Genomic DNA, 417080 nt, shown 5'->3' with positions numbered 1-417080 from the left:
GTGTTCCTGTGATTTCCACAGTAGTACCTCCTACCAAACGTGCTTCTACACCTGAGGGTAGATTTTCTGGTGTTCCCAACCCTGTTACTCCCGAAACCGAATGTTCGATAGTTGTTAACAGGGTTCCCACACATAAACGTTGTGATTTATCCACATTATCAACAGTGCTTTGCGGCACTACGGTGATGCTTCCTTCAGCAAATAAATCGCCACATTGAGCCGTTAAAGGAATACGATAATTAAAAACTCCTGATTCAGAAGGTGTTCCTGTAATTTCCACAGTAGTACCTCCTACCAAACGCGCTTCTACTCCTGAGGGTAGATTTTCTGGTGTTCCTAATCCTGTTACTCCCGAAACCGAATGTTCGATAGTTGTTAACAGGGTTCCCACGCATACAGTTTGTGATTTGTCTAGGTTATCAACAGTACTTTCTGGTAACACCGTGATGCTTCCTTCAGCAAATAAATCGCCACATTGCGTCGTTAAAGGAATACGATAATTAAAAACTCCTGATTCAGAAGGTGTTCCTGTGATTTCCACAGTAGTCCCCCCAACCAAGTGTGCTTCTACTCCGGAGGGTATATTTTCTGGAGTTCCCAATCCTGTTACTCCCGAAACCGAATGTTCGATACTTGTTAACAGGGTTCCCACGCATACAGTTTGTGATTTATCCAGGTTATCAACAGTACTTTCTGGTAACACCGTGATGCTTCCTTCAGCAAATAAATCGCCACATTGCGTCGTTAAGGGAATCCGATAATTAAAAACTCCTGATTCCAAAGGACTTCCAGTGATTTCCACAGTAGTACCTCCTACCAAGTGTGCTTCTACTCCGGAGGGTAGATTTTCTGGAGTTCCCAATCCTGTTACTCCTGAAACTGCATGTTTAATAGTTGTTAACAGAGTGCCCACACATAAGCTTTGAGACTTATCAAGATTATCAACAAAGTTAGGTAGGACCACCAACAATGCCTGAGGACTACTTACACTAAAACAATCTTCGCTTTGACCATCAGAAACTACCACCCGATAGATGTTCGACGATAAGGATCGTCTGACATCTGTTAACCTTAAAGTATCCGTTGCTACTCCTGAATAAGTCTCAGATTTTGAAAGATTCTCCCAAAGCCCGCTGTCTACATTCTTTATTTGCCACTGGTAATTAAAACCATTGAAAAAGAAATCCGTATCCTCATCAAAAATTGGAACTCCATCCAAAAAAGTCGAGGTAATATTCTTGGTGACATCCACCCACAAGATGCCAGATTCTCCTTCACAAAGCGTCAACTTTGAAAAAAACTTATCAATGGACAAACGCTCAAAAACGGTTTCACTCCCAACTGTTCTCTGCCCTTGATTCCCATCAATATCACCTAAACCTCCTACATTAACAAGATTCGGGACACCTTCACTATCCACACCTCCTGTAGTGGCGATGTCAATACGTCCCGTACTCGTCAACTGCTCGCTTGTGACATTTCCTCCAGCTTCCAAAGCATCAAAACAGCCATCATTATCGGAATCTAAATCAAGAGAATTGATAATTCCATCGTCATCCGTATCACAAGATAACAAGCTAATATTGATTTCGTCAATTAATAGGGTGTTTCCAACGCTGGTAGTATTCCTATTATAAATTTCTATACTCACCTTTGGAGTTGTGGATGTAAACTGCATTTCCACATAAGTCCACTCCAAATTCAAAACCCCGGAATCTTCTTCACTCAACTCTACCCCATTGCTATCAAAAACTTTCATAAGAACGTCTGGAAACTGGCTTGCAGGTCTACCAGCTTCTTCCAAAGGAGCTGCAGCGTACAAACTGTACAGATAATTTTCGTTAACTGTTACTTCTACCTCCTTTTTATATAATAACACTGGACTAGTCCCAATTGGGTTGTCCATGGCCAAATACCGCCCTTCTGCATCCCCTTTCGCATCCTTACCTGACTGGGTTTCATACCACGGAAGACCATTAAAATCTGTGTTGGTCCCCACCCGAACGTTTCTGACATTTGCACTCGGAACATTTGAATGACTCGTCAACATTTGGCCCGATCCTACACCGAAACTCTCATAATAGGAAAAACACACTCTCTCCTCATCATCTAGTATTCCGTCATTATCATCATCCAAATCATCAACATCCGCGATACCATCGCCATCAGAATCCACTTGGTATGTAAATTTGGCAGCGCGTTCTTCTACCAAGCATTTATTTCCTGGGTGTCTCATTACAACTGTATAGACATTCCCACTCAATCCAGTGGTATTGGAAAGGTATAAACTTGATGTTTTAGTTCCTCTATAAACTCCTCCATCCTTTAAATCTACTCCATTCTCTTGCCATTGAAATAGAGGGTTCAATTTCTCAGCTTTTGCGTAATTGGGAACCCCATCCACATACTTTTCAGTAGCAAGTACCTTTGAATCGATACTAAAAGTAACCTCTCCTCCTACTACGGTTGTTGTTTGATCTGTAAATGTAGCCTCATCAATCGCAAATTTGGATGCTTTATAGCAATCAACACTCAACGATTGACCTTGCTTATGGTCCGTGTCTGAAGTCCCGCCGGCATTGACTAAATTAGGTACGCCATCTGCGTCGACACCTCCCGTATTACTCGTATCGATACTGCCATTGCTATTCAGTTCGGTTAAACTGACATTCCCTTTGGCTTCTATAGCATCAAAACAACCATCATTATCGGAATCAATATCAAGGTGATTTACAATACCGTCACCATCCGTATCAAGATCCCGATAACCAAGATCCCATTCCAATACCGTATCCACATAAATTCTACTCAACCAAACTTGTGGACTCGCCGAAGTGTTAGATCTGCCAAAAAGATATATTCGTAATTGATAATCAGAATTCGGCTGTAATTCAAAAGCGGTTTCCATATCAATTTTTCTGTATATACGATCTGAAAAATTTCGATTCGATCCCTCAACATAAATTAAATGCTCTCTACTCGAAGCCACATCAAATACCGCAACCGCAATTTTTACGCCCAAATTTTGAAGGTATGGCGGTACCACTTTTTTATTATCTATCCGAATTCCCGAAATAAACACCGCTGAATCTCCCGTAGTTATATCCGACTCGATATAACGTCTGTCAAAATGCGAAACTGTAAACGAAGGATCCCTTTTTACACCCCCAATGGCATAAGCCTTTTGTCCATTTGACAGCGTACCATCATATACATTTAAACGTCCTCCTCCTCTACCTCCATTATAAAAATCGGAAGCACTTATAAATCTATTTCCTATCACTGTCGCTCCATTGTAATAAAACACCGTAGACACCCAATTTTCATTAGGGATTCCTTCCCTCATTTCATGGATATCGAGAATCCCATCATTATCATCGTCCAAATCGATTTCATCCTGCACACCGTCCTGATCCGAATCTTCCGAAACCTGCGCTTGCCCTTGTTTAGTACTTAAATCGTACCTATAAGGATTCTTAAGTTCCATAACAGGATTCACAACGTCATCTACGCAAAAATCCGTAGAAGCTATAGCGCTACTAGGCTTATAAAACCAATTAAACTCTGAGGTGGAAAACTTGAATACTTCTTTACACAATACATTTTGAAGAGTTGCATAGAGCAACATCGGCATTAGTAAAACGAGATAGTTTTTTTTCATATTTTCATCTTTTTTCGTGAAACAATGGAATCAAACTCTTAGAACACCTCTACTAGCACTACATCATATACACCTTTACTATACAGAGGTCCTTGTAATAAGGCAAAAACCCATATCTATTGAACTCCTTTACTACGATAGTAAAACAGTACTTAACTTGCTGCCTCAAGGAGGCGTCCATCAAAAAAATCCCAAAGTTTATTGCTATATTGATCTAGTTATTTAGGCGTTCATGCAGTCTCGTTACGACAAACGCCCTCTGTAGTTGCGAACGACCACTTCATTATTGAATTACTCCTGATGTCAAAAACACAGTTCACTAACACTACTAAAAGCCTTCTTTTAATAAGTTATTTTAAACTAATTGCACCAGATTATAATCTATTAGGTCACGATACTTTCCTCTCTCTAACACAAAGGTAACCTGTCGAAGTAGCGATAAAACTAAGAACTCTTAGAGACGATATTTTTTGTAATAAGCGGGAAATTTAGACGGTTTTTTGAAAAGCTAAACAAGCTGATCTTCCAGGAACGGATGTTGGATTGCCTAGGCAGTAGGTTTTAGGATTTTAAGAAAATTTAACACAATCCACTTACATATTAACATAAAAAATCAGACTCGGTGCCTTATTTTTTTTATAATTTTACTTCTTTTACTTTAAATTATGACAAAGAAGCTTAAAATTGACGGTATTGATAAGATCATTATCAAGCGACTCGTTAAAGATGCTCGAACTCCGGTTTTAAGCATCGCAAGGGAGGTAGGAATTTCAGGAGCTGCCATTCATCAGCGCCTTCGTAAATTAGATGAGTCTGATTTAATTGATGGCTATAAGATGGTACTGAATCCGAAATCCTTGGGCTATACTACTACCGCCTTTGTCGGAATCTTTCTCGATTCGTCCAGCTTGTACTCTTCTGCCATTAAGCGGTTAAAAGAAATTCCAGAAATTGTAGAGAGCCATTACACGACCGGAAACTATGCTGTCTTCATTAAAATCATGTGTAAAAACAATGAAGATTTAATGCATTTACTCAATAAAGACATTCAAACTATTAAAGGGGTTTCGCGAACAGAAACCTTTATTTCATTAGACCAACAAATTAACCGCCAAATCAAAATTTAATGGACGAATTTTTTACTTATTTCCGAATAGGACTTACACATGTACTCGATTTTAAAGCCTATGATCACATCCTGTTTTTAATTGTACTCGCCGTAGTATATCAGTTTAAACAGTGGACAAAAGTACTGTGGTTGATTACCTTATTTACCTTAGGACACTCCTTAACCTTAGCACTTTCGGCGTACGGAATATTAAACGTCAATGAAAAATTAGTAGAGTTTCTGATTCCCTTTACCATTTTCGTCACAGGATTGATGAATGTGTTTACCGCTAAAAAAGCTTCTGTAGGGAAGGAAAATCAGAATTTGTTTTTCGCCTTGTTTTTCGGGTTGATCCACGGTTTAGGTTTTTCAAACTATTTTAAAGTAATCATCGGTCGTACCTCTGACAAACTACTGCCTTTATTAGAATTTGCTTTAGGTGTTGAAGTAGCTCAAGTACTTATCGTTTTAGCCATTTTACTTATCGGAACCTTAGCCCAATCCATATTGGGAGTCAATAGGAGAGACTGGATTTTAGTTGCTTCGGCCATCGTGGTAGGAGTTGCCTTTGAGATGATGATGAATCGCATTTTTTGGTAAGCATTTTAATTGGGAAACTCAGTAATTCAACTTAAATTAGTTTTTTTCTTAACAGTTAGTAGTAGTGGAATCAAAACAAACTAAATACGATTTAGCTTATTTAAAAATGGCGAAGGAATGGGGACAGTTATCCCATTGTATTAGAAAAAAAGTAGGCGCCCTTATTGTCAAAGATCGCATGATCATTTCAGACGGATACAACGGTACTCCCTCTGGCTTTGAAAATTACTGCGAAGACGAAGAAGGCTATACCAAATGGTATGTTTTACATGCGGAGGCCAACGCCATTTTAAAAGTGGCCGCCTCAACACAGTCGTGTAAAGGAGCCACGCTGTACATCACGCTTTCTCCTTGTCAGCAGTGCAGTAAGCTCATTCACCAAGCAGGAATTAAACGCGTCGTATATTCAGAAGCTTACAAAGACGCTTCTGGATTGGATTTTTTAGAAAAAGCCGGCGTAGAAATCACTTATTTACCTTATGAATAAAAATAATTTACCTATCTATTTTGCTTTCGCCGTATTCTTCGGAATACTCATAGGCGTGTTGTTTGATGGTCCCCAGAGCCCCATGCTGGCAAAAAGTTCAGCAAAAGAGCGAAAAATCAAACGATTGATAGAATACATCCAACAAGATTATGTGGACACCGTTAATACGGACCAACTTTTGGACGATGCTATTAAAAATATGCTAGGTAAGTTAGACCCACATTCCGTGTACATTCCGCGTGAAAATTTACAGTTAGTAACCGAGAACATGCAGGGGAATTTTGTAGGAATCGGTGTTCAGTTCCGTGTAATTAACGATACCATTACGGTCATTGCTCCTATTAAAGGTGGCCCGAGTATCAAAATGGGGATCAAGGCAGGTGACCGTATTTTAATGGCTGACGAAGATACCCTTTACAATAAGGACCTACGCACACAAGACATCTTTAAAAAGCTCAAAGGAAAACCGGGAACAGAGGTAAAACTTCAGATTTACAGAAAAATGAACGACAGTATTTTTAACGTATCTGTAAACCGAGGTAAAGTCAATATCAAAAGTGTTGATATTTCTTATATGCTCAACGATAGTGTTGGATATATCAAATTGAATCGCTTTGCGAGAAATAGCTACCGAGAGTTTAAAGAAGGACTCGATACCCTGCTCGACAAAGGAATGCGCACCCTCGTTTTGGATTTACGAGGTAATGGAGGTGGTTACATCGATATCGCAAATAAAATCGTCGATGAATTTTTGGAGGACGACAAACTCATCGTTTACACCAAGAATAACAAGGGAGCAGTTAATAAATCTTTCGCCACTGAAAAAGGTGATTTTGAAGATGGGAAACTCTATGTTTTAATCGATGAAAATTCGGCTTCCGCATCAGAAATTGTTGCCGGAGCCCTGCAAGACAACGACAAAGGAACGATTATCGGACGTCGTTCTTTCGGAAAGGGATTGGTACAGCAAGAAATGGATTTAGGTGACGGCTCGGCAGTTCGCTTAACCACTGCCAGGTATTATACTCCAACCGGTAGATCGATTCAAAAACCCTATACCAAAGGAGCTGAAACCAGTGAGTATCGCAACGATATCGAAGAGCGTTTTTCAAGTGGTGAACTCTTTGAAAAAGACAGCATCAAAACAGTTGATAGCTTGCAGTATACCACACCTAAAGGAAAAATTGTATACGGCGGAGGTGGAATTATTCCCGATGTGTTTGTCGCCGTAGATACCTCAGCGTATTTACCAACACTCTTTTTTAGTCCTTTGAGTAAATTCTCTTTTGACTATGTAGACAACCATCGAAAAGAGCTATCAGCAATGAGTTTGGAATCATTTATCAAAGATTTTGATAGCGACCAAAAAGTATCGGATAGCTTTCTGAAAAAATTTAAAGATGCTCCTATTAGTAAAGAGACCAAAAAACAATTGCGCAAAAATTTAAAAACGTTAATTGCACGCGATTTATTTAGCGATGAAGGACTGTATCGCATGAACCACCGCGATGATAAAATGCTGCTTAAAGTTCTAGACCTGAATAAAAATTAAACAGATACCAAGCTCACTTTTTTAGTGAGCTTTTTTTATGGAAATCGCTCAGATTTTTTTCTTTTTAAAAAAAATACTCACTGCGATGTAACCTTTTCAAAATTTTGAGGTTATCAATATAACAACTATCAAAAACGACATTTTGAAGCACCTAACTGATGAACAGCTTATGTTATGCGTACGTCAGGGCGATTTAAAAAAATTAGCCCTGTTGTTTGAACGCCACCACAAGCACCTGTACAATTTTTACAGGAAAATGACATTGGACAGTGCGTTGAGTGAAGATTTAACACAGGAAGTTTTTGAGAAAATTTTAAAATATCGGACATCGTATCAAGAAGGAAATTTTCAGTCCTGGATGTTTACCATTGCCCGTAATATTTTTTCTAGCCATTATCAGAAAAGTAAGAAAATGGGCCTGCAATCGGTCCATTCCGATGAATTGGCAAAAATCCCCTTGGTCACTCCCTTAGATCGAGACGAGGAGATTGCTCATTTGCTATTGTGCTTGCAGCACTTAACCCCTGCTGACCGAGAACTGATTATCCTGCATCGTTTACAAGAAATCGGTTACGAACAATTGGCTCATATTACAGGAAGTAGTGCGGGTGCACTCAAAGTAAAAATGCACCGTGCTCTAAAAAAGCTGAGAAGCGCCTTTTTTAATCATCAACCTAAAGGAACCCATTATGAAGTGTAAGGAAATAGAACAAGCCTGTGAATTATACCTAGCAGGGGCGCTAAACTCAGAAGAGCTGGCACAATTGCGCTTGCATGTAGCTACTTGTCAGACGTGTAAAAAACAGTACGACGAGGTTGTTATGTTAGAACGCGTTCTCAACACAGTTCCTGAAGAGGCTCCTAGCGAACAATTGCAACAGAGGTTTGAGCATTTCTTAGCAGCGGAACTGGCAACAAGTACCTCAACACCGACTTCCAAAATCATTGCTATCAGCAAACCGACGTGGAATTTCAAAAATATCGCTGCGAGTATTACCCTTGTAATAGGTTCTTTCTTGTTGGGTAAATACCAACACACCGTAAGTACTTCCTCGGTAAAAACCAGTGCTATTGCTTCTGCAGAACAACGCTTTTTTGCAGATATCAACAGTGCATCACCGAGCAAGCGCCTTTCGGCAGCTCAGGCAGCTATACAGTTCAATCAAGAGCACCCAAAAATTATCGATGCCATCATTGCGAAACTCTTTCACGAAGAAAACGTCAATGTCCGTTTGGCAGCTGCAGAATCACTGCGTAAGTTCAGCGCGCTAGAACGCGTCAAAACAGCCTTGTTAAAAGCCTTAACCACCGAAGAAACAGCCATCATTCAAATTGAATTGATACAGATATTGACGGATATCAAAGAAACTAGGGCATTGCCTTCGATGAAAAAACTCTTTGAAAATCAACAAACACCCAATTTAGTTAAACAAGAATTACAATACGGAATGGCCAACCTCATGTAATTTAAATCAACACCTTATGAAACAAATTACCAGCATATTATTTATACTACTAAGTTCGAGCCTCTTTGCTCAAAACACCGCTTTTACACGCTCTTTAAAAGGGGTTCAGCAAGTGACCATCCAAGTAAACTCAGATATCACCATCGTAGCCAAGTCTTCGGGGAATTCACTGAGTATCCGCAATGCTACGAAGGCGGATTGTGAAACGCAGGTAGAGGATTGTACCTATCCAACTCGAACCTTTTTTAGCCATCACACTAAAAAACACGATTCTTTAAAAGTTGTTAAAGCCAAAGGACTTGTACCTATATATCCCGATGGCAAGGATGAAACCAACGGTTTTGGCTTTAAAATTGAGCAAAAGGGTACAGGACTCTTAGTCAAAGACCTCAAATCGAGACTTCAAGGAAAACCGGTCGTTATCGAATTACCGCAAAACATGATGATTTCAGTAAAATCAAGATCAAATAGCGCTGTGTCCCTCCGTGGATTTAGTTCAGAAATCTCCGTACAATGTCCGCATGGTAATATTAAGCTCTCAGCCATCACAGGACCTGTTACTGCCTATACCAGTATCGGAAACATCACCGTAGATTTTTCCATGCTCAACCAGGCTTCTCCTACCTCTTTGAGCACTGTTGGTGGAGAAATAGATGTTACCCTACCCAAAAACAGCAATGCCGACCTCTCAGTAGAAACGCGAGGAATGGTTTACAGTGACCTGAATTTAAAAGAAAAAAAGAACTCGAAGACTCCAAAGAATACGCATTCACGTAAAATACTGCGCGCCATGAATAATGGGGGTGTTGCCATCAATATCAAATCGTCATTAGGCAACGTATACCTGCGAAAGAAATAACTAAAAACCCCGAACGCTCGTGTTCGGGGTTTTAGTTTATTTTTTATTGCGCTTTCTCGCATAGACATCGACGATGGTTTCATTTTCAGGACAGGACTTGAGGCACTCAAAAACATCACCGGCTTTCACTTGCCCAGTTTGTAATACTTTAAAGTACACCCCAGGGAAATTCTCTTTCCAAAAGTGCTTTACAATTCTCATGTTATTAAAACGAACTCCTAATTTCATACACGGCTCTCTCGGCTTGGTAACCTCTAGCACGGTTTCCCCTACTCGGTACTGATTTCCGACGTGTAGTTCGGCTTCATCTAAACCTTCAACCGTAAGGTTTTCACCAAACATACCGTGACTCCATTCTAAGTCAGGGTAAGCCTCTTGCCAGTAGGCATAATGATCAAGGGAATAGGCATACACAGCCTGATCTACCCCACCGTGGTACTTCCTGTTACAAATGGCATCGTTTTTAACCTCTTCGGTATCTAAATAAATGGGTTCCGTTACTGGGTACTTGAATATTCCGGTTACGACAGTCTTTCCTTTCCAGTCTACTTCTTTTCGTTCTCCTATGTTCGTTGCGATTATTTTCATATTGTTCTGGCTTGTTCCTGAGTAAAAATACTAAATAAAGACGATTGAACCCATAGAATTTATCACTGTCTCAACACCACCTTACCTACTTGTACGGTTTCTTCTTTTCCGCTTAAACGAATTACGTTAATCTCTTTCGTTTCTTCTGGACTCCCGTATTTCGTATAGACAGTTACTTTGACAAAAGTAGGTCCTGAAATGCGATTTTTTATATCATCATAGTAATCCACCTCGATGGTGTAGGTTCCGGAAGGCGCGTTTTTAACCTTATAAGTTTCGGGTCCGAAGCCTTCTAAAAAATCATAAGACATACGCTCACCAACTTCAGAAGTTTTGTTTTGATAATTCAATTTTTCTCGCCTCGGATTTTCTACCCATAAATCCAAATCTGTATCATTGTGATTCCAGTCAATTACAATACGAACATCCATGGGCATCGGTTTGAAAACTTCACTGAGATCCTCAGGAATTTGTAGTTTGTTTCGCTTGGTGGCCACTAGGTGATTCAATTCTAAAAAAGCGGCTTCAATAATTCCTTCAAAACGTCCTCCCCTGTCTAATTTGAGGTGCTTTCCACGGTAAAAATCGCATAGCATATCAAAGCTCTTTTGATAAGCTCCTATTCCTTGATATGCCAAAGCCAAGTCTCTATACGACTGTGGATCTTCGGGTCGCAGTTCCAGTACTTTTTTATAGACATCCACAGCCAATTGTGTTGCTCCCCAGGCCTCTGATAAATACCCAACCAATTTTAGCAATTCGTAGTTATTTAAATCCATATCTAGCAGATTAGTAAGTATTCTAAGAGCGTACTGTTCAGCACCACGCTGTTTAAAAAGTTGAGCGACATCGACAAAAAACATGGGAATATTTTCATAACGACCGCGCACTTTTAAATAGGCAGTATAACATGCGTCATTATCGGCTATCGCCTTTAGTTCTTTTAAATATACTTCCTGCGCATTCCAGCCCTTAAGCTGGACCTGCTTTTTTAGTTTTTCTTTAAATGCTGAAATTTCTTGTTCTTTATTTTCAACACCTGTAGTAGTAAATACCACAATAGCTCCATTGCGTCCCTTTACACCGTAGATTTTCATTGCCTCTTTCGGTTTCAATACCAGCACCTCTTCAATAGCGTCTTTCGATAGCTTTTGAAGTTGCTGTATCGATCTTACCTTCAAGTCTAATACCAACAATGGAGACGATTCAGTAATTGAATTCTCTATTATGACTCCTGAAGTTGTTTCTTTAACAGCAGTCTGAACACCACTGACTACACCAGCAAGACTGGCATTCATCACGGTATTCTTTAAACTAACCCCATATGCCACAACTACTACTTCATCTAAATTGTTAGCCGCTGCTAACACAACATTTAATGGTACTGAATTCGTTACGCGATGCTCTTCCGTATTCATCCCCACAAAACTATACACCAATACGCCTCCTTTAGGAATTTCTATACTGTAATTACCGTCAAAATCAGTTTCCGTCCCGTAGGTCGTATTTTTCAAAACAATGCTTGCTCCTGGTAGTGGGCCACTTTCGTCTGAAATTACCCCGGTCACTTTAATTCGATTTTCTGGTTGGATATCGTCTATACGAAAACCTCCTATTTGCTGAGGCGTTGCAGGGTTCGTCTCTGTTGCTGTCTGTTGCTCTTCCTGTTCTGGAACCTTCGTCGTTGTACCAAGGACTGCAGTTTGAGGCACTACAGTAGGCTCTTCAACATTATTATCTTGAAGCGATGTAGTTTTAGCCTTTTCACTGCTGAAAGGAAATTCATACCACAATTTCACCTTTGCTAGTTCTTTTTGAATCTGATTCGCGTCTTCGAGCTCCGAAATTGTAGCCCTCTTCAATCGCTCAGCCAGCAATCGCTTGTATGCACTCCTTAATTCTGATGGAGGCACAATTTCATAGCGCACATAGTCTTCTATTCTATCTAAAACAATTAAGGAAGTATAAGCACTTACCAATTGCTGTTCTTTTGCAAAGGCCGCAAGTTGTTCGCGTTTCACCCGTTGTTGTTCCATAGCCTGTAACTTACGATACGCCCATCGTTTGGTCACAAAGCTTGAAGGTACATACGATTGTGATTCAATTTCTTTAGTATACAATGTTTTACCAGCTACTCGTAATTCAAAACTAGGTTGCCTTCCTTTTCTCAATTTTCCGACCACGGGTTGCTTTATATCTACGAATGCCCCTGCAGGTGGAAATACAGTAGCGGTATCAACGCCAGAGACTGCTAAGCTCACCGGAGCATTCCAGAGTGCCTTTTCCGCTGCTTCCAGGGTCATTCGATTCAAATTGATATAGCTACCTCCTTTCTCCAAGGCTTGTGCCTCCATCACTTCATGGTCGGCCTGAACAGAAGCATTGATTAGGTACAGCCCTGTAGTTTTCGGCAATTGTAAACTCCCCACATTCACCAAGCCATCGGTGAATACTAAAAGTTCCTCCGTATCCATCAAGTGTGTAGGGTGAATTTTTATACGGGTTCCACCATCGTAAACACGTGCTACCAACGCCTTTCGAAGGGCCGTCCAATCACCTTTTTTAACGCTAAACACACGTGAATATCGAAGTTCGTTGGCCGCGCAAATCAAATTTACCTCGAGGTTTTTTATACGCTTAAAGTACCGGTCAAGGAGTGCTAGTTCTTTGGCTAAATTTCGCTGTTCCATAGAATACGAAACATCCCAAAAGATACTGAGTGATTTGGGTGCTGGTTTCTGTGGTACTGCTAGCCCTGCAGGAGGTAACCACAAAAAGGTGTCATTTTGAATATACAGCTGTGCAGTGCTATCTGTATATTCAATGTCCAGTACTAAGGGGGTATTGAGTTTCGCATTACTGATTTCTCGTACTACCTTAGTTGAACCTTTCTGCTGTTGCTGTTTTAATCGCCCTATAGGACTTTCTACGATGTGCAACGCACTATTTCCAGCTATTTCCAACTCGTAACGCATTTTTGGAATCGGATTGGGAAACTGAAACGGGAGTATGTAGCGTAACTTCGCCGCGCTTGGCGGAAGTACCTCTTCGTAACTGATGATTATTCTTTTCTTTTCCTTAGGAAAAATAGGGTATACACGCGCCTTATAATTATTTCCCGCCGTTTTCTCCAATAATGCGGGATCTATATTCCCACGCACAGTAGTTTCATAGGCTACTCTGGCCTTGGTACTTTCAACTACGACGGCCTTTCTGAGTTTTCCTCGGAGTTCCATAGCCAACTCAGTCACTGTTTGACCTTGCCCAAGGGGAAATAAAAACTCCCCCTCCAGTTCTCGATCAGTATGATTAAAAAACTGCAAGTCGTAGGTAGTTTTCGCATAGCCGCCAACAATAGTCGTATACACCTTAACATCGATTAATCGCAACGGGTCCGCTCCTGAAATCGCAATTGACGGACCTCCTTGAGCTACCGTAGTTAGGGCACTCAACACACACAAGAATAGTACTAATTTTTTCATAGAATACAGGTTATCTATTCCAAAGTACCACTGTGCATGCAGTTATCAAAACGACAATGAGTAAAGTAGTCACTACTCATCGTCAGTTCTTCTTTTTACTGAGTTTAAGAACCTGCCTTAAAATTGGATAATACGTCGGCTATTTTTCGATTGTCTGAAAGTTGTGGAATTTTGTTTTGCCCTCCTAGCTTTCCAATAGAACGCATATATTCGTGAAAACCTCCTTTTTGCACTCTCGTAATCTTAAGAGGTTGTAATACTTTCCCCTCAATAAGGTCACGGTAATAAATATTCTGTTCTTGCATGGAAGCATCGATACGTTCAGCCATGGCTTCAAGGTTATCAGGTGCTGTTTCAAATTCGATAAACCACTCGTGATACGGCAAGCCCACTTCAGGATTCACCTGTGGAGCCACAGTAAATTCACTGATATTGATAGGAGTTCCTTTAATGGCTTCATTTAAGGCCAGTTCCACTTCTTTTCCAATAACGTGCTCACCAAAAGCCGAAATAAAATGCTTAATCCTTCCTGTTACCTTGATTCGATAGGGTTGTAAAGAGGTAAACTCAACGGTATCGCCAATATTATACCCCCACAAACCAGCAGTAGTATTCAAGATTATTACATAATTTACACCAAGCACTACGTCTTTTAGTGAAACTCGCGTTGGATTCTCATCAAAAAATTCCGTAGCCGGAATAAACTCGTAAAACATACCGGAGTTTAGCTGTAACAGCATTCCTTTCTCCGTTTGGGTATCTTGATATGCGATAAATCCTTCAGAGGCAGGATACAGTTCTATATAGTCGACCTTTTTCCCTATTAGGCTCTCAAACTTGTTTTTATAGGGCTCAAAGTTTACGCCTCCGTAGATAAAGAAATTAAAATTAGGGAAGAGCTCACTGATATTTTTGCCTGTCTTTTCGATGAGTTTTTCGAAGTACATTTGTACCCATGACGGAATTCCGCTAATAACGGTCATGTTTTCAGGTAAGGTTTCCTCTACAATTTTATCTACTTTGGTCTCCCAGTCTTCAATACAATTGGTTTCCCAACTCGGCAAGCGATTTTTTAGTAGGTAGTTCGGAACGTAGTGTGCAGCAATTCCGCTCAAGCGACCTAATTTCACTCCATTTTTATCTTCCAGTACAGGGCTTCCTTGGAGGAAAATCATTTTACCATCCACAAATCGGGCATCTTTGGTTTCTGCAATATACAGCAACAGTGCATTTCTTGCGGCGGTAATATGTGTCGGCATCGACTCTTTGGTAATCGGTATGTACTTGGCTCCTGAAGTGGTCCCTGAGGTTTTTGCAAAATACAATGGACGTCCTTTCCAGAGTACGTCTGACTCCCCAGCTACCACGCGATCTACATAAGGACGTAATCCTTCGTAATCATTGATAGGAACGCGTTTTTTAAAGTCTTCGTAATTGTTAATAGAAACGAAATCATGATCTTTTCCAAAAGCGGTTTTACACCCCTCTGAAACGAGATATTGAAACACTTTTTCTTGTGTTTTTAACGGGTTATTGGCCCATTTTAACACGCTTTTTTTAACTCGTTTGGCAAAGGGGATCGCCAATCGTGACTTTATACTCATCTATTGAAAATCTATATAATTAGTTGGATTTACAGGGTGGGCGTCGTGCCATAACTCAAAGTGAAGGTGTGGTCCGGTAGTCAATTCACCTGTAGACCCTACGGTTGCTATCACTTCTCCTGACTTTACAAAGGCTCCCTGCTCTTTTAAGAGTGTACCGTTGTGTTTGTACACTGAAATATACTGTCCTGGATGCTGAATAATTATCACATAACCTGTTTCGGCCGTCCATTCTGACATCACTACACGACCGTCGGCAACGGCTTTTACGGGAGTTCCTGTTTGAGCCACTATGTCAACGGCAAAATGTTTGTCATCGATGTTGTAGTTTTGGGAAATGGTTCCGGTTAACGGTGAAAAGAACACCGTTTTTGCACGTTCTAAGGCGCCATCACTTAAACCAAACCTACTTTCACGTTCAATTTCTTCTCTAAACAATGAATCTTCCTTCGACGCTAACAGGCGAGAATCATTGAAAGCCGTATCTCGGCTGAGCTCTAAGATAGAATCAATTTTCTCGGCCTTGATATCTCCTGTGAGTACTGGTCGAATGGCTAGGGCATAATTTTCTAATCGATTCAATTTTCGCTGTAAAGTATCGACCTTAAACAGTAAATTTTTAGCATCTGTTTTTAACTTGGTCGATGAATAGCCTGGAATGTATTCACGCAGTGAAGTAAAGGCAATTAAAAAAGTTGTCAATACAATCAATACTATCGAAAACAATCCTCCAAAAACAAATACATTCAATCGCGACAACTTCAACGAAAATCGTTCTTGAAAGGTGTCTTCGTTCAAAATTACCAACCTGTATTTATCGGTAAGCTTTTGCTTGAGCTTTCGGTTTTTATCTAATTTAGCCACAGTAGTAAGAATTGGAATCCAAATATACAACGAAAAATTAGCAATTCATTTCTTAAAAAAGTATTAAACTAGACTTAAAAATCAAAGAGATACGACAGTGATAGCGTCCATGTACCCGTAGTCTTTAAATTTGTTTCGCCCTCTAGGGCCGAAGGAAAGTTTAGTTGGTATCCCAATTCGAACTCAAAATCTCCAAGGGAATATTGCAATGGCAGTAACAGCTGCGTATTTAAAAAGCCAAAATCGTCTTGCTGTCGGTATACGGTAATTCGCCTCCCTCGAAAGAAGAAGGTTCGCGAGAGCTGCACGCTTTGTCGGCCAATAACAAATCGCAATTCTGGACGAAATGCCAGCTGGCTCGACCCCGAAGTCAACAAATTAAGTTCCGCGTAAGTCGACGATACCAATTGCAAGGTTTCGTCCGTACCAAACAGCAATCCTGCCGCTAGTTCAGTACCCAATGTTCGTTTGTTATTCGAAACTTCTATACTCGCGTTGATCGCATTGCTAAAAGGATTGTCGGAAGCATTCGAAAAAAAATAACGTTCGTAATTGGCAGCCCAACGAAAGTTTTTGCGTTTCCCGAAGCGCTTTCCATAGCCGATACTCAGCGCTCCGTTATCCCACTTAGGGGTAAATTCGTCAAAATACATCACCGAAGCACTCACAAAAAATCCTTTGGCATGTATATACGACAATTGCGGACTCAAGGAGTACTGATCTACTCCGATATCACGTCCGGCAAAAAAAGTGTTGTTTGCGTACTCTAAGGAGAAGTGAAGAAAGTTCGTCGTGGTACTTTTACTGAGTAAATCACTGAGTTCATCTTGACCGAGGAGGTCGTCGATAATCTCATTAATTTCCTCTACATCGTCTTCAGAAATGCCTGAATCTACTTCTTGTGCATAGGCGGGGCTACCTAACAGGAGTGCGACAAGTACTAAAAAAACGTTCTTCATATTTTTAATTAAGGTAGAAAAATACAAAAAGTGGTTGAATAATTCAACCACTCAGATCAACCAAATATTGCGTTACCTTGGTTAGTTACGCATTCTTTTTCTCTTTTCTCTACGTAAATTCTTACGGACGTTTTTGCGTACGTCGGTTTTATTTTTTGCCATCCGCTTACGGAGGCGCTGTTTTTGTTGCGGCGTCAGCGTTGCTCTAAACTGAGCTTTCGCTTTTTTGACGCTGCTATTATTTTGCCTTATGATTTGTTTTTGAGAAACGGTCAACGTTTTTCTCAGGGCTATTTGACGGGCCTTTTTTGTCATCGACTTATCGCGTAAAATTGCGAGTTGGTCGGGAGTTAGTGACGCCTTAAATTCTTCCCTATTCTTTTTAATCAGTGCCTTTTGGTTTTTGAGCATGGCCTTTTGTTCCGACGACAAATTCAAATCGGCTTGCTGCTCTTGAGCCACCAAAGGTAGTGCCCATAAAAACGCACAAATTACTACTATGTTTCTTATCTGTTTCATGTTACTCTTAATCTACATCTACTTAGACCTCAAAAAGTTAAAAAAGTTTTATTATTCCGTAAAAACTTCTTCCGTCAATAATTCGTCGTTGACAAAATCCGTTAACAAGGCATCCACATCCGATTCTTCAGTTACCATAGAAGCCAGTAAAATATCGTCTTCTACGGGGAGTTCTGTCTTGCTAAATGGGTTGGTAATGGTAAGGGTCAATAACAATGCCACAACTGCAGCAGCAGACCACATCACTACCTTTTTACGAAAAAAAACGACACGTCCTTTAGATTCTTCTGCCATGGCTTGCGCCAAAATTGCTTTCTTAGAATTGGCAAAATAATTTTCAGGGACGCTGAGCCCTAAATCTGACTTATGTATTTTTTCTGAATTCACATCTAATGTATTTCGATTGTTAAAGGTATCACTTTGAAGTTTCATAACAAACTAGGCTTTAATTTTTTCTATATAGGCTACCGCATTAATATTTTTTTCGATGTGCTTTACCACGGCGTAATAATGCGTTTTTACAGTATTCTCACTAATTTCTAAAATTTCTCCTACTTCTCGAAACTTCAAATTATCGTAATACTTCATCATAAACACTCTTCGTTGGTGTTCTTTCACTCCTTTTAACACTTCGTGCAGCTTCATCTGTGCTTCTTCACCGTCAAAATAGCTATCTCCTTGCAAACTTCCCAAAAAGTGCTCATTGACCTCCGTTAAGGATGAAAAGTGTTTTTTCTTCTCCCTGTCCAAAAAACGAATCGACTCGTTGTACGCTATTTTATACATCCAAGTGTGCAGGGAACTATCCTGTTTAAAATTTGCCAAACTCCTGTAAACGCGAATAAATGTATTTTGCAATACATCGTCAGCATTTTCGTGAGTTCCCACAATTTTACGTATGTGCCAATACAAACGCTCTTGATACAGATCGAGCAATTTGGCGAATGCCTTTTCTCTTGTCTTTTTGCTGGTTAGTTCTTTTATAAAGAGCGCTTCATTCATATGGCGTGGATTTATCCTTTAGACCCTGGAAAGTCAAAAAAGTTTTAACTCGTATTAATTTAATGATTTTAAGAGTAAAAAGCCAGCACTCGGTACTGGCTCTTTAAAAAAACTGAGACTTAGTGTCTTTTTCTGTACTTAAGAGTGATTTCTTTTACGTTACCAGCCGAATCGGTTAACGTTGCTTTATTATCACAAGAACCATCTCCGAAGTCTAAGGTATAGTCATTTCCTCCTTTAGAAATTTCCACTACTCCACTCACGATGTACTTACATGCGTACTCTCTTCTCAAGTCTGTTGTAATTGTTGCTTTTACTTCAGATCCATCTTTCTTTACTGACTCCCAAAATCCAGAGATCATTACGACATCGTCACCTCTATCATCCGTATCAGCACCTGCGATCTTTTCTTTTGTTTTCTCTCCTTTTTTAACAATCACCTCTCCAGAATCAAAGGTTACCGTAATGTCCACCGTATGCGTACGTTCTGGGTTTCCATTGGCATTTTCGCGTACTTTTGATACTGACTTTCCTCCTTCTACGGCATTTCCATTCACTGAAAAATTATCAAAACGCACGGTTTTAGAGAACGATCCTGTATCTTTTACATAGGTAATAATTATTTTTCCTGCGTACACGCGTCCTTTTCGGCCTTCACATCCTGTTCCGAAATCTAAGGTTACAATTTTTCCTGTGGCAGTATCCTCTACTGTTCTGGTTAAACATTGCGGGTGGTTTCCTTGTGAAGAAGTTCCTCTTGCTGATCCTTCACTCAGGGGAGCGTCGTCTTCAATAACATCGTCCACATCCGAAGCAATATCATCGGCCAGGACAACATTCAACGCTTCTTCAGTAGTTAATACATCACTTACTAAATCATCTGTATCGTTGGTGTTACAAGAAGCAAAAGCTAATAAACCTACACTCAAAAGGAATAAAACGTTTCTTTTAACAAATCTTAAGGTCATAATTTCTAATTTTTAAAAGTTAATCAGTTCTTTGACCTCAGCAGTTGTAAAAAGTTTTAAAAAAGTGCTATTTTTTTTTATTTTTTATAGAACCCCATGTCGTCTATATACTTCCAAACCCCAGAAGAAATAAGGGGTCGAACGTTTTTATTTTCTTTGATTCCCTTTCGTACTGAAGTAGAAGAAATTTGTACTATTGGGGCATCAACACGGTGAATTTTAGGGTGTTTATGAAACTGATGTTCTACCCTACCTTCAGAAATTCGCGGATACACATACACGTTGTAGTCTTGCAATATGGTTTCGTAATTTTTCCATTTATGGAAGCCTTTCAAGTTATCTTCTCCCATAATTATACTAAACTCATACTTGGGATATTTCTCTGAAATATGCGCTAAGGTATTGATGGTATAATTAGGTTGCGGCAATCGGAATTCGATATCAGAAGGTTGAATTTTATCGAAATGTTGCGTTGCTAGATACACCATTTCCAAACGATGGTGATTATCTAGCAAGCTACTTTTTTTCTTAAAAGGGTTGTGCGGTGTAACCACCATCCAAATTTCATCGAGGTCAGAATACTCTGCCATGTGGTTGGCAATAATTAAATGTCCTACGTGAATTGGGTTAAACGTCCCGAAATACAGCCCTATTTTTTTCATGTGTTCTTAGTTCGATTTTTTAATACCGAGGTAATTATCAACGAGGTCTTCCGCATCTTGTAAGGCTACCTCTAAATCGTAATTTTTTATAATTTGATCAAACTGCGGTGCTGTTGCTAACTCCACAGAGGCTTTCGCTACGCGCATGTTGATTTTGTCTTCACTTTCTTCTCCTCGGTCTTTTAGGCGACGGAGTAGCTCATTAATATCTGGTGGTTTTACAAATACCGCCAGGGTTTGTTCAGGGAATTTTTCTTTGATTCGCAATCCTCCTACCACATCGATATCGAAAATCACGTGCTTCCCTTTTGCCCAAATACGCTCAACCTCGGTTTTTAATGTTCCGTAGAAGTTGTCTCGGTACACTTCTTCCCACTCTAAAAACTCTTCGCTTTTGATTTTGTTTTTAAAGTCTTCCAAACTGATGAAGTAATAGTCAACTCCATCTTTTTCATTGCTTCGTGGGCTGCGAGAAGTCGCTGAAATAGAAAATTCTAAATTAAACCGTTCTTGTGCCAATAAATGGCGTACAATAGTAGTTTTACCCGACCCAGAAGGTGCAGAAAATACGAATAACTTCCCTTGAAAATCTTTCGCCATTCTTATAATACGTTTAAAATTTGTTCCTTAATTTTCTCTAGTTCATCTTTCATTTGGATCACTAACTTTTGCATGGGTGCGTAATTAGCTTTGGATCCGGTTGTATTGATTTCTCTTCCTATCTCTTGCACGATAAACCCGAGTTTTTTTCCATTGGATTCCGGAGTTGCCAACTGCTGTAAAAAGTACTCTAGGTGATTTGCCAAACGCACTTTTTCTTCGTTGATATCCAACTTTTCCAAATAGTAAATCAATTCTTGTTCAAAGCGATTTTCATCGACCTCCACCTTTAAATCAGTCAAGGCTTTTCGCAAGCGTTCTTTGACGTGCTGGATACGATCGCCATCCAAGCTATCAATAACTTTTAACGCTTCACGGATATTAAATATTCTGGTTTTAAAGTCTTCCTCCAACGAGGCTGCTTCATCTTTTCTGTACTGTACAATTTCTTCGAGGGCTTTTTCGATACCCGTTTCAATTTCTGCCCACTCTTTTGGATCTAGCTCTTCGCGTTCCGTTTTTAACGCATCTGGCATTTTAATTGCCATGTGCAACAAATCGACATCCTGGCTCGATCCCGTTTGTACGATGTTGCGCAGCTGTTCCATATACTCGTTTACAACTCCTTTGTTAACGGTAGTACTAGTTTCGTCGGCCGTCATTTCAACAAAAATGGAAAAATCAACCTTACCTCTTACCAATTTGGTGGCCAACCTTTTACGAACACTGAGTTCCTTCTCTTTGTAATACGAAGGTATTCTGGTGTTTAGGTCTAAGTTTTTGCTATTCAACGATTTTATTTCAATCGTTACCTTTTTGGTTGCCAGCTGCAAAACGGCTTTACCGTACCCGGTCATAGAGTGTATCATACTTCCAATTTTATTAGCTGCAAAGATACATTTATTTATGAGTTGATTCAGCTCCTTGTTTCGTTACCAAAAACACTCCAAAAAATATGAGTAAGGTCGCTATAATTTTCACCCAGTTTAAGGAGTCACTCCCTACAAAAAGGGCATAAATAGCGGCGATAACGGGCTGCAAATAGATAAATACACTCACCGTAGTAGGTTTGAGTTTTGACAGCGCAAACAGGTTAAACAAATACGTAATGCAGGTAGTAAAAAGGACTACAAAACCTACTCGTAGGTAAATTCCTGTTGGCATGGTTTGCCAGTTGACTTCTAAAAACTCTTGGATACCAAAGGGCAGTACAAACAAGAAACCGAAGGTATACAGCCATTTTACGAATACCAACGGATGGTATTTTTGCAAGAGGCTTTTAACGACTACCAAATACACTGCATAAGAGGCCGCATTTACGAGCACCAAAAAGTTCCCCAGCATTCTATTTTCGCCATCGCCACCTCCGTGACTACCGTAAGCAATGAGAATTACAGCTCCAATTAACCCGATGATCACTCCGGCTATTTTTCTCGGAATCATACGTTCTTTAAGTAAGATACTCGAAAAAATCAATACCAATATTGGGGTGGTCACCATCATTACAGAGGCACTAATTGGCGTTGTATAGCTCAATCCTTTAAAAAAGCACAGCATATTTAAAGCTACCCCAAAAAAAGCTGCCATGGCTATTTTTTTATAGTCTGCGCGTTCTATTTTTTGCTTGACAGCAAAAGCACTCAAAAGCCAAAACACCGTGCAAGCCCCTCCTACCCTAAGAAAGATAAACCCGTACGGTTTTACAAAAGTGGGCATTACTTCTTTGGCTACCGTAAAGGTAATACCATAAATCAACGTTGCTATTGAAGTTGCTAGCAACGCTAATACTCTACCATTCATCCTACCTAAAATTTAAAGCTGCAAATATCCGTATATTTTTTACAATCAGCGTTACAATTCACCGTAAAATAAGGGCTATCAAACTAAAAAAGCACTGCTGTTGCAGTGCTTTTTCCTTTGGTTGATTAACTTTTGATTAGTCCACTAAAGGTGGTATTCTTAAAACCTGTCCCGGATAAATTTTGTCTGGGTGACTAAGCATAGGTTTGTTTGCTTCAAAAATAACAGGGTATTTCATTGCGTCTCCGTAAAAGGCTTTTGCAATTTTACTCAATGAATCACCGCTTACTACCGTGTGAAACTGCGCCATTGCTTCTTCTGCAATTTCTTCTACTTCAGCAACGGTCATCGCATCTTCAACAGTTGCAATTCCTTCGGTATTCCCAACAACTAAAACTACTTTTTCTTTGGTTGCTAGGTCTGCAGCTTCTCCGCTTACAGTTGCCTTATCATCATCTACAGTAACTGCTAAATCTGCGACCTCCAATTCAAGGGCCTGTACTGCCGCTACCAATTTGTTCGCTTTTTCAGCAGCTTCTTCTTCCGTTGTTTTTCCGATACCAAAAACTTTGGCACCTGCATTTTTAATAAATGAAAAAATTCCCATTCGATATAATTTTTTGTAGATTAATACTTTACTGATTGACAAGATACAATTTTTAGTTCAAAAATAACAGGGCAATCAATCTCTTCTCGGAGCTTGTCTCCTCAATTTTTTAGACACCAAAATCTTAAAAAAGTCACAGGTATTGACAGTAAAACTGGAAGTCTCTCTACACCTCGTTTTAGGTACCACCAAAAAAAGATCAGGTCAGTAGTCCCTCCCATTCTAAAAACATTCAACCCTACCGCAATACTGATGGAGGGAAGCACAGTAGCTTTAAAAAAAGAACCTATGTTATTATTGTTGACCACCTACCAATGAATATATTGAAAAGAGTATAAATAACGGTGGCTTTCTAATTGCTAACAGTACCTAAATCTGGGAGGAGATCAAATTTTGAGAAAGTTCTACAAGTAAGCAGTTCTAACTTGGGGAAGCTTACATTGGGATATTGAGGCCATTTTTGGAAATATAAAGCATAATATGAACTTTAAACGCTTTATATTACTACACAGAGCCAGTTTATTTATTCTAGGAGTGCTCACAGAGCTGTATCTAAAAGATAGTAGGTACATGATAGGAGATATAGGATTGCTCTTTTGTTTGGCACAAGAACGTAACAAGGAACTAAGCAAAAAACTGGAACTACTAAGAACCAAAAGCAAACAAAGAGCCACCACACGAATGATACAACTACGCCATATTTTAAAAAGGAAACAAAAAAGCCTTAAACCCATTAGACCCCATACCAACACTCGCAAGAAAAAAGAGTAACAACTACACCAGCAAACACAAACATAAAAACAAAAAGCCCTGCATTTCGCAAGGCTTTTGTGTTTTTTAATCAAAAAACCACCACTAAAAATGGTTTAATGATTTATAGAATCTAATCTTCTAAAATTAAAATTCAGTCATTTTATCTATGGTTAATTGGTAGTCAAAATTCTGTTTATATTTACCAATCTTTATATAATCAACTGTATCATTTTTAATTTTAAACAGCCCTGTTAATTTTTTACCCTCAAAAATTAGTACATCATTGATAATCTTATACTTATTTCCAAAGATTTTAATCAAATCACTTTTATGACTTCCTATTTCAATTGAGTTATTAAATAGAGATATCCCTTTTTTCCATAAGTTAATTTCAAGAAACTTATCTGTTTTATTTTCATAAATCCATGGGTTTATTGAATTATAAACTATCATTTTTCCGCAAATTACATCTGCTATTTTTTGATTACTATTTATTATTAAATAATACAACCCAATAAAATCTTTATCTGTTAATTCGCTTTCATTTAAAAACTTACTTCCTTTTGAAGATAAACTAGATGTAAAACCATTCATTTGCTTTTTGATAAGATTTACATCAATATCGTCATCTAGTAGTAAATAATCATTTAAAGTCTTAATTTCTTTGGTTTTAATCAACTCGGATTTATCTTGTTTTCTACTTTTTTTAAAATCATTCGTATCCTTTTTCCTCTGACAGTTTACAAACATTGACAGTACTAATACTATAGCTACTACCAAAAAGAAATTTATTTTTTTCATTTTCAATTATTTAGTAAAATCTACCATCGTTTGGTGTTGTATTATAAATAGGTTTTGGCTTATCTCCGCTATAATCCAAACCAATAGGGTTGGCATTAGCTCTTAATGTTGGTGTAGGAGATTGTACATTTAGAGGAGCTATACCAGCAGGGGTTAATGTACTAGCTGGACTTAGTGGATTCATAACTCTGTTCATAATACTAATGACATCAAGCTTTCCTCCTAAGTTATCTACTTCTAAACCATTTTTAAATTGTATAAAATCATCTGTCCTCTGATTGTACATCCAAAATATCATACTTGTTGAGTTTTCAACAGGTTTCTGACCCATTCCAACTTGAGCATTTCCCCCTATGACAGATGCTCCTGTTATTTTGGACAGTTCTGCTGCAAAAGACCTTACATCACCAGTTCCACAAGTAGCAGAGTTACAATTTCCAATAAAAATAACTGCTTGATCTGCAAATTTGATGTCTCCATTTTTTATAGCATTATTCAATTGGCTTAAATCAGAAGTATTTACTGAAAACCTAGAGTTTTCGCCCCAAATTCTACCAGGAACACCATGCCCCCATATAGCTACAAACCCAATTCCTTTAGGGTCTGATGCTGTAGCATCTTTAAAAGCTGATACTAAATTATCAATTCCACCACTATTAAAATGTTTTGTTATTGCATCTCCGCCTCTAGCTTCCTTAATGTATTGTCCTCTAGCACTTAAATTCTTACCCGTTATATGATGCTTACCACTTGTAATAGCAAGAACAGCTTCTAGTCCTTCTAATTCAAAATGACTAATCACCTTATTCTCGCTAAACGCATAAGGAGAATTATAAAAGAATTTTTCAGCTAAAGGGTCAAGGTTGAAAAATCTACCAATAGAAGCATCGTAATTACGCCACTTAAATGCGTGCCAATTCAAACCTAGTTCATCATCTATTTTTTGTCCTTGGAACGTTTTATCCTTTTGTCCAAGCGCATTCCCATTGGAACTTACCACGTTATTATACCCTTTGTGAAGAAGTCCAAAGGGATAGTAATTAGATTCCTCTATAATTTCCGTACTGGGAGTAATAACACCATCATTGTTATTATCAATATATGATAAACGAATATTCCCCAGATGATCCTTATATTGGTATACATAGTTTAAACTTCCGCTATCATTACTTACATAACCCTCTGGGTGGTTAAAGAAGGCTAAGCTTACCGAAACTCCACGACCCGAAACCTTGTTGTAAATATAGTTCCCGGCGTATTCCGTGGTTACCGGACTCGACAAACTGCCAGTTACTGTCTTGGCTAACTTTACCCCAGTAGCATCGTAAACATAATCAATGGTACCTAAAGCCGATTTTCCACTTCCAAAGTGTACTCGGATCGGTAGATTTAGGTGATTGTACTCGATGTTGGTAATTCCTTTGTTTTTATCCAAAATCATATTTCCATTGGCATCGTATCCAAAATCATCATTTGAATTAGAACCATCCTTAAACCCATAATGAGTATTTCCGCTATCCGACGCTTTTTTGAGCTTATTTCCGCTATCGTAGGTATAAACTAGGTTGTCCATTACACCAAAGCTCGTAGCATTGGTATTTAAATGTCCTTGTCTGATGAGATTTAAAATATTACCATTTTTATCATACTGAATACCTGATAGGTTGTAATTCGAGGTGTTGCCCCCGGTAGCGCTTAACAGTCTGTTCAAGGCGTCATAACTGTATGTATAAGAACGTGTTTGGCCATCGTTAGCTGTTTGCCAGCTCGTTTGTGCTATGTTTCCGTTGTACAAACGCTTGCTCGCATCACTGTGCTCGTTATAGACTATTCCAAAGTTAAATAAATCATTGTCAACAGCTGCATCTTGATTGATATTTTTTAACCATCCGCGAATGTTGTAGTTATAGTCTACCTTTTGTAGTCCTTTGCTATTATCTACAATCTTAAAATCTTTGATTTTTGAATCTTTATAATACAAACAAATATCTCCTATTAACTTTCCTGATGAAGGTACTTTAGAAATATAAAAAACTTCATCATTCATTTTATAATGAATCTCACTTCCAATTCTTTCCACTCTGTATCTATTTCCTATTTTATGTTTGTTTCCAAAGTATCTTACATTATTCCCTTTTTCAAAAACATATAATCTGTTTGCTTCTGTATATAAAGCATAATTTATAGATTGATAATGACTTTCAGTATTTTCTTCTGCCAAACCAACCATAATACTATAATTATCTTGAACAGATATGTAAGACACATAACCATCTCCACTAATACTTCCCATAGTGGTTAATCCGGTATTCCAACCATTGTTACCAACTTTAATAATTTCATCATTTTGAATGGTAATTCCATTGGTAATATTTCCATATCCTTTTTTAGTTCCGTTTCCTGTTAATTTACTTGCTAATTGTCCTAATTCATCATAATTGTTCTTGAAAATTCGTTCTGAAATTTGATCATTAATTTGTTGAGTTTGACTCACAAGTCTATCCATATGATCATACTCAAATCGATCGATTATAACAATAGCATTTTGTCCCGTTTTTTGATGCGTGGTTTTGGTTTCCAATACCTTTCCCGTAAAGTCATCCAACTTGCTTTCCACCACATCGGTAGTTCCTAAATAGTCATTCTTGCTGTATACGTATATAGGACGTGCCTTGTAATCGTAGTACGTTACCGTTGTGATCCAATGATTAGTACCCAGCACGCGTACCTTACTTACGGTTGCTAAACCACGTGTTGTGCTAGTAGATACTACCCCATAGCTCGTAGTAATGCTCGTGCTCAAACCTACTGGTAAATCTACATAGGTATCGTAATAATTTATCGTTAACAAGCCACTTAAATCATTGGTAGGAAGCCCATTTTTTGTATAATAAATTTTTGTTCCTCCAAAAGTAAAATACGAAGTGGTTCTTTGCTCTGTATCAGCATATGCTGCACTACTTGCATAACCTTGCATGGCTTCACGACTTTGAAAATTTTCACCAAGTCCGGTATATACTACTCTTCCTAAATCATCGTATTTGGTATATAGCCACGTATCATTCTTTCCTCCTGCATGTTCCTTACGACTGTTAGCATCCAGGGTCATTACAGGTAAATCTCTTTTGTTGTATACGATGTACTCCCATCCTTTTCCCGGTATTTTCTTTTCTACCAGTCGGTTTCTTTGATCATACTTGTATTGATAGCCCAAAGCATCTAGTTTACTAATAATCGTTGCTATCGTAGCTGTGCTAGCCTCCATTTTTGGAGCCAAAACATAGGTCAAATTTCCAAAATCATCGTATACGTAATAAGTGTCGTGAGCTAGTTGGTTGTTATAGGTTCTTTTTAATAGTACTTGCCCCTGCTTGTTTTTAAACTCCTCAGTAGTATGATTTACCCCATCTGACGGTTTCCAGTTTTCATCTTTGGTTAGCGTTTTGTACAACTGCTTTGCCAAATAGTTTCCGTTGTTCGCCGTAGCTCGGTGCAGGGTCGGCGTATAGGTGTTGTTTACCATACTCAAACTCACGTAATACTGAGCCACTTCACTGCCATGATTGGTATTGTATTCAAACTTGATAGTATGACTGTTGTTCGTATAACCTTTTGCTGAGTAGCTAGTCCCCTTTTTCCAGTCTTTTCCAGGTGCTGCCTGTTCGTATACACGTCCTAAAGGTGAGGCTTCTACCACTTTTTCACTGTAGGCATTGACCTCTGGTAATGCTACTCCTGAAAAATCAGTAGGGTATTTTGCTTGGTAATAGCTATTGATCTCCGTGGCCATAGCTCCCGTTTGAAGCTGCCCAGCAGTTTCCTTGGCCAGGGGTAAGTACTCTTTTAATTGTCGTCCATAAACATCGTATTCACTGTGGGTTACAATATCTTTAGGAGTTACTTTTCCTTTTATCAAGGTTTTCTGACGTACCAACTCGTCCAAACGTAATTCGCTACCGTCAACTACCTGAAACATCGGGTTCCAAAAGTATTGGCGCGTATTGATATCCGTGCAGTAGTACAGGTAACTGCGAACCCTTGTTTGACTCGCTGTTCCCCATTTGTATTCCACACCATTGGCCACCTTTTTGCCTTCCATATCGTAGAGTCCACTTATTCCGGTGTCGCTTCCGGTATAACCTTCAGGATGCACCAAACCTACTATCAAATACCAGGTATCTATTTTAGGAAGTTTAGAAGCCCAGAAATACGGATTTACATTGGCCGTACCGTCCAAATTGTTCACATTTTGGATGCCGTGATACGAAGATCCATTGTTTAATTGCCCCGTTTTTTTTATCCAAATCGTATAACGGTAACTTTTGCTTCGGTCAATTTCAAAATATCGACTGTTCCACCCTCCATCGGCTCCCGAAGTAGCGTCGGGCTTACACTGCCAGAGTAAATCTGATCCTCCAAAAGGGGTGGTTCCGTATACGATACTATTTTCTGAAGACTCTCCATTTTGATAGTAAAATTCAGTAGAACCAACATTGTTCACTTTCCAGTCCATAGGCAAGGCGTTGTACACGCGTTCTTCTCCCCCAGCAAACATGGCTATTTGCTGTGTTGGTCGTCCTAATCCATCAATGTATTGTACCGTTGTACTTACGCGTTCTCGGTCAGTTCCTGAAACAGCACTAGTTGTCGGTTTTTTATAGGTTTTACTCAGAATGTAATTCTCTGAGGTGGTCTGTGCCTGTGCAGTACTGCTACACAAAGCTAATAGCGCAGCACCAGCACTCGCTAGTTTTGTTAAAATACGTTTCATAGCGACTTAGTTATTTTTATAGTGATAGCTGTTTTCTTTTAAGATGTTTCCATGCATGTCCTTGACAAACTTTAAGCGATTAAAGGCATCATAATCATAGTACACGGTTTGACCGCGGTTGTCACTAATACTAGTTACCCCCACAGAAGGATCATAGGTATAAAATGTCATCGTAGCCTTTTGAAGTGCTGGCAGGTTGCGCAAATTTTGTAAACTTTGACGTAACAATCCTTCTTTTCCATTGAATGCTGTGACTACTCCTTGCGCATTGCGAGTATCCATGGTGCGATCAAAATCGGCATCCGAAGCCTGCTGTATGGCCGTGATATAATTCGCTGGAATAGCACTTAAACGCACATTTTCTATTTTCGCAACCGGAAATTTTTGCTGGTATCCCCAAATATATACTACGTGAGTTCCGTTGGTTTTACTCACTTCTGTAGGATTACCTTTGCTGTCATAATGATGGTATTCAATGCGGTTTTCAAACGGACTTGCTCCTTTTGATATCTTTACCACTTTGGGAGCAACCAAATTTCCTTGTATTATTTCAAAATCAGTTCGTTTCTTTGATCTTAATACTAGTACTCCATTTTGATTTTTGTCAAATTGTTCCACTTGTATAGGTGTGCCTATTCTATGCAATGCTACTAACTTATTTAGAGCGGTAGACTCCGGCTGTCCAACCCCTACCAAACGCGCCTTATCTTGAGGATAATAGGTTACTTGCACTTGTTTTGTTCCATCACTCTTATCGACAGATATCGTCGTTGGAAACAAATGATGCGTACTATCATAAGCATAACTTTCTATTGTAGTTAATTCACTTTCTGGCTCTTTAAAAAAATTCGTAGTTCTTTTACGTAACAACTTTTGAAATCTACTTTGCACAAAATAATGACTCATATGCATGGTAAGCGTATTCACTTTTAATTCCGTAAGAGACAAACCATCAGGCACATGCCTTATTTGAAACTCAGGATTCCAATTCCTCCCAACATATCCATTGGTTATGTATTTTCTACTCGTATCCAATTCATAATCATAAACTACTTCATTCACCTTTTCCATCCCCCCTGTTTTCTTTGCAAAACCCCTCTCTTCGAGTAAGGTTCCATTAAACAAATCATCATTTGAATAAGGTGCATTAGGTACTCCTGTCTTTCCAAAAGAATACCTACTCCTAGGAATTACACGAGAAAATTTCTTTTCTAATGCTCCATTTTCAAAAGAATCACCACCAATACTAATTGTAACGTATTCATATTTATTTTGAAGATTACTTAAATTATAAATACTATTCCAGCCTCCAGATGCCACTTTGTAATTCAAATACATAATACTTCCAACATTATGTGGATTAAATTCACATTTTAAGCGTTTATTCAGCTGTTCGTATAAGATTTGCTGATTTGTTTTTAAAACAGTCTCTTCTTTATACTTACTCAATTGATTGTAGTAATAACGTTTTATCATTGGTTCTTGCCCTTCAGTCGGTTTCGATAGCACTCTTTTTATTCGCAGACCAGATTGATTCCTTTTTTCAACCTGAACGGGAGGCTCAAAATAATTAAACGAAATAGTACCTGATATTTCATCAAATTTTACTGACATCAAATCTATAGCAAACTCATACTCGTGATTTTTTTGATATACCAAAGTCCCTGAATAATGCACCCCTTGGCCTATCGTCTTTGTATAAATTACTGTGTTGCTAGTTTTATCCGTTATCACCACATTCATTTTATTATGAACTACATCAGTCCCGTTTAATATTCGGACTTCAAATCGAGCATCAACACCTTGGGTCTCTTTAAATGTAACGCTAGATTTTGCTAGTTTCCTCGTTGATGAGTTAACCCCCAATCCAAAATTTTTGTTTTCGAAGTTTAAGGTCGTTTCAATGATGGTGTTAGGTTCAAATTCAAAATCCGTTACTCCTTTTGTCGGATAAATTACGCGTTTTAAAATCCCCTTTTCAACCTTTGAAAAGTCAGAGTTTCTCTTTCCGTAAATATAATTCAATGTTTGACCTGTAGGATCACTTTGTTTGGGCAACAGACTTCTATTAGCATCTTGACCATTATAAAACCCGAGTAAATCCTGAGAAAAACTATATCTTGGTGGTAAATCTTGAGGAGCTTCATATACAAATTGATGCACCTGACCTTCAGCTTGACCATCTGTCGCCAATTCTTTGATCCGTTTCAAATACAACCTTTTCTTAAAAGCATCGTTTAGGACTCTTTGATTAAAACTCACTTTATTACTTACAACATATTCATGCTCCAGCTTGTATGCTTTAATCAACTGACTTCCGTAAAACATGGATACTTTATCGAGTTTATAGGCATTGTCCGATAAATCTGCACGTCCTTTTGAACTTGTAAAAACAATTTTATGAGCATTCCTATTATTAGTAATCGATGTTAACTTTTTGGTTGTCAAATTACTTACCATATGGCATTCGCGTACCCCAGGTGAAGCAGGAGTAAATACATTACCGCAAAAAGAAGACCCAATATTTTTTTCAAAACTACTACTATAACCACTAACATAGCTATAAGATGTTTTCTTGTAATTAAAAATAACCTCATCACCATTCGGAGCTATTATTTTACTCAAAAAAATAGCTGAAATAGGATTATTCGTATTCTGCCCCCCTGTAGTACATATGGTTCTAACATCATTTCTTTCTAACTCCCCAAAAACATACCTAAGACCTCGAACATCTGTAATCTCAAACCCTGTGGTAATTGTCCCTGTAATTTTGTATTGCCCTCCTTTCTTTAATAGAATCGGTTTCTTATTTTCACCTAAAATAAAGGTTCCTGATACACCTCCTACATTAAAACTATATAGGTCTGGCTGAAAGTCTGCATTGTTAGCTTCGGTATACGCTGTTTTATATAAAAACTTGTAATAGGCTTCACTATCATTTACTTGCAATGCTTTTAAATCTTCAAAGTTATTTGTGTATTCTTGATTAAATAATTCATCAGGATTACCTCGAATGGTCCGTGTAATAACACCTCCTGCGTTAAGATTCCACCCCATTCCACTCCAAGACGCAATTTGATCTACTTTCACTCCTGTGGCTTGATAGCTCATTCCAACATCCAAAGAAATTTCTCCCAGTGAATACTTAAAAAAAGGAATAGAGACAGAAGCTATCCCTGTCGATTCATTAACCGGAATATCTCCGTACTTTGTCAATTCAAAAGCTGTTGGCGACGCGGGGACTATCGTTGGAAGATCGGTATTTCCATTCGGTTTTTGCCCGTACCCTACCAATGCATATCCCAGCATTAATGCCATGCTTAGCATTTTTGTTTTCATAAATAGTATGTAATTTTAGCAATTATTATTTTTTCTTCTACGCGAACATAAAAGTACTCATTTTCAATTCATATCAAAGTTCATTTTACTCGAGAGCAATATGATTATCTTATTGTTCAAGTAATTAGTAGTTTTCTCCTTAAAAAATGCAATGCTTGTTAAAAAATTGCTTTTACTTTTTAAGCGAAAGAAAGATCTTTATTTATTTTACACCAAGGTTTAATTTTAGCGCTCTTACCTGTCAACTCATCCGATATTCTAATCACTATAAACAGCCCATTTTGAGCTATTCTAACCACTATAAAACACCATCCCAAACTCAATCAGGACGGTATTTACAATAATTAATCAAAGATTATCAGCTATAACTTGAAGGATTAGGCTAGTATAAACCATCAGACTTTGAATTCAGAAATTTAGCAATTCCCTCCAGCTCACTTTCTGGGTAACTATCCAATACAATTCTACTCAACCAATAAATACTAACTTTGACCTCCATGGCTAATTCATCTTCCAATTCTGTTAGTAATTTTATAGCCTTTATCAGGGCTTGTTGCATATAACTTAGCTCAAATACATCTACTATCGGTAATTTTATAAACTGCTGTTGTGTAATCGGGTCCTTATGCATTATACTCGCATATCGATGGGTGAATTCTTCTATTTTCATTTTTTTACGTTTCAAGGGTATAGAGCCCGTTGTAGCTCCTCTTCTTACAGACCTAACGGGCCTATGAATGATACTTTTAATTTTTTACGTTATACGGTTATAAGGAAAAATATCATTTACATATCCGGTTATGGTCCTCTTATAGTTCTTAGTTTTTTCATAGCTATTTTACTTAGCATTTGTTGCACCCCCTTACCTCCTAACCAAGTGCCAAATACCTATTGATAGGGACTCCTGTGGAACGGCTTTGTAAAACTAGCTAGTATAGCTACCACGGACAACAGCGATGTAATCAAGGCACGTATCTATGTAGTACCGGTAAATTAAAACAAAGAACTCCGATCCATTTTCTCCTCCTTTCAATTACACAGGTATGGTAGTGTATTAAACTGCTCTTAACAACAAAACACGTCGAAAGGAAGGTAGTTTGTTAAGTACCTCACCATCGGAAGGCTTTTTCAATGAATCGTAACTAAAAACAAAAAGACCGCAAATTTGCGGTCTTTTTTATGTGCTATTTTTTCAAAATATTATTCTTCAAAAGAATTCCATCCCTGTGCTTTTAATGCAATTTCCTGATTGGCTCTGGTCACTAAATTCATTCCAGCTGCCGCTTCCGTAATGTGCCCTATCACACTTAAATTCGGATTCCCTTTAATCTTATCAAAGTCATTAATACTTACCGTAAACAACAATTCGTAGTCTTCACCTCCACTCAAAGCGACCATAGTAGAATCGATATTGAACTCTTCACAAGTTCCAATCACCTGAGGGTCTAAGGGTAATTTTTCTTCGTAAATTTTACATCCAGTATTGCTCTGCTTACAAATATGCATGATTTCTGACGACAATCCGTCTGAAATATCAATCATTGCGGTCGGTTGCACTTCCAAATCGCGTAATAATTTCGGAATATCTTTTCTGGCTTCCGGTTTTAATTGACGCTCTATCAAATATGAATATTGATCCAAGTCTGGTTGGTTGGTCGGATTTACCTGGAATACTTGCTTTTCTCTTTCTAGTACTTGCAATCCTAAATAAGCTCCTCCTAAATCACCAGAAACCACGATTAAGTCTGTTGCTTTGGCTCCATCTCTGTATACGAGCTCCTCCTTCTTAGCCTTTCCTATCGCCGTTATTGACAAGAGCATCCCTTTAGTCGATGAAGTTGTATCTCCACCAATCAAATCAACTTTATAAGTAGCACAAGCCAACTGAATTCCAGCGTACAACTCTTCCAATGCTTCCAATGGAAATCTGTTAGACACAGCTAAAGATACCGTAATTTGTTCCGCCTCCGCATTCATCGCATACACATCCGATAGGTTCACCATGACAGCCTTGTACCCCAAGTGCTTTAACGGCATATAACTCAAATCGAAATGCACTCCTTCTACTAACAAATCTGTAGTGATAACCGTTTGTTTTTCACTGGCATCAATCACCGCAGCATCATCACCAACAGCCTTTACGGTTGTGCTGTGTGTTACCTCAAAATGCTTGGTTAAATGTTCAATTAATCCAAACTCTCCCAACTGTGACAACGATGTCTTTTCTTGATTTTTATCTTCTAACATGTTGCAAAGATACTGTGACTGATTGACATAGCACAAACTATCCTTACGAAGTTTTTAGATACCAATTTTATCATATTTTAGGGTTTTTACTCTTATAACTGTTAAATTATCAAAGACTAACCGCTAATTTTTATAAATTAGCACGATTCCCTAATTTATAGTATATGATTAAAAAATTACACTATTCTCTCGCCATCACATTTTTCACCGTCAGTTTGGGCTGGGCTCAAACGGCATGTTCTGGAGGAAAAGCAGGGGCTTACCCTTGTAAAGATTACGATTTAATGTCGAACCTTCCCGTTGCTACCTTAGCCAATAGTAATTTGAGTGCCAACGGTAGTGCCCCAGAAGGAAGTGATGTTTGGGGTTGGACAGACCCAACCACCAATAAAGAATACGCCATTGCTGCAATGACTAACAGTACGGCATTTGTAGATATTTCTGACCCTGTCAAACCCGTGTTTCTAGGTCGATTGGATTCCAATGCGGGAAATAATTTTTGGCGAGATGTCAAAGTTTATAATAACCACGCCTTTATCGTTGCCGACAATACCGGAAATCACGGAATGCAAGTTTTCGATTTAACGCGCCTTCGCGGTGTGAGCACCCCGCAAACATTTACCGCCGACCAGGTATTTACCGATGTAAGCAGCTGCCATAACATCGTTATCAATGAGGCGAAAGGAATTGCCTATTTAGTAGGTTGTAGGGCTACCAATGGAGGTGGACCTATTTTTGTAGACATCTCTGACCCAAAAAATCCTAAGAATTTGGGTGATTACAAAGGAGCAGGGTACTCACACGATGCCCAAGTGGTGACCTACAAAGGACCTGATGCTGCGTATACCAACAAAGAAATTTACATCGGAAGTAACGAAAATGAAATTGTAGTTCTCGATGTTACAGACAAAACAAACGTCAAAAAAATATCGGCCATTAACTACTCGCAAATTGGCTATACCCACCAAGGGTGGTTTACTGATGACCACCGCTATTTTATTTTGGGTGATGAAACCGATGAACGAAATTTTGGTATGAACACAAGAACCTTGGTATTTGACTTAGCCGACCTTGACAATCCTAAACTTTCTTCAACTTACTTTGGGCCTACCAAAGCCATTGATCACAATGGGTATGTTAAAGGCAAGGATTTTTTTATGGCAAGTTACCGTGCAGGAATGCGCGTTTTGGATTTAACAAACATCAGTGCGAGCACCAATGCCATGACGGAGAAAGCTTATTTTGACACCTTCCCTGCCGATGACAACGCCGGTTTTGCGGGAGCTTGGAGTGTTTATCCATATTTTCCTAGCGGAAATATTATTATCAACGATATCCAACGCGGATTGTTTGTGGTGAGAAAAAGTGGTACACTTTCGACGGACAGCGTAACTAAAAATACAGTAAGTTACCAGTTAAGTCCTAACCCAACTCAAAGCAATCCAACCATCACCACGGTTAACGGCACTATTAAATCGGTAGTCGTTTATACTATTTTAGGAAAAAAAGTGTTTTCAAGTAACGGCCTGTCTACTACCCGCTTTGAAATTCCAATGGCAGCTTATGCTAAGGGAATTTACCTCGTGCGTATCAACGGGAGTATCTCGAAAAAGTTAATCGTACAATAATTACACTTTTGATAAAAAAAATACTTCTTTATACGAGTCTGATTTGCCTGTTTGCCTGCGGTAAAGAAGGCATTACGTTACCACCTAGTTTCAAAGGTGAAACAGCCTTTGTCAAAACTTTTGGCGGAAGCCTTAACGACGTAGCGCATTCAGTAGTCGCCACCGCTGACGGAGGCTATGCCATTGCCGGCTACACCCAAAGTAACGATTTTGATTTACAAGGAAAAAGCAACACGAGTTTTGATTTCCTAGTTTTAAAATACGATGCTAACGATGCACTCGTTTGGAAAAAAACCTATGGTGGCTCTAATGACGACCGAGCACAACAACTCATCAATACCAGTGATGGCGGCCTCGCCGTTATTGGTTATACGAAAAGCAATGACGGAGATGTAACCCGAAATGCAGGAGATCGCGATTATTGGATCGTCAAACTGGACAGCAACGGCAATCTGAGTTGGCAACAATCTTTTGGCTATTTAGGCCGAGACTTTGGTACCTGTGTGACCGAGACCAAAGACGGTGGTTTTTTGATTGCCGGAGAGTTGGACGTCACCTCCTCAGGAGGGCAAGGAAATTCTAAATCGAGCAGAACACTTCATGCTGGCGGTGATTTTTGGGCCATAAAACTCAATAAATCGGGCACCAAGGAATGGAGTAAATACTACGGTGGGAGTTTTAGCGATACCCCCTACGGCGTGGTAGAAATGCCCAATGGGAACTTTATTATTACCGGAACTTCTGACAGCAGTGATGTCGACATTACGGATAACAAAGGAACCTATGATGTATGGGCCGTGCAAATTACCAGCAAAGGAGCACTCGTATGGCGAAAAAACTTCGGTGGAAGTGAAATTGACGAAGCCAAAGGAATTATCGCCACTCCCGATCAACACTACATGCTCATCGGAAACACTCGAAGTAGTGACAAAGACATACAAGCCAACAAAGGAGGTGCCGATTTGTGGTTGCTAAAAATAGACTCCCAAGGAACTAAGGCTTGGGAACAAACACTTGGCGGCAGTAGTTTTGATGTTGGCAATGCAATTCGTACATTCGACACAGCTAATTTTTTACTAGCCGGAAGCTCCCGTAGCGCTGACAACGGACTCACCAACCGAGGACAAAACGACGCTTGGATCGTTCAAATCGATGCTACCGGAAAAATCCAATGGCAAAAAACAATTGGCGGCAGTGATATCGACTTTTGCTACGACGCCACAGTCCTAAACAACGGGCGTGTCATTGCCGTCGGTGAAAGCACCAGCAAAAATGGAGACATCCCTGGCAACAAAGGATTCTCTGACGTACTTATAATTAAATTACAATAATATCAATGAAACAATTAACGCTTTTACTACTTGGACTCATCTTATTTTCGTGTACTTCTGACAGTGATGAACCTGTGAAAGAAGTCAGTTTAAGTTTGGCTTTTGCTCATAACTGGGATGGAACCAGCGTTACAAAAGATGAATTTAACAAACTGGACTATACCAATAAAAAAGGAACCAAAATGAGTATTACGAAACTCAGGTATCTTATTTCCAGAATAAAATTGACCGACAGCGCCAACAATGTTATCGAATTTGACGGCTATAAACTGGTGGATCTAAGCGATAATGTAACCCTAAGTCACCGACTCACCAAATTGGTAAAGGAAGGCGCCTACAAGCTTAGCTGTACGTTTGGTTTTAGCAATGCCGACAACAAAGACGGGGTATATCAAGATTTGAATTCAGCAAACTGGAATGTTCCATCACAGCTCACCGGTGGATATCACTATATGCAATTAGAAGGAAAATTCAAAAATGCCAGTTTAGTAGAGCAAGGTTATTCGTACCACGCTATCAAAGCCTATAATCCTACTACCAAAGTATCAAAGGATACCTCTTTTGAAATTGATTTAGGAACCATTACGCTAAAGGGAGATGCCACAGCAACGATCAACATGAACATTGCTGAGTGGTTTAAAAACCCGAACGAATGGGATTTAGAAACGAAAAACAGTGGTTTAATGATGAACTACGACGCACAAATCCAAATGTCAGACAACGGAAAAGCCGGAGTTTTTAGCCTTGGAGGTGTACAACAATAAAAATTTATGATACGAAAACTGAGTGTACTTTTTATACTACTTTTTATTGGCTGTTCCTCAAAAAATGAAGAACAGCCGTACACTCCAGTACCCGTAAACTTAGCCATTCCTACACTTTTTAAGCAGAAGCTCGTAGCTCCTGTAATTCCCAGCTCAAACCCGTTGACAGAAGAAGGCATCGCCTTGGGAAAAAAATTGTTTTTTGATCCTATACTATCCAAAAATGAACAGCAGTCTTGTGCCAGCTGTCATGCGCCTAAACAAAGTTTTACCGACGGAAAACAATTTAGTCTTGGAGTAGACGGTTTGTCAGGAACTAGAAATGGCATGCCTTTATTTAACCTCGCTTGGAATTACAACGAACGTTTTGCTTGGGACGGTAAAGAGTTAAGTCTCGAGCGCCAGGCACTTGAACCGGTACAAAACCCCAAAGAAATGCACAGTAATTGGGACGAGGTACTTAAAAAGTTACAAAATCACGGACAGTATCCCAACTTATTTAAACGGGCTTTCGGCACCGACAATATTACCAGAGAACAAGTTACCAAAGCTTTAGCGCAGTTTGAGCGCACGCTTATTTCTGCCAACTCAAAATTTGACAAGTACCTCCTTGGAAAAGCGCAACTAACACCACAGGAGCGCCACGGGTTTAACGTATTTATGGACGAAAACCGAGGTGATTGCTTTCACTGTCACGGCAGTAATAACAATCCTCTTTGGACCGATAACGAGTTTCATAACAACGGGCTCGACGCCAACTTTACCGACCTCGGTTTGGGCGCAGTGACGGGTGACCCCAACGACAACGGTAAATTCAGAACTCCTTCATTGCGAAACCTTGCCTTTACAGCACCTTATATGCACGACGGACGCTTTGCCACTCTTGAGGCCGTTATTAATCACTACTCAGAAGGACTACAACACTCTGCTACTATCGATCCACTCATGAAACAGGTGGCCAAAGGAGGGGTACAACTCAACGCCCAAGACAAGGCCGACCTCAAAGCATTCTTATTGAGCTTGACCGATAATGACTTCGTAAACAACCCTGATTTCCAACCCTAAATACCACATGTATTGAAAATATTTATCTATAGAATTGATTAAACTTATAAGGCTATAAATGATATTCATTCCAAAAAATGATAAAAATCATATTTTGTCACTATCTTTGCAGTTGATTGAGAAATAATCTATAGATATGATAAAAGTTTCAGACACAGCAAAAAAGAAAGTTGTTGAATTAATGACCGATGACGGTTTTGACGCTACCAACGATTACGTTCGAGTAGGTGTTAAAAGCGGCGGTTGTTCAGGTTTATCATACGACTTAAACTTTGACAAGAATCAGCAAGAAAACGACAAGATTTTTGAGGACAATGGAATCAAAATCGTCGTTGACAAAAAGAGCTTCTTATACCTTGTAGGTACTACTTTAGAGTATTCAGGTGGGTTGAACGGAAAAGGGTTTGTATTCAACAACCCGAACGCCAACAGAACTTGTGGATGCGGAGAAAGCTTTTCTTTATAATTAAACACAGCAAACAGAAGACTTAGAACGGATGAGTAAATACACTGAAGACGATTTACGCGAGGAACTGAAAACCAAAGAATACGAATACGGTTTTTACACGGACATTGAGAGTGAAAAGTTTCCTAATGGGCTCAACGAAGACATCGTTCGTGCCATTTCTAAAAAGAAGAACGAACCAGAGTGGATGACTGAATGGCGTTTGGAAGCATTTAGAATCTGGGAACAAATGGAGGAGCCAGAATGGGCCAATGTACAGTACGAAAAACCAGATTTCCAAAACATTTCTTATTATTCAGCTCCTAAGAAAAAACCAAAACTCAACAGTTTAGACGAGGTAGATCCGGAGTTATTAGCGACATTTGAAAAACTCGGAATTTCATTAGACGAGCAAAAACGCTTGGCCAATGTAGCTGTTGATGTTGTAATGGATTCTGTTTCTGTTGCAACGACTTTTAAAGAGACCCTAGCTGAAAAAGGTATTATTTTTATGCCGATTTCAGAGGCTATACAAGAACACCCTGAATTGGTTAAGAAATACATCGGTTCTGTAGTTCCTACTACTGATAACTTTTACGCAGCCTTAAATTCTGCGGTATTCTCTGACGGTTCTTTCTGTTATATCCCGAAAGGAGTTCGTTGTCCTATGGAATTGTCTACGTACTTCCGTATCAATGAAGGAGGAACAGGACAATTCGAGCGTACATTGGTTATCGCCGATGAGAGCAGTTATGTATCGTACCTTGAAGGATGTACGGCTCCACAGCGTGACGAAAACCAATTGCACGCCGCAGTGGTTGAATTGATCGCCTTGGACAATGCGGAAATTAAATACTCAACAGTACAAAACTGGTTCCCTGGAGATGCTTCAGGAAAAGGAGGAGTTTTCAACTTCGTAACCAAAAGAGGACTGTGTGAAAACAATGCCAAGATTTCTTGGACACAGGTAGAAACGGGATCAGCCGTTACTTGGAAATACCCGAGTTGTGTGCTAAAAGGAAACAACTCTGTAGGAGAGTTCTATTCTATCGCCGTTACCAACAACTACCAACAAGCAGATACAGGTACTAAAATGATTCACTTAGGTAAAAACACGAAGTCAACAATCATTTCAAAAGGAATCTCTGCTGGTAAATCACAAAACAGCTATCGCGGATTGGTACAAATTGGACCACGTGCAGAAAATGCGCGTAACTTTTCGCAATGTGATAGTTTGTTGATGGGGAATGAGTGTGGTGCTCATACCTTCCCGTACATTGAATCGAAAAACAAATCGGCTCAAATTGAGCACGAAGCGACGACGAGTAAAATTGGGGAAGATCAGTTATTTTACTGTAACCAACGTGGAATTGATACCGAAAAAGCCATTGCACTTATCGTGAATGGATTTAGTAAAGAGGTACTCAACAAACTCCCAATGGAATTCGCAGTAGAAGCTCAGAAATTATTAGAAATCTCATTAGAAGGTAGCGTTGGATAAACTTCGCTTATAGATAAACAAAGTATAACAAAATCAATGCTGAAGGAACATACCGGAAGCACATAGCATAGAGATAAGATGTTAAAAATTGAAAACTTACACGCACAAGTAGAAGACAAGGCCATTTTAAAAGGAATTAACCTTGAAGTAAAAGCCGGAGAGGTTCACGCTATAATGGGACCAAATGGAGCAGGAAAAAGTACGTTATCATCAGTAATTGCAGGTAAAGAAGAGTACGAGGTAACTGCTGGAAATATCGAATTAAGCGGAGAAGACATCAGTGAATTAGCTCCTGAGGAGCGCGCACACGCTGGAGTATTTTTATCATTCCAATACCCTGTTGAAATTCCAGGTGTAACGGTTACCAACTTTATAAAAACTGCCATTAACGAATCACGCAAAGCTAAAGGAATGGACGAAATGCCAGCCAAAGACATGCTTAAGATGATTCGTGAAAAATCAGAATTGTTAGAAATCGATCGCAAGTTCTTATCGCGCTCTTTGAACGAAGGATTTTCAGGAGGTGAAAAGAAGCGTAATGAGATTTTCCAAATGGCAATGTTAGAGCCAAAATTGGCTATTTTAGATGAAACAGACTCTGGATTAGACATCGATGCCTTGCGCATTGTAGCTAACGGAGTAAACAAATTAAAATCAGAAGACAACGCTGTTGTGGTTATTACGCACTACCAACGTTTGTTAGACTATATCGTACCTGATTATGTACACGTTTTACACGATGGTAAGATTGTAAAAACAGGAGACGCTTCTTTAGCCTTAGAGCTCGAAGAAAAAGGATATGATTGGATTAAAGATGAAGTAAAGGCCTAAGCCCGATTCGTATTTATTGACATCACCTTTTACAATTACAAGACTACCATGGAGTTAAAAGAAAAATTATTATCATCATATGTTGCCTTCGAAAATCGAGTAAACATCAATTCGGATGTGCACGCTATTCGCAGCAACGCATTACAAAACTTTGAAAACCTAGGCTTTCCAACGAAAAAAATGGAAGCTTGGAAATACACTTCGTTAAATTCAGTATTAAAAGAAGATTACAGCTTGTTTCCAGAGCACGATATCGCTATTGAATTAAACGATGTTAAGAAGTACTTTATCCACGATATCGACAGTTATAAAATCGTTTTTATCGACGGAAAATACAGTTCTTTCTTATCGGAAACTACGCATGACGGTATGGACGTATGTTTGATGTCTGCGGCTTTGACCAAAGCGAAGTACAAGCCAATTATTGAAAACTACTTCAACAAAGCGGCGAAACAAGACAATATGACTTCGTTGAACACCGCCTTCGCCAGCGAAGGAGCCTTTATTCACATTCCTAGAGGTGTAGAGGTGGAAAAACCGATACAAATTATCAGTTTTACTACTGGAAACGAGAACGCTACCCTATTACAACCACGTAATTTAATCGTCGTTGAGAACAATGCGCACGTACAAATTATTGAGCGTCACCAAAGTTTAACTGAAAATCCAGTATTGACCAATTCCGTTACGGAAATCTATACAGACGTACACGCAACAGTTGACTATTACAAAATTCAAAACGACCATAGCAATGCTTCTTTGGTTGACAATACGTATATAGAACAACAACGAGAAAGCGTTTGCTCGGTACATACCTTCTCTTTTGGAGGTAATATTACCCGTAACAACCTCAATTTCTACCAAAAAGGAGAACGTATCGATTCTATCCTAAAGGGAATTACGATCATTGAAGGAAAGCAGCACGTAGATCACCATACCTTAGTACACCATATTGAGCCAAATTGTGAAAGCCACCAAGATTATAAAGGTATTTACAACGAGCGCTCAACAGGAGTATTTAACGGAAAGGTTGTTGTTGAAAAGGAAGCTCAAAAAACCAACGCTTACCAACAAAACAACAATGTTTTAATCAGTGACAAAGCAACGATCAATGCAAAACCTCAGTTGGAAATTTTTGCTGATGACGTAAAGTGTTCTCACGGTTGTACTATTGGTCAATTAGACGATCAGGCGTTATTTTACATGCAACAACGCGGAATTCCTAAAAAAGAAGCACAAGCGCTATTAATGTACGCTTTTGCCAATACCGTATTGGAAAGTGTAAAAATTCCAGAAGTTAAAAAACGTATCAATAAGTTGATTGCTCAAAAACTCGGTGTAAATATCGGATTTGATTTATAAGCATTCACTTACAAAATATACAAGGCCTTGAGAGTATTCTCAAGGCTTTTTTTAGTACGCTATTTTACGTACAAATCTGGCTGGATTCCCAACCCACAACTCCCCTGCCGGAACGCTTTTGGTAACCACACTCCCAGCACCTATCATTGCCCCAGCGCCTATAACCACACCTCCGAGTATGGTCGCATTTGCACCAATAGAAGCTCCTGCCGCTACCACTACTTTTTGATACTCCTCTAAATAGTGTTTAGACCTCGGGTACTTATCGTTGGTAAACGTTACATTAGGACCGATAAAAACGCGATCTTCCAAGCGACAACCCTCCCATAAAAACACGCCATTCTTTATCGTTACATCATCGCCAACAACCACATTAGCTTCTATAAAAGTATGCGCACCTATATTACAATTACGCCCAATGTGCACTGCCTCCATAATCACACTAAACTGCCATATGCGCGTGCCTTTTCCTATAGTCCGCGTCATAACTTCTGCTGTTGGATGGATTTGACATCCTAAATTTTTTCGTTCTTCCATGTTTTATTTTCACCTAATACCCATTAAAATACATAAAAAAACTGCCCGTAAACACGGGCAGTTCTATATTATTTAGGTTTACGACTATTTTCCAGCCAATTTCACAAAACTTTGTGAGTATACAGCCTTATCAGTTTTCACCTCCATTAAATACACACCACTTTCCATATCTGTTATAGAAATTGATTTTGTCAATGCACCTTGCTGAACTACAGCACCCGTAACATTCACAATACGATAGGTACCTGTTAACTCACGTTCTGGTATTCTGATCTTAATCAATGAAGTAGCAGGACTAGGATATACCATTAAATCAGTAATCACTTCGGTAGTAGGCTTAAATTCTGCAACTTCCTGTACCAATTCGTTCCCTACACAGAAATTCTTAGTATCTGTACTTGTAAACTGTCCTCCAGATGCTAATACAGTACCTGAACTATTGGTTAACTTGTACGAACCATTTCCGTAACTACAGCAAATACCATCACCGTACGAATCTTTAAATACCAAGCTATAACACCCAGTTGCTAAAGTTTTGTTTACAGTTACCTTTGAACCGCTTGCCTGACCACTGTAATTACCTCCTGATGCAACTACAGAACCCGCACTGTTTTTAATTTCCCAGCTCGTTTCCGATGCGTAATTGTCAAAAGTAATTTCTAATGATACGGTGTCGTTTCCGCCACCACCACCAGAACCAGAGGTAGAAAGTGCAAACTTATCGATTGCCATATCTCCTTGCCAAGTAGTTCCCGTAGTTCCGTTAAAACGAAGTTTTACGTCCTTCCCTACATAACTCGTAAGGTTTACGCTCGCATTTTGCCAAGAGTTTCCTTGATTTCCTGACTTACTCCACACGCTCGTCCAAGTACTTCCTTTGTCGGTGCTCGCTTCTAACTTTAAGTTCCCCATACTTGCACTACCGTACATGTGGTATGCAAAAGTTACTGTGGCATTGCTCGCATTTTTTAAATTAAAACACGGAGAAGTTAATACCGCTGACTTATTTGAATAGTTTGGTGATGACGACTCCATATATACGTAATAGGTTCCTGCATTGGCTCCTGAAGGTCCAGTGTTATTAGAAGGAGTACCTCCTGAACGCACCGTCCAGTTAAAGTCATCACTCGTACTTTGTTGCCAATTACCAATGGTATTTTCAAACCCTTGGCTATACGGGAATGAACTCACAGTATTAGCACAAGTTCCTCCTGGTGGGTTACCACCACCGCCACCGCTACCGGTACCGTTGGTTGGCATATCACTACCAATGGAAGAAATTAAGTTATCACAACGACCATACGATCCGTTTGGACAACCTCCTGTATTGTGAATTGCTATTACCAAGTTAGAATTGTAATCAAGTACTGGCGATCCTGAACTTCCTCCTTCGGTATCGGCGTAATAACGCACTTGTTGTCCTGAACCTGTTTTACTTTCAAAAACCTGTGAAAATCCACCTGCATTTGCGTCGGTATCCGTTTTTACAGATATTTCTTTTCTTCTCCCTCCTGGATGTTGAGGAATGTAAATACGATCACCTTTCGCTGGTACTGCCGTACTCAAACTCAAGTACCCGTAAGTAGCTGTCGGATTGGTCGGTAATTTCACTAAGGTATAATCTAATGACGAATTCGTTTTGATAAACGTCGCTGAAGAAGCTACGACATCACGTGTTGCCTCACCTGAACCTGTACATCCTGAATATTGATAGTTAAAAATATAATCAGTGTTTTGCGCATTTGAAGCCGAACCAATACAGTGATTGTTGGTCATTAAGTGACCTTCGCTTCCCAATAGCCACCCCGTACACAACGAGCTACCACCAATTAATAAGCGACATACAGACTTGGCCTTTTCGTACATGGTAGTACCTTGGTAACAAGCGATTCTCTCTTTGTTATCGCTAGAACAGATAGAACGTATCTTTGCAGCCATCAATTTCTTCATGATTTTGTCTTCACTGTAACCATAGGCCACTTTGGTGATTTCAAATCCACGGTGCTTCCCCGCTTTTCCAGAAGAATACAAGCTAACTACTACCTTATCGTCGAAAAGTACTCTCGACCAAAAGTCAGGAATCATCGTCATATTGTTATCGATAATTTTACCTTGACCACCGTAGATTAACGTTTCTTTAGAGTTCGCTCCTTGAACTTCTAGATAATCACCTGGTGCCAAATCAAAATTCTGAAAGTACAATTTGATATACGATGAATTTCTTGAAAAGAACTCCTTGCGATACACGAGTTCTTTATCGGTTTTACTCGATTTTTTTGAAAATCGTTGATAGGTTTTCGTGACTTTGATATCAGCCTCGAGTTCATCTCCAATTTTAAAAACTTCTTGAGCATTTAAGTTTCCCGCACAGAGAAACAGTGTGGTAAGAAGTACCACATTGAAAAAGTAATTTTTCATTATTAGAAGGGTATTTTGGTTAATTATTGCAACTAAGTTACTAATTACCAGAACAAAAACACAAAAAAAAATCAATTTTATCACAATAAAATTGACAAAGTCACGTTGGCTCTGGTCTCGTCTATTTTTAACACTAGGGTAAAAGTAGCCACTTCATTCTTTACATAAGCCTAAACCTCTATGTTGCTCAGTGGCCTAACTTCAAAATCCGATAAATCAACCCATTACCTTTATGAAACTAACCTTTCTAATTCCGTGCTTCACCGCAATTCTTTTACTTGTGAGTTGCCAACCTTCAAATGTACAACCGTCAGTATCACAGCTCGCATTCAGCCACAAACCTCCTACCCAACAAGACATCGCCCAGCATCACGCGCCACTATTTTTTCAGGATGTAGATGTAACCGACCTCTTTGTTTGTCCAAATTCGTCGAAAACGGGAACGGCCGATTGGATAGCGCCTGTCAATTACGATGGAGATTGGGATGCCACTAACAATTGGGAACACCTCATTAACAAAGGTCGAGACCTCGGCAGCCTCAAAGGAACTGCATATATCAATTATGCCAGTACAGCCAGTCATTATTACTTCTTGTACGCCGTATATCACCCAAGAGATTGGGCTGACAGCCTGTGGTGCAGCTTAGACTCTCATGAAAACGATTTGGAAGGCGTGCTATTGTGTATTGAGAAACAAGACTCCCATCCTATGGGGATACTCCGCTACGCCGCTACTATTTATCATTCTGAGCGCAAATTATACCGTGCTCAAGACCTCCATTACCGAGCTTCTCACCCTAAATTCTTTATTCAAGCAAAAGGTCACGGTATTCGAAAGTACGAAGGTTTAGCTGATGAAGACGGCACTCATATCGTTTACCAAATTACGGAAGATGAACAAAAAGTACATCAGCCACTTGCAGGTAAAAATCAGCTTCCACAAACCGTGTATTACCATTTAGTCCCCACCAAAACTACCTTATGGGCACGACGCGACCAACCGCTGCTCTTTACCGGAAACAGTTTTAACGGAGATACCTATCGCGATAACGCTGCCCACGCTCCTTGGGGCTGGGGAAGTATCGGAACCGATCCCGCAGGATTTATCAAAGATAAATTTTCATTAAAAAGCTGGGATACCACCTATTTGACAAAAGACTTTTAGTAGGCACTTTCATTTTTGAAAATAAGTTCTTAACTTTAAGTAGGCTATACAATGAAAGACCTTGTTCTGATCAATTTAACAAAACTTTAAAAAATGAAGAAATTCTACGTGTTTAGCCACTAAAGCGGAGTGTTTTAACCAAAAATGACAAAATTTTACGACAGTTTTTCAACTTAATTGTAATGTGTAAAACTTTTCTTCGTCCAAAGCACTATAGAATGTATTTATTACTAAACTGAAAAATTATGCGAAAAATTATTATTATCACCTGTCTACTTTTTATAAGTGTACAAGCGCAAGCTCAAACGGACGTTTTTGATGCTTTGCTAAAAACCTATGTCGACAAAAAAGGGAATGTCGATTACAGAGGATTGAGAAAAAACAGAGCTCTATTAGACATCTACCTCAAACACTTAGAAAAAACTATACCGGGTAAACGATGGTCATCTAACAAGGCAAAAGCCTTTTGGATAAACGCATACAACGCCTATACTATCAAGTTAATTTTAGATAGCTATCCATTGAAAAAAATTACAGATATCAAACGCAAAGGACGTAATGCCTGGAAGATTGAAATGGCTGTCATTGGTAAAAAAGCGTATTCACTTGACTATATCGAACACAAAATTTTAAGAAGATGGCATGACGATCCAAGAATTCACGTAGGAATCAATGCCGCATCAATATCAGGGCCACAGTTTGTAAACTTCGCGTTCACTGAGAAAAATATCAATAGCAAACTCGAAGAATTGATGAAGCGCTTTATCAATGACCCTACTAAAAATGTTATTGAACTGGATAAGGTAGCCGTTTCAAAAATATTTGAGTGGTATCAAGAAGATTTTACTATAAAATCCACTTTAATTGATTATATTAACAAATATTCCAAAGTAAAGGCAAATGACAACGCAGAAGTTGTATATTTAGACTATGATTGGAATTTGAACGAAAAATTAAAATAAATTGCGACTTATTAATTAATTCAATATAGAAAACAAAGTACCTAGTACTTTGTTTTTTTTATCTGTGTTGATCGATGAGAATTCTATTGCCATCCGGATCTTCTAAGGTACCACTAGCAGGCCCGGTCGTAGAGCTAGCTATAGGCTTGTGAAACTGCAGTCCGGAAGCGCCTAGCTGCTCTTGAATTTCACGGATGTCGTCAAAAGTTGCTAACTCCGCGGCTTCCTGATCCCAACCAGGGTTAAAGGTCAGGATGTTTTTTTCAAACATTCCTTCAAACAAACCAATTAAAGTTTGCTCATTCTTCATAATCAAATACTTCATTTCCGAGGATCCTGCAAAAACAGTAAATCCCAATTTTTCATAAAACTCCTGAGAGACTCTTAAATCTTTTACAGCCAAGCTCACAGAAAAAGCTCCTAATTTCATATCTAACGGTTTTTGGTTACTCCTTTTGAATACGGTATTGCATTAACTCCTCATCGTCTCCGGGTATACGCGTCCATCCTACAAATTTCAAGCCCAGTTTTTCAAGCAAGCGTTGTGATCCGGTATTTTCAGCGGTGGTAATCGCTTGCAATTCACTTACCTTAAACGCAGTAAACGATTGTTTCAATAATTCTTTTGAGGCTTCAAAGGCATAGCCTTTCCCCTCGTACTCAGGTAAAAAAGCAAAACCGATGTCCAGGCCCTTCAAGCCCTCTCTGTCATATACTCCACAACTTCCGATGGCTACTCCGTCGTCTTTGCGCACGACCACGTAATTACCAAAGCCTAAACGCTCGTGCTGAGGGAGCATTCTATCAATAATGTATTGGGTAGCCTGAGCTAAATCGTACACCTTTCTATCTCCAATATGTGCCAACCATTTCGGGGTATTCATCAAGGCTAAAAAAAAAGCAGCATCTGCAGTCGTTGCTAACTTCAAATACAATCGTTCCGTTTCGAATTCACTGAATTTTTTCATAAAGTTTTTCCTATAAAAATAAAAAAAATCCCGTTCTTTTTGAAGAACGGGATTCTATATAACTAGCTATGAGGCTAGGTTTACATTTCTAAAGCTTTCAACGGATTGTTATCCATTAATAATTCTACTGGATTTTCTAGCGCTTCTTTTACAGCTACTAAGAATCCAACAGACTCACGACCGTCAATAATACGGTGATCGTATGACAAGGCTACGTACATGATAGGCTGAATTACCACCTCTCCGTTTACGGCCATCGGACGGTTTACGATATTGTGCATTCCTAAAATACCACTCTGTGGAGGGTTGATGATAGGCGTTGACAACATAGACCCGAATACACCTCCATTGGTAATGGTAAAGGTACCTCCAGTCATTTCATCAACAGTAATTTGCCCATCGCGTGCGCGCAACGCCAAACGCTTTACTTCGCTTTCCACTCCTCTAAAAGTTAAGTTTTCAGCATTTCTAATAACAGGAACCATCAATCCTTTAGGACCTGACACTGCTATAGAGATATCTTGGAAATCGTGCATTACTTTGTAATCTCCATCGATCATAGAGTTTACATCTGGGTACATTTTTAATGCGCGAACCACTGCTAACGTAAAGAAAGACATGAACCCTAAGCCCACACCGTGCTTTTCTTTAAACGCTTCTTTATATTGTTTTCTCAAGTCAAAAATTGGCTGCATATTCACCTCATTGAACGTGGTCAACATGGCAGTTTCATTTTTAACAGACACCAAACGCTGCGCAACTTTTCTACGCAACATTGATAATTTTTTACGTTCTGTAGTACGTGCTCCAGTTCCTGGAGTTCCCATAGAAGGCACTGCTTTTATTGCGTCTTCTTTGGTTACACGACCGTCTTTTCCAGTTCCTTTCACCTCTGAAGCGGCGATTCCTTTTTCAGCTAATACTTTTTTAGCTGCTGGTGAAGCCGTACCTGTTGCATAAGTATCCTTTACAGGAGCTGCTTGAGGTGCTTCTTTCTTTTCTTCCTTAGCTGGTTCTGCTTTTGGAGCAGCTCCACCTTCTGGCTTTGCAGCATCCATATCAATTAAACACACAACAGCTCCTACCGCTACTGCATCTCCTTCTTCAGCTTTTAAGGTGATTATTCCACTTTCTTCCGCAGGTAACTCTAACGTTGCTTTATCAGAATCTACTTCGGCAATCGGTTGATCTTTTTCAACATAATCACCATCTTCAACCAACCACGTTGCGATTTCTACTTCGGTAATTGATTCCCCCGGAGAAGGAACTTTCATTTCTAAAACCATCAGTTCTAAATTTTTATATCTGAATTATTTTATTTCTTTTAATTGTTGCCTTAAGGCACCTTTTTGATTAATCAAAAACCTGTGCTAATACTGCTTCGTGACGACGCTTGTATCTCGCACTTGATCCTGCTGCTGGAGCCGAGTGATATCCTCTAGAAGCACATTCTAACTTCACTAAGTCAAAACGCTCTAGCATATACCCCCATGATCCCATGTTCTTAGGCTCTTCTTGTGCCCATACATAGCGCTCAACATTTGGATATTTATTGATTACTTCTTGTATTTTATCGTTGTGTAATGGGAACAATTGCTCCAATCGTACTAAGGCTACATCTTCTCTACCGAGTTCTTCGCGTCTCGTCAATAAATCGTAGTAGAATTTACCTGTACAGAATACTAATTTCTTCACCTTTGTAGGCTCAATAGTATCGTCAATTACTTCTTGGAAACCTCCCGTTGCCAATTCCTCCATAGTACTTACCGCCTTAGGTAAACGCAACAAACTCTTCGGAGTAAACACAATCAATGGCTTTCTGAACTCACGTTTCATCTGACGGCGTAAAATGTGGTACATATTCGCCGGAGTTGAACAGTTAGCAATGGTCATGTTATCAACTGCACACGATTGTAAAAAGCGCTCAATTCTCGCTGAAGAGTGCTCTGGACCTTGTCCTTCATAACCGTGTGGTAATAATACTACCAATCCGTTTTGCAGCTTCCATTTATCTTCTGCAGAAGTGATGTACTGGTCAAACATAATTTGTGCACCATTGGCAAAATCACCAAACTGAGCTTCCCAGATTGTCAAAGTGTTCGGAGCCGCCATCGCGTATCCGTAGTCAAAACCTAACACCCCGTACTCTGATAAGTGCGAGTTGTAAATGGTCATATTTCCTTTGTTATTAGGATTCGTGTTTAACAAGTTAATACGTTCTTCAGACACCTCATCTCTCAAAATAGCATGACGGTGTGAAAAAGTTCCACGTTCAACATCTTCTCCCGAAATACGAACATCGTAGCCCTCTTCTAACAAGGTACCATAGGCCAACGTTTCTGCCGTTCCCCAATCCAATTCGTTGGTTTCGAAAGCTCTCTTTTCTCTGTCCTTTAAAATACGTTCAGCTTTTCTTACAAACTTTACACCTTCAGGAACCGATGAAATCACTTTGGCAATACCGCGCAAACGCTCGAGGTCAAAAGTAGTATCAACAGGTTGCAGCATGTGCTCCAACTGCTTACGGATAAATCCATTCCATACTTCTGGCATAAATTCGCTTACACGAGACACCTCTTGCTTTTTCGACTCTTCAAACTCTACTTCAAGCATGTTTTTGAATTCAGCCGTTTCTGCTTTGATGTATTCATCGTCAACAATTCCTTCAGCAATTAGTTTTTCACCGTAAATCAACTTCGGGTTCTTGTGCTTAGAAATTGCTTTGTATAAGGTAGGTTGTGTAAAACGAGGCTCATCACCTTCATTATGACCGTACTTTCTGTATCCTAACAAGTCGATAAACACATCGCGCTTGAACTTCATTCTAAACTCTACCGCCAATTGCATTGCGTGACAAACAGCTTCTGCATCGTCAGCATTTACGTGCAATACCGGTGATAAGGTTACTTTGGCAACGTCCGTACAATAGGTACTAGAACGCGCGTCTAAGTAATTGGTGGTAAATCCGATTTGGTTATTCACGACCACGTGAATAGTACCTCCGGTTTTGTACCCGTTTAACTGAGCCATTTGCACTACCTCATACACGATACCCTGTCCTGCAATTGCAGCGTCACCATGTACTAATACCGGTAAAATTTTACCATCGTCTCCTTGATAATCTTGATCTACCTTAGCGCGAACAATTCCTTCCACAACAGCATCTACTGTTTCTAAGTGAGAAGGGTTCGGTACTAAGTTCATTTTTATTTCTTGTCCTTCCTTGTAGGTTTTACTCAAGGTAAGACCGAGGTGATACTTTACATCTCCATCGATATCTTTGTCTTCAAAATCCTTCCCTTCGAACTCGCTAAATAAGTCGCGAACAGGCTTTTTAAAGATATTCACCAAGGTATTTAAACGCCCTCTGTGCGCCATTCCGAGCACGCATTCTTTGACACCGTATTTTTCAGCAGCGTCGCGCAATGCCATACTCAACCCTGGGATTAAGGTTTCACCACCTTCTACAGAAAAACGTTTTTGCCCAACGTATTTCGTTTGTAAAAAGCTCTCAAAACCAACCGCCTGGTTCAATTTCGAATAGATATACTTTTTAGTATCCGCAGAATAGTCAGGGTGATTATCGTTCTTATTCAAACGATTTTGCCACCACTTTAATTCTTCAGGATTTCGCAAGTACATGTATTCCACTCCAATACTATCACAATAGATAGCCTTTAAGTGGTTTATGATATCCGCTAGCGTTTTAGGACCAATACCTAAAATTTCACCAGCGTTAAATACTGTTGCTAAATCATCAGAGTTAAGACCGAAGTTTTCAATATCCAGTGTTGGTGAATACTTTCTTCTATCTCTTACGGGATTGGTTTTAGTAAATAAGTGACCTCGGGTACGGTACCCATTAATCAAATCGATCACTAAAAATTCTTTACGTACTTCTTCGGGGATTTGTACCGAAACTTCTTCATCGGTTAGCGAGTAGTTTTCATTTGCTAAATCATAACCTTGAAAAAAGCTCCTCCAACTTGGTTCTATCGCATCAGGATTTTTTTGATATTGTTCATACAAATCACCTACAAACCCTGCGTGTACTGCGTTTAAGAACGAAAACTTGTCCATATTTTTGTTATACTTTTCTTTATAATAAGAATAATGGATACAAAAGTACAACTTTTAACTGTATCCCACTTTTATTTTGATTTTATTTTGTCCTAACTTTTTACCCGCTTTGTATTGGGATTTTAAATTTAGCAAAAAAATCTTCACCTCTAACCATTTGATTTACAATAAACGCCAAAATATCTTTGTTTTTTTTCGTATTTTTGTTTGGTGATATCAAAAAAACGCCTAAATTTGCACTCGCATTTGAAACGAACACCGTTTTAAATTCCTCCTTAGCTCAGTTGGTTAGAGCATCTGACTGTTAATCAGAGGGTCCTTGGTTCGAGCCCAAGAGGAGGAGCAAAGGCAACATGGAAGCCGATAATTTCCATACTTACATATATATTCTTGAGAAATCGAGAAATTCCTCTTTAGCTCAGTTGGTTAGAGCATCTGACTGTTAATCAGAGGGTCCTTGGTTCGAGCCCAAGAAGAGGAGCAAAAAAAGACTAACATTTACGTTAGTCTTTTTTGTTTTAAGTTGGTACAGTTCCGTTTTGTATTATACCCCTACGCTGTACTTTTGTTGAAAATACTGAACCAAATCGGTCGATTCAGATACTTCTCCATCCATAAAGAACTGCATAATCTCAAGTTGATCATCCTCTGGGTGCGCTGCTATGTGTTTGGTCATGCGCTCTAATTGCGTCTCATGAACAAAATTCCAAGTAATTGAAACACTATCCGACAAACAGGTCACATCGTGAAACCAACCTGAAGGGAAAAAGATAATCTCTCCTGGTGCCAGTACATCTTTATAATCAGGTGTTGTATTTTTAAAATTTGGGAATTTGGCATGATCCGGATTTTTTACGTCTACGAAGTCGGTACCATTCATTACTGAGGCCTCCTTTTGAGGACTGTACAAGTATATTTCTTTTTGTCCATAAAACTGACACAGTACTGCATTGCTCATAAAAGGATCTTTGTGCAAACGAGTTCTCGACCCTCTTCCCGATATAAACAGACCTTTATAGGGGTAACTGTATTCGTTAATTGGGCGCTTTGCTGCTTTGTGATTACTTGGAATCACTAAATTGGTATCCGGAATAAAATACGGTTGTGACCACGCGGGCTTCAGAGCCTCAAAAACCTTGTCAGACCAATAAAATTCCACTTCCTTTAGTTTGGTATACCAACGCATATAATTTTTAGCGGGTCCGTCTTCAGGAGCTCTATCAAAGTTTGTATCGATGTATTCTGACAGTGTTTGGATGGTTTGCAAGTCGAATAAGTCGTTGTACACCTGTACTATTTGATCACCAAAAGTAGCTTTTAGGTATTGGGGGGTAAACTTCTCCCTATCCCAATGCTCCATACCATCCGTGACAATGATGGGTTGATTAGCCTTGATGCACTTTTCTATAAATAATTCTGGGGTAATATTTTTAACTCTCGTTACTTCCATAATGTTTGGTTTTAAATAATTAATTAGTTGTGTAGCTCTTTAACTCACGTAGTTCAAATACGATTTGTACAGTGAAAAAATCAATTTTTCAGGCATGCGCAATCGCAGACCGCTGTACAATAAAGCGTTGTAATACACATTTTTTAACGGTGCTCCTTGCCAAAGCGTGTTCACTCCTTTCCAGGCTCCTTTAGCCGTATGCCAGTCTATGTTGAAAGAAATAGATTGACTGAGTCCATGCACTTGATGCAACATCCCTCCCGGCATGAATAAAATATCTCCTGGCCCCAACAACGCTTCGCGAATTTTTAGAGAGCCCGACTTAGGAAACTTTGAATAGTCGGGATTTTGAGGATCAAACTGAGCCCAACGCCACCCCTCGATGTAACACTTGTTGCGATCTTCAGCATCGATGAGTATAAATTTCTTTTCTCCTACTACCTGAAAAAACAAGTTATTCGTAAGTAGGGTGTCGAAGTGCAAGGGCGTAAGACTTCCGGTCGACCCCATAAAGAACTGAATATAATTTTGCCAGGTATTCGCATACCAGTCCGGCAATAAATCCTTAGGAAACGGATTAATGTCTTGAAGGTATTCTGGGAACAAGTAAAAAAATGGGATGTCGTGTAGGTATCCTGGCTTTTCTGCCGGCAACCCTAAACGCAGCTGTTGTTCGTAGTCCTCCAAACGGGCTACGTAATCACTGAGCAGCATTTGTTCTCGTTTTCCTTCACTGACATTCCCGACTTTGATCGCTACTTTTTTCCCTGTTTCTCTACTTTTAAAATAAGCCGTATCCCAATGGAGCGCTTTCCATTCCGCTGTCATTCCTTTGATGAGAACAGGTTTATTTTGAGAAACGTATTTCTCGTAGAACGTCTTTTTGTCTATGGTCTGTTCCACAGGAATATGTTCGAAGGTTTTTAACACATCTCTATCTAACACATTCATAATCGTAGTTTTATTTAAGTTCTTAAATTTTGAAGTTTATATTAGACCACCACATCAGTAGTAAGGTCAGTAGTTAACAGGCAATTGTGCAGTAGTTCAAGTACCTCTTTAAAGTTCCCTTTGTCAAAGATTAAGGAGATAGAATTGAAAAACATTCGGAAACCTACTACAGGAATTCCTTCTTGCGACAAGACTTCATTGATACGAATGAGCTCTTGTTTCTTATCCATACTCTGGCTCGTAATCGTTATCAAGGCTATGTTTCTCTTTTCGATGACCACTTTTCGAATCATTTCAGAAAACTGGGCTCCACTAACACCAGTTCCTGTACCAGGTGTAAAAAAATGTATGCACTCATCGGCCACCACGTAATACGATCGGCCATCATTTGACGAAGTTTTAATTCTGAAAAACAAGTAATCCTTATCGATGATCTCCTTGGTAAAATTTTTAGGCAAATTCCATTCTTTCTCAAAACTTATAATACTACATGCTTGATGTAAAGAGAGTGCTTTTTGAGCCGAACGATCTCCATTAATTACCTGTGTCCCTCTAAAATTTCTATTAAAGGTATTTCTAATGACAAAAGGGATGTTGTTTTTGGACAGCTGCCCAATAGATTCGGGATGAACCAATACATTAGACCCGAATTTAGACAAGTTTTTCAATTCGTCGAAAGAGATGTTCGTCAGTGAATGCGCTTTCGGAACCTTGTTGGGATCGGCTGTCATAATACCATTGACATCGGTCCATTTTGTCACACTATTTGCCCCTAATACAGTACCGAGTATGGTTGCGGTATAGTCAGAGCCGCCTCTACCCAACGTTGTCGTACTCCCCGTTTCAGTAGCTCCTATAAATCCGGTGATGACAAAATTCCCTGGATTGGCAACAAAAAAAGTACGAATTGCCTTCGCTGTTTGCTCCCAATTTACACGGGCATTCTTGTGATTATCATCTGTGATGATCAACCCACGGGCATCTTTAAATCGGAAATCTAGTCCGTAGCTCTGTAAGTAGCAGGTAATAATATTGGCCGAAAACAATTCGCCAAAACTTAAAATCTCATCGTAGTCCGCATCCGTTACCTTTCCTTTTTCAGCGAGTGCAGCTACCTTTACTCTAAAAGCCTTTTCAATTTCTTTGACAATCGCTTTACTATTTTCCAATTCGGTTTCAAAAAGGAAGTTTACAAAGTCGTCATGCCTATTCACTATTCGTTCCAAGACCTCTTTATAGGTTGGACCTCCTGTTTCAAGGGCATCTAATAAACTCAAGAGTTCGTTAGTGATTCCTTTTAAGGCCGAAACTACAACGAGTACCGGCTCTTGCTCCAAATCGTAACTCCTCAAGATATGTCGCATATTCTGAAGAGAAATTTTTGAACTGACCGAAGTGCCTCCAAATTTCAATACGTTCATAATAGTTATTTTGTAAGGTTAGTCTATAAGTATTCGTGAATGCACCATGTGCATGTAAATGACTTCTTAGGAAGTCTGTTTGTATAAATTTTGTACCAGCAGCAGGTGATATACCAACTCAGCGCTATCTAGTGTATGAATCTCTACCTCATAAATGGGTTTACTCGCCACCAAATGACAGGGATGAGATTTATCGATTTCTAGTTTATTAATAAACCACTGCTTGTTTTCCACTGTAACTCCAGCGGCATTGAGTCGAATTTTATCGAGAGGAATGTTCAGACCTCTCCCATCGGCTTTGCTCACGGCTTCCTTGATGGTCCAGTAATCAAAAAACCGGGTGTATTTACACGGAGCCTCCATGACATCTTCCCATTCTTGGTCACTTAAGATATTGGTAAACAATTCCAAGTCTATTCCTTCTGAAATCTGTTCGATATCGATGCCTATAGCCTCTTCGTTAGTACTGAAAGCACAAAGTACAAAGCTCCCTGCATGACTGATATTAAACGCCATTTGAGTTCCTATCGTCGGCTTCCCAAATTCGTCGTAATACACGTCCTTTAAACTTTTGTCTGTATGGCGTCTCAGCACCAACAACAACAAACAGCGTCCTAATAAAAAGGCCTGACGATCTTTCCAGAAACGAAATGTATTTGCTTTCTTTTGCAAAGGCTCTGGAACAAACTCCAACAGGGTTTCCCAAAGCTCTTTAGGAAACTCTTCTCTATTCTCTATACTGAGAACTGTGATGACATTTGACCACATTTCTTTTTAGTTTATGAGGTTAGTAATTTTCGCTTGTAAAGCAGTCTTATCCATCACGCCAACAATAGTATCGTTTCGGATTTCAAGGACTACCGGTACCGTTTTGGTAATCGATTTCAATAGCGTTCTCGGCACTTTATTGACTTCAAAAGCTATGGCTAGTTCACGGGCAAATACTTCGTACGCTTCAGCGGCCTCACTATACGTGATTCCGGCTACGACCTTGCCTCTTTGCTGTAGTGCATGCATCATAGGAATCGCTTCCTCACAATGTTTACAGGTAGGAGAGAACAACAATACATAACTGTTCTCTTTTTGTATTTTACTGATAGGTAATTGGTAACTGCTTACTGTTTTTCCGATAGCCTGCTTTACAAAATCGGCGTTATCAACACTGCCAAATTGCATTACTTGATAACTTATCAAGGCCACGGTACACAGCGATATCAACTGTAGCACTCCTATAGTGCCTTTGTTTTTCCACGATCCTTGTAGTAGTATCCATGCCATGAATACTAGTACTGCATTTTTTCCGAGGACCACAGCAATATTTTCGGAATTCAAAAAACTAAACGATCCGAAACAATCGCACTCTGTAATTCCCAACACCCAATATCCATAGCTGTATACTAGGCTCAACAGAATCAAAAACACCATCGAAAATTTAGCGGTGAATTTCTTGAATACAAACAGGGTAAAAGCGGCTGACAATGCCAACTCAACCCCCAGAATAAGCTGAGATACGCCTGAAAAATAAAGAGGGTATGCCGCAAGCTTTTCATTAAAACTCGGAAAATCGATCAACTTCCCAATGGCCGACAATCCAAATACGACTCCTAGAACCAAGCTCATCCCAAATTTTAGGTAGCCTTGCCCCTTTACATCAGACAAACGTTGGGCATTTCGCTGCCATAAACCTCGCACAAAACGTATAAAAAGCACGTAAAAGATTGTTGGAAAAATCAATGGTTTCCATAGCTCCCAACGCATGCCTGAGGTCCAGCTCTCTGTAATAGCAAGGCGTACATTTTGTGGAAATTGTAAGATTCCACTAGGATCATTTATTAATAGTAAGCTCAAAAAGAGTACAATCAAGCTCATGCTCACCACCGCGTAGAGTACCAACAAAACGTTTTGTCTGGTATAGGAAAAGGTCGCTACTCCTTGTACACTCTGTGCAAACTGACGCAATACTTGATTCGACGTAGCCCTTAGGTTGCTCACCCCCGAGATATCTGTCAATACCCAATAGCCATCGGTTCTAAAAAACGGATTGAGATTAAATGCTACACTGAGTACTCCTAAGGCGTACATCAATACGAGAAATTCAAGTTGACCTGTCCATTGGAAAAGCAGGGCAAAAATAGCTGCCAACAAAATTTGCATAAACAAGCCACCTAAATTTACGATGATTCTGTCCGATCTTTTCAACCGCCATATATCTGAAACATCGGCAAACATCACTGGTGTTAGCAGGTAAAAGCCCACACCGATGTCCCCGTGTTTTCCTCCCAACTTTTTACATGCCGCGGCATGACCAAACTCGTGAAAAAATATAGCTCCTGATAGCACTGCCCCCACAAAAACTGGTGATATGGCACGCCAATACGCATAAACATTACTCAAGAAATAAGGCAAATAGTAAATGGCAAATCCACCTACGACCAACAGCCCTATAATGAGCAAGCTATAAAACACGCTCGGTGAAAACAACGGTGCAAAAAACGAAGCTATCGGCCCCACGATACGCTTGGGAATGAGGGTAAAACTCAATTTTAAATAATCGGGTTTCTCCGCAACTCGGTATTCGTGTTCATCATTCTTAACAATGTGATATTTCCCCAAGGTATGATACAGAATATCATGAATTTGCTCCGGGCTCATTTGCTTCCCGTGTTTTGCATTAAAAACTCTGGTCAACTCATCAATGGTTTGTTCTCCATCAATGAGCTTTAACAAATTCACTACCGAATCATTTACCTTGATGTGATGGTTTAATTCCTTTTGCACTATTAAGTGCCCAGGACCATCGTACGGAAGGATTTCTATATGCTCAGAAACAACGGGTATTCTCGTTAAAATATTCATAGTATTATACGCTATTAACTCCTAATTTTTCATTTTTCCATAGGCTGTAAGTCCAGCCACACAGCTCACTGTCGTAAATACTCTGTGAAAATCTTGAAGTACACAATTGGTTCCACGATCAGCGAGTATCCATTTAATTTCAGGGTGATCAGCTCGCAACACTGCAGGATGCGGTATGCGCATGGCTGCACTGGCTGGCCAAGATCCGTCGATAAATTGTCCGGATGTAAGAGCAGTTACCAAGGCCTTTTTCGCTGCCTGATACTTTGCAAAATCCTCGTGTAAACAGAGTAATTCAAGCAATTGTCCTTGATACCAATAATTTTGTTTTTCGATTAACTTCTCTACGATACCTCCATCCATCAACTGCCAAACCTGCGGTAATAACCAAGAAATCATTTCGTAGTCGTCTCGTCGCACTGCAGCCTTTAGTAGCTGATTGAATGCGTAAATAGTAGAGGTCCACCAATAAGAATGCAGTGTCTCAGGCTCTTGAAGTGCCGCTATTAAATAGGTTCTCAACTGAACTAGTGCAGTTCCTTGATAATCCACTAAGGACAGTAAATCATATGCTGCCGCACTGACACAAAAATGCGATTGAGTCCATCCTTGGACTTCTTGAATACGATCTGAATTCAACGAAATCCTGACCATATCGTCATTTAGGTAGGTGCTAAACCCTCCGTCAGACTTTTGGTAGTCCAACCAGGCTGTCAAATAAGGGCTAATATCTATACCTTGGTTGTATAGAGCTTTCAAAACAAAGGTAGACGAGTCTGCATCTGAAATCCAACGGGTATTATAGCCCCATAAACCATCCGCATTCCTTGCCGCTTTCAATTTTTGGGGTAGGTTTAGCTCTTCAAATCGCAATCGAGCTTCCGAAGTCCAAAAGGATTGCGACATCACAAACCCGGTTGTCCAAAGGTCGCTATTTCCGGCATCGTTAAAATAATCTAACCACAATCCCGACTGTTCTTTGCGGGCCTCACTAATAAACTCAAGGCCTTTTCCCCTTTGTTCTTCCAGCGACATATGCTCCGAAACAGGACTCATAGCCAAGGAATTTTTGACTTCAAACACCGTGATAAACCCAGCTACATTCAACTGATTGCGCACGATGGCATTGTGGAGTTTTTGAATTTCAAACTCCCAATCTTTTAATCCAAATCCTTCACTGCATTGCTTGGCTTTTTGGAGATACTCCAACGCCTTATCGTATAAATCTTCAATAATTCCTTCTAAATAGAGGCTCTTCTTTAGCGTTCCGGGAGCTTGGTTTTGCAAAGCCTCAGTTCCAAGCCTCTTTTCGAGTTCGAAAAACGCTATATTAAACTGTCCGTTTTCCAAATCTTCTTGAAAATCGGTAATATCATCCGTAATCTGGAAGGCAGCATAATAAAACTTATGGGCCTCTAACAGACTGCCAAAGGTTCTCTGATCAGCATCCTGGGCTAAGGAAAAAAGTGCATCGATAGCTACTTTCCCAAAAGCGCATTTGTAATCTGCTAATTTTTCAAAATCTTCATAACTCTGAATAAGTGCGGCATTTTTATCCATTTCATAGGCTTTAGCATATTGAAACTTGCGCCCATTCCAGAGGGTCCAAAAGTTGTGATTGTTAGGAAACAGGCTCGCGAGTAACTTTATCGCTTCTTCCTTACAAATATCTGAGACTAGGAAGCCCATAAAATTGGCTCCAGTATCTTTTTTATCGACCATTTCATCGATCAACATCACCGCTTTATAATATAAAAAACCAGCCAAATTCAACGTCTCTAAATCCGAAGTACTAGGACCGTTAAAAGCCTCGCTAAACAAATAAGGATAGTAGGTATAATACGAGGGGTTATCACTGATAAATTTTTCATCCAAAATGATGGCAGCGATAGATTCAGGCAAATTCTTAGAGGCAAAATAGGCCTCTAATTGCCCTAAAAATTTTTTCTGTAATTCAGGGGCGTATAACGGTTGGGCATCGGTATAGATCATAATACTAGACTTTAATGGTATAAAAAGGTGTCGTTGGGGGATAAACAATAGAAGAGGAGAATTATCACCCTGGTTCCCCAGGGCAATAATTCTTATACTCAAAAGCTGCTTAGAAGTTACAGTTTACGTTGTTAGGCATGTATTGACATTCCCACGCTTGCATTTCTAAACGTTGCTCTAATTGTTCTACTTGAAATTCATTTGAAGTTTGATTGAAATTTTTCATGATTAAATTATTTAAAAATTGTGCTTACTCTTTTAAGGATTTTCAGCGTGCTCCTATTCATTTTTGGCATGAAACTCCCTAGCCTACACAATTATGTAAGCCTACCTAGTGCATTACGAAGCTCTGTGGCGATGTAAATTTTTGGCGGAGTATTGCCGTTAAACCGGGGTACTAATTAAAAGTTACAGTTTACGTTGTTAGGCATGTACTGGCATTCCCATGCTTGCATTTCTAAACGTTGCTCTAATTGTTCTACTTGAAATTCGTTTGAAGTTTGTTCGTATTTTTTCATACTAGATTGATTTTAAAAAAAGAGGGAAATTCCTCATGGAACCTCTTTTTATAGTTGGTTATTAATTAAAAGTTACAGTTTACGTTGTTAGGCATGTATTGGCATTCCCATGCTTGCATTTCTAAACGTTGCTCTAATTGCTCCACTTGAAATTCGTTTGAAGTTTGGTTTACATTTTTCATAATAAATTGATTTTAATAAAATTTCGCCTACTCTGAATAGGATTTTCGGCTTCCTCCTGTGATGGTGTTGTAATTAGAAGTTACAGTTTACATTGTTAGGCATGTACTGACATTCCCACGCTTGCATTTCTAAACGTTGCTCTAATTGCTCCACTTGAAATTCGTTTGAAGTTTGATTTGCATTTTTCATAATTAAATTGTTTAAATAATGGTGCCTACTCTAGCTAGGATTTTCGGCTTCCTCCTATATTTTAGACATGATGTTCCCAGGCCTACAAAACACTGTAGGCTTCACAGAATATCAGATGATACGGTGCTAACTCGGGTTACAAACGGTAGTAATTATTGATTCACAATCAGTTACCTAAAAAAACCAAACACTTATAACTATTTCGTTTACAAAATGTTAACCCTATATTAGTTCTTAATTTATTGCTTATACGGTTCTAAACGATCTGACTCTTTTTCAATTGCCGATTTACGTTCTTTGCGATCCTTTTTAAAGCCTCCGCCAAACTTGTAGGTAAAGGCCAATTTGATACTTTGCGTTTGCCAAGTGTTGTCTATGCGAACATCGGTATTAGGAAATGCACTTTTCCCGACGAAGTTGGTCCATGCAAAAACATCGTTTCCACTCAAGCGTAATTTTCCTTTACCTCCCCATAAACTCTTACCAATAGCCAAGGCTAGTTTTCCATAGGGTTCCTGAATAAATGTGTCAGTAAGACTGCGTGAAGTATACCAAGCTCCCAATTCAAATTTCCAGGTCGGAGCAAATCGGTACTGATGCAACATAAATCCAGTAAAGGTTCCTGTTGAAATCGAAAAATTAGTCCCTTGAACCATACCGTCCAATTGATTGCGACTGTAGTTCAAATCGATTGAAGTTACCCAGTTGTCCATCAAAGGTAAGCCAGCATTTAGCCCAATTCCATAAGAGGTTAAATCGTTCAAGTTATCCTTGCGAATAAAGGTTTCATTCTGGGCTGCATTTTGGAAAATAACATCGGTAATGATATCTTCGGTTTTGTTGTAAAAAGCCGTCGTAGTAATAGCGCCGCCCATCATCGCATAGCTCAGCTCAAAGTTGTTGCTAAACTGCGGATTCAACGCAGGATTTCCCTCTTCAAAAGTGTATTTATCGTAAAAATATCTAAACGGATTTAAATCTCTGTAATCCGGACGTTGAATTCTCCTTCCGTACGACAGTCCCAGCTGTGACTCTTCATCCAAATCATAGGTAAAGAATACCGAAGGTAGCCATCGGGTATAGGAATTTGTAAATTCCGTTTTTTGTGTTAACTGTTTCCCCGTAATCCTCGTCTGTTCCATTCGCACTCCTGCCTGCATGGTCAATTGCCCGAAATTTTGCGTGTAATTGACATAGGCCGCATTCACGTTTTCATCGTATTGAAAGTGATTTGACAATGCGGTATTTTCAACGAGTTGCCCGCTTGTTTTGTCGTAGAATTTAGCATTGTTGTCCGTAGCAACAAAACTCGTTTTTACTCCCATTTCAACCTTGCTTAATTCTGATAAAGGAAGTGCATAATCTGCCTTGGCTGTATAGATATCGATGGTTTGCGGCAAGTCGTTAAAAAGTACTTCTCGCGACGTTAGGTTGCCCGCATTGTTAAAGAAACTATTGTTAAACGTCTGATCTACTTCCGATTTGTATCGTAAATAATCTCCGTCAATAGACAGTTCCTGACCATCTGTATCGAACTTATGCGTCAAATGAATGTTTGCCTGTAAGTTGGTAAATTCGACATTTGACAAGGCCGGTCCTTCTAAACGCTGGGTCAATACATTGGCACTGTTACGCAAATAGGTGTCGTTTGCCGTATTTGTGGTTCCTTTGGTAAACTGAGTTCCTACAAGAAATCCGATCGTCGTTTTAGGCGTCACAAAATAATCCAATCCCAACCTGCTAGTCAGGAAGTTGTTTTCTCTTTTAATAAAGGTATTTTGTTTAAAAATTGCCGTTAAGTTATTCGATGCATCTCTAAAGTTCCTATCAATTTTGTAATCGTCAAAGTTATTTTTATCCGTATAGCTTACATTTCCAAAAATATTCACATGTCGGGTATTCGCATTCCAGGTAAGGCTGTTCGCAATTTCCGCATAGCGTCCTTGACGATACGAGCTGGCAACATCCATTTCCCAACCTTTTTGGTAATTTCTCTTGGTAATAATGTTGATTACCCCTGCATTACCGTCGGCATCGTACTTTGCCGGTGGATTGGTCATGACTTCTATTTTTGAAAATTGACCTGCAGGCATGCTATTGATATAATTGTCCAAATCAGCCCCCTGTAAATAGGAGCGTCTTCCATCGATCAAGACAATAACTCCCGACTTACCTCTCAAGGTTACTTTACCTCCATTACCTACATTTACTCCTGGTGAAATTTTCAATACATCTGACAAATTCCCACCATCAGCAGCCATGGTAGCTCCTACATCCAATACAACGCGGTCAATTTTTTTCTGTACTAACTTGCGTCGGCTGTTTACAACCACCTCATCCAACACGAGGTCGGGTTGTAATTTTACAGTGGGTAAAGTAATGGCCACCTTATCGACCAATATAGGCGTACGTACCTCTTTATAACCTACATAACTCGTGTGCATGATATAGTTTCCAAATCGGATTCCTTCAAATACAAAGGTTCCATTCTCTTCGGACAAGGCAATTTTGGCTATGCTAGAATCTTTAGCTCTGTACAACACATTGGTTGCAAACCCAATTGGACTGCCTGTTTCATCGACTAGTTTCGAATTAATGGTCGCAATTTTTCTCTGCTGCGCTTGCCCTTCGCTGATTGCTCCCAATAGCAAAGCCAGGGTAAATACCAAGGCCTTTGCCATTGAAAATTGTCTTGTTGTTTGTTGAATATTACTTACAATACGTTGCTGCTGTAATCGGAAATAAGCCATAGAATGCAACTCTTTCACAGTAGTAAATTTCATTTTCTTAGATATTTTATCTGCGAGTATCACAGAATATTAATAATAATTTGGTTCGTTTTACTTTATAGAACTACTGGTTTTTCTACCGAGTAGTTGTTAATAATTTCAGTAATTTTTTCGAGATGATTGAGGATAAAAAAATGATCTCCTTCCAAAAACTCAAAACTAAATTCCTTAGAGGTTTCTAACTGCCATCCTGTTAAATCCGCTTCTTTTGTAGTTTCTTCTGTACCACAAAAAGCTTTTATCGGAACGGGATAAGGCGTATTTTGCTCGTATATTTTTGTTTCGATGGCTTTGATATCTGAGCGCAGCACTGGCAACACAAAATCGAGTAGTTCCTGATTTTGAATCACCTCATCAGGCATGCCTCCTAATTTGATAATTTCCTGTTGGAAAGCGGCATTGCTCAATTGCGCTATTTTTGTTTTCAATCCTCTTTTTTCAGGTGATGGGCACCCCGTAGCTATAAACAACTGAGGCAACCTCTGTTGTTCATCACGAAGTTTGTGTAGCAATAAATTTCCGAGCATGGCTCCCATAGAATGACCGAATAAGACGTAGTCTTTATCGAGATACGCTTGCATTTGACGGAACAAATCGTCTGTTAACACATCCAAATCAGCTATCAGATCTTCTAGCATTCTCGTGCCTCTTCCGGGTAACTCTAAGGTTATCATTTCAATATGCTCAGAAAGGTAGGGCATAAAATTTCGGTAGGAATATTTATTACCTCCTGCATAAGTTAAACAGATTAATCGCATGGTGTTCATATTAAAAGTTCCAGAAGTAATTTTTTCTATTTTTTTGACTGATCGACTTTAAGGTCCACTGTCCACGTTCTCTTCGCAGCTTTAATTTGACCTTCATTTCTCCACAGAAAAATATAAACTCCGCTTTACCAGCACGTTCTCTAAAAGAGGCCTTCCCCATTTCAATAAACGGGTGACCTTTTTTGATGAGCCTTGACATTTCCTTATTATCCACGATGATTACTTTTTCGCCGAACATGTTTACGGACACCTCGGGAATTCTGTTTCCAGTAACCAATACAACAGGTAGGTATTCCTTGCCTTCGGCTTCCGTTTTTAAGAGCTCTTTCATTTCTTTGAGATCTAAAGCATATTGAAGCGGTGTTCTAATTTCTTGCGCGAGCATTGCTGTTGTATTCATCATTACAAATAGTATTAAGGTATTTAAAGTCGTTTGCATATCGTTTTCGTTTTTTTTAGTTGGTTAGTAGTTCTACAGGTTGTTCCTGAGCTAGCAACACCTGGTCTTGAACAATTTTTCCGTAGTTAAATTTCACCAAGCGCTGTGCTTGATCGAAATAAGCGTCGTCATGGGTTACCGCAATTACGGTTTTTCCGCGTTCCTTTAAATTCGGGATGATATTTTGATAGAAAAAGGCCCTAAATTCTGGATCTTGTTCTGCTGCCCATTCATCCAAAATGATGAGGTCTTTATTTTCAAACAAACTGTTGATAAAAGCCACCCTCTTCTGCTGCCCTTTTGACAAGGTCGTTTTCATTTTTCCTGTCTCTTCATTCAATTCAAAAACCTTTTCTAATTGCATGGTTTTTACCAGTTCTTTAAGTTCACTGGTTCGTTGAACATAGTCAAAAGCGTTGTAATTTTCGGCAAACAAGTAGTTATCAGTAAAGATACACGAGATTTGATTTCTGTAATACGCGTAGTTGTGAAGGTCTATCTCTTTTTCGTTCAGATAAATTTTTCCAGATGCCGGTTTATACAAACCTGCCAACAACATGATAAAGGTACTTTTTCCACTTCCGTTACCTCCGGTGATGAAAATACTGTCGCCCTTATTAATAGTAATGTTTAATGGCTGAAGGGTAAATACTTTTTCCTTTTGCTCGTTAAAGTACTCAAAGGTTACATTTTCAAAGCGAATTGATTTAAACTCCGTGTTGAAGTCGGTCAAATCTCCATGTGATAGTTCTTCTCCTTCTACCACTCCCAACACTTTGTTGAAATGGTTTAAACGCTGCACTGCTACTTTCATTTTTGTAAATTCCTGAATTGCTCCAACGACGGCCGTTACCGGACCCAGTAAAAACAAGATAGTCACGACAAAATTTGTACGAACATCAGGTGAAATAACGATGGTCGCAGGCAGTCCAAAAAGAATCACTCCCACCAAAAAGTACCCTGCGTAATTTCCCATTAGGTCGTTTACCAAATACTTGGTCACGGTACGAATGGTCAAATCTTTCACACGATTTCTATTCTTTTTCAAATAATCGTTGTACACCACATCGCTACGGTGTGAGTTCATCTTTATTTCTCGAAATCCTCTTAGAAAATCGTTGACATTATCTTGATACACATTGGCCAAATCACGAGCCTTATTGATGTCTTTTTCGATACTGATATTCCTCACCGAATACACCACAGCCAAAGCTACCAGCGTCAAGGTTACGATGAGTGCTCCTACCGGATGGGTTACAAATAAGTACACAACTCCAATAGCCACCATAATTCCTGCATTAAAGGCTTCAATAAAACTCTGAGGGAACTTTTGTAGCGTAGTAACATCGGTCATCGCTGTTCTAACCTTTTCTTCTCCTAACTCCTGAAACTCTTTATAGTCGGTAAACCTGAGCTTGTTAAATATGGAAAGATTGAGTTCATTTCCTAACTCATAAGTCAGTTTTATCATATAAGCCTGGAAAAAACGAGCAACGATAAACGAAACCACGATAAGGCCTCCGAAAATCATCCAATCGTATTTTTCTTCTACGAAAGGAAGTTGCTTCCCAGTAATTTTATTATTGATAAACAGCAGTAATGCCGAAGCCCAGACTGCATTGATAAGTCCTAATAGTCCCAAATTCACATAAAAAAACTTGGATTTTTTCTGTAATAATTTAAATAGTCCCATTGTTATAGTTTTTGATTAGAGTTATGGTTTGTAAAATTTATGACGGCATTGTACAGCGTTCTCTTATTCGCTTCCTGCCAAATACTAAAGTGATTTCCTGGTATTATTTGTGTTGAAAATTTATCCGAACTAAATGCTTTCCAAGCATTCATCTTATTTGGTTGACTGCTGTCTTCAGCTCCGATAGCCAAAACATTGGTCACTACCGCCTCCATTGTCAAGCAATACGATTGTAATATTTTTACGTTGTTTGCTACCACACGCTCTACGCGAGCTTTCGAATGTTCTGGAAGTGCATTTCCTTGTAATTGCTCGGTAATCAGTTCTTCGATTAAGGCATCATCAATCTGATGTTCTCCATCGTGCGCTAGTTCTGAAAACGCTATTTGCGGATCTTTATCGATGAGTATCAATGCGACATCAATCCCTTCTTGCTTTGCGCATTTTGTCAGTTCTGCGGCTAGCAAAGCTCCCATAGAATAACCTAACAGGTACTTTCTTTTGGCGCTGCGCATTAGCGGAGCAATTTCGCACCACATGCGCTCTACCATGTCCGACATACTCACAGGCAATGGAGTGTCAAAATCAATCCCTGGATATTGCAGTCCATAGCAAGCTACCCCTGCATTCCCCAGTGCTTCGGCGAGTTCTTTATACATTACAGAAGACCCTAGTACCGGAGGAATCATAAACATCTGACTTGCTGAGTCTGTTTGGTTCAACGGAACCAACAGGGTTTCAGCAGTGGATTGCTTATCTAGGATATCCGCTATACCTTGAATGGTTGGATTCATAAAAAAGTCTCGCACACGCAGTTCTTTATGAAATTCTTCCCATACTTGACTAATCATCGCCATCAAGGCTATTGAATGCCCTCCTAACTCAAAAAAGCTCACATCTGTACTTACAGAAATACTGTTTCTCTTGAGAAGCTTACTCCAAATACTCAGTAATTTTTCTTCAGTCTCCGAACTCGGTGCCACGCGACTGCTAAGTCCACTGAGGTCTTGTGTAGCCAGTTCTTTTCTCAATTCAGCATAGGCCACTTTTCCATTTGTAGTGAGTGGAATTTGCTCCATAAATACAATTACTCCTGGAATCATGTACTCTGGTAATTGCTTTCTTAAGTCTCGCTTCAAATCACTTTGATCCAACGGAGTTTCTGTGACCATAAAGGCCGTTAACAACTGTAATTCCGGATTAAAATCAAGCGCTACCTCTACAACTCCGGGTTGCTGTAAGCAAGCGGCACTCACTTCTCCTTTATCAACGCGATATCCACGGATTTTTATCGTCGTACCGACACGTGCTTTAAACTCGATGTTCCCGTCGGCATTCCACCTCCCAATATCTCCAGTTTTATACCAGCGTTCTTGATTGATTTCTGGTAATTGCACAAAACTCTCTGCATTTTTTTGCGGTCGATTTATATAGCCTCTAGCCATCCCAGCTCCGGACAGATACAATTCTCCCCAAACACCGATTGGCACTTGACGTTGTTGCGCATCTAAAATTTGGATCTGAGTATTCTCGAGGGGTTTTCCAATCGGAATTTCTGTTTCCGACCCGTCAATTTTATAAAGCGTCGCACAAACACTGTATTCGGTAGGTCCGTATGCATTAAAATAATTGAGTTTTTTTGCATAAAATGCGGCATCGCTCTTGTTGGGAGCCTCCCCCGCAGTTACTAACACGCGAATTCCTGCCACGGTTCCTCTGTCGAGGTTTGACAAATACGCTGGAGGCAATGTCGCAAAACTGATATTTGCCTCTCGTAAAAACGATGAAAATTTCACTGGGTTTGCAATCGTTTCATCACTTACAAGTACCAATGTACTCCCTGCGTAGAGTGCGATGCATATTTCGTATACTGAGGCATCAAAAGAACAGCTCGCAAATTGTAAACAAGTATCTGTTGCCTCTATTCCTAGTTGCTCAATCTGATCGGTAACCATATTGATATTTCCACGATGCTCAATCATTACCCCCTTCGGTACACCTGTTGAGCCAGAAGTATAAATAACATAGGCCAAATCATCTGGTTGTACTTGGGTCGTCGGCACGCAACCTTTGTATTCTTCACAATAGTTCGCCAAACGCTCGACTCCAACAATCTCGCTGTTTTCCAAGGTCAAATCCAAGCTGTCATCTGCAATGACAAACAAGGGGTTGGCATCTTTAAAAATCAACTCTTTACGCTGTAACGGCTGCTTGGCATCGACCGGTAAGAAGGCCGCTCCTGATTTTAAAATCGCCAACATGCACACCACTTGCCATTCCGAACGCCTCATAGAAATCCCGATAATGCGATCACGTCGGTGCTCAAAATTGTCTTCAATCCAGCACGCCAAGGCATTGGCTTTTAAATTAAGCTCGTAATAGCTATAGCTTCTATTTTCAAAAATCAGCCCTGTTGCATCTGGTGTTTCAGTAACCTTCTCTTCAATTCTCTGATGAATTGATGTATATATTTTTTCCTGCGTTGTTTCATTAAAACTATTCAGTAACGCTTTTTCATCAGGGGTTAACAACTGTAAGTCTTGAACCGCAATACTCATATTCGAGACCACCTGTTGCAGCACCTTTTCGTAGTGCTTTACAAATTGCTCTATAAAGCCAGCATCGTAACACTGTTTGTCATATTCTACAAATACGCGCAGTCCCTCTGGAGTTTCTCTCGTTACAAACGAAGCATCAAACTTACTCTCTTGCAACTCTTCCGTAACTCCTTCAACTACGATATCTGTTAACTGCAAATCATCGTCTTGAATTTCACGTTCGTTTTGATGTATAAACATCACATCAAAAAATGGTGTTGTTCCTTGTATTCCTTCTTCAAAATCACGAGCTAACAAATCAAATGGATAGTCTTGATACTCGGCAATTTGCAATACATTTTCTCTCACACTTCGCAGCAGGGCTTCAAAACTTTGCTGCGGTGCTACTTGAGTTCTATGCACCACCGTATTTACAAAAAATCCTAATTGGTCTTCGTATTCCTGCCTGTTCCTACCCGCCACCACGGACCCTACTATTAAATCACGCTGTTCTGTATAGCGGTACGCTGTAGCTTTAAAGGCTGCCAATAAAACCATAAATACACTGCTCGCTGTCGTTTTTGCTAACTCATTGAGTTCTGAGGTCAATGAGGCTTCCAGTACATAACTAAAAGTCGCTCCTTCTGACTTCGACGTCTTCGTTTTGGATGTACTCCTCGGCAAACTAAATCGCGAGCGTTCTCCTGATAGATAAGAATTCCAAAAGGCCTGATGTGCCTGAAAATTCCCCTCATGAAACTGATTCAGCTCCCAGCTTGCAATATCTTTAAACTGCAATTGCAAAGGGGTTTCTGTATATTTTATTCCCGTAGTTAGGGCATTGTAGCGTTCGCATAATTCATTTAACAGTATGGTTGCCGACCATCCGTCTGAAATACTGTGGTGTAAATTCATCACGAGTAAGGTTTTTTCAGGAGTTGTATACAGCCCAAAATCAAACAATGGTCCCTTCGCTAAATCAAAAACGCGATTTACTTTCTCACTAACAAAGCTAGCTACCTGATCTAGTTTTACAGGTAACGGTGCTACTTCAATAAACTGCTTAAAACGTTCTGCTTCTAAAATTACTTGTCGCGGACTTCCTTGTGCCACTCTAAAAACAGTTCTCAATATTTCGTACTTCTCAATAATCCCTTCAAATGCTTGTCTTAAAGCGAGTACATCTACCTTTCCTTGAAGCCAAAATACCTTTGGCACATTATAGGCTGACTTTGAATTGCTCAATTCGTGAAGCATCCACAATCTCTTCTGTGCATGTGATAACGGGTAGCTTTCCTGCTGAGGTGCTGGCGCAATCACCGTTTTTAATTCAGTAGTACACGCTTCCAATTCTCTAGCCAACAATTGCACCGTAGGTTTTATAAATACCGTTTTCAATGCGAGTTTTTTCCCGAAAGTACTTTCGATCAGGTTAATTAGCTTTAGGGCCTTTATCGAATGACCGCCTAAGTGGAAAAAGTTGGTATTTACAGCGATTTCTTCTGTGTTTAACGCCTGATTCCACAAGGCCAATAAGCGTCGTTCTGTTTCATTTTTAGCGAACACATCCTCTGATGCATCGGCCTGACTCAAACTTGCTAGTAATTTCTTCTTATTCAACTTGCCATTGGCGGTAACTGGAATCTCCTTTACCTCAACAAGTCGTTTTGGAATCATATAATGCGGTACTTGTTCACTTAATTCTCGTGCTACCTCCGGGATACTCTTAGCATTTGTAAGCTCTAAAAACGCCACTAACTCTGGAGTTCCGTTTGTGTCTGTCATCAAAACAGCGCATTGATGCACACCATCTAAGGCTATCAGCGCTCTTTTCACCTCATCCAACTCTATGCGGTATCCATTTAATTTTACCTGATCATCAATTCTTCCTTTAAACAATAACTCAGACTTTTCCGACCAGCAAACAACATCACCAGTAGCATACATTTTTGTACCTGGCTGCCAAGGATTGTCAATAAACTTTTCATCCGTACTATCTGGCAATCCGTGATATCCTTGTGAAAGCCCTGCTCCTGCTAAATACAATTGCCCTTTCACTCCAGGGGCCACTGGCTGTAAGTTTGTATCTAATACATAGGCCTTCATATTATCTATTGGAGTTCCTATGATTACCTGTTCTTCCAATTCTCGGTACGTAGCCGCTGTAAATTCCTTGACTATACAACCAATAGTAGTCTCCGTAGGCCCGTAGTGATTGATCAATTTCTTTGTCGGAAACTTCTCAAAAAACGAGGTCAAATCACGCGCTACAATCGCTTCGCCTCCTAACATTAAGTACCTGAGCGTAGCCAAGCTTTCCAATTCAAATTCCGCATCATTTATACACAATGCATAAAACGACGGAGTAGTTTTTATAAAGGTGATTGCATTCGCAGCTAAATACCTTGACAAATACGATGTGTTCAAATACTGCTCTCTCGGTAGTACGTGTAAGGTTCCTCCATTTGCCAAGGTTGGAAACACAGCGCTGTGCCCCAAATCAAAAGCAAAGGACGATAACAATACCGCCTTATCGTCAGATCCGTACTCATAGTTATGACTAAACCAATTCACGTAATTCAACAGTTGTTTTTGTTGAATTCGAACTCCTTTAGGGGTACCTGTTGATCCCGAAGTATATATCATATAGGCCAGTGAATCTGGTGTATTCAATGATACTGAAACAGGATTCTCTGTTTGCCATGAAGTGTCATCTAAGCACACGACAGTACCGGAAAATGAAAGTTCTCCTCGTCTATCACTTTGGGTGAGTACCACCTCTGCACCACTATTTTCTAGAGTGTATTCAATACGAGCTTTGGGGGTATCAACATCCAAGGGTAAATAAGCTCCACGAACTTTAAACGCCGCTAATACCGCGATAAATACTTCAGCACATGGCTCCAAATAAATTCCTATAAGACTCCCTCCTGCACCGCAGGCCAACAAATGACCCGCCAAGGCATTGGCTTTTGTTTCTATCTCTGCCAAAGTCCAACTGCGCTTCGGATCTACCAAACCGATATTACTAGGATAGCGGGCTGCGCTTTTAGAAAATAATTGATCTAAGGTAGCTCCTTTATCTCTGTGCAAGACCGACGTTTGATTAACTTCTGTAAGCAATTCCTTTCTTTCATGAGGAAGCAAGACATCTATGTCACTTATCAAAGTATTCGGTGTCGATTGCAATACCGTTAGTAATTGGTAAAAGCGCTGTACTATATTTTTTGCTGTTCGTTCCGTAAACAATGCTGATTTAAACTCAAGGTCAGCGACAATTTCATCCTCTAGGAGCAAAAACTTGACATTCAAATCAAATTTCACTCCTGTATCTTTAGGAGTCACCACTAAGGTTTCTACTGCTGCTGATGGAGACAGCTCCTCTATTTCCGTTGAAAAATCTTCTGCAGTAATCCAACTAAAAAGGGTTTTATACAGGGTATTTTCGCTTAAAATTTGCTGCTCGTGAAGACTGTCGAGCAATTGCTGTACCGGATACTCCTGCTGCTCGATATCGGCCACTACCTGTTTTTGAGTTCTCGTCAAAAAAGTTCCAAAATCTTCCTCAACCTCCCATTGCAATCGAATGGGCAAGGTATTCACAAACATTCCCACCGTCTTCTTTATCTGGGCGTGTTTCCTTCCCGCCATCGGAACTCCGATCACGAGGTCGTTGGTGGCTCCTAATTTTGTCAATAGCAATGACCAACAAGCCAATACACTCGTAAACAAACTACCATGGTGCGCTGCACTCAGATCTTTTAAAAACTGTGTTTGTTCGGCTCCAATTTTAAAGGCTATAGATTTTCCTTCAAAAGTTTGGCCTGTCTGCTTACGTCCTTTATAAGGTAATTGCAATTCTGGTACCTCTTGAGCAAACCGCTCAGTCCAGTAGTTTTTCAGTTTTTTACCGTAGTCGCCTGCCAATTGTAGAGCAAACCAGCTACTGTAATCTTTGTATTGTAATGCTACAGGTGCCAAACTAGCTCCTGCTAAAAGTTCTTGTAATTCTTCTTGTATAATTCTTTGCGATACTCCATCAATAATACTGTGATGGAAATCTACCCACAATTCCGCAGCTCGTTCATCGCGATGTACAAAACTCATTCTCCACAGTGGTCCATGAACCAAATCAAACGGTGTAACAAAGCCCTTCCAGTCCTCTTCTGACGGATTAGCAATCACGGCTACTTCTACCTGTTGTTCTTCATTAATACGTTGATATACCTCTTCATTTTCACTATAAAAAGTAGTGCGTAAACTTTCGTGACGCGCTATTAAAGCACCCACGGCTGCCTTTACTTGTTCATACGTAACAGAATTAGGCAACTGCACTGCTCCCGGCATGTTATACACGGTACTTTCCGGCATTAACTCATACAATGCAAAGAGTTGTTTTTGCAATGCACTCGCTGTATAGGGCCCCTGTTCAGGAGCAATTGGAATGGTAATTCCCGTTCCTTTTTCTGCCGAGTCTATACGGCTTGCTAAACTTCTTAAATGTTCTGAAGTAAACACCTCGGCATAACGCAATGTCACACCACAGCGTTCCTCCACGCGATTGGCCAAGGCTATGGCCTTTAAACTATGTCCTCCTAAATCGAAAAAGTTTGCCAGTACTGAAATGTTTTCAGAATTGAGTTGCAGCACTTCGGCTACAATTTGTACTAGGGCTATTTCCGTAGCTGTATTGGGGCTTGTATAGTTTTCCGATATAAGTGTAACGTTTGGTTTTGGAAGTTCTCGATGATTTATCTTTCCATTTTTATTTAAGGGCATATGCTCCAACTGCACATAGTAACTAGGTACCATATACGCTGCCAACTCGTTCGCTAAAAACGATTTGAGTGCCTCCTCACTAATGCTACTATCCGCTGTGTAATACGCAACTAACACTTTATCTGCCCCTTGCAAATCCAAGGCAACAACTTCCACTTCTTTGGTGGCTGGATGTTTCTGTAATACCGCTACAATTCCGTCGAGTTCAATACGATGTCCTCGAATTTTCACTTGATGGTCTTTTCGTCCGAAAAAACTGATATTTCCATCCGCTCGCCAGCGCCCTAAGTCACCTGAACGATATAGAGATCCTTCCGCTACTTTTGGTAGTTGCACAAAGCGTTTCTCTGTTTCTTCCGGGTTGTTTAAATACCCCTGGCTCACTCCTAAACCTCCCAAATAAATTTCACCGGTTACTCCTACTGGAACAGGTTGTTGATTGGCATCTAAAATATGTACCGTCGAATTATCGATTGGAATACCGATAGGTATGTTCTTCATATCGGTAAGGAAGATTTCTCCACAGGTAGAAAATGTCGTATTTTCTGTAGGTCCGTAAAAATTGATAATCGGCACCGTTGGATGTGCTGTTTTCACGCGTTCAAAATGCTCTGGTGACAAGCGTTCTCCTCCTACCCAAATTTCATTCAAACCTTTAAAAATAGAGACATCAATATCTGCTAACTGATGAAACCAGGCCGTCGTGATCCACATTTTTGTAATCCCACGACTCTCTTTTTCTCGGTGTAAATTTTTTACATCTAGTAAATCTTGTTGTGCAATGATATGCAACTGACCTCCGTTTAAAAAAGCTCCCCAGATTTCAAAGGTAGCTGCATCAAAAGACAGCGATCCTGTTTGTAAAAAACGATCTTCTGCTGTTAAGGACGAATAGTTGATTCCCTTTACGAGTCGCAGTATATTTTGATGGTTTACCATCACCCCTTTAGGCTTACCTGTAGTTCCAGAGGTAAACATGACATAGGCCAAATCTTCCAATTGATCTGCTGGCAAGCTCGGCGGTAAGCTACTCGTCTTTTGAAAAAGTTGAGGCGTACTAATATTCACTTGCACTAGCGCTTCTTTCGCCAATAAAGGCTCTGCATCCACATCGGTCAAGACCACTCTAGCGGATGAAATGTTTAAAACGTTTGAAATATGTGCTGCCGTAAACTTTCGCTCCATCGGTAAATAGGCCGCACCAGCTTTAACAATTGCCAACATCGCAATGATATAATCGGCATTTCGATCACATAAAATTCCCACGATTTCTCCTGGAGTCACTCCTTGAGCATCTCTCAGGTAATTTGCTATCCTATTCGAACTAGCGGCGAGTTCTTTATACGTATAAGAAGTACTATCATCTCTCAAAGCCAAGGCATTGGGCTGTTGTTGAACCTGCTTCTCAAACTCGACAACTAGTGACTTCCATGGGAAATGGGTCGTTACACTTCCTGAAAAACGCTGCAATAATGCGGTCTCATCAGCGTTCATATAACTCATCTTCCCAACGGTAAGTGCCTCCTTTTCAATTCCATTTCGCAACAACTCTACAAGATGCCTTACCAAATTTTGCATTTTCCCAGCTTCAAACAACTGTGCTTGGTAATCCAATTCCACCGTCAGTGCATCTTCGCTTTCATTAAAGTTAATCAGTAGCTCAAACTTGCTATGTTCAAAATCACGCTCGTAATTTGCATAAGTAAACCCTAAAGCTTCTGGAGTTTCTGAATCTTGTGCTGTGGTATTCTGTACTGAAGCAAACACATTGAACAACGGTGTTTTACCTGGCTCCGTGACTAACTGCAAATCCTGAACTAACAGATCAAAAGGATAAGCTTGATGCTCGTGAGCTTCCCATACGGTTTGCTTCACCTCCTCAACAATTGCCGCAAATGAGCTCGTATGAGCTATTCGTGATCGCAGTGCTAAAGTATTGACATAAAAACCTATCTGCTGTGTTAGGTCACTGTGTTCTCTACCAGCTGTAGGAGTTCCGATCACCACATCTTCCTGACCGGTATACCTCGACAATAGTACTTTCAAACCAGTTAACAAGATGACAAAAACGGAGGTTTCTTTCTCCTTTGCATATTCCTTTAACTGTTGGTATAAGGCAGGCGAAACTTCGTATTTTTCCGTTTTATTTCCGCTGCACTCACTCGCAGAAACGTCGTAAGGCAATTCCAAACGAGTTAGCTCCCCTGCAAATTTTTGTTGCCAATAGGCTTTTAATTTTGTCGATTTACTTTCCGCCAATTCTGCATTTTGCCAGTGCGCAAAATCTTTGTACTGAATAGCCAACGGCGGTAAGTTTGGTACTTGGTTATTGTTGAGTGCCGCATAACAGCGGAACAACTCATTACCAAACACCTCTGTTGACCATCCATCGGAAATAATGTGATGTAGCGTCAATAAAAACAAATACGTTCCCTCATTAATCTTTAGTAATAATACCTCAAAAGGTGGGCGCTCTGAAAGGTCAAAAACAAGGTTTGCCTGGCGCTGCACTACAGCGTCAACAGCCTCTTGATTATCAGAAAGTTCCTCTAAAGATTCGTACTGTAATTCAAAACGATAAGTATCTAATACCTGCTGTACTGGCTCGTTATTTTGAGTTACAAAAACCGTTCTCAATATTTCATGTCTGTCTACCAAGGTCTGTATTGATTGCTCGATTAATTTTCTATCTACAGTTCCTCGTAGTTGAAGCACATGTGGTATGTTATAATCCGCGGCAGCTTCCGTTACCTTATTTAAAATCCACATGCGTTTTTGAGCGTGAGACAGCTCGTAATAAGGTCTGGGGCTCACGGTCGGAATCTCATCAAACCCCGTAGCTTTTTTGCTTGCAACTAGCAGCGCTAAGTCTGCCAATACTGGGTGTTGAAATATGTCTTTTAGCGATATGATTACTTGCAGTTCTCTGCGGATACTGGCCATGAGTTGCGTCGCTTTTAAAGAATGGCCTCCAATTTCAAAGAAATTATCAGTCGTACTCACGCGCTTCACCTTTAGCAATGCTTCCCATAAAGCAACCAATCGCTTTTCTTCGTCCGAAGTAGGTAATACAACCGCGTTCTCAGTGACTAACTGTGCCTCTGCAGGATCTGACAATCCTCGCTTATCAACCTTACCATTAGGTGTTAGAGGCATCGTCTTTTCTTTGACATAAAAATGCGGTCTCATATATTCGGGAAGGCGTTCTGTAAAATAAGCCTGCATATCGGTCTTCGTCAAGGCCACCTCACTCACAAACCATAAGCTCAGGTAACGCTCCTCTCCTTTGTTGTACAACAAGCAAATAGCATCGCTTATTTGAGGGTGTTCTTTCGCTACCGCTGCAATCTCATCGAGCTCAACGCGGTACCCTCTTATTTTTACCTGATTGTCCAAGCGACCCACGAACTCGAGCGTCCCGTTTGGCAACCATCTTCCCTGATCACCGGTACAATAGATGCGTTCCTGATTTTTAACAGGGTGTTCAATAAACTTTTCAGCTGTTAGATCAGGCTGTTTATAGTATCCCTTGCTCACTCCAGCTCCTCCGATGCAAATTTCTCCCAAAACTCCTACAGGTTGAATTTCTCTTTTCTCATTCAGAATGTAGATTTCCTGATTGTCATACAACCTTCCTAAAACGGGTTGCTTTTTAAATTCAGGAAAGGTTGCTTTGGTCATCCAATACGCTACGGAACCAATAGTACATTCAGTAGGTCCGTAGTGATTTCCTAAGGTCACTGTTGGATAGTATTCAAAATACTTTTCTAAATTCTTTACATTAATGGCCTCTCCTCCTTGTTTTAACAAACGCAATGACTTGCAGGCCGTCGGATTTGCCGTAAAGGCAGGTGAATTCACCAATACCCCAAAAGTAGAGGGTACTATTTTTATATGTGTAATCCCTTCTTGTTCTATATAACGCAAGGTTTGTTCAGGATCAAAGATGGTTTCTTTAGGAATGTGTAAAACACCTCCTGTCACGAGCGTTGCCCAAACATATCCATAACAACCATCAAAATTGTACGAGTTGATCAGCATAGTACTATCGGCCGGTGTCAACTCATATTGGCGTTTAAACCAATTTACATTATTGGTTAACGATCGGTTGTAAATAAGGGTTCCTTTGGGTTTCCCTGTAGTTCCCGAAGTATAAATCATGTAAATCACCTCATCAATAGCGCGTTGACGAGCAGGATTTTGACTTCCATCGCCCGAAATATCGTCCATTGACAAATACGTTTTCCCGTTCACTGACCCTTCTGATTTAAGGTACCAGGCTTCTGTAAGCACAATACTACAATCACTATCGGCTAAGCAATACTGCACGCGTTCTTTGGGAGCTGCTATATCAATAGGTACAAAAACACCTCCAGCTTTTAACACTGCCAAGGCCCCAATCATTATATGTTCTGAGCGATCTACCATAAGCGCAACATGTGCTCCTATCGCAAAATCATTACACTTCATAAGCTGCATGGCCAATTGATTGGCTTTGTAATTCAACTCCTCATAAGTCAAGGAGGTAGTGCCACTTTTTACTGCAATCGCCTCTGGGGTTTGTAGTACTTGATTCTCGAACTGTGTGATAACCGGAATTTCCTCAAAACTGACTTTTGCGCGCGTAATCGCGTCATTTATAATCTGCGTATCTGTCGCAGTCGTAAAATTCAGTTCATCAATGGCGACGTCCAAGTCCTTCACGACTAGCTCGAGCGCTGCTATTAAATGCTTTGCGAACACATCCATTTCGCTAGCCGAAAAAACTGCTGGTTGATAATTCAACTCGAGAAAACAATCTTCTGCCGCTCTTGAAAATTTCACCAAGCAATCAACAGTCTCTAATTCACTTGTCCATATATTGGCTCCAGGGACGTAGCAAGCAATGCTTTTTAACTTTTTAGCCTGCTCTTCCACTGCGAACACTTCTTCGGTTACCTCAGCTATATCGTAATTTTGCTGTTCCATAGTTGTGAGCAGTTCCTTGTGAATTCCTCCCAACAACTGACGAACCGTCCCTTCGGTATCCAACGAAATTGCCAATGCCAACAAGCGCGATATTCCGTCATTAGTAGTACTTGCAAACGTACTAGTTGTTATTAATAATTCTCGGTATACTGTATACTTTGATAACACGATACTCATGGTAGCGATCAATAGCTTAAATAAGTTGATCTCTTTTCCCTTAGTCATGTTCAAGAGCTCATTCATGAGTTCTTGCGGTACCAAACGAGCTGCAGTCATTCTTTCCTGAAGAGCCACCTCCTTGAGGTTTTTCTCAAAAGGCGTTGTTTTGTTCGCCTCTTTTAACTTCGTATTCCAATATGCCGTTTTGGAAAGTGTATGTATTACATTTTGTTCCATCTGTTTTCTATTTCAATTAACTACTGGGAATAGGGATTATGAAAAGTCATCTACTAGATCAACTTCCGCTACAGGTTTTGTCACTAGGCTTGCCATACTCGCATCTGGTTGTGCTAACAATGCCCCGAAAAACTGCTGTATTCCCGTTGCGATTTCAGCTATACTACTCTTGTAAAACAAGCTACTCAAATACTTAATCTGCAAGGTAAATTCACCTTGTGCATCAGATTGAAATTCAAACATTAAATCGTATTTATTATGTTCTTCGTCAGTCAAGTCTGTCGCGATTTCCTGAAAGCTCAATCGGTGCGTCAAAGCTTCTTCTTCCAATCCATCATTGTAGGCAAACATGATATCGAACAGGGCATTTTTCTGCGTTTGTCCGGCCAATCCAAGTTGTTGCACTAACAAATCGTAGGGATGTGACTGTCTTATAAATGCCGCTTTTGTCTCTTCGGCTACTTGCGTTAATAGACTCGAGAAACTCTGTGCTACTTCCCACACAGAACGCAAGACAATGATATTTACATAGAATCCTATTTGATCCTCTAACTGCGGATGATTTCTCCCCGCTACTAAGGTTCCAAGAGGAACATCAGTCGTATTTAAAAAGGTTCCTAAATACGCTTTGAGTAATGTTTGAAGAACGAGGTAAGGACGGTGTCCGGTAGATGTACTATACGCAGTAATAGCCCTACTCAATTCCGTTCCGAATGCTACTGTTTTTACCACGGAATGAGTATCGCGATAGGCTCCTCTAGGCTTATCGAGTGGTAACTCTTTTCTATTGACAACCCCAGTGAGTACTCGTCCCCAATACTGGGCCTCTTCATTAGAGGCATCCGCTAATCGTTTGTTATGCCAGCTCGCGAAGTCTTTGTATTGAATGGTGAGTTGGCGTGCGGGAATACTCCCTTGAATAAGCAGGCTCTCATAAGCTGTTTCGATTTCTTTTTGCAATACCTGCAATGACCATCCGTCCCCTATGATGTGGTGCATATTCACAATCAAAGCCTGTTGAGATCCCGAAGTTATCACCGTTACCCGCAAGAGCGCATCGGAGCTCACATCAAATTCATAGGCACGTTCTGACACTAATTTTTGTTGCGCCATCTCCAATACCTCTTTTTCTGTATGCAACACCTCAAAAAAGTCCGTACTATTTATTTGATTTTTGATTTTTTGATAGGGAATTCCTTCTTTGTCAATAAAATTTGTGCGCAAAATCTCGTGTTTGTTCAGCACATAGCTGAGGGTTTTCTCAAACTTCGCCAAGTCAAAATCTCCCTGGATTTCAAAACCAACGACGATATTGTACACTGCCTTATTTTCTGCTATTTGTTGTGCTAACCAAAGGCGTTTTTGCGCTTGAGAACACGGGTATAATTCAGCTTCTTCGACCTTTGAAATGGCTACTTTGGTACTACCATCCATTGCCTGTCCTTTTTCAATAGCCTCTGCAAGCCCTTGAATAGTTGCATTTTTAAACACCGTGGCTAAGTCGACAATGCTTCCTAACTGCTTTTGAATTTTAGCTATCATTCGCATGGCTAAAATGGAATGTCCTCCGATCTCAAAAAAGTTTTCGTGTATTCCTATCACAGGTCGGTTCAATAACTCACTCCAAATAGTTAGTAATTTTTTCTCTAGAACGGTACTTGCCGTTTGCGTTGTTGTATCTTCTTCAACTGCCTTCCACTTTGCTAACTCATTTCTATCTATTTTCCCATTTCTATTCAAAGGGAACTCCTCGAGAACGACCAACTGCTTAGGCACCATATATTCTGGCAATTTCTCACCGAGTTCGGCACTAATTTGGCCTAACTGTACCTCCCTAGTTTCTCCTTGTACAAAAGCCTGTAATTGCTTACCGCCACCGGGTAATTCTTTTGCAATTACGACTCCTAATTTTACTTGTTGACACTGATTTAACACCGTTTCAATTTCTCCTAATTCAATACGGTATCCGTTGACTTTTACCTGTGAGTCTTTTCGGCCTATATAGCTCACATTTCCGTCCGGGAGCCATTTTGCTAGGTCACCAGTTTTGTACAAACGCTGACCTGTAACAAAAGGATTTGCTACAAACTTTGCTGCTGTTAAATCGGGGCGGTTTAAATAGCCCTTACCCAAACCTGTACCACCTATGCACAACTCACCTACTACTCCAACCGGTAGCAAATTCAAATGGTCGTCTAAAATGTAAATGGCTGCATTTGGAGTCGGTTTCCCGATAGGTACCGTTACAGCATTTGCAGGCAACTCACTCGCTCGGTAATAGTTACAGAATACGGTTGTTTCGGTAGGACCATAAATATTATCTAAACTGGCCGTCAACTTCGATTTTTGATAATTTCTGACCGTTCTCACCGGAAGAACTTCTCCTCCAATTAAAAAATACTCAATACTAGGCATCTCGATATCGTTGGCTAATACGTATTCCATAAATGCCGTTAAATGCGAGGGCACTAAATTTAACTGGGTTACTTGCTGGCGATTGAGTTCGTTAATAAACTGCCCTAAATCTCTTACTGTAGCATCTGGAACAATTACCATGCTTGCGCCTCCTTTGATCCAACCGAAAAGTTCAGGAATTGCCATATCAAATCCGAAATTGGTTTTAAATGTCATACGATCCCCTTCTTTTAACGGATGTGTTTGATCAGAAAAACAGACAAAACTATAGAGTGCTCGGTGAGAAATCACAGCGCCTTTTGGTCTTCCTGTGGTTCCAGACGTATAAATACTATAAGCCGTATCAGACTGAGAAATGATTTCCGGAGCTTGAAATACGGAGGCTTCCTTTGAATTGTTCAATAGAGCCAATGTGTCGACCCACCTTACCTCCGAGGTACCTTGAACAGTTGCCAGAACATCAGGTTGCGTCAGAACTGTTTTTGCATTACAATCATCCACGATAAACAGAATTCTATCTTTAGGATTGGAAGGATCTATGGGCACATACGCAGCTCCCAATTTTAAAATGGCAAAAATTCCTACCACAGTAGGTATTCCGCGTTCCATACAAATTGGAACAAAATCACCTCGACGCACTCCTAACACCTGTAAATCAGCAGCAAGAGATTCCGCCTTACTATTGAGCTCTCCATAGCTCATGGTGTTGTTTGGAGCAATCAAAGCGAGAGCTTCTGGTTTTCGTTGCACTTGTTGATTAAAAAGATCGAGAATGGTTTCCTCAGAATCGAGTTCCAAATTCGCAGCATTAAACGATAACAACTGCGCTTCTTCGGCAGGACTCAGCATTGCTAAGCTCGCCAATTTTTTTTCTGGATACGTTACTACAGCCTTTACTAAATTGCTAAAATGGGTTGCCAAACGTTCTATTGTCGCCGTTTCAAACAGGTCTTTTCTATATTCAATTTCTACCTGTAGTTCCGATCCTGACTCTTCTACTATCATGTGCAAATCACTGTGTACCTGCAACTCAGATGGCTCTAGTAACTCAGAGGTTAACCCGTCTAACTGTAAATCAGCAACTTCCGGCGTATTTTGGTAGGTAAACATCACTTGGTATAAGGGATTTCTATTGATATCACGTTTACCTGTGGTGCGTTCTACTACTTTTTCAAAGGGAGTATCTTGATATTTAAAGGCTTCTAAGGCAGTTGCTCTCACTTGTGCTAACAGCTCTTGAAAGCTCATATCAGCACGCAATTCCGTCCTAATAGCCAAGGTATTAACAAAAAACCCAATTAATCCCTCAAATTCTTGATGGGTTCTACCAGCAATCGGTGTTCCTACACAAATATCTCCCTGTCCTGCATACCTGTACAACAGCAGGTTAAACGCACTTAGTAAACTCATAAAAAGGGTTCCTTTCTGCGCCTGAGCCAAGGCTCTCATTGCATTGGTTTCCTCCTCTGCAATCGTAAAAGAGACGGTAGCTCCTCGAGTACTTAGGGTTTCAGGTCGTTTAAAGTCGGTTGGAAACTCTAAAATTTCAACTCCCGCAAGTTTCTTTTCCCAATACGACAACTGCTCTTCGAGAGAATTGTTCTTTTTACGTTGCCACAAAATATAGTCTACGTACTGAACTGGTAGTTCGGGTAAAACAGCCTCTTTTCCTTGCTGTTTTGCTTGGTATGCACTCAAGAATTCCTCTACGAGTATACTCTCAGACCACCCGTCGGCTGCTATGTGATGCATCACTAACACCAGTACGTGTTCTTCCGAACTGTAGCGGAACAACTCTGCTCTGAGTTTAAAATCTTTTGTAAGTACTATAGGGCGCTTACTCGCCGCATAAATATCTTCTTCAACAGTCGTCGTTGCTTGGGTTTTATCTGTTAACACTAATTCCCAATTTTGTGCATCTAAAAACTGTAAATGAGGTTCTTCTTCTGAGGTATCGATTACCGAACGTAAAATTTCATGACGGTCTACTACTTCTTTTAACGCAGCTTCCAAGACAGTCACATCCAATTTTCCGGTCAACCTAACCGCAGCAGGAATGTGATATTCTGCACTCCCTCCGTGAAGTTGATCGAGAAACCAAACGCTCTCTTGAGCATAGGATAATGGAATTTTTGTCGGGCGCACCTGCTTAAGCTGTTCGGTAATTTTTGCTCCTTGGAAGGTAGCATCAATATGCGCTGCCAAGGCTTGTAATTGGGTATAAACAAAGAGGTCTCTAACATCCAAGTTTACTTTCAACTGCTTTAATACTGCAGCTTTTACACGCATGGCTAGCAATGAATGTCCTCCTTTTTCAAAAAAGTCATCTGCTGCTCCAATACCTGACTTTTGCAAAACGTGTTCCCATATCGCTTTTACGACCAATTCTGTTGGCGTACTACAAGGAACCCCTGCTTCCGCTCCTTCCTTTTGCCCTTTGTGAACTTCCAAATAGTGAGCTAAAAGTTTCTTTTCATCTACTTTATCACTGAGATTCTGTGGCAATTTCACTACTTGACAGTAGTGGTTAGGTCGCATATAACTCGGTAATGCCTCCTTACACAACGCCGACAACTGCAACTCTATATCCGAGAATTTTGTAGTCACAGCATTCTCTAGCACTATAAATGCGATTAAATCGATATCATTGGGCGATTTTTTATGGGCTATGACCGCTGCATTGGCAATGTGCTTATGGCTGCGTAACAAGGCTTCTATTTCTCCTAACTCTACTCTATTTCCTCTAATTTTGACCTGTCTGTCTTTTCTTCCGAGAAATTCAATATTTCCATCAGGTAACCAGCGTCCTAAATCGCCTGTTTTGTACATACTGTTTCCGAGAGTACCTAGAAATGGATTCTCTTTAAAACTCTCAGCCGTTTTTTCAGGTTCTTTATAGTACCCTGCTCCGACACCAATTCCTGAAACACATATTTCTCCGCTCACTCCTATAGGAACTAGCTTTTCATTGTTATCGAGGATAAAAATATTCATATTCGCTATCGGCTTTCCGATAGGAACTTTGAACTCGTTACTCGGAATTGCTTCCGTAATTTCGTATTGCGTAATATCATCCGAAGCTTCACAAGGTCCATAGCCGTTAAGCACTCTACAATTTGGTACCAATCGTCTCCAATCGTTCACCAAATGAGCTGGAATTTCTTCACCAACCATCATCATCCATTCCAAGGCTGGCAATAGCGAGTTTGTCGTTGCTTTTTCTTTTAAAAACTCGACAAAACCAATGAGGTAAGAGGGTACAAACTCAGCGATACCCACCGCTTCATCTCGTAAAATCTGAAATGTTTTTTCGTAATCCAACACCCAGGCTTTATCGGCAATCACCACCGTCCCCTTTTTTAATAGGGGCGCAAGCATTTGCCAGACAGAGATATCGGAAGCAATACTCGCACTTTGCAAAAAACTAAATCCGTCTTTTAAATCGAGTGCAGCGTATTCTGCATAAATATGGTTTAAAGCTCCATCATGGCGGGTAATAGCTCCTTTTGGCTTTCCTGTCGATCCGGAAGTATAGAGCATATAAGCCCAATCTGACACCTCAGTATTTCCTTTGACATCAACTAACGCTGCTTCTTTGATTGCTACACCATCGCTCAACAAAACACCTTGTTTGCCCAGAGATACGCCGAGCTCGGTATCCGCTTTATCAATGACTATACATTGACCTAAGGTTTTTGGAAGTGCCTCTGAGCACAGCGCTCCTGCCAAGGTATTGTCCGTAATTACTGCTGAGATATCACCATCTGTCAGTAACTCCAAAGTTCTAGATACCGGATTTTGGATATCTAATGGTACGTATACTCCCCCTGCTTTGAACACTGCTAACAACGCGGCGATTAACTCAGGGGTTCTTTCGAGGTGAACTCCCACAAAACTCCCTTTTGACAATCCGTTTAAGCGCAAACTATTCGCCAACTGATTAGCGTATTCATTTAACGATTTGTAGGTCCACTCTCGCGATCCGTGTTTGATAGCCACCACCTCAGGAGCAGTCTTCACAACAGCTTCAAAAACTTCGTGTATGGGTTGTGTATTCGTAAAATCTACTGCTGTTGCATTGAAATCGAACAACAACTGCTTTTCTTCTTTGGCAGCTAGCCATTGTATTTCGTTAACACGGCGATCAGGACAGTGAGCAAACTGATGTACGAGTTCTTCAAAACTCGCCAGTAAACTATCCATAAATGCCGGGTGGTATTTTTCCGGATGGTAATAAAAAGTAACCGTAATTTCTTTAGCCAGCTCCACGTCAATATCAAAATCATAGTTGGTACGATCAAAAACAGCGACGTTTGAGATTTTGAACAAATCGTCTCCTGCCTCCTCTTCATTCATCTCTGATAGCGGATAGTTTTCAAAGGCAATAACGTGATTCACAAGATCTGCCTTTAAAGCTGTTTCACTTTGGATATCTGCCAAAGAGCTGTAATGGTGTGGTAGCCCGTCAATAAAATCGGTATGGGTCTTTTGTACGATGGTCCTCAAACTATCTCCGTCAGAAAATTGTACGCGTACTGGAATGGTATTGATAAATAATCCTAAACAGCGATCCATCCCTTCTAAAGTGGCAGGACGCCCCGATACTACATTTCCATATACGACATCATTGCTCCCGGAATACTTAGCTAACAGCAAACCCCAAGCGGCCTGAAAAAGATCGTTCAACGTCACCCCCATTTCCTTAACTACCTCGTTCAATATTGCTGTTTTTTCTGTATCAAACACCAATTTCTTCAAGGGGTTTCTATCATTTAACTCCTCTGTACTCGGTACTGAAGGAATTTCGGCCAAATGCTGGTAACCATCCAAATAATTTTTCCAATAGGCTTTCGACGCCTGTTGGTCTTGTTTTTCTAACCACTTCACATAGGTCCCGAATGAGACGGCAGGAGCAAGTTGGAGCGGTCTGTTTTCTTTAAGACTATTGTAAATTTCATTTAACTCCTCAACCAAAATAGCATGGCACCAACCATCCAGTAGAATATGGTGGTAACTCCATAAGAAATCAAAGGCAGCTGTTTCCTTTTGAATAACTGTAATTCGCAACAAGGGTTCTTTAATCAAATCGAATCCTTTGTCTAAATCTGCCTCCTTGTAGGCCGTTAAAAAACGTTCATACGTCTCTTCCGACTCGTTTCTTTTGTCCAAAATTGTACAGGGAATACTTCTGTTTCTCAGTACTACTTGGATTGGGCGTTCGGTTTTATCATACACAAAGGCAGACCTCAAAATATCGTGTCGTTCTCCTAAAATTCGGATGCTTTCCGCAAAAATATCGCTATCAAAAGATCCGTTAACCGTGTAATACAACTGGTTAAAATACGCTTCTGAATCGTCCTTGATCTCATGAAAAAGCATTCCTTCTTGCATGGGAGTCAAAGGATAAATCTTTTCTATATTGTTGGCTTCTTGCTTCATGGTTGGTTAGTGAGTTAGTAGGTAATTAGTTTGATCGTTTTACTAGAGTGTCGCCTCAGAAAGTAGCGCTTCAGCGGTTACTTCATTTCCGGGCATCACACTCATCAAGGCGTCTTTCATTATTTCCAAAGCGCGATCGATGAGTTTTGGCGTAATAGTCAATGGTGGAACAATACGCAATACGTTGTTGTAATGTCCTCCAACTTCAAACAGCAGCCCTCTTTGTAAACAGGCTTGTCGAAACTCTTTTACGAGCTGACTCGCTGGAGTTTTTGTATGGGTATCGAGTACGAATTCTACTCCGATCATCAATCCCTTTCCACGGATATCCCCAATGCAATCAAACTGATTTGCTAATTCTTGCAATCCTGCTTTTAGATAAGCACCCATTTCTTTGGTATGAGCTCCTACTTGGTATTTTTCGATAAAATCGAACGCTCCGTTGGCAGCTGCCAAACTCACCTGGTTTCCTCTAAATGTACCGATGTGGTCTCCAGGTCCCCAAGCCTCTACTTCTTTTCTGTACACCAAGGCCGCTACAGGGAATCCTACTCCTCCTAAACCTTTAGACATGGTAATAATATCGGGCATGGCATCGTAATTCATACAGGCCAAAAATTCCCCTGTGCGGAAAAATCCGCTTTGGATTTCATCAAAAATCACCAAAACATCATTGCGATGTGCAACTTCGATGACTTCCTTTAAAAAGCCTGCTGCTGGAGGGATGTTTCCACCTTCTCCTTGAATAGATTCGACAATGATGGCAGCAGGCTTTGTGATCCCCGAGTGTTTATTTTCTAGTAAGAATGTCAATTGATCAATACAGAAGTTCTTACTCGCCTGACCTGTGCTATTTGACGGACAGCGATACTCATAGGTAAATGGTGTAAAATGCACATTCGGTACCAAGGCACACAACTTTGATTTAAAAGCCGTATCCGCAGTAACTGCCAAAGCCCCTGAAGTCATCCCGTGATAACTTCCCGAAAAGGCGATAATACCCTCTCTACCCGTTTTAATTTTGGCTAACTTGATCGCTGCCTCAACGGCGTCAGATCCCGTAGGCCCTCCAAAACTCACTTTGTAATTCGTGCGTTCTGCTTCTGGCAAATTGCCTAAAATATGCTGAATGGCTCTTAATTTATTTTCTGTTGGAAAATCCAAAGCGTGAATTAACTTTTCTTGCTGTTCCTTTACATAGGCCAACACCTCATCGTTACAATGCCCTACGTTTACGACCCCACAACCTGCAAAAAAATCGATAAACTGGTTTCCGTCAACATCTTCTACTACAGCTCCCTTGGCTCTATCAATAGCAAAAGGCATACTCTTAGGATACGAAACTACCGCTCCTTCGATTTCCTTTTGTAAGTTTAAAAGCTCCTGTGATTTTTTCCCTGGAATTTGTGTCACTACTTTAGGTGTTTCTGTCAAATGAAACTGTGAAAATTTATGTGTTGTATTTTCCATCTTTTTATAAGTTTTTTTGTTCGGTTTAAACACTATGCCCCCTAGCCAGCGTGTTTTCACGAGGCTCACACAGTATAGAAACCACTGTTTGTTAGTTAATTTCTATTAAAATAAATCGTTTAATTCTACCAGATCATCGAGTGATAAGTCTTTGTAATCATAATCACTTGGAGTCGCTTCACTATGGCTACGACTCGCACAAAATGCTATCAGTTTTTCCAAGCAATTTTTATAGGTTTCGAGCCAAGATTCCATCGTTTCTCGTTTAAATTGACTACTGTGATATTGCAAGGTAAATTGCAATTGTCCATTTCGCATAGTTCCTAGTAATTCGATATCAAAATCGCTTTTATTTTCAAGGGCTTCTTCATGGCCGTAGGTCGTATCTAACACTACAAACTCTTCTTCGCTTCCATCGTCTTCAATTTTCCCTAAATAGTTAAACGCTATTTGAGGTAAAACGGCCTCTTTAATTTCTTCTGGAGCTGCATCGTCGAGGTACTTCATAATACCAAACCCAATACCGTTGTTAGGCACTTGGTGCAAGTGTTCCTTGACTTCTTTGATGAGCACTGCCAAATCTGCAGAAGCTGTTGGTAAGTATACCGGATATTCACTGGTAAACCATCCTACAGTTCTATTTGTTGACAAGCCAGGATTGATATCTGCACGACCGTGGCTTTCCAGCATTACTGGTGTGTTTTGCAAGCCAAACGATTGGGATGTAGCCCAGCTCAATGCTGCCAATAAAATATCATTAATCCCTGTGTTAAAAGCCTGATGAACCTCAGTTTCTAATACTTTTACCTGGTCGATTCCAATGCTCATACCGAGTTCTTCACGCTCCTTAACACGTGCTTTATACAGTTGATTTTCCGTAGCTGTATAAGCAATTCTCGATACCTTATTTTCAACTCTCTGCATCCAAAAAGCACGTTCGGTTTCAAATTTTTCCGATACCATATACGCTCTTAACTCATCCGACCATTCGAGGAATGAATGTGTTTTTGCGGGTAATTCAATAGGATTTCCTTGATTCAATTGCTCGTACACCGCAGCAAAATCTTCCAATACAATGCGCCATGATACACCGTCTATCACCAAGTGATGAATTGCAATCATCAAGTAATCAGCTGTATCAGTCCTTACTAGAGCGGCCTTTGTCAATGGGCCTTCTTCTAATTGTATGCTCGCCTGTAAGGTAGTCCCAATAGTATTCAAGGCAGTCTCAAACTGCTCTCCAAGTACTTCGTGTACCGTTACTGAAACCGGCATAGCTACATCTAATATCTGCTGTTTTACCACACCGTTGTCCGCTGTAAACACCGAACGCAAAGCGTCGTGCCAACATTGAACTTGATACAGTGCTTCCTTTACCAAATTGAGATCTAAACGCTGCTTTGATCGCAGTACCATAGACTGATTGTAGTGATTTGGATGCGTTTTTTCATAAGTAAAGAACTGTTTTTGAATCGGTGTCAATGAACAGGATCCCGTAATCACTCCTTGATCGGCCATCATTTCTAAAGGCACCACTTTTGTGGCTACTTCCTTGATGGTTGGATACCTCATAATATCCTTTACATCTACTTTTAATGCATTTTTATACAGGAACGACGCGACTTGAATGGCACTGATAGAATCACCTCCGATATGATAAAAATTATCAGTAGTACTCACCTCAGTCAGATTCAGTACTTTTTTCCACGCAGTGACCAAAATAGTTTCTACTGCTCCTTCAGCAACGGCGATGTCTGGGGTCGACACCTCTCTAGACTCCGCAATGGAATCCAGGTATTTTCTGTCTACCTTCCCACTCATTGTCAATGGCAGTTGCGCCAATTCTTGAAAATCTGAAGGAATCATATAGGGTGGTAATTCTTCCGTCAAGATATTCTTAAGCTTTTCTATAGATAGATCATTTTCTTCTTCGAAAACGACAAAAGCATGTAAGTATTTACGATCGTTATGCTCGTGCGATCTGTGAATAACGGTAATTGCTTTGACGCCTTCAACTTGCTCTAATTTCGATTCAATTTCACCGAGTTCTATGCGCTGTCCATTTACTTTAACTTGGTAGTCTTTTCTTCCTCTGAACTCTATCATTCCGTTCGGAAGTACACGTCCTAAGTCCCCAGTTTTGTACAAGCGTTCTGTTCGATCCGTTTTAAACGGGTTGTCAACAAAGGCTTGGGCCGTTTTTTCGGGCTCATTAATATATCCGCGTCCAACCCCAACTCCAGCTACACAAATTTCTCCTACAACGCCTACTGGACACAAGTTCATATAATCGTCAACAATGTAGTTCGCCATGTTATAAATAGGCTTACCAACCGGAATACTCAATGCATTGTCATCGACAGCATTAAACACGTTCCAAGTGGTCCCATCAGAGGCTTCTGCAGGTCCATAATCGTTTATCATGATGGTGTTCGGATATAAATTCAACCAACGCTGAACTGCTTTTGGATTGACCGCCTCTCCACAACAAATCAGGTGCGATATGGTTAAAGGAATTGGGCTTGCTTCCTCTTCAATTAACTCAAGTAACATGCCTAAATACGACGGAACAACCTGAAAAACGCTCACCTTATCGGCTACGAATTTTTGCAACAATTCTGTAGGTGAGTTTACCAAAGCATCTCCGTAAATTGCCGTAGTTCCTCCGGTTATCAAGGCCGTAAAAAATTGCCAAACAGCAATATCAAAACTCAAGGATGCATTTTGAACTAAAACTGAATCTGCATCCATATTCAAGTAATCAACGGTTGCCAGCGCGTGATTCATCATTCCGATGTGCTCATTCATGGCTCCTTTTGGCAATCCGGTAGATCCGGAAGTAAACATGGTTACCGATAAACTATTCGGATTAATTTCTCTATTCAAATTCCCTGCCTGCTGCTGGGTTGCCTCAGTAATCAAATCTTGTATAAACAAGAGTGTACATCGCGAAGCTATGCGTTGTTGTAATTCTACACTTACCAAATCACGATCGACAATTACAGCCTTGAGTTCGGCAATTTCTATCATTGACAATACGCGGTTGGCAGGTACTTTTTTGTCGATAGGAATATAAGCTCCTCCCAATTTCCAAACACCTAACACCATAGCCATAAGCGTATCTGAACGCTCTAACAAAATTCCGACTTGATCATCCTCAACTAGGGGTTCTACCATTGCTAAGGCGCGTGCCAATTGATTCGCTTGGGCATTTAATGCCGCGTAACTCGTTTCTTTATCTTCAAAAATCACTGCTGTCTTCTCAGGAGTTTTTTCTGCAAACTCTTCTAAGTAATGATGATACGTACGCTCTAGAGGAAGTGTTTTTTCGGTAGCATTAAAGTCAGCTATCATTGCTTGTTCAGCTGCAGTTGTGATGCCGATTGCAGCAGTTTTTTCATCTGGATTCGCCACGATAGTATGCATCAGCAACTCGAGGTGTTCGAGTAATTGCTGCATTTGTGCCCCTTCGTACACCGAATCATTATAAGTCAACAACAGTTTTAAAGTGTCTTTTTCCTCAGCGAAATCAAAGTCCATATCAAAAGGGCTTCCTTGATTTTCTACTTCTAATTGCGCAATGCGCACATTATCGAATCCATTGATAAGCAATTCATCCTCATCCTCGTCATAACTCTGCAATTGCAACATGATATCGAATATTGGATTCCTACTAATGTCACGTTCGATATCAAGCTCGTTCACGAGCATGTCAAACGGATAATCCTGATGTTCAAAAGCTTCAATAGTATTAGCACTTACTTCTTTTAAAAATGCCTTAAAACTCTTTGTTGGATCCAATTGATTTCTCAAGGCTACCGTACTGATATAATAACCGAGCTGATTTTCTAAATCAGGATGTGTCCTACCCGCCGTTCCGGTTCCGATAATGATATCTGTTTGTCCTGTATATTTGAACAATAATACATTCAGAAAACTCGTCAACACCATGAACAAACTCGTCTCTTCCTGAGCGGCTAAAGCCTTGATTTGGCGCAATAAGCTCGTGTCGAAATATTTGACCATCGCTTTCCCACTAAAATCCTGTACGGCCGGACGCAATTTATAGGTCGGAAAATCCAATACTGGTAGCGGGCTTTGTAATTTCTGATGCCAATACTCCTTGTGCTTATCGTACCCACCTGAGGCTAACTGCTGTACTTGCCAAGCAGCGTAATCCTTGTACTGAATTGCCAAACTCGGTAAATTCAGTTCCTGTTGTTTTGACCTCGCTTGGTAGGTTTTTAATATTTCTTTTACGAGAATCGTATTCGACCAGCCATCGCAAATGATATGATGCATGGCGCAGAAGAAAATAAACTCGGTTTCACTCAACTGATAAATTCTCGACTTAAATAAATACGGTGCTGACAAATCAAATGGCGTATTTGCAACCACCTCGAGTTCTTGTAGAATTTCTGCTTCTGTAATTCCCTTTTCCTTACAATCGATTAAATCGACTACCTGATCTACTCTTACCTCTTTGTGAATCACTTGAACAGGTTCTCCTTGACGTTCTGTAAAAGTCGTACGCAGTACTTCGTGTCGATTTACGATATGCGTTACTGCCTCACTAAAAGCTTCAACATTGAGTGCTCCCTCAATTTTATAAGTATTGTACGAATTGTAACCAGACACCTCTTCTACAAACCTGTCTAAAATCCACAGTCGCTTTTGGGCATTAGAAACAGGGTAATAAGGGGCTTCTGCCACTTTTGGGATAGCTTCAAAAATAATTTCTTCGGCAGTATCGATTAATGCGGATAAACCGGCAATTGTCGGGTTCGAGAAAATATCACTAATGGCAATGTCGGCCTCCAGCTCTTTTTGTATTTGTGAAACCATACTCACCACTTTCAGCGAGTGTCCACCGAGCTCGAAAAAATTATCGTGTATACTCAGCTCATCAAGCCCCAACAACTGTATCCATATTTCCTTTATTTTTTGTTGAACAGGTGTGAGCTTTTCAGTAATATCACTCTTTTTCTCTTGAACATCTGCAGGGTCTGGCAAGTCTCTTTTTGCTATTTTACCATTAGGAGTAAGAGGCATTTCGTTTAAAAATACCCAGATTTTAGGTATCATATACTCCGGGATTCTCGCAGCTAGGAAGTTTTCTAAATCTTCCTTAGTTCCCTGTGCATTCAGGACTACATAGCCAACTAAATTCTTTACGCCAGCCCCGTCATCTTTTGCCAGTACACAGGCACTTTTTACTAAAGAAGCCTGTGTTAGGGTATTCTCTATTTCTCCGAGTTCGATGCGATATCCGCGAATTTTCACTTGGTCATCAGCTCTTCCTACAAACTCCAAAGTTCCATCTGACAACCAACGCCCGAGGTCTCCTGTCTTGTACATCCTTCCTCTTCCTGAAAAGGGATTGGGTCCAAATTTTTCACGTGTTAAGGCATCTAAATTTAAATATCCTCGGCCTACACCGACACCTCCCACACAAATTTCTCCAATCACTCCTACTGGGCACAAGTTTTCTTGTGCATCCACCACGTAGATTTGCATGTTTGCCACAGGTTTCCCAATAGGGACTAAACCATCAGCTGGTGCTGTCCTCATGATATGTAAAGTCACGTCATCGGCTGCTTCTGCCGGACCGTAAGCATTCACTACTGGTATGTCTGGATATACAGAAAACCAGGTATCTAATATATCTTTTGTCACTGCTTCTCCAGTGACCAAAAAGTACTCTAGTTGATCTAAGCGGTGTTCGGCCGCTGCGGCTAACAAGCTAGCGGTATAAGAAGGCACTAATTGCAGAACAGAAACGCCGTCATGGTGCAACGAGGCTCCAAAAGCATTCACATCCAACAGCTCTTTTTCATCGTAGATCGCCGTTCTACCTCCAGTAAGCAATGCACATAGCAATTGCCATACAGAAATATCAAAAGTAAACGGTGCTGTAAAGGCTATAACGCTGTGCTCGTCTAATTCCAAGGTATCGATCATCACTAATAGGTGATTCACCAATCCCTTTTGTTCTATCAAAGCTCCTTTCGGAGTTCCCGTACTCCCTGAGGTAAAAATAACATAGCCCAAACTGTCAGGATTGCTATCGGTAAACACAGGCAGTTTACTCGCCGTCTCAATAGCTTCGTGCTTTGCTACGTCAATCACTGTAGCCTGCAACGTGTTTTTGGTAGCCAAAAGTGCTGTAGTTGCAGTATCGGAAAGTACCCATTTCGCTTCGGTATCTGTCAATATATGCTGCATTCTACTTTCGGGAAAGTCAGGCTTCATAGGAACGTAGGCCGCGCCTGCTTTCATAATCCCCACAACGGCGATAAGCAGGTCAAACGTACGTTCAGAACATACGGCCACAATTTCATCTTTCCCCACACCTTTTTGCTTCAGAAAATGAGCTACTTGATTTGAGCGCTCATCCAAATCTTTATAAGTCAAACTCGCTCCTTGGCAAAGTGCTGCAATGCTATACGGGCTTTTTGCAGCTTGTTCCGCAAATAAATCGACAAACGTCTTATCGAGCGGATAGTCAACCTCGGTAGCATTAAAATCGTATATTAATTCGATGCGTTCTTCTGGAGTCAATACCGAGACCCCTGCAATTTTCTGTTGCTGATTCTCGAGCAAGGTGTGCAGAAGAACTTCAAAATGACGTAACATCTTATTTACCGTAGCTTCGGTAAACAAATCTGTACTGTACTCCATATCTAAAAAGATCCCGTTCACCGTTTCCTTGGCGACCAAAATCAGATCAAACTGCGCTGTATCTTCTTCAAATTCGAAGGGTGTCAGCGTCGTGTTTTCCAGTGCTAGTTTTTTGTTTTCTGGGATATTATGTAGGTCAAACATTACTTGGAATACCTGAGTAATACTCAAATCACGAGCATCTCCTACTTTTTCTACCACCTTATCAAAAGGAGCTAGCTGATTCTCATAACTATCCAAGGTAGTTTCCTTAACTGTTTGTAAGAATTCTTTAAAGGTCTGTTCCGTAGCAACCTCACTGCGCAAGGCCAACGTATTTACGAAAAAGCCTATCAGGTGTTCCATTTCTGCCTGTAAACGATTGGCAATCGGCGTTCCTACACAAATATCTCCTTGACCACTGTACTTGTGCAACAATACTTTGAATGCTGCGAGCAGTGTCATAAACAAGGTAGTGCCTTCGGCTTGGCTAAACTCTGTGAGCTTTGCCGACAATTGTTGATCTAATTGATAATGACAATTAGCTCCACGTCTACTTCTCACCGTTGGACGTACAAAATCTGTCGGTAAATTCAACGGTGTTACTCCTTGCAGCTTATTTTCCCAATAGTTCAATTGCTCCGCTAATAACGAACCTGCTAACTCTTGGTGTTGCCAAACGGCATAATCGGCATATTGAATGGGTAATGCTGGTAAATTCAGCTGCTCACCACGAATCAACGTTGCGTAAATTTCTTGGAATTCATCAATAAACACAGGAATTGACCACCCGTCACTAGCTATGTGATGAAATACTAAGGCGATAATCGTTTCACCCTCACTGACAGGGAAAGCACAGGCTCTAAACATATAATCTTTTGCCAGATCAAAAGGTCGGTCCAAAAATGCGTCTATCGCTTCCTTTCGTTTCGACTCAGCGAATTGCTCAGAGAATTCTAATTTCCAATTTTCGGGACTAATACATTTTTGGTACCCCGTTCCTGCTTCCTCGTAAATTACCGTTCGCAACACCTCATGGCGGGCTACTATCTGTTTAAAAGCCTGCTCAGCGATACTTAGATCGAGTATTCCCGTGATACGTAACCCCCCAGAAATATGATACTCTCTAGTTCCCTGCATTTGGTCTAAAAACCACATTCGTTGTTGACTAAACGACAGTGGAATATGACGCTGAGGATCTCTTTTTACTATAGCTGCGACTCCTGAAAATGCCTTATCCTCATCCAGTGCCTGAGCCAGTGAAGCAATGGTTGGGTTTACAAACAACTCTTTGATAGCAAGTTCTTTCTCCAATTCTTTTCTAATACGTGAAACGACTCTCGTTGCCAATAAAGAATGACCTCCCAATTCAAAGAAATTGTCGTGGACCCCGATGCTTTCCACTTCCAATAATTCTGACCAAATACTGGCTAATTGTTTTTCTAACTCCGTTACTGGTGCTACGAATTCACTTTGAGAAAGTGCTTCCGTTACCGGAGCTGGTAATTTCTTTTTATCTATTTTTCCGTTGACAGACAAAGGCATTGACTCCAAGGTCACCCATATCTTCGGAACCATATATTCTGGTAGTTTTGCAGCTAAAAACTCTTGTAACTCTTCTTTTGATACTGCTTCCGCTAACGTTGTATATCCTATTAAATAATGTGATCCGTGTTGATCTTTAGCTGTGGTAACAGCTCCTTGTTGTACCGCTGGGTGTTTGCCTAGTACATTTTCTATTTCTCCCAATTCAACGCGGTATCCACGAATTTTAACCTGTGAGTCCTTACGACCTACATAACCTACAGAACCATCGGGTAACCACCTGGCCAAATCACCTGACTTGTATAAGCGCTCTCCTTTTCTAAATGGATTGGTCACAAACTTCTCCTCAGTTAAATCGGTTCTGTTTAGGTAACCTTTTGACAATACGAGTCCCCCCACACACAATTCTCCAACGACTCCCTTGGGCACCAATTCCATTTCTTCTGATACTATGTATACTTCCGTATTTGGCATCGGTTTCCCAATTGGGATTTCAGGTGCTTCTTCAGACAGTGCATTCAACCTCTCGAACAACACAAAAACAGTGGTTTCAGTAGGACCGTATATATTATCGAGTTTTGCTTGGAGTTTCGACGCTTTAAACAAGGCCAATGCCTTTTCAGGGAACGTTTCTCCTCCGACTAATAAGTATCGAAGATCTGGTAATTGAATATCATTGGCCACCACGTATTCAATAAATACTGAAAAGTGAGATGGCACCATTAAAAGTTGTGTTACGCGGTGTTTTTGCAAGGCTGAAACAAATTGCCCAACTTCTTTTACCTGCTCATCAGCAATAAGCACACAAGTAGCTCCGCGTTTAATCCAACCAAATATTTCAGGAATTGTCATGTCAAAACCATAATTGGTTTTAAAGGCCATGGCATCTCCCTCAGATAACGGATGAGATAGGTCCATCGACTCTAAGAAACTCCAGAGTGATCCGTAGCGCATCATTGCTCCTTTAGGCTTTCCTGTTGTCCCTGAAGTGTATATTACATAAGCAATATCATCACTGTGTACCTCCATTTCAACCTTTGCCGAAGACTGTTCTTGTATTTCCTCATCAAGCTCGTTGATGACCATACAAGGAACCGTTGAACACGCTTGCAGTTTCGAATGTACTTCCGAATGCGTAACCACCAACTTTGCCGCAACATCGCTGATGATAAACGAAATTCTATCAACTGGATTTGTCGGGTCTATTGGCACATAGGCTGCACCGCTTTTCATGATCCCAAAAATTGCGACCATGGTCATTAGGGATCTCTCCATACAAATAGGCACTAAATCGCCTTTTTGTACGCCGTTTGCTTTTAAATATCTCGCTACTTGATTTGACTTTTGTTCTAAGCTAGCATAAGACATTTTACTCGTACCAAACACCAGTGCGATAGCCTCAGGTGTTTGTTGAGCTCTTTTACTGAGCAGGTCGAATACGGTTTGAGAACCCGGAACCGTAATTCTATCCGTATTAAAATCGAGGACCAATTCTCGCTTTTCATCCTTCGAAAGCATGGCTAAATGTCCGATAGATTCCGCAGGATTTTCAATTACGGATGCTAATAGTCTTCTGTAGTGCTCCGCGAACTGCTCAATGGTCGTTGCATGGAACAAGTTTTTGCGGTACTGAATTTCCAGTACCCATCCTTCCTCAGCATCTTCTTCTATAATTACATGTACATCTGACTGTACATGAGGTTGTTTCGGACGCAGTACTGACATGGTAAAATGCTCGTTAGTGCTGTTGGCCAAAACAGGCATATTTTCTACTGAAAACAAGACTTTCAAAAACGGATTTCGATCCGAGTCAGCGACATCTCCCAAGCGTTCAATCACCTGTTCAAAGGGCGCCTCCTGATTTTTGTAGGCCGCCAGTGCTGTTTCTTTGACTTCTTCTAAAAAGGTCTCAAAAGAGAGGTTTCCTGTTAGTTGGTTTCTAATAGCAATAGTATTGACAAAGAAACCAATAAGGTTTTCAAATTCTTGATGTGTTCTTCCTGACATTGGAATCCCCACACAAATATCTTTTTGTGAAGTATAGCGATATAACAATACTTTAAATACCGCTAAGTAACTCATAAAAGGAGTACAACCAAATTCTGTTGATAACAGTGCTATGCTGGTTGTCAAATCACTGGAAAGAGGCATTCTCAATACCGCTCCTTCCGAACTGTACTCTTTAGGTCTTTTTTTATCTGTTGGCAGCAACAAGGGAGTTACTCCCTGCAATTGCTCTTCCCAATAGTTTAACTGATTTGCTAAATACGCTCCATTTAAATGAGCCTTTTGCCAAAGTGCATAATCCGTGTACTGTATAGGAAGGGACGTTGCTGCGGTCTCTCCTTTGCTCAATGCCTCATACTCTTTTGTCAATTCCTCTACAAATACCGGAATTGACCAACCATCGCAGGCAATATGATGAAAAACCAAAGCCAAGATGTATTCGTTTTCCTCTAGTTGCTGTATTCCTGCTCTAAACATATAATCTTTAGTCAGGTCAAATGGTCTATCAGCTAAGCTTGCTATGACCGTATCAACATCTCCCTCGGATGAAAGCGTAGTTAATTCCCAAGCATCTGCTGCAATCACAGATTGGTAACCTACACCGTCCTTGTCTTGCATAACAGTGCGCAAAACTTGATGCTTTTCTACGATGTTCTTGAGAGCTTTTGCAAGCAATTCAGTTTGTACTGCTCCTTTTAACAGCAATCCTCCTGAAATGTGAAACGCTCTTGTTCCTTGTAATTGATCGATGAACCATACTCTTTGCTGACCGAATGACAAGGGTACTTCCGATGTTTTTCCGTGAGCTACAATCGCTTGTCCCGATCCTTCATTTGCACTCATGGCGAGTACACCAGCTAACAGCTGAATTGTTGGATTGGTAAACACCGTTCTAATAGATAATTCCGTATTGAATTGCTTCCTCAAAACTCCGACCAATTTGGTAGCTGCCAAAGAATGTCCTCCGAGTTCAAAGAAGTTATCGTTCTGTGTAATTCCTTCGACACCCAATACCTCTTCCCAAATACCAATCAAGGCTTGCTCCACAGGAGAAGCTGCCAACTGCTCAGTTACAGACACGGCATACTCTTGTAACGTTTGATACGCTATTGCCTTTGAAGTCGTCAAGGGCAACGCTGCCATCCACTCAAACTGAGTAGGCACCAAATTTTTAGCGATACTTTTTTTCAACCACGCCTTTAAGCCTGCTTTAGAGACACGCTTTTCGGGTTTTACGACTACGAAAGCAGTCAATTGCTGTGAATTGTGATGGAAAAGAACCGCTGCAGACTCGATAAAGGGATGTAAGGTCAAGTACGATTCTGTAATATCTGGTGTAATAACCGCTGTTTCCGTTATAATTTCACGGGTTGAACGATGCAATATTTCCACACCTCCAGAAGCCAAAAACCTCGCCTTATATCCAATAGCTCGGTACGCTGCGGAGTTGGCCTCGTGCAACGGTAAACTCAAGCAACTTGCTCCTATCCATAATTCACCAGGTACTCCAATTGGACTTGGACTTCCCTGCGCGTCTACTATTTTTAATCCTGATTTTCCAAAAGGTTTATTAAATACAACATCGCCAAATACCTCCTCTCTTCTCAACCAATCTGCTTCCATTACTGACAACCCTGTCGTTTCCAATTGGAACGTACACTTAATACGGCTAACAGTTGAGAATTGGTCAAACAACCAAGTAATATGTGCCTTGTGTAAAGGAGTTGTTGATGAAACTACCAATGAATCTACTTGCAATGCCGTAGCTTTTGCAAATTCTGCGATTTCAGTACTTCCCAACATTGCGGTATGCATCTTTAAGGTAGTCCATGCCGCAGTCGTTACTTCCGCTGTATTCCCAATGCTTATATTTGCATTCGTTGCCATGGCAGGCAACACAAACTCTAAAATATCATCAAAAGCCTCTTGTTCAAAAATTGCAATGGTATCTCCTTGCTTCCAATCATATGCCTGCACAACATGAGCGATGTGCTCTTCAGCAGTTGCGATATTGACTGAATAAAAAGTATCTCCTTCTTGTAAAGACAACAATACTCCCCCTCGAACATTCGCGTTTCGTTTTACTGCTAGCAAGTCATTTTCAAGCGTATCCTCGGTTTTGTCTGATAACAACAAATACGATTCACAGTATTCCGTTAATTTTGCTCCTTCTCCCTGCTCGATAAACTCTCTACGAGAAAGTACAGAGCCATTCGCAGCAATTACGGCTAAAACATTGGTTAATTGCGTGAGAAAACTCTCGTAGGCAACCACCACTTGCACTCCATTTAGATCCCCCAATTCTCGGCTTCTCTCTTCGATAGATTGCAACAGTGCTGCGTAACTTGTAAATGTGCTTTTATAGTAAATACCGATGGTTTCCGTTTCGAGATTTTTAAGAAATGGAAAGTTGTAGTTGGTTAATTTTTGGTCCATTGCGTTAAATTTGATGCGGCTAAATTTTTAATTAAAAGTTGTTCCAAGCTGATAAAACAGCCGATTTTTGTGGATTTTGTAAGCTTATCTCTTTAACAATTTGAGTGCTATTGGTTGCAGCCTCTTCCATGAGATTTTTAAAGTAGGCTGCCCATTCTTCAATAGTTTCTACATCAAACAAATCCGATTGATAATAGAAATCAATTGATAAGGTGTCTTTTATTTCTATGATACTTATACTCAGTTCATACTTCGCAAACGCTATTGGTGGAAAGTAAAACGCTGAGGTTGTTCCTGTAAAGTCCATACTACTCTTAACACTATTCATGTCTACTTCGGTAGTAATTTTTGGAAGTTTTACCTCCGAAAACTCAGAAACAAGAGTTTCAAATGAGCAATTCTGGAAGTTGACGGCTTTGGTTATCAAGTCTTTTAACTCGGCCATCACAGTTCTCAACGAAGCCTCAGTTGTAATTTGTATCCCGATAGGTAGCATTTTCACACACTGTCCCACCAGCTTTTTCTCTCCTTTTGCCAGTTGTCCAGAGGCAGGAATTCCGAGGACAAAAGTTGCTTGCCCCGACAGTTTGTGTAACAGTACGGCATATAGTGAAAAGACTACGTTAAACAATGTAGTACGTTCTGCCTTTGCCAATGCTTGCAACTGCTCAAGCAGCTCTTTTTCTATCGGTAAACTATACTTCCCTCCTTTTAAGGATTTGGAGATGGAAGCTCCTGTCTTCACTGGTAACTGCAGTGCTGAATAGCCTTTTTTCAGCTCTGTTTTCCAGAACTCTAATGCAGCATTATTCGTTGTACTTTCTCGTTGTAACCAACTGTTAAACGATCTTATTTTTGCCGCTGGAAGCCAACCTGGAATCTTTCCGTCAAGCAGAGCGGAATAGGCAGCTGCCAACTCGTTCCAGATAACCTCAATTGAGAATCCGTCTCCAACTAGGTGATGCGTGGTTAACAGGAGGTAATTGCTCCCTTCATTTTCTCGCCAAACGCGGAGTCTTATAAAGGGTCCTTTTTCCAAATTAAAGACCGCGCTCCCTTTCTTTCCTAAATGGGTAAACACTGCTTCATCTGAAGTTTGTTCTGTTGTTTTATGGGTATCTTCTACTGTAAACTCAGCATGTACCTCTCCTGCAATATGGTAGCCTGCTTCATCAATTTTTACGGTGCGCAGTGCTTCGTGTCTGTTTACTACCCATTGAAAAGCACTTTCCAAGGTTTCTAAAACTAGCGTTCCTTGGAGATGTACTATCTGATTTTCGTTAAATGAGCTCGAAGCTGCATCACTACTAGCAGAAAGCGCGTAGAGTTGCTGTTGCTCTTCCGTAAATGGGAGTACCGTAGTTTTTGCTGTGAGTTTTTTGTTCGTTAAACTTCCCCAACCTGCGGCTAACAAATCGTCAGTAGCTTTGACAATTCCGTTGTATAACCACATTAGGTCAGCCTCGGTATGTGCGGTTGATAAGAAACAGTTTCGTCCTTCCCAAACATAAATTTTATTCGCTAATAAATGTTGGTAAAACAGCTCCCATCCACTTTTCAGTACAAAGCGGAACAACGATCCAAAACGCACGACTTTAATCGCCGCATTTTTCGTTTCAAAAAAGCGATTCAAGCGATCTACAAATTCTTGAGTTTTCGCATTCAGTTGTTCTTGTAACTGAGGGCCTTCGTTCTTTAAATGCGTCAATATAGCCAGTGATGCGCACATCGTTAAAGGATGCTGATTAAACGTTCCGGCAACGAAAGTGGTTGTTTTTTGCGGATACGATTGATCGCCGAATTCCCAATGGCCTCCGTCAACAGTATCCATAAACTCACTAGTTCCTGCTACCACACCGATAGGCATTCCTCCACCTACAACTTTTCCGTAGGTACACAAATCTGCTTTTACATCGAACCAAGCTTGTGCCCCACCAGGGTGTATTCTGAACCCTGTAATAACCTCATCTAGGATCATTGCTGTTCCTGAGTTTTTAGTCAAACGTCTTACTTCGTGTAAGAACTCGCTTGGCTGTATGTCTGGTCGTCGGCTCTGAACTGGCTCTATGAGCACAGCGGCCAATTCCGTTCCGTGTTTTTCAATAAACTGCAACGCCTCTTTACTTCCGTATTCGAGTACGATGGCATTGCTAATAAAATTATCCGTAATTCCAGGAGCTAAAGGAATCGGATTTTCGGTATCTAGCGGATTGTGCAATGCTAAAATACCGTCAAAAGTTCCGTGATACGACTCTTTGAACAATACGTATTTTGCACGTCCAGTTTTCGCTCTCGCCAATCGAAGTGCTACCATGACGGCTTCAGTTCCTGAGTTGTAAAATGCTGCGCGTTCATTCGCAGTCAGTTCACAAATCAAGGCAGCTACTTTTCCTGCGGTTTCGTTCATCGGTCCAACGGGGTATCCAAAACGCAATTCTTCTGTCAAAGCCTCTTGAATAAAACTCGGATTGTACCCTAGTAGGTTTACTCCAAATCCCATTGTTAAATCGACATATTCGTTGTCGTCCAAGTCTACAATTTTTGCTCCTTGTGCACTCTTGGCAATAATTTGATAGGTAATTTCTTTTGTCTCAGGCTTAAAACCAGCAACATTTCTATTATTTGCAAGTTCTTTTCTATAAGCCTGTGTGCTAGCTTTAGACGTTTTTGTTTGGGTAGCAATCGCAGTTACCAAACTGTTTAAATGCGCCTCTTGTTCAGGAGTCATACTTTTAGAAGACTCCTTTTGTATTTCTTTGAAAGGAACGAAGTAATCTATTTCCTTCAGTTGTTTGTTTACCTGCTTATCAGCAATTGTTGTTTTGGTTACGGATACTTTTGCTCGTCCGTGTTCTACAGTAAATTTGGTTAATTTATCTAGGTTGTTTACTACCTCGTAAAACATTCCCATTTCCAATTTTACACCGTATTGCTTTTGTATGGTTTGAATGAATTGTAAAATGACGATCGAGTCAATTCCTAAATCGAAGAAATCTTCTTCCGCCATTGCAGCATCAAATACAATCCCAGTATCCACCTCTATCATTTTCCCCAATTGGGCAAACACCTGGTCATAAGTCAATTCCTTTGCTACTTCCTCAATTTCTTCCTTTGGCTCATTTGCGATTACATCAGTAGTCACCGTGCTAAACACCGGCCAACAGGTAGTTTTTTTAAGGGGATATTTCGGTAAATCCACCGCTTCAAATACCTGATCCTTGTAATGGTCATTCCAAGAAATTACCGCTCCTTTTCTAAACTCTTCGGCCAATTCACCCAAAGAGCACGTTGTTGCTTCTCCTTTAAGTTTATAACTATAACTCGCTTTTTGAATTCCTTCCGAAGCTTTTAAGGCAGCTACCAGCTCCTCCGTAGTTGCTACAACTGCTGCAAAGCGCCAAGCATACATTCCTCGCTTCGTATTCGATGCATAACAATACGCAGACAAATTCAAACTATCATCAGTGGTTAACTGCTCTATACTTGCAGCTATTAACGCGCGTAAAGCCTCTTCACTGTGGGCACTCAAAGTAAAAACAGCCTCCGTTGTACCTTGTTTTTCGGTCACTTCGGGACTTGAATATTCTTCTAAAATAACATGTGCATTGGTTCCGCTTATACCAAACGAACTCACTCCACATCGTCTAGGGTGGGTCGTTTTATTCCATGCTAGTTTTTCTGTATTCACAAAAAATGGCGACTTTTCAAAGTCGATGCTTTCATTAGCCTCCTCATGGTGCAAACTCCCAGGTATTTCTTTGTATTGTAGGGCCAATACACATTTGATAAATCCTGCCACTCCTGCTGCTTCAAACAGATGACCTATATTACTTTTCACTGCACCGAGGGCAATTGACTTTTGCGTATACGTTTCACCTATTGCTTCACAAAGCGCTTGAAATTCGATAGGATCACCTAGGGCGGTTCCGGTTCCATGGGTTTCAACAAACCCTAAACTATTCAAGGCTACCCCCGCTCTTTGTGCTGCCTCTTTAATTACGGCTGTCTGCGCTTTCGGGTTGGGTGCTACCACTCCAGAAGAGGTCCCGTCTTGGTTTACTGCCGAGCCCTTTACAACCGCATAAATTCGATCGTTATCGGCAATGGCTCGGTCCAATTTCTTCAATACAACGGCCGCTACACCTTCTCCAATTCCTGCCCCATCAGAATCTTTTGCAAAGGGCTTGGTTTTTCCAGTTGGCGACTCAAATCCTACTTTGTATTTCTCTAATTCTGGTGAAATATACACTTTAGCTCCCCCTGCTATAGCTACTTCACAATCACCGTTAAACAGGGCATTTGCCGCCTGATGTATGGCTACTAATGACGAAGAACAAGCGGTATCTAAAGTAATGGCAGGTCCTTTTAAATCCATAAAATAAGACACTCTACTCGAAGCTATCGAACTGGTATTTCCCATTAATGACGCTGGGTTAATTGAACTGTCCGATTTTTCAACTATGTTTAAATATTGTGAATAGGCCAAATCACCTGAAGCTCCAAAAAACACCCCTACCTTGTCGTTATCCGGATGCAGACATCCAGCGTCTTCAAGAGCCCTCCACGAAGTTTGTAAATACAAACGTTGCAACGGGTTCATAGTCGTTGCTATCGACTTTGAAAACTTGAAAAACTCATGGTCAAAATGGTCAATACGCTCTAAAAAAGCGCCTTCACCAAAATCTTTATCAGAAGGACGAACACCGGCATTCTTATAAAATGGCGCCAGTTGTTCCTTACGACTTTCGGGAAACGCTGCTATCAAATCTTCTCCGTTTTTTAACAGTTCCCAATAGCCTTCCAACGTATCGGTTTTAGGAAGGTCTACCGCCATTCCAACAACGGCAATGTCACCAGTATTTTTAACTGACTTTAAAGCATTTAACTCCGACTTATATTTTTCAATTTTGAACAAGGCTTTCTTCAACGGGCTTAAATTATTAAACCGTTCTTCGGGTGAATTCATCATGTCAATAGGTATTTTAAATGGTTAGTTATGGAAAAACCGACCTAAGAAATTTTCGTAACGTATCCTTAATCGTTTAGTAATTTTAAAACTTCTTCATCGGTCATGGCCTCTACACTGGCCAGTAAATCGGCATCGGTCATCGGTTTAGATTCAACCGTTTGAGTTACCGTAATGGAAGGGTACAATTGCTCCTCTACATAAGATGCCAATTGTGTAATTGTCGGGTGTTTGTATACTACTGTCGGTACTGAAGGCACCCCTAATCTTTTCGTTAGTAATTGATTTAATTGAATGGCGTGCATAGATTTAAAGCCCTGATCGCTCAACGGAGTTTCCAAAGCCAAATCGTCTGGTGCCAACTGCAATAAACTCGCGCATTTCTCTTGCAACCAGTTCATAATTTTCGCCCAGCGTTCTCTGGAGTTTGCTATGGATTTCCACGCTTCAGTAGTGCTTGTGATCAATGCTTGTTGCACGTCGCTTAGCACAGTATCAAATTCGCGATTCACATATTTTTTCAACAAAAAACTGTGCTGCACTTTTCCGCTGGTCGTTTTGGGAATTTCCCTTACTGGAATTACTTCATCCGGAATCATTCCAATGGCTTCTGAGAGTCTGTTTTGCACAGCTACTAGGAGTGGTATAAAGTGCTCTGGCTTCTTTTTAAACAAAACAAAGACCAATAGCTTTTCGCGTTCTTCAGCATTTCCTGGTATCCCACAAACCGCAACTTTTCCTAAGCTTATATCTGCAGTTCCCAATAAATACGATTCTATATCGTGCGCGTAGTAGTTTTGTCCTTGTAAGATCATCATGTTCTTTACACGACCTGTAATGACCACCGTATTGTTTTTCAGTAAAAAACCGAGATCTCCTGTCCTCAACCAACCGTCTTTTACAAAAGCATTGGCTGTAGCGGTTGGATTTTGATAATATCCTTGAGTCACGTTCATTCCTTTGATATCAATATACCCCAGGGTTTCGCGCGGAAGCTCATTCCCAGCCTCATCGTGAATCGCTACTTCGCAACTTAACAAAGAAGGTCCAATCCCCACAAAACTCAGTGTTTTTCCTTCTTCACTTTCTTCTTTAAATACCACCTGGTCACCAACATCTGTACTGGCTCTGTCTATGATATATTCGCGTACTGAAGTACGATTGTCTCCCATACTTACTCCTACTGAAGCTTCTGCAAGTCCGTAAGACGGAACGATACAGGTCTTTAGCAATTGATGTTTCCCCAAGGTTGTTGTAAACTCGTCACAGAGACTTGCGGATATGGGCTCTGCTCCATTAAAAATAGACTTGACACTGGAGAGGTCCCAGTCGATCTCTTTGTTAGCACGATAATATGCCTGTAAAAAATACTGGTATCCAAAATTGGGAGCGCACAATTTGCTGGCGCGATGTTCATGGGTTTTTTCCATCCACAACAAAGGACGGCGGATAAATAGGTACGTAGGCATCATCACATGCGTGCAGCCTGCCACGACACTGGTTAAATGAAAGGCGATCATTCCCATATCGTGAGTCAAGGGAATCCAACAGAAATAAACATCATCGCGGTCGATGTCCATACTTACTGTCAAATCGTATCCGTTGTAAATTAAATTTTCATGGGTGAGCATCACGCCTTTAGGGTCGCCGGTTGACCCTGAAGAAAACTGGATAAATGCGAGGTCTTGAGGTGCGGCTTCTACAATGTCTCCATCGAATTCGCTCTCAAATAAAGCGCCTGAATCGATCCACATATCCTGCATGGTGGCTACCGAAGTAAGTTCTGTCTGTTCTCCAAATTCGATAAGGCGATCTAAATTCGTAGTATCGCAAAACACAAAAGGTTTTACCAAGGTATCTACCACCTTAAAAAATTTGTGTTTGTGCTCATTTTTACCTCCAATAGCCAGAGGAACAGGCACAAACCCACCGAGCAAACAGGCCCAAAAACAACGGAGGAATTTAAAATTATCATCTTCGTAAATGATTACTTCACTTCCTTTTTTTAGTTCGTATTTAGACTGTAAGACGTATAAAAACTTTTTACACTGATCAAAGAAATCAGCGTATGAGACAAACATCTCTTCGGTACTTCCTTTTATAAATCGAATTCCATTGGTTGAATCCGAGGCGCGCGCGCCCATTAGTTCGTTTAAACTTCGGTAGTTATAAAGTGTATTCATAACTGTTCAATTGTTAAAAAATTAAAAGAAAAAAAAGAGGAAAAATACGCTGAGAGCGCTAGGCCATATTGGCTAAATCTGCAATATAAGCTGCAGGTACAGTGGCGATAATATTTTGCTGAAGAGAATCGATGCGAACAACAACTTTACTCACGTTATTCACCTTGATAACTTCACATTCCAACCCTTGCAGTGGTCCGTAAGTCAATCGTTTAAAATCCCCCACACATGGCAAACCGGTATCGGTTTCAATGTCCATAATATTCTGATCTTCCACCAAAAACTTGATATTGTTAATCTCCCTATCAGTGACTCTTGCATACTGCCTTCCAAAACGTATAAAAGAGCAAGCTCCATCAACCGCTAAGGCTTTGTGAAACTCGGTAGGCGAGTTTAAATTTACAAACACATATGAAGGCAATAAAGGCTTCATAATCATTTTTTTCCTATCACTCCATTGTCGAAGAGTTCTAGTCAATGGAACAAACGATTCAAGACTACTCTCTTTAAGAGATTCATCGACTCGTTTCTCCCAACGGGACTTGACATACATAACATGCCATCCGCTAGCGTAATTCATAGTCTAGTAAGTTTTAAGGTTTGATTAAGAATGGATACGGCTTCGCCTCTCCCAATTACATGGGCTGAATTTCTTATCTTAATTTGATGGAATGCAATATCCCTTATAAGAATAGTTATTTTTTGTAGTAGGTGGTAAGGGTAAAATAACTATCATTTATTCACAGGTACAAGTATAGTAATTTTTTAGCTTATAAACCTACTTTAAGATTAAAAAACTGTAAATCTCCAATCACTAAGTTGTTAATTTACAGTTACTAAAACTTAACCAAACCAAACAAACAACTGAAAAACAACCACTTAACCCCCCAATGATTTATCCTTAAAAAAAGAAGTTTTTTTTCCAAATCTTCATTTATTTTACCCCAAACTGACAATTTCACAATCCACTTCCAAAGCCTTTATTTAAAAAAGAACACAAAAAAACCTCGATTAAAAAACCGAGGCTGTATATAATTCTGTTTTAATTTAAACTCAAAACGTTATTCTTTTTCTAATTTCTTTACACGTTGCTCTAATTTACTTAGCAAGAGTAGTAACTTTTTGTTAGTTTCTTCAGCAACCTTTAACGTAGTCTGTTGTTCTTTTAATTGTCGCTCCTGTTGCAAGGTATACAAGGTTAATTCTTCTATTTTCTGGAGGAGTTTCTTATTCATTTCTCCCAATTCAATCCCTTGAGCTATCTCAACTTCTTTTGCGCTTGGTATATTGATTAAGTGGCCTTTTTCACGGATATGTGCTTCAACTTCCGCAAGTGTAGGTAAGTCGTAATTTTCCTCAAAAACAAAATCGGGCCATTTACCATACAATGCTACCTTTACTTCCTCTGCAGCTATTTTACCCTTAACTCCTAATTTATATCCATGAGTATCTTTCGTTCCAATTCCTACGTTTCCGTTAGCATCAATTAGCATACGTTCTGCTCCGTTCGTTGAAAGTCCCAAAAACCCACCATTTGAACTCCCTCCTCTATAAAAGGAAATAAATCCATTGCGTTCATCCGCATCGTACTTCATTCCAAATCTAAAAGCTTCATCATTAGTGTTTGTAGTTCCTAAAGTTTTAGCATACAAATTAAACTTAAACTCATTGGCTGTAGCTAAAATAGCACCGTAACTATTATTCCCATTAACCACGTGTAATTTTGCACCTGGTGTAGTACTTCCTATACCTACATTACCCGTAGCATCCATAAAAAATTTCGCGTACTTCTTTTGACCAACTGCATCTGTTTGTTCCGATGCCGGTGCTACTCCAATCATAAAAGCATTCGCGTGATCAGTATAAGCATTTCCCATAAACCATTTATTGGTTTGACCAATGCTAAAAATACCTGTCCCACGATAATTATTATGCGAATTCAAGTAGATTTTTGAGGCCATAAAATCCGTTCCGTTATTCGCTCCAACTTCGAGCAAACTATTTCCGTTGATAAAGAATTCTCTCCAGGTTTCCCAACTGGCATGATTCTCAGCAGATCGGCGAATATAATACCCACCTCCATTGAAGTTCATTTGAAAAACGCGCCCACCCGTAGTATCTCCCCAAGGCGCAAAAGTTAACAAACTACTATAGTATCCATTCCCTGGGGATTCAATAGAAATTCTTCTTTTAAATTCAAAACGCATCTCTCCTTTATAAAAAGAAGGTAATGAATTCGTTTCTCTCGCATTTTGTTGGGCATTCAACTTATCTGCTGATTGCGCATGAACTGCCATTCCAAGGCCCAAGACAGCCAACGCAGTTGTCCCTAATTTTCTTTTCATCATTTTTTTGTTCTCAGTTTTCATATATAGTTTAATTCAAAGTCACCAAAAAGGTGGAACTCTTATCACTTTTGTTACCCGCCTTATCGTAGGCTTGAACGTACCAGTAATAAGTTCCTTTGGTTAGGTTTTCTTTTTTATAGCTTTTGTTTATCCCAATATCTTTGAATTTGAGTTGTGTTAAATTGACATCTCCGTATACAAAGACACTGTCGAGTTCTTGAGTCCCGGGCACGTCGGTTCTCGTCCAAGTAAAATCAATCGTCGTTTGCGTTTGCACCGCATTGTTTGCTGGTAAGGTATTTTGAGGATTTGATGGCTTTTTCGTATCCACCTCAAGCTTTCTCTGAGCGTATTTTCCATTTTGACTAGCGCTTTGCGGACGCACCTGCCAAGAGAATTTACCTTCGTTAAAACTATGCGTGTAGTTTAACACTTTCAACACTTTATCAAAAACGATAGTCCCGTTCATATCCGGTTGGCCAATTTGTAAGCGGTATTCTGAAGCACCGCTAACTGCAGTCCATTGCATTTTCTGCGCTGCCGTGTTTACAACTGCATTCTCTAGCGGCGAAATCAACGTAGTTTCAGCATTAGAAAGATCTGTACTCGTCAAGGTAAATTTTCGGGTGGCGTAATTAGTAGCATACTCACTATTTAGTCCTCGTACTCGCCATTCATAAGCTCCTGTTGCCAATTTTGTACTAAACGTACTTTTAGTAATAGTGGTATCTAGCACCACCTGTTGTGCGTTTGCAAATCCAGGGCGTGCCACTTGCAGTTGGTATCGTTCAGCTCCTTCTACCGATTCCCATAAAAAATTTACAGTAGTTTCTTGCACCGCGGCATTGTTTGCTGGTGCTGTCAAATTGATAACTTTGGTCGAAATATCATCGACAAAAATGGCTTCGCAGCCCATTAACAATCCTACCAATAACAGTATTATTAATCGTTTCATATCGTAAAAAAATCGTGTTCGTTAATTCGTAGTATTCTTAAAAACTCAAGTACTCTTGAATTCTTCGCTCTTCCAGTTTTTTAGGATCTCTCAACATTTTCTGAGAGCAACGCTCCCCATCACCTACCAAAGCACCTAATCGCACTTGTTTTTCTTCAGAAATATCCCAGCAAAAGGAAGCCATTTTGTACCCAAAAGCGAAACTATTGTCCAAAGAGAGCGTTCCTATTTGTCGCTCCTTCTTATACAACAAAACTACGTTCTTATTTCGCTTATTAGAAGTCAAATACAAGGCATCGGCAGCTTTTAACTGCGTTTTCATTTCAGCAGTTAACACCATGCGAACTCCTGTAATAATCTTAGTATTAGGACGGTTTTTTATATAAGTTCTCGACGTCCTATTAACATCTTTATTGAGTTGCGAAAGCAATAGTACCTTATCCATAATCTCCAAGACGACAAACTTCGGTTTACTTTCCAAGCTATCGACGTACTTTACTACAGGGGCTGGCTGCCCTGAACTCATGTTAGTATATTCCTTAAATAACTCCTCAGTAAAGTTGTGTACGCTATAGTTTAAGGCTACGGGCTTTTTTAATACCGGTATGCCTACAGTCTCAAAATCCGTCTTTCGAAACGATCTTTCTTTTGTACCCAACACAGCCAGTGAAACCTTTGTACTCGTCGCTTCAAAGGCATCTTTTTTAGGCAATACACTACAAGAAGTTATGAGTGCGATCAATGGCAGAAAGCACAGCAATTTTCTATAATTCATTATCAATTTATTAGCAATATAGTAGGGACAAAAGTACACTTTTTCGCATAGTTTTGAAAATCAGGTTCGTTAATCTTTACCCAGCGCTATTAACAACTTGCCACAGCCAGCCAGTAGTAGTAAAAACCAAGGAGTTCCGTGCAATACTAAATCGAACCAATCCATGAGCTTCATCCCCGATTCCGAGGAAAAGGCATTGCCTCCTAACAACCAACGTATTTTACCAACTATATGCGGTGATTGAAACGGTGCTAGTCCTAGGGTCAAACAAGCCCCTAAAATATACAACCAGTAGTTACTGAGCTTTTTCATAAAACTAAATAAACCAATTCCACACTACTCCAAAACGAATGACAAAATCGCGATAAGGATGATTTGGAGCCGACAAATAATTTTTCTTCAAAAAGAAAGAGCTGATATTATCCGCCTTAAAATAAATACGCGTTCTCCTAACCCTACCATTAAAGAATAAATCTACGGTCGGATACCCTATATCCGTAGTATTTTGCAGTGTAAATTCACCTAATAAAGGATTGTAGGCATTGGCTTTATAGGCTGAAAAATATTTCAGTGTGGCACCTATTTGTACATATAAAGGCTTTCCTTTAAACCAATGGTCGCTGTAATAGAGAGTATTTCTAGTGACAAACTCAGGAACTCTCAAAACACTAGCTCCACTTGCCACCTTTTGATACATTACGGTATTATCGAGTCCGAGCTTCCACCATTTAAATTCTTTGGAAGCTTTTAATTTCAAGTAATTGACATTCCCTGAAAATTGTTGTGGTAGTCCGTTCTCATCAAAATAAGTATACTTATCAATATTGGTCAAATCCAATGAGACATTTCCCCATTTACTAGTAAAATCTCCTCCGAGTACGCGGGTACCCACCGAGGTAAAGTTTTTCTCCCAGTTGTATTTTTGATAACTACTTTGATGAAACAAAAAGTTGAAGTTTGGCTGACGGTCACTAATTTTTAATCGGGCTTTAACGGTAAAAACGCTATCTTTTTTATAGTAGGCCTCTGCCTCTAGAGAATTCCCTGCCAAGCGACCACTTCCCGGACTTAATAAACCACTCGCATTGACGTAAAAATTACCTACTTTACCTCTCCAGTCGGCCCCAAAAGACAGTGCCTTTCCTTTGATTCTATTGTTCTGCATAGGCACCGTATTATTCTGTAAATTCTCATACCCGTAATCATAGGTAGTATACATGGTCTTGACACGGAACCTACCGAGTACATACCTCGAATTAAAATCGACAAACAATGCATTGTTATACATCAAAAACGTCGTTTTATTGGCGATGGTTCCCAGCATTCTATTGGTATCAAAAATATCAGATGCTGTGGTTTGTTTAAATTCAAAATACTTAGAATCACGCGTAAACTCGTGTCCTACTTTCAAATTTGAAAAATTACTAGTATTGGTCGTATCCTTGGTTTGTAAAAGTCGATAGCTTTGTTCAAAATACAAGCGTTTTCCTTCCAATATACTTTCTGCGTCGTTAAAATTAACGTCCAATCGCCCTCGATTCCCACTAAAATTTGGATTGTCTGTAAGGAAATTAGTAAGCGATTCAGCGGTTAACCCACCGTTTTCTTGATTTGTAAAATCCTGATTCACCGCATGCCCACGTACAGCGTATTGCCCTTTCGGGCTTTCGTAATGAAAGGTCAATCTAAAATTACCGGTGCTCGCCAAGGAACGCCTGTATGCTCCCAAGGAACGCAATCCTCTATAAGCTATTCCGATATTAAATCGCTTTGAAAAATTGGTCGTAAACAAGGCGTCCAACACCTGCCCCTGTTCCAATCCCGTTCGATACATAATTTCTGTGGTCGGGGTGGGTACCTGGTAGTACTTTACATCTTCTACCTCAAAGTAATTGAACTGTTTGGCTCGAAATCCGATATCTGGAAACAAGCTTTGACGAGAAAAATCGTATCCTAAATTATTAAATGTCTGCCCTTGGTTATGAAAGGCCAACAATTCAAAATTGTCTTTGCGTAAAAAATTGAACTTATAATACTTTTGAATGGTCAAAGTGGTATCGACGATCGTGGTATCGTTGCGGTGCGAAATTATTTTATAATCGGTGTACTTCGTTTTCCCGGTAAGTTTCACCTTAATTTCTCCATTATTCAATGAATCGATACGCTGATCTGTTCCAAGTGTTCTATCTGTTCTAGGGGAACCTCCTCCTCCATCAATGGTTCTCAACTGCGCAAAGGACTGCCATCCAAACAAACAGCACGCAAGTAACAATAGGTAATTCTTCATAGAAGCAAAAGTAAAATAATAAAACGAAAAAAAATGGTAATATTATCTTTGAAAACTGTTAATTTGTAGCATGTTGAAACTTCGTTATACAGATTATATTCACGAGGCAGGAACCGATGAAGCCGGCAGAGGATGCTTGGCAGGCCCCGTGGTAGCTGCCGCAGTTATTTTACCTCCTGATTTCAAGCATGAATTCCTCACAGACTCCAAGCAATTATCAGAAAAGAAAAGGGCCGCACTACGTCCGTATATCGAAGAGCAGGCCGTAGCCTATGGAGTGGCCTTTATCCACGAGAAAGAAGTTGATGAGCTGAATGTACTTCAGGCGTCAATAACGGGTATGCACAGGGCACTTGCTAAACTTCAAACCCCACCTGAATTTATTGCCGTCGACGGAAACAAATTCAAGCCCTATCACGATGTTCCTTATGAAACCTTAATCAAAGGGGACGGTCGTTTTTTAAACATCGCAGCCGCCTCTATACTCGCAAAAACGTATAGGGATGAATTTATGGAAAAAATTCACGAAGAATTTCCGGCGTACAATTGGCAAAAAAACAAAGGGTATCCAACCAAAGAACACCGCAATGCTATACGGGAATTTGGTCCGACCCCTTATCATAGAAAATCTTTTAAATTACTCCCTGACCAGTTAAAATTATCCTTGTAGGCATTTATTTTGTCTTGGTCCCAGCACCCACAAAATGATCGGACTTACGCTTAAACAACACATTAAAGGTGGTTAAACTACCGTAAATACGGGTGATGTATTGCTGTAGATCTATTTTGTCCTGATCGGCAAGAGTTTTGCTTGCATTGATTTTTTGTTCCATGACACGAATTCTATCGCGAACCATCACTATTTTGTGAAAGAAAGTATCAATGGGTAATTCCTTCGCTGCCAATCCGGGGTCGGCAGGTTCTAAAATTAACTTCCCGCCTTTGTATTTATCTGCTATCGGAACAATCTCACTAATATCACTCCACTGTTTTAAAAGGGATTTCAAGGTCGTTTCTACTTCGTAAAAACTCACGGTATCTACTTCTTGATTCACTGCTTCGATAACTTCAAAGTCTTCATTTAAAGCAATGGTTTCAATTCCTTTTTTTTGAAAAGTTACCCAATAGTGCTTACTATCCACATTGGTCACTACTCCAAAGCCCATTTCAGGGTGATTAATTCTCGATCCTATTCCTAATAATTTCATAATTCATTATTTTTAACGATACTAAAATACTTATTTTTGTCTTCCAATTTTTTACAAAATGATTAAAAGAACACGAGTTGAAATAAGTAAGTGTATCATCCATAAGGTCGCAAATAAATACAATAGCGGACAAAATGCCTTATCGGAAAGCTTGGTGCGCTTTGATGAGGAGAGTTACGAATTACTAGTACCATTTTTATTAAAGCCTTTTGGCTCTGTTACTCAAAGTTACCGCTTTAGTCACCACGCAGATGTGCGTTTAAATGAGCTCAACAAATACAGCTCAGATATATTTGAAGACGAAGAAACATTTATTGAGCATTCAAAAAATATCGTAAACCACCTCTACGAACAGTCTAATTCGGCCAATATCAAAACGGGGGATGTCATTGTAGCCTATTTTGAAGGAATTGAATACAAAGATGTACTAACCGAAGCCGTTGGTGTTTTCAAAATTGAAAGTAAAGTGGACTTTTTCCAAACCTATTTGGATGAAGATAGCTTTGACGTGGTAGTTCAGAAGGGAATCTCCACAAAGAAGCTCGACAAGGGCTGTTTGATTTTAAACTCGTCAGATACGGAAGGAACGGTAGTACTATCTGTTGATAACAACAACTACGATGCCCAGTATTGGATTAAGAACTTTTTAAGTGTTAAATACGCTGACGACAGAAACTTACACACTCAAAATTACCTAGAACTTTGTAAAGAATTTTCCGAAGAGGTTATCAAACCTGAATTTGGAAAGCAAGAACAAAGTACTTTTTTAGCCAATACTGTCGATTACTTTAAAGAACATGAAAGTGTGGATTACCACGATTTTAAAGACGATGTTTTTGAAGAAGACAAACACAAAGACCTTTTTGAAGACTACAAAAAACACTTTGAAAAACTCAACGACGTCTTGATCCGTAATAACTTCGACGTATCGGACGCTGTATTAAAAAAAGAGAAAAGTAAACTAAAAACAGAGATCAAGCTCGATACCAATATCCAAATAAAAATTGATGTCGATGCTCCAGATGCTCCATCGGAATACCTAGAACAAGGGTATGACGAAGAAAAGAAGATGAAATACTACAAAGTATTTTACAATACAGAAAAATAATAAAAAAAGCGCTGAAGTTACCTTCAGCGCTTTTTTTATTGTCGTTTATTCTTTGTCAGACATTTTCTTGACGTATTCCGTAACGATTACAATTTGGGTTCCTCCTACTTTACCTTCAATATAACGGGGATTCTCAGGATCCAGGCTAATGCGTCGCACGGCTGTCCCTTGCTTGGCTACCATACTAGAACCTTTTACCTTCAAGTCTTTAATCAGCACAACGTTATCACCCGCTGACAACACAACTCCGTTAACATCTCTATGGATTACCTTCTCGCTTTCGTCCAAATGATCACCCGATGCCTTGGCAAACTGTAACTCTTCATCATCCAAATACATCATAGCTAGCAAATCTTGCGGCCAACCTTGATCTCTGAGACGTTGTAACATTCTCCACACCAACACTTTTACAGCTCGGAATTCACTCCACATACTATCGTTTAAACAACGCCAGTGATTTGCATCCAAAAGAGCTTCCTCAGTGATTTGCGATTTACAATTTGCACATATCAATACGGTTCCGTCAACCCCACCTGTGGAAACAGGAGGCACTTCATAGGTTGTTAAGTCCTCTATTGCACTGCATAATTCGCACTGATTTCCACTGCGTTCTCGTAATTCTTCTACTAAGCTCATTTATGATTATTTTAAGAGACAAAAGTACATTATTAATTGATTTTCCCTATCTTTATTGTATGATATTACAAACAGAAAGACTCCTTATTAAAGAAGTTTCTCTAAATCACGCCCCTTTTTATTTTGAGCTTTTTTCAGACCCCGATTTTATCAAAAACATCAACGATAAAAACTTAAAATCCGTCGAGGAAACCGAAGTGTTTTTAGAGAACACCATGATTCCCAACCTCTGTAAAAACGGTTTGGGATTTTTCACCGTATTCGAAAAATCGACCCATACCCCTATTGGTGTCGCCAGTTTACTAAAACGCGATCAGTTAGATGCACTGGATGTAGGCTATGCTTTTTTACCAAAGGGAAGAGGTAAAGGCTATGCCACAGAAGCCACCAGAGCAGTGATGGATTACGCGCATACAAGCTTGCAACAATCCAAAATCATCGCTTTTACCATGCCTAAAAATGAAGCTTCGAAAAAAGTTTTACGAAATCTGGGCTTTACCTATGTCGGTGTAAAACGCGTGTATGAAAATACCGAAGATTGTTTGTTTGAGTACGAATTTTAATAATTTTCGCCCTATTTAGCCCGTTAAATGAGCTGAATACTTGTTTTTTTGTAAAATCCGATTTTTAGAGTTCGTGCTTTTTTGTTAAATTTGTCGTAGAAAGATTATACTTTAACAAAAAAATTAAGTCCGACCAAATGAAAATTAATTTAAGTAAGCAGAGAACTACTCGCTATAGTAAAAAAAAGCGTGAGAAGTTCTTGATCCTTCCTTTAGTACACAAAGGATCGATTTATTGGCTAGAAAACGTGCTAATCAAAAAGAACTTTAATGGAATCAATTACCAGATAACTGATGTAATTCGATTGTAGTAACCGATTCCAAAATTTTTCCCCTTTCGTTACGTAGTCCAAGAGAAGTCACTTCACTTTTATCTACATAAAGTCTCCCTTTTCCCCTTATTTTATTCTTCCAAATACAAAGAAATCAATCCTTCAGGAGTGGTTACTTCAATGGTTTTATCCTCTCTATTCACTGACTCAATAAAATCGTCAATCATTGGAATAAAAATTTCTTTACCATCTCGATCAATTTCGAAAAGAGGTTGAGCCGAAGTATCATTGATGTTTACAATAGTACCAACCGCACCGTAAGCACTGTCAATAACTGTAAAACCAATAACCTCGTGATAATAAAACTGTTTCCCAGTTAGTTTGGGTAACAAATCAATTGGCAAATAAATTCCAGCACGTAAAATGGCCTCTGCATCAGCTTCGGTATCTACATCCTCGAATTTCACGCGTAACATAGTTCCTTTACTCAGTGAAGATTTTTCAATAAAAAACGGAACCAAATTATTGCCTAAATCGACAAAAACTGATTCCATTTTTCCGTAAAGATGGGGTTCATCAGTATCTAATTTGATAATGACTTCCCCCTTAAAACTATGTTTTTTCACGATTTTGCCAAGATAAAAGCAATCTTCTTTCTGCATCATCGTACACTAGTTTTTATTCTTCGCTATCCGCACCGTTTTCAGTTGCAACTTCCTCGCTGTCTTCAACAACAGGAGCCTTTGCAGCAATACGAGCTTCGTTTACAGCTTTTTCAGCTTCTAAAGCTTTCGCTTTAGCTTCTTCTTTAGCTTTTGCTAAACCTTCAGCTTTACCAGTAACCTTTCCAGCTTTTTCTTCTAACCAAGCGTTGAATTTAGCTTCTGCTTGCTCTTCAGTTAAAGCTCCTTTTCTTACTCCTCCAGCTAAGTGATTCTTCAACAAAGCTCCTTTGTAAGATAAGATTGCTCTAGCAGTGTCTGTTGGCTGAGCTCCATTTTGTAACCACTGTACAGCGCTATCAATGTTTAAGTCGATCGTTGCAGGGTTCGTGTTTGGATTGTACGTTCCGATTTTCTCTAAGAAACGTCCATCTCTTTTAGCTCTTGAGTCAGCAGCTACTACCCAATAAAAAGGTTTTCCTTTTTTACCGTGTCTTTGTAATCTAATTTTTACAGGCATAATTTTAATTTTTAAGGTACGCGTACCTTGATTATTAATTTTGAGTTTGCAAATTTAGTGCTTTTTTATGAAAGCACCACCTATTTAGCAATTATTTAAAAATAAAAATCACCTCAAAATGAGGTGATTACCAAATCAAAGATCGCATTTTATTAAATTATCCGAACACTCACTGCGTTTAGGCCCTTCTTTCCTTCTTTTAAATCAAATGCGACCGTGTCGCCTTCCTTAATATCGTCGAGTAAGCCCGTAACGTGTACAAAGTACTCTGTGTTCGACTCTGATTCGATAATAAATCCAAATCCTTTAGATTCATTGAAGAATTTTACCCTTCCTTGTTTCATTGTAAATGTGTTAATGTTGCGCTCCTAAGTTACTACATTCTATCCAGATACACACAGCAAATCCGCATTTAAGTACCTCCCCGCTATTCACCAACTTTTAACCTGATTCAAGTGTTCTTACCACCTCCGGAAACGTTGATAACTTATTAGCGATATCCTAGAAAATCTTCGTATTTTTACCTCCTCATAATTTAGTAGGCTTCAATAAAAAAACACATCCATGTATTTAGTTTTTGATACGGAAACAACCGGTCTTCCCAAAAGTTGGAACGCGCCCATTACCGATACAGACAACTGGCCAAGAGCCATTCAAATCGCTTGGCAGTTACACGACGAAATGGGAGTGCTTGTGGAGCACAATGATTTTCTAATCCAACCCGAAGGTTTTAACATTCCGTACGATGCCGAACGAATTCACGGAATCTCTACAGACCTGGCCTTACAACAAGGAATCAGCCTGCAAGAAGGTGCCGAACTTTTTAAAGAAGCGCTGCTGAAAACAAAATTTATCGTTGGGCAAAACGTCGGATTCGACGTGAATATTATGGGCTGTGAATTTCACCGATTAGGGATGGAAACCAACCTCACCACATTGCCTGTGTTAGATACCTGTACCGAACACACCGCTCAGCTGTGTCAAATTCCTGGAGGTCGTGGAGGTAAATTTAAACTCCCTACCTTAACGGAACTGCACAATCACCTCTTCGGTGTTGGATTTGGAGAGGCACACAACGCTACAGCCGATGTAGAAGCAACCACTCGTTGTTTCCTCGAGCTCATCCGTTTACGTCAGTACACTGAAGAGCAATTGGATGTTCCGGAAGACTATTTTAGTCGATTTTCAGAGGCCAATCCAATGCCTATTAAAGTCATTGGTCTCAAGCATCTCAACCTCAAAAAGGAAAGCGAAAAAATACGCAAACAGCAAACGAGTGCCGCCGATAGCGAATCGACACATACCTCAAGTGAGGGACTCGCAGCGCTTGAAGATGTGACTTTCGCTCATTTGCACAACCACACGCAATTTTCAGTGCTCCAGTCGACCATACAAATTGGAAATCTCGTCAAAGCCGCGGCTAAAGATGGTATGCCCGCAGTAGCCCTAACGGACACCGGAAATATGATGGCAGCCTTCCATTTTGTAAAAGAAGTACTCGGCTATAACAAATCTGCAGAGACTCCTATCAAACCAATTGTCGGCTGTGAATTCTTTATTTGCGAAAACCATCTCGATAAATCTAAAAAAGACAACGGATATCAAGTTGTTTTCTTGGCTAAAAATAAACGAGGTTATCACAACCTCGCCAAACTTTCATCAAAAGCCTTTGTTGACGGGTTCTACTACGTTCCTCGAATCGACAAAGAGCTGGTAAAACAATACAAAGAAGACATTATTGTTTTAACGGGTAACCTCTATGGAGAAGTACCGAGTAAAATCCTTAATGTCGGAGAAAAACAGGCTGAAGAAGCCCTGCTGTGGTGGAAAGAAGAATTTGGAGAAGACCTCTACATCGAAGTTATGCGCCACGGGCAAGAAGATGAAAATGTCGTTAATAAAACACTCCTAGAATTCTCCCGAAAACACGACATCAAAGCCATTGCCACCAATAATACCTTTTATTTAGAGAAGGAAAGTGCCAATGCACACGATATTCTCCTCTGTGTTAAAGACGGAGAAAAACAAGCTACTCCGAAAGGAAGAGGTCGCGGTTACCGCTACGGTCTTCCTAATGAAGAATACTATTTCAAGAGTACCGAAGAGATGAAAAAACTCTTCGCCGATATTCCGGACACCATTAGTAACATTCAGGAAATTGTCGATAAGATAGAAGTATTTACGCTCGCTCGTGACGTACTACTTCCAGCCTTTGACATCCCTGAAGAGTACCAAGACGCAAAAGATCAGGAAGACGGAGGTAAACGCGGTGAAAACAACTACCTAAAAGCACTCACCTATGAAGGTGCTGCCGAACGCTACGAAGAAATTACCGAAGATATTCGAGAACGACTTGATTTCGAACTCGAAGTAATTGCCAATACCGGATACCCTGGGTATTTCTTGATTGTACAAGACTTTATCAAAGCCGCCCGAGAAATGGGCGTTTCTGTAGGGCCCGGACGTGGATCGGCCGCAGGATCGGCCGTTGCCTACTGTTTAACGATTACCAATATAGATCCCATTAAGTACGATTTACTTTTTGAGCGTTTCTTGAACCCTGAGCGTGTATCCATGCCCGATATCGATATCGATTTTGATGACGAAGGACGTGGGCGCGTAATGGACTACGTGATCGACAAATACGGTGCCAATCAGGTAGCTCAGATCATCACCTACGGAACCATGGCGGCAAAATCGTCCATTCGAGACACCGCAAGAGTTTTGGATTTGCCTTTATTCGAGGCCGATAGGATTGCCAAGCTAATTCCTGGAATCAAGCTACAAAACATCTTTGGAGATGACGAAAAGAGCAAAGGAAAGGTAGCTGGACTTCGATCGGAAGAAAAGGAAATGGTCCAAGAACTCCAGCGCATAGCCGACAGTGGTGGTTTAGAAGGGGAAACGATTAGTCAAGCACGCATTTTAGAAGGCTCCGTTCGAAATACGGGAATTCACGCCTGTGGGGTTATTATTACCCCAGACGACATTACCAATTTCGTACCAGTATCCGTTGCGAAAGATTCTGACATGTACGTCACTCAGTTTGACAACTCCGTCGTAGAAAGTGCCGGATTGTTAAAAATGGATTTCTTAGGGTTAAAAACACTTACCCTTATCAAAGACACCGTTAAAATTGTCAAAGCGCGTCACGATGTAGACCTCGATCCAGAAAACTTCCCTATTGACGACGTAAAAACCTACGAGCTTTTCCAGCGTGGAGAAACAGTAGGGATATTCCAATACGAATCTCCGGGGATGCAAAAGTACATGCGAGAGCTAAAGCCTACAGTATTTGCCGATCTTATCGCCATGAATGCCTTGTACAGACCTGGACCTCTTGAATACATTCCTTCTTTTATTAGAAGAAAACACGGAGATGAGCCCATCGAGTACGATTTACCCGCCATGGAAGAATACCTTGCCGAAACCTACGGAATTACCGTATACCAGGAGCAAGTAATGTTACTTTCGCAAAAATTGGCCGACTTTACCAAAGGTGAAGCCGATGTCCTTCGTAAGGCTATGGGTAAAAAACAGATTGCCGTACTCGAAAAAATGAAGCCTAAATTCGTAGACCAAGCAGCGGCGAATGGTCACGACCCAGAAAAACTTGAGAAGATATGGAAAGACTGGGAAGCCTTTGCTTCGTATGCCTTTAACAAATCGCACTCTACCTGTTATGCATGGGTTGCCTATCAAACCGCTTACTTGAAGGCACATTACCCTGCCGAATACATGGCTGCTGTACTCTCAAACAACATGAACGATATTAAAACGGTTTCCTTCTTTATGGAAGAATGTAAACGCATGGGCTTGGAAGTACTCGGACCTGACGTCAACGAATCGTTTTCTAAATTCTCCGTAAACAAAGAAGGAGCTGTGCGTTTTGGAATGGCTGCCATCAAAGGAGTAGGAAGTAGCGCCGTAAACGCAATTATCAGAGAACGCAAAGAAAACGGAAACTTTACTTCGATTTTTGACATGTCGAAAAGAGTAGATCTTCGAGTTGCCAACAAGAAAGCCTTTGAAGGACTTATATTAGCAGGTGGATTCGACTCTTTTAACAAAGCTCATCGCGCTCAATACTTTGAATTGGACGAAAAAGGACAGAGTTTCTTAGAAAAAGCGCTTCGTTTTGGAAACAAGTTTCAGGAAAATAAAAACTCTTCACAGGTCTCGCTCTTTGGAGAAGCCTCGGCGGTAGAATTACCAGAACCCATCATTCCAGAATGTGAAACCTGGGGAACTATGGAACTGCTCGCCAAAGAAAAAGAGGTTGTTGGAATGTACATTTCCGCTCACCCACTCGACGACTTTAAAAACGAATTAAAATTTTGTAATGCCACCCTTAGCCACTATAAAAACTTAGCCAAATACGAAGGGATGGCCATGACGTTTGCAGGTATTGTAACCGATGTACAACACCGCGTATCCAAAGCGGGGAAAGGCTGGGCTTCTTTTATTGTAGAAGACTACAACGACAGTTTTGAATTCCGAATTTTTGGTGAAGAATACCTCAAATTCAAACACTTTTTGGTTCCCAACTCGTTTATTTTTGTCAAAACTATGGTAAAGCCAGGTTGGATTAACAAAGAGGGAATTAAGGGAGATCCGAGAGTATCGTTTACCGAATTCAGCCTACTCCATGATATCATGGACAAAATGTGTAAAAAAATCACCATTTCTCTTCCTTTAAACGAACTGAAAGAGTCACTTATCAAAGACCTACAACACCTGTTTGTCATGAATAAAGGATCTCAGAGTTTACATTTTACCGTGTGGGACGCAGAAGAGAAAATTGAGCTGACCATGCCGAGTAGAACCACCAAAGTAAAGATATCTAACGAGCTACTCAAAACACTCGAAGAACAGTTTATAAAATACAAACTCAACTAATAAAAAATTGGCTTTGGTTTCACGGATTTCTTTCCGAACGACAACCAAAGCCAATCATTTTTAATAAACGAACTGTACTATCGCATTTTACTGCTTAGTGACTTCTTTAAAAATAGTTTCTAGATTTTTATTTTCAGCATTTAATCCGAGAATTTTTAGCCCATTCTCTTGAGCGAAATCAAATATTGCAGGTCGCATATCCTCTTCACTATCGAACACCAAAATCCAATTGTTTTCAAGTGTATTTTTAAACGATACCAAATTCGGTAAACGCTTTACAAACTGCTCTTCTAATTTATAATCAAAGGTGACTCTTATTACCTGTTCAGTATCTGTTTTTAATGCTTTTAAGTCTTTATCAACTACAATTTCACCGCGGTTCAAAATGACCACTCGATCACACACAGCCTCTACTTCTTGCATGATATGTGTTGATAATAATACTGTTTTATCTTTCCCTAAGTTACGGATCAACTCACGGACCTCTACCAACTGATTGGGATCTAAGCCTGTGGTGGGTTCATCCAAGATCAGCACTGTTGGATTGTGCAGTATGGCCGCGGCCAAGCCTACGCGCTGACGATATCCTTTTGACAGTTCTTTAATGCGTTTGTGAGCCGCCTCTTGAAGCCCAACCTGGGCAATCACCTCTGTTATCCTCTCCTTGTTTACCTTGTGGATTCCAGCTCTAAACGCTAAGTACTCTTTTACGTACATATCTACATACAGCGGATTGTGTTCAGGTAAATACCCTATTTCTTGTTGCACGGCAATTGGATTTTCTGCAACGTTTATTCCGCTGACATACAAAACCCCTGCACTGGGCTCTACATAGCCCGTTAACATCTTCATCGTCGTTGATTTCCCCGCTCCATTCGGACCTAAAAACCCGACAATTTCTCCCGCTTTCGCCTCAAATGATATGGCTTGAACTGCCACCTGCTCTCCATAGGTTTTCGAGACTGATTCTAACTTTATCGACATATTACTTTTTTCTTAAATAGGAAACGAAGCTATAGTTGTATTTATTTTTTTCATCGGCACTGTAATCTTCTCTACTCACCTCTTCCCAAACTTCAGCATCGATTTCCGGAAAAAATACATCGGCTTCAAATTCTTCGTGTACCTCGGTAATATCGAGTTGTGTTACCGCCTCCATTGTCAGTGCTTGTCGGTACACTTGTGCACCGCCAATGATAAAAACTTCGGACTCTTTATGAACTGCTGCCAAGGCCTCTTCCATACTGTGAACCACAATACAACCTTCTTTTTTATAAGAGTTGTCAGTGGTGATGATCACACTAGTTCTATTCGGAAGTGGTTTCCCGATACTTTCAAAGGTTTTCCGCCCCATGATAATACTGTGCCCTGAAGTAACTCTTTTAAATCTCTTCAAATCTTCTGGAAGGTGCCAAATCAAATCGTTTCCTTTCCCTAACTCATTCGCCTTTCCTTTCGCTGCAATTACAGTAACTTTCGGCATGTTTATTTGCTCTAAATGCGATTCCATATGCTGTATATAATCTTCTATCAATTCTGAAAGTTGCATTAAAACAACCTCCGTACTCCCTACATTCACTTCTTTTGTATAGCTGGCTCTTGGCAATTGCCCCCAAACGTGGGCGAGTTGTTTGTTAACCACTATCCAAAGCTCCAAAATATCTTCTACGGGGCGGTCTTGCCAATACTGGCTCTGCACCCAATTGTTTTGATCGTAACGTATTTGTGGTGCGGATTGAAACTGCGCACGTACAAATCGCTGCAAATTGGCCAAGGCCGAATCTACGAGATGCCCTAAAATTTCCTTGGCACTCCACGAATATGCATCGCGTTTGTACTGCCATGAATACGCACTTACTCGGGCCGCCTTCTCAGGGAATTCGACCAAGAGTTGTTTTAATTTTTCAATGGCTGGTGTTACTACATATTCTTCACCCATTCTTTAATATAACTTGTAAAATCTTCTTTTGAAGTACTCTTGTCATCTCGATTTTCTTCGATATTATCAATAAGTGTTTTGATGGCTATTAACACATTTTCATCGTTAATATCCGCAATACGTTCGTAAATTCCTTCTTTTATTAGATCTATTTCTGTAGTCATGATAACTCATTTAGTAGCACGTACTAAAATACTAACTTAGATCGTAGTTTCTATGAGAAAGACAATAAAAGTTCGTTAAAATTACACGGCCACCTTCCCTTTGATATGAGGGTGCGGATCGTAATTCACCAATTCAAAATCTTCAAAGGTAAAAGCTTCGATATCCTTCACAGCTGGGTTGATCTTGATAGACGGTAAAGACTTCGGTGTTCTCGACAATTGCAACGCCAATTGTTCTTTGTGGTTATTGTAGATATGGGCATCTCCAAAAGTGTGAATAAACTCTCCAGGTTCATAGCCACAAACTTGTGCCATCATCATGGTCAGTAACGCATAAGACGCAATATTAAACGGCACTCCTAAAAAGATATCCGCACTGCGCTGGTACAATTGGCAAGAGAGCTTACCATCAGCCACATAAAACTGAAAAAAAGCATGGCAGGGAGGCAAGGCTGCTTTGCCGTTTGCTACGTTGTCTGCAAAAGATTGCGAAGTATCTGGCAGGACAGAAGGATTCCATGCAGACACCAACATTCTCCTGCTGTTAGGATTTGTTTTTAGGGTCTCAATTACCTCTTTTAACTGGTCAATTTCATCGCCGTTCCAATCGCGCCATTGCTTTCCGTACACCGGTCCTAAATCTCCGTTATCATCAGCCCATTCATTCCAGATTCTCACCCCGTTTTCTTGTAGGTACTTGATATTGGTATCTCCTTTAATAAACCACAATAGCTCGTAAATAATCGACTTTAAATGCAACTTCTTCGTCGTCACCATTGGAAACCCTTTACTCAAATCAAATCGCATCTGATATCCGAAAACACTGAGCGTTCCGGTTCCTGTTCTATCTCCCTTCTCATTCCCGTGATCGAGAACGTGTTGTACTAAATCTAAATATTGTTTCATACTACTACTGCTTCGCGTTGACTATTTACCGTGTAAAAATAAAAAAGCTTCAATAGAACCTATTGAAGCTTTTAAAAATATATTCAAAAGTTATTAACCAATGATCATCCCTGCAATTGCAGCAGACATCAACGATGCCAAGGTACCACCAATTAACGCTTTCATTCCAAATTCAGACAGGACTTTTCGCTGTCCTGGTGCCAGTGATCCAATTCCTCCAATTTGTATTCCAATGGAAGCAAAATTGGCAAATCCACACAGCATATACGTCGCCATAATCACTGACTTATTATAAGTCAAATGCGTAGCACTTGCGGCATTCTTCAACTCTGCCAACTGCGTATATCCAACAAATTCACTTGCTGCTAACTTAATTCCTAACAACTGACCCATCAAGGCCATGTCTTCACTAGCCACACCGATTAACCACATCAATGGTGCAAACAAATACCCAAGTATAAACTGCAATGACAGCTCTTTGTACACCGTATTTGCTGCAATCAATTCATTTAACGAGGTAAAGTGCCAATTGAATCGCTCAATTCCATCAAAACCACCAATTCCTCCTAAAATACCATTGATCATGGCAATAAAGGCAATAAACACCAATAACATGGCTCCAACATTCATCGCTAACTGCAATCCTTCAGTCGTTCCGTTTGCAATTGCGTCTAATACATTTGATCCAATTTTATCTTGCGATACCTGAACATCGGTATTTACTTCTTCCGTTTGAGGGTGGAGTATTTTAGAAATCACAATGGCTCCTGGTGCAGCCATTACTGAAGCGGCTAATAAATGCTTTGCATAAAACAAGCGCAACGCTTCATCATCACCTCCTAAAAATCCGATATACGCTGCCAATACAGCTCCTGCAACTGTTGCCATACCACCGATCATTACCAACAGCATCTCAGAGCGATTCATCTTTTCTAAATACGCCTTAATCAATAAAGGGGCTTCGGTTTGACCCAAGAAAATATTTCCTGCTACCGACAAGCTCTCTGCTCCTGAAATCTTTAAGGTTTTACTGAGCAACCAAGCCATTACTTTTACCACTTTTTGAATAATCCCTAAGTAGAATAACAGGGACGTTAAGGCAGAAAAGAAAATAATGGTAGGCAGTACTTGAAAAGCGAAAATAAACCCAAAAGTATTCATATCAGAAATCAAGCCTTTAAACAAGAACTCACTACCTGCTTGGGTAAACTCTAAGATCTGAACAAATCCTTTTCCAACGAAATCAAAGATGTCGGAAACAAACCCTAGGTCCAATCGGTAATCACCGATATTAAAACCGATGTCTTTACCCTTTAAAATCGTCACTGCGATAACGAGTTGGATTCCCAATCCGAGTCCTACAGTTTTCCAGTCAATTCCTTTGCGATTTGAACTAAACAAAAAAGCGAACAACAACAGTGAAGCCATTCCTAGTACTCCTCGTAAAAAGCCCGTCATGGTAAACCCTTGACTCGCTATAATTTCAGCCTTTGTAGGCGTTGTTTTTGGAGTAGCTTCCTGGGTAGTATCTTTATCTTTGGTCACCACAGGAGTTGTCACTGTTTTTGTACTATCTTTAACAGCGAATGCATACAATACATTTCTCTCAGACAACACCAAGCTATCTTGGGTACATTTGGTAATATTGTAATACCTCACTGTATCTTTTGGCTGCGAGTAGTTAAATATTAATAAATTGTTTTGGCGGATATAAGTTCCGGTAGCCTTTAAATTGTCTTTTGCCTTTAACTCATAGTTAAAAACTCCGTTTGACAACTCAAAGAAATCGTTTTCGTTGACATCAACTAATTGATTACCTTCTAGGTTGGTAATTGATAAAAAATCCCACTTCTTCTCAATACTTTGCCCAAAAGTGAGCACACTCATACAAAGCATTAAAAACACTAATACCTTCTTCATTATTCTAGGTTAAAATTAAGGTTACGATCGTTTACTAATTTCGTCTCTAATTTTGGCTGCTAGCTCGTAATCCTCATTCACAACAGCCTCATTTAATTGGTTTTGAAGTTCTGATAGCGACAATTTCGCAAAAGAACTTTCTTCTGCTTCGTCTTCGAACGTCAATTCGAATTCATCTTCATCATCACTAGCCTCATCTAGGTCATCTTCAATCTTTAAATAGATTCCTGCCTTGTCCAAAATATTCTCATACGTGAATATAGGTGCCTGAAAACGCACGGCCAACGCAATAGCATCAGAAGTACGTGTATCAATTACCTCCTCTTCTCCATCGCGTTCACAAATTAAACTCGAGAAAAACACTCCATCCACTAACTTGTGAATGATGACTTGTTTTACTTGAATAAAAAAGCGGTCTGCAAAAGTTTTGAAAAGGTCATGGGTCAAAGGTCTCGGGGGTCTGATTTCCTTCTCTAGGGCTATAGCAATTGACTGAGCCTCAAAAGCTCCGATGATAATAGGTAAAGTTCTGGTACCTTCAAGTTCACTCAAAACGAGCGCATAGGCTCCACTCTGAGTTTGACTATAAGATATCCCTTTAATGGTTAGTTTAATTAGACTCATGTATCTTCATAAAAATAACAAAAAGGCTGTCTAACTTAGGCTTTTTGATAAGTTTTAGACAGCCTTTTTTAAGTGGGCACAATTTACTAAAAAATTATGGCTTGTTTTTCATTTTCTTAAAAAAAGAAAATGTAAGTTGTTATTTACAGTGAAATTACCCTTGTTTGAAGGCTTTCAATTTCTCTACTAATTGCGGAACAACCTCAAAAGCATCTCCTACGATTCCGTAGTCAGCAGCTTTAAAGAAAGGCGCTTCCGGATCGTTGTTGATTACTACTTTTACTTTTGAAGCATTGACTCCTGCTAAGTGCTGAATCGCTCCTGAAATACCAACAGCAATATACAAGTTAGACGCTACTGGTTTACCCGTTTGTCCTACGTGTTCACTGTGAGGTCTCCATCCTAAATCCGATACTGGCTTTGAACAAGCAGTCGCTGCACCTAAAACATCAGCTAACTCCTCGAGCATGCCCCAGTTTTCTGGTCCTTTCAATCCACGTCCTCCTGAAACCACTACATCTGCATCTGCAATAGTTACTGTTCCAGTCGCTTTACTGATTTCTTGTGAACTCACTCCTAATTCAGGTAAGCTTGCATCAAAAGACTCCACTGCACCTGAAACTGCTGCTTCGTGTGCTCCGTACGAGTTTTTAGCAACACCTACTACCTTTACCTCTGTAGAGATCTCAGTATTGTTAAATCCTTTGTTAGAAAATGCTTTACGCTTCACCACAAACGGTGCCGTTGACGAAGGCAATGCCACTACATTTGATGCGTATCCTGCCTCTAAACCTACCGCTACGAGTGGTGCCACAGTTAACCCGTCAACACTAGAATCGATCACGACTACTTTTGCTCCTTTAGCTTCCGCTACTTGCTTGATGATCGCTGCATATCCTTTTGCATTGAAAGATGCTAAATCATTTTTAACCTCTACTACTGTTTCTGCTCCGTATGCGTATAACTCTGAAGCATCTCCTCCATTAATAGTTAAAACTACTGATGAAGTACCTAGTTGCTCTGCAACCTTTTTTCCGTATGAAACAACTTCAAAAGCTGTTTTTTTAAATTTTCCTTCCGATGAATCGGCAAAAACTAATACAGACATATTTTATATTTTTTTGCTAATCGACCAATAGCCAATCAGTAATGTTATTAAATTAATTAAATGGCTTTGGCCTCGTTGTGTAATAAATCGATTAACTCGTCTACTGAGTCTACTAACTTAACCGCTCCTTTCTCTGCTGGCTTCTCAAAAGTTTTCGTCAAAGAAGCTGCTGCAGCTCCAGTAGGCTCCACAACTGCTAATGGCTTTTTACGCGCCATCATAATCCCTCTCATGTTAGGAATACGTAAATCTTTCTCTTCAACGATCCCTTTCTGACCTGCTACTACCATCGGCAATGAAGAAGATACTTTTTCTTCACCTCCGTCAATCTCGCGCTCTAAAGTTACATTAGATCCTTCTACTTCAACACCAACACATCCATTCACAAAGTTAAAATCGACCATTGACGCCAACATTCCAGGTACCATTTGACCATTGTAGTCTGCTGATTCCTTTCCTGCCAATACTAAATCATACCCTCCTTCTTTTACAACAGCTGCCAATTCCTTAGCTACCATCATTCCATCAGTAGGTACAGCGTTTACGCGAATAGCATCATCCGCTCCAATTGCCAAAGCTTTACGCAACGTTGGCTCTGTAGAAGCATCTCCTACGTTTACAACAGTTACCTTAGCTCCTTGCTTTTCCTTGAACCACATAGCACGTGTTAAACTAAACTCGTCATATGGGTTGATTACAAATTGTACCCCATTTGTATCAAACTTAGTATCGTTCTCCGTGAAGTTAATTTTCGAAGTGGTATCAGGTACATGACTGATACATACTAATATTTTCATATATTGTTATTTTTAAGAAATCTTATTTTTGTCCGACGAAGTTACGGATTTTTTTTAAATTTACTATGCGTGCATAATAAATTATTTTCTCTTTTTTCCCGATATCCATACATTTACGCAATAAAACCCCTTTACGATTACATTAAATTGAAAAAAAGCCTCAAAAAACTTATAAAATATCTACACCTACTTCCACTGATGGAAGTCGTACATTTTAGATATCTGCTCCTTAAAATGAGGAAAAAGAATCGCGCTTTTACCACGGCACACCCCACAGTGAGTTTACCGCCCCCATTTTATATTTATGAAACTTATGGTTTGGACTATCACAATTACTATTATGGAGGACAAAAAACTGCAGAATGGATAGCGGCTAAGATACGCGAATTCAGTACGACCACCACGCCAAAGATTTTAGATTGGGGCTGTGGTTCAGGAAGAGTCCTTCGTCACCTACCTACGGCGTATCCTTCGGGCAATGTGTTTGGTGCTGATTACAATGCGAACTACGTAGCATGGTGTCAACAACACTTAACGAATTGCGAGGTCGTCAAAAATGACCTAGTACCGCCAATCCGCTTCGAAGATTCCTTTTTTGATGCTGTTTATAGCATTTCTATTTTCACCCACCTCTCTGAAACCAATCACGAACGTTGGATGGGAGAACTGAGCAGACTCACCAAGTCATCAGGAGTCGTCATTATCAGTACGCACGGCAAGTCATTCTTATCCAAACTTTCCACCGAAGAACAGCAACGCTACCTCAATGGACAGCTCGTTGTTCACTCTTATAAAGTAGAAGGGAATCGTTTATACGCCGCCTATCAGCCTCCAAAATACTTTCAAAAACTCGCTGTAAAACACCACTTCCAAGTACTAGAACACCTTGAAAATCCAAGTATTAAGGGAAGACCACAGCAAGATATATGGATTTTAAGAAAAATCTAACCTTTACTTTACAGGTATTTTTATTACTTTTGCAATCTTGATAAACAACTACTTATAAAACGTATGAAAACAGTACAATTTAGAGAGGCCGTTTGCGAAGCAATGAGTGAAGAAATGCGCAAAGATGAAAGCATTTACTTGATCGGTGAAGAGGTTGCTGAGTACAATGGTGCTTACAAAGCTAGTAAAGGTATGCTAGACGAGTTTGGACCAAAGCGTGTAATTGATGCTCCTATTGCTGAATTAGGTTTTGGAGGAATTGCTGTTGGTTCGGCAATGAACGGAAACCGTCCTATTGTTGAATATATGACCTTCAACTTCTCTCTTGTAGGGATTGATCAAATCATCAACAATGCGGCAAAAATAAGACAAATGAGTGGCGGTCAATTTAACTGTCCAATCGTATTCAGAGGTCCTACTGCATCAGCAGGGCAATTAGCAGCAACCCACTCTCAAGCTTTTGAAAGCTGGTATGCAAACTGTCCAGGATTAAAAGTAATTGTACCTTCAAATCCTTACGATGCGAAAGGATTATTAAAGGCTGCTATCCGTGATGACGATCCAGTAATCTTTATGGAGTCAGAGCAGATGTACGGAGATAAAATGGAAATTCCAGAAGGAGAATACATCATCCCAATCGGTGTTGCTGACATCAAAAGAGAAGGAAGTGATGTGACTGTAGTATCTTTCGGAAAAATCATAAAAGAAGCTTATAAAGCTGCTGACGAACTTGCTAAAGAAGGTATTTCAATTGAAATTATCGATTTGCGTACAGTACGTCCTATGGATCACAAAACAATTTTAGAATCTGTTAAGAAAACCAACAGATTAGTTGTTTTAGAAGAAGCATGGCCTTTTGGTAGTGTTGCTTCTGAGATTACTTTTAGAGTACAAGACGAAGCATTTGATTACTTAGATGCTCCGATTAAAAGAATTACTACTGCTGATACACCAGCACCGTATTCTCCAGTACTTCTAGAGAAATGGTTACCTAATTACAACGATGTTATTACAGCTGTAAAAGAGGTAATGTACCTAAAATAAGAAATTTGAAATTGAAAAGATAACTACGAAATCCTTTTAACCTGAATTGGTTAAAAGGATTTTCAAGTGATAAGGAATTAATGATGCACCGGATATTATACTTGTTATTACTGATTGCTAGCTCAGTACACGCCCAGTTAACACTCAAAGGGAAAGTGGTCGATGAATTTGACAATCCTTTACCTTATGTTAATGTATCATTGCAAAACACTAACTTCGGGACAACCACAGATGACGATGGTCGTTTTTTTCTCAAAACAAAAAAATACAGAGGAACTCTAGAGGTATCTTTTGTTGGATTTGAGACTCAAACCATCCGCGTCAATCAAAAAACAAAATACCTCAATATTGTTTTAAAGGAAGAGTCTGATCAGTTAGATGAAGTAGTGGTAATATCCAAACCCAAAAAACGCTTAAAGAAAAAGGAAAACCCAGCGTATAAGATTTTAAAGGAAGTTTGGAAGCGCAAGCGAAAATTAGGTTTAAACAAAGTTTCTCACTACCAGTACAAAAAACACACTGCTATTGAAATTGGTTTAAACAACTTAGATACCTTGTTTTTAAAAAGTATCTTTAAAAAGAATTACGACCGAGAAATTAAACAGGTTCGTTATGACAATGACGGGATAAATTACTACATCCCCGTTTACCTCAATGAAAACGTTACTAAAGTCTACGGAGACAATACGAGAGCTATCGTCCGTGAAGACATTGAGGCTGAAAAAGAAGAAGGACTCGGAGCCCAAGGTTTCGTTTTTGACCGTATGTCAAATACCTTCCAAAATGTTGATATCTTTAGAAACAACATCACCCTACTGCAAAAGTCGTTTGTAAGTCCGATTTCATCAAATGGATTTGCTACGTATGATTACGTACTTTACGACAGTATCGTAGAAAACAAAAAGAAGCTCTACAATATCTACTTTTTCCCGAGACGTGACGGTGATTTGGCTTTCCAAGGGAACATGTGGATTGCCGATGGGAACTACTCCATAAAGAAAATAAAAATGCGCGTGCATCCAAGTATCAACTTAAACTTCGTACGTGCCTTGAGTTTTGAAAAAGAATTTGAGGTAAAAAACGACAGTATTTACTTGCCAACGCGCAATGCCTACGATGGTGATTTTACCTTAGTAGACAAAAATGAGAGCAACAAAGGGTTGACCATCAAAAAAACGGTAACTTTTGAAAATTACCTGTTAGATCATCCTAAACCCGCTGCCTTTTACAGTCAGAAAATAGAGAAAATACGTCCTGATCAATTTCAACGCGACAGTACCTATTGGACCGAAAAAGGAACCATTGCTCCTAAAGAAACCTACAACTTGATTCAAACGGTAAAGAAGAAGAAAAAAATCAAGAATATTACCGGGTTTATCAATACCATTGCCAATGGGTATTTCAATACCGGACTCGGCATTCAGTTTGGACCATTCTGGACTGTTTTTGCAAATAACCAAGTAGAAGGATTCCGAACTAAATTAGGCTTTAGAACTTTTAAGACCAAAGACGATCGCTTCCGTATGAACGGACACGTAGCCTACGGTTTTAAGGACAAAAAGTTCAAATACGGCTTGGAAGGACGTTATTTACTTTCGTATCAGCCGAGAATTGCCGTTGGTTTAGGATATCAGAACGATATAGAGCAACTCGGAAGTACCCTGCTAAACACTACACAACTTCTTGGAAACAGCTTTGGTACCACTGCACTTTTCAATCGTGGTGACAACTTTTTCCTTTCAAAAGTTCACAAGATAGCAGCTAATTTTGATTACCAGATAAAGTTAAATTTACACGTTGGATTTAATTTGACGCATTCGAGAATACGATCGGCATCTCCGGCGCATTTCTCGACGAGTTACTTGGATAACCAAGGAAAGCTACAGTCGAACATCGTCGATGTAAGCTCTGATGTGTACCTATCGTATACACCGGGACGATTTGTATACGGATTGGGTGTTGAACGAAGATTTGGACGAAACATCTTCCCTACTTTTGTATTGAATTATCGAAGAGGATACAAAGGACCGTTCAACGGAACCCACAGCTATCACAAAATTCAATTCAAATACGCCCAGCCTATTTTATTAGGAGAATTAGGACTATTAGACGCTACCATTGAAGGAGGAAAAACCTTTGGAGAAGTACCCGTAGCCCTGTTAAATCCGGTGCCAGCCAACCAATCGTTTTCGTTAGTAAAAAACACGTTTGCCTTACTCAACTACTATGATTTTGTAACAGACACCTATGCCGCTACGCATTTAGAGCATCATTTTAATGGATTTATTTTTAACAGAATTCCGTTGTTAAAAAAGCTAAAGTTACGAAGCTTGCTAACCTTTAGAGCTGCTTACGGAAGTATCTCTGATGCGAACAGAGCCATCAACGACGGGGTCGTAAACCGCGCAGGAACTGCCAATATTTTGTACAATACCCCGAGTAAAATGTACTACGAATACGGAGTGGGTATCGAGAATATCGGTTACGGAAACTTGCGTTTTTTACGAATTGACGCCATCTGGAGAAGTAATTACACCCCTCCAAACGGATCGTTTATCAACCCTACACCGAAGTTTGCCATCCGCATCGGAATCAGACCGGGCTTGTAACCATACATTTAACCCTAAAATAACGAGCAATAATAGGACATAACTATGAAAAAATGCCTACTTTTGCCTTCCGATTTTAGAATAGATATAGTACGTTAATAATATGACTGCAAAAGAAAGAAAAACAGTAGACGTTTTAATAGAAATACCAAAAGGTAGTAGAAATAAATATGAATACGATTTTGATTTAGGAAAGATTCGTTTTGACAGAATGCTTTTCTCTTCAATGATGTATCCTGGTGATTACGGTTTTATTCCTCAAACTTTAGCGTTAGATGGTGATCCATTAGACGTATTGGTATTAGGAGCTGAGCCTACATTCCCAATGTGTGTAATGGAAGTGAAGCCGATTGGAGTATTCCACATGGCTGACGAAAAAGGACCAGACGAAAAGATCGTTTGTGTACCTGTATCAGATCCTATCTGGAATAAATACAACGATTTAAGCGATTTAAACCCACACCGTAAAGACGAAATCACACACTTCTTCCAAGTGTACAAAGACCTTGAAAAGAAGAAAGTTGATGTAGGAGATTGGGGTGATGCTAATGAAGCTTACGACATTTTACAAAAATGTTTAGATCGTTACGAAGCGAGTGAACACAAAGCAAACGCTGACTTTACTATTTAATTTTTAGCGTTCACAATACAAAAAAACTCTTAGGGCTCCCTAAGAGTTTTTTTATTACCCACTGATTTAGTTATATTTACCTAACTATAACTAATCAAAAAATTTAAACATGAAACAAAACATGATGTTCGTGCCAATCATTTTGGCATTACTAGGACTCGTTTTTATGTATGTAAAAATGATATGGGTAAAAAAGCAAAACGCAGGAAGTGACAAAATGCAATCCATATCCAAAAGCATCAAGGAAGGAGCTCTCGCATTTTTGGCAGCAGAATACCGCTTACTACTCATCTTTGTCGCCATTGCCTCAGTTGCTTTATTCGGAATTTCTCAAATTGTAAGTACTACCAGCGTAATGATTGTACCGGCTTTTGTGATTGGAGCGATTTTTTCGGCCCTTGCAGGAAACATCGGTATGCGCATCGCCACCGATGCTAACGCCCGCACCGCTGAAGCTGCAAAAACCAGCCTACCCCAAGCACTGCAAGTATCTTTTGGCGGTGGAACCGTTATGGGGCTCGGTGTTGCCGGTTTGGCCGTACTCGGATTGAGCTTGTTCTTCTTAGTTTTTGTCCAACAGTTTATCACCGAGGGAGGTAATTTCTACCAAGAAATGACCGTTGTGCTAGAAGCTCTTGCCGGTTTCTCACTAGGTGCTGAATCCATTGCGCTCTTCGCCAGAGTTGGTGGAGGTATCTATACCAAAGCAGCTGATGTAGGAGCCGATTTAGTGGGTAAAGTAGAAGCCGGAATTCCAGAGGACGACCCTCGAAATCCCGCGACTATTGCCGATAATGTAGGTGATAATGTAGGTGATGTTGCAGGAATGGGAGCCGATTTATTTGGCTCATACGTAGCTACAGTACTCGCGGCCATGGTTTTAGGAAACTACCTCATCAGAGACATGTCTGCTACGACACCTTTTACGGACGATTTTAATGGAATGGGACCTATTTTACTGCCCTTGGTTATTGCAGGAGTAGGAATTGTCGCTTCAATAATCGGTACTTTCCTCGTAAAAATTAAAAATAACGACGCCAAAGAGGCACAGGTTCAGAAAGCACTGGACACCGGTAACTGGGTAGCTATTATTATTACCTTAATTGCCAGCTTCTTTTTAATCGATTGGATGCTCCCCGAAACACTCTATATGAACTTTTTTGGAGTTGGAATCCAAGAAGTAGCCGCTATCAATGTGTTTTGGGCTGCCTGTATCGGATTGGCCGTCGGAGCACTTATTTCAATGGTTACCGCTTACTATACTAGTCTCGGAAAAAAACCCGTGCTACAGATAGTACAAAACAGTGCTACTGGAGCCGGAACCAATATCATCGCCGGATTAGCAGTCGGGATGAAATCTACGTTCCTCTCTGTGCTATTGTTCGCAGCAGCCATTTATGGCTCGTACTACTTTGCCGGTTTTTACGGTGTAGCACTCGCTGCTTCGGCCATGATGGCCACCACCGCAATGCAATTGGCTATTGACGCCTTCGGACCTATTGCCGATAACGCAGGAGGAGTTGCCGAAATGAGTGAGCTCGAAGACCACGTTCGAGAACGAACGGATATCCTTGACTCTGTTGGAAACACCACCGCAGCTGTAGGGAAAGGTTTTGCCATCGCTTCTGCCGCACTAACTGCCTTGGCACTATTCGCAGCCTATGTTACTTTTACTGGAATTGACGGTATCAACATATTTAAAGCCGATGTACTCGCCGCATTGTTTGTAGGAGGTATGATTCCGGTCATTTTCTCAGCACTCGCGATGCAATCAGTAGGTAAAGCCGCCATGGAAATGGTCCACGAAGTACGAAGACAATTCCGTGAAATTCCAGGAATTATGGAAGGAACCGGTGAACCTGAATACGCGAAATGTGTTGATATTTCAACCAAGGCTGCCCTCAAAGAAATGCTGTTACCCGGACTTATTACCATCATTACTCCTATTGTGATCGGCCTCTTATTTGGTGCGGAGCCACTAGGAGGATATATGGCAGGAGTTTGTGTTTCTGGAGTGATGTGGGCTATTTTCCAAAACAATGCCGGAGGAGCCTGGGATAATGCCAAAAAATCATTTGAAGCTGGAGTAGAAATCAACGGAGAAATGACTTATAAAGGTTCTGACGCACACAAAGCGGCAGTTACTGGAGATACCGTTGGAGACCCTTTTAAAGACACCTCTGGTCCCTCTATGAACATTTTAATAAAACTCACCTGTTTGGTCGGATTGGTGATTGCTCCAATCCTTGGAAATCACGGTGAACACACACAACACGCTCAGAAAGCCAATACCATCCACTGCAAGCCTAAAAAGCACGCTAAATGTAAGCACCATCACGCAGTAAAACATCGATCAACAAAGAAAATAGCGCAACAATAAAAACCTAAAACCTCGACCTAAGTCGGGGTTTTATTTTTGAATTACAAAGCGAATCGCTGTTCCGATAGGCCGTTGTGCTAATCGATTAATTGCCGAATCCGACAACTGTAAAACGCGTGGATAACCTCCGGTCACCTGGGCATCACGCATTAAAACTATCAAGCCTCCTCCAGGTGTCAATTGTACCGTTCCTGGAAGTACTCCCGAGGTTTGAATAGCCGGTAAATTGTTCACTATCAGCTCGCGTAAACGATACCCCATCCGGTTACTTTCTGAGGTAATGGTAAACCAGGTGCTCTGTAACTGCTCTTGCTGTGACCTACTCAACAGATCGTATTCAACCCCTTTAAAAGCCCTTATAAAGTGGCTATCATCTGCTTCACCGTACTTTATTCTTGACCTTAGAGGTACAAAAACTTCCTCCTTTGTCCGCTTGCACTTCAAATCAAATCGCATTCCCTTACTAAGCCTATCATGTGCAGTAATCCCTCGATACCAGCTGGCACTTCCCATAATTTTTGGTAGTTTTAAGCCTCCTTCAAAAGCGATATAGGCCCGAAAACCACTTTTGAGCTTCCCCAGTCGCAACTGTTGTCCGGCTGTGGCCATCGTATAGCTATGCATTCGTACTGCTTCTGTATCCAGCTTCGCCGTGTAATCAGCTCCCGTAATACAAAAACCAATATCGCTGTTAAATTGCATCGCAAAGCCCCCCATACAGATTTCAAAAACTGGTTCATTGGGATGATTCCCCACCAATAAATTTGCCCATTGCATGGCTTCCAAATCCATGGCTCCGGATACGGGAACTCCAAAATTACGATAGCCTGACCTTCCTTGGTCTTGTACCGAACTAGCAATTCCTCCCGCTAATACTTCAATCATAACGCATCGAATTTAAACAGTCTAAAGGAGTCTCCAGCCACCGTTTCTCGAGTTGACCATACTCCGCTAAGGTCACTGGTTTCATACGAATCGTATCACCAGGACTGCAAAAACATGGAGGATCTACTTTTGGATTAAACAGGCTTACAGGCGTTCTACCTATCAATTGCCAGCCTCCAGGGCTCTCAGAAGGATACATCCCCGTTTGGTTCCCTCCAATTCCTACAGCTCCTTTTGGTACCTTTGTTCTCGGAGTGGCTCTTCGCGGCATGGCTAGCTGCTCATCCAATCCTTCCAAATAGAGAAAACCCGGTAAAAAACCGATAAAACGCACCTGATACGTCACCTCACTGTGCAGCTGAACAATGGTATCGATACTGAGACCGAGCAAATTACTTGCTTCTCGTAAATCAACACCAAAAATAGGATCGTAGCAGACGGGAATATCCCAATGTCTTTTGCTGAGTACCACAGAAGTTTCACAGGCCTCACAGCATTTCTTTACACTATCCATCAATTCACGTTCGACCACTATTGACTTTTCGAACACTACTAGCAAACTCTGGTAAGACAATACTACTTCATCGATCTTCCACAGAAATACGGTTTCGAGTTGTTGCTTTATCGCAACCATAGTCGCCAACAGATCGTCTTGCGCTGTAGGCCATTCGATCAAAACTGCCCGATCACCAAATAATTTATACCTCATCATTCTTCGCTAAATATACATTGCGATTCGCTAAAGCAGCAACCGTATAATGCAATACCTCTACTACTTCTTTTGTATCACTGTGGAAACAGTACGTATCTGCGTGTAAGCTTTTAAATTCTCCAGAGATGACTTGCACCAATTGCCGCTCATAAATACTCAAAACCTGAGCAAATACTGCTTCTGGACTTGTCAAAAGCGCTTGATGCTGACTTCTTGACACCAATTGAACGTCGGCATCATACCTCCTATCTGCAAATGCCTCTTTCACGACTGCCACTCCCGCCTCTTCAGCACTTTTAGCGAGTTCCGACTGCATAGGCGCGTACAATTTCACATCGTTGCCTAACTCCAAAACCGCATCAACTACTACCACAGCAGTTTTCTTATCCACTGCTGCCAAGTTGTACAAGGCACCATGAGGTTTTACGTGGTATAAAGGAACTCCGGCAACTGCACAACGATTGCACAAGGCTTCCAGTTGTCTTTGTAAACTGGACAACAGGGCCTCTGGCTTCATCGGAAGTACTTTTCGACCAAAGTTTTCCACATCTGGAAAAGAGGGGTGCCCTCCTACCTTCACCCGATGTTCTTTTGCTAATTGAAGTACGGCATCCATACTTTCCTGATTTCCTGCATGGCCACCACAAGCAATATTACAAGAAGAAAGTAACGGAAACAACGAGGGCTCATTACCAACACCTTCTCCCACATCACAATTGATATCAATTTGTTTTCTTACCATAGTCCTAGCACGCTTACAATACTCTTAACTCCCAAAAATACCGATGTTAGTAAAATCAGTCCTCCCATAAAATTCTGCCATCTAGAATTTCGATGTTCTCCTAATAGTTGTCGTTGATTCACCATCCACAACAACACGGCCACAATTACTGGTAGGAGTATTCCATTGGCAATTTGTGCAAACCGAATAATCAAAATGGGTTCAAATCCAATCGTAGAAAACACGACTCCTAGCAGGACAATAACCAGCCATACCCATCGAAATTTCCGAGACTGCAAACCAGCATTCCATCCTAAGCAACCGTTGACTACGTACGCAGCGGCCAAGGGGGCTGTAATTGCCGAAGTCACTCCAGCCGCTACCAAACCTATTGCCAACAAATAGGTGGCAAAATCGCCAAAGACCGGACGAAGGCTCTCTGCCAAATCCATAACCGTTTCAACACCTGAACTTTCTACAGCTGAGGCCGCTATTACGATCGCCATGGAAACAATTCCTCCCAATGAAATGGCAATAACCGTATCCCAACGAGCTGCTTTCAAAAAGGAAGCACCTTTCCACTTCTCGCTAACCAAGGAGGCGTGTAAAAACAAATTATACGGCACAATGGTAGTTCCGATCAATCCGACGAGGGTCCACAGTGCTCCATCGGGCAATGAAGGGAGGGCTATTCCAGACAACAAAGCGGTAATCGAAGGACGGATAACTATCGCTGTCAAGATAAAAGCTACGCTCATAATTCCTACGGCAACCATGAGAATTCGCTCTAATATTTTATAGTTCCCTACCCATAAAACAAGGACCACCAAACCTCCTACAACCACACTCCAAACATTCAACAAGCTAGTTCCTAGCTGCAACTTTTGCACACCAAAAAGCACTTCCAAACCAACGATTGCTCCACTGATATTACCAGCCTCATACGCTGCGTTTCCTATTACAATGGCCACCAAAATCAAGACGACCAAAAACCGTTGTAATCCTTTAGATTGCAACTCAGTGGTTACCAAGCTCGCAATACCTTTTCCGGTGATTATACCCAATCTAGCGGCCATTTCCTGTAAAACTATAGTCGCGAGCATGGCGAGTACCAATACCCAAAGCAGTTCTAATCCGAACTCAACTCCGGCCGTAGAACAAAGCGTTACGGTTCCAGGCCCTATAAAAGCTGCCGCAATCAACGTGGCAGGTCCTGTTTTTTTTATCCATTGCATCATAGTGATCGTATTTGCATTAAAAATAGCAAAAAAGAACGGGCTACTTTACCTGAGTTCAAATCGAAATAAAAGGAAAGCGCTTCCATTTAAATCTCGTTTCTTATTTTTGCCCAGTAATGAGGGTAGTTCGGAATTTTTCAATTGATCAAATAGAAGTTTTTAAACACAAACTTTTCCAGTGGTCACAGCAATTTGAAACGGTAGTGTGGTTGGATTCTAATCAACATCAGCAACAGTACGGATCGTTTGACTGTGCGTTGGCTATAGAAGAATTTACCTCAATTAAAACAGATTATTTTAACGGCTTTGAGAAACTCAAAGAGTACCAATCGCATACAAAAGATTACCTCTTTGGCTATATCTCCTACGATGTTAAAAACGATATTGAAAAATTGCATTCCAAAAACTTCGATGGGCTGCAATTTCCCGATTTATTTTTTTTCCAACCGCAAAAACTCATTTTCATCAAAGGTGACCAAGTGACCTTTCACTACTTACAGCACGTTGACGACGAGTTGGAAGAGGACTTTGAAGAGATTATCGAATATCATCCTGTGGTTACTCCTGAACCAGCAACTAGCGATCCTGTAAAAATTAAACTCAGGATGCACAAAGATGAATACCATCAAAAGGTTCGCACGGTATTAGACCACATCCATAGAGGAGATATTTACGAAGCCAATTTTTGCCAGGAATTTTACGCAGAAAATCAAACGATAAATCCTTACAGGTTGTATCATGAGCTCAATAAAATATCGGAAGCTCCCTTTGCTACATTTTTTAAGCGAGATGATCTCTTTTTGCTCTCGGCAACACCAGAACGCTATTTGAGAAAAGAAGGTATTAAAGTTATTTCGCAACCGATTAAAGGGACTGCAAAACGCCTAATTAACCCTGTTGAAGACGAAAAATTAGCTTTTGACTTAGCAAGGGATACAAAAGAACGAGCAGAGAACATCATGATTGTCGACCTTGTTCGCAATGATTTATCGCGAACGGCTATCAAAGGTAGTGTCCATGTCGAGGAACTCTGTAAGGTATATACCTTTAAACAAGTACATCAAATGATTTCGACTATCTGTTCTGAAATCAACCCATTAACAACACACCCCGTTGATATTATTAAAGATACCTTTCCAATGGGAAGCATGACTGGAGCCCCTAAAATTTCTGCTATGGAAATTATAGAAAACCTCGAAGAAACCAAACGAGGACTCTATTCTGGTACCGTTGGCTATTTTACTCCTGAGGGCGATTTTGACTTTAACGTAGTGATCAGAAGTATCCTATACAATGAAACACTGCGCTATATTTCGTATTCTGTAGGGAGTGCTATCACGGCAAAGTCTACTCCAGAACGCGAATACGAAGAATGCCTTTTAAAAGCTAAGGCTATGAAATACGTTTTACAAAACTCTTAGTTTTTAAGTATATTTACTTCAACTAAAATCCAACACTGTCTTTTGGTTTGCCCCAAAAGCACCCAAAGACACTCAAAGAACGAAAAACGCGATGACACATCAAGAAGGAAGCTTCACTTATCAGCAGACTGAATTTTACACACAATATTGGACTCCTACTACGGCCCGAGCAGTTGTACTCCTCATTCACGGAATGGGTGAACATTCTGGTCGCTACGCACACGTAGCTCATAAGTTGGTCGACAGCGGATATGCCGTGATGGCCTTTGACCACTTTGGTCATGGAAAAACCAAAGGAAAAAGAGGACATAATCCAGGGTATACCTATGTTTTAGGAAGTATTGCCATGCTCATCGAACAGGCCAAGGAGACCTTTGGGGCTCTTCCTATGTTTCTGTACGGACATTCTATGGGAGGAAATGCAGTAATTAACTTTGTGCTCAGAAATCAGCCTGACTTGCAGGGAGCTATTGCAACCAGTCCATTTTTAAAACTCGCTTTTCAACCACCAGCATGGAAATTAACCCTCGGAAAAGTCATGCAAAAAATCGCTCCATCGATTACCCTTGGTAATGAATTGGATGCCAATGACATTTCTCGTATCCCAGAGGAAGTGGCTAACTATCAAAACGATCCTTTAGTACACGACAAAATTAGTCCAAACTTCTCCCTATCATTTATCGACAGTGGTGCCTGGGCTATTGAAAATGGGCAACAACTTCAACTCCCTATGTTAGTTTTGCACGGAACAGATGACAAAATTATTGACTGTAAGGGAAGTGAGGCCTTTGCTAGTAAAACAGCCTTAGCCAGTTTTAAATCGTACCCAGGTGGATATCACGAACTCCACAATGATTTGTGTCAGGACGAACTGATTCAGGACATTATTACATGGTTAGACAAACAGGTTTAGGTTGATGCTTTTAGAATTTTCAAAAATTTTAAACGACAAATTTCCTTTTCTCAAAGGAAGCAAACTGCTACTCGCTGTTTCTGGTGGCTTAGACAGTGTCGTACTTACGCAGCTATTCAAAAAACTGGAATACGACATCAGCATTGCACACTGTAACTTTCAATTACGCGGTATTGAAAGTGATTTAGACGATCACTTTGTCAACCAGCTCGGCATTTCCTTAGAAATACCAGTATACACCAAACGTTTTGATACCGAAAAATATGCAAGTGAACACAAGACTTCCATACAGTTGGCGGCAAGAGAACAGCGCTATCGGTGGTTTCAAAAAGTTTTAACGCTGCACAACTTAGACTATATTATTACGGCTCATCACGCAGATGACAACCTCGAAACCGTACTTATTAACCTGACAAGGGGCACGGGTTTGGACGGTTTACTCGGCATTCCAGCCGTTAATGACAACATCGTCAGACCGATGCTCGATTTCTCGAGAGAAACTATTTTTGACTATGCCAGCACAGCTCAAATTGTATGGCGAGAAGACAAAAGCAATGCGGAAATCAAATACCAGAGAAATAAAATCCGCCATCGTGTAATTCCCATTTTAAAAGAATTAAACCCAAAGGTCTTAAACAACGTTATCAATACCCAAAATCACCTAAAAGAAGCGCGTCAAATCATCCGTGATCGCATGGCTACTGTCGCTGAAAAAGCCCTGATTACTGAGGGGGACCTCATCAAGATAAACATACTAGAAATCAAAAAACTACAGCATCCAAAAGCCTACCTCTACCCCTTACTAAAGGACTATGGATTTACGGAATGGAACGATGTAATTCAATTATTAAACGCACAAAGTGGTAAGCTAATTACAACAAAATCACACACATTGCTAAAAGACAGAGATTTTTTATTACTTTTACCGTCTGATAAATTCGCAGCAACTGAAAACCAAGAAATTAAGATAGACAGTTCACTATCAGAGATTAAGGCACCTGTGAATTTATTATTTAAAAACGTTCAAAAAACAACATCTTTAGACAAAAATTCTATTTATGTTGACAAAAATTTACTAAATTACCCCCTAACTTTGCGTAAGTGGAGGCAAGGCGATCTTTTTTATCCTGTTGGGATTAAGGGTAAAAAGAAGCTCAGTAAATATTTTAAAGACGAGAAATTATCAATAATTGAAAAACAACAAGTTTGGTTGCTTTGTTCAGGCAATAACGAAATAATTTGGGTACTTGGAAAACGACAAGACAGGCGTTTTAAAGCCTCAAATGAAACAACCGACATAATGCAAATAAGTATATATCAACCCCTGTAAACTATTATAGAATGAAAAAACTCTTTACTCTAATTTTATTTTTTATAGGTTTCGTTACTTTCTCCCAGACGGATGACAATCCGCTCTTGGTGACTCCTATAGTTGAAAAAGTATCTGATACTGAATATGATTTAATATTTGAGATCGTAATTGCTGAAGATTGGCATTTGTATTCTCAGTACAACCCAGAAGACGCTTCATTACCGATGACCATCACTCCTGCAGAAGGACAAGCTGGTTATACTTTAAGTGGTAAAGCAAAAGAAAGCGAAACTGAAACGGAATTCAGTGAAATTTGGGGAAAAGATGAAATTTTCTTCGTCGAAGAAGCGCGTTTAGTACAGCGTATTACCGTGAGTGATCCTTCACTTACTCAAATTACCCTTAACTTAGATGCACAGGTTTGTAAAGAATACTGTTTGCCTTTTGACGAAGACTTTACCTTCTCTTTAACTGGAGAAGAAGTAGCACAAACAGTTGCTCAAGTAGATGAACACAGTGAAAAATTATCGGAAGATCTCAAATTAGATTTGAAGAACACGATCATGTTACAATCTACAACCAACAAAGAAACTGACAAAGAAGACAGTAGCTTACTCAATATATTCTTATTAGGATTTGTAGGAGGATTGTTAGCCTTTTTAACACCTTGTGTATTTCCAATGGTACCATTAACTGTATCGTTCTTTACGAAGAGAACTGAGCAGAAAGGAAAAGGAATTGGTAGTGCTGTATTGTACGGATTTTTTATCGTATTAATCTACGGTTTATTAAGTGTACCTTTCCATTATTTAGATACTTTAGATCCTGAAATTTTAAATAATATCTCTACGAACATCTGGTTGAATTTATTCTTCTTCGTAGTCTTGATTTTCTTTGCAGGATCGTTCTTTGGATTGTACGAGATTGCCTTACCGAGCTCTTGGAGTAGCAAAGCAGATAGCGCTTCAGGTATTGGAGGGGTTTTAGGAATTTTCTTTATGGCATTGACTTTAGCCATTGTTTCATTCTCATGTACAGGACCTATTTTAGGTTCGTTATTAGCAGGTTCGTTATCATCTAATGGAGGTGCTATGCAGTTAACTGCTGGGATGACAGGATTTGGAGCGGCATTAGCCTTACCTTTTGCATTGTTTGCATTATTCCCAAAATGGTTAAAAACTTTACCAAAATCAGGAAGCTGGTTGAATACAGTAAAAGTAGTTTTAGGATTCTTAGAATTAGCTTTCGCTTTCAAATTCTTATCAAATGCTGATTTAGTAGGTCACTGGAACTTATTAAAGAGAGAAGTATTTATCGGTATCTGGGCCTTGTTAGCCTTCTTAATGGCCTTGTACTTATTCGGGTTCATCGGTAAGAAATACGGTAAAATCTCGATGTTTAGAATCCTTTTAGGAGTACTAGCCTTAGGTGTTGCTGTGTACTTAGCTCCTGGAGTTTTAGAAAAACCATCGTGGAATCAAAGTAAATTGTTAAGTGGATTTGCTCCACCACAGTTCCACAGTATCTATAAAAAAGGAGATAGCCAGTGTCCACTCAACCTGAACTGTTTTAAAGATTGGGATGAAGGAGTTGCCTATGCAAAATCAGTAAACAAGCCAATTTTATTAGACTTTACTGGATGGGCATGTGTAAACTGTAGAAAGATGGAAGAAAACATCTGGAGTCAACCAGAAGTATACGAGGTATTAAATAACGACTACGTATTGATTTCACTTTACGTTGACGATCACCAGAGAATGTTACCTGAGGACGAGCAATTCGATTATATCAAACCAAATGGTAAGATCAAGAGAATTAGAACTTATGGTGATAAGTGGGCAACCTTACAGATTGCGAACTTTAAAACTGCTTCTCAGCCATTTTACGTGTCTCTTAGCCCTGATTTAGAGGTATTAAATAGACCAGAGCAGTACACAGATAAAGACAGCTATTACAAGTGGTTAAAAGACGGATTAGACAGGTATAAAGCCAGTAGTAAATAAACCGCACTAACCGTAAATAATATAGAAAGCCTCTCCAATGGAGAGGCTTTTTTGTATGGATATGTTTGCAGTCACTATTGTAAACGCAATGCGCACTCTCTTTCGGCACACTGGCGTCCAAACTCTACACACACAGGACTCCCTGGTGGCTTACATTGCTTTCTTCCACCATTGATCGTGCGTTGTTCTTCTCTCTTTAGTTGTTTTCCTAAATTTAAAATTTGATGTTTCATGTTATTGTAGTTTAACGTTATTATTGTAAAATCGGAGTCCTTGCCCAGTATCAGTATTAGTCTTCTATACCCAATACAAAAGCACACTCCCACTCAGAACAATGACGTCCAAAATCAATACATACTTCACTCCAGCGAGGTTTGCATTGTTTTCTTCCTCCATTGATTTGCAATTGCTCCTTTTTTTGGAGCGCTTTCCCTAGATTTAAAACTTGTTTTTTCATTTTTATATAAATTAATGGTTAGCATTTTGTAGAGTAGCCTACCCACACGTACGTGTATAGACCGAGTTGTTTACCATGGGTTGATAATTCCTCCTAAACAAACATGCGTTTCATAGGTTCCTAAACAGCAGCCGTTGCTCAAAGGTGCTCCACCACACATTCTACACCTACTTGCTGGGTAGGTAGGGCAGCTCGCTCCTCCGTTAATTGACTGTTGACTCTTTTTATCGAGTAATTTTCCTAAGTTTTTGATGTTATTTTTCATGGTATTAAAGATTTTTCCGAACATCAAAATGCGATGTACGGATACAGTGATAGTAGCAGTAAAAACCACCACTAAAAAAAAATTAATTAAACGGTACTCTTAGTTAAAGTCCACAAACCGGATGAGTTGGAAGTACACACATGCCCTTACAGCACACATGATTGGGTACACCACAGGTTAATGAAAAAGGATCTAAGCAAACGCCGTAATTATCGTCATAAGCTCCTGTAATGTTCTTTTGCTCTTTAAGAGAGAGCACTGTTCCTAATTTTGAAATGTTTGATTTCATGATTATAAAAAATTTACTTTTAATAATCCTTGACCTATTTTAAGACACTCAAGGGTTTATGTCTATTCTTCGCGAGTTATATTATTTAATGACCTTTTTAAGCTGATAAAAAAATCGCTCAATCAGTCGTAAATCTTCCGTAATGATATCGGCAGTTCCTTGCATTTCTTGGCGAAACTCAATGTGCTTACCATAGGTAGTTACTAAGTCTTGCGCCAGAGATACATCGACCCTATAATTACCTTCGTTATCGGGTATCATAGAAATTGCCTGAACTTTACCGTTGAGTTTTCCAAACTCATCGGCGGGGTAATTCAAGAGTTTTATCTGGACCGATTGCCCCGTTTTAATTTTTCCAGAATTGGTTACAGGAGCTTTAATCTTTCCTATAAACATCTCGTAACGATCGGGAATAATGGTAAAAATCAATTCTCCAGCTTTCACCGTTTGATTTTCACTCCAAAATGATAAAAACGATACTTCTCCACTAATACTAGCTTTTAAGGCGTACTGCTTTTCCCAATCCATAATGGCCTTTTTGAGGTACAAAAATGATTGTATGGCCTTTTTTTTCAATCTCGTATCATTCTGCGTTTTCTTAATGGTAGTACCTTGTAGGTTTTTAGCAGAATTGCTGATTACTTCTCTCATTTGCGCGATCGAACTCTCTAATGATTTTGACGTTCGCTTTGCCTGTAGGTAATCGATCTCTCCTTGATCCATTTCTCGTTTAGAAATAACACCTTGACCGTACATTTTCCTACTCCTATCCACAGCTGCCTTTTTATAAACCAACTCTTTTTGATTAATCTCCTTTTGTGTAATCAATATCCTCAATCGTTCTTGCGCTTGTAATACGGACATTTGATTGGCCAATGATTCTGAATTAAACGGCGTCAATTGATTATTTAAATCGTATTCCGAATAATCGTTCTCAAACTGCGCATAACTACTGGTAATATCACCCAGCATCAGCGGAGGCAATTCATCAAAGGGAAAAGAAAAGTCATCTGTTTGTGTTTGTACAGTATCCACGATGCTTTTCAATAAGAGTACATCTTTATAAGCTGCGCTGTTCTCAATGACGGCCAGTACCTGATTTTTGACTACTTTATCACCTTCTTTAGTCAAAAACACATCAAACTGCCCACCGGACTTTGCATAGATTTTCTCTGGAGGAAAAGAGGTAGTCACCATTACTTGTGTAGTGATCACATCCGGGTACTTTACAAACCAAGAAATAAACAACAACACCAGTACCAAAATAAGTACCAGGGTGTTTCCCCAACGAATCATCCAATTGGGGACTTTGGTCAATATTTCTTGAACTTCTTCACTTCTTAATTCAATATCGTCTGTAGATATCGGCATCTGCTTTTATTTAAAAATAGTCAGCGGTATTAAGGATACCGCTAACTCAGTTAGTATTAATTGATTCTAATAATCTCCATTAGGTCCATCACCTGGGCGTGACAAACACACATAACCACAGCCAGGAACGTACTGCCAAGGCAATACACAATCTACGTCAGCTACGGGTTCTGGGTAACATCCTCTCGGAGGTACTCCTCCCCCTCCGTGGATCGTTTTTTGTACAGATTTACTCAGGGGTAAACCCAATTTTTTTAAGGTATTCATAAGCTTTTATATTACAGTACCGAAGGCTCGGTACTCGTTAACTAAATTTTTAATAACCAAGGAAGCAAGCACCTCCTTGGCTTGTTAATAATAATTATCGACGCTAGGTCGTACTGGGTTTACCTTGGATCTAAATCACCACCAGCTGCGATTTTACAAATAAATCCACAGCCTGAAATATATACCCAAGGGCTCGCACAATTCACTTCGGCGGTTGGGTATTCATAACAACCAGGACCAGGATATCCTGAACCTCCGTTAATTCCTTGTTGCTCATTTACAGAGAGCTTTTTTCCTAATGATTTTATATTTTTCATATTCTTATTTTTTGATCTAGTAGTGCTAAAAATGACTACTATTTTGATTCATACTAGGAATTTTCAAGTAGCAAAGACTAAGAACGTCCGCCACCTTCGTCGTAACGTACCTTACAGGTCATTCCACAACCTTCTATATATACCCAAGGGCTAATACAATCAACAGATGCATCAGGATATTCATAACATCCCGGCTTAAATCCGCCGTTACCTCCATTAATATTTCGTTGCTGACTAGTTGTTAGGGCACTCCCTAGATTTTCAATTTTTTTCATACTCTTTTTTATTTTATAAACAACACTGACCATTAACTATGGTACCCATATTCGCTCCTCCTGAACCATTTGGCACAGCACAACGATCACCATCTGCACAATCAAATGCACAGAAAAACAAACCGAAGCAGAATCCTCTTCTACCTCCGTTAACCTCTTTTTGTTCTTGCTTGTTAAGAACCTTTCCTAAGTTTTGTAATACAGACTTTTTCATAATTCTTAACAAAATTTATTATACATCCAAGGAGCCATACATAAATTGTGGGTAGCACAGCAACCTGTTGAGGGTGGGCAATCCGTGTGTTGTTCACAATAACGGAGTCCTCCATTAATCTTTTGTTGTTCCGCTCTACTCAGAGAGGTTCCCAACGTTTCTATAGTTTTAGTCATCACTATTAAAATAAGATTTGAAATTCCCCTGAACACTTAAAGACACTCAGGGACTGTGTCTATTCCTCGCGAAAAAAATATGTTTAGTATGGTACTTACTTTCCTAAATTCAATTGATTCTTTACCAGGTGGTAATACGCACCTTGTAAGGCAATCAATTCACTGTGGTTTCCTTGCTCTATAATCTTTCCCTTATCCAACACCACAATCTGATGAGCATTTTTAACCGTACTCAAACGGTGGGCAATGACAACAGCCGTTTTATCCTTAAAAAAGGTATTGAGATTCTCCATAATCACCTTTTCATTATTAGCATCTAAGGCACTAGTTGCTTCATCAAAAAACAGGTATTTTGGGTTCTTATACACCGATCTTGCAATGAGTAATCGCTGTTTTTGACCGGTACTCAAACCGTTTCCTTCACTCCCTATTTTGGTGTTTAAGCCCAGGGGTAATCCTTCTATATAATCTCCGATATTCGCCACATCAATGGCGTGTAACAATTTTTCTTTATCTACAAAATCTTCCCCAACGGCAATATTTTTAGCAATAGTATCATTAAATATATACCCTTCTTGCATCACCACTCCACAATTTCTCCTCCATTCCTTCTGCGAAATATTTCTCAAATTAAATTGGCCCACTGAAATTTCACCGGCATCAATTTGATAAAAACCTAGCAATAGCTTCATCAAGGTCGACTTCCCACTTCCGCTCACTCCTACAATAGCCGTAGTTTTGTTGGCAGGAATCTCTAAACTGAGATCTTTTAATACAGGCTCTAACCCTCCTGTATATCTAAAGGTCACCTTTGACAAACGTATAGCACTGTCGGGGATCTGCATTACCTTTTCATCTCCCGGTTTTTCTTCCTCCTCCATGTGATGAATTTCTCCCAAACGATCTAAGGAAATCTGTGCGTCCTGTAGGTCTCTCATAAAGTTTATGAGTTGAACGATGGGACCGTTTAACTGACCTACGATATAACTGATCGCCATCATCATACCGAGTGTAATATTACCGTCAATAACTAACTTCGCAGATAAGATAGTCACTAACATATTCTTTAGCTCATTGATCAGGTTTGACCCTACACTCTGAGTTTGTTCTAGTGCTAAACTCTTGGTTGCTACTTTAAAAAGTCGTGCTTGCACGTACTCCCAGTTCCAACGCATTCTCCTTTCAGCGTTGTGCAACTTAATTTCTTGCATTCCGTTAATCAATTCAATCACCTTACTCTGTTCTTGACTGACCTGACTAAACTTTTTGTAATCTAACTCTCTACGTTTTTTAAAAAAGAACAAAACCCAGGTAAAATACAAGATGCTTCCCAACACAAAAACGCCAAAAATTTGCATACTGTAATAGCCCAGTACTAAACTGAATACGATCAAATTGAAAAAGGAAAAGAGCACCGTTAAAGACGAGGTCGTCAGTATGCGTTCAATACGCTGATGGTCATTAATTCGCTGCAACAAATCACCGGTCATCCGCACGTCGAAATACGAAATCGGTAATTTCATTAACTTAATAAAGAAATCCGAAATTAGCGAAATGTTAATCCTGGTACTCAGGTGCAGCAAAATCCAACTGCGAATAATCTCTAACGATGCCTTTCCTAAAAATAAAAACAATTGTGCTACTAATATCAAGTACACAAAGTTGATATCCTGATTTTCTATACCTACATCGACCACACTTTGCGTTAAAAAAGGCAATATTAGCTGTAATAAACTCCCAGCTAACAACCCTATAATTAACTGAATAATAAAGCGTTTGTACTTAATGAGGTATTTAAAAATAAATGAAAAACCAAATTCTTCGTCTTCCTCAAACTCTTCTTGGTAAAAATTAGGAGTGGGCTCTACGATCAAGGCAATTCCTTCTTCCGTGAATTCATCGGCGTTATTTCCTATCCAATTTTCTATGAACTCTTCTTTGGTATACACCAGTAGACCATGAGCTGGATCAGAAATATACACCTTATCACGTTTAATTTTGTACAGTACTACATAGTGGTTTTTATTCCAATGTAAAATACAAGGTAAGGGTGCCTCTTTTAATTTATCATAGGCCAATTTTAAACCCAAAGATTTAAAACCTATCGACTCTACTGCCTCACTCAAACCTAACAAGCTACTCCCTTCACGAGTCGTTTCACTCAGTTGTCGAAGTTGCTGTGTGTTAATGGTTTTTCCATAGTGTTTGGCAATAATCTTAATACAAGTAGGGCCACAATCTTTAGCCTCAGTTTGTTGGTAATTCGGAAACTTTTTCAAAGAAATTTGATCTTTTTTTATTTTTTTTAACTTCTACAACACACTACTGCTCCGTAAACTGGATGTGGGTAGTACCCTCTACGGCAGGTATCCGTATCATTGATGTACCCAGCTCTACAAACAAAGCGGTTGTTACCACCATTAATAGCTTTACAGGTGTCTTTACTTAGTTCAGTTCCTAAAGATATAAGATGTTTTTTCATTTTTAAAAGTTTTTTTGGTTAACAGTTAGCTTATAAACACGGAGAATCTATTGGTAAGGCACATAAACCTCCCCATTCACCTCCACAGGCCAAACAATCTTGCTCATTTGTTGGCCAAGGACCAAATCCGGCCATTACAGCACGTTGTGCTTGCTTAGACAATTCAGTCCCTAAATTTTTTAAATTCGTTTTCATAATTAGTTTTAGTTTTTAGTTTAGCGCTTCGCGCAGGGTTATTTTAGGGCGTGTTACTTATTGACACACCGGACTCAACCTGCATGCTTCCATACAGTTCGCAAAATCCTCTTTGGTCGAATTATTGAAACGACACTGATTGATACATTCAAAACACAATACCGGATTTCCTCCGAGTATTTGTTGTTGCTGCTCTTTAGCCAAGGCTACACCGAGATTTTTGATACTAGTTTTCATTAACTTCTCTTTTTTTTAGAAAAATTTATATTTGACAATACGACATTGCTCTGCAATTGTCCATACAATTTCCTAATTCTATACGATCTCTGCTCGTCATTCTACAGTTGTCCATACAGGCAATACACTGTAAAAAATTTCCACCTTGAATTTCCCGCAACTGCCCTGTTTCTAATTCTTTTCCTAAAGTTTTAATGATGTTTTTCATTATTGAAATATTAAGATTACATTTGCGGTGAACATTTAAAGACACTCACCGAGTGTGTCTATTCTTCGCGAGAGAATATTGTTCGAAACCAAAGCTTTTGTGCTTTGGTTTTTTTTATAATGTTTTGGCAGCTTGAGCGCTGCTTTCTTCCAGTTCTTCTATAAAGAAAATAAGGTCAGACCTATCGTACTCTTTAGGATACGACATTCCGTTAATTAATATTTCTGGAGTAAAATTAATGGCGTTATCAGCACACCAGTTGTTTTGACGTTCCAATTCACTTAACTGATGTTCAGGAAATGCGCAACTTCCCCATTTCTGCAACCAGCGTTCAGCATTCCCCTTTTCATAAATCTCATTCATGGCTTTTAAACATTCGTGTTGCCCTTTATCCTTGTAGATTTCCAAAAGTCTCGATGTAATTTTCACCACATCCGCATCAGGAGTCCCTGTAGGAACGTTGAAGCGAATTTTGATTTTTACAAAATTCTTAAACCTCGCTAGCAGAGCATCTACTTGCTTGTGTACCGGCTTACAATGACCACAAAACGGGTTCGTTACGATCACTAATTCTAAGCTAGACATCGGATTACCAAAAACAATTTCTTCACTCCCTGGGATTTCCGTCTGCAATACAGGTGACTTTCTCAACAGTGTCTCAAATATTCCGTAGTTACGTTTAAACTTAACATTCTCAATTTTACTTTTACGCAATGAAGTTACCTCAACCAACAATGGTTTTACCGACTTCCATACCCCAATACTTCCTACACCTATCAAAGCAAAAACAAGTCCGTCAATTAAATTCCACGAGAACTCATTAATAAAGGGTTGCCAAGACAATGCTGCCTGAACCCAGAGCACTGCTACTAAACTCAAACAAAGCATACACCACTTTTTTACAACGGCATACTGGTAATATATAGAATAGACTGTCATCGGAATTGCGAGTAGACTCACTGCATAAACCAGTGATAAATTATGCATCAACACCACTCCAGCGATACTCAATACACCGAAGTACAACATACTTAAATCACTTAACTTAACTCCTTTAAAAATCTCAGCTCCTTTAGACGTCAATACGGCATCACAATCCTTTTTATCGTCCACTCCTGAACAGAAGGCATTTCCAATAGTAGATTGCAGTCCTAATTCCTGTTTAAAAATTGCCAAGCTCACCACCAAGCCCACAACTGAAAGTCCCCAGTGAGCTGTTTCCAATAATTCGGCTGAATTTACAAACAACACTGCAGCTACTAAGGTCATAAAACCAGCCAACAAAAGGTAACTCAGCGTGTTTTTTGTTTTGGGTTTTTCAACGGTATCCGTTTTTTCAACGGCTACAATAATTCCTGTAAATCGCTGTAAAAACATCTCGTCATGCATGCTCTCCTTTTTACCCTCTGCAGGATACAAGGTATAATTGGTGCCTTTTCGTTCTACGATTACTAACTCCGACCCTTCGCGCTCAGATTTCACTTGAGCCATGTAGGACGGTGGTAATTGTACCAATGTTTCTTTATTTACAGGAATATCCGCTGCGATATTCTCGATAGAAAAATGGTCCAATACTCCTGTAATTGCATGTAAACTGGGATAAGAAGGGTGACTTTGGATTTGAAAATCCAACTCTTCTTTATCAAATGGGATTTTATTTTTACGTAGTAATTGAGCAACTAAGCTGCTGATAGAATTTTTCAATGTTGTTTTAGTTTTAGCTATTTATTACAGTATTTCCAAATTTATACTTAAAAAAATATAAATTTTATATTTTTTCAATAAAAAAAGTAAGGATATACACCACTTACTTTTACCGTCTTAAATGAAGCCACTTTCTTTGGCCTTCATTATCAATTCTCTATGTCCACGTTCTTTAACGTTGAACATTTTTTTTAAGTGTCGTTTTCTTTTTTCAATAGCGGCAACGGAAAGGGGAATATATCCCAACATGTCTTTTACTTTTGCTCCGTTAGACAATTCGTACAAAATTTTGCGGTCTACATCGTCCAAAAAGAACTCCACAGAGACTTTTTTCCTCAACAATTTTAAGACGGTTTTACTGTAGTAAGGCGGGTCGTGTATGACTTCCTGAATGGCTTGGGTCAATTCATTAAAAGAGATATCACTTTTAATGAGAAGTCCATCTGGGTTCGTTGATCTAAATACGCTGTGAATAATGTATTTGTTGTCATTGGTTGTCGAAATGACCACGCGGCAGTTTGGCAATTTATCTCGAATGTAGATTCCTAAATCTTCTCCTGAAATCATTTTGCTATTTTCAGCAGAGGGCAATTTAAGATCCAAGAAGGCCAAATCAATTTTAGCATTGGTTTGTACATAATGCTGAACAATGTGTACTCCTTGGTCATAACTATGCGCTTCCACAAAATTGAAAATCCCACAATTACAGCAATCTTGTACTTGCAGAAAAGCTTTCTTATAAGCTTCACATACCAAGGGGTAATCATTCACAATGAGCACTGTGAATTTTTCTTTTTCCATCATAAGTTATTTTTTAGTGTGTAGCAGTGCAGCAGTATTCACTGAAGACTCAGTAATTTACTGCGCAGTATATGTTCGACGACGAAAACTCGCGGAAAACAATCAAAAAAAGTATATAGCCTGCTCCTTTCTAAATTGAAAAATTCGCAATGGGAGCTCCGTAAATTTAGAGATAATTGTTATTAAAACAAAAAACTAATGTTAAGAATACAATTATTTTAACGTTTTTTTACTAAAAATAGTATGATACTCAGTAATTTTCGCGTATTTTATAGTAAGCAATTATTTTATCGTTACCGCTAAATGCTAAGCAATAACTCCCCCTTTACGCTAGACTAACCTTCTCTTTTTTTTCATTTTTTTTTCGTCGATAACGTGCTAAAAATCAACAAAACTCACATCTGTGTAACCATGTGCAAAAAATGTAACCTCTTGCCCAGCAGACATTTTAACACTTACTTTGCCTCAAAACAGCACTACCTCCTTTGCGCAATGGAATACCAACGGCTGAACATAAACTGTATTACAACCACAAAAACATGAAAACTACCCCCGAAAAAACAACGAGCTATCCGCGAGCCTTTTCCCATATCGGTATCACTGTCCCCGATTTGGAAGCTGCGGTACGCTTTTATACAGAAATACTCGGTTTTTACTGTATCATGCCTCCAACAATGATCAATGAAGAAAACGAAACCCCTATCGGTATTATGTGTAGCGACGTATTTGGTACTGGGTGGAAATCATTTAAAATTGCACACTTAGCTACAAGCGATGGCATCGGAATCGAATTATTTGAGTTTAATTCCAGTAGAAAAACCACAGCCCAATTTCAACCTTTTCATTCAGGACTCTTTCATTTTTCTGTTCAAGATCCCGATATCGAAGGCCTCGTTGCGAAAATCGTTGCAGCAGGAGGAAAACAACGCATGCCTATACGGGCCTATTACCCCGGTGAAAAACCTTATCGCATGTGTTATGTAGAGGATCCGTTCGGAACCGTATTCGAAATTTACTCGCATGCCTATGAATTGCATTACGCTTCTGGCGCCTATAATTAACTTGGTTCAGAAGTAACAAACAGCCCCCTCAGCAAAGAAATCAATTTGTTTCCCCTTTTTCACGGTAGCATTTAACTACCCCAAGTAATTGCTTTTCCCTTTGGAAAAGTAATTGCTTTTTATAGCTGGTAGTAATCACTCTTACCGTTCTGATACTAATAAATGCTGTTGCTCAGCAAAATCTTTTCCCCATTGATCCATCGCCATGATCACGGGCAATAAGGACCTACCTTCTTCCGTCAATGCATAAGCTACTTTTGGAGGAACTTCAGGATATACCGTTCGGGTTACTAAACCGTCCTTCTCCAGGGCTCTAATGGAATAACTAAACATTCTGTTCGATATCCCCGCAATGGATTTTTGTAAAACTCCAGAGCGTTGAGGACCGTCTTTGAGGTGATACAGGATAAGTGTTTTGTATTTGTCACCAATTAAATGCAATACAAATGCTAAAGAACACACAAACTCTTTGCCTTTATAAACTATTTTCTGGCTTTGCATAGAAGTCTTATTTTGGGTAGGTACCATGGGGACTAACAAATATACCGAAATTTAAAAAAAATCGTATAAATCGAATTTCATAGGGATTCAAACCTTGAATAATACAAATTCCTATAACCAAGATAGCCTAAAGCGATACTACCGTTTGAGTCCCCCATCTTGATATATGTGACAATAAACTAAAGAAACATCAATCCTCTTAAACCAAACTTGAATATTATTATATCCTTGAATACAAACCTATATATTTGTCTACATAGAACTAGTTATTTTAAAGTTAAAAAGAATATCAAGAAATGAAAGAAGAAGTATCATTCAAACTTGACCTAATTGCTGATATTTGGAACTCATTTATTTGGAAATATGAGTTTTGCCAAAAAAGAATCAATTCACATTAGAAGTGCAAACCAATTATTCCGGAGATATGTTCGATTACTTTCAAGATACTTTTAAACTAATTTTCAGCAATAGAAATTCTAACTCTCATACTGATAAATTTTCGAATCAAATAAGCTTATTACAAAGTATATACGTTCAACAAGATTTCATAGAGGAGTTATTACTAATCTTCAAATGTGGAATAAACAAAGGAGACTTAAAGAGAGACTCAAACTATTATATTAATAGGAAAATTAGCAATGAACTTGTTGGACATCCAATAAGAAAACATAAGAGACAATTCATTTCATCCTGCATTTTCGAACACGATGATAGTTTTGATAATAAGAGACTTTCCCGTTCAAAATATGAAGCTATAGCATGGGCTAGTTTGGGTGAAATAGAAAATAACCAAAGTACTATTGCTTGGCAAAATTTGATTTCTAGCGAACAACAAGCCATTACTAATATACTAAATAAACATTTTTTTAATGGAACTTCAAATTGTAATTAATTATGGATAAAATATTTTTGTTTTTATTTTTACTAATAGGGGGTAATATTCTGTCACATTCTCAAGAAAAGAAAGATGATTATTTTGTATTTCATAAAGGAGGAGAAAAACATTTAAAACCAATTAAGTATATACTTTTCAATTCAAAAATTCATAAAAAAAATAAGTCTAATGAAAAAGTATATTTTTACATAGAAGGTGAAGTATTTAAATTTTCTAAAAGAAAAAATAAAATAGATACTTGTAATATTAAGAATCTAAAAAAAATCAAAATTTCAAAAACTAATCAATTATCTAGCAATGAATTTAAATTTATTAAACAAAAATTGAAAGAAGATAAGTATTGGAAAGATAAAAAAGATCAGTATCTAATACCGATAACAAATAACCACAATTATTTTAAAGTTATAATTATAGAAAAATATGAAGATAAGCTTTTGAAATATGATGTTGATTGGACTTATATAGGAACAAGAGGGTTTAAGGTTAAATAATTCATAATTTATAAAAACAAAAAAGCATAAATTATTATGATTATCCTCTAAGTTTAGGTCAGAAAAACAGTTAAATAAATTATTTAGCAACTGATTTATTATCCTATTTTTTTTAGGAATTAGACACTTTTAATGATATTTGATTTTGGATTCCTCACGCCTTCCTTGAGCTATTGGCACAGATCTATATTCAGGTAGGTATTTTCATATTCTACCGCTCTCCATAGTTGTTCAACATATACAGTATCAATAGCACTTCCTTTTCCAGGGCTCTAATGGCATAACTAAACATTCTGTTCGATATCCCCGCAATGGATTTTTGTAAAACTCCAGAGCGTTGAGGACCGTCTTTGAGGTGATACAGGATAAGTGTTTTGTATTTGTCACCAATTAAATGCAATACAAATGCTAAAGAACACACAAACTCTTTGTCTTTAAAAACTATTTTCTGGCTTTGCATAGAAGTCTTATTTTGGGTAGGTACCATGGGGACCAACAAATATATCGTAATTTAAAAAAATCGTATCTTCATCGCGATAACTGGCCGTTATTCAAAAAATTGCTAGCCATGAAAAGAATTACAAAAATTAGCCTTAACCTACTAGTATTGACTTTTTTCACCCTGGGATGCCGTGAAGAAAAAAAGAAAAAAACAGTCCTATTGGTTGGGTCTTGGAGTAAAGTACAAAAAGACAATAATGAACATTTTGGCCTTAGCTTTTCGGATACACAAATTGAATTATTTAATGGATTTATTCGGTATGAAAGAGACTCCACATCTGGGGTGTATAGAAAAAACTACAAAGGCCTTTCTACTCGCTATGAAGTGAGAAAAGACAGCATTTTTATAAAAGATCCTTTCAGTCAAAATTGGAAATTTAGTTGGCGTATAAAAAAGCTACTAAAAAACACTTTGGTGCTAGAACGAAACAATTCTACTTTTATCGAGTTAAAGAGAATAACCTCCATTCCGAGCTTCGATTTTGACCAAATTGTCTTTTCTCGTTCTGGTTGTTACGGCTCTTGCCCCGTACTCGATATTTCATTACATAAAAATGGAGAAGTATATTATCAAGGCGAAGGTTATATACATCCCTTAGGTTTTTATAGATCAAAAACCAACAGTGCTCAAAAAACTCAGATTTTCTCAAAATTTCGTAATATAGCCATTGACAGTCTATCAGATGTGTATTCAGCAAGCCACACAGATGATGAAACCATAACAACTACCTTTATAAAAAATGGGCGCATAATAAAAACCATTTACGACTATGGAAAATCTGGTCCCAAAGAATTGGTATGGGCTTACGTTCCTATCGAGAATCTTTACACTCAACTAAAGTTTGATAGTATACCTAACGATGACGCCATTTATCCTAAGCTTCACTACCACTACTTTCAAAAAGACTCCAAGATTGTAACCTTAGAGAAGTCAGAAAGTTTCTATTTATCGACTGAAATTCAAAAATCTAAGATTGTCCAAACAAATTTTCAACCTGAATATCAAATAAGATTTACAGTAAGCTCCCCCGGTTGGATGAATGCCCCAACCGAAAAGAAAACACCTAAAATCGAGTTAGTTAAAATTGTAACAGACGGAAGATTGTTTAAATTTTCTTTCAAAAATCACAAATCGATTACCCGTGATTTAGGCTATAATTTTATTTCGAGGAATTTTACGCAAGCGGATTTCAAATTGAAAACAGCCTACCATTAATACGGACGAAAACAATCGTAATTACTTTTTCAAAGAGGAAAAATATTTTTACATTAACCCACATAAAATTGCATCACATACCTTTCGGTACCAAAATGAAATCCTATGCCTAAACATTTAATTTGTCTTTTAGTAATGGGTAGTATTTTACTTATAAATTGTTCTGGAAATACTACTAAAAATTCATCATCCAACTTCCGTAACAAAAAAACATTACTAGACAGTCTAGCAAAGTTAAAACAGCACTCTCTAGATGCATTTATTATCAACACAACAAAAGCACAAAAAGCTAGTGATTTTAAATTGAATAAAAATTGGGCTTATAGTAAAGAAACGGTACAATCGATACCGAAGAGGGTAATAGAAAAGTGGCCTGATAAAGGGAAAATATTTATAAACGAATTTAAAAATCTAAAAATCAAAAAGACTAAACTCGACACTACAATTATATTAACACGAAATAATTGCATGGTAGTTAGCGATTTGTATTATGATCGTTACGAGGATAAAAAAGGCGTATATGGAATTAAATATTATGACAAATCTAACCTAGTTTACAGTCCAGAAGATAGACACTTAACCGATTTTGTACTCTACAAAAAGGAAACAACTCTTAAAAAACATTTTAATTTCGATACGGATGTAGCTTATGACGAACTTCTAAAAAGTTATAATCAAACCATAAAAAACCTAGATTCTGTAAACTATATTTTGGTACTTGATAATGTGTTATACCAAAAAACTAATCGTCTTTTTGACAAATTTAGATCTGGTCATTTAGCAACAAAAGTAAGCTTGTTTGATTGCACGAAAAGTAAACTAGTACTAAGCGATTTAATTTTAGCTTCTAATAGTGAAACCTTATTTACCAGACATTTAACAAACGATGATAACAGTACAAGGCAAGCTAATAAAATATATTTTGACAACGAAAGCTTTAAAGACCTCATACGAAATCGAAACAAGAAAATATTGAATTTGATAAATAGGTCTTCTGATTCAATTGCGAAGAAACAAATATCGCTTAACTAACTCACAAACAAAACAATAAACAAAACACTTCAATCCAAGCACTTATTACATATAAAACTAGAGGTTTTGATGAGTTTCGTACTTTTAAACAAAAATGCTTATCAAAACCTACGGTGCAGCTCTGTTTGGCATTGATGCAACTACCGTAACCATCGAAGTCAATATTGATATGGGCATAGGCTATCACCTTGTTGGACTTCCCGACAATGCCGTCAAAGAGAGTTCTTATCGCATTATGGCCGCTCTCAAAAACACCGGTTACAAACTTCCAGGAAAAAAGATCATTATCAACATGGCTCCCGCGGATCTCCGAAAAGAAGGTACTGCCTATGACCTTCCTATTACCCTCGGCATACTAGCCGCTTCTGGCCAGATACACTGTTCTAACCTACACGAATACATTATTATGGGCGAACTCTCCTTAGACGGAGGTTTACACCCCATAAAAGGAGCCCTCCCCATTGCTATTCAAATGCAGAAAGAAGGTTTTAAACACTTCATTCTCCCCCAACCCAATGCCTTAGAAGCCTCCGTAGTCAGTGGTATAGAAGTCCTCGCCGCACAACACCTCAGCGAGGTCATCGAACATTTTACTGGAGCTACACCGCTCACCACCGTAGTCACAGACCCCGCTATTTTTTGTCAATATTCCAACGCCTACACTATGGATTTCTCCGATGTTAAAGGCCAAGAAGGCATCAAACGCTGTATGGAAATTGCCGCCGCAGGAGGGCATAACCTATTGCTTATTGGTCCGCCCGGAGCCGGAAAAACTATGTTGGCAAAAAGACTACCTACCATACTTCCTCCCATGACACTTGAAGAAGCTTTGGAAACTACGAAAATCCATTCCGTTACCGGCGTACGATCGCATGCCGGACTGGTACAAGTTCGTCCGTTTAGAGCTCCTCACCACACCATCTCAGACGTCGCCCTCGTCGGTGGTGGTCAATATCCCCAGCCCGGCGAGATATCACTGGCCCACAACGGCGTGCTCTTCCTAGATGAACTCCCCGAGTTTAAACGCAGTGTACTCGAAGTCATGCGACAACCTCTGGAAGATAGAAATGTCACCATTTCTAGAGCAAAATTTACCGTAAATTACCCCAGTAGCTTTATGCTGATCGCCAGCATGAATCCCAGTCCTAGTGGGTACTTCCCCGGCTCCAACCAATTTCCAGCTCCTTCCTCGTACGAAATGCAGCGCTACCTGCAAAAGTTATCGGGACCTTTACTCGATCGCATTGACATGCATGTTGAAGTTCTCCCGGTGCCATTTGACAAACTAACGACCAAAAATCATTCAGAAAACTCAGAGACTATTAGAAAACGCGTTTGTCAAGCTCGCGAATTGCAAACAATCCGCTTTCAGTCATCCCCCAACATCCACTACAACGCACAAATGAGCAGTGCTCAATTACATCACCACTGCGCATTGAGTCCAGCTTGCTTAGCACTCATCAAAACTGCCATGAAACAACTCGCTCTGTCCGCTAGAGCCTATGATAAAATACTAAAGGTATCGCGTACCATTGCCGATCTGGATCAGTCCCCCACACTCAGAGAACAACACCTCTCCGAAGCTATTTTGTACCGAAGTCTCGACAGAACCCACTGGTTTTGAACAACAAAAAATAAAAAAACGTCCTCCAAACAATGCAAAACGAGGTACTCTCAACCTGTAAAACGACCCAAAACACGAATTTTAACCACTCCCCAGCAGTGAATACAATTTTAACAGGACCAGTTTATCTAATTATTACTAACTTAGTCACCCATTAAACACTATAATTAAATCTCAGATGAAAAAATTTTTCTATTTAGCATTAGCGTCCCTGGCTATTGTTTCCTGCAAAAAAGAGGCTAAAGACTACCTTACCTTCAGCGGTAAGATCACCAATAAAAACTCAGACTCTTTGGTAATTGCCAACCCTAGATTAGGATTTAAAAGAGTTATTAAAGTACAAGAAGACGGTACTTTTAAAGATACAATGAAGATTCCTACGGGAGTATATCGTTTATTTGACGGTCGTGAAGTGACTACTGCCTACTTAAAAAATGGGGCTGATATCAACATGACTTTAGATACCAAAGAATTTGACGAAACAGTAAACTATACTGGAGCAGGTTCAGAGGAGAGTAACTACTTGGCAAAAGCAGCGTTAAAAGAAATCAAGTTCATGCAAGACGAAACCTTAATGGATTTAGAGCAAGACGCATTTGACGCAAAGGTAACTGCTTATGAAAAAGAATTCAACGACCTTATTGATAGCAAAACTTTTGATTCTACTTTTACTGCTAACCAAAAACAAAACTTAGGGTATCTTAAGCAGTATTTAAAAAGAGCCTATGATGAAAAGGCATATATCAAAAAGAACCTAGCAAAAGGAATGGCCTCTCCTAAATTCGTTGCCTACGAAAACCACAAAGGAGGAGAAGTTTCTTTAGACGATTTAAAAGGTAAATACGTATATATCGACATGTGGGCTACTTGGTGTCAACCATGTAAAAATGAAATTCCTTTCTTAAAGAAAGTAGAAAAGGAATTCCACGATAAAAACATTGAATTCGTAAGTATCTCTGTTGACAGAGCCAACGATTACGAAGTTTGGAAGAAAATGGTTGCTGAAAAAGAATTGACTGGTTTACAGTTATACGCTAAGCAAGATAAGTCATTTGCAGACGCTTACCGCGTTTCTGGAATTCCAAGATTTATCTTATTAGATCCAGAAGGAAATATCGTTGATGCAAATGCACCAAGACCTTCTAACCCTAAATTAGTAGAGTTATTCAAATCTTTAAAGATTTAATTCTAGATAAATAGTTAAGAAAAAACTCACCGATTGGTGAGTTTTTTTTGTTAGGACCGTTTGATGTTCACAGGATATTAACACATTTTACTTCTTTAGATTAATTAAAAATAATATCTTTGCAGCATGGACATCTGCCTTTCAAATACATCGATACAAGTACGCTATAGCCGAAGAAATTCTTATGAGTTGGTTTTAGAACACAAAACCATCGCGCTTAGATTTTGCCAGTTGTTAGCACTCAGAGCAAAAGTACTTGAACTTACAGAAATAGGTGCCCTAGAAGAACTCATCAACGGAGACAACTTCGTATTGCTATTTGTCGCTGATAAACAGCACGTACTCTACCTCGACGTAGCGCAATTATTAGCTGTTAAAGAAGCTTTGGCCTACACTTTTCAGGATACTACCTACAGCTACTAAGACTTACTAAGACTTTGTATAAATTACTATTTCGCGTTTTTGACGCGCTTATAATCTGTACCTTTATACTATCTAAAACATAGTATCATGGAAACAGCAATCAGAAGAGATATGATCTTACATGTTGAGGTCGTTGATTTATTAAATAAACAAATTATGATGGAGCAAAAAGCTTCGTCAAAATACTTAGCGATGGCTTCTTGGTGTGATCAACGTGAGTTGAGAAATAGCGCGACCTATTTTTACGCGCAGGCAGAAGAGGAAAGAGCTCATATGATGAAAATCTTCAAATTTGTTAACGATAACGGTGGAAGCGCTTTGTCACCTACCGTTGCCGATGTCCCTCACGAATTTGAAAGTTTACGCGCCGTTTTCGAAGCTTCTTTAGACGCTGAAATCGAAGTAACGAAAGCCATACACCACGTTTTTAAAACCTCTAGACAGTTAGGTGATTTCACCTCTGAAATCTTCTTACAATGGTTCGTTACAGAACAAGCAGAAGAGGAGGAAAAAGTACGTGATATCTTAGACATGATCGATTTAATGGGCGATATGCCTTTAAAAATGATCGACGAACGCATACCTACAGCCTAAGCTGTATCATTTATTCGTAACAAAAACTAAAAAAGCCTCAACACTCGTTGAGGCTTTTGTTTTTACAGCATTTGTTATTTGATATTAAAAACAGTTTTCATCATCGTCGCTGTTTTTTCAATGGCCGTTCCATGTCCGCCGTTAGGTACGAGAACCACCTTTGCTTTTTTCGATTTTAAAAAGGCAATTTCAGCGCTAGACAACGGTCCTACTTGTGCGTCTCGATCTCCGTATACATAGGTTACTTTTGAGAGGTCCTTAAGAGCGGCCCATTCTTTAGTATACCTGTGATACCCTAATCCAGCCGCTAATTTTGACATATTTTTTTGCTTAACACCAGGTATATTGTGCGCTTCGATCGTATAATTTCCCGACGCGTCAAATACATAACGCGTTACCATCCCTTTGCTAAATGGCTCCCAAGTTTCCTTGTCGATATCGAGGCGTCCTACGGAAATTAAATAACCATCTGCCACGTCCTTTCCGTAATTAGCTATTAGCTCTTGGGTCATAAAAGCACCGAAAGAAATCCCGAGTACATACACCTTTTTCTTCGGCTGCGCCTTGTAAAAGTCTACCACCTTCTTTAGGTTAGCTACACTCTCCTGATCGTATTTTTTTGCCTGATCAAAACTAATTTCTCGGCTGGTAAACAAGGATGGTTTTGCGGTTTGCACTTGATGAACATTCACCACCAAGGCTTGATCTTTAATACCTGCTTTTGTTAGTATATCTCCTAAGGTTCGTTCATCTAAAGCCGTTTCCGGGCCTCCTTGTGTATTGATGATAACTGTATTGGAATTCCTATTGCCGTGAAAGGTCACCAGTTTTGCTATCTGTTTAACATCGGTTGTCGGGTTGTCTAATGTGTCTTTTTCATTACAAGCTGTCAAACAGCAAACTGCTACAACGAGTAGCAGCGTTTTTTGCATCATAGTTTTCATTTGTTTTGGGTTTTAATTATTGTAGGTAAAACAGCTCAACCTCCACTTCCCCAACTGAATTTTAAAGGTTTAACAGCGGATTAACAACAGCTCTTAAAAAAGGGCTTCCTTTCTTAAAAAACTCCCAAACTATGTTAACAAAAAAAAACCTCCAAATAACGTATTTGGAGGTTTTGAATATCAACTACGAAGTAGTCTTTATGCTATTAGTATCTGTAGTGCTCAGGCTTAAATGGTCCTGCTACGGTTACACCGATGTACTCAGCCTGATCTTGACGTAACTCTGTCAACTCAACACCGATTTTCTTTAAGTGTAATTTTGCTACTTTCTCATCTAAGTGTTTTGGCAACATGTAAACTTCGTTCTTATACGCTTCTGAATTGTTCCACAATTCGATTTGCGCCAATGTTTGATTGGTAAACGAATTCGACATTACGAAACTCGGGTGTCCTGTAGCACAACCTAAGTTTACCAAACGTCCTTCTGCCAAAATAATGATATCATTACCATGTACGTTGTACTTGTCAACCTGAGGCTTGATTTCTACCTTGCTCGCTCCGTGCTCTCCGTTTAACCAAGCCATATCGATTTCGTTATCGAAGTGACCGATGTTACAAACGATGGTTTTATCTTTCATTGCTTCGAAGTGCTCTCCGCGAACGATATCTTTGTTTCCAGTCGTTGTAATTACGATATCAGCATTACCAACTACGGTTTCTAACTTTTTTACTTCAAATCCGTCCATTGCCGCTTGTAAGGCACAAATTGGATCGATCTCAGTCACGGTTACAATACTTCCTGCCCCTCTAAATGAAGCAGCAGTTCCTTTACCTACATCTCCGTATCCACATACTACAACGCGTTTTCCAGCTAACATTACATCTGTAGCTCGGCGAATAGCATCTACTGCTGATTCTTTACATCCGTATTTGTTATCGAATTTAGACTTCGTTACAGAATCGTTTACGTTAATTGCTGGCATTGGCAATGTTCCGTTTTTCATACGCTCGTATAAACGGTGTACTCCTGTGGTTGTTTCTTCTGACAATCCTTTGATTCCGTCAACTAAGTGTGGGTACTTATCCAATACCATATTGGTTAAATCTCCACCGTCATCTAAAATCATATTCAAAGGTTGCTTATCCTCACCGAAGAATAACGTTTGCTCGATACACCAGTCAAACTCCTCTTCGTTCATTCCTTTCCATGCATATACTGAAGTTCCAGCAGCAGCAATCGCAGCAGCAGCTTGATCTTGAGTAGAGAAAATATTACAAGAACTCCAAGTAACCTCAGCTCCTAATGCTTGTAAAGTCTCGATTAATACAGCCGTTTGAATCGTCATGTGTAAACAACCTGCAATGCGTGCTCCTTTTAACGGTTGCTCCTCTTTATACTCTTCGCGTAAGCTCATTAATCCAGGCATTTCTGCCTCTGCCAACTCAATTTCTTTTCTTCCCCAATCAGCTAAAGAAATATCTTTAACTTTGTAAGGAACGTATGTAGCTGTATTTGTGCTCATATTTTTTGTATATTTATTATCAATCTTTCGAGCTGCAAAGTTACGGAATAACTTTTTAATTTATGCCTATTTACAAAACTGTAACACTTGTTAACAATATTAAAGTATTGATTTGGAAGATAGAAGAGTCTATCGAAGAATTAACGACTGGAATCACGTTGACAACAACGAGTCAAAACCGCGTGGATGCCATGAAGTCAGAACTCCACCAAAAAGGTTTTCTCAGTATCCGGCATTTACTCAAAGAAGAAGGCTATACCGATAGCGATTTGCGCTATGACGAATTCGGAAAACCACACCTGAACAACGGTCATCACATTTCCATTACGCACTCATTTACCTTTACGGCCATTATTATTTCACCTGAACATCCGGTAGGAATCGATATCGAAAAACGCCGCGATAAAATTGTGAAAATTGCCCATAAATTCACCCCTATAGACGCCTATAAGTCCATCGCCAACCACGATGCCCTGGTGAGTAAACTCACGGTAGTTTGGGGAGCTAAAGAGAGTTTATACAAAATATACGGAAAGAAAAAACTGTTGTTTCTAGACCATATCTACATTGAAGACTTTGCCTTTGAAGATCAAAAAACTTCTGGTACAATCTTGTACGAAAGTAAATCGGACGACTACGATGTGCACTTTGAAGAAATTGAGGATTTTACCTGCGTATACGCCTTTTAGAGGGGCGATTATGTGCTGAGAACTTCGTACCTTAGCCCCCCTTGAATGAATCAATTATGCAAATATCTGTCGAGCTTACCTTGAGTCCGCTACAAAACGAATTCGAAGCACCAATTATCGCGTTTATTAAAAAATTACGCGCTTCCGGTTTAACGGTTATTGAAAATCCACTGAGTACCCAAGTGTACGGCGACTACGATGTCGTGATGCCTTTGCTACACTCCGAGATAAAAAATGCCTTTGAATTGATGGAAAACGGACTTATCTTCCTGAAAATTGTAAAATCTAACCGAAGCGATTATGAGCCAAATTTTTGATTTTCTCTTCGGGCAATACAGTAGCTACGCCCCATTGGATGTAGCCTTAGAATTTATCGCTGTAATTTTTGGAGGACTCTCCGTTTGGTTCTCGAAAAAAAATAATATTTGGGTATTCCCTACAGGTATGTTAAGTACCGCTATTTTCGTGTACCTGCTGTTGAAATGGGAACTGCTTGGAGACATGATGATCAATGCCTACTATTTTATCATGAGTGTATACGGGTGGTATGTTTGGACCCAAAAAGTAAACGGCGCCGAAGTGACTCCCATCTCTAGAACTACGAACAAAGAAAAACGCATTAGTGTACTCATTTTTATAGCGACTCTATTATTTGTATTTGCCGTATACCAAACCTTTGACAAATGGAATTCTTGGACCGCCTATGTAGACACCGTAACGACCGCTGTTTTCTTTGTAGGAATGTGGTTAATGGCCCGCAGAAAAATAGAAAACTGGATCTATTGGATTTTAGGCGATTTAATTTCCATACCTTTGTATTTCTATAAAGGATTCACCTTTACCAGCATACAATATTTAGTTTTCACCTTCATCGCTATATTCGGATATATTTCATGGAAAAAGCACTTAAGCAACGCGACATTAACCTAGTCAAAGTAGTTTTATTCGGTCCTGAAAGTACAGGAAAAACGACGCTCTCTGAGCAACTTGCTCGTCATTACAATACTGTTTGGGCTCCGGAATACGCCAGAGAATACCTACAAGACAAATGGAACAACGAGCGAAAAACCTGTGAAGAAAGCGATTTAATTCCCATAGCTGAAGGGCAGATGAAATTGGAAAATGACCTCGCTTTAAAAGCAGATAAAGTACTTATTTGTGATACCGATTTACTAGAAACTAAGGTGTACTCTGAGCAATATTACGGAGGTTTTGTTGACCCAAAACTCGATGCGGCCGCTCAAGAGAACACCTACGATGTGTATTTCTTGACCTATATTGATACGCCATGGGTAGCCGACGACTTGCGAGACAGACCTGAACAACGTGAAGAAATGTTCAACGCTTTTGAAGATGCTCTTAAAAAATATGAAAAGCCCTACGTTTTACTCAAAGGAGACAAAACGACCCGCTTGCAAAAGGCAGTGGCACATATCGATAAAATTTTGACAGAAAAAAGCAATTTATACACCTTTTCACAAAACTTATAAGCCCCCAACAGCACACACATACCCAATACTAGCTGAGTTAAGCACTAAATACGAACTCTTACAACCATCACAGTCAGTACCATAACGAGAAGACAGTAATTTTAATCCTGTAGGCTTCCCTCGAAAGCCGCTGATTAATCTAACTAAACAATTGTTCGTTATGCAACCAACCTATTCTAAACAACAAATTATCCACAGCCTATCGCTCGCCAGTAACAGCGCTTATGGCTTGAGCTTTCCCAATAATCAAGACTGCGGAAAATCATTTGAACAACTCCAGGGCTTTGTAAGTGGTCTCGCAACCGCACTACTCGCTCAAAAAGAAATTAAAAAACTCATCGGTGACGACTGGAAAGAAGTGTGGGGACCTGTCGTCTACGCTACCGACGAAAATTCTTCCGCCGCAATTGCCGACAATACGATGGGCGTATACTACAGCCCGCAGTTAAACCTCTTTGTGATTGCCATTGCCGGAACCAATCCTATTTCCTACTTCGGTTGGATGCACGAAGATTTTGATGTCAACAAAACTGTATCTTGGAAGTCTATTACAGGAAAGGGAAAAGGAGCTATTGCACAAGGTACCGCCAGAGGCCTTGAGATACTCACTAAAAAAATGAAATTCCAAGGAAGAGGTCTGTTAGAAGGACTACAGCACTTCATTTATGAAAACGGTATCAAAGCTGCCGAAGTAGCCGTTGCCGGACATAGCCTAGGAGGAGCCCTTTCACCTGCTTTGGCACTGTATTTACTACACACACAAGCTACCTGGGACACCACCAACTCCATGAAAATAGCCACCTATCCTTCGGCAGGTCCGACCATAGGAACTCATCCAAAACTCGGAGAGAGTTTTGTCAGTTACTACGAAAGTTTGCTTGCCAAAGACGGTGCACTTACCTTCGGAAAAATTGCCTACCACGCCGTTAAAAATGACCTCGACATCGTACCCATGGCATGGCAAGCCAGTACACTTGCAGCCATTCCAACGCTGTATCAAGATTTCGGAATTACACCAGACATGATTGGTCCGATAACTCAGATCGCCGCCATCAATAAAATCAGCACGCGTCCTTTACCACATGTAAAAAACTACCGACAAATACAACCACTTACTGCACTCAAAGGTAGCTTTGACAAAGCCTCTGATCAGGTTTTGCGTACGAAATTTAGCTTTGTACGTTATTTTACACCCAAGCAGTTACACGCATTTACCCCAGCCCTGGAAAATCTGGTTCGTTTTTTAATGCAGGCGGGATATCAGCATACAACAGCCTATTCTAGTTTGCTTCAAATTACCCAATTTATGGATCGTTACGATGCATTGAGAACAGCGCTTATTCCTGACAATTGTACCCAAAAAGACTGTGTTCAAGATCAGGTAAGTACCTTGACGGGTATTGACATGACTCAGCTATTAGCCTTGCAACCAGAGCCTAGTACCGAAGAAGTATAAGAATGTTCGCTACAGATAAAAACAAGGGGTTTCTTTTCTACATGAAGGAAACCCCTTACCTTTGCGCCGTTCTCATAAAGGGGTGCCATATTCGATACGCTATCGAATTGAAAAAGGCTGAGATCATACCCATAGAACCTAGAACAGGTAATGCTGTTTAGGAATAAGCTGATAAAATTATCAGCCCCAATAATTACAAATCATAACTGAAGAATAATTACCCCTTTTATTCTGAATTGACTATCATGAAGTTGACATTCGTATGTAAAAAAGTGAAGACAGTAGCTTTTTTATTCGTCATGTTACTCGGACTTACAGCTCATGCACAAAGCTATGTGTTGAGTGGTAAGGTAACTGACAAAAATCAAAACGGTTTAGAGGGAGCCACCATTAGTATTCCTTCACTACAAAAGGGAACCATTACTGACGTTGAGGGGAACTTTATGCTCAAGGTACCGGCCGGTAAACAAACAGTTCGCATTGCCCATATCGGTTTTACTAGCTTACAACAAGAGATTGACCTCAAAGAAAATACGTCGATCACCTTTGTTTTAAACAGTGATCACGTTTTAGACGAAGTACTCGTGCAAGCGGTACGTGTAAAAGCCGATGCTCCTGTAACACACAGTAACTTGAGCAAAAAGGAAATCGCCAAACGCAACCTAGGTCAAGACATTCCTGTTTTATTAAACTATTTACCTTCGGTAACCTCATCATCTGATGCTGGTGCAGGAGTTGGATATACCTACATTCGCGTTCGTGGTTCGGATGCGAGTAGAGTAAATGTTACGATCAACGGAATTCCTTACAACGATGCGGAGAGCCAAGGGACGTTTTGGGTAAATATGGGAGATTTTGCTTCTTCGACTCAAAGTTTACAATTACAACGTGGTGTAGGAACCTCTACCAATGGAGCTGGAGCTTTTGGTGCGAGTTTAAATATCTTAACAGATGCCATGGCTGAAGAAGCTGGTGGAGAAATTGCCAATTCATTTGGATCTTTCGGAACTAGAAAACACACGGTTAAATTTACTACAGGACGTATCAACGAGCACTTTGAATTAGCCGGTAGACTTTCAAACATCTACTCTGATGGGTATGTAGATCGTGCATTTACGGATTTAAAATCGTACTTCTTACAAGGAGGTTATAAAAACGGAAACACCTTTATCAAGGCACTCGTTTTTGGAGGAAAAGAGAAAACCTACCAAGCTTGGGCCGGATTAACCCCAAAGCAATTGGCACAAGACAGACGCCAAAACCCGTATACCTACGAAAACGAAACCGACAACTACTGGCAAGACCACTACCAATTGCACTGGAATGAAAAACTAAATGCACAATGGTCAACCACTGTTGGTTTAAATTATACGCGTGGTAAAGGATATTTCGAACAATTCAAATCAGGAGTATCGGCCGCAGCTTACAACAATTTGGTACAAGACAAAAGTAACGCCATCGTTCGCCGTTGGTTAGACAACCACTTTTATGTGGCTAACGGAACCTTAACCTATACCAACGACAACTTGGAAGTGATCTCAGGAGTGTCGTACAGTAAGTACAAAAACGAACATTACGGAGAATTAATTTGGGGAAATGCACTCGCTACCAATACGCAATGGGGAGATCGTTACTACCAAAGTAACTCAACGAAACAGGACTGGAGTGTTTTTTCAAAGGTAAATTTCAATGTTACTGATGAATTAAAGGCTTTTGTAGATCTTCAAGGACGCTTTATCAATTATAGCACCGCAGGTCTTACAGATAAACGCGCAGCGATTGCTGTTGATGAAAACTATCGTTTTTTCAATCCAAAACTAGGATTCACCTATACCTTTAACAACGAACACAGCTTATACGCTTCTTATGCTCGTGCTAATAGAGAACCTAACAGAGCGGATTTTGAAGGAGGGAACAGCCAACACGAAAGCCTAAACGATTACGAATTAGGATGGCGTTTTGCTACGGATCGCGTAAAGTTAAATACCAATGTTTACTTTATGGATTACCAAAATCAGCTCATCTTAACTGGTGCCATTGACCCGAATTCAGGAGAGCCTTTACGCGCTTCAAGCGGAAAGAGTTATCGTTTAGGAATCGAAATTGACGCGGACATCACCCTAGCAAAAACACTGGCACTGCGTCCGAACATTGCGTTTAGTAAAAACGTAAACCAAGATTTCTACGCAAAAATTGACGGGCAATTACAGAATTTAGGAGATACTCCCATCACCTTTTCACCGGACATCATTTTCGGTAATGCCTTGGTGTACCAACCAGTACAATCGGTACAAATCGCCTTCTTATCAAAATACGTAGGAAAACAGTTCATGAGTAACTTCAACAGTAAAGTAACTGATTTAGATGTCTTAAAAGGATTCTTTACCAGTGATTTAAATGTAGTTGTTGAAATTCCAACTCAAAAGGTTTTCAAATCTATCGTATTAAGCGGAACGGTCAACAATATCTTTAACAAAGAATACGTCGATAGAGGGTACTACTATACCTATGACGATACTTGGTCGCAACCAGGTACTACCAAAACAGTAGACGGAGCTGGATACTATCCGCAAGCCACTAGAAACGTTTTATTAGGACTGACACTTAAGTTCTAACAATAAAAAAATCCGAGAATATTCTCGGATTTTTTTTTATTCTGGTTTGCTCAAATCTAAGAGCAAATGTACCAATTCTTTAATCTTTGTAGGTGGATTCCCTTCGTCAAAGGTAGGAGATGTATACCGAACTCCTCGTTGTTCTATCTCTAGGCGTGCCTGTAAGGCGGCATCTGATGAACGCTTGTTTGACGGGACTTCTAAAGTCTTCAGCGCATTCAAAGATACTTCTGATAACAACTTCTGAATTTTTGCTTTTCTCACATAAGAAACCTGATATTTCTTTTGCTGACCGTTGCGATTAAAAACGACTTCATCACCCTCTAAGGTAATTTGGACCTGTGTCCCTCTGGTTTCGGCTTTGTATGTAATTTTATCAAATCCACTGGATTTTTGAGCGCTAACAGCTGTAAAACACATAGCTAAAACGACTAACAAAAAATAAGTTGTTTTCTTCATTTCTAATAATTTGAGCTCAATATATGAAAAAAGACGTATATCTTACAAAGCATTCCTCTAATCCACTTCAATCATTCATAATTATTAGACAGTGTAAGAACAAAGCCTTTCCTACTCCATCTGCATAAATGATACCAAAAGTAATTCAACCCTTTTCCACATATAGGCTATTCATTATACTAGAATCAAAAATTACAAAGAGCCATTCAACAACTCATTATGACATGGATGAGAAACGTTGTGCTACAGTGGGATCACTATTTCCGCAATCAACTACACAATTGCATAGCAATTATTAGCGCTAAAAAAAGGATACCGAAGTATCCTTTTAAAATTGTATTAGTTAAGCATTGAGGCCCTTGCTCCTCCAGACTGGAAAATCGCTCTCATTCTCGATTTTTGACCTTCGGTAAACAAGCTCATACAAGCATCGTTCGTATAATCCATATAATTCATGGTCATATCATTGGAACGACAGTTAACGGTTGGATACGAAGGGCATCCATAATTAGGACCGTCTGATGATGGTGTATCCGCTACAAAATCGTCCTGACGACATCTACCATCACCCCAAATATGACGTAAATTCAAATAATGACCAACCTCGTGAGTCATAGTTCTACCTCCATCAAACGGTGAAGATACGTAACCTGTAGTACCAAAGTACTGAGGTGCACATACCACGCCATCGGTTGCTGAATTTCCTCCTGGGAATTGTGCATATCCGAGAATTCCTCCACCGATATTACACACCCAAATATTTAAATGGGTTGCTGGAGTAATAGGCGGATACTCAGCTTTAACGGCATCATTAGTTCCCCATGAAGTTCTTGAATTCGCATAACGATACGTTCCTGCCAAGGTAAATTCTATTTCACTATCTGCAGCAACCCCAGCAAATTCACTTGGTGTATTCGAAGCATCTGAGTTCGCCTTTCTAAAATCGTCATTGAGTACTCTCATTTGAGAAGTGATCTGTGCATCGCTAATATTCTCATTAGAATTGCTGTATACTACGTGAATGTATACCGGAATGGTAATCACTCCTAAATTATCTGGAGTAGATCCTCCGCCACCGCCACCGGTGCCACCGCCGCCGTTGCCGTTACCATTTCCATTTCCTCCCTTTTTAGCTGCAATAAACTGACGCGTTGCGTACTCGATATCATACATTTTCTTGTAAAGACCAGGATTCTCCTTAACCTGTCTGTTTAATACCTTCATCGAATGACAAAGATCATTTCCTCCCCTTGCGTGGTTGTCCTCCGTTTCAACATAGAAATCACTCATGTCGATACTTTGTTGTGGTACGATTTCGTCATTTTTTGCTGAGTCTTGACATCCTACCAGGGTAGCAGCCACAACTGCTACAGTTAAAAACATTTTTTTCATGTCTAAAATTTAAAAAATTAATTAATCTAGTTTGTTAAGTTCCCCAATAAACAAACTTTAAAAAAATTACCAATATTTTGGATTATCGATAATTTTAGAAGGGCTTTTTTAACGATTCACAATATATACAATAATTTTAACAATAATTTAGTTTTTTTTTAACACAAAATAAAGGTAACAAGCCCAGCAGTCATCACTAGCGAGCCAACTATTAATAACGATTCTAAATATTTAAAAATTAAACAATTAACCAAAAAACGTCAAATTTTAAACAATAAACCGTTCAAAATGGTTATTCATAGAATTTTCAATCGATAATAAAAACACCTTTCTCAAACATCAGAGTATCCTATCAATATTCCTATCTTTACTCCAAAAAAACTACCACATGGAAAATTCATTTGACAACAACAAGGTTGCCGTTGCCCAACTTTCTGCTGCGGAACGCGTTGCCTTTTACAAAAAGACCTATGCACACGTTGCTGGAGGTGTATTGCTATTCTTTTTATTTGAGTTTATGTTCTTGCAAAGCGCGAGTATCGTAAACTTTGCGGTTTCAATGACGCAAGGCTATAAATGGTTACTCTTGCTAGGAGGATTTATGCTCATCACGAATTACGCAGAAAGTACCGCACTGAAAACCACCGACAAAAACATGCAATACCTGGCCTATGCCACTTATATTTTCGCAGAAGCCTTTATTTTTATTCCGTTGATTTACATCGCTATTGAAACTACAAATAGCACAGCATTAATTCAACAAGCAGCGATCGTAACGTTAGGACTGTTCGCAGGAATCTCTTCAATTGTGTTTATCACCAAAAAAGACTTTTCTTTTTTAAGGTCTATCTTATCAATTGGTTTTTTTATTGTGATCGCCCTCATTATTGCAGGAACCCTTTTCGGATTTAATTTGGGGCTTTGGTTCTCTGTTGGTATGTGTGTATTAGCGGCAGGAAGCATCCTTTACCAAACGTCTAATTTGGTACATGAATACACCAACGAAGAATATATTCCAGCAGCATTAGGCTTGTTTGCCTCGTTAATGCTTTTATTCTGGTACGTGCTTCAAATTTTAATGTCGCGCGACTAATAACGAAGCCACTTTTAACAGTATAAAAAAAGCATCGTCCACTTCGGCGATGCTTTTTTAGTATAAGTCCCAATTACCATCTCGGTAATAGGTGTATAATTTAGGTTCAAAAATGGTATTCACCTCCACCCCAGTTGTATCTACCAAAGGTTTTCCAAAACTGATTAACTGTGGTATGGCCTCTGCTGTTAACCATTTTAGTTTCATCCGCTCAAAACCTCGGGTATCCATGATTCTTCCTTTTACTGGTTGCTTCATTCCTAACACCCAGCCCCACTCTCCTAAAGTGAGCACTTGATTGTGCATTGGGAGGGTTTTAAAGCCCGCAGCTCGAAAGGTTTTATCGATACAATAAAAAGCTTTGGTAGCGTAGTATGGGCTTCCTGCCTGAGTTATTAACACCCCTTCTTCACGTAGCTTTTGATAACACAATTGGTAAAACTGCTTCGTATACAACTTGTTCAAATCAACTGAATTAGGATCGGGCAAATCCACAAATATGGCATCAAATTGCGCAGGAGCCTTTTCTAAAAAGTTAAACGCATCTTCAGAAACACAAGTTACCTTGGGGTTGTTCATGGCATTCTCATTCAATTCTTTCAACACCGGGTAGGATTTTCCCAATGCAATCATGCGCGGATCGAGGTCAACCAAGGTCATTGACTTGACTTCTGGATACCGCAGTAATTCGCGAGCCAAACAGCCATCACCTCCACCCAAAATTAAAATATTACTTCGTTGTTTTAATAAACTCATTGGGATATGAGCCATGGGTTCGTGATACATAAACTCGTCGAATGACGACAATTGCTGATTGCCATTAATATAGAGAGAATGCCAATTTTTCCACTGAGTAATCACGATCTTTTGATACCGAGTTTGCTCACTAAACACAATTTTATCTTTGTATTTTACCTGTTCTCCGTACTTCACGATGGGTTTTGCAAAATAGACTCCAACAACAATAGCAAGCGTTACCAAGGCATAGGCTATTTTCAGTCCTCGTTTTGCAGCAGGCGCAATGTATTCTTGCAATATCTTAAACAGGAAAAACGAAACGGTTAAATTCAATATCCCCAGTACAAAAGGCGTATAGGTCAACCCTAAATACGGTAAGCCGACAAAGGCAAAAAATAACCCACCCAACAAACTTCCAAAATAATCTTTCTCCAAGATACTGGAAATGTTTAATCGGAGTTCTTCAAACTCATCATTGATTCGGGTGGCAAAGGGAATTTCCAAACCAATCAGCAGTCCGATAGCGATGGAAAGACAGTAAATTACCAACCAAGAAATGTCCGTAACACCGTACACCCAGTAGGCTACCAACGCTGAAAACGATACGAGTATAGACAGCAGTAATTCGGTGAGTATAAACCAGACGATTACTTGAGAGGTAAAGCGCTTGCTAAACCTACTCCCCAAGCCCATTGCAAACAGCATTATCGAAACAATTAAGGTAAACTGTAAGATGGCATTCCCGATAAAATAAGACGCCAAAGTCGATAAAATATACTCTGCTACGATGCCACTCACCCCCGTTGCAAACAAGGCTATTTTTAATGCGAGTGATTTTTGTTTTTTACTGTATCCCACCTTGCTTATTTTCCAAATCCTCCTGATCGCGAACGCGTTGAAGACCCGTTTGAGAATCTCGATGAACTACTCGACGTTCTGCTTTTTCTTCTAACAGAACCATTCCACCTATTCATATCCTGCATTTTTCTCGTAAAGAAATTAGAACGGTTTTTTCGTTCATAACTACTACGCGTACCATAGGCATAGGTACCGCTCGAAGCATTTGGTCCGTAATAACTTCTTCCTTCACTTGCATTTCTTTGGTAAGCGTTGAAACCATTACTATATACAGGACCTCTGTTACGCGAACCTAACCAATACCAAAAAAACGGACTCATCGAATGCGATCGCCATACGCGGTTACTTGAATGAGAACCAGCAGCGGTCTTAGTTGAATCTTTCTGTGTTACCCACTCTCCGTGTTTTTCGTTTCCAATGGCCCATCCGAACCCAACAGGCTTCGCTATTCGCGACACCTTTCCGTCGTGTTTCGAGTAGATTTCCATTCCCAAGTCATTCTCGTGTTTTTTAAAGAATTCTTTGTTCACCACACGCCAAGGTTGCTTGTATACATGGAGTGAATCTTTCTCCATACTCAACACCTTATACTTGTGCTGATACAAGAGGTATTCCGGATTTTCTCCAATTTTCATATCGTCTAAAACGACAGAAAAATCGTTCCATTTAAACTTTCGGATCAGCTGTTCAATAGGCTCTTCAGAAACCTTTTTAGCCGTTTTTAAGTTATCACCACAACTCACCAATGCCACTGCTATTCCTAGCAGGAGTAAACGATACTTATTCATAACGTAAATTTTTAATTTTTTTTGCTTTAATTTCCTCCCCTAAAAACGTTTCAAAACTTCCATCACTCCACAATTCAACCGTCACAAATTCATCGCCTTTATAAAACTGAAAACACTTTAAATTTTCCCGAGCCGAGCGGGCTGTTAAATTTCTAAAATCCCCTTCGTATACCTCGTCCAATTCGTAGGTTTTACCGTTGAAGTACAGTTCTTCTCGTTCCAGACCTTCTTCTATATCACCCTGATCCATGCTAATTGCCTTACTGAAATACACTTCGTACGCCCCTTTGTAAATTTCTACCTCTAAATAGGCCTCTTTACCTTTTGAGCTCAAGGTATACTCTACAGACGAACCGTCCATTTTCCAATCGTATTCTCCAATAGCTACGATTTCCCAGTCAGTTCCATAAACTTCAAATTTACACCCTACACGCAAGCGCTCTAAGGGTTCTGTTGTCGATTTTCCAAACATAATTTTTTACTTTTATAATTCTTTTCCACAATGAGGACAACTACAGCTGGTAGTTTTCCCTTTCAATTCTCTAAATTCTTCCATATAAGCAGAGCTAATAATCCCTGTCGGAAGGGCCACTATACCAATTCCTAAGAGCGCGATAAAGGCACTCAGTAATTTACCTAAGCCCGTTATGGGATACACGTCACCATACCCTACAGTTGTCAGTGTTGCCACGGCCCACCACATCGACTCACCAATGTTTTTAAAGGCCTCGGGTTGTGCTTGTTTTTCGATGTTATACATCAAGGTAGAAGCCAATACCAATAAGATAAAGACTAAAAATACGGTAACGGCAATCTCATTTTTTGTTTTTAAAATTACGTTTCTAATGAGCCTCAGAGAGGTAAAATAACGATTTAATTTTAATAAGCGTATCAACCTAAACAGGCGTAAACTCCTTAAAATTCTCAAATCCATGAGCAGCAAATAAGGCAAATAGAAGGGTAGTATTGCCAACAAGTCGACCAATCCTAAAAAGGAAGTCATGTACTTCCAGCGCGCTTTCCAGGCGGGAAGTTCTGGATGTCGCTCGTCGGAAACCCAAATTCTAATGAGGTATTCCACTGTAAATACTCCTATCGAAAAAAGCTCAAAATTCATGAGCCAATCTCCGTAAACGGGCATAATTTCCTCGTATGACTCCAGTACGATGGCAACCATATTGGCGACGATCAGTGCTGAAATAAAATACTCGAAAAATGCAGTTCCCCGCATGGTTCCCTGTTCGTCATCAACCAACAAGGCTAATTTGTTTTTAAGCACTTTCATCCTCGTTTATTTCGTCTAAAAATCCGCGTTGACTGGATTGTGTTCTATATTTTTTTGCTTTAAACTTTTCTTGGATCCACTTGATGCCCTCTGTCAAATCATAGCGCTCATTACAGGTAAAGAAATCCAAGGCCACGTAGTTGTGTTCTGGCCAAGTATGGATGGCAATATGACTTTCCTCAATCACCAAAACCCCACTAATACCGATGGGGGAAAATTCGTGGATGGTAGTATTGACGACAGATAATTTCATAATTTCTGCCGCCTTTACTAATATTGCTCTGACAGTGTCTACCGAGTTGATTACTCCGGCATCACAGTCGTAATAATCGATGGTTGTTTGATAGCCTAAACTCTTTTTCATGCCTCAAAAGTACATAAAAACGAGGTAATTATGACAACATCATCTTTGCCTTTTTAACCGCGGCTACCAACACGTCTATTTCTTCTGTGGTATTGTAAAATGAAAAAGATGCCCTTACCGTTCCTGGAATGCCAAAGAAATCCATAATAGGTTGAGCACAGTGATGTCCTGTTCTTACAGCCACTCCAAGCTTGTCTAAGATCGCCCCAATATCATAGGGGTGTATCCCTTCAATATTAAAGGAAATCACAGAAGTTTTATGGCTAGTTCCGTAGATTGTTAATCCATCGATCTCTTCCAATGCTTTGGTTCCGTAGTCGAGCAGTGCTGTTTCTTGGGCTGCAATTCCCTCAAAACCTACCTCATTCATATAATCAATAGCAGCACCAAAAGCGATTCCTCCACAAATATTAGGAGTTCCTGCTTCAAATTTATGAGGCAATCCAGCATAGGTCGTCTTTTCAAAAGTAACCGTCTCAATCATCTCTCCTCCACCTTGATACGGAGGTAGCATATTGAGTAACTCCTCTTTACCATACAACATTCCCACGCCCGTAGGACCACACATTTTATGGGCAGAAGCCACGTAAAAATCAACATCCAACGCCTGTACATCGGGCTTGATATGCGGACAAGCCTGTGCTCCGTCAATGAGGACATAAGCCCCAAATTTATGAGCCGCATGGATGAGTTCTTCGATAGGATTGATAGTTCCTAAAGCATTTGATACGTGATTACAAAAAACTAGTTTTGTTTTAGGGTTCAACAGTTCGTGGAATACATCCATTCGCAAAGCTCCCTGCTCATCCATAGGAATGACCTTTAAAACAGCACCTGTTTTCTCACAGAGCATTTGCCAAGGAACAATATTCGAATGATGCTCCAAAGCCGAAACGATCACTTCATCGCCCTCTTTTAAAAGCGCTGCAAATCCTGAAGCCACAATATTGATACTGTGGGTTGTTCCTGCCGTTAAAATAATCTCGTAGGCCTTTTTAGCATTAAAGTGCTTTTGTACTTTGAGTCTGGCTTCTTCGTATTTGTCCGTTGCTTCTTGACTCAAGGTATGCACCCCTCGGTGAATATTGGCGTTGTAAGTAGTATAGTAATCCACAATGGTATCGATAACCACCTGTGGTGTTTGTGACGTCGCTCCGTTATCAAAATATACTAAAGGTTTTCCGTGAACTTCTCTGTTAAGTATTGGAAAATCAGCTCTAATTTTAGTGATATCTAACATAAATCCTCTAATTTATACAAAGGTACGGCATGCAATTTTAAATAGCCAACAATCGATTAAATTATTACATTTGTTAAAAACACTGATAATGAAAATTTTAAAAAGAGCTTTATGGGTAGTGCTAGCCCTCATCATCGTCGTTGTATACCTCAACTACCCCAAGTTAAACATTCTGGCAGGCTATTCTGCTAAGAATACGGCATCTTCCGTTTTTGTAGGAGAACGCAGCTTGGCTTTTACCGATAGTACGGACAATAATTTTTCACCGATTAATTTAACCACCGATAAAATCAATCGCGATGAGCAATGGGCCAAAGGCTCTGTATATGGGCTTCTCACCAGAAAAGCAGTATACCGCCCCGGATTAGGTGCTGTATTGGTAAACGACGACTTTGACCCAGCCACTCCGTATGCGGTTCCGAACAGATACCCCAACGCAAACCTCGCTCCGTATCCTTTTGGTAAAGGTGCCGCTGTTGATACTACCTTTAGCCATGTGGACTACGCAAAATTGCAGGTTGCGGTTGACAGTTTGTTTGCCCCCAAAAATAAAACCAGGGCTTTGGTAATTCTTCACAAAGACCAATTGCTCTATGAAAAGTACAGCGCTCCAATTACAAAAGATTCCAAACTGCTAGGTTGGTCAATGACCAAGAGTATTACCTCAACCATGTTTGGGATACTTCAAACACAAGGAGGTATAGATGTACACGCACCGGCTCCTATCGAAGCTTGGAAAAATGATGAACGAAAAAAGATCACCATTCACAACCTACTCCAAATGAACTCTGGACTCGAATGGGTAGAGGACTACAATACGATTTCTGACGTTACTAAAATGCTTTTTTTGGAAGAAGACATGACCCAGACTCAAATTACAAAACCTTTAGTAGGCACTCCTAATGCCACCTGGAATTACTCATCGGGGACAACCAATCTACTCTCTGGAATTCTACGACAACAGTTTGCCTCTCACCAAGAATACTTAGATTTTTGGTATCGTGAGCTCATCGATAAAATTGGTATGAACTCCATGCTCATTGAAACGGACATGAGCGGAAACTACGTCGGGTCGTCTTATGCTTGGGCAACGCCGAGAGATTGGGCGAAATTAGGACTGCTATACCTACACAACGGTTGTTGGAATAACGAAGAATTATTTACCGAAGACTGGGTAAAGTACGCGACTACACCCACTCCTACTTCTGATGGTTGGTACGGAGCTCAAATATGGCTCAACGCGGGAAAACGCTATCCTGACGTTCCGAAATCCATGTATTCTTTTAATGGGTACCAAGGACAAAACGTATTTATTTTACCAGAACAAGATTTGGTAATTGTTCGTATGGGATTGACAAAAAACGCGGATATTAATGTATTTTTGAGCGCTGTTATAGCATCAATAAAAAACTAATATATGAACTCGTATTACTACGTAGCCTCAATTAACGGGCTTTTATTTATCTTAAGTGTTATTTTCTACTACTATCCACCTAAGAAAGTAAATACCTTTTACGGTTACCGAACTCCAAAAACTACCAAAAACGAAAAAATTTGGCATTTTGCCAATGCTGTTTTCGGACAACAATTTGTTCGCTACGCGAGTATCACACTTGTTGCGGCCTTAATTTTGGCGGCCTTACAATTTGAAATTTCATGGCAACCTATGGGATTAATGCTACTCACCTTAGGCGCTTCTGTTGTAAAAACAGAACAAGAACTCAGTAAAAATTTTGATGAAGAGGGGAATAAAAAGTAGTCGACTACTTTTTATACTCTTCTTTTAACAAACTGATATCGTCAATAATTTTCTGCATATTCTCCACCTTTGTTCCATCGTAAATACCTCGTATTCTACGTTCTTTATCGATCAAAACAAAGTTTTCTGTGTGGATAAAATCATTTTCATCTCCGGTTCCTTCATCTAAAACAGCAAAGTAACTTTTACGCGCCAGGTTGTAAATGTGCTTTTTATCACCTGTCGTAACATTCCACTTACCGTCGATAACTCCTTTTCTGGCCGCATAGGCCTTCAAAACGGGAATACTGTCCATGGTTGGAGTTACGGAATGCGACAAAAACATCACTTCGTCATCATCCTTGTAATGGTCTTGTAAGACCGTCATGTTCGACGCCATAATGATACAAATGGTTTGACAGCTCGTAAAGAAAAAGTCAGCCACGTAAATTTTATCCTTATAATCTTCTTGGGTAATGCGCTCTCCGTTTTGATTGCGCAATTCAAAATCCGCTACGCGGTGGTTCTTGGTTTTATAACGAACCGATTCATCTACCAATTTAGGGTTGATATCTGCTGGATTGTAAACTTTTAACTTAGGATCTACCTTTACCAAATGATAGAATACAGGCAATCCGATTACTGAAAAAAGAATCAAGAAGATAAATGTGCGCTTTGACTTCTTAAAAAACTTTAAATCCATATCTTTATTTTTATACAAAAATACGACTAAAATCACGGTACTAATCGCAGAGACGTAAAAAGTTTGTTAAATCAAAAAACTGAGTTTCTCTCAAACTTTTAGAACTCTTTTTAAAAACGTACATTTGTCAGATTTAAAAGAAGAAAAAACCATTTATGGAAATTTTAATAAGAGCATCACAATTTATTTTAAGCTTGTCGTTCCTTATCGTATTGCATGAATTAGGACACTTTATCCCAGCGAAATTATTTAAAACCAAAGTTGAAAAATTCTATTTATTTTTTGATTACAAATTCTCATTATTCAAAAAGAAAATAGGAGAAACTACTTATGGTATCGGATGGATTCCTTTGGGAGGCTATGTTAAAATTGCCGGTATGATCGACGAGAGTATGGATAAAGAGCAAATGAAAGAAGAGCCAAAGCCTTGGGAATTCCGCTCAAAGCCTGCTTGGCAACGTTTGATTATCATGCTCGGAGGTGTTACCGTAAACTTTATTTTAGGTATCGTCATCTATATTTTCTTGATGTATGGGTACGGTGAAAAGTTTTTACCTAATGACAGCGTCAAAGACGGAGTGTGGGTTACAGATTCACTTGCCATGGACTTAGGCTTGAAAACAGGTGATAAAATTATAACCATCGATGGAAAAAAGATCGACCGCTTTGGTCAAATCCCATTAGAACTCATCAACGGAAATCAATACAGTATTGAGCGCAACGGACAAGTAGTTACGAGTGAAATCCCTACAGATTTCATTTCTAAACTCGTAGACCGCGGAAAAAATGCAGGTCCATTTATCACTCCTCGTTATCCGTTTGTGATTAAGGCCCTAGCAAAAGATTCTATCAATGGTTCGGCAGATATTAAACCAAAAGATCAAATTACTGCAATCAACAATACGCCAATTCGCTATTACGACCAGGCAAAACCATTATTGCAGACCTTAAAGGGACAAGACATCACCTTGACTATCAAACGCGGTGAAGAGACAAAAAGCATCCCTGCAAAAGTTTCTAACAGCGGAAATATCGGAGTTGTATGGACTCCAGTAAGCATGGAGACCTTAGAAAAGTTAGGATACTACAGCTTAGCGAGCAAGACCTATACCTTTGCTGAGGCAATTCCGGCAGGTACCAACAAAGCTTGGACAACCTTGACGAACTACATCAAGCAGATGAAAAAAATAGTAAATCCTAGTACTGGTGCCTACAAAGGACTCGGAGGATTCAAGTCGATTATGGACATCTTCCCTGTGAGTTGGAGCTGGCAGAGTTTCTGGGGAATTACGGCTTTCCTTTCAATCATGCTCGGGTTTATGAACTTACTTCCTATTCCTGCTCTTGATGGAGGACATGTAGTATTCACGCTTTGGGAAATGATTACCGGTAAAAAACCGAGTGATAAATTCTTAGAATACGCACAAATCGTAGGATTTGTATTGTTGTTATCGCTCCTACTTTTTGCCAATGGTAACGATATTTTTAGAGCCTTTAAATAAAATAACACATAGAAATACTTACAAACACCTGAGTTTTCACTCAGGTGTTTTTTTATGCCTTCTACTCGTAATCCAAGGCTATTTCTTTATTTTTACCTTATGGAATTACAAGGGCCGTTTAAGAAAATTATTCACGTTGATATGGATGCGTTTTACGCTTCTGTTGAGCAATTAGACTTCCCTGAACTACGCGGCAAACCACTCGCTGTTGGAGGCAGTGAAAAACGCGGTGTCGTTTCCGCAGCGAGCTATGAAGCCCGAAAGTTTGGTGTAAAGTCGGCGATGAGTGGAGTGCTAGCCAAACAAAAGTGCCCCACCCTTATCTTTGTAAAACCGCGCTTTGATCGCTATAAAGAAATCTCTACCAAAATTCGAGAAATCTTTTACGATTATACCGACCTCGTTGAACCCTTGTCACTTGATGAAGCGTATTTAGACGTGACAGAAAACAAGAAAGGAAATCCTTCTGCCAGTTTGCTAGCACAGGAAATTCGAGATCGTATTTGGGAGGAACTTGAGCTTCGTGCTTCTGCTGGAATTTCAATCAATAAATTTCTTGCTAAAGTCGCTTCTGACATCAACAAGCCCAACGGACAAAAAACCATTCATCCTAGTGAAGTACTCCCTTTTTTAGAATCACTTCCCGTTAACAAGTTCTATGGTATTGGTAAAGTCACCGCCGCAAAAATGCACAACTTAGGTATCTTTACCGGGCTAGATTTAAAGAAAAAAACCTTGTCGGAGCTCACTCGGCTGTTCGGGAAATCGGGCAATCACTATTACCACATTGTTCGCGGTATCCAACACAGTGAAGTAAAGCCTGATCGCATTCGAAAATCCATAGCTGCAGAGCGCACCTTTAGTGAAAACATCTCTTCCGAAATATACATGCTCGAACGCCTCGAAATCATTGCCGTGGAATTGGAGAAACGCATGAAAAAATCAAAGACCAAAGGAAAAACCGTCACTTTGAAAATAAAGTACGGTGACTTCTCGCAGCAAACGCGAAGCAAAACCCTCAGTCAATTTATAGATGCCAAGGCTGACTTTATGCCAATTATCAAAGAATTACTCTACCAGGACGCCTTAAAAGACTCTGTTCGTCTCTTGGGAATTTCTTTTAGCAACCTCGATACCGAAAAGAGAAGTCCGGTATGGGTGCAACTTCGGTTTGACTTCTAAATCAACGGAATTGTCAAGGACACCCTCGTACCACAAGGACTACCTTCTTGATTAATTAAATCTGTATACACCAACGAAAAACTATTTTGAAATTCGTCTGTAAAATTACGGAGTCGTTGTTTCGTTAGCTCAATCCCTATCGATTTTCGCTGTAGCGATTTGCTTTTTTTAATACGCATTGCCTCATCTCTACCGATACCGTTGTCTTCGATATCAATTTGAATAAAGTGTTCCGAGAGTTTGGTTACGGACAAACTCACTTTTTTCGCTCCTTTTTTAGACGATAACCCATGCCAGATAGCATTCTCCAAAAAGGGCTGTAAAATCAGTGGTGGTACCTTAACTTTCTCTAAGTTTAGAGAGGTATCTACTTCTTCTAAATAATGAATTTCATTGGAAAAGCGAATATTCTCTATACTCATATACAAATTCATCGTCTTCAACTCATCTGCCAAAGTAACTTCCTTGGTTTTCGATGACTCTAAAATGCTCCGTATTAACTTAGAAAACTTGTTCAAGTAATACACCGCATTCTTCTGCTCGTTGTTGATGATATACAATTTAATAGAGTTCAACGCATTGAATACGAAATGCGGATTCATTTGGCTTTGCAACGCCTCTTGCTCCAACATCAGTATTTTTTTGTCGTTACTCAACAAACGCTGTCCGTAAATCGCGTACAACAGTACTCCAAACAGCGCTATGGACACCAAGGCTATGATAAGTACATTTCTGTTTCTGGTCAATTTTAACTTCGTAATCTCGTTCTCTTTAGCCAGACTTTTAATCTTATTGTTCTTTACCTCATTGTCGTACTTATTAATGAGGTTATTCACATACAATATGTTCCTGTCGTTAAAAATTTTCTTATTCCCCTCTATCGATTTGCGATAGTATTCATAAGCCTGCTTATAGTCGTTTTTAATCTTGTACATCTCCGACAAGTATTCGTAGGACTTATTAACATTGTTAGGTACTCCGTATTTGATGGCGGTATCCAGGGCGCGTTTGATATTTTTCTCCGCAGCTTCCAAGTCATTTTTCTTTACCTGGCAATACCCCAAGGTATTGTATACCTCTGACACGTAATAATTATTTCCGATATGCTTGACCAAGTCTTCCACTTCTCGTATATACTGCAAGGCTTTGTCGTATTCTCCTTTTGAAATAAGCACATTAGAAATACTGTTGTGACAAATAACCTTCCCAATTTTCGATCGATTGCGATTGTTGTAGGCCAGTGATGCGTAATAGTTTTTAAGGGCATTGTCCAAATCGCCCAATTGCTGAAAGGCGAATCCCATATTTTGATGGTTGATGGCCATACCGCGATTGTCTTTTAGCTCTTCTTGGGTTTTTAAGTTTTTCTCAAACTTGTCCAAGGCTAATTTGTACTGCTTGAGCGCCAGATAAATATTCCCGATGCTATTTTCAGAAATACTGCGGCACTTTTTCACTTCCAAGGTTTGCTTTTCAAAACGGTTGGTCAATTCCAAGGCGTACTGATGGTAGTTAAGGGCGCTGCGAATTTTGTCCTGTCTTCGATACACCACTCCTATTTGATTCAAGGTAACGACCTCCCCTTCCAAGCTCTTGTACTGACGGCACAGGTCTAAGGCTTTGATGTGATTGGTCAGTGATTCTTTGTACAGTGTTTTATTGCGGAAGTCGCGTCCGAAGAGGTTTAGCGCATAAATTTCGCCGAGCACATTATTCTCTCGTTTGCTGCGTTCGTACAATTCTTGAATTTGCTCGTTGGTAAATCGATAATTCCTAAAATAGCGCTGTATCTCAAAATAATCCCAATCCCGTCGTTCAAAGAAATCGTTAAAAACTTTCGCATTGTCAATAGTCAAGCGCTGGGCTTGTACCGTCATCACAACAGCAAACACAGCATAAAAAAAGAGAAAAAAACGCTTCATTAACTTTAAAATTTATCCAGAAAATCAGATTTTTTCTGTCTAGAAACAGGAATTTTATGACCGTTTTCCAGAACCACATAACCTTCCGACTTCAAAAACTCTTTGATTTTATTTAGGTTTATGATATAGGAATTGTGAATTCTAAAAAAGTGATCATCGGGCAATAGGGTATTCACTTCTTTTAGCTTTTTAGTAATGACAATTTTTTTGGTATTGGTGGTGTGAATCGTACAGTAATTTCCGTCCGACTCGACAAATAATATTTCTGACTCTTCCAAAAACACCAACTTACCATCGGTGCTGATAGTAATTTTTCGACGGTTAAACTTTTGATTAAAACTCGATAGAATTTGATCAAATTTATCCGTATTGTTCTGCTGGCGATCGTGTTTTTTGATGCGGCTAATGGTTTCTTCAAGGTCATCGCTATCGATGGGCTTCAACAAATAGTCAATAGCCTGATTTTTGAGCGCCTTAATTGCGTACTCGTTATAGGCAGTAGTAATAACAATAGCAAAGTCTTTCTTTTCCAACCGCTCCAACAACTGAAAACCATCCATGGTAGGCATTTCAATATCCAAAAACAAACAATCGAAAGCATTGGTATTGATATAATCAATCGCCTTCTCCGCTTCTGTAAAAGTTTCAATGACTTCTAAATCATGATTAAAATTAGACAGTTCCCAAGTGAGGCCTTGTATCGCCTTAGGCTCATCATCAACAATTACAGCTTTTAACATAAATCACGTATTTGTATCAAATGTAACTTATAAAAAGCGCAAAAAAAAATCCAAATGTTCTAATATTCATACAAATACCCTCATACTAAAACCTACTATACCACTATAGTTACCAATTATACATACAGATATGCAAATTATACATTAAGGTTTTATTAAATTATATTTTCGCCCCATATTTGCAGTGTAATATACAAGGGGAATCATTTTGATAATTGGGGGATTAATCAATAATGATAATTAAACGAAAAAGCACTGTTCTACAGTGCTTTTTCTTTTTGTATCGATTTTCATCGCTTTAAATCGAGGACAAAAAAAAGCCGTACGCAGAACGTACGACTTTATTTCTTCATCAAATAGTTTCTTAAGCCTCAAATGGGATGATAGAAACGTATGATTTGTTATCTCTTTTCTTTTGGAATTGAACAACTCCATCAACTCTTGCGTGTAATGTATGGTCTTTCCCCATATATACATTTTCACCTGGGTTGTGTTGTGTTCCTCTTTGGCGAACGATGATGTTACCAGCAATAGCTGCTTGTCCTCCAAAAATCTTTACTCCTAATCGTTTCGATTCCGATTCACGACCGTTCTTCGAACTACCGACACCTTTCTTATGAGCCATCTTTGTAAGTTTTTTAAGTTAATTATTTACTTAACGCTTCAATTAATTCAGCTTTCTTTAAAGAAGTGTATCCAGTAATACCTCTTTCTTTAGCTAAAGCCTTTAATTCAGCAACAGTCATAGCGCTCAAGTCGTTAGACTCAGCCTTTACTTCTGTTTTAGGAGCTTCTTTTTTAGCTTCTGCTTTTTTTACTCCAGATGCAGCAATACCCTCGATTTGAATCTCAGTTAAGTATTGTCTATGTCCGTTTTTCTTTTTGTAACCTTTTCTTCTTTTCTTCTTGAAAACGATTACTTTATCACCTTTTAAGTGACCTAAAACTTTTGCAGTTACTCCTGCACCTTCTATAGCTGGGGCGCCAATAGTTACATTTCCATTGTCCTCGATAAGCATTACTTTATCAAAAGTTACTTTTGATCCTTCTGCTTCAGGTAAACGGTGAACGTAAACTTTTTGGTCTTGTGCTACTTTAAATTGCTGCCCTGCTATCTCTACGATTGCGTACATACTTTTTAATTTGCGTTTATACTTTCATTTACAACTTCTTAGAGAAATTGCGGGTGCAAATATACAAATTTCAAGTCATTTTACAAGCTAGATATCACAAAATTAACCATTTATCCGTTTATTTCTCCTAGTCACTAATTTATTTCTCTTTTTTTGTAACAGACACGGTGTTCGTGCGTCCTATTCTAGGACTAAAAATTCAAACTAAATAGTAATCAATGAAAAAACAAGTTTTGACTCTAGCCTCTGCGGTAGCACTTACGTTTTCAGTAAATGCTCAAAAAGTAGAGTTTGAGGAGTACGATTTAGATAACGGAATGCATGTTATCTTACACCAAGATAATACGGCACCCGTAGTGACTACATCAGTAATGTATCACGTTGGAGCAAAAGATGAGCAACCTAACAGAACCGGAATGGCTCACTTTTTTGAACACTTGCTTTTTGAAGGAACAAAAAATATCAAAAAAGGAGAATGGTTTAAAATCGTTTCTTCTAACGGAGGAACCAACAATGCCAATACTACCGATGACCGTACCTATTATTACGAAGTATTCCCTTCGAATAACTTAGAATTAGGGTTGTGGATGGAATCTGAGCGTTTGTTACACCCTATTATCAAACAAGAAGGTGTGGATACGCAAAACGAGGTGGTAAAAGAAGAAAAGCGTTTACGTGTTGACAACCAACCCTACTCTCGCTTTTTGGAGAACGTGAAAAAACACATGTTTAAAAAGCACCCGTACAAAGGAACTACCATCGGAAAAATGGAGCACTTAGACGCGGCTACTTTAGAAGAGTTTTTAGCGTTTAACAAAAAGTTCTACGTTCCTAACAACGCTACCTTAGTCGTTGCAGGAGACATTAATATCAAAGAGACTAAAAAATTAATCAAGGCCTATTTCGGACCAATTCCAAAAGGAGAAAACATCGTTCGTAACTTCCCTAAAGAAGCTCCGATCACGGCCGAATTCACGGCTAAAGCCTACGATCCAAACATTCAAATCCCAGCCATCGTACAAGCGTACAGAACGCCTTCTATGAAAACGAGAGATGCGCGTGTTCTCGATATGATTTCTACGTATTTAAGCAGTGGTAAGAGTTCAGTACTCTACAAAAAACTCGTAGATACTAAAAAGATGGCTTTACAAGCAGGGGCCTTTAACTTAAGTCAAGAAGATTACGGTACGTATATCATTTATGCCTTGCCATTAGGTAAAACTGCCTTAAGTGATTTGACCAAAGAAATCGACGAGGAAATCGCAAAACTTCAGAAAGACTTAATTTCAGAAAAAGATTTCCAAAAACTTCAAAACAACTTTGAGAACGACTTTGTAAATTCAAACTCAAGTGTTGAAGGAATTGCAAATTCACTTGCTCGTTTTAACGTATTATACGGTGATACTAACTTGATCAACACGGAAATAGACATCTATCGTTCTATTACTCGTGAAGAAATTAGAAAAGTAGCCCAAAAGTATTTAAACAAGAACCAACGTTTGGTGATGGAGTATTTACCAGAATCAAAGAAATAATTCAGTAGTAAGACGTTAGTATGAAAAAATTAATATTATCAGCATTAGCAGTAGTAACCTTGTCTTTTACTGTTAACGCACAACAAATAGATCGAAGCGTTCAACCTAAACCAGGTCCCGCTCCAAAAGTAAAATTAGGAAAAGCTCAAAAATTCAGCCTTCCTAACGGTTTAAAGGTAATCATGGTTGAAAACCACAAGTTACCGCGTGTATCTGCCTCTTTAACCATCGATAACGATCCGTCATTAGAAGGATCAAAAGCCGGTGTTTCTGACATCATGGGTGGTTTGTTAGGAAATGGTACTTCTGACATTTCTAAAGATGCTTTTAACGAGCGCGTTGATTACCTAGGAGCTTCCGTTTCGTTTAGAAGTTCTGGTGCCTATGCCCGTTCTTTGACGAAGTACTTCCCAGAAGTTTTAGAGTTGATGGCAAAGGGAGTTAAAGATCCTGTGTTTACTCAAACTGAGTTTGACAAATCGATCGAGCGTACCTTAGAAGGACTTAAAAACGAAGAGAAAAACGTCAAGGCAATTGCGCGTCGTGTAGAAAATGCTTTGTTGTACGGTAAAAATCACCCTTACGGTGAATTTGTTACCAAAGAAACAATTAAGAACATCACTTTACAGGATGTAAAAAACAACTATTCGACATTTTACCGTCCGAACAACGCGTACTTAGTAGTAGTAGGAGATGTAAATCCTAAAGCGACTAAAAAGTTAATTAAAAAGTTATTTGGAGATTGGGCGAAAGGAACTATTCCTGCCTCAAACATTCCTACACCTAAAAATGTAGCAACTACAGAGATTGACTTTATTAACATGCCAAATGCAGTACAGTCAGAAATCGCTGTTGTAAACACGAGTGACTTAACACTTGGTGACAAAGATTACTACGCAGCATTACTTGCTAATAACATCTTAGGAGGTGGTGGTACTGCTCGTTTGTTTATGAATTTACGTGAGGATAAAGGATACACCTATGGATCGTATTCAAGCATTTCACAAGACAAACTAAACGGTGCTGCAAAATTTAGAGCAGGTGCCGCTGTTCGTAACATGGTAACTGACAGTGCTGTTGTTGAAATCCAAAAAGAAATCAACAAAATCAGATTCCAAAAAGTAAGTGCTGAAGAGTTGAAAAACTCAAAAGCTGAATACATCGGAAGCTTTGTAAGAAATGTACAAAAGCCAGCAACAGCTGCTCGTTTTGCATTGAACATTGCACGTTACGATTTACCAGCTAACTTCTACGAAAAGTACTTAGAGAACATCAATGCAGTAACTTTAGAAGACGTTCAAAACGCAGCTATCAAGTATTTCTTAGGTGACAAAGCTCGTATTGTAGTAACTGGTAAAGGAATGGATGTTTTAAAGAACTTAGAAAAAACGTCTGAGTACAAGATCAACTATTACGATCAGTTCGCGAACGCGACGAAGAAACCTAAAATGAGTTTACCTATTCCTGCCGGAATGAACGCAGGTACAGTAATTGACAACTATATCAAAGCTATTGGTGGAAAAGCTAAAGTTGCAGGAGTAAAAACTTTACTTACTACTTCAAACGCTTCTATTCAAGGAACTCCAGTAGTTTTAGTGATCAAATCAGCTGCGCCAAACAAGCAGAGTACTATCGTTTCTGTTATGGGGAACGTAATGCAAAAAATGGTATTCAACGGTACTACCGGATACCAAGAAGGAAGAGGGCAACGCAAAGCACTAGAAGGAGACGATTTAAAAGAAGCTCAGACTACCAGCGCCCCTTTTGCTGACAATGCATACCGCAGTGGAAAACTCGTGCGTATTGAGCCAGTTGACGGTAGCAATGCTTACGTAATTACCGCTGGAAAATCAGAAATCTTTTACGACGTAAAAACTGGTTTAAAGGTGAAAGAAGTAAAAACTTCAAAAGGACCACAAGGAGAAATCAAAGTACCAGTAATATACGGAGATTACAAAGAGGTTAATGGAATTAAATTCCCACATAAAATGGTTCAAACTATGGGACCAATGAAGATGGAGTTTATCACAAAAGAAATTAAAATCAATGAAGGTGTTACCGACGCCGATTTTAAATAGTTAATTAACATCATGTATAAAAAGAGCCTTAGTACTAAGGCTCTTTTTTTTGTATTACTTTTTCTTGTTTACTAGGTACACTCCAATAAAAATGACCACGGCCGCGAGGGCTTGTAGCCAACTTAGGTGCTCGCCGTCCCACACGCCCCATCCTACCGCAACCAAAGGAATAAGATAGGTTACTGAAGAAGAAAATATAGGCGATGAAATTTGGATTAACCTATTAAAAAGAATTTTCGCCACTCCCGTCCCTATCACCGATAAAATGGTAATGTAGAGCAAGGCTGACTGCCCCTCTGGAGTCCATTGAAACTCTTGAACAAATCCCGATTGCCACAATACCACAACAGCAGGTACCATAATCACGGCAAAGTTCCCTGCCGTAATAGAAAGTGCATCTAACTCTTGCAAATGCTTCTTAATAATATTCACATTAAAGGCGTACCCTATGGAAGCACACACCGGCAATAAGGCGTAGAGATAATTTTGACTCGGATGAATTTGAGCTCCCTCAACGATGAGCACGACAGTTCCGAACAAACCGATCAGAATACCGAGCACTTGTGCTTTTTTAAAGTGAAAGCCAAAAACTACTGCCCCTATCCAAAGCGCATTGAAAGGCGTAATAGCATTTAGGATAGATGCTATGGAACTATCGATATGCCGTATGGCAAATGCGTATAAAAATGCAGGGAAAAAAGTCCCCAGAAAAGCACTGAGAGCTACCCATTTCCACTGTATTCGATTAATTTTCCGAATCTTCGCATAGCCTATTACGAGCAGACATATCCCCGTGATAAGCACGCGTAACGCTCCTAATTGAATGGCTGACACCCCCAATAATGCCTTTTTCATTAAAATAAACGAGCTCCCCCAAATTAGCGATAACACTAATAAAAACACCCATTTTTGCTGTTGTTGCCTCATAATCACATCTTATTAGCGCAAAAATCGGTTATTTCTGCTAGAATACACAAGCGAATTACTAAATTTGCAATAACCCAAAAAAACTTATTTGATGAATTTAAAAAAATTCCTTCTCGTAGCTGGTATCATCGGAATGATGAGCATAGGCTGTAAAAACGAAACGAAGAGCGAGGCTAAAACACCTGCTCAAAAAGAACAAGTAGCTGCCAAAGTTGAAGAGGCTAATTTTGCGATCTCTGGTATGACTTGTGAAATCGGATGTGCAAAAACCATCGCTTCAAAACTTTCTAAAAAAGAAGGTGTTCTCGAAGCAAAAGTTGTTTTTGAAGACAGCACAGCTATCGTGAAATACGATGCAAATAAATTGGATAAAAAAGAAATCATCGCGTTTATCGACGGGATTGCAGATGGAAAAACATATAAATCATCAGCCTTAGCTAAATCAGCTTGCCAAAGTGACTGTGAAAAGGCTTGTTGTGAAAAAGGAGCATCAAAAGAAGCGTGCAAGGAAGCTTGTAAAAAGGCCTGCCAAGACAAATCTAAAGAGCACAAAGCCACTGCTTGTGTAGACAGCTGTAAAGAAGCGTGTTGCAAAGACGGTGACAAAACTGCGCAAGCTTGTAAAGAAGCGTGTAAAAAAGATTGTCAAGACAAAACTGAAGAACACAGAGCTACTGCTTGTGTAGACAGTTGTGAAGAAGTATGCTGTACTAAAGACGCCTAATAGCATCATCCTATAAACTTAAAAAGCTCCATGAAAATCATGGAGCTTTTTTTATACAAACGAATGTTTGTTATTGTTCTATATTTTCTTGCTTTGCATTTTCTGCAGCTCGGCGTTCTAACTCTGCTTGAAACTCTTCCATTACCGGTTTTACCGTGCTTTCTGGAAGGTCAACAATTTTGATATACATCAATCCATCTACCGCATTGTTAAACTTCGGGTCGACATTGAATGCCACCAATCGCGCATTTTGCTTTACGTATTTTTTAATCAATACCGGAATACGCAACGCTCCTGGCTCAATTTCATCGATGATCTTGTCAAATTTTTGTAAATCGGCAGCAGTTTCGTCAAATACGAAGTCCTTATCACTGTCCTTGAGTTTTACCTTAAACTCCTTTTTAGGATGAATGTACTGCGCCAAATACGGATCGTAGTAGTGCGACTTCATAAATTCAATCATCAACGACTTTGAAAACTCGGAGAACTGATTACTAATACTCACCCCACCAATCAAATACTTATGCTCAGGGTAACGCAACGTCACGTGTACGATTCCCTTCCACAACAGGAATAAAGGCATAGGTTTTTGTTGGTACTCTTTGATAATAAAAGCACGTCCCATTTCAACAGAGGCTTCCATCATCGGATGAAGTTCCGGTTCAATTCTAAACAAGGTTTGGATGTAGAAACCGTTGATCCCGTACTTCTTGTAAATTTCTTTACCCAGTCCCATACGATAAGCTCCAGCTAAACACTGTTTATCACTGTCCCACAAAAACATGTGGTAATAATACTTGTCGTATTTATCCAAATCCAAGGGTTGGTTGGTACCTTCGCCTACCTCACGGAAAGTAATCTCTCGCAAGCGTCCAATCTCGTGTAGGATGTTAGGTATCTGCTTTGCGTTGGCAAAAAACACCTCGTAATTTTTACTCTGTAATAAACGAGCATCAGACTTGCGCAATTTATCTACTTCTTTGATAAACAAATCGGGAGATTTTTGCGAACTGATTTTCTTGGCTTTTTTAGGAATTTTCAAATTTTGAGAAGAAAGAATCTTCTGTGGCGTTTTCTCATAAGGATTTGCCAACATATAGGTTTTCGTTCTCAAGAACTGGTAAAAATCAGGAATTTCCTTATAACTGTCTTGGTCTTTTACCGAAATCGGTTTCCCGATACGTACTTTAATCACGCGGTTCTTTTGTGATAAGAGCTCCGATGGTAGCTTTGCTGTACGCATGGTATCACTGATTCGTGACAACCAATAAAATAGTTTACTGTTTTTGGCGTGGAAATAGATAGGTATCACGGGTACTTTTGCCTTTTTGATAAGACGTACCGCTCCTTCTTCCCATTCTTTGTCAACCATTAATTTACCATCGCGATAGGTTGAAACCTCTCCAGCGGGAAAAATCCCTAAAGGTTTACCTTCGCGTAAATGCAACAAGGCATTTTTAATACCGGCAACGCTCGATTTGGCATCCTTGTGATTTTCAAAAGGATTTACCGGCATTACATACGGCTTTAGCGGTTCTATTCTATGCAATAAAAAATTAGCAATAATTTTATAATCCGCACGGTGCTCCACTAGGAGTTTTAACAACAAAATACCGTCAATTCCTCCCAAAGGGTGGTTTGATATTGTGATAAAAGGTCCGTCTTTCGGAATCCGTTTTAAATCTTCTTCCGGAATTTCAAACTCAATTTGAAATTCGTTTAATAAACCGTTTAAAAACTCTAAATCTTTTTTGTGCTTGTGCTTGTTATAAACCTCATTTGCTTTAGAAATGCGCAAAATCTTCATCAACAACCAGCCCGAAAACATTCCAAAAACGCCGAATTTATCAGCGCCTATTGCTTTTGCAATTTCCTTAGGTGTTACTAATCCCATATTAGATAGCAGTTAGACATAACTGCAAATATAGCGTAAATTTATGAGCTTTGCACCTTTTCTTGGATGACTAGTTGTGCAGTTTCAGTATTTATTTGCCTGATAATCGCTCTACCCCTAGCTTTGATGTCGTTTATTGCGGTATCATTAAAATGTCGGATGGTATACAGGGTTACTTCCTTGTACGATTTTATAGCATACGAGGCTTCCAATTCTTTTGAAAAGTCCTCAAAAGTATTAAATTTATCCTCTACACAAACGGAAAAACTCAGTGCGGAATTCTGAATGAGGTTGACCTTTAATTTGTAGTCGTGAAGTTTTTTAAACACGTGACTAATATTGTCTTCCACCATAAAAGAAAAGTCCTTCGCAGCAATGGAAATCAGCGTTTGATTTTTCTTGACGATAAAACAAGCCACCAACGGATCTAGTTCTACTCCCTTACTCACTTTGGTTCCCATTTTGGTCAAATCGTCAAATGAGCGTACATAGAGCGGAATATCTTTCTTTTCTAGGGGTTGAATTGTTTTTGGATGTATTACTGATGCTCCGTAAAAAGCCATTTCAACAGCTTCTGCATAGGAAATATTTTTCAACAGCTGCGTTTCTGTAAAGACGCGAGGATCCGCATTTAACACTCCTTCAACATCCTTCCAGATGGTTACACTTTTAGCGTTTAGGCAATAGGCAAAAATTCCTGCAGTATAATCAGAACCTTCCCTACCCAATGAGGTGGTCGTTTCAACATCTGAACTACCAATAAAACCTTGAGTGATATATAATTGATCGGATTTTACAGTTTCTTGAATAGCCCTTTCCGTAGCCTTCCAATCCACTTTAGCATCCCTAAAATTAGCATTGGTTTGGATACACGTACGAACATCCAACCACTGGTTATGGATCCCTATATCTGCCAGGTATGCGCTGACGATAGTTGTTGACAGCAACTCACCATAGCCCACCATCTGATCGTATACATAATTGTAATTACTTTCCGTATTGGTCGACATAAATCCGTTCAATCTGCCTAACAATTGATTTACTGCAGCGTACACTTCATGGGTATCCGTTGCAAACAATTCCTCCAACATCTGCAAGTGAAACTGTTCTATATGTCCATAGGCAGCATCAAAATCATCCGATTTTTCCAAATACGCTGCGATCAAACGTTCAAAAGCGTTGGTCATTTTCCCCATTGCGGAAATCACCACCAATGTATTATCGATTCCTTCGTGTTGCAATACGCGTGCAACATTTCTTACAGCTTCGGCATCTTTAACAGAAGCTCCTCCAAATTTAAAAACTCTCATTAGTTCTCTGTACCTACAAATTCTACCAAATTCTTTTCATTCATTTGTACTACTTGCCAGCCGTCTAAGACATTGGCACCTGTACTTTTATAAAAATTAATAGCACTCGTATTCCAATCTAACACCTCCCAAGAAACGCGTTTACAACCCTGTTCATAAGCGTACTTAAGTACAGCGGTATACAGCGCTTTTCCGGCTCCTACCCCTCTTTTCTGTTGGGTCACCATCAAATCTTCAAGGTGAATAATTTTCCCTTTCCAAGTAGAATAGCGTTCGTAAAACAAGGTCATTCCGATAATGGTTCCGTCGGCTTCCTCGGCTACGAAGGTCTTAAACTTGGGCTGGTCAGAAAATCCGTCGCGAAGCAAATCGGCCTCTGTTAGCTCTACTTCATTCGGCAACTTCTCAAAGACTGCCAACTCAATAATTAAGTCGAGTATTGCTCGAGCATCGCTTGCTTTTCCTGGTCTAATCTGAAAACTCATGTCTGTAATTTTTGGTAAAGATACTTTGAAAACGTACCGCTAAAAATAAACCTAAAAATTAAAACACATCGAGATATTTTGTTGAAAATTTTAAACAACGAAATCGTTGTAGATATGGAAAAAAGTGGGCATCTTTGTGTACAACACAAAAATTTATCATGAATAACAAGCACATGACGCTGGGTGAATTCATCATCAGCAATCAAAAATCCTTTAAATATTCTTCTGGTGAGTTATCTCGATTAATAAATTCCATCCGCTTAGCAGCAAAAGTAGTAAACCACGAAATTAGAAAAGCTGGATTGGTAGATATTACTGGAGCCGCTGGTGACATCAACGTCCAGGGAGAAGCCCAACAAAAACTCGATGTTTTGGCCAATGATTTGTTTAAGCAAACATTGATAAACAGAGAAATTGTATGTGGGATTGCCAGTGAAGAAGAGGACGATTATGTAGTAGTTGAAGGTCGCAATAAAACCAACGAAAATAAATATGTGTTATTGATGGATCCTTTAGACGGGTCATCAAATATCGATGTAAACGTCTCTGTAGGAACCATTTTTTCTATTTATCGCAGAGTTTCTCCGGTAGGAACTCCTGTTACACAAGAAGATTTTTTACAAAAGGGGAGTGAACAAGTTGCTGCGGGTTACGTAGCTTATGGTACCTCAACCATGTTGGTATTTACCACTGGAAACGGAGTTAACGGATTTACCTTAAACCCTGCCATCGGTACCTTTTACCTATCACATCCGAACATGCAGTTTCCAGAAATTGGAAAAATCTATTCGGTGAGTGAAGGGTATTTTACCCACTTTCAAGAAGGAATGAAACGCTTCTTAATCCACTGTAAAGAATTGAACAAAGAAGACAACAGACCCTATACAGCGCGCTACATCGGATCTTTGGTATCGGACTTTCACAGAAATATGATTAAAGGGGGAGTTTATATTTACCCTGCCACTGCCATCGCGCCAAACGGAAAATTGCGTTTGTTGTACGAATGTAACCCAATGGCCTTTATTTGCGAGCAAGCTGGCGGAAAAGCTTCGGATGGTTTTACTCGTATTTTAGATATCAAACCAACTGAGCTACACCAACGCGTTCCTTTCTATTGTGGTAGCAAGCAGCTCGTAGAAAAAGCGGAACAATTTATGGCCGACTTTTCAGCAGAAGAAAAACCAAAATACTAAGCGATAATATCTATTTATAGCGAAATAAATATTCCCTAAGGCAAACGGTTGTTTGCCTTATTTTTTTAGAGTAACTTTACCCTAGAAAAAACAAAAAATTAACCATTTAAAATTTAAATACTTATGGCTTTTGAATTACCAAAATTAGGTTATGCTTACGACGCTTTGGAACCACATATAGATGCTAAAACTATGGAAATCCACCATAGCAAGCACCACAACGGATATACTACTAAGTTGAACGGAGCTATCGACGGAACTGATTTAGCTGATAAATCAATCGAAGATATCTTAACTAACTTAGACATGAACAACATGGCTGTTCGTAATAACGGAGGTGGATTTTACAACCACTCTTTATTCTGGACTGTGATGAACCCAGAAGACAAAGGTCGTTTATCAGGAGAGTTAAAAGACGCTATCGAAGCGGAATTCGGTTCTTTTGAGGCGTTTAAAGATGCTTTCTCTAAAGCCGCTGCTACGCAGTTTGGTTCAGGATGGGCATGGTTGTGTGTTCACAAAGGAGGTAAAGTTGAAGTTTGCTCAACGCCAAACCAAGACAATCCTTTAATGCCAGGTGTTTCTTGTGAAGGAACTCCAATTTTAGGATTAGACGTTTGGGAGCACGCATACTACTTAAACTACCAAAACCGTCGTCCAGATTACATCGAGGCTTTCTTTAGTGTAATCAACTGGAACGAAGTTGAAAGAAGATATGAAGAAGCTAAGTAATTAGTAAGCACACCATAAAAAAAAGGACTTCGTTTGAAGTCCTTTTTTTATGGTTGTATTTGATTGATTTTATTCGTTCTGACAATGGCTTGTTCGTTTTTCCAATCAATCCATTTCTGACCGCGAATTCTCCTCATGATATTATCTACAGTTCTCATGACAAATACATTGTATACTGCTTTACTCAAATTTTTCGGCTTTCGTGCTATAGCGCGTAAACTCATAGAAAAACCAGGAGTAATATATCGCATGTAGTGCCACCATCCTTCGGGCATATACAATACATTACCGTGTTCTAATTCTGCTACAAATCCCTTGGCATTTTTAAGCGCGGGCCACTTTTCAAAATCAGGATTGTTAAAATCGATATCTTCTCTGGTAATCAGCGAATGTGGGATTTTATACAAAAACTTATTCTGTTTTTGATCGAATAAAATACACTTCTTTTTTCCTTCAAAATGAAAGTGAAAAATATTAGCTAAGTCTATGTCGTAATGCATAAAGGTATACGAATCTCTACCTCCAAAAAACAACATGGGCAGTCCTTTCATCAACTTCAATCCAAAATCTGGGAATTTAAAATCCTTTTGAAGTTGTGGCACTTCTTTTAAAACATTCCATAGGAAAATTCTAAATTTCGTGGGCTCTTTCTTTAACAAATCTACATACTCACTCATCTTCATAGTGGCGTGTGGCTCGTTAAAACCGTCTTTATAATCTACTGGCCTATCATCGTATAAGGGAACCGTCTTGTCTCCAGCAACTTCTTTCATATAGTCTAAAGACCATTTCTCATATGCTGGCCAGTCTTCAATAAAACGCTCAATAACCACAGGTTTCTGCGGTCTGAAATAATTCTTGATAAAGTCTTCCTTAGTAATGGTTTTAACTCTATCTACTTGCTGTAATTGTAGTCCCATACTTCCAATTTTTTCAAGAAGCAAAGTTAAGAAAATGTTACGAAGTTTCTTAACCTTCACTCTGTTAAAAAAAGGCATTCATAGTACTATGAATGCCTTTTTTAATACGTATTATGCGAATTACTTTCTGCGAATTGCAATCGCTTCTTTTTTCTTTTGTTCGTTTCTTTCAATCTTATGGTCCGGACGTGTCCATTTCGGCTTTTCTCCCAATGCCTCAAGTTTCGATTCTTCAGCAGCTACAGACTCGCGTTGTTCGTGTTTGTAGAATGCTTTTTGTGGATTCAACCCTAATTCTTCGAACATTTTCATGTCCTCGTTAATATCTGGGTTTGGCGTGGTCAATAACTTATCTCCTGCAAAGATAGAGTTGGCCCCTGCATAGAAACACATCGCTTGTCCTTCTCTACTCATCTGAGTTCTACCTGCCGATAAGCGCACCTGTGACTCAGGTAGTACGATACGGGCAGTAGCAACCATGCGTACCATTTCAAAAATGTTCACCGGTGGTTGATCTTCTAACGGAGTTCCTTCCACTGCTACCAAGGCATTGATTGGCACCGATTCTGGATGTGGTGAAAAACGCGTCAAGGTCTCTAACATACCCGCGCGGTCTTCTAAGCTCTCTCCCATTCCAATAATACCTCCTGAACAAACAGTAACGTTTGTTTTTCTTACATTTTCAATGGTATCTATACGATCTTTAAACGCTCTTGTTGAGATCACGTCATCGTAGTAATCTTCCGAAGTATCAATATTGTGATTATACGCGTACAATCCTGCTTCTGCTAATCGCTTTGCTTGATTCTCAGTAACCATACCTAAGGTACAGCATACCTCCATATCTAATTTATTAATGGTACGAACCATTTCAAGAACCTGATCAAATTCAGGACCATCTTTAACATTTCTCCATGAAGCTCCCATACACACTCTTGACGAACCACTCTCTCTGGCACGCAATGCCTGAGCTTTTACCATGTTCACCGTCATCAAATCATTTCCGTCAATATCCGTGTGGTAACGTGCTGCTTGCGGACAATAACCACAATCTTCCGAGCATCCTCCCGTTTTTATCGATATCAAGGTACTTACCTGAACCGTATTCGGGTCGTGGTACTTTCTGTGCATTGTTGAAGCCTCGTGTAACAGCTCCATCAACGGCTTATTATATATCGCTAAAATTTCTTCTTTTGTCCAATCGTTTCTTACATCGCTCATAAACTCAAGTTTATTAGTTAGTTGTTTGAAGATTCAAAAGTACTAATAATATATTATATGTTTTTTACTTTTTACGCAATAATACCGACACGGCATTCCCTCCAAAACCTACGGCATTCACCAATACTCTATTCAACTCTTTTACAGGCTGCTGCTCTGCTGCGAATGGCACAGAAATAACCTGTTGCTGCTGTAACATCATCACTGCCAACTCCATACTCAACAATCCCGAAGTGGCAAAAGTATGCCCGAGCTTCCATTTGTTGGTTGTTAAAAAAGGACAGTGTTCTCCAAATATTTTTTGAATAGCATTGATTTCTGAACTGTCTCCTTTCAGGGTTCCAGGTGCATGCATCACAATAGCATCTACCGCTGTCTCCGGCAAGCTTCCCAGTGCCATTTTCATCGATCTTTGGAAGCAATCGGCATTCGCAGAAATAGAAATATTGTGTTTTAAGACCTCCGTAGCATACCCCACACCTTCTATTACAGCAAGGGCGTTCGAAGTTTCTCCTGCCTCCAAACACCAAACAGAAGCTCCTTCACCTAAAACCATCGTATTTCTAGATTTGTCCATATCAAAAGCCTTACATGGATAGCGATCGCTATTTCGTGCATATACCTTTAAGGCCTGCATTTGCGCTACAGTAAACCCTGTTAACGAAGCTTCACTCGCCCCGATCATGAACTTTGAACTCATGCCCGAACGCAGCCAAGCGACACCGTTAAGCAAGGAATGTAATCCTGTGGAACAGGTAATAGAATGTGATATTTCAGGTCCTTTGGTTTGTAAATCGTGTGCCAACCAAGAAGAGATATTCCCTAAAGTTGTCGTTGGTGAACTCAACGTCGACGAAGTGTTGGTTGCTAAGTATTCTCGGTGGTACTTTTCAAACAATGCTGTGGCTCCTCTCGAAGACCCCATGTTTACACCAAAATCATCTCCTGCCTTCCAACCTGCATTTCGCATGGCCTTACGTGCCACATACAACGCATACAATACGGTTTTATCCAGATCTTTATATTTCGCATCTGATTGCGCAATCGCCTCAATACGCTGTAAGTCAGCTGCTGGCAATGCCGCTACCCAAGCGCTAAAATGTTCAAAATCCTTTACACGTAAATAGTGTTCTCCATCTGTATATCGCTGCCAAATCTCCTCAAAATCACTTCCTAATGCCGAAACTGAAGCCATTGAGGTTATGGATATATGTTTCATCAAACCTTCAAAAAATTTCGACAAAAATAAAACTTATTCTCCCTACTCACAGTATTTATAAGTTTAGATTTTGTTATTTGTAACATATTAAACAAATTATCGTCTTATAAATAAAAAATGATATGTCAGAACATCAGAGAAAAAGTTGGTTTGGCCGTAATTGGCTTTGGTTTGTTCCTTTAACAGGTTGTATGAGCATCATTGTCTTGTTCGTACTCGGTATAGGAGCTGCCTTTTTTGGAGTGTCTAAAATGCTCACCGAATCTGAACCGGTCGAATACGCCATAGCATTGGCGAACAAAAACGAAGCTGTTGCCCAATATTTGGGAACACCTGTCACCAAAGACGGACTCCCTCAAGGGAATATCAGCTACAGCAATGACGATGGAAAAATCGATGTTAAAATTCCTGTAAACGGAAGTAAGGACGAAGGGTATTTAATAGTCAAAGGAATAAAAAATGACGGAATCTGGATTTATGAAGAAATCTACATTCTGATTAAAGAAAATCAACAAGTGATTAACTTACTTGAAAAAGAGAAGGTTTTAGAGCAACTCTAAAACGTAATTTGTGTTATAAAAAAGCTGCCCTGAAGGCAGCTTTTTTTATAGTATTTCTAAGGCGTTTTCGATAACCTGGTACACTTTGCTCAACTCCTCCGCTGTAATGACAAAAGGGGCCAAAATATAAATGGTATTTCCAAGAGGTCGTAAGCACACTCCTCGCTCCATAAAATAATTGAAAAGCTGATAGCGCGCTGCTCCATAACGCTCCATATCCAATTCCAAATCCAAAGCGTAAATCACTCCTAACTGACGTGTTTGCCTTACCTTGGGATGTTGCTTAATTCTCGTATCAAATGTAGCATGTGATTGAATGATGCGTTGGATGTTTTGTTGAATTTCTTCGGATTGCAATAGTTCTATCCCTGCCAATGCCGCGGCACAGGCCGTTGGATTTGCTGAATAGGTATGACCGTGAAAAAACCCCTTTCCCATATCATCGCTTAAAAACGCGTTGTAAACCGCTAAGGAACAACTCGTAATTGCCATCGGGACTAATCCTGCTGTCAATGATTTAGACAGACACATAATATCGGGTTGAACGGTCAAATACTCAGAAGCGAAATTCTTCCCTGTTTTTCCAAAACCAGTCATTACCTCATCTGCAATCGTCAATGCTCCGTGGCTCTTTGCCAACAACAGCAGTCTTTCTAAAAGCGCAGCATCGTGCATCTTCATCGCCGCGGCTCCTTGAACCAAAGGTTCATAGACAAAAGCAGCTACTTCATTGTCAGTCAACAACTGCTCCATCAAAGCAACAACTTCCTCTATATTCTCTGCGGTAGGAACTGGAACACGAGCTACATCAATAAAAAAATCTTCAAACGGACCGTTGTATACCGACAATCCTGATACAGACATCGCTCCAAAAGTATCTCCGTGAAATCCACCTTCTAAGGCCAGAATCTTGGGTCTTTTCTGCCCTTGATTAAAATGGTATTGCAAGGCCATTTTTATAGCCACATCTACCGAGGTCGACCCATTATCCGAAAAAAAGATCTTTTCTTGATTTTCAGGTAAAATAGCCACAAGTGCTTCGGATAAACGAACTGCAGGTTCGTGCGTAAAACCAGCGAACACCACGTGATCAAGCGTTTGCATTTGCTCCGCCACCTTTTCCGTAATATACGGGTTGCAATGACCGTACATACAGGTATACCACGATGCAATTCCATCGATATACGAATTCCCTTCTTCATCGTACAAAACAGCACCCTTAGCTCTGGTGATGGCTATGTGGTTAGGGTGTAACTTATGCTGCGTTAAGGGATGCCACAAATGTTTTTTATCTCGTTCTTTTAAAGTCATAAGCGCTCTTTAAACAATTCTGCGTATTCACGAATTACATTGCTGTCTATATACGGTTCTTCCGCTATACGTCCGATTACCGAAACTCCGGTCATCTTTTCTATGATAGCCTCCGTTGTTGGGTGCTCGTCGCCTGAATACAATAAGGCCACATCAAAGCCTTTAGCCTTTAATAAGTTTACCGTTAGTAAAGTATGATTAATACTCCCTAAATAGTGTCGTGAAACTACGATAACCTTATACTCCGGTTGAATCAAATCGAGGATAGTATCGGTATCATTTAAAGGTACTAACAATCCACCTGCCCCTTCTATCACCAAGTGATTTTCGGTATTTGGCGCTACAATTTTATCCAATTCTATACGAACTCCATCAATCGCCGCAGCTGCATGTGGGCTCATCGGAGTTTGTAGCGCATACGAATTATCGTGAAAAACAGACGTCTCGTTTGACACCAATCGCCTCACCTTATCCGTGTCTGAATTTTCCAAATCACCTGACTGTATTGGCTTCCAATAATCGGCCTGTAACGCTTCAGTTACGATTGCCGAAGCCACCGTTTTCCCTACTTCTGTAGAAATTCCAGTGATAAAATATTTTTTTTGCATAAGTTTCAAATTTAAGAGTTTACAACAGAATCCTTCACGAGGAATCTCATGCTAATGACTAAACTCACCCTGCAAAGGTAATGAGCTTCTCTAAAACATCCGATATTTCTCTGGGCGTATTATAACTGTGTAAACAAAAACGCAAGCGCTCTTTTCCTACAGCTACAGTCGGTGAAAGTATCGGCTTTACATCGTATCCTGAATCTTGTAAAAACTTAGCAACTCCTTTCGTCTTCTCATTTCCTCCTATTACGGTACATTGAATGGCACTCGTACTCGGTATAAAGTCGATCCCCAATCGGCTGCTTTCCTTCAAAAAGTGTTTGATATTTTCTTGTAGGCGCAATCTTGCTTCGGCACCTGTAGTTACTAAATGTTCGTATCCTGCGGAAATAACCGCCAAAGCGTGAGGAGGCATTCCGGTAGTATAAATAAAGCTTCTGGCGAAATTCACCAAGTACGATTTCAGTGCTTCAGTCCCCAACACCACTGCTCCGTGACATCCCATAGCCTTACCAAAAGTCATTACTCGGGCAAATACCTTATTTTCCAGTCCTAATTGTTGTACCAGTCCTAATCCTCGATCGCCGACAACTCCCAAAGCATGAGCTTCGTCAACGATTAGGTAGGCACCATAGTCACTACATAGTTTTGCCATCATCTCCAAATCGGGCTGATCACCATCCATAGAAAACACCGACTCCGTAACCACGTATACATGCGCACTCTGAAGCTCGCTAAACTGCTGTAATTTTTGCTCCAAACTCACGTGATCGTTGTGTTTGAACTTATAGGTCTTAGCGTTGCTCAATTGAACACCATCGCGAATAGAGGCATGGATAAACTCGTCGTACAAGACCACATCTCCTCGTTGAGGAACACTGGCAAACAGCCCAGTATTAGCGGCATACCCAGCGTTGAACAAAAGTCCTGCTTCTGCGTTGTGCAGCGTAGCTAACGCCAATTCCAGCTCATTGTACAGGCTGTAATTTCCGGAGAGTAAGCGTGACCCCGTAGCGCCATTACTGTGTAAATCTTTCTCAGACAACAGGGAATTTGCACGGGTGAAAAGCATTTTTGACCGCGAAAAGCCCAAATAATCATTCGATGAAAAATCGACACCACGCTGTGCTTTCCCCAAGCTTCTCAAAGCTGCCTCTTCGGCTCTACGATCCAGTTTTTGCTGTAGTTTTTTAGGAAATTCCATACTGCTAAAGTACGAGAGTTTTTGAAAATTCAAGTATTAATTTTGTTTAGTTAGGATTCCTTACTATATTTGTTCCCACAAAACATACACATTATGAACAAATCAATTTTTTACCACGCAGGATGCCCAGTGTGCGTCACAGCAGAAGCGGAACTCGTTGAACTCATCGGAAAAGATGCTGTTGAAATTATTCATTTAGGTGAGCAGCCCGAAAAAATTCAAGAAGCAGAAGCTGCGGCCATCACCTCGGTTCCCGCCTTAGTAACTCCTACGGGAAATGTACTCCACATTAACTTTGGAGCCGCTATTGCCGACTTAAAGGCATAACTTTTTTTGCTTCACATAGTTAGGATTACTAATTTTGTGAAGCAAAACTTTCGTTTATGTCGGCTTTTAATCCAAAAACACAAGATCACAAACTCGCTAGTAAGATGATTGTCGCCTTAGAGCGCATCTCTGAAACATTTCGCGTACTCCTTTGGGAGGAAGCCAAAAAACACCAGCTCAGCCCTATTCAAATTCAACTTATGATCTTTCTGTTGTATCATCCAAAAGAGCAACGCAAGGTCAGTTATTTAGCCAAAGAGTTTAACATGACGAAAGCTACCGTAAGCGACAGTATTCGCGTACTCTTTAAAAAAGAACTGATTACCAAAGAAAAAGACCCGAACGACACTCGAAGTTATACGATTGATTTAAGTCCTAGCGGCACTGCTATTGCTCAACAGTGTTCGGTGTTTACCAATCCCATAGAAAAAAGCATTCAGCAATTATCAAACGACCAGCAAGACCTAATTCTCGACGGTTTAATGCACCTCATCAATGGGCTGAACTCCGATGGCGTGATCACCGTACAACGCATGTGTCGCAATTGTGCACAATACCGCTATACCGAAGGAAAGCACTACTGTTCTTTATTAGAATTGTATTTAAAAACTACTGAATTACGTGTTGACTGTCCTGAACACAGTCCTAAAACCGCCTCTTAGCCATGTACCACCTTACTACTCGCCCCGAGCAAGTCGTTTTAAGCTTAGACGACCTGTCTCTTTCGAAATCGAATCGAGTGCAACTCGATGACTTTTTAGACGAAATTAGCTTTCAAGAAACCTTGCGCAACTACCAATTACCCGTCAGCCATAAACTGCTGTTTTACGGTGCCAGTGGTTGTGGAAAAACTGCAACTGCCAAAGCATTGGGAAAAGCACTTGAAAAGAAAATATTTAGCATCGATTTAAGTGAGGTCGTTTCGTCCAAACTCGGAGAAACGGCTAAAAACATCGGTAGTATTTTTAAAAAAGCCAGCCGTGAATCGTGTATTTTGTTTATCGATGAGTTTGATGGACTCGGCAAACTTCGAAACTACGATCAAAAGGATTCAGGCGAAATGAAGCGACTTGTTACGAGTTTGTTGCAGCTTATCGATAATTTAAGTGAGGACGTCATTTTAATTTGTGCCACGAACTATTCGGAAGTCATTGATACCGCTATTTTAAGGCGTTTTCAGCTCCGTTTGCATTTCGAAGCTCCAAATCGAGCCACTTTAGACACCTATTACGACCAACTGCTCAGTAGGTTTCCAGAACAGCTCAAAAAATTTCCAAGACGCTACGACATTTCATTTGCTGAGGCAAAAGATTACGGATACCGTCAAGTAAAGAAAGCAGTCATACTGCAAGAAAAAAATCGTTAAAATTCATAAAAAAAGGCTGGTGAAGTACACCAGCCTTTTTTATTTATTTTGTTGTCAATTGACGAATTTTAATTCTAAACGCTGCAAAGAGCAAGGTCATAAATGGACTCAACCAGTTAAAAATTGCATAAAAGGCATAGTCTACAACCGGTACCCCCAATACTCCTGAGTGGTAAGCACCACAAGTATTCCACGGTACAAGCACGGATGTCACTGTTCCTGAATCTTCGAGAGTTCTACTCAAATTTTCAGGAGCCAACCCTTTGTCTTCATAAGCTTTGGCATACATTTTACCCGGTACAACAATTGCCAAATACTGATCTGATGCCGTAATGTTTAATCCGATACAAGTAGCTACGGTACTCGCAAACAATCCGAAAACAGAATCGAACAAATTAAGCATAAAACTACTGATACGTGCTAATGCTCCAATAGCATCCATAACACCACCAAACACCATGGCTAATAAGATCAACCAAACAGTATTGAGCATTTTCTTCATTCCTCCAGCCGTAAACAAGTCTTTTAAGACCTCATTATCGGTAGGAACTGCAGTTTCTACAGTGATGGCTTTCATCACTCCTTTATAAGCCGTTTTTACATCTAATACCTCCACACCAGCTATTTGTGCTACCACACCTGGTTGAAAAATCAAAGCAAAAACTCCACCTAACAAGGTACCCGCTAATAAGGCTATTAACGGTGGGGTCTTTTTTATGATGAGCACGATTACCAATACAGGAACGATAAACAACCAAGGCGTCACGTTAAAGGCTTTCTGAATATCTGTTAACATAGCAGCGGTATCGGCCTCTCCAGTAGAAGTTTGGGTAAATCCAAGAATTAAGAAAAACACTAGTGAAACGACAAAAGTAGGAATGGTTGTGTATCCCATGTACTTGATATGGGTAAACAAGTCGGTTCCCGCCATCGCTGGCGCTAAATTCGTAGTATCAGACATCGGTGACATTTTATCACCAAAATAGGCTCCTGACAATACGGCTCCGGCCGTCATTCCCATCGAAATTCCTAAAGCTTCACCAATTCCCATTAAAGCAATCCCCACGGTCGCAGCAGTCGTCCATGAGCTTCCTGTAGCAATTGAAATTACCGCACAAATAATTAAACAGGCCACTAAAAATATGGTCGGATTTAGAATTTGCAGTCCGTAATAGATCATCGATGGTATTATTCCACTTATCAACCAAGTTCCTGCCAAGGAACCTACCATTAGTAAAATTAAAATAGCTCCGGCCGTCGATTTGATATTCTCAGCTACTTCATCGATCATGGTCTTATACGAAACACCATTTTTAAATCCTACAATCGCTGCAACGGCACCTCCCAATAACAAGACAAACTGATTACTACCACTTAAAGCATCGTCTCCAAAGACAAAAACATTGAATGCGAGCATTAAAATTAAGGCAATTACAGGAAAAAGTGCTTCAAAAATATTTAACTGATTGTTGTCTACGATCTGTTGATCTTCGATCGTAATTTTCGATAAATTTTTATCGTCTTGCATGGGTGTTGTTTTTTGATGTGTAATGTTACAACTTTGTAAAGAATTACACAAATAGAATCAGTTCACTACATTTGTTTACTATGGATTCATTAACACAAATTGTTTTAGGTGCTGCTTGTGGCGAAGTCGCACTCGGAAAAAAGATAGGAAACAAAGCCATGCTCTTCGGCGCAATAGGAGGTACCATCCCAGATTTAGACGTCATTCTCGGTAAACTTTTGTTCGGAAATGAAATTGATGCTCTCGCCTTCCACAGAGGTATTATGCACTCTGTCGTATTTGCTGTTCTCGGAGCCTTTGTTATTGGAATGCTCACGTTTAGAGCCTACAACCGCAAGGAACGAATTGGAACAACCACTCAAAAAGATTGGATTTGGCTCTTCTTCTTATCCATCTTTACCCATCCAATTTTAGACAGTTTTACCCCATACGGAACACAACTCTTTTTACCTTTTAGTGATTATCGCGTCGCTTTCAATACTATTTCCGTCGTGGACCCCTTATACACCTTGCCTTTTTTAATCTGTTTACTAGTTGCTATGTTTTACAAAAGGCAGCGTAAGGGACGACTGTGGTGGACCCAGACCGGTATTTACCTCAGCACGGGGTACCTAGTACTCACCTTAGTTAACAAGAACTACATCGATTCCATTTTTCAAAAATCATTTGACAAAGAAGAAGTTTCTTATAAACGTTTTACGGCGCAGCCTACGCTCTTAAACAATCTTCTCTGGTACGGAATTGCCGAAACCGACAGTAGCTACGTCGTTGGATTTTACTCCTTACTCGACACTAAAAAGGAAGTAGACACCCTGCTAAGGCTACCCAAGGCTAGGGCCATAGTCGATTTAGACAGCCCGGAAATACAAACACTACGCTGGTTTAGTAATGATTATTACGCTATTCATGCCAAACCTTCGAAAGATACGCTTACCTATACAGATTTGCGATACCCTTTACTCAATCCAGAAGACCCCAATAGTTCTATATTCCAATTTAAACTTTTTAAAACTGACGGACGCTGGGATATCGAATCGGACTACAAAGATCCATCACAATTAGATGGTAAGAAATTTGTCCAACGCATCTTTGGTAAATAACACAAAAAATCCCACTGATAGCGGGATTTTCACTTCTATAAAATAATCAATTCTTACATGGTGGTGCTTTCCTGAAGTACCCCTACTTCGATCATGCAATCCTTCATCATTTGATAGGTTCGTTCAATATCGTTGTCGAGACCTATAGAAAAGCGAATAAGGCCATCTGTCAATCCCATTTCCTTTTGTTCTTCTTCAGGTATTTCAGAAGAAGTCGAGGTTCCCGGTGCTGAAAAGAGCGTTTTGTAAAACCCTAAACTCACTGCCAAATACCCGAGGTTTCGCTCTTGCATTAACTCCATCAATTCATTTGCCTTTTCTAGTGACCCAGCATCTATGGTCAGCATACCTCCATAGCCGTACTCTTCATTCATCATCTCACTAAAAATTTCATGTGAAGGATGTGAAGCCAAACCTGGGTACACTGTTTTAATCCCATCGTTTTCAAACTGGCTGGCCAAATACATCGCATTCTTACTGTGCTGTTTTACTCGAATATGCAGCGTTCTCATATTTTTCATTATCGATGCAGAACGCAAGGAATCCATAGAAGCCCCCAACAACATGCTCGCTCCATCAATAACACTTTTCTGAGCCGTAATAAAATCAGCAGTTCCACAAACAACACCTCCCATGGTATCAGAACTACCGTTAATAAACTTAGTTAAACTATGAATCACCACATCGGCTCCTAATTGAGCGGGCGAAATAGACAAGGGTGAAAACGTATTGTCAACCACCAAAGTCAGTTTGTACTTCCTTGCCAGGGAGGCCAAGCCTTTTATATCGGCAACCTCCAATAGCGGGTTGCTTACCGATTCACAATAAATAATTTTAGTACATTCATTGATTGCCGCTTCTACCTGCTCCAATTTAGTGATATCAACAAAAGAAGTCTGAATATTCATTCGCGGTGTAAAATTCTTTAAAAATGCATAGGTTCCACCGTAAATAGTTCTGCTTGAGACCACGTGATCACCAGCACCACACAACTGTAAAATAGTTGGTGTAATGGCGCCCATACCCGAAGCAGTAACATGAGCCGTTTCCGTTCCTTCCATGGCGGCTAAAGCCTCTCCTAAATACAAATTAGAAGGTGACGTATGACGTGAATACAAATAACATCCATCCGTATTTCCTTCGAAAGTATCGAACATGGTTTTTGCTTCTAAAAAAGTATAGGTAGACGAATCTGAAATTGAAGGGTTGACACCTCCAAATTCTCCAAAATATTGCAAGTCTTGAATGCGATTTGCTGGTTGAAACTTCATGGTTGAATTCTTTAGTTGTTAAAATTACACACAAATAGCAATTTTATTGATAAAAAATCAACCACAACAAATAAATATAGATAATTTTTCTATTTTTAACCTAAAAAAGCGAATTAAACCAAAAAAAACTCTATAAACATTAGCTCCATTGCGAATTTACCATGACACTAGACACGACCGACAAAAAACTGATCACTCTACTGCAACAAGACAGTAAGCAAACCACCAAAAGCCTTTCACTTCAACTCAACTTATCGGTAACAGCCATTTACGAACGGGTAAAAAAACTGGAAAAAGAAGGAGTTATCAAACAATATACAGCTTTAATAAACAAAAATAAAGTTGCCAAATCACTCATGGTTTTTTGTCATATTAAACTCGAAAAACACACGAAAGAATGCATTGCTGAATTCGAAAAAGAAATCAACGAACTGTCGGAGGTCACTGAGTGTTTTCACGTGAGCGGAGAGTATGATTACGTATTAAAAATATACGTTGCTGACATGGATGCCTATCGAGAATTTATGGTCAATGTAGTTACTGGACTCAAACACATCGGTAGTACCCACAGCGTTTTTACCATTGGGGAGGTCAAAAACTCCAGTGAAATTCCGGTCCTGAGTTAGAACGGTAATTTTTTCAGTTTTTTCCTTTTGACTTTTTTTAGGTAGAGGCATTTTTCTCCGTAATCGATAAATGCCTTGCCGCTTTCCAATAAATCAGCACCAATAATTCCGTGAACCTCTTTGGCCTCACTTTGCTTGAGTACCGTATTGATATGACCGAGATCCAACAGTACCAAATCGCAGGAATCTATTTTCCACTTCCCTAGTTGAATTTCGTTAGAAGAAGAGCGTTTGGTAAGCATATCAATAGCTCCAGCACCCGCTGCTTTTAGATCACTGTCTTCAGTAATGAGATTAAAATATGAAATTTGATCGATCCCCACACAAGAAATGGACGCACCAGTATCGAGAATAAAGCGCCCCTTCACTCCGTTAATTTTAGCTTTTAACTCGAGGTGATTCGTGGCTATTTTCTTTAATTTAACCTTTAGGTATTTCTTTTTCTTTAATACTTTTTTCAAACTTGCCATTTCTCGTACTTTTGCGCTGCAAAGATACGACACAAAAACTTATGATAACGGATACCCATACACACTTATACTCGGAACAGTTTGACGACGACAGAGCTAGCATGATACATCGCGCTAAAGAAGCAGGAGTTTCTAGGTTCTTTATTCCTGCCATTGACAGCAGTTATACCGACCGTATGCTCAGCTTGGAGCAAGAATTTCCGGAAGACGTATATTTAATGATGGGTTTGCACCCCACTTCGGTCAAGGAAAACTACTTAGAAGAATTGGAGCACGTTAAAACCTGGTTATCGCAACGCAACTTCTATGCGATTGGTGAAATCGGTATCGACTTGTACTGGGACCAACAGTACCTAAAACAACAACAAGAGGCTTTCAGAACGCAAATTCGCTGGGCAAAAGAAATGAAATTACCTATCGTTATTCATTGTAGAGAAGCCTTTGATGAGATTTTCGAGATTCTCGAAGAAGAAAAAGGTCCGGATTTACACGGAATCTTCCACTGTTTTACTGGAACACTTACCCAGGCGAAACAAGCTATTTCTTACAATATGAAATTAGGAATTGGCGGAGTTGCTACTTTTAAAAATGGAAAAATTGACAAGTTTCTAAACGAAATCCCTCTCGAACATATCGTATTGGAAACCGATGCTCCTTACCTAGCCCCGACTCCGTTCAGAGGCAAGCGCAATGAAAGCAGTTATATTACCAATGTCATCGATAAGCTGGTAGGTATTTACAACAAAAGCTTCGAGGAAATTGCTACGATTACCACTGAAAACTCAAAATCAGTTTTCGGTGTCTAATATTATAGACATATACGTAGACACTCCGATTGGAGCCGCTCAAATTACAGGAAATATTGACGGTATTCAGGCGGTAAGCGTTTTGGACACGGAAGTTGTGTTCACCGACTTGAGTGATTTGTTTATCCCTCAGCCACTGGTGGATTGTGCACGACAATTACAAGAGTATTTTTCAGGACAACGAACGGATTTTGACCTCCTACTTCGTCCGCAAGGCACAGCGTTTCAACAACGGGTATGGCAATCGCTCACTCAGATACCACACGGTAAAACTACTACCTATTTAAACCAAGCAAAAGAGCTGGGTGATGTCAAGGCTATACGGGCAGTTGCGAGTGCTAACGGAAAAAATCCTTTGTGGATACTTGTTCCCTGTCATCGCGTGGTAGGTAGTGACGGATCACTAACGGGCTACGCAGGCGGTGTATGGCGTAAAAAGTGGTTGTTAGAGCACGAGAGTGGCTGTAAACAACAGACCTTATTTTAGTTTAAATTGCGTTTTTCTATAAAGAACTTCTTCAATAAAAAACCGCATTCCTCTTCTAGTATTCCAGCCACAACTTTCGTTTTTGGATGAATTTTGGTCTGCAACTTGCTAAATCCCAATTTGGGTTCACTGGCACCGTATACTATTTTCCCAATCTGAGTCCAATAACTAGCACCAGCACACATCTGGCAAGGCTCTAAAGTTACGTATAGGGTGCAATCTCGAAGGTATTTCCCTCCTATAAAATCAGCTGCTGCGGTATAGGCTTGCATTTCAGCATGTGCAGTTACATCATTTAGGGTTTCGGTTAAATTATGTGCTCTAGCAATAATTTGTTGTTTGTGCACAATGACCGCTCCTACAGGTACCTCTCCTTTATCAAAGGCCATTTGTGCCTCTTGGAGTGCTTTTTTCATAAAATAGGTATCATCATAGGGAGTCATACGCATTGTTTTTAAATAAATCTCTTACAAAAGTAACTAAAATTAAACTGCCTCCCCTCTGAGCAAATTACTTATTTTTGTAAAAAAAAGACATTGATTTCAATAGCAGTACCCGACGATAAAAAAGTATACTTCGCCTCAGACCAGCACTTGGGAGCTCCTACAGCAGCCGCTAGCTTCCCTCGTGAGAAAAAATTTGTTCAATGGCTCGACGAAGTAAAACACGATGCAGCAGCCATCTTTTTACTCGGTGATTTATTCGATTTTTGGTTTGAATACAAAACCGTAGTTCCCAAAGGATTTGTGCGCGTTTTAGGGAAGCTTGCCGAAATCAAAGACAGCGGGATACCTATCTACTTTTTTGTGGGCAATCACGATTTGTGGATGAATGATTATTTTGAAAAGGAGTTGCAGATTCCGGTATATCACCAAACCCAGGTTTTTAAACTCAATGAAAAGTTACTTTTTATAGGTCATGGCGACGGGCTAGGACCTCATGACAAAGGATATAAACGCATGAAAAAAGTTTTTACTTTTCCGTTATTTCAATGGATGTTCCGATGGCTACATCCTGATGTAGGAGTGCGATTAGGACAGTATATGTCGGTAAAGAACAAACTGATTTCCGGTGATGACGACGCTACTTTTTTAGGAGAAGACAACGAATGGTTAGTCCAGTATTGTAAGCGTAAATTAGAAACCCAACATTACGATTACTTTATTTTTGGCCACCGCCATCTTCCTTTAGACATCGACCTTCCTAACCGTAGTAAGTACATAAACATCGGTGATTGGGTAAAGTACTACACCTATGGAGTTTTTGAAAAAGACACGCTGCACCTACGCAATTACTAAAAACAAAAGGGACCCCATTTAGAGATCCCTTCCACGCTTTTAGTAACTTAAAGACTATTTAATGTTTAAAATTTAAACGTAAGTCCTGCTTTAAATGATGTTCCGTTAAAACCGAATTGGTTTACTTCCCAAGGATATCTAAATCGCCCTCCGAGATTCGTTACCGGATCTCCTTTAGGATCAATTTCATCTGGGAACACATCGAACAAATTATTTATTTGTGCTCTAAAAGAGATCGCATTGGTAATGTCGTAACCAAACGACAAGTCTGTAACAATTTTCCCTTGGAATGTTTGATCTCTAAACGAGTCAGCAGCGTGCTGCCAAGTAACCTCTCCGAAATAGGTATTGTTTACATTGGCAGAAAACTTCCCTACCTTGTAATTCGCTCCAAACAAAAACTTCATGTTTGGACGAGCACTTACAATTCTCGATTGTTCTTTTCTATTAAAAATCTTGTTTTTATAGCCACTTAACTTTTCAGGTGTCTTTACGTCTCCTTCTAAAGTTGTTCTATTCACGTTTAATGCTCCGTTGATCCCGAGTTTCCCGGCACCTACTTTTAAGTCCTTTAGACGCATAGTCAAGTCAAAACCTCTGGTTACCGTATTCACAGCATTGATAAAAAACTTGATACTAGTTACATTGTTTGCTGTTAAGATCTGTTGAACTGCTGCATTGGGTACGCCGTTATCATCTACTCCGGTAATTTCACCTGTAAACAATACGCGGTCATCTACACGCACTTGGTAGTAATCTAACGAAACTGAAAAATTACGGCTTCCTTTCACTGTGATTCCAGCAGAAATATTCTTTGAAGTCTCCGCAAAGAGTGGAGCAACTCCTAAATCTTGAATTACTGGACTCACATTATTAAAGGTTCCTTGATTAGAGATTGTTCCTCCTGAAACCAAGGTTTGCACATTACTCAAGTATACCTGATGTAATGAAGGGGCTCTAAATCCAGTACTATACGAGGCACGCAATACTCCAGCTTCACCAATTTTATACCTCGAATTCACTTTCCAAGAGGTATTCCCTCCGAAATCTGAATAATTTTCATAACGCACAGCTCCCCCTAACAAGAAATCTTTGGTAATATCCCAATCTGCAGTTGCATACACCCCCACATTGGTTCGGGTTTCATTGAGTGCATTAGAAGGTTGTAATCCAGGGAACGATTGTGCTCCACCATTTACATACGACTCTTCTTGTCCTGCAGTAACTTCAAAACGCTCCTGACGTGCTTCTACTCCCATTCCGAGCGTAAGATCACCGAAGGATCTGTTAACATCAAAATTCCCGATGAAATTACTAAACGCATAGGCTCCCGCATCAAAACTCGTTGGGCTACTCGCACCTAAACTCGGGTTAATCGTATTTCCAATGGTATAATCAACAGAGTTCCCACCGTAATTTGCAGATAGGTCGGCATTAAATTCTCCTAACTTAAACTTCGCACCTGCTGTAAACAACAAGTCCTTGATATCTGTTTCAAAAGTAGGTTGAAATCCATTATAGGTAGCTCCTTGAGGCGTCAACAACCCAAAATCGGTGGTTATCCAATACGGTGGACGGTACAAGGCGAAACTCTTTCCTTTGCGCAGGTTAAATCCTCCAAAAGCGTAGAGCGTCGTATTTTCATTCAGGGGATACTCTGCATTGAGATACACATCTCCTTTTTTCATTTCTGGCTGACCAACAATCATTCCCAAGCTTGGGTTGATTTTAGTCCACTGATTGTTTACCCCGAACAGATCATCTCTTCCAGGAGACCCTGCTCTGTTGGTATATCCTTGATAGCTCAATCCAACAGTTGCATTTAAAAAACCTCCATTGCCGAAGCTCAAGGTATGGTTTACGTCCGCATCTGCATTAAACCCATCACCACGAGAGGTAATTCCAGAATTCACATTCACTTGGGTAAAATCGATATTCTTCTTCAAAATAATATTCACCACACCAGCTACGGCATCCGAACCGTATTGTGCAGAAGCTCCATCACGCAAAATTTCGACGCGTTCAATAGCTGCGGTTGGAATACTTTTCATATCTGTTCCTACCTCACCTTTACCTGGAGTATCATTCACGTACACAAGTGCACTTTGATTTTTTCGTTTCCCGTTAATCAGCACCAGGGTTCTACTCGGTCCAAGACCTCTTAAATCGGCTGGATCAAAATGGGCTGTTGCATCAGAAATTGTTTGATTGGTAGAATTGTACGACGGTACCGTATAGGTCAACATTTGATCAATATTTGTTTGTCCTGTTGCCTGAAGTTCACGAACTCCGATATTATCAATAGGCACTGCCGAATCTAAAATGGTTCTCGGCTTTGCGCGGTTTCCGGTAAGTACTACCTCTTCCAAGACACTAGTGTCTTCTTGTAATACGACATTTACAGTACCTGCAGCGGTCACTTCTTTTTCAATGGTTGCAAACCCCAAAGAAGAAAACACGAGTACACTCGGCATTTTTTTCAACGTTATCCGGAATTCCCCATTGCTATCTGTGTTTACACCATTGGTCGTTCCTTTTTCGATAACATCAATCAATGCTAATGCATTTCCTTGGGCATCGGTGACCTTACCTTGGATGGTTTGTCCTACGGCAAACGCAAAACACCAAAGTGCCAAGAAGGTCAGTAATTTGGTCATTTGTCTCATAATCAAGAGTTATTAATAAAAAGTTTGTTCTATAAATATCGTATTCTACAATTAACGAATCAATAATAAAAGACATAAAATTTCATTATATACTCTTAAAATTTCATAATTTTTTATTTTTTCTTTACTCAAATTCAGTTTTTAGGTTTAACCATACTTTAACAAATGTTAAAGTGTTATTATTGTAGCTTTGTTTCACTAAAAAGCGACACTTAAATTACCACTTATTATGGATGTAGATGTAAGAGCTATTAATGAAAAGATCGAGCGTGAGAGCGCTTTCGTCGACTTATTAACTTCTGAAATGAACAAAGTAATTGTAGGTCAGAAATACATGATTGAACGATTGCTTATCGGTTTATTAGGAAATGGGCATATCTTGTTAGAAGGGGTTCCAGGGTTAGCAAAAACCCTCGCAATCAACACCTTATCAAAAGCAGTTCAAGGAAGTTTTAGCCGAGTTCAATTTACGCCGGATTTATTACCGGCAGACGTTGTTGGAACGATGATCTACAATGTAAAAGAGAACGACTTTTCTATTAAGAAAGGACCCATTTTCGCAAATTTCGTCCTTGCAGATGAGATTAACCGTGCTCCTGCCAAGGTACAATCGGCCTTGTTAGAAGCCATGCAAGAGCGTCAAATCACTATTGGTGATGAAACTTTTAAGCTAGACGAACCTTTCTTAGTAATGGCAACGCAAAACCCTGTTGAGCAGGAAGGAACCTATCCTTTACCAGAAGCACAGGTTGACCGTTTTATGTTGAAAACCGTAATTGATTATCCTAAATTGGAAGATGAGCAACTCATCTTACGTCAAAATTTAAACGGAGGATTTGCCAAAGTGAACCCAGTAGTTTCAATAGAGCAAATTATCAAAGCGCGTCAGGCAGTAGGTGAAGTTTATATGGATGAAAAAATTGAGAAGTACATTCTCGACATCATCTTCGCAACGCGTTATCCTGAAAATTACAATTTAGCGAAGATTCAACCGTTTATTAGTTTTGGTTCTTCTCCACGTGGAAGTATTGCCTTAGCTAAAGCGGCCAAATGTTATGCATTTATTAAGCGACGCGGCTATGTAATTCCAGAAGATGTTCGAGCAGTTGTATACGATGTGCTCCGACACCGTATTGGAATTACCTATGAAGCAGAAGCAGAAAACATCACGTCTATCGATGTGATTAATACGATCATAAACGAAGTGCAAGTCCCCTAGCCTTTTGAAATATTGAAATATTACAGCTAACCGCACTCTACTAAAGAACTAATTTTTAACCCCCTTAAATTAATCTTAATAGAGATGACATTCAAATTAACAACGTACAAAACATTAACAGGAACAAAAGAAATTTTAGAATTAACCCAGAAAACGAGAACAGAGGCTATTGTTTACCACAACAATCAACCGGCGTATCACGTAGACTGCTTTGATTTACAAACCGAATCAAACGTCATCATGAACAGCCTAGTACTCGCTCAGAAGCGAAGTATCAGTGAGGTAATCAAAGACATAGCCAAAAAGAACAATGTAGATTTAGCAATCAAAGAGGCTCCTATTTTTTCTATTGAGAAATCATCAGAAATGCGCGAAGTCGAGTTGCCTCCATTGCCTGAAAATTGGTTGAACTAATTAATGGACACAAAAGAATTACTCAAAAAAGTTCGTAAAATAGAAATTAAGACAAGAAGATTGTCTAATCACATATTTGGAGGAGAATACCACTCGACCTTTAAAGGTCGTGGTATGACCTTCTCCGAAGTACGTCAGTATCAATACGGTGATGACATCAGAGCCATTGACTGGAATGTGACCGCTCGCTATAACGAACCCTATGTCAAAGTCTTTGAAGAGGAACGCGAACTGACCATGATGCTCGTGGTTGATATTTCTGGATCTGAATTTTTTGGTACCCAGGGACAGTTCAAAAAAGATACTATTACAGAAATTGCCGCGACCTTAGCCTTTTCGGCCATACAAAACAATGACAAAGTAGGATTAATTCTTTTTTCTGATCAAATTGAACTCTTTATCCCTCCTAAAAAAGGGAAGAGTCACGTACTCAGAATTATTCGTGAGCTCATTGAGTTTGAACCCAAAAGCAGAAGCACTAGTATTGAGGAAGCTCTAAAATTCCTCTCCAACGTTTTAAAGAAAAAAGCGATTGTTTTTGTACTTTCTGACTTTATGGATTCCGGCTATGAACACACCTTAAAAATAGCGGGTAACAAACACGACTTGACAGGAATTCGCGTGTACGACAAACACGACCAAGAGATTCCTAATTTAGGAATGGTTCCGATGAAAGATGCGGAAACCGGTGAAGTGCAGCTAGTGAATACCAGTTCGGCAAAAGTTCGAAAACAATACCAAGCCCACGCACGTGAACTCGAAGGATATTTTACCTCGAGCTTCAGAAAAAGTGGTGCTGGAACCATCAATATGAGTGTTGATGAAAGCTATGTTAAAAAACTACTCGGGTATTTTAAACAAAAAGGTTAATCGCTAAAAACTACAGCAATATTACGATGAGACAAACGCTATTATACATATTATGGATAGTAAGCATCGCAGTTGGCTATGGTCAAACCAATCCAGTAAAAGCGACTATCGATAGCACATCCATTCGCATAGGTGAACAATTTGAATACAAAATTACCATCGACGAAACGGAGAATGTAATTATCCCGAAACTTCAAAATTTGAAGGGTTTAGAGGTAATTGATTCTTTAAAAATGGATACCCTAAACAACCAACTCATTCAAAAATACATCCTAACAGGATTTGACAGTGGTGCTTTTTACATTCCAAAACAGCAGCTCTTTATCAAAAACCAAGCGTACTATACCGATAGTCTTTTGGTGAAGGTTGCTACGGTCCCTATCGATACTACCAAAGTAAAAAAATACGAAATCAAAGGCATCAAAGGAGAACCTTATCGTTTCGATGACTATGCAAGGTATGTGTATTGGGCACTTGCCGTGTTACTCATCGTAATCGTTACCCTGTACTTTGCTCTTAAAAGAACAGATGAAGACGATAGCACAACGTTTGTTCCGAAACTAGCTCCTTTCCAAGAAGCCATGAGAAACTTACAATTGCTGGACGAAAAACTCCTCTGGCAAAACAATAAAATTAAAGAGTACTACAGTGAGCTCACTGACATTATACGTATGTATATCGAACGCGAACTACACGTACCAGCCTTAGAGCAAACGACTAACGAAGTTGTGCGTCAATTAGAATTGCTAAGAGATGCCAACAACATAGAAACTGAAAAAGAAACGATCAAAAAGCTTTCGAAACTATTCCAACAGGCTGATCTCGTAAAATTCGCGAAATCAAAACCTTTGGCTCACGACATTGAAGCAGACCGTAATATTGCTGAATTGCTTATCAATAATATCAAGCCTGCCCTTTCAGAGGAAGCTACTGAAACAGATTATAGTACTCCGGTTACTATCGTTGAAAAACCGCCGGTAAAAAAGACAAGTCCTCTGCAAAAAATCTTCCTGATACTAGGAATTATTGTAGTGGTAGGAATTTTGAGTTTTGGAATTGTCAAATTAATAGAATACACCAACGCCAATAATACCGCAGTAACCCATGTTAAGTAATTTTGAATTTCACTCTCCAGCGTTCTTGTGGTTGCTCATCAGCATTCCATTACTCGCTGTTTGGTTCTTCTTAACGAGAAAAAAAGATCGTTCAGAACTCACCATTGGCTCTGTAAGAGGCTTTGCGGTACAACCTTCTATATGGGCGAAGCTGAAGCCTGTACTCTACTTATTGCGCTTGTTGGCCTTTACTTGCTTAATCATCGCTCTAGCCAGACCGAGAAATGTAGCCATTAGTAAAAAAACAAAATCGAATAGAGGTATAGACATCGTGATGGCCATAGACGTCTCTGCGAGTATGTTAGCCAAAGACCTCAAACCCAACAGACTTCAAGCACTAAAACGCGTAGCAACCGATTTTATTAACAGGCGTCCTAACGATCGCATCGGTATCGTAGTTTACGCCGGAGAAAGTTTTACTCAAACTCCGATTACAAGTGATAAATCTATTGTAAAAAGAACCATCTCAGAAATCAAATGGGGACAACTTGAAGGAGGTACTGCTATAGGTATGGGACTTGGATCTGCCGTAAACAGACTTAAAGAAAGCAAGGCAAAAAGCAAAGTTATCATCTTATTAACAGACGGTGTTAACAACGCCGGTTTTATAGACCCTAAAACAGCTACAGAGCTTGCCAAAGGGAACAACATCAAGGTGTATACTATTGGGATAGGAACCAATGGGATGGCAGATTTCCCATGGACGCGCAATCCAAACACAGGACAAATTACCTTCCGCAAACAACAAGTTGAAATAGATGAAGCGCTGTTACAACACATTGCACAAGAAACAGAAGGAAAATACTTTAGAGCTACAGACAACAACAAGCTCAAGGCTATTTACGACGAGATTGACAAGTTAGAAAAAACGAAAATCGAAGAATTTAAATACTATAATTACACCGAACAATTTCGCTTTTGGGTATTGTTAGCCGGAGTCTTTTTACTCTTGGAGTTCCTATTAAAAAACACGCTGTTTAAAAGTTTTATTTAACCTGCTTAGCTTATGTTGTACAAGATTGAAGAACCAATATATTTTTATGCCTTTGCAGTGATTCCTGTAATCATTGTCGTATTCTTATTGGTGTTGTGGTGGAAAAAGAGAACGCAAAAGAACTTTGCTTCAGCAAAGCTACTCGCCGTGCTGGCACCAACACATTCGGTATTTAAAGCCACCTTAAAACTCATCGTCTTTTTAATTGGCTTGAGCTTATTAATTATTTCACTGAGCAACCCCAAAATGGGTACCAAATTAAAAACAGTGAAGCGCGAAGGAGTAGATGTGGTGTTTGCACTGGATGTTTCGAGAAGTATGCTCGCAGAAGACATCGCCCCGAACCGATTGGAAAAGGCGAAACAAATAATTTCAAAAATCATAGATAAGTTAGGAAGCGACCGTGTTGGAATCATCATTTATGCCGGAAACGCATATCCACTTCTACCGATCACTACGGATCATGCCGCCGGTAAAATGTTTTTACAAAACGCGAGTCCCGACATGGTTTCTAGTCAAGGTACTGCTATCAACGAAGCCTTAAATTTGGCTAAAACCTACTACAATAACGACGAGCAAACCAACCGTTATTTGATCGTTATTTCCGACGGAGAAGACCATCAAGAAGATACTAAACAGATTGCCCAAAACTTGTCGAACGAAGGTGTTAAAGTATACACCATAGGTGTCGGAACCGCTGCAGGAGGAAAAATACCTCTGAAACTAAACGGTTCGCTTATCGGTCATAAAAAAGACCGCAAAGGAGAAACCGTCATCACCCAACGCAAAGAAGACATCTTACAAGATATTGCCGAAATAGGCAATGGTGAATACATCGATGGGAATAAAACAGAGGTTCCTGTAAATAAAATAGCGACCATCATTGGCAATGCCCAAAAGAGTGAATTCGAAACCAAACAATTTTCAGACTACAAAGATCAATTTCAGTGGTTTTTAGGCTTTGGTCTTTTCTTTCTACTCTTAGACGTGTTTTTATTTGAGAAAAAGACCAAATGGGTACAGCAAATTGATTTATTCAACGAACGAAAAAAATAAAACCATGAAACAACAGCTTAGCATTATCCTGTGTCTTTTAGGGTTTTTCACGAGTACTGCCCTAGTTGCGCAAAAAGATTCCATAGCACTTCAGCGTGAGGCGAGAGCCTTACTCCGAGAAGGGAATAAATTATACAACAAAGAAAAGTTTGACGACGCTTCTATTGCTTATCGCAAAGCTCTAGGAAAAAATGCCAATTACGAAAAGGCAAATTACAATTACGGAAATACCTTGTACCAAAACAAAAACTACAAGGATGCCATTGCCCAATATCAAATCACAGCAAAAACGGTAAAAGACAAGATTGCAAAAGCTGAGGCGTACCACAACATCGGGAATGCCATGATGGAGCAAAAGCAATATCAAGGAGCTGTCGACGCCTTCAAAAATGCCCTTCGCAACAATCCTGGTGATGATGAAACGCGTTACAACCTCGCGGTGGCGCAAAAAAAGCTAAAAGAGCAACAGCAACAACAAAAGCAGAAAAATAAGGACAAGAACAAGGATAAAAATAAAAAGGACCAAAACAAAGACAAGCAGGACCAGAACAAAAAAGATCAAAATAAAAAGGATCAGAACAAAGATCAAAACAAAAAAGATCAAGACAAGGACCAGCAAAAAAACAAAGACAACGAACAAAACAAGGATCCTAAAAACCAACAAAACAAAGACAAACAAAAGCCGAAGCCACAACCTGGAAAAATGACTCCAGAGCAAATGAAACAACTTTTGGAAAGCTTAAATAACGAGGAAAAAAAGACCCAAAAGAAGATGAATGTTCGCAAAGCGAAAGGAAGAAAGGTTAAACAAGAAAAAGATTGGTAATACTTGTATATTTGCCCCCCTGCAATATCATTTCGATAAGGTACTTGTATAACTAATGGATCAATATTACAGTTAAAATAGTTTTTTGCACATGTTACAAATGAGCACTTATACAAAGATATTCATACTATTCGCACTAAGTTTTTTTAGTTTAGGAGCTGCTGCCCAGGATGTAGAACTGAAAGCCTCTGTGAGTAAAAATAAGCTCGGGTTAAATCAGCGATTGAGAATTCAATACGCTATCAACAAACAGGGTGCAGACAATTTTACACCGCCCAATTTCAAGAACTTTAAAGTTGTGGGAGGGCCGAGCCAATCGGTTAGTCAATCGTGGATCAACGGTAAAGAATCTTTTTCACAATCGTATACTTATTTTCTACAACCCAAGCGCAAAGGAGAGTTTAACCTTCCACCTGCAACCATTGAATTCAACGGAAAAACTCTAAAATCAAACGTTCTTAAAATTATTGTGGTCGATGCCGTGGAGCTTCCTAAAAACCCTAACGACCCAGGGTACATCGCTTCACAAAATATTCACTTAGTTGCCGAAATCTCAAAGGCCTCACCATATGTAGGAGAAGGCGTGTACTTAGAATACCGATTGTACTTTAGTCAAAACGTCGGTATTTACGACAATGCCATCACCGAATCACCACAGTACAACGGTTTTTGGAACCAAGAAATAAAACGAAACGGAACAACCGTAAAACAAGGTACTTACAACGGAAAAAACTATCGTTATGCCGTATTGCACAAAGCCCTGTTAATTCCTACAAAGTCAGGTAAACTCACCATAGACCCAATGAAAATGGACATCGTCGTGGCCGTTCCTACTGGGCGTACCGATTTTTTTGGAAACGTGATGACCCGACAGGTACGAAAAGAATTTGCCTCGGCAAAAAAGACGGTTCGCGTTAAAGAACTTCCGACCACTAACAAACCTGCAGACTTTAATGGTGCTGTTGGAACCTTTGCCTTTGACGTCAATTTAAACAAGCAGCTACTCAAAGCCAACGAAACGGCTGAAATTGCTGTAAAAGTAACAGGAAAAGGAAACTTAAAACTCTTTGAACTTCCTAAAATAACGACTCCTAAGGAGCTGGAAACTTACGAGCCTAAGCGACAAGAAAAGATCAACATTGCGACTTCTGGTTTAAAAGGAAGTATCACTGATGTGTACACCGTTGTCCCTCAATACAAAGGAAAATACAAGATTCCTGCCGTTACATTTTCATATTTCGATCCCAAAGAAAAAGTGTATCAAACCATCACTACAGAAGATATGTACGTCGATGTATTACAGGGGAAAGAGCTCAGCGATAGCACGAGCCCTAGCGTAACTAAAAAACAGGTGACCCTAACAGGAAATGCTTTTGAATACATTCAAAAAACACCGAATTGGCAAGAACGCACTCGTCGTCCTTTCTTTAAATCCACTGGGTATTATGTGTTATTATTACTTCCACTTATTGGAATTCCGATAGCCATTTTCTACAAAAAGAAACGCGACGAAAAAGCGGGGGACATCGAGGGTAATAAAATGCGTAAGGCAGACAGATTGGCTAAGAAGTACCTTTCTGAAGCTTCGAAACAACTCGGAAACAAAGAGGCTTTCTACGAATCGTTAGAACGTGCTCTACACAACTACCTCAAGGCGAAGTTAAAAATAGAAACCACCGATATTAGCAAGGAAAAAATTGCCAATATCTTACAAAATAAAAATGTTGATTCGGAAAGTATTCGCTCGTTTATAGCAGTACTCGACGACTGTGATTTTGCTCGATATACCCCTATCGACAACGTTCAGATGCAACAAGAATACGAGAAAGCAAAATTAGTGATTACTCAATTAGACAAACAGTTATGATCAAACAACTATTAACAGTATTACTAGTAGTCTTGACAACTGTACTAGCTGCGCAAGACAATAACGAAAACTTCGCTAAGGCAAATGACCTTTATAAAAAAGGCGACTACCAACAGGCAGCTGCCCTGTATGAAAATATTTTAAAAGGCGATCAAGTGGTTGCCTCAGAATTGTATTTTAATCTCGGGAACTGCTATTACAAACTAAACGAGGTTGCTCCAAGCATCTTTAATTACGAAATGGCGCTATTAGTGGACCCGTTGAACCAAGCTGCTGCGAACAACTTAAAAATAGCTCAAAAACTCACTTTAGACCGTATTGAGCCACTTCCTAAAAGCTTAGGGGATCGTTTAGATGCATCGCTACTTGGAAAATTACATTTCGAACATTGGGGAATCTTGAGCATTGTCTTTTCAATTCTTGCCAGTTTGCTCTTTATCCTGTTCTATTTTGCAGATATCAGTACGCGAAAACGGCTGTATTTTATTGGAGCTTGCCTCAGTACGTTACTTTTAGGTACAAGCCTGCTTATCAGCTTTCAGCAATACAACAAAACAACGCAAACTAAAACTGCCATTGTATACACTCAAGAGGTTTCCGTAAAAAATGGACCGACTGCTGATTCAGAGGTTATATTCACCCTACACGAAGGCACAAAAGTTCAACTTTTAGATACGGTGGACGATTGGAAGAAAATCAAACTAGTAGATGGAAAAACAGGCTGGTTAAAGTCAAAAACCATCAAAATTCTCGAGAATTTGTAATTTTTTAACATGCAATCGTGGGCTAAAAAATGTATATTTAGGGCTACGATTATGAAAAAACGCGTTTTTACATACTTCTTGCTTACCGTTATGGTGTGCGCAGTTGCGCTCCCCACCTATATCGTATTGTCGCAAGAAAATTGTGAAAACACTCATATTGTTGAAGATTACGACCGTGACACGGATGAGAATGTCGGAGAATTCGAATTAAACTTCTATTTCGAAGATGCCCTAACCATTTCACACCCCGTAAGTCAACGCCGCAAAGAAACAACCTACCTATCAAAAACCTATGCGACGGTTAATCGACGCCTAGAAAATCCACCGCCAGAAACTGTACCTTCTTACCTTTTATAGAGTTACTGAATTTCATTCAGCACAGCTAAGGCTAGCTATACACAGTGCTCTCTTTCCTAATTTGCATTAGGAAACCACATCCAATAAAAACAACATTAATTCGCCAATAAAAAATTGAATTGGCTAAAAGAAATCGTACATGTTCAAAACAATTAAAAATGACTTACCTGCTAGTATTGTCGTATTTTTCGTCGCACTCCCCCTCTGTTTAGGGATTGCCCTTGCCAGTGGTGCCCCCTTGTTTTCGGGTCTAATTGCCGGAATCGTAGGTGGAATCGTTGTCGGTGCCATCAGTGGCTCAAAAATAGGTGTTAGTGGACCCGCTGCTGGGCTTGCCGCTATCGTACTTACCGCAATTACAGATTTAGGATCGTTTGAAAACTTTTTAGTGGCCGTAGTACTCGGAGGTGTTTTCCAGCTCATCTTAGGAGCACTGCGTGCCGGTGTCATCGGTTATTACTTTCCTTCTTCAGTGATCAAAGGAATGCTCACCGGAATCGGGATCATTATTATTATCAAGCAAATACCGTTTTTCTTCGGTTATGACAAGAGTGCCGGAAGCTTCTCTCTCGACAATATCAATATGGGGTCAACCCTCGTCGGAATTATAGGGATTGCCATCCTCTTACTCTGGTCACAAGTTCTCACTAAAAAAGCAAAAATCTTCCAACTCATTCAGGGGCCTTTAGTGGCCGTGGTTGTCGGAATCATATTTTACGTAGTTACCCGAGGTAATGAACTACTCGGTATCGAAGCCAAGCAATTGGTAAGCGTACCAGTACCTGAAGACTTGGATTCCTTTTTAGGGCAGTTCACCTTCCCTAATTTCGAAGTAATCACTCAGGGTTCAGTGTGGCTTACGGCCTTTACAATTGCCATAGTAGCTAGTTTAGAAACCCTCTTATGTGTGGAAGCTACCGACAAGTTAGACCCACATAAAAACGTAACACCGACCAACAGAGAGCTCTTTGCCCAAGGAGCCGGAAACATCCTTTCAGGATTGGTAGGAGGACTTCCTGTAACTCAGGTTATCGTTCGAAGCTCAGCGAATATTCAATCGGGAGGACGCAGTAAGATGTCAGCAGTAATGCACGGATTCTTCCTGTTAATTTCTATTATCCTCATACCGAAATTATTAAATAAAATTCCTCTTTCAGTTTTAGCTGCTGTCCTGTTTATTGTCGGGTTTAAACTTGCCAATCCCAAAACATTTATCAGCATGTACAAACTGGGGAACAAACAATTTATTCCTTTTATGGCCACAGTGCTTCCCATGGTAATCACAGGTGATTTACTCTTAGGAATTGGACTAGGACTAGCCGTTGGTATTGCTGTAATCTTATACAAAAGCTATCAAAACTCTCACTTCTTACACATTGAGGACAAGAGCAACGGTCAGAATACCATTAAGATGACCTTGGCAGAAGAAGTTACTTTCTTTAATAAAGGAGCTATTTTAAAAGAGTTAGACAGCTTACCTGAAAACTCTTACTTAGAATTAGACGTGCGTAAAACGCGCTATCTCGACAATGATATTATTGAAATTTTAGAGGACTTTGCCCTAAAAGCCAAAGAACGCAATATCAATATTAAATTGTATTCTGAGCGTGGTGCTGTCGAAAACCCAGCGAGTTTTATCGAGTTTTTTAAACTGGACTATAAAACTGCCTAGTCAGAACGTCGCATGAAACCCAGCAATGATAGATTTTAACTTTACCCCGCAAAGTTTGATTTTTTTTAAGAACTTTAACCGGTTCTTACTATAAGACATAACAATATTAAAAAGAAAATTAAAACATTTATAATGAGAAACACTGCTATTACCAAAGACGTTCAAAGCACTTTGACTCCTGCTGGAGTATTGGAAGATTTACTGGCTGGTAACGAACGATATACCTCAAATAACCTTACCGCATCTAATGTGAACGACCTCGTTAGTCAAACTACAGGAGGGCAATTCCCTAAAGCGGTAATCCTTTCTTGCATCGATTCACGTGTGCCTGTAGAAATGGTTTTTGATCAAACTATTGGCGATGTTTTTGTGGCTCGTGTAGCTGGTAATTTCGAAAATACAGACATTTTAGGAAGTATGGAGTACTCTTGTGCTGTTGCCGGTAGTAAACTCGTTTTAGTACTCGGTCACGAAAGTTGTGGAGCTGTAAAAGCTGCTTGTGACGGTGTCGAATTAGGAAACATTACCGCTATGCTCGACAATATTGTTCCTGCCGCTAAATTAGCAGCCGAACAAGTAGAGGGTGCAGCAGACTCTAGTAACAAAGCATTCGTGGCTAAAACAGTTGAAAACAACGTTAAACTGACCATGGATCGCATTCGTGAAAAAAGTCAGATTTTGCAAGAAATGGAAGATAACGGTGAAATTAAAATCGTAGGGGGCGTGTATTCCTTAACTACAGGAAAAGTTACTATGTTATAATACAACGCAACTTCAAACCCAAAGAAAAGGATAATGCTCAGGCATTATCCTTTTTGTTTAGGGACTATTTTTAATAGCACATCCTGTTTCTTTATCAATTTGTTAAAAAAGGCTTTCAAGGCAAAATACTCGGTACTACTATAGGCGCTTCTCTCAATGCTCCATTTACAAAAAAGTCGCAATACCCTTCCTTGAACAGCAACATTCACAACCATACTTCCACCCTTATTGGGTAGTTTGATCGCCATATTCTGCGGAATATTTTCAAAAACATATCCTTCAGGAGCGGTCAATTCCAAACGATAAAAATGCTTTCTCGCATAGCCAAAGTCAACCGGATAATCACGCCTTTTCAACTTAAAAGGATTAATGGTTCGCTGACTAATTAAAAAAGGATTGATGGCCATAGCGGCATTGTTTCGTTCTGAGCTTATACGAACCTTAAAGTTTTCTTTGAGTGGCTTCGCTATTTCCTTCAAATTATCCACCTTAAAAGAATCTACTTCTATCGCAGGATATCTACTCTCAAATTCGTCTAAATACGCCTCTTCAGAAACCCTGCTCAATTCTTTTCTCTTGTTCAGTGCTTTATATCCTTTGGTAGTGCGGGTAAGTACTCCTGTAACCTCACCGCTAGCATCTATATCGAGCTTTGCTCGAATACTCTCCGTGGCTACTTTCTTCATCGTAATTTCTTCCCAGAAACTTCCCTTATCAAAATCGAGTACGCGTCCATCTCCGTTAATAGCTTTAAACTGGACCAAACCAAATGGCAGTTGCTTTTCTGTTGCATCTAAATAATACACCTGCCCATCAACAACCACCTTTACTAGTAAATAATTAAACTCATTAATAATTGGGTGGAGCTTGGTAGGAACCGCTCTGTTTCTGGTAGACGACAATACTAAATACGTTTCAATATCTGCTGCTTTTAAAGCATTGAACAACGACAAATTAATATCGAATACATTTCCCGTCTTTTCAGCAAAGGCTCTTTTTATTCGTACCTTTTGAGAAGGCCAGTACTTTCCATTCCAAGTATAGTGCTCTTTAATGTACCTATACACCTCTTCAGCCCTCGTTAAAGGATTCTTAACCTCCAGTATAGAAGAGGGCATATTTCGTTTAAAAAAGCCTTTTTTAGAAACCTGATTATCCAGAAAATCTCTACGCAAACGACTGTCGGCATGTTTCCACGTTTTGGCGTACTTATCAACACGGCCGTCAGCATGGGTAAAAGAACTCAATACAAAAGCCACTTTCGATTTAAAATTCTCAGCACTGAGCATGTGCTTCTCCTCTTCAAAGGCTGGAATATTCGCTATTCCATACTTTAAAACGACACAATCACCCATACCCAATCCGGGCATATACACACAATTTTTACGAACCTTCACCTCGTTGGTGGTCAAGGGTAAATAACCGACGCTTCTAATCTTGTACTTCCAATTCCCCAATATAGCAGCAGTAAACTTGCTTTTTACTTTCGGAATATCACTTTGAAAATACCAATCATCAATTTTGGAATAAGGACTCGTAATCGAATAACGGTATTCTATAACACTTCCGACTTTGATATTAGGCATGGTAAACGTCACTTCACGCCATTTTGAAGTAAGCTGTTTCTCGTAAATTTTATCTTTTACAAGAACAGTTTTTCTTACTTGGCCTGCTTGGGTTAGGTTGTAAGTACTTCCCTTTATCCCATGCACTTTTTCATCACCGTAAAGTTGGATACTAACAGTAGCCTTATCGGCCCCTTCTTTGGTCAGTATTTTAACCTTGTGATAATAATCAGTAGTTTTTTTAAACTTTCGTTTTTCATCTACGTAGTAGTTACCGTGCTCGTAAAGAACTACAGCGCGTGCGGTGCTATCGGCTGGATACACTTGTAACGCGAGTTCTTTTTTAGTAACCTGATTCAATTTCGAAGATAGGGAGCGCTGCCCATAGGCAACCATCCCAACTATCAGGGACAAGCATGCCCCTAGCATTTTTCTTTTCATAGCGTGATATATAAATAAAAAACCCTCAAGTAAGACTCAAGGATTTTTATATGTTAATTACAATTTATTTCATTCCAAAACCTTACATCTTAGTGCTTACGTGGAACTCTTCATAGGTCTCCAACAACTGCATTAATCCAGAAACTAAATCTTGTGTTTCGATTAAAATACTAAAGTACAAGGTGGTATTCTTCGGACTGGTTTCGTCTGTTCTAATACGATCTACCTGACGCTCGATAGACGAAGAAACATCCTTTAAAAGCTCTCGCTTTTCGTTGATAATCTCACTGAGATCATCAAAACTTCTATTTTCAAAAGTCGCACTAATTTTAGCCAACAAACCAGAAAGTGTGTTATCTATTTCCTTTAAATCTTTTAACTGCCCTTTCTTTAAGTTTTTATGGTTGTTATTTACGTGTTTATACGTAGCTCTCGAAATATAGCTAATCGACTGTGCAACGTCTTGTAAATACCCTAAAATAAGGATGTAAAATCTACTCGCCTGCACTGAGGTATCGTCTAACGACTTAATAAAATAAAATACGCCGTCCTTTAGGCTATCAATTTCATCATTTAACTTTGTAACGTGCTTGTCCGTTTTACGCAATTTCACCAAATCGTGATTTGCCAAATCGTTCACTACGCTTGAATACAATTTGTTTATTCGGGCAGCAACTTCCGCAATGTGGTCAGAGCTTTCCTCAATTACTCCGTTAATAGAAATCAACTCTGCACGCTCTACAAACATTTGCTTCTTTTCTTCTTTCGCTTTTCGCGAATACATAATGCTTGTACGCACGAGTAATCCGATAACCAACAACAACAACACCGGAATCATTTCTTGGTGCCAGCTAATCAAGTAGGCAACGATTCCTGCAGCCGTAAAAGCTACAATCGCCGTTAAAAACCATCCACCGATAACGTTGAATACACCAGCTACACGGTATACTGCAGACTCGCGTCCCCAAGCTCTATCCGCCAAAGAGGTACCCATAGCCACCATAAAGGTCACATAAGTAGTTGACAGCGGCAACTTCATAGAAGTAGCGATTGAAATCAACACACTCGCCATAATTAAGTTTACAGAGGCACGCACCAAATCAAATGCTGGAAGCTCGTAGGTTTTATCTTTAGGTAATTTAATTACCGGTTTTTCAAACTTAGAATTGATATAAATCTGTGTCTTCTTAGGAATTAAAAGATTTATTCCTGCGTTGGTAAACATCGCCAAACGCACCACTACTCTCGATAAATTATTCGGCTGAAACTTTTCTTGTCCTTCTCCTTGACGCGATAAGTTAATCCCTGTTTCAATCACGGCTCTCGCCTTTTTAGAAGACCAAAGTGTTACTACCATGATGAAACCAGCTAACAGTAACAACCAAGTATTAGAAGGAACTTTCTGAGCCAGTACTCCCATCGTAAATTCATTCGCAGCCTTCCCTGAAGCACTCCAAGCATCGTATGAATTCAAGGCTGCAATAGGCACTCCAATAAAGTTTACTAAATCATTTCCGGCAAATGCCATGGCTAACGAAAAGGTACCTACTGCAATAATGGTTACCAAGACATTAATCTTAAACACCTTGATTAACATATACGACACTCCTGACCAGAGTACGAAAGAACCTGCTATAATAGCTGCTGTATTTCCTTCGAGTAACCCTTTTAAATTTGCATAAAAAGGCGTTCCTTTCAATCCTTTGATAATGATAAAGTACGTTATTGCAGTAATGGCAAAACCACCAAATAGCGCACTGATATACACGGGTCTTTTCTCAAAATCAAATGAAAAAATCAATCGCGAAAAATACTGAACAATAGCTCCTACTGTGAAGGCCACAATGACGGAAATGACGATTCCTAAAATAATTTCTATCGCCTTTTCATCATTGATATACGACCAAATATCACCAATTGTCTGCGTATCACTTGCCGATATTTTGATCAGCGCTATAGCTACTGCAGACCCTAACAATTCAAATACTATGGACACCGTTGTTGACGTCGGCATCCCCAGTGAATTAAACACATCCAACAATAAGATATCCGTTATCATTACCGCCATAAATATGTACATGATTTCTTCAAACATGAACATATCCGGATTAAATATCCCTTTCCTCGCTACTTCCATCATTCCACTTGAGGTTACTGCTCCGAAAAACACCCCCACACTGGCAATAATCATAATAGTTTTAATCGGTATGGCCTTTGAACCGATGGCCGAATTCAAAAAGTTTACGGCATCATTACTCACACCCACCACTAAATCTAAAATTGCTAGTCCTCCTAAAGCAACTAGCATCAAAATAAACGGATCTCCCATTCCTTGTTTTTAATTTAACCCGACAAATTTAAGAAATCGCTACTGATTAATAATATTAATTTAATGTTATCAACAAAGTTTTTATAGATAATGCGTTAAGGAGGTAGGTCCTTCTAACACCTGCCTTGTTATCTTCATGATTCCCTGAGCATTAGTTTCCAAAAACCATTTGATCAGCGTAATTTCGCCTCCTTCAATTTCCAAGCCGGTAATACACCTCGGATGCACGCAACTTCCATCGTTAAAATGCGGCAATTCTGTAGTACCCGGAAAGCGTGGCCGGTGCGTATGCCCTGTGATAATCATCTGGTTATTATTGGCTTTAATCCATTTTTCCAGGCGTCTTTCTACTTTTATAAGTTCTCTAAAATTCTGGGCGGGACTCGTTGGATCTTTAACCCCTAACACCTGTAAGGGCCTCCATAAATAACGTACCAAAAACTTACTCAAACGCCAGAAATTATAATTAAACCAATCGGCTTGGTGTCCGTGAAGTAAAAATATAGAGCGCCCATCTTCACGTTCCAGAACAAGGGCTTCTGAAAAAGAAGCTCCAATCATCAACTCTTTATCTTTATCATCTATCGTATCTCTGTAGTAATGCAAATTTCTTTCGACGGCCTTCGGATTTCTATACGCCATATCGTGATTGCCCCAAACGAAATGTAAGCGATTGGCCTCGTGGAATTCTTTTAGCAGTAAATACACATCCTTATTAGCATCGAAAATTGCCTGGAAAGAGTTTTCCCATAGTTCATCACCATCACCGAGTTCCAAATAGGTAAATCCTTCTTGTTTGTAATGTGATAAGGCATGAAGATACAACTTGCGATTCCTCGAAAAATCGTCAGCAAAACTATTATCACCTCGATGGCAATCGGAAAACATCACGTATTTAGATGCGTCGGTAAGAGGTAATTTCTTTGCTTTTTTAAAAGCACGTGTTAATCGTCGGTTCGATGACATAGGTCCATTTTTTTACTTAACGAGCCTAAAAATAAATAATTCGAAGTAAACGGAGTATAACACATCAGAATTAACCTCTTATAAGAAAACGACTTACCTACTCAAAAACAGCAACTTATACTAAAATTTTAGTATTTTTATTAAGATTAATTTAAACCCTTCTAAAATGAAAACAACTCAAGTAATACTGTTCGCAGTATTTTTGTGCTTGTGGAGCCTTCCCATGCACAGTCAACAATCACAATTTTACGGTACCATAACTACCAAAGACGCCCAAGTACTGAGAAAATTATCTCCGAAAGACATTGAAATTCTCCATACGGAAGGAGAGTTTAGTGCTGTAAAACTCAGCCATCACGCCGCTGAAAAGCTTCATCACATGATATTGACCCACGGTCCTGGATTTATCTACGAACCTTCGAAAGATGCTGCAATCAAAACCATTAAGGCCATGCGATTACGCGGCAAACAACCGAAAATGGCTGCCTATACCATTTCCGAACAAACATTGGTAAATCAGGCCATCGGGCAGGTTAACAACAGCAATATTGCGGCTCATATTCAAACGCTCGAAAACTACGGAACGCGCTATCACACCACACAAAAAGCACGACAATCCGTGTTGGATTTAAAACAAAAATGGGAAACCATGGCTACAGGACGCAGCGATGTAAGCGTTCGTATTGTAAATCACAACAGTACCAATATGCCTTCAGTGGTTATGACCATACAAGGTAAAAACAACCCGAATGAATACGTAATCATCGGAGGTCACATTGACTCGGTAAGTCCACAGCGGGAAACCAATGCTCCTGGGGCTGATGACAACGCCTCTGGAATTGCCACAATTACCGAAGTCGCCCGAGTGTTGTTGAACATGAACTTCAAACCTAACAGAACTATTGAATTCATGGCCTATGCTGCCGAAGAAGTTGGTTTACGAGGATCTAAAGAAATAGCACAAGACTACAAAAACCGAAATGTAAACGTATTGTCATATGTGCAATTCGACATGACCAACTACAAAGGTTCGAGCAGTGATGTTTATATCACCGACGACAGCTATAACAGCAGTAGTTTAAACGCTTTTCTAGTGCAGCTCATGGAACAGTACAACAAAACCGGGGCACATCAGTTTAGCTATGCATATACGCGATGTAACTACGGATGTTCCGATCATTACAGTTGGGCACAACAAGGCTTTAATGCCGCCTTTCCTTTTGAAGCTTCGTTCAACGATTCTAATCCACATATTCATACCGTAAACGACACGTTTGACCGTTCTCCTACCGCGAATGCTACCCACGCCGCTAAATTTGCTAAGCTCGGCTTGGAATACCTAATTGAAGTCGCTAAAAATGAGGGGAGTGTTACCCCTCCTCCAACGACAACCTATTGTAGTTCAAAAGGAGATAACGTTTCGGACGAATATATACAAAAGGTCGTAATGGGGAGTATTTCTAACAGTTCTGGAGCTACCAATGGCTATCAAGACTTTACAAGCCTCACTACTGATATTGCGCAAGGAGCTACTCAAAATATCAGTATTACGCCTAAATGGACAGGGTCGCAATACCGCGAAGCCTATAGTGTATGGATAGATTTTAATCAGGATGGTGACTTTAGTGATAGTGGCGAACAGGTATGGACCAAGGCGGCCTCTACAAGTAGTCCGGCAACCGGAAGTTTTACCGTTCCGAGCACGGCCAAACTAGGAAAAACCAGAATGCGCGTCAGCATGCGTTACAACAGCCTACCCAGTGCTTGTGGGAATTTTAACTACGGAGAAGTTGAAGACTACAGTGTTACGGTAAAGGAAGGTAGTGCACCGGTAAATAAATGCGATGGCGTGGCTGCCTACAATGCTGGAACCAATTACCAAGTGGGCGACAAAGTGGTTTACAATAACACCTTATATCAGCGCAGTGCTACTGGCTGGACAAACTTGGGGTCTTGTACAAGTGCAAAGAGCCTTGCTACTGGTACTTTTGATTTCCTCGTCAACGATGCAGCGGTACTCCAATTTTCACCAAATCCAGTGAAAAACGACGAAGTCAATATCAAAGTCTTTAACGAACTGTGGCAACACAAGGCCTTACTCCTGATCAACAATCAAGGAAAAGAGCTCCTTAAAATCAAGCTCAGTAAAGCACAACAAAAGATATCACTAGCCAAACTACCTCCTGGGGTATACTTCTTCACCTTAGAGCACAGCGGAAAACAATACACGCAAACACTACTGAGAGAATAAACTAAAAAAGCCGAGCAGATGCTCGGCTTTTCTTACAATTTTAAATATATCAATTACTTAGCAGCAACTTTTACATTATCAATTTCAAATGTAGCAGCTCCTGAAGTAGTAGACACGTATTTGAACGCTACGTATAACTTTCCTCCTGCAGCAGCAGAAACGTCTACGTTACCTGACCCAGTCCAAGAAGTCCAGCTTCCTGTATTTGTATCTAAGGTCGGATTTAACTTAGTCCAAGTATTAGCAGCATCATTAGGGTTTCCTCCGTTGTAGTTGGTAGAGAAATACACCTCGATATCTGGACCACTGTATCTCTTAACGCTATCAAAAGTTAAGATTGCTCCAGTAATACCCGTTAAATCGATTGCTTTGGTAATCATCCAATCCTCGTTTTCTTTAGCTCCGCTAGAGAATCCTGAGATTTTTGCACTTGGCTTTGGGTTTCCAAAGTTTACGATTTCCCATGACTGTGCTCCTGTAACATCTTGCATAGTCCATTGGTTAAAGTTATTCGCTGAAAAGTTTTCTTCGAATAAAGGATCACATCTGTTTTCAGTTAAGTTAACATCCTTAGTATCACGGATGAATAACTGTAAATCAGAACGATATTTACCAACAACAGCTGTTACAGTACCTTTGTTATTAGAGATAGACTGTCCTTTAAAATCAGCAAATCCACTGTTTCTCATGATGATAGTAGCATCGTCAGCACAGCTCTTAAACATTCTATTTACAGAGAATGTATTGTTGATGTTTGCATAGGTTTGATCCTTATCAACAGTTTGCATATCCTTTAATTGGATTAACATCCCGATGTGAGTATCTTTAATATCGTTAATACTAGCGAGCTCAACTGGCTTAACTTCTGCTACTTCTGTAGAGCGGAAGATGTGCTTTTTGTACTCTGTAGAAGTGATTCTTTGCACGTCAGTACCGTTGATAACACCGATTTCTAATACACCGTTGTTATCGTGCATTCCCAATCCGTTTAACTTTACGATTACTTTTCTTCCTACTTCGTAGAAATTGTATAAATCAAAACCGTCCACTGCGATTTGGATCGCCGCTGTTGGGTTTACTGGTTTGTCTTGGATGTTTAACACTTTGTAGAAGTTTCCTGCTTCATCACTAGATACTACGTATCCTTCGATTACCATGTCACCTCCGTTGCTCACCTTATTGAAATCTACGATTCCACTTCCGGTATAAGCACTCTTAATTGATTGAATAGTATTGGTAACTTTGATTGCAGGTTCTTGTACTTTAGTATCTGGAATACTGTAATCGTTATTATCTACACAGGCAGTAGCTGTTGCGAATAAGGCAGCTAAAGCAGCTATTTTAAAAATATTTTTTGTTTTCATTTTGATGATTCTTTCTGTTGCGTTTATTAAAATCTAAAATAAATATTCATGAAGTAGGTAGTTCCTCTACCGTACCAATATTTATTACCAAATACCGGAGTATTTAAGTCAGCATCAGCTTTCGCTGTTCTATAGTTCGCGCTTCTTCCTTGCTCAAAACCTCCCGACTTGTACTTTTGGTCGAGAATATTGTTAATACTTGCAAAAAATCCAACATAATACTTTCCTACTTTCCACGATTTTCCACCTACCGCGTTCAACACGATATAGCTATCAAATTCTTCTTGTGCTAATAAACGTCTTGCTACTGCAGGATCGTAATCAGAAAATTGAACACCGTCAGAATCTAAGGCAAAGTTAGAAGTTCTCTTTAATGGCGCTACATCTACAAAAGTATCGTCTAAGTAGTTTGCAGTTGCACCGAACCACCAGTAGTCAGGATCGCGGTATTCGAAACCAACCGAATACGCTTTCTGTGGTCCTGAAGCTACGCGATAATCTTTTAAATACGCAGTAGTGCTAGGTAATTGTAACCCTGCATCAGACGTTAAATAAATTGATGGGTTATTGTTATACGTGTACTGACCAATATTCGCAGCACCTTTTAACTTCAAGGTTGGCGTTACTTGTGCTTCTAATCCTATTTCCGCTCCGAAATGTCTTTTCTCGATTCCAGTCAATACTTCTTGTACGAAAGCAGTGTTATCTCCTCCAATACCATCAGCGAAGAAGAATGAAATCTCCGTAGCGTCTTTGATACCAGTATAGTACCCTGTAACTTTCGCTTGAATCATTGGTGTTCTTAAGATATAACTCGCATCAAAAGACATGATTTTTTCGCTTGTTAAATTTAAAACGGTCTCGTTATTTTCTCTTGGGTTAGAGAATGAATTACGAACAGTTGGTGCTTTTGTTAAGTACCCTCCGTTAAAATCTAATAAATGACGTCCTGAAATTTTATACGTAAATCCAGCTTTTGCACCGAAGTTTGTAAACTCTAACTTTTTTGATTTACCAAAAGAATTGTTTGCAAAGGCACCATTTTGGTATAATCCCTCACGTTGATGAGAAGTACGCGAAACGTCTCCTGCTACATAAAAATCAACTTTGTTATACTTGAATAAAGCTTGTGCAAATCCGTTGTACACTTCAGAATTAATTCTGTAGTTATACCCAAAACGATCTCCAACACCTACCAAACGGTTCGGGTTTCTCAAATCACTTTGCTTTTGATCCAAAGTTGCACCAAAAGTATCTACATCTAAAAATCCGCCACCACCTAATAAATCGATGATGCTCGCAAAGTTCTCAGAACGCAATCTGCTGTACTGAGCCTTACCGATAAGTGTTATATTATCGTTAATTTCTGTATTAAAAATGGTATTTGCAGTAAACTGCTTGTCGTCATTTCTATCCTCATATAATACGTACTTTGAATTGGTACTTTGAGAACCTGCTAAGTTTTGACGAATCATATCGTCCCAATCTAACTGACCATCGTTCAAGAAATTTTGCAACAAAGCGTACTCATTTCCTGTACCGTTGCGCAATGCGTAACTCGGTAACTTTTGATAATACGTAGGATCAGGGTTTGAACCTCCTCCAATTGGCAATCCGTTTACTAAACGCGCACCGTTAAAATTGATACGGCTATTTCCAATTTGTCCAAACTGGTAAGATACGTTGGTATTTAAAGTAGTAGCTTCACCGATGTTCCAGTAGTGGTTTAACATCACGATTGGCTCGTATAAATCACGGATACGAGAGTTTCTCATTTTTCCGTTTTGGTATCCCCAATACGGGTTGTACTTGATTCCTTTTAAATCGTACACCTCGTCAGTATTAGGAGATGATTTTCCTCTTTTATTTTGCGCAGCCATCACTGTTAAGTTCAAACTGTGCTTATCGCTAAATTGCTTTTCAACAGCTGCAAAAATTGAATTAGCATCGTAAAAAGTTCCATCGACGAAACCTTCGTTTCCTGCTCTTCTACTTCCTGAAACAGCAATAGCCCATCCGTTTTCTAACAATCCTGAAGTATAGGTACCCATAATACGGTGTACGTAACTTCTGTTCGATGATGCATAAGAAATTCTAGTTCCTTTTCTGTACTCAGATGCTCTGGTACTGATGTTTGTAGATCCTAAAACGCCACCAAAAGTGTAGTTAGAAGGCGTTAACCCGTTGCTAAATTCTTGATTTCTCAACACGTCATTTAATCCACCCCAGTTACTCCATTGTGGTCTTCCGTTGTACAACTTATTCATTTCGATTCCGTTGATCAACACTTTACCATTCTCTGAATCCAATCCGCGGATTCTATAAAATGATGAACTCCACTCAAAAGCAGCTGTTCTTAAGTATACGTCACGAGACGATTGTAATAATCCCGAAATGTTATCAGCAGCACTTGTATCATCATTTAACTCATCATCAGTTAAGTTAATCGTACTTAAATCACGATCTTCAGAAACATCCTCAAACAACATGATAGTACCTAAGTCTACGGTTTTTCCTGATAATAAGACTGGGAAGTTTTGGGTTTCATACCCCTGTAATGATACCACTACAAATTGACGTCCGTTAGGTAAATTCTCCAAAACAAAACTACCGTCTGCTCCAGTAGTTAGGTTTATCCCTACTTCTTTTACGCTAACCGAGACACCTTGTAGAGGACTTTCAGAATCGCCATTAATAACGACACCTTTTACAATGTTCTGCGCGCTTAAGCTCAAGGTAAAAGCCAGCATTAAAAACATTGTTACTCTAAAATTTCTCATAAAATATTGGTTATAAAATATTTGATTAATCCCTTTTCATCAACAAAAAAGGGAGGCAAAATTACAAAATTTTTAACACCCTAACATTAAATTATTGTTACGAAATTAACTTTTAAATATATATGGTTTAATTTTTGTATTATTTTTGCCGAGTAAAATTAGATAGAATGAAGAAAACAATTTCCTTTTTAGTATTAAGTCTAGTGTTATCTTTTAGTTACGCACAGCGCAATGGTAAGAGTTATAAAATTCGCACTGTTGCCTTCTATAACTTAGAAAACTTATTTGATACCGAAAATGACACCGAGAAGAACGACGAAGCTAGTCCAATCATGGAAATGGGAGGCGACCGTGAGAAAGTTTATCAAGATAAACTCAAGAAACTAGCGAGTGTTATTAGTCAGCTAGGAAAAGAAAAAGCAAAAACCAGCCCAACCTTATTAGGTGTTGCTGAAATTGAAAATAAAAAGGTGCTTACCGACCTTATTAATACCGATGCTTTAAAAAAGAAGCACTACGGTATTGTACACTTCGATTCGCCAGATAAACGCGGTATTGACGTTGCCTTATTATACCAAAAGCGTTATTTCAAGCCTGTTCACTTTGAAGCGATAGATCCAAAAATCTACAGTAACGGAAGAAAAGTATACACGCGTGATATTTTATTAGTTTCGGGATATTTGGATGACGAATTAGTACATGTAATCGTAAACCACTGGCCATCACGACGCGGTGGAGAAGCAAAAAGTAGACCTTTACGTGAAAAAGCGGCAGCCCAAGTTGCTAAGATCATTACAAAGATTAAGGAGACCGACCCTAATCCGAAAGTATTGATCATGGGAGACTTTAACGACGACCCGATCAACTCGAGCTTTAAAAAAATCCTGAAAACAAAATCAAAAAAGAAAAACGTAACCAAAGAGGACATCTACAATCCTTATGAGGATATGTTCCGAAGAGGGTTTAACACCTTAGTGTACCGAGACAACATCAATTTGTTTGACCAAATTATGTTTACCTATCCACTATTAAACAAAGGAAATAATGATTTTTCTAGTTTTAAAATGTTTAAATCTGGAATTTTCAACAAGCGTTTCTTAACTCAGAAAAATGCGCGTTATAAAGGCTATCCTTTCAGAAGTTTCTCTAATGGAAAATACACAGGAGGATACAGTGACCACTACCCAGTATATCTGTATTTGATCAAAGAAAAATAATTAAAAAGAGGCTTGTTAAACAAGCCTCTTTTTAATTTTTACACAAGTCGTTTAAGTAATTGTTCATTCGGATTTGAAACAAGGTACCTCGCAATAAATCTTCAATCTGCCCCAGCTCTTCGTAATTTACTGCCATGCTCACCTTATCGGAAGGAGTCTGCAACAATACAGACCTACAATCTCCTGACAACTCACAGCTCTTACAAGGTTTCTGCATTTTGGCATCACATACCTTGTCTATAAAAAACTCAATTTCCTCGGTAGTCAAATGAAAACCGGTATCCCTAAATATAATTTGTGTTAGGTTCGATTTTACCTGTTTCCATCGAAAAGAAATCCCTATTGTGTTATCATATATTTTATAAATACTGTCCATAAGCAAGAAATTATGGAGCAAATATAATTAATTTAGAATTAATCTAAATAACTATTGTAAATCTTTTAACACTAATTGCAAACTCGTATATCCATTCCATGTATTCTCATCTAAAGAATACACGATGTCAAAATCATTTTCTACCAATTCCATCTTGGTTCCCAATCCAAAACCTATAGCTCCATAAGTTTTGCGATCAGCACCGTACAAAATGTTTAGCTTGAGGTGCGACTTATCTGCTCCAACTTGTTTCCCATAGCCGTTATCGCGCACATTCTTGGTCAGAAAAACAGGTTTCATATTCATAGGACCAAAAGGGCCCATTTGCTTGAGAATGCGATAGAATTTCGGGCTGATATCCGGCAATTCCATCGGTGCATCAATCACAATCTCCGGCACGAGTAACCCAGGGTCGATAGTCGCTTTGACTACTTCTTCAAATTTGGCTTTAAACTTCGGATACTGTTCTGGGAGTAAGGTTAACCCTGCAGCGTACTTATGACCTCCAAACTGTTCGATGTGTTCTGCGCATGCCTCGAGAGCATTGTACACATCGAATCCTTTTACCGAACGGGCAGAGGCAGCTAATTTTTCACCGCTCTTGGTAAACACTAAAGTTGGGCGATAATAGGTTTCTGTCAAACGCGAAGCGACGATTCCGATAACCCCCTTGTGCCAACTTTCATCGTATACTACGGTTGTAAATTGCGCTTCCTCGTTATTTTCGACGATCTGATCGAGGGCTTCCTGAGTAATAGATCGGTCGAGGTCTTTGCGATCACTATTAAACTTTTCAATCCCGGCCGCTTCTAATTTTGCCTGTTCAAAATCGTACTCTGTCAGTAAACTCACAGCAAAGTTTCCGTGGCGCATTCGTCCGGCAGCATTAATTCTAGGAGCAATGGTAAATACGACATCGGTAATGGTCAATTCTTTTTTTTCCAACTGATGGATCAACGCTTTGATTCCATTTCTAGGCGACGTATTAATAACGTCTAACCCGATGGCTGCTAGCACTCTATTTTCTCCTGTAATTGGAACTATATCAGCAGCCACAGCTGTGGCTACCAGATCTAAATACGGAATCAGCGTTTCTATTGCGTTCCCCTTTACAAAATTGAGCGCTTGTATCAGTTTAAACCCAACCCCACAACCGCAGAGTTCTTTATAGGGATAGGCGCAATCTTCACGTTTGGGGTTAAGCACTGCATACGCTGCTGGAATTTCCGGCCCTGGCTTATGGTGATCACAAATAATAAAGTCAATGCCTTTTTCCTTGGCATAGGCTACTTTATCAATCGCTTTGATACCACAGTCCAATGCTATGATCAACCCAAAATCGTTATCATCGGCGAAATCAATTCCTTTATAAGACACTCCATAACCTTCAGCATAGCGATCTGGGATATAGGTTGCCACATTAGGATACTCCTCTCGTAAATAAGACGACATCAACGCTACGGAAGTGGTTCCATCCACATCGTAATCACCGTATACCAAAATGTTCTCATTGGCTGCGACCGCCTGCTGGATACGCTCCACAGCACGGTCCATATCCTTCATGAGAAAAGGATCGTGGAGATTGGCAATATTGGGACGGAAAAAGGCTTTTGCCTCTTCAAAAGTGCTGATACCACGTTGAACTAATAAACTCGCCAAAACACGATCTATTCCTAATTCATTTGCTAAAGAGTGTACCTGTTCATTATCAGGTTTAGGCTTTAAGGTCCAACGCATTTAGTTAATTTTTATGGTAGTGAATGGATGTTTTAACGGTTGCGAACTTGCGAAACATTTCCATAACACCACAGTATTTATCAATAGAAAGCTGTACTGCTTTTTCTATTTTATCTTCTTTTAAATCGGCACCTGTGAAATGGTACTCAACATGTACGGTATGGTAATACTTAGGGTGTTCTTCTGTCAATTCACCGGTTACCACCATTTTAAAATCGGCGAGGTCTACACGCATTTTTTTCAACAGCGAAACCACGTCCAAACCAGAGCAACCTGCCAAAGACGACAGCATCATGGCTTTGGGTCCCAAACCGCTATTGTTCCCTCCATTTTCTTCAGAGGTATCGATGGTTACTTGATGTCCGCTAGGATTGTCAGAAATAAACTGCATATTTTCTTGCCAAGTAGTTGTTACTATGTGTTGTGCCATAATTTATTTATTTTTGTTACTCTTGTAATTTAAAGTAAGATTATTCGACTTTTCTCAGAATAGTTTTCAAAACAAACTTACAGCAAAAAAACATCAATAAAAACTAAAATGTAATCAACTATGCCATTAGTAACTCCACTACCATCAGACCACGATTTGGAAACGCAAGAACTCGCAAAATTCTTTAATGAGACGCTAGGTTTTTGCCCAAATTCAGTACTTACTATGCAACGCCGTCCCGCCATTTCAAAAGCGTTTATCAATTTAAACAAAGCGGTAATGGCCAATGAAGGACGAGTTACTTCTGCCTTAAAGAGAATGATTGCCTGGGTTTCTAGTAACGCTACGGGGTGTCGTTACTGTCAAGCACATGCCATCCGTGCAGCGGAGCGCTATGGTGCCGAGCAAGAGCAATTAGATAATATTTGGGAATACAAAACCCATCCCGCATTTAGTGATGCTGAGCGCGCAGCCTTGGATTTTTCACTGGCAGCCAGTCAAGTTCCTAACATGGTCGACGCGGCTATTAAAGAAGAATTGTACAAGTACTGGGACGAAGGAGAAATTGTAGAAATGTTAGGAGTAATTTCGCTATTTGGATACCTAAACCGTTGGAATGACTCTATGGGAACCAGTATCGAAGAAGGTGCCGTAGATAGCGGTGAACAATACCTCGGAAAACACGGCTGGAATAAAGGAAAACATATCTAAATTTTTTCTTATATTAGAGCAAAACAAAAGTCTTCTCTCTGCATAGAGAAGACTTTCTTTTAACCTTAAATAGATGCCCCCCCACAGTTCACCTAAACTAAGTCTCAACAGCAAATTAAAAAAGATTTAAACAATAGGTAATTGCAAATAGTGCAAAAAGAAGAAATGCCTTTTGCAGTTTTTAAGTCGGAGAACACTATTTAAGGAACTATATGGGTATAGAAAAAGATAAACTCTTTAACGTCATCAAGCAGAACCTGCCTGAAAACGTACTTTTTACTGAGGAAATAGCGGATGCATTAGATCTGAGTTACGACGCTTCTTATCGACGCATCAAAGGAAAGACCTCGCTGACCTTTGAAGAAGCCATCAAATTGGCAAAACACTACAAAATATCACTAAATGAACTGTATGATTTACCGGCGACGAATTCGTTATTAATTAATAGGAAAAATTACAAAAACAGCATAGACGGACTCATTGCCTTTTACCGAGAGCTCTCGGTGTATGCACAATCATTTACACCGACCAACAAGTCAGAGCTGTTCTATTCCGCTAAAGACATTCCGTTCTATCATGTAAAAACAGACGACTTATACTGGCGCTTTCGCCTTTATGTATACCTAAATTTTTCCGAAATTGGACATCAACGAGAGAAGATAGCTTTTCACAAATTTTTTCCGAAGTTAACCGCCATTGAAGAGGCCAACAAGTTTCGCTCCATCTTCGAACAAATTAACATTACGGATATTTGGAGTGACACCACGATCAACACTTCTTTATATCAGATATTTTATTTTTACAGAACCAAACTTTTAGCTAAAGAAGAGGCCTTGTTACTGTGCAACGAGATCGGAACGATCATTAAAAACATCGAACACCATGCTACCCTTGCTCGAAAGCAGTCGAAGAAAGTACATTTTAGGCTGTATCACAGCAAATTACTGAACCTAAATCACGCTATTTTCTTAAAAAACGACCACAGAATGGGCTTGCTAATGCCTTACAATTCCTTTTCGCATATCAAAATTGAGGACAGCAATATCTGTAAGGAAGTAGAAGAACAATTACAGAAGCAACTGCAGCTAGCCAAAAAGATTGCCGCAGACACCGAGGTAGACAGAAAGCTGTTTTTTACAGCTATGCACGACAAAGTAGAACAGCTAAAAAGGGAAATTAGCTCAAAACTACTGATTTCATTCTTTTAAAAAAGAAACCTTGAGGAATTCCTCAAGGTTTTTTTCTATTGCTTTTTTAATAGGTCTCTAATTTCTGCGAGTAAATCTTCTTGTGAAGGTCCTTTAGGTGCCGCTGGGGCAGGTTCTTCTTTTTTCTTCAACGCATTGATCGATTTTACGATCATAAACATCACAAAAGCGACGATGATAAAATCGATGACATTGGTCAAGAACTCTCCGTATAACACAGATACTTCACCTACGACCTCACCTTTGTCATTGGCAACGCCATCTTTAATGACTAATTTCAGGTCTTTAAAGTCTGCATTAAACAATAATCCTACTAAAGGTGAGACAATTCCTTTGGTAAAAGACGCCACTACTTTGTTAAAAGCAGCTCCCATCACAAAGGCAACGGCAATATCTACCAAATTACCTTTCATGGCAAAGTCTTTAAACTCTTTGAGCATTCCCATATTTTTGATTTTTAAGTTAAATTGAACTCTAAAGTAGCAAAAAAAAGTTAGAACTTCACCACTCTCTCAACTCGTTGAGAAATTGCAGTAAGCACTTCGTAGGGGATGGTCTCTGATTTGTGAGCCATGTATTCAACGTGCTGTTGATGATTGAAAATGACAACTTCATCTCCTTCTTTACACTCGATATCCGTGACATCGACCATAATCATATCCATACAAACATTTCCAATAATCGGTGCCGGTTTATTATTGATAAACACAAAACCATTCTTATTTCCCAATCGCCTTGAAATTCCATCGGCATGACCAATCGGCACTGTAGCACTCCTGGTAGCTCTGCTGGCTACAAAAGCGCGGTTGTACCCCACAGTTTCTCCGGGCTCAACCTGGTGAATTTGCGAAATAATCGATTTTAGATTGTGCGTATTTTTTAAGTGCTTGGTTTCTTGAGGGTCATTTGCAAAGCCGTATAGCCCGATTCCAACGCGCACCATATCAAATTGTGCCTTTGCGTAGTTTACGACTCCTGAAGTATTAAGTATATGAATCATCGGCTCATACCCTAAATGGGTATAGAGTTGCTTAACGATATATGCAAAATTATTAATTTGCCCTACAGTAAATTCTTGCTCTCTAGAGTCCTCACTCGCTGCTAGGTGCGAAAATACAGACTGTACCTTAACGTTGTTTGACTGTTTAATAGCTGCGATCAAAGTAGGTACATCGGTATGCCAAAACCCTAACCTATTCAGTCCGGTATTAAACTTAATATGAATAGGATAGTTCATTAAAGGACGTTCATCAGCCAATTTTAAAAAGGCATCGAAAATTTTAAAATTATACAAATTCGGTTCCAATCGATGGGCTACGATAGCTTCCAAATTGGGAATTTGCGGATGCAACACTAAAATGGGCGTTTCTATGCCTGCCTCACGTAAAGCAATTCCTTCTTGTGCATAGGCAACTGCGAAATAATCGACCTGATCTTTAACGATTTTCGCGACTTCTACCCCATCGCTTCCATATCCAAATGCCTTAACTACGGCCAATAATTTGGTATTTTCCGCTAACTTCTTCTTAAAGAAATTGAGGTTGTGCAACAGTGCTTTTGCATCTATTTCTAAAACGGTTACATGCTTATTCATGAGGTTCTTCGTTTGCTGGATTGGCGTCTTTCATCGCTTTAAAATAAGCCGCTCTACTCAGTGGTTCGTATTCTTGGGTCTCTCCTAACAGTACTAAATCATCACTTTCTGATTTTCTAAAACTGTAATGTGCTAAGTTCCCTGTACGGGTACATACGGCATGTACTTTGGTAACGTATTCGGCAGTTGCCATTAAAGCGGGCATAGGACCAAAAGGGTTCCCTTTAAAATCCATATCTAAGCCAGCGACAATTACGCGAATTCCCCTATTGGCTAAATCGTTACAAACCGCTACAATCTCATCGTCAAAAAACTGAGCCTCATCAATTCCTACCACATCTACGTTGTTTGCTAATAGCAAAATATTAGAAGATGCCGGAACTGGTGTTGACCGAATGCGAGTTGCATTGTGTGATACTACCTCTTCATCATCGTAGCGCGTATCCACCGCAGGTTTAAAAATCTCTACGCGTTGTTTTGCGTATTGAGCTCTTCGCAATCTCCTAATAAGTTCTTCAGTTTTCCCCGAAAACATTGAGCCGCAAATTACTTCTATCCACCCAAATTGTTCTGTATGATTTACTGTATTTTCAAGAAACATTTTGTAATTTTAAGCTCTAAATATTAATATTTGTTTTACTTTCGAACAGGAAACAAATTTATTAAAAATTAGGAGGAAAACTTAAAAACGCAGGACAACTTATGCACAAAAAATTAGCAGGAGAATTAACCAGTTTAGCTCACAGGATCTTACAAATGAAAAACAAAGAGGATGTGATTTTGTTAAAACAAAAGGCTTATGAGGTTTATGAAAAGTTAACTGTATTAGCCTATGTAGAAGAGTATCTTAACACCACTCCTCAGGCCAAAGAAACCAAAGAAGAACTCCTTGAAAAAATATCCAATGCTGAGTCATTGCGTCAGCTTGCGATGACCGAAACTCCTGAGCATACACCTAGTATCCCAGCGAGCCCAGCACCTACCGAAACAGTTAGTGAACAAGTCTCAGAAACAGCTGATGAAACCAGCACACAAAGTACTCCTACTACCGTATCGGAACCTGAAGTTGCCACAGAAACATCAGCAACGTCTTCCGTAAATAATCAAGAAAACGTAGTGGAAGAAGTGGTAAAAGAGGAGGTACTAGAAACCCCTATAGAAGCAGTTCAAACAGCCGTGGAAGAAGTGGAGCTCGCAACATCACCACATGCTCCTGAGCCGGAAAACAAAATCGTCGAAAATACATCAATTGAAGAGGCAACGGCAACACAGCAGGACCTCTTGGAAGACACTTCTTCTGCTACAGCCACCACCGCTACGGAGGAAGCTAGCAAGCATGAAGATATTCAATTCGAACGCATCACAGAAGCTCCTAAACAGGTAGTGGAAGTGCCGGTAACTCCTCCTGTTGTAGAGGAAATCACGGAGCAACCTTTTGACGAATTAGAACAACTCCTCTCTGGAGAACCAACAGAAGAAAAAAACGATGTCAAGGATGTAGGCGAACGCAAAACTCCTACTTTAGAAGACGAGCTCCAAGACACCTTACCCGTTGATGTCATGGCTAATTTATTTGAAAAAGTACCGCCTAAAAAATCGTTAAACGACCATTTGCAAAGTACCATTCAAATTGGTCTTAATGATCGCATCGCTTTTGTAAAACACTTATTTGAAGGAAGCCAGAACGACTTTAACAGAGTGATATCACAACTCAACACCATCAAAACGGAAAAGGAAGCTAAAAGGTTTCTCAACAAGTTAGTAAAACCTGACTACGACTGGACAGACAAGGAAGAATACGAAGCTAGGCTTATTGAAATCATCGAACGTCGCTTTGCGTAAGCATGTAAAATTTATGTAGTACCTTTACCTTTTTAAAAGTGTACTTAAATGATGTTTACAGAAAAAGCAAATGCAATTTTTCAGGAGGTGATTGACACCTACCATATCAAAGATGATGTCTACCAGAGTTTTACCAATAAATACGATAAGGAAAACGATTTAATTGCTCATTTGCTCTACAGAAAGTGTTGGATTGACACCGTTCAATGGCATTATGAAGATATTATTCGCGATCCGAATATCGATCCTGTTGCTGCCCTTGACTTAAAGCGTAAAATCGATGCTTCTAACCAAGACCGTACCGATATGGTGGAGTATATTGATGCTTATTTTCTGGACCTATACAAAGAGGTGAGCACGAAAAAAGATGCAAGCATCAATACTGAAAGTCCAGCATGGGGAATTGATAGGCTCTCAATTTTAGCCTTAAAAATTTACCATATGAATGAAGAAGCTACGCGCAGCGATGCTTCCGATGAACACCGTGCTGCTTGTCAGAAAAAACTAGACGTACTCCTAGAGCAACGCGTTGACTTATCAACAGCGATTGATACCTTACTGAACGATATCGCCGCAGGTGATAAGTATATGAAAGTGTACAAGCAAATGAAAATGTACAATGACGATGAATTAAACCCAGTATTGCGATCTCAAAAATAACTTATTTGAAAACAAACCCAAAACACCTACTCGTCATACGTTTATCCGCTATGGGTGACGTTGCGATGACCGTCCCCGTATTGCAAGCGTTTCTAAACCAGCACCCAAAAGTAAAAGTCACCGTGTTGACTCGTGCCTTTTTTGCCCCGTTCTTTGAACACCTACCGAGCGTAACCGTGGTTACTCCTGATTTAAAAGAACGACATAAGGGAGCTATTGGACTGTACCGATTATACCAAGAATTACGCCCTTTACAATTCGACGCCGTCGCTGACTTGCACAATGTTTTGAGGTCAAAGATTTTGAGAAAGTACTTTGCCTTAGGAGGAATTCCTGCTGTTAAACTAGACAAAGGACGTTCGGAAAAAAAAGAATTGGTCAAAGCGGATCCTAATAAAACTCTCAAAAACTTAAAGAGCATGCACGAGCGCTACGCAGATGTTTTTAGATCTTTAGGATTCACCCTCGATTTGAGCCAAACGTATAGCGTTCCCAAACTCGCGATTCCTCAATTGAAGTTTACTATTAATTCAGACAAACCTATCATAGGTATCGCTCCATTTGCAGCTTACGAAAGTAAATCGTTACCCGTTCCCGTGCTCAAGCGTTTGCTCCATGTACTAAATGCGAACGTAGCTGGAACCATCGTATTATTTGGTGGGGGTACAGAAGAAAAAATAATACTCGACGGTATTGCAAAGGGATTTGACAATGTACATTCAGCTGTCGGAATCATGACATTTAAGGAAGAATTAGCCTTAATATCGAACCTTTCTTTGATGCTAGCCATGGACTCTGGTAACGGGCATTTAGCGGCCATGTACGGCGTTCCTGTCATTACTATTTGGGGACTCACGCATCCTTGCTTAGGTTTTGCCCCTTTCCGACAAGAAGAAGAACTACAATTCACACCCAATTTGGATGAATATCCACTTATACCGACTTCAGTTTACGGAAAAGACTATCCTGCAAACTACTTAAATTGCTTTAACAGCATTTCTTTGAACAGCATTGTTCAAAAAGTCAGTGAACTAACAGCAAAGAAAGCTTAGAACTCGGGTTTATCAACATAAGATTACAGCATAAAAAACCAGCAAAAGGTATCTTTTGCTGGTTTTTTTTGTCCTCGTGCGCTATAACGACTGCCATAAAAAGGACATAAAAAAAGCGCTTTTCAAAAGAAAAGCGCTTTTTACTATAAGTATATATCGATTACTTAAGTTTTTTCTTAACGGCAACTTCCGTGTAAGCTTCAATTGTATCTCCTTCTTGGATATCGTTATATCCTTTAATTTGAAGACCACAATCGTATCCTTTTGTAACTTCTTTTACATCGTCTTTAAAACGTTTCAATGAAGTTAACACGCCATCGTGTACTACGATACCATCTCTAATGATACGTACTTTAGCATCACGGGTAATTTTACCTGTCATAACCATACATCCGGCGATATTTCCAACCTTAGAAATCTTATAAACCTCACGGATTTCAACATTTCCAAGTACTTCTTCTTTCATCTCTGGTGACAACATTCCTTCCATGGCATCTTTCAAGTCATTGATAGCGTCATAGATGATAGAGTACGTTCGGATATCAACTTCTTCCTTATCTGCAACCATACGTGCATTTCCTTGCGGACGAACGTTAAATCCAACAATAATTGCATTTGAAGCTGTTGCTAATAATACATCCGACTCAGTAATAGCTCCAACACCTTTGTGTAGGATATTTACTTGAATTTCTTCTGTTGACAACTTCTGGAACGAATCTGTTAAGGCCTCTACTGAACCATCCACATCTCCTTTTAAGATAATGTTCAATTCTTTGAAGTCTCCTAAAGCGATACGACGACCAATTTCTGCAAGTGTTAACGTCTTTTGTGTACGCACTGATTGTTCTCTTTGTAATTGTGAACGTTTTGCCGCAATTTGCTTCGCTTCACGTTCGTCATCAAATACATTGAACTTATCACCTGCCTGTGGCGCTCCGTCAAGACCTAAAATCGAAACTGGTGTTGAAGGTCCTGCCTCTTTCACTTTATTACCGCGTTCGTCAAACATGGCACGTACTTTACCAGAGTGTTTTCCGGCAAGTAAGTAATCACCGATACGTAAAGTACCTGCTTGAACGAGGATGGTAGAAACGTATCCTCTACCTTTATCCAACTGTGCTTCTACCACAGTACCTAAGGCATTTTTATTTGGATTTGCTTTGAGTTCTAATACTTCGGCCTCTAACAATACTTTTTCCAACAATTCATCAACACCTTGTCCTGTTTTAGCAGAAATCTCTTGAGATTGGATATTACCACCCCAATCCTCTACCAATAAGTTCATGGCAGAAAGTTGTGTTTTAATATTGTCTGGGTTCGCGTTTGGCTTATCAATTTTGTTGATAGCGAAGATAATTGGCACATCTGCAGCTTGTGCGTGTGCAATTGCTTCTTTTGTTTGTGGCATTACATCGTCATCCGCTGCAATTACAATAATTACTAAATCGGTAACCTGTGCACCACGAGCACGCATTGCGGTAAAGGCCTCGTGACCAGGAGTATCTAAGAAAGCGATTTTTTGTCCGTCTTCAAGCGTTACTCCGTACGCACCGATGTGCTGTGTAATTCCTCCACTTTCTCCTGCAATTACATTGGCTTTACGCACGTAATCCAAGAGCGATGTTTTACCGTGATCAACGTGTCCCATTACAGTAATAATTGGAGCACGTCCTAGTAAATCTTCTGGTTTATCTTCAACTTCTTCAATCGACTCTTCTACTTCTGCTCCTACGAATTCAACCTTGTAGTTAAACTCTTCTGCTACGATTTGAAGTGTTTCAGCATCCAGACGTTGGTTCATTGTTACCATCATACCCAACATCATACAAGCAGAGATAATGTCCGTTACTGGTTTGTCCATCATGGTCGCTACCTCACTTACGGTAACGAATTCAGTAACTTTTAATACTTTGCTTTCTTCTTGTTGTGCACGCAATTCCGCTTCCGCTTGTTGACGGTGTTGATCACGCTTATCACGACGGTATTTAGCACCTTTCCCTTTGTTAGATTTTCCTTGAAGCTTTTCAAGTGTTTCTCTAACTTGTTTTTGGATTTCTGCTTCTGTCAATTCTTCTTTTTGAACAACAGGGCGTCTTCCTCGTTGACCTCCACGGTGATTTCCACCTGGACGGTTTCCACCTTGGCGATTTCCTCCTGGGCGGTTGTTATTTCCTCCTGGGCGTCCACCTCCTTGGCGGTTGTTATTATTACCACCTTGACGGTTATTTCCTTGTCCTTGATTACGCTGGTTATTGTTATTATTTCCAGCACCAGGTTTGCTTATACGCTTACGTTTTCTCTTGTCGTTATTATCGTCTTTCGCGTCTGGCTTTTTCTTCTTAGGGCGCTCAAATTGTTTTAAATCAATTTTCTGACCTGTAATTTTAGGACCGTCTAACTTTTTGTATTGGGTCTTGATTTTCTCAGCGTTCTGAGGAGTTACCTCTGCGCTTTTCTCTGTTTGTTTCGGCTTCGCATCCTGTTTGCGGTTGCGTTGCGTATGACTCTGCTCTACAGCCTTGTCAATAGTTGTTTTGGTTGGCTGTTCTGGCCTAGTAATATCTTTCTTCACTTCAGGCTTTTTATTTTCAACTGACTTCTTCACTTCTTGAGCAGCAACAGGTGCAGCTTTTGGTTTCTCCTCTACGGGCTTTACATCGAGCTCTTTCTTAGGTTCCTCAACCACAGGAGCTTCTTTCACCACTTCTGGTTCCGTTGCTTTCTCCACCGGTTTCGGTGCTTCTGGCGCAGGTGTTTCTTGCACAGGTTTTTCTACTTCGACCTCTTTTCCGGTTTCGATGTTGATTTTACCTACTGTTTTTAATTCTAATTTCGCTGCTTTGGCTTTTAAAATTTCTTGCTTTTTAGCTTCTTCCTCTAAACGCTTCTTTTCTTGCTCTGCCTCTAATTGCTGACGAATTGCTTCTTTCTCTTTTCTCTTTTCTTCACTTACTTCTTTAGATGCAACTCGTTTAGACTTATCTGTTTGGAATCCATCAAGCAGTACTTGATACTCCGAATCAGAGATCTTAGTTGTAGGACGAGCCTCCACCTCATAACCATTCTTAGCTAAGTGTTCTACAGCTCTGTCTAAAGAAATGTTTAGTTCTCTTAAAACCTTGTTTAGTCTTAATTTTTTGCCTTCAGCCATAAATTATTTTATACTTTATATTAAAGAACACACTTTACAAACACATTGTAGTTATGTTCTTTTTCTCGCTTCGTTAGGTTTTGTTTGCTTACAAACTAGGCTTCCTAACTCCTATATCTAATTAGTCCTCAAACTCTTCTCTCAGAATTCTCTGAACTTCTAAAATAGTCTCTTCTTCTAGGTCGGTACGCTGTACTAACATCGACACGTCTTTTTCTAATACGCTCTTTGCAGTATCCAATCCTATTTTCTTAAACTCTTCGATTACCCAAGCTTCGATTTCATCAGAGAATTCTGTCAATTCAACATCTTCTTCTTCGATTCCTTCGCGTTGTACATCAATTTCGTATCCTGTTAACTCGCTCGCCAAACGGATATTTACACCGGCACGACCGATAGCTTTCGATACTTCTTCTGGTTTAAGAAGAACATTTACACGACCTTTTTTACCGTTCTTTTCTTCCTCAAACTTTTCAATATCAACAGAAATCACCTTTGCTGGACTCAATGCTCTTGCTATGAATAAGTTTTCATTTTTAGTAAAGTTGATTACATCGATATTTTCGTTCCCTAACTCGCGAACAATTCCGTGAATACGAGAACCTTTAACACCGACACAAGCTCCTACAGGATCGATACGATCATCGTATGAATCCACAGCAATCTTTGCTTTATCACCTGGAATACGCGCAACACCTTCAATGGTAATTAACCCGTCAAAAACTTCAGGAATTTCTTGCTCAAACAACTTCACTAAGAACTTAGGAGCCGTTCTTGACAAAATGATTGCAGGCTTATTACCTCTGAGTTCAACAGACTTAATTACTCCTCTTACCGTATCTCCTTTTCTAAAGAAATCCGAACGAATTTGCTCGCTCTTTGGCAATACGATTTCATTTCCTTCATCGTCTAACAAAATCACTGCATTGTGACGAATGTGATGTACTTCAGCACTGTAAATATCTCCTTCAAGATCTTTGAACTGCTTGAAGATATTAGTACTATCGTGCTCGTGAATCTTAGATATTAAATTTTGACGTAACGCCAAAATAGCTCTTCTTCCCAAATCGACCAATTTCACTTCTTCCGATACATCTTCTCCAATTTCGAAATCAGGCTCAATTTTTCTAGCTTCAGATAATTCAATTTCTTCGTTATCGTCTTCAGAAAACCCGTCGGCAACTACCACACGGTTTCTCCATATCTCCAAATCCCCTTTGTCTGGATTGATGATAATATCAAAATTCTCATCAGAACCAAATCTACGTTTTAAAGCGGCTCTAAACACCTCCTCTAAAATCGACATCAAGGTTACCCTATCGATACTTTTGTAATCCTTAAACTCTGAAAACGATTCGATTAACGCAATATTTTCCATCTCATTATCTTAATTAAAATATAATCTTCACTTTTGCTTCTTTTATGTCTCCATAGGTCAAGGTCGCTGTTTTTTCGACAGTGTGTTTTCCTTTCCCTACAGGTTTCGGTTCTCTAGCTTTCCACTTCAAAGTAATCTCTTCATCAGTAGCACTTACCAAAGTTCCTTCGAATTCTTCTTCGGCAGTTTTCACCTTTAGAATTCTATTGATATTTTTCACATATTGACGCTTCAACTGCAGTGGATGCGCAATATCTGGAGTGGTAACTTCCAAGGCAAAATCTTCCTCTTCTCTATCTAAATTGTGTTCGATATTTCTGCTTATGCGCACGCATTCACTCAAGGGAACACCTGAATCACCATCGACAATCACCTTAATCTTATTATTAGCAAGAAACTGTAAATCAATCAAAAACAATGATTCATTCTCCTGTAACGCTTCTTCCAATAATTCTTTTACTCTCTCTTGATTCATTTTAGGTATAAAAAGAGGGGACTGACGTCCCCTTCATTACTAACTCGTTTAAATTCACTGCAAATATACTAACTTATTCCTGAATATACAAGTAGCTTCCCTGTAATTTATTTCGTATATTTAAAGGGTTACTCTCTTTTAAATTCCAAAATCTTATGAACAAAATCCTCATCCCAGTAGACTTTTCAAAACATTCGCAATACGCCTGTGTTTTGGCCGCTAAAATTGCTAAAAAATCCAATAGTGAAGTGCACCTTCTTCACATGGTTGAACTACCACGTGGGATCGTTGATATGGGAGCTGGAAGTAATTTCAGTATTCCCGAAAGTATGTTGTACATTCGAAAGGTTAGAGATAAGCTCATCGACCTCAAAAACCAGTATTTCAACACTTTTGACGATATTCAACACGCCATCAGATTTCAGAACCCTTATGAAGGAATCAGAGATTACGCAAAAAAAATCAGTGCTGACCTCATCGTAATGGGATCCAAAGGACAAACCGCCCTGGAAGAAATCCTAATTGGGTCAAACACGGAAAAAACAGTGAGAAGCTTAGACATTCCGACCTTGGTAACCAAAAAAGAGGACGCCAACTTTAAGTTTGAAAAACTGGTTTTCGCCTCTACTTTTGAAAACGACGAAGCGAAGGCCCTAGAAGGTTTTCTGGAGTTTGCCAAAAACTTTGAATCGGAATTGTACTTCTTGAAAATCAACACACCTCAAAAATTTGAAAGCACTTCGAGTTCACGAAAGAAAGTCGCGGATTTTATTGCTAAATACGACATCGACAACTACGCTATTCGGGTGTATAATGACAATACGGTAGAAGAGGGAATACTAAACTTTTCTGAAGAAGAAAATGTAGACATGATTGCCCTGGCTACCCACGGACGAAGTGGTCTCTCCCGTTTCTTTAACGGAAGTGTATCACTCAACCTGTCCAAAAACGTGCTCAAACCGGTATTGACCTTTAGGGTATAAAAAAAAGCAAGTCTTCCGACTTGCTTTTTTTTATACTTTGGTTTTTCACTACTCAATTTCCACTACTGCAGCTTCTGGAGCATTTTTCTTAACCGATTCAATCCCATTATCTCTTGCATCTTCAGAAGCATACATTTGACTCGAACCAATTACTTGACCGTTGCTCGCCTTAAGATTGAAGTAAGGCTTACCACTTTTCGACTCTAGACGATCAAAACGAGCGTCATTTGGAGCATTTTTCTTTACCGATTCGATACCATTTACACACCCTGCTTTAGCAGCGTATCCTTCACTTGCAAGAATCACTTGACCATTTCCTGCCTTTAAGCGAAATCTAAATTCAGCACTAGCATCTTTGTAAATCTCAAATTTTCCCATATGTTCTTAATTTTAAACGTTTTTATTAATTTCTTACTTTCTCATGCCCTTTCTCCCAAGGCGACAGAAGTTCGTTACTTCTATACCTCTGACCCTTGATTTTTTAAAAAGTCACATTTCACAGTAATTACGTTTAAAGCTACGAAAAAACATCAAAACAAGCAATCTATTACATATTGTAGTAGAAAACAAAAAACTCAATCGACATTGATCCTCACCTCACTTCCTAGATATTTTAACAATTCGTGTAACTAATTGCTCTTGACAAATACTTATATTGTGTACGCAAAAAAAATGTGCAGACATGGATATATTTAACGAAATCAAAAAAAAACTCAGTCATGAATTCATTGACATCATTGAATGGCTTGACGACACTAAAGACACCCTTGTATATCGCTTTGAGCGCTATCAAAATGAAATAAAAAACGGGGCACAACTCATCGTTAGAGAAGGTCAGATGGCAGTTTTTGTCAATGAAGGCCAGATTGCTGACGTTTTCAGCCCTGGAACCTATGTACTCAACACACAAAACCTCCCTATCCTCACTACGCTAAAAGGATGGAAATACGGATTTAACAGCCCATTTAAAGCCGAAGTATATTTTGTGAGTACTCGCATGTTTACAGACGAAAAATGGGGCACTAAAAATCCAGTAACCTTAAATGACGACCGCTTCGGTTTTGTGGAAATTAGAGCTTTTGGAACCTATGCTTTCAAAATCAACGATGCGGGAAAATTTATCAAGGACATCGTAGGAACAGATAGCAGATTTACGAGTTACGAAATTAACGAGCACTTAAAAAGTTTGATTTCCACTCGTTTTACCGACACTATTGGTGAGGCCAATTTACCTATAGAATTATACGCGGCGAACACTAACGAACTTTCGGATACCTGCCTAGAAGTACTGCAACCCGAGTTTGAATCGGTAGGAATTTCTTTAGAGCGATTTTTTATTGAAAATGTTTCCATGCCTGAAGAGCTGAAGAAAGAGATTTTCGAATACAGCAGATTAAACAAAATCGACTTAGACAAACTCAGCAAATTCAAAGCAGCAAAGGCCATGGAAATTGCGGCAGCCAATGAATCAGGTACCGCAGGTGCAGGCATGGGCATGGGTATGGGATTTGCGATGGCACAGCAAATGGGAAATATGTACAACCAGCAACCACAGCAAACGGCACCTACCAGCAACACACAACATCCAGGAGCACCAGCAGGAGGAGCAACTCCTCCACCAATTCCGACACCTACACAGTACTACTATGCCGTAAACGGACAGCAGGCTGGACCGGTAGCATTTGAAAATTTAAAAGCACTTTTTGCGGCAAGAACCATCAATGCCAACACCCTCGTGTGGAAGCAAGGGATGCCAAACTGGTCGAGTTTAAATACGGTTCCTGAACTACAGAGTTTACTTGGAACAATACCACCTCCTTTGCCAAATATTTAATCAAGACGACAACAAAACACCTTTCTCCTCTTCAGGAGAAAGGTTGCTATGATCATCATATATGAACCCAGAAACTATTAAGCGTTCCGAGCAAAAAAAACCTTGCATCAATTGCGGCGCGGAACTTACCTACAAACCCGGATCATCAGAAGTTAGTTGTGAGTATTGTGGTTATGAAGAAACCATAGAAGAGACGAGTACTTTCGAAGAACTCGAACTGTACCCCTATCTCGAAAAGATGGGATCCCAATCGCACACCCAAGAAATTAGCATGCTGCACTGTAAAAGCTGCGGTGCCAATCAACATATTGAAGAAAACTACAAATCACTGCATTGTGTGTATTGTAGCCAACCTTTGATTATTGAAGATGCGCACAACGAAGAATGGATACTCCCTGGAGCAGTTCTTCCTTTCCAGCTCGACCAACAAAAGTCGTATCAGGTATTCAAAAAATGGGTTAACGGGCTTTGGTTTGCTCCGAACAACCTCAAAAAAGCAGCCCTAGACCCTCAAAGAACCAAAGGACTTTACGTTCCCTATTGGACCTTCGACGCCCAATTATACGCACGCTATCGCGGAGAACAAGGAACCTACTACTACGAAACGGAACACTATACCACCACTGAAAACGGAAAAAGCGTTTCCAAAACAAGACAGGTACGAAAAACCCGATGGCGCTCCGCCTCTGGAAACGTAAATGGCTTTGTTGACGACACGCTTATCAGTGCCTCAAAACAACGCAATAATCAAATTCCTGAGAAAATTGCTCATTGGAATTTAAAGGCATTGGTTCCGTTTAATTCAAAATACTTAGCAGGTTACATCACAGAAAAGTACACCTTGCCACTTACTGACGGACATCGAAAGTCAAAAAATGAAGCAGAGCGCATCGCCACGCGATGGGCAAAGCAAGACATTGGAGGAGACACACAGCGCGTACATCAAATTGACGTACAGTTATCGGAAGAAACCTTCAAGCACATCCTCTTACCCGTCTTCATTTCGTCGTATCAATACAACGGTCAGTCGTACAAATTTTTTATTAACGGTCAAACGGGAGCGATTTCAGGAAAGCGCCCTTATTCCTTCTGGAAAATTTTCTTTGCGGTCTTACTCGGATTGCTAATCGTTGCCCTAATTGTAGTCTTTTCCAAAAACTAATAGTTAAGAGCCCAAAATACTTTTGGGCTTTTACTACAGCCAGCCCCCATGCTATGTTGTTGTCCCCTCTCTACTAACCTTTTAGCAAACTCGTATAATTTCAGTATCTTGGAGTTTTAAAAACAACTCTTATGAAATCAACCAGTCATCACGATGAACGCATTGCTCAAATGACCTTTGCCTCAGTATATCCTCATTACGTGAGCAAAGTAGAAAAGAAGGGAAAAACCAAAGCGGAACTGCATCGTGTTATTCTTTGGCTCACAGGATTTACAGAAGAAGAACTACAAAACACCATTGACCAAAAACTGAGCTTTCGCGAGTTCTTCGAAAAGGCCAACCTGCATCCTAATAGTTCAAAAATAACGGGGGTTATTTGCGGATATCGCGCAGAAGAAATTCAGAATCCACTTACCCAAAAAGCGCGTTATTTAGACAAACTAGTAGACGAGCTTGCACGTGGTAAAAAAATTGAAAATATACTCAGGTCTTAGGACCTAATATTATCCATGGTCTTATAAGTTGTCAGGCCTTTATTGAGAGCCAAGTACAACTCGTCAAACTCAATTTGAAGTGCCTGTGACGATATAGGAACAGGCGTCCCATAAAGGCGTTGGTTTAACTGCAAGGACTTTCGTTTCAAAACGTTCGACACTTTTGCTATATAATTATCTGGATTTTTTAAAACACAGAGGACAAACTTCTGATTTTCTTTCTCTAATTTCTTAAATTCAACGATATCAGACCAACGGATTAACCCTAAAGACAAGCCACTGGAATTATCATTTACTCCTTTATCGCTGATCACTAATCCCATTTTGGTATCCACCAATTTCTGGACACAAATTGCTGCTATTAACCCGAAAAAAATAAGTCCGGCCCACCCTATTGTTAGCACTAAATAGACATTTCCGATAATAGTACTCGACAGCTCAGGTTTTTCAACCAACAACCCCATACTCAACAGTACTAAGGTCAAAGCTCCAATCAATAGTATTGTTAACTTTCTTTTACTCAATGGAATTTCTTTCATACTTTCCTAATCATTTTTAACTATTAGACGATTTTTAGAACCGCTTGTTACGACTCGCCAAATTGCCCAACAAATTCATTTCCTATTTCACGATGACCAAGGCCTGTAGCCATCGAATAGCAGTATCAATCCAAAAACCATTCCGCAATGAAAAGAAACTTGGTCTTCGTCTTCATAATCCCCAACTTTAAGATTGTTTTAGCTTAAAAAACACGTTTGTTGTTCGTATTCCAGCCCTGCGCACAATCAGCAGGTAAAAGAGGAGCACTATGTACCAAAATCACTAATTCAAAACCCTCCTTTTGATATCCAAGATGACGATTACTTCGCTTAAGAAAGCTCTCAAAACAACTCAACAAGTACCGTTAATTGGCTTAAACTTAACGAAGTCCACCCATCAATAACTCCAGATATTTTTGTACCTTTAAACCAAGCTATAAAACTGAAAAAGAAACTATGAATATTGCGTACTCATCAGAAACTCTTATTACTGAATTTTATCGTTCCGTTGACTTGATTCCACATATAGGCCAACAACGACTGCTTCAATTAGAAAAAACCCTTTCAAAGGTCTCTGATGAAATTATTGTCGATAGCTTAGTGTACATAACCAACAACACCGACCGAAATCTACCTTATACGGATCAATTTTACTTTTGCAGATTAATTTCCTTACGATCTCCAAAAACCACTCGGAATCTCAGTCCTTTAATGGAATCACTGATAGCCAACTGGGATCCTAGTGTTTATGAGCTTGTCAAGTGGATACGACAACAATTTAGCGAGTCTGAAATCAAAATTACTCTCGCCTACCTAGAACAAAAAATCACTACAAAAAATACCCTAACAAAGTTAGCCACCATTAACCGATGGCTAGCAATACCTTAAACTATACACTATGAAAAAATTATTAGTAACGGTAGCTTTTGCTCTGGCAACCGCGGTTAGCCATGGGCAGGAAGCCATTGAAAAAAAACTCGAATCCCTGTACGACCAATCGGAATACGATGAACTTATCACCTATGAAAAAGACTCATTACATTTAAGCAACAAGTCTTTATACTTGGTTGGGATGGGGCATTTCATGAAAGAAAACAATGAGAAATGCCTGTATTTTATGAATACAATTCTTGCGAAAGACAGCACGTATGCGAATGCTTATTACATCAAGGGAATCACTTACAACTTCATGGGAACTCCTCAAAAAGGAGTACCTCTACTAGAGAAAGCCATTGAACTCGACGACCAAAACTCCCATTACTACGTGGGTCTTGGCGATAATCACTACGCTTCTAATAATTTTGATCAGGCGCTGGCTGCTTATGAAAAGGCAATTACGTTAAAGCCACTGCAACCGAGAGCATTTAGTATAATTCCTCTTATTTATCATCAAAAAAACGAATCTAAAAAGGCATTAACGGCCTACTATAAAGCACGAAACATCATTGATAAAAACAGTCAAGAATATCTACAGATTGCCTATAATATCGGATTGTTAGAACAGCTCGCTGAAAATTATGACCCAGCGGAATCTTCTTTTAAAGAAGTTCTGGAACGTGCGCCTAACGACTTTGAAACCGTTGCGAAACTCGTACAAATTCACTTTGCTAAAAAAGAATACCAGCAAGCAGCCACCTATAAAAAACAACTGTACAACGCATATAAAGAAGGAGTTTTACAAGGAACTAATATTGAAACTATGTTTTGTTTTGATCAATTTAAATGGCAAGACAAACACATCATGGCCTATGAAAAATTTGCGGAACCAGACGATTCTGGTTCCTTGTTTACCAAACACCTCTTCTACATAAAAGATAGCGATGGAAATATTGAATCGAGAATTCAAACGGAACACTCCTTTGCAGTTTCCATGATTAAAGGAGCTAAATACGTTTTAGGAATGAATAAAGGAAAAACACATTATACCTTTTTTGAAGCTACGTTTCCCGAAAAAGTAGACTATGTAAAACTCAAAAAAGCAGTAATTGACGTGCTTGAGGGAAAAATCAAGTCCAGTTCATCTTCTACTAAAAATTAATCAAAAAAGACCGTAAAAACGGTCTTTTTTGTTCGTTTAATCTTAAACACAGCCACTTTTTCAAGTAGCCATTATATGTCTTTATTATTATTATTTTGCCTTAATGGTTTTAGCCAGTTCTTGAAACAAGATTAGATCTTCCTTAAAGTCCTTCCTAGAAAAGCCTTGCACTAGCACAAAGGTTGCCCCCACCTTTACGGACTCTGCAAAAAACAACACGTCACTACCTTTCATTTTTCCTTGTAACACTGTAGTATACCCCTCCAAACCATTTACAGGATCCGTACTTTCACTCACAACCTTTGCATCTGACCAACCTTTTCCTTCCAAGCTACTCAATACAGAAGTCACAGCACTCTTAGGGTTTGTTGATCCTGATATAGGAATGGTCATGACCATAACCATCGGATGATCACCACCGATATTTTCGAGTTTCCCTTGCTTACTATACAACCATACTGGACCTGCTTTCTTCGCAAATTGCAACGCTGTTTGTGAATCGTCTAATTCAAACAACAGATTTTGGAAAGGGTCAACTTTTAGTTCTTTTTGATAGGTTATACTTAAGAGTCCTGCTTTTATCTCATTGATAATCTTTTCATCGTTTGTATTCATGAGCGCCATCGCCAACACGCTGAAACTGTCATCACCAAAAACCAAAGCCATTGATTTTATATCTTTCGTCATGTACACCCATTTCGCATCGAATCCTTCGTGCTTAAAATCTTTGTACTCCAAGATGGTTAATCCTCCTTTTTCCAATGCTTGTTTCGTAAATTTCGCAGCGTTCGAATCAAAGCTCCCTCCATCTAAATCCATAATCTGAATCGTTCCAACCTCGTTGTTTACGAGTCCAGAAAAACTACTGCTTATCTGAAACCCGCTTGGAGGAATGATAAACACCTTTGTTCCGGGAATGTTTAGTTGTTTTCCTCCAGTAGTCACAGTGTCTTGTGACCAAATTGCGACGCTCATTACCATAGCAATACATGTTAATGCTAGGGTCCTCAAATTGCTTCTATTCATCTATAATTACTTAAATTTCCTTTCAATAAAAATTCTTAATTGCTGCTTTTGTTTTCTCTCGATTAGCTTTTCCATAAGCCGCAGCCTTCCTAGGTAATGTTTGTTTTTATTATACACATCGAGGGCGTACTCAACGCCTGCCATTGCACAATCAACAACGCTGCTAGCTTTTTTATGCAACAAACTATATCGGGTCCACCCTTGCATAAAGGCCATTAGGATTTCGGGCTTGTCAAGTGGAATAAGTCCCTCCTTGATCTGTATCGTTACGGTAGGGCTACCTGACATCCAACGCAAAAGAAAGTTTTGAACTTTTTTACGTTCCTCTTTTTCTTCTCCAAAAGTAGTTTGTTGTAACCAATCAATGCATTGGACGACGAGTTTTTCTGTATTCATATAATCGTCATGCGATTCCAAGGTCAAGTTTTGAGGAATGACAAGGTCCTGAGCTCGTAGAGCTAGACTTACCGTGAGAAATAAACACAGGGCAATTAGTTTCTTTTTCATAATCAATAGCGTACATATACTGCTGAAATGTTCCATTCATACAGCACCTTAAAAGTTCTCAAAGATACACAAACCCACGATACTACAATTTCTCATTCAGTACCTTGACTAATTGCTACCTAAAAAATGCCCTGCTGTGAAATCGTTGTCTTTTCTTATCGTACGGCCTCTAGACCTATGGATACAAATAACGGCGTTTGCACTTCCCCGTAAAATCGCATCAGAACTTTCCATTATTCAGCTCCTTCAATGTGCCGTAAAATCTCAAAAGTACTAGGATCCTCACGCAACACCTTCACAACTAAAGTATCTCCTTCGAAACACCTACCAGCACTCCGATCCATGACTACCGAATTCGCAAAGTACTTTTCATTAACCCGATAAGTAAAATTCAACTTTTGGGTTGTTCCCATATAGCTGGTATTATAAATTAAATCGACATCCGAAACAACTGCCTTTACCACAACTGTTTCTTCCAATAAAAACTTAAAATAGCCGGTTTTCCAAAGTCCAACAATGGCCATCAATACCAAAACAACGGCAACGAACATTCCCTTTTTTATTTGGTGTTTTTTCTCTTGAAGTTGGGTTTTACGGTAGTTCTTTTTCCACTCAACTAGGCGTTCTTTTTCCTTTTCCTTGTTACGCAGCGTTAGCTTTTCAAAAAAATCTCGACAACGTTCTGGCTCTTCCTGGTCTAAAAGACTATGTAAATGAAAATAAAAATCCTCTACACTCGAATTTTCAATACCATCGAATTGAGGATTTGTATAATCATCGAAATGCAAGCTATACCTACTGGAAGAATATCCCAAGATCAATGATTGATACACGGGCTTTAGCCCCACCTTATACACAATAAAATTAAACGAAGGTACTTCTTGAATACTTGATAGCAACGAACGAATTTCTTCGACATTACTCACTGGAACCATCTCATCTCGAAATTCATACAATAAACGAACATGGACAATCATCACAACAACTTTTTTACAAAGATAGGTATTGAAGGCCGACTACCATCGCCCCTATTACTCTTTATTGGATAAGGGCAGCATAGAACACCCAAACGATGAATAAGGCGTGTCCTACTACGGATACGTAGTATTTCACATCTTTTGCTTCCCCTTTGAGTCTACTAAAAAAAAGCATGGCTATTCCAACCATTAGAAACAGGTTGGTCAGCCCAGAAATCAGGATACTATTTACGGTCGATTGTGAGGCTTCACAAGTAAAACTCCCCAACTTTAGCAGGCAGCCAAAACTAAGCAAGTTGACTCCCAGTAACGCCATAAAAAAACGGAAAGACCAGTTTTTGAAATAAAAAGTTTCTTTCATAGATTTTCTTCTTCTCTTCTAAATATCACTACATCCTTGAATTCTCCTCAAAAATACCGCTTTACAAAGCGAAGCCCAACTGGGAACTCTTAAAATTCTCTTAATAATACTGTTAAACTTCAAGTTAGGTCTACTTTCAAATAACCCCATGAGTACTTATCTTCGCTCTTGAATACAATTGCTCGTCTTATGAAAATTACCAATACCAAATTTCCTCAATTCCAACTTGCCAGCGAAGAGCATCGAGGAGAAAACTTTGCCCTCGACCTTTTTTGGTCATCTCTTTTGGCGCTTTGCGTGCTTCTTATCACCTATCAGAATCTCTTCTTAGCCATAGGGATATTCTATCTTGTCAGATTTTGCTATTACCTACTGTTGGAATACTTTTTAGGACAGACCTTAGGTAAACTTCAAACGCAAAGTACTGTTGTAAACAGGCAAGGAAGTCGCCCATCCTTACGACAACTATGTCTCCGCAATTTACTTCGTTTTATCAGTCTCTTTTCTGCAGTTTCAGACAATGAACGAGCGATACATGACTATTATTCAGACACCTTTGTAATTCACAGCTCAACCGTCTCTAAACGCAATATCAAAACTTGGACAGCACTATTGGCTACCTTACTCATCAACGGGTATTTTTTTTACTACGTTTACCAAAAACCAAACAAACAGCATTACGACTTGTTCTTACTATTACTACTTGCTGTAATTCCTGTAACCACCTTCATTCAGCTCATAAGAAAAAGAAGAAAGAACCCGAAATAACCCCCTGTATTTCAGTAGCTCAAAATATAAACGTATATTACCAGAAATTAAGAATCTAACCTCATAACAAATTGTAAAACACACATGAATCGCTGGTTACTTGTGGTCTTGTTTAGCAGTCTCTTTTTTACCTGTTCAAACACTGCGACTAAAAAAAGACGTACGCACCGTGAAGAACTGGAAACATACTTCAATACTCTTCATACTCTTAAAAAACTCAATGGAGTGCTCTATGTCATGGAACAAGGTAAAGTTTTGATGTGTGAAGCTTACAATTTAAACAACGATCCGCAGAGCAGTACTTTTGTAAGTACTGAATCGCAATTTGATATTCATTCCATATCAAAGCTTATGGCTCGCTATATCGTTGAGAAGTACGAGCTAGAAGGGAAGTTAGAAAAATCAAATACGCTATTGAGTTTTATCCCTGACTTTCCAAATGGAGACAAAATTACATTAGGAATGCTCTTAAACCACAGCTCAGGCTTACCGAGAAGTTTTGAGGAGACACAAAAGACGGCAATTTCGTTAAATAGTAAAGAGATCTTGGACTTAGCAAAACAGCAAGAGCTTCAATTTAGTCCGGGTAGTGCTAAACAGTATTCTAATATTGCTTATGAAATAGTCTATTATATACTCGAACAAATAGCACAAAAACCGTTTGCACAAATTGTACAGGACGAGCTCTTTACTCCTTTACAAATGACAAACTCAGGAGCACACTTCTTCGGAAACTCCTTAAATTTACACCAGTGGGCTAAGAACCACGAAAAAGATGATGAAAACATCCTCCGTGTTCCAAATATCAACGATAACGAATTAAAAACCGCACGTCTTTTTTCAACTTCTCACGATTTGCACAAGTTTTTAACGCACCTCAAAGAGTCTCCCATTGCAAGTTTACTCCAAAATGAACAGGCAATCATCGAAAAAAGTGGCGGTTCTGATGGTATTCGAGCAGAGGTGTATTTAGACTTAAAAAACGACTTCCACTTTATACTGCTAGCAAACTACGACGCCATTCCCTTTCAAAAAACGGTTTCGGACATTGCTAATATTTTAAACGACCAGGAATACACACTTCCTCAGGTAGTAACACGCAAAGCAATTGATTTATCTGAACAACAGCTAGAACCCTATACGGGCTCTTACGTATTTCCGGATATGGGGAATTTAATTTTGGTGATCAGCTCGGACAAGAAAAGGCTTATACTTTCGCAAGAAGGCACACAGATTGCTAGCTTAAAAGCCGAAAGTGAAACCGTATTTTTTGATGATCCAACAGAAGCAGAATCCTTTGAATTCATTGAAAATTCAGAAGGCAGTTTTGATGTACTTATGGGGTGGAAAGGTGTTCAACTAAAAGGCATTAGAATAGAAAAATGAGGATTTCATTTTTTTAAACCAGAAAAAAGCACGAATATAGCGAGCCAAAATTGCTTATATAACACCTAATACTAACACACCCTTCAAAATGAACAAACCTACCTACAAAGTACTCGTATTTGACCTTTACAGCACACTGATTCACATAAAAACTCCCAGGCGTTTTTTTGTGAATATCTACAAACAATCAAGTAATGGTTTCGGTGTTGAATTTGCGCAGTATATGGATATGGTAATGACCAAAGATCTCAAATTATTGTTTGATATGTTTCCGGAAGAGTTTTATACGCTCTACCAAGAGCATCAAAGTGCTTTGGAAAAAGAATTAGCCTCAGTGAGCGTGTACCATGAAGTACACAAAGTATTGGAAAAGCTAAAAGAACACTACGATTTGTACTTGATATCCAACTTGGCAACACCGTACAAGCAACCCTTTTACGACAATCGCCTACAAACCTACTTTAAACAGAGTTTCTTTTCGTGTAATCTCGGAATCACCAAACCCGATCCTAAAATTTTCAAATTAGTCGAAGATCAGGTAGCGTGTAAAGCTCATGAAATTCTCATGATTGGAGATTCGTTAAAATCTGATATTGAAGGGGCGAAATCTATGGACTGGAGTTTCCTTAGGATCGATCGTTCAGAGGAAAGCTACGGAACAGATAGCTTAAAAAATTTAAAAGAACTGGAAGTACTCCTAGAAGCTAACAGACAAGCAACCTCAGCGGTACCTTCGTAACACATAAATTTTATAATTCATACCAATAACTAGTTCATCAGCAATGCTATGAACTAGTTTTGTTTTTACTAAAACTATCAATAGCACACTATCTAATACTGCATTTATGGGAGACACAGCTATAAAATTCAGCATTAATTAGTATTTTTCACAACTTTAAAAATCGTATTGTGGTCGCTGTTATTTCCGAAATCCTAGAAATCAGTTCGCTTGTTGGAATCGCCCATTGCTTTGCTTTAAGTGCAGTTATCCTGTATTCTAAATTTATTAAAAGTGACACCAATAAATTTCTCGGTTATACCTTAGGCATCATTGCCCTTGTTGGTTTGAACAACTGGTTTTGGGATCGCAACAGTTTTCCGTGGATTCTGAACATATTTGACATTGGGCTTTGGCAATTTCTGTACCCGGTCACCTTGGCACTCTTTTTTATTAAAGCGACAAAGACAGATTTCCGCAATACTAAAATCTTATTCGTTCCTTTTACCATACTAACAAGTTGCAATTTACTGCTCTATTTAGGAATCCATTTTCACTGGTACCAATTACCTTCAGTTATTCTAGAACACAGTTCATTGTTTTATAAGTTTATCAGCTTATTATCCATCGTGTTCCCAACGGTTATCACAGTGTACATTTACCTCCTCATTCATCGTTCCTCACCCACTAAAAATGAACGAACTTTATGGCTTCGTAAACTCTGGTTATACTTTTCAATATTGATTTTTTTAGGAGTTCTTTGGGAGAGCTACCGTTTTATTTACAATGAAAAACTTCCATTGACAACTATTTCAAACTTGGTCGCTCTTTTTCTATACTGGCTCATCTACCACGGTCTATACCGATTACAGTTATCCAATGAACAGTACGAAATTCGCGTTTTAAAAAAGCAACAACACGCATCAAACAACCGAAAACCGGACACTTCTGACTATTACCAACAAATTTTGTTCTTAATAAACCATGAAAAAATTCACCACAATCCACAATTGAGCCGTGATGAATTTGCACATACTATAGGTATCAGTAATAGTTACCTCACTCAAGTAATCAAAAACAACAGCCATTTAAGCTATTCTGACTTTATCAATTCATATCGTATAAAAGATACACAACAACTGCTAAAAGACCCTACTTATTCCAACTACAGCATTGTCGCTATTGGGCTAGAGTGCGGCTTCAATTCGAAAACATCTTTCTACGCGAATTTTAAAAAACATACAGGGTTAACTCCCAAGGAATTTCGAAATCAATAGGTGCTATTTTATGTAAAGTTCCGAATTCTGCACTCCTCAACCCTCTGAATCTAATAGGTTTGTCAAAAATTAAACTCGACAAACTATGCGAATTCTATTTAGCTTTATCAGTATTCTACTCTGTGGAATTATTTTCACTTGCCAGGCACAACAACCAATTACAGCTATTGAAAATGTTCATGTTATTCCCATGTATAAAGACACCCTACTTCTCAATTATCGAATACTCATCCGTGGGAACCGAATTTTGCAAGTAGCCCCGAACTCAAATTCTTGTGACTACGAGATAATAACGATTATTGACGGAAAGGGTTCGTACATCCTTCCCGGATTGTGTGAAACACATTTTCATCAACAAAATGATATTCAAAACGAATTCAAACTTCTTATTGCAAATGGGATTACCTCGGTTAGGAATATGGCCGAATTTCCTGGTCAGGACCAAATTCTAATTAAAAATCAAGTTCAAAACGACGAATATCTCGCTCCGCACTACTATACGGCCGGTCCATATTTAAAAAGAGAGCACTTCGCTCAACAAAGTGTACAGGAAATTGTTAACCAACACCAATCAAAAGGATATGACTATATCAAATTAGCTGACAACCTCCCTAAAAAAACCTATTTAGCATTATTGAAAAGTGCCAAAGAGGCCGCTATACCCCTTATTGGCCACGGACAACGTAGACTTCCTTTGCGTTATACACTGCGGATGAAATCGATAGCACATATGGAAGAGTTTCTGAACATCATACCACCTCATCACCTTACGGTTCCTAAAAAACTTAAGAATATCGCTCAACAAATAAAATCTAGTGGTGTCTATGTTTCACCAACATTGGGAACCTTTGACATGATTAGCAACTATGCCAATCCCGAAAAAACTAAAAAGCTGCACAGTGATCCAAGTCTTGAGTACTTGCCTGAGAACTACAAAAACTACTGGATGTCTGATAGCATTAACTACCGCTCCAAAAAATGGTTTACAAGCCTCGAATCACTCGCTCGATTACAACGCGAATTTAATTGGCAACAGCAGTTTACACACATTCTTCACCAAGCTGGGGTTCCTTTAATGGCTGGCAGTGACACCTATGGCCTTTTTGTGGCTGGATTTTCTTTACACAAAGAGCTCTCACTACTCCATCAATCAGGACTTTCTACCTATGAAACCTTAAAAACTGCCACAGTAGTTCCTGCCAGATACTTTAACAACGTTGCCCACAGCGGAACTATCGAAGCAGGAAAACTGGCAGATTTGATAATGCTTGCAAAAAACCCTCTTGAAAACATCGAAAATACACAGACCGTTATCGGAGTCTATTTAAAAGGGCAATGGCATTCGGAAAAACGTCTCAAACAATTGCTGCATTCGGTAAAATTAAACCTCAAATCCCAGCATACGACGCATTAATTCCGTAAAAACCAATCGTAATAACCAGGCATTTAAAAAAAGTTATCTTTGCAAAAAAATTGTAATTAATCAAGGGAACTTCCCTTACACCAACAAATAATTAACCGCAATCATTTACTATTGAACCATGAAATACATGAACCGAATGCTACTGCTTTTCGCAGTTCCGTTATTACTAAACTGTTCAGGAAACGAACCTATAAAAGCCCCTGCAGATGATGAAGAAACTCCTAATTACAGTAAACGTCTTAAGAGTATTAGCTACCAAACACCAGATGTTCCGTTTTCATATGACGGCCTAATTCTTAACTATAACCAAGAAGGTAAGATACAACGAGCTGACTCCTTTATGTGGGATTATGAAATAAGCTACCCCTCAGACGCAGTTATTGAATTCGTCGTTGTAGACGATCGATTATCGAATGTAAAATACAATGAGCTCAAGAGATTTTTCATCAAAGACAATAAAATTACCCACCACACAGTGAATGGGACTTACCTGTACGCAAACAACACGACCAGTGGAGTATACGACTCTGTAACCTACAACTACCAAAACGACAGGTTGATAAAAATTGAAAGCTTTGACAAAAACAAGACGCTAAAACGCTACGCAACCTACACGTATGCCAATAATAACATCTCAGAAGTCAAACGATCATATATCAACTACAAAAAGGTAACCGAAACCACTACGTTGACTTTCACCTATGACAATACACCTCGTATACAGTGGAGTAACTCAAACTATTACGCTCCCCTTGCCGGCTTTATTGGGTTCCGTGATTATCCAATAATTCAAGATAAACTAGGGAAACTCAATCAGAACAATATTACAGGAATTACCTATCAATACGATCACCCTGTACTCAGCCCTAGTTTTTCTTCAATTCAACTAACGTACGTGCGAAATAAAGACACGAATTTATTGGAAGAAGTTAAACTCAAAGGACACATAAAAACAGATGACAAAAATTCTGATTACTACCCTACGAAAGCCTTCGATAAGTGTGCTGTAGTCATAGAATATGAAAAATACATCAAATAAGTAGTATGGGCCCCTCAGGGCCCGTACTCAATAGGATTTTTTGAAAAACATCTCCTCAGAAATCGATATTCTACGATACGAAAACACCGACTTCCTTCAGAATTGATTCGGTACTTCCCAAAAAGTCGTTTGGCACTGCCCCTCACAATAGGATGCTTGGAAATTGCTAAAAGCAAAAACCTATAACACGGCCTTTACGCAAACACCTTAACCTTTGATCTTTCATTGATCGGGCTATGCATAGCACATGTATGGCACGAATAATCATTTTTTTATAGTACAACGCTGTAACTTTTTAAGTCCACCACACGTCAAACAGTATAAAAAAGATGCCTTCAAACCACTCATTTTCAAACAACACCCACAAAAACCAATTGGCTTTCTTAGTAGACTGTGCATTGTACCTTGCCGTCATGTTTCTGATTCGCGAACTGTACTTTGAACGCCTTCATTTTATTGCCAATGGATTATTTTGGTCTTTAACAACCCTGCTGGTCGCAACGTGGCGAATGCACGCTAGAGGAATTCGTTGGAAAGATCTAGGCTTGACCCAACCAGAGCATTTAGGAAAAACCTTATTGATTACTTTAGGCATCCTGATCGCTGTCCCAGCAAGCTTGATCGTATTCCACCTCATAAAAGACCAATTTGCCCTAGAAGTCATCGCCGATCATTCAGAAGCTACGGCTGTTGATAAATTCGGACCGTTGAGAAACAATTGGTCCCAGTTTTTTATGATCATGCCCTTTGTTTTACTACAATCCGCTTTAGAAGAACTCTTAGATAGAGGCTTTTTGATCACATGGTTAGAAAAAACCTTTTCTTCCACCACAGGAGCCACAGTACTCGCAGTGCTCTTACAAGCAGCTATCTTCGGATTTAGACACTCCTACAACCTCTCAGAGAGATCCATCACCGTTGCCATTATCGGTTTACTCATGGGGATTGCCTATGTGTGTTTTGGGAGAAACCTATGGCCTTTAATAATTGCACATTGTACCCTGAATACCCTTTCCATGCTAAACCGAGTATCGTAATATTAAATACTAAATGTATTAAATTGTTTTATTTTTACCTTCGATTGAAAAGTACAGGTAACCCATGATCAACGAACACTATATTCAGCGACGAAAAAAAGCCTTAGACATCGTAACAAAACTGCGTAAAGACAAGGCTATTGTCCCATTTTTAGTAACAGTACTCCCTTTAAAACAGCACGAATACAAAATTAGAAAACTCTACCGCCTACTCTTAATTCAATATTTTTTCAAATGGGTATTATACGCTCTTCCAAAAACAGCAGAGGATTTAAAACTTGCTACCGACGATTTATTAGTAGCACTCGACACCTCTCAATTCCACTTCCCAACATTAAAGCAGGTGTTTAGAGAGTTACACGTTCATTCTAATTATGGAAAACAGCCCATATCAGTTGTCGCTTTTGCCCACTTCGAAATTTCCAAGGCAACTTACAACCCTGTGAAAGAAATTCAGCGATATATGGATTTACTCTTTACTCACGATATATTAGAGGTGGTCCCTCACCAACCAACCACTACCCATCAATTTACTGAAAAAGGAGCCACAATTCAAGATGACCTAGCCATTAAAAACCTACTCTCCTTAACAACCTAATTAACAAAACAGTAAGCCAAATTCAGATATTCCATAAAAACCTCTGTACGTTTCATGCAGAACACAAACCAGCCTTAATAAACATACCTTAGCAATACCTAAAAACGACTAAAATGGCTATTAAGAAAAACTCAAAAAAAGGGGGGCAGCAAGTAATACAAGAAGAACAGCATGCACATAAAGATGGAGTGAAAGTAATAAGAGAAGAGCAACACCCACAAAAAGATACTATAAAAGATAGGCCGCAAGTAATACAAGAAGAGCAGCACCCACAAAAAGACACCATAAAAGATGGGCTGCAAGTAATGCAAGAAGAGCAGCACCCACAAAAAGACACCATAAAAGACGGGCTGCAAGTAATGCAAGAAGAGCAGCACGCACTAAAAGATAGGCCACAAGAGCAGTACCCACAAAAAAACGCTATTAAAGATGGGTTGCAAGTAATACGAGAAGAGCAGCTTGTACAAAATGATGGAGTGCTAGTAATACAAGAAGAGCAACACCCACAAAAAGATGGAGTGCTAGTAATACGAGAAGAGCAGCATGTACAAAAAGAAGCTATAAAAGGTGGGCTTCAAGTAATACGAGAAGAGCAGCTTGTACAAAAAGAGACTAAAAAAAGTAGTCAGCAACTATCAAAAGAAGCTAAACCGTATCTAAAACAACCAACAAAAAAGACAAAAACAAAGAACTGCTCTTCGGACAATGAACAAAAAAAGGATTCAAGAAAAAGACTTCCTCAGTTAAAAACAGCAGCTAAACAAAACTCAAAAAATGATGTACGCCAGTTAAAAATTGCAACTCAATACCAACCGCGATCGCGTTATAAGCTAATCAAAGTTCCTGAAATCCGCCTTGTAGGCAAGTGGCTCAGAGAACTAGGGTTTACAGAAGGAAATTTCGTTGAACTTCAACTGAAGCAAAACAAAATCACCATCACTCGCTGCATTCCAAAATCTTAACGAGCATCCAATAAACATTGAAAACACCTTACCAACCCTTTCGGTAGGGTGTTTTTATTCCTTCTCTTTTCTAGAAGAATTATCAGATATTTTTGTAACTTTAATTTATTCTATCCCTATAATAGAACACCTACTACGTTCTAGTACTAATTGGTAACACCCCCTAAGTACCGTTACCCTAAAAGGTTGTGCTCTATAGCCAACGAAAAAATGAAACGAATATGAACGCTCGAAGTGAAAAAACAAAAGAAAGTAAAACACTGTTAGCCAAGGATCCCCAATCGCTACACAGTACTAAAAACAACCCTACATATCAATTTAACGATAAGAGGGTCAAATCAACTACCCATAGCGTAGTACAGCAAATGGCAGATGAAAGTAGCCAAAGCAAACACGCCGCCCAACTGCAATCAATGGCAGACCAATATACAGATGCAAAAACAGGCACCGTTCAACGTCAGGAAAATCGGACGGGACTACCAGATCAACTAAAGTCTGGTATTGAAAATCTCTCTGGTTATGCCATGGACGATGTTAAAGTACATAGAAACTCTGACAAACCAGCGCAATTGCAAGCACACGCCTATGCTCAAGGCAGTAATATTTACCTCGGACCAGGTCAAGAAAAACATTTAGCACATGAAGCCTGGCACGTGGTTCAACAAAAACAAGGTAGAGTAACTCCCACAAGACAATTTAAAGAAAAAGTCCCTATTAATGACGATAGCGGACTAGAAAGAGAAGCTGACATCATGGGAGCTAAGGCAATGGAATTCAGCGGCACCCCTGAAACCACCCAACTAAAAACCACTACGCTCAACCAACAACCAATTCAACGTAAACCCGGAGATCAGTATCGAAAGAAGAAGAACGACTTGATATATGGAACCTATAAGGATCGACTTAATTACGAACCTAAACTAGGAGCTATGAATAGAGCTTTCAGCAGTATGGATGGCGACTCGATCGTAGCAAAACCAGAACTCGATGAACCATTGATTGCCGATTTCATGAACGATTTATTCCTAGGAACCAAAAAAGGAAGTTCGTATGGAAACGCTGTTGATGAAACCCCTGACATCGCTAAAGACAATACAGCATATAGAGATTTTATCTTTTATATACATCGCTACTTAGCCCCCAAATTCCCGCATGGTTCGGAAGAGGAGGGAAATCGAGTTAGAATTGCCGCCGCTTGTAAATTTGGAATCTGGTTGACAGCAAAACAAGGACGCAACGTCCATTTCGTATTGGATGAATTGAACACCAACAAGATACAACACAATATTGCAAGTGGAAAGTCATCATCTTTTACCTCTAGAGAATTACGATTTGTAAGAAACAGTTGGCATGATAAAGATATCAGCCAACATGTAAAATTCTACGTCAAACAAAAGGAAGTCGCTCCACCATGGGAAACCTATCAAAATGAATGGGCAGCTTTTAAACCAGGTAAAGAGCATGGATTAGACCTATCTCAAAAAGCAGAAGATGAAGTTCAAGCACTTCAAAAGCTCACGATAAATAACAATGAATTAGAAAAGATTCAAGTAGAAGTTTCTCAACTTATTAGTGAACGTTCAGAAAAACTAGAACTAATCACAACAATGACAGAGGAAATTAAAGAGCTACAAGAAACAAACACTCCAACATTCTTCCAAAACATGAAAACTTTCTTTGGAGGAACTAACACAACGGCAACCAAAATGCATAAGAATTTACAAAAGGCAAAACACATGGCTTCCGAAGTTAAAAGTTTGATCGCAGAGGCAAGAGAACTTGGAGAAAAAATCATTTCATTAAACCAAGAATCCATGAAGAGAGCGAAAATCATGAAAATACATTTAAACAATGTGAGTAGTATTAACATACAAAAAGAAGAATTCTTTAGAAATCCACCTCCTCCTCTTGATAAAGTTTTATAAAAAACCACAGAAAACAACTCATGCTAACCAATAATACATACCACTATGACAACCATTGAAAGTATTCAAATTGACCTATTTATAAACAAAACACATTCATTAGTCATTCATTTATTCAATGACGGAACCATACATCGGAAAGGATATGGAACGACCAACTTTCCCGACAACGATTTATATGTTGGAATTATTGACCCTTCCATATTTGAAAATTACATAGCTCAAATTCATGAAGGATACCTCCAACATGCTGGTGTATATGATTTTGATACTAAACTCGGTGAGCAATGCATGTTGAGCTACGTAATCAACTGTAAAGACCAAAGCTATACTTTTGAATACCAATACGGTTCGCAATCGGAAGGACCCCATCAAGAAATAGCCAATTTATTAAGTGATGCTATCAAAATCACAGATCCTTGGTTTGTTAAACAACGTACAACAACAACCCCATAGACTGAAAGCCGAACTAGATGTTCGGCTTTTATTTTGGCTATCCTATAAATACCAATCCTCAAAAAGTATCAAAAAACCTTACTTTTTTTACCATTAACCCACTGACATACAACAACAAAAACAGTAAATTACTCTCACAATAACAACTTCTCTCGCAAAGAAGCGACATATACCTCGGGTGTCTTTAAAAAATTCGGGGAAACACAAAACTAAATTCAAAAATGATGACAAAAAACATCTTAAAACTTGGAAAAACCCTGAATGCCACAGAGCAAAAAGAAATCAATGGAGGAATGGGAAGCACTTGTATGGGCTTTGGATCGTACTATGTTAACAGCTGTAATCAGTGTGTTAACAACATCATCCCTGGTGGACCAACTGCCTGTATCAGGAACTGTTGTATCGTTGCCTACTAAGTAAACACTTAAAATTTCTCTTCTTACTCTCTTAGTACGCAATTATCAAAAGTATTAAGAGAGTTTTTTAACAGTCACTCCTCATAAAGCTTCTATTACTTTATTCTTTAGCACTATTTTTTTAATTTTGAGACTATGTGGACGGTAAAGAGGTGTTTATTTCAACGAATTGTGCACAAACACGATATATCTCTCAAAAACAATTAGGCATGAAATACAACATAACGAAGTTCCTGATTATCTTACTTGTATCGATAGGTTGTCAATCTCAGAAAAAGAGGCCAACCATTACGCCACAATTACCCAACCCACTCCCTACTCTTGGTGATTATAAAAAAGAAGTAAATGCGGAAGGGATCGTAATTTCAGAAGGCTATTATCTGGATGGTATTGCCAATGGACCAATGAAATGGTATCATGACAAAGGGCATTTAGCCGCCGAAGGCACCATGCATAACGGAAAACGCACTGGTGTTTGGAAGGTATATGCTATTGATAACGGAGTTCATTTAGCAGACGTTCTTTTCGATAATGACCGAGAAATTGGAGTAGTCAACGCTTATTATTCTAACGGTCAATACAAGTATACTCATAAATACGAAGCTGGTGAACTATTTCAAAAAACGTGTTATGACTCCTTAGGAACGGTTATAAACTGTAGTTTATTATTAAAACATAAACAACAGTAAACCGTCCGGAATACACCAATTTATTAACGCACTACGTTTTCCTCTTGCTATCTAGCAACATTTTACTCAAATTGTCTCGTCCTTTCTCCTAACAACATCCTCAACAACCAATGCCGAAGGATTACCGACTGAATTTCGAATAACGTTTTAAATACGCGAAATCTATATTCAAAAAGATACCTGAGCCTCATCGTTACCGAAATATAAAAGACATACCAACATACTATCAACAAAAACACGCAAAGCTATATTCAAAAAGATAACTAAACCTCATCGTTACCGAACTATAAAAGGCATACCAACATACTATCAACAAAAACATATGAAGCTATATTCAAAAAGATAACTAAACCTCATCGTTACCGAAATATAAAAGATATACGAACATACTATCAACAAAAACATATGAAACTATATTCAAAAAGATACCTGAGCCTTATCGTTACCGAACTATAAAAGACATACCAACATACTATCAACAAAAACACGCAAAGCTATATTCAAAAAGATACCTGAGCCTAATCGTTACCGAACTATAAAAGGCATACGAACATACTATCAACAAAAACACGCAAAGCTATATTCAAAAAGATAACTAAACCTCATCGTTACCGAAATATAAAAGACATACCAACATACTATCAACAAAAACACATGAAACTATATTCAATAAGATAACTGAGTCCGATCGTTATCCAAATATGAAAGACATACCGACATACTATCAACAAAAACACATGAAACTATATTCAATAAGATAACTGAGTCCGATCGTTATCCAAATATGAAAGACATACCAACATACTATCAATAAAAACACGTGAAGCTATATTCAATAAGATACCTGAGCCTTATCGTTAACGGAATATAAAAGATATACGAACATACTATCAACAAAAACACGCGAAATCTATAATCAAAAAGATACCTGGGCCTTATCGTTAACGAAATCCAAGCCTTCCCAAAAACAATCCCCATATTTTCAGTAAATTAGACAAACACCAAAACCTCTTGACTATGATCGTAAAAAGCATCCTTCCGCAAGACTTTGAAAGTATTCTTGAAATCATCAACGATGCCGCCAAAGCTTATAAAGGTAGTATTCCTGCTGATCGCTGGAAAGAGCCGTATATGTCACCACAAGAACTTCAAACACAACTTACAGAAGGAGTTATCTTTTACAATTTTAAAGAAGACAATCGAATTCTTGGAGTTATGGGAATCCAATTCAAAAAAGAAGTCACCCTCATCAGGCATGCCTACGTTCGGACTATTGCTCGGCAAAAAGGAATAGGAGGAAAACTACTAAATTACCTAAAAAGACTTAGTCATGCCCCGATCTTAATTGGTACTTGGGCCGCAGCAACCTGGGCCATTTCCTTTTATGAAAAACACGGGTTTCGAATACTCTCTACCGACGAAAAAAACACCTTGCTACAAAACTATTGGTCCATCCCCAAAAGGCAAATTGAAACATCCATAGTGCTGGCTGATAAGTACTGGCATCCCGGACTTTTAACACCTCCTTGGACTCCAGAACAAAACAACTAACAAACAACTAAAAGCATAATCATTAAACCTTTCCACGAATAAACCGTCTTAATTAAAAGAATTCCAAACACTTACTCCAATGAGAATATTATGGTCAATACTTTGTGGTAGTATCTTTCTAGTAGCTTGTAGTAAAGACAATTCATTAGCAAATACCACTGATGAGAATACTCCTACAGTCACTACCTCCAGCGCATACTCTGTACGTATCGTTCCCGATATAACCTATGCCAAAGGACTTCGTCATCAGCAAATCAATAGCAGTACTGCCACTGAAATCCCGTTAAAATTAGACCTATACCTACCTGATAATAACTCAAAAAACAGACCGGTCTTTATGTTTATTCACGGAGGAGGCTTTATAGGCGGATCTCGTAAATCAGCACAAATTATTGATATGGCTAACTATTTCGCTTCACGCGGTTGGGTGTTTCTGTCCATTGATTACCGACTACGCGATGATACGGGAACTGTTCCGCAAGCTTGGGTTGATTATGCCAACAACCTACCTTCAACTTCAGTAGCGCAATTCTTGGCCATATACCCCGCACATAGAGATGCCAAAGCTGCACTCCGATGGCTAATTTCCAAGGCAAGCACCTATGGTATAAACACCGATTTTTTAACGGTTGGAGGAAGTTCTGCTGGTGCCGTTACCGCAGTTACTTTAGGAGTCTCGAATTTAGAAGACTACACCAATGAACTCACCTTACAACAAGACCCTACCTTAACTTCAACTCACCTTTCTCAATCCTATCAAATTCAAAGTGTTGTAGAATTCTGGGGTACCAAAGTGGGAGTTGATATTTTGAGTGAAATTTATGGTCACCAACGTTTTGATAATCAAGACCCTGACTTACTTATTATTCATGGCACGGCCGATGCCAATGAAAACACTCCATACAGCAGTGCCTTGGAATTAAAAAACAGCTACGATGCTTCCGGAGCCTATTCCGAATTGATTCCGTTAGTAAACAAAGGTCATGGCGCCTGGAATGCCACTGTAAACGGCAAGAGTTTATCAGAACTTTCTTTCGATTTTATCGTAAAACAACAAAAACTACAGGTACAATAACCCTCTAATAAGTCACTGGAATTAAAAAAACATACCCTACAAGTCATAATGAGGTAAACTGCTCACAATAGCACTTGTAGTTCCGCCTTTCATTGACCTCACCATCATAACAGTAGGGCTTTCTGAAGGATAGCAATACTACTTCCATGCCTCAAAACAAGAACGTTTGAGACATGATACAGCGCATTCACAACCATTTTCAGGATTACTTTGACTATAAAGGCTAGCTTTAACTTAAATAAGCAATAGCTTAAAAAGTCAATTACTATCCGTTCCTATTCGGTTTTAATAGGAGGTGAAACCGAAAAACCTTACGAGTAGGAATCAACTAACATATCATTACATTATGAAACATGCTTCAGTTTTAACCCCCAAAGCAGCGACTGCACATACCCCAATTGTAGCAGAGCTCCAAAACATTTTAGACGGTCATCCCCTCATTAAAAAAGCCCTTGTTGCTTCTTTAAAAATTGCGGTTCAGAGAGCCCAAAAGGACCTCAACTCTGATTTATACAAAGCCATCGATAGAGTTTTTAACGGTAACGGATGGCCAACAGATATCGAAAACTACTTAAACTACTTGGATCAGTACGTTCAACTGGTACCCAATGAAGAAAAAGACCCATTATATCCAAATGCATGGAAAAGTGATGGTACCAAAAACGGGTATAATCAAAAAATCTACGATTTATTATGCCAATTTTATTGGCTCATTGACCAGGGAGTCGACAATATTACCATGCAGAGTTTTCCTGCCTTTTCCGATTGGCTTATCGATTTCGCAAAAGCATGGGGTAGCTTTTTAGATAAACCTGAGTCGTTAACTCCAGCATCTTTAGCTTCTTTTAAGGCAGATAGAATGTACAAATTTGACATGTATGCCTCAAATGAAAAGAATTGGAACACTTTTAACGAGTTCTTTTACCGACAATTCAATCACGCTGACCCAACCACCGGAATTACACCACTTCGTCCCATTGCAGCCCCCAATGATAACAGTACCATCGTGGCACCTGCCGACTGTACCTTCCAAATGAACTACCCTATTGACAACGAAGGAAATGTGATTAGTGAAACCACAGGAAAGCCAACTCAACTTACCTTAAAACACACGCATACTATTGGGAATATCAACGATTTACTGGCAGGAAGCGAGTATGCTGAAGACTTTTACGGCGGAACTTTTGTACATTACTTTTTAAGTCCTTTTGATTATCATCGCTTTCATACCCCTGTAGGTGGAGAAGTTGTAGATTTTAGAGACATCCCTGGAAAAGTATACTTAAATGTTGTTATGCAAGAAGACGGACAATGGGACGCTCCCGATGGTGCTGAGGATGGTTATGAATTTTATCAATCACGTGGACTACTCATCATCGACACAAAATCTGCTGTTGGAAAAGTAGCAGTTTTACCCATTGGAATGTGTCAGGTATCAGGAGTCGATTTGTACACAGATAAAATTAAACTCAAAGACCAACTTATAAAAGGACAAGAGTTCGGAAAATTCCAATTTGGTGGATCCGATGTGATTCTATTGTTCGAAAAAAATCCTGACTTGTATTTATTCAAAAATAACCCGGGCTTAGATCCAATATATTTCCAATACGGACAAACCGTAGCTTATTGGAACGTCGAGGTTCAAAAATAAATACGATACCCGTTACAAAAACACTCTATGTTTGTTTAGAGATTATCGATTTCCTTCGGTAATCTCTATTTTTTGCCCCTATAATTCGCTTCAAAAATTGTATATTTCGATGGCTAACGAGCCAACTACATCCAAAAATTGAAACACTCATAAAGAACAAAAAACTGCTAACAAAACATGCACAGTAAAACTGTACTCATCACCGGAACAAATAAAGGAATCGGAAAGGGCCTAGCGCATCAACTGAAATCTATGGGGTACAAAGTGTACGGGACATCTCGAACTCCGCATAGCTCCACAGACCTTGACGGGGTATATACTTTAGATGTAACCAACCAACAAAGTATTTCAGATGCTATTAGCACCATGACTCACGATGCGCTTCATATAGATCTTTTAATAAACAACGCAGGGATAGGCTCAGACTACAATGAGCAACTCACGGCAAAAGAAAATTTTGAGCTTCGCTTTCAAACCCATGTTTTTGGCACTTTCTTTTTCACCGAAGCCATTACCCCTTTACTCAAACCCGACGGAAAAATCATCAATATCAGTTCTAAGCTATCTTCATTTGCCGAGGTTGACAATATCGCCATCGCTAAGCTCACGCAAAACAAAATGGCATATATTCTATCGAAATCTTCTTTAAACATGTACACCAAACTGCTGGCAAGTCGTTTACGAGAAAAACAAATAGCAGTGCTAAGCATACATCCTGGTTGGGTGCAAACAACCTTGTCAACCACCAACAAAAACGCGCCACTTTCCATAACAACTTCTGTTGACGGAATCATTAAACTCATCCTAAAAAATCCTCCGACAGGAACTTTTTGGAACGCTGAAAACCAAGAGGAATTGCAATGGTAGGCACCAATATCCACACATTAAATGCAGCGATCACCTTCGCTATCATCGATTGTTAACCAACACAAAAAATAGTGCCTTGAATCAACAAAATCCAGCGACCAATAAAAATATAAGAGTACTCAAATTTAAAAACATCAGAAACCTGATGAGTTTCAAAGTACAATTATTCCAAAAGCTAAAATTAAGAGACTGTCACAATGATAGCCAAGCAGTCTTCTACACCCAACTAAGCCAGTACTGCAACAGACATCGAGGAACACATTTCGAAATCAGAATGTCAAAAACTGAACTAACAGCCTCCTTATACAAACACAAATACGATGATTTAAGCAAAATTCCAATTCCCAAAAACTATCCTTGGGGAGCTTCCAACATGGAAACACAGGCCTACTACCAACCTAGGAATGAGGAAGCTGTTAACGCCTCTAAACAACAAGTCCTAAATTTCGCTAAGAAAGAATTCAACGCATTTAAACTACTGTTTGTCAAACTTTCTGAGATTGAAAATTTCCACGTAATTTTACAAGACTAAGACTTGAAAAAACTCGAATATGAACGTCAAAACCTATCGCGAAGCCAAACAACTCACTCAAGAAGAACTTGCAAAAGCTTCGGGAGTATCCGTGCGTACTATTCAACGCATTGAGGCCGGACAAGCTCCAAAAGGACATACCGCTAAAGTCCTGGCGAAAGCTTTAGGTATTGAGCTTACCCAAATTACCCAACCACAAACCATTGCCAACAAGGTTACACAGCTAAAACTCATTAACCTCGCACCCTTGTTTGTATTGAGTATCCCCTTACTAAACTTTATCTTACCAATAGCCATTACTGCATACCACAAGCAATTTAACAATATTACTAGGCAACTAATTACGCTACAAATTTTATGGAGTATCCTAAGCACGCTAAGCTTTTTTATACTTGCTTACCTTAAAATGACCTTCTCACTTTCACACCGACTACTTCCAGCATTTATGCTCGTACTCTTCATTAGTAATCTCATTATTATTGTAAAAAATGCCATAAGCCTAGAGCAACACCAGCAACTTTGTATCAAACTTAACTTTTCACTCTTATAAACACTTTTTGTTAACAACTCCAACAATGACGGGATATTGGCGGGGTATTGTCGGGAGGAAACTAGGGCCTATTGCGAAAAACTTAAGGAGTTTTGCACAAAAAAATGTCCATTATGCACAAAACACGATTCGGAACACTACTATTGTTTTTTGTGGTACTTTCACTGTACTCACAAACGTCTAGCACAAACAATACTGTTTACCACAAAATTGATGCTTATCTAAAATCGGGGATACACCACGGATTTTCAGGAACGCTCACCATTATTAAAAACGACTCGATAAAACTCCAAGAGGGTTACGGTTTTGCTAATCGAGAGCAACAAATCCCCAACAGTGCTACTACCATCTATGATATTGGTTCGAATACCAAACAATTTACAGCAACAGCCATCCTCAAATTAGCGGAACTCGGCAAACTAAAGCTCGATGACTCCCTTGCCCTGTATTTTAAGAATATTCCCGAAGACAAACGCTCTATCACCTTACACCAATTACTTACCCACAGTTCAGGATTGATAGACCGTATGGGGAATGACTTCGAAAAGACCAGTACCAAACCCTTTTTCAAACAACTTTTTCTCAGCAAACTCCTCTTCCAACCGGGGAAACAATTCCACTACTCCAATACAGGGTACAGCGTACTCGGTCGTGTTATCGAACTAGTTTCAGGAACCTCTTACGAATCCTTCCTACAAAAACACTTGTTCCATCCAGCAGGAATGTATCAAACGGGCTACTTACTTCCCAGGTGGAGGAATTCCAAATTAGCCTCGAGTTATAATCGAGGAATACTCCCCAGTAACTCGCCCATACTCAAATATCAAAAAGACCAGGAAATTTCTTGGCATTTAAAAGCGAATGGAGGTATCAACAGTACTCAAACCGATTTAGCACTGTGGTTCAAGGCACTCAAAACAAACAAAATAATTTCAAAAAAGAGCCTTAACCAAGGTACTACTCCCTATATTTTTTATCCAAATAGTAGGCTGCAATACGGCTATGGTTGGACCATTCGCACCCTAAAAACCGTAGGCAAGCGTATCGCTCATAACGGTTCAAACGGGGCATTTGCACATTCCTTACTCTGGTATCCTCATCAAAAGCTGTACATCAGTTATATCACAAATGCCAACAGTGACGAAGTGGAATTCCTTGGTTACCGAATTGCCAAAATGCTACTTGACCCCGAGTACGCTCCACCTCCTATAAAAAACAATGTATATGCTACGGCCTTTAGGTTTATGGAACAGCACCCTAGCACAGCGAACGAACAGCTATTTTCCCTGCTCTCCAATCAATATCCTGAAGCTTATGGTCGATCTAACTTACTCAACAGCCTTGGGAATCTAGTACTTCGCTTACACAAAGACCCCACTTGGGCCCTTTCGTTGTTCAAAAAAAACACACAGCGCTTTCCTCAAGATGGCAATCTATGGGATTCTTTAGGCGATGCCCATCAACGAGCACAGCAACCACATCGGGCCATACCTTGTTATCAAAAAGCAGTAAAACTAGGGTATACCCCGGCAAAAAAGAAACTGCTACGACTTCAAAAAAACATTCCCGACAAATCACAATAAAAGTACCCTCAAAAAACACTATTCCATATAGAAGTATGTTTGTTTTTAACGCAAGCAACTACCTCCCCCCGACTCCTTATGCGCTGCCTTGATAGCACATAAGGGGCGGTTTTGCTACTTTAGTTTTAAAAAACTATAAAATTAACTGGAAAGTAAAGCTCAACTCAGCACTTAGCTATTAAAATAGCAGCTATTTTTTATTAGATTTCAAAAAGGAAAAAATCATTCTTAGGATTCGCTTTCAAGGATTTTCATTAGAATCCTTTATTCTAACAGGAATGATACTACAATTAAAAAACAAATCGTATACCTAAGCAATTTGTTATAATCAGGATACCCTCTAGATAAAAAATTAGTCCCTATCCAACAGAGCTTTACCATAAAAGAACCAAGGAACGCAACTTTTGGATTGGGAAGCCAACTCGAAGTCGACTCACCTGCTATTCGAACTGCTTTATGGGAGCGTATTGATGATGTCGATTTTATAACAACACAAGAGGCTATCATAGGACTAGCAGTACGCAAAGATTCCGGCATTATACCTCGATTAAAAGCAGCTATTCAGAAATTGGATTACGATTCTGGTCTTGTCTTAGAAGCAATTGAAGCTATGCCTAATATTGCCTATATCCCCTTATTAGAACGAGCATTAGAACAGCGAAAAGGCGCACCTAACTTCCCTGCTAACTGGGTTACTAACACACTAATATTCTTAAAAAACAACACCTAAATAACGTATAGCATTGCATACACCTTCTGTTGTAAAGCCAGAAAAAACAGCATTGGCTACGACGGCTTTTTAAGGAAATCCCATAAAAGTAGCTACTATTGCCTGATATTGGAAGTTCAGTAGTGGATACTTTATGTCAACAGCTATACAACTTTACAATGATGGTATCTCTTAGACATCACAAATCCCAACTTCCTCACTAAAAAATTAAAAGTGTATCTTTAAACCTCTCGAAAACACACTACTAGTATTTACACAAAATAAACCAACTACTCATGAAAAAGAATAACAAATACTTTCTCATTATAGGTATATGCTCCTTGCTATGTATTGGGTACTTTATAGCCGATAACATCCTTTTTGACGGTATCCGACCTAAAAACATACGTGAAAAAGGAATCCACGCGCAGCTATTCCTTCCTAAAAAAGGGAAAAACAACACCACCGTTGTCTTATTAGGTGGAGGACAATGGGGAGATTATTGGGGACAATACTTCGCCAAAAACAATTTTACAGGACTATCACTTGCCTATACACGACAACCGGGGTTACCACTACTTCCTGAAGCTATTGACTTAGCCTACTTCGAAAATGCTCTCCGCTGGTTACAAAAACAACCTGCTGTGGCTCCCAATAAAATTGTAGTCATGGGCGCATCGCGAAATGCCGAGTTGGCACTCGTACTCGCAGCGACCTTCCCTGAGCTTATTCACGGGGTAATTGCTTATGCACCGAGTTCTGTTTCTTGGTCCAATACGGTACTCCCATTTAATTCTGACGACCTAAAGGCCAGTTGGGTGTACCACAATCAAGATATCCCTTATGTTCCTATGGATAAAATTAAACCCGATAGCACTGGCACCCTCCAAATGCTCAGCTATTGGCAACGAGGACTCAGCAAGCCAGCAGCGAAAAATGCGGCCATCTCCGTCGAAGATATTCAAGGCCCTATTCTACTATTCTCTGGTTTGGACGATCAGGTATGGCCTTCGGCAAGCATGGCCAATCAAATAGAAAATCGCCTACAGCAACATAATTTCTCCCACAGCGTACAAAATATTCAGTATGCTCAAGCAGGGCATTTAATTACGACCAATCCCGATCAGCGATCAAAACAATATCAAGCGAGTTTACTGATCGAGGGCACGTCGTATCCCTATAATTTTGGTGGTAACAGTGAGGGGGATGTAAAAGCAAAACAAGATGCTCGCACCAAACTCATGCAGTTTTTGAAAAAGCTCTAACCCTCATAAAAATCATTAAATTGACAGGATATTTCAACAGCTAGAGCACTGTAATTCTATGAATTTTACTACCTTTAACTCCACTGTGAAAAAACGGACACCGATTGCGAATTACAAACTTCGTGAAAGGTCTTAAAAATGAAAACTATGAAAAAAACGCTAGGCATACTCTGCGCCCTACTCCTTGCAGGAGGTAGTTATGCGCAATCACAACTTCCAAATACTTTGAGTAAGATTGACAAAATTTACGGTCTTTCGAAATATTGGAATGAAGTTAATTTCAATTTCGCCTACCTAAACAAGGTTGACAAAAACCAGTGGGAGGAAAACTACAAAGAACTACTTGCTAAAGTACAAAACACAAAAAATGACTATGATTACTACCGTTTACTCCAGCAGTTTTCCGCTTCATTAAAAGATGGTCATACCAGTATTTTCTTACCAAAATCATTAACTAAATTTATTCTTAACGGAGAATTTGGTGACTATAAGTTGGTCATAACAACCATTGATGGCAACATGGCGATCACACAAGTTAATTATAGTAAGAGGAAAGAAATTCCTATCGGCACAGTAATTACAGCCATCAACGGTCAACAGACGGCCGACTACCTCGCTGAAAAGGTATTGCCGTATATCTCCTACAGTACTGAGAAATCGAGAGAGGCCTTGGCAGCAACCCAAATTCTCAACAGCCCGATTGGCACTGAATACCAGCTACAACTTAAAAAACCCAACGGAAAACTACTGCATAAAACATTTCGAATAAGCCCAGCTAAAGAAACTAAGCTCTATCCAGAAATGAGCTCAAAGGCTTTTGAATTCAAAAAACTCGATCGCAATCTCGTGTACATCGCTATCAATAGCTTCGAAAACGCAGCGGTGGTCACCGAATTTAAAAACAAGCTTCCCGCTATCAGAAAAGCAGATGGACTCATCATTGATTTACGAAAAAACATGGGAGGAAATTCAGGCTTTGCCTATACTATTTTAAAGCACTTAACCCATGATCGCGAACTGGTTATTAACCGAACACAGGTTCTCGATTACAATCCTCTTTTTGAATTCTACGGAGTCCAATACAACATACAAGCAAAAGATACGGCTCAAGGAAGTCCTGAAAACAGGAAACTCCTACAACGTGCCTATTTAACTGCTAGGGATAGTTACTTTTATGAGATTCCATTTAATACTCACGATAACCAAATCAACAAATCAGAACGAGTAGTTTTACCGACAGTTCTTTTAACCGGACCACTCACAGCTTCTTCTTCCGAAGACTTTATCGTGGCTACGGATAATCAACAGCACATCACAACTATTGGGCAACCTACTGCTGGAACCACTGGGGTGGCTATGGGTTTTCAGCTACCTGGCGGAGGTTGGGCTCGCATCTGTATCAAAAAAGAACGTTTTCCTGATGGTCGTGAATACGTAGGCTATGGAATACAACCCAAAGTCCAGGTCAAAACGACGGTACAGGATTTTATACAACAAAAAGACCCTGTATTGCGAACAGCCATAGCCTACCTAGTAAAAAAATAAAATGAAGCCATCCTGAAAAGGATGGTTTTCGAAACAAAAACCTGTACAATTTTTATGACTGTAAATCATAGCTCAGCATCCAATTTAACTCGTCGTATTGTCTTTAAGTATTTAGGGGTATCTGCACTAATCATATCCCTATTAAGCTACTTATTTTACTTAAAAGTGCCAGAGTTCAACCACTTACTTCATCGCCTAATCCTGCAGCCAGTGCTGACGGAACCAATTTACTATACCATACAACTCATTGCTTTTCTCATTATTACCTACATCATTTCGGGGCAAATTGACAAGGCCATTTTCCAAAAAGCGCAGTCTCCTTATTGGACCCTCTTTATAGGATTTGTAAAAATATGGTTTGCCGTCTTCCTCATGACAATGCTCTTAGAGTTTACGAATCGAATAGCCTTTAATTCGGACTGGAATTGGGATGCAATGAGCCTATTTTTAGGATTGCTTCAGTGGTGCATCACTCTACCTGCCTTCCTTGCAATTGGCGCCACTCAAGGTTTTTTCTACGCTTGGTTTATCGGAAAAGAACTCACTGCACAAAAAAGATGATTTAGTCGACAAACTATCTTCGAATAGGTTTGACGCTCTGTCAAAGAAACACGAGCCCATCGCTACTTTTTAATCTCCGTGTTAATTCCTATATTGAGCTACCAACATTTATACACCTACTATGTATACACTCTACATCATCGCCTTACTTTTACTGGCACCATTCGGAATTTTCGCATACCTCTTTGCAACAAAAAAGCCAACAACGGAAGCTGCTAAAAATGTCAAAGCTAAAATGGTCATTCGGTTTGGCATCGGGCTAATTATGTTTATCACTGGAATCATCCTTACCGTCATGTCTAAAGGAAATGCCATCTTTTACGGAGCCATTGTTGCTGGGTACGTGCTTGTATTAGCCTCCATCTTCCAGGTCTCCAAGATTAAATAACTTCGAATAACTGCGTACAGTGCTCGCTAATTAGCAACCCTTAATACAGTCACCTGGCGAGCATTCACAAACTCAATAGCCTAGATATACTGTTCGAGTAAATCTTGAACACTCTGAACTACATGCACCCTCACTAATGTCTTGTATTTCTAAAGTATGAATCCCCCCTAGTAACAGTGCCTATAAAAGCCATAGGTATTTCGTATTTGTTAACTTCACCCCACTTCACACCTCTGACAACTAACAATTACGAATTCTAAAAACGCCCTATAAGCAGCGTCTTTAGCCCAATAAAAGAATTAAAAAAGAGCTTTTATCGCTTTTTTTTAAACGAATATAACAATTTAAAGCCTCGTCTTTTTATGAAATTTACCATACCCAAACGCCTAGTTTTTACAAATAGTAAATAAACATATAGAAGTCCCTAAAAATTAAATATTCATGAAGCAAAATTAATATACGTATCCAATGGAACCGATTCCATTCACCTAAAAAAGGGCATTTATCACGCCCCTATTAAAAGTAGATATAACCATTTTCTATTAAGCTATTCCAAACAAAGTCTTATAACTTAAGTCTATTTTCAATTCCCTATGAAATTTTGACATCAATGTTGTCATAAACGTCCAAAGTATCATGAAATTAGGATAGGTTGTTTTAAATTCCCCATACTAAAATAACTATAGATTTTTAGAGAAAAAGTACCTGTACTCGTATTCCATACTGCGGGATAGGTTATCTACCTAATAAAATTCAATAATACTGTACAAAATTTCTACAGGAGCCATTGATATTACCGAAACTGAGAAGGATTAAGAACAAAAAACAATAGAAAAACATAATAATAATTTCCATCATTCAATAATATACATCTAAACTTCTTATCTAACAGTTCTGCGAGTAGTCGATGCAATAACACAGACTTAATACCGACCTACCTAATTGCGAACAGCTGCTCAAATCACCTTTGACTAGCGACGTCTTAATTGAAAACGTACGTTTCTAAGCTTTCGTTAACAAAAGGAGTGGCCTCGGTAGTAGTATTTATAAAATATTCTTAAAGTTAAACGGGCTTCGTAAGGAAAATCTTAACGGAAGGTTTAAAAGAAGAGAAACATCTCATTTCCAATCATTTTCACTTAAAAACCCATACAAAATGTTAAAAAAATCGATTTACAAAAACATTATTAATCAATACTATACAAGTCAAACAGATTCGAGCATTTTCAGTACCCCTAAAAAAAACAGAAAAATTTCTGTCGCCAATGCATTTAATGCTACCCAAACCTTATTCCTATATCTTATTAATGGAGAACTCAATTTAAAACTAAACAAAAACAAAAACGTTTCCTTGAAAAAAAATGAGGCCATCCTAATTCCAAATGGCAACGACCTTTTAAAAAAGGAAAACTACCTTTCCTATCATAATTGTAACGCTTTAACGATTAGTATTTCTAACAAAACTATTCAATCGTTTATCAAAAAAACGGATATCAATTATACAATTACACCTTCAAAAAAGGAGAAAAAAAGAATGACGTTTACTCAAAATCACCGATTAAAAAACCTCATCGACTCCTTATTCCTTATCAATCAAAACAATCTAAAGAACAAAGAAAAACGCTTCGAACTCAAAATCCAAGAGCTACTGTGGGAGTGTTTGGACAAGGATGAACATTACTTCATTTCTAATTTTATAGATCACAACGATATCAAGTCTATAAAAATAGATGAAGTATTGCGAAACAACATCCATAACAAAGTTACCATAGAGCAGCTCGCAAGAGATTGCAACATGAGTTTGTCAAAATTCAAACGCATTTTTAAAGCAGAATACAACATGACTCCTGGTAAGTGGATTCATAACGAGCGTATGAAAATTGCCTACAATTTACTATCAGAAACCGATATGCAGGTCGTTGATATCGCTTATCAAATTGGATTTAACAGTCCCATCTCATTTTACCAAATCGTTCAAAAAAACCTATGGATATTCGCCAATACCTATACATCACATAGCACTGCAGCTAAAACCGATAAAAACTGATCTTCTTTCCATAAAATACCGAGGATTTTCAGTAGTTTTGCTGCAAAAATTGTCTTAACTCACCACTTATTATTGCTAAAAATGAAAAAAACACTAATACTAAGTATTTTACTTACATTCATCTGCTACACGAAATCTTTTTCTCAATACAAACTAAAAATAATTTTTAAAGATGGTACTGAAAAAACAGACACCTATAAAGCAAAAGGATGGAAATTAACCTCGTTAACCACGGATGAAAAATTTCATTTAAACGACATGAAAGAAATCACCTACTATAAAGACGATAAAAGTTTTAAATACTATGTGATTGATACCAAAACCTATGTAAAATCAAAAAGGTCTAAAATCCGATTAGCCAGAAAAGCATACGAAGGAAAAAACATAGAACTTTATTATGTATATTTCAGGTGGACCGACGGACATGGTACTGGAAGTTTTTCTGTCAATGCTTATGACGAGGCCTTTGTAAAAAAGAAAGACGAACCTTACGCGTATAATATGGGGTATATTTACGGACTCATGTATGAAGGTATAAAGAAAAGAGTACGCGTATATTTTAAAGATTGCCCCGAACTGATACAAAAAGTCAATAAAAACAAAATTAAAAAGAAAAATACCTTGGAAATGGTCACGTTTTACGATCAACATTGCGGACAATAAGTTTTTATAACTAGCATGGAAGTACAACTGCAGCGCATAAAAAGCAAATTGACACAACTGAAATCAGCGGACACTCAATTAGAAGTGTTTGGTGCTAAAACCCATGCTTACCAACTAAACGCTCGGTTGTCAGAAAGGCGTTTACGTCTTTTCGAAAAAAAACACGGAATCATTTTACCTCCAGAGTATCGCAACTTCTTATCCCAGATTGGCAATGGAGGTGCGGGACCTTACTACGGCCTTCTGCCCTTAGAAAAAGGTAATTTTGCAGACATCTCAGAAAAAAAAGCCACGGAATTCATTGTACTATCCACTCCCTTTTTACACACAAAAGCATGGAATAAAACCTGGGAGCCCAGCGATATTACAGACGAAAAAACGCTCGAATACCTAGAAAATGACTATTTTGACCCCAAATGGAGTCCTGGAATGTTACGCATAGCGCATGCGGGCTGCGGTATTGCTATCAACCTGATAGTTAATGGTCCAGAATACGGAAATATTTGGGTAGATAGCAGGGTGAATGATAACGGGATCTATCCTGAAGTTCCTACCCTAGGTACAGGCAGAATTCAATTTTTAGATTGGTATGAGCAATGGTTAGACCGCGAAATGCAGCAACGTTCAATCAAGAGCACAAATAAGAAACAACAAATAGGTAATCATATGAACAAAGACAGAAAAAATCAAATCATCGGAGGTATCTTAGGTGTAATTCTCTACAAAGTAGTAACAGAACTTCTCTTGCCTTTATTTTCAAAATAATCACGATGACTTTTTAAACTGGTGTATTTTCAGGGAAACAATGCCAAAAATCACTCCGGATGTACTCACCTCAACCTATAACTACCATGTCGTATTTCCTTAAAAAAGTAATTCCGCTTACCATCCTATTCCTCATGATAGCCGGTGCTTGCAAAAAAGCCCCTGCCAAAACAACGGAAAAAGAAGAAGAAAAATACTCAGTTATTTGTAAAGAAGCGATTATCAATGGCGCCGTATTTAAAGTCTATAGTCGAAGGCCTGGAAACTTCACGATTGTAAACGAAGCACAAAAAATCATCTATCAACGTGACGAAAATCCAGCAGACTTTAAAATTGCAGATGTCAATGGTGATGGTTTTCCCGATATTCTCTTGGAATACTTCACAAATGTTCCGGGCGTTAATGAACTCTTAGTATACGACCTAAAGACAGCGAGTTTTAAAGAGGTTACCGACTTCGCTAATTTTCCAGCAGCTACCAGAATCGAAAACAGCGATTTTTACTACTCCTACCACAAAAGCGGCTGCGCAGACTCAAATTGGGATAGCGATTTATTTAAAATCATCGACTACAAAGCCATTCGGTTCGGTAATATCAGGGGTATCGGCTGTGGTGTGGACGAAGCCAATGGCATATACATCAACAAAATTGACAACGAAAAATTAAAACAGATCAAGTTCATTCCAAGAGAGGCTGGGTATTGGGATGGAAAATGGGACTTTATCGCGGAGTATTGGTCAAAAAATTACACTAAATTCCAGTAAGCAAAACGAAGCTTTCAGGTCCAGTAAAAATTCAGACATCGCCCTACTCAAACCACGTTTAGCACACTAGCAGGCATATGAACACTTTATTAACAAAACTTCAACTTTCCACTACCTTTGAATCTGAGCTAGATATCGAAAAAAGTGTATTTATTCATGAAATGGAAACGTTAATAAACACCACCTCCTCACCACTGCCCTTCATCATATTTCCAGCATGGCAACCCAACTCAAAAAGATACGTCGGTACCCTTACGACCAACAGCTTCAAAATGCGCGAACATATAAGCATCCGTAATTTCCTAACTACCAATATTGCTAGTGTAAGCGCAGCATTTGAGGAGCAGGGTACTTCCTTAAAGGTAAAAACAACCATACGTGGTATGCAGGTTGTTCCTTTTATAATAAGAGCTTTTGTCGTCTGTGTATACCTCCTAGTAATGTCACTAGTCTTTATTGAATCCCTTCTGATGCCAGCAAGTCCTAGTACAGATAATTCAATGATTATCCTTCCACTTATCTTGACACTATTTGTAGGATTACTTACCTACCTACCCTACCGTATCGCCCAAGCGAATACTCTCAAAAAGAAAGAAGAAATGCTTCATTTGTACAAACGAATAATAAAAAACAACAGCGCTTCCCTATAAGCTCTCACGGCACAACCCAGCACATAATAGTCGGAATGCCTTTTCCAAAACAGCCAGAATTATTCGTTGATGCCTACCCTTTTTACCACACTGTTAAATTACGTTAAGTAACGAAAACACTTACTTTTTGTAAGGTATAACCTTCATTTTACAGCATTATTTACGCTAGGTTTACCCACCAACAAGCTGTGAAAATTAAAAAATTCTTCCACGACACATAAGCTCTTAAGAGACAAAAATTTACCGGAAGCCGAAAAGGTTATAGAGTAGGCACATTTAAAAAAAATAATAATGAAAAACATCTTTATCATGACACTCCTACTGTTTTTAGGGGTAACCAGCTTACAAGCACAATCCAATGAATTGATTAGAGAAACAGAAAAAATAGCGAGACAGGATGCCGTTTTAAATAAGGGACTGTTTAACGATTATTCGCAAAAATTAGATATCGTACTATTTGGATACTACCATGATGCATATCGAAAAAAAAGGGATGAAATCAATAAATCAGCAGGAGGTGGTAATGGTGGTGCTGATCTCCCGGATCAATTGTCAAACCGTGTAGAACAACCGGTATGGACTATGGGACCTCAAGCATTTGGGCGTAACTAAGTCTTAGCAAAACCAATAATACAAATTATTAAAAACCACCTTATAAACTGAGGTGGTTTTTCCTTGTCCTTTACCCTAGTGCGAGTATTAACAACAAAAAACAACACTAGCTGTCAATCTTGGCCATGAAGGACTTAAAACGCCCATTTTTCACGAGTAACAATAGAATTATTTTACTAATTTGCATACCATGGAAAAGACACATACCCCCTACGAAACCATACTGCACCGTACGTGCGACTTCCGGGTTGCCTACGAATTTTACGAGCTTTCACGAATAGGTAAGAAAACCACTCCACCTCAAGGCATTCGATGTAATTTTTGGTATGAGCATCACGATCATAATCACAAGAAAAATTGGGCATTTATGATTTGGCCTGAGTTTGAAGATCAAGAGGGAAACATCCTAAAATCAGGAACTGTACCAATGGCTGGAACGGCCCGTATGTGGATTATCAATGACGAGTTTCGCGCATACCACCAATCACACATAGAAATCGGCACCACCGGCTGGTTTAAAGAGGGCAGTAACTCCATAGCCGTTTGCAAGGTGATTTCCATCAATGCCTTACAAAACCTGTAATGAGAAACACCAGCCTGTTAGTATTGGGCTAGTAAACGTATTCAAATTACCATTCCTAGTAAAACCTGTTCTTACAACCAAGTGTCCCCTCACTCCGTTCGATACTACCAGAAACTGCTGCAAGAAGGTACCTATGGTACGAGTAAAACCGCTCCTTGGTATGGATAGGCGCCTGCTTTGCGATTTTGCCATTAAGAAGCTTTATCCTGATTGCGTTTTTCGATGAGGACCGCTCCGATGAGTGCTACGCCAATAACGATCCCACTTAGCGATTCCATAGCTTCGCCTGTTCGAATGGCTCCATACATTCCCGATAAGATAGAGGCAATTCCAATTCCGATAATTAAATACAGCGTACGCTTACTCATTGTGTATACTTTTTTAGTTTGTGATACGATTTTACGCTCGGCAACTCTTGTTTCCATAGCTGATGGGAAATATAGTATATTTTTCGCCAACTCACACAGCTGTAGGTTCATTAGTTCGGGGTATTCAGCTATACCACCAGCCATCATGATTGAATCTCTGTTCACCGAATATTTCCATAAAATTTCTCAAAAAATTTTACTTGCATTATGGATTCCCGTAATACTAAAACTTCCAAGTATCACACATTTATGACGTATCAATAAAAGTAACAAAGCACATTTTTGTATGGATTGTGCACTTGAATAGGTGGATGAGGGGGTAAACAAGTTAGCTCACATTTTAACAAAACCAACAGAATTAGATAATGTCATACGAAACAGCTCTAAGAATATCGGATGTTGTAAATAGCATCCACAAGAAAAAATACTTACTTCCTGCAATACAAAGAGAATTTGTTTGGAACACCTACCAAATTGAAAGACTGTTTGACAGCATAATGCGAAATTATCCAATAAGTTCCTTTTTGTTTTGGCAAGTGGACAAAGAAAGTGTGAATGATTATAAATTTTACGAGTTTCTACGAGAATTTCACGAAAGAGATGGACGACACAACACAAAAGCTGACGTTAATGGAGAAGAAGGAATTACAGCAATTTTAGACGGACAACAAAGATTAACTTCAGTTTACATTGCATTAAAAGGGAGTTTTGCTGAAAAAATACCTCGAAAAAGATGGGACAACGATTTAGCATATCCAAAGAAAATAATATCAAGTACCAAAAACTATTTGGAGAGTCCTTAAAAAGAATAAGAAAATCTAAAGGTTTATCTCAGATAGATTTGGCATCACTTTGTTATATGGAAAAGTCTAGTATTTCTCGATTAGAGAATGGTAGAACCAACGCAACACTTACTACCGTCATAGCCTTAAGTAGTGCTTTAGAGGTTCATCCAAAGGAGTTTTTTGATTTTGATATCAAATATTAAATTATTCTCCAGAATTTATCACAAAAAAAACTGATAATCAAAATGATTATCAGTCTTATTTTATATAATTATAATGTTTAATACTTACACTGAAAAATCAAACATGAATGTTTCGTCATCAATTTTTATTAGGGTAAAGTCAGTTCTTCCATAAGCCTCTAGGTTTTCAACCGTTAAAAACGATCCACTTTCAACTCCCAACCTCTTTCTTATATATCTTCCAAGCTCACTATTATCATTAGTGGTTTGAATTGATTTTCTACCACCTTGCGCTACAACACAATCCATTACGGTACCATCATCAGTTAACATTGTAAATGTAAATCCTTTCTCTGGTAAAAACCCTTCTTTGGTAGCATCTTTTTTTATACTTAAATAAGCCTGATCTGGGTTTCTTTGTGAATAAGTTATCTTACCTGTTTTAGGGTTAGTATTCTTAGACTTTCTTTGCCCCCAATTTAACCCTGATCTAGTAGGTAAAGAACCTTTTACTTCAAGAAAACTAATACGAACCGATTTATCTTGTTCAATCCATTTTATCCCTCCTGCTTCCACACTTCCTTCTACAGAGGGAATTAAATTCTCTATAGGAGTTACCACCTCGTAATCATTAACTGATTGAGAATTTTCAAGTAAAAAATCATAAAACCCCTTTATGGAAGTAGGATCTTCTCCACTAACTTGATTAACTTGTTTATTAGAGAAAAAACCATACTGACTATAATTCGCAGAACCCGCAAACCCTAAAAAAGGCTCATTATCTATATACCAAGAATATACTTTACTATGAACAGGAACATTACCACGATAATAATATGCCTCTAAAGAATTAGCATAGTCTTGATGAAGCTGTAAGAATGCCCCATGATCACTTCTTTTAGAAGGCATTCCAACAATAAGATTAATCTTAAAATCAATTTTTTTTCGAGACAGTTCATCTAGATGACGTCTTAAAAAAGTAGCGGATGCATAACCACTTACAATATATAATTGATTCGAATGTTCTTTTTGAATAGGGTTAATTAAAACCTCTTCATATAAATTATCGGTTATCATATTCATAACTTGGTTTAACTGATTGGTATTCTATTCCTCCAAAGGTTTTCAATATAGCATTAAAAACTACTTCAGAAAGTTTAGGAGGAACAGCCATTCCAATCTGTTTTCTTACACTCTCTTTTGATCCCATGAAGTGATAGTTGTCAGGAAAAGTCTGTATCCTTGCTCTTTCTCTATTTGTTAATGCTCTATTTTCAGCATAATGATATCCATGAGTACCCCCTCCTCCACTTCCTGTTATAGTATATGAAGGTTTATCAGGATGTAATTTTCTATAAATCTGGCTAAGCTTAGCTCCTTTAACATTAAGTTTTAAATGTTCTGGCAAATCCTCTTTCCAAGCATTTTCTCCTGGTCCAATATGAGATAGTCTTTCAACAACTAAAGCACTTTGTCTTGTTCTTTCATTATTTAAAGCATCTTTACTAATAGGTGGATTCTCTAAAGCATCACTTGCAGTAACATATTCTTCAACATTGGGTGTAATAGGTGCTGGAACTTTAAAAACCATTTCATGGTCTTTTCTTATCCCTACAATAATTATCCTATGCCTTGTTTGTGGAATTCCATATTTCTCACTCTTATATAGATTAATAGTTAAATTGTAACCATAATCACCAGAATTTTCTAGATCTCCTAAAATCTTTTTAAATGCTTTTCCTTCATTAGCTGAAGTAATACCTCCAACATTTTCAGCTACAAAAAAATGAGGATTGAATCTATTTATAACTTTAATTCCATATGTATAAAGAGGACCATATTTCCCCTTAAATCCAAGCTGTTCTCCAACAAGACTAAAATCATTACATGGAAAACCATACGCAAAAGCATCAATCTCTGATAAGCTTTCTATATCTAATTCTTGTACATCTTCGCAAATCACATTCAAATTATCAGCATGCTCTATATTTCTGATGTAAGTATTACAACTATTCTCATCTATATCGTTTGCCCACCCGTGATTAACTTTAAATACAACTCCTTCTTCATTAATTTGTTCAGACCTCATTGCTCCTAATGCCAATCCTCCTGGTCCTGAAAATAATTCTCCTAAAGTAAATTCCATTTGTAATAGTTATTTTTTTAAATCATTCATATGATTTAATTCTTTAAATCCAGTAAAACTCTTATTTGTATTATTATTTGAAAATACTGTCGATTTTATTAAGTTCTCTTTCACTTTTCTGGCTGAAGTCCAACCACAAAGACTAAAATTATATGTATCCTTTTTTAGTACAAAAATTGTTGGTTTTTTAATATTACCCTCGTTAATAACAGGTAAATTTCCAAAATCAAATACTATAATATCGAATTCTTTATTATCAAAATTTAAAACAGGTCTATAATCTTTTAAATTTAATTTAGATATATCTTCTAAAGGTAAATTTAAGTACTTCTGACATGCTAACAGCGCCCCTATATTTGTCAAATTTTTATCTAAAAAAGCCTGACCGTCAAATCTATCTCTTAAATGGTTTAGATTATCTAGTTTTAGGCAATTCATTGAATGATCTTGGATAACAGCTTCATCTTTTCTATTTAATGTAACTATTGGGTATTCCCTTATAAACTCACCAATATATTTAAAAAAATTATTCATTTACTAGTTTTAGATAGGATGAACAAATCTATGAAATTCAATAGTACCAAAAAAAAAGTATTGAATAGTATTTCATGAACCACCAGTTTCATTCGATTCGTCCAACTTACACAACCAGTACCAACGAAAAACTAAAAAGACTAGTATAAACTTTCATGTATATACTAGTCTTTTATTTATACAAAATTTATCTTTTTATTACTCATTAAACATATTAAAGATCATTTTTAAAATCTCATCTAAACCAGACCAATCATATTTATCAATCAAAGTTGAATCTTTCATACATTTTTCAGCTTTATCTTGAAACTTCTTTTGAATTTCTTTCTTATTAATAACCTCTCCCTGGTATTTTTTCAAAGAAGTGTCATAGCCTTTCCATTGTATAGGTATTAATTCTCCCTCCTTTAATAAAATATCTTCACCTAAATATACTTCAATACTACCTGCATACCCATTAATATTCATATTGACAATACCAGAAGGGCCTATTGTAGGATAATCATCAAGTGATTTTAAATACGGGTACTGTTTTATTTTAATGTTCTTTGGAATGACAGTTCTTGAAAGCCCTCTTATTGCTGATTCTGCCGCTGTATCATTATCAAATAAAGCTATAATCTTGTTATTAACACCAGCTCCAACAAACGATTTTATACTAGCCACTAAGGAACTGGCACTACCTGAAGCATTAGAAATACCAAAATCCATAAATGAATAGTATTCTTCTAAATGTGGATATAGTATCTTTAATGCACTTTGCAAAATAAAAATATCAGACGTTCCTTCTGTAAGAATTAAAAATTTCTCTCCTATTTTATAATCAAAAGTAAATCTTTCAATAACCTCTTCATAAATATCATCTATATTGTCTTCATCATAGTAACCTCCTTCTATTAATTCTGTTATATCATAAGTAATTTGAGTGTTCGAATCGCAATTTTCTAACAACGCTCTTAATAAAATTCTCTCGTCATATTCGTATGGGAAATTTTCAAAACCATATCGTCCTTGTAAAAGGTAATGAACAATAGAATTTGATGTTTTTAAATCTTCTTTAGAAACCTCAAAACCATATCCATTATCAATAATTTCCTTTGAAGCAGACAAAAAATTCTCAAAGGTAGATTCTTTTAAAAGTTCTACTTCCTGAATCCATCTTTCTTTACCATGTTTATATGTCTCATCTTGGATATAGGATTCTAAACTTTCTATTTTTTCTTCTTTAGAAACCTCAAAACTTTCTTTCGCTTTTTTTAATGTAAATCCTATCACATCCAATCTATCTTTAATGTTCTTAGCAATATTAATAAATTGGACTGCTTGTTCTTCTTCTTCACTTTCAACTTCTCTACCATATAATAATTGAAAGCGATCCTTCACCTTTCTCTTAAATGATTTTATTTCTTCAGGTAAAAAAAGAGATAATAAAAATGGATCTATCTCATTCTTAGTTGTCGATATTGGTTGTTTCCCTAAATAGAGTTCACAATATGCTCCCATTATATTTTTATTTTTTAATATTTAATTACTCTTACCAAGCATTATTATGATTAGTCCAATCAAACAATAAGATAATTTGTTCTAACTCATACATACTTTTTTCAAACTCTCTTCGACCCTTTGTATAAACAGTATCAGTTCCTATATCCGCTAATAATGTTCCCCGTAAACTTTCATCAACTAGAAAATCATGTGCTATATAATTTCTTTGACTAACTACTTCTTCTAAAAGATGTATAAAATCTTGTCTCAACCCATTTTTTTTTAACTCCCTTGAAACTCTTCCCAATGTCCATTTTTCTAAATCCTCAAAATTGTAACCATATTTCTCGGACAAGAGTTTTTTTAAGCCAAATTCTAAGATTTGAGCTTTCCCCATAAATAAAGAATATTGTTCCAAAAAAGATTTTTCAGTAAATAACTCTAATCTTTTCATAACCTCTTTTCGAATATCTTCCGGTTGTAATTCTGGTTTGTCATATAAATCTTCACTCATAATTATTTTTTAATATCCAAAATAAACCTAAAACAATAAAATGGATTTAGCAATAAAATAATTTCATTCAAACTTCATTTAGTTTCATCTAACTTATATAGCCAGTTCCTGAAAATATTCCTGTAGTACCTAGTTGTCTAGAATGTAATAATGGTTTTTCATTGGATGAAGAATATTTCGCTTGTTTAATTGAATGTCTAATTTCAGGTACTACTGACTTAAACAAATTATATAGAAAAAATATAATTAAAATATTAAAACGAAAATCTAAACTAAAAACTAGATTAGATAACGCCTTTGTTAACGATCCTGAGCAACCTTACTTTAAGATTGAACCTGAAAGAATAGAAAATGTAATATTAAAATTAGCTTATGGACATGCTAAGTTTGAAAACAGTGAAACAATATATAATAAACCTATTCAAATTGGTTATGCTCCACTCGAATCATTAACAAATGAAGAGTTAAACCTTTTTTTTTCAGTAACAACTTTAGAAAAAGCTCCTGAAGTAGGAAGTAGAGCTATGCAAAACATATATCTTACAAAAGATGGTGTTCCTATTGACAATTGGATTACAGTTCAACATGGAATTTATAGATATTCTGTAACCCCTACTATTGAGCACCTAAAAGTAAGAATATTAATATGGAATTACTTAGCTTGCGAAGTGATTTGGTAAAAACGAAGAAAAACTGAACATATATAAAAAATGTAAATATTTTTTTATGGGAAAAATTACTAATAAGCAAATTCATAAAGCCTATGAAATAGGAAAAGAAATTTATCTAAATAAAATGTCATTAAGTGAGGGGACAGAAATATTGAAAAACCTAGGAATGAAAAAAAGTTCTAGTCTTGATTACATTTATGCGTATTCAAACCTAGTACAAGGAAAACTCTTTACAAGAACGATGAACTCCTTTGGAATTAATTATTATCTCGAACAAATTCTAAATGAAAAAGGTGTCAATGGATTAAAAACAGCCCTAAGAGCTTTTTATCAACACATTGAATATTATGAAGAAGTCTCAGGAGCTTCTGTAAAAAAAGGAAGAGAAATCTACGATAAGTATTATGAATTAGTCAGAAATGATTTTGGAGAAACAATATTTCCAAATGAAGTGGAAACTGACAGAAAATATTTTGAGGGAAAAACAAAACAAGTTACTGTTAATAGTTATGAAAGAAATCAATTAGCAAGACAAGAATGCATTGAACATTTTGGCCTTAATTGCCAAGTTTGTAATTTCAATTTTGAAGAAAAATTTGGTGAATTAGGTCGAAACTTTATACATGTTCACCATTTACTTGATATTTCAATTATTGGTAAGGAATATTCTGTAAACCCTAAAATAGACCTAATCCCTGTTTGCCCAAATTGTCATGCAATGCTCCATAAGAAAAAACCAGCTTATACTATTTCTGAACTAAAAAAACTGATGAAAAACAATTAATGTTATACCTATAAAAAATAAAAACAAGGTGAAAAATCAACATTGAATTAGACTATCAAAGGAGTTCTTAAATTCACACAAATGGATTATTGAATCAATTTTTGGTTCTGCTAAGTTTGTACAAGATTAGATTTATGTATAATCAAAAGAGTAATCACGTCAAATGACATAGCAAATGTCTTGAGTAAGTAATTTTAAGCTGAAATACTAAAACAATAATTTAAAGAAATTTAACTTCTTTAAATACGGCTCATATTTGAACGTAACCTAACACTAAAGGATGTACTTCATTTCTCTTCTTTAAATTAAGAGACTTATTCAGTCATGGGAAATTAAAAGATTTTGAAATTTATTTACCAATTCAAAATTTAGACTTTTAAAATAAATCACCTCCGTTTATCACCCATTTTTTTTATCTTAGTAAAAATTAATTAGGAAACCTATTGTCTCTTCATTTTAAATAATATAGATCATTTTTCAAAAATATGAAATCAGATATTAATAACAATTGGGATGAACTGTTCATACAAGTTTATGAACAACTTATTTTTGAAAAAGCACGAAATAAAATTAATGAACTAGAGATACCTATCTCTATTTTAATGAGAAGCATGATTGGAGACAATCAGTATTTAGAGAAACAACAAATTCAGTGCACAGATGAATTAGTTCTTTTTATGAAGAATGTTGATTTAAATTTGTCTATGGATCAAAGAAAAGTATTCAAGGCTTCCCTAAACAACTCGCTAAAATTACTGGCACCTTCTTGTAATCCTCCTAACAGAAACACAACATCCTACAATATAATCAAAGCTATTAGTCTATATCTGCATAATGATAAGGACGTTAAAATATTATTTAAAGGGAGTATTCTTAAGGAGAACAAAGAATATTTGAATAAATTATTCCGTGAGGCATCCAATTCAATAAAGAATCACCAAGACAATCACTGTTCATCTAATACAGGTCCAATCGGTAATACATCTCATCTTCATGAACCTATAAAATCGATTTTAGAAGATATTGGGGTATCACCCTCTAAAAAAAGCTATAGTAACTATATTTTTTATGAAGCAGAAGGAGATTACAATTCATTACACGTTGATCGTGAAGAATATGGAATTAATATGCTAGTAAATATTAACCCTTCTTCAAAAAGCAATTCATCTTTAACCATGTTTGATAAAGGTTCTTTTTTTGATACCAAATTAGGGTTTGGTGAAATTATTATATTTCTTGCAGGGAGCTTAATTCATGGTAGAAAGCCAATAAAAAAAGGAGAGAATGTCACACTGCTAACAGTAGGCTTCTCTTATTAATCAATTAAAAAGTATAAAATTATGATGCACGTAGTTCCTAGATGTCTTGCAGGAGTATCTCCTGAAGCTCTAAAAAAATTAATCAAACTATTAGAAAATGAGCCAGATTCTGAATTGAAAGAAGCTGTTGAAAGATTGATTGATATGGCAAATAAAGAAATTGATGAGCAAAACAAGAAAAAGTAATATTTACGATTTTCCTGAGCTCTACTTTGATTTATTTTACCCTGAACCACATCAGAAAGATTGGGTTTTCAATAATATTTCAGAATTATTTCCTGATGGAATTGAAAACTTAATGGATCCTGCTTGTGGTTCAGGCACTTGGATATATTCAATACCATCTGAATATTATTTAGGGATTGACATCAATCCTAATATGGTTAAATGGTCAACAGATAAATTGCAAAATCGTAATGGAGACATAAAGCAAGGAAATATGCTTTATACAAAGGATTATACTAACAAGAAATTTGATTTAATAATCAATCCTGAAAGTACAATTGGACATTTAAAAAATCTAGAGGAAATTAAAAGTCATTTAAATAGTGTACGCCAAATAATCAAAGATGATGGATTTTACTTCCTTGGAATGCCTTTAAAAAACAATTTTTTTCAAGAGGAAGTAGTAAATTCTGAATATCAATCTGATTGGAAGAGATTAAGTACAGGTGGCAGAGGAAAAATGAAAATGTGGCATTCAGTAAACCTAAATGACTCAGAACAACTAATAACTCACTATTTGGTCGAAATTCAAAACAGCCAAATATACCCTTCAAAAATAACAGGTCATTTCGATATACTAAGTTTTAACTCCGATGAGATTCAGGATTTAATTAGTTTGTGCAAGTTTGAATTATATAAAGTTAATTATATGCAGTTTCCTGGCTACCCAAGTTCAAAAAAATTACACAATTTAGGCTTAACATCTTTAATTTTAAAACCTATTATGTGATGAGTAAGAATATAATATACATTATTGGGACAGGACAAAACCCTAAAGACCATTTAACCCTGGAAGCCGTTAGAGTGATTAAAGAATCTGATAAATTACTTTTGATTAATGGCGATAGTGAAAGTGTAATTGAGGCTATAAACGGTCATAAAAATTATGAAGATATAGTTGACTTGTATGTTGACGGAGATATTGACGATAACAATTACAATAGAATTGTGAAAAAAATTATTTCTGAATCAAAAAAAAATAAAATTATTAGTGTGACTACCGCGGGACATCCTTTAATTGGTGTCTCTTGGTGGGAAAGACTGAAAAAATCTAAATCATTTGATTCAGAAATAATTTATATTGAAGGTATCTCAAGCTGGACAGGAATTTTTACCGAGTTTGAACACGACCCGTTAGAAAATGGAGTTTTAACAGTAGATGCAAACAGACTTTTGATGTTTGAACAAACTATAAATCCAGAATTTGACACATTAATATTCAACTTCTGTTCAACAGGTACCAGAAAAACAAATATTTCAGCACCGTACGTTGACAACGAAATTCTATTTCTAAAAGAGCATTTGTTAAAATTTTATCCCGAAAATCATTCAGTTAGTATGATAAGTGCAAGGCATTTTGACGAAAAAAAAGGTAATATCATTAATGTTGAATTAATAAACCTAGAAGATATATTGCCAAAAATATCCTTTTATTCATCATTATTTATCAAGGGGGTTAACCCAAAATCGTACAATAAGGATTTTTTGAAGAAATTAATTGGATTGAAATAAAGGTAGCAATTAACAACTTGTATAAGTAATAGCGATTTGAGTACCAAATCAAACCGCTATTTCATTTAATTAAAGTATCTTGATCTACCACTACTCATAAACAGTACCGTTAGCTATAATTATGAAAACCGAATTAACAAGCAAAGATTACTTTAATGAATTCAGAGGAGCCATGGCTTATATTGAAGTTGAGCTTTCAAATAAGGATATTTCAATTGGTTCAGCTTTTCATATAGGAGAAGGAGTTTTTGTAACAGCAAGACACGTAGTGGAAAACTGTAAAATTTTATCCTTTGCAACAACAGAAAGTTATTATGAACCTGATGAAAATGGAAATGTTACAATCAATGGACAAGAAGGAAGTTTTCGAAGTATTAACGCAAAGGAACTATCAATAAAATCTGGACCTTACTTTCATCCTGATGAAAAAGTAGATTTGGCTATTATTGTATCTAATGAAACAGACATAAAAGTGGTTCAACTAGGAGGTCACTTGGATGACTGGATAAATGATTCACGATTTGTTCTTTTTAAAACACTGGTTATGGGATATCCACCAATTCCATTCTCTCAAAAACCAGTATTGTTTGCAGCATCTGCAGAAATTAATGCTGTAATAGATAAGTATAATGCACCACATCCTCACTTTATAATTTCTGCAATGCCTAGAGGTGGGTTTAGTGGTGGGTTATGTTTAATTGGAGATTGTGCTTTGGGTATCATAGTAGAATCTCTTGTAAAAGATAATCGTGATGTAGAGCTAGGATATATGTCGGTTTTATCGATTGAACCTATTTACATTTGCCTTAAAGCACATAGCTTAATTCCAAAAGTTCAAAGTGAATGGTGGGATGAATAAAAATAAAGCAGTTAACAAAACCTAAACAACATTAAAACACAACTTAGCCAACCTGCTAATTTAAGAAACTCTCGAAATTGAATGAAAAACTGGGAAAAGTATGAAATACAGATATTTGAAAAATTGAATGAATTATTCCCGAATTCTGACATTAAAAAAAACCAGCGAATTATCGGTCGCTATTCGGAACGCAGTCGACAAATAGACATTTTAGTTAAGTCAAAATCAATAGGTCGCGAATTATTAATTGTAATTGATTGCAAAAAATTCAGTAAAAAAATCGACATCAAAACTGTCGAATCTTTCATTGGGTTTTCAGAAGACGTTGGAGCGCATATTGGAATAATGATTACTAATGTTGGTTATACAAAAAGTGCTGAAAAAAGAGCTAAAAATCATCATAAAGATATCCAATTAGATGTAGTTAAATTTAACGATTTAGAAGATTATGAGTTTTCATTTGATATTTGTTCTTTATGTGACAAAGACGATGAGATTTCAAGAGGAATTATAAAATGGGATAATCCATTACCAATAATTGAAAATGGAATAGTAACATTAATTGACCTAGGCAGTTGTTCTTATTGTGGAGAACCTTACGTTAAGTGTCAAGGATGTGGTCAGATGATTCATTTAGGAGCAAATATTGAAGAAACAGAATGTTTCTGTGAATATGTTTTTGGAATTGAATCAGAATATGTTGGAAATGGGTTAACAGAAAAACGGCTAAAAATCAGGAATAAAAATGATAAACCTTCTGAATTCATTGACCCTAATCAAACTAATTTATTTGAATAAACAATTAAAAAACTTTTAAATTCAAACGAAATAAAGTTTCCTTTGAAATCAAATATAAATTGTTGTACCTATGTTGTACCCAATAAAAAAAACCGAAATTTAAAATCTCGGCTTTGTCTTTCAGTACGGGTGAAGGGAGTCGAACCCCCACGCCTTGCGGCACTAGATCCTAAGTCTAGCGTGTCTACCAATTCCACCACACCCGCGTGTTTATTGAGCTTAAGGTTGTGCAACACTTAATTACACAAATTCTTTAAGTCACCACATTTTAACTGTTTTTACGCTTTAGTGTGCAACTTTTGTGCAAAAATGGCTACCATTAAATTTATTTTCAGGTCAAGTAAAGACTACGCTCCATTAACTTTAAGATTTTCTCATAAAGAGAATAATTTAAAGATTGACATCTTTATCAGTACAGGATTTAACTCTAAGAGAAGTTACTGGTTTGATTCAAAGAACAAACAACTTAAATATCCTAAAACTTCTACTAAGGAATCCTCAGAAGTTAAAACAAAGCTTATTCAACTAGAAGAATTCATTTTCAACAAGTTTAATCAAGATTATATCGCCAAAACGATAAATAAACCTTGGTTGCAAGAGTGTATTGATGTATTCTTTGGAAGAAATGAAGGAGAGAATGCAAAATTACCTACTACATTAGTCGGTTACATTGCTCATTACATCAAGAAAGCCCATACAATTAAGAATTCTAAAGGAACATTTGGATTATCTAAGTCTAGAATTGATGATTTTAAGATATTAAAAAAGTTCATTACTGAATTTCAAGGAAAGAACATTATTAAAATTATAGATGTTAACCTTGATTTTAGTAATAGATTCACAAGTTGGATGATTAAAATTAAGAATTATGCTTCAGGATATGCAGGCAGAATGTTGAGTGCAATTAAAACAATTTGTAACGATGCTTCTTTTCATGGTTTAAAGACAAATCCTCAACTTTCAAAAGTTACAGGATATAAGACAAAGAACGAGTATATAGTCGTTTTAAAGCCACAAGAATTGGCAAATATAAAAGACATAGAACTGCTCTTAAAACGTCTTAAAAACGCCCGTAAATGGCTTCTATTAGGCTGTTATACAGGTCAAAGAGCAGGTGATTTACTCAACATAACTTTAGATAATTTTCACACTAGAAATGACCTAGAAGTTATTGAATTAAAGCAACAGAAAACAGGTAAATTAGTTACAATTCCAGTACTTGATGAAGTAAAAGAAATTATCTCAACTGGATTTCCTTATAAGATTAGTCAACAGAAATTTAATCTAGCAATTAAAGAGATTTGCAGACTAGCAAAAATAAATGAACTAACAGAAGGATTCCTATTTAATAAAGACTCTAAACGTAGAGAATTCGGAAAGTATGAAAAGTGGAAATTAATTTCAACTCACACATGTAGAAGAAGCTTCTGTACGAACAACTTCGGAAAGTTACCTAATTATTTAATTATGAGTGTAACAGGTCATAGTAGTGAGAAAACATTTCTCGGTTATATCGGTAAAACATCTTACGATTATGCTAAACAATTTAAAGAATTGTATAAAACCACTTAATCATTCTTCTTAAGAATGTCAATTTTAGGTTAATTTTCAACTACAAATCCCGGATTTGGGTTTTTACTCTATTAATAGTATGTAAAATCCCCGGGATTTGTAGTCTAACTAACAATTATATGATTAAAAAAGGTGCATTACGGAAACCCGTAGCTTTTTCCAATAAAATAACAATATGTTTGCATACCCTAAAAACTGTCAACTTAATTTATGAGCATAAAGCAAGTTATTAAATTAAAAGGTAGCATATATACAGATTATAGTGGTATAAAAAGGTTATTTGAATTTTATAAAGAAGCTTCAAAATATAAAAATAGAACTCTATTTGTGGACTTATATAGCCTAGAATGGATAGATGCTAATTTAGCATCATTATTTTCCGCCATTTTATATAAACTATCAGATGAAAACCAATTAAGTTTTTCAACAGATGAAAAACATTTAGAAAATAAATTTGACGTTCTTTTAAGAAATGGTTTTTTCTTAAAAGATAATAAGAGAATAAAAGACGAAAGAAAATCAACTGTCCTCCTTAGTTTTTTTGAATCGGGTAGTTCAAAAGAATTTTTACATTATGTAAAAAATGATTTACTCAATCATAGAGGTATGCCCAACTTTGATAATAAGACAAAGAATGGAATATTAAACGAATTGATCGAAGTCTATAACAACTATGAACTTCATTCAAAAACCTGTCATCCTTGTTTTGTATGCGGGCAATATTACCCTAAAGACAAAAAAATTAAATTTACTATAGTTGATTTGGGTATTGGTTTTTTCCCTGCAATTAATAAGAAAGAACCAAAGGTAAAAAATGATTATGACGCTATTAATTGGGCACTAACACCCCGAAATACAACACGAGTAGGTTGTCCTGGTGGTTTAGGGCTTTCACGGTTAAAAGAACACTGTGAAACAACTAATAGTGAAATTCAAATAATTACAGGTAATACGTTTTGGAGCAGTGAATTAAAAGACACTATTTTTGATTATAGAAATTTTGAATCACCTTTTGTTGGTTCAACTATAAATTTGTTATTCTCAGAAAATTTGAATTAATTTGCATCCCAAAAATTGTATTAAAGAAAAAAAATTAATAACTTACAGGCGTTATGTCGTTAAACATAAGTAAAATAATAGGTTCACAGTACGCTGTTGATTCAAGTGATGGAAGATTACTTTTCGGGGTTTTGACTCGAAGTATGGACTCTTCAAGTGGGTTAGTTATTTCTTTTAAAGAGATAGAACAAGTTTCAACATCATTCTTAAACGAATCAATCGGTAAATTTGTAAATGAATATTCACAACTAAGAGAGAAATTAAATTTTCTATATCCAGAAGATGACTTCTTGATAGAGGCTAAAGTCGATAATGTTATAGAAAATGCTCTATTAGGTGATGAATATGACCAGATGGTTGACAATACTATAATGACATTGTAATATGTCATATAACATAAAGGATTTAAAAAAATCCTCTCCTTTACCTAATAAAAAATATTTGGTTGATGCTAATATATGGATAAAAGTTATTAGTCCTAAAAATAAGAGAAAACCAAAGGATGAGCATTACGTAACTTTTATTGAAAAGATTAGAAACACCAATAAGTGTAAAATAATTCTGCCTGCTCTTATTATTTCTGAAGTTATTAATAGAACTATTAGGGATCAGTACATGGTTAAGTTTATAAATGATAAAGGTCTAAAAGGTAAAGAACTCCCTAGTACGTTTTATAAAGAACAGTTTCGTCCATCGAGAGAATATAAGATAGGATATACTTTAATTGTAGATGATTTTAAAAATTATTTGAGTACATCTGAGTTAATTAGTGATGAATTTGGACAAAAGGTTAAATTCAAAGACGTATTATCTAAACCAAACTTTAACTTAGATTTCAATGATAACTATTATTATCAACTTGCAAAAAAGAATAACTATATAATAGTTACTGATGACAAAGACTTTTGGCTTGAAAATATAGAAATTTTAACTTTAAGTGAAACTCTTTTGAAAAAACAGCAAGCCGAAGACATCAGAAAAGATAAATAAACAACAATGGAGAAGTTGTAGAAAGAGTTCTATATTCGGAAGTTGGGAAATTAAAAACGAAGACTTATTATATAGAATTGAAAAATACGAAGATTTAGGATTAACACCTTAATAGAAATAAATAAATGCCCCTTAAGTGGGGCATTATTTTTTAATACAAATCCCGGATTTAGGTTTTGTTTCTATTAGTAGTATGTAAATTTACCCGGATTTGTAGTTCATTCCCCAATGAAGTTATCAAAGATTTCTATAAAATATTTCCTCAACATAAAATCGAAGAGTCAAGTTTTAGGAAATAAAACAATAAGAAAATGCCTCAATTTGAGGCATTTTTCAACTACAAATCCCGGATTTAGGTTTTTATTCTATTATTAGTATGTAAAATCCCCGGGATTTGTAGTTCTTTTTTAAGGTAAAACATGAAGATTTTACTTCAACATATTACATGCGTTTACTGCATTTATTCTAGCATTTCTAACTTCATTATTAACTTTCGTTCCTAATCCACAATTAGCTCCTGTAAATTTTGAAATCTTACGCTTTCTAGTAGCCTCATTTTCAAGTTTAGGGTAGTAAGTATAAGTATCATTACAACGAGTAAAAATATCGTTCGTATCGCTTCTTCTAGACTCTAACAGATAACCATCCAATTTTATTTTATCTTTTAATTCCCCATTAGCAAATAACTCAAATGAAGTAGTAATCTTATACGATTTAACGACTATATGAAACTGGCTGTAATCACTTACATACTGTATCATTTCAGACTCATATAAGGCGTTTTTAGCGATTGTTTTCTCTTTAACAGACAAGTTGTATCTAATCCCATTTTCGTCCGTTACAAGCAAGTTATTCATGTAATAACGAAGCTTTTCTAACTTCTTATTTTCTTCTTTCTTTTTAAGTAATTCTTTGTCCTTCTCAGCTTGATTAAAGCGTTCTACCGAAGTTTCATTCTTAGTGTTGTCCTTAAGGCTCTCTTCCTTAGAATTAGTTCCACAAGACGCTAGAAAAGCAACTATAATACATGCTAAATATTTTTTCATAAGATTTTATTTTAATTCGCTCAAATATAGAAGAAATATTTCTTTTGCGGTCGTTCGTCCGCATTATTTTTTACAACTATACATTCATTTGCTGTATGGATGTAAATAAGAAAGTTTGCAATTACATAGCTAAAGAATGGATAAAACAAAGTAAGTCTAATAGAAACTTTGCACTAGACCATAACATTGATGAGAAGACTGTTAGAAAAATTCTTCAAGAAGAGGGATATAGAATCCCATTAAAAACTTTGTTCAAGATTTGTGAAGCCAGAAATTTAAAACTTAAAGATTTTTTTTCTAGAATCGATATATAAAAATTCTCTTTTAAGTGAAATTTATTTTTTTATAACATCAAAATTTTATATTTTCATAAAAAATTTCACTCTTAAGTGAAATTATGGTATTATTTTTGCAAAAATTAATTTAATGATATATAGTCTAGTAGAGCTAGATGAATACTCAGGAAAAAAAACCACTGTTTATTCATTATTAGACGAGGAGGAAGAAACATTATTCGATAAATTTGTTCAAGAAAACGAAGGAAATCATTTAGCTGAAGTTCAGGATATTACCACTAGACTAATAGAGATGGCTAACAACACCGGTATCAAAAAAAGCTTCCTCAAAATGAATGAAGGGAATCCTGGTGATGGCATATGTGCTTTATATGATAAACCCAATAGTAAGCTTAGAGTTTATTTAATTTGGTATGGACCTGATTTAATAATATTAGGAAACGGAGGATATAAAGATAAAAGTATTAGAGCATTTCAAGAAGACGATAAACTAACAAAAGAAAATTATTTACTAAGAGAAATTGTAAAGAAAATAACAGAAAAGATGAAAGAAAAAGAAATATGGATTGCCAGTGATGAAGAAGGCTCTTACTTTGATTGGCACGATAATGATGATTTTAAAATCGAAATCTAAAAAAACTAAGAAACAACTTTTAAATCAAATATGGCACGTAGGAAAAAACATATAAGTAAAATACAGAAAGAAATACTTGAGTCTACCTCACAAATTGAAAAAAACAAGATTAGAGAAAAAATAATTCTAGCCGACAAAATAAATCAGGCTATCCTTAAAAAAGGTTTATCCAAGTCTGAGTTTGCTAGTTTAATGGGACGCACAAACTCCACAGTTACAAAATGGATAAGTGGCACACATAATTTCACTTACGATACAATAATCGAAATTGAAACCATTTTAAACATAGAGCTTAGAAAAGAAACCATAATAAGATATGTCAAACCAAGTTTTAGAATTGAATTTAATACAAAAACTAATAATAAAATAGAAACTCAAAAAAGTTATCAAGCAAATCTATTATCAACTAAAGTTAATTGTGATAACATAGCTATTTGTTAAACTTATTAAATAAAAATCAATGAAATATTGGTTAAAAGATATTAAAATATTAAAATTCACATTATTTGAATTTCCCGAAAGCACGGTAAGAGAAAAAGAACTGCATTTAAACTTAAATTTAGAAGGTAAATTTGACAAGGAAACTAATGAAATATCAATAATAGTAGATGTTTTCGTTTATATAGAAAAAAATGAAAGTGAAAGTGAAAATATCGCTGAATTAAAAGTAAAAAACACTTATCAAATTGAAAAAACAGATTTATTAGATGACAATAATAACGTTTTAGTTACCGAGGAATTAAAAGTAAAATTAAATGAAACTTCTATTTCAACTACTAGAGGAATATTATTTACGAAATTTCAAGGAACTAAAATTGATGACATAATAATACCTCTTATAGACATCAATGAAGGCACTGAAGAGGAGCAAGAAGAATAACATTAAATTCATTTGGATCTTTTATTTAAACTAAAGACCTTATTAGAAACAAAAACCATCTTATAACAAGGATGGTTTTTTCTATTTTTAAAATTAATTATTAACCTACAGTAAAGTATAAATTCAGAAAAAATGTGCAACTTTTGTGCAAACCTTAAGAAAGAAAAAATGCAATTAACTAAAAGAAAGCTAATTGCATTTGTTTAAAGTACGGGTGAAGGGAGTCGAACCCCCACGCCTTGCGGCACTAGATCCTAAGTCTAGCGTGTCTACCAATTCCACCACACCCGCGTGTTTTTGAATTGTGCCTGCAAATATACACCAAATATTCAATTTACAAGGACTTTTTTGAGGTTTAATTCCCTACTTTTTTACTGAATACTCAATTACAGGTACTTAACTATAAAAAAAAGCAAAAGTCCTCCCGAGGAGGACTCACTTTAATCCTATTTTAAAACCCTTCTAAAAATTTTAAATAGATAACTAATGCGGGGCAAAAATCCGCTTTTATCACCATGATCAGGTTAAGAAAATATTATCAGTTTTTTAACTAAAAACCACCTAATTTCAACCTATTTAAAATCAACTACTTAGCAAACAAAATTCTTTTCCATTTTCCAACCTCCCGATACTCACTTCGTTTCAACTGATAGTATACTAACAAAAATCGCTCTAGCCTCAGTCAAAAAACACCAAAATCACCGCGCCTAACAAGGGCGTAAACATTTGTAAAAAATAAGTTAACTTTACATATTCAAATAACTTAATTTATCCATGCAAACAATTCAAGAATATATAGCTCAACACAAACAACGATTTATCGATGAGCTTATTGACTTATTAAAAATTCCTTCGGTAAGTGCCGACCCTGCCTATAATCAAGATGTATTAAATACTGCCGATGCAGTGAAAGCAAGCCTAGAAAAAGCAGGCTGCGATAAGGTGGAAATTTGCGAAACCCCAGGATATCCAATTGTTTACGGAGAAAAAATAATTGACCCTGCCCTTCCTACCGTGTTGGTGTACGGGCACTACGATGTGCAACCCGCAGATCCTATTGACCTTTGGGATGCGCCTCCCTTTGATCCCGTGATCAAAAAAACAGACATCCACCCAGAAGGTGCCATCTTCGCCCGCGGTGCCTGTGATGATAAAGGACAAATGTACATGCACGTAAAAGCCCTAGAATACATGACCCAAAACGGTCAGCTTCCGTGTAATGTGAAGTTTATGATTGAAGGAGAAGAAGAAGTAGGCTCGGAAAGCTTGGCGTGGTTTGTACCTAGAAATAAAGAAAAATTAGCCAATGACGTGATCTTAATCTCCGATACCGGAATGATTGCGAATGATATTCCATCAATCACCACCGGATTGCGTGGTTTGAGCTACGTGGAAGTAGAAGTAACCGGACCTAACCGCGACCTGCACTCAGGGCTCTACGGAGGTGCCGTTGCCAACCCTATTAACGTATTGACCAAAATGATTTCGTCATTACACGATGAAAACAAACATATTACCATCCCTGGTTTTTACGATAAAGTAGAAGAATTATCAAAAGAGGAACGCGCAGAAATGGCCAAAGCGCCCTTTTCATTAGAAGCCTATAAAAATGCCTTAGACATCGACGATGTGTACGGAGAAGCGGGCTATAGTACCAACGAGCGCAACTCAATTCGACCTACCTTAGACGTCAACGGAATCTGGGGAGGCTATACCGGTGAAGGTGCCAAAACCGTTATCGCTAGTAAGGCCTATGCTAAAATTTCTATGCGACTGGTACCCAACCAAGAGTGGGAAGAAATTACCGAATTGTTTAAAAAGCACTTCGAAAGCATCGCACCAGCTGGCGTACGTGTAAAAGTAACGCCACACCACGGTGGACAAGGTTATGTAACTCCAATCGACAACATCGGATACCAAGCAGCGAGCAAGGCCTACCAAGAAACCTTTGGTGTTACCCCAATACCACAACGCAGTGGAGGAAGTATTCCTATTGTAAGCTTGTTTGAACAAGAACTAAAAAGCAAGACCATTTTAATGGGATTCGGATTGAACTCCGATGCGATCCACTCACCAAACGAACACTTCGGCGTGTGGAACTACCTTAAAGGAATTGAAACCATTCCGTTTTTCTACCGCTATTTTAGCGAGTTATCGGAAAAAGCATAACGTACTGCGCTTAGTACAACAGCACGACCGGAATTCAGTATTGCACTGAATTCCGGTTTTGTTTTTTAGACTAGTTGATGGTAATGTACCAGGTAGTTCGAAACCATAAACTGTGCGCCTGTGCAGGTTCAAATAGGTGGGCATAACGGTAGTCTACCCCGAACTCCAGCTTGTTGTTCGGATTGATTAAATACCCCACATACGGCGATACTCGCAGTTCAAAATCACGTTTGTTAAACTGGTATAAATACTCGTTGGTCAGTTTTACATACCACTCTTTTGGGTCTAACTTTTCTCCACTCAACGCACGTTGAGCACCCAAACGATATCGCGCACGGTATTGCGGACGTTTTCCCGATTGGAAAAACTGTTCAAAACCTATGCGATGGGCCAGCTTCCAATGCTGCACCCCAGTAACGATATTGTAGTGTTGCACCGTTCGGTGTATGCGCTCACCCGCCTTAAATCGTAAAATATAACCGACATTAACCGAGCGATTATAACCCGATTTTATCGATACTAAGGTCGATACATCGACCAACCTATGTGCTAACTTCCAGTCATCTTTATACCACTGCTCGCGTGCTTCCACACTTTGCACCCACTTTAACTGGGAATTGATTTTTTTCGTTAGTACCACCTTTGGCAACCATCCACTCAAGGTGGTATCTTGGGCATATAGCGCAGTGCTCAGCAATCCGAACACCCAAGTCATCATCAAAATTTTCTTCATTAATACTCTAGATTATCCGAATTTACCGGAGCAAATTTTAGTTCTTTTTCAAGGCTACCATCTCGGCGCAGCAATACTTCGTACTTAGCAGTGTCTCCGTTTTTCTCAGCGGTGAGTACGAGCTCGTACTTCAATACCAAAGGCTCGGCTAAATCACCCGTAAAAACAGCCTTCTTAATCGCTTCCACACTCCCAGTATACTGAAACTGTACTTTTTTTACCTTGAACGATCGAAAAGTATGCTGCAGCCTCTTTTTCAACAAGGATTTTAAAGACTTCGGCAATTTTTTCCATCGGTAATGTACCTCTACATCTTGCAATTCACCCAATTCACTAAACTCCACACTGTGACGCTGCCCGCGGAACTTAAATTTGGCTTCATAGGTTTTCCCTTCTTGGCTCTCCTCGGCAAACCACTTTAGCTTTTTGAGGCTCTTGACTGGTAAATCCCAATTAGTAAGTAAGGTTCTTGCCGCTGGCGGAACCGCTGTGTCTTCGATACGATATTCGCGCTCGAATTTTTCTTGAGCCTGCACGCCCGTCCAACTCATCGTGGCAATCAAGCAAATGCCTATCAGCGTTTTCATGCTATAACTTTTTGTTTTTTTCTTTTCGTTGTAATAAGGCCCTGTTTAAACTTCTCGGAGTAATTCCCAGGTAATTTGCGACGTCGGTTTTTGCCACCTGCGTTAGCAATTCAGGAGCCTGTGTCAGTAAACGCGTTAGGTTTTCTTCAACCGTATAACTCGCCTGGTAAGCACTTCGCGGTGCTTTGTACGAAATCTTTTCGGCTAGGCCTTTCATGATCAACGCGTTAAAGGCGGTATCTTTTGCGAGTAGTCGCCGAAAGTGATCAAATGAAATTTTATACAGTACCACCTCGCTCAACGCCTCAATAACGCAGTAACTCCGTTTCCCATTAAAAAACTCAATCTCCCCAAAAAACATGCCCGCTCCCAAAAACTCTTGGATGTATTCTTTACCGTTTTCATTGGGCAAGTAACACTTGGCCAAACCCGTACTCAGTATGTAAATCCACTGATACCGTTTGTCAACATCGATCAACACCGCATTTTTTTCGCGCTGTTCGCGTTGAAAATAGCCTGCCGTTTCCCCTGTTAAATTTTCGATATAGGTTAGTAAATCGGGTTGTGTTCTGATCATGATATACCGTTGGGACAAATGTCCTTTGCCGTCCTTTTTAAGCGTTGTTACTTTGCCTTGTAAAAATACACAATATTTAAACACATGACCACAACAACGCTTTCACAACAACTAGATTTTATAACAGAAATAGACAAACTCAAAAACGTAGCACGCAAAACCAGACATCTCAACGAAACCACCGCAGAAAACGATGCGGAGCACTCTTGGCATCTCGCCATGATGGCCTTGATACTCCAGGAGCACGCCAACCAGCCCGTAAACATCCTCAAAGTTCTCAAAATGGTCTTGATTCACGATATCGTCGAAATTGACTCGGGAGATATCTTTTTATTTGACACGGTCCAAAACCACGACAATACCGAAAATGAACTCAAAGCCGCCGAACGTATTTTTGGACTACTTCCGGCACCCCAAAAAGAAGAATTCATTGCCCTTTGGCAAGAGTTTGAAGCTGCCGAAACACCAGAAGCTCAATTTGCCAAGGCCATTGACCGCTATGCACCTGTACTCATCAACTCACAGAACGACGGTGGTGCATGGAGAGAATTTGACATTTCTGAACAGCTTGTGATTGAAAAGAACCAGCGTATTCAACAAGGGTCTACTACCTTGTGGAGCATTGCAAAAAAGCAAATTCAACAGGCATTTCAACGAGTACAACTATGAAAACACTAACCCATACTACTACGCTGATCAGTAAACCCTTTGTGTTTATTTGTATCAGCTCCCTGCTCTTTTCATCGAGCTACAACATGCTTATACCTGAACTTCCAAGCTACCTCGCCCAAATGGGCGGTGGTGAATGGAAAGGACTCATCATTGCGCTATTTACCCTTACCGCCGGGCTTTCACGTCCGTTTAGTGGTAAACTCGCCGATACCATTGGGCGCAAACCCGTCATGCTCTTTGGCGCTTTTGTTTGTATAGGAATCAGCAGCTTATATCCTGTAATCAGTTCCATTGCGGGCTTCTTGTTTTTACGTCTCGTACACGGCTTCTCTACAGGTTTTACGCCCACCGGATTATCGGCCTATATTGCTGACAGTATTCCGAAAGCTCGCTGGGGAGAAGCCCTCGGAATCCAAGGACTATTTTACAGCACAGGACTCGCACTCGGACCCGCCGTAGGCAGCTTGATAAAGGCCAACTACTCCTTCGACATCATGTTTTACAGTTCCTCAGCAGTAGCTCTACTGGCCCTAACACTTATGCAACAAGTTCCTGAAACCCTGCAAAAAAACGGGCAGTTTAGCTGGAATAGTCTAAAAATTACCAAAAGCGATGTGATTGCCAAAGAAGTACTACCTGCAGGGATCATCACCTTTCTTTACTACCTGCCCTTTGGCGTAGTACTCACCTTGATTCCCGACTGGAGTGAAACTGTAGGCATCAGTAATAAAGGCGCCTTCTTTATCTATTTCACCTTGGCTTCGTTGGCCGTTCGTTTCTTTGCCGGAAAATACTCGGATACCTACGGACGCATCCCGCTCATCAAGGTAGGACTCCTGCTCATGGGGATCGCCCTACTGCTCTTGGGCAGTATGCACAGCGCAACAGGCGTGTACTTGAGTGCAACGCTCTACGGCTTGGCTATGGGAATTTTATCACCCGCTGCCAATGCTTGGACCATTGACCTCAGCAATGACCATGAACGCGGAAAAGCAATGGCCACCATGTATATTGCCCTCGAAGCCGGAATAGGCCTCGGAGCCCTTTGCAGTGGTGCGTATGTACAAAACCATATTCAACGAACTCCAGTAAGCATACTCATTGTAGCAGCCCTTGTCTTTAGTGGTATTGTATACCTAACCCTAAGACGCTCAAAAAAATAAACTGCATTTTTTCATCTCTACATTTGTAGAATACATTTTTTGTTTCTACATTTGTAGAGTACAAAATTGAAAAAAGCATGCAGTTATCAAAAACAGAAGAGCAAGTAATGCAACATTTATGGAAACTTGAAAAAGCCTTTATGAAAGACCTGCTTCAAGCCTTTCCAGACCCCAAGCCGGCAACCACCACGGTGGCTACCTTATTAAAGAGGATGCACGACAAAGGGTTTATTGGCTATGAACTCCACGGCAAAGCGAGGGAGTACTATCCGCTAGTAAAAAAATCAGATTACTTTTCAAAGCACGTGAACGGATTGATTAAGAACTTCTTTAACAATTCAGCTTCCCAATTTGCTTCGTTTTTTACTGCCTCAACAGATCTTTCTATCGACGAATTAGAAGATTTAAAAAAGCTCATTGACAACCAAATTAAAGAACAGAAAAAATGATGCTTTACCTCCTCAAATCGTCGCTGTGCTTGGCCTTGTGTTTAGGCTTTTACCTACTGTGGTTACAACGAGAAAAAATGCATCAGTTTAAGCGTTTTTTCTTACTGGGAAGCATCTTTCTTTCCTTTCTCATCCCACTGCTAACCATAAGCACACCAGCACTCACCGAAACATTGATCTACGAGCAAGCTGTCACGGATAATATTGTTATTGCCGAGCAAGTAACTCCTGAGCCTGGATTCGATTACGGGCTGGTACTGTGGGTACTTTACCTGGCGGTAACAGCGGTGCTTACCGTCCGTTTAGTGCGCAATCTATACGGAATTGCCAAACGCATATGGACGTCAAAACGCTTGCATTTGGAATCGGCAACCCTGGTATTGACGGAAGAGCATTTGAGTCCGCATACTTTTTTGAACTATATCTTTATCAGTAAAAAAGAATACACCGACAGCAGCATTGCCCCGGAGTTATTGACCCATGAGCTCACGCATGCCCGTCAAAAACACTCTGTAGACATCTTGATTATAGAATGCTTGCTCCTCGTATTTTGGTTCCATCCGTTGTTTTACCTAGTCAAAAAACAGATGCAGCTAAACCACGAATTTTTAGCCGACGACAAGGTGCTGCAACAGCACAGCAACCTCGTTGGATACCAACATTTACTCTTAGAAAAACTCACGCTGAACAGCGCTCATTACTTGGCCAGTAATTTTAATTATTCATTAACAAAAAAACGATTAGTTATGATGACTTCAAAACGATCAACCACGACGATACTGCTCAAAAAACTAGCAGTACTTCCATTACTTGGCGCATTTGTATACCTGTTTGCCGAACGTGTTCAAGCTCAAGAAGAGCCCAGCTATGAAAAAGTTATAGTAAAAGCTCCTAAGCCCAATGCTCCGGCAGCACAGTCACAAATGACCATTACGTACCAACGCAAAGACGGTACTAAAATCGTAAAGAAATTCGAAGATCTTACAGAGGCAGAAAAGGCAAAATTACCGCCACCGCCACCGCGTATTACCGCCCGTAAAGTTCCTTCAAAGGCACTTATTAACAAATTAAAAGACAGTAAAACCTATGCAATTTGGATTGATGGAAAACCTGTTAGCAACAAAATCCTCAACCGCTATAAAAACACGGATTTTGCATATCATTCAGGGAGTATGGTGCATAAAAACGCTCGTAGCAAACGCTTCCCTCAACCCTACCAGTTTAACTTAGCTACGGAAAAGTACTACCGCAAGCACATTAAAAACCGCAAAGGTATATATCCGGTTGCTATTAAGGAGCTGTTACCTCCTCCGCCTCCACCACACACCAAAGAGTGCGAAGCAGTACCACCACCGTCTCCTTTAGAGTTTGTAAAAAAGATGAACAACAAAGAGGTGAGCTATACCTATAACGGTAAGCCTGTAAGCCATAAAAAAGCCTTACAACTCTTACAAAAAAACAACGCTCTCAATATTCGCGTGCTAAAGAAAAACGGAAAACAAAGTGTGCACATTAGCGAAAAACCGATTGTGATCGAAAGCAAACAGTAAATTTTCGCAAGCCGCTGCAGGCAGCAGACTAAAAACCAAGACACTAACCCAAGAACGGGTTCCTAGTGCTGGTAAAAATTTTAACACTAAAAAGCCTCTGAATCAGGGGCTTTTTTGTAACAAATCAACTTTTCATTCGTTATTAGAGTATGCTAAAACGTTTTTTCCTCCTTTGTTCTGGGGCCGATATTCCCTTGCTCAACGAATGTTCACACGGTGAACAAAACAAATACGTCGGTATCGGCGCTACCGTATTTTTTACTGCAGTCATGGCCGCCATTGCGGCTAGCTATGCCTTGTATACCGTATTTGACCAGGTGCTCATTGCAGTATTTTTTGGACTACTCTGGGGGTTGCTCATTTTTAACCTCGACCGTTTTATCGTGTCGACCATGCGCAAAAAAGAATCCTTTAAAAGTGAATTTCTGCAAGCCTTACCCCGATTAATTTTGGCTCTCATCATTGCCATGGTGATCTCAAAACCTTTGGAATTAAAAATTTTCGACAAAGAAATTCAACAGGTCCTACTCGAAGAAAAAAACGAGATGACACTTAACAATCAGCAGCAAATTGCGCAGCAATTCACTCCGCAACGAACTGCACTTCAAACGGAAATCGAGCGCCTAAAAAAAGAAATTACAGCAAAGGAAACAGAAGTAAACAACCTCTATGAAACCTATATTTCAGAAGCAGAAGGACGCAAGGGAACTAAAAAGGTAGGAAAGGGCCCGGTATACAAAGAAAAAAGAGCGAAACACGATCAAGCGCTTGCCGATTTGGCGGCCTTAAAGAAAGAAAATCAAGCAAAAATTGCCACCAAAGAAGCCGCCGTGCTCCAGTTGCAACAGCAAGAAAAAAATTCAGTGACCAACAGTCAACCCATCATTGATAATTTCGGAGGGTTTATGGCTCGCATCAACGCACTTAACAAATTGCCCTGGCTGCCGTCATTCTTTATTTTCTTACTCTTTTTAGCCATTGAAACAGCGCCTATTTTTGCGAAACTCATCAGTGCAAAAAGCGAATACGACCTCAAGTACCAGAACCGAGAAGACATCCTAAAAAACTGGATTTTACAACAAGAACACCAACGCAGTGTCTTACTGGCTACGGATACGGAATTAAACAACAAAGTATACCGCGATTTACAAGAAGAAGAAGCCATCTATCAACAAAAACAACAGATGGCCAGAAAACTCATTCAAGCCCAAACAGATAGCTTTTTACAAAACCATCAAAAAGTGCTATAGATTTCATAATTTTTCTTTATATCCTTCAACATTTTTTTTAATTTTGCGAAGAATATTATTGAAATTGCATGAATAAACTAAAAACGCTAGTACAAATTGCTATTGTATGTGTTAGCATGACCTCATTTGCACAAAATCCATTAGAATATTCAGGTTTACTCATCAGTCCTGAGTTAAAAGAAAATGCAAATGCCGTCATTAAACTGTCTGAAACGACCATTGAAGTTACCTCTTTTGACCGTTTAAAAGTAACGGAAAAACGCGTGGTTACGGTACTCAACAAGCTCGGTCGTAAATGGGTACACGCGTACCAACATTACAACAACGACACAAAAATTCGCAACCTAAGTGCGACGATCTACGACAATCTCGGAAAGCGTATCAAACGCTATGCTGAAAGTGACTTTAACGATGTAAGTGCTGTTGACGATGCTTCTTTGTACAGCGACGCCAAAATTAAGTTCTTAGAATACACGCCAACCTCGTATCCGTATACCGTGGTTTTTGAAACTACCTACGAAAATTTAACAACGGCCTTTATTCCGAGTTGGAATCCTATAGAAGGATACAGTGTTTCGGTACAGAAAAGTACCTATCGACTGCTAAATCCTACCTCAGTACCTTATCGCAAAAAAGAATCGAACTTCAAAGGTTTTGACGTTCAAGCATCAGCTACTCCTGAGGTCTTGGTATACGAAATCAAAAATCAACCTGCTATCAAGTTCGAGCGCACCAGTGTTGCCTTGCATAAAACAACTCCGACACTACAGGTAGCCTTGGATAAATTTGCCTTAAAAGGCGTTGCTGGGACCGCAACAAACTGGAAAGAACTCGGTTTGTGGTTGCACCAGCATCTGTTTACCGACAAAAACCAGTTAAGTCCTGCAACCATTAGCAAGGTAAAACAACTCGTTAAGGGAATTGAAAGTGACGAAGAGAAGGTCAAAAAAATCTACGAATACGTTCAAAATAAAACGCGATACATCAGTGTACAAGTCGACATCGGTGGCTGGGAACCCATTGCCGCTATGGAAGTAGACAAGGTGAGCTACGGTGACTGTAAAGGCCTGTCTAACTACACTAAAGCCCTGTTAGACGCTGTTGGGATTCCGTCATATCACACCCTCGTATACGCGAAAAACAAACGTGACATCACCAAAGATTTCACCTCATTGCAAGGAAACCACATGATTTTAAACGTTCCGTTAAAAGATAAGGAACTGTGGTTGGAATGCACCAATCAGGAGATCCCTTTCGGATTTTTAGGAGACTTCACCGATGACCGTGATGTTCTCGTAGTAACCCCTGAAGGAGGAATCATTAAAAGGACTCCTAGCTACAAAGACAACAGTTTGCAAGAAACTACGGCAACCATAGCATTGAAAGCCAATGGAAATGTTACGGCTCATATTGAACGCAGTTCAACAGGAGTTCAGTACAACAACAGTTATCAAATTGAAGGTTTCACATCAAAAGAGCTCGACAAATACTACAAAGAACGCATTTGGGACTATAACAACAACTTGGAAATTGTTAAAACACAGTTTACCAATGACAAGAAAGCCGTTAAATTCACGGAATCGATAGATGTTACCTTGGATGAATTTGCTACGGTACGTCCGGAAAACTACCTCGTACGCGTCAATGTATTTAACCGCTTTTCGCACGTTCCTAAGCGTTACCGCAAACGCAAGCGTCCGTTAAAATTATCGATGAGCTATACTGACAAGGATAGCTATACCTACACCTTACCTGAAGGGTATAAGATGACGACACTTCCTACGAAAATCAACCTTGAAAGTACTTTTGGACGTTATACCGCCTATTTTGAAAAGATAGATGATACGCATTTCCGCTACCACCGCGAAATGACCATCAACGAAGGAGTGTACCCAAAAGAAGACTACAAAGCCTATAGAAAATTCAGAAAATCAATTGCTAAATACGACGGAATGCGTATTGAACTTATCAGACAATAAGAAAAACTACTAAACATAAAAATTATGAAAAAACTAGCATTATTAGTATGTATGTTTATATCTGTCACGGCTATGAGTCAAGATATAAGCTTCGGAAAAGTTTCGGAAGCGGAACTTAAAGCAACGCAGCACGCCCTTGATTCCACGGCAGATGCAGCTTACCTCTTTAAAAAGAGACGCACCTATTTTGACTTCAATACCAATGACGGATTTAACGTCGTTACCGAATATCACAGCCGTATTAAAATTTACACCAAAGAAGGCTTTGACTACGCCACACGCCACATCAGCTACCGCGATCCTAAAAAAGGAGACCGCGAAAAAGTTACGGACCTAAAAGCCTATACGTTTAACCTCGTAGATGGTGAAATAAAGCGTACCAAAGTATCGAGAAAGGACATTTTTGAAGAGAGAATTAGCAAATATGCCAGTCAAAAAAAGATCACCTTTCCTGAAATTAAAGAAGGTTCCGTAATCGATATCAAATACAAAATTATTTCTCCTCGTTGGATTATCGAAACCTTAAACTTTCAATACGGTATCCCCGTTGACCAATTAGACTATAAAGTAACTATTCCTGAATACTTTTTATTCAACCAACGCGCCAAAGGATACTATACCATCAATCCTGTAAAATCTATTTCCAGAGGAACCATCAGTTGGAATACGAAAACCAGAAATCACGGTCAATTTTCGGTAAGCACTCAATTTTCTAGGGAGAGTGTTTCGTTTAACAAAAACATTTTAGAGTACAAACAAACCAATATTCCTGCATTAAAAGACAACGAGCCTTTTGTCGGAAATATTAATAATTACCGCGGAGGAATGCAATTTGAATTGGCAGGAACGAGATTCCCAAATTCGCGTTTTAGAGATTTTGCTGTGACCTGGGGTGATATTTGTAAACGCATCTACAAATCGGAGGATTTTGGTGGTCAACTCGAAAAAACGCGCTACTTTAAAAAGGACTTAGCACAAATTGTAGCCGAAGCAAAAACCGATTCTGAAAAAATTGCCAGTATCTACTATTTTGTACAATCAAAAATGACTTGGAATGAATACTTCGGGAAATTCACTGACGAAGGTGTGAAACGCGCCTATGCTGATGGAAAAGGAAACGTAGCTGAAATCAATTTGATTTTGACAGCGATGTTACGAAGTGCAGGACTTAATGCCAATCCAGTATTGGTAAGTACACGTGCTAACGGAGTACCTTTGTTCCCTACTTATAAAGGGTTCAACTACGTGGTTACCAAAGTGAATTTAGGAAACAGCTACGTACTACTCGATGCTTCTGACAAGTTTTCAACTCCGAATATATTACCTGCACGTGCATTGAACTGGAACGGGCGTGAAATTACTCCTAACGGAACTTCTAATTGGGTAGCTATGGTACCGCGACGTCCTTCAAAAGAAACCTATACGTTACAGTTAAAAATTGCTGACGATTACAGTGTTCAGGGAATGATGCGCAAGTCACTCAGCAATCACTATGCAATGTATTACAGAAATGTAAACCACAACAAAAAAGAGGAAGACATCATAGGAAAGATCGAAGAAAAATACGGTATCGAAATCGAAGACTTCAAGCTTACGAACCTCAAAAAACTAGGAAAAAACATCACTTATACCATCAAGTTTGACATCGACGAAGCTGTAGAGGTAATCAATGACAAAGCCTATATCAATCCGATGGTCTTTTTAGCGAGAAAAGAAAACGTATTTAAAGCGAAAGAGCGCAGCTATCCAATCGATTTTGTAATGCCTTGGGAAGATAAATTCACGGTGTCAATTAGTATTCCTGAAGGATATACAGTAGCTGAGTTACCAAAACCACTCGCTATTGGGTTACCAGAAAAAATGGGGCTTTTCAAGTACCAGGTTACCCAGCAAGGAAACAAAATTAAGCTCATTGCCATACATAAAAACAACAAGAGTATTATTGGTCCTGAGTACTACGAAACTCTTAAGGAATTCTACAAGCAAATCGTGGCAAAACAACAAGAAAAAATTGTATTGGTAAAAGCAGCCGCTGCTAAGTAATACAAACCTCATCAACGAAACCAAAAAAGCTCGGAAATTCCGAGCTTTTTTTGGTTTTATATGCTGTAATACTAGTGCCTTACTGTTTTCGCATAGGGCGCATGAGTCCCTCTTGAGCAACCGAAGCCACTAATTCTCCTGTACGCGTGTAAATATTACCGCAGGCGAATCCTCTGGCCCCGTATGAGTTTGGACTTTCGATAGAGAAGAGCATCCAATCGTCAAAGTCAAAATCGCGATAAAACCACATGGAATGGTCCAAGCTGGCCATCTGAGTATTTCCGAAATGGGCTTGACTCGCATTTGGATACAGACAAGCCGTTAAAATATTATAATCGGAAATATAGGTCAGTACTTGTTGCTTGATAGCAAGCGGAATATCGGTAACAGGTTCCTTTAACTTAAACCACACATCAACCACCGGTGGCAAATCTTCCTTATCAAAAGGATTTACTACCTGCACTGGTTTAAAATCTATGGGGCGCTCAATACTCAAAAAATCTTTCATTTTTTGCGGTAAAAAGTCTCCAAACTGATCTAGCATATCCGTCCAGCTAAACAGCTCTTCAGGCTGCTTTAGCTCCCGTTTCATAGGCATTTGATGTTCGTAACCTTCCTCCTGTTTGTGAAAAGAACAGGCTAAAATAAAAATGGTTTTATCCTCTTGATGTGCGGTAACACGCCTCGTTGAAAAGCTTCCGCCATCGCGAATGGTTTGTACGTTGTAGGTTATCGGAATATCCAAGCGTCCAGCCTCTAAAAAATAGGCGTGTAACGAATGCAAGCTACGCTCTTCTGGGGCCGTTCGGTAAGCGGCGTTTAACGATTGTGCCAGCACTTGTCCTCCAAACACATTCGGACTTCCAATGTCCTTACTAACTCCTATAAAATTGCCTTCTCCGGCAGCTTCCAAGGTTAGTAAATTCAGTAATTCTTCAGTATTTCTCATGAGTCTTGTCGTTATTTCTTCGGAACAACGGCCTTAAACGGATGTTTTTGCACAAAGGCTGTCGGCTCAATTTTCCGGAGAAATAAGCTTAGTATTTTGTTAGGTATTGTTTTTTTGTGTCGTAAATAAATAGTCATATCTCGGGGTTCCGCTCCAACGGAACTCTTGATTTCACTGGCCGTTCTGCCCAAGACCAAATAACGAGCTTTGTGCGCGATGGCCATCGAAATATAATCGTAGAGCATGCGCTGATACACCGCATAGGTTCTGTTTACCTCATAATCGATACCTACGAAATGCGCATCGACAGAATCATCGGTTATCATCCCCGAAGCAAAGCCTACCAATTGCGATTCCTGCCAATAGGCGTTTACAAAATAGCGATTCCCCAAATTGTTAAGCAAGTGCACATAGGCTCCCAAACTGAAGTCTCCTAAATTAAAACTGGCATTCGATGCCACACTTTTGTACAACTGGGTTAACTGGGGCTCCAATGCTTCCATACGTGCCGCTGTAAGCGCTTCTACACGCAGTGTTGCACTCTTTTCCAATGCTTTCTTGGCTTTTACTCGGAACTTTGTTCGCATGGCAGCCAGATAGTCATCAAAATCTTGCCAGTCGGGACGCAAGGTCATCACCATGTTCGGATCTACCTGAAACGAATAAAAGCCCTCATCTTCCAAATCGTCTGTACTCGACAAGGTTTCTTCTGCAAAGTCTTTTACCATAAAGGCATCCACTTCACTTTTTAAATTGGGCACCGTTTCAACGAAGTGTAACAGGCCGGCAACACTTTGGTTAATAACCGTTTTTTTATCCTGGTCTGGGCGGATGTAAATTCCGTGTTCTCCGCTTACAAAAGTATTACCACAGGTCAGTATTTTAAAAGGTTTTTCAGGTGATAAGAGCCCTGCCTTACGACCGATACACCGCAGCCAATGAAACAGGGATTCCATGGTTTCCTGCACGCTGTCCAAATAAAAATCTACCAATTGAATAATTGCCAACCCAATGGCTTTAGAGTGTTGATCTAACAACACCATATACGAAAACTGAATATTCTCGTGATTGAGTTCTAGAGCGCTTAAGTAGCCCGGACTAAAATACAAGTGATTGCAGCAATCCAACTCGTTAAATACCTGCTTAGGAATGTCATCGACCTTCCCGTAATACGAAACTTGGGGTGCATTTTTATTGCAAAAAAATAAGTTCACAGAGAATTTTTATGGTTATCTGAGTGTAAATTACGAAAAAGTTACAAATATACCAGTCTCTTACTGTACTCCAGCATTCCAAACAGGAAGCTTTAAAGCCTGTGCTATTTTCACCATATCACTCAAAATAAACATTTTATCACCGTGATTGAGTAAGTTATGACGCTGTCCTTCACGCGTCACGAGATTCACCTCATAGCTGTAATAGCTACCCGATTTGTTTCCTTGAACAAATTTTTCGAGTACTTGCAGGGCGTATAATTCGCTAAAGTTAAGCTTTATACCATCTACGATAAGCAATCGCCTGTTGCGATGTATATGTGCTTTAGAACCGAACGTAACGATTAAAAAGCCTCCAACGAGCATAAAAACTCCTCCAGAAGTAAAAAACATCTTCCCGAGCTCCATAAAGCCTAACGAAGTAGTAGAAAATTCATAGTGCTCAACGATGCTCCAACCCAAGTAATTCAGACCTACTAAGAAAAAGGCCCAAGCCATAAACTTCATATAGGGACTGGAACTAATTTTAAATCCATATCGGGTTTCTTTCAAGTGTTCACTCATAAAATTACTCCCTGAATTCGCAACGGGCTCCCAAGAAATTCCCTGTCCGATGGCATCACTGGTAAAATCGCCGAAATCAAAACTAATTTGTCGATTTTTAGAAGACGACTTTTTGCGCTTTACCCAATAACTCGATCCAAACATACCTACAAACATCACTGCGAGTACCGCCAGCATACCTCCTGTCTTATACCCTGTATACCTACGTTTGTCCAATCCGCGTTTCCTAATTGGCAATCCAGTTTCCAAGCGCGAAATCGTATTACGCACACGCATCGAAGGATTTTGGACTTGCTGTAGCGAATCTAACTCGCGTACTTGTGCATGGTAGGTTTGTTCGTCTTTTACATAGTTGTCATACATACCACGAAACTGTGGGAAGGCAACAAAAATCACCATTCCAATAGGAATAATTAAAAAAAACCAGGAATTCTTTAAGGATACTTTGTTCATAGATCAATTTAAAAGAACAATATTAAGAATTTTTTAGTTGTTATTAAATTAACCTGTGTTAATAAGCCTACGTATTAAGGCATAAAAAAACCGATCAAACAGCTGTTTAATCGGTTGTATACATTTTTAAAAATCGCGCTTCTTAGCCAACGATATTGATAATCTTTCCTGGAACAATAATTACTTTTTTCGGGGTACGCCCTTGTAATTGTTGTTGGGTTTTTTCGTGAGCCATCACCGTTTTCTCGATGTCTTCTTTACTCATATCCAACGGCAAGTTTAATTTAAAACGCATTTTACCATTGAAAGAAATTGGATATTCTTTTTCTGACTCTACCAAATGCTTTCCATCAAATACAGGGAATGCTTCAGTAGCAATAGAAGCATCGTGCCCGAGCTGACTCCACAATTCTTCAGCAATATGTGGCGCATACGGTGAAATCAATACTAACAAAGGCTCCAATACTTCACGGCTTGTACAAGCTTGCGCTGTCAATTCGTTCACCGCAATCATAAAAGTAGACACAGAGGTATTGAATGAGAAGTTTTCGATATCTTCCTGTACCTTTTTAATCGTTTTGTGTAACGTTTTTAAGTTGTCTTTGGTCGCAGCTGCCTCTGTTACCTTAACGCCATCTTCACCGATATACAACTTCCACAATTTTTTCAAGAACGAATACACTCCTGAAATTCCTGAAGTCTTCCAAGGCTTAAACTGCTCTAGAGGTCCTAAGAACATTTCGAACAAACGCAGACTATCCGCTCCGTACTCGGCACAAATATCATCTGGGTTTACAACGTTGTACCAGCGTTTCGACATTTTCTCTACTTCGCGACCTACGAGGTACTTTCCGTCTTCCAAAACAAACTCAGCATCGGCAAATTGAGGTTGCCATTGCTTTAATGCTTCTGTATCCAATTCATCAGAGGCATTGATCAACTTTACATCTACGCGAAGTTCTTCTGTTTCATACTGGTCTTTTAGACCTGCAGACACGTAGGTATTCGATCCAGATACGCGGTATACAATCGCAGAAGTTCCCAAAATCATCCCTTGGTTAATCAACTTCTTTGCAAACTCATCTACAGGTAAAAATCCTCTGTCGAATAAGAACTTTTGCCAAAAACGCGCGTACAATAAGTGACCGGTAGCATGCTCTGACCCTCCGATATACAAATCTACTTCACGCCAGTAATCCGCAGCCTCCTTACTTACGAATTCCCCGTCATTGGTAGCATCCATATAACGGTTAAAATACCATGAGCTTCCCGCCCATCCTGGCATGGTATTCAGCTCGAGTGGGAAAACAGTTTCGTTGTCAACCAACGCGTTCGCCACCACTTTATTCGCTGTAGTATCCCAAGCCCAAACGTCAGCATTTCCTAACGGTGGTTTCCCATCTTCGGTAGGTAAATACTTCTCTACTTCCGGAAGTACGATTGGCAAATGCTCAGCGGCAATCATTTGTGGCATCCCTTCTTTGTAGTACACTGGGAAAGGTTCCCCCCAATAACGTTGACGGCTAAACACCGCATCGCGCAAACGGTAATTTATTTTTCCGTAACCGAAACCGCGCTGCTCCATTTCGTAAATTACGGTTTTCATCGCTTTCTTATACGGCAATCCGTTTAAGAAATCTGAATTTGCGATGACTGTTTTTTCTTTATCTGCAAATGCCTCTTCACTGATATCTACTCCTTCAAAAATATTTGGAATTTCCAATCCGAAGTGCTTGGCAAAATCGTAATCGCGCTGATCACCACAAGGTACTGCCATAACAGCTCCTGTACCGTAGCTTGCCAACACGTAGTCACCAATCCAAATTTGAATTTTTTCTCCTGTAAATGGATGGATTGCATACCCTCCTGTAAACACTCCTGAAATGGTCTTTACATCTGCCAATCGATCGCGTTCAGAACGTTTTGCAGTAGCTTCTATATAGGCCTCCACAGCTTCTTTTTGTTCCTCAGTAGTGATTTTTGCCACTAACTCGTGCTCCGGAGCCAACGTCATAAAACTCACTCCGTAAATCGTATCAGGACGCGTTGTAAACACGTCGATATTGGCATCGTGGTCCGCAACTTTAAAGCTCACCATAGCTCCTTGTGATCGTCCAATCCAGTTGGTTTGACTGTCTTTTAACGGCTGTGGCCAATCAATTGTCGCCAATCCGTCTAACAAGCGCTGTGCATAAGCAGTAATACGCATCGACCACTGGGTCATTTTTTTACGTACTACCGGATGTCCTCCGCGTTCAGAAACACCATTGACAATTTCATCATTCGCTAAAACGGTTCCCAATTCAGGACACCAGTTTACCTCGGTATCCGACAAAAAGGTCAATCGGTATTGCAAGAGAATTTCACTTTGCTTCGCCGCGTCGAACTGCTTCCATTCTTCAGCAGTAAACAACGGAGTATCTTCATCACAAACAGCGTTCACCTCAGTAGTTCCTGAAGTTTCGAACAACGCAATCAACGTATCGATAGCCTCTGCTTTATCGGTAGCTTTGTTGTACCACGAATTAAACAACTGGGTAAAAATCCACTGTGTCCATTTGTAATACGACGGATTTGACGTACGCACTTCGCGTGACCAGTCAAAAGAGAATCCTATTTTATCTAACTGACTGCGGTAAGTAGCAATATTGGTTTCGGTAGTAATGGCAGGGTGCTGTCCTGTTTGGATAGCATACTGCTCCGCCGGTAAACCAAAGCTATCATACCCTTGTGGATGCAATACATTAAATCCTTGATGGCGTTTGTAACGCGCATAGATATCACTCGCAATATACCCTAATGGATGCCCAACGTGTAATCCTGCACCCGAAGGGTAAGGAAACATATCCAGCACGTAATACTTAGGTTTATCCGATTGATTACTCGCTTTAAAAGTTTGGTTACTCGCCCAATACTCTTGCCACTTTTTTTCTATTTCTTGGTGATTGTATTGCATTTTCGTGTTTTTACTGGTGTACTCGTTTTTGTGGCTAAACAAAAACGAACGACCGTTATTTTAAGGCTGCAAATTTACATTTATTGTTCTGAAACTAAAAGTTTCACCCGAGTTAAATTAACTCATTAAAAAAGAGCTCCTTTAAAAAGGAGCTCTCATAATTTATGTGTTCGTTTGGGATACGTTTACATTGAATAATTTACCGTCGGTAGGCTAAGGAATTGTGACCGCAAAGCGTGACCCGTAATCATCAACTACTCTACAAACCAGACCATTTTTACCAGAAGTTGCAAACATCACTGTATACTTGCGCAATGAGTGAGGCTTGTAAAACTCCAAGATATACATGGCAGGAGTATACGAATAATCGGTTACTTCTTCCAGTCCGTCTCCAAAATCAAAGAATACCTTTGAATCGGTAATGTGCAAGAGCTCTTCTCCTTCACGAGGGAAGTCCATTTCTTTGTAAGTACCGATAAAAGTTTTCATAGGAACTGGGTTAAAGTGACTAGAACCCGTAACTGCAAATTCTTTTCCTTGTTCGTAGATAGAACCTGAAAAAGTTACTAAACGTCCTCGTTCGTAATTTCTAGTGAAATTTAAACGTACTAAGTTGCCAATGATTAAATCTTCACCATTGAAACTCGTAATGTCTTGGAAAGAGAATTCCCGCGACTTTTTTCCATCCATTGAATATGCCACGGTAACCACCGGTATGTGAACGCGGAAGGCTCTCCCTTTGACAACAATGTTTAAACGATAGCGAATAGTATTGATAGATAAAAAGGCATCCCCGTTTGGCCTGTTCATTTTGTAATACCCCGTGAGGGAAATGAGTGGGACGGTATCAATGTATTCTTCAAATAGCAAATTGTCGACACTGCGTTGCGACAAATTTTCCAACTGAGCAATCTTCTTTTCAAGCTCATTTTGTAAGATAGCTAATTTTTCATTCGGGGGAGTGAGTACATCTATCATGAGTAATAAGGTTTTTTGTTCCTTTTAAAAATAGCTAATTATTTTTATTCACAACAAGAAAAACACCCTAAAAGTCAATATTTTAACCACAAAACAACGAATTCTAACCATCGGTTAAATTTTTGTCTCTTTCCCATTTTTTTTTAGTATTTTTATGTGCTTGGGTCATTTTTTAGCTTAAACCCTGCAATTTTGCCTATGAAAACCACCAGTACTGCGCCATCTACCCTAAAATTACACCTCAAAACTGCTGTTTCAAAATTGTTAGCCATGGAACTCGACGCTCCTGAACTGCCAAAAGTAGTCCAACAAATTCACAGTATTTTTCAAGAGGCCTCACAAATCACTGGCTTTGATCAGAAACTAGAGTACCTCGCCGCTGTACCTACGACTAAAGGAAAAGCACTTGGGCTTAATCACGCTGCCCAATGTTTACTGGACTACCATCGTACCCACCTGTTTTTAAAAGGCATGTACCAGAGCATCATCCAACTCCTGGCAAAACAAAAGAGCCCAGTTCACGTGTGCTATGCTGGCTGTGGGCCCTACGCTCCTTTTATGAACCTCATCGCCGTGTTATTTACTCCAGAAGAAGTGCAGTTTACACTCTTAGAGATTAATGAGCACTCCCTAAAAGCGGCTCAAAACACTAGCATTGCTTTCGAACACCAGGCCTATGTACGAGCGTATTTTTGCGCGGATGCAACCTCGTTTAGCCTCCCAGAGGCCACGAGCTACCATTTGCTCTTTAGCGAAACTCTCGATGCCCTGCTCTACCGCGAGTGCTACGTTCCCATTTTAGCCAACTTACTGCGACAATTACCTGAAAATACTACCGTGATCCCTCACAACGTAACCTTGCAATTGTCAAAAGCTAAAACCTCATTACAAGAAGGGGGACTTGATGAACAACCCCTCAATGAGCTGTTCAACACGCGCGAATTGCTCAAAAAACACCAATATGAACTTCCAGCTGTTATTGCACTACAAACCATTCCGCTGCAAACACTTTCTCCTACTGAATACCCCTTTTTAATCGTAGACACCTGCGTACACGTTACTGAAAACTTGCAGCTCAAAAGAGGGAGCTCATCCCTTAGCTTAGCCTTAGAACTACAACTAGCTCCTGAAAACAAACAACAACGTTTGCAATTTCAGTATGTGTTAAGCCCTGAAATAGAATTGCAATGCCACTTCCTACCCGAATAAAATTTATGAAAAGCACTCGCAATTAACGTGCAGACTTGCCTATTTTTGTGGCATCAAACAAATTTTTATGACTGTTTACGAAGAACTCTTCAAAGCCCTCAAACTTCACGAACCCGAACTACAAGAAGCCATAAAAACCCACAGTGAGCTGCAAACAATTCCTAAAAACAGCTATATCATTGAGCAAGGAAAATACATCAAATGGTTAGCCATCGTCCTCAAAGGAAAAGTTCGCGTTTGGCAAGAAAACGAAGATCGTCAGATATTGGTGTATTACGTACATCCAATTGATACTTGCGTGCTATCGCTCTCCGCAGCTTTTCAAAACAGTACCAGTATCGTTCATGCAAAAGCCGAAGAAGAAACCACCCTGCTTAAAATTCCCGTGCGACTCCTTTCCGATTGGAACTTTAGCTATAAGTCGTGGAATAATTTCACTACCGCCACTTTTATCGATAGCTACGACCACCTGTTAAACGCCTATAAAAATTTAGCCTTCCACAAAGTCGATCAGCGAATTTTAGACTATCTCAAAACCAGTAGTGAGGAAAATGCTTCGAAACACATTGCTATATCACACAGTCAACTAGCAAAAGAAATCGGCACAACTCGAGAGGTGGTATCTAAAGTTCTCAAGCAACTGGAAGCCTCGGGAAAGGTAAAATTAGACTTTAAAAAAATACAACTCCTCCACCACTAAGAGCAAGAAAAATCGCTACCTGTACCTTTTGTTACAGGTTTACTCAAAGCCGCTGAGATACTTTTGTCACATCAATTAAAATCAACAAGAGATGTACAAAATTTATCGTTTTACTTTCGTCCTATTTTTTAGTCTACTGCTAACCAACTGCACAGACACTGAACAAACCGTCCGCAATGAGGTGCGTGAAGCTAGCAAAACTTGGATTCAACATTTTAACCAAGGAAATACCCATGCCATTGCCGATGCCTATACCTCAGACGCCCTGATGGTAGCCCTTCCCTTTGGAGAATACAAGGGACGCACTGCCATTAGTGGTTTTTGGACTCCCTTTGTGCAATCCGGTGCTTCCGATTTGCAGTATTCCAACATCAATATTAAAGTTATCGACAATGACAAAGCTATCTTATCGGCCTCGTGGCGTATGAATGTTGGTGAAGGTATAATTACCAATGAAACTTGGATTCGCAAAGGCACAACATGGAAATTAATTGAAGATCACTTTGAAGTTACTAAGCAATATCAAAAAAATAATTAAGAACAACATACAACCCTATACCATGAAAAATACCTACCTACTCGTGCATTCAGCCTGGCTAGGAGCCTGGCAATGGGAAGCCGTAGCTAAGCTACTCACCAACCAAGGACACACCGTACTTACTCCTGATTTACCAGGACACGGTGCCGACACCACTCCGGCAAATGAGATTGGAATGGAGCATTATATCGACACCCTTGGACAAATCCTCCTCAAACAAGAACACCCAGTAATTCTCGTTGGTCATAGCTTTAACGGCATCACTATTAGTCAAATCGCAGAACTCTATCCTCGTCGCGTACAAAGCTTGGTGTACATCGCGGGATTTTTGTTGCCCAACGGAGCTTCCTTCCTAAAGGCAGTGCAAGGAGTTACCCATTCAAAAGCTGTTACTCACTTTTCACTCTCTGCCGACGGAACAGAAGCTTATGTTGCCGATAGTGAACTTCAAAATGCCTTTGCACACGACATCCCTGCTTCCGTTTTTAACGCAGCGAAAAAGTATATAGTACCTGAACCGGCAGCACCGCTTCAATACGAACTCCGCCTAAGCGATGAAAATTTTGGCAGTATTCCAAAATACTACATCGAGTGCACCGATGATCAGGCCTTGCCCATTGATATACAGCGCGCCATGTATCAAAACAAGGTTCGTAAAGTATATAGCCTGGCAACTAGTCATACCCCTAACTTTTCGGCACCTGAAGAACTCGCTACTATTTTATCAAAAATCGAAGCATAAAAAAAAGCAAGAGTCGTTTGACTCTTGCTTTTTTTTATTGTGATTACTTCTTAGCCTTTTATCGGCAACGAAACAATTGATTTACCCCATCCGAGGTACATGGTAAACTCTTCATCTTCTCCGTCAAAAACAATCGAAAAAGCCTCCAATGACTTTTTTGACTTGCGGACTTTTGCTTGTACGCGCACCACGTCTTCTTTCTGCTTGTAAAAATACGCTCCCCACACATTCAATGAGGTATTGAGTACGATGGTCCATTCTTTCTTTCCAGGAATGGTAAACATGCTATAGGTACCCGCTTTCACTTCTTTTCCGCCAAAAATGACATCTTGATAAAAGGTTATTTCCGCGGCCTCATTAGCTCCAGTTCTCCAAACTTTTCCTTCGGGAGCAAGTTTTGATAACTTTCTGTTTTTTAATTGTGGCCTACTATAAATTACTTTTACTTTCTTGTTGGAATTTCGATAACTTTCCGGATAGGTGGCTGCATCCATAGGACTTTTATCTAAACCAGGAAACTTTTGGGCCGTCGCTTCTTTCGAAAAAACGAGGCTTACAACAGTGATGAACACTGCTAAAATTGAATTTTTCATGATAAAAATATTAGTTATTCTAAAGGTTTGGTCTTCAAAATTAAGCATCCTTACGTTGCTGAACACAACTTTAACACTTGAATGTTTACCCACACTATCACAAGGAACGTACCAAAGTTGTTTCTCCAGCTTTGGTCTTTCGCTTTCTTAAAACATCGACGATAAAGAGCAATACGATACTCGCTCCGAACAACGGCAACAAACAACCGAGAACTAGCAGCAGCACTACAAAGCCAACTCCTACCTTAAATTTTTTAGGTTGTTTAGGAACTCCGAGTTTTTTAGTAGGCTTGCGTTTGAGATACGATACAATAGCTCCTACCGACATCAAGGTAAGAAATATCGCCACCCCTTGCATTAGCCACCAATTCCATGCGCCAAATTGACCTTGATGAAAAGCCATTACCCACATTCTACCTCGCATAAGCACTCCGACATCACTCCAGGCATACTCTTGAATTAAAGCCCCTGAATACTGATCAAAATGCAGCATTTTTTGCTCCGAAAGCGGAAAGGTTTTGTTGGACACACTGAAGGAACTTTTGGTCCCCTTAGGCAGGCCTACACTTACCGTCCCCGGTAATCCTTGTGCTTTGGCAATAGCGACCATGGCATCTAAGGTCAAGGGTTTGTCTTGTACTATCGAAGTCAATCCGCGACCATTCCATCCTTTTGGATAGCCGGTATCTGTCCATTTCTGTACTTTTTTAAACCCCGCTCCAAATACGTCTGTCCACGGCAGCCCTCCTGCCAAGGTCAGCAACAATAAACCGCTCATCCAAAAGCCTATAACCGCATGAATATCGCGAAAGAAGATCCGTTTTCCCTGACGCCAACGAATGGTAAACACCCCTTGAACACCGCGTTCAAAAGGCCACCAAATATAGAGTCCTGACAAAATTAACACAACCATCCAACAAGCTACCAACTCCACGAGTTTGGTTCCTACTTTACCTCCTAATAACTCTCCATGAAGCTTACGCACGGTGTACATCCATGAATCTTTAGGGCTAAAAGTCGCCAAAACCGCTCCCGTAACAGGATGTATATATACGGTTGTTTTATGACTAAACCTCCCCGCAGTAAACTGCGTACTTTCCGAGAGTTTTTCAGGTATTTGAAATTGACTCAAAGGCTTTTTCAACACTCCTTTCGCACGGTTCCACTGCTCCTGATACGTCAATCGTTGGGCTTCATCGGTAAGCCCTAGCTCACGCCAAGGTTCTGTTTTGGTTTCCACAACTTTAGGATGGAACAAATACAGTCCTCCTGTGATTGCTAAAACCAATACAAAAGGCAAAGAAACCATGCCCGCTATGAAGTGCCACCTCCATAGCCAAGCATGTAGTTTTCTATTTTTCATCTCAAGATTGCTTAGAAATTATATCGGATTCCAACGTGAAAAGCTCTTGGGTTTCCAATACTGTAGGTATTTTGTTTACTCCAAGTACTGTAAGAAGCCCTTACTGCATATAGGGTATCGAACAAATTCAATGCTTCTCCCCACAACTCCACATTCTTGTAACGGTAAGAAGCCTTAAAATTAACTACCTGATGACCTTTGTAAGTAGCTGTTCCAGGCGTAGTTGTACCAGTGAGTACCGCCTGTCCTTCAAAACTCGTATTGTAACTTCCTACCTGCTCGTGTTCAAGGGTTAACAACAAATCCTCTATCGGAGTATAAGCGATACTAGCCATCGCTAAGTACTTAGGAGCTGTGGGCATCGTCGTATTTGAAAAATCCTTATTATTATCCACAAAAGAACGGTATCTGTGCGTTGCATAACTTCCGCTATAACGCAGGCGTACTGAAGGCAACACTTTATAATCTACTCCAAACTCCACCCCTTTTGAACGCGTTTTCCCCGCATTTCTTTGAATGAAATTCCCTTTGTCATCTCGCATAGAAATAAGGCGATCAACACCGTCTAACTGATACACCGCCGCATCTAACTTTAATCCGTACGAACTCATCCAAAAAGCCCCGATTTCATAATTGTGAAAAGTAGCAGGCTGCAAACTAAACGCGGTTCCCGTTTTGTTCTTCCCATTTCTAAACAAGGTTCCTACTTGTGGTGGTGTAAATCCTTTTGAGTAATTTGAATACACCCCTAAGCCCTTACCTACATCGACAGAAATTCCAAATTTTGGAGCAAAATTCGAGTAGCTCACGCTCGTGTCTTCTACTCCTGAGTTCCCTTTGTCTAAATTTTCATAGTCATAGGTAAAACTATCATAACGCAGTGCTCCCGTCAGTTTCAATCCTGGTAAGGGAGTCATTTCTACCTGAGCATACCCAGCGTGATTGTAAATATCTGCTCTATACTTCATAATATAGTTCCACGGCTGTAGGCTGTACCCGGTATTGGTTCCGGTAGTAGCATCAACGGATACGGCTATTTTCTCGGCCTGATATTCTTGTGGAGAATAGTCCGTTGTCGCACCGATAATTACGCGAGTGTTCGCAAAATCCCAGTCCATCTTATGCTGGATTAACCCTACATAACTCTTAAAAGAATTCGAGTTAATTTCTCCGCTTCCCGTCCCGTTTAACACACCGCTAGTTCTGTTTTGACGAATGCGATACGAAGGAATCTGGTTCATTTGATTATCTCTGTAAATAAAATGAAATGATGTTTTGTGATCATTATCCCAACGCTGCACTAACGACGACCTAAATCGGCCGGCGATGGCTTCGCGTTCAGTAAAGGTTTGATTGCTTTGGTAATCTCCGTCGGTGTAGTTCTTTTCAGAAATAGATCCTGACATATCCGAGCGGTAATTGATGTAATTTATACTGTTCGTCCAACGCAGGTTCTCGGTAAAATCAGTTACGACCTTAAAAGTCACCGCTGTTTTCTCGTAATTAGAATGCCCAACAGGTCCGTTAATACGTCGTACGTGATGTGCCCCTACGTATACTCCAACCGTATCTTGCAAGGTGGTCGATGCCTCTAAGTCTATTCGGCGAAGTCCCATACTATTTCCTTGCACTCCTACAAAGCCCGATAGTTCCTTACTTGGATTTTTGGTGATAAAATTAAAACTCCCTCCTATAGCCTCGCTTCCATAGATACTTGAGGCAGGCCCTTTCACCACTTCCAATCGTTGAAAAGCTGTACTATTCATTTCCAACAAAGCATTGTGATTAAACACCGCTACTGGGCGAATAGGAATACCGTCTTCTAAATACAAAAACAGTGATTTGGTAGAAATTGGTGATCGAGTAGCCATAAAATGCTGTTCATTACTCGCTGCCTTAGACGTGCTCATAAATACACCTGGTACCTGATTAACCAATTGTTCAATACCAAAGGCTTTGGTATTTTCGATATCTTGAGCCGTTAACACCCCAATAGCAGCGGGTACTTCCTTTCGTTGCTGACGTTCTCTACTCGCTGATACGATTACCTCATCTAGGTTTTCTGAACTAACTTGTAACACCACTTCGGTAAAAGGGGCCTTTAATTGTACGCGTTGCGTTCGATAACCGACACTCGATATTTGAACGATACCGGAGTTCAAGCGAATACTAAATACTCCTGCCGCATCACTCATTGTTCCTTTCGAAGTATCTTCAAGAGCAACTACTGTGGCCCCCACCAACGGTTGTTGATCCTGTCCTAAAACGCGTGCTTTAAACACTGTTTGTGCGCTAGCCATTAACACATTACAAAGTAATGCAACCCACACTAATACTAAATTTCTCATTTTGATTTCTTATAAATTGTAATTGATATACACAGAAGTTCGGTGTTTTACCTCCACAAATCCCTGTGCTAAATTTTGTGCTATTGGATACATGGCTAACACCCCTAAGGTTAGCCTTTTTGCCGTATACTCCGCACCGATCGTAGTAAACAATGCCTGTCCTGAAGTATTCTTTACCGGAATACCGAACACCTTATTTTCCTGGTAAAATTCACCAGAAACACTCAGTGATGGCACCAAGACATTTTTTGTATTGTCTTTAAAAACGTAAAAAAAAGTACTGTTGAAATTGAACTGATTTCCAAATCGATACTTATTCGCATTACTGCCTTTCGCATAATAGGTAACTACATTTGACAGCCCCCAAGAATTTCGTTTAAACAAATACTGCAGGTTTCCTATAAAATCAGTACTTCCGGTTCCTAACTGAAAACTAGGGTTTAAAGTATTGTCTATAGTTTCATTGTATTTTCCTGTAGGCAATTTAACGCCTGCTCCGACTTTTAAAAGGTGGTAACCACTGTCAATTTTATCGGTAGCACGGTCATAACCAGCCGTTCTCTTTTCCCACAAGGTATAATTCGCCAAAAGTGAAATATCACCTATTCCACGAATGTGTAATTCTTTGGTGGTGTATTGTCTGTTATGCTCGTGCCAAGGCACAAAAAGCTGTACTTCTAAAACATTACTAATCACCGGAATGCGCGACCAAAGCTGTAAGGTGTTAAAAGCCTCATCAACTGTTGGTGAATTGTCAAAAATCCCCGTCTTTGATTCGTACTTTTGATACAAATAGCGCAATCCAACGAACTGTGTATCTAAAATTGCGCCCATACCTAAGCTCCCCCCATTATTACTACAACCACAGGCATCACAGTCGTCTAAAAAGGATGTATAACTGGGTGGAAAAGGGTTTTTGGCCATGAGCGTACTGCTGATGGCTCCTATGACAAGAGCGAGTTGCCACTTACTCTGCAAACCTTTTATCTTTAATAAACTCTTCATCTGTTAGTGTTTTTAAAAATGCAATAACATCTTGTTTTTCTTGAGTAGTCATCGAAATCCCTACAGTACCATCAGGTCTTTTGAGTTGTTCATCTATGGTTGCCGAAGTGACCATTCCATCGGTATAAAAATTCAATACACTTTCCAATGAGCCAAAACGACCGTCGTGCATATACGGAGCTGTCAATGCCACATTGCGCAAACTGGGAACCTTAAATTTGTACCTGTCTTCAGGGACTAAGGTTACGGTCATTCTTCCTAAATCGTCAACGGCAGGATCCACTGGCAAACCGTTGTTTCGAAAGCTGTCATCGGTGAACAAATCCGTAGCATGACAAGAACTACACTTAGATTTAAACACTGTAAAACCTCTTGACTCTTCAGCTGTTAAAGTGACGTTTTCTTCTTTCCGAACGTACTTGTCGTACTTAGCATTCGCCGACACCATCATTAACATAAATTGCGACATTGCCTTAAAGGTATTGTCAGCATTTACACGGCCATCTTTAAAAGCTTCTGCAAACATTTTCTGGTAGGTTGCATCGGCAGCCAATTTCTTTAATACGTTCCCCACAGTTTCATCCATCTCCACTGGGTTTGTCAGCGGAATTATCGGGAACATATCTAAATGAAAGGCCGCGCCATCCCATGAAAATTGTTTTTGAAAAGCTAAATTTTGAATGGGCTGCGAATTTCGTTTCCCACTGCGGTTATCGACTCCGTGACTCAAAGGATGTCCGTGGTGCGTAAATGCAAACTTCTGCTGATGACAAAAGGCACAAGAAACAACACCATCCGAGGCGAGTTTCCCATCGTAAAACAACTTCTTCCCGAGGTCAAATCCGGCTTTCGTAATCGGATTGGAAGCCAAATCATAATGAGGTTCCGGAAAATTACTAGGCTTTTCAAACACGGGGTCCACGGCCACATAAGGCGCTTCTTCCTGCTTTGCACAGCTCATAAAAACTGTGACTAAAACCATGGCTACTACACTTTTTTTCATATCGTATTGCATTAAAATGCCAGCCTTTCCTCACTCAGAAAAGCCAGCATCTAATTAGAACTAATGATGTCCCGCGTGATGTACGTGGTGCACCGTAAACATTTCTTTATTATTGTCTGCAATTTCAGAAGCTTTATCACCTCCCATAATAGTAGCGCCCTCAGCCAATTTAATCTTGTGAGTTCCGCCTAACATTTTTTCAGCATCTACCTTGATGTGAATTTGAGGCGATGAATTAGCGCTTACCACAGCTTGATCCATGTTTAGAGTTACCTCTTTGTACAAATCAACACTAGTACCTCTACTAGCAATGTGCAACATATACGGCTTTTTAGTAGCCTGTGAGCTCGCTTGGTAATCTCCTTCCAACACTACAAACTTGTACCCTGCCTGCCAACTCCAGGTTAAGCTATACTGCTCTGCCAAAGTCCAAAAATCTTGCTGCACTGCCTGTCCTTGTTTAAATCGCTCTTGATCAACACCGATACCAAATTTTATTTTCACGTATTTTCCGGCAGGAACACCTTCTAAATCGACCGCTACTTTTTTTGTTTTCCCAGCTCCTCCTTCACTGATAATGAAATAGCTCTTATCCTTGTTAAACACGAATTCTTTACCTTGTTCATCGATTAAAACAAAATTACTCACGATATAGTCAAATGCATTGACCGTTAAGAATTCACCGTTTGAATTTTGGTAACGGCTACTTCCCAACAACAGTTTGTCATTTTTAAAACCGTTGTCAAAGGCGATACTTACTTTGTTTGTCCCTTTTAACTGTTCTGCCGGAAGTTCGTCATCACTACAGGCTATAAAGCTCATTACGGCGAGCACACCGAGTATAAATTTTTTCATGTTTTCGTTATTTTTTGAGCGTAGCATTCCCCGCAACCCTAGATCTAAGGCTGTCAATAAAGCTGCTACGCATTTGTAATTAAGTTTTTTACAAAGAGTACTGCAGTCCTATGACAAAACTTTCTTTTTGTTTAAGTTGTACTCCTGTTACAAATTGATACACCGGATACACATATTCAGCTCCCAATCTCAGATTCTTTAAATTGCCTTTAAAAGCATACAAATTAAAACCCAATGCAGTGTTTACTAATTTTCGCCCTGAATTTGCAACATCAGCCGTGGTAACCATCATTGGATTCAAGTTTGCATTTCGACCGATGATACCCGTAGTTACCTGCCCTTCTACACGAGCAGACACACTTAACCAAGGTGTCGTTTTCACAGCAAACCAAGAATTCAATTGATAGGCATTTCCCATTCGATACCCGTAGGTATTTGTTCCAAATCGGTAGGTCCCTTTTAGTTGAGTTCCCCAAGAATAATGGGTAGCCTGCCCCAAATAGGTCAATCCTAAATCCGCATCGTAGGTTCCACTTCCCAATTGCATCGGATAGGGCAACTGTAGTTGCTTACCGCCCGACATTGGGGTTGCTGCTTTGGCCTCCAAGCTTCCTGTCGGAATGGATAGATTTACCAAGGCGTGTAACGATTGCTTATTACTGTTCAGAAGCTTGTATAGGAATCCTAATTTAACGTCACTTAATCCTGATGATGCCGTTGAAAAGGTTCGCGTCATCCCTGTAGGCATGCGCATTTGCAAATCCATATCGTTTTGCAAATAATTAAACATCGCCATCAGTGTGATTTTATCCGTTGGAGCGTACATCACTCCTAACATATGCATGTTCATCGGCATTTTTAATGGCGTTACCATATAACCTGCCTGATGCCCCTGCAAATTGCTAATTGCGGCATCTCCGCGGTACAGCCCTTCCATGTTCATAAACATAAAGCGGTACGACACCATGAACTCCCCTTTGTGGTGGTAATGGTCTCCCATTACTGAAATAGGAGCATGTCCGTCCGGACGAGCTGATGTCCAAGATTCTGTGTGTTGTTTACTGTGGTCTTGCGCATTGATTTGTTGGCACAGGAGCACAAGCAATCCTGCGAATATAGTTCTTGCGAATTTCATTTTAATCGTATTAATTTTAAACAGCATAGCCGAAGAAGCCCTCATATATTATGACGGTTCTGGTTTGAGAGTACTAAGTATGTATAAAATTAAACTGCGGGTGGGTGAAATACCTCCTGAAGATATTGATAGGTGTATTGATCTTGATACGTATCGTCAATTGTTACAGTACGCGGTGAAGCCAACAAAGATTCTATGCTCATAATAGAAACGAATCCGATAGGATACTCTTCCATCGATACGCGCAACGCTTGGTAATCGTCTTCTTGTTGTTTCTCCAGTTTTTTCATAAGCTGACATTTACCGTTACAGCTCATTTCTGGCTTATCTTTATTGATACACAACACCTTGGCTATATAATCGTAATTAATAGCGTACTCCACAAAAGGAGTAATCGGTCGCAACATGGCGATCAGGTATAACGCTACTAAAAAGTATACAGTTGTTGGCTTCAACAATTCTAAGTTTTATAAAGGACTACAAAGATACCACCTCCCGATTTTATGGGCAACAAAATAAGTTTTAAATTTAATTTTAATTTGTTCTAAATAAAAAACTTATATTTGCAGCGGAATTTGAAGAGATGATATGTTAGTTTTTTATACTGAAACCCAAAAAGTTACTCAAGTTGTCCCTATGCAAGCAAAGGCCAGCGCCTGTTCAACCGCATGTAGTAGCAACTGTATAAAACCGAAAAACAAGTGCTGTAATAAGTACTTAAAGAAAGGGATAAACTGCAAACGTTGCCCCTTAACTTTTGACCTAAAAGCCGTGTCGTAATTCTTTGCGAAATGGACAACCTCATAGAGAAGTTCGGCTGAACTCCGAACCGATAAAACTAAAAAAGGCATCACTTCTGTGATGCCTTTTTTATGTGTATTCAATGCTATCCGCGCATTATTCCACGGTTAGCAAATAGTAATTCTTCTTACCTTTCTGTAACAACACGTATTTTCCGGCAATTAAATCACCTTCTGAAATTGTAAAACTCTCGTTTACTTTTTCTTTGTTAACAGAAATTGAGTTTTCCTTTAAAGCTCTTCTAGCTTCACCATTTGACTTTAAAAAGTTGGTTTTGGCAGCCAGTGCTCCAATCATATCCAACCCTTCAGCAACGTCTTCTTTGGCTACTGTTGCTTGCGGTACTCCTGCAAATACGTCTAAAAATGTCTGTTCGTCTAATCCTTTTAAATCGTCAGCTGTCGACTTTCCAAACAGGATATTTGATGCTGCAATTGCTTGTGCTAGCTCTTCTTTCGAGTGTACAAAAGTAGTAACCTCTTCTGCCAAACGCTTTTGCAAAACACGTTGATGCGGAGCTTCTTTGTGCTCTGCTATCAAGGCATCAATAGTTTCTTTATCTAGGAACGTGAAAATTTTAATGTATTTCTCCGCATCTTCATCACTGGTATTCATCCAAAACTGGTAAAACTTGTACACAGAGGTCTTGTCGGCATCTAACCAAACATTACCTCCCTCAGATTTTCCAAATTTTGAACCGTCTGCCTTTGTAATTAACGGACAGGTAGCAGCATAGGCTTTTACCTCTTCTCCTACATTCATTCTGCGCACGAGTTCTGTACCGGTAGTAATATTACCCCATTGGTCTGAACCTCCCATTTGCAACAAGCAATTGTGTGTTTTATGCAAATGATAAAAATCGTAGCCCTGGATTAACTGATACGTAAACTCGGTAAAACTCATACCTCCACCAGACTCACCAGAAATGCGCTTTTTTACAGAATCTTTGGCCATCATATAATTTACCGTGATTCGTTTACCTACATCACGTGCAAAATCAATAAATGAAAAATCTTTCATCCAATCGTAGTTATTTACCAAAATTGGAGAGTTCTCTGCACCGTTGTCGAAATTTAAGAAACGCCCTAAGGTACGTTTAATTCCGGCAACATTTTTTGCAAGTGCTTCTTCATTTAACAAATTACGCTCATCCGATTTTCCAGATGGGTCCCCAATCATTCCTGTGGCACCTCCTACAAGAGCAATCGGCTTGTGGCCTGCTTTTTCTATATGCACCAATAAAATAATTGGTACCAAACTACCAATGTGTAATGAATCCGACGTCGGGTCAAAGCCAATATACGCTGCGGTCATTTCTTTTTGCAATTGGTCTTCTGTTCCTGGCATAATATCGTGAATCATACCACGCCAACGTAGTTCTTCTACTAGATTCTTGGTCATATCATTATATTTTAAAGAAGCAAAGATACATTTATAAGCTAAAAAAATTCTATTTTCGCAGTATGATTTTAGTTACGGGAGGAACGGGTTTAGTAGGGTCACATTTACTGTATCATTTGGCTCAAAAAAACGATTCCATTTTAGCAATTTACAGAACTGAGGAGAAGCTTCAGCACGTAAAAAAAGTGTTTGCCTATTACACCGAAAACACCGATACACTGTGGCAGCGTATCACGTGGATACAAGCCGACATTACCGACATTCCCTCCTTGACAAAAGTCTTTGCACATTCTATCTCCTACGTGTACCACTGTGCTGCCCTGGTCTCTTTTAAACCCTCCGATTACATGGCGATGCGTCAAGTAAATATTGACGGAACAGCTAATATTGTAAACTTTTGCGTCGATGCAAAGGTTAAAAAACTCTGCTTTGTAAGCTCTATTGCTGCCGTTGGCGACAGCCTTCATGGCAGGCCGGTAAACGAGGAAAACGAGTGGAATGACAATTCGGACAACCACGGTTATGCCATTACAAAATACGGTGCAGAAATGGAAGTTTGGCGTGCCAGTCAAGAGGGGGTTCCTGTTGTCGTTGTAAATCCAGGAGTTATTTTGGGTAGTGGATACTGGGAAGAAGGATCGGGAAAACTCTTTTCACAAGTAGCCAAAGGGTTTAAGTACTATACCCAAGGAGTTACGGGCTTTATCGGAGTTCATGACGTAGTAAAGACGATGCTCCAACTCACGGAAAGCACAAAAGCGAACGAACGTTATATCCTGGTAAGTGAAAATAAATCTTACCGCGACATCCTCAACGCTATTGCCGATGCACTCAACAAACCGCGTCCTAGTATCGGTATTGGAAAAATCGCTACAGAAATTTTTTGGAGAATTGACTGGCTGCTCACATTACTCACTCGCAAAGACCCGCTGTTAACTAAAAACTCAGCGCGCTCTTCACATAACAAAACCTTTTACAGTACCGATAAAGTAAAGGCTGCACTCGGTTGGGAATTCACCCCTATTGAAAAGGTGATAAAGGCCATTGCAAAGGACTATCGCAGTTGATCAATACTGTCTTCCGATAGTTTCTCTTCTTTACGCAGTTCTTCTTTAATTTCCTTCAAACTCGGTTTTACCGCGTTGGTAGAGTCTTGCGCTGCTTTTAAATTTTGATAATGTATACGCGTACTGTCAAGGCGTTTTTTTACAACATTCAACATGTCGGTATACTCGTCAATTCGCGAAGTGTAATACTGATTGCTCAAATCAAAACGAACGCTATCAATACGGTACTTCTCATACACTTGAATCATGTAATTTGCCTCTTTCTTTAAGAACTTATTTTTAACATTCTTTGCCGATGAGGCCAAGTACATATCCGTCAGTAAAGAGATCATTGAATCTCTCGGAATCAGCCCTTCTGGTTCCTTGTAAATAGTATTACTATTACAAGAAACCAAAAGTAGGATGATTGCTATATAACTTACTTTATTCATTATCTGTCAAAAACAAGGCGTTCTCCTTTTACTTCTTCGTTAAACGCTCCTTCGTTATACATCAGATTTCCATTGACAAAAGTATGGGTAATGGCATTTGAGAATGCTACCCCTTCGAATGGTGACCATCCACACTTGTAAAGCACACTTTCTCGCGTCACTTCCCAAGAAACCTTAGGGTCTACCAATACCACATCGGCATAGTATCCTTCTTTAATAAATCCTCTCTTTTGTACTTTAAAGATTTTTGCCGGATTGTGGCTCATCTTTTCAACGGCTTTTTCTATCGATAAAACGCCTTCTTTTACTTTTTCCAAGATAGCGATTACCGCGTGTTGCACTAAGGGTCCACCACTCGGTGCTTTTGTATACACATTGCTCTTTTCTTCTAAGGTGTGAGGGGCGTGATCTGTTGCGATAATATCGATGCGATCATCTAACAGCGCTTTCCATAATTCCGCTCTGTCCTCAGCTGTTTTAACTGCTGGGTTCCATTTAATATGGGTTCCTTTTTTCTCGTAATCTGCATCGCTAAACCACAGGTGGTGCACGCAAACCTCAGCGGTTATTTGCTTTTCTTCTAACGGAATATCGTTTCTAAACAAATGCGTTTCTTTCCCTGTTGACAAGTGGAAGACGTGTAATCGAGCTCCTGTTTCTTTCGCTAAAGCGATGGCTTTTGACGATGATAAATAACAGGCTTCCTCGCTGCGGATGATCGGGTGGTATTTCATTGGGATATCATCTCCGAACTTCTCTTTATACTCCGCAGTATTTTTGCGTATCGTGCCTTCATCTTCACAATGCACAGCAATTAACAACTCGGTTGACGAGAAAATCTTTTTGAGTACCTCCTCGTTATCAACTAACATGTTTCCTGTTGAAGACCCCAAGAAAAGTTTAATTCCGGCCACATTTTTAGGGTCGGTTTTTAACAACTCTTCTAAATTGTCATTCGTTCCACCAAACATAAACGAATAGTTAGCATACGACGTTTCTTTTGCGATGGCAAACTTGTCTTCTAACAATTCTTGAGTAGTTGCTTGCGGAACGGTATTGGGCATTTCAATAAAAGAAGTAATTCCTCCGGCAATAGCTGCCTTACTTTCCGTGGCAATATTGGCCTTGTGGGTCAATCCTGGCTCCCTAAAGTGCACTTGATCATCGATCATTCCTGGGATAAGATACTTCCCTTCGGCATCGATAACTTCAACTCCTTCCGCGTCTATGTGTTCCGCGATGGTTTTGATATAAGCTCCTTCAATAAGTACGTCACTCTTGAAAACCTTGTTTTCATTGACTACAGTGGCATTTTTTAATAAGTAAGATTGCATATTATTTAGGTAAACCGTTAATTCTCATTTTTATCACACCAAAAAGGGCCTCATAAACGATTCCTCCGCTCATTTTGGACTCTCCTTTGGTTCTATCTGTAAAAATCACAGATACTTCTCGTACAGAAAAGTTGTGTTTCCACGCTTTGTATTTCATTTCAATTTGAAATGCATACCCCACAAATTTCACTTTGTCCAATTTAATGGTTTCCAACACCTCTCGCTTCCAACAAACAAAACCTGCAGTGGTATCACAAATTGGAATTCCCGTCATAAAACGAACGTATTTTGACGCAAAATACGACAGTAACACTCTGTTCATAGGCCAGTTCACAACATTTACTCCTACGGAATAACGCGACCCAACAGCCACATCGCCTCCGCGAACTGCGCATTCTTCATACAAGCGAATAAGGTCGTTAGGATTGTGCGAAAAATCCGCATCCATCTCAATAATGTACTCATAGCCCTTTTCCAAGGCCCACTTGAAGCCGTGGATATAAGCCGTACCTAAACCGTTCTTTTCTTGACGTATTTCTAAATGTAATTTATTGGGAAATTCTTGTTGTAAGCGGGTAACTATTGTAGCAGTTCCATCAGGTGAATTATCATCTACCACGAGTATATCGAATTCTTTCTCCTGGTTAAAAGTAGCTCGGATTATAGCCTCAATATTCTCTTTTTCGTTATAGGTAGGAATAATAACTACTGCGTCTGAAATCATATATTTTCATCTAAATTAGCGCAAAGATACACTAATTTATTACTAATTTTGTGTTAATTAAAAGTCGAATAAAACAAGGAATCCGTGCAAGCACAAGAACTTATAAATCAAGGGAATAGCTGGTTCACCCTCCTCATTCTCTTTGCAATAGTATTGCTGGCGTTACTCAAACTCATGAAACCAACGCAACTATTCGGGTATACCGTTGCCTTCTTCACTCCTGGTTTTTTTCAAAAAAAGGCAGAAGAACCCTTGAGTATTTTCACGCCTTTTAACTTTGTCCTTTTCGGATTTACCGCTCTAGTACTCTCGTTACTAGGCTATGAACTCCTGCAAATTTACGCACCCAATGACTTTGGTTTTTTGTTATTTTTAGGACTGTTTAGCGGTGTTTTTGGCTATTTGTTTCTTCGGTATTTATTAGATATTTTTCTCAGTAATGTATTGGGCATTCGAGAGCTCATCAACTATTTTGCCTATGTAAAATACGGGTACTTGTTTACCTTTGCGCTCTGGTTGCTCCCTTTACTCATCCTATACGAGTACGGCATTAAAAACACCACTCTTTTGCTTGTCTTAACGAGTATACTACTTATTTTCAGAGGATTTTTGGTTTTATTTAACAATAAAAATATTCTAATAAGCAAGTTGTTTTATTTTATTTTGTACTTTTGCACACTTGAAATAGCACCGCTATTAATACTTTATAAAACAACAACTACGTAAAGAGAAATTTTATGAAAGTGAAAACTATTTTAGTGTCTCAACCAGCTCCAAAAGCAGAAACTTCTCCTTATTTTGACCTGGCGGATAAACAGAAAGTAAAAATTGATTTTCGTTCTTTTATCCACGTTGAGGGTATCCCTGTAAAAGAGGTACGCACTCAAAAGGTAGACTTAAGCAACTACACAGCAATCATCTTAACCAGTAGAAATGCCGTGGATCATTTTTTCAGAATCGCTGAAGAAATGCGTTTTACTGTCCCAGACGACATGAAGTACTTCTGTCAATCGGAAGCTGTGGCCTATTATTTACAGAAATATGTTGTTTATAGAAAGCGTAAGATTTATGTGGGTAACAGAACCTTCCCAGAATTAACAAAGCTTATCAAAAAGCACAAAGACGAGAAATTCTTATTACCATCTTCTGATAAGTTAAAAGCATTAATCCCAGACGAACTCAACAAATTAGGAGTAGACTGGAAACGTGCCGATTTATACAGAACTGTGGTGAGTGACTTATCAGACTTAGAAAATGTATTTTATGACATTTTAGTGTTCTTTAGTCCTTCAGGAATTGATAGTTTGTTTAAAAACTTCCCCAACTTTAAGCAAAACAACACCAGAATTGCCGTATTCGGAAATTCAACTATCAAAGCCGTAGAAGACCGAGGATTACGTGTAGATATCGCTGCACCGACACCAGAAACACCTTCTATGACCATGGCTCTAGAGAAATACATCAAAGAGGCAAACAAAAAATAAGGATAACTTATTTCGTTTCAAGATACTAAACCGCTAAGTGAAAAACTTAGCGGTTTTTTTGTAATGCTTCCCGTTTTATTGCGACTTCTTCATACCGACCCAACGAAGTAGTTAAGTAATATGGTACCAGCACAACAATCAGTAGCCGTTCTTATTTTTGCCAGGAATTCACAAGAAGATGCCCTGCAGAAAAGAATTCCGGCAGGTACCGCCCTCTTCGATTACCTTACCGAAAAAACCCAACGCATCGCCGAAAAGACCAACTTTGCAGTCTTGACCAGCTCAAAACAGCGAGGAAACTCTTTTGAAGAGCGTTTTATTTACGCCTTGGAAGACGCCTTTAAGCAAGGGTACGAACACGTGATTGCTATCGGAAACGACAGCCCTAAACTCAATACCCAACATTTAAAAGCTGCTGGTGAGGCACTCGAAAACAACACTGCAGTCTTGGGTCCTTCCACAGATGGTGGCGCCTATTTAATTGGAATCTCTCGTCAACATTTTGACCCTGCTGCCTTACGTGCACTCCCTTGGCAAAAAGCGAGTTTGTTTCGCGCATTGAACCACTATTTTGAAGCGCGTACTGCCCGAGTTGCTCAATTAGAGTACCTGGTAGACCTCGATTCCTTAAAAGACATTGAACATTTTATTCACTTTTCTGTCTGTGATACCCACTTGCATACACTGCTCGTCAGATTGGTACTCAGTAAGCGAATAAAAAGATCAACTAGCTCCTATCAAATTCCTGTAAAGCGCACAGAGTCGCACTACAACAAGGGTTCTCCATATTCCCTTTCTTAATAGTTCCTAAATACCATAACGCAATACTACCTGGGCTTTTATGAGCTTAGGTTACTTATATTTTTAATTAATTTTACACATGAAACACTACATGCTAGGGTTGCTTTTGTTGGTGCTAAACACACTGCATGCGCAACGTACTATTCGTGGAACCATCCGTTCTGCTGAAGACCAAACGACCATTCCGTTTGTGAATATCACCGTTCAAAACAGTACCATCGGAGTCTATTCAGATGAATTGGGTCAATTTGAGCTAGTGCTCCCTAAAATTCCAGCGGTTGTGCAATTTTCTTTGTTGGGTTATGAAACCCAAAAAATTACTATTGCCGAGCAAACGACCATCGATGTCCTCTTAAAAGAGTCGAACACCGCACTCGACGAAGTCGTGATTACCGCTCTCAACAAAAAACGCGCTTCGAAAGAACTCGGATATGCAGTACAAAAATTAACCCCTAAAGAGATCGCTAGTGTAAAAAGTGTCAACTTTTTGGACAACCTCGCCGGTAAACTAGCCGGAGTTACCATAACATCCGGAAGTGCTACTGGAGTAGGTTCGTCTTCCAAAATTACAATTCGAGGAGAACAATCATTTAGTAATAACAATCCTTTGTTTATCGTTGACGGCACTCCAATTAACAACAATACCGTATTCAATTTTACCAGTGAAGCAGCCGCCGGATTCCAAGAAGTAGACTTCGGAAATGGAGCCATGGCTGTCAACCCTGATGATATTGCCTCGGTAACCGTATTAAAAGGAGCTAGTGCCGGTGCTTTATACGGTACACGTGCCTCTAATGGAGTTATCATTATCAACACCAAAAAAGCTAAGAAAGACTTTAGTCTCTCCGTTAATTCCAGCCTTTTTATTGAAGAAGCTTTTCAACTTCCTCAATTTCAAAACCTCTATGGACAGGGAAATTCTGGAGCATTCGCTTTTAAAGACGGTCTTGGTGGAGGAACCAACGACAATATTACCTACAGTTGGGGACCGCGCCTAGATCAAGGCACACTCATTCCTCAATTTGACAGCCCAGTGTATTTGGCCAATGGCCAAGTTGTTCGCGGAGGAGACACCGCCTTGTATTCAGGAGTAGCCATTACCCCCACTCCTTTTGTATCCAACCCCAATAATCTAAAAGATTTTTACCGTACCGGAATTACCACGATTAACAACATCGCTATAGGAAGTGCCTTTGACAAAGGTGCTGTCCGTTTTTCTTTAACCGATTTAGACAGTGAATCGATCATTCCTGGTGTCAATTTAGAACGCACGACACTCGCCACCCACCTCAACTTTAAACCGAGTGACAAAACCTCGATTAACACACATATTACCTATATTAACTCGTCGAGTGACAACCGCCCTTCAAACGGGTATGGCTCTGAAAACGTCAACTATTCATTAGTAGCATGGGGACCGCGTTCTCTTAACATCAACAACCTCAAAAACTACTGGCAACCCGGCTTGGAAGGACGTCAACAGTATTCATTTAATTATACCTTTTTTGACAATCCTTATTTCATACTCCAAGAAAACCGCAACAGCTTTGGTCGCGATCGCCTGTACGGAAATATTGCCGTAAACCACAATATCACCGAACATCTAAGTCTAAGCCTTCGAACAGGAATGGACTACTCTACTGAAAAAAGACGTTTTTTAAGAAACTTCAGTACCAACAGGTTTCGCAATGGTGCCTATGCAGAGCACGATGTAAACTACCGTGAAATCAATACCGATTTCTTAGTGAACTACAAGAATACTTTTGGCGATTTTAGCCTCGATGTATCGTTTGGTGGTAATAGACTGGATCAAAAAGCGAGTTCCAAACAACAACAAACCACCCAGCTTGCCCAACCGGGAATATTTAGTTTTAACAATGCAGCCTCACCTGTAGAGACCTTCGATTTCAGATCAGAAAAACGTATTAACAGCTTGTATGGACTGGCTAAATTAGGCTATAAAGACACTTATTTTTTAGATATCACAGGAAGAAATGACTGGTCAAGTGCCCTGGCAACACCATTCTCTTCCGACAACACTTCTTTCTTTTACCCTTCTGTATCGGGAAGTGTCATTGTAAGCAACCTACTCTCCTTACCTAAGGCAATTTCCTTTGCTAAACTGAGAGCAAGTATCGCACAAGTTGGTAACGACACCAATCCGTATCAGACTTCGAGAAGCTTTGTACCGAGTACGCATGTCAACGCATTACCGACGTTTACTAGCCAAAATTTTATTCCAAACGAAAACCTACGTCCAGAAAAAACGACCTCTTACGAGCTCGGAGCAGATCTTCGCTTTTTTAAGGATCGCCTGCAATTCGACATTACCTATTACAACGCGACCACCCAAGACCAAATTCTATCTCTCCCGATCCCTATATCTTCTGGATATTCACAACAGGTAGTAAACGGTGGAAAAGTAGTTTCTAAAGGTTGGGAGGTCATCGCGAACATAACTCCAATAGCAACTGCAGATTTCAGCTGGAACAGCAGCCTAAATTTCAGTACCAATACTGCCACCATTACTGAACTTCCACAAAAGGACGGCCGTGTAACTTTGGCGTATTCAAGAGTCTACAACAACCCAGATCAAACGGTTTGGTTTCAAGTAGAGGAAGGAGGCCGTATCGGTGATTTCTATGGTACCGGTTATTTAAAAAATGAAAATGGAGAATTCGTACTAACCCCTGACGGTAGGTATATTGCCGATCCGACCTTGAAAAAATTAGGAAACTATAACCCGGATTTTACCTTGGGCATAGGAAATAGCTTTCGCTATAAAAACTGGAGTTTAAACTTTTTATTTGATTGGAGACAAGGAGGAGAATTGGTGTCGAGAACCCTATCATTGGCAGGTGTTGCTGGACAGTTAGCAGAAACTAGCAATCGACCAAGCAGCGGAATCATTGCACAGGGTGTTGTCAATACTGGAACCCCGCAGAACCCTATATACACCCCAAATACAACCCCTGTGAGTGCAGAGAGCTACTACCGTCAGTACTACGACAGAAATCACGAAGAAAACAATGTCTACGACGCTTCCTTCCTGAAACTCCGTCAAGTAGCACTCGGATATAGTTTTACGTTAAAAAACAAGCAGTTCGGAATCTTTAAAAAAGGAACCAAAGTCAACCTATCACTCATCGGTCGCAACCTTTTTGCCATCAGTAAGATCCCACATTTTGATCCTGAGCAGCTCGCTGTTCAAGGGCAGGGACTGATAAGCGGAGTAGAAGATATGTCCTATGCTTCTACACGTAGTTTTGGATTTAAACTAGGACTCCAATTATAAGAGAATCGCATGAAAAAAATACTATATATCGCCTTAGTCATCAGCAGTATCTTTGCCTGCACAGCAGATTTTGAGCAGCTAAACACCAACCCCAACTTCCCTGTAAAAGTAGCCCCTAACCTACTTTTCAGAAATGTAATTTACAATTACGGAGAAGCCATGTCGTATGAAGGCTTTGTTGCAGGAAACCTTCTGAGCCAACAATTGACAGCGCTAGATTTTAACCTGTTTGACCGTCACGCATTAAAATCACCTCAGCTAGGAGGTAATCCTTGGCCTATTTTCTATAAAAATCTCCGAGACAATGAAATTGTACTTCAGCAAGCCTCTAACGAAGCTACCTTTGAAGTATACAAAGGTCCAGCGCTGATTTTCAAAGCCTATATGACGATGGCCTTGACCGATTTGTACGGAGACGTTCCTTATAGCGAAGCCTTTAAGGGAGACCAACAATCAAGCACTCCTAAATACGATTCTCAGGAAACTATTTACACAGGAGCTCAAGGAATACTAGACAATCTAAAAAAGGGGATTGAAGCCATCAAAAATTATACAGGAACCCTCCCACTAGAAGGAGATGTACTGTACAACGGTGATTTAAACAAATGGCTTTTATTTGCAAACTCTTTACAGATAAAAGCCTTGGTACGCATTTCGAGCAAACGTGCAGTTGGAAACGAATTACAACAAATCGTTACCGAGGGTAACTATATAAAATCTGCAGCCGAAGATGCCATCTTTCAGTTTAGCAGCAGTGAACCCAACAATTTTAGAATGGCCCGATTGCGTGCAGGAGATTTTAATAATTTTGTCATGGCCAAAACTGCGCAAACCGTACTCACGCAATTGAACGATCCTCGCATGGCTGTCATGTATCGTCCTTTCGGAAACGCAACAGGCAACGATTACAACGGGCTTCAAAATGGAATTGACGCTTCACAAACGACCATTTCTCTCGCTGATTATTCACTCGCCGGACGTGTATTTAGAGAAGAGGCCGGTAACCTAAAAGCGAACTATATGACCAACTGGGAAACGAATTTTTTACTAGCTGAAGCCGCTCAACGCGGGCTTATCACAGGGAATGCAAAAACCTATTACGATACGGGTGTACAGCAAGCATTTGCGTATTGGAATACTGCACTTCCCGCAAACTACCTTACGGGTGCGGCGCGCTTTGATGCAGCAAACGGCTTAGCACAAATTATTACCCAGAAGTGGATTGCCAATACCATCAATGGTTACGAAGGTTGGATAGAATACCGAAGAACCGGATTCCCTGCGCTCCAAGCCGTTGCAGCGAGTTTAAACAACAACCTCATCCCGGTGCGTTTACCCTATCCTGCAGAAGAAGCTACGCTCAATGCACAACATTACAATACAGCAGCGCAAAACACGAACAACAACAGCATTAACCACAAGGTTTGGTGGGATAATTAATTCACATAGTATGGATACTACCGTTCAAACTTGGCAATGGATTTTACTTATTGGCTCCAGTATACTGTTTTTGATATACTCGCCATTTGCCAAAACTAAAGCGGCCTTTTTTAAAGCCCAACATCAAAAAAAGCCAACGACCACGCTCCTGTTAACAGGGAGCTTGGTCATCTCTTGGATTTTTGCAAAAAGCATTACCAACGCGGCCAACTTAGGGCTCGCCTTTGGGCTCTTGGGTGGCCTAGCCTATGCAGGGTACTACTTGTCTTTTGCCGTAGCAGGCTGGATATTATACCAAATGCGAATTACAGGTGCTTTTAAGAGTATTCACGAATTTTTACAAACGAGATACGGTCGCAAGGCCGTTCTCGTTTTTACCGTTTTAATACTCATTCGCTTGTTCAACGAAGTATGGTCAAACACCATGGTTATCGGCTCGTACTTTGGCGAGGTAGGTAGCAGCTCGTATTACACGGCTATCATCACCTTTACGCTCTTGACCTTGAGTTACGCAGCAAAAGGCGGACTTAGCAGTAGTGTTTTTACCGATGCTATACAGATGTTATTGTTCAGTATACTACTCATTTGTATATTGTACTCACTGTTTAAAACAGATCATTTTAGCACACAAACCGTGGTAAATTCCAGTGAATGGACCATGGCGCTAGGAGGTAACTTATTACTGACAGCACTAGTACAATCGTTCAGCTATCCTTTCCACGACCCCGTGCTTACCGATAGGGCATTTATTGCCCCTCCTAAAACAACCCTCAAGAGTTTTCTCTTTGCCAGTGTTCTCGGAGGTCTTGCCATCGTACTTTTTAGCTTTATAGGAATATACGCACAACAGCAGCAATGGAGCGGACAAGCCGCCGTTTTGGTTGCCAAATCATTCGGAACGGTCTCTTTATTGCTTATGAACTTCATTATGATAAGCTCAGCAGCATCGACCTTAGACTCTACCTTTGCTTCTACCGCTAAACTGTTTGTCATTGACTTAAAAATTGGCAATACTGTCACCGCTGGGCGCATCACCATGCTCCTTATGGCACTCTTAGGATCTATTCCGGTGTTTTTAGACGCGTCCATCTTGTCAGCAACGACCATTAGCGGAACCATGGTTATTGGCTTGGCGCCAATATTCTTACTCTGGAAACTCCCTGCCCCCAAAATAAGTTTCTTTCTTTCGGTCGGTGCAGGTTTGCTTTTTGGGATATTACTCACGACTAACAGCGTGCCAGCATCTTTATTATTGACAAGTGGTAAGTACGCCGCTCTTTTATGGACTAATATTTGGGGAAGCCTTATTTGTTTCCTTTTATACCTCATTCCAATATGGATAAAAAAATACAGAACTTAGGACAACTCAAAGGAAAAATACTGCTCTTCGGAGGTGTCTACAGCAATCTACAGGCTCTTGAAGCCACCATACAATTTGCCCAAGAACAAGGCATTCCGCCTGAAAACTGTTTGTGTACTGGTGATATCATCGGATATTGCGCACAGCCACTGGAAACCATCGAAACTTTCAAAGCTTGGGGAGCCAAGGCCATTCTAGGTAATGTGGAAGTACAACTCATCACCAATCAAGACGATTGCGGATGCGATTTTGTCGAGGGATCACGTTGCGATCTCCTTTCAAACACCTGGTATCCCTTTGCTAAAAAACAACTCGATAGGAAAGCGCTCAATTGGCTGCAAACACTTCCTGACCACCTCGTTTTTAGCTATCAGGATCATCACTTCGGTATGGTACACGGAAGCTATAAAAAACGTTCTCAATTCATTTTTAACTCCACTCCTTGGCAAGAAAAATCACCGAATTTTAAAGCCTTGTCAACCGATGTTATCATCGCAGGTCACTGTGGACTTCCCTTTACAAATAGCCATGATAATCAGACGTGGATTAATCCAGGAGTTATAGGCATGCCTGCGAATGACGGAACGCCTAAGGTATGGTGTGCAGTTCTCACTCCTATTGCTGGTGGATTTCAGTACTCCTTTACCGCCTTACACTACGACCATGTCACTGCCAGTAAATATATGCAAGATGTGAAACTCCCAGAGAGTTATGCAGAAACGCTGAACACGGGAATTTGGGACACTATGGATATACTCCCAGCATCGGAACGACGTTTACAGGGCTTAGCACTTTCTATACCCGATGGCGAGCTCATTAAAAAAACGTATTTTTAACTTTCTATAAATCCTCATCATGAACGACTATCTCAACCTCATTAAAAACTCGTACTCCAATTATTGGAACTACCTGAAACAGTCGGTTTTGTTTGAACTGGAATGGGAAAACTATTTCTACGGACTCATTGTCATATCGCTATTGGTTTGGGGGCTCGAAATCCTCTTCCCTTGGAGAAAAAACCAAGCTATCTTCAGAAGAGATTTTTGGCTTGACACCTTTTATATGTTCTTTAACTTTTTCTTACTCAATCTCATTGTACTTATTGCACTTTCCAACACCGCTGCGCAATTGGTAAATGACGGTTTGGGGCTTTTCGGACTTTCCATCTCTTCTTTACAATTGTTCGACATCAACAGTTTTCCGACTGTGCTAAAACTCCTTGTATTTTTCATCGTTTTGGACTTTGTACAATGGTTTACCCATACCTTACTGCACCGTTACGAATTTCTGTGGAACTTCCACAAGGTGCATCATTCCGTAAAAGAAATGGGATTCGCGGCACACCTGCGGTACCATTGGATGGAGCCTGTGCTTTACAATTCTATGAAATACATTGCTCTGGCTATTATCGGCGGGTTTTCTGCCAGTGATGTCGCGGTAGTTCATTTTTTTAACATCACCGTTGGTCACCTCAACCACGCCAATATCAATTGGGATTACGGAGTTTTAAAATACGTATTCAACAACCCTAAAATGCATATTTGGCATCATGCAAAACACCTCCCTGCCGATCGTGCCCGTGGCGTAAACTTTGGAATTACACTTAGCATTTGGGACTACCTATTCAAAACCAACTACATTCCTCACGACGGTAGAGACATCGAAATAGGCTTCGAAGGAGACGATGAGTTTCCTGACAACTTTATTCATCAGGAACTCTACCCACTAAAAAAATCATAAACTCGTAAAACACGCATTCAGTATAGCAACACTATGTCAAAAAATCTCGTTTTAATATTTACGCGCAACCCTGAAATCGGTAAAGTAAAAACCAGACTAGCCAAAACTATCGGAAACGAAGCTGCTTTGGCCATTTATAAATTTCTCTTAGAACACACAAAAAACGTAGCCCTAGAGGTTCCCTATGACAAGGCGGTTTACTATTCGGTAAAAATCAGGACAGCAGACCTCTGGGAACCTGAAAACTTTCAAAAATTTCGCCAAGAAGGTGCTGACCTCGGTGAACGTATGCAAGCTGCTTTTCAACGGGGCTTCGACGAGCACTACGACAAGGTATTAATTATCGGTAGTGATTTATACGATTTAAAACCCTCGCATATCGAAGCAGCATTTCAGGCACTCGACAACCACGATGCCGTTATCGGCCCGGCCGAAGATGGAGGCTACTATTTACTGGGACTTAAAAAAATGTACACCTCTCTATTTTCCAATAAAGAATGGGGAACGAGCACCGTTCGTCAAGACACCCTAAAAGATTTAGAAAACGTTTCAGTACATTTGCTAGAAACACTCAACGATATTGATGTCTTTGAAGACATCCAAAACCGCACTGTTTTCAACCAATTTTACACTAAAAACTAATGAGCAATCTCAAAAAAAAGCAATTACAAGAAACCAAATCATATTTACTACAACAAGGAATTTCACATCCTGAAATTGGAATTGTACTCGGTACAGGCCTCGGCAAACTCGTAGATGAAATCGATATCGAAGTAACCATTCCCTACAGTGAAATTCCACACTTTCCACAAGCAACAGTCGAATTTCACTCCGGAAAATTGATTTACGGAACACTCGCAAACAAAAAGGTACTCGTCATGTCTGGACGCTTTCACCTTTATGAAGGCTATGATTTGTGGGAAGTAACCTATGGAATTCGCAGCATGCACCAGTTAGGCATTCAAACCCTTTTGATATCCAATGCAGCAGGAGCAATAAACTTGAACTACAAAAAAGGGCAACTCATGCTCATTGACGATCATCTAAACCTACAGGGAAGTTCACCGTTGGCCTTCAAAGGAGCTGGTGAATTTGGAGATTTATTTGCGGATATGCTGGAGCCTTATTCTAAAGATCTCAACGCCAAAATGAAAGCTATTGCCAAAGCAAACGACATAGATTTAAAAGAAGGAGTTTACGCGAGCGTAGTAGGACCACAACTCGAAACGAGAGCAGAGTACAGAATGCTTCAAATTCTCGAAGTAGATGCTGTTGGAATGAGCACTGTACCAGAAGTTATCGTTGCCAAACACTTGCAATTGCCTTGTGCGGCAGTGTCTGTTTTAACAGATGAGTGCGACCCTAAAAACCTACAACCCGTAGACATTCAAGAAATCATCGAAGTCGCTGGAAAAGCAGAACCAAAGATGATTACACTTTTTAGTGAATTAATAAAATCATTATAATCCTGCGTTAGTATTAACGCCTTATTGAGCAACGTTTATGAGTTATTTAGAAACTACGAAAAATGTTTACAAAGAAGCAGCACTTACTCCGGATATCGGATTGTGCTGTACGACAAATCCTATTTGGGAGCTGCCTGGACTAAGTATTCCGAAAATCATGCAAGAAATGAACTACGGATGCGGTACCACAGTACATGCCAGAGACCTTACCAACAACCCGAAAATTTTATACGTAGGTGTTGGCGGAGGGATGGAATTATTACAATTCTCCTATTTTTCACGTCAAAAAGGAGGTGTTATCGGTCTTGACGTAGTCGACGAAATGCTCGAAGCTTCTAAAAAGAACTTTGACATCGCCGAAAAAGAAAACTCATGGTTCCAAAAAGACTTTGTAGACCTCCGAAAAGGAGATGCTCTAAACCTTCCCGTTGACGATAATAGCATTGATGTAGCCGCGCAAAATTGCCTGTTCAATATTTTTAAGGCCGATGATTTAAAGAAAGCTATTGCCGAAATGTACCGCGTGCTAAAGCCGCACGGTCGTTTGGTTATGAGTGATCCTACCTGTGAACAACCGATGAACGAAACCCTGAGAAACGATGACCGCCTGCGCGCACTTTGCCTCAGTGGTAGTTTGCCTATTCAAGAATACGTAAAAATGCTTACGGATGCAGGTTTTGGAACCATTGAGATACGAGCCCGCAAACCATATCGAATACTAGACCCTAAACATTACCCTACCGATGAACTCATCTATATAGAATCGATAGAAGTGGCTGCCATTAAAGATCCCATGCCAGAAGACGGTCCTTGTATTTTTACTGGAAAAGCGGCAATATACTTCGGTGAAGACGACTATTTTGACGATAAAAAAGGACATACCCTACTCAAAAATCAACCGCTTGCCATTTGCGATAAAACAGCAAAAGCACTCAGCGATTTGGGAAGAAATGATATTTTCATCAGTGAATCAACCTTCCATTACGACGGTGGAGGTTGTTGCTAACAAAAACGAAGAACGCTTGAACATTTCAAGCGTTTTTTTATGCCCTCTCCCCAATCCCCCCCTGGATACTTATCCATTTTTTTTGTACCTTTATAGTACATAATTCCACTGCCGAAAGACAGCGTTATCGGCCAAAACCTGGCCTTTGTTCACAAGGTTGCTGCATCAGTACTTCGTCACATCAACCTTATTTTATTGACTTCAAAAAATAACTTTATGAAACCAAAAGTTTCAAAAAAACTCCATCAATTAGCTGCAACAGCGATTTGTGGAAACGACATCAGTTCGTCAGTATTATACGTTTCAGCACTGTCTATTGCGTTTGCTGGGCAATACGCATGGATTACCTTGTTAATTGTATCCTTAGTACTCTTTCTGTTCAGAAAGATTTACGGAGAGGTCGTCGGGGCGCTTCCGCTGAATGGGGGCGCTTACAACGCACTTCTCAATACCACGAGTAAGCGAATGGCATCCTTCGCTGCCACCCTTACCATACTCTCATATATGGCTACCGCAGTTATTTCTGCCAATGAGGGCATCCATTACCTACACCATTTGTTACCGTCGATTCCTATTTTGATTTCAACGGTGTGCTTACTCTTGTTTTTCGCCCTTTTAAGCATCGTAGGAATCACAGAATCTTCTACCGTTGCCATCGCCATTTTTATATTTCACTTAATCACCTTAGCAGTACTCTTCCTCTGTGTTGGAAGCTACCTGTTTCAACACGGACTGAGCACTTTTCACAGTAATTGGCACACACCAAGCCCAAAAGGTATTGGATACGCAATCTTTTTTGGATTTTCAGCCTCGATGCTCGGAGTTTCTGGCTTTGAAAGCTCGGCCAATTTTGTAGAAGAACAAGCACGGGGCGTATTTCCGAAGACACTCCGAAACATGTGGGTTATCGTAAGTATCATCAATCCGTTAGCGGCAGTCTTTGCTTTGGCTCTTTTTGACATCCCTACCTTACAAGAACCTGCATTTCAAAACACCTTGCTCATCAAAATGGGAGATTTTGCAGGAGGGTCCACTTTATCTACCATCATTGCGCTGGATGCTTTTTTAGTACTTAGCGGGGCCGTACTAACGAGCTTTGTTGGAGTTACGGGGCTGTTAGAACGCATGACCTTGGATAGAATCATGCCTAAGTTTTTTCTCAAAAAAAACAAACAGGGCAGTTCTTATCGCATTATACTCGTATTCTTTTTACTAGCCTGTTCAGTGCTGTTCATCACCCGAGGAAATGTCGCCTTACTTGCGGGGGTATATACCTTGTCCTTTTTATCGGTTATGGCCTTATTTGGTATCGGGAATATCTTACTCAAACAAAAACGAAGCTCCCTACCTCGGCCAGAAAGCGCTCCTTGGCTAGGAGTACTACTCGCCATTTCAGCTGTTCTGGTTGCCTTGACAGGAAACTTGCTGATGCCTCCCAAAGACAATCTTCCAAGTAATTTCCTGGTCTTCCTAGAGTATTTTATCCCGACCATCATTTTTGTCTTTATCATGCTCAACCGCACCCAGCTTCTTAAACTAGGACTCAAACTCGTATATGCATTGTTTAACCCCTTCCGAAAATTTGTTCTCAAAACAGATAAAAAAATCAACCAAACCATCAACTCCATCAACAACCAAGAATTTGTATTTTTCACCAAAGGTGACAATATCGCAACATTGAATAGCGTAATGCTCTACATTCAAAAAAACGAGCACACCAAGAAAATCAAAATCGTCCATATAAGAGCTGCACAAGAACCGCTACTCGAAGAACTGGCTGTTGAAATCCACGTGCTCGATAAGGAATACCCAGATATTTCTATACAGTTTTTAGAAATAGAAGGTGTATTTTCGCCAGAATTAATCGAAAAACTCTCTAAAAAATGGGATATTCCTATTAACTTTATGTTTATTGGATCGCCTGGAGAGCATTTCCCTTATAAAATTGAAGAGTTGGGAGGTGTCCGACTCATCATTTAAGAAGCTTTAAACCGAAACATACTCATGCCCACTTCTAAATACTACTACAAAAAGTTACTCATTTGGAGATATAAAAACATCTCTGAACGACAGTTTGTATACGTCCTTAGCGTCCTTGTAGGATTCTTAGCGGGTTTAGGCACCCTGGTTCTAAAAAACCTCACGTATTTTTTTCAATATGTTTTGGAAGGAAAGTTTATCAAAGACCTGCATCATTCCCTGTACTTTATTTTCCCCATTCTGGGGCTCTTTTTGGTGTACTATATCAAAAAGAAACTGATAAAGAAGAGCATCGGCCATGGAATTTCAACTACCTTGCACGCCATTTCTAAACGCAGTGGTATCATTGAGCGGTATAAAATGTACGCGTCCTTGATTACCGCTCCTATTACCGTAGGATTTGGTGGATCAGCCGGACTTCAAGGTCCCGCAGTGAGCACTGGAGCTGCCGTTGGTTCAGGAATTGCACAGCTTTTCCACATGAACACCAAAACGCGAATGTTACTCATTGGTTGCGCAACCGCAGGTGCCATGTCATCTATGTTTAAGGCCCCTGTAGCCGCTATTATTTTTGCTATAGAAATTTTTAGTTTAGACCTTGCTTTTGCCTCTTTAATACCGCTGTTACTAGCCTCCGTTTCAGCTGTCGTTACTTCCTATTTCTTTTTAGGTCAAGACGTATTACTGGGCTTCGAACTAACCGACGATTTTAAAATCACAGACATCTTTTTCTTTGTATTATTAGGCATAGGCACCGGAGTTGCCTCCGTTTATTTTTCAAAAATCTATTTTAAAATCACCGGGTTTTTCGAAAAATTCACCAATCCCTTTCACCGGTTACTCATTGGGGCGCTCGCCATTGGACTTATGCTATACCTCGTACCTCCACTTTACGGAGAGGGATATGCTATTATCAATAACTTGCTCGAAGGCAATGCCCATAAGGCGTTGAATGACATTCCTTACGAAGTCAATTTCAACAATGTATGGACTGTGATTGTATTTCTCTTAATCATCACACTGTTTAAAGCCATTGCCATGACTACCACCTTTGCTGCTGGTGGAGTAGGAGGAATCTTTATCCCCACGCTCGTGATGGGAAGTGCTCTAGGAAATGTATTTGCAAAAATTATCAATCAATTAGGAGGTAATGTCTCAGAAAGTAACTTTACGCTTGTTGGTATGAGTGGATTAATGGCTGGAGTTTTGCACGCCCCTCTCACTGCCATATTCCTCATTGCTGAAATCACTGGAGGCTACGAGCTTTTTGTACCACTGATGTTAGTAGTAGCTATTTCTTTTGCCTTTACGCGCTATTTTGTTTCCAACTCCATTTACACCATTGAATTGGCTAAGAGAGGAGAACTGATTACACATGACAAAGATAAAAATGTGATGATGATGATGCGTACTGACAAACTCATTGAAAAAAATTTCGTGGTCATCCATCCGGAGATGACCTTGGGAGAAATGCTTAAAAATGCGGTGGCAAAATCGGCCCGAAACATTTTTCCTGTAGTCGATCATGACGATCGCTTTCTAGGTATCGTCCTACTCGACGACATCCGCCCCTTGATGTTCGAACAAGAACTGTACGACAAACTCACCATTCAAGTATTGTTAAAGCGCGCACCGGCACTAATTTACCACGACGACAGTACCGAAACCGTTATGCGGAAATTTAAAGAAAGTGGTGCGTGGAATTTACCAGTTATCAAGGACAATAGCTATCAAGGCTTTATTTCCAAATCGAAATTGCTTTCGGCATATCGCAACAAACTGATTGCCTTAACCAACTAAGCAAATAAGGTTGCAAAAGCTTCCTCTATCTTACTCACCAGTAAAACCTTGATCTTATAATCTTTTAAGGTAATCTTATTGTACTTTGACGTTACGATGGTTTTATAGCCTAGTTTTTCCGCTTCTACGATGCGCTGGTCAATTTTGGATACAGGACGTATTTCTCCTGCCAATCCGACCTCTGCCGCAAAACAGACATTTGGATGAATCGCGAGATCTTGATTCGACGATAATATTGCTGCAACCACTGCCAAATCTATAGCAGGATCATCTACCTGAATTCCTCCAGTTACATTTAAAAACACATCTTTCGCTCCCAACTTAAATCCAGCACGCTTTTCCAGTACGGCCAAAATCATGTGAAGGCGCTTCAAGTTATATCCTGTTGTGGTACGTTGAGGCGTACCGTAAACTGCAGTGCTTACAAGAGCCTGAATCTCCACCATAAGTGGGCGAATTCCTTCGAGAGTCGATGCAATGGCTGTACCGCTTAAATCTGCATCTTTTTTAGAAATTAAGATCTCAGAAGGATTGGATACTTCGCGCAGCCCTACAGACAACATTTCGTAAATCCCCAACTCTGCCGTAGAACCAAAGCGATTTTTCTGGGCTCTCAAAATACGATAGGTATGATTGCGATCGCCTTCGAACTGTAAAACGACATCTACCATATGTTCGAGAATTTTAGGTCCGGCAATATGCCCTTCTTTATTGATATGTCCAATGAGTAGCACTGGCGTTGCTGTTTCTTTGGCAAACTTTATCAATTCAGCCGACGTTTCTCTGATCTGTGAAATACTCCCTGGCGAAGCTTCGATACTTTGGGTATGTAAGGTTTGAATAGAGTCAATCACCAAAACTTCTGGCTGTACCTCTTCAATGTGTTTAAATATTTGTTGTGTATTGGTCTCTGTCAAAATCAAGCAATTCGAATCTTTTGCATCGAGTCGTTCAGCGCGCATTTTTATCTGTGACTGACTTTCTTCACCTGAGACGTATAATACTTTTTGAGGAATTTGCAGAGCTATTTGAAGCAGCAAGGTCGATTTTCCGATACCGGGTTCTCCACCGAGCAGTACCACAGCTCCCTTCACCAATCCTCCACCTAAAACCGTATCCAATTCCTGATTACGCGTTAAAATTCGCTCTTCCGGATTGAACTCTATATCCTCTACTCTAAGAGGTTTGACCACGCGTTTTTCTTGGTTTGCTGGAGTTTTCCAACTGCGTTTTTCTTCTTTCTGAATTACTTCTTCAACAACGGTGTTCCACGCTTTACAAGTAGAACACTGCCCCACCCATTGGGTGTGTTGTGCTCCACAGTTTTGACAGAAAAATGCGGTTTTGGTTTTTGCCATAATACGGTATTAATACCACAAAGATAGCTAAAAGAAATAGATCTAAACCCCTTAAAAAAGCTGCATTCAGAAGCCATCACTTTCCTTAAAAATCGATCTATTCCCCAAAGGAATAATACCGTTTCTGGAAGCATAAAAAACCGGGTACCCAACGTGAAATTACAAGCATAAAAAAACGCCATTATCCACAAAAATGAACAATGGCGTTTCTATGTCATCAGCAAAGTGATGCTCCTTAATTTTCTATTCTTTTGCTTTGTTATAAACAGGTAATACAGCAAAGGCTAAGCCTCCAAAAACGATTATCATAGCGGTTTGCGCTGTCCACATAATCCAACCAAAGGCATTCGCAGGCTCCTCGGCAATCCCAAATAAAGCAAAGGCCCCAGCAACTGCTACCGGATACAATCCTATCCCACCGTTGGTCGCGGCAATACTAAATCCACCTGCAATAAAACCGATCAATACAGCTCCAAAAGGAACCTCTAAATTATCAATTGCAGGAATAGTAGCCCAAAACATGGCTACGTACATTAACCAAATAAATACCGTGTGGAAAATGAACGACCACTTGTCTTTCATTTTAAAGATACTGGTAGCTCCTTCTATCAATCCTCCAATAAAGGACTTGATTTTCAATCCGACTCCTGTCTTCGCCTTTTTTACATATTGGGAAAACACAAAAAAACCGAGTACTACCGCCGCGATGATTCCTCCAACTTTTACGGGCGAAAAATTCGCCGTCAAGAGTTCAAATATGAAATCAAACTGCACAAACAAGGTCACGCAGATAATGAGTAACATCATGATTAAATCGGCAATTCGTTCAGCTACTATAGTACCAAATCCTTTCTCGAAAGGAATGTCTTCGTAATTTGCCATCACGGCTGCTCTTGACACCTCACCAGCTCTCGGAACTGCGTAGTTTACCAAGTACGCCACCAATACGGCCATTGTACTATTCCCAAAATCAGGGGTATACCCCATGGGCTCAAGCAAATATTTCCAGCGATAGGCTCGTGACAAATGACTGAGGATTCCAAAAAACAATCCTAGGGAAATCCACCAATAATTCGCATTCTTAAAATATTGCACTAAGGTTTCCGGAGATACTTTCGACAAGGAGTACCAAACTAAAATACCTCCCAAAATGAGAGGTAATAGTATTTTAAGTATTTTCTTTATATTCAAAACGGACTAGGTAAGTGTATTATCTTTTTCGTTTGGAAAAACCAATTTCGGTTTAAAATTCTTGGCCTCTTCCAACTCCATAAAAGCGTATACGATTAAAATTAACGTATCGCCTTTTTGAACTCTTCGGGCTGCGGCACCGTTTAAGGTTATTTCTCCACTTCCTCGCGGTCCTGGAATCGCATACGTTTCCAAACGCTCTCCGTTGTTATTATTCACGATTTGAACGCGCTCACCTTCTATAATTCCTGCAGCATCCATCAAATCTTCATCAATGGTAATGCTTCCTATATAATTTAAATCGGCACCAGTAACTTTTACACGGTGGATTTTTGACTTAACTACTTGAACTAACATATTGCAAAAATAGTTGTTTTTTAACGATTAATGGATTGTTTTTTTTATCAATTAATTTAACCCGATGTTATCTATCAGTCGAATATCACCTGCAAACACGGCTATGAAGGCGCGGTACTTGGCAGACGGACTGATCTCATTAGGCGTTTTCAACGTTTTCTCATCGGCGATCGTGAAGTACTCCAAGTCCAACAACGGCTCCTTTTTAAACTGCTTTTCAACCCATTGCGTTAACTCTTCAATACTCTTTTGACCAAATTTCTTTTTAGCCTTTTTCAATATTTTAAATATCATTGGAGCTGCGTCACGGTGTGCTTCGGTTAATCGGGTATTTCTTGAACTCATGGCCAAACCATCAGACTCTCTGAAGATTGGACGCCCTTTTACCTTCACTGGCAAGTCGTATTTTTTGACGAGTTTTTTGATAATTTTATACTGTTGAAAATCTTTCTTACCAAAATACGCGGTATGTGGTTCTACTAACTCAAACAAGCGTTTAACCACGGTACCAACACCATCGAAATGTCCTGTTCGGAACTTCCCCTCCATTTCAAACTCCAAGCCATCAAAATCAAAGGACTCTGCACTTACCTGCTCTGGGTACATTTCCGCCACGGTTGGCACAAACAAAACATCACAGCCTATTTGTTCCAGCATGGCTTGATCGGCAGCCAACGTTTTCGGGTATTTCACCAAATCTTCTTGATTATCAAATTGGGTTGGGTTTACAAAAACACTTACCACCACTACATCATTCTTCTTTTGAGCTCTGGTTACCAGCGACAAATGTCCTTGGTGCAATGCTCCCATGGTCGGTACGAAACCAATTTGTTTACCAGCCACTCTGAGGGGCTCTAAAATGGCTTTCAATTCCGATTTTTTACTAACTAATTTCATTACTAATTCATTGGAAAACATGCAAAATTAGCAATTTAACACGATTTTAGTATAAAAATTCGTATTTTTGCATCCTCATATAAAGAGTTCGACATTAATGAAGGATAAGAGAATACTGTATGTTTCATCGGAAGTTACACCATACTTACCTGAAACAGAATTATCGTCAACTGCGTTTAACGTTGCTAAGCAAGCACATTCAAAAGGAGTACAAACCCGAATTTTCATGCCGAGATTTGGTGTAATCAATGAACGAAGACACCAATTACACGAAGTTATTCGTTTATCTGGTATGAATTTAATAATCAACGACATGGACATGCCATTGATTATTAAAGTTGCATCGATTCCAAAAGAGCGTATGCAGGTCTATTTCATCGACAATGATGAATACTTCAAACGCAAGGCTGTGTATTCGGATGAAGATGAAAAATTATTCGACGACAACGACGAACGCATGATCTTCTTCGCGAAAGGCGTTGTTGAAACTGTAAAAAAATTAAACTGGGCACCTGATATCATCCACGTTCACGGTTGGATGGCTTCTTTATTACCGCTATATTTAAGAGAATTTTATAAAGAGGAACCCTTGTTGAATGGAAGCAAGATTGTAACTTCGCTCTATAGTAAAGGATTTGAAGGTGAATTAAACTCAGAAATGGCCAACAAAGTTCGTTTCGACAAAATCGACGATGCCAAGGCTACTGTCTTAGAATCACCTAATCATATCAATATACTAAAAAGCGCTATCGCAAATTCAGATGCTATCGTAAAAGGTAGTGAGGAATTACCTGAAGAATTGGAGTCATTTATCAAAGAAAGTGACGCTCAAGTTTTAGAGTTCCAATCTGAAGAAAATTTAACCGAAGCGTATTTAGAATTTTATAGAGAGAACGTTTTAGAACTTAGTGAATAACATGATTAGAAAAATTGGTAGTTTAGGGATTGGCTTATTTTGCTTAGCATCCCTAATTTCTTGTGAAGAAGACTTTGATAATATCGGTACAAACGTAGTGAACAACAATCAATTCAATGCGGAATCGGTAGATTTAGAGTTAAAGATTTCTCCAGTAAGTACAACAGTAGTGCGCGCCGACAATATCGGAGCGAATATTACAGAGTACTGGTTGGGTGTATACAACAGTAAAAATTACAAAACGGTAAATGCCTCTTTTGTAAGTCAAATTGGTTTCTTGAGCAATCCTAAAACGAGCGATGTAAAATCATCTACAGATAAGGGAGATATCGATTCGACCTTTATCCTTGACAAGGTTGTTTTAAAGTTACCTTATGCGGCTACCAATAAAGGAAAAGACAGCAATAATAAAACGAAATGGTTATTAGATTCATTGCTAGGAGATGCTAGTAAAGGAGTTAATTTACAAGTGTTAGAAAATGAAACCTTCTTAAACACCTTAGATCCTTCGAATCCATCTCAGAGTAATTCCTTCCAATCAAACCACGCCTATTTGGCGAACAAGGTATTAAATGAAGATGCTAACTTCATGTTTCAACCGAATCCAAACGACACTATACTCAAAGTTACGCGTCACCACGGAAACGGTACTACTTTTGAAAGCGAAGAAAAATTGGCTACAAAAGGGCCTTTCTTGAGTATTCCATTGAGTACTGCCATTATGAAAGACCTCTTCTGGGACAAATTCAACGGCAGTAATTTCTCATCTGCTGACGCCTTAAATAATTACTTTAAAGGATTGTTGTTCAACGTAACAGGTACAGACGGTGCCATGGTACCATTGAGTTTGTTAGGTACTACGGAATCTGCTTCGTTAGATTTCTATTACACGATTACCAGAAAGGAGCGTTTGGACGCCAATGCAAATTACACGCACAAAGATACAGTTCCTACAAAATACTCATTTCCACTATCTGGTGTACGTAACGTACGTTACAGTACTGCAGCGGCATCTGTTGCCCCTCCTGCCAATAACTTTGTTATCCAAGGAACTACTGGAACACAGGCCAAAGTAGAAGTGTTAGGAATCAACTTAGCAAAATTAAGAGCGAGCAACCCTAATCATACCATGTTGAAATACGCAAGTAAAGACGCAGACAGCGATGGGTACTTAAGCTTAAAAGAATTAGCAACTATTAGAGATGTTGCCAACGGCGAATACGGTTTGTTAGTAAACGACGCCGCCTTGACATTCAACATCAATCAAACAGTCAATACCGATAAAAACATCATTCCACAACAGTTGTTTGTATACACTTCGAATAGCAGTGGTGATCCAATTCAAATGACCGATGCGCATACCGAAGCAACGACTTATGGTGGAAGGCTGATTTTAGCAAGTGACAAACCAGAAAAATACACGTTCAGAATAACGGATTATGTTTCGAATATTTTGGACAGAAGCTCTACTGATATATCCCCATTATTTTTAAAAGTTTACAACAACCCAACGGATAGTCCTTACAGAAATAGAGTACTCGATACCAGCATCCTTACGTACAACTGGAATCCTAGAGGAGTTACCTTATTAAACGAAGACGAGACTACCCACAGCGAAAAACGCGCTGTATTAAGATTATCATATTCAGTAAAAAAATAATTAATATACAAGAATTGTTATGTGTGGTATAACAGGATACATTGGTCATAGAGACGCTTACCCTATCGTAATTAACGGATTAAAACGTTTGGAATACAGAGGTTACGATAGTGCCGGAATCATGATGTACGACGGCGAAACAATGCACCTTTCTAAAACGAAAGGGAAAGTGGTTGACCTCGAGGTAATCACGAACAAAGAAACGAAGAGAAAAGAAGGAAAAATAGGTATCGGACACACGCGTTGGGCTACTCACGGAGTACCGAACAATACGAATTCACACCCGCACTTCTCAGCATCTGGCGATTTAGTAATCGTTCATAATGGTATTATCGAAAACTACGATACCATTAAAAAAGAGCTGATTTCAAGAGGTTATGAATTTCAAAGTGATACCGACACAGAAGTACTTATCAACCTCATAGAAGAAGTTAAGAAAAACGAAGGTTGCAAACTAGGTAAAGCCGTTCAGTTAGCGTTGCAAAACGTTATTGGAGCTTATGCAATTGCCGTGTTTGACAAAACCAAACCCAATGAATTAGTAGTGGCTCGTTTAGGAAGTCCTATCGCCATTGGTGTTGGTAAAGACAACGAAGAGTTTTTTGTCGCTTCTGACGCCTCTCCTTTTATTGAATTCACCAAAAACGCTATCTATCTTGAAGATGGTGAGTTGGCTATTATCAAAAAAGGGAAAGGAATTAAAGTTCGCAAAATAGAGAACGACAAAGAAGTTGACACCAATATTCAAGAACTTCAACTCAACCTTGAACAAATTGAAAAAGGAGGTTACGACCACTTTATGCTCAAGGAAATTCACGAACAACCAAAAGCCATTATCGATACCTATCGCGGACGTATGCTCGCAAATGACGGAATTATCAAAATGGCCGGAATCGATGACAATCTTCCTAAGTTTTTAAATGCTAGTAGGATTATTATCGTTGCCTGTGGAACCTCGTGGCACGCTGGTTTGGTAGGAGAATATCTCTTTGAAGATATGGCTCGTATTCCAGTAGAAGTTGAGTACGCTTCAGAATTCAGATATAGAAACCCGATTATTACACCAAATGATATCGTAATTGCCATTTCTCAATCAGGAGAAACAGCTGATACCTTGGCGGCTATTAAATTAGCAAAATCGAAAGGTGCTTTTGTATTTGGTGTTTGTAACGTAGTAGGTTCTTCTATCGCTCGTGAAACTCACGCCGGAGCTTATACGCACGCAGGTCCAGAAATTGGAGTTGCCTCTACAAAGGCCTTTACAACACAAATCACGGTACTTACTTTAATTGCCTTGAAATTAGCGCAGGCAAAAGGAACGCTTTCTAAGACCGCTGTAAATACCTATTTACAGACACTAGAGCAAATCCCTAATCAAGTAGAGCAATTGCTTAAAATTGATCCTTTGGTAAAGGACATTGCTGAAGTGTACATGGAAGCTAAAAACTGTTTGTACCTCGGTAGAGGGTTTAATTTCCCTGTTGCCTTAGAAGGAGCATTAAAGCTGAAAGAGATCTCATACATTCACGCAGAAGGATATCCAGCTGCTGAAATGAAGCACGGTCCTATTGCTTTAATCGATGAGAACATGCCAGTTTTCGTTATTGCCACCAGCAAGGGACATTACGAAAAAGTAGTTAGTAATATTCAAGAAATTAAATCGAGAAGTGGTAAAATTGTAGCCATCGTAACCGAAGGAGACGTTACTGTAAAAGAAATTGCAGACCACGTAATTGAAATTCCTGATACGGAGGAAGCCTTTACTCCATTGCTTACGACTATTCCTTTACAATTACTTTCGTATCACATTGCAGTGATGTTAGGAAAGAATGTAGATCAACCGAGAAACTTAGCAAAATCAGTTACCGTTGAATAACGACAATTGATCGCAGAAATAAAAAAAGCTTCTAGTTACCTAGAAGCTTTTTTCTTTTTAAAATGAGCCAACACCGGAAAATGATCGGAATAGCCTCCTTCATACCAAGGACCGATAAAGGTTCTATACGGGCTTCCTTTTAGCTTACCGTGGTACACCTGTAACCAAGGTTTTATAAATAACTGCGCTCGTTCAAAACTCAGACTACTATCCTCGTCAAAAAAATTCCTTGAGATGATAATTTGATCAAACAAATGCCACGCTTTATCGTGTACCAAACTCCCTTGATCGGGAGTGTGCAAAGGAGCGGTCGCATTGTAAAAATCATCGCATAATAGCGCTTGCAAGCTCTTATCGGCGGGATCGTCATTAAAATCTCCCATCACGATAAACTTTGCAGGAACCTTATCGGTAGCTCGCAGTTCCTCAATTACTTCACGCACGGAGTTTGCCGCAGCCATACGTTTGTACTCACTCGCTTCAACCCCCTCTCTACGCGAAGGCCAATGCGTAACAATAACATTGATAAGATCACCTTCCAAAATTCCTTTAACCACTAAAATATCACGAGTTCTCACCACTTCTCCCTCTGGTGTGGTGATGTCTTTAGGTACGGCTTCAGCTTGAAGCACCTGAAAGGCATCGCGTTGATACAACAGGGCAACATCAATCCCTCGAACATCGGCAGATTCAAAATGAATAAAACCGTAATTCGACGCGAGCAAATTCTTTTGCCTTACCAAATCCGCGAGCACGCGTTCGTTTTCCACTTCTACCAAACCGATCAGTGCGGCAGGTTGATGAGAAGCTTCTTTCCCTAGCATGGACAGCACGCGGCTTATTTTCTTTAGCTTGTGGTAATACTTTTTCTTATTCCAATTTCGACTTCCCTTTGGGGTAAACTCATCGTCCTTTGTATAAGGATCTTTTACCGTATCAAAAAGATTCTCAACATTATACAACCCTATACTTATGGTATCATTCCATTTACTTCTAGACATTATTATCGATACTTCTAACAAATTACAGCTGCAATGTACGAGCATTCTAAACAAAACACTAACACTCGCTATTCAATTTTTTATAGGGATAGACATCATTTTACAGTAAACTATTAAATCTTTCCTCAAACAAACGCTATAATCCTAAAAAAAAGACCAAAAACATTAAAAACTAACCAATATTACCAAAGCGTAAAAACTGCTAAAAAGAAACCTAGTCCTAACACAAAAAAAATATTTATATAACCACATAAAAAACACACAAACACCTCATTAACAGTATTTTTACCATGTAATTAAAAAACAAAAAACCAAACTTTTAATCCTATAAAAAATCAGAAAAAAATGAGAAAGTTAGTAGTAATCATCACCGCACTTATCTTGAGTTCCACTTCTTTAATGGCCAATGAAAATCCAGTAAAAAAAGAAATTAGAACTAACATTGTAAAACTTTTAAAAAAAGCAAAATTTAACATTCAAACAGACGTTCAGACCACCATTGAATTTCTTGTAACCAAAAAAGGAGAAGTTGTGATCCTCGACATCGATTGCAGCAATCCAGAGATCTGTAACTACATCAAAAGTAAGCTAAACTACAAGCGTGTAGCGACCAGTGCAAATACTTCTGTACAAATATTTAAGATGCCTTTAAAGATCGTTAAAGGGTAACTTTTAGTTGTGTGTAATTTTGACCTCGCCTCGGCGGGGTTTTCTTTTTTATCGCCAGGAGGTCTCAGCAAACAAAAACTGCAAAATCCATGGATTAATTCGTACTTTTGCACCTATGATTGAAACGAGACAGGCCATATCAGAGAAAGCTGTTTTAATTGGAATTATTACACAGCATCAAGACGAAAAGCAGTCAGAAGAGTATTTAGACGAATTGGAATTTTTAACTGCAACGGCAGGAGGAGTTGCCGTAAAGCGTTTTGTACAAAAACTGGACAAGCCCAATCCGAAAACCTTTTTAGGAACCGGTAAATTAGACGATGTTAAAGCGTATATAGAAACACACAACATCGGAACTGCGATTTTCGATGATGAATTATCACCCGCGCAACTTCGCAATATTGAGCGCCTACTCGATTGTAAAATTCTTGACCGAACGAACCTTATTTTGGACATTTTTGCCTCAAGAGCGCAAACTAGCTCGGCAAAAGCACAGGTAGAATTAGCACAATACCAATACTTACTTCCTCGTTTGACTCGAATGTGGACCCACCTCGACAAGCAAAAAGGAGGAATTGGTATGCGTGGACCGGGAGAGACAGAGATTGAAACCGATCGACGTATTATCCGAGACAAGATTACCTTACTCAAGAAAAAGCTAGAAACCATTGACAAACAGATGGCCGTTCAGCGTAAAAACAGAGGTAAAATGGTACGCGCCGCCTTGGTAGGGTATACCAATGTCGGAAAGTCAACCCTGATGAATGTCATAAGTAAAAGTGAGGTTTTTGCTGAGAATAAGTTGTTTGCTACCCTTGACACTACCGTACGTAAAGTAGTTATCAAAAACATCCCTTTTTTGATGACGGATACTGTAGGATTTATCAGAAAACTGCCTACGCAACTAGTAGAATCATTCAAATCTACACTAGACGAGGTGCGAGAAGCCGATTTGTTACTTCATGTAGTTGACATCTCTCACCCCAATTTCGAGGATCACATCAACTCAGTAAATAAGATTTTAGACGAAATTGACAGTGCCGACAAACCGACCATTATGGTTTTCAACAAAATTGATGCCTATACCCATAAATCGATTGAAGAGGATGACTTGGTGACAGAAAAAACCAAAGAGCACTACACATTGGACGATTGGAAAAAAACCTGGATGAATGATGAAACCAAACAAAGCATCTTCATTTCGGCAATCAACAAAGGAAATCTTGAAGCTTTTAAAGACAAGGTATACGAAGAGGTGAAAAAAATACATATTCAACGCTTCCCGTACAACGATTTTCTCTACTACGAATACGATAAATAACAGAAAATAAACAGGTAAGAAAATATTTGTTTCGGATTTTAACATTTTTTTCTTACCTTTAAATCCCCAACCTAATTTTTATTAGGTATTGATTATTAATATTTTAATTCCCCCTAAAATGAAAATAACTAAAACCCTACCCCAAAAAAGAGCCCTTTGCTCAACCAATCGAGTAACCCAACCAGACGTTACCTTTTCAAAACTTATTGTATAACCTAACATTTCTTAGTAAGAAACTTTTTTTTTCATCCCCCTTCTTATGCACGCATAAGATATCCGTAAACTTCATTGAGATTTGCTACTTTGAAATTTAAGTTTCCCTAGGAAAGTAAACAATAGTCGTTATGAGAAACCTAACTCTATTTTTACTCGCCAGTATTATTACACCTTCGATTCTTGCACAGGAAGTATGCAAGGACAACGAAGAAAAAAAAGAAAATCTAAACGATATTGCAAGTATCGCTAAATGCACCGTCGTAGCTAATGCCAATGGGACGAACGCAGAGAAAGATGCCAAGGTTGTTGTCATTTCTCGTAGTCACCAAAAAAGGCGAGCTGCCTTAAACAAAGAAGTTCAGACTGCCAGCAAAATTCAGGCAGCAGAAATTTCGAAGCTACGGACGAGTGATAGCATAGAACGCTTGCGAATGAAAAATATTAAAAAGCAGTTAAACGCGATTAACAACGCCATAGAAGAACTTGAAATTAACGATCAAATAGCCTTTGATACCGTTGAAATCATACCGAGTTTTCCGAATTGTGACACTAGTTCGTATGACGATGTAGACTGCTTTAATTACGAAATGCAACAGCATCTCATAAACAATATTGTATACCCTAAGAAAGCCGTAAAAGAAAGAATTGAAGGAGATGTGTGGGTAAGTTTTGTCATCACCAAAAACGGTGATGTTAAAGGAATAACAACCTCAGGACCAGAAGGAAGCGAAGACCTCAAAAAAGAAGCTCAACGCGTTATCAGCCTGCTACCGAAATTCATTCCTGGAAAGCAAAACGACGCTCATGTAAATGTAAATTACACCTTTCCAATTAGTTTTAATTTGCAAAATTAAACTGATTAACAATTTCTTAAAAAGAGATTTAACTGTTTTTCAAGCGGGTCGTGCAGATTTTTTAGTAGATTTGCCTGTTAAGAATACAATTTTACAACGACTAACCAACCGATGTTTGTTTATTGTGTAATTTTTTAAACACCTGTGTATGAAGAAAGCAGTATTTCTAAGTGCAGTATGTGCCTTATTCCTAACCACTTCACTCCGTGCTCAAGAAGTATGTGAGAACCCCGATGAGGCTAACAATGATTTAAATAGTATTACCAAGTGTAGTATTAAACCTTCTAAAGGGAAGGACAAAAAATCGAGACAAATTACGGTGAAGGTATCCGTGAGTAAACGTTATCTCAAAAAACGAGAACTGACAAAAAAGAAGAGTGTAGCCTCTGCAGGTTCTTTGAGTTCTTCAGGAGTGCAAAACAGCTCTACCAGTTCTGGGTTAAACAAATCCCTTACTCTTAAAACTAATATCGAAGACTTAAAAAAGAAGTTATCAGCTGAAGAAGTGCGTGCAGCTTCAAAGTTCAGTGCTGTTGACAAAATTCCTGCTTTCAAAGCCTGTGGTGCTGGAAGTACTGAGGAACGCGCAAATTGTTTCAATGAAGAAATGATTAAACACATACAAAAATACTTCCGTTATCCAAGTAAAGCGGTCAAAGAATCTTTGCAGGGAGAAGTATGGGTGCGTTTTATCATTGATAAAAATGGTGATGTAAGAAATATCAAGGCCTTAGGACCTAAAGGTGGTGATATCTTGAATGCTGAAGCGAAACGAGTAGTGTACAATCTACCACAATTTAAGCCAGCGAGAAAAGATGGAAAACGCGTTGCTGTAAAATACGGTTTCCCCATCACGTTTGCCCTAGAAGAGTAATCTGACAACAAACCAAAAATACCTAACCATTACCCCAAGCTTATGCACAAAAAAGTACTAGCCTTTATTTTTATAATGGCAAGTGCGGTAATTTACGCACAAACAACCATTACGGGTACTATTTACGACGAGTATCTAGAGCCGTTTTCGAACGCCGTTATCAAAACCACTAACGAACAAGTTGTTTCCGGAGCAGACGGAAGCTTTACTTTAAAAACCTCACTGACACCGCCCTTTACGGTACAAGTATTGGCCGTTGGTTACAGAACAGAAGAAGTTCAAATTTCGCAAAACAACGACGAAATCAATGTCATCCTTAAAGAGAACATCGCTTTGGATGAAGTTGTAATTTCAGCATCGCGATCTCCAGAACGAGTTATTGAATCACCAGTGACCATCGAGCGTATGGGAATTGCTGACATCAAACGAAACACCTCCGTTTCTTTTTACGATGGCTTAACCAACCTAAAAGGAATCGAATCGAGAGAAGCGAACTACGGGTTTAAATCAATCAACTCACGTGGATTTTCTACGTTCGACAACACCCGATTTGTGCAACTCGTAGACGGAGTTGAAACTTCTATTCCTGCCTTAAACTTCTCTGCAGGTAACATTGTAGGTCTTTCAGAATTGGATGTAAAAGATGTAGAAGTTCTGCCAGGGGCCTCTTCAGCATTATATGGAGCCAACGCCTTTAACGGTATTTTGTTAATGAGAAGTAAAAATCCATTTGATTACGACGGTATCAGTACCTATATCAAAACGGGGTATATTAGCCAGCAGGCAACCGATACCGAAGCTTTTTACGACGTCGGAATCCGTATGGCACACAAGTTCAGCGACAAACTTGCTGCAAAAGCAAACTTCACCTACTTCGACGCAGAAGAATGGCATGCTACGAACATAGCAAATACCTCAGGAGTAGGAGGTGAAATCATCGCTGGTGATCGCAATAGTAATACCGATTATGACGGTGTTAATGTATATGGAGATGAGTTTACCGTAGGCCTTCGTCAGGTTGCGCAAGCTGCCGGACTTCCAGCCGCTGTTATTGCCACCTTGCCAAATGCAAACATCAGTAGAACGGGATACGAAGAGCGCGATATGGTTAATTACGACGGTAACAACTTAAAATTCGATGCCTCTTTGCATTACAGACCTTGGGGAACTGAAGATTTTGAAATTGTATTAAACTCTCGTTTTTCAAGAGGTAACAACATCTATCAAGGAACCAATAGGTTTTCTCAAAAAGACTACCTAGTACAACAATACAGAATTGAATTTATCGGTAAAAACTTCTTTTTACGCGGATATTATACAGGAAACGACTCTGGACGATCGCACGATTTACGTTTCGTCGGAATCGCTCTTAACGAAGCGAGTAAGCCAAGTAACCAATGGTTTGGTGAATACCTCGCTGCTTTCATTGCATCGGGAGGAAACCACGGAGTGGCACGTACTACCGCCGATAACAACCGACTGCAACCAGGAACTCCTGCGTATGAGGCTGCCCTAAACAGAATTATTGACGCACCTATTACAGAAGGTGGTGCTGGACTAAAAGACCAAACTTCTTTTTACCATGCCGATGCCAATTACAACTTTAAAGACTTAATCAAATTTGGTGAAATCCAAGTGGGTGGATCGTATCGCAAACACATCGTAAACTCAAACGGAACCTTATTCACAGATAAAGACAGCAAAATTAACTTCGACATGTTCGGTATCTACGCGCAACTTCAAAAGAAATTCTTAGAAGATCGCTTAAAATTTACTGGATCTGTTCGTTATGATAAGTCGAAAAACTTTAGCGGAAACTTCTCACCTAGGATTGCCATTAACTACGCCCTAGACGAAAGTAACGACCACATTTTACGTGCATCGTATCAAACCGGTTTCCGTAACCCTAGTATCTTAGAGCAATATTTCGGATTAAGAACTGGGCCTAACAGCTATATTTTAGGAACTGCTGATGAAAACTTAGATCGCTTTGTAGTAAATGCCACCAACAGAAACGGTAGTACTAGTAGTATTACTGGTAGAGATGCCTTCAGCAGAGCTTTCCTAGCCACATCTGTGAGAAATGGGGCTCCTGTTCGCGCTGAAGTTGCTCCGATTAAACCAGAAACTGTAACTTCATACGAGATAGGATATAGAAGTATCGTCGGACTGTCATCAGACAATATTTTAGAGCTTGACATCAATGCCTACTACAATCAATACAATGATTTTGTAGCTTTCAAGAACGTTATTGTACCAAACTACGGTGGACTTACACCTGCAGGACAACCTGATGCATCAGCTACAGCGGCATTGGCTAGTGGAGATTTTACTGAAATCACCTTAAATACCAACTCATTGGCCGATATCAACTCATATGGTGTTGGAATTGGTGCTAATACCAAAGTATTTAGCTCGTTTAATGTCGGATTGAACTACACCTACTCAAAAATGGATTTTAACCGTGCCAGTGACCCTAATTTCTCACCGGGATTCAACACACCTGAGCACCAAGTTAAATTTATGTTTGGGAATCCGAACCTATTTAAAAACATCGGATTCAATGTGAATACGCGCTGGCAAAGCGATTACTTGTGGGAATCGAGTTTCTTAAACGGAACTATCGATTCGAGACTCATACTCGATGCACAAGTAAACTACCGATTGCCTGCTATTAAATCGAGATTCAAGATTGGTGGAACTAACCTCACTGGACAAGAGTACTTTGTAGCTCCTGGATCAGGTAAAGTAGGTTCTCTGTACTATATATCATGGACCATCAACGATTAATAACAACGTTTCTTAACGTTAACTTAAAAGAGAGAACTTGAAAGTTCTCTCTTTTTTTTTATTTCAATTGATTCTAAAATGAGAATAAAAGTTAAAAAATGTTAAAATAAGTTAAGAGTAAGGACTTTTTTTTATAATTTTGCACCCCTAACTACCAAACTATAAACTACTAAAAGACAAAGAGATAAAAAAAAAGAGTTACCCCTTATGATGAAAAGATACTTATTTTTAGTACTATTGGTAGTAAACACATTTGCTGTAATTGCGCAAGAAGTGTGTGAAACTCCTAACGAAGATGCCCCAGACTTAAACAGTATTACGAAGTGTAGCATTAAGCCTGCCAAAAACTCAAAGGACAAAAAATCACGTCAGATTACGGTAAAGATTTCTGCTCGTAAACGCTTCCTCAAGAAGAGAGAGATTATAAAAAAACAAACGGCTTCTTCCGTAGGAGCGATTAATACTGCTGGAGTAAGTGCACTTAACACTGACAACAGCATTGCTGCGATTGAAAAAGCACCGAAAATTGAAACGAAAAAAGAAACTGACTACAAAAGCGGTTTAGCAAGTATTAAAGAACGTTTATCAAAAGAAGAAGTACGCAAGGCCTCTCGCTTTATGGAAGTGGAAAAAATTCCAGCGTTTACCTCTTGTACGAGTTCTAAAGCTGAAGATCGCATGGACTGTTTTAACATGGAAATGATTAAACACATCCAAAAGTACTTCCGTTATCCAAGTGAAGCGGTTCGAAACCAAATCGAAGGAGAAGTATGGGTACGTTTTATCATTGACAAAAATGGATACGTAAGAAACATCAAAACGTTAGGTCCTCAAAACGGTGAACTTTTAAAAGAAGAAGCACGTAGAGTAGTTAGTAAATTACCTCACTTTAAACCTGCGAGAAAAGACGGTCGATCGGTTTCTGTAAAATACGGATTCCCGATTAACTTCTCTTTAGAACAATAATCACACCCTTATATTTAATATTAAACTCAACAACATGTTAAAAAAGCAATTCGTAATGATTGTTTTTACATTGTGCGCGCTTTCGAGTTTCGCACAGGTAAAAATTAGTGGACTGATCTATGATGAGTACCTCGAGCCTTTTTACAGTGCCAAAATAACACAGGGGAGTAATTTTGCCTTATCGAATGTCGATGGTGAATTTACCTTGGTTATTAAGGACGCCCTACCCCAAACCATCAGAGTATCTGCTTTCGGATACAAAACTGAATTGGTTGAAGTTACTAGTGTTGACCAACAAATCAACGTAGTACTAAAAGAAAACATCCTACTTGACCAAGTAGTTATTTCGGCATCGAGAGTTCCGGAACGAATTATCGAATCGCCTGTAACTATTGAGCGTTTAGGTTTAGGTGATATTCGTAAAAACACGTCTAACTCATTCTACGACGGCTTAACTAACTTAAAGGGAATCGATTCTCGTGAAGGAAACTACGGTTTTAAATCGATCAACACACGTGGATTCTCTGACTTTAGCAATGCTCGTTTTGTACAGTTAGTAGACGGTATGGATACTGCCGCACCGGCCTTAAACTTCAGTGCAGGAAACCTATCAGGCGTTTCTGAATTAGACATCCACAGTGTGGAAGTCTTACCAGGAGCCTCTTCTGCCTTATATGGAGCCAACGCCTATAACGGTATTATGTTATTGAATACTAAAAATCCTTTCGACTTTACTGGAATCAGCGTATTGTTAAAAGGAGGAGTATTATCGCAAAAAGCTGCAGGAACTAATCCGTTTTACGATGCTCAAATCCGTATGGCATACCGCTTTAGCGATTACTTCGCTGCTAAGGTGAACTACTCGTATTTCGAGGCTGAAGAATGGCATGCAACTGATATGAGAAACCGCGAAATTGATTCTGCCAACTTAATTGATGGTAGCTTAAACAGCGTAACAGATTACGACGGAGTTAACACTTACGGTGATGAATTGTTTGCTGACTTATCATTTTTCGGTAATGTACGTCCTGGAATCTTACTGAGAAGAACAGGGTATACTGAGCAACAATTACTTCGCGATACCAAAACGAAAAACTTAAAATTCTCTACCTCGCTTCACTACCGTCCTTACGGTGATGAGTCATTAGAAATTCAATTAGCAACTCGTTTGGCTATCGGAGATAATATTTTCCAAGGATCTAGTAGATTCGCACAACGCGATTACTATATTGGACAGTCTAAATTAGAAGTAAAGGGTGATAACTTCTACGTTCGTGGATACTATACAAGAAATGACGCTGGTAACTCATACGATTTAACGAAAACAGGAATCGTGATGAACGAAGCAGGAACTTCTTTCCAAAATTGGGGAAGAGACTACTTCAATGCCTTAGTAGCAAACATCTCTAGCCCGAACGCTTTAGAACTAGCGAGAAACTTTGCAGATAGAAACAGGTTACAACCAGGAACTCCTGCATTTAACCAAGCCTTTGATAGAGTAACTTCTACTTTAATTACAGATCCAAATGGTTCTGCTATCTACGACCGTAGTGCATACATCCACGCGGATGGTAATTACAACTTTAGAAGCTTGTTAAACGATTGGGCAGATGTTCAAGTTGGAGGATCTTACAGACAGTATAACCCAGACTCTAAAGGAACCATCTTTAACGATGCTAATGAAGAAATTGAAGTAGAGGAGTTCGGTATTTATTCACAAATTCAGAAAAAATTATTCGACGAGCGTTTAAAGTTAACCGCTTCGTTACGTTATGATAAATCTGAAAACTTTAAAGCGAATTACTCACCTCGTTTTGCAGTAAACTACGCGTTAGGAGCTAACAAAGGACACATCCTTAGAGCTTCGTACCAAACAGGTTTCCGTAACCCAACTATTCAGGAGCAGTACTTTTTCTTAAATACCTCTGTTAAAACAATGGTAGGTTCAACTGCGGACAACTTGAGAAGAATTAATTTCACCAACTTCAACGTATTCCCTGGAATCGGAACTATTATCACCAATACTACAGGTGATGAAATTTTAAACAACTCGGTATTGACAAGATCTGTATATGACAATACATTTACAGGACCTCGTTATTTAAAATCTGCTTATACAGAGATTCAACCAGAAGAAGTAAAGACTTTAGAATTAGGATACCGTAGTATTTTACGTTTGAACAACCAAAACAACTTGGATATTGACGTAAATGCTTACTATAGCCAGCACAGAAACTTCGTTTTTGTTCAGGATTTAGTAGTACCTAACTACGGAACTATTTTAGGAACAGGACAATTAGACGCCGATGCTCAGTTAGCATTCCGCAACGCACACGTTCGTGAATTTAACTTAGTAACCAACAGTAGATCAGAAGTAGATTCTTATGGATTCTCTATCGGATTACACACCAAAGTATTTAAAAACTTTGAATTGGGTGCAAACTATAACTTTATCGACTATAAAATGGGAGAAGATAAAGATTTCGGATTATTTGATCCGAACTTCAACACTCCTAAGCACTCGGCAAAACTTCAATTCGGAAACGAGCGTTTGTTTAACAATTTCGGATTTAACATTAATGCACGTTGGACAGATGCGTATCGTTGGATTTCTCCTTTCGTAAAAGGAAATGTTGCAGCGAGAACCGTAATTGATGCTCAATTAAACTACCGAATCCCGTCTATGAAGTCGCGATTCAAAATGGGAGGTACTAACTTATTCGGAAAAGAGTATTTCGTAGCTCCGGGAGCTGGCCAAATCGGTCAATTGTATTACTTATCATGGATTATTAATAATTAGTAGAAGTATATATCCCTTTTTAAAAGCCTGTAAATTGATTTTTACAGGCTTTTTTTTATGTTGCAACACTATTTATAATTCATCCGTATCAATGCCTAAAACTTCATTAAAATGCTTCTTGCCTTTGGCACTGACCGTAAGTTTCCGAGACGCGTTACTGGGTCGTAACCAATCTTCTTGCAGTAACCAGCGCAGTAAGTGAATTCCGAGCCAGCCACCGAGGTGAAGTTCACGTTCACTCCAATCTAAACACAGCTTCAGTTTCGCAGTCAATCCAGGTTCCGATTCTTTACAAATACCCTGCGCTACCAAAAAACGAAGACCCCGTTCGGACACGTATACCTCATCCAATACAGTTTCTACATACCCCTTGTCCTGAAACGCTTTAAAAACCGCAACGCCTAAGGCTCCTGCCAGGTGTTTGTAGCACGATCGCGCTTTGCGCAAGGTTACCGGAGTTGAACTCCTTCGTTCTTTGAGTTGGATAGGAGCCCCCACCAAACTCGCAAAAGCTTCCATGGCATGTGCCACTTCCCCATCGTACAAACTGTAATAACGATGCCTGCCTTGAGGAATAACTTTTAGCACTTTGGCTTCGAGCAATTTTCGAAGGTGGTTACTACACCCCGACAATGACAACTCCGAAACAGTCGCTAGCTCACCTGCAGTATAGGCTTTACCATCGAGCAAACACCACAAGATTTTAGCCCGACTCCTATCGCCCAACAGGGCTGCTAACTCCGCAAATCGATCCGCTAATTCTTCCATACCTATCAGTCCCAAATTAAAGGACGTTCCATTCCAAAGGTACGTAAATACCCCAGAAGTTGCCCTAGGTGGACTGCTTCGTGGTAGACCATTCGGTTGAGATAATCCCCCAAAAATTTAACTTGGTTCAGTTCCTTTCGTTCAATACGTACCGTATGTAAATCGTTTGGTGAACAGGAACGCAGCCAAACCATAAAGTCGTTTCTGTAGTTCTTTGCAAAGGCTAATTCTTCTGAAATTCCTTCCCAAGTACGTCCTTCCCATGGAGAAACATAGTCCCCGAGATCACCTCGATACTGTATAATTTTGTGATACAAATGCTCTCCTTCCAATACGTGACGCACCATTTCCATACTACTCAATGCAGCTTTATCCGGTTTCCAATACCAAATTTCCGGTTTCATACTGCGCCAAACCAATTCACTTCTCCTTCGTGTTTCTTCGAAGTTCAAATAGATACTATCAATACTTGTCATGAGTTTTTAAGGCAAAACTACCCTTACTTCATCAAGAATACTTCAGTTAGCAATGAAGTAAAAAAAATCCCGTTTTGTCAGTGCAAAACGGGATTCCAATACAGCTAGTATTCTTATAATTATTCTTTCAAATCCAATTGGATACTCAATTCTTCTAATTGGGCATTGTCAATCGTAGCTGGGGCATCGATCATCACATCTCTTCCCGAGTTGTTCTTAGGGAAAGCGATAAAGTCACGAATGGTTTCTTGACCTCCTAAAATAGCGACCAAACGATCCAAACCAAAAGCCAATCCACCATGTGGTGGTGCTCCGTACTCGAAAGCATCCATCAAGAATCCAAATTGTTCTTTGGCTTCTTCTGGTGTAAATCCTAAATGCTTAAACATAATCGCCTGTGTTTCCTTATCGTGGATTCTGATAGAACCTCCTCCAATTTCATTTCCGTTCAATACTAAGTCATAAGCATTGGCTTTTACGGCTCCTGGATCGGTTTCCAACAAGGCTAACTGCCCTGGTTTCGGCGATGTAAATGGATGGTGCATTGCGTGGTAATGTCCAGTTTCTTCATCTAGTTCCAACAATGGAAAATCAACTACCCACAACGGAGCAAACTCATCTGGCTTTCGCAATCCTAAGCGCTCAGCCATTTCCATACGTAAGGCACTTAACTGCGCACGTACTTTTGACGTTTTCCCCGACAATACACAAATCAAATCACCGGCTTTAGCTCCAGTTTGCGCTGCCCAGTTTGCCAAATCTTCCTGATCGTAGAACTTGTCAACTGACGATTTAAAACTACCGTCTTCGTTACATTTTACATATACCATTCCTAAAGCACCAACTTGAGGACGCTTTACCCAATCAATCAATTTATCAATCTCCTTACGCGTATATGAGGCTCCACCTGGAACTGCGATTCCTACCACTAGTTCCGCTTCGTTAAATACTTTAAATTCTTTGTGCTGTGCAACGGCATTTAATTCCCCGAATTTCATTCCAAAACGAATGTCTGGCTTGTCATTACCGTAGGTACGCATTGCCTCGTCAAAGGTAATTCTAGGGAAAGTAGCTACCTCAACCCCGTTAATCTCTTTCAATAAATGACGTGTCATTCCTTCAAAAATTTCCAAGATATCTTCTTGTTCAACAAAGGCTAACTCACAGTCAATTTGTGTAAACTCAGGCTGACGATCTGCGCGTAAATCTTCATCTCTAAAACACTTCACTATTTGGAAGTACTTATCCATACCCCCAACCATCAACAACTGTTTAAAAGTTTGTGGACTTTGAGGTAAGGCGTAAAACTGTCCACTATTCATACGTGATGGCACTAAGAAATCACGAGCTCCTTCTGGAGTAGACTTTATCAAATACGGTGTTTCAACATCGATAAACCCTTTATCTGACAAGTATTTACGAACCTCCATAGACACCTTGTGACGGAAAATCAAACTCTCCTTTACCGGGTTTCTACGAATGTCCAAATAACGATACTTCATTCGTAAGTCTTCACCACCATCCGTTTCATCTTCAATCGTAAAAGGAGGTAATTTTGCCTCGTTTAAAACGGTTAACTCACTCACCAATACTTCCACTTCTCCAGTTGGAATATTCGGGTTTTTAGAAGCTCTTTCTATGACAGTTCCCTTCACTTGTACCACAAACTCACGACCTAGAGTTTTCGCTTGCTCCATCAATTCCTTACTGGTACGCTCTTCATCAAAGATCAACTGCGTTATTCCGTAACGATCTCGAAGATCTACCCAAATCATAAATCCTTTATCACGTGATTTTTGTACCCATCCAGATAGGGTTACTTCCGTATTAATGTGCGATGCTCTTAACTCACCACAAGTATGCGTTCTGTACATTTATCGAATTTTTAGCAGGGCAAAATTACGGATTTTAACTATCTTCTTATCTATATTTATTAATATATTTAGGACTGGTAATTATAATAATGCGCGCTGTGAAAAAATTGTACCTACTAATCTTATGCTGCTGTCTGTCTACAGCTTATGGACAAGACCGAACACTCCGCTTTTTTGACCTTCAAACACGTTTGCCAATTGCAGATGTACACGTAACTAGTAGCCATCGTATTTTTGTCTCTGACTCTAGTGGTACCGTGCAAGTTCCTGCAAATGCAGCAATTATTGAAGTAAGTCATGTACAGTACGAACCCCGCACAATCGATCTAAAAAAACAGTCGCATCAACAGCTTTTTTATCTGACAGAACAACTGAGCCAACTGCAAGAAATACACCTCAGTACAACACTGGAAAACCGACTACACATCCACGAACTTAAAAGTTTACAACGCGGAATCCTCGGCAGTGCCTCTGTATTAATAAATGGAAAAATTTACCTGTTTGGAGGTGACCACTCTATCATAAAAAACGGATTTCTAAATGCTTTTAAAGAAACCGGTGATTACGGTTCGCCCGCGGGCCAAACAGCACCTGGAGAAATGTCTGCTATCGCCTTTCGAAATAAGACGTACTTAAAACACAGTTCGGATATTTGGTGCTATGACATTATGAACAATACCTGGAACCTATTAGCCAGTAAAACGCTACCAAGGGCAAACCACAGTGCTGTTTACCATCACGGAAAAGTGTACCTGAGTGGTGGACGCAGGTTTTCTAAAAATCAAACCCGTGAATACTTAGCCGATCAATTAGAAATTTTCGACCCTATCACCCAACAAATAACGCTGCCTACCAAGAGTAAACACCTAGCGACCAATACGGGAGTCATCAGTTTTGAAAACTACCTCATCTATTTTGGTGGTCGCACCAAACGAAAAGAAAAAACGCATTTCTTGTACAAAGACGATATTACTTTGTACAAACCCACCACGGACAAATGGTATCGCTTCGGAAGCTTACCTTCACCGCAAGAAATCCAATGTCTAAGCGTAAACCACCAAATATATGGACTGAGTAAAACAGGAAAACAAGGGTATGCTATTAGCTCCTTTGACATCGAAACCAATACTTGGAAAGTACTTAAAACCCTTCCAAAAAAGATCAACAATCCCGGATTCACTTCTGACGGTCACCACTTATACCTCTTACACGACAACTTTTTATACAGTTATCATCCAGGCAAAAATCAGCTACGCAAGTATCGCGTAAACGCACCTTTCGAAGGTGCGTCGCTATTTTACTTTAATGAAAGCATCTATGTTGTGGGCGGATACATCCCTGACGTCGCTAAAAAAATCCCTTCAAAAAAAGTGTTTTCTATCGACCTTTCACAGCTTCCAACCACCCGATTTTACCGTCTTTAAACGGCTTCGAAATTCGATTTCAATCGCGAAAAATAGTCTTTAGCCGCCCTGCGAACTCTTGGTGCCAACAACAGTGTCGATACCATAGTCGGTATCGCCATCAAGGCATAGGCACTGTCAATAAGGCTAATCACAAACTTCAATTTGATCGTAGAGGCAATGACAATCGTCACTATATAAATCCAGTTGTAATAGGCACCGATACGCTTCCCGAACAAATAACTCAAACAACTAAACCCGTAAAAAGAATAGGTAAATAGTGTAGAAAAAGCAAAAATCAATACGCAAATGCAAATAATTATACTACCGAGGTTATAAGGCAGTACACTATCAAAAGCTTTTAAGGTCAGGCTAATCCCATTTCCATCAAATCCTTGCCAAATACCAGATGCTAAAATGGCCAATGCGGTGAGCGTACACACCAACAGCGTATCTATTGCCGGTCCTAGCATCGCTACTAATCCTTCGCGAACAGGCTCATTGGTTTTAGCTGTTCCGTGCATCATAGGAGCTGTTCCTAAACCTGCTTCATTTGAAAATGCGGCTCTTTTAACTCCAGTTATTATTAAGGTTCCCAGTGCACCACCCAACACTGCTTTTCCTGAAAAGGCATCTGTAAAAATCAGTTGAATAATCTCCGGAACCTCTCCAATGCGAAGCATTAAAATACTCAGTACGGTTAGCAGGTACAACACTACCATCAAGGGTACTAGCTTTCCTGCAACTTTACCAATTCTTTTGATTCCACCAAAAATTACAGTCCCTGTAATCAAGGCGATGACTATCCCAAAAACCAACTTACTCGTCGCTGTATTTTCGGGTGATATCCCTACGACATCCACAAGTGTTTGGGTCAACTGATTTGCCTGAAAAGCGGGTAAGGTACCCACCAATCCTGCCACGGCAAAAAATATCGCTAGTGGTTTCCAGCGGTTTCCCAAACCTTCGGTAATCACGTACATCGGCCCTCCCTTAGCATTTCCTTCTTCGTCTTTCCCGCGGTACATTACTGAAAGCGTACAGGTAAAAAATTTAGTAGCCATACCGACAAAGGCACTTAACCACATCCAAAATATAGCTCCCGGACCTCCTTCGGCAATCGCGATGGCAACTCCTGAAATATTCCCCATACCCACTGTCGCGGCAATAGCAGATGACAATGCTTCGTAATGACTGAGGTCTCCGGGTGAATCGTGTTTATCGTACTTTCCTCTTAACACCGCCACGGCGTGTCGCATATAGCGAAAAGGAACCAGCCCTGAATAAAGGAATAAAAACAAACCTCCACCAATGAGTAAAATCAGTAGTGGAATCCCCCATACCCAACCTGAAAATTGGATGATACTATCTTGTAATTGTGTAAGCATAGCTATGTAAACTCAGTTAAACTTTATTAAATGATGAAAACAATGTTTTCAATGCTGTAATTCCCAAACTCAAGAAAGAAATCAAGCTCAGGACAAAAAAAACGAAGGACTCTTAGTAGCCCTTCGTTTTTGCTTTGTTTTATTGATTCATTAACGATTCTATTTCCTCTGCTTCGATAGGAATATTTCTCATTAAGTTAAACGGCTCTCCTGAGGCTTGGATAACCACATCGTCTTCCAAGCGAATTCCGAAGCCTTCGTCTGGCAAATAAATTCCCGGTTCTACGGTAAATACCATATTTGCTTCCATAGGCTCGTGTAACAATCCGTAATCGTGCGTATCCAAACCTAAATGATGCGAAGTACCGTGCATAAAATACTTTTTGTACGCCGGCCAATTCGGGTCTTCGTTCTGTACAGCTGCTTTGTCTAACAATCCTAAACCGAGTAACTCTGAGGTCATAATTTTCCCAACCTCAACGTGGTAGTCTGCCCAGATAGTTCCTGGCACTAACAATTTAGTCGCCTCATTTTTCACGCGATTCACCGCATTGTAAACCGCTTTTTGTCGGTCGGTAAATCGTCCCGAAACTGGAATCGTACGACTCATATCAGAGGAGTAATTTGCGTACTCTGCTCCAACGTCCATCAAAATTAAATCACCGGCCTTACACTGCTGATTGTTTTCGATATAATGTAGCACATTGGCGTTAGCACCCGAGGCTATAATGGGCGTATAAGCAAATTTCTTTGATCTATTTCTGATAAACTCATGAATGTACTCAGCTTCAATTTCGTATTCCCAAACTCCGGGTTTTACAAAATCCAATACTCTGCGGAACCCCTTTTCGGTAATATCACAGGCTTTTTGAATCAAATCTAACTCTACTTGATTTTTAACAGAACGCAAGCGTTGTAATATCGGATTACTCTTTGCCACAGCATGTGCTGGATACTCCTGACGCAACCATTTCGTAAAGCGATCCTCGCGAGTTTCCGTTTCTACATTGGCTCTGTAGTGCTCATTGGTATTGATATACAATACTTCTGCATAGCTCATTAGCTCAAAAATCACTTTCTGCATGTCTTGTAACCAAAAAACAGTGGTAATTCCACTTACTTCCTCCGCTCTTTCCTTAGTGAGTTTCTCTCCTTCCCACACGGCAATGTGTTCATTGGTTTCACGTAAAAACAAAATTTCTCTGTACGCAGGTTTCGGACAGTCGGGAAACAACACCAACACACTCTCTTCCTGATCTACACCACTCAAATAAAAAATGTCACGGTGTTGTTCAAAAGGAAGCGTACTATCAGCGCTTACCGGATAAATATCGTTTGAATTAAAAAAGGCGATGCTCTTTGGCTTCATCGCAGCTGAAAAGTTCTTGCGATTTTGAATAAACAAATTGCGATCTATTGCGTTATATTTCATGTCGTAAATACTCTTATTATCAAATCCAAAATTAACCAAAAAGGGTGTAATTATACAGTAACTGCCCCTAAAATTAACAAGGAATTCAGCAGTTTTGTAAAAACTGAGAAAAATCGTAGTTAGCAATAAAAAAGAAAGATGCCTTTCGGCATCTTTCACCCTTCATTCTACTTACTTCTTATCATTCACTCCTCGTGTTTTTATAAGACCAATTATCAACAAAAAAACACCATAACAAACGTCTGTAGTCGCGATACCTCTCAAACCACTACCTAAAACAATACTCACGTATGTGGTGTATTGCGCCCCAAGGCCTCCTCCCAGAACTCATGGAGTTCCAAAGAACCTTTAGCAGCTGTTTGCGCTACGGCATTCCCGAAAGATCGCTGTCGGGAGCTCCTGTAAGTAAGCTAAAAAATTAAATTCTTGATTTTTTGATTTCTCTTTGCTAGCTAGCCCTTAAAGTAACTAAAAATAAATGATTTAAACAAGTATTTTTTTACTCTTCTTGTCCCTCGCTCATTCCAAAATGGAAAAGTGCATCACCTTTATTGATGACCGGAAAAAAATTAAGGGCAATAATATAGCCGTCACTTGGGGCTTTTACACTGAACTTCGTTTCACCATAAGTGTCCACAATGGTTCCTAATACCATTCCTTTGGTAACAGCGGCTCCGTTGTACACGCTTGCACTAAAAAGACCTGCAGCTTTAGCACGTATCCACCTGCGCTTGGCAATGTACACTGGTTGCTCCAAGCTAGGCAAGTGAACCTGTTCATCAATCATTTCAAAATGCTTGAGAATTCGCAAAGTTCCCTCTATTCCCTTTTCTATGGCAAACTCGTCTAAACGCAATGATTCTCCTGCTTCGTACACGATAACAGGCACCCCTTGCTTAAAACACTCATTTCTGAACGATTTCGAAATCAGTCGTGAAGGAAACACAAAAGGAGCTGCAAAGAGCTTGGCCAAACTCGCCGCTCGTGCATCGATGGGCGTATATCGAATTTGCGGATAGTTGTTTCGCTGGGCACCTCCCGTATGGTAATCGATAGCAAAATCAATTAACGGAATGAGTTCCTTGCTGATAAAATTTGCCATACTACTCGCCAATGAACCTTTTTTACTTCCTGGAAAACTGCGATTTACATCTTTTCCATGCATGTCACGGGCAAGGTTCAAAAAACCGAATACATTGAGTAGCGGAACCACTATCACACAGCCTTTTGTAATCTTGTATCGCTTGTCAATTAACATGCGTCGAATTAACTCCACCCCATTAATTTCGTCGCCGTGTAAGCCTCCTTGTAGTAACACTGTAGGACCCGGAGTTTCTCCGTTAAAGACGTATACGGGGATTTCGATCAAGGTCCCTGTTGCCAATCTGTCAACTGGAATTTTAATCAGACTACTCTCTCCCAAACCAATACGTTCACCACGTATAACTATTTCTTGGTTTTTATAGGTTTTGATTTCCATTTACTTTCTAAAAATTTAATGATAGCGGCGGCTACATTGACACGAGCATAGGCCTCAATTCCCTGTAAGCCCGGAGTTGAATTCACTTCGATAATCAAACTACCTTTTTTAGATCGTATCATATCGACCCCGGCAACTGGCAGCCCTAAATAATGTGCCGCTTTTACTGCCATCGCTTCTTCTTTTGCCGATATTTTAATGGCCACGGCAGTACCACCTCGGTGCAAATTCGAACGAAAATCGTCGTCGGTCCCTTTTCGTTTCATTGCGGCAACCACTTCCCCCCCAACGACAAAGGCACGAATGTCTTCACTCTTGCTCTCTTCGATAAACTCTTGTAACAAATAACTAGAGTTCATCGTGTGTAACGTATCGATGATGGAACTCGCCGATTTTTCAGTTTCTGCGAGCATCACCCCCATACCATGAGTTCCCTCTTGAAGTTTTATAATTACTGGAGGACCTCCGAGGGCTTTGAGTTGTGACTTTAAATTGATCGGCGTTGCTGAAAATAAGGTATCGGGTATGGGTAACTGCTTACTATTTAACAATTGAAGCGTACGCAACTTATTTTGCGACCTCCAAATACCCAGTGAGCGCGCTGTGCTGAATACTTCGTTTAACTCAAACTCTTTTACAATGGCAGCTCCTTGCGTCGTTACCGAAGCTCCGATTCGCGGAATAATCACATCGAATTCGTCAATTATATCTTCTCCCTCGTACAAGATTTTTTTTCGGCCTCCTGACAATACAATGCTACACTCCAAATGATTTATGATGGCTACTTCATGCCCTCTTTTGAGCGCTTCTTCATACAGCCTTTTCGTAGAGTAAATTTGATCACTAACTGAAAGTATACCTATATTCATAAAACAGTATTAAAATTAATCCACCCAGTACTACCTGATTAAAAACCATTTAGCCTGTTACCATGGTGAGGTGTATCGACACTTCACAAATCTACTATATTTTTTAGCAGCTTGTTCGGCAAACCTCCTAATGGGTTTCTTAAATTTTGTTAATTTTTTGAAATAGCTTAAAGGAAATAGTACTTTTCCTGCTTATAAACCAAATCAACAACTAAATGAAAGCGCTAATAACCTCAGCTTTTGCTTTGTTTTCTGTTGCTACTTTTGGACAGCAAGCAAGTACTGCAAACGCTTTAAAAGCTTCTTTGGACACTCAGCAAAACTTACATAAGCATTCACTTGTTAAAAACGTCTCTTTCACCAATATCGGTCCTACTGTAATGAGTGGACGCGTGGTCGCCCTAGCGGTAAATCCGTCGGATCCTACAGAATTTTATGTCGGATACGCTTCAGGAGGTGTGTGGTACACACAAAACAACGGAACCACCTTTAAACCAGTACTCGATACCGCCCCTACGCAAAACGTAGGAGATATCGCCGTAGATTGGAAAAACCACACTATATGGGTAGGTACTGGAGAAGATAATTCTTCTCGTTCATCTTATGCCGGAATTGGAATCCTCAAATCGACGGACCGCGGAAAAACATGGCAACATACAGGTCTCTTTGACAGTCATCACATCGGACGTATTTTACTCAATCCCGATAATCCGAACGAAATCATTGTAGGAGCTATCGGACACCTTTATACTCCGAACAAAGAACGCGGAATATTTAAATCGGTAGACGGAGGGAAAACTTGGCAACACAAACTCTATATTAACGAGCATACCGGAATTATCGATATGCAGCGCGCACCTGATAATCCCAAGGTACTTTATGCTGCCGCTTGGGAACGCGAGCGAAAGGCTTGGAATTTTGATGGTGACGGAGCACATTCTGCTATTTATAAAAGTAGTGATGGTGGAGATACTTGGTCAAAAATCACCGACGGTAATGGCTTTCCGAAAGGACAAGGCGTTGGACGAATTGGATTGGCAGTTTTCGACCAAAATACGGTCTACGCCATTCACGACAATCAATTTAGACGCAAAAAGGACAGCAAACAAAAAAGTAGCTCACACGCCTTGACCAAAGACGATTTTAAGTCGATGAGCAAAGAAGCTCTCCTCGCTCTAAGCGATAAAAAACTAAATACTTACCTGAAATCGAATGGATTTCAAGAAAAATATCGCGCAAAAAACGTAAAACAACTCGTGCGCTCTGGAGCAGTTAAACCTGCTGACCTCGCTAAGTATCTGGAAAATGCCAACGCTCTTTTATTCGATACTCCTGTGATAGGAGCAGAAGTATACCGTACTGAAAACGGAGGAAAAACTTGGAAAAAAACTCATAAAGGCTATATCGACGATCTCTTTTATTCATATGGTTATTACTTTGGAGAGGTACGTGTAGATCCTAGCGATAAAAATGCCATTTACGTATTAGGGGTACCTATCTTAAAATCAAAAGACGGCGGAAAAAGCTTTACTTCTATCAGTAAAGAAAACGTCCATGCCGATCACCAAACCTTATGGGTAAATCCTAAACGCTCAGGGCACCTCATCGATGGAAATGACGGCGGTTTGAACATCTCTTATGACGACGGAGCTAGCTGGACCAAACTCAACGCTCCTGCTGTAGGACAATTCTACGCGGTGTATGCCGACCAACAAAAAAATTACAAAGTATACGGAGGGTTGCAAGACAACGGAGTTTGGGTTGCTGACCACAATGCCAAAATGGATAAGCGCTGGAAGCAAACCGGAAAAAATCCTTACCAAAGTATTATGGGTGGCGATGGTATGCAAGTAGCCGTTGACTCGAGAAATCCGAACATCGTATTTACCGGATATCAATTCGGAAACTACTTCCGCATTGACAGAGCAACGGGACAACAACGCTATATTCAGCCAAAACACGAACTCGGAGAAACTCCTTACCGCTTTAATTGGCAAACCCCCATACAGTTATCCAAACACAACGAAGATATTTTATACCTCGGAGGAAACAAGTTACACCGCTCTCTGAACCAAGGAAAAACTTGGGAAACTATCTCTGGTGACTTAACACAGGGAGGTAAAAAAGGAAATGTCGCCTATGGTACACTCACCAGCATTTCAGAAAGTCCCTTTAAGTTTGGCGTATTGTACGTAGGCTCTGATGACGGACTTATTCACCTGAGTAAAAATGGTGGTGGAAGTTGGAAAAATATCGCAACATCACTACCACAAAATTTATGGGTAAGTAGAGTTATTGCTTCTAAGCACAAAAAAGAACGTGTTTACGCCACCTTAAACGGGTATCGAAACGATGACTTTACACCTTATGTGTTCGTCTCTGACGACTTTGGAAACACCTGGAAAAACATTGGCAATAACCTTCCACTTGCACCTATTAACGTGATCAAAGAAGACCCCAAAAACCCAGATGTGCTGTATCTCGGTACCGACAATGCCGCCTATGTAAGCCTCGACGCTGGAGCATCTTGGCAACCTTTTAGTCAACTACCACCGGTAGCCGTGCACGATTTGGTAATTCAGCCTAAAGCCAAAGATCTCATCATAGGTACCCATGGCCGTAGCCTGTACACCACCAACATCAAAGCCCTACAAAACCTCAACGACACAAATGCCTCGCAATTGTTTCCTGTAGCCCCAGTTAGAAAAAGTAGTTATTGGGGAAATTCGTGGAGTCGATGGTTACAACCGAGTACTCCAGAAGTTACGGTAGTGTACTTCAGTACCAAAGCACAAACAGCGACGCTGGAAGTACTGTTCGACGACGCCTTAGTTTACAGCAAACCGGTGACCTTAACTAAGGGATTCAACAGCGTGACCTACGACGTTTCAATGAACAAAAAAGGCGCTAAGAACTTCCGTAAAAAAGCACCGAAGACCGAACTCAAAAAAGCGAAAAACGGCGTGCAATACCTTCCAAAAGGGTCGTACTTGATCCGATTGGCCAATGCCACGCAAAAATTCACTGTAAAATAAAACCGAAGAGCAGCCATGAGCTGCTCTTTTTTTGTCCTAGCTTCTTTAAAAAAAGTACTACGGCATCCACTAAAACATCAGTATCTTTGTACTATGGGAATCATACGAGTTAACAACATACGCCTTTACACCAATCACGGCTGTTTGGAAGAAGAAGGAAAAATTGGCTCTGAATACAGAGTAGATTTAGAAATAAAAGCCGATTTACAAAAATCAGCACAGTCAGACGAATTAAAAGACACCGTTGATTACGTGCATTTAAATCACATCGTAAAAGAAGAAATGGCCATTCGTTCAAAGCTATTAGAGCACGTTGCCAAGCGAATTATCGATCGCATTTTTAACGAGTTACCTATGGTAACAGAAGCGGAGGTGAGCGTTGCCAAAATTAATCCACCTATTGGCGGTGATGTTGAGCAGGTAGTTATTGTTTTACAAGAGACGCGTAAAAACTAAAAAAACATTTGCATAAACTAAAATAAGGTGTAAATTTGCAGTCCTAATTCATTAGGTGTCGTGGCCGAGTGGCTAGGCAGTGGTCTGCAACACCATCTACAGCGGTTCGAATCCGCTCGACACCTCAAAAAATCCTGAAACCATCCGGTTTTCAGGATTTTTAGTTTTGTAGAGAATCCTTTTTACTATTGGTGTTTTTTGCTATCGACATCATCCTTCTTTGCCAGAGCACCTACACCGATCTTTTTTATTTTCCGCCCCCTTGCAAAGTACCGACTTAAACCTCGTATTTTTGATCTTAAACTACCGAGAAAGGTCAGGTTTTTAATCCTTTGAATTCTCTAAACTACTATGAAATATTTTACAGCGCTATGGGTCATTTTTTGTTTGGGTTGCGCAACGACCACTACAAAAAGTAACGACTTAGATTACAAATACTATTACTTGTCTATCGCCAAAGCAGATAGCTTACTTTTTGTTGGTAAAAATGAACAAGCCTATTTAATATTTGATAGCCTTTATAAAAAGTACGACTTTAGAAACGGGTTTAGAACCAACGAGTATTTTTACTATTTGATAAGTAAAGCCAACTCCAATAAAAAAATATCGAAAGCAGATCTGGAACGATGTTTTTCAACATATGGAATCCGAAAAAGAGCTGTACTCGCACACCCCATTTTAAAAGAAGCCTACCGTAAGTACAAAATTGAAACCAGCTATGAAAAACTCAAGAAGATGTATTTGGCAAGTGTCGACTTGAAGTTAAGAGCTCAAATGAGTGCCATGCTGGAACAAGACCAATATTACAGGTCAAACGAGGACAATCCCGATAAAATGAAACAGACAGACCTAGAAAATGAAAAAATACTTAAAAGTCTATTTGATAAAGAGATTTATCCGGATGAGCTGGTAGTCGGAAATTATCATATCGATAATTCCTTTTACGGTATCGAAACCCTTTTGTTACATCCCAACGACAGCAGTAGAACGACCTATTTTCTTCCTAAAATAAAAAAATTTGTAGCACGAGGAGTCTGTTCTCCGTATACCTATGCCCTCCTGGTTGATCAGATGTACATTTACAGAGGTGAAAATCAAATATACGGTACGTTTAGCGGTAGCAATTTGAGAAAAGAAGACTTTGCGAAGTACAATAAAAATAGAAGGGCATTAGATATAGGACTGCCTTCTATTCAATACGATGTTTGGAGACGTGAACGCTAAAATTTAGGAACATTACCGATCCCGCTGTGCACTTATCTTATACCTTTTTTAACGGGTATTCCTACCTTCCAAAACAACTGAGGTGAATTGACAATTTCAATAAATATCTGAAGGAACTATCTGTAACAATATTCAAATTAGGGATCAAAATTCGAATTAGTCTCTGTAATCGAAAGGTTTACCGATAATACACAACAAAGAATTACCATATAAAATACAGCATGTATTCCATCCATGTTCGTAGCTATTCTCCATAAGTCAACCAAAAAGTACTGCTCGACCTCCTTATTCTCGCTTATAATGAAGGTAGGTTTAAAGACTAGCCCCTAACCGATCAACAGTTGAACTATTGAACCCAAAAATTGCTTCACACCAGAAAAATAGTCTTGCAGGAATGCAGAACACAACTGAAAGCACTTGGGGTCTAATCTTTGTACACTAGCTACTGTCCTTTCTAAACTTGCAAGAAGTACCTCCACGATACCGCTTCTTTCAAAAATACTTCCTCCAATCCTGTTCGCTTTGGAATCTAAATCCTGACAAGCACCAAATAAGAATCAAAAATCTTAAACGTTTGCAAACGGTTTTTGGATTTCCTTAACAAAAAATTCACGAAAAATCACCATCTTTGTTCTTATGCGAATATACCCTATAGAAACTGGAAATTTCAAATTGGATGGTGGCGCCATGTTTGGCGTGGTTCCCAAATCTATTTGGCAACGCACCAATCCAGCAGATGGAAACAATATGATTGATATGGCGCTCCGCTGTATGCTTATCGAAGACGGTGATCGGTTGACCTTAATTGATACCGGACTAGGTAACAAACAATCAGACAAGTTTTTTGGGTATTACTTCCTTTTCGGAGACCATAGCCTTGACCGTTCGCTAGCACAATACGGATTTCACAGAGATGATATAACCGATGTTTTTTTAACGCATTTACACTTTGACCACTGCGGTGGTGTTATTCAGTGGAATGCCGATAAAACAGGATATATGCCCGCCTTTAAAAATGCCAAAGTTTGGAGTAACGACCGCCATTGGCAATGGGCGATTCAACCTAATGCGCGCGAAAAAGCCTCTTTTTTATCAGAAAACATTTTACCCATCGAACAAAATGGTCAATTGAATTTCGTACATCGAAATGCCAAAGACCAACTGGGATTTGATGTGATTTTTGTCGATGGCCATACGGAAAAGCAAATGCTCCCAAAACTCAATTACCAAGGAAAAACCATCGTATTTATGGCCGATTTACTCCCCACTGTAGGTCATATTCCACTCCCCTATGTTATGGGCTACGACACACGCCCGCTACTTACCATCAAAGAGAAACAAGTATTTTTAAACGAAGCTGCCGACAAGGAGTTTTACCTCTTTTTGGAACACGATGCACATAACGAATTGTGTACCGTACAACACACAGAAAAAGGCGTTCGTTTAAAGGAAAGTTATAAATTTACAGACATTTTTAATTAAGCAATTTTTAGGCCTGTAAACTAATAGTCTACAGGCCTAATAAATATCTTAACTTTTATAAATTAAAAATGGCGGCTTCCCTTTCCATCTTTTCTGGTTCTAGTACCAGATACCCAAAACTCGCCTCTACCATCTTCCCAAGCTTCATCATATTTATCCTTCAAAATGGCATCTTGTCCATTATCACCTCCCTTAATCGTTGTTTTCTCTTTCTTTGAAATTTTATAAACTTCTAATTCTTTTAAACTTTTCATAATTATTAATTATTTCTGTTAATAACGACGAATATAACTAAAAAAAACAATAATTTTACAATTGAACTAAAGACACTTTAATTTATGAAAATTTTGAAGCCCGCTTTTTATTCAGCAATGGCAATGACAGCCCTAGTAGGTTGTTCTTCAATCAGTAAAATTCCTGTTCCTGCAGGAAGCAATACCGCAATTAACATTCCTGCAAAAAAGGCACCTTTGACTGATTACCAAAAAGAAAATTGGCAACACCTAGACTTGGAAGCAGATTCTATTCCTGGAATGAGTGTAAACAGAGCTTATAAGTTTTTAGAAGGAAAGAAAAGTACACAGGTAATCGTTGGTGTAGTTGACAGTGGTACTGATTTAAAACACGAAGATTTAAAAGATGTTGCTTGGGTAAACGAAAAAGAAATCCCAGGAAACGGAATTGACGATGATAAAAACGGTTATGTTGACGATATTAACGGATGGAACTTCTTAGGAAAATCGTACAAAGAACACTTAGAGTACGAGCGTATCTTAATGAACCCATCTCTTGCTGATGCCGAAACTTTAGCTGAAGTTAAAGCCTACCAAGCTAAAAAAGTAAACGAAGCTAAAAAAACAAAAGAATCATATGCTAATTATTTAATTGGATGTGAGGAATCAGCAAAAGCTTTAAAAAAGCACTTCGGTTCAGATAAATACACCTTGAAAGACATCAAGTCTGTAAAGACTACAGACCCAAAATTAGAACAAGCTGTTAGTTTTTCAACACAAATGTTCTCTTATTTTTCAAACTTAGACGAAGCAACTGAGTACTTCAAAAAAGGGATTGAAGGTGCTGAAAAAACTATCAAGGGAGAAAACCTTAAAACAAACTACCGTGAAGTAGTAGGTGACAATGCATACGATATCAATGACAAGCCAGGATCAGGTGATGGTAACACAGGACACTCTGAAGTTGGTGAAGCTCACGGATCACACGTATCAGGAATCATCGGAGCTACTCGTAACAACAATAAAGGAATGGATGGAGTTGCTAATAATGTAAAAATTATGGCAGTGCGTTCTGTTTCTGACGGAGATGAGTACGATAAAGATGTAGCTTTAGGAATTCGTTATGCTGTTGACAACGGTGCTAAAGTAATCAACACGAGTTTTGGTAAGGCCTTCTCTCCAAACAAAGAGTGGGTTTACGACGCTATCAAATACGCTGCAAAACACGATGTGTTAATCGTAAATGCTGCTGGTAACGACGGTAAAGATATCGATGTTGAAAAAACATTCCCGAACGATGCTCCAGACTTACAAAATGAAGTTGCTGACAACTTCTTAACGGTAGGAGCTATGAGTGCTAAGTACAACGAAGAATTACCTGCTGGTTTCTCTAACTACGGTAAGAAAAACGTAGACGTATTCGCTCCTGGTGTACAAATCTATTCAACAACTCCAGAAAACGAGTACAAGAAATTTAACGGTACGTCAATGGCATCTCCAAATGCTGCTGGTGTTGCTGCCTTAATCCGTTCGTACTATCCAAAATTAACCGCGAGTCAAGTAAAGCACATCTTAATGAACTCAGGTACAAAAATTGACTTCGACGTATTGAAGCCAGGTACTGGAGGACGTGGTGCAAAACCTTTAATGGTTCCTTTTGCTGACTTATCTGTTTCAGGTCGTGTAGTAAACGCTTACAATGCAGTTCGCATGGCTGATAGAATGGTGAACGGTAGAAAGTAAAAACCAAATAATTCACTATATTTGAAAAGAGCATTTTAAAATGCTCTTTTTTTTTAACTTATTAGCAA

At 39.3% G+C, this 417080-nt stretch carries 356 protein-coding genes and 5 tRNA genes; 185 read left to right on the top strand and 176 right to left on the bottom strand.

Features of this window, described 5'->3' with window-relative positions:
- Positions 1-3661, bottom strand: a 3661-nt coding sequence (locus ACXAG7_RS05890) for a hypothetical protein (protein WP_476666257.1), incomplete at its 3' end; no start/stop codon positions are given.
- Between the two features lie 665 nt (positions 3662-4326).
- On the opposite strand from ACXAG7_RS05890, the gene ACXAG7_RS05885 reads away from it, so the two are divergent.
- From ACXAG7_RS05885 to ACXAG7_RS05855, 7 genes are all read left to right on the top strand, one after another.
- Positions 4327-4788, top strand: coding sequence for an Lrp/AsnC ligand binding domain-containing protein (locus tag ACXAG7_RS05885; protein WP_408042280.1), 462 nt, complete (start codon positions 4327-4329; stop codon positions 4786-4788).
- Entirely contained in the window at positions 4788-5369 is a 582-nt protein-coding gene (locus tag ACXAG7_RS05880) for a HupE/UreJ family protein (RefSeq protein ID WP_408042279.1), read from the top strand. Before ACXAG7_RS05885 ends, ACXAG7_RS05880 begins: the two co-directional genes overlap by 1 nt.
- Before the next feature lie 64 nt (positions 5370-5433).
- Positions 5434-5856: a deoxycytidylate deaminase gene (locus ACXAG7_RS05875; RefSeq protein WP_408042278.1), complete on the top strand. Its 423-nt coding sequence runs from the start codon at positions 5434-5436 to the stop codon at positions 5854-5856.
- Positions 5849-7408 (top strand): S41 family peptidase, encoded by a 1560-nt coding sequence (locus ACXAG7_RS05870; RefSeq protein WP_408042277.1) that lies wholly within the window; start codon positions 5849-5851, stop codon positions 7406-7408. The genes ACXAG7_RS05875 and ACXAG7_RS05870 overlap by 8 nt, the downstream gene beginning before the upstream one ends.
- Before the next feature lie 142 nt (positions 7409-7550).
- Positions 7551-8108 carry an RNA polymerase sigma factor gene (locus ACXAG7_RS05865; RefSeq protein ID WP_476666256.1) on the top strand — a complete coding sequence of 186 codons (558 nt, stop codon included), beginning with the start codon at positions 7551-7553 and terminating at the stop codon, positions 8106-8108.
- A complete protein-coding gene (locus tag ACXAG7_RS05860; protein WP_476666255.1) occupies positions 8098-8874 on the top strand; it encodes a HEAT repeat domain-containing protein in 777 nt (258 codons plus the stop codon). The genes ACXAG7_RS05865 and ACXAG7_RS05860 overlap by 11 nt, the downstream gene beginning before the upstream one ends.
- A 16-nt stretch (positions 8875-8890) precedes the next feature.
- Positions 8891-9733 (top strand): DUF4097 family beta strand repeat-containing protein, encoded by an 843-nt coding sequence (locus ACXAG7_RS05855; RefSeq protein WP_408042274.1) that lies wholly within the window; start codon positions 8891-8893, stop codon positions 9731-9733.
- Between the two features lie 36 nt (positions 9734-9769).
- On the opposite strand, the gene ACXAG7_RS05850 is transcribed toward ACXAG7_RS05855, so the two are convergent.
- The 19 genes from ACXAG7_RS05850 to thiL form a co-directional block, all read right to left on the bottom strand.
- Positions 9770-10321, bottom strand: coding sequence for an MOSC domain-containing protein (locus tag ACXAG7_RS05850; RefSeq protein ID WP_476666254.1), 552 nt, complete (start codon positions 10319-10321; stop codon positions 9770-9772).
- Between the two features lie 62 nt (positions 10322-10383).
- On the bottom strand, positions 10384-13803 hold the full coding sequence (locus ACXAG7_RS05845) for a VIT domain-containing protein (protein ID WP_476666253.1): 3420 nt from the start codon (positions 13801-13803) through the stop codon (positions 10384-10386).
- A gap of 104 nt (positions 13804-13907) precedes the next feature.
- Positions 13908-15407, bottom strand: coding sequence for a GH3 auxin-responsive promoter family protein (locus ACXAG7_RS05840; RefSeq protein ID WP_476666252.1), 1500 nt, complete (start codon positions 15405-15407; stop codon positions 13908-13910).
- Positions 15408-16271, bottom strand: coding sequence for a M23 family metallopeptidase (locus tag ACXAG7_RS05835; protein ID WP_408042270.1), 864 nt, complete (start codon positions 16269-16271; stop codon positions 15408-15410). It abuts the gene before it with no gap.
- 74 nt (positions 16272-16345) lie between these two features.
- Complete coding sequence (locus tag ACXAG7_RS05830; protein WP_476666251.1) at positions 16346-17230, bottom strand: hypothetical protein; 885 nt, start codon at positions 17228-17230, stop codon at positions 16346-16348.
- Positions 17231-17311: 81 nt separating this feature from the next.
- The gene (locus ACXAG7_RS05825; protein ID WP_408042268.1) at positions 17312-17749 is read right to left on the bottom strand and encodes a hypothetical protein; all 438 of its coding nucleotides are present in this window, start codon (positions 17747-17749) and stop codon (positions 17312-17314) included.
- A 51-nt stretch (positions 17750-17800) separates the two neighbouring features.
- Positions 17801-18181: a hypothetical protein gene (locus ACXAG7_RS05820; RefSeq protein WP_408042267.1), complete on the bottom strand. Its 381-nt coding sequence runs from the start codon at positions 18179-18181 to the stop codon at positions 17801-17803.
- A gap of 6 nt (positions 18182-18187) precedes the next feature.
- Positions 18188-18751: an RNA polymerase sigma factor gene (locus ACXAG7_RS05815; RefSeq protein ID WP_408042266.1), complete on the bottom strand. Its 564-nt coding sequence runs from the start codon at positions 18749-18751 to the stop codon at positions 18188-18190.
- A gap of 119 nt (positions 18752-18870) precedes the next feature.
- The gene (locus ACXAG7_RS05810; RefSeq protein ID WP_408042265.1) at positions 18871-19719 is read right to left on the bottom strand and encodes a hypothetical protein; all 849 of its coding nucleotides are present in this window, start codon (positions 19717-19719) and stop codon (positions 18871-18873) included.
- Between the two features lie 77 nt (positions 19720-19796).
- The gene (gene nadD / locus ACXAG7_RS05805) at positions 19797-20381 is read right to left on the bottom strand and encodes a nicotinate (nicotinamide) nucleotide adenylyltransferase (protein ID WP_476666250.1); all 585 of its coding nucleotides are present in this window, start codon (positions 20379-20381) and stop codon (positions 19797-19799) included.
- A 6-nt stretch (positions 20382-20387) separates the two neighbouring features.
- Positions 20388-20981: a guanylate kinase gene (gmk, locus tag ACXAG7_RS05800; RefSeq protein WP_476666249.1), complete on the bottom strand. Its 594-nt coding sequence runs from the start codon at positions 20979-20981 to the stop codon at positions 20388-20390.
- Between the two features lie 2 nt (positions 20982-20983).
- The gene (locus ACXAG7_RS05795) at positions 20984-21850 is read right to left on the bottom strand and encodes a YicC/YloC family endoribonuclease (RefSeq protein WP_476666248.1); all 867 of its coding nucleotides are present in this window, start codon (positions 21848-21850) and stop codon (positions 20984-20986) included.
- Between the two features lie 31 nt (positions 21851-21881).
- Entirely contained in the window at positions 21882-22781 is a 900-nt protein-coding gene (locus ACXAG7_RS05790; protein WP_476666247.1) for a DMT family transporter, read from the bottom strand.
- Between the two features lie 136 nt (positions 22782-22917).
- Entirely contained in the window at positions 22918-23388 is a 471-nt protein-coding gene (gene lysM / locus ACXAG7_RS05785; RefSeq protein ID WP_408042260.1) for a peptidoglycan-binding protein LysM, read from the bottom strand.
- Positions 23389-24285: 897 nt separating this feature from the next.
- Entirely contained in the window at positions 24286-24942 is a 657-nt protein-coding gene (locus tag ACXAG7_RS05780; RefSeq protein ID WP_476666246.1) for a hypothetical protein, read from the bottom strand.
- A gap of 10 nt (positions 24943-24952) precedes the next feature.
- Entirely contained in the window at positions 24953-29713 is a 4761-nt protein-coding gene (locus ACXAG7_RS05775; RefSeq protein WP_476666245.1) for a DUF6443 domain-containing protein, read from the bottom strand.
- A 6-nt stretch (positions 29714-29719) separates the two neighbouring features.
- On the bottom strand, positions 29720-33052 hold the full coding sequence (locus tag ACXAG7_RS05770) for a hypothetical protein (RefSeq protein WP_476666244.1): 3333 nt from the start codon (positions 33050-33052) through the stop codon (positions 29720-29722).
- A gap of 382 nt (positions 33053-33434) precedes the next feature.
- Positions 33435-33722 carry a hypothetical protein gene (locus ACXAG7_RS05765; protein WP_408042247.1) on the bottom strand — a complete coding sequence of 96 codons (288 nt, stop codon included), beginning with the start codon at positions 33720-33722 and terminating at the stop codon, positions 33435-33437.
- A 530-nt stretch (positions 33723-34252) separates the two neighbouring features.
- Positions 34253-35299 (bottom strand): thiamine-phosphate kinase, encoded by a 1047-nt coding sequence (thiL, locus tag ACXAG7_RS05760; RefSeq protein ID WP_408042246.1) that lies wholly within the window; start codon positions 35297-35299, stop codon positions 34253-34255.
- Positions 35300-35463: 164 nt separating this feature from the next.
- Here thiL and ACXAG7_RS05755 point away from each other — a divergent pair, with 164 nt between their 5' ends.
- The 8 genes from ACXAG7_RS05755 to sufD all read left to right on the top strand — a co-directional run bounded on the left by ACXAG7_RS05755 (position 35464) and on the right by sufD (position 44226).
- Entirely contained in the window at positions 35464-36927 is a 1464-nt protein-coding gene (locus ACXAG7_RS05755) for a choice-of-anchor B family protein (RefSeq protein WP_476666243.1), read from the top strand.
- 8 nt (positions 36928-36935) lie between these two features.
- Positions 36936-38258, top strand: coding sequence for a hypothetical protein (locus tag ACXAG7_RS05750; RefSeq protein ID WP_476666242.1), 1323 nt, complete (start codon positions 36936-36938; stop codon positions 38256-38258).
- 5 nt (positions 38259-38263) lie between these two features.
- The gene (locus ACXAG7_RS05745; RefSeq protein ID WP_476666241.1) at positions 38264-39022 is read left to right on the top strand and encodes an MbnP family protein; all 759 of its coding nucleotides are present in this window, start codon (positions 38264-38266) and stop codon (positions 39020-39022) included.
- Between the two features lie 6 nt (positions 39023-39028).
- The gene (locus ACXAG7_RS05740) at positions 39029-40087 is read left to right on the top strand and encodes a cytochrome-c peroxidase (protein ID WP_476666240.1); all 1059 of its coding nucleotides are present in this window, start codon (positions 39029-39031) and stop codon (positions 40085-40087) included.
- A gap of 136 nt (positions 40088-40223) precedes the next feature.
- Entirely contained in the window at positions 40224-40553 is a 330-nt protein-coding gene (locus ACXAG7_RS05735) for a HesB/IscA family protein (RefSeq protein WP_408042241.1), read from the top strand.
- 31 nt (positions 40554-40584) lie between these two features.
- Complete coding sequence (gene sufB / locus ACXAG7_RS05730; RefSeq protein WP_408042240.1) at positions 40585-42033, top strand: Fe-S cluster assembly protein SufB; 1449 nt, start codon at positions 40585-40587, stop codon at positions 42031-42033.
- A 78-nt stretch (positions 42034-42111) separates the two neighbouring features.
- On the top strand, positions 42112-42864 hold the full coding sequence (gene sufC / locus ACXAG7_RS05725) for a Fe-S cluster assembly ATPase SufC (RefSeq protein ID WP_408042239.1): 753 nt from the start codon (positions 42112-42114) through the stop codon (positions 42862-42864).
- Positions 42865-42912: 48 nt separating this feature from the next.
- Entirely contained in the window at positions 42913-44226 is a 1314-nt protein-coding gene (gene sufD / locus ACXAG7_RS05720; protein WP_408042238.1) for a Fe-S cluster assembly protein SufD, read from the top strand.
- A 51-nt stretch (positions 44227-44277) separates the two neighbouring features.
- On the opposite strand, the gene ACXAG7_RS05715 is transcribed toward sufD, so the two are convergent.
- Positions 44278-44763: an acyltransferase gene (locus tag ACXAG7_RS05715; protein WP_408042237.1), complete on the bottom strand. Its 486-nt coding sequence runs from the start codon at positions 44761-44763 to the stop codon at positions 44278-44280.
- Between the two features lie 84 nt (positions 44764-44847).
- Entirely contained in the window at positions 44848-47181 is a 2334-nt protein-coding gene (locus ACXAG7_RS05710; protein ID WP_408042236.1) for a trypsin-like peptidase domain-containing protein, read from the bottom strand.
- 232 nt (positions 47182-47413) lie between these two features.
- Between ACXAG7_RS05710 and ACXAG7_RS05705 the strand changes: the two genes are divergently transcribed.
- Together ACXAG7_RS05705 and ACXAG7_RS05700 are read left to right on the top strand one after the other, a co-directional pair.
- The gene (locus ACXAG7_RS05705) at positions 47414-48346 is read left to right on the top strand and encodes a hypothetical protein (RefSeq protein WP_476666239.1); all 933 of its coding nucleotides are present in this window, start codon (positions 47414-47416) and stop codon (positions 48344-48346) included.
- Between the two features lie 245 nt (positions 48347-48591).
- Complete coding sequence (locus tag ACXAG7_RS05700) at positions 48592-49308, top strand: DUF547 domain-containing protein (protein WP_408042234.1); 717 nt, start codon at positions 48592-48594, stop codon at positions 49306-49308.
- A 58-nt stretch (positions 49309-49366) separates the two neighbouring features.
- Here ACXAG7_RS05700 and ACXAG7_RS05695 read toward each other — a convergent pair whose 3' ends face one another.
- The 4 genes from ACXAG7_RS05695 to ACXAG7_RS05680 all read right to left on the bottom strand — a co-directional run bounded on the left by ACXAG7_RS05695 (position 49367) and on the right by ACXAG7_RS05680 (position 54395).
- Entirely contained in the window at positions 49367-49738 is a 372-nt protein-coding gene (locus tag ACXAG7_RS05695; RefSeq protein ID WP_476666238.1) for a VOC family protein, read from the bottom strand.
- A gap of 16 nt (positions 49739-49754) precedes the next feature.
- Positions 49755-50276, bottom strand: coding sequence for a GNAT family N-acetyltransferase (locus ACXAG7_RS05690; protein WP_476666237.1), 522 nt, complete (start codon positions 50274-50276; stop codon positions 49755-49757).
- An 80-nt stretch (positions 50277-50356) separates the two neighbouring features.
- The gene (gene odhB / locus ACXAG7_RS05685; RefSeq protein WP_408042231.1) at positions 50357-51562 is read right to left on the bottom strand and encodes a 2-oxoglutarate dehydrogenase complex dihydrolipoyllysine-residue succinyltransferase; all 1206 of its coding nucleotides are present in this window, start codon (positions 51560-51562) and stop codon (positions 50357-50359) included.
- A gap of 67 nt (positions 51563-51629) precedes the next feature.
- On the bottom strand, positions 51630-54395 hold the full coding sequence (locus ACXAG7_RS05680) for a 2-oxoglutarate dehydrogenase E1 component (protein WP_476666265.1): 2766 nt from the start codon (positions 54393-54395) through the stop codon (positions 51630-51632).
- Positions 54396-54625: 230 nt separating this feature from the next.
- Between ACXAG7_RS05680 and ACXAG7_RS05675 the strand changes: the two genes are divergently transcribed.
- Together ACXAG7_RS05675 and ACXAG7_RS05670 are read left to right on the top strand one after the other, a co-directional pair.
- Positions 54626-54699: transfer RNA gene (locus ACXAG7_RS05675), tRNA-Asn, on the top strand.
- 64 nt (positions 54700-54763) lie between these two features.
- Positions 54764-54837: transfer RNA gene (locus ACXAG7_RS05670), tRNA-Asn, on the top strand.
- Between the two features lie 63 nt (positions 54838-54900).
- Here ACXAG7_RS05670 and ACXAG7_RS05665 read toward each other — a convergent pair.
- From ACXAG7_RS05665 to ACXAG7_RS05560, 22 genes are all read right to left on the bottom strand, one after another.
- Positions 54901-55806, bottom strand: coding sequence for a cupin-like domain-containing protein (locus tag ACXAG7_RS05665; RefSeq protein ID WP_476666236.1), 906 nt, complete (start codon positions 55804-55806; stop codon positions 54901-54903).
- Between the two features lie 39 nt (positions 55807-55845).
- Positions 55846-56757 (bottom strand): cupin-like domain-containing protein, encoded by a 912-nt coding sequence (locus tag ACXAG7_RS05660; RefSeq protein ID WP_476666235.1) that lies wholly within the window; start codon positions 56755-56757, stop codon positions 55846-55848.
- 41 nt (positions 56758-56798) lie between these two features.
- The gene (locus ACXAG7_RS05655; protein WP_476666234.1) at positions 56799-58178 is read right to left on the bottom strand and encodes an aspartate kinase; all 1380 of its coding nucleotides are present in this window, start codon (positions 58176-58178) and stop codon (positions 56799-56801) included.
- A gap of 66 nt (positions 58179-58244) precedes the next feature.
- Positions 58245-58946 (bottom strand): 4'-phosphopantetheinyl transferase family protein, encoded by a 702-nt coding sequence (locus ACXAG7_RS05650; protein ID WP_408042227.1) that lies wholly within the window; start codon positions 58944-58946, stop codon positions 58245-58247.
- 6 nt (positions 58947-58952) lie between these two features.
- A complete protein-coding gene (locus ACXAG7_RS05645; protein ID WP_476666233.1) occupies positions 58953-61034 on the bottom strand; it encodes a M50 family metallopeptidase in 2082 nt (693 codons plus the stop codon).
- Positions 61035-61055: 21 nt separating this feature from the next.
- On the bottom strand, positions 61056-63026 hold the full coding sequence (locus tag ACXAG7_RS05640; RefSeq protein WP_476666232.1) for a class 1 isoprenoid biosynthesis enzyme: 1971 nt from the start codon (positions 63024-63026) through the stop codon (positions 61056-61058).
- 1129 nt (positions 63027-64155) lie between these two features.
- Positions 64156-66699: a TonB-dependent receptor domain-containing protein gene (locus tag ACXAG7_RS05635; RefSeq protein WP_476666231.1), complete on the bottom strand. Its 2544-nt coding sequence runs from the start codon at positions 66697-66699 to the stop codon at positions 64156-64158.
- A gap of 62 nt (positions 66700-66761) precedes the next feature.
- Positions 66762-67463 (bottom strand): thioesterase II family protein, encoded by a 702-nt coding sequence (locus ACXAG7_RS05630; RefSeq protein ID WP_476666230.1) that lies wholly within the window; start codon positions 67461-67463, stop codon positions 66762-66764.
- A gap of 10 nt (positions 67464-67473) precedes the next feature.
- On the bottom strand, positions 67474-67911 hold the full coding sequence (locus ACXAG7_RS05625; protein ID WP_476666229.1) for a hypothetical protein: 438 nt from the start codon (positions 67909-67911) through the stop codon (positions 67474-67476).
- 16 nt (positions 67912-67927) lie between these two features.
- Complete coding sequence (locus ACXAG7_RS05620; protein WP_476666228.1) at positions 67928-69604, bottom strand: cyclic peptide export ABC transporter; 1677 nt, start codon at positions 69602-69604, stop codon at positions 67928-67930.
- 2 nt (positions 69605-69606) lie between these two features.
- Positions 69607-82284 (bottom strand): amino acid adenylation domain-containing protein, encoded by a 12678-nt coding sequence (locus tag ACXAG7_RS05615; protein ID WP_476666227.1) that lies wholly within the window; start codon positions 82282-82284, stop codon positions 69607-69609.
- 36 nt (positions 82285-82320) lie between these two features.
- The gene (locus tag ACXAG7_RS05610; protein WP_476666226.1) at positions 82321-90138 is read right to left on the bottom strand and encodes an amino acid adenylation domain-containing protein; all 7818 of its coding nucleotides are present in this window, start codon (positions 90136-90138) and stop codon (positions 82321-82323) included.
- Between the two features lie 42 nt (positions 90139-90180).
- Positions 90181-91608 carry an aspartate aminotransferase family protein gene (locus tag ACXAG7_RS05605; protein WP_408042218.1) on the bottom strand — a complete coding sequence of 476 codons (1428 nt, stop codon included), beginning with the start codon at positions 91606-91608 and terminating at the stop codon, positions 90181-90183.
- A gap of 105 nt (positions 91609-91713) precedes the next feature.
- On the bottom strand, positions 91714-104256 hold the full coding sequence (locus ACXAG7_RS05600) for an amino acid adenylation domain-containing protein (protein ID WP_476666225.1): 12543 nt from the start codon (positions 104254-104256) through the stop codon (positions 91714-91716).
- Between the two features lie 31 nt (positions 104257-104287).
- On the bottom strand, positions 104288-109225 hold the full coding sequence (locus tag ACXAG7_RS05595) for an aminotransferase class III-fold pyridoxal phosphate-dependent enzyme (RefSeq protein WP_476666224.1): 4938 nt from the start codon (positions 109223-109225) through the stop codon (positions 104288-104290).
- A gap of 65 nt (positions 109226-109290) precedes the next feature.
- Positions 109291-111405 carry an AMP-binding protein gene (locus ACXAG7_RS05590; RefSeq protein WP_476666223.1) on the bottom strand — a complete coding sequence of 705 codons (2115 nt, stop codon included), beginning with the start codon at positions 111403-111405 and terminating at the stop codon, positions 109291-109293.
- 58 nt (positions 111406-111463) lie between these two features.
- Positions 111464-111985, bottom strand: a complete 522-nt coding sequence (locus ACXAG7_RS05585; protein ID WP_408042214.1) for a UpxY family transcription antiterminator — start codon at positions 111983-111985, stop codon at positions 111464-111466.
- 481 nt (positions 111986-112466) lie between these two features.
- On the bottom strand, positions 112467-113753 hold the full coding sequence (locus ACXAG7_RS05580) for a hypothetical protein (protein ID WP_408042213.1): 1287 nt from the start codon (positions 113751-113753) through the stop codon (positions 112467-112469).
- A gap of 28 nt (positions 113754-113781) precedes the next feature.
- Positions 113782-114708: a hypothetical protein gene (locus ACXAG7_RS05575; RefSeq protein WP_476666222.1), complete on the bottom strand. Its 927-nt coding sequence runs from the start codon at positions 114706-114708 to the stop codon at positions 113782-113784.
- Positions 114709-114745: 37 nt separating this feature from the next.
- Positions 114746-115483, bottom strand: a complete 738-nt coding sequence (locus tag ACXAG7_RS05570; protein ID WP_476666221.1) for a hypothetical protein — start codon at positions 115481-115483, stop codon at positions 114746-114748.
- A 69-nt stretch (positions 115484-115552) separates the two neighbouring features.
- Positions 115553-115795, bottom strand: a complete 243-nt coding sequence (locus ACXAG7_RS05565) for a hypothetical protein (protein ID WP_408042210.1) — start codon at positions 115793-115795, stop codon at positions 115553-115555.
- 4 nt (positions 115796-115799) lie between these two features.
- Positions 115800-117770, bottom strand: coding sequence for a putative porin (locus tag ACXAG7_RS05560; RefSeq protein ID WP_476666220.1), 1971 nt, complete (start codon positions 117768-117770; stop codon positions 115800-115802).
- Positions 117771-117840: 70 nt separating this feature from the next.
- Here ACXAG7_RS05560 and ACXAG7_RS05555 point away from each other — a divergent pair, with 70 nt between their 5' ends.
- Positions 117841-118440 carry a ribonuclease HII gene (locus tag ACXAG7_RS05555; RefSeq protein WP_476666219.1) on the top strand — a complete coding sequence of 200 codons (600 nt, stop codon included), beginning with the start codon at positions 117841-117843 and terminating at the stop codon, positions 118438-118440.
- Between the two features lie 4 nt (positions 118441-118444).
- Here ACXAG7_RS05555 and ACXAG7_RS05550 read toward each other — a convergent pair whose 3' ends face one another.
- A complete protein-coding gene (locus tag ACXAG7_RS05550; protein WP_476666218.1) occupies positions 118445-118978 on the bottom strand; it encodes a hypothetical protein in 534 nt (177 codons plus the stop codon).
- A gap of 58 nt (positions 118979-119036) precedes the next feature.
- On the opposite strand from ACXAG7_RS05550, the gene ACXAG7_RS05545 reads away from it, so the two are divergent.
- Positions 119037-120086 carry a nucleoid-associated protein gene (locus ACXAG7_RS05545; protein WP_476666217.1) on the top strand — a complete coding sequence of 350 codons (1050 nt, stop codon included), beginning with the start codon at positions 119037-119039 and terminating at the stop codon, positions 120084-120086.
- A 45-nt stretch (positions 120087-120131) separates the two neighbouring features.
- Here the strand turns inward: ACXAG7_RS05545 and ACXAG7_RS05540 are convergent, their stop codons facing one another.
- Entirely contained in the window at positions 120132-120722 is a 591-nt protein-coding gene (locus tag ACXAG7_RS05540) for a PhnA domain-containing protein (protein WP_476666216.1), read from the bottom strand.
- A 59-nt stretch (positions 120723-120781) separates the two neighbouring features.
- Here ACXAG7_RS05540 and ACXAG7_RS05535 point away from each other — a divergent pair, with 59 nt between their 5' ends.
- Positions 120782-121285, top strand: coding sequence for a GNAT family N-acetyltransferase (locus tag ACXAG7_RS05535; RefSeq protein ID WP_408042204.1), 504 nt, complete (start codon positions 120782-120784; stop codon positions 121283-121285).
- A 137-nt stretch (positions 121286-121422) separates the two neighbouring features.
- The gene (locus ACXAG7_RS05530) at positions 121423-121596 is read left to right on the top strand and encodes a hypothetical protein (protein ID WP_408042203.1); all 174 of its coding nucleotides are present in this window, start codon (positions 121423-121425) and stop codon (positions 121594-121596) included.
- 92 nt (positions 121597-121688) lie between these two features.
- Here ACXAG7_RS05530 and rimM read toward each other — a convergent pair whose 3' ends face one another.
- From rimM to ACXAG7_RS05515, 3 genes are all read right to left on the bottom strand, one after another.
- On the bottom strand, positions 121689-122219 hold the full coding sequence (rimM, locus tag ACXAG7_RS05525) for a ribosome maturation factor RimM (RefSeq protein ID WP_408042292.1): 531 nt from the start codon (positions 122217-122219) through the stop codon (positions 121689-121691).
- Positions 122220-122235: 16 nt separating this feature from the next.
- A complete protein-coding gene (locus ACXAG7_RS05520) occupies positions 122236-122739 on the bottom strand; it encodes a 30S ribosomal protein S16 (protein ID WP_408042202.1) in 504 nt (167 codons plus the stop codon).
- A gap of 152 nt (positions 122740-122891) precedes the next feature.
- Positions 122892-123083: a cold-shock protein gene (locus tag ACXAG7_RS05515; RefSeq protein WP_408042201.1), complete on the bottom strand. Its 192-nt coding sequence runs from the start codon at positions 123081-123083 to the stop codon at positions 122892-122894.
- Between the two features lie 220 nt (positions 123084-123303).
- Between ACXAG7_RS05515 and dnaE the strand changes: the two genes are divergently transcribed.
- The gene (gene dnaE, locus ACXAG7_RS05510; RefSeq protein ID WP_476666215.1) at positions 123304-127638 is read left to right on the top strand and encodes a DNA polymerase III subunit alpha; all 4335 of its coding nucleotides are present in this window, start codon (positions 123304-123306) and stop codon (positions 127636-127638) included.
- Positions 127639-127725: 87 nt separating this feature from the next.
- On the opposite strand, the gene gldA is transcribed toward dnaE, so the two are convergent.
- The 8 genes from gldA to ACXAG7_RS05470 all read right to left on the bottom strand — a co-directional run bounded on the left by gldA (position 127726) and on the right by ACXAG7_RS05470 (position 135096).
- Complete coding sequence (gldA, locus tag ACXAG7_RS05505) at positions 127726-128622, bottom strand: gliding motility-associated ABC transporter ATP-binding subunit GldA (protein WP_476666214.1); 897 nt, start codon at positions 128620-128622, stop codon at positions 127726-127728.
- A gap of 1 nt (position 128623) precedes the next feature.
- Positions 128624-129577, bottom strand: a complete 954-nt coding sequence (locus ACXAG7_RS05500; RefSeq protein ID WP_476666213.1) for a dihydrofolate reductase — start codon at positions 129575-129577, stop codon at positions 128624-128626.
- Entirely contained in the window at positions 129559-129741 is a 183-nt protein-coding gene (locus ACXAG7_RS05495) for a hypothetical protein (RefSeq protein WP_408042197.1), read from the bottom strand. Before ACXAG7_RS05495 ends, ACXAG7_RS05500 begins: the two co-directional genes overlap by 19 nt.
- Positions 129742-129822: 81 nt before the next feature.
- Positions 129823-130647 carry a thymidylate synthase gene (locus ACXAG7_RS05490; RefSeq protein WP_408042196.1) on the bottom strand — a complete coding sequence of 275 codons (825 nt, stop codon included), beginning with the start codon at positions 130645-130647 and terminating at the stop codon, positions 129823-129825.
- A gap of 93 nt (positions 130648-130740) precedes the next feature.
- Complete coding sequence (locus ACXAG7_RS05485) at positions 130741-132567, bottom strand: NupC/NupG family nucleoside CNT transporter (protein ID WP_408042195.1); 1827 nt, start codon at positions 132565-132567, stop codon at positions 130741-130743.
- A gap of 21 nt (positions 132568-132588) precedes the next feature.
- On the bottom strand, positions 132589-133191 hold the full coding sequence (locus ACXAG7_RS05480; RefSeq protein ID WP_408042194.1) for a bifunctional nuclease family protein: 603 nt from the start codon (positions 133189-133191) through the stop codon (positions 132589-132591).
- 154 nt (positions 133192-133345) lie between these two features.
- Positions 133346-134299, bottom strand: coding sequence for an electron transfer flavoprotein subunit alpha/FixB family protein (locus tag ACXAG7_RS05475; RefSeq protein WP_408042193.1), 954 nt, complete (start codon positions 134297-134299; stop codon positions 133346-133348).
- A 56-nt stretch (positions 134300-134355) separates the two neighbouring features.
- The gene (locus tag ACXAG7_RS05470) at positions 134356-135096 is read right to left on the bottom strand and encodes an electron transfer flavoprotein subunit beta/FixA family protein (RefSeq protein WP_408042192.1); all 741 of its coding nucleotides are present in this window, start codon (positions 135094-135096) and stop codon (positions 134356-134358) included.
- Positions 135097-135330: 234 nt separating this feature from the next.
- Between ACXAG7_RS05470 and ACXAG7_RS05465 the strand changes: the two genes are divergently transcribed.
- The 5 genes from ACXAG7_RS05465 to ACXAG7_RS05445 all read left to right on the top strand — a co-directional run bounded on the left by ACXAG7_RS05465 (position 135331) and on the right by ACXAG7_RS05445 (position 142708).
- A complete protein-coding gene (locus ACXAG7_RS05465; RefSeq protein ID WP_476666212.1) occupies positions 135331-136044 on the top strand; it encodes a class I SAM-dependent methyltransferase in 714 nt (237 codons plus the stop codon).
- 63 nt (positions 136045-136107) lie between these two features.
- Positions 136108-137088 (top strand): pyruvate dehydrogenase complex E1 component subunit beta, encoded by a 981-nt coding sequence (locus ACXAG7_RS05460; RefSeq protein WP_408042190.1) that lies wholly within the window; start codon positions 136108-136110, stop codon positions 137086-137088.
- An 80-nt stretch (positions 137089-137168) separates the two neighbouring features.
- Entirely contained in the window at positions 137169-139697 is a 2529-nt protein-coding gene (locus ACXAG7_RS05455; protein WP_408042189.1) for a DUF5686 family protein, read from the top strand.
- A 103-nt stretch (positions 139698-139800) separates the two neighbouring features.
- On the top strand, positions 139801-140328 hold the full coding sequence (locus ACXAG7_RS05450; protein WP_408042188.1) for an inorganic diphosphatase: 528 nt from the start codon (positions 139801-139803) through the stop codon (positions 140326-140328).
- Positions 140329-140437: 109 nt separating this feature from the next.
- Positions 140438-142708 (top strand): sodium-translocating pyrophosphatase, encoded by a 2271-nt coding sequence (locus tag ACXAG7_RS05445; protein WP_476666211.1) that lies wholly within the window; start codon positions 140438-140440, stop codon positions 142706-142708.
- A gap of 30 nt (positions 142709-142738) precedes the next feature.
- Here the strand turns inward: ACXAG7_RS05445 and ACXAG7_RS05440 are convergent, their stop codons facing one another.
- The 4 genes from ACXAG7_RS05440 to ACXAG7_RS05425 are packed head-to-tail and all read right to left on the bottom strand — an operon-like array spanning position 142739 to position 146264.
- Complete coding sequence (locus tag ACXAG7_RS05440) at positions 142739-143593, bottom strand: 5-oxoprolinase subunit C family protein (RefSeq protein ID WP_476666210.1); 855 nt, start codon at positions 143591-143593, stop codon at positions 142739-142741.
- A complete protein-coding gene (gene pxpB, locus ACXAG7_RS05435) occupies positions 143586-144305 on the bottom strand; it encodes a 5-oxoprolinase subunit PxpB (RefSeq protein WP_476666209.1) in 720 nt (239 codons plus the stop codon). The genes ACXAG7_RS05440 and pxpB overlap by 8 nt, the downstream gene beginning before the upstream one ends.
- Positions 144292-145047, bottom strand: coding sequence for a 5-oxoprolinase subunit PxpA (gene pxpA / locus ACXAG7_RS05430; RefSeq protein ID WP_476666208.1), 756 nt, complete (start codon positions 145045-145047; stop codon positions 144292-144294). The genes pxpB and pxpA overlap by 14 nt, the downstream gene beginning before the upstream one ends.
- Complete coding sequence (locus tag ACXAG7_RS05425; RefSeq protein ID WP_408042183.1) at positions 145041-146264, bottom strand: Nramp family divalent metal transporter; 1224 nt, start codon at positions 146262-146264, stop codon at positions 145041-145043. Before ACXAG7_RS05425 ends, pxpA begins: the two co-directional genes overlap by 7 nt.
- Positions 146265-146380: 116 nt before the next feature.
- On the opposite strand from ACXAG7_RS05425, the gene ACXAG7_RS05420 reads away from it, so the two are divergent.
- The 4 genes from ACXAG7_RS05420 (at position 146381) to ACXAG7_RS05405 (ending at position 151913) form a co-directional block, all read left to right on the top strand.
- The gene (locus tag ACXAG7_RS05420; protein WP_476666207.1) at positions 146381-147685 is read left to right on the top strand and encodes an anthranilate synthase component I family protein; all 1305 of its coding nucleotides are present in this window, start codon (positions 146381-146383) and stop codon (positions 147683-147685) included.
- Positions 147686-147776: 91 nt separating this feature from the next.
- Positions 147777-148598 (top strand): lysophospholipase, encoded by an 822-nt coding sequence (locus ACXAG7_RS05415; RefSeq protein ID WP_476666206.1) that lies wholly within the window; start codon positions 147777-147779, stop codon positions 148596-148598.
- A gap of 4 nt (positions 148599-148602) precedes the next feature.
- Positions 148603-149928 (top strand): tRNA lysidine(34) synthetase TilS, encoded by a 1326-nt coding sequence (tilS, locus tag ACXAG7_RS05410; protein ID WP_476666205.1) that lies wholly within the window; start codon positions 148603-148605, stop codon positions 149926-149928.
- An 11-nt stretch (positions 149929-149939) separates the two neighbouring features.
- A complete protein-coding gene (locus ACXAG7_RS05405) occupies positions 149940-151913 on the top strand; it encodes a protein-disulfide reductase DsbD family protein (protein ID WP_476666204.1) in 1974 nt (657 codons plus the stop codon).
- A gap of 74 nt (positions 151914-151987) precedes the next feature.
- On the opposite strand, the gene ACXAG7_RS05400 is transcribed toward ACXAG7_RS05405, so the two are convergent.
- From ACXAG7_RS05400 to ACXAG7_RS05320, 17 genes are all read right to left on the bottom strand, one after another.
- A complete protein-coding gene (locus tag ACXAG7_RS05400; protein ID WP_408042178.1) occupies positions 151988-152146 on the bottom strand; it encodes a hypothetical protein in 159 nt (52 codons plus the stop codon).
- Positions 152147-152202: 56 nt separating this feature from the next.
- Positions 152203-152370, bottom strand: coding sequence for a hypothetical protein (locus tag ACXAG7_RS05395; protein WP_408042177.1), 168 nt, complete (start codon positions 152368-152370; stop codon positions 152203-152205).
- Positions 152371-152440: 70 nt separating this feature from the next.
- Positions 152441-152635, bottom strand: coding sequence for a hypothetical protein (locus ACXAG7_RS05390; protein ID WP_408042176.1), 195 nt, complete (start codon positions 152633-152635; stop codon positions 152441-152443).
- Between the two features lie 103 nt (positions 152636-152738).
- Positions 152739-152924, bottom strand: a complete 186-nt coding sequence (locus ACXAG7_RS05385) for a hypothetical protein (protein ID WP_408042175.1) — start codon at positions 152922-152924, stop codon at positions 152739-152741.
- 81 nt (positions 152925-153005) lie between these two features.
- Entirely contained in the window at positions 153006-154295 is a 1290-nt protein-coding gene (locus tag ACXAG7_RS05380; protein WP_476666203.1) for a beta-barrel domain-containing protein, read from the bottom strand.
- Between the two features lie 66 nt (positions 154296-154361).
- Positions 154362-154562: a hypothetical protein gene (locus ACXAG7_RS05375; protein ID WP_476666202.1), complete on the bottom strand. Its 201-nt coding sequence runs from the start codon at positions 154560-154562 to the stop codon at positions 154362-154364.
- Positions 154563-154681: 119 nt separating this feature from the next.
- Entirely contained in the window at positions 154682-154879 is a 198-nt protein-coding gene (locus tag ACXAG7_RS05370) for a hypothetical protein (RefSeq protein ID WP_476666201.1), read from the bottom strand.
- A gap of 77 nt (positions 154880-154956) precedes the next feature.
- Positions 154957-155154: a hypothetical protein gene (locus ACXAG7_RS05365; protein ID WP_476666200.1), complete on the bottom strand. Its 198-nt coding sequence runs from the start codon at positions 155152-155154 to the stop codon at positions 154957-154959.
- 13 nt (positions 155155-155167) lie between these two features.
- The gene (locus ACXAG7_RS05360; RefSeq protein ID WP_408042170.1) at positions 155168-155368 is read right to left on the bottom strand and encodes a hypothetical protein; all 201 of its coding nucleotides are present in this window, start codon (positions 155366-155368) and stop codon (positions 155168-155170) included.
- 5 nt (positions 155369-155373) lie between these two features.
- Complete coding sequence (locus ACXAG7_RS05355) at positions 155374-155544, bottom strand: hypothetical protein (protein WP_408042169.1); 171 nt, start codon at positions 155542-155544, stop codon at positions 155374-155376.
- A 95-nt stretch (positions 155545-155639) separates the two neighbouring features.
- Positions 155640-157823 (bottom strand): peptidase domain-containing ABC transporter, encoded by a 2184-nt coding sequence (locus tag ACXAG7_RS05350; RefSeq protein ID WP_408042168.1) that lies wholly within the window; start codon positions 157821-157823, stop codon positions 155640-155642.
- 26 nt (positions 157824-157849) lie between these two features.
- A complete protein-coding gene (locus ACXAG7_RS05345; protein WP_408042167.1) occupies positions 157850-158026 on the bottom strand; it encodes a hypothetical protein in 177 nt (58 codons plus the stop codon).
- 30 nt (positions 158027-158056) lie between these two features.
- Positions 158057-158221, bottom strand: coding sequence for a hypothetical protein (locus tag ACXAG7_RS05340; RefSeq protein ID WP_476666199.1), 165 nt, complete (start codon positions 158219-158221; stop codon positions 158057-158059).
- Between the two features lie 57 nt (positions 158222-158278).
- Entirely contained in the window at positions 158279-158458 is a 180-nt protein-coding gene (locus ACXAG7_RS05335; RefSeq protein ID WP_476666198.1) for a hypothetical protein, read from the bottom strand.
- Positions 158459-158483: 25 nt separating this feature from the next.
- On the bottom strand, positions 158484-158666 hold the full coding sequence (locus ACXAG7_RS05330) for a hypothetical protein (RefSeq protein WP_408042164.1): 183 nt from the start codon (positions 158664-158666) through the stop codon (positions 158484-158486).
- Between the two features lie 114 nt (positions 158667-158780).
- Positions 158781-160370, bottom strand: coding sequence for a vitamin K epoxide reductase family protein (locus ACXAG7_RS05325; protein WP_408042163.1), 1590 nt, complete (start codon positions 160368-160370; stop codon positions 158781-158783).
- A 117-nt stretch (positions 160371-160487) separates the two neighbouring features.
- Positions 160488-161174, bottom strand: a complete 687-nt coding sequence (locus ACXAG7_RS05320; RefSeq protein ID WP_408042162.1) for a response regulator — start codon at positions 161172-161174, stop codon at positions 160488-160490.
- A gap of 536 nt (positions 161175-161710) precedes the next feature.
- Between ACXAG7_RS05320 and ACXAG7_RS05315 the strand changes: the two genes are divergently transcribed.
- The gene (locus tag ACXAG7_RS05315) at positions 161711-162232 is read left to right on the top strand and encodes a lactoylglutathione lyase family protein (protein WP_476666197.1); all 522 of its coding nucleotides are present in this window, start codon (positions 161711-161713) and stop codon (positions 162230-162232) included.
- Between the two features lie 141 nt (positions 162233-162373).
- On the opposite strand, the gene ACXAG7_RS05310 is transcribed toward ACXAG7_RS05315, so the two are convergent.
- A complete protein-coding gene (locus tag ACXAG7_RS05310; RefSeq protein WP_476666196.1) occupies positions 162374-162733 on the bottom strand; it encodes a winged helix-turn-helix transcriptional regulator in 360 nt (119 codons plus the stop codon).
- Between the two features lie 370 nt (positions 162734-163103).
- Between ACXAG7_RS05310 and ACXAG7_RS05305 the strand changes: the two genes are divergently transcribed.
- Positions 163104-163625 (top strand): hypothetical protein, encoded by a 522-nt coding sequence (locus ACXAG7_RS05305; RefSeq protein WP_476666195.1) that lies wholly within the window; start codon positions 163104-163106, stop codon positions 163623-163625.
- 2 nt (positions 163626-163627) lie between these two features.
- The gene (locus ACXAG7_RS05300) at positions 163628-164119 is read left to right on the top strand and encodes a hypothetical protein (RefSeq protein WP_476666194.1); all 492 of its coding nucleotides are present in this window, start codon (positions 163628-163630) and stop codon (positions 164117-164119) included.
- 211 nt (positions 164120-164330) lie between these two features.
- Here the strand turns inward: ACXAG7_RS05300 and ACXAG7_RS05295 are convergent, their stop codons facing one another.
- Complete coding sequence (locus tag ACXAG7_RS05295; RefSeq protein ID WP_476666193.1) at positions 164331-164579, bottom strand: winged helix-turn-helix transcriptional regulator; 249 nt, start codon at positions 164577-164579, stop codon at positions 164331-164333.
- Between the two features lie 108 nt (positions 164580-164687).
- On the opposite strand from ACXAG7_RS05295, the gene ACXAG7_RS05290 reads away from it, so the two are divergent.
- The 6 genes from ACXAG7_RS05290 (at position 164688) to ACXAG7_RS05265 (ending at position 170695) form a co-directional block, all read left to right on the top strand.
- The gene (locus tag ACXAG7_RS05290; protein ID WP_476666192.1) at positions 164688-165836 is read left to right on the top strand and encodes a DUF6438 domain-containing protein; all 1149 of its coding nucleotides are present in this window, start codon (positions 164688-164690) and stop codon (positions 165834-165836) included.
- Positions 165837-165941: 105 nt separating this feature from the next.
- The gene (locus ACXAG7_RS05285; RefSeq protein ID WP_476666191.1) at positions 165942-166868 is read left to right on the top strand and encodes a hypothetical protein; all 927 of its coding nucleotides are present in this window, start codon (positions 165942-165944) and stop codon (positions 166866-166868) included.
- A 94-nt stretch (positions 166869-166962) separates the two neighbouring features.
- Positions 166963-168492: a YifB family Mg chelatase-like AAA ATPase gene (locus ACXAG7_RS05280; RefSeq protein WP_476666190.1), complete on the top strand. Its 1530-nt coding sequence runs from the start codon at positions 166963-166965 to the stop codon at positions 168490-168492.
- Between the two features lie 178 nt (positions 168493-168670).
- Positions 168671-169678 carry a TlpA family protein disulfide reductase gene (locus ACXAG7_RS05275; protein WP_476666189.1) on the top strand — a complete coding sequence of 336 codons (1008 nt, stop codon included), beginning with the start codon at positions 168671-168673 and terminating at the stop codon, positions 169676-169678.
- A gap of 126 nt (positions 169679-169804) precedes the next feature.
- Positions 169805-170101, top strand: a complete 297-nt coding sequence (locus ACXAG7_RS05270) for a hypothetical protein (RefSeq protein WP_408042152.1) — start codon at positions 169805-169807, stop codon at positions 170099-170101.
- Positions 170102-170188: 87 nt separating this feature from the next.
- Positions 170189-170695, top strand: a complete 507-nt coding sequence (locus ACXAG7_RS05265; protein WP_408042151.1) for a ferritin — start codon at positions 170189-170191, stop codon at positions 170693-170695.
- Positions 170696-170769: 74 nt separating this feature from the next.
- Here the strand turns inward: ACXAG7_RS05265 and ACXAG7_RS05260 are convergent, their stop codons facing one another.
- Positions 170770-171639, bottom strand: coding sequence for an alpha/beta fold hydrolase (locus tag ACXAG7_RS05260; protein WP_476666188.1), 870 nt, complete (start codon positions 171637-171639; stop codon positions 170770-170772).
- A gap of 206 nt (positions 171640-171845) precedes the next feature.
- Positions 171846-173162, bottom strand: a complete 1317-nt coding sequence (gene ahcY / locus ACXAG7_RS05255) for an adenosylhomocysteinase (RefSeq protein WP_408042149.1) — start codon at positions 173160-173162, stop codon at positions 171846-171848.
- A gap of 62 nt (positions 173163-173224) precedes the next feature.
- Here ahcY and ACXAG7_RS05250 point away from each other — a divergent pair, with 62 nt between their 5' ends.
- The 6 genes from ACXAG7_RS05250 (at position 173225) to ACXAG7_RS05225 (ending at position 179412) form a co-directional block, all read left to right on the top strand.
- Positions 173225-173851: a 4'-phosphopantetheinyl transferase family protein gene (locus ACXAG7_RS05250; protein ID WP_476666187.1), complete on the top strand. Its 627-nt coding sequence runs from the start codon at positions 173225-173227 to the stop codon at positions 173849-173851.
- 56 nt (positions 173852-173907) lie between these two features.
- A complete protein-coding gene (locus ACXAG7_RS05245; RefSeq protein WP_408042147.1) occupies positions 173908-174168 on the top strand; it encodes a hypothetical protein in 261 nt (86 codons plus the stop codon).
- Entirely contained in the window at positions 174152-174781 is a 630-nt protein-coding gene (gene pnuC / locus ACXAG7_RS05240; RefSeq protein ID WP_408042146.1) for a nicotinamide riboside transporter PnuC, read from the top strand. Before ACXAG7_RS05245 ends, pnuC begins: the two co-directional genes overlap by 17 nt.
- The gene (locus ACXAG7_RS05235; RefSeq protein WP_408042145.1) at positions 174745-175341 is read left to right on the top strand and encodes an AAA family ATPase; all 597 of its coding nucleotides are present in this window, start codon (positions 174745-174747) and stop codon (positions 175339-175341) included. The genes pnuC and ACXAG7_RS05235 overlap by 37 nt, the downstream gene beginning before the upstream one ends.
- A gap of 160 nt (positions 175342-175501) precedes the next feature.
- A complete protein-coding gene (locus ACXAG7_RS05230) occupies positions 175502-176797 on the top strand; it encodes a lipase family protein (protein WP_408042144.1) in 1296 nt (431 codons plus the stop codon).
- A gap of 245 nt (positions 176798-177042) precedes the next feature.
- Complete coding sequence (locus ACXAG7_RS05225; protein WP_476666186.1) at positions 177043-179412, top strand: TonB-dependent receptor; 2370 nt, start codon at positions 177043-177045, stop codon at positions 179410-179412.
- 36 nt (positions 179413-179448) lie between these two features.
- On the opposite strand, the gene ACXAG7_RS05220 is transcribed toward ACXAG7_RS05225, so the two are convergent.
- Both ACXAG7_RS05220 and ACXAG7_RS05215 read right to left on the bottom strand, forming a co-directional pair.
- On the bottom strand, positions 179449-179871 hold the full coding sequence (locus ACXAG7_RS05220) for a hypothetical protein (protein ID WP_408042142.1): 423 nt from the start codon (positions 179869-179871) through the stop codon (positions 179449-179451).
- A 339-nt stretch (positions 179872-180210) separates the two neighbouring features.
- The gene (locus ACXAG7_RS05215; RefSeq protein ID WP_408042141.1) at positions 180211-181263 is read right to left on the bottom strand and encodes a zinc metalloprotease; all 1053 of its coding nucleotides are present in this window, start codon (positions 181261-181263) and stop codon (positions 180211-180213) included.
- A gap of 388 nt (positions 181264-181651) precedes the next feature.
- Here ACXAG7_RS05215 and ACXAG7_RS05210 point away from each other — a divergent pair, with 388 nt between their 5' ends.
- A complete protein-coding gene (locus ACXAG7_RS05210) occupies positions 181652-182356 on the top strand; it encodes a Bax inhibitor-1/YccA family protein (RefSeq protein ID WP_408042140.1) in 705 nt (234 codons plus the stop codon).
- A 57-nt stretch (positions 182357-182413) separates the two neighbouring features.
- Here the strand turns inward: ACXAG7_RS05210 and ACXAG7_RS05205 are convergent, their stop codons facing one another.
- The 6 genes from ACXAG7_RS05205 to ACXAG7_RS05180 are packed head-to-tail and all read right to left on the bottom strand — an operon-like array spanning position 182414 to position 187629.
- Complete coding sequence (locus tag ACXAG7_RS05205) at positions 182414-183952, bottom strand: polyamine aminopropyltransferase (RefSeq protein WP_476666185.1); 1539 nt, start codon at positions 183950-183952, stop codon at positions 182414-182416.
- Between the two features lie 5 nt (positions 183953-183957).
- Positions 183958-184740, bottom strand: coding sequence for a hypothetical protein (locus tag ACXAG7_RS05200; protein WP_476666184.1), 783 nt, complete (start codon positions 184738-184740; stop codon positions 183958-183960).
- Positions 184733-185212 (bottom strand): DUF4178 domain-containing protein, encoded by a 480-nt coding sequence (locus tag ACXAG7_RS05195; RefSeq protein ID WP_408042137.1) that lies wholly within the window; start codon positions 185210-185212, stop codon positions 184733-184735. The genes ACXAG7_RS05200 and ACXAG7_RS05195 overlap by 8 nt, the downstream gene beginning before the upstream one ends.
- 12 nt (positions 185213-185224) lie before the next feature.
- Positions 185225-186025, bottom strand: coding sequence for an ion transporter (locus ACXAG7_RS05190; RefSeq protein WP_408042136.1), 801 nt, complete (start codon positions 186023-186025; stop codon positions 185225-185227).
- On the bottom strand, positions 186012-186389 hold the full coding sequence (speD, locus tag ACXAG7_RS05185; RefSeq protein WP_408042135.1) for an adenosylmethionine decarboxylase: 378 nt from the start codon (positions 186387-186389) through the stop codon (positions 186012-186014). Before speD ends, ACXAG7_RS05190 begins: the two co-directional genes overlap by 14 nt.
- A gap of 28 nt (positions 186390-186417) precedes the next feature.
- On the bottom strand, positions 186418-187629 hold the full coding sequence (locus tag ACXAG7_RS05180) for an aminotransferase class V-fold PLP-dependent enzyme (RefSeq protein WP_408042134.1): 1212 nt from the start codon (positions 187627-187629) through the stop codon (positions 186418-186420).
- Between the two features lie 88 nt (positions 187630-187717).
- Between ACXAG7_RS05180 and ACXAG7_RS05175 the strand changes: the two genes are divergently transcribed.
- Complete coding sequence (locus ACXAG7_RS05175) at positions 187718-189043, top strand: serine hydrolase domain-containing protein (RefSeq protein WP_476666183.1); 1326 nt, start codon at positions 187718-187720, stop codon at positions 189041-189043.
- Between the two features lie 3 nt (positions 189044-189046).
- Positions 189047-189388 (top strand): SdpI family protein, encoded by a 342-nt coding sequence (locus ACXAG7_RS05170; RefSeq protein ID WP_408042132.1) that lies wholly within the window; start codon positions 189047-189049, stop codon positions 189386-189388.
- A gap of 4 nt (positions 189389-189392) precedes the next feature.
- Here the strand turns inward: ACXAG7_RS05170 and ACXAG7_RS05165 are convergent, their stop codons facing one another.
- A complete protein-coding gene (locus ACXAG7_RS05165; RefSeq protein WP_408042131.1) occupies positions 189393-190070 on the bottom strand; it encodes an SCO family protein in 678 nt (225 codons plus the stop codon).
- A 155-nt stretch (positions 190071-190225) separates the two neighbouring features.
- Between ACXAG7_RS05165 and rseP the strand changes: the two genes are divergently transcribed.
- Both rseP and dinB read left to right on the top strand, forming a co-directional pair.
- A complete protein-coding gene (gene rseP / locus ACXAG7_RS05160) occupies positions 190226-191572 on the top strand; it encodes an RIP metalloprotease RseP (protein ID WP_408042130.1) in 1347 nt (448 codons plus the stop codon).
- 99 nt (positions 191573-191671) lie between these two features.
- Positions 191672-192754, top strand: a complete 1083-nt coding sequence (gene dinB, locus ACXAG7_RS05155) for a DNA polymerase IV (RefSeq protein WP_476666182.1) — start codon at positions 191672-191674, stop codon at positions 192752-192754.
- On the opposite strand, the gene ACXAG7_RS05150 is transcribed toward dinB, so the two are convergent.
- From ACXAG7_RS05150 to rplU, 4 genes are all read right to left on the bottom strand, one after another.
- Entirely contained in the window at positions 192751-194676 is a 1926-nt protein-coding gene (locus tag ACXAG7_RS05150; protein ID WP_408042128.1) for a tetratricopeptide repeat protein, read from the bottom strand. The genes dinB and ACXAG7_RS05150 overlap by 4 nt on opposite strands.
- Positions 194677-194681: 5 nt before the next feature.
- Positions 194682-195416, bottom strand: coding sequence for a LytR/AlgR family response regulator transcription factor (locus ACXAG7_RS05145; RefSeq protein ID WP_476666181.1), 735 nt, complete (start codon positions 195414-195416; stop codon positions 194682-194684).
- Positions 195417-195780: 364 nt separating this feature from the next.
- Positions 195781-196041, bottom strand: coding sequence for a 50S ribosomal protein L27 (rpmA, locus tag ACXAG7_RS05140; protein ID WP_408042126.1), 261 nt, complete (start codon positions 196039-196041; stop codon positions 195781-195783).
- 22 nt (positions 196042-196063) lie between these two features.
- Positions 196064-196549 carry a 50S ribosomal protein L21 gene (gene rplU / locus ACXAG7_RS05135; RefSeq protein WP_408042125.1) on the bottom strand — a complete coding sequence of 162 codons (486 nt, stop codon included), beginning with the start codon at positions 196547-196549 and terminating at the stop codon, positions 196064-196066.
- Between the two features lie 218 nt (positions 196550-196767).
- On the opposite strand from rplU, the gene ACXAG7_RS05130 reads away from it, so the two are divergent.
- Positions 196768-198084 carry a M16 family metallopeptidase gene (locus ACXAG7_RS05130; protein ID WP_408042124.1) on the top strand — a complete coding sequence of 439 codons (1317 nt, stop codon included), beginning with the start codon at positions 196768-196770 and terminating at the stop codon, positions 198082-198084.
- 20 nt (positions 198085-198104) lie between these two features.
- Positions 198105-200162, top strand: a complete 2058-nt coding sequence (locus tag ACXAG7_RS05125) for an insulinase family protein (RefSeq protein ID WP_476666180.1) — start codon at positions 198105-198107, stop codon at positions 200160-200162.
- A gap of 54 nt (positions 200163-200216) precedes the next feature.
- Here ACXAG7_RS05125 and ACXAG7_RS05120 read toward each other — a convergent pair whose 3' ends face one another.
- On the bottom strand, positions 200217-201089 hold the full coding sequence (locus tag ACXAG7_RS05120; protein WP_476666179.1) for a DMT family transporter: 873 nt from the start codon (positions 201087-201089) through the stop codon (positions 200217-200219).
- Positions 201090-201180: 91 nt separating this feature from the next.
- On the opposite strand from ACXAG7_RS05120, the gene ACXAG7_RS05115 reads away from it, so the two are divergent.
- A complete protein-coding gene (locus tag ACXAG7_RS05115; protein WP_476666178.1) occupies positions 201181-201813 on the top strand; it encodes a cation transporter in 633 nt (210 codons plus the stop codon).
- Between the two features lie 70 nt (positions 201814-201883).
- Here ACXAG7_RS05115 and ACXAG7_RS05110 read toward each other — a convergent pair whose 3' ends face one another.
- The 3 genes from ACXAG7_RS05110 to ACXAG7_RS05100 are packed head-to-tail and all read right to left on the bottom strand — an operon-like array spanning position 201884 to position 205502.
- A complete protein-coding gene (locus tag ACXAG7_RS05110) occupies positions 201884-203707 on the bottom strand; it encodes a GNAT family N-acyltransferase (protein ID WP_408042120.1) in 1824 nt (607 codons plus the stop codon).
- Positions 203708-203748: 41 nt separating this feature from the next.
- A complete protein-coding gene (locus ACXAG7_RS05105) occupies positions 203749-205017 on the bottom strand; it encodes an aspartate kinase (protein WP_476666177.1) in 1269 nt (422 codons plus the stop codon).
- On the bottom strand, positions 205017-205502 hold the full coding sequence (locus ACXAG7_RS05100; RefSeq protein WP_408042118.1) for a GNAT family N-acetyltransferase: 486 nt from the start codon (positions 205500-205502) through the stop codon (positions 205017-205019). The genes ACXAG7_RS05105 and ACXAG7_RS05100 overlap by 1 nt, the downstream gene beginning before the upstream one ends.
- Positions 205503-205660: 158 nt before the next feature.
- Between ACXAG7_RS05100 and fbp the strand changes: the two genes are divergently transcribed.
- Together fbp and ACXAG7_RS05090 are read left to right on the top strand one after the other, a co-directional pair.
- Positions 205661-206695: a class 1 fructose-bisphosphatase gene (gene fbp / locus ACXAG7_RS05095; RefSeq protein WP_408042117.1), complete on the top strand. Its 1035-nt coding sequence runs from the start codon at positions 205661-205663 to the stop codon at positions 206693-206695.
- Positions 206696-206818: 123 nt separating this feature from the next.
- The gene (locus ACXAG7_RS05090) at positions 206819-207427 is read left to right on the top strand and encodes a superoxide dismutase (protein ID WP_476666176.1); all 609 of its coding nucleotides are present in this window, start codon (positions 206819-206821) and stop codon (positions 207425-207427) included.
- A 47-nt stretch (positions 207428-207474) separates the two neighbouring features.
- Here ACXAG7_RS05090 and ACXAG7_RS05085 read toward each other — a convergent pair whose 3' ends face one another.
- The 3 genes from ACXAG7_RS05085 to ACXAG7_RS05075 all read right to left on the bottom strand — a co-directional run bounded on the left by ACXAG7_RS05085 (position 207475) and on the right by ACXAG7_RS05075 (position 210787).
- Positions 207475-208347 carry a cupin-like domain-containing protein gene (locus ACXAG7_RS05085; RefSeq protein WP_408042115.1) on the bottom strand — a complete coding sequence of 291 codons (873 nt, stop codon included), beginning with the start codon at positions 208345-208347 and terminating at the stop codon, positions 207475-207477.
- Positions 208348-208467: 120 nt separating this feature from the next.
- Positions 208468-209568, bottom strand: a complete 1101-nt coding sequence (gene bioB, locus ACXAG7_RS05080; RefSeq protein WP_408042114.1) for a biotin synthase BioB — start codon at positions 209566-209568, stop codon at positions 208468-208470.
- Positions 209569-209632: 64 nt separating this feature from the next.
- On the bottom strand, positions 209633-210787 hold the full coding sequence (locus ACXAG7_RS05075) for a beta-ketoacyl synthase N-terminal-like domain-containing protein (protein WP_476666264.1): 1155 nt from the start codon (positions 210785-210787) through the stop codon (positions 209633-209635).
- 122 nt (positions 210788-210909) lie between these two features.
- Between ACXAG7_RS05075 and ACXAG7_RS05070 the strand changes: the two genes are divergently transcribed.
- Positions 210910-211347, top strand: a complete 438-nt coding sequence (locus tag ACXAG7_RS05070) for a cytochrome c oxidase assembly factor Coa1 family protein (protein WP_408042112.1) — start codon at positions 210910-210912, stop codon at positions 211345-211347.
- A 45-nt stretch (positions 211348-211392) separates the two neighbouring features.
- Here the strand turns inward: ACXAG7_RS05070 and bioA are convergent, their stop codons facing one another.
- From bioA to ACXAG7_RS05055, 3 genes are all read right to left on the bottom strand, one after another.
- A complete protein-coding gene (gene bioA / locus ACXAG7_RS05065) occupies positions 211393-212658 on the bottom strand; it encodes an adenosylmethionine--8-amino-7-oxononanoate transaminase (protein WP_476666175.1) in 1266 nt (421 codons plus the stop codon).
- Positions 212655-213266, bottom strand: coding sequence for a dethiobiotin synthase (gene bioD / locus ACXAG7_RS05060; protein WP_408042110.1), 612 nt, complete (start codon positions 213264-213266; stop codon positions 212655-212657). The genes bioA and bioD overlap by 4 nt, the downstream gene beginning before the upstream one ends.
- Positions 213267-213330: 64 nt before the next feature.
- Positions 213331-214506: an aminotransferase class I/II-fold pyridoxal phosphate-dependent enzyme gene (locus ACXAG7_RS05055; RefSeq protein ID WP_476666174.1), complete on the bottom strand. Its 1176-nt coding sequence runs from the start codon at positions 214504-214506 to the stop codon at positions 213331-213333.
- A gap of 60 nt (positions 214507-214566) precedes the next feature.
- Here ACXAG7_RS05055 and ACXAG7_RS05050 point away from each other — a divergent pair, with 60 nt between their 5' ends.
- The 3 genes from ACXAG7_RS05050 to ACXAG7_RS05040 are packed head-to-tail and all read left to right on the top strand — an operon-like array spanning position 214567 to position 216166.
- Positions 214567-214800, top strand: a complete 234-nt coding sequence (locus ACXAG7_RS05050; protein ID WP_408042108.1) for a thioredoxin family protein — start codon at positions 214567-214569, stop codon at positions 214798-214800.
- A 56-nt stretch (positions 214801-214856) separates the two neighbouring features.
- A complete protein-coding gene (locus ACXAG7_RS05045; RefSeq protein ID WP_476666173.1) occupies positions 214857-215462 on the top strand; it encodes a MarR family winged helix-turn-helix transcriptional regulator in 606 nt (201 codons plus the stop codon).
- Between the two features lie 2 nt (positions 215463-215464).
- Positions 215465-216166: an AAA family ATPase gene (locus ACXAG7_RS05040; protein WP_476666172.1), complete on the top strand. Its 702-nt coding sequence runs from the start codon at positions 215465-215467 to the stop codon at positions 216164-216166.
- Positions 216167-216209: 43 nt separating this feature from the next.
- Here the strand turns inward: ACXAG7_RS05040 and nhaC are convergent, their stop codons facing one another.
- The gene (nhaC, locus tag ACXAG7_RS05035; RefSeq protein ID WP_408042105.1) at positions 216210-217694 is read right to left on the bottom strand and encodes a Na+/H+ antiporter NhaC; all 1485 of its coding nucleotides are present in this window, start codon (positions 217692-217694) and stop codon (positions 216210-216212) included.
- Between the two features lie 80 nt (positions 217695-217774).
- On the opposite strand from nhaC, the gene ACXAG7_RS05030 reads away from it, so the two are divergent.
- Complete coding sequence (locus tag ACXAG7_RS05030) at positions 217775-218794, top strand: metal-dependent hydrolase (RefSeq protein WP_408042104.1); 1020 nt, start codon at positions 217775-217777, stop codon at positions 218792-218794.
- A gap of 53 nt (positions 218795-218847) precedes the next feature.
- On the opposite strand, the gene ACXAG7_RS05025 is transcribed toward ACXAG7_RS05030, so the two are convergent.
- Entirely contained in the window at positions 218848-220065 is a 1218-nt protein-coding gene (locus ACXAG7_RS05025; protein ID WP_476666171.1) for an aminotransferase class I/II-fold pyridoxal phosphate-dependent enzyme, read from the bottom strand.
- A 161-nt stretch (positions 220066-220226) separates the two neighbouring features.
- Between ACXAG7_RS05025 and ACXAG7_RS05020 the strand changes: the two genes are divergently transcribed.
- Complete coding sequence (locus ACXAG7_RS05020) at positions 220227-220691, top strand: Lrp/AsnC family transcriptional regulator (protein WP_408042102.1); 465 nt, start codon at positions 220227-220229, stop codon at positions 220689-220691.
- Here the strand turns inward: ACXAG7_RS05020 and ACXAG7_RS05015 are convergent.
- Complete coding sequence (locus ACXAG7_RS05015; protein ID WP_408042101.1) at positions 220688-221161, bottom strand: retropepsin-like aspartic protease; 474 nt, start codon at positions 221159-221161, stop codon at positions 220688-220690. The two genes, ACXAG7_RS05020 and ACXAG7_RS05015, sit on opposite strands and share 4 nt — an antisense overlap.
- A gap of 41 nt (positions 221162-221202) precedes the next feature.
- On the opposite strand from ACXAG7_RS05015, the gene ACXAG7_RS05010 reads away from it, so the two are divergent.
- Entirely contained in the window at positions 221203-221967 is a 765-nt protein-coding gene (locus tag ACXAG7_RS05010) for a TatD family hydrolase (RefSeq protein WP_476666170.1), read from the top strand.
- 1 nt (position 221968) lies between these two features.
- Positions 221969-222454, top strand: coding sequence for a methylated-DNA--[protein]-cysteine S-methyltransferase (locus tag ACXAG7_RS05005; protein ID WP_476666263.1), 486 nt, complete (start codon positions 221969-221971; stop codon positions 222452-222454).
- Here the strand turns inward: ACXAG7_RS05005 and ACXAG7_RS05000 are convergent.
- A complete protein-coding gene (locus ACXAG7_RS05000) occupies positions 222451-222897 on the bottom strand; it encodes a nucleoside deaminase (RefSeq protein ID WP_408042098.1) in 447 nt (148 codons plus the stop codon). The two genes, ACXAG7_RS05005 and ACXAG7_RS05000, sit on opposite strands and share 4 nt — an antisense overlap.
- Positions 222898-222990: 93 nt before the next feature.
- Here ACXAG7_RS05000 and ACXAG7_RS04995 point away from each other — a divergent pair, with 93 nt between their 5' ends.
- A complete protein-coding gene (locus ACXAG7_RS04995; RefSeq protein WP_408042097.1) occupies positions 222991-223752 on the top strand; it encodes a UDP-2,3-diacylglucosamine diphosphatase in 762 nt (253 codons plus the stop codon).
- A gap of 65 nt (positions 223753-223817) precedes the next feature.
- Here the strand turns inward: ACXAG7_RS04995 and ACXAG7_RS04990 are convergent, their stop codons facing one another.
- The gene (locus ACXAG7_RS04990) at positions 223818-226418 is read right to left on the bottom strand and encodes a TonB-dependent receptor (RefSeq protein WP_476666169.1); all 2601 of its coding nucleotides are present in this window, start codon (positions 226416-226418) and stop codon (positions 223818-223820) included.
- 229 nt (positions 226419-226647) lie between these two features.
- On the opposite strand from ACXAG7_RS04990, the gene ACXAG7_RS04985 reads away from it, so the two are divergent.
- The 12 genes from ACXAG7_RS04985 to ACXAG7_RS04930 all read left to right on the top strand — a co-directional run bounded on the left by ACXAG7_RS04985 (position 226648) and on the right by ACXAG7_RS04930 (position 238334).
- Positions 226648-227637, top strand: coding sequence for an AAA family ATPase (locus ACXAG7_RS04985; protein ID WP_408042095.1), 990 nt, complete (start codon positions 226648-226650; stop codon positions 227635-227637).
- Between the two features lie 84 nt (positions 227638-227721).
- Positions 227722-228051: a hypothetical protein gene (locus ACXAG7_RS04980; RefSeq protein WP_408042094.1), complete on the top strand. Its 330-nt coding sequence runs from the start codon at positions 227722-227724 to the stop codon at positions 228049-228051.
- 3 nt (positions 228052-228054) lie between these two features.
- Positions 228055-228921 carry a DUF58 domain-containing protein gene (locus tag ACXAG7_RS04975; protein ID WP_476666168.1) on the top strand — a complete coding sequence of 289 codons (867 nt, stop codon included), beginning with the start codon at positions 228055-228057 and terminating at the stop codon, positions 228919-228921.
- A gap of 26 nt (positions 228922-228947) precedes the next feature.
- A complete protein-coding gene (locus ACXAG7_RS04970) occupies positions 228948-230036 on the top strand; it encodes a BatD family protein (RefSeq protein WP_476666167.1) in 1089 nt (362 codons plus the stop codon).
- Positions 230026-231030: a vWA domain-containing protein gene (locus tag ACXAG7_RS04965; protein WP_408042091.1), complete on the top strand. Its 1005-nt coding sequence runs from the start codon at positions 230026-230028 to the stop codon at positions 231028-231030. The genes ACXAG7_RS04970 and ACXAG7_RS04965 overlap by 11 nt, the downstream gene beginning before the upstream one ends.
- Before the next feature lie 15 nt (positions 231031-231045).
- Positions 231046-232086 carry a VWA domain-containing protein gene (locus ACXAG7_RS04960; protein WP_408042090.1) on the top strand — a complete coding sequence of 347 codons (1041 nt, stop codon included), beginning with the start codon at positions 231046-231048 and terminating at the stop codon, positions 232084-232086.
- 4 nt (positions 232087-232090) lie between these two features.
- Complete coding sequence (locus ACXAG7_RS04955; protein WP_476666166.1) at positions 232091-232912, top strand: tetratricopeptide repeat protein; 822 nt, start codon at positions 232091-232093, stop codon at positions 232910-232912.
- 91 nt (positions 232913-233003) lie between these two features.
- A complete protein-coding gene (locus ACXAG7_RS04950; RefSeq protein ID WP_476666165.1) occupies positions 233004-234779 on the top strand; it encodes a BatD family protein in 1776 nt (591 codons plus the stop codon).
- Positions 234776-235543 (top strand): SH3 domain-containing protein, encoded by a 768-nt coding sequence (locus ACXAG7_RS04945; RefSeq protein ID WP_408042087.1) that lies wholly within the window; start codon positions 234776-234778, stop codon positions 235541-235543. Before ACXAG7_RS04950 ends, ACXAG7_RS04945 begins: the two co-directional genes overlap by 4 nt.
- A 51-nt stretch (positions 235544-235594) precedes the next feature.
- Entirely contained in the window at positions 235595-235900 is a 306-nt protein-coding gene (locus ACXAG7_RS04940) for a hypothetical protein (RefSeq protein WP_408042086.1), read from the top strand.
- Between the two features lie 139 nt (positions 235901-236039).
- Positions 236040-237572, top strand: coding sequence for a SulP family inorganic anion transporter (locus tag ACXAG7_RS04935; RefSeq protein ID WP_476666164.1), 1533 nt, complete (start codon positions 236040-236042; stop codon positions 237570-237572).
- 132 nt (positions 237573-237704) lie between these two features.
- Positions 237705-238334 (top strand): carbonic anhydrase family protein, encoded by a 630-nt coding sequence (locus tag ACXAG7_RS04930; protein WP_408042084.1) that lies wholly within the window; start codon positions 237705-237707, stop codon positions 238332-238334.
- Positions 238335-238378: 44 nt separating this feature from the next.
- Here ACXAG7_RS04930 and ACXAG7_RS04925 read toward each other — a convergent pair whose 3' ends face one another.
- The 3 genes from ACXAG7_RS04925 to ACXAG7_RS04915 all read right to left on the bottom strand — a co-directional run bounded on the left by ACXAG7_RS04925 (position 238379) and on the right by ACXAG7_RS04915 (position 243635).
- Positions 238379-240340, bottom strand: a complete 1962-nt coding sequence (locus tag ACXAG7_RS04925; protein ID WP_476666163.1) for a DUF3857 domain-containing protein — start codon at positions 240338-240340, stop codon at positions 238379-238381.
- A gap of 82 nt (positions 240341-240422) precedes the next feature.
- On the bottom strand, positions 240423-242669 hold the full coding sequence (locus ACXAG7_RS04920; RefSeq protein ID WP_408042082.1) for an inorganic phosphate transporter: 2247 nt from the start codon (positions 242667-242669) through the stop codon (positions 240423-240425).
- Positions 242670-242750: 81 nt separating this feature from the next.
- Positions 242751-243635, bottom strand: coding sequence for a metallophosphoesterase (locus ACXAG7_RS04915; protein WP_476666162.1), 885 nt, complete (start codon positions 243633-243635; stop codon positions 242751-242753).
- A gap of 166 nt (positions 243636-243801) precedes the next feature.
- Between ACXAG7_RS04915 and ACXAG7_RS04910 the strand changes: the two genes are divergently transcribed.
- On the top strand, positions 243802-245886 hold the full coding sequence (locus ACXAG7_RS04910) for a M20/M25/M40 family metallo-hydrolase (protein ID WP_408042080.1): 2085 nt from the start codon (positions 243802-243804) through the stop codon (positions 245884-245886).
- A gap of 53 nt (positions 245887-245939) precedes the next feature.
- On the opposite strand, the gene ACXAG7_RS04905 is transcribed toward ACXAG7_RS04910, so the two are convergent.
- Together ACXAG7_RS04905 and ACXAG7_RS04900 are read right to left on the bottom strand one after the other, a co-directional pair.
- On the bottom strand, positions 245940-247250 hold the full coding sequence (locus ACXAG7_RS04905) for a DUF5689 domain-containing protein (protein WP_408042079.1): 1311 nt from the start codon (positions 247248-247250) through the stop codon (positions 245940-245942).
- Between the two features lie 26 nt (positions 247251-247276).
- Complete coding sequence (locus ACXAG7_RS04900) at positions 247277-250030, bottom strand: carboxypeptidase-like regulatory domain-containing protein (protein WP_408042078.1); 2754 nt, start codon at positions 250028-250030, stop codon at positions 247277-247279.
- A gap of 167 nt (positions 250031-250197) precedes the next feature.
- Here ACXAG7_RS04900 and ACXAG7_RS04895 point away from each other — a divergent pair, with 167 nt between their 5' ends.
- Positions 250198-251247: an endonuclease/exonuclease/phosphatase family protein gene (locus ACXAG7_RS04895; RefSeq protein ID WP_476666161.1), complete on the top strand. Its 1050-nt coding sequence runs from the start codon at positions 250198-250200 to the stop codon at positions 251245-251247.
- Between the two features lie 31 nt (positions 251248-251278).
- Here ACXAG7_RS04895 and ACXAG7_RS04890 read toward each other — a convergent pair whose 3' ends face one another.
- The 3 genes from ACXAG7_RS04890 to ACXAG7_RS04880 are packed head-to-tail and all read right to left on the bottom strand — an operon-like array spanning position 251279 to position 253790.
- Positions 251279-251623 (bottom strand): hypothetical protein, encoded by a 345-nt coding sequence (locus ACXAG7_RS04890; RefSeq protein ID WP_408042076.1) that lies wholly within the window; start codon positions 251621-251623, stop codon positions 251279-251281.
- 51 nt (positions 251624-251674) lie between these two features.
- Positions 251675-253360 (bottom strand): single-stranded-DNA-specific exonuclease RecJ, encoded by a 1686-nt coding sequence (gene recJ, locus ACXAG7_RS04885; protein WP_476666160.1) that lies wholly within the window; start codon positions 253358-253360, stop codon positions 251675-251677.
- 4 nt (positions 253361-253364) lie between these two features.
- Positions 253365-253790 carry an OsmC family protein gene (locus ACXAG7_RS04880; protein WP_408042074.1) on the bottom strand — a complete coding sequence of 142 codons (426 nt, stop codon included), beginning with the start codon at positions 253788-253790 and terminating at the stop codon, positions 253365-253367.
- Between the two features lie 120 nt (positions 253791-253910).
- On the opposite strand from ACXAG7_RS04880, the gene ACXAG7_RS04875 reads away from it, so the two are divergent.
- On the top strand, positions 253911-254501 hold the full coding sequence (locus tag ACXAG7_RS04875) for a carboxymuconolactone decarboxylase family protein (RefSeq protein WP_476666159.1): 591 nt from the start codon (positions 253911-253913) through the stop codon (positions 254499-254501).
- 212 nt (positions 254502-254713) lie between these two features.
- Positions 254714-255709: a helix-turn-helix domain-containing protein gene (locus tag ACXAG7_RS04870; protein WP_408042072.1), complete on the top strand. Its 996-nt coding sequence runs from the start codon at positions 254714-254716 to the stop codon at positions 255707-255709.
- Between the two features lie 35 nt (positions 255710-255744).
- On the opposite strand, the gene mscL is transcribed toward ACXAG7_RS04870, so the two are convergent.
- From mscL to ACXAG7_RS04855, 3 genes are read right to left on the bottom strand one after another with little or no spacing between them, the layout of a single operon-like run.
- Positions 255745-256149: a large-conductance mechanosensitive channel protein MscL gene (mscL, locus tag ACXAG7_RS04865; protein WP_476666262.1), complete on the bottom strand. Its 405-nt coding sequence runs from the start codon at positions 256147-256149 to the stop codon at positions 255745-255747.
- A 53-nt stretch (positions 256150-256202) separates the two neighbouring features.
- Entirely contained in the window at positions 256203-257303 is a 1101-nt protein-coding gene (alr, locus tag ACXAG7_RS04860; protein WP_476666158.1) for an alanine racemase, read from the bottom strand.
- On the bottom strand, positions 257296-257904 hold the full coding sequence (locus tag ACXAG7_RS04855; RefSeq protein ID WP_408042070.1) for a thymidine kinase: 609 nt from the start codon (positions 257902-257904) through the stop codon (positions 257296-257298). The genes alr and ACXAG7_RS04855 overlap by 8 nt, the downstream gene beginning before the upstream one ends.
- Positions 257905-258005: 101 nt before the next feature.
- Between ACXAG7_RS04855 and ACXAG7_RS04850 the strand changes: the two genes are divergently transcribed.
- From ACXAG7_RS04850 to ACXAG7_RS04840, 3 genes are read left to right on the top strand one after another with little or no spacing between them, the layout of a single operon-like run.
- A complete protein-coding gene (locus tag ACXAG7_RS04850; protein ID WP_476666157.1) occupies positions 258006-259145 on the top strand; it encodes a hypothetical protein in 1140 nt (379 codons plus the stop codon).
- A gap of 51 nt (positions 259146-259196) precedes the next feature.
- Entirely contained in the window at positions 259197-259805 is a 609-nt protein-coding gene (locus tag ACXAG7_RS04845) for a DUF4254 domain-containing protein (RefSeq protein WP_476666261.1), read from the top strand.
- A 5-nt stretch (positions 259806-259810) separates the two neighbouring features.
- Positions 259811-260857 (top strand): glycosyltransferase family 9 protein, encoded by a 1047-nt coding sequence (locus ACXAG7_RS04840; protein WP_476666156.1) that lies wholly within the window; start codon positions 259811-259813, stop codon positions 260855-260857.
- A gap of 160 nt (positions 260858-261017) precedes the next feature.
- Here the strand turns inward: ACXAG7_RS04840 and infB are convergent, their stop codons facing one another.
- The 3 genes from infB to rimP all read right to left on the bottom strand — a co-directional run bounded on the left by infB (position 261018) and on the right by rimP (position 265861).
- Positions 261018-264008 carry a translation initiation factor IF-2 gene (gene infB / locus ACXAG7_RS04835; RefSeq protein WP_408042067.1) on the bottom strand — a complete coding sequence of 997 codons (2991 nt, stop codon included), beginning with the start codon at positions 264006-264008 and terminating at the stop codon, positions 261018-261020.
- Between the two features lie 121 nt (positions 264009-264129).
- Positions 264130-265386 (bottom strand): transcription termination factor NusA, encoded by a 1257-nt coding sequence (gene nusA / locus ACXAG7_RS04830; RefSeq protein ID WP_408042066.1) that lies wholly within the window; start codon positions 265384-265386, stop codon positions 264130-264132.
- 13 nt (positions 265387-265399) lie between these two features.
- Positions 265400-265861, bottom strand: a complete 462-nt coding sequence (gene rimP / locus ACXAG7_RS04825) for a ribosome assembly cofactor RimP (protein WP_408042065.1) — start codon at positions 265859-265861, stop codon at positions 265400-265402.
- A gap of 155 nt (positions 265862-266016) precedes the next feature.
- Here rimP and ACXAG7_RS04820 point away from each other — a divergent pair, with 155 nt between their 5' ends.
- Entirely contained in the window at positions 266017-266844 is an 828-nt protein-coding gene (locus ACXAG7_RS04820) for a universal stress protein (RefSeq protein ID WP_408042064.1), read from the top strand.
- A 48-nt stretch (positions 266845-266892) separates the two neighbouring features.
- Here ACXAG7_RS04820 and ACXAG7_RS04815 read toward each other — a convergent pair whose 3' ends face one another.
- Positions 266893-267222, bottom strand: coding sequence for a YegP family protein (locus ACXAG7_RS04815; protein WP_408042063.1), 330 nt, complete (start codon positions 267220-267222; stop codon positions 266893-266895).
- Between the two features lie 304 nt (positions 267223-267526).
- On the opposite strand from ACXAG7_RS04815, the gene ACXAG7_RS04810 reads away from it, so the two are divergent.
- The 3 genes from ACXAG7_RS04810 (at position 267527) to ACXAG7_RS04800 (ending at position 270334) form a co-directional block, all read left to right on the top strand.
- Entirely contained in the window at positions 267527-268678 is a 1152-nt protein-coding gene (locus tag ACXAG7_RS04810; protein ID WP_476666155.1) for an SPFH domain-containing protein, read from the top strand.
- Between the two features lie 61 nt (positions 268679-268739).
- Complete coding sequence (locus ACXAG7_RS04805; RefSeq protein WP_476666154.1) at positions 268740-269840, top strand: TFIIB-type zinc ribbon-containing protein; 1101 nt, start codon at positions 268740-268742, stop codon at positions 269838-269840.
- Between the two features lie 131 nt (positions 269841-269971).
- Positions 269972-270334: a DUF2200 domain-containing protein gene (locus ACXAG7_RS04800; RefSeq protein ID WP_476666153.1), complete on the top strand. Its 363-nt coding sequence runs from the start codon at positions 269972-269974 to the stop codon at positions 270332-270334.
- Here the strand turns inward: ACXAG7_RS04800 and ACXAG7_RS04795 are convergent.
- A complete protein-coding gene (locus tag ACXAG7_RS04795) occupies positions 270331-270873 on the bottom strand; it encodes an STM3941 family protein (protein ID WP_476666152.1) in 543 nt (180 codons plus the stop codon). The genes ACXAG7_RS04800 and ACXAG7_RS04795 overlap by 4 nt on opposite strands.
- A gap of 456 nt (positions 270874-271329) precedes the next feature.
- On the opposite strand from ACXAG7_RS04795, the gene ACXAG7_RS04790 reads away from it, so the two are divergent.
- Together ACXAG7_RS04790 and ACXAG7_RS04785 are read left to right on the top strand one after the other, a co-directional pair.
- Entirely contained in the window at positions 271330-271761 is a 432-nt protein-coding gene (locus tag ACXAG7_RS04790) for a hypothetical protein (RefSeq protein WP_476666151.1), read from the top strand.
- A 10-nt stretch (positions 271762-271771) separates the two neighbouring features.
- Positions 271772-272911, top strand: a complete 1140-nt coding sequence (locus tag ACXAG7_RS04785) for a tetratricopeptide repeat protein (protein ID WP_476666150.1) — start codon at positions 271772-271774, stop codon at positions 272909-272911.
- Positions 272912-273001: 90 nt separating this feature from the next.
- Here ACXAG7_RS04785 and ACXAG7_RS04780 read toward each other — a convergent pair whose 3' ends face one another.
- From ACXAG7_RS04780 to ACXAG7_RS04765, 4 genes are all read right to left on the bottom strand, one after another.
- A complete protein-coding gene (locus tag ACXAG7_RS04780; protein WP_476666149.1) occupies positions 273002-273937 on the bottom strand; it encodes a hypothetical protein in 936 nt (311 codons plus the stop codon).
- Between the two features lie 6 nt (positions 273938-273943).
- Positions 273944-274444: a hypothetical protein gene (locus ACXAG7_RS04775; RefSeq protein ID WP_476666148.1), complete on the bottom strand. Its 501-nt coding sequence runs from the start codon at positions 274442-274444 to the stop codon at positions 273944-273946.
- A 233-nt stretch (positions 274445-274677) separates the two neighbouring features.
- Positions 274678-275421, bottom strand: a complete 744-nt coding sequence (locus tag ACXAG7_RS04770) for a hypothetical protein (protein ID WP_476666147.1) — start codon at positions 275419-275421, stop codon at positions 274678-274680.
- Positions 275422-275482: 61 nt separating this feature from the next.
- Positions 275483-275782 (bottom strand): hypothetical protein, encoded by a 300-nt coding sequence (locus ACXAG7_RS04765; RefSeq protein ID WP_476666146.1) that lies wholly within the window; start codon positions 275780-275782, stop codon positions 275483-275485.
- A gap of 189 nt (positions 275783-275971) precedes the next feature.
- Here ACXAG7_RS04765 and ACXAG7_RS04760 point away from each other — a divergent pair, with 189 nt between their 5' ends.
- The 32 genes from ACXAG7_RS04760 to ACXAG7_RS04605 all read left to right on the top strand — a co-directional run bounded on the left by ACXAG7_RS04760 (position 275972) and on the right by ACXAG7_RS04605 (position 306837).
- Positions 275972-276550 carry an RDD family protein gene (locus ACXAG7_RS04760; protein WP_476666145.1) on the top strand — a complete coding sequence of 193 codons (579 nt, stop codon included), beginning with the start codon at positions 275972-275974 and terminating at the stop codon, positions 276548-276550.
- Between the two features lie 84 nt (positions 276551-276634).
- Entirely contained in the window at positions 276635-277936 is a 1302-nt protein-coding gene (locus ACXAG7_RS04755) for a serine hydrolase domain-containing protein (RefSeq protein ID WP_476666144.1), read from the top strand.
- An 88-nt stretch (positions 277937-278024) separates the two neighbouring features.
- Entirely contained in the window at positions 278025-278675 is a 651-nt protein-coding gene (locus ACXAG7_RS04750; protein WP_408042050.1) for an HAD family hydrolase, read from the top strand.
- Positions 278676-278845: 170 nt separating this feature from the next.
- Complete coding sequence (locus tag ACXAG7_RS04745; RefSeq protein ID WP_476666143.1) at positions 278846-279931, top strand: helix-turn-helix domain-containing protein; 1086 nt, start codon at positions 278846-278848, stop codon at positions 279929-279931.
- 85 nt (positions 279932-280016) lie between these two features.
- On the top strand, positions 280017-281345 hold the full coding sequence (locus ACXAG7_RS04740; RefSeq protein WP_476666142.1) for an amidohydrolase family protein: 1329 nt from the start codon (positions 280017-280019) through the stop codon (positions 281343-281345).
- 127 nt (positions 281346-281472) lie between these two features.
- Positions 281473-282393 carry a hypothetical protein gene (locus tag ACXAG7_RS04735; RefSeq protein WP_408042047.1) on the top strand — a complete coding sequence of 307 codons (921 nt, stop codon included), beginning with the start codon at positions 281473-281475 and terminating at the stop codon, positions 282391-282393.
- A 329-nt stretch (positions 282394-282722) separates the two neighbouring features.
- Positions 282723-283430: a CPBP family intramembrane glutamic endopeptidase gene (locus ACXAG7_RS04730; protein WP_476666141.1), complete on the top strand. Its 708-nt coding sequence runs from the start codon at positions 282723-282725 to the stop codon at positions 283428-283430.
- A gap of 64 nt (positions 283431-283494) precedes the next feature.
- On the top strand, positions 283495-284028 hold the full coding sequence (locus tag ACXAG7_RS04725) for a hypothetical protein (RefSeq protein ID WP_476666140.1): 534 nt from the start codon (positions 283495-283497) through the stop codon (positions 284026-284028).
- A gap of 113 nt (positions 284029-284141) precedes the next feature.
- Positions 284142-284990: a SymE family type I addiction module toxin gene (locus tag ACXAG7_RS04720; protein ID WP_476666139.1), complete on the top strand. Its 849-nt coding sequence runs from the start codon at positions 284142-284144 to the stop codon at positions 284988-284990.
- 221 nt (positions 284991-285211) lie between these two features.
- Positions 285212-286915, top strand: coding sequence for an eCIS core domain-containing protein (locus tag ACXAG7_RS04715; protein ID WP_476666138.1), 1704 nt, complete (start codon positions 285212-285214; stop codon positions 286913-286915).
- Between the two features lie 45 nt (positions 286916-286960).
- On the top strand, positions 286961-287371 hold the full coding sequence (locus ACXAG7_RS04710) for a hypothetical protein (protein WP_476666137.1): 411 nt from the start codon (positions 286961-286963) through the stop codon (positions 287369-287371).
- A 221-nt stretch (positions 287372-287592) separates the two neighbouring features.
- On the top strand, positions 287593-287787 hold the full coding sequence (locus tag ACXAG7_RS04705) for a hypothetical protein (protein WP_408042041.1): 195 nt from the start codon (positions 287593-287595) through the stop codon (positions 287785-287787).
- 209 nt (positions 287788-287996) lie between these two features.
- Entirely contained in the window at positions 287997-288476 is a 480-nt protein-coding gene (locus ACXAG7_RS04700) for a toxin-antitoxin system YwqK family antitoxin (protein WP_476666136.1), read from the top strand.
- Between the two features lie 1017 nt (positions 288477-289493).
- Entirely contained in the window at positions 289494-290027 is a 534-nt protein-coding gene (locus ACXAG7_RS04695; protein WP_408042039.1) for a GNAT family N-acetyltransferase, read from the top strand.
- A gap of 79 nt (positions 290028-290106) precedes the next feature.
- The gene (locus tag ACXAG7_RS04690) at positions 290107-291102 is read left to right on the top strand and encodes a carboxylesterase family protein (protein WP_476666135.1); all 996 of its coding nucleotides are present in this window, start codon (positions 290107-290109) and stop codon (positions 291100-291102) included.
- A gap of 346 nt (positions 291103-291448) precedes the next feature.
- Positions 291449-292753: a phosphatidylserine decarboxylase gene (locus ACXAG7_RS04685; RefSeq protein ID WP_476666134.1), complete on the top strand. Its 1305-nt coding sequence runs from the start codon at positions 291449-291451 to the stop codon at positions 292751-292753.
- Between the two features lie 177 nt (positions 292754-292930).
- On the top strand, positions 292931-293620 hold the full coding sequence (locus tag ACXAG7_RS04680; RefSeq protein ID WP_408042036.1) for an SDR family NAD(P)-dependent oxidoreductase: 690 nt from the start codon (positions 292931-292933) through the stop codon (positions 293618-293620).
- Positions 293621-293696: 76 nt separating this feature from the next.
- Positions 293697-294152 (top strand): hypothetical protein, encoded by a 456-nt coding sequence (locus ACXAG7_RS04675; protein WP_476666133.1) that lies wholly within the window; start codon positions 293697-293699, stop codon positions 294150-294152.
- A gap of 19 nt (positions 294153-294171) precedes the next feature.
- Complete coding sequence (locus ACXAG7_RS04670) at positions 294172-294702, top strand: helix-turn-helix domain-containing protein (RefSeq protein ID WP_476666132.1); 531 nt, start codon at positions 294172-294174, stop codon at positions 294700-294702.
- 113 nt (positions 294703-294815) lie between these two features.
- Positions 294816-296285, top strand: coding sequence for a serine hydrolase (locus ACXAG7_RS04665; RefSeq protein ID WP_476666131.1), 1470 nt, complete (start codon positions 294816-294818; stop codon positions 296283-296285).
- Between the two features lie 409 nt (positions 296286-296694).
- Positions 296695-297015, top strand: coding sequence for a hypothetical protein (locus tag ACXAG7_RS04660; protein ID WP_476666130.1), 321 nt, complete (start codon positions 296695-296697; stop codon positions 297013-297015).
- Positions 297016-297290: 275 nt separating this feature from the next.
- Positions 297291-298259 carry an acyl-CoA thioester hydrolase/BAAT C-terminal domain-containing protein gene (locus tag ACXAG7_RS04655; protein ID WP_476666129.1) on the top strand — a complete coding sequence of 323 codons (969 nt, stop codon included), beginning with the start codon at positions 297291-297293 and terminating at the stop codon, positions 298257-298259.
- Between the two features lie 147 nt (positions 298260-298406).
- Positions 298407-299804 carry a S41 family peptidase gene (locus tag ACXAG7_RS04650; protein ID WP_476666128.1) on the top strand — a complete coding sequence of 466 codons (1398 nt, stop codon included), beginning with the start codon at positions 298407-298409 and terminating at the stop codon, positions 299802-299804.
- Between the two features lie 54 nt (positions 299805-299858).
- The gene (locus tag ACXAG7_RS04645; protein WP_476666127.1) at positions 299859-300365 is read left to right on the top strand and encodes a hypothetical protein; all 507 of its coding nucleotides are present in this window, start codon (positions 299859-299861) and stop codon (positions 300363-300365) included.
- Between the two features lie 121 nt (positions 300366-300486).
- A complete protein-coding gene (locus ACXAG7_RS04640) occupies positions 300487-300753 on the top strand; it encodes a hypothetical protein (protein ID WP_408042024.1) in 267 nt (88 codons plus the stop codon).
- Between the two features lie 1156 nt (positions 300754-301909).
- Positions 301910-302800 carry an AraC family transcriptional regulator gene (locus ACXAG7_RS04635; protein WP_476666126.1) on the top strand — a complete coding sequence of 297 codons (891 nt, stop codon included), beginning with the start codon at positions 301910-301912 and terminating at the stop codon, positions 302798-302800.
- Between the two features lie 81 nt (positions 302801-302881).
- Positions 302882-303463 carry a hypothetical protein gene (locus ACXAG7_RS04630; RefSeq protein ID WP_476666125.1) on the top strand — a complete coding sequence of 194 codons (582 nt, stop codon included), beginning with the start codon at positions 302882-302884 and terminating at the stop codon, positions 303461-303463.
- Positions 303464-303478: 15 nt separating this feature from the next.
- Positions 303479-304228 (top strand): SMI1/KNR4 family protein, encoded by a 750-nt coding sequence (locus ACXAG7_RS04625; protein ID WP_476666124.1) that lies wholly within the window; start codon positions 303479-303481, stop codon positions 304226-304228.
- A gap of 59 nt (positions 304229-304287) precedes the next feature.
- Complete coding sequence (locus ACXAG7_RS04620) at positions 304288-304992, top strand: hypothetical protein (protein WP_476666123.1); 705 nt, start codon at positions 304288-304290, stop codon at positions 304990-304992.
- A 77-nt stretch (positions 304993-305069) separates the two neighbouring features.
- Complete coding sequence (locus ACXAG7_RS04615) at positions 305070-305642, top strand: hypothetical protein (RefSeq protein WP_476666122.1); 573 nt, start codon at positions 305070-305072, stop codon at positions 305640-305642.
- Between the two features lie 291 nt (positions 305643-305933).
- Positions 305934-306254 (top strand): hypothetical protein, encoded by a 321-nt coding sequence (locus ACXAG7_RS04610; protein WP_476666121.1) that lies wholly within the window; start codon positions 305934-305936, stop codon positions 306252-306254.
- 190 nt (positions 306255-306444) lie between these two features.
- Positions 306445-306837 carry a hypothetical protein gene (locus ACXAG7_RS04605; RefSeq protein WP_476666120.1) on the top strand — a complete coding sequence of 131 codons (393 nt, stop codon included), beginning with the start codon at positions 306445-306447 and terminating at the stop codon, positions 306835-306837.
- Between the two features lie 191 nt (positions 306838-307028).
- Here the strand turns inward: ACXAG7_RS04605 and ACXAG7_RS04600 are convergent, their stop codons facing one another.
- Entirely contained in the window at positions 307029-307370 is a 342-nt protein-coding gene (locus ACXAG7_RS04600) for a hypothetical protein (RefSeq protein WP_476666119.1), read from the bottom strand.
- A gap of 200 nt (positions 307371-307570) precedes the next feature.
- Between ACXAG7_RS04600 and ACXAG7_RS04595 the strand changes: the two genes are divergently transcribed.
- Together ACXAG7_RS04595 and ACXAG7_RS04590 are read left to right on the top strand one after the other, a co-directional pair.
- Positions 307571-308008, top strand: coding sequence for a DUF262 domain-containing protein (locus tag ACXAG7_RS04595; RefSeq protein ID WP_476666118.1), 438 nt, complete (start codon positions 307571-307573; stop codon positions 308006-308008).
- Positions 307939-308193: a helix-turn-helix domain-containing protein gene (locus tag ACXAG7_RS04590; RefSeq protein WP_476666117.1), complete on the top strand. Its 255-nt coding sequence runs from the start codon at positions 307939-307941 to the stop codon at positions 308191-308193. The genes ACXAG7_RS04595 and ACXAG7_RS04590 overlap by 70 nt, the downstream gene beginning before the upstream one ends.
- A gap of 84 nt (positions 308194-308277) precedes the next feature.
- Here the strand turns inward: ACXAG7_RS04590 and ACXAG7_RS04585 are convergent, their stop codons facing one another.
- From ACXAG7_RS04585 to ACXAG7_RS04565, 5 genes are all read right to left on the bottom strand, one after another.
- Positions 308278-309255, bottom strand: a complete 978-nt coding sequence (locus ACXAG7_RS04585) for a restriction endonuclease PLD domain-containing protein (protein WP_476666116.1) — start codon at positions 309253-309255, stop codon at positions 308278-308280.
- Complete coding sequence (locus tag ACXAG7_RS04580; protein ID WP_476666115.1) at positions 309236-310318, bottom strand: DNA cytosine methyltransferase; 1083 nt, start codon at positions 310316-310318, stop codon at positions 309236-309238. The genes ACXAG7_RS04585 and ACXAG7_RS04580 overlap by 20 nt, the downstream gene beginning before the upstream one ends.
- A gap of 9 nt (positions 310319-310327) precedes the next feature.
- A complete protein-coding gene (locus ACXAG7_RS04575; protein WP_476666114.1) occupies positions 310328-310852 on the bottom strand; it encodes a hypothetical protein in 525 nt (174 codons plus the stop codon).
- Between the two features lie 198 nt (positions 310853-311050).
- A complete protein-coding gene (locus ACXAG7_RS04570; RefSeq protein WP_476666113.1) occupies positions 311051-312355 on the bottom strand; it encodes a HEPN/Toprim-associated domain-containing protein in 1305 nt (434 codons plus the stop codon).
- A 31-nt stretch (positions 312356-312386) separates the two neighbouring features.
- Complete coding sequence (locus tag ACXAG7_RS04565) at positions 312387-312851, bottom strand: hypothetical protein (RefSeq protein ID WP_476666112.1); 465 nt, start codon at positions 312849-312851, stop codon at positions 312387-312389.
- Between the two features lie 161 nt (positions 312852-313012).
- Between ACXAG7_RS04565 and ACXAG7_RS04560 the strand changes: the two genes are divergently transcribed.
- From ACXAG7_RS04560 to ACXAG7_RS04525, 8 genes are all read left to right on the top strand, one after another.
- Positions 313013-313531 (top strand): hypothetical protein, encoded by a 519-nt coding sequence (locus ACXAG7_RS04560; RefSeq protein ID WP_476666111.1) that lies wholly within the window; start codon positions 313013-313015, stop codon positions 313529-313531.
- A 46-nt stretch (positions 313532-313577) separates the two neighbouring features.
- Positions 313578-314306: an HNH endonuclease gene (locus tag ACXAG7_RS04555; RefSeq protein WP_476666110.1), complete on the top strand. Its 729-nt coding sequence runs from the start codon at positions 313578-313580 to the stop codon at positions 314304-314306.
- 485 nt (positions 314307-314791) lie between these two features.
- A complete protein-coding gene (locus ACXAG7_RS04550) occupies positions 314792-315625 on the top strand; it encodes a hypothetical protein (protein ID WP_476666109.1) in 834 nt (277 codons plus the stop codon).
- Between the two features lie 21 nt (positions 315626-315646).
- Positions 315647-315811: a hypothetical protein gene (locus tag ACXAG7_RS04545; RefSeq protein WP_476666108.1), complete on the top strand. Its 165-nt coding sequence runs from the start codon at positions 315647-315649 to the stop codon at positions 315809-315811.
- The gene (locus tag ACXAG7_RS04540; protein ID WP_476666107.1) at positions 315789-316580 is read left to right on the top strand and encodes a methyltransferase domain-containing protein; all 792 of its coding nucleotides are present in this window, start codon (positions 315789-315791) and stop codon (positions 316578-316580) included. Before ACXAG7_RS04545 ends, ACXAG7_RS04540 begins: the two co-directional genes overlap by 23 nt.
- Entirely contained in the window at positions 316580-317362 is a 783-nt protein-coding gene (locus tag ACXAG7_RS04535) for an SAM-dependent methyltransferase (RefSeq protein WP_476666106.1), read from the top strand. Before ACXAG7_RS04540 ends, ACXAG7_RS04535 begins: the two co-directional genes overlap by 1 nt.
- Positions 317363-317483: 121 nt before the next feature.
- A complete protein-coding gene (locus tag ACXAG7_RS04530) occupies positions 317484-318221 on the top strand; it encodes a serine protease family protein (protein ID WP_476666105.1) in 738 nt (245 codons plus the stop codon).
- An 81-nt stretch (positions 318222-318302) separates the two neighbouring features.
- Positions 318303-319019, top strand: coding sequence for a restriction endonuclease (locus ACXAG7_RS04525; RefSeq protein ID WP_476666104.1), 717 nt, complete (start codon positions 318303-318305; stop codon positions 319017-319019).
- 124 nt (positions 319020-319143) lie between these two features.
- Here ACXAG7_RS04525 and ACXAG7_RS04520 read toward each other — a convergent pair.
- Positions 319144-319225: transfer RNA gene (locus ACXAG7_RS04520), tRNA-Leu, on the bottom strand.
- Positions 319226-319328: 103 nt separating this feature from the next.
- Between ACXAG7_RS04520 and ACXAG7_RS04515 the strand changes: the two genes are divergently transcribed.
- The 4 genes from ACXAG7_RS04515 (at position 319329) to ACXAG7_RS04500 (ending at position 322640) form a co-directional block, all read left to right on the top strand.
- A complete protein-coding gene (locus tag ACXAG7_RS04515; RefSeq protein ID WP_476666103.1) occupies positions 319329-320591 on the top strand; it encodes a hypothetical protein in 1263 nt (420 codons plus the stop codon).
- Between the two features lie 210 nt (positions 320592-320801).
- Complete coding sequence (locus ACXAG7_RS04510) at positions 320802-321650, top strand: hypothetical protein (protein WP_476666102.1); 849 nt, start codon at positions 320802-320804, stop codon at positions 321648-321650.
- 53 nt (positions 321651-321703) lie between these two features.
- Positions 321704-322033 (top strand): STAS-like domain-containing protein, encoded by a 330-nt coding sequence (locus ACXAG7_RS04505; RefSeq protein ID WP_476666101.1) that lies wholly within the window; start codon positions 321704-321706, stop codon positions 322031-322033.
- Between the two features lies 1 nt (position 322034).
- On the top strand, positions 322035-322640 hold the full coding sequence (locus tag ACXAG7_RS04500) for a PIN domain-containing protein (protein WP_476666100.1): 606 nt from the start codon (positions 322035-322037) through the stop codon (positions 322638-322640).
- A 428-nt stretch (positions 322641-323068) separates the two neighbouring features.
- On the opposite strand, the gene ACXAG7_RS04495 is transcribed toward ACXAG7_RS04500, so the two are convergent.
- Positions 323069-323686, bottom strand: a complete 618-nt coding sequence (locus ACXAG7_RS04495; RefSeq protein WP_476666099.1) for a hypothetical protein — start codon at positions 323684-323686, stop codon at positions 323069-323071.
- 95 nt (positions 323687-323781) lie between these two features.
- On the opposite strand from ACXAG7_RS04495, the gene ACXAG7_RS04490 reads away from it, so the two are divergent.
- The 4 genes from ACXAG7_RS04490 (at position 323782) to ACXAG7_RS04475 (ending at position 325496) form a co-directional block, all read left to right on the top strand.
- Positions 323782-324000: a helix-turn-helix domain-containing protein gene (locus ACXAG7_RS04490; protein ID WP_476666098.1), complete on the top strand. Its 219-nt coding sequence runs from the start codon at positions 323782-323784 to the stop codon at positions 323998-324000.
- A gap of 112 nt (positions 324001-324112) precedes the next feature.
- On the top strand, positions 324113-324616 hold the full coding sequence (locus ACXAG7_RS04485) for a hypothetical protein (protein WP_476666097.1): 504 nt from the start codon (positions 324113-324115) through the stop codon (positions 324614-324616).
- A gap of 30 nt (positions 324617-324646) precedes the next feature.
- Positions 324647-325057: a helix-turn-helix domain-containing protein gene (locus ACXAG7_RS04480; protein ID WP_476666096.1), complete on the top strand. Its 411-nt coding sequence runs from the start codon at positions 324647-324649 to the stop codon at positions 325055-325057.
- A 19-nt stretch (positions 325058-325076) separates the two neighbouring features.
- Positions 325077-325496, top strand: a complete 420-nt coding sequence (locus ACXAG7_RS04475) for a hypothetical protein (RefSeq protein WP_476666095.1) — start codon at positions 325077-325079, stop codon at positions 325494-325496.
- Positions 325497-325705: 209 nt separating this feature from the next.
- Here the strand turns inward: ACXAG7_RS04475 and ACXAG7_RS04470 are convergent.
- A tRNA-Leu gene (locus ACXAG7_RS04470) sits at positions 325706-325787 on the bottom strand.
- A 483-nt stretch (positions 325788-326270) separates the two neighbouring features.
- Here ACXAG7_RS04470 and ACXAG7_RS04465 point away from each other — a divergent pair.
- Positions 326271-327665, top strand: coding sequence for a dipeptidase (locus tag ACXAG7_RS04465; protein WP_476666094.1), 1395 nt, complete (start codon positions 326271-326273; stop codon positions 327663-327665).
- A gap of 70 nt (positions 327666-327735) precedes the next feature.
- Here ACXAG7_RS04465 and ACXAG7_RS04460 read toward each other — a convergent pair whose 3' ends face one another.
- Genes ACXAG7_RS04460 through ACXAG7_RS04450 form a run of 3 tightly spaced genes read right to left on the bottom strand, consistent with a single transcriptional unit; the run spans position 327736 to position 329562 of the window.
- Positions 327736-328398, bottom strand: a complete 663-nt coding sequence (locus ACXAG7_RS04460; RefSeq protein ID WP_408041982.1) for a DUF2490 domain-containing protein — start codon at positions 328396-328398, stop codon at positions 327736-327738.
- The gene (locus ACXAG7_RS04455; protein WP_476666093.1) at positions 328398-328985 is read right to left on the bottom strand and encodes a hypothetical protein; all 588 of its coding nucleotides are present in this window, start codon (positions 328983-328985) and stop codon (positions 328398-328400) included. The genes ACXAG7_RS04460 and ACXAG7_RS04455 overlap by 1 nt, the downstream gene beginning before the upstream one ends.
- 1 nt (position 328986) lies before the next feature.
- Entirely contained in the window at positions 328987-329562 is a 576-nt protein-coding gene (locus ACXAG7_RS04450; RefSeq protein ID WP_476666092.1) for a Crp/Fnr family transcriptional regulator, read from the bottom strand.
- A gap of 84 nt (positions 329563-329646) precedes the next feature.
- Between ACXAG7_RS04450 and ACXAG7_RS04445 the strand changes: the two genes are divergently transcribed.
- The 7 genes from ACXAG7_RS04445 to ACXAG7_RS04415 all read left to right on the top strand — a co-directional run bounded on the left by ACXAG7_RS04445 (position 329647) and on the right by ACXAG7_RS04415 (position 338668).
- Positions 329647-330231: an HD domain-containing protein gene (locus ACXAG7_RS04445; RefSeq protein WP_476666091.1), complete on the top strand. Its 585-nt coding sequence runs from the start codon at positions 329647-329649 to the stop codon at positions 330229-330231.
- Positions 330228-331397 carry an MFS transporter gene (locus ACXAG7_RS04440; RefSeq protein ID WP_476666090.1) on the top strand — a complete coding sequence of 390 codons (1170 nt, stop codon included), beginning with the start codon at positions 330228-330230 and terminating at the stop codon, positions 331395-331397. Before ACXAG7_RS04445 ends, ACXAG7_RS04440 begins: the two co-directional genes overlap by 4 nt.
- 77 nt (positions 331398-331474) lie before the next feature.
- Positions 331475-331846: a BlaI/MecI/CopY family transcriptional regulator gene (locus ACXAG7_RS04435; protein WP_408041977.1), complete on the top strand. Its 372-nt coding sequence runs from the start codon at positions 331475-331477 to the stop codon at positions 331844-331846.
- Positions 331843-333396, top strand: coding sequence for a M56 family metallopeptidase (locus tag ACXAG7_RS04430; protein ID WP_476666089.1), 1554 nt, complete (start codon positions 331843-331845; stop codon positions 333394-333396). Before ACXAG7_RS04435 ends, ACXAG7_RS04430 begins: the two co-directional genes overlap by 4 nt.
- 149 nt (positions 333397-333545) lie before the next feature.
- On the top strand, positions 333546-334646 hold the full coding sequence (locus tag ACXAG7_RS04425; protein WP_476666088.1) for a DUF4407 domain-containing protein: 1101 nt from the start codon (positions 333546-333548) through the stop codon (positions 334644-334646).
- A 68-nt stretch (positions 334647-334714) separates the two neighbouring features.
- On the top strand, positions 334715-336625 hold the full coding sequence (locus tag ACXAG7_RS04420; RefSeq protein WP_476666087.1) for a DUF3857 domain-containing protein: 1911 nt from the start codon (positions 334715-334717) through the stop codon (positions 336623-336625).
- 24 nt (positions 336626-336649) lie between these two features.
- A complete protein-coding gene (locus ACXAG7_RS04415; RefSeq protein WP_476666086.1) occupies positions 336650-338668 on the top strand; it encodes a transglutaminase family protein in 2019 nt (672 codons plus the stop codon).
- A 79-nt stretch (positions 338669-338747) separates the two neighbouring features.
- Here the strand turns inward: ACXAG7_RS04415 and ACXAG7_RS04410 are convergent, their stop codons facing one another.
- The 5 genes from ACXAG7_RS04410 to ACXAG7_RS04390 form a co-directional block, all read right to left on the bottom strand.
- On the bottom strand, positions 338748-339617 hold the full coding sequence (locus ACXAG7_RS04410) for an acyl-CoA thioesterase (RefSeq protein WP_476666085.1): 870 nt from the start codon (positions 339615-339617) through the stop codon (positions 338748-338750).
- An 11-nt stretch (positions 339618-339628) separates the two neighbouring features.
- Complete coding sequence (locus tag ACXAG7_RS04405) at positions 339629-340831, bottom strand: GNAT family N-acetyltransferase (RefSeq protein ID WP_476666084.1); 1203 nt, start codon at positions 340829-340831, stop codon at positions 339629-339631.
- Positions 340832-340891: 60 nt separating this feature from the next.
- Complete coding sequence (locus tag ACXAG7_RS04400) at positions 340892-341848, bottom strand: hypothetical protein (protein WP_408041970.1); 957 nt, start codon at positions 341846-341848, stop codon at positions 340892-340894.
- 142 nt (positions 341849-341990) lie between these two features.
- Positions 341991-344804 carry a leucine--tRNA ligase gene (gene leuS / locus ACXAG7_RS04395; RefSeq protein WP_408041969.1) on the bottom strand — a complete coding sequence of 938 codons (2814 nt, stop codon included), beginning with the start codon at positions 344802-344804 and terminating at the stop codon, positions 341991-341993.
- Positions 344805-345017: 213 nt separating this feature from the next.
- A complete protein-coding gene (locus ACXAG7_RS04390; protein ID WP_476666083.1) occupies positions 345018-345782 on the bottom strand; it encodes a hypothetical protein in 765 nt (254 codons plus the stop codon).
- A 198-nt stretch (positions 345783-345980) separates the two neighbouring features.
- On the opposite strand from ACXAG7_RS04390, the gene ACXAG7_RS04385 reads away from it, so the two are divergent.
- The 4 genes from ACXAG7_RS04385 to ACXAG7_RS04370 all read left to right on the top strand — a co-directional run bounded on the left by ACXAG7_RS04385 (position 345981) and on the right by ACXAG7_RS04370 (position 348971).
- On the top strand, positions 345981-346991 hold the full coding sequence (locus ACXAG7_RS04385) for an SAM-dependent methyltransferase (RefSeq protein WP_476666082.1): 1011 nt from the start codon (positions 345981-345983) through the stop codon (positions 346989-346991).
- Between the two features lie 67 nt (positions 346992-347058).
- Positions 347059-347691, top strand: a complete 633-nt coding sequence (locus ACXAG7_RS04380) for a Crp/Fnr family transcriptional regulator (protein ID WP_408041966.1) — start codon at positions 347059-347061, stop codon at positions 347689-347691.
- 91 nt (positions 347692-347782) lie between these two features.
- Positions 347783-348229 (top strand): YybH family protein, encoded by a 447-nt coding sequence (locus ACXAG7_RS04375; RefSeq protein WP_476666081.1) that lies wholly within the window; start codon positions 347783-347785, stop codon positions 348227-348229.
- The gene (locus ACXAG7_RS04370) at positions 348195-348971 is read left to right on the top strand and encodes an alpha/beta fold hydrolase (protein ID WP_476666080.1); all 777 of its coding nucleotides are present in this window, start codon (positions 348195-348197) and stop codon (positions 348969-348971) included. The genes ACXAG7_RS04375 and ACXAG7_RS04370 overlap by 35 nt, the downstream gene beginning before the upstream one ends.
- A gap of 50 nt (positions 348972-349021) precedes the next feature.
- On the opposite strand, the gene ACXAG7_RS04365 is transcribed toward ACXAG7_RS04370, so the two are convergent.
- The 9 genes from ACXAG7_RS04365 to tyrS all read right to left on the bottom strand — a co-directional run bounded on the left by ACXAG7_RS04365 (position 349022) and on the right by tyrS (position 359475).
- Positions 349022-349564 carry a DUF2911 domain-containing protein gene (locus ACXAG7_RS04365; protein WP_408041963.1) on the bottom strand — a complete coding sequence of 181 codons (543 nt, stop codon included), beginning with the start codon at positions 349562-349564 and terminating at the stop codon, positions 349022-349024.
- 97 nt (positions 349565-349661) lie between these two features.
- Entirely contained in the window at positions 349662-350927 is a 1266-nt protein-coding gene (locus ACXAG7_RS04360; protein ID WP_476666079.1) for a PepSY-associated TM helix domain-containing protein, read from the bottom strand.
- Positions 350928-350938: 11 nt separating this feature from the next.
- A complete protein-coding gene (locus ACXAG7_RS04355) occupies positions 350939-353275 on the bottom strand; it encodes a TonB-dependent receptor (RefSeq protein WP_476666078.1) in 2337 nt (778 codons plus the stop codon).
- Between the two features lie 9 nt (positions 353276-353284).
- Positions 353285-354280: a transporter family protein gene (locus tag ACXAG7_RS04350; protein WP_408041960.1), complete on the bottom strand. Its 996-nt coding sequence runs from the start codon at positions 354278-354280 to the stop codon at positions 353285-353287.
- On the bottom strand, positions 354243-355283 hold the full coding sequence (locus tag ACXAG7_RS04345; RefSeq protein ID WP_476666077.1) for a cytochrome-c peroxidase: 1041 nt from the start codon (positions 355281-355283) through the stop codon (positions 354243-354245). Before ACXAG7_RS04345 ends, ACXAG7_RS04350 begins: the two co-directional genes overlap by 38 nt.
- Positions 355284-355343: 60 nt before the next feature.
- Entirely contained in the window at positions 355344-356138 is a 795-nt protein-coding gene (locus ACXAG7_RS04340) for an MbnP family protein (RefSeq protein ID WP_408041958.1), read from the bottom strand.
- A gap of 88 nt (positions 356139-356226) precedes the next feature.
- Positions 356227-357273, bottom strand: a complete 1047-nt coding sequence (locus ACXAG7_RS04335) for a transporter family protein (protein WP_476666076.1) — start codon at positions 357271-357273, stop codon at positions 356227-356229.
- An 89-nt stretch (positions 357274-357362) separates the two neighbouring features.
- A complete protein-coding gene (locus tag ACXAG7_RS04330) occupies positions 357363-357728 on the bottom strand; it encodes a hypothetical protein (RefSeq protein ID WP_476666075.1) in 366 nt (121 codons plus the stop codon).
- Positions 357729-358170: 442 nt separating this feature from the next.
- Positions 358171-359475, bottom strand: coding sequence for a tyrosine--tRNA ligase (gene tyrS / locus ACXAG7_RS04325; RefSeq protein ID WP_476666074.1), 1305 nt, complete (start codon positions 359473-359475; stop codon positions 358171-358173).
- 62 nt (positions 359476-359537) lie between these two features.
- On the opposite strand from tyrS, the gene ACXAG7_RS04320 reads away from it, so the two are divergent.
- Positions 359538-360542 (top strand): SDR family oxidoreductase, encoded by a 1005-nt coding sequence (locus ACXAG7_RS04320; RefSeq protein ID WP_476666073.1) that lies wholly within the window; start codon positions 359538-359540, stop codon positions 360540-360542.
- Here ACXAG7_RS04320 and ACXAG7_RS04315 read toward each other — a convergent pair.
- From ACXAG7_RS04315 to ACXAG7_RS04305, 3 genes are read right to left on the bottom strand one after another with little or no spacing between them, the layout of a single operon-like run.
- On the bottom strand, positions 360530-360973 hold the full coding sequence (locus ACXAG7_RS04315; protein ID WP_476666072.1) for a DUF4296 domain-containing protein: 444 nt from the start codon (positions 360971-360973) through the stop codon (positions 360530-360532). The genes ACXAG7_RS04320 and ACXAG7_RS04315 overlap by 13 nt on opposite strands.
- A complete protein-coding gene (locus tag ACXAG7_RS04310; RefSeq protein ID WP_408041952.1) occupies positions 360973-362307 on the bottom strand; it encodes a dihydroorotase in 1335 nt (444 codons plus the stop codon). Before ACXAG7_RS04310 ends, ACXAG7_RS04315 begins: the two co-directional genes overlap by 1 nt.
- A 1-nt stretch (position 362308) precedes the next feature.
- The gene (locus tag ACXAG7_RS04305) at positions 362309-363028 is read right to left on the bottom strand and encodes a polyprenol monophosphomannose synthase (protein ID WP_476666260.1); all 720 of its coding nucleotides are present in this window, start codon (positions 363026-363028) and stop codon (positions 362309-362311) included.
- An 87-nt stretch (positions 363029-363115) separates the two neighbouring features.
- Between ACXAG7_RS04305 and ACXAG7_RS04300 the strand changes: the two genes are divergently transcribed.
- The 13 genes from ACXAG7_RS04300 to ACXAG7_RS04240 all read left to right on the top strand — a co-directional run bounded on the left by ACXAG7_RS04300 (position 363116) and on the right by ACXAG7_RS04240 (position 379403).
- Complete coding sequence (locus tag ACXAG7_RS04300) at positions 363116-363757, top strand: DUF4271 domain-containing protein (protein WP_408041951.1); 642 nt, start codon at positions 363116-363118, stop codon at positions 363755-363757.
- Between the two features lie 11 nt (positions 363758-363768).
- Positions 363769-364515 (top strand): uroporphyrinogen-III synthase, encoded by a 747-nt coding sequence (locus ACXAG7_RS04295; RefSeq protein WP_408041950.1) that lies wholly within the window; start codon positions 363769-363771, stop codon positions 364513-364515.
- A 120-nt stretch (positions 364516-364635) separates the two neighbouring features.
- A complete protein-coding gene (locus tag ACXAG7_RS04290) occupies positions 364636-365316 on the top strand; it encodes a TIGR04282 family arsenosugar biosynthesis glycosyltransferase (protein WP_476666071.1) in 681 nt (226 codons plus the stop codon).
- Positions 365317-365395: 79 nt separating this feature from the next.
- A complete protein-coding gene (locus ACXAG7_RS04285) occupies positions 365396-368611 on the top strand; it encodes a SusC/RagA family TonB-linked outer membrane protein (protein ID WP_476666070.1) in 3216 nt (1071 codons plus the stop codon).
- A 9-nt stretch (positions 368612-368620) separates the two neighbouring features.
- Positions 368621-370051 (top strand): SusD/RagB family nutrient-binding outer membrane lipoprotein, encoded by a 1431-nt coding sequence (locus ACXAG7_RS04280; RefSeq protein ID WP_476666069.1) that lies wholly within the window; start codon positions 368621-368623, stop codon positions 370049-370051.
- A 10-nt stretch (positions 370052-370061) separates the two neighbouring features.
- Positions 370062-371411, top strand: a complete 1350-nt coding sequence (locus ACXAG7_RS04275; RefSeq protein WP_408041946.1) for a sodium:solute symporter family transporter — start codon at positions 370062-370064, stop codon at positions 371409-371411.
- Entirely contained in the window at positions 371387-372247 is an 861-nt protein-coding gene (locus ACXAG7_RS04270; RefSeq protein WP_408041945.1) for a metallophosphoesterase family protein, read from the top strand. Before ACXAG7_RS04275 ends, ACXAG7_RS04270 begins: the two co-directional genes overlap by 25 nt.
- A 19-nt stretch (positions 372248-372266) precedes the next feature.
- A complete protein-coding gene (locus ACXAG7_RS04265) occupies positions 372267-373151 on the top strand; it encodes a sterol desaturase family protein (protein WP_408041944.1) in 885 nt (294 codons plus the stop codon).
- A 33-nt stretch (positions 373152-373184) separates the two neighbouring features.
- Complete coding sequence (locus tag ACXAG7_RS04260; RefSeq protein WP_476666068.1) at positions 373185-373793, top strand: TIGR04282 family arsenosugar biosynthesis glycosyltransferase; 609 nt, start codon at positions 373185-373187, stop codon at positions 373791-373793.
- Positions 373793-374617, top strand: a complete 825-nt coding sequence (locus ACXAG7_RS04255; RefSeq protein WP_476666067.1) for a purine-nucleoside phosphorylase — start codon at positions 373793-373795, stop codon at positions 374615-374617. The genes ACXAG7_RS04260 and ACXAG7_RS04255 overlap by 1 nt, the downstream gene beginning before the upstream one ends.
- Positions 374618-374654: 37 nt before the next feature.
- Entirely contained in the window at positions 374655-375623 is a 969-nt protein-coding gene (gene arsM / locus ACXAG7_RS04250) for an arsenosugar biosynthesis arsenite methyltransferase ArsM (protein WP_408041941.1), read from the top strand.
- A 216-nt stretch (positions 375624-375839) separates the two neighbouring features.
- Entirely contained in the window at positions 375840-377603 is a 1764-nt protein-coding gene (locus tag ACXAG7_RS04245; RefSeq protein WP_476666066.1) for an APC family permease, read from the top strand.
- A gap of 24 nt (positions 377604-377627) precedes the next feature.
- Complete coding sequence (locus ACXAG7_RS04240) at positions 377628-379403, top strand: chloride channel protein (RefSeq protein WP_476666065.1); 1776 nt, start codon at positions 377628-377630, stop codon at positions 379401-379403.
- On the opposite strand, the gene radA is transcribed toward ACXAG7_RS04240, so the two are convergent.
- The 4 genes from radA to panC form a co-directional block, all read right to left on the bottom strand.
- Complete coding sequence (gene radA / locus ACXAG7_RS04235; protein ID WP_408041938.1) at positions 379400-380761, bottom strand: DNA repair protein RadA; 1362 nt, start codon at positions 380759-380761, stop codon at positions 379400-379402. The genes ACXAG7_RS04240 and radA overlap by 4 nt on opposite strands.
- A 243-nt stretch (positions 380762-381004) precedes the next feature.
- Complete coding sequence (locus ACXAG7_RS04230) at positions 381005-381952, bottom strand: lysylphosphatidylglycerol synthase transmembrane domain-containing protein (RefSeq protein ID WP_408041937.1); 948 nt, start codon at positions 381950-381952, stop codon at positions 381005-381007.
- A 6-nt stretch (positions 381953-381958) separates the two neighbouring features.
- On the bottom strand, positions 381959-382309 hold the full coding sequence (gene panD, locus ACXAG7_RS04225) for an aspartate 1-decarboxylase (RefSeq protein ID WP_408041936.1): 351 nt from the start codon (positions 382307-382309) through the stop codon (positions 381959-381961).
- A 51-nt stretch (positions 382310-382360) separates the two neighbouring features.
- The gene (gene panC / locus ACXAG7_RS04220) at positions 382361-383206 is read right to left on the bottom strand and encodes a pantoate--beta-alanine ligase (protein WP_408041935.1); all 846 of its coding nucleotides are present in this window, start codon (positions 383204-383206) and stop codon (positions 382361-382363) included.
- Positions 383207-383303: 97 nt separating this feature from the next.
- Between panC and ACXAG7_RS04215 the strand changes: the two genes are divergently transcribed.
- Genes ACXAG7_RS04215 through glmS form a run of 3 tightly spaced genes read left to right on the top strand, consistent with a single transcriptional unit; the run spans position 383304 to position 387658 of the window.
- A complete protein-coding gene (locus tag ACXAG7_RS04215) occupies positions 383304-384122 on the top strand; it encodes a glycogen/starch synthase (RefSeq protein WP_408041934.1) in 819 nt (272 codons plus the stop codon).
- Between the two features lies 1 nt (position 384123).
- The gene (locus tag ACXAG7_RS04210) at positions 384124-385782 is read left to right on the top strand and encodes a DUF4270 family protein (RefSeq protein ID WP_408041933.1); all 1659 of its coding nucleotides are present in this window, start codon (positions 384124-384126) and stop codon (positions 385780-385782) included.
- 19 nt (positions 385783-385801) lie between these two features.
- The gene (gene glmS, locus ACXAG7_RS04205) at positions 385802-387658 is read left to right on the top strand and encodes a glutamine--fructose-6-phosphate transaminase (isomerizing) (protein ID WP_476666064.1); all 1857 of its coding nucleotides are present in this window, start codon (positions 385802-385804) and stop codon (positions 387656-387658) included.
- A gap of 35 nt (positions 387659-387693) precedes the next feature.
- Here the strand turns inward: glmS and ACXAG7_RS04200 are convergent, their stop codons facing one another.
- Positions 387694-388659: an endonuclease/exonuclease/phosphatase family protein gene (locus tag ACXAG7_RS04200; protein WP_408041931.1), complete on the bottom strand. Its 966-nt coding sequence runs from the start codon at positions 388657-388659 to the stop codon at positions 387694-387696.
- A gap of 345 nt (positions 388660-389004) precedes the next feature.
- On the opposite strand from ACXAG7_RS04200, the gene ACXAG7_RS04195 reads away from it, so the two are divergent.
- From ACXAG7_RS04195 to ACXAG7_RS04165, 7 genes are all read left to right on the top strand, one after another.
- On the top strand, positions 389005-389328 hold the full coding sequence (locus tag ACXAG7_RS04195) for a hypothetical protein (protein WP_408041930.1): 324 nt from the start codon (positions 389005-389007) through the stop codon (positions 389326-389328).
- A 115-nt stretch (positions 389329-389443) separates the two neighbouring features.
- Entirely contained in the window at positions 389444-390649 is a 1206-nt protein-coding gene (gene hflX / locus ACXAG7_RS04190) for a GTPase HflX (RefSeq protein ID WP_476666063.1), read from the top strand.
- A 344-nt stretch (positions 390650-390993) separates the two neighbouring features.
- On the top strand, positions 390994-391719 hold the full coding sequence (locus tag ACXAG7_RS04185; protein WP_408041928.1) for an energy transducer TonB: 726 nt from the start codon (positions 390994-390996) through the stop codon (positions 391717-391719).
- Between the two features lie 148 nt (positions 391720-391867).
- The gene (locus ACXAG7_RS04180) at positions 391868-392593 is read left to right on the top strand and encodes an energy transducer TonB (protein ID WP_476666062.1); all 726 of its coding nucleotides are present in this window, start codon (positions 391868-391870) and stop codon (positions 392591-392593) included.
- A 42-nt stretch (positions 392594-392635) separates the two neighbouring features.
- A complete protein-coding gene (locus ACXAG7_RS04175) occupies positions 392636-395383 on the top strand; it encodes a TonB-dependent receptor (RefSeq protein WP_408041926.1) in 2748 nt (915 codons plus the stop codon).
- Positions 395384-395590: 207 nt separating this feature from the next.
- Positions 395591-396349, top strand: coding sequence for an energy transducer TonB (locus tag ACXAG7_RS04170; protein ID WP_476666061.1), 759 nt, complete (start codon positions 395591-395593; stop codon positions 396347-396349).
- 34 nt (positions 396350-396383) lie between these two features.
- The gene (locus ACXAG7_RS04165) at positions 396384-399149 is read left to right on the top strand and encodes a TonB-dependent receptor (protein ID WP_408041924.1); all 2766 of its coding nucleotides are present in this window, start codon (positions 396384-396386) and stop codon (positions 399147-399149) included.
- A gap of 72 nt (positions 399150-399221) precedes the next feature.
- Here ACXAG7_RS04165 and ACXAG7_RS04160 read toward each other — a convergent pair whose 3' ends face one another.
- The 3 genes from ACXAG7_RS04160 to aspS form a co-directional block, all read right to left on the bottom strand.
- Positions 399222-399917 carry an ArsR/SmtB family transcription factor gene (locus ACXAG7_RS04160; RefSeq protein ID WP_476666060.1) on the bottom strand — a complete coding sequence of 232 codons (696 nt, stop codon included), beginning with the start codon at positions 399915-399917 and terminating at the stop codon, positions 399222-399224.
- 5 nt (positions 399918-399922) lie between these two features.
- Complete coding sequence (locus tag ACXAG7_RS04155; RefSeq protein ID WP_476666059.1) at positions 399923-400393, bottom strand: DinB family protein; 471 nt, start codon at positions 400391-400393, stop codon at positions 399923-399925.
- Between the two features lie 119 nt (positions 400394-400512).
- Positions 400513-402267 carry an aspartate--tRNA ligase gene (gene aspS / locus ACXAG7_RS04150; protein WP_408041921.1) on the bottom strand — a complete coding sequence of 585 codons (1755 nt, stop codon included), beginning with the start codon at positions 402265-402267 and terminating at the stop codon, positions 400513-400515.
- A gap of 98 nt (positions 402268-402365) precedes the next feature.
- Here aspS and ACXAG7_RS04145 point away from each other — a divergent pair, with 98 nt between their 5' ends.
- Positions 402366-403691, top strand: a complete 1326-nt coding sequence (locus ACXAG7_RS04145; RefSeq protein WP_476666058.1) for a Kelch repeat-containing protein — start codon at positions 402366-402368, stop codon at positions 403689-403691.
- On the opposite strand, the gene ACXAG7_RS04140 is transcribed toward ACXAG7_RS04145, so the two are convergent.
- The 4 genes from ACXAG7_RS04140 to ACXAG7_RS04125 all read right to left on the bottom strand — a co-directional run bounded on the left by ACXAG7_RS04140 (position 403688) and on the right by ACXAG7_RS04125 (position 408839).
- Positions 403688-405058 (bottom strand): alanine/glycine:cation symporter family protein, encoded by a 1371-nt coding sequence (locus tag ACXAG7_RS04140; RefSeq protein WP_408041919.1) that lies wholly within the window; start codon positions 405056-405058, stop codon positions 403688-403690. The two genes, ACXAG7_RS04145 and ACXAG7_RS04140, sit on opposite strands and share 4 nt — an antisense overlap.
- A gap of 139 nt (positions 405059-405197) precedes the next feature.
- Positions 405198-406490 carry an aminopeptidase P family protein gene (locus ACXAG7_RS04135; RefSeq protein WP_408041918.1) on the bottom strand — a complete coding sequence of 431 codons (1293 nt, stop codon included), beginning with the start codon at positions 406488-406490 and terminating at the stop codon, positions 405198-405200.
- Between the two features lie 499 nt (positions 406491-406989).
- Positions 406990-407970, bottom strand: coding sequence for a succinylglutamate desuccinylase/aspartoacylase family protein (locus ACXAG7_RS04130; protein WP_476666057.1), 981 nt, complete (start codon positions 407968-407970; stop codon positions 406990-406992).
- Positions 407937-408839, bottom strand: coding sequence for an ATP-grasp domain-containing protein (locus ACXAG7_RS04125; RefSeq protein ID WP_408041916.1), 903 nt, complete (start codon positions 408837-408839; stop codon positions 407937-407939). The genes ACXAG7_RS04130 and ACXAG7_RS04125 overlap by 34 nt, the downstream gene beginning before the upstream one ends.
- A gap of 215 nt (positions 408840-409054) precedes the next feature.
- On the opposite strand from ACXAG7_RS04125, the gene ACXAG7_RS04120 reads away from it, so the two are divergent.
- The 5 genes from ACXAG7_RS04120 to ACXAG7_RS04100 all read left to right on the top strand — a co-directional run bounded on the left by ACXAG7_RS04120 (position 409055) and on the right by ACXAG7_RS04100 (position 415036).
- On the top strand, positions 409055-411874 hold the full coding sequence (locus ACXAG7_RS04120) for a WD40/YVTN/BNR-like repeat-containing protein (RefSeq protein WP_476666056.1): 2820 nt from the start codon (positions 409055-409057) through the stop codon (positions 411872-411874).
- A 93-nt stretch (positions 411875-411967) separates the two neighbouring features.
- Positions 411968-412330, top strand: a complete 363-nt coding sequence (gene folB / locus ACXAG7_RS04115; protein ID WP_408041914.1) for a dihydroneopterin aldolase — start codon at positions 411968-411970, stop codon at positions 412328-412330.
- Between the two features lie 54 nt (positions 412331-412384).
- A tRNA-Cys gene (locus ACXAG7_RS04110) sits at positions 412385-412455 on the top strand.
- A gap of 226 nt (positions 412456-412681) precedes the next feature.
- Positions 412682-413554, top strand: coding sequence for a hypothetical protein (locus tag ACXAG7_RS04105; RefSeq protein WP_476666055.1), 873 nt, complete (start codon positions 412682-412684; stop codon positions 413552-413554).
- A 636-nt stretch (positions 413555-414190) separates the two neighbouring features.
- Positions 414191-415036 (top strand): MBL fold metallo-hydrolase, encoded by an 846-nt coding sequence (locus ACXAG7_RS04100; RefSeq protein ID WP_408041912.1) that lies wholly within the window; start codon positions 414191-414193, stop codon positions 415034-415036.
- Between the two features lie 62 nt (positions 415037-415098).
- On the opposite strand, the gene ACXAG7_RS04095 is transcribed toward ACXAG7_RS04100, so the two are convergent.
- On the bottom strand, positions 415099-415290 hold the full coding sequence (locus ACXAG7_RS04095) for a hypothetical protein (protein WP_476666054.1): 192 nt from the start codon (positions 415288-415290) through the stop codon (positions 415099-415101).
- Between the two features lie 84 nt (positions 415291-415374).
- Between ACXAG7_RS04095 and ACXAG7_RS04090 the strand changes: the two genes are divergently transcribed.
- The gene (locus tag ACXAG7_RS04090; RefSeq protein ID WP_476666053.1) at positions 415375-417012 is read left to right on the top strand and encodes a S8 family peptidase; all 1638 of its coding nucleotides are present in this window, start codon (positions 415375-415377) and stop codon (positions 417010-417012) included.
- The last annotated feature ends 68 nt before the right edge of the window (positions 417013-417080 follow it).

The sequence above is a fragment of the Tenacibaculum sp. AWR4_210 genome, assembly GCF_056160945.1.
Note: the sequence above shows the minus strand (reverse complement) of the source record. Positions and strands in the feature narration are given on the sequence as shown.

Coding starts and splice junctions, on each gene's coding strand:
- ACXAG7_RS05885 (WP_408042280.1), top strand. CDS start 4,327: ATGACAAAGAAGCTTAAAATTGACGGTATTGATAAGATCATTATCAAG.
- ACXAG7_RS05880 (WP_408042279.1), top strand. CDS start 4,788: ATGGACGAATTTTTTACTTATTTCCGAATAGGACTTACACATGTACTC.
- ACXAG7_RS05870 (WP_408042277.1), top strand. CDS start 5,849: ATGAATAAAAATAATTTACCTATCTATTTTGCTTTCGCCGTATTCTTC.
- ACXAG7_RS05860 (WP_476666255.1), top strand. CDS start 8,098: ATGAAGTGTAAGGAAATAGAACAAGCCTGTGAATTATACCTAGCAGGG.
- ACXAG7_RS05855 (WP_408042274.1), top strand. CDS start 8,891: ATGAAACAAATTACCAGCATATTATTTATACTACTAAGTTCGAGCCTC.
- ACXAG7_RS05850 (WP_476666254.1), bottom strand. CDS start 10,321: ATGAAAATAATCGCAACGAACATAGGAGAACGAAAAGAAGTAGACTGG.
- ACXAG7_RS05845 (WP_476666253.1), bottom strand. CDS start 13,803: ATGAAAAAATTAGTACTATTCTTGTGTGTGTTGAGTGCCCTAACTACG.
- ACXAG7_RS05840 (WP_476666252.1), bottom strand. CDS start 15,407: ATGAGTATAAAGTCACGATTGGCGATCCCCTTTGCCAAACGAGTTAAA.
- ACXAG7_RS05830 (WP_476666251.1), bottom strand. CDS start 17,230: ATGAAGAACGTTTTTTTAGTACTTGTCGCACTCCTGTTAGGTAGCCCC.
- ACXAG7_RS05825 (WP_408042268.1), bottom strand. CDS start 17,749: ATGAAACAGATAAGAAACATAGTAGTAATTTGTGCGTTTTTATGGGCA.
- ACXAG7_RS05820 (WP_408042267.1), bottom strand. CDS start 18,181: ATGAAACTTCAAAGTGATACCTTTAACAATCGAAATACATTAGATGTG.
- ACXAG7_RS05815 (WP_408042266.1), bottom strand. CDS start 18,751: ATGAATGAAGCGCTCTTTATAAAAGAACTAACCAGCAAAAAGACAAGA.
- ACXAG7_RS05810 (WP_408042265.1), bottom strand. CDS start 19,719: ATGACCTTAAGATTTGTTAAAAGAAACGTTTTATTCCTTTTGAGTGTA.
- nadD (WP_476666250.1), bottom strand. CDS start 20,381: ATGAAAAAAATAGGGCTGTATTTCGGGACGTTTAACCCAATTCACGTA.
- gmk (WP_476666249.1), bottom strand. CDS start 20,981: ATGGCGAAAGATTTTCAAGGGAAGTTATTCGTATTTTCTGCACCTTCT.
- ACXAG7_RS05795 (WP_476666248.1), bottom strand. CDS start 21,850: ATGATACACTCTATGACCGGGTACGGTAAAGCCGTTTTGCAGCTGGCA.
- ACXAG7_RS05790 (WP_476666247.1), bottom strand. CDS start 22,781: ATGAATGGTAGAGTATTAGCGTTGCTAGCAACTTCAATAGCAACGTTG.
- lysM (WP_408042260.1), bottom strand. CDS start 23,388: ATGGGAATTTTTTCATTTATTAAAAATGCAGGTGCCAAAGTTTTTGGT.
- ACXAG7_RS05780 (WP_476666246.1), bottom strand. CDS start 24,942: ATGAAAAAAATAAATTTCTTTTTGGTAGTAGCTATAGTATTAGTACTG.
- ACXAG7_RS05775 (WP_476666245.1), bottom strand. CDS start 29,713: ATGAAACGTATTTTAACAAAACTAGCGAGTGCTGGTGCTGCGCTATTA.
- ACXAG7_RS05770 (WP_476666244.1), bottom strand. CDS start 33,052: ATGAAAACAAAAATGCTAAGCATGGCATTAATGCTGGGATATGCATTG.
- ACXAG7_RS05765 (WP_408042247.1), bottom strand. CDS start 33,722: ATGAAAATAGAAGAATTCACCCATCGATATGCGAGTATAATGCATAAG.
- thiL (WP_408042246.1), bottom strand. CDS start 35,299: ATGTTAGAAGATAAAAATCAAGAAAAGACATCGTTGTCACAGTTGGGA.
- ACXAG7_RS05755 (WP_476666243.1), top strand. CDS start 35,464: ATGATTAAAAAATTACACTATTCTCTCGCCATCACATTTTTCACCGTC.
- ACXAG7_RS05745 (WP_476666241.1), top strand. CDS start 38,264: ATGAAACAATTAACGCTTTTACTACTTGGACTCATCTTATTTTCGTGT.
- ACXAG7_RS05740 (WP_476666240.1), top strand. CDS start 39,029: ATGATACGAAAACTGAGTGTACTTTTTATACTACTTTTTATTGGCTGT.
- ACXAG7_RS05735 (WP_408042241.1), top strand. CDS start 40,224: ATGATAAAAGTTTCAGACACAGCAAAAAAGAAAGTTGTTGAATTAATG.
- sufB (WP_408042240.1), top strand. CDS start 40,585: ATGAGTAAATACACTGAAGACGATTTACGCGAGGAACTGAAAACCAAA.
- sufC (WP_408042239.1), top strand. CDS start 42,112: ATGTTAAAAATTGAAAACTTACACGCACAAGTAGAAGACAAGGCCATT.
- sufD (WP_408042238.1), top strand. CDS start 42,913: ATGGAGTTAAAAGAAAAATTATTATCATCATATGTTGCCTTCGAAAAT.
- ACXAG7_RS05715 (WP_408042237.1), bottom strand. CDS start 44,763: ATGGAAGAACGAAAAAATTTAGGATGTCAAATCCATCCAACAGCAGAA.
- ACXAG7_RS05710 (WP_408042236.1), bottom strand. CDS start 47,181: ATGAAAAATTACTTTTTCAATGTGGTACTTCTTACCACACTGTTTCTC.
- ACXAG7_RS05705 (WP_476666239.1), top strand. CDS start 47,414: ATGAAACTAACCTTTCTAATTCCGTGCTTCACCGCAATTCTTTTACTT.
- ACXAG7_RS05700 (WP_408042234.1), top strand. CDS start 48,592: ATGCGAAAAATTATTATTATCACCTGTCTACTTTTTATAAGTGTACAA.
- ACXAG7_RS05695 (WP_476666238.1), bottom strand. CDS start 49,738: ATGAAATTAGGAGCTTTTTCTGTGAGCTTGGCTGTAAAAGATTTAAGA.
- ACXAG7_RS05690 (WP_476666237.1), bottom strand. CDS start 50,276: ATGAAAAAATTCAGTGAATTCGAAACGGAACGATTGTATTTGAAGTTA.
- odhB (WP_408042231.1), bottom strand. CDS start 51,562: ATGGTTTTAGAAATGAAAGTTCCTTCTCCGGGGGAATCAATTACCGAA.
- ACXAG7_RS05665 (WP_476666236.1), bottom strand. CDS start 55,806: ATGGAAGTAACGAGAGTTAAAAATATTACCCCAGAATTATTTATAGAA.
- ACXAG7_RS05660 (WP_476666235.1), bottom strand. CDS start 56,757: ATGAATGTGTTAGATAGAGATGTGTTAAAAACCTTCGAACATATTCCT.
- ACXAG7_RS05655 (WP_476666234.1), bottom strand. CDS start 58,178: ATGAACGTATTGAAATTTGGAGGCACTTCGGTCAGTTCAAAAATTTCT.
- ACXAG7_RS05650 (WP_408042227.1), bottom strand. CDS start 58,946: ATGTGGTCAAATGTCATCACAGTTCTCAGTATAGAGAATAGAGAAGAG.
- ACXAG7_RS05645 (WP_476666233.1), bottom strand. CDS start 61,034: ATGAATATTTTAACGAGAATACCCGTTGTTTCTGAGCATATAGAAATC.
- ACXAG7_RS05640 (WP_476666232.1), bottom strand. CDS start 63,026: ATGATCTATACCGATGCCCAACCGTTATACGCCCCTGAATTACAGAAA.
- ACXAG7_RS05635 (WP_476666231.1), bottom strand. CDS start 66,699: ATGAAATTTACTACTGTGAAAGAGTTGCATTCTATGGCTTATTTCCGA.
- ACXAG7_RS05630 (WP_476666230.1), bottom strand. CDS start 67,463: ATGCGATTAATCTGTTTAACTTATGCAGGAGGTAATAAATATTCCTAC.
- ACXAG7_RS05625 (WP_476666229.1), bottom strand. CDS start 67,911: ATGCAAACGACTTTAAATACCTTAATACTATTTGTAATGATGAATACA.
- ACXAG7_RS05620 (WP_476666228.1), bottom strand. CDS start 69,604: ATGGGACTATTTAAATTATTACAGAAAAAATCCAAGTTTTTTTATGTG.
- ACXAG7_RS05615 (WP_476666227.1), bottom strand. CDS start 82,284: ATGGAACAAAATGTAATACATACACTTTCCAAAACGGCATATTGGAAT.
- ACXAG7_RS05610 (WP_476666226.1), bottom strand. CDS start 90,138: ATGAAGCAAGAAGCCAACAATATAGAAAAGATTTATCCTTTGACTCCC.
- ACXAG7_RS05605 (WP_408042218.1), bottom strand. CDS start 91,608: ATGGAAAATACAACACATAAATTTTCACAGTTTCATTTGACAGAAACA.
- ACXAG7_RS05600 (WP_476666225.1), bottom strand. CDS start 104,256: ATGGACCAAAAATTAACCAACTACAACTTTCCATTTCTTAAAAATCTC.
- ACXAG7_RS05595 (WP_476666224.1), bottom strand. CDS start 109,225: ATGATGAATTCACCCGAAGAACGGTTTAATAATTTAAGCCCGTTGAAG.
- ACXAG7_RS05590 (WP_476666223.1), bottom strand. CDS start 111,405: ATGAATACACTTTATAACTACCGAAGTTTAAACGAACTAATGGGCGCG.
- ACXAG7_RS05585 (WP_408042214.1), bottom strand. CDS start 111,985: ATGAATTACGCTAGCGGATGGCATGTTATGTATGTCAAGTCCCGTTGG.
- ACXAG7_RS05580 (WP_408042213.1), bottom strand. CDS start 113,753: ATGATGAAAAGAAAATTAGGGACAACTGCGTTGGCTGTCTTGGGCCTT.
- ACXAG7_RS05575 (WP_476666222.1), bottom strand. CDS start 114,708: ATGAAACGATTAATAATACTGTTATTGGTAGGATTGTTAATGGGCTGC.
- ACXAG7_RS05570 (WP_476666221.1), bottom strand. CDS start 115,483: ATGAATTATAGAAAATTGCTGTGCTTTCTGCCATTGATCGCACTCATA.
- ACXAG7_RS05565 (WP_408042210.1), bottom strand. CDS start 115,795: ATGAAAAAGCTCAGTAACTACTGGTTGTATATTTTAGGGGCTTGTTTG.
- ACXAG7_RS05560 (WP_476666220.1), bottom strand. CDS start 117,770: ATGAAGAATTACCTATTGTTACTTGCGTGCTGTTTGTTTGGATGGCAG.
- ACXAG7_RS05555 (WP_476666219.1), top strand. CDS start 117,841: ATGTTGAAACTTCGTTATACAGATTATATTCACGAGGCAGGAACCGAT.
- ACXAG7_RS05550 (WP_476666218.1), bottom strand. CDS start 118,978: ATGAAATTATTAGGAATAGGATCGAGAATTAATCACCCTGAAATGGGC.
- ACXAG7_RS05545 (WP_476666217.1), top strand. CDS start 119,037: ATGATTAAAAGAACACGAGTTGAAATAAGTAAGTGTATCATCCATAAG.
- ACXAG7_RS05540 (WP_476666216.1), bottom strand. CDS start 120,722: ATGAGCTTAGTAGAAGAATTACGAGAACGCAGTGGAAATCAGTGCGAA.
- ACXAG7_RS05535 (WP_408042204.1), top strand. CDS start 120,782: ATGATATTACAAACAGAAAGACTCCTTATTAAAGAAGTTTCTCTAAAT.
- ACXAG7_RS05530 (WP_408042203.1), top strand. CDS start 121,423: ATGAAAATTAATTTAAGTAAGCAGAGAACTACTCGCTATAGTAAAAAA.
- rimM (WP_408042292.1), bottom strand. CDS start 122,219: ATGCAGAAAGAAGATTGCTTTTATCTTGGCAAAATCGTGAAAAAACAT.
- ACXAG7_RS05520 (WP_408042202.1), bottom strand. CDS start 122,739: ATGCCTGTAAAAATTAGATTACAAAGACACGGTAAAAAAGGAAAACCT.
- ACXAG7_RS05515 (WP_408042201.1), bottom strand. CDS start 123,083: ATGAAACAAGGAAGGGTAAAATTCTTCAATGAATCTAAAGGATTTGGA.
- dnaE (WP_476666215.1), top strand. CDS start 123,304: ATGTATTTAGTTTTTGATACGGAAACAACCGGTCTTCCCAAAAGTTGG.
- gldA (WP_476666214.1), bottom strand. CDS start 128,622: ATGTCGATAAAGTTAGAATCAGTCTCGAAAACCTATGGAGAGCAGGTG.
- ACXAG7_RS05500 (WP_476666213.1), bottom strand. CDS start 129,577: ATGGGTGAAGAATATGTAGTAACACCAGCCATTGAAAAATTAAAACAA.
- ACXAG7_RS05495 (WP_408042197.1), bottom strand. CDS start 129,741: ATGACTACAGAAATAGATCTAATAAAAGAAGGAATTTACGAACGTATT.
- ACXAG7_RS05490 (WP_408042196.1), bottom strand. CDS start 130,647: ATGAAACAATATTTAGATTTAGTACAACACGTTCTCGATCACGGGAAT.
- ACXAG7_RS05485 (WP_408042195.1), bottom strand. CDS start 132,567: ATGAAGAAGGTATTAGTGTTTTTAATGCTTTGTATGAGTGTGCTCACT.
- ACXAG7_RS05480 (WP_408042194.1), bottom strand. CDS start 133,191: ATGAGTCTAATTAAACTAACCATTAAAGGGATATCTTATAGTCAAACT.
- ACXAG7_RS05475 (WP_408042193.1), bottom strand. CDS start 134,299: ATGTCTGTATTAGTTTTTGCCGATTCATCGGAAGGAAAATTTAAAAAA.
- ACXAG7_RS05470 (WP_408042192.1), bottom strand. CDS start 135,096: ATGAAAATATTAGTATGTATCAGTCATGTACCTGATACCACTTCGAAA.
- ACXAG7_RS05465 (WP_476666212.1), top strand. CDS start 135,331: ATGAGGAAAAAGAATCGCGCTTTTACCACGGCACACCCCACAGTGAGT.
- ACXAG7_RS05460 (WP_408042190.1), top strand. CDS start 136,108: ATGAAAACAGTACAATTTAGAGAGGCCGTTTGCGAAGCAATGAGTGAA.
- ACXAG7_RS05455 (WP_408042189.1), top strand. CDS start 137,169: ATGATGCACCGGATATTATACTTGTTATTACTGATTGCTAGCTCAGTA.
- ACXAG7_RS05450 (WP_408042188.1), top strand. CDS start 139,801: ATGACTGCAAAAGAAAGAAAAACAGTAGACGTTTTAATAGAAATACCA.
- ACXAG7_RS05445 (WP_476666211.1), top strand. CDS start 140,438: ATGAAACAAAACATGATGTTCGTGCCAATCATTTTGGCATTACTAGGA.
- ACXAG7_RS05440 (WP_476666210.1), bottom strand. CDS start 143,593: ATGATTGAAGTATTAGCGGGAGGAATTGCTAGTTCGGTACAAGACCAA.
- pxpB (WP_476666209.1), bottom strand. CDS start 144,305: ATGATGAGGTATAAATTATTTGGTGATCGGGCAGTTTTGATCGAATGG.
- pxpA (WP_476666208.1), bottom strand. CDS start 145,047: ATGGTAAGAAAACAAATTGATATCAATTGTGATGTGGGAGAAGGTGTT.
- ACXAG7_RS05425 (WP_408042183.1), bottom strand. CDS start 146,264: ATGATGCAATGGATAAAAAAAACAGGACCTGCCACGTTGATTGCGGCA.
- ACXAG7_RS05420 (WP_476666207.1), top strand. CDS start 146,381: ATGAGGGTAGTTCGGAATTTTTCAATTGATCAAATAGAAGTTTTTAAA.
- ACXAG7_RS05415 (WP_476666206.1), top strand. CDS start 147,777: ATGACACATCAAGAAGGAAGCTTCACTTATCAGCAGACTGAATTTTAC.
- tilS (WP_476666205.1), top strand. CDS start 148,603: ATGCTTTTAGAATTTTCAAAAATTTTAAACGACAAATTTCCTTTTCTC.
- ACXAG7_RS05405 (WP_476666204.1), top strand. CDS start 149,940: ATGAAAAAACTCTTTACTCTAATTTTATTTTTTATAGGTTTCGTTACT.
- ACXAG7_RS05400 (WP_408042178.1), bottom strand. CDS start 152,146: ATGAAACATCAAATTTTAAATTTAGGAAAACAACTAAAGAGAGAAGAA.
- ACXAG7_RS05395 (WP_408042177.1), bottom strand. CDS start 152,370: ATGAAAAAACAAGTTTTAAATCTAGGGAAAGCGCTCCAAAAAAAGGAG.
- ACXAG7_RS05390 (WP_408042176.1), bottom strand. CDS start 152,635: ATGAAAAATAACATCAAAAACTTAGGAAAATTACTCGATAAAAAGAGT.
- ACXAG7_RS05385 (WP_408042175.1), bottom strand. CDS start 152,924: ATGAAATCAAACATTTCAAAATTAGGAACAGTGCTCTCTCTTAAAGAG.
- ACXAG7_RS05380 (WP_476666203.1), bottom strand. CDS start 154,295: ATGCCGATATCTACAGACGATATTGAATTAAGAAGTGAAGAAGTTCAA.
- ACXAG7_RS05375 (WP_476666202.1), bottom strand. CDS start 154,562: ATGAATACCTTAAAAAAATTGGGTTTACCCCTGAGTAAATCTGTACAA.
- ACXAG7_RS05370 (WP_476666201.1), bottom strand. CDS start 154,879: ATGAAAAATATAAAATCATTAGGAAAAAAGCTCTCTGTAAATGAGCAA.
- ACXAG7_RS05365 (WP_476666200.1), bottom strand. CDS start 155,154: ATGAAAAAAATTGAAAATCTAGGGAGTGCCCTAACAACTAGTCAGCAA.
- ACXAG7_RS05360 (WP_408042170.1), bottom strand. CDS start 155,368: ATGAAAAAGTCTGTATTACAAAACTTAGGAAAGGTTCTTAACAAGCAA.
- ACXAG7_RS05355 (WP_408042169.1), bottom strand. CDS start 155,544: ATGACTAAAACTATAGAAACGTTGGGAACCTCTCTGAGTAGAGCGGAA.
- ACXAG7_RS05345 (WP_408042167.1), bottom strand. CDS start 158,026: ATGAAAAAACATCTTATATCTTTAGGAACTGAACTAAGTAAAGACACC.
- ACXAG7_RS05340 (WP_476666199.1), bottom strand. CDS start 158,221: ATGAAAACGAATTTAAAAAATTTAGGGACTGAATTGTCTAAGCAAGCA.
- ACXAG7_RS05335 (WP_476666198.1), bottom strand. CDS start 158,458: ATGAAAACTAGTATCAAAAATCTCGGTGTAGCCTTGGCTAAAGAGCAG.
- ACXAG7_RS05330 (WP_408042164.1), bottom strand. CDS start 158,666: ATGAAAAACATCATTAAAACTTTAGGAAAAGAATTAGAAACAGGGCAG.
- ACXAG7_RS05320 (WP_408042162.1), bottom strand. CDS start 161,174: ATGATGGAAAAAGAAAAATTCACAGTGCTCATTGTGAATGATTACCCC.
- ACXAG7_RS05315 (WP_476666197.1), top strand. CDS start 161,711: ATGAAAACTACCCCCGAAAAAACAACGAGCTATCCGCGAGCCTTTTCC.
- ACXAG7_RS05310 (WP_476666196.1), bottom strand. CDS start 162,733: ATGCAAAGCCAGAAAATAGTTTATAAAGGCAAAGAGTTTGTGTGTTCT.
- ACXAG7_RS05300 (WP_476666194.1), top strand. CDS start 163,628: ATGGATAAAATATTTTTGTTTTTATTTTTACTAATAGGGGGTAATATT.
- ACXAG7_RS05295 (WP_476666193.1), bottom strand. CDS start 164,579: ATGCAAAGCCAGAAAATAGTTTTTAAAGACAAAGAGTTTGTGTGTTCT.
- ACXAG7_RS05290 (WP_476666192.1), top strand. CDS start 164,688: ATGAAAAGAATTACAAAAATTAGCCTTAACCTACTAGTATTGACTTTT.
- ACXAG7_RS05285 (WP_476666191.1), top strand. CDS start 165,942: ATGCCTAAACATTTAATTTGTCTTTTAGTAATGGGTAGTATTTTACTT.
- ACXAG7_RS05280 (WP_476666190.1), top strand. CDS start 166,963: ATGCTTATCAAAACCTACGGTGCAGCTCTGTTTGGCATTGATGCAACT.
- ACXAG7_RS05275 (WP_476666189.1), top strand. CDS start 168,671: ATGAAAAAATTTTTCTATTTAGCATTAGCGTCCCTGGCTATTGTTTCC.
- ACXAG7_RS05270 (WP_408042152.1), top strand. CDS start 169,805: ATGGACATCTGCCTTTCAAATACATCGATACAAGTACGCTATAGCCGA.
- ACXAG7_RS05265 (WP_408042151.1), top strand. CDS start 170,189: ATGGAAACAGCAATCAGAAGAGATATGATCTTACATGTTGAGGTCGTT.
- ACXAG7_RS05260 (WP_476666188.1), bottom strand. CDS start 171,639: ATGAAAACTATGATGCAAAAAACGCTGCTACTCGTTGTAGCAGTTTGC.
- ahcY (WP_408042149.1), bottom strand. CDS start 173,162: ATGAGCACAAATACAGCTACATACGTTCCTTACAAAGTTAAAGATATT.
- ACXAG7_RS05250 (WP_476666187.1), top strand. CDS start 173,225: ATGCCTATTTACAAAACTGTAACACTTGTTAACAATATTAAAGTATTG.
- ACXAG7_RS05245 (WP_408042147.1), top strand. CDS start 173,908: ATGCAAATATCTGTCGAGCTTACCTTGAGTCCGCTACAAAACGAATTC.
- pnuC (WP_408042146.1), top strand. CDS start 174,152: ATGAGCCAAATTTTTGATTTTCTCTTCGGGCAATACAGTAGCTACGCC.
- ACXAG7_RS05235 (WP_408042145.1), top strand. CDS start 174,745: ATGGAAAAAGCACTTAAGCAACGCGACATTAACCTAGTCAAAGTAGTT.
- ACXAG7_RS05230 (WP_408042144.1), top strand. CDS start 175,502: ATGCAACCAACCTATTCTAAACAACAAATTATCCACAGCCTATCGCTC.
- ACXAG7_RS05225 (WP_476666186.1), top strand. CDS start 177,043: ATGAAGTTGACATTCGTATGTAAAAAAGTGAAGACAGTAGCTTTTTTA.
- ACXAG7_RS05220 (WP_408042142.1), bottom strand. CDS start 179,871: ATGAAGAAAACAACTTATTTTTTGTTAGTCGTTTTAGCTATGTGTTTT.
- ACXAG7_RS05215 (WP_408042141.1), bottom strand. CDS start 181,263: ATGAAAAAAATGTTTTTAACTGTAGCAGTTGTGGCTGCTACCCTGGTA.
- ACXAG7_RS05210 (WP_408042140.1), top strand. CDS start 181,652: ATGGAAAATTCATTTGACAACAACAAGGTTGCCGTTGCCCAACTTTCT.
- ACXAG7_RS05200 (WP_476666184.1), bottom strand. CDS start 184,740: ATGAATAAGTATCGTTTACTCCTGCTAGGAATAGCAGTGGCATTGGTG.
- ACXAG7_RS05195 (WP_408042137.1), bottom strand. CDS start 185,212: ATGTTTGGAAAATCGACAACAGAACCCTTAGAGCGCTTGCGTGTAGGG.
- ACXAG7_RS05190 (WP_408042136.1), bottom strand. CDS start 186,025: ATGAAAGTGCTTAAAAACAAATTAGCCTTGTTGGTTGATGACGAACAG.
- speD (WP_408042135.1), bottom strand. CDS start 186,389: ATGAAAAAGAGTTTAGGCTATCAAACAACCATCGATTATTACGACTGT.
- ACXAG7_RS05180 (WP_408042134.1), bottom strand. CDS start 187,629: ATGTTAGATATCACTAAAATTAGAGCTGATTTTCCAATACTTAACAGA.
- ACXAG7_RS05175 (WP_476666183.1), top strand. CDS start 187,718: ATGAAAATTTTAAAAAGAGCTTTATGGGTAGTGCTAGCCCTCATCATC.
- ACXAG7_RS05170 (WP_408042132.1), top strand. CDS start 189,047: ATGAACTCGTATTACTACGTAGCCTCAATTAACGGGCTTTTATTTATC.
- ACXAG7_RS05165 (WP_408042131.1), bottom strand. CDS start 190,070: ATGGATTTAAAGTTTTTTAAGAAGTCAAAGCGCACATTTATCTTCTTG.
- rseP (WP_408042130.1), top strand. CDS start 190,226: ATGGAAATTTTAATAAGAGCATCACAATTTATTTTAAGCTTGTCGTTC.
- dinB (WP_476666182.1), top strand. CDS start 191,672: ATGGAATTACAAGGGCCGTTTAAGAAAATTATTCACGTTGATATGGAT.
- ACXAG7_RS05150 (WP_408042128.1), bottom strand. CDS start 194,676: ATGAAGCGTTTTTTTCTCTTTTTTTATGCTGTGTTTGCTGTTGTGATG.
- ACXAG7_RS05145 (WP_476666181.1), bottom strand. CDS start 195,416: ATGTTAAAAGCTGTAATTGTTGATGATGAGCCTAAGGCGATACAAGGC.
- rpmA (WP_408042126.1), bottom strand. CDS start 196,041: ATGGCTCATAAGAAAGGTGTCGGTAGTTCGAAGAACGGTCGTGAATCG.
- rplU (WP_408042125.1), bottom strand. CDS start 196,549: ATGTACGCAATCGTAGAGATAGCAGGGCAGCAATTTAAAGTAGCACAA.
- ACXAG7_RS05130 (WP_408042124.1), top strand. CDS start 196,768: ATGAAAAAACAAGTTTTGACTCTAGCCTCTGCGGTAGCACTTACGTTT.
- ACXAG7_RS05125 (WP_476666180.1), top strand. CDS start 198,105: ATGAAAAAATTAATATTATCAGCATTAGCAGTAGTAACCTTGTCTTTT.
- ACXAG7_RS05120 (WP_476666179.1), bottom strand. CDS start 201,089: ATGAGGCAACAACAGCAAAAATGGGTGTTTTTATTAGTGTTATCGCTA.
- ACXAG7_RS05115 (WP_476666178.1), top strand. CDS start 201,181: ATGAATTTAAAAAAATTCCTTCTCGTAGCTGGTATCATCGGAATGATG.
- ACXAG7_RS05110 (WP_408042120.1), bottom strand. CDS start 203,707: ATGGGATTAGTAACACCTAAGGAAATTGCAAAAGCAATAGGCGCTGAT.
- ACXAG7_RS05105 (WP_476666177.1), bottom strand. CDS start 205,017: ATGAGAGTTTTTAAATTTGGAGGAGCTTCTGTTAAAGATGCCGAAGCT.
- ACXAG7_RS05100 (WP_408042118.1), bottom strand. CDS start 205,502: ATGAGTTTTCAGATTAGACCAGGAAAAGCAAGCGATGCTCGAGCAATA.
- fbp (WP_408042117.1), top strand. CDS start 205,661: ATGAATAACAAGCACATGACGCTGGGTGAATTCATCATCAGCAATCAA.
- ACXAG7_RS05090 (WP_476666176.1), top strand. CDS start 206,819: ATGGCTTTTGAATTACCAAAATTAGGTTATGCTTACGACGCTTTGGAA.
- ACXAG7_RS05085 (WP_408042115.1), bottom strand. CDS start 208,347: ATGGGACTACAATTACAGCAAGTAGATAGAGTTAAAACCATTACTAAG.
- bioB (WP_408042114.1), bottom strand. CDS start 209,568: ATGAGCGATGTAAGAAACGATTGGACAAAAGAAGAAATTTTAGCGATA.
- ACXAG7_RS05075 (WP_476666264.1), bottom strand. CDS start 210,787: ATGAAACATATATCCATAACCTCAATGGCTTCAGTTTCGGCATTAGGA.
- ACXAG7_RS05070 (WP_408042112.1), top strand. CDS start 210,910: ATGTCAGAACATCAGAGAAAAAGTTGGTTTGGCCGTAATTGGCTTTGG.
- bioA (WP_476666175.1), bottom strand. CDS start 212,658: ATGACTTTAAAAGAACGAGATAAAAAACATTTGTGGCATCCCTTAACG.
- bioD (WP_408042110.1), bottom strand. CDS start 213,266: ATGCAAAAAAAATATTTTATCACTGGAATTTCTACAGAAGTAGGGAAA.
- ACXAG7_RS05050 (WP_408042108.1), top strand. CDS start 214,567: ATGAACAAATCAATTTTTTACCACGCAGGATGCCCAGTGTGCGTCACA.
- ACXAG7_RS05045 (WP_476666173.1), top strand. CDS start 214,857: ATGTCGGCTTTTAATCCAAAAACACAAGATCACAAACTCGCTAGTAAG.
- ACXAG7_RS05040 (WP_476666172.1), top strand. CDS start 215,465: ATGTACCACCTTACTACTCGCCCCGAGCAAGTCGTTTTAAGCTTAGAC.
- nhaC (WP_408042105.1), bottom strand. CDS start 217,694: ATGCAAGACGATAAAAATTTATCGAAAATTACGATCGAAGATCAACAG.
- ACXAG7_RS05030 (WP_408042104.1), top strand. CDS start 217,775: ATGGATTCATTAACACAAATTGTTTTAGGTGCTGCTTGTGGCGAAGTC.
- ACXAG7_RS05025 (WP_476666171.1), bottom strand. CDS start 220,065: ATGAAGTTTCAACCAGCAAATCGCATTCAAGACTTGCAATATTTTGGA.
- ACXAG7_RS05020 (WP_408042102.1), top strand. CDS start 220,227: ATGACACTAGACACGACCGACAAAAAACTGATCACTCTACTGCAACAA.
- ACXAG7_RS05015 (WP_408042101.1), bottom strand. CDS start 221,161: ATGGCAAGTTTGAAAAAAGTATTAAAGAAAAAGAAATACCTAAAGGTT.
- ACXAG7_RS05010 (WP_476666170.1), top strand. CDS start 221,203: ATGATAACGGATACCCATACACACTTATACTCGGAACAGTTTGACGAC.
- ACXAG7_RS05000 (WP_408042098.1), bottom strand. CDS start 222,897: ATGACTCCCTATGATGATACCTATTTTATGAAAAAAGCACTCCAAGAG.
- ACXAG7_RS04990 (WP_476666169.1), bottom strand. CDS start 226,418: ATGAGACAAATGACCAAATTACTGACCTTCTTGGCACTTTGGTGTTTT.
- ACXAG7_RS04985 (WP_408042095.1), top strand. CDS start 226,648: ATGGATGTAGATGTAAGAGCTATTAATGAAAAGATCGAGCGTGAGAGC.
- ACXAG7_RS04980 (WP_408042094.1), top strand. CDS start 227,722: ATGACATTCAAATTAACAACGTACAAAACATTAACAGGAACAAAAGAA.
- ACXAG7_RS04975 (WP_476666168.1), top strand. CDS start 228,055: ATGGACACAAAAGAATTACTCAAAAAAGTTCGTAAAATAGAAATTAAG.
- ACXAG7_RS04970 (WP_476666167.1), top strand. CDS start 228,948: ATGAGACAAACGCTATTATACATATTATGGATAGTAAGCATCGCAGTT.
- ACXAG7_RS04965 (WP_408042091.1), top strand. CDS start 230,026: ATGTTAAGTAATTTTGAATTTCACTCTCCAGCGTTCTTGTGGTTGCTC.
- ACXAG7_RS04955 (WP_476666166.1), top strand. CDS start 232,091: ATGAAACAACAGCTTAGCATTATCCTGTGTCTTTTAGGGTTTTTCACG.
- ACXAG7_RS04950 (WP_476666165.1), top strand. CDS start 233,004: ATGTTACAAATGAGCACTTATACAAAGATATTCATACTATTCGCACTA.
- ACXAG7_RS04945 (WP_408042087.1), top strand. CDS start 234,776: ATGATCAAACAACTATTAACAGTATTACTAGTAGTCTTGACAACTGTA.
- ACXAG7_RS04940 (WP_408042086.1), top strand. CDS start 235,595: ATGAAAAAACGCGTTTTTACATACTTCTTGCTTACCGTTATGGTGTGC.
- ACXAG7_RS04935 (WP_476666164.1), top strand. CDS start 236,040: ATGTTCAAAACAATTAAAAATGACTTACCTGCTAGTATTGTCGTATTT.
- ACXAG7_RS04930 (WP_408042084.1), top strand. CDS start 237,705: ATGAGAAACACTGCTATTACCAAAGACGTTCAAAGCACTTTGACTCCT.
- ACXAG7_RS04925 (WP_476666163.1), bottom strand. CDS start 240,340: ATGAAAAGAAAAATGCTAGGGGCATGCTTGTCCCTGATAGTTGGGATG.
- ACXAG7_RS04920 (WP_408042082.1), bottom strand. CDS start 242,669: ATGGGAGATCCGTTTATTTTGATGCTAGTTGCTTTAGGAGGACTAGCA.
- ACXAG7_RS04915 (WP_476666162.1), bottom strand. CDS start 243,635: ATGTCATCGAACCGACGATTAACACGTGCTTTTAAAAAAGCAAAGAAA.
- ACXAG7_RS04910 (WP_408042080.1), top strand. CDS start 243,802: ATGAAAACAACTCAAGTAATACTGTTCGCAGTATTTTTGTGCTTGTGG.
- ACXAG7_RS04905 (WP_408042079.1), bottom strand. CDS start 247,250: ATGAAAACAAAAAATATTTTTAAAATAGCTGCTTTAGCTGCCTTATTC.
- ACXAG7_RS04900 (WP_408042078.1), bottom strand. CDS start 250,030: ATGAGAAATTTTAGAGTAACAATGTTTTTAATGCTGGCTTTTACCTTG.
- ACXAG7_RS04895 (WP_476666161.1), top strand. CDS start 250,198: ATGAAGAAAACAATTTCCTTTTTAGTATTAAGTCTAGTGTTATCTTTT.
- ACXAG7_RS04890 (WP_408042076.1), bottom strand. CDS start 251,623: ATGGACAGTATTTATAAAATATATGATAACACAATAGGGATTTCTTTT.
- recJ (WP_476666160.1), bottom strand. CDS start 253,360: ATGCGTTGGACCTTAAAGCCTAAACCTGATAATGAACAGGTACACTCT.
- ACXAG7_RS04880 (WP_408042074.1), bottom strand. CDS start 253,790: ATGGCACAACACATAGTAACAACTACTTGGCAAGAAAATATGCAGTTT.
- ACXAG7_RS04875 (WP_476666159.1), top strand. CDS start 253,911: ATGCCATTAGTAACTCCACTACCATCAGACCACGATTTGGAAACGCAA.
- ACXAG7_RS04870 (WP_408042072.1), top strand. CDS start 254,714: ATGGGTATAGAAAAAGATAAACTCTTTAACGTCATCAAGCAGAACCTG.
- mscL (WP_476666262.1), bottom strand. CDS start 256,149: ATGCTCAAAGAGTTTAAAGACTTTGCCATGAAAGGTAATTTGGTAGAT.
- alr (WP_476666158.1), bottom strand. CDS start 257,303: ATGAATAAGCATGTAACCGTTTTAGAAATAGATGCAAAAGCACTGTTG.
- ACXAG7_RS04855 (WP_408042070.1), bottom strand. CDS start 257,904: ATGTTTCTTGAAAATACAGTAAATCATACAGAACAATTTGGGTGGATA.
- ACXAG7_RS04850 (WP_476666157.1), top strand. CDS start 258,006: ATGCACAAAAAATTAGCAGGAGAATTAACCAGTTTAGCTCACAGGATC.
- ACXAG7_RS04845 (WP_476666261.1), top strand. CDS start 259,197: ATGTTTACAGAAAAAGCAAATGCAATTTTTCAGGAGGTGATTGACACC.
- infB (WP_408042067.1), bottom strand. CDS start 264,008: ATGGCTGAAGGCAAAAAATTAAGACTAAACAAGGTTTTAAGAGAACTA.
- nusA (WP_408042066.1), bottom strand. CDS start 265,386: ATGGAAAATATTGCGTTAATCGAATCGTTTTCAGAGTTTAAGGATTAC.
- rimP (WP_408042065.1), bottom strand. CDS start 265,861: ATGAATCAAGAGAGAGTAAAAGAATTATTGGAAGAAGCGTTACAGGAG.
- ACXAG7_RS04820 (WP_408042064.1), top strand. CDS start 266,017: ATGAACAAAATCCTCATCCCAGTAGACTTTTCAAAACATTCGCAATAC.
- ACXAG7_RS04815 (WP_408042063.1), bottom strand. CDS start 267,222: ATGGGAAAATTTGAGATTTACAAAGATGCTAGTGCTGAATTTAGATTT.
- ACXAG7_RS04810 (WP_476666155.1), top strand. CDS start 267,527: ATGGATATATTTAACGAAATCAAAAAAAAACTCAGTCATGAATTCATT.
- ACXAG7_RS04805 (WP_476666154.1), top strand. CDS start 268,740: ATGAACCCAGAAACTATTAAGCGTTCCGAGCAAAAAAAACCTTGCATC.
- ACXAG7_RS04800 (WP_476666153.1), top strand. CDS start 269,972: ATGAAATCAACCAGTCATCACGATGAACGCATTGCTCAAATGACCTTT.
- ACXAG7_RS04795 (WP_476666152.1), bottom strand. CDS start 270,873: ATGAAAGAAATTCCATTGAGTAAAAGAAAGTTAACAATACTATTGATT.
- ACXAG7_RS04790 (WP_476666151.1), top strand. CDS start 271,330: ATGAATATTGCGTACTCATCAGAAACTCTTATTACTGAATTTTATCGT.
- ACXAG7_RS04785 (WP_476666150.1), top strand. CDS start 271,772: ATGAAAAAATTATTAGTAACGGTAGCTTTTGCTCTGGCAACCGCGGTT.
- ACXAG7_RS04780 (WP_476666149.1), bottom strand. CDS start 273,937: ATGAATAGAAGCAATTTGAGGACCCTAGCATTAACATGTATTGCTATG.
- ACXAG7_RS04775 (WP_476666148.1), bottom strand. CDS start 274,444: ATGAAAAAGAAACTAATTGCCCTGTGTTTATTTCTCACGGTAAGTCTA.
- ACXAG7_RS04770 (WP_476666147.1), bottom strand. CDS start 275,421: ATGATTGTCCATGTTCGTTTATTGTATGAATTTCGAGATGAGATGGTT.
- ACXAG7_RS04765 (WP_476666146.1), bottom strand. CDS start 275,782: ATGAAAGAAACTTTTTATTTCAAAAACTGGTCTTTCCGTTTTTTTATG.
- ACXAG7_RS04760 (WP_476666145.1), top strand. CDS start 275,972: ATGAAAATTACCAATACCAAATTTCCTCAATTCCAACTTGCCAGCGAA.
- ACXAG7_RS04755 (WP_476666144.1), top strand. CDS start 276,635: ATGAATCGCTGGTTACTTGTGGTCTTGTTTAGCAGTCTCTTTTTTACC.
- ACXAG7_RS04750 (WP_408042050.1), top strand. CDS start 278,025: ATGAACAAACCTACCTACAAAGTACTCGTATTTGACCTTTACAGCACA.
- ACXAG7_RS04740 (WP_476666142.1), top strand. CDS start 280,017: ATGCGAATTCTATTTAGCTTTATCAGTATTCTACTCTGTGGAATTATT.
- ACXAG7_RS04735 (WP_408042047.1), top strand. CDS start 281,473: ATGAAATACATGAACCGAATGCTACTGCTTTTCGCAGTTCCGTTATTA.
- ACXAG7_RS04730 (WP_476666141.1), top strand. CDS start 282,723: ATGCCTTCAAACCACTCATTTTCAAACAACACCCACAAAAACCAATTG.
- ACXAG7_RS04725 (WP_476666140.1), top strand. CDS start 283,495: ATGATCAACGAACACTATATTCAGCGACGAAAAAAAGCCTTAGACATC.
- ACXAG7_RS04720 (WP_476666139.1), top strand. CDS start 284,142: ATGGCTATTAAGAAAAACTCAAAAAAAGGGGGGCAGCAAGTAATACAA.
- ACXAG7_RS04715 (WP_476666138.1), top strand. CDS start 285,212: ATGAACGCTCGAAGTGAAAAAACAAAAGAAAGTAAAACACTGTTAGCC.
- ACXAG7_RS04710 (WP_476666137.1), top strand. CDS start 286,961: ATGACAACCATTGAAAGTATTCAAATTGACCTATTTATAAACAAAACA.
- ACXAG7_RS04705 (WP_408042041.1), top strand. CDS start 287,593: ATGATGACAAAAAACATCTTAAAACTTGGAAAAACCCTGAATGCCACA.
- ACXAG7_RS04700 (WP_476666136.1), top strand. CDS start 287,997: ATGAAATACAACATAACGAAGTTCCTGATTATCTTACTTGTATCGATA.
- ACXAG7_RS04695 (WP_408042039.1), top strand. CDS start 289,494: ATGATCGTAAAAAGCATCCTTCCGCAAGACTTTGAAAGTATTCTTGAA.
- ACXAG7_RS04690 (WP_476666135.1), top strand. CDS start 290,107: ATGAGAATATTATGGTCAATACTTTGTGGTAGTATCTTTCTAGTAGCT.
- ACXAG7_RS04685 (WP_476666134.1), top strand. CDS start 291,449: ATGAAACATGCTTCAGTTTTAACCCCCAAAGCAGCGACTGCACATACC.
- ACXAG7_RS04680 (WP_408042036.1), top strand. CDS start 292,931: ATGCACAGTAAAACTGTACTCATCACCGGAACAAATAAAGGAATCGGA.
- ACXAG7_RS04670 (WP_476666132.1), top strand. CDS start 294,172: ATGAACGTCAAAACCTATCGCGAAGCCAAACAACTCACTCAAGAAGAA.
- ACXAG7_RS04665 (WP_476666131.1), top strand. CDS start 294,816: ATGCACAAAACACGATTCGGAACACTACTATTGTTTTTTGTGGTACTT.
- ACXAG7_RS04655 (WP_476666129.1), top strand. CDS start 297,291: ATGAAAAAGAATAACAAATACTTTCTCATTATAGGTATATGCTCCTTG.
- ACXAG7_RS04650 (WP_476666128.1), top strand. CDS start 298,407: ATGAAAAAAACGCTAGGCATACTCTGCGCCCTACTCCTTGCAGGAGGT.
- ACXAG7_RS04645 (WP_476666127.1), top strand. CDS start 299,859: ATGACTGTAAATCATAGCTCAGCATCCAATTTAACTCGTCGTATTGTC.
- ACXAG7_RS04640 (WP_408042024.1), top strand. CDS start 300,487: ATGTATACACTCTACATCATCGCCTTACTTTTACTGGCACCATTCGGA.
- ACXAG7_RS04635 (WP_476666126.1), top strand. CDS start 301,910: ATGTTAAAAAAATCGATTTACAAAAACATTATTAATCAATACTATACA.
- ACXAG7_RS04630 (WP_476666125.1), top strand. CDS start 302,882: ATGAAAAAAACACTAATACTAAGTATTTTACTTACATTCATCTGCTAC.
- ACXAG7_RS04625 (WP_476666124.1), top strand. CDS start 303,479: ATGGAAGTACAACTGCAGCGCATAAAAAGCAAATTGACACAACTGAAA.
- ACXAG7_RS04620 (WP_476666123.1), top strand. CDS start 304,288: ATGTACTCACCTCAACCTATAACTACCATGTCGTATTTCCTTAAAAAA.
- ACXAG7_RS04615 (WP_476666122.1), top strand. CDS start 305,070: ATGAACACTTTATTAACAAAACTTCAACTTTCCACTACCTTTGAATCT.
- ACXAG7_RS04610 (WP_476666121.1), top strand. CDS start 305,934: ATGAAAAACATCTTTATCATGACACTCCTACTGTTTTTAGGGGTAACC.
- ACXAG7_RS04605 (WP_476666120.1), top strand. CDS start 306,445: ATGGAAAAGACACATACCCCCTACGAAACCATACTGCACCGTACGTGC.
- ACXAG7_RS04595 (WP_476666118.1), top strand. CDS start 307,571: ATGTCATACGAAACAGCTCTAAGAATATCGGATGTTGTAAATAGCATC.
- ACXAG7_RS04590 (WP_476666117.1), top strand. CDS start 307,939: ATGGGACAACGATTTAGCATATCCAAAGAAAATAATATCAAGTACCAA.
- ACXAG7_RS04585 (WP_476666116.1), bottom strand. CDS start 309,255: ATGAATATGATAACCGATAATTTATATGAAGAGGTTTTAATTAACCCT.
- ACXAG7_RS04580 (WP_476666115.1), bottom strand. CDS start 310,318: ATGGAATTTACTTTAGGAGAATTATTTTCAGGACCAGGAGGATTGGCA.
- ACXAG7_RS04575 (WP_476666114.1), bottom strand. CDS start 310,852: ATGAATAATTTTTTTAAATATATTGGTGAGTTTATAAGGGAATACCCA.
- ACXAG7_RS04570 (WP_476666113.1), bottom strand. CDS start 312,355: ATGGGAGCATATTGTGAACTCTATTTAGGGAAACAACCAATATCGACA.
- ACXAG7_RS04565 (WP_476666112.1), bottom strand. CDS start 312,851: ATGAGTGAAGATTTATATGACAAACCAGAATTACAACCGGAAGATATT.
- ACXAG7_RS04555 (WP_476666110.1), top strand. CDS start 313,578: ATGGGAAAAATTACTAATAAGCAAATTCATAAAGCCTATGAAATAGGA.
- ACXAG7_RS04550 (WP_476666109.1), top strand. CDS start 314,792: ATGAAATCAGATATTAATAACAATTGGGATGAACTGTTCATACAAGTT.
- ACXAG7_RS04545 (WP_476666108.1), top strand. CDS start 315,647: ATGATGCACGTAGTTCCTAGATGTCTTGCAGGAGTATCTCCTGAAGCT.
- ACXAG7_RS04540 (WP_476666107.1), top strand. CDS start 315,789: ATGAGCAAAACAAGAAAAAGTAATATTTACGATTTTCCTGAGCTCTAC.
- ACXAG7_RS04535 (WP_476666106.1), top strand. CDS start 316,580: ATGAGTAAGAATATAATATACATTATTGGGACAGGACAAAACCCTAAA.
- ACXAG7_RS04530 (WP_476666105.1), top strand. CDS start 317,484: ATGAAAACCGAATTAACAAGCAAAGATTACTTTAATGAATTCAGAGGA.
- ACXAG7_RS04525 (WP_476666104.1), top strand. CDS start 318,303: ATGAAAAACTGGGAAAAGTATGAAATACAGATATTTGAAAAATTGAAT.
- ACXAG7_RS04515 (WP_476666103.1), top strand. CDS start 319,329: ATGGCTACCATTAAATTTATTTTCAGGTCAAGTAAAGACTACGCTCCA.
- ACXAG7_RS04510 (WP_476666102.1), top strand. CDS start 320,802: ATGAGCATAAAGCAAGTTATTAAATTAAAAGGTAGCATATATACAGAT.
- ACXAG7_RS04505 (WP_476666101.1), top strand. CDS start 321,704: ATGTCGTTAAACATAAGTAAAATAATAGGTTCACAGTACGCTGTTGAT.
- ACXAG7_RS04500 (WP_476666100.1), top strand. CDS start 322,035: ATGTCATATAACATAAAGGATTTAAAAAAATCCTCTCCTTTACCTAAT.
- ACXAG7_RS04495 (WP_476666099.1), bottom strand. CDS start 323,686: ATGAAAAAATATTTAGCATGTATTATAGTTGCTTTTCTAGCGTCTTGT.
- ACXAG7_RS04490 (WP_476666098.1), top strand. CDS start 323,782: ATGGATGTAAATAAGAAAGTTTGCAATTACATAGCTAAAGAATGGATA.
- ACXAG7_RS04485 (WP_476666097.1), top strand. CDS start 324,113: ATGATATATAGTCTAGTAGAGCTAGATGAATACTCAGGAAAAAAAACC.
- ACXAG7_RS04480 (WP_476666096.1), top strand. CDS start 324,647: ATGGCACGTAGGAAAAAACATATAAGTAAAATACAGAAAGAAATACTT.
- ACXAG7_RS04475 (WP_476666095.1), top strand. CDS start 325,077: ATGAAATATTGGTTAAAAGATATTAAAATATTAAAATTCACATTATTT.
- ACXAG7_RS04465 (WP_476666094.1), top strand. CDS start 326,271: ATGCAAACAATTCAAGAATATATAGCTCAACACAAACAACGATTTATC.
- ACXAG7_RS04460 (WP_408041982.1), bottom strand. CDS start 328,398: ATGAAGAAAATTTTGATGATGACTTGGGTGTTCGGATTGCTGAGCACT.
- ACXAG7_RS04455 (WP_476666093.1), bottom strand. CDS start 328,985: ATGAAAACGCTGATAGGCATTTGCTTGATTGCCACGATGAGTTGGACG.
- ACXAG7_RS04450 (WP_476666092.1), bottom strand. CDS start 329,562: ATGATCAGAACACAACCCGATTTACTAACCTATATCGAAAATTTAACA.
- ACXAG7_RS04445 (WP_476666091.1), top strand. CDS start 329,647: ATGACCACAACAACGCTTTCACAACAACTAGATTTTATAACAGAAATA.
- ACXAG7_RS04440 (WP_476666090.1), top strand. CDS start 330,228: ATGAAAACACTAACCCATACTACTACGCTGATCAGTAAACCCTTTGTG.
- ACXAG7_RS04435 (WP_408041977.1), top strand. CDS start 331,475: ATGCAGTTATCAAAAACAGAAGAGCAAGTAATGCAACATTTATGGAAA.
- ACXAG7_RS04430 (WP_476666089.1), top strand. CDS start 331,843: ATGATGCTTTACCTCCTCAAATCGTCGCTGTGCTTGGCCTTGTGTTTA.
- ACXAG7_RS04425 (WP_476666088.1), top strand. CDS start 333,546: ATGCTAAAACGTTTTTTCCTCCTTTGTTCTGGGGCCGATATTCCCTTG.
- ACXAG7_RS04420 (WP_476666087.1), top strand. CDS start 334,715: ATGAATAAACTAAAAACGCTAGTACAAATTGCTATTGTATGTGTTAGC.
- ACXAG7_RS04415 (WP_476666086.1), top strand. CDS start 336,650: ATGAAAAAACTAGCATTATTAGTATGTATGTTTATATCTGTCACGGCT.
- ACXAG7_RS04410 (WP_476666085.1), bottom strand. CDS start 339,617: ATGAGAAATACTGAAGAATTACTGAATTTACTAACCTTGGAAGCTGCC.
- ACXAG7_RS04400 (WP_408041970.1), bottom strand. CDS start 341,848: ATGAACAAAGTATCCTTAAAGAATTCCTGGTTTTTTTTAATTATTCCT.
- leuS (WP_408041969.1), bottom strand. CDS start 344,804: ATGCAATACAATCACCAAGAAATAGAAAAAAAGTGGCAAGAGTATTGG.
- ACXAG7_RS04390 (WP_476666083.1), bottom strand. CDS start 345,782: ATGATAGATGTACTCACTCCCCCGAATGAAAAATTAGCTATCTTACAA.
- ACXAG7_RS04385 (WP_476666082.1), top strand. CDS start 345,981: ATGAAAACCACCAGTACTGCGCCATCTACCCTAAAATTACACCTCAAA.
- ACXAG7_RS04380 (WP_408041966.1), top strand. CDS start 347,059: ATGACTGTTTACGAAGAACTCTTCAAAGCCCTCAAACTTCACGAACCC.
- ACXAG7_RS04375 (WP_476666081.1), top strand. CDS start 347,783: ATGTACAAAATTTATCGTTTTACTTTCGTCCTATTTTTTAGTCTACTG.
- ACXAG7_RS04365 (WP_408041963.1), bottom strand. CDS start 349,564: ATGAAAAATTCAATTTTAGCAGTGTTCATCACTGTTGTAAGCCTCGTT.
- ACXAG7_RS04360 (WP_476666079.1), bottom strand. CDS start 350,927: ATGAAAAATAGAAAACTACATGCTTGGCTATGGAGGTGGCACTTCATA.
- ACXAG7_RS04355 (WP_476666078.1), bottom strand. CDS start 353,275: ATGAGAAATTTAGTATTAGTGTGGGTTGCATTACTTTGTAATGTGTTA.
- ACXAG7_RS04350 (WP_408041960.1), bottom strand. CDS start 354,280: ATGAAGAGTTTATTAAAGATAAAAGGTTTGCAGAGTAAGTGGCAACTC.
- ACXAG7_RS04345 (WP_476666077.1), bottom strand. CDS start 355,283: ATGAAAAAAAGTGTAGTAGCCATGGTTTTAGTCACAGTTTTTATGAGC.
- ACXAG7_RS04340 (WP_408041958.1), bottom strand. CDS start 356,138: ATGAAAAAATTTATACTCGGTGTGCTCGCCGTAATGAGCTTTATAGCC.
- ACXAG7_RS04335 (WP_476666076.1), bottom strand. CDS start 357,273: ATGAAATTCGCAAGAACTATATTCGCAGGATTGCTTGTGCTCCTGTGC.
- tyrS (WP_476666074.1), bottom strand. CDS start 359,475: ATGACCAAGAATCTAGTAGAAGAACTACGTTGGCGTGGTATGATTCAC.
- ACXAG7_RS04320 (WP_476666073.1), top strand. CDS start 359,538: ATGATTTTAGTTACGGGAGGAACGGGTTTAGTAGGGTCACATTTACTG.
- ACXAG7_RS04315 (WP_476666072.1), bottom strand. CDS start 360,973: ATGAATAAAGTAAGTTATATAGCAATCATCCTACTTTTGGTTTCTTGT.
- ACXAG7_RS04310 (WP_408041952.1), bottom strand. CDS start 362,307: ATGCAATCTTACTTATTAAAAAATGCCACTGTAGTCAATGAAAACAAG.
- ACXAG7_RS04295 (WP_408041950.1), top strand. CDS start 363,769: ATGAAAGTGAAAACTATTTTAGTGTCTCAACCAGCTCCAAAAGCAGAA.
- ACXAG7_RS04290 (WP_476666071.1), top strand. CDS start 364,636: ATGGTACCAGCACAACAATCAGTAGCCGTTCTTATTTTTGCCAGGAAT.
- ACXAG7_RS04285 (WP_476666070.1), top strand. CDS start 365,396: ATGAAACACTACATGCTAGGGTTGCTTTTGTTGGTGCTAAACACACTG.
- ACXAG7_RS04280 (WP_476666069.1), top strand. CDS start 368,621: ATGAAAAAAATACTATATATCGCCTTAGTCATCAGCAGTATCTTTGCC.
- ACXAG7_RS04275 (WP_408041946.1), top strand. CDS start 370,062: ATGGATACTACCGTTCAAACTTGGCAATGGATTTTACTTATTGGCTCC.
- ACXAG7_RS04270 (WP_408041945.1), top strand. CDS start 371,387: ATGGATAAAAAAATACAGAACTTAGGACAACTCAAAGGAAAAATACTG.
- ACXAG7_RS04265 (WP_408041944.1), top strand. CDS start 372,267: ATGAACGACTATCTCAACCTCATTAAAAACTCGTACTCCAATTATTGG.
- ACXAG7_RS04260 (WP_476666068.1), top strand. CDS start 373,185: ATGTCAAAAAATCTCGTTTTAATATTTACGCGCAACCCTGAAATCGGT.
- ACXAG7_RS04255 (WP_476666067.1), top strand. CDS start 373,793: ATGAGCAATCTCAAAAAAAAGCAATTACAAGAAACCAAATCATATTTA.
- arsM (WP_408041941.1), top strand. CDS start 374,655: ATGAGTTATTTAGAAACTACGAAAAATGTTTACAAAGAAGCAGCACTT.
- ACXAG7_RS04245 (WP_476666066.1), top strand. CDS start 375,840: ATGAAACCAAAAGTTTCAAAAAAACTCCATCAATTAGCTGCAACAGCG.
- ACXAG7_RS04240 (WP_476666065.1), top strand. CDS start 377,628: ATGCCCACTTCTAAATACTACTACAAAAAGTTACTCATTTGGAGATAT.
- radA (WP_408041938.1), bottom strand. CDS start 380,761: ATGGCAAAAACCAAAACCGCATTTTTCTGTCAAAACTGTGGAGCACAA.
- panD (WP_408041936.1), bottom strand. CDS start 382,309: ATGTTAGTTCAAGTAGTTAAGTCAAAAATCCACCGTGTAAAAGTTACT.
- panC (WP_408041935.1), bottom strand. CDS start 383,206: ATGAAATTAGTTAGTAAAAAATCGGAATTGAAAGCCATTTTAGAGCCC.
- ACXAG7_RS04215 (WP_408041934.1), top strand. CDS start 383,304: ATGAAGGATAAGAGAATACTGTATGTTTCATCGGAAGTTACACCATAC.
- ACXAG7_RS04210 (WP_408041933.1), top strand. CDS start 384,124: ATGATTAGAAAAATTGGTAGTTTAGGGATTGGCTTATTTTGCTTAGCA.
- glmS (WP_476666064.1), top strand. CDS start 385,802: ATGTGTGGTATAACAGGATACATTGGTCATAGAGACGCTTACCCTATC.
- ACXAG7_RS04200 (WP_408041931.1), bottom strand. CDS start 388,659: ATGTCTAGAAGTAAATGGAATGATACCATAAGTATAGGGTTGTATAAT.
- ACXAG7_RS04195 (WP_408041930.1), top strand. CDS start 389,005: ATGAGAAAGTTAGTAGTAATCATCACCGCACTTATCTTGAGTTCCACT.
- hflX (WP_476666063.1), top strand. CDS start 389,444: ATGATTGAAACGAGACAGGCCATATCAGAGAAAGCTGTTTTAATTGGA.
- ACXAG7_RS04185 (WP_408041928.1), top strand. CDS start 390,994: ATGAGAAACCTAACTCTATTTTTACTCGCCAGTATTATTACACCTTCG.
- ACXAG7_RS04180 (WP_476666062.1), top strand. CDS start 391,868: ATGAAGAAAGCAGTATTTCTAAGTGCAGTATGTGCCTTATTCCTAACC.
- ACXAG7_RS04175 (WP_408041926.1), top strand. CDS start 392,636: ATGCACAAAAAAGTACTAGCCTTTATTTTTATAATGGCAAGTGCGGTA.
- ACXAG7_RS04170 (WP_476666061.1), top strand. CDS start 395,591: ATGATGAAAAGATACTTATTTTTAGTACTATTGGTAGTAAACACATTT.
- ACXAG7_RS04165 (WP_408041924.1), top strand. CDS start 396,384: ATGTTAAAAAAGCAATTCGTAATGATTGTTTTTACATTGTGCGCGCTT.
- ACXAG7_RS04160 (WP_476666060.1), bottom strand. CDS start 399,917: ATGGAAGAATTAGCGGATCGATTTGCGGAGTTAGCAGCCCTGTTGGGC.
- ACXAG7_RS04155 (WP_476666059.1), bottom strand. CDS start 400,393: ATGACAAGTATTGATAGTATCTATTTGAACTTCGAAGAAACACGAAGG.
- aspS (WP_408041921.1), bottom strand. CDS start 402,267: ATGTACAGAACGCATACTTGTGGTGAGTTAAGAGCATCGCACATTAAT.
- ACXAG7_RS04140 (WP_408041919.1), bottom strand. CDS start 405,058: ATGCTTACACAATTACAAGATAGTATCATCCAATTTTCAGGTTGGGTA.
- ACXAG7_RS04135 (WP_408041918.1), bottom strand. CDS start 406,490: ATGAAATATAACGCAATAGATCGCAATTTGTTTATTCAAAATCGCAAG.
- ACXAG7_RS04130 (WP_476666057.1), bottom strand. CDS start 407,970: ATGGAAATCAAAACCTATAAAAACCAAGAAATAGTTATACGTGGTGAA.
- ACXAG7_RS04125 (WP_408041916.1), bottom strand. CDS start 408,839: ATGAATATAGGTATACTTTCAGTTAGTGATCAAATTTACTCTACGAAA.
- ACXAG7_RS04120 (WP_476666056.1), top strand. CDS start 409,055: ATGAAAGCGCTAATAACCTCAGCTTTTGCTTTGTTTTCTGTTGCTACT.
- folB (WP_408041914.1), top strand. CDS start 411,968: ATGGGAATCATACGAGTTAACAACATACGCCTTTACACCAATCACGGC.
- ACXAG7_RS04105 (WP_476666055.1), top strand. CDS start 412,682: ATGAAATATTTTACAGCGCTATGGGTCATTTTTTGTTTGGGTTGCGCA.
- ACXAG7_RS04100 (WP_408041912.1), top strand. CDS start 414,191: ATGCGAATATACCCTATAGAAACTGGAAATTTCAAATTGGATGGTGGC.
- ACXAG7_RS04095 (WP_476666054.1), bottom strand. CDS start 415,290: ATGAAAAGTTTAAAAGAATTAGAAGTTTATAAAATTTCAAAGAAAGAG.
- ACXAG7_RS04090 (WP_476666053.1), top strand. CDS start 415,375: ATGAAAATTTTGAAGCCCGCTTTTTATTCAGCAATGGCAATGACAGCC.